Source organism: Nocardioides sp. SLBN-35 (assembly GCF_006715725.1).
Classification (GTDB): Bacteria; Actinomycetota; Actinomycetes; order Propionibacteriales; family Nocardioidaceae; genus Nocardioides.
On sequence record NZ_VFNU01000001.1, the window covers coordinates 112,669 to 559,544 of the forward strand.

445 protein-coding genes, 3 tRNA genes, 3 pseudogenes and 1 riboswitch (2 of these 452 only partly in view) are annotated in these 446,876 nt (G+C 72.0%); of the genes and pseudogenes, 204 read left to right on the top strand and 247 right to left on the bottom strand.

Going from position 1 to position 446,876, the window contains the following annotated elements:
- The 8 genes in view from FBY23_RS00565 to FBY23_RS00600 are tightly spaced (at most 7 nt apart) and all read right to left on the bottom strand, a layout consistent with a single transcriptional unit that may run on beyond the window.
- Positions 1-978, bottom strand: partial view of an MCE family protein gene (locus tag FBY23_RS00565; RefSeq protein ID WP_141796370.1) — the 5' portion only. The gene continues 228 nt to the left of window position 1, outside the view; 978 of the gene's 1,206 nt are visible here — the first part of the coding sequence; the start codon lies at positions 976-978; its stop codon lies off the left edge, out of view.
- Positions 975-2,045 carry an MCE family protein gene (locus FBY23_RS00570; protein WP_160158123.1) on the bottom strand — a complete coding sequence of 357 codons (1,071 nt, stop codon included), beginning with the start codon at positions 2,043-2,045 and terminating at the stop codon, positions 975-977. Before FBY23_RS00570 ends, FBY23_RS00565 begins: the two co-directional genes overlap by 4 nt.
- Positions 2,042-3,034: an MCE family protein gene (locus tag FBY23_RS00575; RefSeq protein WP_160158124.1), complete on the bottom strand. Its 993-nt coding sequence runs from the start codon at positions 3,032-3,034 to the stop codon at positions 2,042-2,044. The genes FBY23_RS00570 and FBY23_RS00575 overlap by 4 nt, the downstream gene beginning before the upstream one ends.
- The gene (locus tag FBY23_RS00580; protein ID WP_141796373.1) at positions 3,031-4,089 is read right to left on the bottom strand and encodes an MCE family protein; all 1,059 of its coding nucleotides are present in this window, start codon (positions 4,087-4,089) and stop codon (positions 3,031-3,033) included. Before FBY23_RS00580 ends, FBY23_RS00575 begins: the two co-directional genes overlap by 4 nt.
- Positions 4,086-5,306, bottom strand: a complete 1,221-nt coding sequence (locus FBY23_RS00585; protein ID WP_141796374.1) for an MCE family protein — start codon at positions 5,304-5,306, stop codon at positions 4,086-4,088. The genes FBY23_RS00580 and FBY23_RS00585 overlap by 4 nt, the downstream gene beginning before the upstream one ends.
- A gap of 7 nt (positions 5,307-5,313) precedes the next feature.
- Positions 5,314-6,153: an ABC transporter permease gene (locus FBY23_RS00590; RefSeq protein WP_174245167.1), complete on the bottom strand. Its 840-nt coding sequence runs from the start codon at positions 6,151-6,153 to the stop codon at positions 5,314-5,316.
- Positions 6,154-6,160: 7 nt separating this feature from the next.
- Entirely contained in the window at positions 6,161-7,024 is an 864-nt protein-coding gene (locus tag FBY23_RS00595; protein ID WP_222117680.1) for an ABC transporter permease, read from the bottom strand.
- The gene (locus tag FBY23_RS00600; RefSeq protein ID WP_141796375.1) at positions 7,021-8,754 is read right to left on the bottom strand and encodes an FAD-dependent oxidoreductase; all 1,734 of its coding nucleotides are present in this window, start codon (positions 8,752-8,754) and stop codon (positions 7,021-7,023) included. The genes FBY23_RS00595 and FBY23_RS00600 overlap by 4 nt, the downstream gene beginning before the upstream one ends.
- 163 nt (positions 8,755-8,917) lie before the next feature.
- Between FBY23_RS00600 and FBY23_RS00605 the strand changes: the two genes are divergently transcribed.
- Both FBY23_RS00605 and FBY23_RS00610 read left to right on the top strand, forming a co-directional pair.
- Complete coding sequence (locus tag FBY23_RS00605; protein WP_141796376.1) at positions 8,918-10,144, top strand: CdaR family transcriptional regulator; 1,227 nt, start codon at positions 8,918-8,920, stop codon at positions 10,142-10,144.
- Between the two features lie 68 nt (positions 10,145-10,212).
- Positions 10,213-11,418, top strand: a complete 1,206-nt coding sequence (locus FBY23_RS00610) for a Fic family protein (RefSeq protein ID WP_174245168.1) — start codon at positions 10,213-10,215, stop codon at positions 11,416-11,418.
- Between the two features lie 79 nt (positions 11,419-11,497).
- On the opposite strand, the gene FBY23_RS00615 is transcribed toward FBY23_RS00610, so the two are convergent.
- The 5 genes from FBY23_RS00615 to FBY23_RS00635 all read right to left on the bottom strand — a co-directional run bounded on the left by FBY23_RS00615 (position 11,498) and on the right by FBY23_RS00635 (position 17,269).
- Positions 11,498-11,692, bottom strand: coding sequence for a ferredoxin (locus tag FBY23_RS00615; protein WP_174245248.1), 195 nt, complete (start codon positions 11,690-11,692; stop codon positions 11,498-11,500).
- Entirely contained in the window at positions 11,692-13,155 is a 1,464-nt protein-coding gene (locus FBY23_RS26795) for a fatty acid desaturase (RefSeq protein WP_141796378.1), read from the bottom strand. The genes FBY23_RS00615 and FBY23_RS26795 overlap by 1 nt, the downstream gene beginning before the upstream one ends.
- 166 nt (positions 13,156-13,321) lie before the next feature.
- The gene (locus tag FBY23_RS00625) at positions 13,322-14,200 is read right to left on the bottom strand and encodes an oxygenase MpaB family protein (RefSeq protein ID WP_141796379.1); all 879 of its coding nucleotides are present in this window, start codon (positions 14,198-14,200) and stop codon (positions 13,322-13,324) included.
- Between the two features lie 169 nt (positions 14,201-14,369).
- Complete coding sequence (locus tag FBY23_RS00630) at positions 14,370-14,720, bottom strand: hypothetical protein (RefSeq protein WP_141796380.1); 351 nt, start codon at positions 14,718-14,720, stop codon at positions 14,370-14,372.
- Positions 14,721-15,034: 314 nt separating this feature from the next.
- Complete coding sequence (locus FBY23_RS00635; RefSeq protein ID WP_141796381.1) at positions 15,035-17,269, bottom strand: UvrD-helicase domain-containing protein; 2,235 nt, start codon at positions 17,267-17,269, stop codon at positions 15,035-15,037.
- Between the two features lie 173 nt (positions 17,270-17,442).
- On the opposite strand from FBY23_RS00635, the gene FBY23_RS00640 reads away from it, so the two are divergent.
- Entirely contained in the window at positions 17,443-18,066 is a 624-nt protein-coding gene (locus tag FBY23_RS00640; RefSeq protein ID WP_141796382.1) for a TetR/AcrR family transcriptional regulator, read from the top strand.
- On the opposite strand, the gene FBY23_RS00645 is transcribed toward FBY23_RS00640, so the two are convergent.
- Positions 18,051-18,947, bottom strand: a complete 897-nt coding sequence (locus tag FBY23_RS00645; RefSeq protein WP_222117681.1) for a TIGR03619 family F420-dependent LLM class oxidoreductase — start codon at positions 18,945-18,947, stop codon at positions 18,051-18,053. The genes FBY23_RS00640 and FBY23_RS00645 overlap by 16 nt on opposite strands.
- Positions 18,948-19,105: 158 nt before the next feature.
- Here FBY23_RS00645 and FBY23_RS00650 point away from each other — a divergent pair, with 158 nt between their 5' ends.
- Together FBY23_RS00650 and FBY23_RS00655 are read left to right on the top strand one after the other, a co-directional pair.
- Positions 19,106-19,624, top strand: coding sequence for a SigE family RNA polymerase sigma factor (locus tag FBY23_RS00650; RefSeq protein ID WP_141796383.1), 519 nt, complete (start codon positions 19,106-19,108; stop codon positions 19,622-19,624).
- The gene (locus FBY23_RS00655; RefSeq protein WP_141796384.1) at positions 19,617-20,243 is read left to right on the top strand and encodes a hypothetical protein; all 627 of its coding nucleotides are present in this window, start codon (positions 19,617-19,619) and stop codon (positions 20,241-20,243) included. Before FBY23_RS00650 ends, FBY23_RS00655 begins: the two co-directional genes overlap by 8 nt.
- Here the strand turns inward: FBY23_RS00655 and FBY23_RS00660 are convergent.
- The 4 genes and pseudogenes from FBY23_RS00660 to FBY23_RS00670 all read right to left on the bottom strand — a co-directional run.
- Positions 20,230-20,841: a hypothetical protein gene (locus FBY23_RS00660; protein WP_141796385.1), complete on the bottom strand. Its 612-nt coding sequence runs from the start codon at positions 20,839-20,841 to the stop codon at positions 20,230-20,232. The genes FBY23_RS00655 and FBY23_RS00660 overlap by 14 nt on opposite strands.
- 65 nt (positions 20,842-20,906) lie before the next feature.
- On the bottom strand, positions 20,907-21,668 hold the full coding sequence (locus FBY23_RS00665; RefSeq protein WP_174245169.1) for an enoyl-CoA hydratase-related protein: 762 nt from the start codon (positions 21,666-21,668) through the stop codon (positions 20,907-20,909).
- A gap of 100 nt (positions 21,669-21,768) precedes the next feature.
- Positions 21,769-22,116 carry a cation:proton antiporter regulatory subunit gene (locus FBY23_RS26885; RefSeq protein WP_396954507.1) on the bottom strand — a complete coding sequence of 116 codons (348 nt, stop codon included), beginning with the start codon at positions 22,114-22,116 and terminating at the stop codon, positions 21,769-21,771.
- Positions 22,099-22,959, bottom strand: a pseudogene (locus FBY23_RS00670) (RimK family alpha-L-glutamate ligase); the annotation flags it as partial. The gene FBY23_RS26885 and the pseudogene FBY23_RS00670, both read right to left, overlap by 18 nt.
- 23 nt (positions 22,960-22,982) lie before the next feature.
- On the opposite strand from FBY23_RS00670, the gene FBY23_RS00675 reads away from it, so the two are divergent.
- From FBY23_RS00675 to FBY23_RS00735, 13 genes are all read left to right on the top strand, one after another.
- Complete coding sequence (locus tag FBY23_RS00675) at positions 22,983-23,489, top strand: RimK/LysX family protein (RefSeq protein WP_174245170.1); 507 nt, start codon at positions 22,983-22,985, stop codon at positions 23,487-23,489.
- Entirely contained in the window at positions 23,489-24,448 is a 960-nt protein-coding gene (locus FBY23_RS00680; RefSeq protein ID WP_141796388.1) for a succinylglutamate desuccinylase/aspartoacylase family protein, read from the top strand. The genes FBY23_RS00675 and FBY23_RS00680 overlap by 1 nt, the downstream gene beginning before the upstream one ends.
- A 331-nt stretch (positions 24,449-24,779) precedes the next feature.
- Positions 24,780-25,373, top strand: coding sequence for an RNA polymerase sigma factor (locus tag FBY23_RS00685; RefSeq protein ID WP_141796389.1), 594 nt, complete (start codon positions 24,780-24,782; stop codon positions 25,371-25,373).
- A gap of 177 nt (positions 25,374-25,550) precedes the next feature.
- The gene (locus FBY23_RS26550; RefSeq protein ID WP_141796390.1) at positions 25,551-26,957 is read left to right on the top strand and encodes a response regulator transcription factor; all 1,407 of its coding nucleotides are present in this window, start codon (positions 25,551-25,553) and stop codon (positions 26,955-26,957) included.
- Positions 26,958-27,005: 48 nt separating this feature from the next.
- Positions 27,006-28,508 (top strand): molybdopterin-dependent oxidoreductase, encoded by a 1,503-nt coding sequence (locus tag FBY23_RS00695; protein WP_141796391.1) that lies wholly within the window; start codon positions 27,006-27,008, stop codon positions 28,506-28,508.
- Between the two features lie 154 nt (positions 28,509-28,662).
- On the top strand, positions 28,663-29,337 hold the full coding sequence (locus FBY23_RS00700) for a fasciclin domain-containing protein (protein ID WP_141796392.1): 675 nt from the start codon (positions 28,663-28,665) through the stop codon (positions 29,335-29,337).
- A 50-nt stretch (positions 29,338-29,387) separates the two neighbouring features.
- Entirely contained in the window at positions 29,388-29,996 is a 609-nt protein-coding gene (gene sigK, locus FBY23_RS00705) for an ECF RNA polymerase sigma factor SigK (RefSeq protein ID WP_141796393.1), read from the top strand.
- Positions 29,993-30,775: an anti-sigma factor domain-containing protein gene (locus FBY23_RS00710; RefSeq protein ID WP_141796394.1), complete on the top strand. Its 783-nt coding sequence runs from the start codon at positions 29,993-29,995 to the stop codon at positions 30,773-30,775. Before sigK ends, FBY23_RS00710 begins: the two co-directional genes overlap by 4 nt.
- Positions 30,776-30,784: 9 nt before the next feature.
- A complete protein-coding gene (locus tag FBY23_RS00715) occupies positions 30,785-32,803 on the top strand; it encodes an FAD-dependent oxidoreductase (protein WP_141796395.1) in 2,019 nt (672 codons plus the stop codon).
- On the top strand, positions 32,800-34,080 hold the full coding sequence (locus FBY23_RS00720) for a class I SAM-dependent methyltransferase (RefSeq protein WP_141796396.1): 1,281 nt from the start codon (positions 32,800-32,802) through the stop codon (positions 34,078-34,080). Before FBY23_RS00715 ends, FBY23_RS00720 begins: the two co-directional genes overlap by 4 nt.
- Complete coding sequence (locus FBY23_RS00725; RefSeq protein WP_141796397.1) at positions 34,077-35,309, top strand: cyclopropane-fatty-acyl-phospholipid synthase family protein; 1,233 nt, start codon at positions 34,077-34,079, stop codon at positions 35,307-35,309. The genes FBY23_RS00720 and FBY23_RS00725 overlap by 4 nt, the downstream gene beginning before the upstream one ends.
- Complete coding sequence (locus FBY23_RS00730) at positions 35,306-36,121, top strand: DUF1295 domain-containing protein (protein WP_141796398.1); 816 nt, start codon at positions 35,306-35,308, stop codon at positions 36,119-36,121. The genes FBY23_RS00725 and FBY23_RS00730 overlap by 4 nt, the downstream gene beginning before the upstream one ends.
- A gap of 9 nt (positions 36,122-36,130) precedes the next feature.
- A complete protein-coding gene (locus FBY23_RS00735; protein ID WP_141796399.1) occupies positions 36,131-36,889 on the top strand; it encodes a tyrosine-protein phosphatase in 759 nt (252 codons plus the stop codon).
- A 129-nt stretch (positions 36,890-37,018) separates the two neighbouring features.
- On the opposite strand, the gene FBY23_RS00740 is transcribed toward FBY23_RS00735, so the two are convergent.
- From FBY23_RS00740 to hutH, 4 genes are read right to left on the bottom strand one after another with little or no spacing between them, the layout of a single operon-like run.
- A complete protein-coding gene (locus FBY23_RS00740) occupies positions 37,019-37,630 on the bottom strand; it encodes an MBL fold metallo-hydrolase (RefSeq protein ID WP_141796400.1) in 612 nt (203 codons plus the stop codon).
- Positions 37,627-38,742, bottom strand: a complete 1,116-nt coding sequence (locus FBY23_RS00745; protein WP_141796401.1) for an S-(hydroxymethyl)mycothiol dehydrogenase — start codon at positions 38,740-38,742, stop codon at positions 37,627-37,629. The genes FBY23_RS00740 and FBY23_RS00745 overlap by 4 nt, the downstream gene beginning before the upstream one ends.
- A 13-nt stretch (positions 38,743-38,755) precedes the next feature.
- Positions 38,756-39,700 (bottom strand): PDR/VanB family oxidoreductase, encoded by a 945-nt coding sequence (locus tag FBY23_RS00750; protein WP_141796402.1) that lies wholly within the window; start codon positions 39,698-39,700, stop codon positions 38,756-38,758.
- Positions 39,697-41,367: a histidine ammonia-lyase gene (hutH, locus tag FBY23_RS00755; RefSeq protein ID WP_141796403.1), complete on the bottom strand. Its 1,671-nt coding sequence runs from the start codon at positions 41,365-41,367 to the stop codon at positions 39,697-39,699. Before hutH ends, FBY23_RS00750 begins: the two co-directional genes overlap by 4 nt.
- A 102-nt stretch (positions 41,368-41,469) precedes the next feature.
- On the opposite strand from hutH, the gene FBY23_RS00760 reads away from it, so the two are divergent.
- The 3 genes from FBY23_RS00760 (at position 41,470) to FBY23_RS25835 (ending at position 44,466) form a co-directional block, all read left to right on the top strand.
- Positions 41,470-42,648 (top strand): cytochrome P450, encoded by a 1,179-nt coding sequence (locus FBY23_RS00760; RefSeq protein ID WP_141796404.1) that lies wholly within the window; start codon positions 41,470-41,472, stop codon positions 42,646-42,648.
- Positions 42,645-44,021, top strand: a complete 1,377-nt coding sequence (locus FBY23_RS00765; RefSeq protein ID WP_260805667.1) for an FAD-binding oxidoreductase — start codon at positions 42,645-42,647, stop codon at positions 44,019-44,021. The genes FBY23_RS00760 and FBY23_RS00765 overlap by 4 nt, the downstream gene beginning before the upstream one ends.
- Before the next feature lie 220 nt (positions 44,022-44,241).
- On the top strand, positions 44,242-44,466 hold the full coding sequence (locus tag FBY23_RS25835; protein WP_160158125.1) for a PLDc N-terminal domain-containing protein: 225 nt from the start codon (positions 44,242-44,244) through the stop codon (positions 44,464-44,466).
- A 108-nt stretch (positions 44,467-44,574) separates the two neighbouring features.
- Here FBY23_RS25835 and FBY23_RS00775 read toward each other — a convergent pair whose 3' ends face one another.
- The 27 genes from FBY23_RS00775 to FBY23_RS00900 all read right to left on the bottom strand — a co-directional run bounded on the left by FBY23_RS00775 (position 44,575) and on the right by FBY23_RS00900 (position 71,140).
- Entirely contained in the window at positions 44,575-45,666 is a 1,092-nt protein-coding gene (locus tag FBY23_RS00775; RefSeq protein WP_141796406.1) for a histidinol-phosphate transaminase, read from the bottom strand.
- Entirely contained in the window at positions 45,663-46,451 is a 789-nt protein-coding gene (locus FBY23_RS00780; protein WP_313901086.1) for an amino acid ABC transporter ATP-binding protein, read from the bottom strand. Before FBY23_RS00780 ends, FBY23_RS00775 begins: the two co-directional genes overlap by 4 nt.
- Positions 46,448-47,362, bottom strand: coding sequence for an amino acid ABC transporter permease (locus FBY23_RS00785; protein WP_260805668.1), 915 nt, complete (start codon positions 47,360-47,362; stop codon positions 46,448-46,450). Before FBY23_RS00785 ends, FBY23_RS00780 begins: the two co-directional genes overlap by 4 nt.
- A gap of 11 nt (positions 47,363-47,373) precedes the next feature.
- Complete coding sequence (locus tag FBY23_RS00790) at positions 47,374-48,264, bottom strand: ABC transporter substrate-binding protein (RefSeq protein WP_141796407.1); 891 nt, start codon at positions 48,262-48,264, stop codon at positions 47,374-47,376.
- 116 nt (positions 48,265-48,380) lie between these two features.
- Complete coding sequence (locus tag FBY23_RS00795; RefSeq protein WP_141796408.1) at positions 48,381-48,899, bottom strand: hypothetical protein; 519 nt, start codon at positions 48,897-48,899, stop codon at positions 48,381-48,383.
- Entirely contained in the window at positions 48,886-50,661 is a 1,776-nt protein-coding gene (locus FBY23_RS00800; RefSeq protein WP_141796409.1) for an alpha/beta hydrolase, read from the bottom strand. Before FBY23_RS00800 ends, FBY23_RS00795 begins: the two co-directional genes overlap by 14 nt.
- Positions 50,658-50,966: a hypothetical protein gene (locus FBY23_RS00805; RefSeq protein ID WP_141796410.1), complete on the bottom strand. Its 309-nt coding sequence runs from the start codon at positions 50,964-50,966 to the stop codon at positions 50,658-50,660. Before FBY23_RS00805 ends, FBY23_RS00800 begins: the two co-directional genes overlap by 4 nt.
- Positions 50,963-51,511, bottom strand: a complete 549-nt coding sequence (locus FBY23_RS00810; protein ID WP_141796411.1) for a hypothetical protein — start codon at positions 51,509-51,511, stop codon at positions 50,963-50,965. Before FBY23_RS00810 ends, FBY23_RS00805 begins: the two co-directional genes overlap by 4 nt.
- Positions 51,512-51,566: 55 nt before the next feature.
- On the bottom strand, positions 51,567-52,298 hold the full coding sequence (locus FBY23_RS00815; protein ID WP_141796412.1) for an IclR family transcriptional regulator: 732 nt from the start codon (positions 52,296-52,298) through the stop codon (positions 51,567-51,569).
- Between the two features lie 38 nt (positions 52,299-52,336).
- A complete protein-coding gene (locus tag FBY23_RS00820; protein ID WP_141796413.1) occupies positions 52,337-53,455 on the bottom strand; it encodes a YihY/virulence factor BrkB family protein in 1,119 nt (372 codons plus the stop codon).
- 60 nt (positions 53,456-53,515) lie between these two features.
- Positions 53,516-54,436 (bottom strand): AEC family transporter, encoded by a 921-nt coding sequence (locus tag FBY23_RS00825; RefSeq protein WP_141796414.1) that lies wholly within the window; start codon positions 54,434-54,436, stop codon positions 53,516-53,518.
- Positions 54,437-54,609: 173 nt separating this feature from the next.
- A complete protein-coding gene (locus FBY23_RS00830) occupies positions 54,610-55,614 on the bottom strand; it encodes an NAD-dependent epimerase/dehydratase family protein (RefSeq protein ID WP_141796415.1) in 1,005 nt (334 codons plus the stop codon).
- The gene (locus tag FBY23_RS00835) at positions 55,611-56,093 is read right to left on the bottom strand and encodes a hypothetical protein (RefSeq protein ID WP_141796416.1); all 483 of its coding nucleotides are present in this window, start codon (positions 56,091-56,093) and stop codon (positions 55,611-55,613) included. Before FBY23_RS00835 ends, FBY23_RS00830 begins: the two co-directional genes overlap by 4 nt.
- Before the next feature lie 44 nt (positions 56,094-56,137).
- Entirely contained in the window at positions 56,138-56,521 is a 384-nt protein-coding gene (locus tag FBY23_RS00840) for a PLD nuclease N-terminal domain-containing protein (RefSeq protein ID WP_141796417.1), read from the bottom strand.
- Between the two features lie 158 nt (positions 56,522-56,679).
- On the bottom strand, positions 56,680-57,846 hold the full coding sequence (locus FBY23_RS00845) for an acyl-CoA dehydrogenase family protein (RefSeq protein WP_174245171.1): 1,167 nt from the start codon (positions 57,844-57,846) through the stop codon (positions 56,680-56,682).
- Positions 57,846-59,801: a biotin carboxylase N-terminal domain-containing protein gene (locus FBY23_RS00850; protein ID WP_141796418.1), complete on the bottom strand. Its 1,956-nt coding sequence runs from the start codon at positions 59,799-59,801 to the stop codon at positions 57,846-57,848. The genes FBY23_RS00845 and FBY23_RS00850 overlap by 1 nt, the downstream gene beginning before the upstream one ends.
- Before the next feature lie 5 nt (positions 59,802-59,806).
- Positions 59,807-61,399: an acyl-CoA carboxylase subunit beta gene (locus tag FBY23_RS00855; RefSeq protein ID WP_141796419.1), complete on the bottom strand. Its 1,593-nt coding sequence runs from the start codon at positions 61,397-61,399 to the stop codon at positions 59,807-59,809.
- Entirely contained in the window at positions 61,396-61,866 is a 471-nt protein-coding gene (locus FBY23_RS00860) for an SRPBCC family protein (protein ID WP_141796420.1), read from the bottom strand. The genes FBY23_RS00855 and FBY23_RS00860 overlap by 4 nt, the downstream gene beginning before the upstream one ends.
- Entirely contained in the window at positions 61,866-63,017 is a 1,152-nt protein-coding gene (locus tag FBY23_RS00865; protein WP_141796421.1) for an acyl-CoA dehydrogenase family protein, read from the bottom strand. Before FBY23_RS00865 ends, FBY23_RS00860 begins: the two co-directional genes overlap by 1 nt.
- Before the next feature lie 61 nt (positions 63,018-63,078).
- Positions 63,079-64,794, bottom strand: coding sequence for an acyclic terpene utilization AtuA family protein (locus tag FBY23_RS00870; protein WP_141796422.1), 1,716 nt, complete (start codon positions 64,792-64,794; stop codon positions 63,079-63,081).
- Positions 64,791-65,588, bottom strand: coding sequence for a TIGR03084 family metal-binding protein (locus FBY23_RS00875; RefSeq protein ID WP_141796423.1), 798 nt, complete (start codon positions 65,586-65,588; stop codon positions 64,791-64,793). The genes FBY23_RS00870 and FBY23_RS00875 overlap by 4 nt, the downstream gene beginning before the upstream one ends.
- The gene (locus FBY23_RS00880) at positions 65,588-66,193 is read right to left on the bottom strand and encodes a TetR/AcrR family transcriptional regulator (protein ID WP_313901087.1); all 606 of its coding nucleotides are present in this window, start codon (positions 66,191-66,193) and stop codon (positions 65,588-65,590) included. Before FBY23_RS00880 ends, FBY23_RS00875 begins: the two co-directional genes overlap by 1 nt.
- Positions 66,194-66,278: 85 nt before the next feature.
- A complete protein-coding gene (locus FBY23_RS00885) occupies positions 66,279-68,870 on the bottom strand; it encodes an ABC transporter permease (protein WP_141796424.1) in 2,592 nt (863 codons plus the stop codon).
- The gene (locus FBY23_RS00890) at positions 68,867-69,586 is read right to left on the bottom strand and encodes an ABC transporter ATP-binding protein (protein WP_141796425.1); all 720 of its coding nucleotides are present in this window, start codon (positions 69,584-69,586) and stop codon (positions 68,867-68,869) included. Before FBY23_RS00890 ends, FBY23_RS00885 begins: the two co-directional genes overlap by 4 nt.
- Positions 69,583-69,714 (bottom strand): hypothetical protein, encoded by a 132-nt coding sequence (locus FBY23_RS26555; protein ID WP_260805669.1) that lies wholly within the window; start codon positions 69,712-69,714, stop codon positions 69,583-69,585. Before FBY23_RS26555 ends, FBY23_RS00890 begins: the two co-directional genes overlap by 4 nt.
- A complete protein-coding gene (locus tag FBY23_RS00895) occupies positions 69,711-70,337 on the bottom strand; it encodes a PadR family transcriptional regulator (protein ID WP_141796426.1) in 627 nt (208 codons plus the stop codon). The genes FBY23_RS26555 and FBY23_RS00895 overlap by 4 nt, the downstream gene beginning before the upstream one ends.
- 74 nt (positions 70,338-70,411) lie before the next feature.
- Positions 70,412-71,140 (bottom strand): calcium-binding protein, encoded by a 729-nt coding sequence (locus tag FBY23_RS00900; protein ID WP_141796427.1) that lies wholly within the window; start codon positions 71,138-71,140, stop codon positions 70,412-70,414.
- 63 nt (positions 71,141-71,203) lie between these two features.
- Between FBY23_RS00900 and FBY23_RS00905 the strand changes: the two genes are divergently transcribed.
- Entirely contained in the window at positions 71,204-71,965 is a 762-nt protein-coding gene (locus FBY23_RS00905; RefSeq protein WP_141796428.1) for an SDR family oxidoreductase, read from the top strand.
- On the opposite strand, the gene FBY23_RS00910 is transcribed toward FBY23_RS00905, so the two are convergent.
- From FBY23_RS00910 to rocD, 6 genes are read right to left on the bottom strand one after another with little or no spacing between them, the layout of a single operon-like run.
- Entirely contained in the window at positions 71,949-73,040 is a 1,092-nt protein-coding gene (locus FBY23_RS00910) for a VanZ family protein (protein ID WP_141796429.1), read from the bottom strand. The two genes, FBY23_RS00905 and FBY23_RS00910, sit on opposite strands and share 17 nt — an antisense overlap.
- A gap of 10 nt (positions 73,041-73,050) precedes the next feature.
- Positions 73,051-73,716, bottom strand: coding sequence for a histidine phosphatase family protein (locus tag FBY23_RS00915; protein ID WP_141796430.1), 666 nt, complete (start codon positions 73,714-73,716; stop codon positions 73,051-73,053).
- Positions 73,716-74,789, bottom strand: coding sequence for a phosphotransferase family protein (locus FBY23_RS00920; protein ID WP_141796431.1), 1,074 nt, complete (start codon positions 74,787-74,789; stop codon positions 73,716-73,718). The genes FBY23_RS00915 and FBY23_RS00920 overlap by 1 nt, the downstream gene beginning before the upstream one ends.
- Positions 74,786-75,556, bottom strand: a complete 771-nt coding sequence (locus FBY23_RS00925; protein ID WP_222117682.1) for an SDR family NAD(P)-dependent oxidoreductase — start codon at positions 75,554-75,556, stop codon at positions 74,786-74,788. Before FBY23_RS00925 ends, FBY23_RS00920 begins: the two co-directional genes overlap by 4 nt.
- 30 nt (positions 75,557-75,586) lie before the next feature.
- Positions 75,587-76,861, bottom strand: a complete 1,275-nt coding sequence (locus FBY23_RS00930) for a Glu/Leu/Phe/Val dehydrogenase (protein ID WP_141796432.1) — start codon at positions 76,859-76,861, stop codon at positions 75,587-75,589.
- Positions 76,858-78,093: an ornithine--oxo-acid transaminase gene (rocD, locus tag FBY23_RS00935; protein WP_141796433.1), complete on the bottom strand. Its 1,236-nt coding sequence runs from the start codon at positions 78,091-78,093 to the stop codon at positions 76,858-76,860. The genes FBY23_RS00930 and rocD overlap by 4 nt, the downstream gene beginning before the upstream one ends.
- Before the next feature lie 74 nt (positions 78,094-78,167).
- Here rocD and pruA point away from each other — a divergent pair, with 74 nt between their 5' ends.
- Complete coding sequence (gene pruA, locus FBY23_RS00940; protein ID WP_141796434.1) at positions 78,168-79,844, top strand: L-glutamate gamma-semialdehyde dehydrogenase; 1,677 nt, start codon at positions 78,168-78,170, stop codon at positions 79,842-79,844.
- 40 nt (positions 79,845-79,884) lie between these two features.
- On the top strand, positions 79,885-80,739 hold the full coding sequence (locus tag FBY23_RS00945) for a MurR/RpiR family transcriptional regulator (RefSeq protein WP_141796435.1): 855 nt from the start codon (positions 79,885-79,887) through the stop codon (positions 80,737-80,739).
- Between the two features lie 65 nt (positions 80,740-80,804).
- Here the strand turns inward: FBY23_RS00945 and FBY23_RS00950 are convergent, their stop codons facing one another.
- The 9 genes from FBY23_RS00950 to mftD form a co-directional block, all read right to left on the bottom strand.
- Positions 80,805-81,131 carry a hypothetical protein gene (locus FBY23_RS00950; protein WP_141796436.1) on the bottom strand — a complete coding sequence of 109 codons (327 nt, stop codon included), beginning with the start codon at positions 81,129-81,131 and terminating at the stop codon, positions 80,805-80,807.
- Between the two features lie 168 nt (positions 81,132-81,299).
- Positions 81,300-82,370 carry a branched-chain amino acid ABC transporter permease gene (locus tag FBY23_RS00955; RefSeq protein WP_141796437.1) on the bottom strand — a complete coding sequence of 357 codons (1,071 nt, stop codon included), beginning with the start codon at positions 82,368-82,370 and terminating at the stop codon, positions 81,300-81,302.
- Positions 82,367-83,242 carry a branched-chain amino acid ABC transporter permease gene (locus FBY23_RS00960; protein WP_141796438.1) on the bottom strand — a complete coding sequence of 292 codons (876 nt, stop codon included), beginning with the start codon at positions 83,240-83,242 and terminating at the stop codon, positions 82,367-82,369. The genes FBY23_RS00955 and FBY23_RS00960 overlap by 4 nt, the downstream gene beginning before the upstream one ends.
- Positions 83,239-83,973, bottom strand: a complete 735-nt coding sequence (locus FBY23_RS00965; RefSeq protein WP_141796439.1) for an ABC transporter ATP-binding protein — start codon at positions 83,971-83,973, stop codon at positions 83,239-83,241. Before FBY23_RS00965 ends, FBY23_RS00960 begins: the two co-directional genes overlap by 4 nt.
- Position 83,974: 1 nt before the next feature.
- Positions 83,975-84,724 (bottom strand): ABC transporter ATP-binding protein, encoded by a 750-nt coding sequence (locus tag FBY23_RS00970; RefSeq protein ID WP_141796440.1) that lies wholly within the window; start codon positions 84,722-84,724, stop codon positions 83,975-83,977.
- The gene (locus FBY23_RS00975) at positions 84,721-85,968 is read right to left on the bottom strand and encodes an ABC transporter substrate-binding protein (protein ID WP_141796441.1); all 1,248 of its coding nucleotides are present in this window, start codon (positions 85,966-85,968) and stop codon (positions 84,721-84,723) included. The genes FBY23_RS00970 and FBY23_RS00975 overlap by 4 nt, the downstream gene beginning before the upstream one ends.
- Positions 85,969-86,026: 58 nt before the next feature.
- Positions 86,027-87,328 (bottom strand): aspartate aminotransferase family protein, encoded by a 1,302-nt coding sequence (locus tag FBY23_RS00980; RefSeq protein ID WP_141796442.1) that lies wholly within the window; start codon positions 87,326-87,328, stop codon positions 86,027-86,029.
- A complete protein-coding gene (locus FBY23_RS00985) occupies positions 87,321-88,790 on the bottom strand; it encodes a GMC family oxidoreductase (RefSeq protein WP_141796443.1) in 1,470 nt (489 codons plus the stop codon). The genes FBY23_RS00980 and FBY23_RS00985 overlap by 8 nt, the downstream gene beginning before the upstream one ends.
- Positions 88,791-88,821: 31 nt before the next feature.
- Positions 88,822-90,003: a pre-mycofactocin synthase MftD gene (gene mftD / locus FBY23_RS00990; RefSeq protein ID WP_141796444.1), complete on the bottom strand. Its 1,182-nt coding sequence runs from the start codon at positions 90,001-90,003 to the stop codon at positions 88,822-88,824.
- Between the two features lie 250 nt (positions 90,004-90,253).
- On the opposite strand from mftD, the gene FBY23_RS00995 reads away from it, so the two are divergent.
- Genes FBY23_RS00995 through FBY23_RS01005 form a run of 3 tightly spaced genes read left to right on the top strand, consistent with a single transcriptional unit; the run spans position 90,254 to position 93,846 of the window.
- Complete coding sequence (locus tag FBY23_RS00995) at positions 90,254-91,546, top strand: glutamine synthetase family protein (protein ID WP_141796445.1); 1,293 nt, start codon at positions 90,254-90,256, stop codon at positions 91,544-91,546.
- Positions 91,536-92,693, top strand: a complete 1,158-nt coding sequence (locus FBY23_RS01000; protein ID WP_141796446.1) for an amidohydrolase family protein — start codon at positions 91,536-91,538, stop codon at positions 92,691-92,693. Before FBY23_RS00995 ends, FBY23_RS01000 begins: the two co-directional genes overlap by 11 nt.
- Positions 92,686-93,846: a M20 family metallopeptidase gene (locus tag FBY23_RS01005; protein ID WP_141796447.1), complete on the top strand. Its 1,161-nt coding sequence runs from the start codon at positions 92,686-92,688 to the stop codon at positions 93,844-93,846. Before FBY23_RS01000 ends, FBY23_RS01005 begins: the two co-directional genes overlap by 8 nt.
- Here the strand turns inward: FBY23_RS01005 and FBY23_RS01010 are convergent.
- From FBY23_RS01010 to FBY23_RS01030, 5 genes are all read right to left on the bottom strand, one after another.
- Positions 93,843-95,285, bottom strand: a complete 1,443-nt coding sequence (locus FBY23_RS01010) for a hypothetical protein (RefSeq protein WP_141796448.1) — start codon at positions 95,283-95,285, stop codon at positions 93,843-93,845. The genes FBY23_RS01005 and FBY23_RS01010 overlap by 4 nt on opposite strands.
- Positions 95,260-95,979, bottom strand: a complete 720-nt coding sequence (locus FBY23_RS01015; RefSeq protein ID WP_141796449.1) for an ABC transporter ATP-binding protein — start codon at positions 95,977-95,979, stop codon at positions 95,260-95,262. Before FBY23_RS01015 ends, FBY23_RS01010 begins: the two co-directional genes overlap by 26 nt.
- Before the next feature lie 35 nt (positions 95,980-96,014).
- Positions 96,015-97,223 (bottom strand): LCP family protein, encoded by a 1,209-nt coding sequence (locus tag FBY23_RS01020; protein WP_141796450.1) that lies wholly within the window; start codon positions 97,221-97,223, stop codon positions 96,015-96,017.
- Positions 97,224-97,347: 124 nt separating this feature from the next.
- Positions 97,348-99,528 carry a 3-hydroxyacyl-CoA dehydrogenase NAD-binding domain-containing protein gene (locus tag FBY23_RS01025; protein WP_260805670.1) on the bottom strand — a complete coding sequence of 727 codons (2,181 nt, stop codon included), beginning with the start codon at positions 99,526-99,528 and terminating at the stop codon, positions 97,348-97,350.
- Between the two features lie 38 nt (positions 99,529-99,566).
- Positions 99,567-100,778 (bottom strand): acetyl-CoA C-acetyltransferase, encoded by a 1,212-nt coding sequence (locus FBY23_RS01030; protein ID WP_141796452.1) that lies wholly within the window; start codon positions 100,776-100,778, stop codon positions 99,567-99,569.
- A 63-nt stretch (positions 100,779-100,841) separates the two neighbouring features.
- Between FBY23_RS01030 and FBY23_RS01035 the strand changes: the two genes are divergently transcribed.
- Positions 100,842-101,591 carry a MerR family transcriptional regulator gene (locus FBY23_RS01035; protein ID WP_141796453.1) on the top strand — a complete coding sequence of 250 codons (750 nt, stop codon included), beginning with the start codon at positions 100,842-100,844 and terminating at the stop codon, positions 101,589-101,591.
- Between the two features lie 118 nt (positions 101,592-101,709).
- Here the strand turns inward: FBY23_RS01035 and FBY23_RS01040 are convergent, their stop codons facing one another.
- From FBY23_RS01040 to FBY23_RS26800, 6 genes are all read right to left on the bottom strand, one after another.
- Complete coding sequence (locus FBY23_RS01040; protein ID WP_260805672.1) at positions 101,710-103,167, bottom strand: DEAD/DEAH box helicase; 1,458 nt, start codon at positions 103,165-103,167, stop codon at positions 101,710-101,712.
- 371 nt (positions 103,168-103,538) lie between these two features.
- Positions 103,539-104,702: a CaiB/BaiF CoA-transferase family protein gene (locus tag FBY23_RS01045; protein ID WP_141796455.1), complete on the bottom strand. Its 1,164-nt coding sequence runs from the start codon at positions 104,700-104,702 to the stop codon at positions 103,539-103,541.
- A 48-nt stretch (positions 104,703-104,750) separates the two neighbouring features.
- Positions 104,751-105,992: a M15 family metallopeptidase gene (locus tag FBY23_RS01050; RefSeq protein ID WP_260805673.1), complete on the bottom strand. Its 1,242-nt coding sequence runs from the start codon at positions 105,990-105,992 to the stop codon at positions 104,751-104,753.
- A 62-nt stretch (positions 105,993-106,054) separates the two neighbouring features.
- Entirely contained in the window at positions 106,055-106,678 is a 624-nt protein-coding gene (locus FBY23_RS01055; protein WP_141796457.1) for a TetR family transcriptional regulator, read from the bottom strand.
- A 10-nt stretch (positions 106,679-106,688) separates the two neighbouring features.
- Complete coding sequence (locus FBY23_RS01060) at positions 106,689-106,883, bottom strand: ferredoxin (protein ID WP_107777861.1); 195 nt, start codon at positions 106,881-106,883, stop codon at positions 106,689-106,691.
- A 1-nt stretch (position 106,884) separates the two neighbouring features.
- Positions 106,885-108,390 carry a fatty acid desaturase gene (locus tag FBY23_RS26800; protein WP_141796458.1) on the bottom strand — a complete coding sequence of 502 codons (1,506 nt, stop codon included), beginning with the start codon at positions 108,388-108,390 and terminating at the stop codon, positions 106,885-106,887.
- Between the two features lie 156 nt (positions 108,391-108,546).
- On the opposite strand from FBY23_RS26800, the gene FBY23_RS01070 reads away from it, so the two are divergent.
- On the top strand, positions 108,547-110,073 hold the full coding sequence (locus FBY23_RS01070) for a serine/threonine-protein kinase (RefSeq protein WP_141796459.1): 1,527 nt from the start codon (positions 108,547-108,549) through the stop codon (positions 110,071-110,073).
- A complete protein-coding gene (locus FBY23_RS01075; protein WP_222117683.1) occupies positions 110,067-110,798 on the top strand; it encodes a M15 family metallopeptidase in 732 nt (243 codons plus the stop codon). Before FBY23_RS01070 ends, FBY23_RS01075 begins: the two co-directional genes overlap by 7 nt.
- 4 nt (positions 110,799-110,802) lie before the next feature.
- Here the strand turns inward: FBY23_RS01075 and FBY23_RS01080 are convergent, their stop codons facing one another.
- Complete coding sequence (locus FBY23_RS01080; protein WP_141796460.1) at positions 110,803-112,134, bottom strand: cytochrome P450; 1,332 nt, start codon at positions 112,132-112,134, stop codon at positions 110,803-110,805.
- Entirely contained in the window at positions 112,121-112,429 is a 309-nt protein-coding gene (locus tag FBY23_RS01085; protein ID WP_141796461.1) for a hypothetical protein, read from the bottom strand. The genes FBY23_RS01080 and FBY23_RS01085 overlap by 14 nt, the downstream gene beginning before the upstream one ends.
- Before the next feature lie 175 nt (positions 112,430-112,604).
- Between FBY23_RS01085 and FBY23_RS01090 the strand changes: the two genes are divergently transcribed.
- Positions 112,605-113,852: a sensor histidine kinase gene (locus FBY23_RS01090; RefSeq protein WP_141796462.1), complete on the top strand. Its 1,248-nt coding sequence runs from the start codon at positions 112,605-112,607 to the stop codon at positions 113,850-113,852.
- Positions 113,849-114,526 (top strand): response regulator transcription factor, encoded by a 678-nt coding sequence (locus tag FBY23_RS01095; RefSeq protein ID WP_141796463.1) that lies wholly within the window; start codon positions 113,849-113,851, stop codon positions 114,524-114,526. The genes FBY23_RS01090 and FBY23_RS01095 overlap by 4 nt, the downstream gene beginning before the upstream one ends.
- A 73-nt stretch (positions 114,527-114,599) precedes the next feature.
- Here the strand turns inward: FBY23_RS01095 and FBY23_RS01100 are convergent, their stop codons facing one another.
- The 3 genes from FBY23_RS01100 to FBY23_RS01110 all read right to left on the bottom strand — a co-directional run bounded on the left by FBY23_RS01100 (position 114,600) and on the right by FBY23_RS01110 (position 117,408).
- The gene (locus FBY23_RS01100; protein ID WP_141796464.1) at positions 114,600-116,126 is read right to left on the bottom strand and encodes a flotillin family protein; all 1,527 of its coding nucleotides are present in this window, start codon (positions 116,124-116,126) and stop codon (positions 114,600-114,602) included.
- Positions 116,127-116,190: 64 nt separating this feature from the next.
- Positions 116,191-116,688 (bottom strand): hypothetical protein, encoded by a 498-nt coding sequence (locus FBY23_RS01105; RefSeq protein ID WP_141796465.1) that lies wholly within the window; start codon positions 116,686-116,688, stop codon positions 116,191-116,193.
- Between the two features lie 54 nt (positions 116,689-116,742).
- Complete coding sequence (locus FBY23_RS01110; RefSeq protein WP_141796466.1) at positions 116,743-117,408, bottom strand: TetR/AcrR family transcriptional regulator; 666 nt, start codon at positions 117,406-117,408, stop codon at positions 116,743-116,745.
- 45 nt (positions 117,409-117,453) lie between these two features.
- Between FBY23_RS01110 and FBY23_RS01115 the strand changes: the two genes are divergently transcribed.
- The 3 genes from FBY23_RS01115 to FBY23_RS01125 are packed head-to-tail and all read left to right on the top strand — an operon-like array spanning position 117,454 to position 121,139.
- Positions 117,454-118,143, top strand: a complete 690-nt coding sequence (locus tag FBY23_RS01115; protein ID WP_141796467.1) for an NAD(P)-dependent oxidoreductase — start codon at positions 117,454-117,456, stop codon at positions 118,141-118,143.
- A 50-nt stretch (positions 118,144-118,193) separates the two neighbouring features.
- Entirely contained in the window at positions 118,194-118,781 is a 588-nt protein-coding gene (locus FBY23_RS01120; protein ID WP_141796468.1) for a TetR/AcrR family transcriptional regulator, read from the top strand.
- Between the two features lie 42 nt (positions 118,782-118,823).
- Positions 118,824-121,139 carry an MMPL family transporter gene (locus FBY23_RS01125; RefSeq protein WP_141796469.1) on the top strand — a complete coding sequence of 772 codons (2,316 nt, stop codon included), beginning with the start codon at positions 118,824-118,826 and terminating at the stop codon, positions 121,137-121,139.
- Between the two features lie 109 nt (positions 121,140-121,248).
- On the opposite strand, the gene FBY23_RS01130 is transcribed toward FBY23_RS01125, so the two are convergent.
- The 3 genes from FBY23_RS01130 to FBY23_RS01140 are packed head-to-tail and all read right to left on the bottom strand — an operon-like array spanning position 121,249 to position 122,806.
- Entirely contained in the window at positions 121,249-121,728 is a 480-nt protein-coding gene (locus FBY23_RS01130; RefSeq protein WP_141796470.1) for a glutathione peroxidase, read from the bottom strand.
- Positions 121,725-122,177 (bottom strand): DUF3592 domain-containing protein, encoded by a 453-nt coding sequence (locus FBY23_RS01135; protein ID WP_141796471.1) that lies wholly within the window; start codon positions 122,175-122,177, stop codon positions 121,725-121,727. The genes FBY23_RS01130 and FBY23_RS01135 overlap by 4 nt, the downstream gene beginning before the upstream one ends.
- 11 nt (positions 122,178-122,188) lie before the next feature.
- Complete coding sequence (locus FBY23_RS01140; protein WP_260805674.1) at positions 122,189-122,806, bottom strand: nitroreductase family protein; 618 nt, start codon at positions 122,804-122,806, stop codon at positions 122,189-122,191.
- A 239-nt stretch (positions 122,807-123,045) separates the two neighbouring features.
- On the opposite strand from FBY23_RS01140, the gene FBY23_RS01145 reads away from it, so the two are divergent.
- The gene (locus tag FBY23_RS01145) at positions 123,046-124,515 is read left to right on the top strand and encodes a DUF4389 domain-containing protein (RefSeq protein ID WP_260805675.1); all 1,470 of its coding nucleotides are present in this window, start codon (positions 123,046-123,048) and stop codon (positions 124,513-124,515) included.
- Positions 124,516-124,582: 67 nt separating this feature from the next.
- Here the strand turns inward: FBY23_RS01145 and FBY23_RS01150 are convergent, their stop codons facing one another.
- Positions 124,583-125,233: a response regulator transcription factor gene (locus FBY23_RS01150; RefSeq protein WP_222117684.1), complete on the bottom strand. Its 651-nt coding sequence runs from the start codon at positions 125,231-125,233 to the stop codon at positions 124,583-124,585.
- Positions 125,215-126,342, bottom strand: coding sequence for a sensor histidine kinase (locus FBY23_RS01155; protein WP_222117685.1), 1,128 nt, complete (start codon positions 126,340-126,342; stop codon positions 125,215-125,217). Before FBY23_RS01155 ends, FBY23_RS01150 begins: the two co-directional genes overlap by 19 nt.
- 136 nt (positions 126,343-126,478) lie before the next feature.
- Here FBY23_RS01155 and FBY23_RS01160 point away from each other — a divergent pair, with 136 nt between their 5' ends.
- On the top strand, positions 126,479-128,632 hold the full coding sequence (locus tag FBY23_RS01160; protein ID WP_260805676.1) for an MMPL family transporter: 2,154 nt from the start codon (positions 126,479-126,481) through the stop codon (positions 128,630-128,632).
- On the opposite strand, the gene FBY23_RS01165 is transcribed toward FBY23_RS01160, so the two are convergent.
- Positions 128,625-129,089, bottom strand: coding sequence for an Lrp/AsnC family transcriptional regulator (locus FBY23_RS01165; RefSeq protein ID WP_141796473.1), 465 nt, complete (start codon positions 129,087-129,089; stop codon positions 128,625-128,627). The two genes, FBY23_RS01160 and FBY23_RS01165, sit on opposite strands and share 8 nt — an antisense overlap.
- Before the next feature lie 82 nt (positions 129,090-129,171).
- On the opposite strand from FBY23_RS01165, the gene FBY23_RS01170 reads away from it, so the two are divergent.
- On the top strand, positions 129,172-130,161 hold the full coding sequence (locus FBY23_RS01170; RefSeq protein WP_222117686.1) for a DMT family transporter: 990 nt from the start codon (positions 129,172-129,174) through the stop codon (positions 130,159-130,161).
- Here the strand turns inward: FBY23_RS01170 and FBY23_RS01175 are convergent.
- Positions 130,145-130,882 carry an IclR family transcriptional regulator gene (locus FBY23_RS01175; protein WP_141796475.1) on the bottom strand — a complete coding sequence of 246 codons (738 nt, stop codon included), beginning with the start codon at positions 130,880-130,882 and terminating at the stop codon, positions 130,145-130,147. The genes FBY23_RS01170 and FBY23_RS01175 overlap by 17 nt on opposite strands.
- 70 nt (positions 130,883-130,952) lie before the next feature.
- Here FBY23_RS01175 and FBY23_RS01180 point away from each other — a divergent pair, with 70 nt between their 5' ends.
- Entirely contained in the window at positions 130,953-132,833 is a 1,881-nt protein-coding gene (locus FBY23_RS01180; RefSeq protein WP_141796476.1) for an FAD-dependent monooxygenase, read from the top strand.
- 94 nt (positions 132,834-132,927) lie between these two features.
- Here FBY23_RS01180 and FBY23_RS01185 read toward each other — a convergent pair whose 3' ends face one another.
- A complete protein-coding gene (locus FBY23_RS01185) occupies positions 132,928-133,314 on the bottom strand; it encodes a cupin domain-containing protein (RefSeq protein WP_141796477.1) in 387 nt (128 codons plus the stop codon).
- A gap of 105 nt (positions 133,315-133,419) precedes the next feature.
- On the opposite strand from FBY23_RS01185, the gene FBY23_RS01190 reads away from it, so the two are divergent.
- Positions 133,420-133,884 (top strand): MarR family winged helix-turn-helix transcriptional regulator, encoded by a 465-nt coding sequence (locus tag FBY23_RS01190; protein ID WP_141796478.1) that lies wholly within the window; start codon positions 133,420-133,422, stop codon positions 133,882-133,884.
- A gap of 146 nt (positions 133,885-134,030) precedes the next feature.
- Here the strand turns inward: FBY23_RS01190 and FBY23_RS01195 are convergent.
- A tRNA-Leu gene (locus tag FBY23_RS01195) sits at positions 134,031-134,114 on the bottom strand.
- Positions 134,115-134,283: 169 nt separating this feature from the next.
- On the opposite strand from FBY23_RS01195, the gene FBY23_RS01200 reads away from it, so the two are divergent.
- The 7 genes from FBY23_RS01200 to pknB are packed head-to-tail and all read left to right on the top strand — an operon-like array spanning position 134,284 to position 143,294.
- Positions 134,284-135,033, top strand: coding sequence for a DUF3662 and FHA domain-containing protein (locus tag FBY23_RS01200; RefSeq protein WP_141796479.1), 750 nt, complete (start codon positions 134,284-134,286; stop codon positions 135,031-135,033).
- Positions 135,026-135,490: an FHA domain-containing protein gene (locus tag FBY23_RS01205; protein ID WP_141005251.1), complete on the top strand. Its 465-nt coding sequence runs from the start codon at positions 135,026-135,028 to the stop codon at positions 135,488-135,490. Before FBY23_RS01200 ends, FBY23_RS01205 begins: the two co-directional genes overlap by 8 nt.
- Positions 135,491-136,960, top strand: coding sequence for a PP2C family serine/threonine-protein phosphatase (locus FBY23_RS01210; protein WP_186348213.1), 1,470 nt, complete (start codon positions 135,491-135,493; stop codon positions 136,958-136,960).
- An 8-nt stretch (positions 136,961-136,968) separates the two neighbouring features.
- Positions 136,969-138,357 carry an FtsW/RodA/SpoVE family cell cycle protein gene (locus tag FBY23_RS01215; protein WP_141796480.1) on the top strand — a complete coding sequence of 463 codons (1,389 nt, stop codon included), beginning with the start codon at positions 136,969-136,971 and terminating at the stop codon, positions 138,355-138,357.
- Positions 138,354-139,886 carry a penicillin-binding protein 2 gene (locus tag FBY23_RS01220; protein ID WP_141796481.1) on the top strand — a complete coding sequence of 511 codons (1,533 nt, stop codon included), beginning with the start codon at positions 138,354-138,356 and terminating at the stop codon, positions 139,884-139,886. Before FBY23_RS01215 ends, FBY23_RS01220 begins: the two co-directional genes overlap by 4 nt.
- 7 nt (positions 139,887-139,893) lie before the next feature.
- A complete protein-coding gene (locus FBY23_RS01225; RefSeq protein ID WP_141796482.1) occupies positions 139,894-141,405 on the top strand; it encodes a serine/threonine-protein kinase in 1,512 nt (503 codons plus the stop codon).
- Complete coding sequence (gene pknB / locus FBY23_RS01230) at positions 141,402-143,294, top strand: Stk1 family PASTA domain-containing Ser/Thr kinase (RefSeq protein ID WP_141796483.1); 1,893 nt, start codon at positions 141,402-141,404, stop codon at positions 143,292-143,294. The genes FBY23_RS01225 and pknB overlap by 4 nt, the downstream gene beginning before the upstream one ends.
- Positions 143,295-143,380: 86 nt before the next feature.
- Here pknB and FBY23_RS01235 read toward each other — a convergent pair whose 3' ends face one another.
- The gene (locus FBY23_RS01235; RefSeq protein ID WP_141796484.1) at positions 143,381-144,187 is read right to left on the bottom strand and encodes a DUF881 domain-containing protein; all 807 of its coding nucleotides are present in this window, start codon (positions 144,185-144,187) and stop codon (positions 143,381-143,383) included.
- A 44-nt stretch (positions 144,188-144,231) separates the two neighbouring features.
- Here FBY23_RS01235 and FBY23_RS01240 point away from each other — a divergent pair, with 44 nt between their 5' ends.
- Positions 144,232-144,738, top strand: coding sequence for a cell division protein CrgA (locus tag FBY23_RS01240; protein WP_141796485.1), 507 nt, complete (start codon positions 144,232-144,234; stop codon positions 144,736-144,738).
- 245 nt (positions 144,739-144,983) lie between these two features.
- On the opposite strand, the gene FBY23_RS01245 is transcribed toward FBY23_RS01240, so the two are convergent.
- The gene (locus tag FBY23_RS01245; RefSeq protein WP_141796486.1) at positions 144,984-145,904 is read right to left on the bottom strand and encodes a rhomboid family intramembrane serine protease; all 921 of its coding nucleotides are present in this window, start codon (positions 145,902-145,904) and stop codon (positions 144,984-144,986) included.
- Positions 145,905-145,914: 10 nt separating this feature from the next.
- Positions 145,915-146,421, bottom strand: a complete 507-nt coding sequence (locus FBY23_RS01250; protein ID WP_141796487.1) for a peptidylprolyl isomerase — start codon at positions 146,419-146,421, stop codon at positions 145,915-145,917.
- 182 nt (positions 146,422-146,603) lie between these two features.
- Between FBY23_RS01250 and FBY23_RS01255 the strand changes: the two genes are divergently transcribed.
- Positions 146,604-146,912, top strand: coding sequence for a hypothetical protein (locus tag FBY23_RS01255; protein WP_141796488.1), 309 nt, complete (start codon positions 146,604-146,606; stop codon positions 146,910-146,912).
- A 102-nt stretch (positions 146,913-147,014) separates the two neighbouring features.
- On the opposite strand, the gene FBY23_RS26295 is transcribed toward FBY23_RS01255, so the two are convergent.
- The 4 genes from FBY23_RS26295 to FBY23_RS01275 form a co-directional block, all read right to left on the bottom strand.
- Positions 147,015-147,641: a collagen-like protein gene (locus FBY23_RS26295; protein WP_186348214.1), complete on the bottom strand. Its 627-nt coding sequence runs from the start codon at positions 147,639-147,641 to the stop codon at positions 147,015-147,017.
- Between the two features lie 80 nt (positions 147,642-147,721).
- A complete protein-coding gene (locus FBY23_RS01265; RefSeq protein WP_141796489.1) occupies positions 147,722-150,298 on the bottom strand; it encodes a LuxR C-terminal-related transcriptional regulator in 2,577 nt (858 codons plus the stop codon).
- Between the two features lie 4 nt (positions 150,299-150,302).
- A complete protein-coding gene (locus tag FBY23_RS01270) occupies positions 150,303-150,638 on the bottom strand; it encodes a DUF3817 domain-containing protein (RefSeq protein ID WP_141796490.1) in 336 nt (111 codons plus the stop codon).
- Positions 150,635-151,429, bottom strand: coding sequence for an SURF1 family protein (locus tag FBY23_RS01275; protein ID WP_160158126.1), 795 nt, complete (start codon positions 151,427-151,429; stop codon positions 150,635-150,637). Before FBY23_RS01275 ends, FBY23_RS01270 begins: the two co-directional genes overlap by 4 nt.
- Positions 151,430-151,574: 145 nt before the next feature.
- Here FBY23_RS01275 and FBY23_RS01280 point away from each other — a divergent pair, with 145 nt between their 5' ends.
- Genes FBY23_RS01280 through FBY23_RS01290 form a run of 3 tightly spaced genes read left to right on the top strand, consistent with a single transcriptional unit; the run spans position 151,575 to position 153,815 of the window.
- Positions 151,575-152,297, top strand: a complete 723-nt coding sequence (locus FBY23_RS01280; protein WP_141796492.1) for a FadR/GntR family transcriptional regulator — start codon at positions 151,575-151,577, stop codon at positions 152,295-152,297.
- The gene (locus FBY23_RS01285; protein WP_141796493.1) at positions 152,294-153,028 is read left to right on the top strand and encodes a sterol desaturase family protein; all 735 of its coding nucleotides are present in this window, start codon (positions 152,294-152,296) and stop codon (positions 153,026-153,028) included. Before FBY23_RS01280 ends, FBY23_RS01285 begins: the two co-directional genes overlap by 4 nt.
- Positions 153,029-153,041: 13 nt before the next feature.
- Positions 153,042-153,815, top strand: a complete 774-nt coding sequence (locus tag FBY23_RS01290; protein WP_186348215.1) for an MBL fold metallo-hydrolase — start codon at positions 153,042-153,044, stop codon at positions 153,813-153,815.
- Between the two features lie 4 nt (positions 153,816-153,819).
- Here FBY23_RS01290 and FBY23_RS01295 read toward each other — a convergent pair whose 3' ends face one another.
- From FBY23_RS01295 to egtB, 5 genes are all read right to left on the bottom strand, one after another.
- On the bottom strand, positions 153,820-155,241 hold the full coding sequence (locus FBY23_RS01295) for a cytosine permease (RefSeq protein ID WP_141796494.1): 1,422 nt from the start codon (positions 155,239-155,241) through the stop codon (positions 153,820-153,822).
- Between the two features lie 131 nt (positions 155,242-155,372).
- The gene (locus FBY23_RS25840) at positions 155,373-156,338 is read right to left on the bottom strand and encodes a hypothetical protein (protein ID WP_160158127.1); all 966 of its coding nucleotides are present in this window, start codon (positions 156,336-156,338) and stop codon (positions 155,373-155,375) included.
- A 102-nt stretch (positions 156,339-156,440) separates the two neighbouring features.
- On the bottom strand, positions 156,441-158,069 hold the full coding sequence (locus tag FBY23_RS01305) for an alpha/beta hydrolase (protein WP_222117688.1): 1,629 nt from the start codon (positions 158,067-158,069) through the stop codon (positions 156,441-156,443).
- A gap of 134 nt (positions 158,070-158,203) precedes the next feature.
- Complete coding sequence (egtD, locus tag FBY23_RS01310) at positions 158,204-159,178, bottom strand: L-histidine N(alpha)-methyltransferase (RefSeq protein WP_141796496.1); 975 nt, start codon at positions 159,176-159,178, stop codon at positions 158,204-158,206.
- Positions 159,175-160,452, bottom strand: coding sequence for an ergothioneine biosynthesis protein EgtB (egtB, locus tag FBY23_RS01315; protein ID WP_141796497.1), 1,278 nt, complete (start codon positions 160,450-160,452; stop codon positions 159,175-159,177). Before egtB ends, egtD begins: the two co-directional genes overlap by 4 nt.
- 113 nt (positions 160,453-160,565) lie before the next feature.
- Here egtB and FBY23_RS01320 point away from each other — a divergent pair, with 113 nt between their 5' ends.
- From FBY23_RS01320 to FBY23_RS01330, 3 genes are all read left to right on the top strand, one after another.
- Complete coding sequence (locus FBY23_RS01320) at positions 160,566-161,282, top strand: flavodoxin family protein (RefSeq protein ID WP_141796498.1); 717 nt, start codon at positions 160,566-160,568, stop codon at positions 161,280-161,282.
- On the top strand, positions 161,279-162,103 hold the full coding sequence (locus FBY23_RS01325; protein ID WP_141796499.1) for a class I SAM-dependent methyltransferase: 825 nt from the start codon (positions 161,279-161,281) through the stop codon (positions 162,101-162,103). Before FBY23_RS01320 ends, FBY23_RS01325 begins: the two co-directional genes overlap by 4 nt.
- Before the next feature lie 303 nt (positions 162,104-162,406).
- Entirely contained in the window at positions 162,407-163,528 is a 1,122-nt protein-coding gene (locus tag FBY23_RS01330) for a tyrosine-type recombinase/integrase (protein WP_160158128.1), read from the top strand.
- A 7-nt stretch (positions 163,529-163,535) separates the two neighbouring features.
- Here the strand turns inward: FBY23_RS01330 and FBY23_RS01335 are convergent, their stop codons facing one another.
- The 6 genes from FBY23_RS01335 to FBY23_RS01360 all read right to left on the bottom strand — a co-directional run bounded on the left by FBY23_RS01335 (position 163,536) and on the right by FBY23_RS01360 (position 171,879).
- Positions 163,536-164,483: an HNH endonuclease signature motif containing protein gene (locus FBY23_RS01335; RefSeq protein ID WP_141796501.1), complete on the bottom strand. Its 948-nt coding sequence runs from the start codon at positions 164,481-164,483 to the stop codon at positions 163,536-163,538.
- Between the two features lie 68 nt (positions 164,484-164,551).
- The gene (locus FBY23_RS01340; protein WP_141796502.1) at positions 164,552-165,343 is read right to left on the bottom strand and encodes a hypothetical protein; all 792 of its coding nucleotides are present in this window, start codon (positions 165,341-165,343) and stop codon (positions 164,552-164,554) included.
- Between the two features lie 215 nt (positions 165,344-165,558).
- Entirely contained in the window at positions 165,559-166,410 is an 852-nt protein-coding gene (locus FBY23_RS01345; protein WP_141796503.1) for a hypothetical protein, read from the bottom strand.
- A 26-nt stretch (positions 166,411-166,436) separates the two neighbouring features.
- On the bottom strand, positions 166,437-168,209 hold the full coding sequence (locus FBY23_RS01350; protein ID WP_141796504.1) for a hypothetical protein: 1,773 nt from the start codon (positions 168,207-168,209) through the stop codon (positions 166,437-166,439).
- 17 nt (positions 168,210-168,226) lie between these two features.
- Entirely contained in the window at positions 168,227-169,219 is a 993-nt protein-coding gene (locus FBY23_RS01355; RefSeq protein ID WP_141796505.1) for a PD-(D/E)XK motif protein, read from the bottom strand.
- Positions 169,219-171,879, bottom strand: a complete 2,661-nt coding sequence (locus FBY23_RS01360; RefSeq protein ID WP_141796506.1) for a Z1 domain-containing protein — start codon at positions 171,877-171,879, stop codon at positions 169,219-169,221. Before FBY23_RS01360 ends, FBY23_RS01355 begins: the two co-directional genes overlap by 1 nt.
- Positions 171,880-171,980: 101 nt before the next feature.
- On the opposite strand from FBY23_RS01360, the gene dcm reads away from it, so the two are divergent.
- Positions 171,981-173,894, top strand: a complete 1,914-nt coding sequence (gene dcm, locus FBY23_RS01365) for a DNA cytosine methyltransferase (RefSeq protein WP_141796507.1) — start codon at positions 171,981-171,983, stop codon at positions 173,892-173,894.
- An 8-nt stretch (positions 173,895-173,902) separates the two neighbouring features.
- Here the strand turns inward: dcm and FBY23_RS01370 are convergent, their stop codons facing one another.
- Positions 173,903-175,189 (bottom strand): ATP-binding protein, encoded by a 1,287-nt coding sequence (locus FBY23_RS01370; RefSeq protein WP_141796508.1) that lies wholly within the window; start codon positions 175,187-175,189, stop codon positions 173,903-173,905.
- Positions 175,190-175,245: 56 nt separating this feature from the next.
- Here FBY23_RS01370 and FBY23_RS01375 point away from each other — a divergent pair, with 56 nt between their 5' ends.
- Both FBY23_RS01375 and FBY23_RS01380 read left to right on the top strand, forming a co-directional pair.
- A complete protein-coding gene (locus tag FBY23_RS01375) occupies positions 175,246-175,725 on the top strand; it encodes a very short patch repair endonuclease (RefSeq protein WP_260806563.1) in 480 nt (159 codons plus the stop codon).
- Between the two features lie 479 nt (positions 175,726-176,204).
- The gene (locus FBY23_RS01380) at positions 176,205-176,489 is read left to right on the top strand and encodes a hypothetical protein (RefSeq protein WP_141796510.1); all 285 of its coding nucleotides are present in this window, start codon (positions 176,205-176,207) and stop codon (positions 176,487-176,489) included.
- Here FBY23_RS01380 and FBY23_RS01385 read toward each other — a convergent pair.
- From FBY23_RS01385 to recF, 8 genes are all read right to left on the bottom strand, one after another.
- A tRNA-Ala gene (locus tag FBY23_RS01385) sits at positions 176,477-176,552 on the bottom strand. The genes FBY23_RS01380 and FBY23_RS01385 overlap by 13 nt on opposite strands.
- A 31-nt stretch (positions 176,553-176,583) precedes the next feature.
- Positions 176,584-176,709, bottom strand: a complete 126-nt coding sequence (locus tag FBY23_RS26375; RefSeq protein ID WP_222117689.1) for a DLW-39 family protein — start codon at positions 176,707-176,709, stop codon at positions 176,584-176,586.
- A gap of 58 nt (positions 176,710-176,767) precedes the next feature.
- Positions 176,768-176,841, bottom strand: a tRNA-Ile gene (locus FBY23_RS01390).
- A 133-nt stretch (positions 176,842-176,974) separates the two neighbouring features.
- Positions 176,975-177,484, bottom strand: a complete 510-nt coding sequence (locus FBY23_RS01395) for a DUF3566 domain-containing protein (RefSeq protein WP_141796511.1) — start codon at positions 177,482-177,484, stop codon at positions 176,975-176,977.
- Positions 177,484-180,114 (bottom strand): DNA gyrase subunit A, encoded by a 2,631-nt coding sequence (gene gyrA / locus FBY23_RS01400; protein ID WP_141800790.1) that lies wholly within the window; start codon positions 180,112-180,114, stop codon positions 177,484-177,486. Before gyrA ends, FBY23_RS01395 begins: the two co-directional genes overlap by 1 nt.
- Before the next feature lie 141 nt (positions 180,115-180,255).
- Positions 180,256-182,379, bottom strand: a complete 2,124-nt coding sequence (gyrB, locus tag FBY23_RS01405) for a DNA topoisomerase (ATP-hydrolyzing) subunit B (RefSeq protein ID WP_141796512.1) — start codon at positions 182,377-182,379, stop codon at positions 180,256-180,258.
- A gap of 247 nt (positions 182,380-182,626) precedes the next feature.
- A complete protein-coding gene (locus FBY23_RS01410; protein WP_260805678.1) occupies positions 182,627-183,187 on the bottom strand; it encodes a DUF721 domain-containing protein in 561 nt (186 codons plus the stop codon).
- On the bottom strand, positions 183,180-184,301 hold the full coding sequence (gene recF, locus FBY23_RS01415) for a DNA replication/repair protein RecF (protein ID WP_141796513.1): 1,122 nt from the start codon (positions 184,299-184,301) through the stop codon (positions 183,180-183,182). The genes FBY23_RS01410 and recF overlap by 8 nt, the downstream gene beginning before the upstream one ends.
- Positions 184,302-184,398: 97 nt before the next feature.
- Here recF and FBY23_RS01420 point away from each other — a divergent pair, with 97 nt between their 5' ends.
- Both FBY23_RS01420 and FBY23_RS01425 read left to right on the top strand, forming a co-directional pair.
- Positions 184,399-184,884: an NINE protein gene (locus FBY23_RS01420; RefSeq protein ID WP_141796514.1), complete on the top strand. Its 486-nt coding sequence runs from the start codon at positions 184,399-184,401 to the stop codon at positions 184,882-184,884.
- Positions 184,884-185,294, top strand: a complete 411-nt coding sequence (locus FBY23_RS01425) for a DUF2752 domain-containing protein (RefSeq protein WP_141796515.1) — start codon at positions 184,884-184,886, stop codon at positions 185,292-185,294. Before FBY23_RS01420 ends, FBY23_RS01425 begins: the two co-directional genes overlap by 1 nt.
- A gap of 85 nt (positions 185,295-185,379) precedes the next feature.
- Here the strand turns inward: FBY23_RS01425 and gnd are convergent, their stop codons facing one another.
- From gnd to dnaA, 3 genes are all read right to left on the bottom strand, one after another.
- The gene (gene gnd, locus FBY23_RS01430; RefSeq protein ID WP_141796516.1) at positions 185,380-186,288 is read right to left on the bottom strand and encodes a phosphogluconate dehydrogenase (NAD(+)-dependent, decarboxylating); all 909 of its coding nucleotides are present in this window, start codon (positions 186,286-186,288) and stop codon (positions 185,380-185,382) included.
- A 38-nt stretch (positions 186,289-186,326) separates the two neighbouring features.
- Positions 186,327-187,472 (bottom strand): DNA polymerase III subunit beta, encoded by a 1,146-nt coding sequence (gene dnaN, locus FBY23_RS01435; protein WP_141796517.1) that lies wholly within the window; start codon positions 187,470-187,472, stop codon positions 186,327-186,329.
- 437 nt (positions 187,473-187,909) lie between these two features.
- A complete protein-coding gene (gene dnaA, locus FBY23_RS01440) occupies positions 187,910-189,463 on the bottom strand; it encodes a chromosomal replication initiator protein DnaA (protein WP_222117947.1) in 1,554 nt (517 codons plus the stop codon).
- 601 nt (positions 189,464-190,064) lie between these two features.
- Here dnaA and rpmH point away from each other — a divergent pair.
- The 10 genes from rpmH to FBY23_RS01490 all read left to right on the top strand — a co-directional run bounded on the left by rpmH (position 190,065) and on the right by FBY23_RS01490 (position 196,878).
- The gene (rpmH, locus tag FBY23_RS01445) at positions 190,065-190,202 is read left to right on the top strand and encodes a 50S ribosomal protein L34 (RefSeq protein ID WP_075018668.1); all 138 of its coding nucleotides are present in this window, start codon (positions 190,065-190,067) and stop codon (positions 190,200-190,202) included.
- Between the two features lie 43 nt (positions 190,203-190,245).
- Positions 190,246-190,650: a ribonuclease P protein component gene (rnpA, locus tag FBY23_RS01450; RefSeq protein ID WP_141796519.1), complete on the top strand. Its 405-nt coding sequence runs from the start codon at positions 190,246-190,248 to the stop codon at positions 190,648-190,650.
- On the top strand, positions 190,647-190,970 hold the full coding sequence (gene yidD / locus FBY23_RS01455) for a membrane protein insertion efficiency factor YidD (protein ID WP_141796520.1): 324 nt from the start codon (positions 190,647-190,649) through the stop codon (positions 190,968-190,970). Before rnpA ends, yidD begins: the two co-directional genes overlap by 4 nt.
- A 3-nt stretch (positions 190,971-190,973) precedes the next feature.
- Positions 190,974-192,050 (top strand): membrane protein insertase YidC, encoded by a 1,077-nt coding sequence (yidC, locus tag FBY23_RS01460; protein ID WP_141796521.1) that lies wholly within the window; start codon positions 190,974-190,976, stop codon positions 192,048-192,050.
- Complete coding sequence (locus FBY23_RS01465) at positions 192,047-192,613, top strand: protein jag (protein WP_396954424.1); 567 nt, start codon at positions 192,047-192,049, stop codon at positions 192,611-192,613. The genes yidC and FBY23_RS01465 overlap by 4 nt, the downstream gene beginning before the upstream one ends.
- A 22-nt stretch (positions 192,614-192,635) precedes the next feature.
- Complete coding sequence (rsmG, locus tag FBY23_RS01470) at positions 192,636-193,442, top strand: 16S rRNA (guanine(527)-N(7))-methyltransferase RsmG (protein WP_260805679.1); 807 nt, start codon at positions 192,636-192,638, stop codon at positions 193,440-193,442.
- Between the two features lie 113 nt (positions 193,443-193,555).
- Complete coding sequence (locus FBY23_RS01475) at positions 193,556-194,542, top strand: ParA family protein (protein WP_141796523.1); 987 nt, start codon at positions 193,556-193,558, stop codon at positions 194,540-194,542.
- Positions 194,539-195,579: a ParB/RepB/Spo0J family partition protein gene (locus tag FBY23_RS01480; RefSeq protein WP_141796524.1), complete on the top strand. Its 1,041-nt coding sequence runs from the start codon at positions 194,539-194,541 to the stop codon at positions 195,577-195,579. The genes FBY23_RS01475 and FBY23_RS01480 overlap by 4 nt, the downstream gene beginning before the upstream one ends.
- 122 nt (positions 195,580-195,701) lie before the next feature.
- The gene (locus tag FBY23_RS01485) at positions 195,702-196,169 is read left to right on the top strand and encodes a GNAT family N-acetyltransferase (RefSeq protein ID WP_141796525.1); all 468 of its coding nucleotides are present in this window, start codon (positions 195,702-195,704) and stop codon (positions 196,167-196,169) included.
- Between the two features lie 172 nt (positions 196,170-196,341).
- On the top strand, positions 196,342-196,878 hold the full coding sequence (locus tag FBY23_RS01490) for a hypothetical protein (RefSeq protein WP_141796526.1): 537 nt from the start codon (positions 196,342-196,344) through the stop codon (positions 196,876-196,878).
- Here the strand turns inward: FBY23_RS01490 and FBY23_RS01495 are convergent.
- Genes FBY23_RS01495 through FBY23_RS01510 form a run of 4 tightly spaced genes read right to left on the bottom strand, consistent with a single transcriptional unit; the run spans position 196,824 to position 200,789 of the window.
- Positions 196,824-198,044, bottom strand: coding sequence for a HAMP domain-containing sensor histidine kinase (locus FBY23_RS01495; RefSeq protein WP_141796527.1), 1,221 nt, complete (start codon positions 198,042-198,044; stop codon positions 196,824-196,826). The genes FBY23_RS01490 and FBY23_RS01495 overlap by 55 nt on opposite strands.
- Positions 198,045-198,046: 2 nt before the next feature.
- On the bottom strand, positions 198,047-198,715 hold the full coding sequence (locus tag FBY23_RS01500; RefSeq protein WP_141796528.1) for a response regulator transcription factor: 669 nt from the start codon (positions 198,713-198,715) through the stop codon (positions 198,047-198,049).
- Positions 198,716-198,726: 11 nt separating this feature from the next.
- Positions 198,727-199,506: a 1-acyl-sn-glycerol-3-phosphate acyltransferase gene (locus tag FBY23_RS01505; protein WP_141796529.1), complete on the bottom strand. Its 780-nt coding sequence runs from the start codon at positions 199,504-199,506 to the stop codon at positions 198,727-198,729.
- Positions 199,507-199,565: 59 nt separating this feature from the next.
- Positions 199,566-200,789, bottom strand: a complete 1,224-nt coding sequence (locus FBY23_RS01510; RefSeq protein WP_396954426.1) for a pyridoxal phosphate-dependent aminotransferase — start codon at positions 200,787-200,789, stop codon at positions 199,566-199,568.
- Positions 200,790-200,844: 55 nt separating this feature from the next.
- Here FBY23_RS01510 and FBY23_RS01515 point away from each other — a divergent pair, with 55 nt between their 5' ends.
- The gene (locus tag FBY23_RS01515) at positions 200,845-201,498 is read left to right on the top strand and encodes a GNAT family N-acetyltransferase (RefSeq protein ID WP_141796531.1); all 654 of its coding nucleotides are present in this window, start codon (positions 200,845-200,847) and stop codon (positions 201,496-201,498) included.
- Here the strand turns inward: FBY23_RS01515 and FBY23_RS01520 are convergent.
- From FBY23_RS01520 to FBY23_RS01555, 8 genes are all read right to left on the bottom strand, one after another.
- On the bottom strand, positions 201,485-202,234 hold the full coding sequence (locus tag FBY23_RS01520; RefSeq protein WP_141796532.1) for a hypothetical protein: 750 nt from the start codon (positions 202,232-202,234) through the stop codon (positions 201,485-201,487). The genes FBY23_RS01515 and FBY23_RS01520 overlap by 14 nt on opposite strands.
- 112 nt (positions 202,235-202,346) lie before the next feature.
- Complete coding sequence (gene trxA, locus FBY23_RS01525) at positions 202,347-202,676, bottom strand: thioredoxin (protein WP_141796533.1); 330 nt, start codon at positions 202,674-202,676, stop codon at positions 202,347-202,349.
- A 49-nt stretch (positions 202,677-202,725) separates the two neighbouring features.
- The gene (gene trxB, locus FBY23_RS01530) at positions 202,726-203,709 is read right to left on the bottom strand and encodes a thioredoxin-disulfide reductase (RefSeq protein WP_141796534.1); all 984 of its coding nucleotides are present in this window, start codon (positions 203,707-203,709) and stop codon (positions 202,726-202,728) included.
- A 94-nt stretch (positions 203,710-203,803) separates the two neighbouring features.
- Complete coding sequence (locus tag FBY23_RS01535) at positions 203,804-204,595, bottom strand: hypothetical protein (RefSeq protein ID WP_141796535.1); 792 nt, start codon at positions 204,593-204,595, stop codon at positions 203,804-203,806.
- A gap of 43 nt (positions 204,596-204,638) precedes the next feature.
- Positions 204,639-205,337 (bottom strand): RNA polymerase sigma factor SigM, encoded by a 699-nt coding sequence (gene sigM, locus FBY23_RS01540; RefSeq protein WP_260805680.1) that lies wholly within the window; start codon positions 205,335-205,337, stop codon positions 204,639-204,641.
- Positions 205,327-207,237 (bottom strand): protein kinase family protein, encoded by a 1,911-nt coding sequence (locus FBY23_RS01545; protein ID WP_141796536.1) that lies wholly within the window; start codon positions 207,235-207,237, stop codon positions 205,327-205,329. The genes sigM and FBY23_RS01545 overlap by 11 nt, the downstream gene beginning before the upstream one ends.
- Before the next feature lie 70 nt (positions 207,238-207,307).
- The gene (gene murJ, locus FBY23_RS01550; RefSeq protein WP_260805681.1) at positions 207,308-208,999 is read right to left on the bottom strand and encodes a murein biosynthesis integral membrane protein MurJ; all 1,692 of its coding nucleotides are present in this window, start codon (positions 208,997-208,999) and stop codon (positions 207,308-207,310) included.
- A complete protein-coding gene (locus FBY23_RS01555; RefSeq protein WP_141796537.1) occupies positions 208,996-211,245 on the bottom strand; it encodes a DUF6049 family protein in 2,250 nt (749 codons plus the stop codon). Before FBY23_RS01555 ends, murJ begins: the two co-directional genes overlap by 4 nt.
- A gap of 51 nt (positions 211,246-211,296) precedes the next feature.
- On the opposite strand from FBY23_RS01555, the gene FBY23_RS01560 reads away from it, so the two are divergent.
- The gene (locus tag FBY23_RS01560; protein WP_174245172.1) at positions 211,297-212,778 is read left to right on the top strand and encodes a CCA tRNA nucleotidyltransferase; all 1,482 of its coding nucleotides are present in this window, start codon (positions 211,297-211,299) and stop codon (positions 212,776-212,778) included.
- A gap of 7 nt (positions 212,779-212,785) precedes the next feature.
- Here the strand turns inward: FBY23_RS01560 and FBY23_RS01565 are convergent, their stop codons facing one another.
- On the bottom strand, positions 212,786-213,556 hold the full coding sequence (locus FBY23_RS01565) for an SDR family oxidoreductase (RefSeq protein ID WP_141796538.1): 771 nt from the start codon (positions 213,554-213,556) through the stop codon (positions 212,786-212,788).
- 140 nt (positions 213,557-213,696) lie between these two features.
- Between FBY23_RS01565 and FBY23_RS01570 the strand changes: the two genes are divergently transcribed.
- Together FBY23_RS01570 and FBY23_RS01575 are read left to right on the top strand one after the other, a co-directional pair.
- Positions 213,697-214,179: an SRPBCC family protein gene (locus FBY23_RS01570; protein WP_141796539.1), complete on the top strand. Its 483-nt coding sequence runs from the start codon at positions 213,697-213,699 to the stop codon at positions 214,177-214,179.
- A 30-nt stretch (positions 214,180-214,209) separates the two neighbouring features.
- Complete coding sequence (locus tag FBY23_RS01575) at positions 214,210-215,178, top strand: endonuclease/exonuclease/phosphatase family protein (protein WP_141796540.1); 969 nt, start codon at positions 214,210-214,212, stop codon at positions 215,176-215,178.
- Between the two features lie 290 nt (positions 215,179-215,468).
- Here the strand turns inward: FBY23_RS01575 and FBY23_RS01580 are convergent, their stop codons facing one another.
- Both FBY23_RS01580 and FBY23_RS01585 read right to left on the bottom strand, forming a co-directional pair.
- Positions 215,469-216,554: an inositol-3-phosphate synthase gene (locus FBY23_RS01580; protein WP_141796541.1), complete on the bottom strand. Its 1,086-nt coding sequence runs from the start codon at positions 216,552-216,554 to the stop codon at positions 215,469-215,471.
- Positions 216,555-216,628: 74 nt separating this feature from the next.
- On the bottom strand, positions 216,629-217,222 hold the full coding sequence (locus FBY23_RS01585) for a PadR family transcriptional regulator (RefSeq protein ID WP_141796542.1): 594 nt from the start codon (positions 217,220-217,222) through the stop codon (positions 216,629-216,631).
- A gap of 187 nt (positions 217,223-217,409) precedes the next feature.
- Here FBY23_RS01585 and FBY23_RS01590 point away from each other — a divergent pair, with 187 nt between their 5' ends.
- The 4 genes from FBY23_RS01590 to FBY23_RS01605 are packed head-to-tail and all read left to right on the top strand — an operon-like array spanning position 217,410 to position 222,493.
- Positions 217,410-218,276 (top strand): hypothetical protein, encoded by an 867-nt coding sequence (locus FBY23_RS01590; RefSeq protein WP_141796543.1) that lies wholly within the window; start codon positions 217,410-217,412, stop codon positions 218,274-218,276.
- The gene (locus tag FBY23_RS01595) at positions 218,273-218,776 is read left to right on the top strand and encodes a SigE family RNA polymerase sigma factor (protein WP_141796544.1); all 504 of its coding nucleotides are present in this window, start codon (positions 218,273-218,275) and stop codon (positions 218,774-218,776) included. Before FBY23_RS01590 ends, FBY23_RS01595 begins: the two co-directional genes overlap by 4 nt.
- 24 nt (positions 218,777-218,800) lie before the next feature.
- Complete coding sequence (locus FBY23_RS01600) at positions 218,801-221,053, top strand: transglycosylase domain-containing protein (protein WP_260805682.1); 2,253 nt, start codon at positions 218,801-218,803, stop codon at positions 221,051-221,053.
- Between the two features lie 3 nt (positions 221,054-221,056).
- The gene (locus tag FBY23_RS01605; RefSeq protein ID WP_260805683.1) at positions 221,057-222,493 is read left to right on the top strand and encodes a glycosyltransferase family 87 protein; all 1,437 of its coding nucleotides are present in this window, start codon (positions 221,057-221,059) and stop codon (positions 222,491-222,493) included.
- 39 nt (positions 222,494-222,532) lie between these two features.
- On the opposite strand, the gene FBY23_RS01610 is transcribed toward FBY23_RS01605, so the two are convergent.
- Together FBY23_RS01610 and FBY23_RS01615 are read right to left on the bottom strand one after the other, a co-directional pair.
- Positions 222,533-223,609, bottom strand: coding sequence for an alanine racemase (locus FBY23_RS01610; protein WP_141796545.1), 1,077 nt, complete (start codon positions 223,607-223,609; stop codon positions 222,533-222,535).
- A gap of 3 nt (positions 223,610-223,612) precedes the next feature.
- Positions 223,613-224,743 (bottom strand): peptidoglycan bridge formation glycyltransferase FemA/FemB family protein, encoded by a 1,131-nt coding sequence (locus tag FBY23_RS01615; protein WP_141796546.1) that lies wholly within the window; start codon positions 224,741-224,743, stop codon positions 223,613-223,615.
- A gap of 170 nt (positions 224,744-224,913) precedes the next feature.
- Between FBY23_RS01615 and FBY23_RS01620 the strand changes: the two genes are divergently transcribed.
- A complete protein-coding gene (locus FBY23_RS01620; protein ID WP_141796547.1) occupies positions 224,914-225,231 on the top strand; it encodes a hypothetical protein in 318 nt (105 codons plus the stop codon).
- An 8-nt stretch (positions 225,232-225,239) separates the two neighbouring features.
- Here FBY23_RS01620 and FBY23_RS01625 read toward each other — a convergent pair whose 3' ends face one another.
- Complete coding sequence (locus FBY23_RS01625; protein ID WP_141796548.1) at positions 225,240-225,761, bottom strand: hypothetical protein; 522 nt, start codon at positions 225,759-225,761, stop codon at positions 225,240-225,242.
- A gap of 58 nt (positions 225,762-225,819) precedes the next feature.
- Between FBY23_RS01625 and FBY23_RS01630 the strand changes: the two genes are divergently transcribed.
- The gene (locus FBY23_RS01630) at positions 225,820-226,494 is read left to right on the top strand and encodes a hypothetical protein (RefSeq protein ID WP_141796549.1); all 675 of its coding nucleotides are present in this window, start codon (positions 225,820-225,822) and stop codon (positions 226,492-226,494) included.
- 9 nt (positions 226,495-226,503) lie between these two features.
- On the opposite strand, the gene FBY23_RS01635 is transcribed toward FBY23_RS01630, so the two are convergent.
- Complete coding sequence (locus tag FBY23_RS01635; RefSeq protein WP_141796550.1) at positions 226,504-227,301, bottom strand: deoxyribonuclease IV; 798 nt, start codon at positions 227,299-227,301, stop codon at positions 226,504-226,506.
- Between the two features lie 65 nt (positions 227,302-227,366).
- On the opposite strand from FBY23_RS01635, the gene FBY23_RS01640 reads away from it, so the two are divergent.
- From FBY23_RS01640 to FBY23_RS01665, 6 genes are all read left to right on the top strand, one after another.
- Entirely contained in the window at positions 227,367-229,364 is a 1,998-nt protein-coding gene (locus FBY23_RS01640; protein ID WP_160158129.1) for an FHA domain-containing protein, read from the top strand.
- A 160-nt stretch (positions 229,365-229,524) separates the two neighbouring features.
- Positions 229,525-229,812 (top strand): 30S ribosomal protein S6, encoded by a 288-nt coding sequence (gene rpsF / locus FBY23_RS01645; RefSeq protein WP_139623520.1) that lies wholly within the window; start codon positions 229,525-229,527, stop codon positions 229,810-229,812.
- Between the two features lie 126 nt (positions 229,813-229,938).
- Positions 229,939-230,511, top strand: a complete 573-nt coding sequence (locus tag FBY23_RS01650) for a single-stranded DNA-binding protein (RefSeq protein WP_141796552.1) — start codon at positions 229,939-229,941, stop codon at positions 230,509-230,511.
- Positions 230,512-230,611: 100 nt separating this feature from the next.
- A complete protein-coding gene (gene rpsR, locus FBY23_RS01655; protein ID WP_141796553.1) occupies positions 230,612-230,848 on the top strand; it encodes a 30S ribosomal protein S18 in 237 nt (78 codons plus the stop codon).
- 28 nt (positions 230,849-230,876) lie between these two features.
- On the top strand, positions 230,877-231,323 hold the full coding sequence (gene rplI / locus FBY23_RS01660) for a 50S ribosomal protein L9 (RefSeq protein ID WP_141796554.1): 447 nt from the start codon (positions 230,877-230,879) through the stop codon (positions 231,321-231,323).
- A 97-nt stretch (positions 231,324-231,420) separates the two neighbouring features.
- Positions 231,421-232,062 (top strand): hypothetical protein, encoded by a 642-nt coding sequence (locus tag FBY23_RS01665; RefSeq protein ID WP_141796555.1) that lies wholly within the window; start codon positions 231,421-231,423, stop codon positions 232,060-232,062.
- Here the strand turns inward: FBY23_RS01665 and FBY23_RS01670 are convergent.
- Together FBY23_RS01670 and FBY23_RS01675 are read right to left on the bottom strand one after the other, a co-directional pair.
- Positions 232,052-232,612 (bottom strand): hypothetical protein, encoded by a 561-nt coding sequence (locus FBY23_RS01670; protein ID WP_141796556.1) that lies wholly within the window; start codon positions 232,610-232,612, stop codon positions 232,052-232,054. The two genes, FBY23_RS01665 and FBY23_RS01670, sit on opposite strands and share 11 nt — an antisense overlap.
- Entirely contained in the window at positions 232,609-233,955 is a 1,347-nt protein-coding gene (locus FBY23_RS01675; protein ID WP_260805684.1) for an MATE family efflux transporter, read from the bottom strand. Before FBY23_RS01675 ends, FBY23_RS01670 begins: the two co-directional genes overlap by 4 nt.
- A gap of 575 nt (positions 233,956-234,530) precedes the next feature.
- Here FBY23_RS01675 and dnaB point away from each other — a divergent pair.
- Together dnaB and FBY23_RS01685 are read left to right on the top strand one after the other, a co-directional pair.
- Positions 234,531-235,820, top strand: coding sequence for a replicative DNA helicase (gene dnaB / locus FBY23_RS01680; protein ID WP_396954508.1), 1,290 nt, complete (start codon positions 234,531-234,533; stop codon positions 235,818-235,820).
- A 182-nt stretch (positions 235,821-236,002) separates the two neighbouring features.
- Complete coding sequence (locus FBY23_RS01685) at positions 236,003-236,887, top strand: hypothetical protein (RefSeq protein WP_141796559.1); 885 nt, start codon at positions 236,003-236,005, stop codon at positions 236,885-236,887.
- Positions 236,888-237,195: 308 nt separating this feature from the next.
- On the opposite strand, the gene FBY23_RS01690 is transcribed toward FBY23_RS01685, so the two are convergent.
- From FBY23_RS01690 to FBY23_RS01700, 3 genes are read right to left on the bottom strand one after another with little or no spacing between them, the layout of a single operon-like run.
- Positions 237,196-237,540: a hypothetical protein gene (locus tag FBY23_RS01690; RefSeq protein WP_141796560.1), complete on the bottom strand. Its 345-nt coding sequence runs from the start codon at positions 237,538-237,540 to the stop codon at positions 237,196-237,198.
- Positions 237,541-237,576: 36 nt separating this feature from the next.
- Positions 237,577-238,182: a DNA-binding response regulator gene (locus FBY23_RS01695; RefSeq protein WP_141796561.1), complete on the bottom strand. Its 606-nt coding sequence runs from the start codon at positions 238,180-238,182 to the stop codon at positions 237,577-237,579.
- Positions 238,179-240,128 carry a histidine kinase gene (locus FBY23_RS01700; protein ID WP_141796562.1) on the bottom strand — a complete coding sequence of 650 codons (1,950 nt, stop codon included), beginning with the start codon at positions 240,126-240,128 and terminating at the stop codon, positions 238,179-238,181. Before FBY23_RS01700 ends, FBY23_RS01695 begins: the two co-directional genes overlap by 4 nt.
- Positions 240,129-240,293: 165 nt before the next feature.
- On the opposite strand from FBY23_RS01700, the gene FBY23_RS01705 reads away from it, so the two are divergent.
- Positions 240,294-240,770, top strand: coding sequence for a VOC family protein (locus FBY23_RS01705; protein ID WP_141796563.1), 477 nt, complete (start codon positions 240,294-240,296; stop codon positions 240,768-240,770).
- Positions 240,771-240,792: 22 nt separating this feature from the next.
- Here the strand turns inward: FBY23_RS01705 and FBY23_RS01710 are convergent, their stop codons facing one another.
- Positions 240,793-241,335: a TetR/AcrR family transcriptional regulator gene (locus FBY23_RS01710; RefSeq protein WP_160158130.1), complete on the bottom strand. Its 543-nt coding sequence runs from the start codon at positions 241,333-241,335 to the stop codon at positions 240,793-240,795.
- Positions 241,336-241,417: 82 nt separating this feature from the next.
- On the opposite strand from FBY23_RS01710, the gene FBY23_RS01715 reads away from it, so the two are divergent.
- From FBY23_RS01715 to FBY23_RS01725, 3 genes are all read left to right on the top strand, one after another.
- On the top strand, positions 241,418-241,855 hold the full coding sequence (locus FBY23_RS01715) for a hypothetical protein (RefSeq protein ID WP_141796565.1): 438 nt from the start codon (positions 241,418-241,420) through the stop codon (positions 241,853-241,855).
- A gap of 299 nt (positions 241,856-242,154) precedes the next feature.
- A complete protein-coding gene (locus tag FBY23_RS01720; protein WP_141796566.1) occupies positions 242,155-243,051 on the top strand; it encodes a LysR family transcriptional regulator in 897 nt (298 codons plus the stop codon).
- On the top strand, positions 243,048-243,611 hold the full coding sequence (locus FBY23_RS01725; protein ID WP_260805685.1) for a GNAT family N-acetyltransferase: 564 nt from the start codon (positions 243,048-243,050) through the stop codon (positions 243,609-243,611). Before FBY23_RS01720 ends, FBY23_RS01725 begins: the two co-directional genes overlap by 4 nt.
- A 31-nt stretch (positions 243,612-243,642) precedes the next feature.
- On the opposite strand, the gene FBY23_RS01730 is transcribed toward FBY23_RS01725, so the two are convergent.
- Positions 243,643-244,044 (bottom strand): VOC family protein, encoded by a 402-nt coding sequence (locus FBY23_RS01730; RefSeq protein WP_141796567.1) that lies wholly within the window; start codon positions 244,042-244,044, stop codon positions 243,643-243,645.
- Positions 244,045-244,113: 69 nt separating this feature from the next.
- Here FBY23_RS01730 and FBY23_RS01735 point away from each other — a divergent pair, with 69 nt between their 5' ends.
- Positions 244,114-244,884, top strand: coding sequence for a TetR/AcrR family transcriptional regulator C-terminal domain-containing protein (locus FBY23_RS01735; RefSeq protein WP_141796568.1), 771 nt, complete (start codon positions 244,114-244,116; stop codon positions 244,882-244,884).
- 14 nt (positions 244,885-244,898) lie between these two features.
- Here the strand turns inward: FBY23_RS01735 and FBY23_RS01740 are convergent, their stop codons facing one another.
- Complete coding sequence (locus tag FBY23_RS01740; RefSeq protein ID WP_141796569.1) at positions 244,899-245,264, bottom strand: MmcQ/YjbR family DNA-binding protein; 366 nt, start codon at positions 245,262-245,264, stop codon at positions 244,899-244,901.
- A gap of 72 nt (positions 245,265-245,336) precedes the next feature.
- Between FBY23_RS01740 and FBY23_RS01745 the strand changes: the two genes are divergently transcribed.
- On the top strand, positions 245,337-245,849 hold the full coding sequence (locus FBY23_RS01745; RefSeq protein ID WP_141796570.1) for a VOC family protein: 513 nt from the start codon (positions 245,337-245,339) through the stop codon (positions 245,847-245,849).
- Here the strand turns inward: FBY23_RS01745 and FBY23_RS01750 are convergent.
- Genes FBY23_RS01750 through FBY23_RS01765 form a run of 4 tightly spaced genes read right to left on the bottom strand, consistent with a single transcriptional unit; the run spans position 245,818 to position 248,716 of the window.
- Positions 245,818-246,336 carry a cytochrome C5 gene (locus FBY23_RS01750; RefSeq protein WP_141796571.1) on the bottom strand — a complete coding sequence of 173 codons (519 nt, stop codon included), beginning with the start codon at positions 246,334-246,336 and terminating at the stop codon, positions 245,818-245,820. The genes FBY23_RS01745 and FBY23_RS01750 overlap by 32 nt on opposite strands.
- A 24-nt stretch (positions 246,337-246,360) precedes the next feature.
- The gene (locus FBY23_RS01755; RefSeq protein WP_141796572.1) at positions 246,361-247,128 is read right to left on the bottom strand and encodes a MerR family transcriptional regulator; all 768 of its coding nucleotides are present in this window, start codon (positions 247,126-247,128) and stop codon (positions 246,361-246,363) included.
- A gap of 12 nt (positions 247,129-247,140) precedes the next feature.
- Complete coding sequence (locus FBY23_RS01760) at positions 247,141-247,902, bottom strand: ABC transporter permease (RefSeq protein WP_141796573.1); 762 nt, start codon at positions 247,900-247,902, stop codon at positions 247,141-247,143.
- 7 nt (positions 247,903-247,909) lie between these two features.
- A complete protein-coding gene (locus tag FBY23_RS01765) occupies positions 247,910-248,716 on the bottom strand; it encodes an ABC transporter ATP-binding protein (RefSeq protein WP_141796574.1) in 807 nt (268 codons plus the stop codon).
- A 120-nt stretch (positions 248,717-248,836) separates the two neighbouring features.
- On the opposite strand from FBY23_RS01765, the gene FBY23_RS01770 reads away from it, so the two are divergent.
- The 3 genes from FBY23_RS01770 (at position 248,837) to FBY23_RS01780 (ending at position 251,971) form a co-directional block, all read left to right on the top strand.
- Positions 248,837-249,067, top strand: a complete 231-nt coding sequence (locus FBY23_RS01770) for a hypothetical protein (protein ID WP_141796575.1) — start codon at positions 248,837-248,839, stop codon at positions 249,065-249,067.
- A gap of 69 nt (positions 249,068-249,136) precedes the next feature.
- Entirely contained in the window at positions 249,137-251,527 is a 2,391-nt protein-coding gene (locus FBY23_RS01775; protein ID WP_141796576.1) for a PQQ-binding-like beta-propeller repeat protein, read from the top strand.
- A gap of 108 nt (positions 251,528-251,635) precedes the next feature.
- A complete protein-coding gene (locus FBY23_RS01780; RefSeq protein ID WP_141796577.1) occupies positions 251,636-251,971 on the top strand; it encodes a YnfA family protein in 336 nt (111 codons plus the stop codon).
- Here the strand turns inward: FBY23_RS01780 and FBY23_RS01785 are convergent.
- Together FBY23_RS01785 and FBY23_RS01790 are read right to left on the bottom strand one after the other, a co-directional pair.
- Positions 251,946-253,250 (bottom strand): NAD(P)/FAD-dependent oxidoreductase, encoded by a 1,305-nt coding sequence (locus FBY23_RS01785; protein WP_141796578.1) that lies wholly within the window; start codon positions 253,248-253,250, stop codon positions 251,946-251,948. The genes FBY23_RS01780 and FBY23_RS01785 overlap by 26 nt on opposite strands.
- Positions 253,251-253,329: 79 nt before the next feature.
- Positions 253,330-253,932, bottom strand: coding sequence for a TetR/AcrR family transcriptional regulator (locus FBY23_RS01790; protein WP_141796579.1), 603 nt, complete (start codon positions 253,930-253,932; stop codon positions 253,330-253,332).
- An 80-nt stretch (positions 253,933-254,012) separates the two neighbouring features.
- On the opposite strand from FBY23_RS01790, the gene FBY23_RS01795 reads away from it, so the two are divergent.
- Positions 254,013-254,492, top strand: a complete 480-nt coding sequence (locus tag FBY23_RS01795; RefSeq protein WP_260806564.1) for an Rrf2 family transcriptional regulator — start codon at positions 254,013-254,015, stop codon at positions 254,490-254,492.
- A 71-nt stretch (positions 254,493-254,563) separates the two neighbouring features.
- Positions 254,564-255,010: a carboxymuconolactone decarboxylase family protein gene (locus FBY23_RS01800; RefSeq protein ID WP_160158131.1), complete on the top strand. Its 447-nt coding sequence runs from the start codon at positions 254,564-254,566 to the stop codon at positions 255,008-255,010.
- Positions 255,011-255,019: 9 nt separating this feature from the next.
- Here the strand turns inward: FBY23_RS01800 and FBY23_RS01805 are convergent, their stop codons facing one another.
- Positions 255,020-255,391 carry a MerR family transcriptional regulator gene (locus tag FBY23_RS01805; RefSeq protein WP_141796582.1) on the bottom strand — a complete coding sequence of 124 codons (372 nt, stop codon included), beginning with the start codon at positions 255,389-255,391 and terminating at the stop codon, positions 255,020-255,022.
- A gap of 68 nt (positions 255,392-255,459) precedes the next feature.
- Between FBY23_RS01805 and FBY23_RS01810 the strand changes: the two genes are divergently transcribed.
- Positions 255,460-256,938 carry a SulP family inorganic anion transporter gene (locus tag FBY23_RS01810; protein ID WP_141796583.1) on the top strand — a complete coding sequence of 493 codons (1,479 nt, stop codon included), beginning with the start codon at positions 255,460-255,462 and terminating at the stop codon, positions 256,936-256,938.
- A 10-nt stretch (positions 256,939-256,948) separates the two neighbouring features.
- On the opposite strand, the gene FBY23_RS01815 is transcribed toward FBY23_RS01810, so the two are convergent.
- A complete protein-coding gene (locus tag FBY23_RS01815) occupies positions 256,949-257,569 on the bottom strand; it encodes a hypothetical protein (RefSeq protein ID WP_141796584.1) in 621 nt (206 codons plus the stop codon).
- Positions 257,570-257,602: 33 nt separating this feature from the next.
- On the opposite strand from FBY23_RS01815, the gene FBY23_RS01820 reads away from it, so the two are divergent.
- Positions 257,603-258,610, top strand: a complete 1,008-nt coding sequence (locus tag FBY23_RS01820; protein WP_141796585.1) for an enoyl-CoA hydratase/isomerase family protein — start codon at positions 257,603-257,605, stop codon at positions 258,608-258,610.
- Between the two features lies 1 nt (position 258,611).
- On the opposite strand, the gene FBY23_RS01825 is transcribed toward FBY23_RS01820, so the two are convergent.
- Both FBY23_RS01825 and FBY23_RS01830 read right to left on the bottom strand, forming a co-directional pair.
- Positions 258,612-259,016 carry an arsenate reductase ArsC gene (locus FBY23_RS01825; RefSeq protein WP_141796586.1) on the bottom strand — a complete coding sequence of 135 codons (405 nt, stop codon included), beginning with the start codon at positions 259,014-259,016 and terminating at the stop codon, positions 258,612-258,614.
- Positions 259,013-259,699, bottom strand: a complete 687-nt coding sequence (locus tag FBY23_RS01830) for an aquaporin (RefSeq protein ID WP_141796587.1) — start codon at positions 259,697-259,699, stop codon at positions 259,013-259,015. The genes FBY23_RS01825 and FBY23_RS01830 overlap by 4 nt, the downstream gene beginning before the upstream one ends.
- Positions 259,700-259,737: 38 nt before the next feature.
- Here FBY23_RS01830 and FBY23_RS01835 point away from each other — a divergent pair, with 38 nt between their 5' ends.
- Positions 259,738-260,424, top strand: coding sequence for a helix-turn-helix domain-containing protein (locus FBY23_RS01835; protein ID WP_141796588.1), 687 nt, complete (start codon positions 259,738-259,740; stop codon positions 260,422-260,424).
- A 13-nt stretch (positions 260,425-260,437) separates the two neighbouring features.
- Here FBY23_RS01835 and FBY23_RS01840 read toward each other — a convergent pair whose 3' ends face one another.
- On the bottom strand, positions 260,438-260,866 hold the full coding sequence (locus tag FBY23_RS01840) for an OsmC family protein (RefSeq protein ID WP_160158132.1): 429 nt from the start codon (positions 260,864-260,866) through the stop codon (positions 260,438-260,440).
- A gap of 85 nt (positions 260,867-260,951) precedes the next feature.
- A complete protein-coding gene (locus tag FBY23_RS01845; RefSeq protein WP_141796590.1) occupies positions 260,952-262,280 on the bottom strand; it encodes an NAD(P)-binding domain-containing protein in 1,329 nt (442 codons plus the stop codon).
- A 104-nt stretch (positions 262,281-262,384) separates the two neighbouring features.
- Between FBY23_RS01845 and FBY23_RS01850 the strand changes: the two genes are divergently transcribed.
- On the top strand, positions 262,385-262,744 hold the full coding sequence (locus tag FBY23_RS01850; RefSeq protein WP_141796591.1) for a metalloregulator ArsR/SmtB family transcription factor: 360 nt from the start codon (positions 262,385-262,387) through the stop codon (positions 262,742-262,744).
- Here FBY23_RS01850 and FBY23_RS01855 read toward each other — a convergent pair.
- Entirely contained in the window at positions 262,681-263,256 is a 576-nt protein-coding gene (locus FBY23_RS01855; RefSeq protein WP_141796592.1) for a hypothetical protein, read from the bottom strand. The two genes, FBY23_RS01850 and FBY23_RS01855, sit on opposite strands and share 64 nt — an antisense overlap.
- Positions 263,253-263,768 (bottom strand): helix-turn-helix domain-containing protein, encoded by a 516-nt coding sequence (locus FBY23_RS01860; protein ID WP_141796593.1) that lies wholly within the window; start codon positions 263,766-263,768, stop codon positions 263,253-263,255. Before FBY23_RS01860 ends, FBY23_RS01855 begins: the two co-directional genes overlap by 4 nt.
- Positions 263,769-264,151: 383 nt before the next feature.
- Here FBY23_RS01860 and FBY23_RS01865 point away from each other — a divergent pair, with 383 nt between their 5' ends.
- From FBY23_RS01865 to FBY23_RS01895, 7 genes are all read left to right on the top strand, one after another.
- Positions 264,152-264,730 carry a TMEM165/GDT1 family protein gene (locus tag FBY23_RS01865; RefSeq protein ID WP_141796594.1) on the top strand — a complete coding sequence of 193 codons (579 nt, stop codon included), beginning with the start codon at positions 264,152-264,154 and terminating at the stop codon, positions 264,728-264,730.
- Between the two features lie 2 nt (positions 264,731-264,732).
- Positions 264,733-265,971 carry an MFS transporter gene (locus FBY23_RS01870; protein WP_260805690.1) on the top strand — a complete coding sequence of 413 codons (1,239 nt, stop codon included), beginning with the start codon at positions 264,733-264,735 and terminating at the stop codon, positions 265,969-265,971.
- 1 nt (position 265,972) lies between these two features.
- A complete protein-coding gene (locus FBY23_RS01875) occupies positions 265,973-266,470 on the top strand; it encodes a GNAT family N-acetyltransferase (RefSeq protein ID WP_141796595.1) in 498 nt (165 codons plus the stop codon).
- Positions 266,470-267,891: a cytochrome P450 gene (locus FBY23_RS01880; RefSeq protein ID WP_141796596.1), complete on the top strand. Its 1,422-nt coding sequence runs from the start codon at positions 266,470-266,472 to the stop codon at positions 267,889-267,891. The genes FBY23_RS01875 and FBY23_RS01880 overlap by 1 nt, the downstream gene beginning before the upstream one ends.
- A gap of 42 nt (positions 267,892-267,933) precedes the next feature.
- Positions 267,934-268,230, top strand: coding sequence for a helix-turn-helix transcriptional regulator (locus FBY23_RS01885; RefSeq protein WP_141796597.1), 297 nt, complete (start codon positions 267,934-267,936; stop codon positions 268,228-268,230).
- Positions 268,227-268,616: a VOC family protein gene (locus tag FBY23_RS01890; RefSeq protein WP_141796598.1), complete on the top strand. Its 390-nt coding sequence runs from the start codon at positions 268,227-268,229 to the stop codon at positions 268,614-268,616. Before FBY23_RS01885 ends, FBY23_RS01890 begins: the two co-directional genes overlap by 4 nt.
- 90 nt (positions 268,617-268,706) lie before the next feature.
- Positions 268,707-269,210 (top strand): CAP domain-containing protein, encoded by a 504-nt coding sequence (locus FBY23_RS01895; protein ID WP_141796599.1) that lies wholly within the window; start codon positions 268,707-268,709, stop codon positions 269,208-269,210.
- Here the strand turns inward: FBY23_RS01895 and FBY23_RS01900 are convergent, their stop codons facing one another.
- The 8 genes from FBY23_RS01900 to FBY23_RS01935 form a co-directional block, all read right to left on the bottom strand.
- A complete protein-coding gene (locus FBY23_RS01900) occupies positions 269,211-269,588 on the bottom strand; it encodes a DoxX family protein (protein ID WP_141796600.1) in 378 nt (125 codons plus the stop codon).
- Positions 269,589-269,671: 83 nt separating this feature from the next.
- Positions 269,672-270,814 (bottom strand): sensor histidine kinase KdpD, encoded by a 1,143-nt coding sequence (locus FBY23_RS01905; RefSeq protein WP_141796601.1) that lies wholly within the window; start codon positions 270,812-270,814, stop codon positions 269,672-269,674.
- Positions 270,811-271,533, bottom strand: a complete 723-nt coding sequence (locus FBY23_RS01910) for a response regulator transcription factor (RefSeq protein ID WP_141796602.1) — start codon at positions 271,531-271,533, stop codon at positions 270,811-270,813. Before FBY23_RS01910 ends, FBY23_RS01905 begins: the two co-directional genes overlap by 4 nt.
- Complete coding sequence (locus FBY23_RS25845; RefSeq protein WP_160158133.1) at positions 271,505-271,963, bottom strand: hypothetical protein; 459 nt, start codon at positions 271,961-271,963, stop codon at positions 271,505-271,507. The genes FBY23_RS01910 and FBY23_RS25845 overlap by 29 nt, the downstream gene beginning before the upstream one ends.
- Positions 271,960-273,126 (bottom strand): molybdopterin-dependent oxidoreductase, encoded by a 1,167-nt coding sequence (locus FBY23_RS01920; protein ID WP_141796603.1) that lies wholly within the window; start codon positions 273,124-273,126, stop codon positions 271,960-271,962. The genes FBY23_RS25845 and FBY23_RS01920 overlap by 4 nt, the downstream gene beginning before the upstream one ends.
- Positions 273,123-273,764 carry a methyltransferase domain-containing protein gene (locus FBY23_RS01925; RefSeq protein ID WP_141796604.1) on the bottom strand — a complete coding sequence of 214 codons (642 nt, stop codon included), beginning with the start codon at positions 273,762-273,764 and terminating at the stop codon, positions 273,123-273,125. Before FBY23_RS01925 ends, FBY23_RS01920 begins: the two co-directional genes overlap by 4 nt.
- A complete protein-coding gene (locus tag FBY23_RS01930; protein WP_222117690.1) occupies positions 273,764-274,399 on the bottom strand; it encodes a DUF2064 domain-containing protein in 636 nt (211 codons plus the stop codon). The genes FBY23_RS01925 and FBY23_RS01930 overlap by 1 nt, the downstream gene beginning before the upstream one ends.
- An 8-nt stretch (positions 274,400-274,407) precedes the next feature.
- The gene (locus tag FBY23_RS01935) at positions 274,408-275,085 is read right to left on the bottom strand and encodes a glycosyltransferase family 2 protein (protein ID WP_141796606.1); all 678 of its coding nucleotides are present in this window, start codon (positions 275,083-275,085) and stop codon (positions 274,408-274,410) included.
- A gap of 113 nt (positions 275,086-275,198) precedes the next feature.
- Between FBY23_RS01935 and FBY23_RS01940 the strand changes: the two genes are divergently transcribed.
- Positions 275,199-276,518 carry a hypothetical protein gene (locus FBY23_RS01940; RefSeq protein WP_141796607.1) on the top strand — a complete coding sequence of 440 codons (1,320 nt, stop codon included), beginning with the start codon at positions 275,199-275,201 and terminating at the stop codon, positions 276,516-276,518.
- A 12-nt stretch (positions 276,519-276,530) separates the two neighbouring features.
- Here the strand turns inward: FBY23_RS01940 and FBY23_RS01945 are convergent, their stop codons facing one another.
- Both FBY23_RS01945 and FBY23_RS01950 read right to left on the bottom strand, forming a co-directional pair.
- Entirely contained in the window at positions 276,531-277,562 is a 1,032-nt protein-coding gene (locus tag FBY23_RS01945) for an NAD(P)-dependent oxidoreductase (RefSeq protein ID WP_141796608.1), read from the bottom strand.
- Entirely contained in the window at positions 277,562-278,344 is a 783-nt protein-coding gene (locus FBY23_RS01950) for an S-methyl-5'-thioadenosine phosphorylase (protein WP_141796609.1), read from the bottom strand. Before FBY23_RS01950 ends, FBY23_RS01945 begins: the two co-directional genes overlap by 1 nt.
- A gap of 128 nt (positions 278,345-278,472) precedes the next feature.
- Between FBY23_RS01950 and FBY23_RS01955 the strand changes: the two genes are divergently transcribed.
- Positions 278,473-279,030, top strand: a complete 558-nt coding sequence (locus tag FBY23_RS01955) for an ester cyclase (protein ID WP_141796610.1) — start codon at positions 278,473-278,475, stop codon at positions 279,028-279,030.
- 6 nt (positions 279,031-279,036) lie between these two features.
- Here FBY23_RS01955 and FBY23_RS01960 read toward each other — a convergent pair whose 3' ends face one another.
- Complete coding sequence (locus tag FBY23_RS01960; RefSeq protein ID WP_260805691.1) at positions 279,037-279,516, bottom strand: carboxymuconolactone decarboxylase family protein; 480 nt, start codon at positions 279,514-279,516, stop codon at positions 279,037-279,039.
- A gap of 157 nt (positions 279,517-279,673) precedes the next feature.
- Here FBY23_RS01960 and FBY23_RS01965 point away from each other — a divergent pair, with 157 nt between their 5' ends.
- Positions 279,674-280,552, top strand: a complete 879-nt coding sequence (locus tag FBY23_RS01965) for a sigma-70 family RNA polymerase sigma factor (protein WP_141796611.1) — start codon at positions 279,674-279,676, stop codon at positions 280,550-280,552.
- On the opposite strand, the gene FBY23_RS01970 is transcribed toward FBY23_RS01965, so the two are convergent.
- Genes FBY23_RS01970 through FBY23_RS01980 form a run of 3 tightly spaced genes read right to left on the bottom strand, consistent with a single transcriptional unit; the run spans position 280,539 to position 283,374 of the window.
- The gene (locus FBY23_RS01970) at positions 280,539-281,327 is read right to left on the bottom strand and encodes an ABC transporter ATP-binding protein (protein WP_141796612.1); all 789 of its coding nucleotides are present in this window, start codon (positions 281,325-281,327) and stop codon (positions 280,539-280,541) included. The two genes, FBY23_RS01965 and FBY23_RS01970, sit on opposite strands and share 14 nt — an antisense overlap.
- Complete coding sequence (locus tag FBY23_RS01975) at positions 281,324-282,385, bottom strand: iron chelate uptake ABC transporter family permease subunit (protein WP_141796613.1); 1,062 nt, start codon at positions 282,383-282,385, stop codon at positions 281,324-281,326. The genes FBY23_RS01970 and FBY23_RS01975 overlap by 4 nt, the downstream gene beginning before the upstream one ends.
- Positions 282,385-283,374, bottom strand: coding sequence for an ABC transporter substrate-binding protein (locus tag FBY23_RS01980; protein WP_222117691.1), 990 nt, complete (start codon positions 283,372-283,374; stop codon positions 282,385-282,387). The genes FBY23_RS01975 and FBY23_RS01980 overlap by 1 nt, the downstream gene beginning before the upstream one ends.
- 52 nt (positions 283,375-283,426) lie before the next feature.
- Positions 283,427-283,634, bottom strand: a riboswitch (cobalamin riboswitch).
- A gap of 152 nt (positions 283,635-283,786) precedes the next feature.
- On the opposite strand from FBY23_RS01980, the gene FBY23_RS01985 reads away from it, so the two are divergent.
- The 4 genes from FBY23_RS01985 to FBY23_RS02000 all read left to right on the top strand — a co-directional run bounded on the left by FBY23_RS01985 (position 283,787) and on the right by FBY23_RS02000 (position 289,141).
- On the top strand, positions 283,787-284,407 hold the full coding sequence (locus tag FBY23_RS01985) for a superoxide dismutase (RefSeq protein ID WP_141796614.1): 621 nt from the start codon (positions 283,787-283,789) through the stop codon (positions 284,405-284,407).
- Positions 284,408-284,552: 145 nt separating this feature from the next.
- The gene (locus FBY23_RS01990; RefSeq protein ID WP_260805692.1) at positions 284,553-285,770 is read left to right on the top strand and encodes an MFS transporter; all 1,218 of its coding nucleotides are present in this window, start codon (positions 284,553-284,555) and stop codon (positions 285,768-285,770) included.
- Positions 285,771-285,834: 64 nt separating this feature from the next.
- The gene (locus FBY23_RS01995) at positions 285,835-286,551 is read left to right on the top strand and encodes a response regulator transcription factor (protein ID WP_141796616.1); all 717 of its coding nucleotides are present in this window, start codon (positions 285,835-285,837) and stop codon (positions 286,549-286,551) included.
- A gap of 4 nt (positions 286,552-286,555) precedes the next feature.
- Positions 286,556-289,141: a DUF4153 domain-containing protein gene (locus FBY23_RS02000; protein WP_260805693.1), complete on the top strand. Its 2,586-nt coding sequence runs from the start codon at positions 286,556-286,558 to the stop codon at positions 289,139-289,141.
- A gap of 15 nt (positions 289,142-289,156) precedes the next feature.
- On the opposite strand, the gene FBY23_RS02005 is transcribed toward FBY23_RS02000, so the two are convergent.
- Positions 289,157-290,323, bottom strand: coding sequence for a glycerate kinase (locus FBY23_RS02005; RefSeq protein WP_222117692.1), 1,167 nt, complete (start codon positions 290,321-290,323; stop codon positions 289,157-289,159).
- A 29-nt stretch (positions 290,324-290,352) separates the two neighbouring features.
- On the opposite strand from FBY23_RS02005, the gene FBY23_RS02010 reads away from it, so the two are divergent.
- Both FBY23_RS02010 and FBY23_RS02015 read left to right on the top strand, forming a co-directional pair.
- A complete protein-coding gene (locus FBY23_RS02010) occupies positions 290,353-291,261 on the top strand; it encodes an alpha/beta hydrolase (RefSeq protein WP_141796619.1) in 909 nt (302 codons plus the stop codon).
- Positions 291,258-292,382, top strand: coding sequence for a M20 family metallopeptidase (locus tag FBY23_RS02015; protein ID WP_141796620.1), 1,125 nt, complete (start codon positions 291,258-291,260; stop codon positions 292,380-292,382). The genes FBY23_RS02010 and FBY23_RS02015 overlap by 4 nt, the downstream gene beginning before the upstream one ends.
- 19 nt (positions 292,383-292,401) lie before the next feature.
- On the opposite strand, the gene FBY23_RS02020 is transcribed toward FBY23_RS02015, so the two are convergent.
- Positions 292,402-293,127, bottom strand: a complete 726-nt coding sequence (locus FBY23_RS02020) for a TetR/AcrR family transcriptional regulator (RefSeq protein WP_141796621.1) — start codon at positions 293,125-293,127, stop codon at positions 292,402-292,404.
- A gap of 205 nt (positions 293,128-293,332) precedes the next feature.
- Here FBY23_RS02020 and FBY23_RS02025 point away from each other — a divergent pair, with 205 nt between their 5' ends.
- The 15 genes from FBY23_RS02025 to FBY23_RS02095 all read left to right on the top strand — a co-directional run bounded on the left by FBY23_RS02025 (position 293,333) and on the right by FBY23_RS02095 (position 309,232).
- The gene (locus FBY23_RS02025; RefSeq protein WP_141796622.1) at positions 293,333-294,301 is read left to right on the top strand and encodes an ABC transporter permease; all 969 of its coding nucleotides are present in this window, start codon (positions 293,333-293,335) and stop codon (positions 294,299-294,301) included.
- On the top strand, positions 294,298-295,200 hold the full coding sequence (locus FBY23_RS02030) for an ABC transporter permease (RefSeq protein ID WP_141796623.1): 903 nt from the start codon (positions 294,298-294,300) through the stop codon (positions 295,198-295,200). The genes FBY23_RS02025 and FBY23_RS02030 overlap by 4 nt, the downstream gene beginning before the upstream one ends.
- Positions 295,197-296,231, top strand: coding sequence for an ABC transporter ATP-binding protein (locus FBY23_RS02035; protein ID WP_222117693.1), 1,035 nt, complete (start codon positions 295,197-295,199; stop codon positions 296,229-296,231). The genes FBY23_RS02030 and FBY23_RS02035 overlap by 4 nt, the downstream gene beginning before the upstream one ends.
- Positions 296,228-297,208 carry an ABC transporter ATP-binding protein gene (locus FBY23_RS02040; RefSeq protein WP_141796624.1) on the top strand — a complete coding sequence of 327 codons (981 nt, stop codon included), beginning with the start codon at positions 296,228-296,230 and terminating at the stop codon, positions 297,206-297,208. Before FBY23_RS02035 ends, FBY23_RS02040 begins: the two co-directional genes overlap by 4 nt.
- Before the next feature lie 108 nt (positions 297,209-297,316).
- Positions 297,317-298,402, top strand: a complete 1,086-nt coding sequence (locus FBY23_RS02045; protein ID WP_141796625.1) for a tartrate dehydrogenase — start codon at positions 297,317-297,319, stop codon at positions 298,400-298,402.
- A gap of 68 nt (positions 298,403-298,470) precedes the next feature.
- Complete coding sequence (locus FBY23_RS02050; protein ID WP_141796626.1) at positions 298,471-300,387, top strand: S9 family peptidase; 1,917 nt, start codon at positions 298,471-298,473, stop codon at positions 300,385-300,387.
- Between the two features lie 268 nt (positions 300,388-300,655).
- Complete coding sequence (locus FBY23_RS02055; RefSeq protein WP_141796627.1) at positions 300,656-302,395, top strand: ABC transporter substrate-binding protein; 1,740 nt, start codon at positions 300,656-300,658, stop codon at positions 302,393-302,395.
- Positions 302,396-302,557: 162 nt separating this feature from the next.
- Complete coding sequence (locus FBY23_RS02060; RefSeq protein ID WP_141796628.1) at positions 302,558-303,181, top strand: M15 family metallopeptidase; 624 nt, start codon at positions 302,558-302,560, stop codon at positions 303,179-303,181.
- Positions 303,178-304,326, top strand: a complete 1,149-nt coding sequence (gene alr, locus FBY23_RS02065; RefSeq protein ID WP_260805694.1) for an alanine racemase — start codon at positions 303,178-303,180, stop codon at positions 304,324-304,326. Before FBY23_RS02060 ends, alr begins: the two co-directional genes overlap by 4 nt.
- The gene (locus FBY23_RS02070; RefSeq protein WP_141796629.1) at positions 304,323-305,261 is read left to right on the top strand and encodes a D-alanine--D-alanine ligase family protein; all 939 of its coding nucleotides are present in this window, start codon (positions 304,323-304,325) and stop codon (positions 305,259-305,261) included. The genes alr and FBY23_RS02070 overlap by 4 nt, the downstream gene beginning before the upstream one ends.
- Positions 305,262-305,367: 106 nt before the next feature.
- Positions 305,368-306,546: a sensor histidine kinase gene (locus tag FBY23_RS02075; protein WP_141796630.1), complete on the top strand. Its 1,179-nt coding sequence runs from the start codon at positions 305,368-305,370 to the stop codon at positions 306,544-306,546.
- Entirely contained in the window at positions 306,543-307,208 is a 666-nt protein-coding gene (locus tag FBY23_RS02080) for a response regulator transcription factor (protein ID WP_222117694.1), read from the top strand. The genes FBY23_RS02075 and FBY23_RS02080 overlap by 4 nt, the downstream gene beginning before the upstream one ends.
- Positions 307,208-307,813, top strand: coding sequence for a GrpB family protein (locus FBY23_RS02085; protein ID WP_141796631.1), 606 nt, complete (start codon positions 307,208-307,210; stop codon positions 307,811-307,813). The genes FBY23_RS02080 and FBY23_RS02085 overlap by 1 nt, the downstream gene beginning before the upstream one ends.
- A gap of 64 nt (positions 307,814-307,877) precedes the next feature.
- On the top strand, positions 307,878-308,219 hold the full coding sequence (locus FBY23_RS02090) for a DUF2784 domain-containing protein (RefSeq protein ID WP_141796632.1): 342 nt from the start codon (positions 307,878-307,880) through the stop codon (positions 308,217-308,219).
- A gap of 122 nt (positions 308,220-308,341) precedes the next feature.
- Positions 308,342-309,232, top strand: coding sequence for a family 16 glycosylhydrolase (locus FBY23_RS02095; RefSeq protein ID WP_141796633.1), 891 nt, complete (start codon positions 308,342-308,344; stop codon positions 309,230-309,232).
- Between the two features lie 16 nt (positions 309,233-309,248).
- Here the strand turns inward: FBY23_RS02095 and FBY23_RS02100 are convergent, their stop codons facing one another.
- The 5 genes from FBY23_RS02100 to FBY23_RS02120 form a co-directional block, all read right to left on the bottom strand.
- Positions 309,249-309,875: a glyoxalase gene (locus FBY23_RS02100; protein WP_141796634.1), complete on the bottom strand. Its 627-nt coding sequence runs from the start codon at positions 309,873-309,875 to the stop codon at positions 309,249-309,251.
- Positions 309,876-309,936: 61 nt separating this feature from the next.
- Positions 309,937-312,150 (bottom strand): cation-translocating P-type ATPase, encoded by a 2,214-nt coding sequence (locus FBY23_RS02105; protein ID WP_141800804.1) that lies wholly within the window; start codon positions 312,148-312,150, stop codon positions 309,937-309,939.
- Positions 312,151-312,187: 37 nt separating this feature from the next.
- A complete protein-coding gene (locus FBY23_RS02110; RefSeq protein ID WP_141796635.1) occupies positions 312,188-313,099 on the bottom strand; it encodes a hypothetical protein in 912 nt (303 codons plus the stop codon).
- Positions 313,096-313,302, bottom strand: a complete 207-nt coding sequence (locus FBY23_RS02115; RefSeq protein WP_141796636.1) for a heavy-metal-associated domain-containing protein — start codon at positions 313,300-313,302, stop codon at positions 313,096-313,098. The genes FBY23_RS02110 and FBY23_RS02115 overlap by 4 nt, the downstream gene beginning before the upstream one ends.
- A 46-nt stretch (positions 313,303-313,348) precedes the next feature.
- Positions 313,349-313,639 (bottom strand): metal-sensitive transcriptional regulator, encoded by a 291-nt coding sequence (locus FBY23_RS02120; protein ID WP_141796637.1) that lies wholly within the window; start codon positions 313,637-313,639, stop codon positions 313,349-313,351.
- Positions 313,640-313,773: 134 nt separating this feature from the next.
- On the opposite strand from FBY23_RS02120, the gene FBY23_RS02125 reads away from it, so the two are divergent.
- On the top strand, positions 313,774-315,186 hold the full coding sequence (locus tag FBY23_RS02125) for an MFS transporter (protein ID WP_141796638.1): 1,413 nt from the start codon (positions 313,774-313,776) through the stop codon (positions 315,184-315,186).
- Positions 315,183-315,356 (top strand): hypothetical protein, encoded by a 174-nt coding sequence (locus FBY23_RS25850; protein ID WP_160158134.1) that lies wholly within the window; start codon positions 315,183-315,185, stop codon positions 315,354-315,356. The genes FBY23_RS02125 and FBY23_RS25850 overlap by 4 nt, the downstream gene beginning before the upstream one ends.
- Here FBY23_RS25850 and chrA read toward each other — a convergent pair.
- Positions 315,353-316,729, bottom strand: coding sequence for a chromate efflux transporter (gene chrA, locus FBY23_RS02130; RefSeq protein WP_141796639.1), 1,377 nt, complete (start codon positions 316,727-316,729; stop codon positions 315,353-315,355). The two genes, FBY23_RS25850 and chrA, sit on opposite strands and share 4 nt — an antisense overlap.
- An 18-nt stretch (positions 316,730-316,747) precedes the next feature.
- Positions 316,748-317,710, bottom strand: coding sequence for a cation diffusion facilitator family transporter (locus FBY23_RS02135; RefSeq protein ID WP_260805695.1), 963 nt, complete (start codon positions 317,708-317,710; stop codon positions 316,748-316,750).
- Between the two features lie 67 nt (positions 317,711-317,777).
- Here FBY23_RS02135 and FBY23_RS02140 point away from each other — a divergent pair, with 67 nt between their 5' ends.
- Positions 317,778-318,134, top strand: a complete 357-nt coding sequence (locus FBY23_RS02140) for a metalloregulator ArsR/SmtB family transcription factor (protein ID WP_222117695.1) — start codon at positions 317,778-317,780, stop codon at positions 318,132-318,134.
- A 40-nt stretch (positions 318,135-318,174) separates the two neighbouring features.
- Here FBY23_RS02140 and FBY23_RS02145 read toward each other — a convergent pair whose 3' ends face one another.
- On the bottom strand, positions 318,175-318,924 hold the full coding sequence (locus FBY23_RS02145) for an IclR family transcriptional regulator (RefSeq protein ID WP_141796642.1): 750 nt from the start codon (positions 318,922-318,924) through the stop codon (positions 318,175-318,177).
- Between the two features lie 104 nt (positions 318,925-319,028).
- On the opposite strand from FBY23_RS02145, the gene FBY23_RS02150 reads away from it, so the two are divergent.
- Positions 319,029-319,733 carry a CoA transferase subunit A gene (locus FBY23_RS02150; RefSeq protein ID WP_141796643.1) on the top strand — a complete coding sequence of 235 codons (705 nt, stop codon included), beginning with the start codon at positions 319,029-319,031 and terminating at the stop codon, positions 319,731-319,733.
- 1 nt (position 319,734) lies between these two features.
- Positions 319,735-320,373, top strand: a complete 639-nt coding sequence (locus FBY23_RS02155; RefSeq protein ID WP_141796644.1) for a CoA transferase subunit B — start codon at positions 319,735-319,737, stop codon at positions 320,371-320,373.
- Positions 320,374-320,381: 8 nt separating this feature from the next.
- On the opposite strand, the gene FBY23_RS02160 is transcribed toward FBY23_RS02155, so the two are convergent.
- From FBY23_RS02160 to FBY23_RS02175, 4 genes are all read right to left on the bottom strand, one after another.
- Positions 320,382-320,777, bottom strand: coding sequence for a response regulator (locus FBY23_RS02160; protein WP_141796645.1), 396 nt, complete (start codon positions 320,775-320,777; stop codon positions 320,382-320,384).
- Entirely contained in the window at positions 320,774-322,306 is a 1,533-nt protein-coding gene (locus FBY23_RS02165) for a long-chain fatty acid--CoA ligase (protein WP_141796646.1), read from the bottom strand. The genes FBY23_RS02160 and FBY23_RS02165 overlap by 4 nt, the downstream gene beginning before the upstream one ends.
- A 172-nt stretch (positions 322,307-322,478) precedes the next feature.
- A complete protein-coding gene (locus tag FBY23_RS02170; protein ID WP_141796647.1) occupies positions 322,479-323,612 on the bottom strand; it encodes a DUF5938 domain-containing protein in 1,134 nt (377 codons plus the stop codon).
- Between the two features lies 1 nt (position 323,613).
- Positions 323,614-324,402 carry an SDR family NAD(P)-dependent oxidoreductase gene (locus tag FBY23_RS02175; RefSeq protein ID WP_141796648.1) on the bottom strand — a complete coding sequence of 263 codons (789 nt, stop codon included), beginning with the start codon at positions 324,400-324,402 and terminating at the stop codon, positions 323,614-323,616.
- A gap of 148 nt (positions 324,403-324,550) precedes the next feature.
- Here FBY23_RS02175 and FBY23_RS26575 point away from each other — a divergent pair, with 148 nt between their 5' ends.
- Positions 324,551-325,204, top strand: a complete 654-nt coding sequence (locus FBY23_RS26575; protein ID WP_141796649.1) for a TetR/AcrR family transcriptional regulator — start codon at positions 324,551-324,553, stop codon at positions 325,202-325,204.
- A 50-nt stretch (positions 325,205-325,254) separates the two neighbouring features.
- Here FBY23_RS26575 and FBY23_RS02185 read toward each other — a convergent pair.
- Positions 325,255-326,028: pseudogene (locus tag FBY23_RS02185) on the bottom strand (DJ-1/PfpI family protein); the annotation flags it as partial.
- A gap of 207 nt (positions 326,029-326,235) precedes the next feature.
- Here FBY23_RS02185 and FBY23_RS02190 point away from each other — a divergent pair.
- Positions 326,236-326,826 (top strand): cysteine hydrolase family protein, encoded by a 591-nt coding sequence (locus tag FBY23_RS02190; RefSeq protein WP_141796650.1) that lies wholly within the window; start codon positions 326,236-326,238, stop codon positions 326,824-326,826.
- Here FBY23_RS02190 and FBY23_RS02195 read toward each other — a convergent pair.
- The 6 genes from FBY23_RS02195 to FBY23_RS02220 form a co-directional block, all read right to left on the bottom strand.
- Positions 326,823-327,692, bottom strand: a complete 870-nt coding sequence (locus FBY23_RS02195; RefSeq protein WP_141796651.1) for an RNA polymerase sigma-70 factor — start codon at positions 327,690-327,692, stop codon at positions 326,823-326,825. The genes FBY23_RS02190 and FBY23_RS02195 overlap by 4 nt on opposite strands.
- Positions 327,689-328,282 (bottom strand): carboxymuconolactone decarboxylase family protein, encoded by a 594-nt coding sequence (locus FBY23_RS02200; RefSeq protein ID WP_141796652.1) that lies wholly within the window; start codon positions 328,280-328,282, stop codon positions 327,689-327,691. Before FBY23_RS02200 ends, FBY23_RS02195 begins: the two co-directional genes overlap by 4 nt.
- Positions 328,283-328,335: 53 nt before the next feature.
- Positions 328,336-329,274: a zinc metalloprotease gene (locus FBY23_RS02205; RefSeq protein WP_141796653.1), complete on the bottom strand. Its 939-nt coding sequence runs from the start codon at positions 329,272-329,274 to the stop codon at positions 328,336-328,338.
- 99 nt (positions 329,275-329,373) lie between these two features.
- Positions 329,374-329,970: a DUF305 domain-containing protein gene (locus FBY23_RS02210; RefSeq protein ID WP_141796654.1), complete on the bottom strand. Its 597-nt coding sequence runs from the start codon at positions 329,968-329,970 to the stop codon at positions 329,374-329,376.
- A gap of 52 nt (positions 329,971-330,022) precedes the next feature.
- Positions 330,023-330,376: a DUF6153 family protein gene (locus FBY23_RS02215; RefSeq protein ID WP_141796655.1), complete on the bottom strand. Its 354-nt coding sequence runs from the start codon at positions 330,374-330,376 to the stop codon at positions 330,023-330,025.
- A complete protein-coding gene (locus tag FBY23_RS02220) occupies positions 330,366-331,157 on the bottom strand; it encodes a hypothetical protein (protein ID WP_141796656.1) in 792 nt (263 codons plus the stop codon). The genes FBY23_RS02215 and FBY23_RS02220 overlap by 11 nt, the downstream gene beginning before the upstream one ends.
- Before the next feature lie 62 nt (positions 331,158-331,219).
- Between FBY23_RS02220 and FBY23_RS02225 the strand changes: the two genes are divergently transcribed.
- The gene (locus FBY23_RS02225) at positions 331,220-331,570 is read left to right on the top strand and encodes a helix-turn-helix transcriptional regulator (RefSeq protein ID WP_141796657.1); all 351 of its coding nucleotides are present in this window, start codon (positions 331,220-331,222) and stop codon (positions 331,568-331,570) included.
- 2 nt (positions 331,571-331,572) lie between these two features.
- A complete protein-coding gene (locus FBY23_RS02230; RefSeq protein ID WP_141796658.1) occupies positions 331,573-332,490 on the top strand; it encodes a cation diffusion facilitator family transporter in 918 nt (305 codons plus the stop codon).
- A gap of 72 nt (positions 332,491-332,562) precedes the next feature.
- Here the strand turns inward: FBY23_RS02230 and leuE are convergent, their stop codons facing one another.
- Positions 332,563-333,219: a leucine efflux protein LeuE gene (gene leuE, locus FBY23_RS02235; protein ID WP_141796659.1), complete on the bottom strand. Its 657-nt coding sequence runs from the start codon at positions 333,217-333,219 to the stop codon at positions 332,563-332,565.
- Positions 333,220-333,278: 59 nt separating this feature from the next.
- Between leuE and FBY23_RS02240 the strand changes: the two genes are divergently transcribed.
- Entirely contained in the window at positions 333,279-333,884 is a 606-nt protein-coding gene (locus FBY23_RS02240; protein ID WP_141796660.1) for a dihydrofolate reductase family protein, read from the top strand.
- Here FBY23_RS02240 and FBY23_RS02245 read toward each other — a convergent pair.
- Both FBY23_RS02245 and FBY23_RS02250 read right to left on the bottom strand, forming a co-directional pair.
- Positions 333,881-334,597, bottom strand: coding sequence for a cache domain-containing protein (locus FBY23_RS02245; protein ID WP_141796661.1), 717 nt, complete (start codon positions 334,595-334,597; stop codon positions 333,881-333,883). The genes FBY23_RS02240 and FBY23_RS02245 overlap by 4 nt on opposite strands.
- Positions 334,594-335,304 carry a FadR/GntR family transcriptional regulator gene (locus FBY23_RS02250; RefSeq protein WP_141796662.1) on the bottom strand — a complete coding sequence of 237 codons (711 nt, stop codon included), beginning with the start codon at positions 335,302-335,304 and terminating at the stop codon, positions 334,594-334,596. Before FBY23_RS02250 ends, FBY23_RS02245 begins: the two co-directional genes overlap by 4 nt.
- A gap of 164 nt (positions 335,305-335,468) precedes the next feature.
- Here FBY23_RS02250 and FBY23_RS02255 point away from each other — a divergent pair, with 164 nt between their 5' ends.
- The 5 genes from FBY23_RS02255 to FBY23_RS02275 are packed head-to-tail and all read left to right on the top strand — an operon-like array spanning position 335,469 to position 340,906.
- Positions 335,469-336,539, top strand: coding sequence for an ABC transporter ATP-binding protein (locus FBY23_RS02255; RefSeq protein WP_141796663.1), 1,071 nt, complete (start codon positions 335,469-335,471; stop codon positions 336,537-336,539).
- Between the two features lie 52 nt (positions 336,540-336,591).
- Complete coding sequence (locus FBY23_RS02260; RefSeq protein ID WP_141796664.1) at positions 336,592-337,773, top strand: extracellular solute-binding protein; 1,182 nt, start codon at positions 336,592-336,594, stop codon at positions 337,771-337,773.
- A gap of 2 nt (positions 337,774-337,775) precedes the next feature.
- Positions 337,776-338,699: an ABC transporter permease gene (locus tag FBY23_RS02265; RefSeq protein ID WP_174245174.1), complete on the top strand. Its 924-nt coding sequence runs from the start codon at positions 337,776-337,778 to the stop codon at positions 338,697-338,699.
- Positions 338,700-338,712: 13 nt separating this feature from the next.
- A complete protein-coding gene (locus FBY23_RS02270) occupies positions 338,713-339,513 on the top strand; it encodes an ABC transporter permease (RefSeq protein WP_141796665.1) in 801 nt (266 codons plus the stop codon).
- A gap of 49 nt (positions 339,514-339,562) precedes the next feature.
- Entirely contained in the window at positions 339,563-340,906 is a 1,344-nt protein-coding gene (locus tag FBY23_RS02275) for an NAD-dependent succinate-semialdehyde dehydrogenase (protein ID WP_141796666.1), read from the top strand.
- A gap of 5 nt (positions 340,907-340,911) precedes the next feature.
- Here the strand turns inward: FBY23_RS02275 and FBY23_RS02280 are convergent, their stop codons facing one another.
- Both FBY23_RS02280 and FBY23_RS02285 read right to left on the bottom strand, forming a co-directional pair.
- Positions 340,912-341,190 carry a hypothetical protein gene (locus FBY23_RS02280; RefSeq protein WP_141796667.1) on the bottom strand — a complete coding sequence of 93 codons (279 nt, stop codon included), beginning with the start codon at positions 341,188-341,190 and terminating at the stop codon, positions 340,912-340,914.
- Positions 341,191-341,243: 53 nt separating this feature from the next.
- Entirely contained in the window at positions 341,244-341,633 is a 390-nt protein-coding gene (locus FBY23_RS02285) for a VOC family protein (protein ID WP_141796668.1), read from the bottom strand.
- A 50-nt stretch (positions 341,634-341,683) separates the two neighbouring features.
- Here FBY23_RS02285 and FBY23_RS02290 point away from each other — a divergent pair, with 50 nt between their 5' ends.
- Positions 341,684-342,565, top strand: coding sequence for a helix-turn-helix domain-containing protein (locus FBY23_RS02290; protein ID WP_141796669.1), 882 nt, complete (start codon positions 341,684-341,686; stop codon positions 342,563-342,565).
- On the opposite strand, the gene FBY23_RS02295 is transcribed toward FBY23_RS02290, so the two are convergent.
- The 3 genes from FBY23_RS02295 to FBY23_RS02305 are packed head-to-tail and all read right to left on the bottom strand — an operon-like array spanning position 342,545 to position 344,120.
- Positions 342,545-343,027 (bottom strand): GNAT family N-acetyltransferase, encoded by a 483-nt coding sequence (locus FBY23_RS02295; protein ID WP_141796670.1) that lies wholly within the window; start codon positions 343,025-343,027, stop codon positions 342,545-342,547. The two genes, FBY23_RS02290 and FBY23_RS02295, sit on opposite strands and share 21 nt — an antisense overlap.
- Positions 343,024-343,491, bottom strand: coding sequence for a GNAT family N-acetyltransferase (locus FBY23_RS02300; RefSeq protein ID WP_141800807.1), 468 nt, complete (start codon positions 343,489-343,491; stop codon positions 343,024-343,026). The genes FBY23_RS02295 and FBY23_RS02300 overlap by 4 nt, the downstream gene beginning before the upstream one ends.
- Positions 343,492-343,511: 20 nt before the next feature.
- The gene (locus tag FBY23_RS02305; RefSeq protein WP_141796671.1) at positions 343,512-344,120 is read right to left on the bottom strand and encodes a TetR/AcrR family transcriptional regulator; all 609 of its coding nucleotides are present in this window, start codon (positions 344,118-344,120) and stop codon (positions 343,512-343,514) included.
- 61 nt (positions 344,121-344,181) lie between these two features.
- Between FBY23_RS02305 and FBY23_RS02310 the strand changes: the two genes are divergently transcribed.
- From FBY23_RS02310 to FBY23_RS02330, 5 genes are all read left to right on the top strand, one after another.
- Positions 344,182-345,243: an oxygenase MpaB family protein gene (locus FBY23_RS02310; protein ID WP_141796672.1), complete on the top strand. Its 1,062-nt coding sequence runs from the start codon at positions 344,182-344,184 to the stop codon at positions 345,241-345,243.
- A 50-nt stretch (positions 345,244-345,293) separates the two neighbouring features.
- Complete coding sequence (locus FBY23_RS02315; RefSeq protein ID WP_141796673.1) at positions 345,294-345,584, top strand: hypothetical protein; 291 nt, start codon at positions 345,294-345,296, stop codon at positions 345,582-345,584.
- Between the two features lie 76 nt (positions 345,585-345,660).
- Entirely contained in the window at positions 345,661-346,758 is a 1,098-nt protein-coding gene (locus tag FBY23_RS02320) for an ABC transporter permease (protein WP_141800808.1), read from the top strand.
- A 27-nt stretch (positions 346,759-346,785) separates the two neighbouring features.
- Entirely contained in the window at positions 346,786-347,466 is a 681-nt protein-coding gene (locus FBY23_RS02325; RefSeq protein WP_141796674.1) for an ABC transporter ATP-binding protein, read from the top strand.
- Between the two features lie 30 nt (positions 347,467-347,496).
- The gene (locus FBY23_RS02330) at positions 347,497-348,090 is read left to right on the top strand and encodes a TetR/AcrR family transcriptional regulator (protein WP_141796675.1); all 594 of its coding nucleotides are present in this window, start codon (positions 347,497-347,499) and stop codon (positions 348,088-348,090) included.
- A 36-nt stretch (positions 348,091-348,126) separates the two neighbouring features.
- Here FBY23_RS02330 and FBY23_RS02335 read toward each other — a convergent pair whose 3' ends face one another.
- Entirely contained in the window at positions 348,127-348,762 is a 636-nt protein-coding gene (locus FBY23_RS02335; RefSeq protein WP_141796676.1) for a pentapeptide repeat-containing protein, read from the bottom strand.
- Between the two features lie 66 nt (positions 348,763-348,828).
- On the opposite strand from FBY23_RS02335, the gene folE reads away from it, so the two are divergent.
- Together folE and FBY23_RS02345 are read left to right on the top strand one after the other, a co-directional pair.
- Positions 348,829-349,434, top strand: a complete 606-nt coding sequence (gene folE, locus FBY23_RS02340; protein WP_141796677.1) for a GTP cyclohydrolase I FolE — start codon at positions 348,829-348,831, stop codon at positions 349,432-349,434.
- On the top strand, positions 349,431-350,627 hold the full coding sequence (locus FBY23_RS02345) for an NAD(P)/FAD-dependent oxidoreductase (protein ID WP_141796678.1): 1,197 nt from the start codon (positions 349,431-349,433) through the stop codon (positions 350,625-350,627). Before folE ends, FBY23_RS02345 begins: the two co-directional genes overlap by 4 nt.
- 69 nt (positions 350,628-350,696) lie before the next feature.
- Here FBY23_RS02345 and FBY23_RS02350 read toward each other — a convergent pair whose 3' ends face one another.
- The 3 genes from FBY23_RS02350 to FBY23_RS02360 are packed head-to-tail and all read right to left on the bottom strand — an operon-like array spanning position 350,697 to position 353,059.
- Positions 350,697-351,179 carry a nucleoside deaminase gene (locus FBY23_RS02350; protein WP_141796679.1) on the bottom strand — a complete coding sequence of 161 codons (483 nt, stop codon included), beginning with the start codon at positions 351,177-351,179 and terminating at the stop codon, positions 350,697-350,699.
- Between the two features lie 12 nt (positions 351,180-351,191).
- A complete protein-coding gene (locus tag FBY23_RS02355) occupies positions 351,192-351,818 on the bottom strand; it encodes a response regulator transcription factor (RefSeq protein WP_141796680.1) in 627 nt (208 codons plus the stop codon).
- Entirely contained in the window at positions 351,815-353,059 is a 1,245-nt protein-coding gene (locus FBY23_RS02360) for a sensor histidine kinase (protein WP_141796681.1), read from the bottom strand. The genes FBY23_RS02355 and FBY23_RS02360 overlap by 4 nt, the downstream gene beginning before the upstream one ends.
- A 144-nt stretch (positions 353,060-353,203) precedes the next feature.
- Between FBY23_RS02360 and FBY23_RS02365 the strand changes: the two genes are divergently transcribed.
- The 4 genes and pseudogenes from FBY23_RS02365 to FBY23_RS26890 form a co-directional block, all read left to right on the top strand.
- On the top strand, positions 353,204-354,244 hold the full coding sequence (locus FBY23_RS02365) for an SMP-30/gluconolactonase/LRE family protein (RefSeq protein WP_141796682.1): 1,041 nt from the start codon (positions 353,204-353,206) through the stop codon (positions 354,242-354,244).
- Positions 354,241-355,491 (top strand): ankyrin repeat domain-containing protein, encoded by a 1,251-nt coding sequence (locus tag FBY23_RS02370; RefSeq protein ID WP_141796683.1) that lies wholly within the window; start codon positions 354,241-354,243, stop codon positions 355,489-355,491. Before FBY23_RS02365 ends, FBY23_RS02370 begins: the two co-directional genes overlap by 4 nt.
- 100 nt (positions 355,492-355,591) lie before the next feature.
- The gene (locus FBY23_RS02375) at positions 355,592-355,900 is read left to right on the top strand and encodes a DUF1905 domain-containing protein (protein WP_260805698.1); all 309 of its coding nucleotides are present in this window, start codon (positions 355,592-355,594) and stop codon (positions 355,898-355,900) included.
- Positions 355,901-355,944: 44 nt separating this feature from the next.
- Positions 355,945-356,112, top strand: a pseudogene (locus FBY23_RS26890) (DUF4184 family protein); the annotation flags it as partial.
- Positions 356,113-356,166: 54 nt separating this feature from the next.
- Here FBY23_RS26890 and FBY23_RS26580 read toward each other — a convergent pair.
- The 8 genes from FBY23_RS26580 to FBY23_RS02415 are packed head-to-tail and all read right to left on the bottom strand — an operon-like array spanning position 356,167 to position 364,653.
- Positions 356,167-356,640, bottom strand: a complete 474-nt coding sequence (locus FBY23_RS26580) for a thioesterase family protein (RefSeq protein ID WP_260805699.1) — start codon at positions 356,638-356,640, stop codon at positions 356,167-356,169.
- 26 nt (positions 356,641-356,666) lie between these two features.
- Positions 356,667-357,350 (bottom strand): response regulator, encoded by a 684-nt coding sequence (locus FBY23_RS02385; RefSeq protein ID WP_141796684.1) that lies wholly within the window; start codon positions 357,348-357,350, stop codon positions 356,667-356,669.
- Positions 357,347-359,884, bottom strand: a complete 2,538-nt coding sequence (locus tag FBY23_RS02390; protein ID WP_141796685.1) for a DUF4118 domain-containing protein — start codon at positions 359,882-359,884, stop codon at positions 357,347-357,349. Before FBY23_RS02390 ends, FBY23_RS02385 begins: the two co-directional genes overlap by 4 nt.
- 4 nt (positions 359,885-359,888) lie before the next feature.
- Positions 359,889-360,491 carry a potassium-transporting ATPase subunit KdpC gene (gene kdpC / locus FBY23_RS02395; RefSeq protein WP_141796686.1) on the bottom strand — a complete coding sequence of 201 codons (603 nt, stop codon included), beginning with the start codon at positions 360,489-360,491 and terminating at the stop codon, positions 359,889-359,891.
- 15 nt (positions 360,492-360,506) lie between these two features.
- A complete protein-coding gene (gene kdpB, locus FBY23_RS02400; RefSeq protein WP_141796687.1) occupies positions 360,507-362,519 on the bottom strand; it encodes a potassium-transporting ATPase subunit KdpB in 2,013 nt (670 codons plus the stop codon).
- A gap of 35 nt (positions 362,520-362,554) precedes the next feature.
- Entirely contained in the window at positions 362,555-364,213 is a 1,659-nt protein-coding gene (gene kdpA / locus FBY23_RS02405) for a potassium-transporting ATPase subunit KdpA (protein WP_141796688.1), read from the bottom strand.
- Positions 364,214-364,303 (bottom strand): K(+)-transporting ATPase subunit F, encoded by a 90-nt coding sequence (gene kdpF, locus FBY23_RS02410; protein ID WP_141796689.1) that lies wholly within the window; start codon positions 364,301-364,303, stop codon positions 364,214-364,216.
- Entirely contained in the window at positions 364,300-364,653 is a 354-nt protein-coding gene (locus FBY23_RS02415; protein ID WP_141796690.1) for a hypothetical protein, read from the bottom strand. Before FBY23_RS02415 ends, kdpF begins: the two co-directional genes overlap by 4 nt.
- Before the next feature lie 651 nt (positions 364,654-365,304).
- Here FBY23_RS02415 and FBY23_RS02425 point away from each other — a divergent pair.
- Entirely contained in the window at positions 365,305-365,634 is a 330-nt protein-coding gene (locus FBY23_RS02425) for a 4a-hydroxytetrahydrobiopterin dehydratase (protein ID WP_141796691.1), read from the top strand.
- A gap of 101 nt (positions 365,635-365,735) precedes the next feature.
- Here the strand turns inward: FBY23_RS02425 and FBY23_RS02430 are convergent, their stop codons facing one another.
- Positions 365,736-368,093 (bottom strand): excinuclease ABC subunit UvrA, encoded by a 2,358-nt coding sequence (locus FBY23_RS02430; RefSeq protein ID WP_141796692.1) that lies wholly within the window; start codon positions 368,091-368,093, stop codon positions 365,736-365,738.
- Positions 368,094-368,208: 115 nt separating this feature from the next.
- On the opposite strand from FBY23_RS02430, the gene FBY23_RS02435 reads away from it, so the two are divergent.
- Positions 368,209-368,838, top strand: coding sequence for a hypothetical protein (locus tag FBY23_RS02435; protein ID WP_141796693.1), 630 nt, complete (start codon positions 368,209-368,211; stop codon positions 368,836-368,838).
- Here the strand turns inward: FBY23_RS02435 and FBY23_RS02440 are convergent.
- Positions 368,792-368,998, bottom strand: coding sequence for a hypothetical protein (locus FBY23_RS02440; protein WP_141796694.1), 207 nt, complete (start codon positions 368,996-368,998; stop codon positions 368,792-368,794). The genes FBY23_RS02435 and FBY23_RS02440 overlap by 47 nt on opposite strands.
- A gap of 156 nt (positions 368,999-369,154) precedes the next feature.
- Here FBY23_RS02440 and FBY23_RS02445 point away from each other — a divergent pair, with 156 nt between their 5' ends.
- Positions 369,155-369,775 (top strand): TetR/AcrR family transcriptional regulator, encoded by a 621-nt coding sequence (locus tag FBY23_RS02445; RefSeq protein WP_222117700.1) that lies wholly within the window; start codon positions 369,155-369,157, stop codon positions 369,773-369,775.
- On the opposite strand, the gene FBY23_RS02450 is transcribed toward FBY23_RS02445, so the two are convergent.
- From FBY23_RS02450 to FBY23_RS02460, 3 genes are read right to left on the bottom strand one after another with little or no spacing between them, the layout of a single operon-like run.
- Complete coding sequence (locus FBY23_RS02450) at positions 369,765-370,817, bottom strand: LLM class flavin-dependent oxidoreductase (RefSeq protein ID WP_141796695.1); 1,053 nt, start codon at positions 370,815-370,817, stop codon at positions 369,765-369,767. The two genes, FBY23_RS02445 and FBY23_RS02450, sit on opposite strands and share 11 nt — an antisense overlap.
- Positions 370,814-371,161 (bottom strand): thioredoxin, encoded by a 348-nt coding sequence (trxA, locus tag FBY23_RS02455; RefSeq protein WP_141796696.1) that lies wholly within the window; start codon positions 371,159-371,161, stop codon positions 370,814-370,816. The genes FBY23_RS02450 and trxA (FBY23_RS02455) overlap by 4 nt, the downstream gene beginning before the upstream one ends.
- Before the next feature lie 8 nt (positions 371,162-371,169).
- Positions 371,170-371,949: a glycoside hydrolase family 25 protein gene (locus FBY23_RS02460; RefSeq protein WP_141796697.1), complete on the bottom strand. Its 780-nt coding sequence runs from the start codon at positions 371,947-371,949 to the stop codon at positions 371,170-371,172.
- 54 nt (positions 371,950-372,003) lie between these two features.
- Between FBY23_RS02460 and FBY23_RS02465 the strand changes: the two genes are divergently transcribed.
- The 5 genes from FBY23_RS02465 to FBY23_RS02485 are packed head-to-tail and all read left to right on the top strand — an operon-like array spanning position 372,004 to position 375,599.
- On the top strand, positions 372,004-372,522 hold the full coding sequence (locus FBY23_RS02465; RefSeq protein WP_141796698.1) for a hypothetical protein: 519 nt from the start codon (positions 372,004-372,006) through the stop codon (positions 372,520-372,522).
- A gap of 44 nt (positions 372,523-372,566) precedes the next feature.
- Positions 372,567-373,124: an NYN domain-containing protein gene (locus FBY23_RS02470; protein WP_141796699.1), complete on the top strand. Its 558-nt coding sequence runs from the start codon at positions 372,567-372,569 to the stop codon at positions 373,122-373,124.
- 31 nt (positions 373,125-373,155) lie between these two features.
- On the top strand, positions 373,156-374,130 hold the full coding sequence (locus FBY23_RS02475) for an NAD-dependent epimerase/dehydratase family protein (RefSeq protein ID WP_141796700.1): 975 nt from the start codon (positions 373,156-373,158) through the stop codon (positions 374,128-374,130).
- A complete protein-coding gene (locus FBY23_RS02480; protein WP_222117701.1) occupies positions 374,112-374,717 on the top strand; it encodes a carboxymuconolactone decarboxylase family protein in 606 nt (201 codons plus the stop codon). Before FBY23_RS02475 ends, FBY23_RS02480 begins: the two co-directional genes overlap by 19 nt.
- A gap of 9 nt (positions 374,718-374,726) precedes the next feature.
- A complete protein-coding gene (locus FBY23_RS02485) occupies positions 374,727-375,599 on the top strand; it encodes an exodeoxyribonuclease III (protein ID WP_141796701.1) in 873 nt (290 codons plus the stop codon).
- Between the two features lie 10 nt (positions 375,600-375,609).
- On the opposite strand, the gene FBY23_RS02490 is transcribed toward FBY23_RS02485, so the two are convergent.
- Positions 375,610-376,854, bottom strand: a complete 1,245-nt coding sequence (locus FBY23_RS02490; protein ID WP_260805700.1) for an MFS transporter — start codon at positions 376,852-376,854, stop codon at positions 375,610-375,612.
- A 194-nt stretch (positions 376,855-377,048) separates the two neighbouring features.
- Between FBY23_RS02490 and FBY23_RS02495 the strand changes: the two genes are divergently transcribed.
- Genes FBY23_RS02495 through FBY23_RS02505 form a run of 3 tightly spaced genes read left to right on the top strand, consistent with a single transcriptional unit; the run spans position 377,049 to position 379,892 of the window.
- The gene (locus FBY23_RS02495; protein ID WP_141796702.1) at positions 377,049-377,933 is read left to right on the top strand and encodes a hypothetical protein; all 885 of its coding nucleotides are present in this window, start codon (positions 377,049-377,051) and stop codon (positions 377,931-377,933) included.
- A 59-nt stretch (positions 377,934-377,992) separates the two neighbouring features.
- Positions 377,993-379,216, top strand: coding sequence for a sensor histidine kinase KdpD (locus tag FBY23_RS02500; protein WP_141796703.1), 1,224 nt, complete (start codon positions 377,993-377,995; stop codon positions 379,214-379,216).
- A 4-nt stretch (positions 379,217-379,220) separates the two neighbouring features.
- Positions 379,221-379,892: a response regulator transcription factor gene (locus FBY23_RS02505; protein WP_141796704.1), complete on the top strand. Its 672-nt coding sequence runs from the start codon at positions 379,221-379,223 to the stop codon at positions 379,890-379,892.
- 32 nt (positions 379,893-379,924) lie between these two features.
- Here FBY23_RS02505 and FBY23_RS02510 read toward each other — a convergent pair whose 3' ends face one another.
- Entirely contained in the window at positions 379,925-382,441 is a 2,517-nt protein-coding gene (locus FBY23_RS02510) for a glycoside hydrolase family 65 protein (RefSeq protein WP_141796705.1), read from the bottom strand.
- Positions 382,438-383,205 (bottom strand): HAD family phosphatase, encoded by a 768-nt coding sequence (locus FBY23_RS02515; RefSeq protein ID WP_260805701.1) that lies wholly within the window; start codon positions 383,203-383,205, stop codon positions 382,438-382,440. Before FBY23_RS02515 ends, FBY23_RS02510 begins: the two co-directional genes overlap by 4 nt.
- Before the next feature lie 98 nt (positions 383,206-383,303).
- Here FBY23_RS02515 and FBY23_RS02520 point away from each other — a divergent pair, with 98 nt between their 5' ends.
- Positions 383,304-384,659, top strand: a complete 1,356-nt coding sequence (locus tag FBY23_RS02520; protein WP_222117702.1) for a cytochrome P450 — start codon at positions 383,304-383,306, stop codon at positions 384,657-384,659.
- Positions 384,660-384,675: 16 nt separating this feature from the next.
- On the opposite strand, the gene FBY23_RS02525 is transcribed toward FBY23_RS02520, so the two are convergent.
- Together FBY23_RS02525 and FBY23_RS02530 are read right to left on the bottom strand one after the other, a co-directional pair.
- Positions 384,676-385,476 (bottom strand): ABC transporter permease, encoded by an 801-nt coding sequence (locus tag FBY23_RS02525; protein ID WP_141796706.1) that lies wholly within the window; start codon positions 385,474-385,476, stop codon positions 384,676-384,678.
- Entirely contained in the window at positions 385,473-386,450 is a 978-nt protein-coding gene (locus FBY23_RS02530; RefSeq protein ID WP_222117703.1) for an ATP-binding cassette domain-containing protein, read from the bottom strand. Before FBY23_RS02530 ends, FBY23_RS02525 begins: the two co-directional genes overlap by 4 nt.
- 163 nt (positions 386,451-386,613) lie before the next feature.
- Between FBY23_RS02530 and FBY23_RS02535 the strand changes: the two genes are divergently transcribed.
- From FBY23_RS02535 to FBY23_RS02550, 4 genes are all read left to right on the top strand, one after another.
- Positions 386,614-387,171: a Dps family protein gene (locus FBY23_RS02535; RefSeq protein ID WP_396954509.1), complete on the top strand. Its 558-nt coding sequence runs from the start codon at positions 386,614-386,616 to the stop codon at positions 387,169-387,171.
- 131 nt (positions 387,172-387,302) lie between these two features.
- Positions 387,303-388,505, top strand: a complete 1,203-nt coding sequence (locus FBY23_RS02540) for a cytochrome P450 (protein WP_141796707.1) — start codon at positions 387,303-387,305, stop codon at positions 388,503-388,505.
- A complete protein-coding gene (locus FBY23_RS02545) occupies positions 388,502-389,017 on the top strand; it encodes a TetR/AcrR family transcriptional regulator (protein WP_141796708.1) in 516 nt (171 codons plus the stop codon). The genes FBY23_RS02540 and FBY23_RS02545 overlap by 4 nt, the downstream gene beginning before the upstream one ends.
- A gap of 64 nt (positions 389,018-389,081) precedes the next feature.
- The gene (locus FBY23_RS02550) at positions 389,082-391,043 is read left to right on the top strand and encodes an AarF/ABC1/UbiB kinase family protein (protein WP_141796709.1); all 1,962 of its coding nucleotides are present in this window, start codon (positions 389,082-389,084) and stop codon (positions 391,041-391,043) included.
- A 153-nt stretch (positions 391,044-391,196) separates the two neighbouring features.
- On the opposite strand, the gene FBY23_RS02555 is transcribed toward FBY23_RS02550, so the two are convergent.
- From FBY23_RS02555 to FBY23_RS02585, 7 genes are all read right to left on the bottom strand, one after another.
- A complete protein-coding gene (locus FBY23_RS02555) occupies positions 391,197-393,536 on the bottom strand; it encodes an arylsulfatase (RefSeq protein WP_141796710.1) in 2,340 nt (779 codons plus the stop codon).
- An 18-nt stretch (positions 393,537-393,554) separates the two neighbouring features.
- On the bottom strand, positions 393,555-394,571 hold the full coding sequence (locus FBY23_RS02560; RefSeq protein ID WP_260805702.1) for a formylglycine-generating enzyme family protein: 1,017 nt from the start codon (positions 394,569-394,571) through the stop codon (positions 393,555-393,557).
- Positions 394,568-396,232 carry an ABC transporter ATP-binding protein gene (locus FBY23_RS02565; RefSeq protein ID WP_260805703.1) on the bottom strand — a complete coding sequence of 555 codons (1,665 nt, stop codon included), beginning with the start codon at positions 396,230-396,232 and terminating at the stop codon, positions 394,568-394,570. The genes FBY23_RS02560 and FBY23_RS02565 overlap by 4 nt, the downstream gene beginning before the upstream one ends.
- Positions 396,225-397,115: an ABC transporter permease gene (locus FBY23_RS02570; protein WP_141796711.1), complete on the bottom strand. Its 891-nt coding sequence runs from the start codon at positions 397,113-397,115 to the stop codon at positions 396,225-396,227. Before FBY23_RS02570 ends, FBY23_RS02565 begins: the two co-directional genes overlap by 8 nt.
- Positions 397,115-398,074, bottom strand: coding sequence for an ABC transporter permease (locus tag FBY23_RS02575; RefSeq protein WP_141796712.1), 960 nt, complete (start codon positions 398,072-398,074; stop codon positions 397,115-397,117). Before FBY23_RS02575 ends, FBY23_RS02570 begins: the two co-directional genes overlap by 1 nt.
- Before the next feature lie 18 nt (positions 398,075-398,092).
- Positions 398,093-399,688, bottom strand: a complete 1,596-nt coding sequence (locus FBY23_RS02580) for an ABC transporter substrate-binding protein (protein WP_141796713.1) — start codon at positions 399,686-399,688, stop codon at positions 398,093-398,095.
- A 74-nt stretch (positions 399,689-399,762) separates the two neighbouring features.
- Complete coding sequence (locus tag FBY23_RS02585) at positions 399,763-400,854, bottom strand: ROK family transcriptional regulator (protein ID WP_141796714.1); 1,092 nt, start codon at positions 400,852-400,854, stop codon at positions 399,763-399,765.
- 212 nt (positions 400,855-401,066) lie between these two features.
- On the opposite strand from FBY23_RS02585, the gene FBY23_RS02590 reads away from it, so the two are divergent.
- Entirely contained in the window at positions 401,067-402,005 is a 939-nt protein-coding gene (locus FBY23_RS02590; RefSeq protein WP_141796715.1) for a TauD/TfdA family dioxygenase, read from the top strand.
- Between the two features lie 250 nt (positions 402,006-402,255).
- Positions 402,256-402,759: a mycothiol transferase gene (locus FBY23_RS02595; protein WP_141796716.1), complete on the top strand. Its 504-nt coding sequence runs from the start codon at positions 402,256-402,258 to the stop codon at positions 402,757-402,759.
- A gap of 154 nt (positions 402,760-402,913) precedes the next feature.
- Here FBY23_RS02595 and FBY23_RS02600 read toward each other — a convergent pair whose 3' ends face one another.
- A complete protein-coding gene (locus FBY23_RS02600; RefSeq protein ID WP_260805704.1) occupies positions 402,914-403,939 on the bottom strand; it encodes a nitronate monooxygenase family protein in 1,026 nt (341 codons plus the stop codon).
- 63 nt (positions 403,940-404,002) lie between these two features.
- Between FBY23_RS02600 and FBY23_RS02605 the strand changes: the two genes are divergently transcribed.
- From FBY23_RS02605 to FBY23_RS02680, 16 genes are all read left to right on the top strand, one after another.
- On the top strand, positions 404,003-405,202 hold the full coding sequence (locus FBY23_RS02605) for an MFS transporter (RefSeq protein ID WP_141796717.1): 1,200 nt from the start codon (positions 404,003-404,005) through the stop codon (positions 405,200-405,202).
- A 97-nt stretch (positions 405,203-405,299) separates the two neighbouring features.
- Positions 405,300-406,847 (top strand): amino acid permease, encoded by a 1,548-nt coding sequence (locus FBY23_RS02610; protein ID WP_174245175.1) that lies wholly within the window; start codon positions 405,300-405,302, stop codon positions 406,845-406,847.
- The gene (locus FBY23_RS02615; protein ID WP_141796718.1) at positions 406,844-407,692 is read left to right on the top strand and encodes a glutamate ABC transporter substrate-binding protein; all 849 of its coding nucleotides are present in this window, start codon (positions 406,844-406,846) and stop codon (positions 407,690-407,692) included. Before FBY23_RS02610 ends, FBY23_RS02615 begins: the two co-directional genes overlap by 4 nt.
- Before the next feature lie 10 nt (positions 407,693-407,702).
- Positions 407,703-409,547 (top strand): putative nucleotidyltransferase substrate binding domain-containing protein, encoded by a 1,845-nt coding sequence (locus FBY23_RS02620; RefSeq protein ID WP_141796719.1) that lies wholly within the window; start codon positions 407,703-407,705, stop codon positions 409,545-409,547.
- On the top strand, positions 409,544-410,386 hold the full coding sequence (locus tag FBY23_RS02625) for a metallophosphoesterase (RefSeq protein WP_141796720.1): 843 nt from the start codon (positions 409,544-409,546) through the stop codon (positions 410,384-410,386). Before FBY23_RS02620 ends, FBY23_RS02625 begins: the two co-directional genes overlap by 4 nt.
- A 182-nt stretch (positions 410,387-410,568) precedes the next feature.
- Positions 410,569-411,660 carry a DUF6801 domain-containing protein gene (locus FBY23_RS02630; RefSeq protein ID WP_141796721.1) on the top strand — a complete coding sequence of 364 codons (1,092 nt, stop codon included), beginning with the start codon at positions 410,569-410,571 and terminating at the stop codon, positions 411,658-411,660.
- Positions 411,657-412,436, top strand: coding sequence for an ABC transporter permease (locus tag FBY23_RS02635; RefSeq protein WP_174245176.1), 780 nt, complete (start codon positions 411,657-411,659; stop codon positions 412,434-412,436). The genes FBY23_RS02630 and FBY23_RS02635 overlap by 4 nt, the downstream gene beginning before the upstream one ends.
- A complete protein-coding gene (locus tag FBY23_RS02640) occupies positions 412,436-413,263 on the top strand; it encodes an ABC transporter permease (RefSeq protein ID WP_141796722.1) in 828 nt (275 codons plus the stop codon). The genes FBY23_RS02635 and FBY23_RS02640 overlap by 1 nt, the downstream gene beginning before the upstream one ends.
- Entirely contained in the window at positions 413,263-414,510 is a 1,248-nt protein-coding gene (locus tag FBY23_RS02645; protein WP_141796723.1) for an MCE family protein, read from the top strand. Before FBY23_RS02640 ends, FBY23_RS02645 begins: the two co-directional genes overlap by 1 nt.
- On the top strand, positions 414,507-415,586 hold the full coding sequence (locus FBY23_RS02650; RefSeq protein ID WP_141796724.1) for an MCE family protein: 1,080 nt from the start codon (positions 414,507-414,509) through the stop codon (positions 415,584-415,586). Before FBY23_RS02645 ends, FBY23_RS02650 begins: the two co-directional genes overlap by 4 nt.
- Positions 415,583-416,554, top strand: a complete 972-nt coding sequence (locus tag FBY23_RS02655; RefSeq protein ID WP_160158135.1) for an MCE family protein — start codon at positions 415,583-415,585, stop codon at positions 416,552-416,554. Before FBY23_RS02650 ends, FBY23_RS02655 begins: the two co-directional genes overlap by 4 nt.
- Positions 416,551-417,771, top strand: coding sequence for an MCE family protein (locus tag FBY23_RS02660; RefSeq protein WP_160158136.1), 1,221 nt, complete (start codon positions 416,551-416,553; stop codon positions 417,769-417,771). The genes FBY23_RS02655 and FBY23_RS02660 overlap by 4 nt, the downstream gene beginning before the upstream one ends.
- On the top strand, positions 417,768-418,868 hold the full coding sequence (locus FBY23_RS02665; RefSeq protein WP_160158137.1) for an MCE family protein: 1,101 nt from the start codon (positions 417,768-417,770) through the stop codon (positions 418,866-418,868). The genes FBY23_RS02660 and FBY23_RS02665 overlap by 4 nt, the downstream gene beginning before the upstream one ends.
- A complete protein-coding gene (locus FBY23_RS02670; RefSeq protein ID WP_160158138.1) occupies positions 418,865-420,058 on the top strand; it encodes an MCE family protein in 1,194 nt (397 codons plus the stop codon). Before FBY23_RS02665 ends, FBY23_RS02670 begins: the two co-directional genes overlap by 4 nt.
- Positions 420,055-420,603, top strand: coding sequence for a hypothetical protein (locus FBY23_RS02675; protein ID WP_141796728.1), 549 nt, complete (start codon positions 420,055-420,057; stop codon positions 420,601-420,603). The genes FBY23_RS02670 and FBY23_RS02675 overlap by 4 nt, the downstream gene beginning before the upstream one ends.
- Positions 420,600-421,271, top strand: coding sequence for a hypothetical protein (locus FBY23_RS02680; RefSeq protein WP_141796729.1), 672 nt, complete (start codon positions 420,600-420,602; stop codon positions 421,269-421,271). Before FBY23_RS02675 ends, FBY23_RS02680 begins: the two co-directional genes overlap by 4 nt.
- 37 nt (positions 421,272-421,308) lie before the next feature.
- On the opposite strand, the gene FBY23_RS02685 is transcribed toward FBY23_RS02680, so the two are convergent.
- Positions 421,309-421,959, bottom strand: a complete 651-nt coding sequence (locus tag FBY23_RS02685) for a class E sortase (protein WP_141796730.1) — start codon at positions 421,957-421,959, stop codon at positions 421,309-421,311.
- Between the two features lie 75 nt (positions 421,960-422,034).
- On the bottom strand, positions 422,035-423,303 hold the full coding sequence (locus FBY23_RS02690) for an Ig-like domain-containing protein (protein ID WP_141796731.1): 1,269 nt from the start codon (positions 423,301-423,303) through the stop codon (positions 422,035-422,037).
- A gap of 183 nt (positions 423,304-423,486) precedes the next feature.
- Here FBY23_RS02690 and FBY23_RS02695 point away from each other — a divergent pair, with 183 nt between their 5' ends.
- Positions 423,487-424,149: a TetR/AcrR family transcriptional regulator gene (locus tag FBY23_RS02695; RefSeq protein ID WP_141796732.1), complete on the top strand. Its 663-nt coding sequence runs from the start codon at positions 423,487-423,489 to the stop codon at positions 424,147-424,149.
- Here the strand turns inward: FBY23_RS02695 and FBY23_RS02700 are convergent.
- Positions 424,116-425,405 carry an MFS transporter gene (locus FBY23_RS02700; RefSeq protein ID WP_260805705.1) on the bottom strand — a complete coding sequence of 430 codons (1,290 nt, stop codon included), beginning with the start codon at positions 425,403-425,405 and terminating at the stop codon, positions 424,116-424,118. The two genes, FBY23_RS02695 and FBY23_RS02700, sit on opposite strands and share 34 nt — an antisense overlap.
- A 66-nt stretch (positions 425,406-425,471) precedes the next feature.
- On the opposite strand from FBY23_RS02700, the gene FBY23_RS02705 reads away from it, so the two are divergent.
- The 3 genes from FBY23_RS02705 to FBY23_RS02715 all read left to right on the top strand — a co-directional run bounded on the left by FBY23_RS02705 (position 425,472) and on the right by FBY23_RS02715 (position 427,491).
- A complete protein-coding gene (locus FBY23_RS02705) occupies positions 425,472-425,771 on the top strand; it encodes a DUF1905 domain-containing protein (protein WP_141796733.1) in 300 nt (99 codons plus the stop codon).
- Positions 425,772-425,893: 122 nt separating this feature from the next.
- The gene (locus FBY23_RS02710; protein WP_141796734.1) at positions 425,894-426,244 is read left to right on the top strand and encodes a YciI family protein; all 351 of its coding nucleotides are present in this window, start codon (positions 425,894-425,896) and stop codon (positions 426,242-426,244) included.
- On the top strand, positions 426,241-427,491 hold the full coding sequence (locus FBY23_RS02715; protein ID WP_141796735.1) for an RNA polymerase sigma factor: 1,251 nt from the start codon (positions 426,241-426,243) through the stop codon (positions 427,489-427,491). The genes FBY23_RS02710 and FBY23_RS02715 overlap by 4 nt, the downstream gene beginning before the upstream one ends.
- Here the strand turns inward: FBY23_RS02715 and FBY23_RS02720 are convergent.
- The 6 genes from FBY23_RS02720 to FBY23_RS02745 all read right to left on the bottom strand — a co-directional run bounded on the left by FBY23_RS02720 (position 427,463) and on the right by FBY23_RS02745 (position 432,930).
- Complete coding sequence (locus FBY23_RS02720; RefSeq protein ID WP_141796736.1) at positions 427,463-428,737, bottom strand: HAMP domain-containing sensor histidine kinase; 1,275 nt, start codon at positions 428,735-428,737, stop codon at positions 427,463-427,465. The two genes, FBY23_RS02715 and FBY23_RS02720, sit on opposite strands and share 29 nt — an antisense overlap.
- Before the next feature lie 6 nt (positions 428,738-428,743).
- Positions 428,744-429,481, bottom strand: a complete 738-nt coding sequence (locus tag FBY23_RS02725) for a response regulator transcription factor (protein ID WP_141796737.1) — start codon at positions 429,479-429,481, stop codon at positions 428,744-428,746.
- On the bottom strand, positions 429,471-429,866 hold the full coding sequence (locus FBY23_RS02730) for a hypothetical protein (RefSeq protein ID WP_141796738.1): 396 nt from the start codon (positions 429,864-429,866) through the stop codon (positions 429,471-429,473). The genes FBY23_RS02725 and FBY23_RS02730 overlap by 11 nt, the downstream gene beginning before the upstream one ends.
- Positions 429,866-431,668, bottom strand: a complete 1,803-nt coding sequence (locus FBY23_RS02735) for an Ig-like domain-containing protein (RefSeq protein ID WP_141796739.1) — start codon at positions 431,666-431,668, stop codon at positions 429,866-429,868. The genes FBY23_RS02730 and FBY23_RS02735 overlap by 1 nt, the downstream gene beginning before the upstream one ends.
- Before the next feature lie 174 nt (positions 431,669-431,842).
- Positions 431,843-432,397 (bottom strand): signal peptidase I, encoded by a 555-nt coding sequence (locus FBY23_RS02740; protein WP_141796740.1) that lies wholly within the window; start codon positions 432,395-432,397, stop codon positions 431,843-431,845.
- 2 nt (positions 432,398-432,399) lie between these two features.
- A complete protein-coding gene (locus FBY23_RS02745) occupies positions 432,400-432,930 on the bottom strand; it encodes a TasA family protein (protein WP_141796741.1) in 531 nt (176 codons plus the stop codon).
- A gap of 359 nt (positions 432,931-433,289) precedes the next feature.
- Here FBY23_RS02745 and FBY23_RS02750 point away from each other — a divergent pair, with 359 nt between their 5' ends.
- From FBY23_RS02750 to FBY23_RS02760, 3 genes are all read left to right on the top strand, one after another.
- Positions 433,290-435,287 (top strand): M3 family metallopeptidase, encoded by a 1,998-nt coding sequence (locus FBY23_RS02750; RefSeq protein ID WP_141796742.1) that lies wholly within the window; start codon positions 433,290-433,292, stop codon positions 435,285-435,287.
- A 160-nt stretch (positions 435,288-435,447) separates the two neighbouring features.
- On the top strand, positions 435,448-437,448 hold the full coding sequence (locus tag FBY23_RS02755) for an Ig-like domain-containing protein (RefSeq protein WP_141796743.1): 2,001 nt from the start codon (positions 435,448-435,450) through the stop codon (positions 437,446-437,448).
- Positions 437,449-437,577: 129 nt separating this feature from the next.
- A complete protein-coding gene (locus tag FBY23_RS02760; RefSeq protein ID WP_141796744.1) occupies positions 437,578-438,378 on the top strand; it encodes a PadR family transcriptional regulator in 801 nt (266 codons plus the stop codon).
- Positions 438,379-438,504: 126 nt separating this feature from the next.
- Here the strand turns inward: FBY23_RS02760 and FBY23_RS02765 are convergent, their stop codons facing one another.
- Together FBY23_RS02765 and FBY23_RS02770 are read right to left on the bottom strand one after the other, a co-directional pair.
- A complete protein-coding gene (locus FBY23_RS02765) occupies positions 438,505-439,893 on the bottom strand; it encodes an aspartate aminotransferase family protein (RefSeq protein WP_141796745.1) in 1,389 nt (462 codons plus the stop codon).
- 5 nt (positions 439,894-439,898) lie between these two features.
- Positions 439,899-441,386 (bottom strand): CoA-acylating methylmalonate-semialdehyde dehydrogenase, encoded by a 1,488-nt coding sequence (locus FBY23_RS02770; protein ID WP_141796746.1) that lies wholly within the window; start codon positions 441,384-441,386, stop codon positions 439,899-439,901.
- An 89-nt stretch (positions 441,387-441,475) separates the two neighbouring features.
- On the opposite strand from FBY23_RS02770, the gene FBY23_RS02775 reads away from it, so the two are divergent.
- Complete coding sequence (locus tag FBY23_RS02775; protein ID WP_141796747.1) at positions 441,476-443,029, top strand: PucR family transcriptional regulator; 1,554 nt, start codon at positions 441,476-441,478, stop codon at positions 443,027-443,029.
- Positions 443,030-443,192: 163 nt separating this feature from the next.
- On the opposite strand, the gene FBY23_RS02780 is transcribed toward FBY23_RS02775, so the two are convergent.
- Together FBY23_RS02780 and FBY23_RS02785 are read right to left on the bottom strand one after the other, a co-directional pair.
- Entirely contained in the window at positions 443,193-444,320 is a 1,128-nt protein-coding gene (locus FBY23_RS02780) for a hypothetical protein (protein WP_141796748.1), read from the bottom strand.
- Entirely contained in the window at positions 444,313-444,879 is a 567-nt protein-coding gene (locus FBY23_RS02785; RefSeq protein WP_141796749.1) for a SigE family RNA polymerase sigma factor, read from the bottom strand. Before FBY23_RS02785 ends, FBY23_RS02780 begins: the two co-directional genes overlap by 8 nt.
- Positions 444,880-444,989: 110 nt before the next feature.
- On the opposite strand from FBY23_RS02785, the gene FBY23_RS02790 reads away from it, so the two are divergent.
- Positions 444,990-446,306: a hypothetical protein gene (locus FBY23_RS02790; RefSeq protein ID WP_141796750.1), complete on the top strand. Its 1,317-nt coding sequence runs from the start codon at positions 444,990-444,992 to the stop codon at positions 446,304-446,306.
- Positions 446,307-446,311: 5 nt separating this feature from the next.
- Here the strand turns inward: FBY23_RS02790 and FBY23_RS02795 are convergent, their stop codons facing one another.
- Positions 446,312-446,876 carry the 3' portion of a serine/threonine-protein kinase gene (locus FBY23_RS02795; RefSeq protein WP_141796751.1) on the bottom strand. It continues 491 nt past the right edge of the window, so the window shows 565 of its 1,056 coding nt (coding positions 492-1,056); the start codon falls outside the window, past its right edge; the stop codon is at positions 446,312-446,314.

A 446,876-nucleotide genomic window follows, 5' to 3' on the forward strand; every position in this document is an offset into this window, starting at 1 on the left:
GCGCAGGTCGAGCGTGGCGAACAGGTTGGCGTAGTCCCCGCGCAGCGCGTTGCGCGCGGTCATCACCGGGAACGGGATGGTGAGCGCGATCTTGAGCGACTCGGGCAGCGACTCGCTGGCCTGGCCGAGGTGCTCGAGGATCGGGCCGAGGGAGTCGAGGTTGGCGAGCAGTGCGGTCTCGCTGGCGCGGATCACCTCGCTCGCGCGGACGCCGGTGCGGCTGGTCCTGGTGACCGCCTTGACCAGCCGGTTGCGCTCCTGGTCGAGCACCTTCAGGCCGGGGGTGATCCGGTCGATGGCAGTGGCGATCTGCTGCTGGTCCTGACGCAGGCCGGCGCTGAGGCTGTTGAGCGACTCCAGCGCGCGCACGATCTCGGACTTGTTGGCGTCGAGCACCGAGAGCAGGTCGTTGGTGTGCCGGATCAGGCCACGGGTGTCGGGCACCCGGTCCCGCAGCGCCGTCGAGAGCTCGCCGGTGATGGTGCTGATCTGGGACAGGCCGCCGTTGTTGAGCAGCAGCGCGACGGCGCCGAGGACCTGCTCGGTGGCGGGGTAGGTGCCGGTCTGCGCGACCGGGACCACCGCACCCTCGGCCAGCCGGGCGCCGGCGGGGTGAGTTCCGGTCGAGCCGTCGGGGGCCGAGACCTCGACGTACTGGGCACCGAGGAGGGTCTTCTGGCCGATCGAGAACACCGCGTCCGCGGGCAGCACCACGTCGTCGAGCAGGTGCAGGTCGACGACCGCCTCCCAGCCCTCAGCGCGGATCTCGCCGACGGTGCCGATCACGACGTTGTCCTTCTGGACCGTCGAGTTCGGGACCAGGTTCTCGATCTGGTCGAAGTGCACCTCGACGGTGTAGCCGTCGTCGCCGACCGCGACCTGGCCGGGCAGCGTGTTGTCGTTGGGCTGGATGTCGCAGCCGGTGAGGGCGAGCCCCGCCACGACGACGGCGGGTAGGAGGGCGCGGGAGAGGGTCACTGGGTGCCTCCGATCGAGCCGATCCCGAGCAGGTCGATCAGCGGTTGCAGCACCTTCGCGCACTGCTCGGCCGTGCCGCCGACGCCGAGGACCGCGCCGCAGAGCAGCTGAGGGACGTTGTCGAGCGCCGAGAGCGTGGCCCGGCCGGTGATCGCCTGGTCCTGGATGGTGTTGCTGAGGTCGACGATCGCGTGCGGCGCGACGTGCAGGACGCCGGCGAGCTCGTTGGACCGGTCGGCCAGGGTGGCGGCGAGCAGGTTGACGTCGGTGGTCGTGGTCCGGATCTGCTTGCGATGCCTCTTGAAGTACTTCTCCGTCGCCTCCAGCACCCGGCCGAGGTCGGTCAGGGCTCCGGTGAGGTTGGTGCGGTTGTCGGCCAGGACGGTGCTGACATCGTCGAGCTCGGTCGTGAAGCCCCGCACCGCCGCGTCGTTGAGGGCGAGGTTGCGGGTGAACGTGTCGAGGTGCTCGATGGTCGAGAAGAGGTCGGATCGTCCGTCGGACAGGGCCGTCGCGGCGCTACGGAGCTCGGCGATCGAGGTCCGCAGCTGGTCGGAGTTCCCCTCGGCCAGGCTCTGGTCGATCGCCTTGATCGCGACCGCCAGCGGTCCGTCCTGCTTGCCCGCATCGGGGCCGAGGGTGGTCGCCAGGTCGGTCAGCTGCTGCTTCACGTCGTCGAAGGTGACCGGTACTGCGGTCCTCTCCTTCGCGATGGTGGCGCCGTCCTCGAGACGCGGGCCGCCGTCGTAGACCGGCTCGAGCTGGACGAACCTCCCGCTGACCAGGCTGGGCGACACGATCGCGGCGTGCGCCTCGGCGGGGATCGGCCGGCCGGAGTCGACCTTCAACGTGACCAGCACACCGTCGGGCCTGTTCTCGATCGCGGTGATCTTGCCGACCTTCACGCCGAGCACCTTGACGTCGTCACTGACGTTGAGGCCCTCGGCGCTGGCGAAGTACGCGCGCACCGTGGTGCTGCTGGTGTCGCGGTTCCACGCGAAGAGGCCCGCCAGGACGGCGGCGATCACGAGCGCGACCAGGATCTTCTTGCTCACGAGACGGTTCACGGCACGACTCCCGACAGGATGGGGGCGAGGGTCCCGGGGGAGGTGAGGTTCTGGATGTAGGCGTCGAACCACGGCCCGCTCGAGATCGCCTCGCCGAAGGCGGTGGCGTAGCCCTGCAGGCCGACGATGCTGGCCTGCAGGTTCTTCTTGTTCGTGTTGAGCACGTCGACCACGCCGTCGAGCTCGTCGAGCGCCGGCCCGAGCACGTCGTCGGTGTCCTCGAGCAGCAGCCGCAGCTGCCCGGCCAGGGAGCGGGCGCTCTTCAGCAGGCTGACCACCACGTCCTGGCGGGCGTCGAGCTCGCTGAGCAGCGAGCGCCCACTGGTGAGTAGCGAGGCGATCTGCTGGTCCCGGCCGGCCAGCACGCCGGTCACACTGTCGGCGTGCGCGAGCAGCGAGCGCAGCTCGTCGTCGTTGGACGAGACCGCCCGCGACAGGGCGGTGATCCCGTCCAGCGCCGGGCGCAGGTCGGGGCTCGAGGACGACAGCGTCCTCGACGCCTGGTCCAGCGCGGCCGCGAGCTGCGCCTTGTCGATGCTCGCCGTGGTCTCGGTGAGCTCGTTGAGCGTGCTCGTCAGGTTGTACGGCGACGAGGTGCGCGCCAGCGGGATCGACTCCCTTGCCCCGATCTCCCCGGTCCCGCGGGGCACCAGCTCCACCGCGGCCCGACCGAGCAGGGTCATCGTGATGATCCGGGCCTCGGTGCGGTCGCCGAGCACGATGTCGGGATCGGTCAGCACCACGTCGGCGACGACGTGCTTGTGGTCCAGGCGGACCTCGCGGACCTTGCCGACCTGGGCGCCCGACACCATCACGGCGTCGCCACCCTTGAGGCCGCCGGCCTCGGCGAACTGGACGTGCACGACGTCGCTGTTGCCGATCAGCGGCAGCTTGTTGATGTTGAGCGCCGCGAGCACGGCGAGGACGAGGACGACGGTGCCGGCCAGGCCGCGAGCGGCCAGCCGGTCGGGGCTGGTCACGCGGCTCACTTCTTGCACCTCGGGGCGTCGGAGTAGATCCACGGCGTCGTGACGTCCGCGCCGGCCAGGCCGGTCTGGATCCGCACACCGCAGAGGAAGAAGTTGAAGTAGTTGCCGTACGACGCGGTGTTCTGGATCGCGCGGTAGTGCGCCGGCAGGTTCTCGAGGACGGTCTCCAACGTCCCTGCGTTCTCGTTGACGCCGCGGGCCGAGACGGCCAGGCCCTGGAGGTCGGTGCGCAGGTCGCCGCGCGCCTTCGTCACGAGGCCGGTCGTCGTGGTCGCGAACTCGTCGATCCGAGCGGCAGCGTCGAGGACCTGGGTGTCCTGCTGGTCGAGCCCGGTCAGCAGCTGGTCGAGCCGGTCGAGCAGCAGCCCGAGGGTCGCCTTGCGGTCGTCGAACGTGCCGAGGACGCTGTTGAGGTTGCCGATCACCTGGCCGATCAGCTCCTCGCGGCCGCCGATGGTGGTGGTGAACGACGCGACGTGCTGCACCAGCGTGGCGACGGCGGCCTGCTGGCCCTGGAGCACCTGCACCAGCTGGCCGGACAGCTCGTTGACCTGGGTCGGGCTGAGTCCGGCGAACAGCGGCTTGAAGCCGTTGAGCAGGGTGTCGAGGTCGAGTGCGGACGCGGTCTGGCTGGCGGGCAGGGTGCCACCGGCCGCGAGAACCTCGCCCGTGTCCCCCTCCCCGCGGGTCAGCTGGACCACCCGGTCGCCGATCAGGTTGCGGTACTGGATGGTCGCGTGGGTGCCCTTGGTCAGCTGCTGGTCCTCGCCGACGTCGAACCTCACGAGCACCGTGTTGTCCTTGCGTACGTCGATGCCGGTCACCTTGCCGACGTCGACGCCGGCGACGCGGACCTCGTCACCGACCGCGAGGCCGGACACGTCGTCGAAGACGGCCTTGTAGTCGTCGCGGTCCCCGGGCCGGTACTCACCGGTGACGGCGGCGACCCACACCGTGAAGACCGCGGCCAGCGACAGGAAGGCGGTGAACTTGATCAGGTCGGCGCGCTGGCGCCGCTTCTCGGGACTCAGCCGACTCTTCGAGGTGGTGCTCATGGCAGGTTCCCCACTCCCTCGAGGACGCCCAGCAGCGTGTCGGCCACGGCCTCGCTGGGCGTGGGCTGCGGGCCGACGTACGGATTGGCACCGGTGCGGAACGACGGCGGCACGGCCTTGCCCTCCTGCGCGTCGACGTACGGGAGGCCGTAGCACGCCGGGCCGTTGTCGGCGCCGAGCTCGGGCAGGTTCTCCTCGTAGGTGTACGGGTCGCGGCCCGGGATGATCCGGGTGAAGGTGGTGACGCCCGGGTGGGTGCCGCCGACCGCGGCCTCGGCGAGCTTGTTGGCCGACGCGAGGCCGAGCACGAGGCAGGGCAGCTCGGGTGAGTAGCGCTCGAGGACGTCGCTCACCGGTCGCAGCAGGCCGAGCGAGGTGACCAGGCCCTGCCGCGAGCTGCGCACCAGGATGTCGGTCTGGTCGCTGAACCCGGTCAGGCTGCGCTCGAGGGCCCGCAGCGAGGCCTGCTGGCGGACCAGCGTCTGGGAGACCTCGCCGGTGTGGGTGAGCGTGGCGACCAGGTCGGGTCGGGCGATGTCGTAGACGTCGGCCACGTCGTCGGCCACCCGGAGGTCGGCGGACAGGGTGCGCAGCGACGGGTTGAGGGACTGCAGGTAGGTGTCGGTCCGGGTGATCAGGTCGCCGATCAGCTGGCCGCGCTCCTCGACGGCGCCGGCGACCGCGGTCAGCGCGGAGTTCACCTCGGCGGGGCGGGCGACGTCGAGCACCTTCGTGAGGTTCTCGAACGCCTCGTCGACCTCGACGGTGACCCGGTCGGCCGGGATCACGGCGCCGGCCTCGATCGTCCCGCCGCTGCTCCCGTCACTGCTGTGGGCCGGCGGCGTCAGCTGGACGTACTTCGCGCCGAACGCCGTCGGCGGCACGATCTGCGCCGTCACGTCAGCCGGCACCCGGTCGACCTTGTCGGCGTCGATCTCGAGCTCGATGCTGACCTTCCCGTCGGCGCTCGGGCTGTTGTCGACGTGGCTGACCCGGCCGATCTCGACGCCGCGCAGCTTGATCGGCGCCCCGGAGGCGAGGGTGAGGCCGGCCCGGTCGGACTGGACGGTGACGAGCACGTTGTCCTCGAAGGCACCGCGGTACTTGGCGATGGTGCCGGCGACCAGCGCCGCGACCAGGGCGATGAACAAGAACCCGTAGACGACCTGCCGGTCGACGTGGTGCGCGTGCTTCTCCCTGGGCGATCTGGTGCTCATCGTCTCCTCACCCCGCGATGTGGACCGACGGACCGCCCCAGATGGCGATCGCGAAGATCAGGTCGATGAACATGGTCGAGATGAGCGCCGAGCGGACGGCCTTGCCGACCGCCTTGCCCACGCCGGCAGGGCCGCCGGCCGCGCGGAAGCCGTGGTAGCAGCAGATCGAGACGATCACGAGCGCCATCAGCGCGACCTTCACGATCGCGAGGAACAGGTCGCTCGGGATGAGGAAGGTGTCGAAGTAGTGCTGGTAGGTGCCCGGCGCCTGGTCGTAGCCGACCGTGACGACGACGTACGTCGCCAGCCAGCACATCATCAGCGCGATCGCGAAGAGGGGGACGACGGCGATCAGGCCCGCGATGATCCGGGTCGTCACCAGGTACGGCACCGGCGGGACCGCCATCACCTCGAGTGCGTCGATCTCCTCCGAGACCCGCATCGCCCCGATCTGCGCGGTGAATCCGGCGCCGACGGTCGCGGTCAGCGCGATGCCGGCGATGATCGGCGCGACCTCGCGAGTGTTGAAGTACGCCGAGAAGAAGCCCGACAGCGTCGAGACACCGATGTTGTCGAAGGAGGTGTAGGCCTGCAGGCCCACCTCGATGCCGGCCGCCGCGGTGAGGAACCCGATGACCAGCACTGTGCCGCCGATCAGGGCGAGCGCGCCCGAGCCGAGGGAGACCTCGGCCAGCAGTCGCACGACCTCCTTCGGGTAGTGCTTGAGCGCCCGCGGCATGTGCGAGTAGGCGTTGCCGTGGAAGCTCAGCTGGTCTCCGAGTCGGCGCAGCGAGGACATCGGCCTGCCGACGTGGCGAGCGATGAAGCCCGGAGCCGTCGTACTCATCGTCGCCTCACGCTCCGAGCTTGATCTGGAGGAACAGGGCACTGATCACGCTGTTGGCGGCGAACAGCAGCATGAACGCGAAGACCACCGTCTGGTTCACCGCTTCGCCGACGCCCTTCGGGCCGCCCTTGGCGTTGAGGCCGAGGTAGCAGGCGGTCAGGCCGGCCAGCAGCCCGAACACCGCGGCCTTGGCCTCGGAGGCCAGGAAGTCCGGCAGCCCGACGAGCAGCGTGAGGTCGGAGAGGTAGAGGCCGGGGGTGGCCCCCTGGAGCACGACGGAGAAGAAGTACCCGCCGACCAGGCCGACCACGGTCACCATCCCGTTGAGGGCGACGCCGACCAGGGTCGAGGCCACCACGCGGGGTACGACGAGCCGCTCGATCGGGTCGATGCCGAGGGTCACCATCGCGTCGATCTCCTCGCGGATCTTCCGTGAGCCGAGGTCCGCGCAGACCGCGGTCGCACCGGCACCGGCGACGACGAGGACCGAGACGATCGGGCCGATCTCGCGGACCACCGCGACCGCGGCGCCCGCACCGGCGAGGTCGACCGCGCCGATCTGGATGAGCAGCTGGTTGACCTGGAAGATGATCACGACGCAGAACGGGATCGACACCAGCAGCGCCGGCCCGAACGAGACCGTCGTGATGAACCAGGCCTGCGAGATGAACTCGCGGAACTGGAAGCGCCGCGTGAACATCTGGCCGAACACCTTGCCGACGAAGCTGTAGAAGTCGCCGAAGGTTCCGAGCGTCTTGAACACGAGGGTCGAGCGGACCGCCTCGCGGGCGACCTGCCGGGTGCGCTCGTCCATCCCGTCCGGTCCGGCCCGGCGCTTGCCGGGTGCCTCGACGGTCGGTGCCGCGGTCATGCGGGTGCCTCGGGCTTCACGACGTACAGCGGGAGGCGTAGCGCAGCCGGTGCGGTCGGGGGCACAGCCGCCCGCACCGGCGCGATCGGGGAGAGCCGCTCGTAGCCGGCTCCGAGGTCGGGGCGGTGGTCCGCCTCTCCCTGGTTGGGCCACACCGCCATCGCGCGCTCGGCCTGCGCGGTGATGGTCAGGCTGGGGTTGACGCCGAGGTTCGCGGAGATCGCGGCGCCGTCGACGACGTGCAGTCCGGGATGCCCGTAGACCCGGTGGTAGGCGTCGATCACCCCGGTCTGCGGGGAGTCCCCGATCGGGCAGCCGCCGAGGAAGTGCGCGGTCATCGGGATGTTGAAGATCTCGCCGGTGGTGCTGTAGGAGCCGCCGTCGATCTTGTCGCTGATCCGGCGTACCACCTCGTTGCCGGCGGGGATCCAGGTCGGGTTCGGCTCGCCGTGGCCCTGCTTCGAGGTGAGCCGCACCCTGTCCGTGCGACGCAGCCCGCGCCTCTTCGGGAACACCGTGATCGAGTTGTCGCTGGTCTGCATGACCAGCGCGATGATCGTGCGCTCGGGCCAGCTGCCCAGGCCGAAGATCGTGGACAGCAGCAGCAGCGGGTGGAGCGCGGCCTGCCCGAGCCAGCGCACCCAGCGCGGGGTCCGGCCGCCGCCGTCGGTCATCAACGTGAGCAGCATCCCCATCAGGCCCGAGCCGACGCCGTAGCGGACCGGCTCGACGTGGGTGACCTCGTCGGGGTGGATCGAGGAGGTGATCGCGACGCCGTGGTGGAAGTCGTACTCGCCCTTGTTGCGCAGCTTGGTGCTCGACGCGCACAGCGCCTCGGAGTTGGTGCGGGTCAGGTAGCCGAGCCGGTCGGACAGCCCGGGCAGGTCGCCGGAGCGGCGCATGCCGTGCAGCAGCTCCTGGGTGCCCCACGTCCCGGCGGCCAGCACGACCTGGCCGGCGCTGATCGTCGTCGTACGACGAGCCGAGCGGCCCGAGCGGTGCGTGACGACGTCGTACCCGCCGTCCTGCCGGGGCCGGACCGCGGTGACGGTGGTGCGCTCCCGGACCTCCGCGCCGATCTTCTCGGCGAGGTAGAGGTAGTTCTTGAGCAGCGTGTTCTTGGCGTTGTGACGACAGCCCGTCATGCACTCTCCGCACTCCAGGCAGCCGCGGCGCTCCGGCCCGGCGCCGCCGAAGTAGGGGTCCGCGATCGCCTCGCCCGGCGTGCCGAAGCAGACGCCGACGGGCGTCGCGCGGTAGGTGTCGCCGACACCCATCTCGTCGGCGACCTCCTTCATGATCACGTCGCTGGGCGTGACCGTGGGGTTCTCGACGACGCCCAGCATCCGGCTCGCCTGGTCGTAGTACGGCGCCAGCTCGGCCTTCCAGTCGGTGATGTGCGCCCACTGCGGGTCGTTGTAGAACGCGTCCGACTTCGGCTGGTAGAGCGTGTTGGCGTAGACCAGCGAGCCGCCGCCGACACCCGCGCCGGCGAGCACGACCACGTCGCGCAGCAGCCGGATCCGCTGGATGCCGAAGCAGCCCAGGCGCGGCGCGAAGAGGAACTTGCGCACGTCCCAGGAGGTCTTCGCGAACTCCTCGTCCTCGAACCGGCGCCCGGCCTCGAGCACCAGGACCCGGTAGCCCTTCTCGGCGAGGCGCAGGGCCGTGACCGAGCCGCCGAAGCCGGAGCCGACCACGACGACGTCGTACTCGAAGTCAGCGCGCATGCGGCTGCACCCCCATGAGAACGGCAAGCCCCTGTGCCGGGCCCGCCTGTGAGCGCCCAGTCCACCCGGTGACGGTGGTCACGCTCTCGTGGTCGCAGTCCAAAGAACCGGGACCGCGTTGTCACCGTGCACAAAGCCGGCCGTGCACCCCTAGGGTGAGCGGATGAGCAGCGAGTCCGTGCCGTCCGACCTCGCACCGTGGCTGCTGGCGTACGCCGCCGAGTCGGCCCAGCCCGACCAGGTGGAAGCCTGGGTCGACCGGGTGAAGGCGGCGATCGTGCGCGAGATGCCCGAGGTCGAGCTCGTCGACGGCCTGTCCGAGACACTGCGGCTGACGATCCGCGATCACTGGCTGGCGTTCCTCGGCGACTTCGCCCAGCCCGAGCAGCACTTCCACCTCCCCGAGGCGGCCCGCGTCCTGTCCGTCGACATCGCCGACCGGCAGCTGCCGCTGGAGTCGCTGATCCGGTTCTACCGGGTGGCCCAGCAGGAGGTGTGGGCCTATGTCAGCGAGCTGATCAGGGCACTCCCCCCGGCCGACTTCGACCGGGCCGACCTGCTCATGTACTTCTGGAACCGGGCCGGGGTCTGGCTCGACCAGTCGATCACCGAGTCCATCGCGGCCTACGAGGCCGCGCGCTCACGGGTGCTGGCCGGCGCGGCCGCCCAGCGCTTCGAGTCGGTGCGCTCGATCCTCGCCGGCGAGCTGAGCGACGCCCGCGAGGCGTCCGCCGCACTGGGGGGCTACCCGATCTCGGTGCACCACACCGCGGTCGTCCTGTCCGTCGGCGACGCCGAGCAGGCCGGCGCCCTCGAACCACTGGCCGCCGACCTCGCCCGCCGGATCGGCGCCGCCAACCCGCTCATCGTCAAGCCCGGCGGCCGCCAGCTGTGGATGTGGCTCGGCACCCGCGACCAGCCGGACCTCTCGGGACTCGTGGCTGCCGCAGCCGACCTGCGGACCGGGAGCGTCGTGGTGGGCGTCGGCTCCGCCACCCCCAACATCGCCGGCTTCGTCGCCTCCCACCGCGAGGCCCAGGGCACGCTGCGGGTCACCGCACCCGACTCCGACGACTGGCTGGCGGTGTACGCCGACGTCGAGCTGCCCGTGCTGCTCGGCTGCTCGCCGGAGGTCGACCGGTTCATGACCCGCCAACTCGGGCCGCTCGCCGGCGAGGAGGAGGGGGTGCAGCGGATCCGGGAGACACTGACGGCGTACCTCGACAGCGGCGGCAGCGCCGAGGAGGCCGCGCGGACGCTGGTGGTGCACCGCAACACGATCCGCTACCGGCTCGGCCAGGCCGAGGAGATGCTCGGCCGGCCGATCACCCGGATCAGCCCGCAGCTCTCCGTCGCGCTGCGGCACCACGCGCTGTTCCACCGCGGCTGACCGTCCGCATGTCACTCAACAGACATCTTCTTCGAACAATGTCACTCAAAGGCCAGTAGAGTGACATTGTGGACCTCAGTATGTTCGGGAAGGACGCCCCGGGAGCACTTGTCGCCATCAGCGGCAGCGATCCCGTTCTCGGGGCGTGGCAGCACCACGCGTTCGTACCGGACCCCTTGCCATCGACCATGCCGGACCTGAGCCCTCAGACGTATCTCGCGGTCGCCGACGCACGGGCCGCCTTGGCTGCCCTCGACAGCACCGCGCGGCAGCTTCCGAATCCCACATTGCTGCGCACTCCCACCCTGCGCTTGGAGGCGCAGAGCACATCGGCGCTGGAAGGCACCTACGCGCCTGTGGCTGAGGTCCTCACGGCGGACGAGGATGCCCCGACCACGCCCGAGCTGCTCGAGATCCTCAACTACGTCCGCACGGCCAATCACGGCTTCGACTGGGTCGCCGATGGCCGGCCGGTCTCGGCCGCCTTCATCAGCGATCTCCAGGGCCTACTCATGCGCGGCACGCCTTTGGCGGACGTCAGCGGTCGCCCCAGGGAGACGCAGGTCGTGATCGGCGTCCGGAAGGAGGCGGATCCGCGTGACTTCGTCGTGCGCGGAGCAAGGTTCGTGCCTGCCCCTCCCGGCCCCGATCTCGAGGCCGGTCTGTCTGATCTCGTGGAGTGGATGCGCAGCGACCACCGCGGGCAGATAGATCCGGTCGTCGCGGCGGCGATGTCGCATTACCAGTTCGAGACGCTCCACCCGTTCCGCGACGGCAACGGCCGGGTGGGTCGCCTGCTCGTCGTGCTGACCCTCCAGATGTGGGGTGTCCTCAGCGAGCCGACCCTGACCGTCTCACCATGGTTCGAAGCTCGTCGGAGCACCTACTACGACCGCCTCCTCGCCGTGAGCACCCACGGCGACTGGGATGGATTCGTGCGCTTCTTCGCCACCGGGCTCCAAGCGGCCGCTGATGCGACGCGCGACGGCATGATCGACCTTGTGAGGATCCAGGAGGAGCTCCGACGGGTCGTCCAGTCCTCGAACCTTCGAGCCGGCAGCGCCCAAGCCGTCGTGGATCTGGCGGTGGCCAATCCCAGCTTCACGGTCCGTACCGTGGAGGCCGAACTGGGCCTCTCCTACGGCCGCGCCAACAAGCTCGTGGCACAGCTCGTCGAGCTGGACGTCCTGGACGTCGTCGACCCCAGCGCCTACAAGCGACGGTTCTTCGCGCCGCGCGTTCTCCAGACGTTGACGGACCGGCGAAGTCGATGAGGAGCCACGCCTGCCATCGACAGCGCACCGAAGGCGCACCCGGCAGGTGGGCGCGCCTTCGGTGGTCTGACGGTGACGCTCAGCCCTCGAGGGTCAATGCCAGCACCGGGCAGGCCTGGACGGCGGCGTACACATGGGCCCGGTCGGACTCCGGCGGGTGGGCGTCGAGGACGGTGACCAGCTCCTCATCCTCGTCCACCTCGAAGTAGTCGTTGGCCATGGACTCGCACATCCCCAGGCCCTCGCACAACGCCTTGTCGGCCACGATGTGCATCACGCGCCGACCTTGCCGATGAGGTGGTGCCGCGGCTCGACGGCCTTGAAGTCGACCTTCTCGCGCACCCCGCAGTCGGGGCAGCACCAGTCGTCGGGGATGTCCTTCCACGCCGTACCGGCGGCGAAGCCCTCGAGCTCGTTGCCCTCCGCGACCTCGTAGGTGTACTCGCAGCCGGGGCACTGGGCGGCGAGCACCTCGCCCTCGAAGTCGTGGGCGCTGGTGTCGACCCGGACGGCGGCCTCGGCGGCGAGGAGCTCGGCGGGGACGGGGTACTTGCGCAGCAGCCTCTCGCGCTTGGCGGGGTGCAGGTTGGCCAGCCGCAGGTCACCGTCGTAGTGGGCGATGACGCGCTTGTCCATCAGGGCCCGGAAGGCCGGCGGGAACATCGCGACCACGATCATCCCGGTGTAGCCGGTCGGCAGCACCGGCGCGTCCTTGAAGTCGCGCAGGGTCTGGTAGCGGCGGGTCGGGTTCGCGTGGTGGTCGCTGTGGCGCTGCAGGTGGTAGAGCAGCACGTTGGTGGCGATGTTGTTGGAGTTCCACGAGTGCGCCGGCGTGACCCGCTCATAGCGCATCTTGCCCGGCGTACCGACCTTCTGGCGGACCATGCCGTAGTGCTCCATGTAGTTGACGACCTCGAGCAGCGAGAACCCGACGACGGCCTGCAGGAGGAGGTACGGCAGCAGGCTGAGCGGGTTGACGTCGTACGCGAGGCCGAGCCACAGCATCAGGCCACCCCACAGTGCCACGGTCATCAGCCAGGCGTTGAGCACGTCGTTGCCGAGGTGGAAGGGGTGCGTGCCCTTGCGCTGGTAGCGCTTGGCCTCGAGCTCCCACGAGCTCTTCAGCGAGCCGGAGACGGTGCGCGGCCAGAAGCGGTAGACGCTCTCACCCATCCGGGCGCTGGCCGGGTCCTCCGGCGTCGCGACGCGGACGTGGTGGCCGCGGTTGTGCTCGATGTAGAAGTGGCCGTAGAAGGTCTGCGCGAGGGCGATCTTGGACGCCCACCGCTCGAGCGACTCCCGCTTGTGGCCCAGCTCGTGGGCGGTGTTGATCGCGACGCCGCCGACCACGCCGACGGAGATCGCGAGGCCGACCTTGGCGAGGACGGACATGTCGGTGGTCGCGAGGTACCAGATCGAGGCGACGAAGCCGCCGTACTGCACCGGGAGGTAGAGGTAGGTCACCCAGCGGTAGAACCTGTCGTTCTCGAGGGCGTCGATCACGTCGTCCGGCGGGTTGGTGTTGTCGTAGCCGGCCACCAGGTCGATCAGCGGGATGATCCCGAAGAACACGACCGGCGTCAGCCAGAAGAAGAGCGCGTCGTCCGTCGCCTCGAACAGCGCGATCCCCACGATCGGGGTGAGCGGAACGACGAGTCCGAGGATCCACAGGTAGCGCTTCTTGTCGCGCCACGGGACGGTCGTGCCGTCAGCTCCTCGGGTTGCGTACCTGGCCATCGGATGCCTCCTTGGACGTGGCGACGACAACGCTGTCGTGGTCGCCGGATAGGTCTCAACGGTGGCAGCGCGGCGGGCCCTGGCTCTCGGGCGAGGTGTACAAGTCCGGGCGGGGGCGTTGGCCTGCTGCACAACGCACAGATCCGGGGCTCGATGGGGGCGCGGGTCAGGCCGACGCCGCGCGGGGCGCCATCGCCCAGCGGATGGTGCCGACGGCCGCTGCGCCCATCGCCCGGACCGCGGTGCGCTCGGCCAGCGGGAGCCAGGGCAGCCGGAGCGGGACGCGCGTCCAGCGGGGCATCAGCCCCACCGCCGCCGAGGCCAGCACGCCGTACGCCGGCCGAGCCAGCAGCGGCAGCGGGGGCCGCAGAAGCACGTAGCCGACGGCCTCGCGCGCCTCCGGCGTCCCGCGCAGCTCGGGTCGGAAGGACGCCAGGGTCTCCCCGAGCTCCACCACCGTGGTCGGTGGGTCGAGCACGCCGAGACGTCGCGCCACCGAGGCCGTCTGGGCGACGTAGGTGTCGTACCCGGCAGCGTCCAGCGGCTCGGCCCCGTAGACCCGGTGGGCAAGCAGGAAGCTGTCCACCTCCGCGACGTGCACCCACAGCAGCAGGTGGGGGTCGGAGGCGGCGTACGTCGTCCCGTCGGGCATCGTGCCGCTGACCCGGTCGTGGATCGCCCGCACGGCGTCGACCGTGCGCTGCGCATCGGCCGCCGTCCCGAACGTGGTGACCGCGAGGAACCGGCTGGTGCGCGCCAGCCGTCCCCACATGTCGCCGCGGTAGCCGGAGTGCTCCGACACGGCGCGCATCGCCGCGGGATGCAGGCTCTGCAGCAGCAACGCCCGGATCCCGCCGACGAACATCGCGGCGTCGCCGTGGACCCGCGCGATCGGGCTGTCGCCGTCGAACCACCGCGGACCGGGCGTGTGGTGGATCCGGTCGCGGTGGCGGGCACCATCAGGACCGGCGACCCGCAGGAAGAGCGCCTCCCCCAGCCGGCCGCGGACGTCCTCCACCGTCGGCAGGCGCCGGTCCGTCGTCATCCGTCCAGTGTGCCCGGGCGCGCAATTCCGTCCACCCGACTACCTGTCGACTCTCAGCGCGACACGCCGGGCCAGCAGGCGGTCTGCTGCTGAGAACCGCCGACCAGTCAGGTGGACAGCGTGTTACAGCGGGAGCGGCGGGCCGCGGCGGCGCGGACCCCGGCGGCGCTCACCGACGCGGCACCAGCAGTACGACGAGGACCGCCACCCCCGCAGCCGGTACGGCGACCAGCGCGGCCAGCACCCCCCAGAGGCTGTCCGGCATCAGCCACGTGAGGCCTCCGCAGAGCACGACCGGCGCCATCAGCCCGACCGCGACCCACGGCGAGCGGCCCAGGACCAGCCAGCCGTACGCCGCCGCCAGCGCCAGCAGCAGGCAGGCCCACCCGATCGATCGGGCACCGTGGCGAGCGGCGGCGACCGCCTCGCCGGTGTTCTCGAAGTGGATCTGCTCGCCGAGGCCGCGGCCCATCAGGACCAGCGCTGCGACGACCACGACTGCCAGGAGGATGCGACTCATCCCCCGATGGTCGGCCGCAGCCGCCAGCAGAGGCGTCCGTCGGCGTACTCACCGGGTCTGGCCCGTTCGGGTCACTCCCCTGGCAGTTGAGCCCTACTGCGGTTCGAGGCCCGCGATCTTCCGGTCCTCGCCGACACGCTTCATGGTGAACGGTGGGCCAGGCCGGGACCCGGGCGGGAAGTAACACGCCGTCCACCCGACTACCTGTCAGCTGTCAGCGCGACACGCCGGGCCAGCAGCCGGTTCGATGCTGAGAACCGGCGACCAGTCGCGTGGACAGCGTGTTACAGCGGACAGGCAGCAGCGGGCCGGACTCAGCCGACAGTGGTGAGCAGTTGCGTCGCCCGGGTGAGCACGACGTACAGGGTCGCTCGTCCGGTGAGCGACTCGTCCTCGATCTCCTGCGGCCGCACGACGACGATGCCGTCGAACTCGAGGCCCTTGGTGTCGAGGCCGGTCAGGACGACGACCCGGTCCTCACCCGAGGGCGTGACCGAGGAGTCGATGGCGGCGCGAGCGCCGGCGGCGTCGGCCGCCAGCTCGGGCCACGAGGCGAGCCAGGCGTTGACCTCGGACCGCCGCGCCACCGGTACGACGATGCCCACCGTCCCCGAGACCCGGCCGGCGACGTCGAGCACGGCGGCGCGGGTGGCGGCCTCGAGCTCAGCCACACCGGCGCCGACCGGCAGGTCGACGACCACCGGCTCCTCACCGGTGCGACGCACCGCGTCGGGCAGGTCGGCGTCGAGGCCGACGCGCGAGGCGTAGGCCGCGGCGTACGCGTAGATCTCGGCCGAGTTGCGGTAGTTGGTGGACAGGTGGAAGGAGTGCACCTGCTTGCGCTCCAGCGCCGCGGCGCGCGCGGCGTCCGACTCGGCGGGCACCGGCCAGGACGACTGGGCGGGGTCGCCGACGATGGTCCAGGAGGCGGCACGGCCGCGGCGCCCGACCATCCGCCACTGCATGGGCGTGAGGTCCTGGGCCTCGTCGACCAGGACGTGGGCGTACCCGTCGTCCTCGATGCTCGAGATCGGCGGGCGCCAGGCGCGGCCCGACGGCGCGAACTCGCGGTCGGAGGCGGTCATCAGCTCCTGGATGTCGACCGCGCCCTCGATCAGCGCCATCGGGTCGTCGCGCTCGTCGTCGGCCTTCTGCGGTACGTCGCCGAGGGCGTAGCGCAGCTCGTCGAGCAGCGGCACGTCCTCGATCGAGATCTGCGGGCTGATCGGCCGCGACGGGTCGAGGCCGGCCCAGGTCTTGGACAGCAGCCGCTGCTCCTCGGCGGAGAGCAGGCCCTCGCTGACGCGGGCCAGGAACTCCGGCTCGCGCAGCCAGCACAGCACCGTCGGCGCGTCGAGCGGCGGCCACCAGCCGAGGGCGAAGTCGAGGAAGTCGTCACGCGAGAGCATCTCGTCGTTGAACTTCTCCCGGCCCTGCTCACGGCCGCGCTCGCCACGGACCTGGCGCCACAGCGCGTCGAGGAGCGCGTGGGAGACGCGCGGGAGCTGCTTGTTGCGCAGTCCCTGCGACATCAGCTGCCGGCGTACCTGACCGAGCTTGCCGCGGTCGAGGACAAGGCGGTCGTCGCGCCAGAAGACGCGGTACTCGCGCGGGCTGCCGGGCGCCTGCTGGCGCGCCGTACGACGCATCAGCTCCGCCATCCGTGCCGAGCCCTTGATGTCGGCGACCGCCGGCTCGTCGTGGCGGGTCGCGCGGACCTCGTCGACGACCTCGCCGAGGCTGCGCAGCGCGACCGCGGTCTCGCCGAGCGAGGGCAGCACCCGCTCGATGTAGCGCATGAACACGCCGGACGGGCCGACGACGAGCACGCCGCCGCGCTCGTAGCGCTGGCGGTCGGTGTAGAGGAGGTACGCCGCCCGGTGCAGTGCGACGACCGTCTTGCCCGTGCCGGGTCCACCGGAGATCGACACGACGCCGCGCGAGGGGGCCCGGATCGCCTTGTCCTGCTCGGCCTGGATGGTCGCGACGATCGAGTGCATCGAGCGGTCGCGGGCACGGGAGAGCTGCGCCATCAGCGCGCCCTCGCCGATGATCGGCAGCTCCCGCCCGGCGGCCTCGGCCGCCTCCAGCCCGGAGGCGTCGAGGAGCTCGTCCTCGACTCCCACGACCGAGCGGCCGGCACTGCGCAGCACCCGGCGCCGCAGGACGCCGTGGGGGTCCGCAGCCGTCGCCTGGTAGAACACGGCGGCGGCCGGCGCACGCCAGTCGATCAGCAGCGACTCGTGGTCGTCGTCGCGCAGGCCGATCCGGCCGACGTACCGCGGCGCGGCGTCGACCGCCGCGTCGAGGTCGAGCCGCCCGAAGACGAGACCCTCGTGGGCAGCGTCGAGCTGCGCGATCCGCTTCGCGGCCTGGAAGACCATCGCGTCGCGCTCCACCAGGCCGCCCTCGTGACCGAGGCGGCCGCGGGAGTGACCTTCCTTCGCCAGCTGCTGGGCGGCCTTCCCCGCCTGCTCCAGCTGCCGGTAGACCCGGTCGACGAAGGCCTGTTCTCCAGCGACCTCGCGCTCCACCAGCTCATCTGCCACCGACGTGACCCCTACCGTCCGCACTCGTTCCTGAAGAGCCGCCCGAAAGCGGCAAGCCACCAACTCTACAGGCGTGGGCAGGCAACTATCGGACGGGACAGCGAACTCCCACCAAAGGCAGTACCGTGGTAGGTGAACGGCCCGAAGCATCGCGTGTCCAAGGGGGGAACACGATGAGCATGACGTCCGGGGCAACGATGTCCCGCAAACCAAACCGCCGCGGCGTGGCCGCGCGCGAGAAGCTGTTGTCCACGGCGGTCGAGATGCTCGGGACCGGCCGCCCGGAGACGGTGTCGATCAACATGGTCGCGAAGGAGGCCGGGCTCAGCTGGGGCTCGGTGCAGAACCTCTTCGGTGACTCCGACGGGTTCTGGTCCGCCGTCGCGGACCAGGTCGCCGAGGTCGGCCCCGACCTGTGGGGCACACCGAAGAGCACGACCCTGGCCGGCCGCGTGGCCGAGGTCGCCGAGCTCTACAGCTCGGTCCTCGAGTCGCCGTACGCCGTCACCGTCGAGACCATGCGCTGGGCTCTGCCGCGACCACTCGAGCTGCTCGCGGAGACCCATCCGCGCACGGCCGCGTCGATCCGGCACCTCGACGAGCTCTCGACACTGGCGTTCCTCCGCTTCTTCGACGGGGTCGAGGGCCTCGACGAGGAGCGGCGCGCCGCCATGTCCGAGCTGCTGCCGGCGATGCTGCGCAGCCTGCGCAACGAGCGACTGCTCGGCACCCACATCGACATCGACCGTGCCCACCGCACGATCGTGTCGCTGCTGACCGCCTACCTGGAGGGCTGAGCGCCCACCAGGGCCCGGGTCGGCGCGATCACCTCCGCGCCGAACCGGGCGATGCCGTCGAGGCGCTGCTCCAAGGTGGCGTCCGGCGGGTAGTAGTACATCCACGGCATCGTCATGCACATCGTCACGCCGCCGCGGGCGGCGCGGGCGAAGTCCTCGGGCGCGAAGGCGTCCGTGAGTGCCGGTACGACGGCGAACGGCGCATCGGGATCCTTGCCCTCCTCGCGCCGCAGCGCCTGCAGCCGCTCGACGATCGCGATCGCCTCGTCGACCGTGGCCATGTCGCCGATCCAGCCGTCGTTGCGCGCCGCCCGGCGGAACGCGACGTCGGACAGCCCGCCCACCCAGACCGGGATCGGGCCGGGCGGCTCGGGCAGCATGGCCAGGCGCTCGCAGCTGTAGAACTCGCCGGCGAACTCGGTCCAGCCGGGCCGCCACAGCTCGCGCATCAGGTCCAGGCCCTCGTCGGTACGACGCCCGCGGGTCGCGAAGTCCTCCTCGAGCAGCTCGAACTCCTCGCGGCACCAGCCGACCCCGACGCCGAGGGCGACCCGGCCACCGGACAGGGCGGCCGCCGTACCCACCGCCTTGGCGACCACGAACGGGTTGCGCATCGCCGCGACGTAGATCGAGGTGAAGAACCGCAGCTCGGTGGTGACCTGGGAGAGCGCGCCGATGGTCACCCACGGGTCCGGCCAGTCGACGTCGGGCTTCCAGCGCCGGCCGCCGTCGCGGGTGTAGGGGTACGGCGTCGCGATCGTCTCCAGGTCGACGACGTGGTCGGCGAGGCTGAGCGCGGCGAAGCCGGCCTCCTCGGCGGCGCGCGCCAGCGGCACGAGCTGGTCGATCGGGTGGTAGGCGGTGACCATCGCGAAGTCCACGCGAGCACCCTAGGCGACAGGTAGAACATGTTCTAGAGAAGCGACACGCCGGAGTCCTCACCGAATCGGGCGGCTGATGCAACCCTCGGAGCCACGAACGGCCTTGGGGTAGTCGTGAACAAGTGGTCTCGGGAGTCACGGGAGGGGGTGAGCAGCGCGTGGACGCCGAGTTCGCCGCCTTCGTGGCGGCGAAGCAGCACGGCCTCCTGCGCTACGGCATGCTCCTGACCGGAGGCGACCCCCACACCGCCGCCGACCTCACCCAGGAGACTTTCCTGCGGCTCGGCCGGCGCTGGCGACACGTCCGCGACGTCGAGCACCAGGACGCCTACGCCCGGCGCACCATGACCCGCCTGTGGTGGACCCGCAGCAAGCGCGACCGGCGCGAGCAGCTGCGGGCCGAGCCCGAGGAGCGAGCGGCGACCACCGCGGGCCCGGACTGGGAGTCCGACGTGTGGGCCGCCCTCCAGCAGCTCCCGCCGCGACAGCGGGCCGTCCTCGTGCTGCGCTACTACGAGGACTGCTCCGAGAAGGAGATCGCCGAGGTCCTCGCCTGCCGTCCCGGCACGGTCAAGAGCCAGGCCAGCCGCGGGATGGCGAGCCTGCGCCGGCTGATGGGCGTGGAGCTCCCCGACCAGCTGCCCGACGACGTCGTGGGGAGGCCGGGCGATGAGTGACCTCGAGCGTCAGCTGCGCGCCTTCGTCCGCGACGGCGAGGTCCCGGTGCCCCACGTCCCCGACCTCCTCGAGCGGGTCGCGGCCGGCCAGCGCCGGCACCGTCAGCGCCGGGTGGCCGTGGTGGCGGCCACCGCGTGCGTGGTGACCGGGCTCGGCGTGGCGGGTGTCGTGCTCCGAGGCGGGGACGACCACGCCCCCGGCCCGGCCGCCTCCCCGGCGTGCGACACGGTGACCATCGGCCCGACCGGCGTCAACCCCGACGAGGTCGTGCTCGTGCTCGACGGACCCGCGGCTCGCCCGTGCCCTGTCGGACCCGGCGTGCGGATCACCGTCGGCAGCGACGCAGCGGCGACCAGCACCACCGTCCCCGCCACGTTCACACCGCTCTCGCTCGGCGTCGGACAGCGCGCCATGGTGACCGCGTCGTGGAGCAACTGGTGCGGTGGGGCGAACCCGGTCGCGCGGATCGACTTCCCCGACGGGTCGAGGGCCGAGGCGCGGCTCGGGGACGGCCTCCCGGCGTGCACCGACCCGACCTCACCGTCCGTCCTGGAGTTCCGCCGCGCGCAGCTCGTCGACGTCCCCACCGGCGAGTCCGCCCCGCCTACCGCATCCTGACCGAGTTGGCCGCGCCGTCGAGCGCACCGAAGTAGCCCGAGCTCGAGACGTACCCGTAGGCCGCGCCGGCGTACCAGGCGTGGTTCCAGACCTTGAAGTCGCAGCGCGCGTAGCCGATGCCCGAGCGGATCCGGTTGCGCCACTCGGGGGTCAGGGTGGGCCAGGCCCACTCGACGCCCAGGTCGTCGTCGCAGCCGCTGGGCGCCTCCATGACGAGCGCGGCGCCGGTGCCGTTGAGGCCGTCGTAGAAGACCGCGGTCACGACCGACGCGAGGGGTACGCCGGCCCCGCGGAGCCCCGCTGTCTCGCCGGGGCCGGCCAGTCCGGACTCGATCGCCGCCACCGTGGCGGGCGCCGCGAGGTCGGCAGTCGTGAACCCGTCGGCCGGCTCCCCCGTCACCGCCTCCAGCAGCGCGTCGGCGCTCGGGTAGCACCGCACCTGGCCGGTCGTCGCCCGCATCAGGCAGGCCTCGTCGCTCGCCGCGGCCGACGGCGCCGCGTGGGCCGTCGTACCTCCCGACAGGACCGTCACCATCATCACCATCGTCGCCGCCGCGGCCACTCCCATCGCCGCGAGCCTGCTCGTCCTCGTGTCCACCGCTCCACCTCCACCGAGGCCCATGCTCCGGATCGGTCCACCGCAAACGCCTTCGCGCAGGCTGATCAGCCCTTCTTGCGGGTCAGGAACGCGGTCATCGCCTCGCGGGCCTCGTCGGAGCCGAACAGCCGGGCGCTGAGCTCGACCAGCTCCTCGCCCTTCGCGTCGATCCGCTCGAGCAGGTCGGCGGCGAGCAGCCTCTTGGTCTCGCGCAGGCCCTGGGCAGCGCCGGTGGCGAGCTTGCCGACCATGTCGTCGACGGTCGCGCGCAGGTCGCCGGCGGGGACGGCGACGGTCGCCAGCCCGTACGACGCCGCCTCGGCGCCCGTGAACACCTCGCCGCCGAGCGCGGTCCAGGCCAGCCCGCGCGGGGTGAGCCGCGGGAAGACGGTGAGCGAGATGACCGCGGGGGTCAGCCCGAGCTTGACCTCGGTCAGCGCGAAGGTGGCGTCGTCGGCGACGACGACGACGTCGGAGGCGGCCACGATGCCGATGCCGCCGGCCCGGGCGGCGCCTTCGACGACCGTCACGACCGGCTTGGCCGAGGCGACGATCTGGCGCTGCAGCGCCACGATCGCCCGGGCGCCCTCCTGCATCGGGACCGTCGAGGCCTCCGACAGGTCCGCACCCGAGCAGAACACCCGGCCCGACGAGGCCAGCACGATCACGCGGACGTCGTCCGCGGCGTCCGCGGTCGCCAGATGGCCGACCAGCTCGGTGACCAGCTGCCGCGAGAGCGCGTTGCGGTTGTGGGGCGAGTCGAGGGTGATCGTCGCGATGCCGTCAGCGACGTCGAGGTGGACCAGCTCGGCGGGTGCGTCAGTCATGCGGGCCATCCTGCCGCGTCCCGCCGCGTATCTGACGAATGGGCTGTGAAACCGGCGAGATCACAGCCCATTCGTCAGATACGCGCCCCGGACCCGACCCCTACGACTCGTGGATCGGCGTCTTCGGGAGCTTCTTGACCCGCGCGCGGCGCTTGGGGCGCGCGGGGATCATCGAGCGCATCTCCTCCAGCTTGCCGAAGCACAGCAGCCGGTCCTCGGCCTCTAGCACGTGGTGCGGGAACGGGTTGGGGATGACCAGGGTGCCGCGGTGCAGGGTCAGCACGGTGATGTCGCGGTCGCGCAGCCCGGAGTCACCGATCGACTTGCCGACGAGGTCGGCGTCGCCGTGGACGACGAGCTCGGCGACGCCGTACCCGGTCGAGACGGACAGCCGCTCGCGGACGTCGATCTGGGGGAAGGCGACCTGGTTGTCGATGTAGTCGATGATCGCGCCGGCGACGTCGAGCTTGGTGGCGGTCTCGATGCCCTCCAGGCCCGGGGAGGAGTTGACCTCCATGACGAGCGGTCCGGACTTGGCTTCGAGCATGTCCACACCGGCGACCTTGAGGCCCATGATCTGCGCGGCACGCACGGCGACCTGCTCGTACGCCGGGTCGAGCTCGACCCGCTCGACGCTGCCGCCGCGGTGCACGTTGGAGCGGAACTCGTCGCCCTGCGCGACCCGGCGCATCGCCGCGACCACCCGGTCGCCGACGACGAGCGCGCGCACGTCGCGACCCTTCGACTCCTTGACGAAGCGCTGGATGAGGACCTGCTGCTTGGTGCTCTGCAGGGTCTCGATGATCGCCTCGGCGACCTTGATGCTGGGCGCGAGGATGACGCCGATGCCCTGGGTGCCCTCGAGGAGCTTGATCACGACCGGGGCGCCGCCGACCCGCTCGATCGCGGGGATCACGTCGGCGCGGTCGCGGACGAAGGTCGTCGCGGGCATCCCGATGTTGTGGCGCGACAGGATCTGGGTGGCGCGCAGCTTGTCGCGTGAGTTGGCGATCCCGTTGGCGGTGTTGGGCGTGTAGACGTCCATCTGCTCGAACTGGCGCACGACGGCGGTGCCGAAGTACGTGATCGAGTTGCCGATCCGTGGCAGCACCGCGTCGTAGTCCGAGAGCTGCTTGCCGCGGAACTGCAGGTCGGGATCGTCGCCGGAGAGGTCGATGGAGAACCGGAGCGTGTTGAGCACCTTCACCTGGTGCCCCCGGTCGAGGGCGGCGGTGCGCAACCGCTGGGTGCTGTAGGAGCGCGGGGCGCGGGAGAGGATCGCGAGCTTCATACCCGACCTGATTGGATTGGCTTGTGGACGCTGCCCATTCAACCAGCCCTCCGGTGGTCGCCGGGTGGCGCGAGTGGGTGCGTCTTCCGGGGCTCGGCCCGTCCGGCATCGGCCCGGTGAAGGCCAAGCTCGACACCGGCGCCCGTACGTCGGCGCTGCACGCCTTCGACCTCCACGAGTTCGAGCGCGACGGCCTCGCGTGGGTCCGGTTCTCCATCCACCCGTGGCAGCGCTCGGCCGAGGACGCGGTGTACGTCGAGTGCCCCGTCCACGACCGTCGTACGATCCGCAGCTCGACGGGCCACACGCAGGAACGCTTCGTGGTCCTCACCGAGCTCGAGCTCCTCGGGCACACGATCACCACCGAGGTGACGCTGACCAGGCGCGACGAGATGGGCTTCCGGATGCTGGTCGGCCGCGAGGCGCTGCGGCAGGGCTTCCTCGTCGACTCCGGCCGCTCGTACGTCGGCGGGCGGCCGCCGCGCAAGGTACGACGCAAGAACCGCGGACGCACCGGGGCCACCTCCTGATGGCGCTTCGTGAGTCGTTCGCGATCGGCAACGTGCGGGTGCGGGCCGGCTCGGCCAAGGAGGTCGAGCTCCCGATCACCCGGCTGGTGACCGGTGGCGACATCAGCCTCCCGGTCCGCGTGGTCCACGGCCGCGAGCCCGGGCCCACGGTCTGGGTCAACGCCGCGATCCACGGCGACGAGGTGATGGGTGTCGAGGTGGTGCAGCAGATCGTGGCGAGCCTGTCGCCCAAGACGCTGCGCGGCACGCTGGTCGCCGTACCCGTCGTCAACGTCTTCGGGTTCATGACCGGCGACCGCTACCTGCCGGACCGTCGTGACCTCAACCGCTCGTTCCCCGGCTCGGCCCGCGGCTCGTTGGCCAGCCGGATCGCGCACCTGTTCATGACCGAGGTCGTCGGCAAGTGCGACGTCGGCATCGACCTGCACACCGCCGCCGACCGGCGCAGCAACCTGCCCCAGATCCGCGCCGACCTCGACGACCCGCGCACCCGCGAGCTCGCCGAGACGTTCGGGGCGCCGGTGATGCTGCACGCGCGACTGCGCGACGGCTCGCTGCGCCAGGCCGCCCGCGACCGCGGCGCCCGGGTGCTGCTCTACGAGGCCGGCGAGGCGATGCGCTTCCAGGCCGAGCCGATCGCCGTCGGTGTCGCTGGCGTACGGCGCGTGCTCGCCTCCCTCGACATGATCGAGCCCGATCCCGCGTGGGCCGACCACCCCGCACCGGCGGAGTCCCGCTCCAGCGCCTGGGTCCGGGCCCGCGGCACCGGGATCCTGCACCTCGAGGTCAGGCTCGGCGACCGGGTCGAGTCGGGGCAGCGCCTCGGCGGCCTGTCCGACACCTTCGGCCGTCGGGTCCGGCTGGTCCACGCCGACCGCGACGGCATCGTGATCGGGCTGACCCGTGCGCCGATCGTCAACGCGGGCGACGCGCTCGTGCACATCGCGACGCCTGTGTGACCTATCCCACGCCGCGTCACATCGGGACGTCTCGGCGCTCTGAGAGGGCATGGCAACGCCGCGCAGTCATCGTCCCACCGTCCTGGCGCCGTGGCGCCAACGCCTCCTGGGTCTGGCGCTGATCGCCGTCGCCCTCGCAGCACCGGTCGCCGTCGGGGCGGTGGATCCGACCTGGCTGCGGACAGCGACACCCCATCCCCGCTCTGCCCCTGAGACGCCTCTCTCCTCCCTCCCGCTCCTGCCCTGACGTCCTACCTCGCCGTCGAAGGTCATCCCTCGTCCCCTGCCTCGGTGGGATGATCACGCTCCCACGCCGGGCGATCCTCGGCTGGTGCTTCACCGCGAACAGGACCCCCACCCCACGACTGCAGGCGCAATGCCGGACGCGGGCGACCGCCAGGCCTCCGACGAGGAGCTCCTGCGCCGATTCCGTGCCGGCGACGACGCCGCCTTCGAAGCCCTCTACCGTCGTCACCTGCCGACCGCGACCGCCATTGCGGCCACGACGGGCTGCCACCGAACGCGCGGCGAGGACGCGGCCGCGGAGGCGTTCGCCAAGATCTTCCGAGCAATGCGTCGCGGACACGGGCCCACCGAGAACTTCTGCGGTTACCTGGCGACCGCAGTGCGAAGGCTGTGCTACGAAACCATGCGACACGACGCACGGCACCTTCTCGTCGACGACTGGGCGGTCCTGGAACCGGTGGAGGTGGAGGCCCCTCCGCCGTTGACAGAGAGCCACGTGGGCGCGGCTCTGGCCGCCCTTCCGGCGCCTTGGCGTGAGCTGCTGTGGTGGATCGAGGTCGACGGTCACCCGACCGCCGCGATCGCGGCCGCGCAGGGACGCACGCCCGGTGCGGTCTCGGCCGCCGCCTCCCGGGCTCGGCGACGGCTACGCAACTCGCTCTCGTCGCCTGCCGCCTGAAACCCGTGGCGCCACGCTCGGCGTCGTACGCTCGCCCTGAGGCCAGGGAGTCGGTGCGTCACGCACCGAGCAGGGAGCGCCCGGGGGGGGCTGATGGACGACTTTGTCGATGGTTGGGAGAGGTTCGCCGGCCTGTGTGGTGACCTCAGCGGGCTCGTGCCCGGGTGGACTCCGTGGGTGGGCGCAGACACAGCGCCCGATCCGTCTCCGGAACCAGGGTCGGCGGCGCACCAGGAGCGCGCCGCCGACATCGTGATCCTCCGCCTCTGGACGGCGCTCGTCGAGCATCGTGTCGACGACGATGCCCTCGATCAGGCCGACGCCCTCGTGGGGGTCAGCGCTGCGCTGGATCCGGGGCGCCGGGCGCTGCTCCATCTCAACCTCGCAGCGACGTTGCAGGAGCACCTCGCCTCCGTCGATCTCGCAGCGATGAACCGCATCGAGCGCCACCTGGCCGCCGCACGCGACCTGGGCCAGCTGGTCGGGCTGGCCAGGGTGGCCGCGGCGGCGTTGTCACGGCTGGCGCTGATGGCCATGCTGCGCGGACAGGTGCCCAGCGCGCTCCACCACGCCGCGACTCTGCGGCACCTGTCGCGCGACGCGGCTGACGAGCTCGGAGGATCGTGGGAGCAACGCATCCGTCCCGTCGAGCAGTGGGCCCGCCACTGCACCAACGTCGCGATGGACGCAGCGCTGATCGACGATCTTGTGACCGCGGGCGACACCGGTCGCCGCAGCGCCATGGTCTGCGCGGTCACGACGGCGGTCCAGGCCTTGGCAGCCATCGACGCCGGCGAGGTGGAGCGGACCCGGCAGCTCCTTGACCGCGTACTCGATGACCCATTCGTCCGCACCGCCGGTCCGTGGCTGACGATGCTTGTCCTGCTCGACGGGTATCTGGCGATCAGCAGCCGCGACGAGCGGCGGCTGCAGGCCGCCGTCGAGGACCTGCGCAGGATGGACGCCGAGGCCGAGGCCCGGCTGCTGGAGGCCACGGAGCTCGTCCAGGACCGGGAGTACCCGAGGGCTCTGGAACGGTTGGGTCCCGTCACCGCCGCACAGATCCCATCGATCACGCTCACCTATCCCTCGACCTGCGTGCTGCAGGCTGTCGTCCACCACCGGCTCGGCGACCCCGACGCCGCACATCGACTGATCGCCCAGGCGCTGGCCGACACCCAGCGCACCGGCGTACTGCGGCCGTTCACGATCCACGACCCGGCCGTTATCCGGGAGCTCCTCTCGCACCTGGTCACCGACAATCCGGCCACCGAGGCGTGGCGGGCTGAGGTCGTCGCCGCGGTCGACCGTGCGATGAGGAGTCCGGCGAACCGGACCACATCGATCCGACTCCCCCTCGAGCAGACGGCGGTGGCCGTGGAGGCCTCCCCACTGACGACCCGCGAGAGCGAGGTACTCACCCTGCTCGCGCAGGGCGCCGACCAGAACGACCTGGCCGCCAAGCTCTTCGTGTCGGTCACCACCGTGAAGACCCACCTGCGATCGATCCGCCGCAAGCTCGACGTCGAACGAAGCCGGGACGCGGTTCGCATCGCCCAGAGCGCGGGGTGGATCGAGGAGTAGTCCGCGCACCGCGGCATCCGACTCGGGGTGGTGCTCCGAATACCGGGCATGACGACTCGCCTGCAATGGGCCTCCTACGGCGTCCTGTCCACCCTCGTCGGGATAGGGCTTGCCCACCTGGCAGCCGCGCTCAGCGACGCGGCCACCTCGCCCGTGCTCGCCGTCGGCTCGGCTGTCATCGATCGGACCCCCACCCCGATGAAGGAGTGGGCGATCCGCAACTTCGGGAGCGCAGACAAGGCGATCCTGGTCGGCTCGGTGCTGGCGGGGGTGCTGGTGCTCGCGGCGGTGGCCGGGCTCCTGGCCCGGCGCCGGTTCGCCGTCGGCGCCGGTCTGTTGGTGGCGCTGGTCGCCGTCGCCGGGGGCGCCGTGCTCACGCGGCCGGAGGTGGAGCCGCTCGACCTGCTGCCCTCGGTGGTCGCGGCCGTGGCGGCCGTGGCCGCACTGCGGCTCCTGGCCGGCACCCACCAGCAGGCGACTGCTGCCGAGGGCAGCCGTCGTACCGTCCTGCTGACCGTCACCGCCCTCGCCGCGCTGGCGGCCGTGGGCGGGGTCGCCGGACGCCTCGTGTCCGGCCTGCGCGCCCGCCCCGAGGACGTCACCCTCCCCACGCCGACCGACCCCGCGCCGCCGCTGCCCCGCGGGCTCGACGACCAGGTCCGCGGGATCACCCCGTTCCGCACGCCCACCGGCGACTTCTACCGGGTCGACACGCGGCTCGACGTGCCCGTGATCAGCGCCGACGACTGGTCCCTCACCATCGACGGCGACGTGGACCGCAAGGTCACGCTGAGCTTCGACGACCTGCTCGCCATGCCGATGGTCGAGCGCGACATCACGCTGACCTGCGTCTCCAACAGTGTCGGCGGTCCCTACGTCGGCGCCGCCCGCTGGCTCGGCGTACGACTCACCGACGTGCTCGACCTCGCCGGGATCGGGAGCACGAAGGCCGACCAGATCCTCTCGACCGACTTCGCCGGGATGACGATCAGCACGCCGCTCGCGCTCGCCACCGACGGCCGCGACGCCCTGGTCGCGGTGGGCATGAACGGCAGGGCACTGCCGCGCGAGCACGGGTTCCCCGTGCGGCTGGTGATCCCGGGCCTGTACGGGTTCATCAGCGCCACCAAGTGGCTGCGCCGCCTCACCCTGACGACGTACGACGACCGGCAGGCCTACTGGACCGAGCGCGGTTGGGCGACCGACGCGCCGATCAAGATCAGCGCCCGGATCGACACGCCGAAGGCGCTGGCCGAGCTCGACGCCGGCGACGTCGTGGTCGGCGGCGTCGCGTGGGCCCAGGAGCGCGGCGGGATCGCCGGGGTCCAGGTCCGCATCGACGGCGGACGGTGGGTCGACGCGCAGCTCGGCCCGGACGGCGGCGACGACTACTGGCGCCAGTGGTTCCACCGCTGGCCCGCCGAGCCGGGCTCGCACCGGATCGCGGTCCGCGCGGTCGCCGGCAACGGCGAGCCGCAGACCGCCGCCCGCGCGGAGCCGTTCCCCAACGGCGCCAGCGGGCTGCACGAGCTGCTCGTCCGGGTGTCCTGACCTCCCCCGATCCGTTCGATCGAACGGTCCGGGGGACTTCGCGGCCGAAAAACCCCTCAAACCGTTCGATCGAACGCAATCCGCGACCGCCACGGCTCCGAATCACCTGCACAAGGCACCACCGCACCGATCACCCTCCACGGAAGGCACCACCATGAAGCTCCAGAAGTTCCGCCGGGTCACCGGCGCCGGCATCGCCGTCCTCGCCCTCTCCGTCTCCCTCGCCGCCTGTGGCGACGACGGCGACGCGGCCGACGCGGGCAGCACCTCCAAGGGCGACTCGGGCATGACCAGCGACTCCCCGGCCGCCGAGGGCGCCGCCGCCCAGACCTTCGGTCCCGGCTGCTCGGCGATCCCGACCTCGGGCGCCGGCTCCTTCGACGGCATGGTCAAGGACCCGGTCGCCACGGCGGCCAGTAACAACCCGCTGCTCAGCACCCTGGTCACCGCCGTCACCAGCATCGACGGCCTGGCCGACACCCTCAACGGAGGCGAGGCGCTGACCGTCTTCGCGCCGTACAACGACGCCTTCGCCGAGATCCCCGAGGACCAGCTCAACGGCCTGGTCATGGAGGGCAAGGAGAAGGGTCAGGACAGCGCGCTCTACAAGGTGCTCGCCCACCACGTCCTCGGCGAGAACGACTCCGCCGACGACGTCGCTGGCGACAAGGAGACCCTCGCGGGCGACAAGCTGACCATCGAGGGCGACGCCGAGAGCGGCATGACCGTCTCCGACGGCACGGTCACCGCCAAGGTCCTGTGCGGCAACATCCCGACGGCGAACGCGACCGTCTACGTCATCGACAAGGTGCTCACCGGAGTCAAGTGACCCGATCCGGGCACTTCCCGCACACCAGCTGAACCGGAAGGATCACCACCATGGATCCGGTCCCCGGCGACCCGGCCGGCGCCCCCCACCCGGGGGCGCCGGCCGGCGGTCACGGTCCTGACCTGGGAGCGCTGCTGCGGCAGTCCGCCCGGGGAGACAACGCCGCCTTCGCCACGTTGTACGACGCCACCGCGGCTCGCGTCCACGGACTCGCGCTGCGCGTGGTGCGCGACCGGGCGCAGGCCGAGGAGGTCACCCAGGAGGTGTTCCTCGAGGTGTGGCGCCAGGCGAGCAGGTACGACGCGGAGCGCGGCAGCGCACTGGCGTGGCTGATGACCATCACCCACCGCAAGGCGGTCGACCGGGTCCGCAGCGCGCAGGCCGCGAGCCGGCGCGACGTGACCTGGGAGCAGCGCAACCAGAGCATCGAGCACGACACGACCGCCGAGGCCGCCCACGCCTCGCTCGAGGCGCACCGCGTGCGTACGGCGCTCGGCCAGCTCACCGAGGTCCAGCGCGAGGCGATCGAGCTGGCGTACTTCGGCGGCTACACCCACACCGAGGTGGCCGCCCTGCTCGACCTACCGGTCGGGACAGCGAAGACCAGGATCCGCGACGGCCTCATCCGGCTGCGCGACACGATCGGAGTAGGACGATGACCGATCACGACCAGACGCCCGGCTGGGACGTGCACGCGCTCTCCGGCGCGTACGCCGTCGACGCGCTCGACGACGGGGAGCGGGCCCGCTTCGAAGCCCACCTGGCCCAGTGCGCCGAGTGCCGCGACGAGGTGGACGGCCTCCGTGAGGCCGCAGCGGTGCTGGGGAGCGCCGAGCCGGTCGAGCCGCCGGCCGCCCTCCGGGACCGGGTCCTCGAGGGGATCACCCAGATCCGGCCGCTGCCGCCGCAGAGCACGCCCGCGCCCGCGGATGCGCCGGTGGACCTCGCCACGGCCCGCCGTCGGATCCGGCCGGGCCGGCTCGGCCGGACCGGCAACCTGCTGCTGGTGGCCGCGGTCCTCGTCCTGGTCGCTGCGGCGGGCGGGCTCCTGCTGCGGCCCTGGGCCGACGACACCCCGGCGAAGCCGACGCTGACCGCCGCCGAACGGGTCCTCGCCGCCGCCGACGCCACCTCGGTCGACAAGAGGTTCCCGGACGGGTCCACCGCCACCATCGTGGTCTCGCGCAGCGAGGGCCGCGCCGTCATCCGGACCACCGACATGGCGCCCGCCCCCGACGGCAAGGTCTACGAGCTGTGGCTGCAGACCCCGGCAGGCGAGATGGAGGCAGCCGGCCTGATGCCCGACCTGCGCGACGCGACGGTCCTCCTGGACGGGGACGCCTCCCGGGCGACCGGCGTCGGGATCACGGTGGAGCCCGACGGCGGTTCCGACCAGCCCACCAGCCAGCCCATCGCCTTCTTCACCCTGGACTCCTAGGGGCCAGCCATGACCACGACACCACGGCGGATCGCCGTGGTGGGCTCCGGCGTCGCCGGGCTCACCGCGGCCTACCTCGCCTCCCGCACCTCGACCGGCGCCCGGGTGACCCTGTTCGAGGCCGACGACCGGCTCGGCGGCCACGCCGACACCCACACGGTCACCGACCCGACGGGTCGCGAGCTGCGCATCGACAGCGGGTTCATCGTCCACAACCGGCGCACCTACCCGGTGCTGACCCGGATCCTCGACGAGCTCGGCGTGCCGACCCAGGCCTCCGAGATGTCGATGTCGACCAGCGACGAGGTGACCGGCCTGGAGTGGGCCGGTGCGCTCGGGCGGCGCGGGCTGTTCCCCGCCGGCGCGGGCAACCACCGCAACCCGGCGTACCTGCGGATGCTGGCCGAGGTGCCGCGCTTCCACCGGGCGGCGCGACGTCTCCTCGATGCCCGCACCGACGACCTCACCACCCTGGCCGCCTTCCTCGACCACCACGGCTTCTCGCCGTACTTCCGACGGCACTTCATGGAGCCGCTCGTCGCGGCGGTGTGGTCCTGCGACCCGGACACGGCGCTGGACTACCCGGCGGCGTACCTGTTCGCCTTCCTCCAGCACCACGGCATGCTCGCCGTGTTCGGCTCCCCGCCGTGGCGCACGGTGACGGGCGGATCGGCGACCTACGTGTCGGCGATCGCCGCGGCGCTGGAGGCCGCGGGCGGCCGGATCCGCACCGCCACCCCGGTGCTCGCCCTCGAGGAGACCGACGAGGGCGTCGAGGTGACCACGCCCGCCGGGCGGGAGGCGTACGACGCCGTGGTGGTCGCCACCCATCCCGACCAGGCGCTCGGGATGCTCGCGGCGCCGACGCGTGAGCAGAAGGAGGTGCTCGACGCGATCCCGTACACGAGCAACACCGCCCTGCTGCACACCGACACCCGCCTGCTGCCGCGCTCCCGCGACGCCTGGGCGTCGTGGAACTTCCGTCGCCCGCGGGTCGCCCAGGAGCGGGTCCAGGTCACCTACGACCTCACGCGGCTGCAGCGGCTGCCCACCGACACCCACTACCTGGTGACCCTCGGCGGCCAGGACGACGTCGACCCCGCCAGCGTGCTGGTCCGGCGCGAGTACGCCCATCCGCTGTACACGCCGGAGTCGGTCGCCGCCCAGGCCAGGCTGCCCGGGATCGACACCGACCGGGTCGTGTTCGCCGGCGCCTACCACGGCTGGGGCTTCCACGAGGACGGCGCGCGGTCCGGGCAGCGGGCGGTCGAGCGGCTGGGGCTGCTCTCCCCGGAGCGTGTCGCCGCGACGACGTACGCCACGACCCTGGTGCACCGGCGTCGCGAGCCGCTGCGCAACGACTTCACCCACCGCTCGCACCTCACCGTCGTCGACCTCGACCGGGTCGCGGGCGACGGGTCGGTCGAGGGCGTGGGCGGCCGGTTCCTGGGGCGCGACCACTTCGCCGGCGACGACGCCTCCGTGCGCGAGGGACTTGACCGGTTCCTGGCCGCGCACGCCATCGACCTGCGGGGCGGCCGCGCCCTGATGGCCGCCCAACCCCGGGCCCTCGGGCACTGCTTCAACCCGATCACGGTCCACTGGTGCTGGGCCGCGGGCGAGGAGGACGGCCGTCCCGCAGCCACCGTCGTCGAGGTGCACAACACCTATGGGGACCGGCACGCCTACCTGCTCGACCCCGAGCGCACCAGCGCCGAGGGCCGTTGTGTCGTCGACAAGGCGATGTACGTCTCGCCCTTCCACGGGACCGACGGGCACTACGAGGTGCTCGCACCGCCGCCCGACCCGGCGACCGGCCGGCTGCACCTGGGTGTCCGCCTCGTCACCGACGACGGCGCCCGGTTCGACGCCACCCTCACGGGTACCCCCACGACACCTCCCCGGCTGCCGCTCGCCGGCCTGCGTGGTGCGGCCCTGATCAGGGCGCACGGCATCGCGCTGTGGGCCCGCCGCCTGCCGGTCCAGCCCCGACCGCGCCCGTCCTCTCCCGAAGGAGACCACCGATGACGCTCACGGCCTCCCCCACCACCACCTGGCCCGGCCTCGCCCCGGTCCCCGAGGGCGGGCTCTCCGCCCGGATCGCCGAGCGCCTGTTCCGCGCGGCGGTCGCCCGCCGCAACGTCACGGTGCGTCTGCGGCGGCCCGACGGCACCGTCGAGCAGCTCGGGCTCGGTGGGCCCGCCGTCGTCGTGCACCGTCCGGCCGAGCTGTTCGCCCGCGTCGGACGGGACAAGCTGATCGGCTTCGGCGAGGCGTACCTGACCGGCGCCTGGGCCGAGGACGGCGTCCCGGGCGACGGCGTCCTCGGCGACTTCCTCACCGTGCTCGCCGCGGACATCGCCGACCTGGTCCCGCGCAGCCTGCAGCGCCTGCGCGGCGTCGTCTCACCGCGCCTGCCCCGCAGCCACCGCGGCACGCGGGAGAACACCCAGGCGAACGTGGCCCACCACTACGACCTGTCCAACGACCTGTTCGCGGCCTTCCTCGACCCGACCCTGTCCTACTCGAGCGCCCTGTTCGACGACCTGGCCACGGCCCTGTCCGAGGACTTCGCCGCCGCCCAGCACCGCAAGATCGACCGGCTGCTCGACCGGGCCGGGGTCACCACCGGCACCCGGCTGCTCGAGATCGGCACCGGCTGGGGCGAGCTGGCGATCCGGGCCGCCGCCCGTGGCGCGAGCGTCCGGTCGATCACCCTGTCGGTCGAGCAGCAGGCGCTGGCACAAGAACGGATCGCCGCGGCCGGGTGCGCCGACCGGGTCGACGTCGACCTGTGCGACTACCGGGCGCTGCTCGACGAGCCCGCCGCGGCGTACGACGCCGTGGTGTCGGTGGAGATGATCGAGGCGGTGGGCCGCGAGTTCTGGCCGTCGTACTTCCGCACCATCGACCATGCGCTCGCCCCGGGTGGCCGGGTGGCGATCCAGGCGATCACGCTGCCCCACGACCGGATGCTCGCCACCGGGTCGACGCACACCTTCATCACCAAGTACATCTTCCCCGGCGGCGCGCTGCCCTCGGTGCGGGCGATCGACGACGTGACCCGGCGACACACCGCCCTGCGGATCACCGACGACCTCGCCATGGGCCGGCACTACGCCCCCACCCTGCAGCGGTGGGACCGGGCGTTCCTCGCCGCGCGCGCGCGGGTGGCGGACCTCGGCTTCGACGCGACCTTCGTGCGGATGTGGCACTTCTACCTCGAGTACTGCCGCGCCGGCTTCGCCGCCGACTACATCGACGTGCACCAGCTGGTGCTGGCCCGGCCGGAGGAGGGCCGATGAGCGCGACGGTCGCAACGGATCTCGAGCAGGCACTGCGACCGTTCGTCGGCGGCGACCTGCCGGTGCGCCTGGTCGCCTGGGACGGTACGACGGCCGGCCCGGTCGACGCGCCGGTCGTCGAGGTCCGCTCGCCCGACGCGCTGCGCCGGCTGCTCTGGCACCCCGGCGAGCTGGGGGCCGCGCAGGCCTACGTGACCGGGGAGCTCGACGTACCGGGTGACCTGGACGCGGCCCTCACCCACGCCTTCGCGGTGGCCTCCGAGCGCGACCTGCCCAGCCGGCCGTCGTTGCGCGCGCTCGCGGGGGCGGTGCGGACCGCCGTCGGCCTCGACCTGCTCGGTCGGCCACCGACGGCACCGGCCACCCAGGCGCGGGTCCGGGGCCGGTTGCACAGCAAGGACCGTGACCGCCGGGCGATCAGCCATCACTACGACACCACCGCCGACTTCTACTCGTTGGTCCTCGACGAGCGGACCATGGCGTACTCCTGCGGCTACCACTCCTCGCCCGACCAGCCGCTGGCCGACGCGCAGGAGGCCAAGCTGGACCTGGTCTGCCGCAAGCTCGGCCTGGAGCCGGGGATGCGGCTGCTCGACGTCGGCTGCGGGTGGGGATCGCTGTCGCTGCACGCGGCCGAGCACTTCGGCGCCCGGGTGGTCGGCGTGACGATCTCGGCCGAGCAGCGGAGATTCGCCGAGGCGGCCGCCCGGCGCCGGGGTGTGGCCGACCTGGTCGAGATCCGGCTGTGCGACTACCGCGACGCGGTGCCGCTCCCGGGCGCGGAGTACGACGCGGTCGCGTCGCTCGAGATGGGCGAGCACGTCGGGGAGCGGAACTACCCGGCGTACGCACGGGTGCTGCACGACTCTGTCCGTCCGGGCGGCCACGTCCTGGTCCAGCAGATGTCGCGCGGCGCGAACCACCCCGGCGGCGGGCCGTTCATCGAGTCCTTCATCGCACCTGACATGCACATGCGGCCGGTCGGCGCGACGATCGGCCTGCTGGAGGCCGCCGGACTGGAGCTGCGCGGGGTCGAGGCGCTGCGCGAGCACTACGTGCTGACCGTCGCTGGCTGGCTGGCCCGGTTCGAGGAGAACCTCGACGCGATCACCGCGCTGGTCGGCGAGGAGCTGGTCCGGGTCTGGCGGCTCTACCTCGTCGGCGGCTCGATGGCGTTCCGCGACGGGCGGATGGGCGTCGACCAGCTGCTGCTGCGGAGAAGTGCATGAGCGTGGTCGTCAGCATCGTGCTGTCCCTCGCCGCCGCTTCCGTGGTGATGGCGGTGACCGCGCTGGTCGCCCGCCGCCAGGGCCGGGTGGCCGTCGTCGACGTGGCCTGGGGGGTCGCGTTCGCCGGGGCCGCGCTGGCGTGTGGGGCCGGCGCGGTCCTGACGGACGCGGGCACGCCGTGGCGCTCGTGGCTCCTGGTGGCGCTGGTGGCGCTCTGGGGCGGGCGGCTGGCCTGGCACATCGGCCGCCGGGCGGCCCAGCACCGTGGTGAGGACCCGCGCTACGAGAAGCTGCTCGGCGGCAGCCTCGCGGAGGTCGGCATGGGCCGCGCGGCGCGAAAGGTGTTCGCGCTGCAGGGCGCGATCGTGCCGGTGATCGCGCTGCCCGTCTCGGTCGGCGTGGTGCTCTCGGTGCGGTGGTGGCCGGTGGTGCTCGTCGGCGCGGTGGTGTGGGCTGTCGGGCTGTTCTTCGAGGCGGTGGGCGACGCCCAGCTGGCGGCGTACCGCTCCCGGCCGCGCGACCAGCGCCCGCCGGTCCTCGACACCGGGCTGTGGGCATGGACCCGGCACCCGAACTACTTCGGCGACGCGTGCGTGTGGTGGGGCCTGTGGCTCGCCGGCGGTCTCGCGTCCGGCTGGGTCGCCGGCCTGGCCACCGTCGTCGCGCCGCTCGCGATGACCTGGTTCCTCAGCGAGGCGACCGGGGCCAAGCTGATCGAGCAGACGATGATGCAACGACCCGGCTATGCGTCGTACGCCGCCCGGACCTCGCGCTTCCTCCCCCGACCGCCACGAGGTCGGCACGTCTCCTAGGGTCGTGCCGTGACCCAGGACCAGGAGTATCTCCGGCTCGCCTCGGCCGACAACTTCCGCGACGTGGCCGGCCCCGGCTACGCCACCCGCGACGGCGGCAAGCTCCGCACCGGCGTCTTCTACCGCTCCAACGACCTGCGCCTGACCGGCGACGACTTCGCCGCGTTGCAGGCGATCGGGCTGACCGCGGTCATCGACCTGCGCTCCCCCACCGAGATCGCCGTGCACCCCGACCCCGAGGTCCCCGGCGCCGAGAACCTCCACTTCGACGCCATCGGCATCCCGATCGAGCGGCTCTCCAGCCTCACCAGCCACGCCGAGGCGGTCGCGCTGATGGACGAGGTCTACCGCGGCTTCGTCGTCGAGCAGCACTGCCGCACCGCCTTCGGCGGCGTGCTCCGCCAGCTCGCCGCCGGCGGCCCCCAGCTCTTCCACTGCTCGCAGGGCAAGGACCGCACCGGCTGGGTCGCCGCCCTGCTGCTCCACGTCGCGGGCGTCGACGACCCGACGATCGAGAGTGACTACCTGCTCACCAACGCCCGCAGCGCCGCCTCCCGGGCCCGGGTGGAGGCCGAGATCGAGAAGCACGGCGGGCCCGACCTCGTCGCCGTCTACGAGCCGACGCTCGTGGTCGACGTGGAGTACCTCGACGCCGCGTGGGCTGCCGTCGAGGAGCTGTACGGCGACCGGTCGGCGTACCTGCGCGACGGGCTGGGTCTCGACGACGCCACGCTGGACCGGCTGCGCGAGCTGCTGCGGGCCGCCTGATCCCGCTCGTCCCGCCGCGCTGTAACACGCTGTCCACCTGACTACCTGACGGTTGTCAGCAGCGCGCCGGCGTGTCGTGCGGCGTGTCGCTACGTGGACAGCGTGTTACAGCACGGGCCGCCGAGCGGGTCAGGCTCCGAGCAGCTCCCGTTCGGCGGCGATGGTGGTGTCCTCGCCGTGCCCGGTGTGCACGACCGTGTCACCGGGCAGGTCGAACAACCGCTTGCGGATCGAGGCCTCCAGGGTGGGCCGGTCGCTGTAGGAGCGGCCGGTCGCACCGGGACCGCCGTGGAACAGCGTGTCGCCGGTGAACACGCAGCCCAGGTCGGGGGCGTAGAGGCACACCGCACCCGGGGCGTGGCCCGGAGTGTGGAGCACCTGCAGCGTCGTACCGCCCACCTCCAGGGTCTGGCCGTCGGCGAGGTCCACGTCCCACAGGTACTGGGTGTGGGTGAGCTCCCACAGCGGCCTGTCGTCGGGGTGCAGCAGGATCGGGGCGACGACCTTCTCCCGCAGCTCAGGGGCGACGCGGACGTGGTCGTCGTGGGCGTGGGTGCACACGATCGCCTTCACCCGCCGGTCCCCGACCACGGCCAGGATGTCGTCGACCGAGTGCGGGGCGTCGATCACCACACACTCGGTGTCGTCACCGACGACCCACACGTTGTTGTCGACGTCGAAGGTCTCCCCGTCGAGGCTGAACGTCCCCGACGTCACGGCATGATCGACCCGAGCAGTCACAGGATGACCACCGAGCGCAGCACGTCGCCGTGGTGCATCTTGTCGAACGCGGCCTCGATGTCCTCGATGCCGATCTCCTCGGTCACGAACGCGTCCAGGTCCAAACGACCCTGCTGGTACAGGTCGACAAGCATCGGGAAGTCACGCGAGGGCAGGCAGTCGCCGTACCAGGACGACTTCAACGCGCCACCGCGGCCGAACACGTCGATCAGCGGGATCTCCGGGATCTTCATGTCCGGGGTCGGCACCCCGACGAGGACGACGGTGCCGGCCAGGTCGCGGGCGTAGAACGCCTGCTTCCACGTCTCCGGACGACCCACCGCCTCGACCACGACATCGGCACCGTCGGCACCCTCATAGGTCTCGCCGCAGATCCGCTTGATCTCCGCCACCGGGTCGACCTGAGTCGAGTCGACGGTGTGGGTCGCGCCCATCTCCCGCGCCTTGGCGAGCTTCTTCGCGTCGATGTCGACCGCGATGATCGGCGAGGCACCCGCCAGAGCGGCACCCGCGATCGCGGCCACACCGACCCCACCGCAACCGATGACCGCGATCGACTTGCCCCGGCCCACGGCACCGGTGTTGATCGCCGCACCGATCCCGGCCATCACACCGCAACCCAGCAGACCGACCGCGGCCGGGCGGGCCTTCGCGTCGACCTTCGTGCACTGGCCCGCGGCGACCAGGGTCTTCTCCGCGAACGCACCGATCCCCAACGCCGGCGACAGCTCCGTGCCGGCATCATCACCCTCGGCCAGCGTCATCTTCTGGGTCGCGTTGTGGGTGTTGAAGCAGTACTGCGCCTCACCGCGCCTGCAGGCCCGGCACTCACCACACACCGCACGCCAGTTCAACACCACGAAGTCCCCCGGAGCCACCGAGGTCACGTCCGGCCCGACGGCCTCCACGACCCCCGAGGCCTCGTGCCCCAGCAGGAACGGGAAGTCGTCATTGATCCCACCCTCGCGGTAGTGCAGGTCCGTGTGGCACACCCCGCACGAGAGCACCTTCACCACCGCCTCGCCCGGACCCGGGTCGGGCACATTGATCGTCACGACCTCCACCGGCGCACCCTTGGCCCTGGCGACGACGGCCTTCACCTGCTGACTCATGTACTCCCTCTCCTCACAGATCCAGGACGATCCGCGCGCCGCGGCACCGCGACACGCAGGGCATCATCATCTCGCCGCTCTCGCGCTCCTCGTCGCTGAGGACGTGGTCGCGATGATCCGGCTCGCCTTCCAGGACGACCGTCTCACACGTGCCACAGACGCCCTCCCGGCAGGAGCTGAGCACCCGGATGCCGGCGTGGGTGAGCGCGTCGAGAACGGTCTGGTCGGCGGCCACGGGGATCTCGGTCCCGTCGGCGATCTCGACCACGAACGCGTGGTCGCCCGCGCGGATCGCGTCCCCGTCGCCGGTGAACCGCTCCAGCACCAGGCGGGTTCCGGGGCGGGCGGCGGCGTACTCCTCGAGCGCGGCCAGCAGCGGCGCCGGGCCGCACGCGTACACGTCCGCGTCGGCACCGCCGAGCCCGTCGAGCGCGGTGGCCAGGTCGATCGGGCCGCCGTCGGTGTCGACGTGGCGCACGACGCGGTCGCCGTACGACGCCAGCTCGTCGACGTACGCCGCCGCGGCCTCGCTGCGGGCCAGGTGCAGCAGGCTCCAGTCCGCGCCGGCGGCGTCGGCGGCCGCGGCCATCGGCAGGATCGGGGTGATCCCGATGCCGCCCGAGACGAGCACGATCCGGCGCTCGCCGACGACGAGCTCGAAGTCGTTGCGGGGTGCGGAGGTGACCAGCTCGTCACCGACCGCGAGGGCGTGGTGGACGTGGCTGGAGCCGCCGCGGCCGTCGGTCTCCTCGAGCACCGCGATCCGCCAGGTGTCGGCGCCGGGCTCCGAGCACAGGGAGTAGGAGCGGGTGAGCTCGTCGGTGAGCACGACGTCGACGTGCGCGCCGGGCGTCCAGCCGGGCAGCGGCGTACCGTTCACCGGCGCCAGCACCAGCTCGCGGACCCGATCGGCGACCTGCCGGGCCGCAGCCACGCGGACCCGGACGTCCGCGGTCACGAGAGGCCCTCCGCGGTCGCGACGACGGCGCCGGAGTGGACCAGCTCGACGGCCTTGCGCAGCCACGGGTAGAGCACCCGGTCCTGGGTGAGGTGCGCGACCGGTTGGCCCTGCGCGTCCTCGCTGCCGCGCACCAGCGCCCGCACTGCCCGGCTGGTCGGGGCGAGCCCGTCCTCGGTGACCTCGTCCTGCAGGATCCGCAGGTCCAGCGCCTGGGCCGCCATGAGCAGCTCGATGGCGACGACGGCCTCGATGTTGGCGACGACCTGGCGGGCGTGCCGGCCGGCGTTGTTGGCCATCGAGACGTGGTCCTCCTGGTTGGCGCAGGTGGGGATCGAGTCGACGGAGTCGGGGTGCGCGAGCGTCTTGCAGTCGGAGACCAGCGCGGCGGCGAGGTACTGCGGAAGCATGTAGCCGCAGTCCATGCCGACCTGCGCGCTGTTGACGAGCATGTCCGGAAGGCCGCGGTTGAGGGTGCCGTCGTCCATCCGGAACAGCCGGCGCTCGGTGATGTTGCCGATCTCGGTGACCGCGATGGCGAGGAAGTCGGCGGCGAAGGCCATGTACTCCGCGTGGAAGTTTCCGCCCGACACGGCCTTCAGCGAGCGCGGCAGGGACGGGAAGATCAGCGGGTTGTCGGTGGCGGCGTTCATCTCGTTCTCGACGAGACCGGCCACGAAGCGCAGGGTGTCGGTGATCGGGCCGAGCACCTGCGGCACGCAGCGCAGCGAGTAGGCGTCCTGCGGGGGCTGGCGGACCGGATCGTGGTCGCGGTCGCCGTCGACCAGCGTCGCGCCGGTGAGCAGCCGGCGGATCCGGGCGGCGACCTCGACCTGGCCGGACTGGCCGCGGGCCTCGTGCAGCTCGGCGATGAACGCGTCACCGAATCCCTTGAGCGCCTCGATCGACATCGCGGCGGTGACCAGGTTGGTGTCGAGCAGGTTCTGCGCGTCGTGCAGCGCGAGCGCGACCTGGGCGCAGGAGAAGGACGTGCCGTTGAGCAGCGCCAGGCCCTCCTTCGCGGCGAGCGCGATCCGCTCGAGGCCGGCGTCGGCCATCGCCTGCGCGCCGGTGACGACCCGGTTGCCGCCCCGGCCGTCAAGGAGCACCTCGCCGGAGTTCCGGACGTCCTCCTCGGCGCTCTCGCGGCCCGCTACGCCCCTGGTCATCACGACCGCGAGGTGGGCCAGCGGGATCAGGTCGCCGGACGCGCCGAGCGAGCCGTACTCCGGGATCGCCGGGTGCACGCCGGCGTTGAGCATGTCGACGACGAGCCGGGCGACCTCGGGGCGCACGCCGGAGTGGCCGGACAGCAGGCTCACCGCGCGGATCAGCATGGTGGCGCGGACCAGCTCGGCGTCGACGTACCGACCGATGCCGGAGGCGTTGCTGAGGACCAGGCGGCGCGACAGCTCGGCCGCGTCGGCCGGGTCGGCGAAGGCCTGGCGGCCGGCGAGCGAGCCGAAGCCGGTGTTGATCGAGTAGATCGGGCGCTCCAGGCCGGCGGCCTCGACCCACTCCTGGCTGGCGCGCAGGCGCTCGTCGACGGCGGCGTCGAGCTCGACGCGGGCGCCGTGGCGGGCGACGGCGACGAGGTCCGCGAGCGTGAGCCGGGCGGTGCCGAGGACGACGACGCGGTCGGAGGTCTGCGTCAGGTGAGCGGTCATGGTCACATCGTCGCGGAGGGCCGGCACACCCCGGCAACGCGGATTCTCATCACGCGGGAACCTTCGTTGTTGGCGGCTTCCGGCCGCTCCTACCGTCCCGGCATGAACATCGCCGACGACCCGTACGACGACGCGAACCTGACCGACCCGTACCCGCTCTTCGACCGGATGCGCGAGGCTGGTCCGGCGGTGTGGCTGGACACGTACGACGTCGCGGCGTTCGCCCGGTTCGCCGAGGTCCGCGAGATCCTCGTCGACCACGAGACCTTCATCTCGGGGGCCGGGGTGGGGCCGCGGAACTACCACCACCAGCCGCCCTGGCGGAAGCCCGGCATCCTCGACTCGGACCCGCCGATGCACACCCCGCTGCGCACCGTGATGGCCGACGTGATCAGCCCGCGCAACATGCGCCCGCTGCGCGCCGGCTTCCAGGAGTTCGCGACGCCGCTGGTCGACAAGCTCCTCGACATGCGCGAGTTCGACGCGATCACCGACCTCGCCGAGCTGTTCCCGCTCCGGGTGTTCGGCGACGCGGTCGGCATCCCGCGCGAGGGCCGGGCCGAGAACCTGCTCGCGCACGGGGCGATGAACTTCGCGCAGTTCGGACCCGAGGACGCCCGCTACGAGCACTACATGCGGGCCGGCGAGCACACCATCGAGTGGACGATGAACAACTGCGCGCGCGAGAACCTCAGCCCCGACGGGCTCGGCGCGAAGATCTGGGCGCACGCCGACGCCGGCGTGGTCGCGCCGGAGGAGGCCGCCGTACTCGTGCGGGCGTTGCTCTCCGCCGGTCTCGACACCACCGTCATCGCGATCGGCAACACCCTGCGCTGCCTGACCGCGAACCCGGACCAGTGGGACCTCGTACATTCCACGCCGCGGCTCGCGAAGTTCGCCATCGACGAGGCGCTGCGCTTCGAGTCGCCGTTCCAGTCGTTCTTCCGTACGACGTCGCGCGAGGTCTCCTTCGGTGGCGTGACGCTGCCCGAGGACAGCAAGCTGATCGTCTTCCCCGGCGCGGCGAACCGCGACGTGGAGCGGTTCGGCCCGGACGCCGACCAGTACCGGATCGAGCGCGAGGCCGGTGGCCACCTCACCTTCGGGATGGGCATCCACCAGTGCGTCGGCCAGCCGATCTCCCGCCTGGAGATGGAGGTGCTGTTCGGCGAGCTCGCCCAGCGGGTGCGCTCGATCGAGCCCGCCGGCGAGCCGGTGCCGTTCCTGCACAACACGCTGCGTGGGCTCAGCTCGCTGCCGGTGCGTATCGTCCCCGCGTGAGCACTCCTGCCTTTGTCGCCGCCCTACGTGCTGAACTCGGGGACCACTGCCGGGTCATCACGGACGGCGACCTGCTGGCGTCGTACCGACAGGACATGGCGACCGTCGTCCCCGGTGGCCTGCCCTGCGCCGTCGTGCTGCCGCGGACGACGGCGGAGGTCGCTGCCGCGCTGCGTCTCGCCTCCTCCCACCGCGTTCCGGTGGTGCCGCGCGGCGCCGGGACCTCGCTGGCCGGAGGCGCGAGCGCGGTCGAGGGCTGTCTCGTGCTGTCGACCGAGGCGCTCACCGCGATCAGGTCGCTGGATCCCCTGGACCGGGTGGCCGTCGTCGAGGCGGGCGTCGTCAACGCGGACCTCGACCGGGCGGCGGCCGAGCACGGGCTGATGTTCGCGCCCGACCCGTCGAGCTGGGAGATCTCCACCGTCGGCGGCAATGTCGCGACGAATGCGGGCGGCCTGCGCTGCGTGAAGTACGGCGTCACCCGCCAGTCGGTCCTCGGCCTCGAGGTCGTCCTCGCCGACGGCCGCGTGGTCTCGACCGGCACCCGCACCACCAAGGACGTCGCCGGCTACGACCTCACCGGGCTGCTGGTCGGCTCGGAGGGCACGCTCGGCGTGATCACGGCCGCCACCGTGCGGCTGACCCGACGGCCCGTCGTACCGCCCACGACGGTGGTCGCGGCGTTCGACTCGCTCGAGGCCGCCGGGGTCGCGGTGGCGCGCATCGTGGCGTCCGGGCCGGAGGTGTCGCTGCTCGAGCTGCTCGACGGCACCACGCTGCGCGCCATCGACTCCTGGAAGCGGATGGGGCTGGCCGGCATCGAGGCGATGCTCGTCGTGCAGGTGGACGGACGCTTCGACTCTGACGCTGCTGCGGTCGCCGCGCTGTGCGAGGAGGCCGGCGCCGTCGACGAGCCCGCCGTGTCGACCGACCCGAAGGAGTCCGACGAGCTCCTCGCCATCCGCCGCCTCGCCTATCCCGCCGCCGAGCAGCTCGGCCAGTGCCTGGTCGAGGACGTCGGCGTACCCGTCTCCCGGCTGCCCGAGATGATCCGCCGCATCGACGACGCCGCCGCCCGTCACGGCGTGACCGTGCTGACCGTCGCCCACGCCGGCGACGGCAACCTCCACCCGACCTTCGTCTTCGACCATGGGGCCGTCGGGATCCCCGACGCCGTGGCTGCCGCGGCCGACGAGGTCTTCGCGGCCGCCCTCGAGCTCGACGGCACCATCACCGGCGAGCACGGCGTCGGCGTGCTCAAGGCCGCCTGGCTCGAGCGACAGGTCGGCTCGGCGTCCATGGAGCTGCACCGCGCGGTCAAGGCGGCCTTCGACCCGCTCGGGATCATGAACCCGGGGAAGCTGCTCGCCTGAGCATGTAACACGCCGTCCACCCGACTACACGGCGGTGGTCAGCAGAATCAGCCTCATCTGAGGCCGACTTCTGCGGAGAAGTGGCACCCAGTCAGGTGGACGGCGTGTTACTGCGGCCGGTCCGCTCAGCTGCCCACCGCCGCCTGGGGCCCAGGAAGCGACGAGCCGAGCGCAACCCATCGCCGACCACCGACGGCGTATCGCGACTAGGCTCCGCGACGTGCTCCCCGTGATCGTCGTCGTCCTGGCTCTGGCGGGACTGTGGGCGTGGGCACTCATCGATGTGCTCAGCTGGCCCAGCGCGACGTGGGAGGTCGCCGACCTGAGCAAGGCCCGCTGGGTGGTGCGCATACTGTTGCTCGGCGTCATCGGCGTGGTGCTGTACGTGCGGTCGGCGCGGCGCCCACTGCGCGCTGCGTACCTGACGATCCGCACGGCCGGCTGACGGCGGCCGCCCGCACCCGCCCCGAAGGGGCCAGCACAGGAACACGACCGGCGGGGACCGGACGTGCCCGCCCGATCCCCGCCACTCACCCTCACCTCCCGGGGGCCCTCACTCCCAGGCGGCAAGCACCTCCGCGAGCACAGCTCGCAGGTCCGGGTCGCCGACGGTGATCCGGACGCCTTCGCCGGCGAAGGGCCGCACCAGCAGCCCGTGCGCGCGGCACAGGTCGGCGAACTCCGCCGACCGGGGCCCGAGCGGGAGCCAGACGAAGTTCCCCTCCGCCTCCGGTACGACGACGCCGCGCCCGCCGAGCAACGCGGCCACCCGCGTCCGCTCCTCCCGGGTCGACGCCACCCGGGCGGCGAGGACCGACGGATGGGCGAGGGAGGCCAGGGCGGCGGCGACGGCCACCGACGAGACGGGGAAGGGTGGGAGGACCGAGCGCACCGCGCCCGCGACCTCCGCAGACGAGACCAGGTAGCCCGCCCGCAGGCCGGCGAGGCCGTGGGCCTTGGAGAAGGTGCGCAGCACGACCACGTTCCCCCGCCGAGCCAGCTCGGGCACGGACATCGACGCGGGCCGGGAGCGGGCGTCGTACTCCGTGTATGCCTCGTCCAGCACCACCAGCACGTCGGGGGGCACGGAGTCGAGGAAGTCCGACAGGGCGGACCACGACACGACCGTGCCGGTGGGGTTGTTGGGGTTGCAGACGATCACCACCCGCGTCGAGGCACCGATCGCGCCCGCCATCGCTGCCAGGTCGTGCGACCCGTCCGGCCGAAGCGGCACCGGCACGGACCGGCCACCGGCGACCTGGACGCTGAGCGGGTACGCCTCGTACGAGCGCCACGCCATCACCACCTCGTCGCCGGGCCGCAGGTAGGCGAGCAGGAGCCGGTCGAGCAGCGGGAGCGCCCCGTCGGCCACCGCCACCGACGAGTCCGAGACCCCCAACGACCCGGCCAGAGCGGCCGCCAGGTCAGCACCGCCGATCAGCGGGTACCGCGTGGCGCCCGAGACAGCGGCGAGCGCCGCGTCCAGCACCGGCCCGGTCAGCCCGCCGGGCGCCTCGTTCGAGGACGCCCGGACCCGGACCGGGACCGGACCCGGGGCGACGGAGGAGTACGCCGCCAGCCCGGCCAGGTCCGGCCGGGCCGACGGGCCGACACGGGCGACACGGTCGACACGGGCGACGCTCACGCCAGCACCTTGGACAGGAACGCCTGGGTGCGCGCCTCCCGCGGCCGCTCCAGCACCTCGGCGGGCGGGCCGGACTCGACGACCACGCCGCCGTCCATGAAGTACACGCGGTCCGCGACCTCCCGGGCGAAGCCGAGCTCGTGGGTCACCACGATCATCGTCATCCCGTCGTCGGCGAGCTGGCGCATCACGGCCAGCACGTCTCCGACCAGCTCGGGGTCGAGCGCGGAGGTCGGCTCGTCGAAGAGCATCAGCTCGGGCTGCATCGCCAGCGCCCGGGCGATCGCCACCCGCTGCTGCTGGCCGCCGGAGAGCTGCGAGGGGTAGTTGTCGACCCGGTCGGCGAGGCCCACCCGGTCGAGCAGGGCCCTCGCCCGCCGCTCGACGACCGAGCGCTTCTCCCGGCGGACCACCATCGGGCCCTCCATCACGTTCTCCAGCGCGGTGCGGTGCGCGAAGAGGTTGAAGCCCTGGAAGACCATCCCGATCCCGGAACGGCGTACGGCGACCTCGCGCTCGTTGAGCTCCTTGAGCTTGTCGCCGTGCGGGCGGTACCCGACCCGGTCGCCGCCGACCCACATCTCGCCCCGGTCGAACTTCTCCAGGTGGTTGATGCAGCGCAGGAAGGTGCTCTTGCCGGACCCGGAGGGGCCGAGCAGGCAGACCACCTCGCCGCGGGCGACCGACATGTCGATGCCCTTGAGCACCTCGACGTGGCCGAACGACTTGTGCACGTCCCAGGCCTGGAACATCGGCTCCTGCGAGCCGTCGGCACGAGCACTCATGCGACCGCCTCCCCCTTGCGCACGCGACTCCCCTTGCGACTGACCCGGTGGTTCGAGAAGCCGCGGCCGAAGTGCCGCTCGATGAAGTACTGCCCGACGGAGAGCACCGCCGAGATCGCGAGGTACCAGAGTGCGGCCACGATGAGCAGCGGGATGGTCTGGTAGGTCCGCGAGTAGATGTTGGACGCGGTGGTCATCAGCTCGGTGTAGCCGATCACCAGCACCAGCGCGGTGTGCTTGAGCATGCCGATCGTCTCGTTGCCGGTCGGCGGGATGATCACCCGCATCGCCTGCGGCAACACGACCCGGCGCATCACCTGTGAGCGTCGCATGCCGACCGCGCTGGCCGCCTCGGCCTGGCCCGGCGGGACCGAGAGGATGCCGGACCGCACGATCTCGCTCATGTACGCCGCCTCGTTGAGCCCGAGACCGAGCAGCGCCGCGGTGAGCGGCGAGATCAGCTCGTTGGCGCTCCACGACACGCCGCCGACGCCGATGGTCGGGTAGAGCGCGGCGAGGAAGTACCAGAACAACAGCTGCACGAGCAGCGGCGTACCGCGGAAGAACCAGGAGTAGGTCCAGGCGGCCGACGACAGGATCGGGTTCGGGGAGAGCCGCAGCACGGCGATCACGACGCCCAGCCCGACGCCGATCGCCATCGCGGCGGCGGTGAGCATCAGCGTCTTCGCGACGCCCTGCAGGATCGGCTGGGCGAACAGGTAGTCGCCGACGACGTCCCACTGGAAGCGCTCGTTGCCGATGACCTGGGTGATCCCCCCCGCCACGATCAGGAGGACCACCACCGCCATCGCCCAGCGGGCCGGGTGCCGGGTGGGGAGCACGACCCGGGCGTCCCGCCCGTCCCGCGCGGGGACGGGACGGGACGGGGCCGGAGCGGAGTTCTCGGTCACGGGAACTGAGGTCACTGGGTGCCGCCGTTGATGGTGAACTCGTCGATGGCGCCGCTCTCGAGACCGAACTTCTCCAGCGCCTTGTCGTACTCGCCGTTGTCCTTGAGCGCCTGCAGCGCCTGCTGGACGGCCTTCTGGAGCTCGTCGGTGCCCTTGGCGAACACGATGCCGAACGGCTGCGACTCGTAGGGCTTGCTCATGACGAGTCCCTCGGTCTGCGAGGCGGCGTACGCGCCGGGCGCGCTGTCCATCAAGATCGCGTCGACGCGCTCGTTCTGCAGCGCGAGGATGACCTGGTTCTGGCCGGGGAAGACCGTTGCCTTGATCGGGTCCTTGCTGTCGGCCTCGCACTGCTTGGAGGCCTCCTCGGCCTGCGGGACCTCGGTGGTGCCCTTGACGACCGCGACCGTGGTGCCGCACATGTCGGCCAGGGTCGTGTACTTGTCGGCGTCCGCCTCGTGGGTCATGATCCCGGCGCCCGCGGCGAAGTAGTCGACGAAGTCGACCTCCTTCTGCCGCTCGAGGTTGTCGGTCATCGCCGACATCGCCATCTGGTAGCGGCCCGAGGCGAGGCCCGGGATGATCGCGTCGAAGGCGATGTTGTCGAACTCGATGTCGATGCCGAGCTGCTTCTCCAGCCCGTCGGCGATCTCGCGGTCGATGCCGAGCACCGTCTTGTTGTCGGTGTCGAGGAACTCGAACGGCGGGTACTCGACGTTGCTCGCGATGGTGATCGACTTCTTGCCCTGCAGGTCCTTCGGGAGGGCGCTGTGCAGCGGGGCGGACTTGTCGTACGACGGCTTCTCGTCGGCCTCGCTGCTGCCGCCGCACGCGGAGAGCAGGACGGGCAGGGCGAGAGCGAGGGCGGCGGCGGACAGGGAGAGGGTGCGGGGTCGCGTCATGATGCGGTGCGCTCCTGGCGGCTGGTGGGTGTCGTGGATCACAGGAGGATCCGGCCGCGGAGCAGGGCGCAACAATCGCCGTTCCCATGGCGTGGGAACCGGGCGTTTCGGTGACGTTATTTCTCAGTGGCGAGGAGGTCGACGCGGCGGTCGTCGTGGTCGAGGAAGCCACCGTCCGCGACGTCGACGCACTCGGCACTGGTGAGCGCGAACCCGAGCAGCCGCTCACCGTGCTTGGCCTGCGAGAGGCCGAGCCGCAGGCCGTCGCGGCCCAGGTTGGCCCAGGGCCGGCCGCCGTCGGTGCCCTCCGTCACGACCACCCAGCCCGCGGCGAGCAGCGCCTCCCGGGCGGCGGCGAACTGGGCAGGGACCTCTGCAGGGGTCCCCGCGACCGCGCCGCCACTGCGGTAGGTGACGCCGGGAGCCGGCTCGGAGCGGCAGTACTCCGCGGCCCCCGCCGCGCGGGTGACCTCGAGCCCGGCGCCGGCGAGCACGCCGACGACCTCGCGGGTCCGCGCGACCACGGAGTCCTGCAGTCGGGCCAGTCCGGCCGCGCCCTTCCGGTCGTCCACGCCGCACCCTCCCAGGATCAGCACGACGGCGAGCGCCGCCACTCCCAGGCTACGGAACGTCATCGGCACGGGTGTCCGAGCGCCCCGGCACGTTCGTCGTCGGGTCGCGGTCGGCCTCCGGGTCGACGGCCCAGCGCCACCACGGGTCGTGGCTCTGCGCGGCCCCGTTGACCTCGTCGCCGTGGCCGTCGACGATCTTGCCGAGGTTGTAGAGCGACTCCGACTCGTGGTCGTAGTAGCGGCTGTGGTCGTCGAAGTTCCGGATCGCACCACGGTCGACCGACTCGGCCTCGAACCGGTGCGCCCCGAAGTCCTCCGAGGACGGGTCGACGCCGAGCCCGCCGGGGTTGTGGTAGGCACCCTCGTCGCCGAAGAAGGCGACGGCGTCGCGACTGTTGCGGCCGTCGTAGACGTGGTCGGCACCGACGCTGAAGTCCGCCGCGGTGTCGGCCGGCCCCGCGCCGGGGCTGCCGATCAGCACCACGTCGTCGGCGGCCAGGTCGTGGTCGGTGGCGGCGTACGACGTCGTGGTCGAGCCGTAGCTGTGCCCGATCACGGTGAGGTGGGCGGGGTCGTCGGACCGGGAGGCGCGCAGCCCCTCGACCGCGTCGGCGAGCCGCTGCCCGCCGTCCTCGGCCCGTCCGGTCGTGATCGTGTCGAGGTCGATCGCGCCCTCGGGGGTGTTGTAGCCGAGCCAGAACAGGGTCGCCACCGAGGAGCCGTCGCCGTTGTAGCGGGCCGACTCGTAGAGCCGGATCGCCTCGTCGGTGTAGCCGCCGACGTCGTCCATCTCGGACCTGATGCCGGGCACCTGCACGGAGACGTCGTCGGCGGTGTCGAGATCGCCGACGCCCACCGCGACCCGGCCGTCGCCGTCGAACGCCGCCGGGTCGTAGAGCCAGAGCGTGCCGCCGGGCTTCTCGCCCGTGGTCGGGTCGACGAAGCCGTCGGCCTTCTCCACGGCCTTCTGGGTGGCCCGCGCGTTGTCCAGCACCTTGCGCTCGTCGGCGGAGAGGGTGCCGTCCGCCTCCTTGGCGCCCAGCCGGGCGAGGTCGTCGTCGAGCAGCACCCGGTTGGCCTGGTCCCTCGTGTCCGCGGGCAGCCCGTCGGCCGAGCCGATCAGGCCGGGGTAGGCCACGATGACCGCCTCCCGCTCGGCGTCGGTCAGGTGCTCCCACCAGTCCCGCACCTGCGCGGGCGTGGCGCCCGTGCCCGGCGCACCGGGCTTGTCCATGGCGCTGCGCGCCGTCTCCGGTACGCCGCCCTCCGCGGACAGTCCCTCGGCCAGGGTGTCCGCCGCCTGGAACGCCTGGCGCAGCAGGTCCTCGTTCTCCCGGACCCGGCGCTGCAGGGTGTCGTGGTCGGTCACGAGGGTGGCGTAGCCGGTGCGCAGGTCGGTGGCCCGCTCCTGCAGCGCGGCGACCACCTCGGGGGTGGCCTCGGTGGTCGCGTCGATGTCGGCGATCAGGGTGGTCCGCCGCTCGTCGAGCCCGCCCTTGCGCTCGACGAGGGTGCCGTGGGTGGCGGTCAGGTCGCGCAGCGTGTCGGCGTACGACGTCACGGCTCGGCCGACCCGGCGGACGGTGGCGGCCATGGCGGTGTGCTCGGTGGCCGCGTTGCCGGAGGCGACGACATAGGCGTCGTACGCGACGCCCCACCAGTAGCCGGTGAGGTTGCGCAGCTGCGTGGCCTCCTCGCCGAACTCCTCGTAGCGCGCGGCCGTCGTGTAGAGCGTCTCGGCGAGGGTGTCGCACTGGGCTGCGTCGCCGGGCGGCTCGGGCAACGTGGCCGGCTGGGACGGCGGGACCACGATGGTGACGCTCACCGCGTCGGCCCCAGGCGTCCGTCGAGCTGGGTGTAGCGCTGGTCGACGCTGTCGTCGGTGTTGAGGTAGTCGTCGGACGCGGCCGTCAGCGCGTCGGCGAAGCCGCGGGCGATGAGCGCGCTCTCGCCCGCGAAGCCCGACCAGCGCTCCAGGAAGAGCACCCCGGCGGGCTGGACGCTCGGCGGCAGGCCGGCGGTGCTCGCCGTGCTGAGGGCGCTCTTCGAGCCGGTCATCAGCTGGTCGAGGTGCTCCCAGTCGGTGATCGACCGGGACATCGCGTTGTACTCGATGCCGGAGACGCTCATCGCGCACCGTCCAGCAGGTACGGCCCGGAGCGGACGGTCAGGAAGAACCTCCCGGTGGCAGGCACCAGGACCAGGTCGATCTCCTCGCGGCCGTGGCGGACGGGCCGGCCGGCCAGCACCCGTGGCATGCCGTCGGGCGGGGTGAGCACCCGCCAGTCCTCGTCGCCCAGCAGCGCGGCCGCCCGCTCGAGGACGCCGGCGGCGGTGACCGGCTCCATCCCGAGCCGGGTCCAGGTGGCCTCGTGGCGGGACACCTCGGGCGTCGCGCCGGTGGTCCAGCGGTCCCGCCACTCGTCGGGCTCGGTCGCGCCGACCAGCCGGTCCCACAGCTCCGCCACCCGGGCCGCGCACTCCGCGGTCGCCGCCTCGAGGCTCGTCTGCGGGATCGGCTCGCGGAGCTGCTCGGAGAGCTGCTCGGCCGGCTCGGCGGGTCCGGCCGGTGGCAGCAGGACCAGTTCGACGTCGGGGTGCCGCCGTCGTACCACCGACCAGAACGGGTCGGCCGCCACCCGGGCCGCCGCCTCGGGTCCACCCAGGAAGGCCATGCCCCTCCCTTCCCCAGGGAAGCGCTGAGCAATCCCGGCAGCAGACCGGAGAGGATCAGGCGTCGATCTCGGCCGACATCTCGGTCGCCGCCGCCCGCAGCAGCCGGGTGGTGCGGCGCACCCACTCCGCGTTGTCGCACCGGTCCGAGGGTCCGGCGATGGTCAGCGACGCAGCGCACTCGCCGTTGCTGAACACGGGTACGGCGACCGCGATCGCCCCCTCCTTGAACTCGCCGCGCGACACGGCCAGCTGGTCGCGGCGTACCTGGGCGAGGGCGGCGGGCAGCTCATCGGGCTTGATGGTGGCTGCCGAGTAGGAGACCAGGTTGGCGAGGGCGACCTCGACGATCGGGCGGGGGGCGTAGGCGAGGAGCAGCCGCTGGCCGGCACCGGCGTACAGCGGCAGCAGCTCGTTGATCCGGAAGGCGTAGCGGTCGGGCGCCGGCGAGACGGACTGGCGCAGGCAGATGGCGTGCGAGCCCGCGCGCACGGCGAGCACCGCGGTCTCACCGGTCTGGTAGGTCAGCGTGCGCAGGTACTCCCCCGCGACCTCGGCGAGCCGGGTGTGGGTGAGGTGCTCGCCCGAGATCTCCATCAGCCGCCAGCCCGGGACGTAGACGCCCTGGGACTCCTCGATCAGTCCGTAGTCGCGCAGCGAGCGGACATAGCGGTACGCCGTGCTCGTGGCGAGCCCCAGCTCCTCGGCGACCTCGGCGACGCTCACCTGGCCGTTGCGGGCGATCGCGATGAGGACGTCGAGTCCGCGGGTGAACGAGTTCTGGGCCATGGCTGTGGTCGAATCGGGTCGGGTCGGGTCGGGTCGGTTCAGACGGACGGGGGCAGGTTGACCGGCTGGGTCGCCTCCTCGGCCGCCTCCGGGCGCGGCGGCCGGCCGGGGATGTGCTGCTTGTGGACCTTCTCGGTGCGCGGGTCGAGGAGGATCTCGTGGGAGTCGCCGTCGCGGCCGTCGAAGCGGACCGTGACGGTCTCGAAGCCCTTGTGCCGCTGCATCTGGGCGTACATCGCGTAGGCACGGCGGTCCGCCTCGGTCAGGTCGACGGAGTCGGTGAACGGCGTCAGGAGCGCGCGTGGCCACAGCCTGCGGGCGAGCACGACGTTGACCTCGATGCCCAGCACGCCCATCACCGCACCGATGTAGAGCAGGCCCATCAGGCCGAGGACGACCCCGAACGCCTCGGTCATGTTGTTGCGGTGTGTGCTGGCGATGACGTTGGTGACGTACCAGGTGCCGATCCACTGCAGGGCCTGCCAGAGCACCGCGACGGTGAAGCCACCGGGTGCGGCCCGGATCCCCCGGTCGCGGATCGCCCGGGCGGCCGCCATCCGCAGCAGCACGGTCATCACCGAGCCGAGGATCCCGACGGTCAACAGCCGCACCAGCCAGTGGAACCACCCGTGCCGGGACAGGTCGCCGACCAGGTTGGTCTCGGTGAGCACCGCCGAGCCGACGAAGACGGTGAAGATCGCGGTGCCGGCCACGGCCAGGATGAACAGGCTGTTGACCCGGGTCATCACCGGGTGCGGGCGGCTGTTGCGCGGCACGGCCCATGCCGCCGACTGCACGTTCTGCAGCGCGAGGCCGAGCCCGAGCGCGCCGTACAGCGCCGTCAGCGAACCCACGATGATGCCGCCGGTCGAGCCCTGGATGCCCTCCGGCCGCCCGAGCGCGTCGCCGATGATCGGGAACTGGCCCAGCGCCGAGTCGAGGACCTGCTCCTGCAGCGCCTCGCGGCCCTCGAGGATGAACCCGAGGATCGACGTGCCGAGCAGCATGAGCGGGAAGATCGACAAGAAGGCGTAGAAGGTGAGGATCGCCGCGAGGTAGTTGCCCTGGTCGTCGAAGAACTTGTAGATGACCGCGAGCGGGAAGCCGACAGCGGGCTTGCGCCGCTGCGCCCGATCGAGGTCTCCGACAACTCCCACAGGCGCAACCTATGACATCGACCCCACGCGCCACGGGAGGGTCTCCCCCCGGCGGCCCGATCAGGCCAGCAGCGCGGAGATCCCGATCGCCACCGGCGCCGAGGCGAGGGTGGACACGAAGATGGCGTCGCGGGCCAGCAGCACGCCGCGCTCGTACCTCATCGCGACGACGAACACGTTCTGAGCGGTCGGGAGCGCGGAGAGCAGGGTCACCGCGAACAGGTCGGTGCCGTCGAGACCGACCCCGAACCTCCCGACGACGTACGCCGCCACCGGCTGGACCACCATCTTCAGCGAGGTGACCGTGGCCAGCGCCCGCGGCGTCACCCCGCGCCCCGGCAGCGGACCGAGGCGGAGCGCGACGCCGTACGCGATCAGCATGGCCGGCACCGCCATCCCACCCACCAGCTCCAGCGGCGCGTGCACGACCTGCGGCAGCTCGGTGTCGGTGCCCGCGAGCAGCAGGCCGGCGAAGGACGCGATCGTCAGCGGGTTGGTGACCGGCCGCGACGCGATCTTGAGGAGCGACGGGCGCTCCGGGCTGGTCACCACGTCGAGGACCGTCAACGCCAGCGGCTGGAGCACCAGCAGCTGCATCAGCAGCGCCGGGACGACCAGCGCCGCGTCACCGAGCGCGTACGCCGCGATCGGGATGCCGAGGTTGCCCGCGTTGACGTACGCCGAGCACAGGCTCGCGACCACCGCGGTGCCGGCGTCGAGGCGTCGTACCCGTGCGATCGCGGCCATGATCCCGGCGCTGACGACCACGCCGGCGGCCGTCGCGACCAGCGGCCCGGACAGCACCCGGGACGGGTCGGAGTCCTCCAGCACGGTGACCAGCAGCGCCGGGCTCGCGAGGTAGAACGACGCCAGCGACAGGCTGCGCTGGCCGTGCAGGTCGACGATGCCGCGGTCGGCCAGGAGCGCGCCGAGGGCGATGACGATCGCGATCGTCCCGAAGCCCTCCAGCACACCGCCCACGGGTCGATCCCATCACCCGCGGCGCACCGTCGGTCGAGGAGGTCGCGCAGCGACCGTCTCCCCCGTCGGTCGAGGAGGTCGCGCAGCGACCGTCTCCCCGGCGGTCGAGGAGGTCGCGCAGCGACCGTCTCCCCGGCGGTCGAGGAGGTCGCGCAGCGACCGTCTCGAGACCCTCAGGGGTGCAGCGGCGGCATCCCGGAGCCGGCCGACCGGGCGGCCCCCGACAGGAACGCCTCGATCGCCTCGGCGGCGGTGTGCCGCGGCGACCAGTCGAGCTCGGCGCGTGCCCGGTCCGTCGCGAGCAGCGGTACGGCGAGCAGCGCGTCGGCGAGCGAGCCGGGCACGCCGACCAGGCGGGCGAGCCAGCCGAGGTCGAGCGCGCCGCTGACCAGGCGGGGCGGCACCTCGACGGTCGGTGCGCCGACGATCTCGCCGAGCTCCTGGCGGCGCAGCACGCCGGCGGCCGCCAGGTTGAACGCCCCGGTGACCGGCCGCTCGACCGCGGCGACGATGGCGCGTGCGACGTCCTCGGCGTGCACCGCCTGGAGCCGCAATCCACGCGGGACGGGCAGGGCCGGGATCAGCCGCGTGTCGAGCATCCGCGGCCGCAGCAGCGGGCCGCCGAAGATCCGGCGCTGCTCGCTCGCCGCGGAGCGCTGGAACACGAACGCCGGCCGGATCCGGACCACCCGGGTGTCCTCGCCGGGCGCCTCGAAGGCGTCGAGCACGCGCTCGTTGTAGGCCTTCTCGCGGCAGTAGGCCGCCGCGGACGACCCGTCGGTCTCCCAGCCCTCGTCGACCAGGTCGTCGTGGTGGGCCGGCGAGTAGGCGGCCACGGAGGAGGCGCAGACGAGCGTGGGGACCCGCTGGCGTCGTACGGCGGACAGCAGGCGGCGGGTGCCGACGGCGTTGGTCCGCCACGTCTCCTCCGGGCGGTGGGTCGGCTGGAACTTCCAGGCGAGATGGACGACCGCGTCGGCGCCCTCGAGCACCGGGTCGAGGTCGTCGGTTCCGACGTCGGTGGCTCGCCAGGTGACCGACCCCTCCGCGACGGCGCGGTCGGACAGCTCGGGGCGACGGCGCGCGACGCCCACGACCTCGTGCCGGCCGCCGGCGGTGAGCTCCCGGATCACGGCGCTGCCGATATTCCCGGACGCGCCGGTGACGACGACCCTCATGACACGATCCGACGGCGAGCGGTGGTCAGGTGCAGCTGCGCCAGGAGGTCGAGCTGCCGGTCGGACCGGGCGACGAGGTCGTCGAGGAGTGCGGCGTCGAGCCGCGGTTCGTCGTCGGCGACCGAGCGCAGCGCCTCCCAGCCGCAGCGCTTGCCCCAGACCGCGATCCGTAGCGCCTCGATCTCGACGAGGTCCGTGAGAGGTGCGCGGGTGAGGATCCGGCCGTTGGGCTTGAGCCGACCGAGCTCGGCGCCCGCCTTCGCCGCGACCGTCCCGAGCGTGCTCGGGGAGGTGCCGACGTCGTGCATGATCCGGCGCAGCGTCTCGCGCTCGTCGGCGACCTCGTCGGCGAGGCTGTCGACGGCGGTCGCGACCGTGGCGATGGCGTGGGTGCGGGCCACCCGCCGGAACAGCGACACGCCCGCCGTCGATCCCGCCCAGTGGTGCTGCAGATAGCCGTGAAGAACCTCGTCGTCCATCCTCACCGCGTACCCGTTGCGGCGCGCGACAGACTGATTCAGGCTCAGACCGGCTCGGGACCCTCCTGCTCGCGCCGCTCCTGCTCCCTCTTCCTCTGCTCGTGCGCGCGACGCTGCTCCTCGGCCCGCTCGCGCACCTTGCGCAGGAACTCCTCGTCCTTCTCGGGGTCCGCGGCGGCGAAGCGGCCGCGGCGCTCGTACTCCGGATAGCTCGGCGCCGCGCCCTGCTCGCGGGTCAACGGCCGCTCGGTGACCGGACGGCCCGCGATGAACCAGGCGATCGAGCCGGCCAGCGGGAAGAAGAACACGATGAGCAGCCACCAGGTCTTGGCGAGGTTGCGGACGCTGTCCTCGCGCGCGGTGATCACGTCGACCAGGCAGTAGACCCAGAGGATGAGGACCAGGAGGGGCGGCAGCAGGCGCAGCATCTCGGCATTGTGCCCCGCCGCGCTGCCCGCCGCGCCAGTTTCACCGGTCGGCCGGTGAAACTGGCGGGGGTTGGACGACAAAACTGGCGCTTGGACGAGGAAGCTTCCTCGTCCAAGCGCGAGTTTCACCGGTCGGCCGGTGAAACTCCCTCCGCGCCTCAGTACGACTTCGGCAGCCCCAGCGAGTGCATGGCGACGAAGTTGAGGATCATCTCCCGGCTGACGGGGGCGATCCGGCCCAGGCGGGCGGCGACGAGCTGGTTGCCGAGGCCGAGCTCGGTGGTCAGGCCGCTGCCGCCGTGGGTCTGTACGGCGACGTCGAGCGCGTTGCAGGCGATCTCGCCGCCGGCGTACTTGGCCATGTTGGCGTACTCGCCGGCCGTGAAGTCGTCGCCCGCGTCGTAGAGCGCGGCGGCCTTCTGCATCAGCAGCCGGGCCTGCTCGAGCTCGATCTTCACCTTGGCCAACGGGTGCGCGATGCCCTGGTGGGCACCGATCGGCTGGTCCTTCCACACGGTGCGGGTCTTGGCGTAGTCGACCGCCTTCTCCAGGGCGTAGCGGGCCTGGCCGCAGGTCATCGCCGCGCCCATGATCCGCTCCGGGTTCAGGCCGGCGAACAGCTGCCACAGTCCGCCGTCCTCGTCGCCGACCAGGGCGTCGGCGGGCAGTCGCACGTCGTCGAAGAAGAGCGTCCACTGCTTCTCCGGCGCGACGAACTCCATCGGGATGTGCTGCCGCTCGAGGCCGGGGGCGTCGGTCGGCATGAGGAACAGCGCGGGCTTGAGCTTGCCGGTCTTGGCGTCGGCGGTGCGCGCCACGACCAGGATCACGTCGGCCTCGTCGACGCCGGAGATGAACGTCTTCTGGCCCTTGATCACCCACGAGTCGCCGTCGCGGGTGGCGGTGGTGGTGATCTGGTGGCTGTTGGAGCCCGCGTCGGGCTCGGTGATGGCGAAGGCGGCGACGGTCTCGCCGCTGGCGATGCCGGGCAGCCACCGCTGCTTCTGCTCCTCGGTGCCGCAGCGGGTGATGATCGAGCCGACGATCGCCGGTGAGACGACCATCATCAGCAGCGGGGCGCCCTGCGCGGACGCCTCCTCGAGGACCGCCGCCAGGTCGCCCATGCCGCCGCCACCGCCGCCGTACTCCTCGGGGACGTTGACCCCGATGAAGCCGTGCTTGCCGAAGTCGTTCCACAGGTCGGTGGTCTTGCCGCCCGACCGGGCCTGCTCGGCGACGTACGCGTGGCCGTACTTCGCGGCGAGCGCCTTGACGGAGTCGCGCAGCGCGACCCGCTCGTCGGACTCGGTGAACGGGATGGTCATCAGTTGTCCTCCTCGGAGCTCTCCGGCTCCACGACGGCGAGCACGACGCCCGCCTCGACCTGCTGACCGGCGGTCGCCGACAGCTCGGTGACGGTGCCCGCGTAGGGCGCCGCGATGGTGTGCTGCATCTTCATGGCCTCCATCACGAGGATGGTCTGGCCCTCCTGTACGACGTCCCCGACGGCGGCGCTCACGGACACGACGCTGCCCGGCATGGGCGCGAGCAGCGAGCCGGCGGCCACCTGGGTGGACGGGTCGACGAAGCGCGGGACGATGCGGAGCGTGGCGCCGCCGCGCGGACCGTCGACGAGCACGGCATCCCCGCTCACCCGGACCGCGTAGCGCCGGGTCACCCCGTCGACGGCGACCACGACCTCCGAAGGCGACGCGGACAGGACGATCACGTCGTCGCGCTCGGCGCTGCGGTAGCCGTAGCGGCCGCCGTACCAGAGCACCTCGACCTCCTCGGCGCCGAGACCGAAGCGGGTCGAGCGCGGCGCGGCGACGACGTTGCGGAAGCCGGCCGGGATCCGGGACTGCACCGTGGCGGCGAGCCGGCGGTGCTCGGCGAGCGCGACCGCGCCGACCAGCGGAAGCAGGTCGTCGGCGCCCCCGGCCGCGAGGGTCTCCGGGTGGTCGCCGTAGAACGAGGTCGCCAGGCCGGCCGGGTCGAGGAAGGCCGGGTGTCGCAGCGACGCGACGAGCTGGTCGCGGTTGGTGACCAGGCCGTGGATCCGGGCCCTCTCCAGCACCCGCGCGAGCGACCGCGCGGCCTGCTCCCGGGTCGGCGCCCAGGTGATCACCTTCGACAGCATCGCGTCGTAGAAGGTGCCGACCTCGTCCCCGGTCTCGAAGCCGGTGTCGAGGCGGGTGCCGAAGCCGTCGAGGGCGAAGGTGTCGTCGTGCTCGACCTCGAGCTCGAGCAGCCGCCCGGTCTGCGGGGCGTAGTCCGCCGCCGGGTCCTCGGCGTAGAGGCGGACCTCGATCGCGTGGCCGACCGGCTCGGTGACCGCGGGGACCGGCCGGCCCTCGGCGACCGCGATCTGCAGCTCGACCAGGTCGACGCCGTGGATCAGCTCGGAGACGGGGTGCTCGACCTGGAGCCGGGTGTTCATCTCCAGGAAGAAGAACCGCTCGGTGTCGGCGTCGTAGAGGAACTCGACGGTGCCGGCGCCGACGTAGTCGACCGCCTCGGCCGCGGCCCGCGCAGCGTCGTGCATCGCGGTGCGCACGGCGTCGGACAGGCCGGGCGCGGGCGCCTCCTCGACCACCTTCTGGTGGCGACGCTGCAGCGAGCAGTCGCGGGTGCCGAAGACCTCGACGTTCCCGGACCGGTCGCCGACGACCTGGACCTCGACATGGCGGCCGCGCTCGACGTACGGCTCGACGAAGACGGTGCCGTCGCCGAACGCCGACTCGGCCTCGGCCGAGGCCTTCTCCACCTCGCCGGCCAGCTCGCCGAGCGAGCGCACGACCCGCATGCCGCGGCCACCGCCGCCGGCCGACGCCTTGACCAGCAGCGGCAGGTCGGCCTCGGTCGCGGTGTCGACGGTCAGGTTGCCGAGCACCGGCACGCCGGCGGCGTCCATCAGCTTCTTGGACTCGATCTTGGAGCCCATCGAGTCGATCGACGACGGGTCGGGACCGAGCCAGACGAGCCCGGCGTCCGCGACCTGGCGGGCGAAGCCGGCGTTCTCGGAGAGGAAGCCGTAGCCGGGGTGGATCGCGTCGGCGCCCGCCCGCAGCGCGGCGGCGATGACGAGGTCGCCGCGGAGGTAGGTCTCGGCGGGGGTGTTCCCCGGCAGCCGTACGGCGGCGTCCGCCTCCCGCACGAACGGCAGGTCCGCGTCGGCGTCGGAGTGCACGGCCACCGTCTCGATGCCGAGCCGGCGGGCCGTGCGGAACACGCGCCGGGCGATCTCGCCGCGGTTGGCCACGAGGATTCGGGTGATCATGGCGCTCACATCCTGAAGACGCCGAAGTTCATGGCGCCCTCGATCGGCTGGTTGTCGATGACGGACAGGCAGATGCCCAGCACCGTCCGGGTGTCGCGCGGGTCGATGACGCCGTCGTCGTAGACCATCCCCGAGAGGACGTACGGCAGCGACTGCTCCTCGATCTGCGTCTCGACCATCTCCTTGATCGCGACGAATCCCTCGGCGTCGAAGGGCTGGCCCTTCTTCTCCGCGGACTCGCGGGCGACGATCTCGAGGACGCCGGCGAGCTGCGCCGGGCCCATCACCGACGACTTAGCCGAGGGCCAGGTGAACAGGAACCGCGGGTCGTAGGCCCGGCCGTTCATGCCGTAGTTGCCGGCGCCGTACGACGAGCCCATGATCACCGTCAGGTGCGGGACCTTCGAGTTGGAGACCGCGTTGATCATCATCGCGCCGTGCTTGATGATGCCGCCCTGCTCGTACTCCGCGCCGACCATGTAGCCGGTCGTGTTGTGCAGGAACAGCAGAGGCGTGTCCTTCTGGTTCGCCAACTGGATGAACTGCGCGGCCTTCTGGGCCTCCTCGCTCATGAGCACGCCGCGGGCGTTGGCGAGGATGCCGATCGGGTGACCGTGCAGCTGGGCCCAGCCCACGCACAGCGCCGAGCCGTAGAGCGGCTTGAACTCGTCGAAGGGGACCTCGTTGCCGGGGCCGGTCCCGTCGACGATGCGCAGGATCGCCTCGCGCGGGTCGAAGGGCTCCTTGAGGTCGGTGGGGATCAGGTCGAGCAGGTCCTCGGGGTCGAGGTCCGGCTCGGCGTAGGTCGCGGCGGGGACGGCACCCTGCTTGCGCCAGTTGAGCCGGGCGACGGTACGACGGGCGAGCCGGATCGCGTCGTGCTCGTCGACGGCGAGGAAGTCGGAGGAGCCGGAGATCCGCGAGTGCATCTCGGCGCCGCCGAGGGTCTCGTCGTCGGACTCCTCGCCGGTGGCCATCTTCACCAGCGGCGGGCCGGCCAGGAACACCTTGGCCTGCTCCTTGACCATGATCACGTAGTCGCTCATGCCGGGCACGTACGCGCCACCCGCGGTGGAGTTGCCGAAGACCACCGAGATGGTGGGCTGCTTGCGGGCGCTGGCCCGGGTGAGGTCGCGGAACCCGCGGCCGCCGGGGATGAAGATCTCCTTCTGGGTGGGCAGGTCCGCGCCGCCGGACTCGGTGAGGTTGATCGTCGGGAGGAAGTTCTTCTCGGCGATCTCGGCCGCCCGGAAGGACTTCTTGAGCGACCACGGGTTGAGGGCGCCGCCCTTGACCGTCGGGTCGTTGGCGACGATCAGGCACTCGACGCCCTCGACGACGCCGATGCCGGTCACCAGCGAGGCGCCGACCGCGAAGTCGCTGCCCCAGCCGGCCAGCGGCATCAGCTCGAGGAACGCGGAGCCCTCGTCGACGAGCAGCTCGATCCGCTCGCGGGCGGTGAGCTTGCCGCGCTCACGATGCCGGGCGACGTACTTGCCACCGGCCTCGACCGCCTTCTCCTGCTCCGCGTGCAGGTCGGCGATCTTGGCCTCCATGGCCGCGCGCCGCTCCTGCTCGGGGGTCTGTGTCGTGGTCATGCCTCCACCACCGCCTTCATCCTCTCCAGGGTCGTGCGCATGCCGCGCTCATTGGTCTTGCCGCGCAGCCGGCCCAGCAGCAGCCAGTAGCCGCGCATGAACCAGGCCGGCGTGAGCCGGAAGTACTCCGTGACGCTCGTGCCGCCGTTCTCGGGCTGCATCCGGTAGCCCCACGTGTTGAGGGCGTTGCCGTCGAGCCCGACCGCGAACTCGAACACCTCGTTCTCGACGGCCTTGGTGACCGTGCAGGGCGTCCAGTAGACGGGCCCGACGCCGTTGCGCTTGACGTGTCCCTTGAACCGGGCGCCGGCCACGGGTCCGGTGGCGCCGTGGGTCCAGGTGGCCTCGAAGGTCTCGGGCGAGAACTCACCGATCCGGGTGACGTCGCTGACCAGCGCCCAGACGTCCTCGACCGGCGCCTTCATGTGCACCGTCACCTCGCCGCCGAGCGGCTTCAGCAGGCCCATCACGCGTAGCCCAGCAGCTTGGCCGCGAGATCGGTGAGGACCTCCGTGGCACCGCCGCCGATCGGGAGCAGCCGGACGTCGCGGTAGTGGCGCTCGACCTCGGACTCGCGCATGTAGCCCATGCCGCCGTGCAGCTGGACGGCCTGGTCGGCCACCCACACCGCGGTGTCGACGGCGGTCTGCTTGGCCAGGCAGGCCTCCGCGATGACGTTCTCACCGGCGACGTAGCGCCGCGCGACCTCGAGCGTGTAGCCGCGCGCGACCGCGACCTGGCGGTGCATCTCGACCAGCTTGGCCCGCACCACCTGGTTCTTGACCAGCGGCTTGCCGAAGGTCTCGCGGTCCTTGCAGTACTGCACGGACAGGTCGAGGCAGCGCATCGCGTGGCCGTAGCCCATCAGCGCGAGGAAGATCCGCTCGGTGACGAAGTTCTCGGCGATGTAGTAGAAGCCGTGGTTCTCCTCGCCGACCAGGTTGCCGACCGGGACCCGCACGTCGACGTAGGACAGCTCGCCGGTGTCGGAGGCCAGCCAGCCCATCTTGTCGAGCTTGCGGGAGACGGTGAAGCCCGGCGTGCCCTTGGGTACGACGATCATCGAGATGCCGTGCGCGCCCGCCTCGCCCGTGCGTACGGCCGTGGTGACGAAGTCGCCGCGGACGCTGGAGGTGATGAACGTCTTGGCGCCGTTGATCACCCAGTGGTCGCCGTCGCGGACCGCACGGGTGCTGATGCTCGCGACGTCGGATCCGGTGCCGGGCTCGGTGACCGCCATCGAGCCGATCAGGTCGCCGGCCAGGGTCGGGCGGACCCACGCGTCGATCAGCTCAGGCGAGCCGTTCTGGATGATGTGCGGGATCGCGATCCCGTGCGTGAAGGCCGAGGCCATCGCGCCGCCGGACCAGCCGGCCGCCATGAAGCCCTCCTGCGCGGCGCAGATGTCGACCAGGGTGCCGCCGTCGCCGCCGACCTCCTCGCTGACGCCGATGCCGAGGAGCCCGGCGTGCGCGAGCTTCTTCTGCAGCTCGCGCGGCAGCTCGCCGTCGCGCTCCCACTGGTCGAGGTGCGGGGTGACCTCACGCTTGGTGAACTCGATGGCGCTCTGCTTGAGCGCCAGCTGCTCGGGGGTCCAGCCGTGGTCGAACGAGGTCATCGGGGTCCCCGCGAACTTGTTCGGAGGAGCGAAGCGGGGGAGAAGAAGTTCGTGGGGTGATTCATACGAGGTCCTCCTGGATGTGGACGATCCGGCTGCGGACCCACTCACCCAGGCCCTTGGCCTGCGGGTCGAACCGGGTGGACGCGGCGACGCCGTCGCCGAGCAGGCCGTGGATGACGACGTTGACCGCGCCCAGGTTGGGCAGCACGTAGACGTCGACGTCGAGGTCGCGCGCCTCCGGGATCAGCTCGCGGATCTTGCGGTCCTTGACGATCTTGGCGAGCCACTGCACGCGCGCCTCGTACTTGGGCGAGCCGTCGTGCTTGACCCACAGGCCGAGGTTCGCGTTGCCGCCCTTGTCGCCCGAGCGAGCGTGCACGAAGGTGCCGAGCGGCATGCGGCGGGTGATCGTGTCGGCCGGGGCGGGGTACGGCGAGGGCCGCTTGCCGAGCTCGGCGTCGAGCTCCGCGGGGTCGGCGAACGTGGTCGGGTCGGCGATCACCTCGCGGGTGCCGTCGTGGTGGACCACCGTGTGCTGCACCTGGGCCCGGTCGACGTACTCGGGCGTGTAGATGCCGAACGGACTGGGCTTCTGCGGCGGGGTGGTCATCGTGAAGCCGGGGTAGCTGGCGAGCGCGAGCTCGACCGCGGGGCCGGTGAACGGCTTGCCGAGCGGGCCGGCCTCGGGGTCCTTGCCGATGCAGCGCAGGATGACCGAGGCGCCCTCCTCGGTGTCCGCATCCCCCGTGCGTGCCGGGGTCTGGGTCCACGTCACCTCCTTCGCGGTGAGGTGCGGGTCGAGCTGGCTGCGCAGCCACTCGGCCTTCGCGTCGACGTCGAGGCCGGTGAGCACGAACTCCACCTGGTTGCGGTAGCCGCCGAGCCGGTTGACCGCGACCTTGAGCTGCTCGGGCGGTGCGGTGCCGGTGGCGCCGCTGATCTCGACCCGGTCCGGACCCTGCTGGTGCAGCCGGATCGAGTCCAGACGCGTGGTGACGTCGGGGTTGAGGTAGCGCGTCGTCTGGATCTCGTAGAGCAGCTGCGCGGTGACGGTGTCGACGGTGACCGCGCCGCCGGTGCCGTCGTGCTTGGTGATCACGCTGCTGCCGTCGGCGGCGATCTCGGCGATCGGGAAGCCGAGCGGCCTGTCCATCGGGGCGCCGGCCCGGAACAGGTCGACGAAGCCGGAGAAGTTGCCGCCGGTCGCCTGGGTGCCGCACTCGATGACGTGGCCCGCGACGACGGCACCGGCCAGGGCGTCGTACGACGTGGGCGTCCAGCCGTGGTGGGCGATCGCCGGGCCGACGACGACGCTGGCGTCGGTCACGCGCCCGGTGACGACGATGTCGGCCCCGTTGCTCAGTGCGGACGCGATGCCGAAAGCACCGAGATAGGCGTTGGCGGTGAGCGCGCCCTCGAACAGCTGGGCCGAGCGCAGGTCGTCGCCCTCGACGTACGCGACCTTGGCGCCGGTGCCGAGCTCCTCGATCTTGCGGGCCAGGGCCGCGGGGTTGAGGCCGCCGGCGTTGCTGACGATCTTCACGCCCTTGTCGAGGGCGAGGCCGAGGGTGTCCTCGAGCTGCTTGAGGAAGGTGCGGGCGTAGCCCAGGTCGGCGTCGCGCAGCGTGTCCATGCCGAGGATCAGCATGGTCAGCTCGGCGAGGTAGTCGCCGGTGATGACGTCGACGTCGCCACCCTCGAGCTGCTCCCGCAGCGCGGACAGGCGGTCGCCGTAGAAGCCGGAGCAGTTGGCGATCCGGATCGGTTCGGTCACTTCGGGTCCCTCCCTCCGCCGGCGGGGCCGGCGAACGCCTGCGCGATGGTGAGCCACTTCTCAGCGTCCCCGCCGACGGCCTTCAGGTCGGTGTCGTCACGGTGGACCCGCTGGGTGACCAGCTGGCAGAAGTCGTACGCCGAGCCGGTGACGATCTGGGGAGCATCCTCGGGTCCCCAGGTCCACAGCTCGCCGCTCGGCGCCGTCAGCTCGACCCGGAACTCCTCGGCCGGAGCCTCGAGCCCGTTGTTGGCGTAGGCGAAGTTGCGGGTGCGCACGCCGATGTGGGCGACGTGGCGGATCCGGTCGGTGACCTCGGGACGCACGCCAACGGCGTCGTACACGTCCAGCGCGTGGGCCCAGGTCTCCATGAAGCGGGCGGTCGCCATCGACGTCGGCGACATCGGCGGGCCGAACCACGGCAGCTTCTGACCGTCGGGCACGTTGCGCAGCGCGGCGGCGAGCACGTCGCGGCCCGCGTCCCAGCGGGTCAGCAGCTGCTGCGGCGGGAGGGCTCCGAACGCCAGTGCCTGCGCGTCGACGAAGCCCGAGGGGTCGTTGATGGCGTCCAACACGACTGCGTCCCAGGCCTCCTTCCCGCCACCGGTGTGCGCCAGCGAGGCGAGGACCGCGACCTCGTCGGTCCAGGCCAGGTGACCGATCGTGGTCGCGATGTCCCACCCCTCGGCGGGGGTAGCGGCGTGCCAGCCCGCGTCGTCGAGGCCGACGACGACCGTGCGCAGCGCGTCGCCCTCGGCCGAGAGATCGGCGAGGATCTCGTCCAGAACCGTCATCAGCTCTCCTTGCTCAGGGCCGCGTCCAGCGTGCGCGCCCACTCGGTGAGGATCCGGCGGCGACGACGGGCGTCGTCGCCGAGCGTGTTGGCGAGGCCGAGGCCACGGACCAGGTCGAGGGTCGCCTGCACCAGCTCGCGGGCGCCGGGCTGCGCCTCGTCGACGCCGAGCAGCTCGACCGTCAGCCGGTGGGTCTCGCGCCCGACGTGCTGCTCGAGCGGCGCGACCTCCTCGTGCAGGCCCGGGTCGGTGCGGGCGGCGACCCACAGCTCGAGCGCCGCGGTGAAGACGGGCGAGGCGAAGTGGTCGCCGAGCATCTGCACGACCGCCTCGGTGCGTCCCCGGCCCTTCGGCAGCTTCGCCGCTGCGGCCTCGAGGTCGGACCCGCGGATCGCGGTCAGGTGGCCGACCGCGGCGACGACCAGGTCGTTCTTGGTCGGGAAGTGGTGCAGCTGCGCGCCGCGGCTGACGCCGGCGCGCTCGGAGACCAGCGTGGTCGTCGTACCGCCGAAGCCCTTCTCGACCAGCAGCTCGACCGTCGCGTCCATCAGCCGCTGCCGCATGGCGCGGGTGCGCTCCTCCTGCGGCACGCGGGTCGTGGTCACGGCGCCAGCATGGCGCGAGAGAAACAAACAGTCAAGCCTGACTTTAAGTAACTCGGAGAGACCTGACCAGGGCGGTGCGGTCAGGTCAGTCGATCCGCGCCACCAACGGCAGCCGGCTCCGCGCGCACAGCCCGACGGCGGCAGCGGTGAGCAGCGGCAGGCCGACGACCACGAGCCCGAGCAGCGGCCACGGGACGGCGAGCAGCGTGCTGCCGTCGTCGCCGCGGGACAGGGGGCGGCTCACGGCGATGCCGGGAATGAACCCGATCGGCGTGCCGAGCAGGGCGCCGGCGAGCCCGACGACCAGCGCGTACGCCGCCGCCACCCGCCGCCGCGTGCGGGGACGCGCGCCGATCGCGGCCATGGTGGCGAGGTCGGGGCGGGCGTCGGAGAGTGCGAGGAAGGTGGCGGTGAGCGTGCCGCCGAGCATCAGGATGCCGCCGAGGATCGCCAGCACCCACTGCAGGATGCGGACGGCGTCCTCAGGCTGGTAGCCGCGCTCCACCACGAGGGTGCCCGCGCCGGGCACGGAGGCCAGGGTCTCGGACAGGTCCTCCTGGGCGGCCGCGGAGATCGACGGGGCCACGGCCAGCGCGGTGGTGGCGACGGGCAGGCCGAGGTCGGCGGCGAGGGTGGGAGGGAAGATCGCCGACGCGGCACCGAGCCCGCCCGGCGGGCGCACCGTGACGGCGGGGAGGTCCTCGATCCGCTCGCCGAGCACGACCCGCACCCGCTCGGACACCTCGGGCCCGAACGCGTCGTTGCCGCGGACCAGGACGACGCGGCCCGCGGCCAGCGCCCGGTCGGCCCGGTCCCGCTCGGCGGGGCTGAGCCCGAGCGCGGCGGGAGCGGTGCCGGCGACCAGCTGGCCGGTGCCGAAGACACCCGAGGTGGGTAGGACCAGCGGCTCGTCGCCGACCTGGAAGGTGACCTCGAGGCCGGCCTCCGGGTCGTCCGAGCGGAGCCCGGAGACGGCCTCGACCGCAGCACCGGGGAGGCGCTCGGTCAGGACCTGCTGCACGGCGGCCGGGTCGGCCGTCGCATCGAGCGGGACCGCGCCGTACCCGTGGGCCAGCTGGGGGTCGTAGTCCCGCTCGTCGGCCGCCTGCTGGCTGGTGAGCGCGAGGGCGAGGGCGATCACGCCGGCCACGGTCGCCCCCACGGCGGCGACCGCCGGGACGGTGCGGGTGCGGTGCCGGGCGGCGTCGCGGGCGGCGAACCGCAACGACATCGGGAAGCGCCGCGCGATCCGCGCAACCAGCGCCACGACGGTGCCGACGAGCAGGATCATGCCGACGACCGAGAGCAGCGCCGACGCGGCCACCAGTACCGGCGAGGAGCCGCTCGCACGCGAGCCGAGCACGCCCGCTGCCGCGCCCGCGCCGATCAGGACCAGGCCGAGCGCGGGCGAGCGGCGCGAGGGCCGGCCCTCGCCGCGGCGGCCGGCCAGCACCGCGACCACGTCCTGGCGCGAGGCCGAGAGGGCCGGCACCACGGCCGCCAGGACGGCGGCGGCCAGCCCGAAGCAGGCGACGACGGCCAGCAGCGGCCACGGCACCTCGAACGGCCCGAACCAGGTGCCCTGGAAGCGCTGCGCGACGGGCACCAGCACCGCGCCGACGCCGATCCCGAGGACGACACCGAGCAGGCCGCCGACCACGCCGACCACGACCCCCGACGCGAGGACGGTACGGCGCGCCTGGGCCGGCGTCCCCCCGGCGGCCGCGACGAGCGCGAGCGTGCGCGCCTGGGCCCGGGCGCGGACGGCGAAGGCCGGTCCCGCGAGCAGGACCACCTCGAGCAGCACCATCGTCACGACCAGCAGCAGCGCGGTCACCTTCGTCTGGTCGACCGGCTCGTCGGTGGTCACCTCGGGCGGGAGCGCGGAGTCCGGCGGCGGGTCGGAGAGCACCCGGCGCGAGGCGGCGAGCAGGCCGACGGCGTTGAGGGCGCGGACGTCGTCCCAGCTCACCGGGGCGCCGCCGACCAGCCACGACGGCTGGCCGTCGGGCGTGCCGAGCGCGCCGGGGAGGACCGCGGCGACGGCCTCCTTGCGGGTGGTCGCGCTCGCGGCGATGCCGACGACGTGCAGGTCGGTGCGGGTCTCCCCGTCCGTCGTCCGACGCAGCACGGTGAGCGTCGCGCCGAGGCCGGGGCCGCGCCCGGCGGTGACGGGGTTGACCACGACCTCGTCGGCGGTGCGGGGGTAGCGGCCCTCCTCGAGCCGGAACAGCCCGTCGGTGAGCGGGTTCGCGAGCTCGGTCTCGGTGACGAGAAGGTCGCCGACACCGCGGTCGGTGCGGTACGACAGGTACTCCTGGGCGAACGGCACGAGCTCGCGGTCGGAGCCGAGCACCGCGCGCACCTCCTCGGCGGTCGCCACGTGCTCGTCCTCGCTGACCCACGACGTGATGCCGTCGGGGTCGAAGGCCTGCAGCACCTCGGAGGTGCCGCTGCCGCTGACCAGCGCGGCCGACGTACCGAGCCGCCGGTCGGCGCCCTCGGCACCCGACACGCTCGCCGTACGCCACACGACGGCGGCCGCCGCCACGGCCAGCACCGGCAGGCAGACGAGCACCAGCATGAGCGCGGTCTGCGCCTTGCGCCGCCAGGCCTCGCGGCGCGCGAGCCGCAGCGCGACCCGCCAGCCGCCCAGGGCGTGGCTCCCCTGGCTCATCGGGCGGCCGGCTCGACGAGGACGTCGGCCCGGTCGGTGCCGGTCTCGTCGACAACCACGCCGTCGCGCAGGAACACCACGCGGTCGGCCCAGGCGGCGTGCCGCGCCTCGTGGGTGACCAGGACGCCCGCGGCGCCGGCGTCGCAGCGCGCCCGGAGCAGCTGGAGGATCCCCTCGCCGGTCTCGGTGTCGAGGGCGCCGGTCGGCTCGTCGGCGAGGATCAGGCGACGCTCTCCGACCACCGCGCGGGCGATCGCGACGCGCTGCTGCTGGCCGCCGGACATGTTGTCGGGGAACCGGTCGGCGAGGTCGAGGATGCCGACCTCCTCGAGCGCGCGCCGCGCCTCGGCCCGGGCCTGGCGCGGGCCGATGCCGTCGAGCTCACGGGGAAGGGCGACGTTCTCGGTCGCGGTGAGCGCGGGGATCAGGTTGAAGCCCTGGAAGACGTAGCCGATCGACGTACGCCGCATCCGGGCCCGCCCCTGCTGCCCGAGGCGGGCGAGGTCGACTCCCTCGACGCTGACCTCACCGCTGGTCGGCTGGTCGAGCCCGCCGGCGATGGTGAGCAGGGTCGACTTGCCGGAGCCGGAGGGCCCCATGACGGCGACCAGCTCGCCGGGGTACGCCGCGAAGGAGACGCCGCGCAGCGCGAGCACCTCGTGGGGCGCGACGCCGTGGGTGCGGGTGACGTCGGTGAGCTGCAGGACGGGGTTCATCGCTCTTGCTTTCGGGAGAGGAGGCGGGCGGCGCGGATGCGCTGGAGTCGGTCGCGGGCGTCGGCGAGCCAGCGCCGCTCGGCCTGGTCGAGGCGGCGGGCCTGGTCGTGCAGGTCGGCGCCGCTCACCGGATGCCCCTCGCGGGAGTTTCACCGGCCGGCCGGTGAAACTCGCGCTTGGACGAGGAAGCTTCCTCGTCCAAGCGCGAGTTTTCTCGTCCAACCTCGGAGGCGGCCCGGCGCAACCGGGACTCGCAGTGGTCGAGCCAGCGGATCTCCGCCTCGGCGCCGAACACCAGGGAGTCGAGGACCAGGCTCCACGCGAGGTCCGCGGGATCGGCGGACCCGGTCGCCTGCCGCTTGAGACGGGTGTAGTCCTGGAGTGCGGCCATCGTGGCGCTGCGCTGCTGCTGGATGACCGTGCCGACGTCGACGCCGGGCACGGTCACGGCGAGGGCGAGCTTGATGGCCAGCTCGTCGCGCGGCGGCTGGGTCCGCGCGACCGGCGTGGTGAACCAGGTGGCGACCTCGCCCCGCCCCGCGTCGGTGATCCGGTAGATCACGTGGCCCTCGCCGTCCTCGCCGTCGGCGAGGGCGAGGCCGTCGCGCTCGAGCCGGGTCAGCGTCGTGTAGACCTGCCCGACGTTGAGCGGCCACGTGGTGCCGGTGCGCTGCTCGAACTCGGCGCGCAGCTGGTAGCCGTACATCGGCTGCTGCTCCAGCAGGGCCAGCAGAGCGTGCTTGACGGACATCGGGACTCCTCGGAACGACTACATACCGGGTATAGGAAATGTATACCCGGTATGTGGTTGCCCTGTCGAACCCGCTACTCCTCGCAGCCCCGGCGGACCTCGGCGGTGCAGGTGTCCTTGCCCGCGCCACCGACGACGGTGTCGTAGCCGCCGCGACCGTTGAGCACGTCCCGGCCGGCGCCGCCCCGCAGCACGTTGTCGAGGGCATCGCCCAGGATCAGGTCGTCGTCCGGGGTGCCGCGGACCTCCTCGATCCCGGCCAGGGCGGTGCGCATCCGCAGGAGCCCGACCTCGGCGTCCGCGGACGCCAGGCCCAGGGCGAGGTTGACGTAGACCCCCGATGTGGTGCCGGGGACGTAGCCCTCGTAGAAGACCACCCGGTCGTAGCCCGCGCCGCCGTCGAAGGATCCGGGGCCCATCGGCGCCCAGGCGGTGTCGGCGCCCTTGCCACCGCGGGCCGTACCGACGCCGTGGAAGCTGTCGGCGCCCTTGCCCCCGTCGGCGCGCCCGGCGTAGTAGACGGTGTCGTCGCCGCGCCCACCGACCACCCGGGTCCGGGCGTCGCCGCAGATCAGGTCGTCGCCGTCGAGCCCGAGGACGACATCGCGCCCCTGTCCGCGCCCAGCGACGATGACGTCGCGCTTGCTCGTGCCGACGATCCGGTCGTTGCCCTTCGACGGATCGACGATCGTGGCGCGCTTGCCCGCGCAGGTCGGCACCGGCGCCTGAGCGTGCGCGACACCCGCCAGGCCGCTGCCGGCAGCGAGCAACGCCACCACCGCTCCCGTCCCGATCCGCCGCATCCGTGCTCCCTTCCGAGGTCGGCCGTCACCCTGCCACAGCGCCGGGTACGCCAGACTGCCGCCATGGCACCGACGATCCTGATCACCGGCGCGTCGAGCGGACTGGGCGCCGAGATGGCCCGCCAGTTCGCCGCTCGCGGCCACGACCTCGCGCTGGCCGCCCGGCGTACCGAACGGCTCGAGGAGCTCGCCGCCGAGATCCGGGCCGCCCACCCCGAGCGCCGGGTCGCACTGCGCGCGCTCGACGTCACCGATCACGCCGCCGTGTTCCGGGTGTTCGGCGAGCTGCACGAGGAGCTCGGCCGCCTGGACCGGGTCGTGGTCAACGCCGGCCTCGGCAAGGGCGCCAAGCTCGGCACCGGCCGCTTCGACGCCAACCTCGAGACCGCGATGACCAACTTCGTCGGCGCGCTGGCGCAGACCGAGGCGGCGATGGAGGTCTTCCGCGCGCAGGAGGCCGGGCACCTGGTGATGGTGTCGTCGATGTCGGCGATGCGCGGGATGCCCTCCTCGATGACGACGTACGCCGCCACCAAGGCCGGCGTCGCACATCTGGCCGAGGGGCTGCGGACCGAGCTGCACGGCACCCGGCTGCAGAAGAGGATCAAGGTGACCGTGCTCTACCCGGGCTACATCCGCTCCGAGATGAACGACAAGGTCGAGCAGCAGACGCCGCTGATGTCGTCGACCGAGAAGGGCGTGGCCGCGATGGTGTCTGCGATCGAGAAGGAGGTCGCCGACGCGTGCGTGCCGCCGCTGCCGTGGGCGGCGATGGCACCGGTCATGAAACACGCCCCGCTCGGCGTGCTCAAGAAGCTGATCTGACCGGTTCCCGCTCCCGCACCGAGCGCGGCAGCACGATCTCGAGGTCGAGCCCGGCCGCGGCCTGGGCCAGTCCCCGGTGCCCACCCCCCTTGGGGACGGCCAGCACCAGGGTGAGGACGACGAACAGTGCCAGCACCGGGCCGGTCCAGGCGCCGGGGATCGCGAGCAGCGCGACGAACGGGCCGATGCCGGTGGCCAGCTTGACCAACCGCGCGAGCGGGACCGGACCGCGGCCGCCGGTGGTGCGGACCGACACCACCCACTCGCCGACCGTCCGCCCGAGAACGAGCACGGCGGCCACCTCGACCAGCCCCGGGACGCCCCACTGCAGCAGCCGCTCCTGCGTGGTCGGCAGGTCCTCGAAGGGCACCTCGACGACGTACATCTGCACCGCCCGCCACACGATCGACAGTGCCGAGCCGAGCAGCACCACGAACAGCCCGTCGCAGACCATGCCGACCCACCTGCGACCGAGGGTGATCGTGCTCGGCCACACGACCTCCGGCCGCTGCCGCCGGATGAAGATCGCCGACACCAGCGAGCCGAGGGTCGCGCCGAGGGTGTTGATCATCAGGTCGTCGACGTCGAAGAGCCGGTAGGCGCAGGCGTAGAGGTGCCACACGCCGGTGGCCTGCGTGGTCTCGATGAGCAGCGAGACGGAGAAGCCGAGCAGGGTGGCCACGACGACCCCGCGCCGCGCGATCCGTCGTACGAACCAGCCGAGCGGCACGAACAGCAGCACATTGAGCGCCACCTGCAGGAACGCCGGGTCGTGCACCAGCGCCGACAGCCCGGCCCGCGAGCCGAGGTCGCCCCAGTCGATCGCGCGGATCGTGTCGAACGGGACCGTCTGGCGGCCCGCGCAGCGGTAGTCGTCGTCCGCCGGCATCGGCAGCAGCGTGTAGGTCCACAGCGCCAGCCCGTAGACCGCGCCAGCCAGCAGCACGGTGAGGTCGCGCGGACCGAGCCGCCCGTCCTTGCGGTACTCCACCGCCGCCACCGGGATCAGCAGGACCACCGCCACCACGGAGCCGAGGACCGTCGCGATGACGGCGTTCATCACCTGGTCGGACATGGCCGCGTCCCTAGCGGTAGGTCACCAGCGACCGCGGCAGGTGTGGGTGCTCGTTGAACGTGAGCAGCCGCGCGCCGGTGGCACCGACGATCACCCGGGTCACCGAGGTGTTCGCGACGACCGTGTTGAACCGCGCCCAGACGGGGCCCACCGCCGAGATGTCCGGTACGACGAGCAGCGCGGCCAGGGCCGCGATCACACCCCCGGACGTGACGACGAGCGTGGGTCCGGGGCGCTCAGCAGCGGCGGACAGCGCCGTGCGGGCCCGCCCGACGAAGGCGTCGTACGGCTCGGGGTAGCCGCCGTCGGGACCGGCCGCGCTCCAGTGCGCGGTGGAGATCTCGAACTGCTCCTGGAAGGCGCGCCGGTCGGTGGTGTGGTCGACCACCGCGCCGGTGGCCTCGGCGTACCGCGCGAGGACGCCGAGGTGGTCGAACTCGGCCCAGTTCTCGTCGACCTCCGCCGTCGGCGGGCCGGAGAGCGCGGAGGCCATCGCCTCCCAGGTCTCACGGTGCCGGCGCATCCCGCCGTGGACGACGGAGACCGGCTCCGGGCCCTCCTTGGCGAGCCACTGGCCGAGCACCCGGCCCTGCTCCCACCCGGTCTCGGAGAGCACGTCGTAGTCGTCGGAACCGAAGGACGCCTGGCCGTGACGGACCAGCAGCAGCACGCCCATCAGGCGCCCTCTCCCAGGCCGGCGAGGATCCGGCGGCAGCGGGCCTCGAGGTAGCCGACCGCCGGGCCGAACGCGGCGTACGCCTCGTTGGTGGTCTGGCCGTGGAAGTAGCGGTACCAGATCTGCTGGGCGATCACGGCCAGCCGGAACAGCCCGAAGACCTCGTAGAAGGTCCACTGCGCGGGAGTCAACGACAGCCCCGACCGCGCGCAGTAGGCGTCGACGAACTGCTGGCGGGTCCACATGCCCGGCGCGGTCGTCGGCTGGCGGCGGAAGAGCAGGAAGAACTCGTCGTCGTCGGCCTGCACCCAGTAGGCCATCGTGCAGCCGAGGTCCATCAGCGGGTCGCCGACGGTGGCCAGCTCCCAGTCGAGGAGGCCCACGATTCTGATCCGGGTCGGGTCGCTGAGCAGTTCTGGGTCGAGGACCATGTTGTCGAAGCGGTAGTCGTTGTGGATCATCCGCTGCCCGACGTCGGCGGGCTGGTGCGCGTCGAGCCAGCCGGTGATGTCGGACCAGTCGCCGGTGTCGTCGGTGCGGGCGTTGTCGAGCCGGGCGATCCAACCGCCGACCTGGCGTGCGACGTACCCGTCACCCTTGTTCAGCGCAGCCAGGCCGGGCACCGCCGACACGTCGATCGCGTGCAGGGCGACGAGGGTGTCGACGGCGGCGTCGCAGAGCGCGGACGCCTGCTCCTCGCTGATCGGGAAGCCGAAGTCGCGGCGTGGGATCAGCCCCTCGAGGCGCTCCATGACGTACAGCTCGCTGCCGATCGGGCTGTCCTCGGCGGCGCAGTACGCCGCCATCGCGGGCACCTGGCCGAAGACCGGCTTGAGCGCGTCCTGGATCCGGTACTCGCGCCCCATGTCGTGGGCGCCCTTGGCCTTGGTGCCGACGGGCGGGCGGCGCAGGATCAGGTCCGGCCCGTCCTGCATCCGCAACAGGTAGGTCAGGTTCGACGCGCCGCCGGGGAACTGCCGCACCTCGGCGATCGGCCCGCGGCCCAGCCAGGCCTCGACGGCCGCGACGTCGAAGGCGTCCTCGTCGCGGACCGGCCGCGAATCGTCGCTCACTCGGCCACCGCGTCGAGCTTGCGGGCCTGGGCGCGCATGACGGCGTCGTACGACGCACGGTCGGTCAGCTTGAGCTGGTAGGCCGCCCGCGCGGCGTCGTCCGGGATGATCAGCTCGGTGCCGGCTTCGATCGCGTCGAGCACGGCCGCCGCGATCTCGTCGGGTCCGAGCGGCGCGTCCTCCACCAGCTTCGTCATCACCTGCTGCAGCGCGGCGTCGCGGCCCTCGACGCCGGCCATCAGGTTGGTGCGGAAGTACGACGGGCACACGACGTGGGCGCTCACCCCGTGCGCGGCGAGCTCGTGCCCGGTGGTCTCGGTCAGCGCGACGACCGCGGCCTTGGTGGCGTTGTAGCCGCCCATCCCGGCGGGGTGCACGAGCCCGGCGAGCGAGGCGACGTTGACGACCCGCCCACTCCCCTGCCGCTTGAAGACCGGGGCGAAGGTGGCCGTCCCCCGCACCGCCCCGAGCAGGTTGATGTCGACCAGCCGCTGCCACTCGTCGATCCCGGACACGTCGAGCCGGCCACCACCGGCGATGCCCGCGTTGTTGACCAGGACGTCGAGCCCGCCCCAGGCCTGCTCGACGTGCTCGCGCGCGGCCGCCCAGTCGGCGTCACTGGTGATGTCGAGCGGAAGGATCCCGTCGCCGGCGGCGCGGTCGGTGCGGAGCACGTCGGCGCCCCGCTCCTCCCAGGCCCGGGCGAGGGCGGCGCCGAGCCCGGAGGCGGCGCCGGTGATCAGGACACGCAACGACTGCTCGCTCACCCGGCCGACCCTAGTCCGCGGGTGTCCTCGCTACGGGTAGAGCCCCCGCGCCAGGTGCGCGTTGGCGACCGTCTCGACCGCGAGCGTCGTCGCGGCCCGGCGCAGCGAGATGTCGCGGCGGGCGGCGTAGGCGACGACGCTCTCCCACGCGGCCTGCATCCGCTCGGTGAGGCGCGCGTTCACGTCGTCCTCGCTCCACCAGTACGCCTGGTTGGCCTGCACCCATTCGAAGTAGGACACGACGACGCCGCCGGCGTTCGCCAGGATGTCCGGTACGAGGAGCACGCCGGCCTCGGCGAGCACCGCGTCGGCGGCCGGGGTGGTGGGGCCGTTCGCTCCCTCGGTGATCACGCGGGCCCGCACCCGGTGGGCGTTGTCGGCGTTGATGACCGCCTCGACGGCCGCGGGCACGAGCACGTCGACGTCGAGGAACAGCAGCTCGTCGCTCACGTCCATCGCCTCGGCGGCGGCGAAGTCCACGACGCTGCCGGTCGCGTCCACGTGATGCGCGAGCGCGGGGACGTCGAGACCCGCGGGGTCGTGGACGGCGCCGTACTGGTCACTCACCGCGACCACGCGGGCGCCCGCCTCGGCCAGGAGGAGGGCGGCGTCCCGTCCGACCTTGCCGAAGCCCTGCACGGCAGCAGATGCGCCACGGACCGCGATGCCCCGGTGGGCGAGGGCCGCGAGGGCCACGTGCACGACGCCGCGCGAGGTCGCGCTGGCCCGGCCGAGCGAACCGCCCAGCGCGACCGGCTTGCCGGTGACGACACCGAGGACGGTGTGGCCGCGGTTGACCGAGTAGGTGTCCATCATCCACGACATCACCTGCTCGTCGGTGCCGATGTCGGGCGCCGGGATATCCGTGGTCGGGCCGAGGATCGGCATGATCTCGCTGGTGTAGCGGCGGGTCACCCGCTGGATCTCGCCGCGCGAGTAGGCGCGCGGGTCGAAGGCGACGCCGCCCTTGGCGCCGCCGTACGGGATGGCGACCAGGGCGCACTTCCAGGTCATCCACATGGCCAGTGCACGCACCTCGTCCAGCGAGACGTCCGGGCTGAACCGGACGCCGCCCTTGGCCGGGCCCCGCGACAGGTTGTGCTGCACGCGGTGGCCGACGAGCACCTCGACGCTGCCGTCGTCGCGGCGCAGGGGCACCGACACGGTGACCTCGCGGCGCGGGGTGGCGAGCATGTCGAGCATGCCGGGTCCGTAGTCCAGCAGGTCGATCGCGTCGGCGAGCTGGCTGCGGGCAGCGACCAGCGGGTTCCGGTCGTGGACCGGAACCGCGAGCGTGGCGGTCATCGGCGCGCTTCCTCCAGCACCGTGCGCAGCGTGGCCACGAGCAGGTCGACGTCGGACTCGTCGGCGACCAGCGGCGGCGCGAAGCGCACGGTCGATCCGTGGGTGTCCTTCGCGAGGACGCCGTGCCGCATCAGGCCCTCGCAGACCTCGCGCCCGGTGAGCAGGTCCGGGTCGACGTCGACGCCGGCCCACAGGCCGCGCACCCGGACCTCGACCAGGCCGCGGCCGACCAGCTCGCGCAGGCCCTGCTCGAGCCGCGCGCCCAGCACCCGCGCCCGCTCCTGGAACTCGCCCGTGGCGAGGATCTGGACCACCTCGTGCCCGATGGCCGCGGCGAGCGGGTTGCCGCCGAAGGTCGACCCGTGGGTGCCCGGCTCGATCACGTCCATCACCACGCGGTCGGCCGCGATCGCCGAGACGGGGTAGAGCCCGCCGCCGAGGGCCTTGCCCAGAACGTAGACGTCGGGGACGACATCCTCGTGGTCGCACGCGAAGGTGCGGCCGCTGCGGGCCAGCCCCGACTGGATCTCGTCGGCGACCATCAGCACGTTGTGCTCGGTGCACAGCTCGCGCAGCGCGCGCAGGAAGCCCTCGGGCGGCACGACCACGCCGCCCTCACCCTGGATCGGCTCGAAGAGCACGGCCACCGTGGAGTCGTCGATCGCGGCGGCGACGGCGTCGATGTCGCCGTACGGCACGCCGACGAAGCCGGGCGTGAACGGTCCGTAGTCCGCGGTGGCGACGTCGTCGTCGGAGAAGCTGACGATGGTCGTGGTCCGGCCGTGGAAGTTGCCGTGCATCGTGACGATCCTCGCCGTGCCGGGCGCGACGCCCTTGACCTGGTAGCCCCACTTCCGGCTCACCTTGATGGCCGTCTCGACCGCCTCGGCGCCGGAGTTCATCGGCAGCACCATGTCCTTGCCGGTGAGCTCGGCCAACGCCTGTGCGAACGGTCCGAGCTGGTCGTTGAAGAACGCCCGGCTGGTCAGCGTGAGCCGATCCAGCTGGGCCTTCGCCCGCGCGAGGAGGCGCGGGTTGCCGTGGCCGAAGTTCAGGGCGGAGTAGCCGGCGAGACAGTCGAGGTAGCGGCGGCCGTCGACGTCGGTCACCCATGCGCCCGCACCTTCGGCGAGCACCACGGGGAGCGGGTGGTAGTTGTGCGCCGCGTGCTGCTCGGTCAGGGCGATGTGGCGCGCGGTCAGGCCAGAGATCCCCGAAGTGGTCGTCGTCATGACACCAGAATGATTCATTCCACTTTGGTTAGCAAGAGGCTATTCTGAAATCTCTGTTACGAAGGAGGAACTCCGTGGACTCGATCACCCGCGTACCGGCACCCGTCAACGAGACGGTGCTCGACTACGCCCCCGGCAGCCCCGAGCGGACTGCCCTGAACGACGCCCTCGCGACGCTCGCGACCCGGACCGCGACGCTGCACCACGTCATCGGCGGCCGGCCCGTCGCCGGCGCGGGCGCCGAGATCGACGTCCGCGCCCCCCACGACCACAAGCTGCACCTCGGCACGCTCCGCAACGCGACACCGGACGACGCCCGGGCCGCCGTCGAGGCGGCCCGCGCGGCCGCCCCTGCCTGGCGCGCCCTGCCGTACGACGAGCGCGCTGCGGTGTTCCTGCGCGCCGCCGACCTGCTCGCCGGTCCCTGGCGGGCCCGGTTGGTCGCCGCCACGATGCTCGGGCAGTCGAAGACGTCGTACCAGGCCGAGATCGACGCCGCCTGCGAGCTGATCGACTTCTGGCGGTTCAACGCCCACTTCGGCCGACTGGTCCTGGGCGAGCAGCCCGTCGCCAACAGCCGCGGCGTGTGGAACCGCACGGACCACCGCCCGCTCGAGGGATTCGTCTACGCGATCACACCCTTCAACTTCACCGCCATCGCCGGCAACCTGCCGACCGCGCCCGCCCTCATGGGCAACACGGTCGTGTGGAAGCCCTCACCCACGCAGCAGCTCGCCGCGTCGCTCACGATGGAGCTCCTCCAGGAGGCCGGCCTCCCCGCCGGCGTCGTCAACATGGTCGCCGGAGACGGACTCGCGGTCAGCGAGGTGGTGCTCGACCAGCCCGACCTCGCCGGCATCCACTTCACCGGGTCCACGGCGACCTTCCGTCACCTGTGGCGCGAGACGGCCCGACGGGTCGATGCCTACGCCTCCTACCCGCGCCTGGTCGGCGAGACCGGCGGCAAGGACTTCGTGCTCGCGGCGCCGGACGCCGACCCGGTCGCACTCCGCACCGCGCTCGTGCGCGGTGCCTTCGAGTACCAGGGTCAGAAGTGCTCGGCCGCCTCACGGGCCTACGTCCCCTCCAGCCTGTGGGACGACCTGCGCGAGGAGCTCGCCACGGTCGTCGACTCCCTGCCGATGGGCGACGTCCGCGACCACCGCAACTTCATCGGCGCGGTGATCGACGAGCGCGCGTTCGCCAAGCACCGCGCCGTCCTCGACGAGGCCCGGGCCGATCCGTCGGTCGAGGTCGTCGCCGGCGGCACCTACGACGACAGCCGAGGCTGGTTCGTCCGCCCGACCGTGCTGCGTGTCGACGACCCCGAGCACCCGGCGCTGGCGACGGAGTACTTCGGCCCGATCCTCGCTGTCCACGTGTACGACGACAGCGTTCCCGGCGCCGTCGACGCGATCGCCGACCTGGTGGACGCCACGTCGCCGTACGCCCTCACCGGCGCGGTCTTCGCCACCGATCGCACGGTGGTGCACCGCCTCTCCGAGCGGCTGCGGTTCGCGGCGGGCAACTTCTACGTCAACGACAAGCCCACCGGCGCGGTCGTCGGCCAGCAGCCGTTCGGCGGCGCTCGCGCCTCGGGCACCAACGACAAGGCAGGTGCGGCGACGAACCTGCTGCGCTGGACCAGCCCGCGCTCGATCAAGGAGACCTTCGTGCCCGCCGCGGCGCACGAGTACCCGCACATGCAGGACCCGCGCGAGGTCGACCTGACCGATCGGTTCTGGGGATGATCGCTCCGTCCGGGGCCGATCGCGTTGATAGGTTCGCCCGGTGACGGACATCCCGGGTGGGCACGCGTCGGTGCGCAAGCTGCTGATGGCGACGCTCGACGAGCTCAGCAACAGCGAGCGGAAGGTCGGCCGGGCGCTCCTCGCGCAGTACCCCACCGCGGGCCTGACCACGGTGGTCGACCTCGCGACGGCCGCCTCCGTCAGCCCGCCGACGGTGGTCCGCTTCGTGACCCGGCTCGGCTTCCCGGGCTTCCCGGCCTTCCAGCGCGCCCTGGTCCACGAGCTCAACGGCGAGCTCGGCTCGCCGCTGAAGCAGTACCCCGAGAAGGGCGGCACCTCCGGGGCCGGCGTGCTGACCGAGACCCGCGAGGCCTTCCTGGCCATGCTCGCGGCGTCGTACGACGAGCTGCCCGAGTCCGAGTTCGCCAAGCTGGTCAAGCTCCTGTGCGACCCCGCGCGCGACGTCCGGGTCGCCGGTGGCCGGTTCAGCAGCTCGGTCTCCGAGTACCTCGTCGCCCACCTCCGGCTGCTCCGCCCGGGCGTGCACCATGTCGGCCTCGACGACCTCGACCGCCGTACGACGGTCGCCGATGCCGGCCCGGGCACCGTGTTCGTCATCTACGACTACCGCCGCTACACCGAGCAGAACCTCGGACTGGCGGAGCGGATGGCCGCCCGCGGCGCCACCGTGTGCCTGATGACCGACAACTGGCTCTCCCCGATCGCGAAGGTCGCGCGCGTCGTGCTGCCGGCGCGGGTCGACTCGGCCTCGCCGTTCGACTCGCTGGTCGCCTCGATGGCGGTCACGGAGAGCATCGTCGCCGCGGTGGCGGCCGAGCTCGGCGAGACCGGCGTGAAGCGGCTCGAGGTGCTCGAGGAGCAGCCCGCCGACTAGACCCGCGCCCCCGTACGCCGGTCCTCCTGCCGGGTCGTCGGGCGGTTCAACTACCGATTTTGTAGTCACCATGGCCCAGACACGACAAATCCGGTAGTTGAACCGCAGCCACGCACCCACCCGTGGGCGGAGTGGACGAGCTCATCGAGCAGCTCGGAGACGGCGAGCAGGCAGAGCACGACCACCCACTGCGGCGCGCGGTGCGGAGCGATGTCGAGGATCGCGTTCATGACGTCCCACGCTGCGAGCGCATCGCCGTCCGGATGGCCGTTCACCCGCCGCCGGTACAGCCGGGCGACACCGTCGAGCACATCGAGACCCGGCCCCGCCGGGTCGGTCAGCCTGCCGGCCGCGTCGGCGTCCACGGTGAGCCGGATCGCGACCTCGACCATCTGCTCGGTCGGTGGGTCGCCGCGTCGGCGGCGTCCACGGCGGCGTCGAGGTCGGCACCCCTGTCCACGCCCGCGAGCAGCAGGTCCGCAACGCCCATGGCGGTCATGAGAGCAGAGTCGGGTGGGTGAGGGTGACCCATGGGTCACCCTCACCCACCCGACCCGGGCTTAGACGCCGACCGGCTCCTCCGTGCGCGCCTCGACCGGTGCCTCGGCCCGCGCCCGGCGCCGGGGCAGCCGCAGCTCACGCACGCCCATCAGGCCGTACGGCGCCTTGACGAGCACGGCGAGCAGCACGGCCGCCACGATCAGGTCGGCCACACCGGCGGGGAGCTCGGAGCCGCCCGTGAACCGTCCGTCCTGGAACCGGCGCAGCACCTCCTGCAACACGCTGACCGCCAGCGTCCCGACCACCGCGCCGCTGAGGGACAGGTAGCCGCCGAGCACGATCATCACGACGAACGAGAAGGTCGCGGTCAGGAAGAACCCGTTGACGTTGAACGAGGTGAGGAATCCGGCGTACAGGGCGCCGGCGAGTCCGCAGACCAGCGCGCTGAGGACCCACGCGGTCGCCCGGTGGCGGCCGACGGCGATACCGGAGGCCTCCGCGGCCCAGAAGTCCTCGCGGGAGGCACGAAGCTGCAGGCCGCTGCGCGAGCACCGGTACGCCCAGGCGACCACGACGGCGAGGGCCGCAACGCCGAACGCCCACCACGTCGTCGTACCGCGAGGGATGCCGATCATGCTCGACGACCCGCGGGTCACCTCGGTCCAGCTGTTGAGGACGTTGTAGGTGATGAGCAGCATGGCGAGGGTCGCGATGCCGGACTGCAGGCCGCTCAGCCGCGCCACCACCGGCGCGGTCACCACACCGACGACGGCCGCCACCAGTCCGCCCGCGACGAGGGCCACGGGGAAGCTGGTGTGCACCTCGCCCAGCCAGGACAGCGCGCCCGGCAGGTCGGAGAACAGGGTCTTCTTCAGCGGCACCGGGATGGTGAGGTACGCCGTGGTGTAGGCGCCGGCCGCCATGAACATGACGTGCCCGAAGGACATCACCCCCGAGTTGCCGGAGAACACCGACAGGCCGACCACGAAGACGACCGACACCAGGGCGAGCGTCGCCACCCGCGCGGTCGTGACGTCGCCGGTGACGCCCACGAGCGCGGCGAGCAGGACGAGGCCGACGAGGATCGCGGGGGTCTGCACCGCATCGAGGAGCCGGTTCCGATTCTTCACGAGACACGCACCTTCGCACCGGAGAGGAGGCCCTGGGGCCGGACGACGAGCACCGCGATGAGCGCCGAGAAGAGGAAGGCGTCGCGGAACGCGATCAGGTCGGTCGGCAGCAGCGACTCCAGCAGGGCCGTCGCCGCGCCGAGGAGGAAGCCGCCGAGGGCGGCGCCCTTGAGGCTGCTCATCCCGCCGAGCACCGCGCCCACGACGCCGATCAGCATCGGCTGCAGGCCCATGTCGGCGCCGACCGAGCCCTGCCGGGCCACGAGCACCGCGCCGCCGATCGCCGAGAGCACACCGACGATGACGAAGGCCGCCGGGATGACCAGGTTGGCCTTCACCCCCAGGCTCGCAGCCATGCGGAAGTCCTCGGCCGCGGCCCGGAGCTGGATGCCCAGCGTCGTACGGCCCATCAGCCACGCCACGAAAAGCAGCATCACGCCGCACAGGCCGAGGGTCACCAGGTCGAGCACGCTCACGTCTGCACCGAGCAGGCTGACCCGGTGCGAGAGGAAGGGCTCCGGCGGGACGCCCTTGGTGCGGGGCAGCACGGTCATCCGGGCCAGGCTCTGCAGCGCGAGGCTCACCGCGAACGACGCGATCATCAACGTCACCGGGTCGGCATTGCGCAGCGGGTGGAAGGCGAGTCGCTCGCTCACCAGGGCCACCACGACGGCGAACACGACCGCCATCAGCAGCGCCACCGGCCACGGCTGGTCGCGGAACAGGTACATCGCGAAGGCGCCGGCGAGGATGAGCTCGCCGTAGGCGAAGTTCATCAGGCCGAGGACGCCGAACAGCAGCGCGACGCCGATCGTCAGCAGGGCGTAGAGCGCGCCGAGCCCGACCGCGTTGATCAGGAACTCCAGGATCATCGGGTGACACCCACTTCAGCAGGAGAGAAGCCGAGGTACTCCACGACGGCCGGCATGCGACCGAGCTCGGCCGCGGTCCCGCTGCCCAGCACCCGCCCGGGCGCCTGGAGCACGTAGGAGCGGTCGGAGACCTCGAGCGAGCGGACGGCGTTCTGCTCGACGAGCAGGATCGTCATGCCCTGCTCGCGCAGGGCCACGACGACGTCGAAGATCAGGTCGACCACGATGGGCGCCAGGCCCAGGGTCGGCTCGTCGAGCAGCAGGATCCGGGGGTTGAGGAGCAGCGCGCGCGCGATCGCGAGCTGTTGCTGCTCCCCGCCGGAGAGCAGGCTCGCACCCCGGTTCCAGTAGGTGCGCAGGATCGGGAAGCGCTCGAGCTCGCGCTCGATGTCGGCGGCGACCTGCGCCCTGTCCTTGCGGGTCACCGCGCCGAGGCGGAGGTTCTCCCCCACGGTGAGGCTCGCGAAGATGCCCCGGCTCTCCGGGACGTGCGACACGCCCGCCCGGATCGTCGAGTAGGACCTGCTCGCGACCGACGTACCGTCGACGGTGATCGAGCCCGACGCCACGGGCACCTCGCCCATGACAGCCTTGACCAGGGTGCTCTTGCCGGCGCCGTTCTGGCCGATCAGCGAGACCAGCTCACCCTCACCGACCTCCAGCGAGCAGCCCTGGACGGCTCGCACCGACGAGCCGTACTGGAGGTGGACGTCCTCGATGCGCAGGACCATGTCAGTGTCGCTTTCCGAAGTAGATCTCGATGACCTGGGGATCGGAGCGGACGGCCGCGGGCTCGCCCTCGATCACCGTCCGGCCGCTGTCGAGGACGTGGAGGCGGTCGCAGGTGCCCATCACCACGGACATGTCGTGCTCGACGAGCAGTACGCCGCACTCGCGCCGCTGTGCGAAGCCGCGGATCGCGGTGATCAGCTCGACGGCCTCGGTCTCGTTCTGTCCGGCGGCCGGCTCATCGAGGAGCAGGAACCGTGGCCGGGCCGCCAGTGCCCGCGCGATCGCCGTGGTGCGCACCCGGCCGGCGGTGAGCTGCTCGGCCCGGTCCCCGGCGACTCCTTCCAGGGAGAGCTCCTCGAGGATCTCGCCGGTGAGCTCTCGAGCCGCACCCCGCCGCAGCCCGGCGCCCAGCGCCGCGACCTCGACGTTCTCCCGCACCGTGAGGCGGCCGAAGACCCGGCCGCTCTGGAAGGTGCGCACGACGCCCCGACGCGCACGCTGACGCATCGAGCGGCGGGTCAGGTCCTCGTCGTCGAGCCAGATCCGGCCGGAGGTGGCCCGCAGCATGCCGCTCAGGAGGTTCAGGGTGCTGGTCTTGCCCGACCCGTTCGGACCGATCAGGCCGAGGACCTCGCCGCTGCGGACCTCGATGGAGACCCCGTCGACGGCCTTGAGGCCGTCGAAGTGGATCCCCCCGTCGGCCATCCGCAGCACGGATGACCGACGGGAGAGCTCGGTGGCGGTGGTCATGACGCGCAGGAGTTGCCGTCGTCGACGTTCGGGATGGAGTCGACCCGCTGCTGCCCGGCGAAGGTCATCGCGCCGTCGGCGACCTGGACCACCGTCATCGGCATGTCGATGATCTTGTGGCAGGTCTTCGAGAAGTACGCGACGTCGCCGATCGGCGTCGTCACCGACCCGTCGCCCTCGAGCGCCGCCTTGAGGTCGGCGCCGGAGAAGGACTTCGCCCTGCCCGCGGCGTCGGCGATCGCGGACACCATGTTGTAGCCGAGGAGCGCATAGCTCGAGGCCGGCTCGGACTTGTACTCGGCCTGGTAGTCCTTGACGAAGGTGTCGAGGTCCGCCGAGTCGGCGCCGGTGCAGTACACGTAGCAGGCGAAGCCGGTGTAGTAGATGTCGCTGGCCTTGTCCCCGACGACGTCGAGCAGCACCTGGCCGTCGAGTGCCGCGGGACCGACGACCGGGATGGTCACGCCGGCCTCGCGCAGCTGCCGGATCGCGGTGGCGCCGCCGGGGTTCCAGCTGGCGACGTAGACGAAGTCGGGCTGCTGGGCCAGGCCCTTGAGCCGGCTGGCCTGGCTGCTGATGTTGACGTTGTCACCACCGGGGAAGGCGTCGTCGCCGACGATCTTGCCGCCGAGCTCCTCGAACTTCGCGGTGAAGTAGCGCCCGGCGGACTTGGTGTACTCGATGCTCTCGTCCTGCAGGACGTACGCCGAGCGCCAGCCCTTCTCGTAGGCCCAGGCAGCGCCCGAGGCGCCCTCGACGTCGCTGCCCGCGTTGGCCGAGAACACGTAGTCGCCGAGGGTGGTGGTGTCGGCCATCTTCGGGTCGCCCGCGCAGATGGAGACCGAGGGGATCTCCGAGGCCTGCGCGACGGAGGCGCCCGGGGCGCTGAGGTCGAAGTCGCAGGGGGTGACGAGGAGGTCGATGCCCTCCGCGATCAGCTCGGTGGCCGCCGTACCGACGGTGTCGGGGTCGGAGCGGACGTCCTTGCTGACCACCTTGATCTTCTTCCCGTCGATGCCACCGTCGGCGTTGATCTCCTTGATCCGGAGCAGCGCGGCGTTGCCGGGCTCGACGTCGAACGGCGCCATGTTGCCGCTCTGGCTGAGGGCGAAGCCGACGACGAGCTGGTCGCCGCCGTCCGCGGCGTCAGAGCCGCCCGAGCAGGCGGCGGTCAGGACGAGGGTGCCGACGGACAGTGCCGACAGGGCGATCCGGCCCGAAAAAGGGCGCGCGAAACCAAGCATGGGTCCTACCTAGGGTCGAAGGAGGTGGGGTCGGAGTGGTGGTGGAGGAGGGCGCGGCCTAGGAGACGGCGGCCCGCAGTGCGACCCGGACGCACTCGATGGTGGTGGCGACGTCGGCCTCGGTGGTGGCCGCGTTGAGCCGGCGGTCCCCGGTCGGGAACGCCGGCTCGAGGACGCCCTGGGCGAGCAGGGAGGCGTGGTAACGCCCGTACATCTCCGCGTCGGACTGCATCGCCTCGCGGAAGTTGGTGGGGAGCTCGGGCCGGAAGTAGACGCACCACTCCGAGCCGAGGCCCGCGACAGTGGCGGGGGCACCGGTCTCGGCGATGGCGTCGGCGATGCCGGCCCGCATCTGCTCACCACGTGCGTAGAGCGTGGTGAAGATGTCGTCGCTCTCCATGATCCGCATCGTCGTGTTGGCCGCGGCGAGTGCGTACGGCGACGCGTTGTACGTCCCGTCGATCGTCGCCTCGGTCCTGCTGTAGGCACCGAGATGTCCCATCAGGGCGTCGATCCCGGCCAGGCCGGCCAGCGAGTAGCCGTTGGCGACCGCCTTGCCGAACGCGGTGAGGTCCGGCGTCACGCCGCAGATCGACTGGTAGCCGCCGATCGCCGCGCGGAAGCCGGTCTTGACCTCGTCCATGACCATCACGACGCCGTGCTGCGTGCACAGTTCGCGGAGCAGCTCGAGGAACCCGGGCGCGGCCGGGACACAGCCGAAGCTGTGCACGTAGCCCTCGGTGAACGCTGCGGCCAGCTGGTCGCCGTACTGCTCGAAGGCGGATCGCAGGCCGGCGGCGTCGTTCCACTCGACGACAACGACGTCGGCGACCACCGCGGGGTGCAGGCCGCCGCCGTTGGGGGTGTTGAGCGCCGAGGTGTCGGTGAGGTCCTTGCGGGAGCTGCCGACGGCCACGTGGTCGTTCCAGCCGTGGTAGGACCCGTGGAACTTGAGGACCTTGAGCCGGCCGGTAGCGGCCCGGGCCACGTGCACCGCGTGCATGGTCGCGTCGGTGCCGGAGGTGCAGAAGGCGACCTTGTCGGCCGAGGGCATCACGGCACAGATCCGCTCGGCCAGCTCGGCCTCGCCGGCCTGCGGGCCGACACCCGTGAGGTCGCAGGTGTTGGCGGCGGCGAGGACCGCCTCGTTGACGCGCCGGTCGCTGTGACCGAGCACGATCGGGCCCCAGGCGTTGAGGTAGTCGACGTACTGTCGACCCTCCTGGTCCCAGACGTAGGCGCCCTGGGTGCGGACGAAGACCTGCTTCCAGCCGACCCGGTGGCCCGACGAGACACCTCGCGGGACGACGGCCTCGGACCGCCTCCAACTCGCGGCCTGGTCGATGGCGGGCTCAGACATGGTGGACACGGTCGGCTCCTTCGGAGGGGTTCGAGGCGAGGTCGGCGAGCAGGGCGGCGCTGAGCCGCTCGGCCACCATCACGACGGGCAGGTGGGTGTTGGCAGCGGGGACCTCGGGGATGACCGAGCAGTCGATCACCCGGACCCCGGCCAGGCCGTGCACCCGGCCGCGCTGGTCGACGACGGCGCCGGGATCGTCGGCACGGCCCATCCGGGCGGTGCCGACGGCGTGGAAGTAGTCGCCGATCGACGAGGTCAGCCAGGCGTCGTACGCATCCGGGTCGTCGAGCGCCGAGACCGGCGTACCGGCCGCGTCGATGAACGCCTCCTCGACGATCTCGTCGAAGGGCGCGGTCCTCAGCAGTCGCCGGGCGACGTCGACCGCCTCACGCATGACCTGTCGGTCGCGGTCCGTGGTGAGCATCCGCTCGGCGACGACCGGCGGACCGGTCGGGTCGTCCGGGTCCAGCCGGACCTCGCCGGTGGAGGTCACTGTCATCACGGCGGCCATCACCACCGCGTGGTGGGCAGGCGTGCTCTCCGAGAGCGCGCCCTGCATGGGCAGCACGTGGATGTCGCCCTGTTCGATGCTGGACGACGTGCGGACGACCGCGTTGATGCACGGCTGCCCCGCCCGCACCTCGCGTGCCTCGGGCCGCAGTGCCAGCAGGATCGAGGCCGCCGGGTGGTCCTGCAGGCCCTTGCCGACACCCGGCCGGTCGCAGCCGCTGCGCAGCAGGACCGCGGGGGTCTCGATCGCGCCGGCCGCCAGGACCACCTGGTCGGCGTACAGCGGGGTGCCGTCGACCAGCAGGACGCCCACGACGACATCGCCCTCGCGCAGCAGCCGGTCGACCCGGCTCCCGGTGCGGAGCTCGACGGTGCCGCGCTCGAGCGCGGGGCGCAGGTAGACCTCGGCGCTGGAGCGCCGGCCGAGCGCGTCGGCGTTGCGCCACAGGGTGCCGCCCCCGTCCTCCGGGGTCAGGGTGTCGACGCCGGTGCTGAGGCCGAGCGCGGCGGCGGCGCCTACCAGCGCGCGGTCCATCGGTGTGTAGGCCTCAGCCGGGGTGGCGACCAGGTCCCGGGCGAGCCGCTCGAAGGTCGGCGCGACCGCCGCCCACGACCACTCGTCGAGGCCGTGGTGCTCGGCCCAGCGGTCGTAGTCGCGCGGCAGGCCGGGCAGGGCCAGCATCGCGTTGACCGACGAGGAGCCGCCGACGCCGCGCCCGCGGTGGTACTGCCGCGGAGCGTCGCCGGAGAGGCGGGTGGCCACCAGCCCCGGGTCGAAGGCCTCGGGCGAGACCATCGCGTCCATCCAGTTCGCCGAGGCGAGTCGGGTGCCGGTGTCGGTGCCCTGCCAGTCGGGGCCGGCCTCGAGCAGCACGACCTCGTGCTCCTCGCTCAGCCGAGCGGCGACGACGCAGCCGGCGCTGCCGGCTCCGACGATGATGATGCGTGCCATCTGCTCTCTCCGTTCCTCTGCGCGCGGCGGGTCAGCTCGCCGGCGGGACGAAGAAGTGCGGGTTGAGCACCATCAGGTCCTCGCGGCTCAGCTCGGAGATCGAGCTGCGCCCGATGCCGAACATGGTCTCGCGGATGCCGCTGCGCAGGATCTGCAGGACCTCGTGGACGCCGTCCTCGCCGTTGACCGCGAGTCCGTAGAGGAAGGCCCGGCCGACGAAGACCGCGCGGGCACCGAGCGCCAGCGCCTTGACGACGTCCGAGCCGCGCCGGATGCCGCCGTCGAGGGTGACCTCGACCTGGTCGCCGACCGCGTCGACGATGCTCGGCAGGTAGCGCAGCGGCGAGGGGCTGCCGTCGATGTTGTTGCCGCCGTGGTTGGAGACGCCGATGGCGTCGGCTCCCAGGTCGACGCACAGCTTGGCGTCCTTGATCGTGTTGATGCCCTTGACCATGAACGGTCCGCCCCACAGCTCGCGAAGCCACTTCACGTCGTCCCAGGTCGGGGCGGGGGTCTCCTCGAAGCGGGACCACGCGGCGCCGAAGTACGGCGTCGACCCGTCCAGCTCGAAGAGGTTGGGCACCTTGAGGTCGGGGATCCGGCCGCGGCGCAGGTAGCTGCCGAACCACAGCGGGCGCGACAACGCCTCCGGGGCGAGCTCGGCCATGGTCCGCAGTCGCATGTCGCTGGGCGGCGCGGGTGGCACACCCCAGTCCCGACGGGGGGTGTGCGACCAGTCGAGGGTCACGATGAGCGCCTTGGCGCCGGCGGCGCGGGCCGCCTCGACGCGCGCCTCGATCTCGGCCTTGGTGCCGACCCAGTAGAGCTGGAAGATCGTCTTGTCGTTGGCGCGGGCGACCTCGGTGACGGGGTCGGAGGCCCAGGAGCTGAGGCCGACGGCGGTCCCAGCCCGCGCGGCGGCGCGGGCGACGCCGATCTCGCCGTCGGGGTGGATCGCCTGTGCACCCACCGGGGAGATGACGACGGGGAAGTCGATGTCGAGCCCGAGCAGTGAGGTCGCCGTGTCGATGCTGGTCGGGCGGTCGAAGACGGTGGGCGAGAAGCCGAGCTCGTCGTACGCCCGGATGTTCTCGTCGAGTGTCCAGCCCTGCTCGTTGCCGGCCTTGACCGCCAGCCAGACCGCCCGCGGCAGGCGCCGCTTGGCCAGTCGCTCGGCCTCCGCCAGGTTGCGGAACCGGATGCGCTTGCTCATCGGGGAACTCCTTCGGGAATGGTGAGACCCGGATCACCGTAGGCTGAAACGTTTCTTACGGCAATACCCTTTGAGGAACTTTCTGTAACGACAGTGCCAATCGATCCGAGGTGGGGTGAGATGATCGGGAGCAAGCACAGATTCGTAATACCCATTGCAGAATCTCTCTCTTGACCGGATCCTGTAACACGTGTACCAATCGTGCTAGCCGGTGCGCGGACGTACCTGCTCCCGACCGAGAAGGTGGACGATGACCCCCGACCAGACGCTCTTCGTCGCGACCAGCGACCTCGCCGGCCAGCTGCGCGGACGCTCGGTGCCCGCGGCCGCCGCGGACTCCGTCCTCCAGCGCGGCGTCGGCTGGGTCCCCGCCGACCTCGCGATCACGGCGTTCGGCACCATCGCCCCGAACGTCTTCGGCTCGACAGGCGACCTCCGGCTGATGCCGGACGCCTCGACCCGGATCGAGATCCCCGCCCGCGGCGAGGACCCCGCGGTCTCCCTGGTCCTCGCCGACCAGACCGAGCCCGACGGCTCACCCTGGGCCTGCTGCCCGCGCACGTTCGCCCGACAGGCGCTCGACGACCTGCGTGCGGCGACCGGGCTCGAGGTCACTGCCTCGTTCGAGCACGAGTTCATGGTCGACGGCCTCCCCGCGACCGCGCCGTTCTCCTTCGCACGCCACCGCAGCATCGAGCCCTTCGGCTCCGAGCTGGTCGCGTTGCTCGAGGCGACCGGCCTGCAGCCGGAGAACTGGCTCCCGGAGTACGGCGCAGACCAGTTCGAGGTCACCCTCGAGCCCGCACCCGGCCTGGTCGCCGCGGACCGTGCCGTCCTGCTCAAGGAGCTGGTCCGCGACCTGGCGCGCCGCCACGGCCGCGGTGTCACCTTCGCCCCGCTCACCCATCCCGACGGCAGCGGCAACGGCGTCCACGTCCACCTCTCGCTGCGCACCGCGGACGGCACCCCCGCGCTCCACGACCCGAGCGCCCCCGCGGGCCTGAGCGCGGTCGGCCGGCGCTTCGCCGCGGGCATCCTGGCCCACGCGCAGGCGCTGCTGGCGTTCACCGCGCCCAGCCCCGTCTCGTACCTGCGGTTGACCCCGCACCGCTGGAGCGCCGGCGGCGTCTTCCTCGCCGAGCGCAACCGTGAGGCCCTGCTGCGCATCTGCCCCACCAGCACGGCCGGTGGCGGCGATCCTGCGCGCCAGTACAACCTGGAGTTCCGCGCCGCCGACGCCACCGCCAACCCCTGGCTCACCCTCGGCCTGCTCGTGCGCGCCGGCCTGGCCGGGATCACGGGCGACCTCGCCGAGCCCACCATCTGGCCGGAGTCGGTGACCGAGGACGAGCTCGCGGGCGTGCCGCTGCTCCCGAAGGACCTGGCGGCCGCGCTCGACGAGCTGACCGCCGACGAGGTCGTCACCGGCTGGTTCGACCCCGCCCTCCTCGACACCCACGTCTCGGTCAAGCGGGCCGAGCTCGCTGCCGTGGCCGAGCTGTCCGAGGTCGAGCGCTGCGCGAGGTTCGCCGATGTCTACTGAGTCCCGCGCCGCCCTGACGGAGGCCCTGGCCGACCTCCGGCTGGTCGACCACCACGTCCATTCCTCGCTCGCCGCACCGATCGGCCTGACCGAGCTCGGCGACCTGCTCACCGAGTCGGACCGCCCCGCCGCGGCCGGCACCTCGCCGTTCGACAGCCAGGTCGCGTTCGCCGTACGGCGGCACTGCGCGCCGCTGCTCGACCTCGACCCGCACGCCCCGATCGAGCAGTACGTCGCCGCCCGGACCGCGCTCCCCACCGAGGAGGTCGACCGCCGCCTGCTCGGCGCCGCCGGGGTCGACCGCTGGCTGGTCGACACCGGCTTCCGCGGCGAGGCCCTGGTGAGCCTCGACGGCTTCGGCAAGCGGGTCCCCGCTGCGTCGGTCGAGGAGATCGTCCGGTTGGAAACCGTGCTCGAGTCGGTCGCCCGCGACGGCGACGCGGCGGGACTCGAGGAACGCTTCCTGACGGCGCTGGCGAGCGCCACCCCCCGCGCTGCGGGCCTCAAGTCGGTCATCGCCTACCGGCACGGCTTCGAGTTCGACCCCGCCCGGCCCACCCCCGAGGAGGTCCGTGAGGCGGCCTCGCACTGGCTCGCGGCCCTCGAGGACGAGACGGTCGTGCCCCGCGTCGACCACCCGGTCCTGCTGCGGATGCTGCTGTGGCACGCCGTCGACACCGGCCTGCCGCTCCAGCTGCACGCCGGCTTCGGCGACCCCGACCTCGACCTGCGCCGCTGCGACCCGCTGCTGCTCGCCGACTGGCTGCGGCTGGTCGAGCCGGCCGGCACCGACGTGATGCTGCTGCACTGCTACCCCTACCACCGGCAGGCCGGCTTCCTCGCCCAGGCGTTCCCGCACGTCCACCTCGACGTGGGACTGGCGGTCAACTACACCGGCGCCGCCTCCCCGGCCGTGCTGGCCGAGGCGCTCGAGCTCGCGCCGTTCGGCAAGGTCCTCTACTCCTCCGACGCCTGGGGGCCCTCCGAGCTGCACCTGCTCGGTGCCGTGCTCTGGCGGCGCGGGATGACCGAGGTGCTCGCGCGCTGGGTCGACGCCGGCGAGTGGTCGCTCGCGGACGCCGTCCGCGTGGCGACGCTCGTGGGCCGCGACAACGCCGAGCGCGTCTACGGAGGCCGTCGTGGCTGACGTCTGGGCCGTCCTCGACGGCCACCTGGCCCAGGCTGCCGAGCTGCGCCGCGCCCTGCACCGGCAGCCGGACCTCTCCGGCGACGAGTCCCTCACCCGCGACCTCGTCCTTCGCGCGCTGCCGGCCGGCACCCCGGTCAAGGTGGCCGAGACCGGAGCGGTGCTGCGCATCGGCGGTCCCGGTCCGTGCGTCGGGGTCCGCGGCGAGATGGACGCGCTGCCCGTCGTCGAGCGCACCGGCGTGCCGTGGAGCTCGCAGAACCCGGGTGTCATGCATGCCTGCGGCCACGACGTGCACCTCGCGGCACTCGTCGCGGTCGCCCTGACGGTCGAGGAGTACGGCGCTCCCGTGCCCCTGCTCGCCGTCCTCCAGCCGCGCGAGGAGACCTACCCCTCGGGCGCCAAGGACATCGCCGAGCACGGCATCCTCGACACGGAGGAGTGCGCCGTGATGATCGGCGCCCACCTGCAGCCGGCGCTCCCCGCCGGAGTGGTGGCCTGCGTGCCCGGCGGCGTCAACGCCTCGTCCGACGAGTTCGAGATCGTGGTGACCGGCGAGTCCGGCCACGCCGCCTACCCCCACCTCGCCGACGACCCGCTGCTGGCGCTCGCCGAGATCGTGGTCGCCCTGCAGAGCGTGGTCAGCCGGTCGGTCGACCCGATGCGCTCGGCCGTCGTCGGCGTCTCGTCCTTCCAGGCCGGGCAGGCGGCCAACGTCGTGCCCGACGTCGCCCGCGCGACCGGCACCATCCGCGCCCTCTCCTCCGAGACCCGCGCGCTGCTGCACGAGCGGATCGTCGCGGTGTCGGAGAACATCGCGCGTGCCCACGACTGCGAGGCCGTCGTCCGGATCACCGTGGGTGAACCGGTCCTCGAGAACGATCCCCGCCTGGTCGAGCTGGTCGCCACCCGGCTCGCCGGCCAGGGCATGCCGGTCTCGACCGACCTGCGCTCACTGGGCGCCGACGACTTCTCGTTCTTCTCCGAGCGGATGCCGGCCACCATGATGTTCGTCGGCAGCGAGACCGACACGTCCCTGCACACGGCGACCTTCCTGCCCACCGACGCCGACCTGCGGGCTGTCGCCCGTGCGCTGCTCGCGGGCTACCTCGGCGGCGCGGCTCTCGTGGCCGACGGGTCGGGCGGGGCCTAGGCCGACACGACCGCGACCACCGCCGCACGCCGTACCGGGTCCGACCAGCGATGGGCGGCCCGGCCGATCCGGACCGCTGAGAAGGCCACCAGAAGAGCCGCGGTGAGGCCGACCAGGTCGGCCCGGCCGACGCGCGCGAACCCGGCGAGCAGCAGGCCGGACAGGGTCGTGGCGACGGAGAGCCGCAGCGAGTAGCCGACCATCGCGAGCGGCGGTGCGGGCGTGGCGCGGGCGGAGCGGAGGTCGACGGCGTACGGGTGCGCGAGGGACCAGCGCAGCGCGGCGGAGAGCGACTGGGCGACGACGACGAGCAGGGCCAGCACGACGGCCAGCGCCTCGGCGGCGGTGGGACGGCCGGCCCGGAGCGCGCCGAGGGCCAGGGTCGCCGTACCGGCGCCGAGGAGGACCTCCGCCAGCACCAGCGCCCGGGCGAGCAGGACCGTGCACGGGGAGACGGGCAGGGACTCGCGCCACAGCAGCCCGCGGCCGTCGAGGCACCACAGGTTGACGCCGAACAGCAGCACGCAGCCGGACGCGACCAGGCCGGGCAGCAGCACCAGGTTCGACCAGGCGAGGCCGCCGGCGAGCGCCACCGTGCCCGGCGCGAGGGCGAGCAGGACGGTGCCCCGCCGGAGCGGGACGCTGCGCCAGACCGAGGCGCGGTCGGTACGCCGCAGCAGGGCGAGGTCGGACGCGGGCAGGGGTCGCGGCGCGTACGTCGCGCCCTCGCGACGGGTCTCGTCGCGCGGCACCCGGCGGGCGGTGACCACGGCGAGGACGGCACCGGCGGCCACCAGCAGGACCGTCGCGGCGAGCAGCGCCACGACGGCCAGCGCCTGCGCGGCCGGGCCGCCGTGCTGGACCGCGTCGGCGACCAGCGCCGCCGGGAGCACCCCGAGGCCGGCGAGCGGCACCGCGAACCAGGCGAGGACCCCACGCCGGCGCAGGTACTCCCCGGCCCAGCCGACCGCCTGCGCCAGCGCGGTCGCGGCGACCAGCCAGGCGAGCGCGACCGGTACGGCGCCCGGCCCGGCGACCGCGGCCACCAGGCCGAGCAGGCCCCAGGCCTGGATCAGCCAGCCCGCGCTGAGCGGGGCGAGCAGCAGCGCACCCAGGTGGTCGGTCACCGGGCTGACCGGGAACACCGACGCCGGGTCGCGGGCGAGCAGCTCGCGGCCGCCCCCGCCGGCGACCGCTCCGCTCACGGCGACCAGGACGAGCGCGACCAGGCCCGGTCGGAGGAGGCGGCCGAGGTCATCGCCGGGAGCGAGGAGAGCCGGCAGGACCACCGCTGCCACGGTGACCAGGCCGAGGCCGGCCAGGGCGAGGGCGGCGGCCCGTGGTCGTCGTACCGTCGCGCGGCGGAACCACAGCAGGTGCCGGACGTCGGCCAGCGCCCGGGAGAGCTCAGGCTCAGGCCAGGAGCGCGCGGTAGGCACGGGCTCCCTCGTCCCCGGCCATGTCCTCGGCGCTGACGGTGGCGACCCGCACGCCGCCGCGCAGCACCGCGACCTCGCCGCAGACCTCGACCGCGAGGTCGCGCAGGTGCGTGGACACGAGGACGGCGGCGCCGCGGGCCCGGGCGTCCTCGACGACGGCGAAGGTGGCCTCCACCCCGAGCGGGTCGACGCCGTCGAACGGCTCGTCGAGCAGCAACACCTCGGGCTCGTGCAGGGCGGCGAGCACGACGCTGAGCCGGCGGCCCATGCCGTGGCTGAACCCGGCGGTCACCCGGTGCGCGACGTCACCGAGGTCGAACTGCTCCAGCAGCGCGCGCGCCCGCTGCTCCCAGTCGTCGAGTCGGCGCAGCCGCGCGCTCAGCTGCAGGTGCTCCCACGGCGTCGCGCGCGGCACCAGGCCTCCGACGTCCGGGCAGTACCCGACCGCCCGCTTCGCCTGCAGCGGTGCGTGCGCCACCTCGGAACCGGCGACCACGGCCCGCCCCGAGGTCGGCGGTACGACGCCCGCCAGCACCCGCATGGTCGTCGACTTGCCCGCGCCGTTGCGCCCCAGCAGGGCCAGTGCCTGTCCCGCCTCGACCTGCAGGTCGACGCCGGCCACCGCGTCGACGGTGCCGAACCGGACGTGCAGCCCGGCGACCTCGACCATCACGGCTCCCACACGGGAGGCCATCGGCAGCGACCGACCCGAGCTGAGCGGTCAGGGCCTCAGCTGCACAGCCCCGCGGCCGCGCGCTCATCGGCCGACAGGCCGCCCGACGGGTCGGGGGTCTCGCCGCCGCCCGGCGACGCCGACGCCGACCCGGACGCCGACTCGGAGGCCGACCCGGACGCCGACTCGGAGGCCGACTCCGACGCCTTGCCCGACGCCGCACCCGAGCCACCGCCCGGCGACTGGCCCGCGTTGATCGACCCGGCGACGAACTCCGGGGTGAGCGGCTGGTCGTCGATCACCAGCTGCCAGAGCCGCTCGACCGAGGGCAGCCACTCGACGCCACCGCTGACCTTGTCGGTGTCGAGGGTCCACGGCGTGGTGATGAACTTGATGTCGTTGGGGTCGATGCCCTTGGCGCTGGCCGCGACCTTGGCCATGGCGGCGACGGACTTGAAGTCGGTCTGCAGCTTGGTGGTCGCGGCGCTGATGAAGCTCGCCAGCTTGTCCGGCCGGGCGACCATGCCGGCCGTGAGCGCCTTGTCGATCATCGCGCCGATCAGCGCCTGCTGGCGGCGGGTTCGGTACGGGTCGATGCCGCCGCTGATGCCGTAGCGGACCCGCGCGTAGGCCAGCGCCTCGGTGCCGTCGACCTCGCGGGTACCGGCCTTGAGGTGGATGTTGCCGGTGGTGTCGTCGATGTCCTGCGGAACGCAGATCTCCACACCGTCGAGGGCGTTGACCATGTCCTTGAACTGGCCGAAGTCGACGACGACGAACCGGTCGACGGGTACGCCGGTGAGCTGCTCGAGCTGCTGGCGGGTGCAGCCGGGCCCGCCGACCTGGTAGGCCTCGTTCCACTTCTCGTAGCTCGTGGCGGCGGGGATCTCGCTGCCGTCGGAGCGGTAGCACGCCGGCCGCATCACCGCGGTGTCGCGGGGGATGGAGATGCCGTAGGCGAACGTCCGGTCGGCCGAGAGGTGGAACAGGATCGTCGTGTCGGACAGGCCACCGCCGGCCTCGCTGTCGATCCCGCACCCCTCGCAGCTGCGGGTGTCCGTGCCCATGACGAGGATGTTGAGGGCCTTGGTCTTCTTCTTCGGGCGGTTCTTGCCGACCACCGTCGGGTGCTCGAGGTTGCCGTTCCAGTTCTGGTAGGCCAGCACCACGCCCAGGCCGGTCAGCAGGCCGAGCGCCGTCAGGCTCGCCAGGATCACCCGGAAGACAGTCCGCCCGGGCCGCGCCACCCGTCGCCGGCCACCCATGACGGGAACGGTAGCGGGCCGGTGGGAGTTTCACCGGCCGGCCGGTGAAACTGGCGCTTGGACGAGGAAGCATCCTCGTCCAAGCGCCAGTTTTGTCGTCCCAGTCAGGGACCTGTCCACCGGATCAGGCGGGGAAGCCCTTGCCCGAAGCGGCCAGCTCGCGCAGCCACGGGGTGGCCTGGAACCGGTCGCCGTACTTCGCGGCGAGCTCGTCGGCGCGCGCGAGGAAGGCGCCCAGGCCCACCTCGCCCGTGGCCTTGTTCTCGTAGCCGGTCATGAACTGGGCGGCACCACCGGTGTTCGGCGGGAACCCGATGCCCATGATCGAGCCGATGTTCGCGGCGGCCGCCGAGGTGATGACGCCCTCCTCGAAGGTCTTCGCGGTCTCGAGCGCCTCGGCGAAGAGCATCCGGTCGCGGATGTCCTCGATCGGCGGCTGCTGCTCGGCGAGCGGGAACAGGTCGGCGAGGCCGGCCCAGATCGAGCCGCGCTTGCCGTCCTCGTAGTCGTAGAAGCCCGCGCCGCGCAGGCGACCGGCCCGGCCGGCCTCGAGCATCTTGCCGACCACGGCCTGGCCCGGGTGCACCGGCAGGTCGGGGTTGGCCTCGGCGGTCGCCTTGGCGATCTTGGCCATCAGCTCGAGGTTGAGCTCGTCGGACAGCTGCAGCACCGGGGCCGGGTAGCCGGCCGAGGTGGTAGCCCGCTCGATGGAGTACGGCGCCACGCCCTCGGCGAGCATCGCCATGCCCTCGTTGACCATGTAGCCGATGACACGCGAGGTGTAGAAGCCGCGGCTGTCGTTGACCACGATCGGCGTCTTCTTGATGAACTGGGTCAGGTCGAACGCCTTGGCCAGCGCCGCCTCGTCGGTCTTCTCGCCGGTGATGATCTCGACCAGCGGCATCTTGTCGACCGGCGAGAAGAAGTGCAGGCCGATGAAGTCGGCCGGACGCTCGACACCTTCGGCGAGCGCCGTGATCGGCAGCGTCGAGGTGTTGGAGCACAGCACCGCGTCGGCGTTGACGTGCGGCATGACCTCGGCGAAGACCTTGGCCTTGAGCTCCGGGTCCTCGAACACCGCCTCGATCACCGTGTCGCAGCCGGCGAGGTCCTCGGGCTTGTCGGTGGCCGTGATCCGGTTGAGGATCGCGTCCGCCTTCTCCTGGGTGAGCTTGCCGCGGGAGACCGCCTTCTCGTTCAGCTGGGCGGTGTAGGCCTTGCCCTTCTCGGCGTTCTCGACCGAGACGTCCTTGAGGACGACCTCGGCGCCGTTGCGGGCGTAGACGTAGGCGATGCCGGCGCCCATCATGCCGGCGCCGAGCACGGCGACCTTCTTGGGCACGAACCGCTCGTGACCCGCCGGACGCTGCGAGCCGGAGTTGATCGCCTGCAGGTCGAAGAAGAACGCCTGGATCATGTTCTTCGAGCCCTGGTTGACGACCAGGTTGGCCAGGTAGCGCGACTCGATCCGCGAGGCGGTGTCGAAGTCGACCTGCGCGCCCTCGACCGCGGCCGAGAGGATCGCGCGCGGCGCCGGGTAGTCGGCACCCTTGAGCTGCTTGCGCAGCAGGGCCGGGAAGGCGGGGAGGAAGCCGGCCAGCGCGGGCGACTTCGGCGTACCGCCGGGCATCTTGTAGCCGGGGGCGTCCCACGGCGACAGGGCGGCCTCGGGGTTGGCCTTCAGCCACGCCTTCGCGGCCGGGACCAGCTCCTCCTGGGTGGCGACGAGCTCGTCGACGACGCCCTTCTTGAGCGCGGTCTCGGGGTTGAACTGAGTGCCCTGGAGCAGCACGTCCATCAGCGCGGTCTGCAGGCCCCACTTGCGCACGGCGCGGGTCACGCCGCCGCCGCCGGGGAGCAGGCCGAGGGTCGCCTCGGGGAGGCCGACCTTGATCTTGGGGTCGTTGACCAGGATCCGGTGCTGGGTGGCGAGGGTGATCTCGTAGCCACCGCCGAGGGCGGCGCCGTTGATGGCGGCCACGACCGGCTTCGGGAACAGCTCGAGGCGTCGCAGCGACGCCTTGATGCTCTCGCACTGGGCGAACACGTCACCCGCGTTGTCCTTGGTGGTCTGGACCATCAGCTTGAGGTCGCCGCCGGCGAAGAAGGTCTTCTTCGCCGAGGTGATGACGACGCCGGTGATGTCGTCCTGCTCGGCGTACAGGCGCTCGACGGCGGCCGCCATCGACTCCCGGTAGAGCTCGTTCATCGTGTTCGCGCTCTGGTTGGGATCGTCGAGGGTGAGGGTGACGATGCCGTCGGCGTCGCGCTCGTAGCGCACAGAGGTCTGGGTGTCGGTGCTCAATGTCGTTCCTGTTCTGAGTCTCTGGGTCCGGTACGGCGTCAGACGCGCTCGACGATGGTCGCGATGCCCATGCCGCCGCCGACGCAGAGCGTGGCGAGGCCGCGGCGCAGGTCGCGCCGCTCGAGCTCGTCGATCAGGGTGCCGAGGATCATCGCGCCGGTCGCACCGAGCGGGTGGCCCATGGCGATCGCACCACCGTTGACGTTGGTGATGTCGTGGCTGATGCCCATGTCGCGCATGAACCGCATGGCGACGGCGGCGAACGCCTCGTTGATCTCGAACAGGTCGATGTCACCGACCTCGAGGCCGGCCTTGGCCAGCGCCTTGCGGGCGGCCGGGGCCGGGCCGGTCAGCATGATGATCGGGTCCGCACCGGAGACCGCGGTCGCGATGATGCGGGCGCGCGGGGTCAGGCCGAGGTCCTTGCCGACCTGCTCGTTGCCGATCAGGGTGAGCGCGGAGCCGTCGACGATGCCCGAGCTGTTGCCGGCGTGGTGGACGTGGTTGATCTTCTCGATCCAGTGGTACTTCTCGAGCGCCACGTCGTCGAAGCCGGCGTCGGCGCCGAGCTGGGCGAAGGACGGCTTGAGGCCGGCGAGGCCCTCGACGGAGGTGTCGGGGCGGACCGTCTCGTCGCGGTCGAGGACGGTCAGGCCGTTGATGTCCTTGACCGGCACGATCGCGCCGTCGAAGTAGCCGTTGGCCTGGGCCTTGGCGGCCCGGTGGTGCGACTCGGCGGCGTACGCGTCGACGTCCTCGCGGCTCCAGCCCTCGATCGTGGCGATCAGGTCGGCGCCGATGCCCTGGGGCACGAAGCCCGCCTTGAACGCGGTGGCCGGGTCGGACGCCCAGGCGCCACCGTCGGAGCCCATCGGCACGCGGCTCATCGACTCGACGCCACCGGCGATGATCAGGTCCTCGAACCCGCCGCGGACGCGACCGGCGGCCTGGTTGACGGCCTCGAGGCCCGAGGCGCAGAAGCGGTTGAGCTGGACCCCGGCGACGGTGTCCGGCAGGCCGGCCGCGATGGCCGCGGTCTTGGCGATGTCGCCGCCCTGGTCGCCGATCGGCGAGACGACACCGAGCACGACGTCGTCGATGCGGTTGGTGTCGAGGCCGGGGTTGCGCTCCTGCACGGCGTCGATCAGCCCGACGGCGAGGTCGACCGGCTTCACCTCGTGGAGGGAGCCGTTGGCCTTGCCCCGACCGCGCGGCGTGCGGAGGTGGTCGTACACGAATGCTTCTGCCATGACCGTCCTTGTTTCTGTACGGGAGAGGGTGTCTCTGGGATCGATTGTGACACTATTACTGTCATGGTCAAGAGCGAGGGGCCCGCGGACGGTGTGACCCACGACGCATCCGGGAGCGATCCACAGGAGGAGCTGCTCACCCTCGAGGAGCTCACCGCACGGGTCGGGCTGACCGTGCGCACGGTGCGCTTCTACACCTCGCGGGGCCTGGTGCCGCCTCCGATCCGGCGCGGCCGGTCGGGCTACTACTCCGCCGCCCACCTGGCCCGGATCGAGCTCGTGCTGGAGCTGCAGAGCCACGGGTTCACGCTGTCCGCGATCGAGCGGTACGTCGCCGGCATCCCCGAGGACGCCACCCCCGAGGACATCACCCTGGCCCGCACCATGCTCGCCCCCTGGCAGTCCGACCTACCCGTCGAGATGGACCGCGAGCAGCTCGAGAAGAAGGCCGGCCGGCCACTCTCGACCGAGGACGTCGCCACCCTGCAGGCCCTCGGCGTGCTGCGGATCCGCGGGACGTCGTACCTCGTCGCCAGCAACCAGCTCGCCATCGGCATCCGCCTGCTCGAGCTCGGCTTCCCCCGCGAGGTCGCGGTCGCGGCCGCGGCGGTCTACCAGGAGCACGGCGAACAGATGGCCAAGGAGCTCTACGAGGTCATCAACGACAAGCTCGCCCCGCTGTACGGCGACGCGACCACGTCCGAGCACTTCCGCGAGATCATGGAGCGGCTCAAGCCGCTGTCGGTCGGCGGCCTGGTGTCGGCGTACGAGTCAGCGGTCGCGCGCGCGGCGCGCACCCCACGGCGGCGCTGACCCGGCTCGAACTGGTCTCGGAATTGCGTCGACCCGGCGCGAACTGGTCCCGGAACTGCGTCGACCCGGCAGAAAGTTCTGCCGGGTCGACCCGAATCTCAAGCCACTTTCTGCCGGGTCAGCGACGACCGGAGCTGAAGCCGGCGGCGCTGTGGCCGCCACCCGAGCCGGAGCCGGCACCGCGCGAGCGCGACCGGCCGCGGTTGCCGCCCGAGCGCTGGCCGGCCGGCTTCGTGCCGCCCTGCCCGCCCGAGCGCTGGCCCTGGCCGCCGGAGCGCTGGCCCTGGGCAGCCGGCTTCTTCGCCGCGGGCTTCTTGGCGCCGGAGCGACGACGACCGCCGCCGTTGCCCCCGCCGTTGCCGCCCTGCGGGGTGGCCGGGGTGAGGTCGATGCCGCCCGGACGCGACCGCTCGCCCGGCGCGAGGTCCTGGAGCACCGGGTGGTCGGGGCCCTGGATCCGGGTGGTGGTCGGCGTGATGCCGGCGGCCCGGGTCAGCGCCCGGACGTCGCCGCGCTGCTCACTGGTCATCAACGTGATCACGGTGCCCGCGGCGCCGGCGCGCGCCGTACGTCCGGAGCGGTGCAGGTAGGCCTTGTGCTCGGCCGGCGGGTCGGCGTGGACGACGAGCGAGACGTCGTCGACGTGGATGCCGCGGGCCGCGATGTCGGTCGCGACCAGGGTGGTCGCCGTACCGCTGTGGAAGGCCTCCATGTTGCGGGTGCGCGCCCCCTGACTGAGGTTGCCGTGGAGGTCGACGGCCGGGACGCCGTTCTTGTTGAGCTGGCGCGCCAGCGCCTTGGCGCCGTGCTTGGTGCGCGTGAAGACGACGGTGCGGCCGGGCGCGCTGACCAGGTCGAGCAGGACGGGCAGCCGCTGCTCGCGCTCGACGTGGAGCACGTGGTGGTCCATCTTCGTGACCGGCGACTGGGCCGAGTCGGCCTGGTGCACGGCCGGGTCGACGAGGAAGCGCTTGACCAGGACGTCGATCGCGTTGTCGAGCGTCGCGGAGAACAGCATCCGCTGGCCGCCCTTGGGCGTCTGGTCGAGCAGGCGGCGTACGGCGGGCAGGAAGCCCAGGTCGGCCATGTGGTCGGCCTCGTCGAGCACGGTGACCCGCACGTCGGCGAGGCTGCAGTGGCCCTGGCCGATCAGGTCCTCGAGCCGGCCGGGGCAGGCGATGAGGATGTCGACGCCGTCGCGCAGCGCGTTGACCTGCGGGCCCTGGCCCACGCCGCCGAAGACGGTGGTGGTGCGCAGGCCGACGGCCTTCGCGAGCGGTGCGACGGTGGCGGCGATCTGGCTCGCGAGCTCGCGGGTCGGAGCGAGGACGAGGGCCCGGGGGCGCTTCGGCGCCGGACGCCGGCGCTCGCCCTCGGAGACCAGGCGCGCCACGAGCGGGAGGCCGAAGGCGTAGGTCTTGCCGGAGCCGGTGCGACCGCGGCCGAGCACGTCACGGCCCTTCAGCGAGTCCGGCAGCGTCGCGGCCTGGATCGGCGTGGGGACGGTGATCTCGTCGGCCGCGAGGACGTCGAGCAGGGCAGTGGGCACGCCGAGATCGGCGAAGGTGGTGGTCACGGGTGGTTCTCTCCGGAGAACGCTGCACGCAGGGCGGCGCGATCCCCTCAGGTGGGCGTCTCGCCGTGCTGCCTGTCCGGTGACAGGCGGTGAAGCGGTGCCTCTGGTGAGGGGCGCAGCCACGGATGGTGCGCTGTGGTACGCCGGGATCCGGGGCAAGACTGGCCGGATCGGTGCTCTCAGCCTAGGGGTCCCCCGCTCGGGGACCCGCATCGCCGCGGGTTGCGGCGCTGTGGGATGTAACACGCTGTCCACGCGACTACCCGCCGGGTGTCAGCAGAAATCGGCCGAATCCGGCGGCGATTCTGCGGAGAACCGACGAGTAGTCGGATGGACAGCGTGTTACAGCGGGGCCGCGGCCACCGACCGGGTCAGCCCTCGATCTGCACCGCGGCACCGCGCTCGATCAGGCCCTCGACGTCCTTGACGCCCCAGGCCTCGAGCGCCTCGCGGGTGTGTGCGCCGGCGCCGGGGGCCGGCGGGTGCGACAGCGTGGCCTTCGTGCGGGAGAACCGCGGCGCGGGCTGCGGCTGCACGATGCCCTCGTGCTCGACGAAGATCTCGCGGACCTTGATGTGCGGGTGGTCCTTGGCCTCGCTCATCCGCAGGATCGGCGCCACGCAGGCGTCGGTGCCGTCGAAGATCGCGCACCACTCCTCGCGGGTCCTGGTCTTGAACGTCGAGGTGATCAGGTCGCGCAGCTCGTCGGTCTTCGCGACGTCCCAGCGGTCCGGCGCGGTGTCCTTGATGCCGAGCAGCTCGACGAACAGGTCGTAGAACTGCGGCTCCAGCGCGCCCACCGACATGTGCTCGCCGTCGGCGGTCTCGTAGATGTCGTAGTACGGCGCGCCGCCGTCGAGCAGGTTGGCGGCCCGCTCCTCCTTGAACCCGCCGCCGGCGAGGAAGGCGGAGGTCATCGCGTTCAGGTTCGCCGTACCGTCGACGATCGCGGCGTCGACGACCTGGCCCTGGCCGGAGGCCTTCGCCTCGAAGACCGCGGCGAGGATGCCGATGACGAGGTACGTCGACCCGCCACCGAAGTCGCCGACGAGGTTGGTCGGGAACTGAGGCTTGTCCTTGACCTGACCCAGGCCGTGGAGGGTGCCGGTGATGGCGATGTAGTTCATGTCGTGGCCGGCTGCCTGCGACCACGGGCCGTCCTGACCCCAACCGGTCATCCGGCCGTAGACCAGTCGCGGGTTGCGGGCGTGGCAGTCCTCGGGCCCGAAGCCGAGTCGCTCGGCGACACCCGGGCGCATGCCCTCGACCAGCACGTCGGCCTGCTCGACCAGGTCGAGCACGGTCGCGACCGCCTCGGGGTCCTTGAGGTTGAGCGCGACGCTGGGCCGACCGCGGTTGAGCAGGTCGTGCGACCCGCCGGTCAGCATCTGCCCGCCCGGGCGCTCCACCCGGATCACGTCGGCGCCCAGGTCGGCCAGGATCATGCAGGCGTGCGGGCTCGGCCCGATCCCGGCGATCTCGACGACCTTGAGGCCCTTGAGCGGACCGGTTCCCTGACCCAGCGCGAACGTCATGCGCGCATCATGACACGGATCGTGACAGTGATGCTGTCAGCATCCGCCTCAGCCCGGGTTGACGATCCGTGCCAGCTCGAAGTGCATCGGGTCGGTGTAGGCCCAGTCGCCGCCCCATGCGAAGCCCCACTTCTTGAAGATCGCCACGACCACGCGGTCCATCTGGCCGACGGTGCCGCGCTGGTTGCCCGGCACGTTGAGGTCGAGCGCCAGTCCGAAGGAGTGGTTGGACAGCTGTGTGGAGCCGGCGATGAAGCGCGGGTAGTAGCACCCGGCGTACTCGCCCGGGTGGATCTTGCCGGCCAGCTTGCTCGTGACGATCTCGGCGAGGGCCGCCTTGAGCTGCGGCATCAGGTACTTGTTGCACGTCACCGAGCCGAGGATCGGGACCACCTCGGTCACGATGTGGGCCTTGACCCAGGCCGGGTCGGGCGCGATCCGCCCGCCGCCGATCGGGGTGTAGCGGAAGACGCCGACCGCGTCGCTGAACGCGCCGACCGGGATCGCCTGCTGGTAGGTGCCGGGGTCGATGCCGCTCTGGGCGACGATGTCGAGGGCGCTGATCGAGAACCGGTCCTTGCCGAAGGCGTTCTCGATCTTCTTGCGCACCACCTGCGGGGAGGACAGGCCGGTGTTGATCAGCACCGCGTTCTCCTCGGGCAGCCCGAGCGCCTCCCCCCACTTGGCGTTGACGACCGCGTCGACGCCGTCGACCCCACCGGGGAACAGGGCGCCGATGTGGATCTTCTCCTCGTCGACGGCGAGGTAGCCCGAGCTGTCGGGCACCAGCTCCTGCTCGAGGGCCTTGGGGATCGCGATCTCGCCGCCCGCGATCCGGTCCCACTGCTGCTGGAAGGTCGCCGAGTCGTTCCCCGTGAAACGGCGGTAGTCGCCCGGGTCGACGGCGGCGATGTTGAAGAGCTTGTTCTCCACCGAGAACTGGCCGTAGGACAGCTGGGTGTAGGCCGCGACGCCCTTCTTGCCCCGCACCGTCACGCCGGTGATGGTGGCGAGGTCGTCCTTGGAGAGCGAGTCCTGGGAGACGAGGAGCAGGTCGTCGCCGTACTGCTTGCCGTCGAAGGGACCGGGCGGTGCCACCGCGTGCGCGGGGTCGGCCACAGCGGTCGTCGCGGTGGCGGTGGTGCTGGCCGCGGCCTCGCTCGGGTCGGCCTTCGGGTCCTTCTCCGCACCCTTCTGCGGTGTGCCGCACGCGGTGAGCGCCAGGAGGGCAGCACCGCCCGCGAGCCCGACCGTCAGCCGGCTCGTCAGGGCGCGTCGCACCAACCCCATGGACCTCTTCCCTCCGCCGGGATCTCCCGGCATCTCCCGAGGCGAGGGTAGTACGTGGGCGATCAGCGCAGAACGCGTTCGGCGATCCACGCGATGTCGCCGGCTGTGCGAGTGGGGTCCGCCGAGGGCTGCATGACGTGGCTGAGCACCAGCCGCACGACCATGTCGATGCTGGCGGCGAGGCGTTCCGGCGGCAGGTCGACGTCGTACGCCGCCACCCGGTCGGCGACCACGAGCTTGGCTCCCTCGAGGAGGTACTCCGAGTGGGTGGTCAGCAGCGGGAGCAGCTCGGTGTCGGCGCCATGGGTCGCCGAGACGACGGCGTGCAGGAGCGCGTTGTCCTGGGCGTACTTGAGCACCCGGCGGGCCGAGTCGCGGATCGCCGCCACCAGGTCGTCGGGGTTCTCGTCGAAGGAGCGGGTCACCCCGGCCAGGAAGCGGTCCAGCTCGCGCAGCACCATCGCCTCGGCGAGGTCGTTCTTGGTGCCGATCTCGTTGTAGACCGTCTGCCGGCTGACGCCGACCTCGTCGGCCAGCCGCGCCATCGTCACCTTCGCCCAGCCCGCGCTGGTGGTGAGCTCGACAGCCGCCTCGAGCAGGCGGTCGCGGAGCGTCAGGGTGGCCACCCCCGTGAGGGTAGCCACCCGGTCGACCAGGGCCCGGGTCCGGTCGGCGAGGAGGGACATCGGTGTCCGCTCAGCCTTCGAGGGTCAGGGCGAGCACCGGGCACGCCTGCACGGCGGCGTACACGTGGGCCCGGTCGCTCTCCTCGGGGGAGTCGTCGAGGACGTTGACCTTGTCCTCGTCCTCGTCCACCTCGAAGTAGTCGTTGGCCATCGCCTCGCACATGCCGAGGCCCTCACACCTGTCGAGGTCAGCAACGATCTTCATGTCAGGCCTGCACCTTCTCGGGGTCGAACGGGATGAAGTCGATCTTCTCGCGGACACCGCAGTCCGGGCAGCACCAGTCGTCCGGGATGTCGGCCCAGGCGGTGCCGGCGGCGAAGCCCTCGTGCTCGTCGCCCGCGGCGACCTCGTAGACGTAGGAGCAGCCGGGGCACTTGGCGGCGAGCACCTCGCCGACGAACCTCTGGGCGAACAGGTCCTCGGTCTTGAGCGCGTGCTCGACCGGCGGCGGGAACTTGGAGAGGTACGCCGCCTCCTTGCCCGGAGCGATGTTGGCCAGCGTGACGTCGCCGTCGAGGTGCTCGACCACCCGGTGGTCCATCACCTTGCGCCACAGCGGCGGGATCAGCGCGAGGTTGATCATGCCGGCGTAGCCGGTGGGCAGGGCCGGGGACTCCTTGAAGTCGCGCAGGGCCTGGTAGCGCCGGGTCGGGTTGGCGTGGTGGTCACTGTGGCGCTGCAGGTGGTAGAGGAAGATGTTGGTGACGATGTTGTTGCTGTTCCAGCTGTGCATCGGCAGCACCCGCTCGTAGCGCTGCTTCTCGCCGACCCGCTGCCGCTTGAGGCCGTAGTGCTCGAGGTAGTTGACGACCTCGAGGAGCGAGAAGCCGAACACGACGGTGATCGGGATGTAGACCGCGACGCTCCAGCCGTTGAGCGCGATGACGGCGGCCCAGAGCGCGACTGACATGGCCCATGCGTTGAGCACGTCGTTGCCGGCGTGGAACGGGTGGGTGCCCTTGCGGCGGTAGCGCTTGGCCTCGACCTCCCACGCGCTCTTGAGCGAGCCCCAGACGGTGCGCGGCCAGAAGCGGTACAGGCTCTCGCCGAGCCGGGAGGACGCCGGGTCCTCGGGCGTCGCGACGCGGACGTGGTGGCCGCGGTTGTGCTCGATGTAGAAGTGGCCGTAGAAGGTCGGCGCGAGGGTGATCTTGGCGAGCCAGCGCTCGTGCGACTCCTTCTTGTGGCCGAGCTCGTGGGCCGTGTTGATGCCGATGCCGACGACGCCGGCGATCGACAGCGCCCACAGCGCCTTCTCCCACCACGGCAGCTCGAGGTGGTCGGCCATCAGGTTGGCGCTCAGGTGCGCGTCGCCCCAGTCGCCGAGGCCGACGTGGTTGAGCAGCCAGGCGACCGGGTTGCCCTCGCCGATGATGTAGTAGCCGGCGAAGACCAGCGCGAACATCATCGGCACGTAGGCGAAGACGACCCAGCGGTAGTAGCGGTCGTTCTCGAGCTCCTCGATGACCTCGTCCGGCGGGTTGCTCTGGTCGGTGCCCATCGCGAGGTCGAGCAGCGGGATCAGGAAGTTGACCAGGAACGGGGCGACCAGGGTGAAGCCCCACCACCCGCCCGTCGCGATGTAGGCCAGGGCGAAGAGCACGCCGAAGCCGGGGACCATCAGGCCCCACAGCCACAGGTAGCGCTTCTTGTCGCGCCACTGCTCCGTGGATCCCACGGGAACGGTGGCACCGATGGTCGGTCCGGTCATCGTCTGGCCTCCTCGCACTCCGGCAGCACTGCCGTTTGACAGAACCGTATGACTTGTAAAGTGCTTTGACAAGAGGGGCACAGATGTAAAGTGTCCGCCGTCACACGACACAGGCGCAAGAATGGGGGCCGGACCAGCGGGCAGGAGGGGGTCGTGATGACGGGCTACCCGCGCGAGGGCGAGACCTTCGGCGACTACCAGGTCGACGGCGTCCTCGGCCGGGGCGGCATGGGCGTGGTGTACGCCGCCACGCACACCCGGATCGGCCGCCGGGTCGCGCTCAAGGTGATCGCGCCGGAGCTCGCGGGCAACGAGGAGTACCGCACCCGCTTCCTCCACGAGACCGCGACCCTGGTCCGCCTCGACAGCCCCCACATCATCCAGGTCCTCGACCACGGCGAGGTCGACGGCTCGCTGTTCATCGCGACCCAGCTGGTCGCCGGCGCCGACCTCGCCCAGCGGCTCGAGGGCGGGCCGCTGCCGGTCGGCACCGCGCTCGCGCTCGCCGTACAGATCACCTCCGGGGTGGCCGACGCCCACCGCGCGGGCGTCCTGCACCGCGACATCAAGCCCAGCAACGTGCTGGTCACCGGCAGCGCGGACGCGCCCTTCGCCTACCTGTGCGACTTCGGCATCGCCCGCGACACCGAGCCCGACCAGGGCCTGACCGCGACCGGCGCGGTGATCGGCACCTTCCCCTACCTCGCCCCCGAGCGGTTCGGCGGCGCCCCGGCGACCCGGACCACCGACGTCTACGCGCTCGGCTGCCTGCTCTGGACGATGCTGACCGGCACGACGCCGTACGTCGGCACCCAGTTCGTGCTCGCCCGCGAGCACCTCGAGGCGCCCGTGCGCCAGCTCGCCGCCGACGCGCCGTGGGTCGAGGACCTCAACGGGGTGCTGCTGCAGGCGATGGCCAAGGACCCGGCCGAGCGGTTCGCCTCGGTCGACGCGATGCGGGTGGCGTTGGACCACGTGCTGGCCGCGGTGCCGATGGGCGTACGACGGCTCGCGGTCCGGCCGGCCGGGGAGGCCGTGCCCCCACCACCGCCACCGCCGTCGTTCCCGACGCCCACGCCTCCACTGACGGGGCCGGTCGACACGCCGCCGCCGGCCGCACCGTCCGGGCGGTCCGGGCGGTCCGGTCGGGCCGGTCGGGCCGGTCGGGCCGGTCGGGCCGGTCGGGCCGGTCGGGCCGGTCGGGCCGGGTGGATCACCCTGGCCGCGGGGCTGGTGGCGCTGGTCGTGATCGGCGTCGTCGCAGCCGTGCTCCGGCCGTGGGCGGGAGACGACGACCCGCGGGCGGACCCGCCGAGAACCCGCTCCTTCACGGCCACCACGGCCGACACCGGCGAGGTGGGTGGCGTGTCGACGACCCGGTCCGACCCGACCCCGCCCGAGGAGCCGACCCCGGTCGAGGTGCGGGTGCACGACACGTGCGGCGACGGCAGCTGCTACCTCCAGGTCCGCACCGGCCCGTCGACCGACGATGCCGAGGCCCGTGACGCCCAGGGCCGGAGCGAGCGCTGGGACGACCAGAGCGTGCACGAGGTCGTGTGCTGGGAGCACGGCGAGAAGGTGTCCTCCCAGAGCCTGGGGCGAAGCTCGGACCGCTGGGCCCGGACCACCGACGGCGACTGGGTGGCACTGCTCCACCTCGACGGCACGGTCCCCGCGTGCTGAGGAGCCGGGCCCTCACCCTCACGGCCCTCGCGGCCCTCGCGACGGCGGGGTGCACGGCGGACCCGGTCGCCACGACGCCCGCGCCGGCGCCGGAGGATGCGCCGGTCACGACGGCGAGCCCGACGCCGACCCCGGACCCGGCGCCGGCCGGCTTCACGTCGAGCAGCCGCCGGCTCACCGACGCCGAGCAGGCGGCGATGCGCGGGGTCACCTGGCACCCCGGCTGCCCGGTCCCCCTCACCGACCTGCGGGTGGTCCGGCTGGCGTTCCACGACTTCGCCGGGCGGCGGCGTACCGGACGGCTCGTGGTGCACCGCGACACTGTCGCTGACGTACGACAGGTGTTCGAGCAGCTGTGGGCCCTCGGCTTCCCGATCCGGCGGATGCGCCCGATCGAGGCGTACGGCGGCGACGACTTCGCCTCCATCGAGGCCGACAACACCTCGGCCTTCAACTGCCGGGCGAAGACCGGGTCGAGCGCGACCTGGTCGCACCACGCCTACGGCCGGGCGATCGACGTGAACCCGCTGGAGAACCCGTACGTGCTGCACGGGCGCACCACCCACGACGGCTCGGTGCCCTATCTCGACCGCTCGGCCGCGCGTCCCGGCGTGCTGCGCGAGGGCGACCCCGTGGTCGCGGCGTTCGACGCGATCGGCTGGTACTGGGGAGGGCGGTGGCACGACCCGGTCGACCACCAGCACTTCTCGGCGATGCCGGACTGACCTCCTAGGACGGCACCCGCGCCGTGGTCCGCACCGGCAGGCGCTCGAACCCGCGCAGCACCCGGGTGCCGCGGCGCTCGGGGCGCCCCGCGACGTGCAGGTCGGGGTGGCGTTCGTACAGGGCGCGCAGCGCGACCGCCGTCTCCAACCGGGCCAGGCTCGCGCCGAGGCAGAAGTGCACGCCGGCCGAGAAGGCGAGGTGCTGGTCGGCGTTGGCGCGCGTGACGTCGAAGGCGCCGGGGTCGCTGAACACGGCGGGGTCGCGGTTGGCACCGCCGAGGTAGAGCAGGATCCCGTGTCCCGGCTCGAAGACCTTGCCCGCGACCTCCGTGCACTGCAACGCGATCCGCAGGGTCAGCTGCACCGGCGACTGGTGGCGGAGCACCTCGTCGACCGCGTTGCCCCAGCCGTCGGGGTTCTCCTGCAGCCAGCGCAGCTGCTCGGGATGCCCGTCGAGCATGGCGACCGCGCTGCCGATCAGGTTGACGGTGGTCTCGAAACCGGCGGCGAGCACGAGCAGGCCGACCTGGTGCAGCTCGACGGTGTCGAGGCGGTCCGGGCCCTCGAGCCGGATCAGCTGGCTGATCAGGTCGTCGCCGGGGCTGGCCCGGAGACGCTCGACGTGGCCGCGGAACCAGGTGTGCATCTCGCGCAGCGCCACCTCCGCACGGCGGAACTGGCGCCAGGACAGGCCGGGGTCGAGGGTCACTGCGGCCTCGTTGCCGAGCACGAGGAGCCGGTCGCGGTCGTTCTCCGGAACGCCCAGGAGGTCGGCGATCACGGTGACCGGCAGCTGGGAGGCGTAGCGCTCGATGAGGTCGAAGTCCTCGACCCCGGCCAGGTCGTCGAGCAGGTCGCCGGCGACGTCGCTCACCCGGTCGCCCATCCGGCCGACCTTGCGGGCGGTGAAGGCGCGGGCGACCTGCTTGCGATAGCGGGTGTGGAGAGGCGGGTCGACCGCCAGCATCGACGGCGGGTCGACGGGACCGAGGGTGTCGGGGTCGATCACCTTGTGGTGCAGCCACTGCAACGGCTTGGGCAGCTCGCCCTGGCCGCCGGCGGTGCCGAACGCGTCGCTGCGCAGCACCTCGTTGCACACCGCGTGGTCGACGCTGGCCGAGATCAGGTCGTTGGCGCTGATCACGCCACGGCCGCGGAGCTCCTCGTACGCCGGGAACGGGTCCACCCGCAGGGCCGGGTCCGTCACCATCCGGCTGATCAGGTCACCCTTGCGGGCACCACGCTGGATGAGGGAGCGCTGCAGCCCGTGGGCCAATGCCCACGCGGTGAAGGACCGCGGGAGGTCGACCGCACGGGCGAGATCAGGCGACCGCATGCGTCGTACCCAACTCTTCGCCGGTCCCGTTGTCCAGCACGGCGAGGACGCCGCGGGCGCGCTCGGCAAGGACCCGGCGCTGCTCCTCGAGGACCCGCTCGGGCAGGTGCGTGTCGAGCTGGGTGCTGACCGCGAGCCGCCAGCGGTAGCGCAGTGCGGCCCGCAGGCCGTCACGGTCGCCGAAGATCAGCGCGAGCTCGTCGTTCCAGGGCAGCTCGGGCCGCTCGGCGGACCACAGGTCCTGCTCGATCGCGCGCAGTGCCTGCCAGCGACGGTGCGTCTCGGTCCAGGTCATCGTCCTCACCGACCTCTCTGTCGGGTGGATGTCTTCGGGGGATGCATCGAAGGTAGGCGCGCAGCGGCGGCCGGACATCGGACGACGGCAGGCACCTGGACTCCTACCAGGGGAGGAGCCGAGCAGCCTCCCGCGGCGGGATGACCGCGGTCGCCGTGCTCCCTAGGCTGTCGTCATGCTGCGCTGGTTGCGCGCCGGGATCGAGTCGAACCTCGAACGGCACCAGATCCTCTACCCCTGGTGGGTGCCGCTGGCCTCCCACCTGGGGCAGCTGGTCTCGGTGGTCGTCGCCCTGGCGCTGCGCGAAGCGCTCTGGCCGCTCGACCCGCTGCTGGTCTGCGTGCCTCTCGTGATGATCTCGCCGCTGCTCCAGTTCACCACCCACCGCTGGCTGCCGTGGTGGGCCGACAGCGCCGGCAGCGTGCTCGCCGCCGCGCTGCTGCTGTCGCGGCCGCCCGACGGCGTGCTCGACCTGGCCCCCGTGCTGCTCGGCCTCGCGACGGCGGAGATCACCGCCCGCGACGGCCTGCGCGAGGGCCTCTCGGTCGCCGCGATCGGCCAGGTCGTCCTCATCGGCGCGGCGATCCGGCCGGGTTTGGTCGGCGCCCCGCTCTACACCTTCGAGCTGCTGCTGGGCTTCGTGATCGGAGCGATGCTGCTGTGGCAGATGCGCGCCCTGATCGCCGAGCGGAAGGCCCGGGAGCAGGCGTGGGAGCGGGCGACGACGGCCGAGCGCGAGCGGATCGCGCGCGAGATCCACGACCTCGTCGCGCACTCCCTGAGCATCTCGCTGCTCCAGGTCACCGGTGCCCGCCGTGCGCTCCGCGACGTCGGCGAGGCCGCCAGCGCCGCCGAGACCGCCGAGGCCGTCGCCGAGGTGGATGCCGCGCTCGCCGACGCCGAGCAGGTCGGCCGGCGCGCGATGGCCGACATCCGCCGCGCGGTGAGCGCGATGGCCGACGGCACCTCCGAGCGCCACGCCCTGCCCGGCGCGGCCGACATCGCCGCCCTGGTGCGGGAGATGGCCGACGCCGGCCTCGCGGTGGAGTACGACGAGCAGGGCGACCCCGACTCCCTGCCGGCCGCCGCCGGGCTGGGCCTGTACCGGATCGCCCAGGAGTCACTGGCCAACGTGGTCAAGCACGCCGGCGGCGACGCCCCGGTCCGGATGCGGCTCGCGGTGACCGGTTCCCGCGCGCGCCTGGAGATCTCGAACCCCCTGCCTGCCGGCCGGCCGCGGCCCGACGGGCACGGCTCCGGCCTGGCCGGGATGCAGGCCCGCGCGGCCCAGCTCGGTGCCCGGCTCGACGCCGGGCCGGCTGGTGGGGACTGGGTGGTCGACGTACGGCTGGGGGCGGCACGGACCGGACCCGGCTTCGAGCTGCCCTGCGGGCGAACCCTCGGAAAGATGGAGACAGCGTGAGCGACCTCGTGGTGAAGGTCGTCCTGGTCGACGACCAGGAGCTGGTGCGCTCCGGCCTGCGCCGGATCCTGCGCCGGCGCGACGGCTTCGAGATCGTCGCCGAGTGCGCCGACGGCGGCGAGGTGCCGGCCACCCTGGCCCGGCTGGGCGAGTCCGGTGTCGACGTCGTCGTGATGGACCTGCGGATGCGCACCGTCGACGGGATCACCGCGACCCGCGCCGTGGTCGAGGCCGGCGGCCCGCCGGTGCTGGTGCTGACGACCTTCGACGACGACGAGATGCTGTCCGGCGCGCTGCGCGCCGGTGCGGCAGGCTTCCTGCTCAAGGACTCCTCCGCCGACGACCTGATCCGCGCGGTCCGCACGGTCGCCGAGGGAGGCAGCTGGCTGGACCCGGCCGTCACCGGGCGGGTGCTCGACCGGTTCCGGACCTTCGCTCCCGCCCCGGTCGCCCGCGCCGCCGACGGCGTGGACCCGCTGACCGCCCGCGAGCTCGAGGTGCTCCGCGCGATGGCGGTCGGCCGCAGCAACGGCGAGATCGCGGCCGAGCTGGTCATCTCCGAGCTGACCGTGAAGAGCCACGTCGGGCGGATCTTCACCAAGCTCGGGCTGCGCGACCGTCCGGCCGCGATCGTCTACGCCTACGACCACGGGCTGGTCCGGCCCGGCTCCTGAGCGACGTCGCAACTACCGGATTCGTCGCAATGCGCGACGCTGAGCGACGAATCCGGTAGTTGCCTCGCCCAGGTCAGGCGGAGGGAGTGCCGTCCAGCTCACCGGGGACGACGTCGTCGCCGCCGCCGGCAGCCTTGCCGACCGACTTCTTGATCAGGGCGTCGAGGTCGAGGCCGGTCGAGGTCTTCAGCATCTGCAGGGTCTGCGCGACGTTGTCGGTGACCTGCTTGGGCAGTGCGCCCGCACCGTCGGTCGACAGGACCGTGAGCTGGTCGATCGCGGCGATCGGGGAGGCGACCTCCTTGGCGATCTGCGGGAGCACCTCGATGAGCATCTGCAGCACCGCGGCGTCGTTGTAGTGCGCGAACGCCTCGGCGCGCTTGTCCATCGCCTCCGCCTCGGCCTGGCCGACGGCCAGGGTCGCGGCGGCCTGCGCCTCACCCTCGGCCCGGGTGGCCTCGGCCTCGGCCACTCGGCGGGCCTTCTCGGCCTCACCGCGCTTGGCACCCTCGATGGCCTCGGCCTCGGCGAGCGCCGCACGCCGGCCCTTCTCGGCCTCACCGCTGAGCTTGGTCTCCTCGGCCTTGGCCTGGGCGGCCGCGATGGTGGCGGCCTTGCGGGCGTCGGCCGCCGCGATCTCGGCGTTGCGACGACCCTCGGCCTCCTGCTCGACGCGGTACCGCTCGGCGTCGGCCGGCTTGCGGACCTGGGTCTCCAGCTGGCGCTCGGTCAGCGCGGCCTGCTGGACGGCGACCTTCTCCTGCTCGGACAAGATCGCCTGGTCGCGCTCGGCCTGGGCGAGCGGGCCGGACGCGGCGGCCTGCGCGGACGCGGCGTCGGTCTCGGCCTTGATCTCGGCCTGCTTGAGCGCGAGCGTGCGCTGGGCGATCGCGATCTCCTGCTCGGCGGCGATCTGCGCCTGCTCGGCGGCCTGGCGCGCGTTGGCCTCGGCGATCGCCGCGGCCTGCTGGATCCGGGCGGCCTCGGGGCGACCGAGGTCGGCGAGGTAGGTGCCGTCGTCGGTGACGTCCTGGATCTGGAAGGCGTCGAGGATCAGGCCCTGGCCGGTGAGCGAGGACTCCGACTCGTCGGCGACGCGCTGGGCGAACGCCGCGCGGTCGCGGATGATCTGCTCGACGGTCAAGCCGCCGACGATGGAGCGCAGCGCACCGGCGAGCACCTCCTGGGTGAACGGCTCGATGTCGGCCTGCTGCGAGAGGAAGCGCTGCGCGGCGAGCCGGATCTGGTCGGCGTTGCCGCCGACCTTCACGATCGCGACGCCGTCGAGGTTGAGCTTGATGCCCTGGCCGGACACGGCGCCGCGGATCTGCACCGAGATCCGGCGGCTCGACAGGTCCATGGTGGCCTGCTTCTGCACGAACGGGATGACGAAGACGCCGCCACCGAGCACGACCTTCTGGCCGGACAGGTCGGTGGTGAGCTCACCGGTCTCCGGGTTGATCACCGCCTTGCCCTTGCGGCCGGTGATGATGAAGGCCTGGTTGGGGCCGGCCACCTTGTAGCGGCTGGTGACCAGCAGCACCAGGAGGACAAGCAGGACGACGATGCCGGCGATCGGCACCAGGACGGCGGTGTTCATCGCATTCCGTTCTTTCCGAGGGGTGTGAGGAGAGGAAGCCTGGAGGGGAGGGGTCGGCGTCCGGTCAGGACTGCCACACCTCGGTCACGCTGACCGCGGTGGGCGAGAGAACGCCGGTCACGTTGACCTCGGCGCCCGCCTCGATGGGGCGGTGGGCGCTGGCGTTGAGGCGCATCGGGTGACCTCCGACGACGACCCGCACCACGCCGTACCCGTCGCCCGGGATGTCGGTGACGACCTTCGCGACCAGGCCGACGCTGTCGCCGATCGAGACCGTGCCGTCGCTGGGACTGTCCTTGAGCAGCCGGGTCAGCCACCACGCGAACCAGCCGACGACCAGGCCGCAGCCGCCGCCGATGGCGAGCGAGGCCGCGACCGGGAGGCCGGCGCCATCACTCGCCGCGCCGCCGAAGCCGAAGGCGGACACGAAGCCACCGATGACGGCCGAGGAGATCCAGTCGGCCTCGAGGGCGTTGAACGCGCCGTCGAGCAGGTCGCCGACCACCAGGGACAGCGCGAGCAGGACGAGCCCGGCGAGGCCGAGGACGAGGAAGACGGTCAACGAGTGCTCCGGGGAAGGGGGACGGGCTCTGGATCGTATCCGCGAGAACCCCCGTCAAACCGGCGAACCAGCGCCTTCGACCAGCCGCTCGAGGCCGTCGAGGATGAGGTCGAGCCCGAAGCCGAACTCGGTGCGGTGGTCGTAGCCCGGTTGCAGCGCGTGGCTGAGGATCAGCTCGGTCAGGTGCGGGTAGTCGCCCTCGGGCATCGTCGCCATCATCCCCTCCGCGATGTCCTCCACGTCGGCAGGTGAGTCGAACGGCAGGTTGACCTCGGTCAGGACGAAGCCGAAGACGTAGGCGTCGATGACCGAGAACGCGTGCGCCGCGTCGGCGACCGAGAAGCCGCCGCCGCGCAGGCTGCCGAGGACGGCGTCGTGGTGGCGCAGCAGGGCCGGGCCGGGCGCCGTACGTGACTCGATGAGGCCGACCGCCCACGGGTGCGCGGCGAGGCGGTCGCGGGCGGACGCGGCGCGTCGGTACATCGCCGTACGCCAGGGCTCGGCGGGCTCCGGCAGGTCGATGCCCGTGAAGACCCACTCGACGAGGGCGTCGAGCAGCGCCTCCTTGCCCTGGACGTGGTGGTAGAGCGACATCGCCTCGACGCCGAGCGCCTTGCCGACGTTGCGCATGCTCACGGCTGCCAGCCCGCTGCGGTCGGCGACCTCGACCGCCGCGACGACGATCCGTTCGGGCGAGAGCGGGGTCCGGGGGCGGGGCACGCGCGGCACTTTACACCCGTAAGGTCGGCTGCTACCTTCCCTTACATGCGTAAGGTCTGCATCATCGGTGGCTCCGGCAAGCTCGGTCGGTACCTGATCGGGCACTGCCTCGAGCGCGGGTACGACGTCACGGCGGTCTGCCGCCCCGAGAGCGTCGGCAAGCTGGCCGACCTCTCCGACCGGATCACCGTGGTGCCCGGCCGCACCGACGACCGCGAGGTCGTGGCCCGCGCGGTCGCCGGGTGCGACGGCGTCCTCGTGGTGCTCGTGCCGTTCGGCGTGCACGACTACTCCTCCGGCACCGCGCAGGCGGTGCTCGACCACGCCGAGCCCGGCGCCCGCCTGGTCTTCTCGTGCGGGTGGCACATCACCCGCGACGGTCGCGACCGCTACAGCCGGCGGTTCCGCCTGATGGTGCGCGCCCTCACCGTCGTGGCCCGCGCGGTCCGGTTCGCCGACATCGACGACCAGGTCCGCGCGTGCGAGCGGATCTTCGCCAGCGACACCGCATGGACGGTGGTGCGCGGCAGCGACCTGGAGGAGGGGCCCTCGGAGGGACTGCCGGTCTGGGCCCGCCACGTCGGCGACCCGGTGCTGGCGAGCAACCTGACCCGGCGTACCGACTTCGCGCTGTTCATGGTCGCCGCCCTCACCGACGACGGGCTGGTGCGCGAGGCGCCGGCGATCGTCGGGCGCGGTACGCCGTCCGCCCGGGCCCACGCGGGAGCGGCGTGACGGCCGTCACGAAGTTGCACTGAGTCCCACCAAAGTGCAAAGATGCACTCATGGTCGATCTGTGCAACAGGCGTGAGGCGAAGCGGTACCAGACCGCGCTGCGCCTCCAGCAGTGCGCCGTCCGACTGACCCTCGACAACGGGTTCGACGGCTGGACCATCGACGACCTGGCGGCCGCGGCCGACGTGTCCCGGCGGACGGTCTTCAACTACTTCGACGGCAAGGCCGAGGTCGTCCTCGGTCCCGAGCCGGACGTCGACGAGGAGCTCGTCGCGACCTTCGTCGGGGGCGGCCCGACCGGCCGGCTGCTCGACGACCTGATCGTGCTGGCCCACGAGGCGACCCGCGAGCGGGCCGACTCCGACCAGCACCTGGCCGCGGTCCGCGACGCCGTGATGAACGACCCGCGGCTGATCCAGCTCGTGCACCAGCGGTTCGAGTCCGCTGCGGCCCTGCTGGGTGACTGCATCCGCCAGCGCGAGGGGGCCGACTTCCCGAGCGAGAAGGTGCGCGTGATCCTGCGCCTGCTCATCACCTTCTTCGACGACGCCCTCGAGCGGACCGCCGCCGACGGCAGCCTCACCTTCGCCCAGCACTTCGACAACTCCGTCGCCGACGCCCGCGCGGCGCTCGGCTGAGCACCTTCCCCAGCACGCCCAACCAGGCCCACAGGAGACCCCATGGCCCGCCTGCTCTACCGTCTCGGCTCGACCGCCTACCGGCGGTGGCCGTTCTTCATCGCCGGATGGCTGCTCGTCGCCGTCGTCCTCGGCAGCCTCGCCGCTGCCTTCTCCAAGCCGATGACCGACGCCTTCTCCATCCCGGGGATCCCCTCGGAGAAGGCCGCCGACATCCAGCAGGAGCTGTTCCCCGAGTCCGGCGACGCCTTCGACGACGCGTCGGTCAACCTCGTCGTCGCCGCACCGAAGGGCCACACCCTGGCCGAGCCGGCGTACCAGGCGGCGATCCAGCAGCTGATTGACGGCGTACCGACGCTGCCGCAGACCGGCGAGGAGAACCCCGGCCTGGTCGCGCCCGCCGCGGCCGGCGAGGGGATGCCGTCCGCGTTCTCCACCCTGTCGGAGGACGGCCGGATCGGCACCATGTCCTTCGAGTGGGACGTCGACTCGCCGTCCGACCTGAAGACCACCACCATCGACGACCTCGAGGACCTGCTCGCCGACACCACGGCGGAGACCGGCCTGGTCGCCGAGGCCAACGGCCCCGGCATGGCCGTGATGGAGCCGCCGGGCGGCTCGTCGGAGCTGATCGGTCTCGGCATCGCCCTGGTCGTGCTGGTCCTCACCTTCGGCTCGCTGATGGCCGCCGGCATGCCGCTGCTCAACGCGGTCTTCGGCGTCGGCCTCGGCATGACCGGCATCACCGCCATGACCGCGCTGATGGACATCGGCTCCAGCACCCCGATGCTGGCCACGATGATCGGCCTCGCGGTCGGCATCGACTACACGCTGTTCATCCTCGCCCGCTACCGCACCGAGCTGCACCACACGAAGGACCGCGCCCACGCGGCCGGGATCGCCGTCGGTACGGCGGGCAGCGCGGTCGTCTTCGCCGGCCTCACGGTCCTCATCGCGCTGTCGGCACTGGCCGTCGTACGCATCCCGTTCCTGACCGCCATGGGCCTGGCCGCGGCCGCGACCGTGTTCGTGGCGGTGCTGGTCGCGCTGACCCTGCTGCCCGCGCTGCTGGGCCTGACCAAGTCGAAGTCCTTCGCCGGGCAGGTGCGCAAGTACGCCCCGAAGCGCGACGAGCACGGCCGGGTCCACAACAACGGCGTGCGGTGGGCGCAGATGCTCGCGAAGGCGCCCGTCGCCTGGGTGCTCGGCGTCGTCGTCCTGCTCGGTGCGCTGGCCGCGCCGATCTCGCAGATGTACCTCGCCTTCCCCACCGACAGCACCTCGCCCACCGACACCACGCAGCGCAAGGCATCGGACCTGATGACCGAGGCGTTCGGCCCCGGCCGCGAGGGCCCGCTGCTCGTCGTGGTCGACGGCCGCAAGATCGCCGACGACGACCAGCGCCAGGCCGCCTTCGACCGGGTGGTCGCGTGGGCCGCTGGTCAGGACGACGTCAAGAGCGCGGACCTGGTCGCCACCAACGCCGAGCGCGACGCGTCCGGTGCGCCGGTCGGGACCGGCACCGGCGCGATGATCCAGGTCGTCCCGTCGTCCGGACCGGACGAGCCCGAGACGCTCGACCTGCTGCAGGCGCTGCGCGACGGGCAGGGCGGGATCGAGGACCAGACCGACACCGTCGTCGGCGTCACCGGCCTCACCGCGATCACCACCGACGTGTCGGACCGGCTCAACAGCGCGCTGCCGATCTACCTCGCCGTCGTCATCGGCCTGGCGTTCGTGCTGCTGGTGCTGGTGTTCCGCTCGATCCTGATCCCGCTGACCGCCACCCTGGGCTTCCTGCTCTCGGTGCTGGCAACGCTGGGCGCGACGGTCGCGATCTTCCAGGAGGGCGCGCTCGGGCTGTTCGAGGGCCAGCCGATCGTGAGCTTCATGCCGATCTTCCTGATCGGCGTGGTGTTCGGCCTCGCGATGGACTACCAGGTCTTCCTGGTCACCCGGATGCGGGAGGCGCACGTCCACGGCCTGCCCACCCACGAGGCCGTCGTCGACGGGTTCCGCAACAGCGCCCGGGTGGTCACCGCCGCCGCGACGATCATGATCGCCGTGTTCTCCGGCTTCATCCTCGAGGACACCGCCGTGGTGAAGTCGATGGGCTTCGCGCTCGCCGTCTCCATCGTGTTCGACGCCTTCGTGGTGCGGATGGTGCTCATCCCCTCGGTGCTCTACCTGCTCGGCGAGAAGGCCTGGTGGCTGCCGAAGTGGCTCGACCGGATCCTGCCGGCCGTCGACGTCGAGGGCGAGTCCCTCGAGCGCGACTCCGCTCCGGTCCACGTCGGCGCCCGGTCTGATGACCTGGACGACGACCTGGACGGCGACAAGCAGCTGGCCGGGGTCTGATCAGCCCCGCCTGACGTCCCCCGAACCGTTCGATCGAACGGTTCGGGGGACGTTTGCGCGTCAGATTCCCCCGAACCGTTCGATCGAACGGTTCGGGGGCAATGGAACGTCAGCCGAGCGCCTTCTCGATGTCGCCGGCGAGCTTGGCCGGCTCGGTCGTCGGGGCGTAGCGGTCGAGGACCGCACCGTCACGGCCGACGAGGAACTTCGTGAAGTTCCACTTGATGCCGCCGCCGATCAGCCCGCCCTGCTCCTTCTTCAGCCACTGGTAGAGCGGGTGGGCGTCCTTCCCGTTGACGTCGATCTTCGCGAACATCGGGAACGAGACGCCGTAGTTGCGCTGGCAGAACTCGGCGATCTCGTCCTCGGTGCCGGGCTCCTGGTGGGCGAACTGGTCGCACGGGAAGCCGAGGATCGTGAAGCCGCGGTCGCCGTACTGGTCGTACAGCTCCTGCAGGCCCTGGAACTGCGGGGTCAGCCCGCACTTCGAGGCCGTGTTGACGACGAGGACCACGGTGCCGTCGTACGACGCCAGGTCGGTCTCCCGGCCATCGATCGCGGTGGCCTTGAAGTCGTGGAGGGAGGTCATGCAGGCAGTGTGGCACGCGGGGTGCGGCGCTGGCGCCAGAGCAGCAGCCCCAGCAGGAGCACGATCAGGTCGACGACCCCGATGACGACGTAGCCGACCGCGGAGGAGCGGGCGCCCTCGACGCGCTGCACCGCCGGCTTGTCGGGCAGCACCCGGACGCCGATCTCGCCGGTATCCTCGGCGGCCCGCCACGTGGCGTGGTCGACCTCGGCCGGCCAGGTACGACGCCGCGGGTCGACCTTCTCGGGCAGCCGGAACCGGACGACGTAGTGCGGGTCGGTGCGCGCCCGCAGCACGTTCGTGGCCGTGACCTCGGCGCTGACCTCCACACCGTCGCGGGACAGCTCCCAGCGCTGCCAGGTCAAGTGCGCCAGCGGCAGGTTGACGATCAGCGCGACCACCACCAGGGCGAGGAGAACCCCGCCGCGCCGGCCCTCCCCGTCGGTCACGTCGCTCGCGTTCAGTGGCGCTCGGCCGTGGTCGGCCCGGACGGGGCCAGGCCGGGCCAGGCCACCCCCCAGGCGCCGTACGCCGTCTCGGCGAGCGGGCGGCGGTGCCGCTCCCGGTGGTCGCGCTCAGCATCGCGCTCGGACACCTCCGCGGGGTTGCCGCGGACACCGACGGCGATGCCCGCCAGCAGCCGAGCGGTGTCGGGGATCCCGAGCGCCGCAGCCGCGCCGTCGTGGTCGAATCCCCCGAACTGGTGGGCGCCCAGGCCCATCGCCTGCGCCTGCAGCGTGATGTGGGCCGAGGCCTGCCCGACGTCGTGGGTCGGGATCAGCACGTCGCTCAGCTCGACCCCGTCCTGGCCCAGCTCGACGACCGAGAGGAGCACGAGCGAGGCACGCGGCACCCAGCCCGAGTTGCCGCGGCTCAGGTGCGGCACGAACGCGGCGTGCTGGGCGCTCCCGCGCGGTGCGACGACATAGCGCCACGGCTGGCGGTTGCCCGAGCTCGGCGCCCACTGGGCCGCCTCGAGCAGCCGGGTGATCTCGGCGTCGGTCAGCTCGTGGGTGGCGTCGAAGACGCTCGGGCTCCACCGGGACCGCAGCGGCTCGGCGATGTCGACCGGGTTCATGGGACGAGTATCGCGGGTCATTGCGACCGTCGACCCTTCGCGACGGGTCGTTCGGCCCTACCTGGGCCCGCTCGTCATTGCCACGGTGTCTGTGGCAGTGCGCATCGTGCGCGTCCGTGGGAGCGGGCAGGTCGAGCAGGCAGGAGGCAGGGCACATGAACGGCTCGAGCAGACCGGCAGGTCCGACCGGCGGGGATCGCCGCGCAGGAACGGCCGAGCCTAGGAACCGCCCCGGCTTCATGATCGTCGGCGCGCTGCTCCCACTCGTCGGCGTGCCGCTCCTCGTCGGCGGCCTCGCCCTGGGCTGGGCATTGATGACCCAGCGCGACGGCGACGGCTTCTTCACCACATCCACCGAGCACATCAGCTCGCCCTCGGTGGCACTGACGACGCGCGCGTTGGACCTGGGCGATCTCGGTCCGGACGACTGGTGGGCCGACCGGGACGTCGCCACCGTGCGCCTGCGCGTCACCTCACGCGAACCGGGGCCGGTGTTCGTCGGCATCGGCCCCAGCGACGCCGTCGCGGCCTACCTCAGGGACGCACCCTACGACGAGATCACCGACATCACCGACAACGACCCGTTCCGCTACACCCTCACGCGGCACGGCGGAGACGCCGACTCCGCACCGGCACCGACGCGGCAGGGGTTCTGGACGGCGCAGGCGTCCGGTGGCGGCTCCCAGGAGCTGACCTGGGACCTCCGCCCGGGCACGTACACCGTCGTCGTCATGAACGCGGACGGCACCGCCGGTGTCGACGTGGACGTGGTGGCCGGCGGCCGACTCGCCCTGCTGACCCCGCTCGCGGCGGGTCTGGTCCTGGTCGGGCTGGCGCTCGTCGCGGCCGGTGCTCTGCTCCTCGTCCGTGGTGCGGGGTCGGCGTCCCCGGGCGCACCGCCTGCGCGACCGGGGACACGCCTGACCGCAGACGAGACACCACCGAGCGGCTTCGAGGTCTCGCCGGTGCGGGTCACCGGGATCCAGGACGCACACCTGAGTCGGGGCCTGTGGCTGGTCAAGTGGGTGCTCGTGCTCCCCCACCTCGTGATCCTGGCTGCGCTCTGGCTGGTCTTCGCTGTGCTCACGGTTGTCGCGTTCGCGTCCATCCTCTTCACCGAGCGCTACCCCCGAAGCATCTTCGACCTCAATGTGGGGATCTTGCGCTGGTCGTGGCGCGTCGCCTTCTACGCGACCAGTGCCCTCGGCACCGACCGGTACCCACCGTTCAGCCTGACGGCACGCGACTACCCCGCAGACCTCGACGTCGCCTACCCCGAGCGCCTCTCCCGCCGCCTCGTGCTCGTCAAGTCGTGGCTGCTCGCCCTGCCCCATCTCATCGTCTTGTCGGTCCTCTCCGGGACGTGGGGATGGACGTTCGGGAACGACGGCGCGCGGCTGTCCGCGGGAGGCCTGATCGGCGCCCTGACCTTCGCCGCGGGCCTGTTGCTCCTCTTCACCGGTCGCTATCCCTCGTCGCTGTTCGACCTGCTCATCGGCCTCAACCGCTGGACCTACCGGGTGATCGCCTACGTGGCCCTGATGACCGACCAGTACCCGCCGTTCCGGCTCGACCAAGGACCCACCGAGCCCGGGCCCGGGCAGATCCCAGGCTCATTCACGCCGCGCCCGGACGCCGACGAGGCTGCGACGGAGGCTTCGCTCGATGCGGACGGCGACGCCCAGGCTGCGGCCTCGGCCGGACACTGACGACCTGCTCCGACGCACTCGGAGGACCGAACTCGGGTCGCGACGGGGCTGCCGTGTCGCTGACGGCTCAGAACCGCAGCCACTCCAGCACCGCCCGCACCCGGCGGTGGTCGTCGGTGTCGGTGGGGAGGTCGAGCTTCGCGAAGATGCTGTTGATGTGCTTGGCGACGGCCTTCTCGCTGACCACCAGCGCCTGCGCGATCCCGGCGTTGGCGCGGCCCTCGGCCATCAGCGCGAGCACCTCACGCTCCCGCTCGGTCAGCCGGTCCACGGGCGTGTCCTTGCGGCGGTCGAGGACGGCGGCGACCACCGACGGGTCGAGGACGGTGCCACCGCCGGCCACCCGGCGCAGGGCGTCGACGAACTCGGCGACGTCGGAGACGCGGTCCTTGAGCAGGTAGCCGACGGCGCCCTCGCCGCTGGCGAGGAGCTCGCGGGCGTAGAGCTGCTCGACGTACTGCGAGAGCACCAGCACGGGGAAGCCCGGCCGCCGCGCGCGGACGGCGATGGCGGCGCGCAGGCCCTCGTCGGTGAACGTCGGCGGCATCCGTACGTCGACCACCGCCGCCTCGGCGCTCGGGTCGTCGAGGGCACGCTCGAGCTCGGTGAGGTTGTCGACCGCGGCCACCACCTCGAAGCCCTTGGCCTCCAGGAGCTGGGTGAGGCCCGCCCTCAGGAGCGCGTGGTCTTCGGCGAGGACTACGCGGAGGGGGCGCACGGGACCTCCCAGGTCACGACGGTCGGACCGCCGGCGGGGCTTGACACCGACAGGATGCCGTCGAAGGCCGCGAGCCGCGCAGCCACCCCCGGAAGTCCGGATCCGGTGTGCAGGTCCGCGCCGCCGCGGCCGTCGTCGCCGACCTCGGCCCGCAGCACCGTTCCGTCGTGGTGGAGCGTCACCCAGGACTGGGCGGCGCCGGCGTGCTTCGCGGTGTTGGCCAGGCACTCGGCGACGGCGAAGTAGACCGCCGACTCGACAGGAGCGGGCAACCGGTCCGGTACGTCGAGAGCCAGCTCCACCGGCACGGCCATGTCCAGCGCCAGCGCGGACACGGCGCCGGTCAGGCCGCGGTCGGCCAGCACCGGCGGGTGGATGCCGCGCACCACGTCGCGCAGCTCGCCGAGCGCGGTGGACGACGTACCGCGGGCCTCGTTGAGCAGCTTCCGTGCGGCCAGCGGGTCGGTCTCGAAGAGGTCGTCGGCCAGGCCCAGGCTGAGGGAGACCGCGGCCAGACGGGCCTGCGGGCCGTCGTGCAGGTCGCGCTCGATGCGGCGCAGCTCGGCCGCCGAGTGGTCGACGACGACGGCGCGGGAGGTGGTCAGGTCGTGCACCCGGCGCTCGAGCGCCTCGGTGCGCCCCGGCGAGAGGATCGCGCGGTCGACCCACGACCGGGCACGCATCAGCGGGACGGCGCCGTACCACCACAGCGGCAGCGTGACGACCGCGACCATCAGCAGGAACACCAGGAGCGAGAGGACGATGCCGCCCGTCATCGCCCAGAGCATCCAGAGCAGGTCGCGCCAGGTCGCGGGGTCGAGGGCCCGGGCACGCAGGCCGGGGAGTGGTCCCGGCGGCAGGGGGAGGTACGGCGCCGGCACCGGCTCTCCCAGCACCGCGGCCGCCATCCTCCGGTGGGTGTTGGCGATCAGCCGGCCGAGCGGCAGCACCCCCAGCAGGAGCAGGATCCCGATCCACACGACCGTCAGCACGCTGCTCACCACGACCAGGACGAACACCACGATCACCGGCACGAACAGCAGGACCTGCGCGGTCGCGGCACCGGTGACCTTGAGGGGGCCGGCGCGACGGATGGGGACAGGCTGCACGGCTCCATCCTCACCGACCGGGCCTGATCGTGCAGTGGTGCAGGCACCACTGCTGGCCGGGACGCTCCACCCCTGACCGCGAGGGCCTGCCTCGGGAGGCTGGAGCCACTCTCCCTCTCTCCCGCAGGAGCTCGTCATGTCCCTCTCCCTGAGTGCGTTGCCCACCCGGGCCGCCCGCTGGAGCGCCACCCACCCGTGGCGCGCGATCGGCGCCTGGCTGGCGTTCGTCGTCATCGCCGTCGGCCTCGCTGCCACGGTCTCGACCAACGACGTGAAGGACGCCGACTACCGCGTCGGCGAGTCCGGTCGCGCCGAGTCCCTGATCGACCGGGCGGGCCTCGACCAGCCGCCGTCCGAGAGCGTGCTGGTCCAGGCCCGGTCCGGCACGCTGCCCGCCGACGGGAAGGCCGCGGCGGCCGAGGTCGCCGACCGGATGCGGAGGGCGCCCGGGGTGGCGGGCGTCGGTGACGTTGTACCGAGCGCGGACGGGACGTCCCTGCTGGTCCCCGTCGAGCTGACGTCCGACGAGGTCGACGCCGCTCCGCTGCTCGCCGTCACCGCCGCCGTCCAGGAGGCGCACCCCGGCCTCGTCGTCGCCCAGGCAGGCGACGTCACCATCGAGGAGGCGATCAACGACCGGGTCGGCGAGGACCTGCACTCGGCGGAGTTCATCAGCCTGCCGATCACGCTGGTGCTGATGCTGCTGGCCTTCGGCGCCCTGATCGCCGCGGGGCTGCCGGTGCTGCTGGCCGCCACCAGCGTGGCCGCGACGATCGGCATCAGCGCACCCATCTCGTGGCTGGTGCCGGCCGAGTCGACGGTGCTCAGCATGATCGTGCTGATCGGCATGGCCGTCGGCGTCGACTACTCGCTGTTCTACCTCAAGCGGGAGCGCCAGGAGCGTGCCGCCGGGCGGACGACGCTGGACGCAGTCGCCATCGCCGCGGAGACCTCCGGCCACGCGATCCTCGTCTCCGGTGGAGCCGTGATCGCCGCCCTCGCGGGACTGTTCGTGCTCTCCGACGTCACGTTCAACTCGCTGGCCACCGGCGCGATCCTGGTCGTCGCGGTCGCCGTCCTCGGCTCGATCACCGTGCTCCCGGCGCTGCTCGTCAAGCTCGGCCGCTGGGTCGACCGGCCCCGCCTGCCGCTGCTGTGGCGGCTCACGCGGCGCGTTCCCACCGGCACGGTAAGCGGCCGCGTCCTCGGCCCGGTGGTCCGGCACCCGGTCGCCGCGCTGGTCGTCTCCTCGATCGGCATCGTCGCGCTCGCCGTACCCGCGTTCGGGATGAAGACCCACCAGGCCAGCATCGAGACCCTGCCCGCCGACATCCCCGCGGTGCAGACCCTGCGGGCGATCACGAAGGCGTTCCCGGCCGAGGGCACGGCCGCGCAGGTCGTCGTCACCGGCGCCGCACCCGGGGAGGCGCAGGCCGCGCTCGAGCGGCTGGCCGCCACCGCCGGCAAGGACGCCTTCGCCACCGCCGGCGTGCAGGTGCGCACCTCCACGGACGGCGGTACGTCGGTCGTCGACCTCCCCCTGCCCTACGAGGAGTCCGACGACCGCGCCACCACCGCCATCGAGCGACTGCGCTCCGACCTGGCACCCGCCGCGCTCGACCGGCTCGGTCCCGACAGCTCGTGGGCGGTCGGCGGCGGCGCGGCCGAGTCGCTCGACCACAACCACCAGCGCGACCAGCGGATGCCGTGGCTGCTGGGGTTCGTGCTCCTGCTGACGATGGTGATGATGGTGCTGGCCTTCCGCAGCGTGCTGCTCGGCCTGGTCTCCACCGTGCTCAACCTGGCGTCGGTCGGGGTCGCGTTCGGGCTGCTGTCGGTCGTGTTCCAGCACGGCGTCGGTGCCGACCTGCTCGACTTCACCAGCCCCGGCTTCGTGATCGAGTGGATCCCGATCTTCGTGCTCGTCGTGCTCGTCGGGCTGTCCATGGACTACCACGTGTTCGTCCTCAGCCGGATCCGTGAGCTCGTCGACCGCGGGCTGCCCGCCCGCGAGGCCGTGCACCGAGGCATCGCCGACACCGCGGGCGTGATCACCAGCGCCGCCGCTGTGATGGTCTCGGTGTTCGCGATCTTCGCGACCCTGTCGATGATGGAGATGAAGATGATGGGCGTCGGGCTCTCCGCCGCGATCCTCATCGACGCCACGGTCATCCGGCTGGTCGTGCTGCCGGCGGTGCTGGTGCTGCTCGGTGAGAGGGCGTGGCCGCGGCGCGCCCGCCCGGCCGTCGCCACGGCGGCTCCCGCCCAGGAGCCGGCGCTGGTCAGCTGACCGCGAGCGGCGAGACCTCCTTCGTCGTACCGAAGGCGAAGGTGGTCTCGATCGACGCGAGCGACGGGATGCCCCGGAGGCGGTCGCGCAGGAACGCCTCGTAGGCCGGGAACGACGCGACGACGACCTTGACCAGGTAGTCCGCGTCGCCGGCCAGCAGGTAGGCCTCGGTGATCTCGGGGACGTCCCGCAGCTCGCGCTCGACCGCGTCGACGACCTCGGAGGCGTGCGAGGACAGGGTCAGCCGGACGAACGCGGTGATGGCGAGTCCGACGGTCTCCGGGGCGACGACGGCGCGGTACCCGGTGATCACCCCGGCCTGCTCCAGCGCCCGGACCCGGCGCAGGCAGGGCGAGGGAGAGAGCCCGACCCGGTCGGCGAGCTCCTGGTTGGTGAGGCGGCCGTCGAGCTGCAGCTCGAGGAGGATGTGCTGGTCGATGGCATCGAGGGCGGTCACGTGGCAGATCCTGCTACAGGTCGGTCCTGGTGAGGCATTTTCGGCAATCGTATGCCGCTCTGCTTTCTCTAATCTTGCCGCCGTGAACGAGAGCACGACGACGAGATCGGGGTACGCCGCCCTCGCGGCGACCGTGCTCCTGTGGGCGTCCTTCGCGCTGTCGTCACGGGCGATCGGCAGGTCCACGCTGACCGAGTACGACGCCGCGCTGGTGCGCTTCGCCGTACCCCTCCTGGCGCTGGCGCCCCTGCTCCCCCGCACCCTCCGGGCCCTCGCCCGGGAGCGGTCCTCGACCTTCGCATTGCTGCTGGCGGGCGGCCTGCCGCACTACCTGCTGTTCGCGTTCGGCGCGCGGCTGACCAGCGCCGGGCTGACCGGACTGCTCGTGCCGGGCACGGTGCCGCTGTTCGTCACCGTGCTGCTGCTCGGTCAGCGCCGGGTTTCCCGGCGGGCCTGGGCCGCGCTCGGCGCGATCGTGGCCGGCGTCGCCGCGAGCGCGACGATGATCGGCGACGGCGCGGGGCCGGGTGGGATAGCCGTCCTGTTGCTGGCGGGCGCGGTGTGGGCGGCCTACACGCTCGGGCTGCAGCGGACCTCGTTGCAGCCGCTGGAGATCGTCGTCGCGGTGTGTGCGGGCTCGACGGTCGCCGGCCTGGCGGTGGTGCTGAGCGGCACCGCGCCCTCGCACCTGATCACCGGTGCGGTGCTTGGGTCGGACCTGCTGGGCTTCGTCGTCCTCCAGGGCATCGGCACCGGCCTGCTCTCGACACTGTGCTACACCCACGCCGTTCGCGCCCTGGGCAGCGGTGTCGCGGCCGTCGGCGGCGCGCTCAGCCCGGTCGTCACGGCCGTGGTCGCCGTACCCCTGTTCGGTGAGGCGATCGGGCCCGGGCTGGCCGTGGCGCTGGTGCTCGTCGTCGCCGGCGTGCTCGGCTTCAACTCCCGTCCCTCGGTCGCACCTGACGAATGGGCTGTGAAATCGCCCGATACACAGCCCGATCGTCAGGTGCGACGCGGGAGCTCAGCGGTGCGCGTGGCGCTCGGCGAGGCGCGGCTCAGTTCGTCGCGCTGAGCGACCTCTCGATCGCGCGGGCGCACCCGTGCAGCTCGTGCACCCAGCCGGGCACCCTGTCCCGCGAGAACCGCGCGGTCGGCATTGCCAGCGAGATGCCGGCGACCATCCCGTCCGCCCACCGCACAGGTACGCCGATCGCGGTCAGGCCGGTCTCGGTCTGCTCGTTGTTGAGCGCGAACCCGTTCTGGCGCACGGCACGCAACGCCCGGCGTACCTTGGCCCGCTCGGTGGGCTCGAGGCCCGCGAGGGCCGCGGCCAGCGCGTCGTCGTCGAGCACCGACAGCATCGCCTTGCCGGCACTGCTCACCCGGGCGGGCAGCGCCTTGCCGGTGCGGTCGCCCACCCGCAGCGGCCGCTCGCACTCCACGGTGTGCACGAACCGCGCCTCGTCGCCGGTGAGCACCAGCAGGTTGGCCGACTCCTCGGTGCGGTCGACCAGTCGCTGCAGGTGGGGCAGCGCGGCCTGGCGCAGCACCGACAGCGGCACCGCGGTCGTCGAGCCGTGCAGCAGCGGCCCGGCCCGGTAGCGCTTGTCGGCGTCCTGCTCGGCGAAGTCCCGGTAGACGAGCATGGCGAGCAGCCGGTGCGCGGTCGACGGCGAGACACCGAGCCGGGTCGCTGCGTCCGTCACCCGCATCGGCCCCTCGAGCACGAGCAGCTGGGCCAGCAGGAGGGCGTTGTCCACGGACTCGACGGCGTACGACGGCCGGTTCTTCACGCGTCCACGCTCTTTCTGCTGGTCAGAATCAACTCTCGCACGATTCTGCAGGCTGCCTAGCGTTCCGTCCATGCAGTTCTACCGAGACGGCTACCGGCCCGGCGATCCCGACCTCCTCCCCGCTGCTGCCGCAGTGGCGGAGCGGGCGGGCGGGATCCCGGCCGAGGTCGACGTGCTCGTCGTCGGCACCGGCCCCGCCGGCACCGTCCTCGGCGCCCAGCTGGCGGCCTTCCCCTCGATCGTCACCGCCGTCGTGGAGCGTCGGGAAGGACCACTCGAGGTCGGCCGGGCCGACGGCGTCGCGTGCCGCACCGTCGAGATGTTCCAGGCCTTCGGGCTCGCCGAGGCCCTGCTGCGCGAGGCGTACTGGGTCAACGAGGTCCGGTTCTGGGGCCCGTCCTCCTCGGACCGGTCGCGGATCACCCGTACCGGCTGGGTCGAGGACACCCCCGAGGGACTGAGCGAGTTCCCGCACGTGATCGTCAACCAGGCCCGGATGCAGCAGTTCCTGCTCGACCACATGGCGCGCTCGGCATCGCGCCTCCAGCCCGCGTACGGGCTGGAGATGGTGGACCTCGAGGTCGGCGCGGGCGAGCGCCCGGTGACGGTGACCCTGCGCGACGCCGGTGGGGCCGAGCGGACGGTCCGGGCACGGTACGTCGTCGGTTGCGACGGTGCCCGCAGCGCCGTACGCCGGGCCATCGGGCTCGAGCTGCACGGTGACGCGGCGAACCACGCGTGGGGCGTGATGGACGTCCTCGCGACGACCGACTTCCCGGACTGGCGCACCAAGAACGTCATCCAGTCCGACGGCAAGGGCAGCCTGCTGATGGTCCCGCGCGAGGGCGGGAACATGGTCCGCTGCTACGTCGACCTCGGCGAGGTCCCCGCCGACGACGCCGGCCGGGTGCGGGCGACCACGGTCGAGCGGCTGGTCGAGATCACCAACGACATCCTGCACCCCTACTCGATCGACGTCCGTTCGGTCGCGTGGTCGTCGGTCTACGAGGTCGGGCAGCGGCTGGCCGACCGGTTCGACGACGCCTCCGGCGCTCGCGGTCCCCGGGTCTTCATCGCCGGCGACGCCTGCCACACCCACTCCGCGAAGGCCGGGCAGGGCATGAACGTGTCGATGCAGGACGCCTTCAACCTCGGCTGGAAGCTGGCCGCGGTGCTGGAGGGCCGCTCGGACGCCGACCTGCTGCGCACCTACTCCGCCGAGCGGCAGGCCGTCGCCCAGGACCTGATCGACTTCGACCGGTTCTGGTCCGACTTCATCGCCCAGCCCACCCTCGACGAGGCGCACCCCGAGCGGGGCGGCGTCACGGCCGAGCAGATGCGAGCCGAGTTCGAGCGCCAGGGCCGCTACACGGCGGGCCTCGCGACGACGTACGGGCCGTCGGCGATCGTCGGCTCCGGCGAGCACCAGGCGCTCGCCAAGGGCTTCGAGATCGGCACCCGCTTCCACTCCGCGCGGGCGATCCGCCTCGCCGACGCCCGCCCGCTGCACCTCGGGCACGCACAGCGCGCGGACGGGCGCTGGCGGATCCTCGCCTTCGGCGGCACTGCGCCCTCGGGGCTGCTCGACCTGATGTCCTGGCTGGGCGAGTCCGCCGACTCGCCCCTCCTGCGCTTCACGCCGCCCGGTGCGGACGTCGACAGCGTGATCGACGTCCACGGCGTGTTCCGCTGCGGCCACCACGACCTCGACCCGGCCTCGCTTCCGGCAGTGCTGCTCCCCCGTACCGGGCCGCTCGGGCTCCAGGACTGGGAGAAGGCGTGGGCACTCGACGTACGACACGACCTGTTCGCCGAGCGCGGCATCGACCCGGACGGTGCGATCGTCGTCGTCCGCCCGGACCAGTACGTCGCCCACGTGCTGCCGTTGACCGCTCGGGACGGGCTCACCCGGTTCTTCGCGGGCTTCTTGCGGGTGCCGTCCGGCTACTGATTGCGCGGGAGCACCGTCAGCACCCGCTCGACGTGGTCGCGGAACGCCGCCAGGTGGCTGCGCAGGAACTCCGCCGTCCCTCACCAGCCACGATTCAGCGGATCCACGCGGGCGCCACGGGCTCGCGCGTCCCGTCGCCGATCGGGGTGGCCAGCCCGCCCGCCGGCCCGGTGACGACGAAGGCGGCGCCGGCCGACGTACGGACCTGCCGGGGACTGCCGCCCGGGACGACCACGGTGTCGCCGGCAGCCAGCTCGATCGGCTGCCCGTCGACGACGACCGTCGCCGCCCCGTCCAGCAGGTGCCAGGCCTGCTCGACGTCGAAGGCGTGCTCCGGCCCGGACTGGCCGGCCGCCATGTCGACACGCCACAGGCTCAACACACCGGAGCCGCCCTGGGTCGGGGACGCCAGCGTCGTCATCGTGGCGTTCGGCGTGGTCGTGACCCGCGCGTCCGCGTGGGCCGTCTTGAGAGCCGGCATGGTTGCTCCTCAGCGATAGACAACTTGGTTGTCTATCACCGTAGGCCCCGCTTGCGATACCGTCAACCAGGTTGTCGATCAGGTCTCGGACGAGGAGGTGGCGTCGTGGGCGAGCCCGCGTGGCGAGTCGTCCTGCTGCTCGCCGGTGCCTTCCGCGACGGCGTCGACGCGCTCCACGGGGAGCTCGCCGAGCAAGGACACCCCGAGGCCCGCCCGCTGCACGGCTTCGCCCTGCAGGCGATCGGTCCCGACGGCTGCACCATCAACGAGCTCGGCCAGCGCCTCGGCGTCTCGAAGCAGGCCGCGGCGAAGACGGCGGCCGGACTGGAGAAGTCCGGCTACCTCACCAGGGCGCCGGTGCCGGGCGACCGGCGGGCGGTGCTGCTGCGCCGCAGTCCCCGTGCCGAGGACCTCTTGTCCGCCAGCGAGGCCGGGTTCGAGCGCGTCGCCGAGCGTTGGCGCCACCTGCTCGGACCGCTGCGGTACGCCGCGCTGGTCGATGCGCTCGCCACGATCGCCGGCGACCGCCCGGTCGGCGACCTGCCCGGCTGGCTCACCCAGCGTCCCTGACCGCGGCCGGCGACGGGTGACGCAGGGCGGGCGACGGTCCGGACGGGCGCTGCATCGTGGCCGTGTGTACGTGGAGTGTGCGCGAGCAAGAACACGAATGGCCCCCTCCCTGCTTCTCAGCAGGTCAGGGGCCATCTCGCTTGACGTGCGCGAGGGGGGAGTTGAACCCCCACGTCCTTTCGGACACACGGACCTGAACCGTGCGCGTCTGCCTATTCCGCCACTCGCGCGTCACTGTCATGCGACAGCCGGGCAAGGTTATCCCAGCCCGCGCCCCACGCCCAAAACGGGGGGCGGGCCACCCAACGTCCCGGGTACGACGAGGCGCCACCGATACGATCGTGGGACCGTCGGGCAGGGGGCCCGGCGAGTGAGGCGTGCGGAAGGAGGGCGAGCGACGTGGGTGGACTGCAGCGGTTCGAGCAGCGGCTCGAGCAGGCGATCTCCGGCGTGTTCGCGCGCACCTTCCGCAGTGCGGTGCAGCCCGTGGAGGTGGCCGCGGCGCTGCAGCGCGAGCTCGACAACAAGGCGCAGGTGCTGTCGCGGCAGCGGCGGCTGGTGCCCAACAGCTTCGTGGTGGAGCTGTCCGAGGGCGACCTGGAGCGGCTGGCGCCGTACGACTCCGCGCTGGCGACCGAACTGACCACGCAGCTGACCGAGCACGCCGAGCTGCAGTCGTACGTCTTCCCGGGCCCGATCCGGATCGCGTTCGAGTCGGCCGAGGACCTCGGGACCGGGCGGTTCCGGGTGCGCAGCCAGGCCGAGGCCGAGGTCACCGACCAGAACCGGCGCTCGAGCACCCAGCGCACCCGGGCGGTGCTCGAGGTCAACGGCACGCAGCACCCGCTGCGCGCCCCTGGCCTGGTCGTCGGGCGCGGCAGCGAGGCCGACCTGCGCATCAACGACCCGGGCATCAGCCGGCGACACGCCGAGTTCCTGATCACCTCCCCCACCCCCCAGTCCGGTACGACGACCGCGGGCCCGGTCCACGTCGAGGTGCACGACATGGGCTCGACCAACGGCATCCGCGTCGACGGGCAGAAGGTGGCGCGGGCCGCACTGCAGGACGGCTCCCGGGTCCAGATCGGGCACACGTCCCTCGTTCTCCGACTGCTCCAGGAGACAAGTCAGGTGGTCGACGGTGTCTGAGCTGACCCTGTTCCTCGTCCGGATCGCGTACCTCGCGATCCTGTGGATCTTCGTGCTGTCCGCGATCTCGGTGATCCGCTCCGACATGTTCGGGGCCCGCGTGCCCGCGCCGGCGGCACCCGGCAAGCAGCCGCGCGCGCCCAAGCCGGCCAGCCCGCGGCGCGGCCAGCCGACCAAGGTCGAGGTCGTCCAGGGCGTCAACACCGGCATCGTCGCCGACCTGTCGCAGGCGCCGGTGCTGATCGGGCGCGGCAACGACGCGGCGATCCGCCTCGACGACGACTACGTGTCCACCCGCCACGCGCGGATCGTGGAGTCCGGCGGCCAGTGGTACGTCGAGGACCTCGGCTCCACCAACGGCACCTACCTCGGCAGCCAGCGGCTCACCCAGCCCGTCCCGGTCGGCCTCGGCTCGCAGATCCGGATCGGGAAGACCATCGTGGAGCTGAGGAAGTAGATGAGCGACGAGACCTTCCCGGCCGAGCCGGACGAGGTGCCGCACGACCCGCAGCCCGACACGGTCGACGTACCGCTGCCGGTGACGCGCCCGCTCCTCCAGCTCGACGGGTACGCCGTGTCCGACGTCGGCCGGGTGCGCAAGGACAACCAGGACTCGGGCTACTCCGGCCCGTGGCTGCTGGCCGTGTGCGACGGCGTCGGCGGCGCGGCCCGCGGCGACATCGCGTCCGGTACGGCGATCAGCGAGCTGCGCCAGCTCGACGAGGCGCCCGGCTCGGTCGACGTGATCGACCGGATCAACGACGGCCTGCACGAAGCACACGTCTCGATCGGCGCCCAGGTCGACCAGGACCCCGCCCTCAACGGCACGAGCACGACCGCGACGGTGGCGCTGTTCGACGGCCAGCGGCTGGCGGTGGGCCACATCGGCGACTCCCGGGCCTACCTGCTGCGCGACGGCGAGCTCTCGCAGCTGACCAACGACCACACCTTCGTGCAGAGCCTGATCGACGAGGGCCGGATCACCGAGGCGGAGGCGCGGGTCCACCCCCACCGCAACCTGATCCTCAAGGCGCTCGACGGCCTCCACGACGTGGAGCCCGACCTGTTCGCGCTCGAGCTGGTGCCGGGCGACCGGCTGTTCCTGTGCAGCGACGGCGCGTGCGGGGTGCTCGAGGACGACCGGCTCACCGAGCTGCTCTCCGACGGGACACCGGAGTTCTCCGCCATCGAGCTGGTGCGGGCGAGCCTCGACGCGGGCAGCTCAGACAACGTGACCTGCGTGGTCGCCGACGTGGTCGACCCGGAGGAGCACCCTCCGGCCGACGCGATGGTGGTCGGCGCGGCCGCCGACATGAGCCGGCGCCGGCCCCGCAGCCTGTTCCGCGGCCACCGCTCCGGCGACACCGGCGAGCTCGAGCCCGTGCCCGCCGAGATCCCCGAGGGGGTCGGCTACGCGATCCCCGAGGACCCGATCGTCGACCCCGAGGCGCTGCGCTACGCGCCCCAGCCGCCGCCGCGGTTCGCCTGGGCCCGGCGCCTGCTGGCGGCCGCGATCGTGCTCGGCATCGTGTGGATCGCCCTCGGCACGGCCTACTGGTGGAGCCAGCAGAAGTACTACGTCGGCGAAGGCAGCGGCGACAGCGACGGCTACGTCGTCATCTACCGCGGCGTCGACGTACCCGGTCTCTCCCACGTCTACGAGGTCTCCGACCTCGAGGTCGCGGACCTGCAGGAGTCCACGCAGGAGGAGGTCCGGGGCGGCGCGATGATCTACGGCAGCGTCGAGCGGGCCCGCGCCGCGATCACCCGGATCGGCGCCAACGGCCGCCAGCCCGAGGAGCCGCCGGCGACCACGCCGCCGGCCACGACCTCCACCACGCCGCCGGCCGACTCGGCGTCCCCGTTCACCACCCCGACCGAGGGCGGCGCGGCCGACCTGACCACCCTCGGCCCGCAGGGGTCGTGACACCGGCCATGCCCGCCAACTCCGCACTGATGGGATTCGTGCACCGCCGCCGGCGGGGCGCGGAGCTGTTCCTGCTCGTGCTCGCGCTCATCGTCGGCATCGGTGCCTACGCCGCCGTCGGCCTCGGCGTCGACGGCGAGGTGCCCGCCAACCTGATCGGGTACGGCGGCTGGCTGACCCTGCTCGTCGTCGCGGCCCACGTCGCGGTCCGCATCGTCGCGCCGTACGCCGACCCGGTGCTGCTGCCCGTCGTGGCGGCCCTCAACGGCCTGGGCCTGGCGATCATCCACCGCGTCGACCTGGCCAAGGACACCGGCCTGGCGAGCCAGCAGCTGACCTGGATGACGCTCGGCGTCGCGCTCTTCGTCGGCACCCTGATCGCGCTGCCCGACCACCGGCTGCTCGCCCGGTTCACCTACACCTCGGGCCTGGCCGCGATCGTGCTGCTGATCCTGCCGATGGTCCCGGGCCTCGGCACCTCCATCAACGGCGCGAAGATCTGGATCTCGCTCGGCCCGTTCAGCTTCCAGCCCGGCGAGGTCGCCAAGCTGCTGCTCGTCATCACGTTCGCCGGCTACCTCGTCGTCCACCGCGACGCGCTCGCCCTGGCCGGGCGCCGCGTGGTCTTCGTCGACCTGCCCCGCGGCCGCGACCTCGGCCCGATCCTGATGATGTGGGTGGTCAGCCTCGGCATCCTGGTGCTGCAGCGCGACCTCGGCTCCAGCCTGCTGTTCTTCGGCCTCTTCCTGGTCATGCTGTACGTCGCCACCGAGCGCCCCGGCTGGCTGGTCGTCGGCGCCCTCCTGTTCTTCGGCGGCGCCACCGCGGCGTACCGCATCTTCGGCCACGTGCAGAGCCGCGTCGACATCTGGCTGCACCCGTTCGCCGACGCCGACGGCAAGGGCTACCAGCTGGTGCAGGCGCTCTACGGCTTCGCGTGGGGCGGGCTGGTGGGCCGCGGCCTCGGTGAGGGCATGCCCCAGCGGGTGCCCTACGTCGAGTCGGACTTCATCCTCGCCGCCATCGGCGAGGAGCTCGGCCTGACCGCCGTGATGGCGGTGCTGCTGCTCTACGGCCTCGTGGTCGAGCGGGCGCTGCGCGCGGCGCTGATCTCCCGCGACGGCTTCGGCAAGCTGGTCGCGACCGGTCTCGCCGCCGTCTTCGCGCTGCAGGTCTTCGTCGTCATCGGCGGCGTCACCCGGCTGATCCCGCTGACCGGCCTGACCACACCCTTCCTGTCGTACGGCGGCTCGTCGCTGGTCGTGAACTGGGTGATCATCGCGATCCTGCTGCGCATCTCCGACCAGGCCCGCCGGCCGCTCCCGGACCTCGCCCCCGACGCGGAGGACCCGGACGAGCAGGCCACCCAGATCGTGAAGGTGGTGACCGAGAAGTGAACAAGCCGATCCGAGCGGTCTCCATCTTCTGCATGTTCCTGTTCCTCGCCCTGATGGCGAACGTGACCTACGTGCAGTTCGTGAAGTCCAGCTCCTACAACAAGGACCCGCGCAACGCCCGTGTCGCCGAGGCGTCCTACAGCCGCGAGCGGGGCCAGATCATCGTCGGCGACGAGCCGGTGGCGACGAGCAAGCCGGTCGACGACCGCTACAAGTACCTGCGCGTCTACCCGGAGGCCGGCGCCCGGATGTTCGCCCCGGTCACCGGCTACCTCCAGCTCGGCAGCCAGACCGGCATCGAGCGCAGCCAGAACGCCGTGCTCACCGGCGAGGACCCGCAGCTGTTCGTGACCCGCCTGGTCGACCTGCTCAAGGGCGAGACCGCGCAGGGCGGCAATGTCGTGCTCACCCTGGACGCCGCCGCGCAGAAGGCCGCGTTCGAGGGCCTGCGCGACACGCTCGGCCCGCGCGGCGAGGGCTCGGTGGTCGCGATCCAGCCGAAGACCGGCCGGGTGCTCGCCATGGCCAGCTACCCGTCGTACGACCCCAACGAGCTGGCCAGCCACGACTCCACGAAGGCGTCGGAGGCCTACAAGGCGCTCGACGCCGACGACCGTGAGCCGCTGCTCAACCGCGCGATCCGCACCCGGCTGTTCCCGGGCTCCACCTTCAAGCTGGTGACCGCGGCGGCCGCGATCGAGAACGGCAAGTTCCACGCGGGCGACCAGGTGCCGGCGGGTGCGACGTACCAGCCCCCGGGCACCAGTCACCGCATCGGCAACGACGGCCGCGGCCAGTGCAGCCCGGCGAAGATCTCCTTCGCCACCGCCATGGAGTGGTCGTGCAACACGACCTTCGCGCAGCTCGCGGTCGACGTCGGGCCCGACAAGATGCGCGCCCAGGCCGAGGCCTTCGGCTTCAACAGCGACTACCTGCGCGACCTGCAGGGCCAGGTGCAGTCGGTCTACCCCGCCAGCGTCGAGGTCCCCGAGAGCGAGGGCGGCGGCACCCGTGAGCTGAGCCTCGCCGAGACCGCGCAGACCGGCATCGGGCAGAACACCGTCCAGGCGACCCCGCTGCAGATGGCCATGGTCACCGCGGCGATCGCCAACCAGGGCACGCTGATGCGGCCCTATCTGGTCGAGAAGGTGCAGACCGCCGGGTTCAACGTGCTGCGCACCACCGAGCCCGAGGTGTTCAACGAGCACGCCGTCTCCGCCCAGACCGCCGGCGAGCTCACCCAGCTGCTCCAGGCCACCGTCGACAACGGCACGGCCTCGCCCGCCGCCATCGACGGCGTCAAGGTGGCCGGCAAGACCGGTACGGCGCAGCGCGGCGACTCGCTGTGCAGCGCGGGCGGCAAGCCGCCGTACGCCTGGTTCGTGTCCTTCGCCCCTGCGGAGGACGCCGAGGTGGCGGTGGCAGTCATGATCGAAGAGGCGCCGGACGTGGCGTGCGGCGAGATCGCGGGCGGCCAGCTCGGTGGTCCGATCGCGAAGGCAGTGATGGAAGCGGTGCTGAAGAAGTGATGGCGAAGTGACCGAGCAGAGCAGGTACGCCGACCGGGCAGGTCGCTATCGCCTGGACTCCGTGATCGCCACCGGCGGCATGGGCGTGGTCTGGCGCGCGACCGACACCCGACTCGGCCGGCCGGTCGCGGTCAAGGTCCTCAAGCCCGAGTACGCCGACGACGCGACGTTCCGCAGCCGGTTCGAGGGCGAGGCCCGCAGTGCCGCCGCGCTGCACCACCCGGGCATCGCGGGGGTCTACGACTACGGCGCCGGTGACGACGGTGGCGACCTGCCGCCGTACCTCGTCATGGAGCTGGTCGACGGCCAGCCCCTCTCGGCGCTGCTGTCCAACGCCCGCGCGAGTGGCCGCACCCTCGACACGGGGGTCGTGCAGGACCTGATGGCGCAGGCCGCCGACGCGCTCGGCGTGGCCCACCGCGCCGGCATCGTGCACCGCGACGTGAAGCCCGCCAACCTGCTGGTCACCTCCGACCGCACGGTCAAGATCACCGACTTCGGCATCGCCCGCGCGCTCGACTCGGTCGCGCTGACCCGCACCGGGTCGGTGATGGGTACGCCGCAGTACCTCAGCCCCGAGCAGGCCCGCGGCAACCCGTCGACGCCCGCCTCCGACGTCTACTCGCTCGGTGTGGTGGCCTTCGAGTGCCTGTCCGGGCGCCGACCGTTCGAGGCCGAGACGCCGGTCGCGACCGCGCTCGCCCACCTCCAGCAGCCGGTGCCCCAGCTGCCGCCGAGCGTGCCCGGTCCGTTGGCGGCCGTCGTACGACGGGCGTTGGCCAAGGACCCCGCGGAGCGGTACGCCGACGGCGCCGCCTTCGCCGAGGCCCTCCGCTCGCCCGAGGTGGCGGCCGCCGCCGCGAGCCCCGAGCCCGACGACGGCACCCGGGTGCTGACCGGCGTGGTGCCGCCCGTCCCGGTCCCCGCCAACCCGCCGTCGCAGCCGATGCGCCGCCTGGACAGCCCCTCGGCGTACGCCGGTGGCGCGCGTCCCGCACCGGACGGCGAGGACGACGAGAGGCGCAGGTCGCCGTGGCCGATCGCGGTCGCCGTGATCGTGCTCGTCATCCTCGCCGTGGTCGCGGCCGTGCTGCTGCTCGGCAACCGCGACGACGACACCCCGGTGGTCGACGACACGACGACGCCGACCTCGGAGCCCACGACGGAGCCCACCACCGAGCCGACCACCGAGCCGACGACCGAGCCCACCACCGAGGCGCCGAAGACGGTCGAGGTCAACGAGGATCCCTACGTCTGCTCTACCGACTACCACGACGCGGTCTCCGACCTGCAGGACGCGGGCCTGCGCGTGTCCTCCGAGCAGGTCGAGAACGACGGCAGCTGCGAGGAGGGCACCGTGTCCCGGTTCTCCCGCAACGGCACCCTCCAGGAGGGCGACTCCGTGATCGTCTACTACTGGGGTCCGGCCCCGGAGGAGCCGACCACCGAGCCCACCGAGCCCAGCAGCCCGATCACCCTGCCCACCGCTCCCACCGACCTGACAGGTGGTGTCCAGTGACCACTCCTCCGCACGAGCCCGGCGCCGGCCGGACCGTCGTCGGCGGACGGTACGAGCTCGGTGAGCTCCTCGGCCGGGGCGGCATGGCCGAGGTGCGCAAGGGCACCGACACCCGGCTGGGCCGGGTCGTGGCCGTCAAGCGGCTGCGCACCGACCTCGCCAGCGACGCCACCTTCCAGGCCCGGTTCCGGCGCGAGGCCCAGTCGTCTGCCTCGCTCAACCATCCGGCGATCGTCGCGGTCTACGACACCGGCGAGGAGCGCACCACCCACCTCGACGGCAGCACCGAGGTCGTGCCCTACATCGTGATGGAGTACGTCGCCGGGCGCACCCTGCGCGACATCCTGCGCGAGGGCCGCAAGATCCTGCCCGAGCGGGCCCTGGAGATCACCAGCGGCGTGCTGTCGGCGCTCGACTACAGCCACCGCGCCGGGATCATCCACCGCGACATCAAGCCCGGCAACGTCATGCTCACCCCGTCGGGTGACGTGAAGGTGATGGACTTCGGCATCGCCCGCGCGATGAGCGACGCCCAGTCCTCGATGACCCAGACCGCGGCCGTCGTCGGCACCGCCCAGTACCTCTCCCCCGAGCAGGCCCGCGGCGAGACCGTCGACTCCCGCTCCGACGTCTACTCCGCCGGCTGCCTGCTCTACGAGCTGCTGACCGGGCGGCCGCCGTTCGTCGGCGACTCGCCGGTCGCGGTCGCCTACCAGCACGTCCGCGAGCCCGCCGTACCCCCGTCGCGGCACGAGGACGACCTCACCCCCGAGGTCGACGCGATCGTGATGAAGGCGCTCGCGAAGCGGGTCGAGGACCGCTACCAGTCGGCCGCGCAGATGCGTGCCGACATCGAGCGCTACCTCGCGGGCCGCCCGGTGCAGGCCGTGCTGCCCTCCGAGACCAGCGAGACGTCGGTCGTCGCGCCGCGGCACGCCGCCCCGGTCGAACACCACGAGACGGCGATCCGGCAGCCGCTGCCCCCCGACCGCGACCGGGAGAGCGACCGCCGCAGCCGGGCGACCCTGTGGGTGCTCCTCGGCCTGCTCATCGCCGCGCTGATCGGCACCGCGTTCTTCGTGCTGCCGCGGCTCTTCGACAGCATCCCGCCACCCGAACGCGTCCCGAACGTGGTCCGGATGACCGAGGACGACGCCCGCGCCGCGATCGGCAAGGCCGGCTTCGAGGTCGGCACGGTGAGCGTGCGCAACGACGACACCATCGAGGCCGGCCGGGTCATCGAGCAGGACCCGGTGGGTGACGACTACGTCGAGGCGGGCAGCCGAGTCAGCTTCGTGGTCTCGCTCGGCAAGGGGCAGTTCGCGCTGCCCTCGGTCGTCGAGCAGAAGCGGAAGGAAGCGGTCCAGATGCTGGTCGACGCGGGGATCGCCGAGCGCAACATCACCGAGCGCGAGTGCGACACCGACGAGCCCAAGAACACCGTCGTCGAGCAGAACCCGCCCGCCAACACGATGGTTGACCAGGACGCCACGGTCGAGCTGTGCCTCTCCGACGGCCCCGAGACGGTCCCGAGCGTGGTCGGCATGAAGCAGGCCGCCGCCGAGCAGGCGATCCGCGACGCCGGCTTCGTGCCCGTCGTCCGGGCCGCGTCGGCCGACGACACCAGCCAGAAGAAGGGCCGGGTCACCGAGCAGATCCCCGCCAACGGGACCCTGGCGAAGGGCTCGAACGTGGTCATCTTCGTCTCGACCTACGAGCCCCCGCCGCCGGTCACCGACACCGACGGCGACGGCCTGCCCGACCCCGACGAGGCAACCCGCGGCACCGACCCGACCAACCCGGACACCGACGGCGACGGGGTCAGCGACGGCGCCGAGGTGGCCGCCGGGACCGACCCGCGCAACCCGCTGGGCCGCGTCCGCCCGTGATCCCTCTAACCGTTCGATCGAACGGTTAGAGGGAACCTGGCGCCAAGAAGTCCCCCAGATCGTTCGATCGAACGGTTAGAGGGATCTCAGCGCAGGGGCCGGGCGTACTGCAGGTCGACCAGGCCGTCGTACGCCGGCGCCTCGATCCGGTCCTCGAAGTCGAGCTCCCAGCCCATCTTGATGAGCGGGTTGTCGGCGTCCTTGCGGTAGCCGGCGACGATCGGGTCCTCGGAGACCGAGGAGTAGAGCTCGCCGGCGTCGCCGACCGCCTCGATGACGTAGGGCTGCGGGAAGGGCTCGCCCTGGAGCTGGACGACCGGGCCCTTGCAGCGGATGCCGGTCGTGGAGATCACCCGCTGGCCGGCGATGGTGACCGCGGAGGCGCCGCCGCGCCACAGCGCGTTGACCAGGGCCTGGATGTCCTGCTGGTGCACGACGAACCGGTTGAGGTTGAGCCGGTCGTCGGGGTCGAGGTGCTTGTTGCGCTCGACGGCCTCGTCGAGGAGCTCCTCGGGCGCGTCGGACAGGGTGATCTTCAGGCCGGGACCGGTGCGCGGCGTCATGCCGGCCGGGTCCCGCAGCTGGGCGATCTCGCGCCGCGCCTCCCGCACGCCCTTGTCGCCGACGCCGGCGCTGAGCCGGTCGACCTGGTCGGACAGCTCCTGGTAGTGCTCCTCGACCTTGCGGTAGTCGGCCGCCTCGCCCTCCACCAGCCCCGCGAGATCGGTGTACCGTCCCGGCCGCAGGTCGGATCCCTCGCTGTTGGTGGCCGAGACGGCCAACAGGGCGCCGCTCAGCAGCACGACCGCGGGTGTGCCGACCCGCCACGCCCAGGAGCGCTTGCGCGCCTCGGGTCGGCGGCCCGTCGTACCTCCGGCGTGGGCACCCGTCATACTGACAGTGTCCACCACCACTGAACCTGATCGAGGAGCCACCCGTGGCGAAGTCGTCCCGCCTGTCGAAGCGCAAGGAGCGCGAGGTCTTCGGCGACCCTGATCGCGGCCCGCTGCTCAGCATCCGCTTCGCCATCGCGCTGGTGCTCATCCTCGGCGGCATCGGCTGGATCATCTACTACTACTTCGGCATCCGGCCCACCGACGGGTTCGGCAGCATCGGATCCAACGGCAAGGTCCGCCAGCCCGGTGGGCCGTCCTTCTTCGCCGATCTCGAGGCCAAGAACTACCTGATCGGGTTCATCGCGTTCTTCCTCGGCCTGATGATCTCCGCCCACCCGTCCACCCCGATGGGCCGTGGTCGCGGCGTGGTGATCAGCATGCTCGCCTGCTTCATCGTCGGCCTGCTGTGGATCTGCATCTTCTACATCTTCTTGACGGGCAACGACCCCAAGGACATCCCGATCCTCAACGACCTGGGCCAGAAGAACCTGTTCGTCGGCATCGGCTTCATGGCCGTCGGCTTCGCCTTCGCCACCCGCTGGGAGTAGGCCTCCCCGTCCCGTCGCATGCCGCGCCGTTGGACCGTCCTGGTCCGCCGGCGCGGTCGTTTTTCCACAGCCCGTTTTCCCCAGGGCTGTCCACAGCTGGGGAGAACTACACCCGTGTCATTCATCCACAGCGGTGGACAACCCTGGGGAAAACGCCGACCCGGCAGAAAGTGGCTCGAAAACCACGCCGACCCGGCAGAACTTTCTGCCGGGTCGGCCCGAATCAGGCGCCACTTTCTGCCGGGTCAGCTGAGGGCGAGCGTGCGGGCCAGGGTGGCGACGACGAGCACCGCCCCGATCGCGGAGAGGCCGGCCGCCTGGACGGCGGTACGACGCTCCTTCGGGGCGTAGACCAGCACCGCGGCGATGGCCGCGCCACCGGCGAGACCGCCGAAGTGTCCCTGCCAGGAGACGTTGGAGAGGGTGAAGGTCAGCACCACGTTGATGCCGATCCACATCAGCAGGCTCTGGATGTTGGCGCCGAGCTTGAGGCCGACCACGACCAGCGCGCCCATCAGGCCGAAGACGGCGCCGGAGGCACCGACGGTCGTGGTCTGCTCACCGGCGAGCCAGTAGACCGCCACCGAGCCGGCGAGGCCGGAGAGCAGGTAGAGCGCGAGGTAGCGGCCGCGGCCCAGGATCGACTCGAGCTGGGGACCGAGCACCCACAGGGCGAGCATGTTGAAGCCGAGGTGCCACGGCTCGACGTGGGTGAACATCGAGGTGAGCAGCTGCCAGAAGGCGCCGTCGCTGACGCCGTCGGCCCAGTGCGCGGTGGTGCCGGCGTGGCAGGACGCCTTGTCGACGAACGGGTAGTAGGTGCCGTTGTCCTCGCGGCACGAGCCGCGGACGGCGAGCGCGAACAGATCGTACAGCTTGCTGCCGTAGCGGCCCGACGCCATGATCGCGATCCACACGACGACGTTGATGCCGATCAACGCGATCGAGACCGCCCCGGGGTTGCCGGTGATCTGGCCGCCGTACGCCGTGCGCGCCTGGCGCACCGACCTGCGGCCCTCGGCGACGCACTCGGGGCACTGGAAGCCCACCGACGCCTCGCGCATGCAGTCGGGGCAGATCGGGCGCTCGCAGCGCTGGCAGCGGATCCAGGTCTCGCGGTCGGAGTGCCGGTAGCAGGTCGGCACTCCGACCGGAGGGGTGCTCATGCGGGGTGGGTCAGCCGATGATCTCGACGGACTCGATGACGACGTCGTCGACGGGACGGTCGTTGCGGCCGGTCGGCGTCTTGTCGATCGCGTCGACGACGTCGCGGGAGGCCTGGTCGGCGACCTCACCGAAGATGGTGTGCTTGAAGTTCAGCCACGTCGTCGGCGCGGTGGTGATGAAGAACTGCGAGCCGTTGGTGCCCGGGCCGGCGTTGGCCATCGCGAGCAGGTAGGGCTTGTCGAAGGTGAGCTCGGGGTGCGGCTCGTCCTTGAACTGGTAGCCAGGGCCGCCGGTGCCGGTGCCCTGCGGGCACCCGCCCTGCAGCATGAAGCCCTCGATGACGCGGTGGAAGATCAGGCCGTCGTAGAACGGCTCGCCCGCACCCTTCGCCGAGTTCGCCTTCTCGCCCTTGGCCAGGCCGACGAAGTTGGCGACCGTCTCCGGCGCGTGGTTCGGGAACAGGTTGAGCGTGATGTCGCCCTTGTTGGTCTTCAGGACGGCCTGCTGCTCTGCCATGGAAGTTGCCTCGTCTCCAGGTGGTACGGGTGTGGTGCGGAACGAACTCGATCCTACTGACGGCCGCACGCCCCGCCACAGGCCTGGCCCCCGACCCACCAGGGGTTGACCCCCGCCGCCGGGGACGTGGTGGGATGGAGTCGTCGACCCGGCCGGGTCGGGAACGACGAAGGGAGCTCGGGATGGGAAAGCTGAAGAAGCTGGTGGCCCTCGGTGCACTGGGGGCGATCGTGACCGCGGTGGCGAAGAAGCTGCAGGGTGGAGGCAACGACTCCCCGTGGCAGTCCGCGCCCGAGCCGACCACACCGACCACACCGACCACACCGACGCCGCCGACGCCGCCAGCGCCGACCGAGGCGCCCGACGAGCTGCTCGTCGACAACGCACCCGAGCCGATCGACGAGCCCGACCAGGTCCCGCCGCCTCCGGCTCCGGCCGACGAGCGCCCGGACCCGCTCACCGACCCGCTGCCGGAGGAGCCGCGCGACTGAGCGCTCGAGGATCGCGCGCAACCCGCGTACGCCGCAGGGGCGGTGCGGACCTCCGCACCGCCCCTGCGGCTGTTCCCCGCCGGTCCCGGGACCGGTGTGGGCTCAGCTCCGGCTGGCGCAGAGCGCCACGAGGGTGTAGCCGTTCGTCCCGGGGACGAGGTTCGACACGCGGATGCCGATGCCGGTCGGGAAGCCGAACAGGTCGTAGCCCGCGTGCTTCGGCGTGGTCACCAGGTCGTCGATGTTGGCCGCATTGCTCAGCGCCCAGCTGATCAACACCTTGCCCGCGGGGCAGTTCGCCCAGGTCGTCTTCTCCGCGTTGCCGGCGACCGAGTCGGCGGTCTCGACCTTCACGAGGCCGAGGATCCCGGCCGGACCCTGCGGTCCCTGGGCACCTGCCGGACCCTGCGGTCCCTGGGCACCCGCGGGACCCTGCGGCCCCTGGGCACCGGCGCTGCCCTGCGGGCCGGTGGCACCGGCCGGCCCCGTCGGTCCGGGCGCGCCGGTCGCACCCTTCTCGCTGGGTGCCCCCTTGAGCGCGGCGACGGCGGCGGGCGAGAGGTCGGCGGTGGCCAGGCTGCCGTCCTTGACGTGCTTGGAGGTGATGGCGTTCTTCGCGATCTGCTTGCCGGTGATCTTGCCGGCGGCGTACGAGCCCCCGGCGAGTGCGAGGGCCAGGATCGTGGCCAGCACGACACCCGGCGCGAGGAGCCTGCGAACGATGGTCATGGGGTGGTGCTCCCTTCCGAGACCCCGCCCGATCGGGGTGCGGCGACAGAGCCGGGCGGGACCGCCCGGTCCCACGGAGGCTAGGAACGGAGAGGGCCCGGGGGATTGAGTGGTGACCACTCAATTGCGGCGAGATCGGTGCGCGAGGCGACGCCGAGCTTGGCGTACACCCGGCTCAGGTGGTTCTCGACCGTGCGCACCGACAGGTGCAGGCGCTCGGCGATCTCGGCATTGGACGCGCCGTCGGCGGCGAGCTCGGCCACCGTGCGCTCGCGGCGGCTGAGCGGATCCTGCGGCAGGCCGACGAGCAACGGCGTGGTCGGACTGCCGATCCGCGCCGCGAGCTCGCTGGTACGGCGTCGGGCGGCCGCCGCGGCCCGACCGGTGAGCAGCCGGGCCCCCTCGGCCGCGGCCTCCGCCGCCGCGAGGACGGCGCCGAGCTCGAGGAAGTCCTCGGCCGCCGCGGCGGCGCTCGCACCGTCGCGGTCGTCGAGGGCGGTGACGAGCCGCAGCCGCGCCGCAGCCAGCGGCGAGTCGATGTCGAGCGCCACGAGCCGCGCGGCGACGCCGTCGCGGTCCCCCATCCGCACCCGCTCGTGCAGGATCCAGGACTCGGCCACCCGGGCGTCGACCTCGCGGGCCGCGTGCTCGCCGGCACGCAGGAGGCTCCGCGCCCGACCGGACCTGCCGGCGCCGAACTCGGCCCACGCGTGGGCGATCGGCATGTGGTGACGTAGGAAGCCCACGCCGGCGGGCAGCGCGCCGAGTCGGTCCAGCAGCTCCGGTGCGACCGCCTGTCCGCGACTTCCGGCGCACATCATGAGCATCGCGATCGCGAGCCGCTCGGCGTCGACCATTCCGCAGGCTGTCGCGGCCACGAGTGCGCGTCGGGCCCACAGCACCGCCGCATCGAGATCACCCACCTGGCCCCACGCCGCCGACGCGACCACGGCGCCCCAGGCCCGACCCACCACGGTGCCGTCGGCCAGCGCTCCGTCGTGGGAGCGCTCGCCGTACTCCACGGCGAGCGCGTAGCTGCCATGCTCGCGGGCGGCGTGGCTGGCGATCGTCAGCAGCCGATCACGCGTCCCAGGGATGACCTCGTGCGGCTGGTCGAGGGCCAGCTGGAGGGTGGCGCCGACCAGGTCGAGCGCCTCGCCCGTGTGTCCGAGGTGGGTCAGGACGTGGGCGCGGGTCGTCGCGTGCAGCGTGCTCAGCACCGGCGGCAGGTTCGCGAGGTCGATCCCGTCAAGGATCACCCGGGCGCGGTGCGCCTGCGCGGCATAGATCCGGCTGTCGGCCTCGGCGATCGCGAAGGACTCGCGCACCATTGGCGCGCCATCGGGGTAGCGCCGCGCCTCGGCGCGCAGTGCACCTGCCGCAGCGGTCAGGTCGAAGGTGCCCCACACGATGAGCTTGTGGACGGTGACGGCCAAGGCGATGGCCAACGGGCCGGGCTCGATCCGTTCCAACGTGCCCTGCAGTGCGTCGACGGCCTCGGCCGAGCGGCCCAGCTCGCTGAGGGCGGCGGCGAGGACCAGCGCCGCCTGGCCCGCGACATCGCCGTCGCCATGCTCGACTGCCGCGGCCGCCAGCCGGCGAGCCGTCTCGGCCGAACCGCCCGCATTGGCCAGCCGTGCCGCGGCGAGCAGGCCGACCGGGTCGGGGCGTTCACCCGCATCGAGGCCCAGCACCGCGATCCGTACGACGTCCGGGGCAGCCGCGCCGCGCGCCACGGCGAGGTGCCGGCGCAGCAGCCGCCGCCGTACCAGCGGGGACGCCTCGGCCCACAGCACCTCTGCGAACAGGGGATGCACGAAGCGCAGCACCGGTCCGTCCCAGATCAGCACGCCGTTGTCGACCAGCTCGTCGATCGCCGGCGACGGGCCGTACCGCTCGACCTCGTCGAGGGTCATCCGGCCGACGGACGCGACCATGCGGGCCACCTCGCGGGCCTCCCCGGTACTCCCGGCGAGTCGCGACAGGAGCGCGTGGCGGAGCCGGATGGGAACACTCAGCCGACCTCGGGAGACCCATCCGGCGGGCGAGTGGTGAAGGGTGCCGGACTGCCGCGCCTCGCCGATGACCTGCGCGATGAACAGCGCGTTGCCGCCCGTCCGGCTCCACACCTCCTGCACGATCCCGGCGTCCACGACGTCGTCCAGCAGCTGCTGGACGAACCGATCGGTGTCCTCGCGGCTGAAGGCAAGAAGCGTGACCACCTCGGTTCCGAGATCGTGCGCGAAGGTCGCGATCACCGACGGCAGCACCCCGTCGCGGGTTCGAACGGTTGCGACCAGGGTCCGACCGTGGTCGCGCGCCACCCGCAGGGCCACTCCGAGCGACACCTCGTCGCACTGGTCGAGGTCGTCGACTGCGAGCACCCCTCGATCGGGTACCGCCCGGACGACGTCGGCGACCATCGCGGTCAGGACGAGCGAGGTGGGGGCGACCAGGTGCGCCATGGCGCCCAGCGGAACCTGCGCCATGGCCGAGGTGCCGTAGGCACGCACCGCGGCGGTCTCCTCGGCGAGGACGTCGAGCAGGTGGGTCTTGCCGACCCCACCCTCGCCGGCGATGAGCACCACATGACGATCGGTCCGGGTGAGCGCAGCACGCAACCGCTCGAGCTCCGCCTCCCGGCCGATCGTGCGCACGACGTCAGCCCTGCGCGAGCTCCGCGTGGTCCTCGCGCAGGCGCTGGGCGACCCGGCGCTCCACCCAGAAGATCAGGCCGGGGATGAGGCCGGCGATCAGCATCAGGCCGAGCTGGGGGATCGTCCAGCGCGCCTTCTGCGTGAGCAGGAAGGCGACGACGACGTACACGATGTAGATCCAGCCGTGCACCAGCCAGATCGGGGTGAGGTCGTCACCCAGCCGCTGCAGCGTGGTGCCGTCCTCGAGCAGGTACTTCAGCAGCGAGCCGACGGTGCCGACGAGCAGGAGCACGCCGACCACGAGCGCGAGCACGCGGTAGACGTTGAAGAGCTTGGTCACGAGTCCGAGGGTACGACGGCGCCCTCGCCCGCCCCGGCGTCGGCCTCCTCGAGGTCCGGCTCGGACGTGGCGTCGCGCACGTAGCGGAACCACAGGAACGCCGCGAACGCCGCGAACACCCACCACTCAATTGCGTAGAGGATGTTGCGCAGCCCGGTGAACCGGCTCGCCTCCGGCAGCTGGTCGAGCGTCGCACCGTCCACCCCGGCCGCGGCGTCGGTGGCCAGCGGCTCCTCGGCGACCACGTAGGCGCCGTACAGGTCCTGGTCGACGCGCTGCACCAGGTCCGCGATCCGCAGCTCCGGAAGTACGTCGTCGCGCGGGTCGTCGTCCGCCTGGCCACTGCCCTCGGGCGGCTGCAGCCAGCCGAACAGGTCCACCTCGCCGGTCGGCGGCGCGGGCAGGCTCGCGAGGTCGGTGCCGGCGGGCACCCAGCCGCGGACCACGGATACGGCGGGAGCGTCCGCGTCGCCCACCGTGATCGGGGTGACCAGCCAGTCGCCGTCGGCGCCCTTCGCGCCCGTCCGGCCGGACACCAGCACGGTGCCCTCGGGCAGGAAGGTCCCGCGCAGCTCCACCGGGCGCCCCAGTCCCGCCGTCGGGAACGGGTCGTCGGGACCGATGAGGTCGGTCAGTGCGACGGGCTTCGCGTGGGTCAGGTCGACGCGTTCGGCGTCGCGGCGGGCCTGCCAGGCGTCGTACTGCCACGCGCCCATGCCGACCGCGACCGACACGCAGACCAGCCCGAGCAGGTAGGCACCCCACAACCGCATGCTCCACCAGCGCACCACGTCAAGCAGCCTACGGGGCAGGGTCGAGGCGTTGCGGTTTGGGACCAAACCACGCAATTCGGTGCCGTGAGCATGCGGTTTGGGACCAAACCGCAACTGGTCTGACCACTTGACCACCGGGCAGGACCGGCCTACCGTGACGCGCATGGCCCTCCGTCCCGTCACTCGTCGGTCCGTGTCCGACCAGGTCTTCGACCAGCTCCTCGACGACGTCGTCGACGGCGAGCTGGCTGCCGGCGAGCCGCTGCCCAGCGAGCGCCGGCTCGCCGAGGTTCTCGGCATCTCCCGCCCCGCGGTCCGCGAGGCGCTGCAGCGCATCGCGCAGACCGGGCTGGTGGAGGTGCGCCAGGGCGGGTCCACGCTCGTCCGCGACTTCCGCCGCGCGGCCGGCCTCGACCTGCTGCCACGGCTGCTCGTCCGCGGCGGGCGGCTCGACACCTCGATCGGGCGCAGCGTGATCGAGGCCCGGGCCGAGGTCGGGCCCGGGATCGCCGCCCTCGCCGCCGAGCGCGGCGGGCCGGCGCTCGCCGCCGAGCTGGACACCGTCACCGACGCCATGGCCACCACCACCGACGCGGTCACCTGGCAGGTGCTCGCCCTCGACTACTGGGACCGGCTCGTCGACGGCGCCGACTCGATGGTGTTCCGGCTGATGTACAACAGCCTGCGCGCCGCCTACGAGCCCGCGCTCCCGGCCCTCGCCGCGGTCCTCGCCGGAGAGGTCGGCCAGGTCGAGCCCTACCGGCTGCTGACCGCCGCGGTCCGGTCCGGCGACGCGGCCACCGCCCGCGCCGCCGCGGCCCGGGTCCTCACCCCCACCGCCGACACCCTGCTCGGTGCCTTCGCCGCGATGGGAGAGGACGAGTGAGCCCCCGCGAGGCGCACGCGCAGCGCCGGCTGGCCGAGGACGAGGCGCGCATCGACGGGAGGTACGTCGGCGACCGGGCCGCCGGTCGTCGTACCAATCAGGGCCTGGGCGAGGTGTTCGTCGAGTTCTGGCGCCACCCGAGCCCCTACCTGCTCACGACCTGCCTGGTCGCCGCCGTCACCGGCCGCGTCCTCGCGGGACCCGGCTCCTGGTGGGAGCTGGCGATCCCCGCAGGACTGGTCGCGGTGCTCCCCGTCGTGGAGTGGGTGGTCCACGTCTTCATCCTGCACTGGCGCCCCCGCCGCCTGGCCGGGCTCACCCTCGACCCGCTGCTGGCCCGCAAGCACCGTGCCCACCACGCCGACCCGCGGGCGATCCCGCTGGTGTTCATCCCCTGGCAGGCCCAGCTGTGGCTCGCCCCGACCTGGACCGCGCTCGCCTGGCTGGTCACGCCGACGACGACCGCCATGTTCACGCTGCTCACGGCGGTCTACGCGATCAAGTCCGGCTACGAGTGGACCCACTACCTGCTGCACAGCGACTACCGGCCGCGCTCGGCGTGGTACCGCAAGGTGTGGCGCAACCACCGGCTGCACCACTACAAGAGCGAGCACTACTGGTTCACCGTCACGACCGCGGGTACGGCGGACCGCCTGTTCGGCACCGCACCCGACCCGAGCACGGTGCCGACGTCCCCGACGGTTCAGCGCCTGCACGACCTCGAGCTGTGACACGCTGAGCGCCGTGCGGATCTCCCACCTCAACTGCGCGACCATGAGGCCCGCCCTCGCTCCCACCATGGTCGCCCATGTCCTGCTCCTCGAGCGGCCCGAGGGGCTCGCCCTGGTCGACACCGGCTTCGGCACCGGCGACCTCGCCGACCGCTCGCGCCTGGGCCGGCCGTTCCTGATGACCGTGCGTCCCGACCTCGACCCGGGCGAGACCGCCCTGGCGCAGGTGAAGGCGCGCGGCCACGACCCGGCCGAGGTCACCGACATCGTGCTGACCCACCTCGACCTCGACCACGCCGGCGGCATCGGCGACTTCCCCAACGCGCGGATCCACGTGCACGCCACGGAGCACGCCGCCGCGACGCACCCGAGCCTGCGCGAGAAGGCCCGCTACGTCGCCGGCCAGTGGGCGCACACCACGCAGTGGACCCTCCACGAGGAGGGCGGCGACGACTGGTTCGGCTTCGCCTCGGTCACCGCGCTGGCCGACGACGTCGTGATCATCCCGCTGCACGGCCACACCCGCGGCCACGCCGGCGTCGCCGTACGCCGCGACGACGGCCGCTGGCTGCTCCACGCCGGCGACGCGTTCTTCCACGGTGGCCAGCTCCACGACCCGCCGACCTGCCCGGTGTCACTCACCGCGTTCCAGCGGCTGATGGCCGTCGACAACCGGCAGCGGGTCGCGAACCTCGAGCGGCTCCGGGAGCTCGCCCGCGGCAACGACCAGGTCACCGTCATCTGCGCCCACGACAAGGCGCAGTACGACGAGCTCAGCGCGACCTAGTGCCCTAGACGCCGGCGGTCTCCGGCATCGGGATCGTCTGCGCCGGCGGGTTCGCCGTACGCCGCGCCCAGGCGTAGTAGACCGCCGCGGTGACGACGAGTCCGACGATCCACGAGATGTCGGCGCCGCCGAGCGCGTCGGTCATCGGCCCGGTGTAGAGCTTCTGCGCCAGGAACGGCACCTGCGCCACCACACCGATGACGTACGACGCCAGCGCGGTCGTGTTCCAGCGCCCGTACCGGCCGTCGGGGTCGTAGAGCGCCGGCACGTCGACCCGCTCGCGCGAGATCAGGTAGTAGTCGACGAGGTTGATCGCGCTCCACGGCGTGAAGACCATGAGCAGCACCAGCACGAAGTTCTTGAAGTTGTCGAGGAAGTCGGCGGACGCGAAGAGCGCGATGCCGACCGAGGTCGCGAGGAAGGCGGCGATGAGCAGGGCGCGGGTCGTCGCGGAGACCTTGCTGCTGCGGGTGAACGCCGAGGTCGTGGTGAGGATCGTCATCAGGCCGCCGTACGCGTTGAGGCAGTTGACCGCGAGCTTGCCGCAGACGATGACCAGGTAGATCACCAGCGCCACGAAACCCCCGCCGGCGAGGTCGCCCATGAACCCGACCTGGTTGCCGAGGAAGCCGGGATCCCCCGCACTGACGGGGATCGAGGCGACGATCGCGCCGAGGGTCATCGACCACTGCGAGCCGAGCACGCTGCCGAGGAAGGTGGCACGGAAGGTCGTCACGGCCGGGGTGTCGGCGGGCAGGTAGCGCGAGTAGTCGGCGACGTACGGCCCGAAGGTCAGCTGCCAGCCCGCACCCAGCGAGATGGCGAGCAGGAAGGTGACGATGTCGAAGCCCTTGGTGCCGAAGAAGCTCGTGACGTCGTAGTCCGCGACGACCTTGATCGCGAGGTAGGTGAAGCCGACGATCCCGACGACGGTCGAGACCTTCCCCATCAGGTGGATGTAGCGGTAGCCGAGGGTGGCCACGATGGCGGTCAGTACGCCGAACAGCACGATGCCGAGCTTGGGCGCGCCGAGGTGCAGGCCCTCGCTCAGCGCCTGGCCGGCGAGGACGCTGCCGGTGGCGGCGAAGCCGAGGTACATCACCACCACGAGCACGAGCGGGATCACCGCGCCGTACACGCCGAACTGGGCGCGCGAGGAGATCATCTGCGGCAGCCCGAGCTTCGGGCCCTGCGCGGAGTGCAGCGCCATCACCGCACCGCCGAGCACGTTGCCGAGCAGCAGGCCGATGATCGCCCAGAGCGCGTCGGCGCCGAAGACGACTGCGAGCGCGCCGTCGACGATGGCGGTGATCTGCAGGTTGGCGCCGAACCACAGCGTGAACTGGCTGCGTGGGGTGCCGTGGCGCTCGGACGCCGGTACGACGTCGATGGTGCGGCGCTCGACGCCGCGGGTGGTGCTGGTCATCGTGGATCCTCCTGGCACGGGTCCCGTGTGACCCGTGTCTCCCATTCGACGCCGAACGATCGCCTCGCGGGAAGGAGCGATCCGGGAGTTGTGTCTCGGATCCCAGATGGAACCCTCGCCGAAAGAGCCGGTCAGCCGGGGCAGACGGTGAAGGGCAGGTGCCCCTCGCGGGTCAGCCGCGCCGCGGCCGCCGGGTCGTCGAGCACGTAGCCCAGCCGGCCGCTCGCCGGGTCCGCGACCCCGCGGCTCATCACCAGCGCGAAGTCCGGGTCGGTCGGCGGCATCACCTCGGCCAGCCGGACCCGCTCGAAGGCGTCGCTGCGCTTCTCGCCCAGCTGGACGGTGACCAGCTCGGTGCCGAGCGCGACCGACCAGGCGTCGAGCTCGTCGAGACCGTGCAGCGCGGCGGCCGGCGCCGCGGCGAGCTGCTTCTCCATGCCGGCGCCGAAGACGGTGTCGAAGGGGGTGCAGCCACGCCGGACGTACGTCGAGACCGCCTCGGTGCCCGTCAGCGCGACCAGCGCGGGGTCGGCGCCCCAGGCGTCAGCCGCAGCAGGCGGCGCGGCCGAGGTGACCAGGTGGCGGCCGTCGTCGACGACGGCACCGGCGAGCGGACCGACCCCGGCCTCGACGGCCCGGTGGACCGCCGGCATCGGCACCTTGTCGTGGAACGCGAGGACCCAGCCCTTGCCCCCGGAGTCGCCCGACCAGCTGGCCTCCCACGCGACGTCGTCCTGGCTGATCCCGTACTGGTTGCGCAGCCGCTGGTCGACCGGCCGCAGCATCCCGTCGGACAGGGCCGCGGTCTGCGGGACCTTCTGCCAGAACTGGTCGCGCTCGGGCCCGGGCGTGGCGCCGTCGAGCGTGGAGAAGCCCAGCACCAGGCGCAGCTGGTCGAAGTCGGTGACCTCCAGGGTCGTGGCGGCCGACGGCACCAGGGCCAGGACCGCGGCGGACGGCTCCTTGGAGGCGTCGTACTCGGTGACCACGGCCTCGGGCGTCGGCACCACCTGGTGGACGACCTTCGGGTCACCGCTGCAGCCGGTCAGGAGCAGGACGCCGACCAGCGCGGCACCGAGACTCCCCACACGACTCACGCGCCGAATCTTGCCATGTCGCTCCTGCCGGAAGAGGCGAACGGGCGCCGACGAGTACGCCGACGCCCGTTCGTGGGTGGGATCACCCGTTGCTGTGCCTCCTCAGCGGCCGCTCGCCTGGGCCTCCATGAGCAGCTTCCGCAGCTCGTCCGTGCTGCCGACGGCCGGACGCTGTGCGGTGCCCCGAGCGGACACGCTCGCTGCCGGCACCGGAGCCGGGGCGCACTTGAGGTCGCTGCCCTTGTGCTTCTTGCGCTTGGGCAGCACCCCGGTGTCGAGGTAACTGGCGATCAGGTCGTCGGTGCAGGCGACGCCGGACAGCGAGCCGGAGTGCGTCGTACCGCCCTTGCCCTCGATGAGGAACGAGGTCTTGAACTTCTGGCGGGTGGCGAGCGCACCGGAGAACACCGTGGCGGCGTCGTTGGTCTCGCCGATCATCAGGATCGGCGACTTCACCTTCTTGCCGCTGACCTCGAACGCCTTGCGCGACGGAGCCGGCCAGTTCAGGCACGGGGCGTTGTACCAGGTGTTGCCCCAGGTCAGGAACGGGTGCTTCTTGTGCACGCGCCAGGCGTCGGCCTCGGTCTTCTTCCAGTTCGGCCACACCGCGTCGGTGCACTGCACAGCGTTGTAGACCGCGAAGCCGTTGTCGTCGCCGGGGCCGCCGTACCAGCCGTCGAGGAGATCCGCACCGTCTCCGGTCTTCACCAGCTTGGCGTATGCGGCGCCGAGCTCAGCCCAGTCATTGACGTAGTAGCCGGCGTTGAGGAGCACGTCGCCGAGCTCGTCGGGGCCGAGCTTGCCGTCCGCGGCGGGGTGCTTGTCGAGCTTCTTGAGCAGCTTGTAGTAGCCCTTGCGGATCTTCTTGCCGCTGGTGCCGAGGCCGTAGACGGCGTCGTTCTGGGCCAGCCACTTGAAGTAGATACGGATGTTCTTGTCGAACTGGATGTTCTGGTCGACGTTGGACTCGTAGAACGCGCGGTCGGCGTTGAGGACGCCGTCCCACACGAACCGGCCGACCTTCTTCGGGTACATGGTCGCGTAGACCTGGCCGAGGTAGGTGCCGTAGGAGAAGCCGTAGTAGTTCAGCTTCGGCGCACCCGCCGCCTTGCGCAGGCTCTCGAGGTCCTGGGCGACGTCGGTGGTGTGCATGTGCTTGAGCAGCCGCTTGGCGTCAGCCTTCGAGCACGCCTTGGCGTAGCGCTTGGTGACCCGCTGCCACCACTTCAGGTTCTTCTTCTTGGTCGGCACGTAGTTGGGCCGGTCGTAGTCCTGGCCCTTGTAGTTGGGGTTGCAGCTCAGCGAGGGCGTGCTGCTGCCGACACCGCGCGGGTCGAAGCCGTACCAGTCGTACTTGGCGCCGACTCCGTTGGGGATGAGGCCCGGGAGCACGGCCGGATAGACGAGGCCGGATCCACCGGGCCCGCCCGGGTTGGCAGTGATGACGCCCTTGTAGTCGGGGTTGGTGTGCAGCACCCGGCTGATGGCGATCTGGATCTTCTTGCCCTTGGGCTTGTCGTAGTCGAGGGGTACCTCGAGCATCGCGCACTGGGCGCCGGCCTTGGTCAAACGCTGGCTCGTGCAAGCGCCCCAGACAGGGGCGGGCGGGGTGTACGACGGCGCCTTCGCGGCGACCTGGGGAGCCTGCGGCGCAGCGTTGCTGCTCCCCCCGGGCACCAGCAGTGCTGTTGCCGTCGCAACCGACGCAACGATCGTCAGTGCTCTCTTCACGTCACAACCTTCCGAGATGATGAGGTGTCCGGGATCTTCCGGCGTGGGTCCGACCTTGCCGCGTCATCTCGGTCACGTCCACCCCGACGCGCAGGCCGGACCCGGGGATACCCACAACTGGGCGGGGTATCCGCTCAGGCTTTGACCGCGAGGGTGAGCGCGAAGTCGCCGGCCGCGTCGGTCCACACCCGCGCGACGTCGAGCCCCGCCGTCTCGAGCTCGGCCGCGATCCGGCTGACCCGGAACTTGGTCGAGATCTCGATCCGGATCTCCTCCCCCATCGCCAGGTCGAGCACCAGGTCGGCGCCCGGGATGCTCACCTGCTGCGGCACCTCGGCGCGCAGCCGCAGGTCCATCCGCTCCATGTGGGGGTCCCAGAACGGGACGTAGGAGAACGCCTCGGGGTCGAAGTCCGCGCCGAGCTCGCGGTTGACCACGACCAGGCTGTTGCGGATGAACTCCTCGGTGACGCCCTGGCTGTCGTCGTACGCCGCGATCAGCCGGTCGGCGCTCTTGACCAGGTCGGTGCCCAGCAGGAGCGAGTCGCCCGGCTCCAGGACGTCGGCCAGCGCGCCGAGGAAGGCGGCACGCTCCTCGCGGTAGAGGTTGCCGATGGTGCCGCCGAGGAAGGCGACCATCCGGCGCCCGCCCGCCGGCAGCTGCGCGAGGTGGAGGGTGAAGTCGCCGACCACCGCCACCACCTCGAGCCCCGGGTGCCGCGCCGCGATGTCGTCGGCCGCCTGCCGCAACGTCCCCTCGGCCACGTCGACCGGCGCGAACCTCGTCAGCTGGCCGGTCCGGGTGAACGCGTCGAGCAGCAGCCGGGTCTTCTCACTCGTCCCGCTGCCGAGCTCCACCAGGGTCGTCGCCCTGCTCGCGGCGACGATCTCGTCGGCGTGGGCGGTGAGGATGGCGTGCTCGGCCGCGAACGGGTAGTACTCCGGCAGCCGGGTGATCTCGTCGAACAGCGCCGACCCGCGGTCGTCGTACAACCAGCGTGGCGGGAGGGTGCGCGGATAGCTGCTCAGGCCGCGGCGTACGTCGGCCGCGAGGCTGCCGCTGGCCCAGTCGGGCTCGAGCAGCACGCAGACCCGGGGCGTCTCGCTCATGCGCGGACACCGCCGTCCGCGAGGCGCAGCCCGCTCAGCGCCCAGCGCGCGCCCGGTGGGAAGAAGTTGCGGTAGCTCGCCCGCGCGTGGCCCGGTGGCGTCAGCGCGCAGCCGCCGCGCAGCACCATCTGCCCCGACATGAACTTGCCGTTGTACTCCCCGATCGCGCCGGCCGCCGGGTGGAAGCCGGGATAGGGCAGGTACGCCGAGGAGGTCCACTCCCAGCAGTCGCCGTACACCTGGCGCAGGGTGCCGGTCTGCTTCCCCGCCGCCCGCGGGTGCCAGGTCTCGGTGTCGGCGAGGTTGGCCGCGCCGCCGTCGCCCTGGCTGCGCACGGCGTGCTCCCACTCCGCCTCGGTCGGCAGCCGCTTGCCGGCCCACGTCGCGTAGGCGTCGGCCTCGTAGTGGCTGACGTGGCTGACCGGCAGCCCGAGGTCGACCGGGAACGTGCCGTGCAGGGTGTGCTCGAACCACACCCCGTCGACCTGCGTCCAGTAGAACGGTGCCCGCCACTCGTGGGCCTTCACCTGGGCCCACCCGTCCGAGAGCCACAGCTCCGGGCGCTGGTAGCCCCCGTCGGCCATGAACTCCAGCCACTCCCCGTTGGTCACCAGCCGGTCGGCGAGCCGGAACGGCTCCAACCAGACCTGGTGCGCCGGCAGCTCGTTGTCGAACGAGAACCCGCTGCTGTCGTGACCGATCTCGACCAACCCTCCCTCCACCTCGACCCAGCCGAGCGGGTCGGGCTCGGTGGGCGCGGCCCGGGTGCCGGCGTACGTCGGACGAAGGGGGTTGAGCGAGAGCACGTGCTTGATGTCCATCAGCAGCAGCTCCTGGTGCTGCTGCTCGTGGTGGAAGCCGAGCTCGATCGTGCTCGCCAGCTTGTCGATCGTGCCCTGGTCGAGGGTGTCGAGGAGGTCGCGCATCCGGTCGTCGACGTTGCCCCGGTAGAGCCCCACGTCGTGGGCACCCGGCCGGCTGATCACGCCGCGCTCCGCGCGGTTGTAGCGCGGCCCGACGGCCTCGTAGTAGCTGTTGAAGAGGAACCAGTACTGGTCCTGGTACGGCGCGAACCCGCTCTCGTTGTCGGCCAGCACGAAGGTCTCGAAGAACCAGGTCACGTGCGCCCGGTGCCACTTCGTCGGCGACACGTCCGGCATCGACTGCACCGTCTGGTCCTCAGGGCTCAGCGGCGCGGCCAGGCGCTCCGTGTGGGCCCTGACCTCGTCGTACCGGGTCAGGAGGGTGTCCGCCGTCCACTGGGTTGCGGTCATGGCTCGACATTAGGACGGGGCACCGACACTCACCAGAGGTATGAAATGGGCGTCAGCAGATGTTCACATCCGGGCGCTCCGCCGGAGGCGCCGACAGGTCCATGCTGAGAGGCATGACGGACATCGACCTCGACTTCAGCGCCCTACGGGCGACCTTCATCAACTGCACGCTGAAACGCTCCCCCGAACCGACCCACACCGGCGGCCTGGTCGACGTGAGCGCCGCGATCATGCGCAAGCACGGAGTGGAGGTCGAGACGATCCGCGCGATCGACCACGACATCGCCACCGGCGTCTACACCGACATGCGCGAACACGGCTGGGCCACCGACGCGTGGCCGGAGATCCACGAGCGGGTGATGGCCAGCGACGTCCTGGTGCTCGCCGGCCCGATCTGGCTCGGCGACAACAGCAGCGTCATGAAGCAGGTGATCGAGCGGTTGTACGGCGGTAGCGGCGACCTCAACGAGCGCGGCCAGTACGCCTACTACGGGCGAGCCGCCGGCTGCCTGATCACCGGCAACGAGGACGGGATCAAGCACTGCGCCATGAATGTCCTCTACTCGCTGCAGCACCTCGGATACACGATCCCGCCCCAGGCCGACGCGGGCTGGATCGGCGAGGCGGGTCCGGGGCCGTCGTACCTCGACCCTGGCAGCGGCGGCCCCGAGAACGACTTCACCAACCGCAACACGACCTTCATGACGTGGAACCTCATGCACGTCGCGCGGATGCTCAAGCGCAACGACGGGATCCCCGCCCACGGCAACCAGCGCTCCGCGTGGGACGCGGGTGCCCGGTTCGACCACGAGAACCCGGAGTACCGGTGAGCGCCGTCGCCGCCTTCTACGCCGGGTCGGGCGGACTGGTGGCCGCGCTGGAGGAGGCGCTGGACACCGCCGGCGTGGACCGGTCGGCGCTGCGTGCGGTGGATCTCGGCCCGGTCGACGAGTTCCACATACGGGGCCGCGTCGCCACCCTGGAGATCGCGGAGGCGCTCGCCGTCGGCGCGGGTTCCCGCGTCCTCGACCTCGGCAGCGGCCTGGGCGGCCCTGCCCGGACGGTGGCCGAGGTGACCGGGTGCACCGTCGTCGGCATCGACCTGACGCCGGAGTTCTGCGAGGCCGCCACCGTCCTATCGTCGTGGACGGACCTTTCGGACCGCACCGACTTCCGCACCGGCGACGCCACCCGTACCGGCCTCCACGACGCCGCCTTCGATGCGGCCATGACCGTGCACGTCGCGATGAACATCGCCGACAAGCCCGGCCTGTACGCCGAGGCCTTCCGCACCCTTCGCCCCGGCGGCCGGTTCGTCGTCTACGACGTGCTCCAGGGTGAGGGTGGCGACGTGCACTACCCGGTCCCGTGGGCGAACGACCCGACCACGAGCTTCCTCGCCACCCCCGAGGAGACGCGGGTCCTGCTCGCCGACGCCGGCTTCGAGCTCGTCGCGGAGTCCGACTCCTCCGACGCCAGCCTCGCCTGGTTCCGCGAGGTGCGGGAGCGGATCAAGAACGAGGGACCGCCTCCGGTGTCTTTCGCCGCCTTCCTGGGTGAGTCGTTCCCGCAGATGGCGGCCAACCAGGTGGCCAACCTCGCCGAGCGCCGGATCCGAACGGTCACGTTCATCTGCAGGAAGCCGGCCTGACAGACGGCGGTGGAGCCTAGGGGTCTCACGCTTAGTCGGCACGCCGCTGACCTGCGGTTTTACGGTCACGAGTGGACATGGGTGCCCGTCAATCTGGCACCGATCTGGCACCAGATGCGGCAGTCCTACGCGCTGAGAGGGGTGGTGACGATGGCCAGGAAGGCTGCGTCGGGCAACGTCCGCAACGTCCACCTGCGCTCGTGCCACCACCGCCAGTCGTGCACCTGCGGTGGTCGCGGCACGCACGTGAAGCCCTGCCCGAGGGCGATCCGCTGCCGCTGCGAGGGCCGCTGGCACGCCCGAGTGACCGCGCCCAACGACGCCGTCGTCAAAGCGCCCTCGACGTTCAAGGCGAAGATCGACGCCGAGGAGTGGGTGAAGACCGAACGGAGACTGATGGAGGATCCCACCTCCTACGTCACGGCCCAGGTCTGGCTCGAGGCGGCGAAAGAGCAGGCCCGACTCGACGCCGCAAACACCTTCGCCGTGTACGCCGAGCGCTACCTCGCATCGCGCGACCTCCGCCCGAAGACGATCCGGGAGTACCGCGGTCTGCTCGAACGCGTCCTGGGGCCCGCGTTCGGCGACGTCCCGTCGAAGCAGATCACCTGCGAGGCGGTGCGCACCTGGCATACGGCGTTGCCGAAGGAGACGCCGGCCGCCAACGCCGCGGCGTACCGCTTCCTGCGCTCGGTCATGGGCGCGGCCGAGGACGACGAGCTGATCGAGCGCAACCCGGTCCGCATCCAGAAGGCATCGACCGCCCGGGTGAACAACCCTCAGCGGCCCTCCCGGTCGACGAGATGGCGACCATCGTCGACAACATGCCCGAGCGGCTCCGCCTCTTCATCGTGCTCGCCGCCTTCGCCGGCCTGCGCCAGGGCGAGATCTTCGAGCTCCGCCGCAGCGACATCGAGCCGACCTCCGGCTCGATCTCGGTCACCCGCAACATGGAGAAGGACCCCGACCCCAAGGCGGATGGCGCCTGCGCGGACTGTGGCCGGGTCATCGGACCGCCGAAGACGGAGAAGGGTGCGTACGGTCCACCTGCCACCGGCGTTCCTCACGCTGCTGCGCGCGCACCTGCTCGCCCACACCGCACCCGGCGCGAACGGACTGCTCTTCACGGGTGAGCGCAAGGACCACATGAGCGCCCGCTACTTGCTGGACCGCTACAAGGTCGCCCGCGAGGCAGCCAGCCGACCCGACCTCACCATCCATGGTCTGCAGCACTCCGCCCTCACCCTCGCCGGCCGACACGGTGCCACCGCCGCCGAGCTCCAAGCCCGCGCCAGCCACGCCTCCCAGGCGGCCATGGCGATCTACCAGCACGCCACCGTCGACCGCGATCGTGAACTCGCCGGGCGACTCGGGACCACCGTGGCAGGGTCGAAGGCCTGGACCGAACTGCTGGGCGATCCGTAGGTCTCGCTCAACTCGCCCTATGTTCAGCCCAGTGGTGACCGAGCCATTCGACCTGGCTGTCACGCAGTTCCGCGCGTAGCCGTTGATCGTGAAGGCGGGCGTACTGCGGATACCCCTCGAGCGGATCGGCAACGTCCACGCGGAGGGTGTTGGGGTCGACGGCCAACCAACCGTCATCGAATAGACGGTGGACGTCCCGACGGAGGAGCAGGCCACCATGTTCATGGTGAACACCCAGCTGCGCGTAGCTGTAGAGATGGCCGGCTTCCAACACCCGAGAGGGCGCCTCACCCGTGAAGGCGCAGCTCTCACCTTGGCTGGCGAGTAGGTGTTCCCTGAACCGTCGTTGACCGCGCCGCACGCGGACGATCTCGAGACGGTGGCCCTGTGGGAAGAAGAAGTCGGGCGCCCGATGACCGACGCGCTCGATCGCACGGTCTGCGCCCTTCACGGCGAGTGCCGCGCTGAACGCCTCCCACCGGAGCGGCCGCATGCTGAGCTGGCTCTTGGGGGCAACACAGAGCCCTCGCAGGTCGGCACCAGGAAGCAGGTTCTCGAGCGATGTCCACGCGGCGTCATGGCGGGAGCGGTACTCCGTGACAGTGACGGTCTGGCTCTCTGGGACATCGAACTCCGCGCCGCACTTGTAGCACTTGTAGAGGGGTGACTTGTTCTTGCGTGCCTTGATGCCGGCCATGCCGCATCGTGAGCACTTGAACAGGAGCTTCTCCTTGACCTCGCTCGTAATCTCCTCGACCACAGAAAGGCCGAGGAGTCGGTCCTTGTCCCACAGGACGATGGGGTCTCCGACCTTGATGTTGGCGTGGTTGGGAACCGTGCTGTCCCATGTGTAGTAGACGTCGACCTGGTCGTCGTATCCGGAGTTCCCTCCGTGCTGGCGGTTGTCACCGACGGTCATGAGGAGCCACGCGGCCGGCGCGCTCGCATCGCTCATGAACCGAGCTTCCCACGCTCAGCGACGAGTCGACCGACTTTTATTGCATCTACTAGCGGACCGGATCCCTACCGGCCCGTGACCAAGGCGCCGAGCACTGGGTCGCGTACGATCGATCGCACTTCCACCACGAACGGGTGCTCGTCGCCGTCACCGACGCGAGCTGATAGGCGTCGCACTGCCTCGGCGGTCCCGTACTCCGCCATATCGACCTCGAACGCGCCATCAACGAAGGCGTAGTCCGCGTGGGCATTCCAAGCCGCGACAACCGCCTCTGTGAGCCTCGCTTCGTCGGAGTCCGCGGGGAGTCGGACTTTCAGCCGAGGCGTTGAAGAAGTGCCAGGAACCGTCGCTGCCTCTGCCGCCACCAGCTGGGTCAACTCGGCGTCGCTCAGGGAGTCCATGAGCCTCGCACCGGTCAGGAACGTGATGCGTTTGTACAGCGATCGCGCCCACTCCATTCGCTTCGTCGCCCGACTACCGATGACGGCGGACGCGAGAACGCGGACCAAGCGATGATTCCTGGCCAAGGCTGTGCGATCGAACAGTTGGAACAGTTCATCCTCGCCGAGGGGCTTCGGACTACTCAGATCTAGGATGTCGCCGAGTACACGCTCCCGGATCCAAAGCCGCTGCATGGCATGCTTCGACGGCGACCCGAGAACTCGATCGGGATGGAGGGCGGGCCAACGAGCAACCGTCACGTCCGGAAGGAGCACCAACGACAAGAAGTTCCAAGTCTCGAGGTGCGCCGCGTCCGAATGAATGATGTCAAGTCGCTCGTAGAGAGAGCGACCGAGCGCAATGTCGAAGCGGGCCGTGTCCCTCGAGATGGTCGCAACCGGGTCCGGTGCGTCCATCCAACTGGCTAGATCGCCCAGGATGGCCGTCCGAATGTCGCTGAGCCGTCCAGGCTGCGCAACGGATCCCCCAGTCTCAACTGGCGTCTTAGCGGGATGATCCGGCGACGCGAGGTTACGCACTCGGGCGACGCCGCCCTCGGCGTAGGCCGATCGGATGGCCTCAACCTGCCGTTGGGCATGAGCCAACGCAATGCGGGGGTAGACCCAGGTTGTCACTTCACCCACACCGTCCTGAACGGATCGAGCGACGACGCAAGCAGGTCCTCGAAGTGCGCAGGGTCGGCACGCAGCGTTTTGATCGCCGTCTCCATCGACATCCCCAGATAGAGGTCGCACATTCCCGCAATGACGTCACCCACAGACTCTTCGGGCCATTCCACGGAGAGATCCACCTCACGAGCCGAAAGATCTAGGAGCAAACGTCGAACGATGTCGGCCCTCATGACGGCGTCCAGTCCGGCGGGCTGATCCGCAGCCAACGTCAACCGACCGACTGGGTGCTCGGTATTGACCAGAAGTCGCACAGAGCCGACGAAACTCTCGTCGATGCTGTCGAAGGTTGTCACGATCGTCCATGGAGATTCGGGGCGACCCACCGCTCGGAAGTCCACCGCTTCAGTGGGGAATCGCCCTCCGTTTCCTTCAAGCGCGACGATCGACCGCTCGCTAGTCGCCAAGACCGATCCGGCCCGACGCGCCACGCCCGCTGGGCCGTCCGCCGGGCCATTCGCCAAGACGACGTTCCTGGTAAGACGAACCGATTCAGCAAGCACACCTGCCGGCACGGTCAATCTTGCGACTGCGGAGCCACTCAGAGGATCGATAGCCGTGGAGGCAGCGAGGCGAACATTCGCCGCAGGGCAATCGGCCACGATGACCAAGGCGAGCGAGGAGCCATCAACACCAGCGCTGGTCAGAGTTCGCGCAAGGTCCAGTGCGACGGATGACTCGAATTCGAGCTCGACCTTGTAATCCCAAGCCGGCAACAGCTCCGGATCAACGGCCGTCGTCGATCCATCACGGATCCGCCACGGTCCCCACGTGACGGCGTCCTCTTCGATCACACGGTGTGGAAGTACACGGACTTTCGTCATTGGGCACCTACAACGCGGACATCGACGTCCAGCGCGACGTCTTCACGGAACTCGACCTCATACTCCGACGCTCGACCCGGCCGTAGGCAGATCGGACCCGTCGAGCCTGTCTCCGACCATCCGATCGGTCGCACCCACTCGGACACGTCAGTCGTTCCGCTCCCGCCGTCGTAGCCGACGCCTGCCGTCAGTGCGACCAACTCACCCTCGGGAGCACCGCCCTCGACGATCACTGCGAATACGATCCGGTTCCAGCCGGGACGATCCGACGCAACGGGCGCGCCGGACGTGGCCGAGACCTTCGGCCTCTTACGCCGCTGGCTGGGCGGTCGGCTCACAGCTACGGTCGGGGATGCTCCGTGGCCCTGAAGACCCGTCAACAGGCCGGCCAAGCGATTCGCCAACCCGGCTGTCGACGGGGCGTCGTCCTTAGGTGCTGTCGCACCGATCCCGGGCGAGACGAACTCGCTCACATGGCTGCGGATCTCGCGCAGCGCCAGGTTGACTTGGCGTCGCCGCTCCTTGTTCTGGATGCCCTTCACGACCCAGTCGTCATGCGCCGGAGGCTCCGCGTCCGCAAAGGCATCGTCCCTCTCGCGGACCGGTTTGAACACTCCCGCCCACATGAAGTCCGCGTCCGCCAACCTCCGATGCTCGTCGTACTTCACGACGAGTTCCGCATCGGTGCGCATCAGTGCGACGTGATGGGTCAATGAGTCGGGCGCGTCTGTTGGCGACGGCCATCGGGTGAGCGCCAAGTGACCTAAAAGTCCGTACGAACGCTCCGTCTGGATGTCGATCACAGTCACGGGCCAATTCGTAGTCGGCGATTCTTGCCCGGCTTGCCGGGCTCTAACGGCTCGGAGGCAGTCGACGTAGGGAGCCAGTTCCGGATCTCCAGCCGGGTCCTCGATGGGGTGCGGAGTGCCGAGATACTTCAGCTGGATGGCCATCCGATCGCGATCGGGCGCATCGACGAGTTTCGGCCAGAGGTTCCACCGGATCGCGTCCCGCAGATCCGCCAGGATCTCGTGATCAGTGTTGGCCTCGAGGACAGGATCGATGATGAGGATGCTGGTGCCTGTCTCCTCTCCTGCGAAGCGAGAACTGAAGAGCGCCTCGCCAAGCGCTTCCGCACGGTCGCCCACTACGGGGAAGATTCGGTCTTCGATCCGCTCGCCCCACCAATGACGTCCGGTGTAGCGGTAATCGTCATGGTCGAACGCCTCACCCATCGCTGAGACGATCAGCCGATGCTCGAGGCCGCGTTCGGTCCGACACCTCGTCCATAGGACGACCGTGGAGATCGCGCTGACCACGTACGCGATCGTCTTGCCGAAGCCATATGTGCCTCCGCCGAGCTCAACATCACGAGGCGCGCCAAGATTGAAGACGAAATTGGCGAAATTCATCGATTCGCTCGGCGCGAACGGTCGGTCGTTCCGAGGCGGGCCATCCAAGCCGACGGTTCCGCGATCACTGATTTCGATCGCCCTAAGCGCCTCGTTCGACAGCAGTTGGTCAACCCCGATCGCGGCCGCGCCCTCAGCGAAGACGACGTGGGTCAGCGCATCGAGTGCATCACCCCGGAGAGATCGAAGGTCGATGGTGAAGTCGATCCGACTGTTGTCACCCCGCGCGTCCCAGCTGTTCTGCGCAGTCTCGCGGACCAATACCTCGGTCGCCGAGACCTTTGGGACGCCGAGCAGCCTCTTGGCGCCAGCACTGTCCATATCACCTTCGGAGAAGCGCTTCGGGAACCAGTCCAAAGGGCGAGGATCTCTGATCACACGCCCTCCGCCTTGATCCAGCCAGCAAGGAACTGAGCTGCCGCGTCGTCATCCAGCCGCTCAGCCGCCGTGTCCAGGTTCAACTCGTAGCGGACACGTTCGACGCCCTTCAAATGACCCTCCGGGATGTGGCTCCGTCGAAGGCCCGGGAAGTCGTCGCCGACTCTCCACAGCCTGACGGAGCGCACCCGATACCGGTAGTCGGCATCCGCCCCACTTCCAGCGATGTAGCCCGCTGCGTTGACCTTGGTCAGCAGGGCGTGGCGCGGGAATCCCTTGGCAACGAGTCCGTCGACTGTCTCGTCGATTCCGGGTGCCGAACCGTCTTCCCCGAGATGAACGACTGCAAGCGAAAGCTCAGAACCAGCGGGATCGAGTTGGTCAAGGTTGCTGATACTGACGACCTTGCCATCGATCGAAGCCGTTGCTTTAACCTCAAGGTGCGCGTTCGCGCAAGCGAAGTCGTGAAGCGCCTTGTCGGGCCCCTCCCACGCCTCCACCGCAGCTGCCGGATTGTTCGCGCCCAGACGACCGAGGACGGTCAACTCTCCGATGATTCCTTCGACCAATTCGCGCCCGATCGGCTTGCCGACGTTCTTAAGGAACGCACGCCATTCCGCTAACGTCCGGCGGCACACCGCTGGTGGGTCCTCGGGGTCCTCGGCCAGGCGATCAAGAATGTCCTGGGCGAACCGGACGAAGACCCCGCCGAGGTGCGGCAGCTGACAATGCACATCGACGAAGTCAACGGTTTGACCATCGACGATCATCGGGTGGGAATCGATCGAGATCCCGACCGCGCCGCTGTCGGGCCGGACCTTGCTACCTCCAGAGGGCACGAGCAGATGCCGATGTGCGTTGGTGTCGGTCGCCACGCGGATCTGCTGCGACCCGACGGTCTGCGCCAATGGGCGGGTCTTAAGTTGCCCGACGGCGATCGCTTCGTCGTTAGCGTCGAGCAGGACGTACTCGCGTGCGACGTTGGTCATCACACCTCACCCTCGGGTTCATCCTCGATCGGAAGGTCATCGTCCTCGTCATCCGGGATGGCAGGCTCCCAATCCGGCACAACGGCGAAGAAGTCGCCTGTGCCTGCAAGGCCGTTGGCGCCGACTTCGGGGAAGATGACGCCGATGCCGATCAGGTCGGCGGGCGCTTCCATGTCGCGACGACTGGGGTGGTCCTTAGCCTTGAGCGCGACTCCCTGCGGAATCGAGTGACGACTGATTGGCAGAAGCAGGATCAGCCCGGTCTCGGGTGCCAGCTTCCGCCGCACGCTTGCGGGATCCGACCGACGCGTCTCTGGTGCCTCGTGGCTCACCTCGACTGGGTCCAGATCGGCGAACCAGTCCTCATGCGACAGAAGGCTCTTGATACTCGCGGTCCCTGGAGGCGGGGTGATCAGCGGTGCACGGTTGTTGTTGGGAACCGTGAACGGCAGCCCGAGATCAGAAGCTCCGAGATCATGCGGCGCCCCATCCTTCTTCGGGCGTGCGTTGCTTCCCACCACGACGACGTTCCATGACGCGTTCGGGGCGAACTTCTCGATCCAATCCCGCATGCGCTGCGAGTTGATGCGCTGCTGATTCGGATGGAACTCGTACTCCTTCAGGAGCAAGGAGACTGCATCCGAGTCGACCTGCGGGAGTCGCCAACGTGACCGCGTCCCGATGCGGCTGGCGTTCCCACCCTGCAGAGCGCCGGTCACGAACTCCCGGACCGCAGCACCGTTGGCCGAGATGATCTCCTCATCGGTCTCGTGGAGCCAGATGGTCTGGTGCCGCTGACCGGCATAGGTCACCTGGATCTGCTCTACGAAGTGCATCCGATTGCGGGCCACGATCTCGAGCCGCCCCGGATGGGAACGCACGCGCAACCCGAGCTGCCTTGGGGTGACGCCCTCCACCTCCAGGTGGGTGATGTCGTTCCGGATCTCCTCCTCCACAGCGGCGAGGAATCGGAAGTCCTCCTTGAGGCCCTGGGTCATCCATATTCGTGGGAGGTCCTCGTACCCGACGCGATAACCGAACCAGCGTCCCATCTGCAGCAGGGTGTCGTAGGTGTTCGAGCTCCGAGTGAAGTACGAGACGACAAGACCCTCGAGCGTCAGCCCACGAGACAAAGTGCCACCACCGATCGCGATCACGGTCTCGGCCACTGGGTTGCCGAACTGGTCCGTGCGGTTGTAGTCGAGCCGGTCCTGGGAATATCCGTTGTCGACGATCACCCGGATGGCGCCAATGACATCGTGGATCTGCTCGAGCACAATTGGCCACGCTGGCATTGCCTTACTCGCGACCTCAGCCGCTCTGTCCCGTTCATCGAGCCAGAGCTTCTCGAGTTCGGATTCGACTGCGCTCAGATCTTCTGCCCAACGTCGCAGGAGCGCCTCGACGCGGGTCTGCATGGCGAAGTGTGGTGCGACGTACTGAGTGGTGTGGATCAGCATCGAGCTGTGCTTCGCACTTTGGCCTCGCGCCCATCGGATGGCAGTTGCCAGAACGAACCACCGCACGGCGTCCACGAGCGAGTCGGGAAGGTCCGGGTCGAAGGCGTAGCGGTCTTCCCGCTTGCTCGGCGGCTTGAGTGAATCGGCCTCGTCGTCGGTCACGATACGGATGAGGTCGAGACCATCGCTCGGGTCGTCGTCCTCGTTGATCGCCTCGCGGCCGAACAGTCGCTCGGCCCCGAAGTACGCGTCCGGACGCGGGAGGCTCAGGATGAACTCACCCGGGTACATCTCCTCCTCATCGTTCGGGTTCATGAACACGTTCGCGAACGGGGTGGCCGTGTAGCCGACGTACGTACCGGTCGGGATCTGCTTCCAGATCTCCCGGATGCACTTGTTGATGGCGGTGATCTCGTTGGCTCGACGCGGAGAGTTCGGCGTCGCTTGGTCTGCCTCGTCATCGAGGAGCAGGATCGGGACCTTCCGGCGAATGTCCTCAGGGATGTCTTGGAGCCAAGCTGCCAAGCGCCGGAGTCGGCTGGCGTTCTTCTTCACCACCATCAGCGTGCGCACGTTGTTGCCGAGCAGCGCAGCCCCGTGCACGTGACCACCGAAGTCGGACTCGGGTTTGGTGAGCGTCGTCCATCGGCTGTGGTCGACCAAGTCCTGCTCGAGGCGGATCTGCGTCTGACGACGGAGGTTCTCGAAGGTTCCCGACAGCACGATGACGAGTCGGTACCCACAGTCGGCTGCCTTGGCGATCACCGATGTGTAGTTGGCGGTCTTGCCTGACTGCACGTAGCCGATCACCAAGCCACGCTTCGATAAGCCTGGAACAGCGGGATTGGCGAGCTGCGCCACCACCTTGGTTGACGCCTCGTCGACATCGTCGATCACCGCTTCCATGCCTTGCGCTAGAAGCTGGTTCCGAACCTTGGTCCAGTCCGGGTCGCCCTCCTGAGGTCCGCGGTACCAAGGGGCCGTTTGAAGTTCGGCGACGACACCGCCGACGCCCGTGCCTGGAGGGTCGTTGAGAATCGCCGCGTTGGCCGCTTCCTTGCGGAACAACTCGATCGCCGGTGCCAAGAGCGCGACGTCGATCTTCATCCCCTTCGCGAAGCGCGCAGCGGCGTCGTCGACAGTGAGATTGTGCTGATGCATCAACAGCACGAGCTGATTCAGTGCGAACTCAGCATCCATCCGGGCTCGACCCTCCGTCGCTGGACAGTGCTCGTGGATAAGGCAAAGCAATCCTGCCAGTCGTCCCGACGGGGCGGGGTGGACTTCGTTAGAATCCGCTGGTGAGTCCGCAGACGTCCGACGCCCCGGTGCGGATCGATCGCGGCCAAGCGCTTCGCTTGCCGCCACATCGCGATCATTGCACCGACGTCGAAGAACTGGCCGCACTTGCGAAGCGGCTCCGCGGCAGAGGGAAACGGCCACTACTCGCGGCCGATCTGTTCGCCGGCGCTGGGGGCATGAGCCTTGGACTCGAGGACGCCGGGATGAAGGTCGTCTTCGGCGCCGACTTCGATCCCGAGGCGCTCCAGACGCACCGGCATCACTTCGGCGGCATGGCCGTCGGCTGGGATCTCGGCGACGCCCAACGCGTCCAAGAAGTTGGCGAGATCCTTCGCGCGATCAACATCGACGTTGTCGCCGGCGGTCCTCCCTGTCAACCGTTCTCCAAGGCCGGACGCTCCGGCATGCGGTATTTGGTCCAGCACGGGCTCAGGGAGCCTCACGACAAGCGGCGCGACCTCTGGGAGTCCTATCTGGAGATCGTGCGCTCAGCTCAGCCCAGAGCAGTCATCATGGAGAACGTTCCGGACATGGCTCTGGACAGGGAGATGTTCATCCTGCGCTCGATCGTCCGCCGCCTCGAGGACTGGGGCTACTCGGTTCAGGAGCGCGTCGTGGACACCTATCGATATGGCGTGCCGCAGTTCCGCCAGCGTCTGATCCTTGTTGCGCTTCGTGACGGCATCGAATTCGATTGGCCCGAAGAGTCAAGCAAGAAGGTCACTCTCGGAAACGCGATCAGAGACCTTCCCCCCGTCGGTCCGAAGGACGGCTGGCTTGCCGACGAGACCCGCCAGTCCTGGCGTCCGTACGCCGGCCCTCAGACTGCATTCCAGCGTGAGATGCGCGTTGGCGTACCCGCGGCGCATGGGAATCGCGTGTACGACCACGTCACGCGTCGTGTTCGCGACGACGACGAGGCCGCCTTCGAATACCTCGACACGAAGACCAAGTACTCCGAGCTACCCGAAGATCTCAAGCGTTACCGCGACGACATCTTCGATGACAAGTACAAGCGGCTTGACGCAGATGACCTGTCGCGGACGATCACAGCCCACATCGCGAAGGATGGCTACTGGTACATCCATCCAGAACAGAACCGGACGTTGACCATCCGTGAGGCCGCGCGGATCCAGACCTTCCCCGACCACTTCCGGTTCGCTGGCCCGCCCACCGCCGCATTCCGTCAGATCGGCAACGCAGTTCCGCCCAGGCTGGGTAGGGCGATCGGCGCTGCCGTCACGGAGGTGTTGGGGCGCAAGTCGCACTCGCTCGCTATCCACACCGGCCTGACCCGAGGAGCTCTCGCCGATTGGGCGCGTACCTCGGAACTCGTGAGCCCGTGGCTGCGCTCAGGATCGAGATGGCTGGTCGTACTCGGAGACACGCTTCTGGGGGACGAATCATCCACAATCACAGAAGCGTTGTGGCCGGTCATTGAGGCTTGGTCGACGCCAGAGTTCTTCGTCGCAGATAAGGAGCGCGCAATCGAGGTAGCGGCGTGGCTCGGCAAGGACGAGTCCGCCCAAGCGCTTCTAGAACTCGCCACGACGGTCGGCGCCGAGGGCGGGTCTTTAGACGACGCGCATCTGGCCGATCTCGTTGGACGCGGCTTGCTGCGCCGGTCCGCTTCAGAGCTCGCGATGATCGCGGACCCAGAAGGAGAGGAGCCGGTGATCGCGAACACGGCCGCGCTCAGGGTTGCCGGCCGCTTCTTCCAGGGCACCGAGCGTTGGCTCAAGAACCGAAACTCGGATGGGCGCATCGCAGTCGGGCGGCTGATCGGCTTCGATGAGGAGAGTCGCCAAGCACAGATTGCGCTGATTGAGCTTGGTGCCAGGCTGTGCACCCCCAAAGCACCGGGCTGTGGGGAGTGTCCCCTGATGACATGGTGCCGTTACGCCCAGCGATGAGACGACAGTCAGAGGTGGAGCTGCTTGGCGAGCTCCGGATTGCGCTTGCGAAGCGTGGCGATCGCCTTTCGGAACTCAGGCAGCGTGGCCCCTTCGAGCATCGCTGCCTTGAGGGCGATCCCGACATCTCGGAGAGCGGTCTCCGAGGCCTTTGAACCCTTCCCGGCCTCGCTACGGCCACCTGCGTTCGCCGACCGTCGGTAGGCGTCATCGGCCAAGACACACAGCTCTTGGACCGGTCGTTCAAGCATTTGCCGCAGGGCAGGCGGGAGCTCGACGCTCATCTTCGCGACGTTGATCTGGAAGGCCTCGTCGAGATCGGTGTCGAAGTCGATCGCAGCCCGTGCAAGCTTCATGTGCTCATCGATGCCACGGAGACCGGACCACCCACCGTGCTGGACAAGACGATCGGCTCGGTAGATGTACAGGCCTTGCTGGCGGTTCCACTTCAGTGGACCCGAGAGCCGTTCGAACTCCTCCAGGGATGAGAAACGGTCACGCGCAGGAAGGACGACGCCACGGAATCGAACCTCGGACGATCCATCCTCCGTCTCGATCTCAAAGGTCTGCTCGGGGAGGAGGGTTCGCTCCGGCTCGTCGGGAGCGAACGGATCCCAAGGGCGGAGCTTGTCCTCATCGACGCAGACCACGACCTCGCCGCGGCCATCCACATCCCCTGCGATGAACCGGTGAAAGACCATCGCGAGATGCTCAGCGGTCTTCGACGCCAAGGACCGCAGTCGTCGTCGACCCCAACCGCTTTCGGCGTACCGCTCGGGCAGGACGCGGTCCAAGTCCTCCCAGACCACAACAGTGCCCGGCGATTCCCGCAGATACCCCTTCGCCCGCTCGATCGCCGGCGATGTCTCGTTCGCCGTGATATCCCACCGGTCGGTTCTCTCGATCCGGTTCAGGTCGAGAGTCATCACTCGGATGGCACGCTGTTTGGCTGACGTCCGTGTGACAACGGTGAGCTTGCGACACTGCGAGAAAGAACCAGTCTTCAGCCCCAGCCCGAACCGTCCGAGCTCGTTGGTCTCGTAGGTGCGGCGTGACCCGAAACGCAGCGCTTCGATCAGACCTGACTCCGTCATACCGAGTCCGTCATCACTGATAAGCACGTAAGAGTCATTCGGCTCGAACTGCGTGAAGACGTTGATGCGCGTCGCTCCTGCTGTGATCGAATTGTCGACCAGATCCGCGACTGCAGTCGGGAAGTCGTAGCCAATGTCGCGGAGCGAACCCGTCAGTCGCGCGGCGGACGGGGCGACCTCATACGTCTTGGTTCCTGCCATCGGACGATCCTCCTACAGTTCAAAGCATGCCAGGCGAAGCGTCTCGTGACCGGCGATTGGATCGGTGTGTTGCGCCTGCACTCTCACAGACGGCACTGACAGAGCCGCCCGTCTCGCCTGCCACGCGCCGCACCATGCAGGCGAACAGAGGCCGAGACACAGGGCCAGAGGTGGCGCTGCGCTCATTGCTCCATCGCGCAGGCTTGCGCTTCCGCGTCGATCTTGAGCTTCCCTTCGATCGTCGCAGACGAGCCGACATTGTATTCACGCGTGCCGGTCTGTACGTCTTCGTCGACGGCTGCTTCTGGCACGGCTGTCCCGACCACTTCGTGATGCCGAAGACTCGCGAGTCCTTCTGGCGCGACAAGATCGAGGGAAATCGAGCGAGGGACGCCGACAGCGCCGCCCGCCTTCGTACGCTTGGCTTCGACGTCCTCCGGATCTGGGAACACATTCCGCCGCAGGATGCGGCCGAGATCGTTATGGCTCGGTACACCCAGCGAGTGGCGGACAAGGACCTCGCATCGAGGCTATGAACGCGGCCACACCTCAGCACAGCGATATCCGGTGGTGGCGGCTCCAGCCACGTGCGATCGTGATCCGCTCGCGCGAAGGGAGAGACGATGACTACTTCGCTCACGGCAGACCAGCACTTCGGGCACGCCCGGCTGCTGGAGCTGTCAGCCGCCCGCGGCGCGGCGTTCCCGTCGGTGGCGGAGATGAATGAGCGGCTCGTGCACAACTGGAACTCCGTCGTACAGCCGCTTGCTGATCGTGCCCTTCGCGAGATTGGTGTCTACGTCGTACCCGGCGACCCAGCGCTCGTACGTCGCACCGTCCATGGTTCCGGCCGCGACCACCTCTTTACGACCCGTTACGGAAGCGTCGTGCGGCGCGACAGGTCCGACGATTTGACCGCCCATCTACCACCGCAAGCCGGCTTGGTCCGAGCGGGCGCCGGTAGATCGAGCGACTCGAGGAGACCTGCACCAAGCACGGGGCCGGCATCTGGGTCGTGCCCGGCAACCACGAGGACTGGGGAAGCCTCACACGGCTCTGGTCCGACCCGCAGCACACCGGCAGGCCGCTGCACCTCTCCAAGCACATCGCCATGCTGCCGCGCGGCTACCGGTTCGAGTTGGAGGGTCGGACCTTCGTCTCCCTCGGCGGAGCGACATCGGTGGATCTCGAGTACCGCTCCCGGGGCCAGGACTGGTCGCCCGAAGAAGCCATCACCGACGACGATGTCGCACGCGTCGTCGGCGGCGGGCTGACCTGCGGCTTCTCTGGTGGAGCCTAGGGGACTCGAACCCCTAACCCCCTGCTTGCAAAGCAGGTGCGCTACCAATTGCGCCAAGGCCCCCTGCTCAGCCGTACGACGGCCGAGCGGGTGTTCAGTTCTTCGGAAGCCTGTCGGTGGCCTCGGCCCAGAGGGCTTGCTCGGCCTTGCTCTCCTGGAGCTTGCGGCCGGCGATGACAACGCCGGCGAGGCCGAAGACCGCGAGAAGAATCTTCTTCATGAACCGCTCCTCCTTCGAAGAAGCCCCGGTCCGCGGTGACCGCGGCCGGGGCTTTCCGTGGGCCTAAGAGGACTTGAACCTCTGACCCCCACATTATCAGTGTGGTGCTCTAACCGTCTGAGCTATAGGCCCGGGTGACTCGCCGCTCCGGGTGGAAGCCCCTCGGCAGCAAGCCGAGGACAGACACTACCGGAGCCATGGATCTGCCGACAAAACGGGGGCGTCTCGTGACGGTTGCTGCGCGACCTCCTCGACGTCCGAAGGCTCAGGCGTCCTCGGCGAGGGTGATCTCGACGCCGCCGAGGAGGGCGGCGGACATGTTGTAGAGGAACGCGACGAGGGTGGCGGCGGCGGTGATCAGGACGACGTCGATGGCCGCGACGAGCATGGTGAAGCCCAGCACGCGGCTGGTGCCGACGTAGTCCTCGATCCGGAAGGAGGCGACGTCCTCGCCGCCGATGCCCTCCTGGATCGTGGAGTTGATCGAGTCCCACACGCCGGCGGCGCCGAGGACCTGCCACACCATCGCGACCGACACGACGGTGACGACGGCGAAGGCGATGGACAGCAGGAACGACGTCTTCATGACCGACCAGGGGTCGACCCGGGTCAGGCGCAGGCGGGCGCGGCGCGGCGCGCGACCGCGTGCCGCCCCCGCACCAGGTACGGCGCCCGGCACAGCCGGCGGGAGCGGCCCGGGCGCCGAGGGCGGGCCGGAAGGGCGGCCGGCGGCGGCCGGCGGGCGCACCACGGTGTCCTCGACGCGCTCGGTCATCAGCTCTCACTCTCCCCGTCGGCCTCGATCGTGCCCTCGGATCCTTCGATTGTGGCATCCGGAGCCTGAACCGACGATTCCGTCGAGCCTTCACCGGCCGCAGCGGCGTCCTCGGGGGCACCCTCCTCGGTGCCCTCCTCGTCGACCTCCTTCGCCTCGACCGAGCGGGCGACGACGGCGACGGCGTCGCCCTTCTTGGGGCTGACGAACTTCACGCCCTGGGTGGCGCGGCCGGTGGGGCGGAAGTCGTCGTTGATGGGGCTGCGGACGACCTGGCCGGACTGGGTGATGGAGAGCACCTCGTCACCGTCGACGACGATGAACGCGCCGACCAGCGAGCCGCGCTCCTCGTTCTCGAGCTTCATCGCCTTCACGCCGAGGCCGCCGCGGCCCTGGATCTTGTAGTCGGAGATCCGGGTGCGCTTGGCGTAGCCGCCGTCGGTGATGGTGAAGACGTACTGGACGTTCTCGTCGCTCTCCTCGTGCGCCGCGTCGGCCGCGCGGATCACGGTGAGCGAGAGGACGGCGTCACCGTCGCGGAACTTCATGCCGGTGACGCCGGACGTGGCCCGGCCCATCGGGCGCAGCTGGTCGTCGTCGGCGCCGAAGCGGATCGACTGGCCCTTGCGGGAGACGAGCAGGATCGAGTCCTCGCTGGCGACCAGCTCGGCGCCGATCAGCTCGTCGTCGTCGTCGCGGAAGTTGATCGCGATGACACCGGCCTGGCGCGGGCTGTTGTAGTCGCCGAGGCGGGTCTTCTTGACCAGGCCCTTCTTCGTCGCAAGGACGAGGTACGGCGCCTGCTCGTAGTCGCGGATCGCCAGCACCTGGGCGATCGACTCGTCGGGCTGGAACGACAGCAGGCCGGCGACGTGGCCGCCCTTCGCGTCGCGCGAGGCCTCGGGCAGGTTGTAGACCTTGGTGCGGTAGACCCGGCCGGCGGTGGTGAAGAACAGCAGCCAGTGGTGCGAGGTGGTCGAGATGAAGTGGTCGACCACGTCGTCGCCGCGCAGCGAGGCGCCACGCACGCCCTTCCCGCCCCGCTTCTGCGTGCGGTACTGGTCGGCGCGGGTGCGCTTGGCGTAGCCGCCGCGGGTGATCGAGACCACCTGGTCCTCGTCGGGGATCAGGTCCTCCATGGACATGTCGCCGGCGGCCGCGATGATCTGGGTACGCCGGTCGTCGCCGTACTTCTCGACGATCGCGGACAGCTCGTCGATGACGATCTGCCGCTGCCGGGCGACATTGGCGAGGATGTCCTTGAGGTCGGTGATGACCAGCTCGATGGCGGCCAGGTCGTCGATGATCTTCTGGCGCTGCAGGGCGGCGAGCCGGCGCAGCTGCATCTCGAGGATCGCGTTGGCCTGGAGCTCGTCGACGTCGAGCAGCTCCATCAGGCCGACCCGTGCGTCCGCGACGTCGGGCGAGCGCCGGATGAGGGCGATCACCTCGTCGAGCATGTCGAGGGCCTTCGCCAGGCCACGCAGGATGTGGGCCTCCTCCTCGCGCTTGCGGAGGCGGTACGCCGTGCGCCGCTGGATCACGTCGACCTGGTGGTCGACCCAGTTGCTGATGAACTGGTCGACCGACAGGGTCCGCGGTACGCCGTCGACCAGCGCCAGCATGTTGGCGGAGAAGTTGGTCTGCAGCTCGGTGTGCTTGAGCAGGTTGTTGAGGACGACCCGGGCGACGGCGTCGCGCTTGAGCACGATGATGATCCGCTGGCCGACGCGCGAGGAGGTCTCGTTGCGGACGTCGCTGATGCCCTGGACCTTGCCGGCGTCGGCGAGCTCGGCGATCTTCACGAGCAGGTTGTCGGGGTTGACCATGTAGGGCAGGTCGGTGATGACCAGCACGGTGCGCCCGGACTTGTCCTCGTCGACCTCGATGATCGCGCGCTGGGTGATCGAGCCGCGGCCGGTCCGGTAGGCCTGCTCGATGCCCTCGCGGCCCACGATCAGCGCGCCGTTGGGGAAGTCGGGGCCCTTGATCCGCTCGACGAGGGCGTCCTGCAGCTCCTCGCGGGTGGCGTCGGGGTGCTCGAGCGCCCAGATAGCCCCGTCGGCGACCTCGCGCAGGTTGTGCGGCGGGATGTTGGTCGCCATGCCGACCGCGATGCCGGCGCTGCCGTTGACCAGCAGGTTGGGGAACCGGGCCGGCAGGATCGTCGGCTCCTCGGTCTTGCCGTCGTAGTTCGGGGTCATGTCGACGGTCTCTTCGTCGATGTCCCGGACCATCTCCATGGCCAGCGGCGCCATCCGGCACTCGGTGTACCGCATGGCCGCGGCCGGGTCGTTGCCCGGCGAGCCGAAGTTGCCCTGCCCGCTGACCAGCGGGTTGCGCATCACCCACGGCTGCGCGAGGCGCACCAGGGTGTCGTAGATCGCGGAGTCGCCGTGGGGGTGGTAGTTACCCATGACGTCGCCGACGACGCGGGCGCACTTGTTGAAGCCGCGGTCGGGGCGGTAGCCGCCGTCGTACATGGCATAGAGGACCCGGCGGTGCACCGGCTTGAGGCCGTCACGTACGTCGGGCAGTGCGCGACCGACGATGACCGCCATCGCGTAGTCGATGTAGGAGCGCTTCATCGACTCCTGGAGGTCGACCGGCTGGACCCGGCCACCGCCCATGCCGTCGCCGAGGTTGCTCTGCGTCTCAGTCACGATTGCTCTCTCTGAGTTGTTCTACGTCTGTCTAGGAAGATCGGTAGAGATCCGGATACATGGCCAGAGGTCTCGAGACGGTCGCTGCGCGACCTCCTCGACCACCGACTAGATATCGAGGAATCGGACGTCCTTGGCGTTGCGCTGGATGAAGGAGCGGCGCTGCTCGACGTCCTCGCCCATCAGGATCGAGAAGATCTCGTCGGCCTGCGCCGCGTCCTCCAGGGTGACCTGCAGCAGCACCCGCTGGTCGGGGTCGAGCGTGGTCTCCCACAGCTCGTCGGCGTTCATCTCGCCGAGACCCTTGTAGCGCTGGATCGGCGCGTCCTTGGGCAGCTTCTTGCCCTGCTCGAGGCCGTCGCGCATGACCGCGTCGCGCTCGGCGTCGGAGTAGACGAACTCGTGCTCGTGGGGCTTGTTCCACTTGATCCGGTACAGCGGCGGCTGGGCGAGGTAGACGTGGCCGGCGTCGATGAGCGGACGCATGAACCGGAACAGCAGGGTGAGCAGCAGGGTGTTGATGTGGTGACCGTCGACGTCGGCGTCGGCCATCAGCACGATCTTGTGGTAGCGCAGCTTGTCGAGGTCGAACTCCTCGTGGACGCCCGTGCCGAGCGCCGAGATGATCGCCTGGACCTCCTGGTTGGCCAGCACCTTGTCGATGCGCGCCTTCTCGACGTTGAGGATCTTTCCGCGGATCGGGAGGATCGCCTGGATCCGGTTCTCGCGGCCCATGACCGCCGAGCCGCCCGCCGAGTCGCCCTCGACGATGAAGACCTCGCACTCCTCCGGGTTGCGCGAGCTGCAGTCGCGCAGCTTGCCGGGCAGACCGCCGCCGCCGAGGAGGCCCTTGCGGTTGCGGGCCAGGTCGCGGGCCTTGCGGGCCGCGATCCGGGCGGTCGCGGCCGCCTGCGCCTTGCGGATGACTTCCTTGCCCTCGTTGGGGTTCTGCTCCAGCCACGCGCCGAGCTGGTCGTTGACGACCGACTGGACGAAGCCCTTGGCCTCGGTGTTGCCGAGCTTGGCCTTGGTCTGGCCCTCGAACTGCGGGTTGGAGATCTTCAGGCTGATGATCGCGGTGAGACCCTCGCGGATGTCGTCGCCGGTGAGCCGGTCCTCCTTCTTCTTGATCAGGCCCCACTCCTCGCCCCACCGGTTGATCAGCGAGGTGAGCGCGGCGCGGAAGCCCTCCTCGTGGGTGCCGCCCTCGGGGGTGTTGATCGTGTTGGCGAAGGTGTGGACCGACTCGTTGTAGGACGACACCTGCCACTGCATGGCGAGCTCGAGGCTCATCGGGTTGGGGACGTCGTCGCCCGTGTCGGCCTCGGCCGCGATGATCGAGCTGACGGTGGTCTTGTTGCGGTTGAGGAAGTCGACGTAGTCGGCCAGGCCGCGCTCGTACTGGAAGACCTGCTCGAGCGCCTTGTGCCCGTCGACGTCGACCGCGTGCACCGCGCCAGATGTTGCAGTGGCGGTCGCGGCGGCGTCGCCATCGGACACAGCGCCGTCCTCGACCGCGTCGGCGAGCTCCTCGGCCTTGGGGCGGGCGTCGCGCAGCTCGATCCGCAGGCCCTTGTTGAGGAAGGCCATCTCGCGGAACCGGGTCGAGATCGTCTCGAGGTTGTAGTCGGTGGTCTCGAAGATCTCCGACGAGGCGGACCAGGTCACCGTCGTACCGGTGCGCTCGCCGTCCTCGAGCGGTCGGACCTGGCGCAGGTCGAAGTCGGGGACGCCGAGCGAGAAGTCCTGCTCCCACAGGTAGCCGCGGTTCTTGATCTCCAGGCGCAGGCTCGTGGAGAGCGCGTTGACGACCGAGGAGCCGACACCGTGGAGGCCACCGGAGACCTTGTAGCCACCGCCGCCGAACTTTCCGCCGGCGTGCAGGACGGTGAGGGCCAGGGTCGCGGCCGGCACCTCCTGGCCCGGCGCGGTGTCGGTCGGGATGCCGCGACCGTTGTCGGAGACGCTGACCGAGCCGTCGGGGTTGAGCGTGACCTTGATCGTGTCGCAGTAGCCGGCGAGCGCCTCGTCCACCGCGTTGTCGACGATCTCCCAGATCAGGTGGTGCAGACCGCGCTCACCGGTGGAGCCGATGTACATGCCGGGACGCTTGCGGACCGCCTCGAGGCCCTCGAGGACCTGGATCGCCGAGGCGTCGTAGTCGCCCGACGTCGCGGGGACCTGGGGCTCGACCTCGGGGGACTGGTCGTCAGTGGACACGCGGGACCTCATTCACTTTGGTCGTACGGGGCACGCCGGGCCGACATTTGTCGAAGGCATGGCGAAGGCCGAGTCAGGCGTCCCGAGACGCGTTCCCGGCCGATAACCCATTCTAGCCTTCTGAGGGCCTCAGGACACGCGTGGCGGCGCGGTCAGGGGACAACGGCGGGTGAAATGTGGCCGCAGACGGCCCAGAAACGGGTCTCGGAGCGCCGAACGGGGGTGTCGCTGAGCCCCGGTACGACGCCCGGGCTCCCGATCAGCCGTAGGTGTCGCGCGGGCCGCGGCTGCCGGGGGCCTTGCGGCGCCCGTGCTTCCAGCTCGGCGCGTGCGGCCCGAGCACCTCGACGACGGTGACCGTGCCGGCGCCCAGCTCCTCGTTGAGCCGCCGGACGACGGTGGCGGCGAGCAGCTTGAGCTGGGTGGCCCAGGCGGTCGAGTCGGTGCGGACCACGAGGGTGCCGTCGGTGAGCGACTCGGGCGTGCTGTGGGCGCCGATCTCCGGGCCGACGATCTCGGCCCAACGGGCGAAGACGCCGCGCACCTGCAGGTCCAGGCCCCAGCCGCGGCCGTCGATGAGCCGGTCCACCTCGCTGCCCAGGCCCTGCGGGTCGCGGCCGTCGGGGTGGGCGCTGCTGAGCTGCGGCTCGTTGCGGTTGCCGCGCCGGCGGAAGCCGCCACCCTTGCCGGGGTTGACCCGCGGCAGCCGGCGCGCGGGCGTCGTACTGGACCCGGCGGTGCCGAGCATCTGGGCCCGGGCCAGGTCGAGCCCGTCGGGACGGTGCTCCTCCGGCAGCTCCTCCTCCGGCTCGTCAGCCACGGGTCACCTCCCCCGCCGCGACGTGGAAGGTCGCCCCCGCCAGCTCCTCCGGTACGTCGGCCGGCACCGCCGCGGTGACCAGGACCTGCTCGGCGCCCGCCACCAGCCCGGCCAGCTGCACCCGGCGCTCGGCGTCGAGCTCTGCGAAGACGTCGTCGAGGATGAGGATCGGGTCGTCGCCGTCGGCCCGCAGCAGGTCGTACGACGCCAGCCGCAGCGCCAGCGCGAACGACCACGACTCCCCGTGACTGGCGTAGCCACGCACGGGCAGCCGCTGCTCGTCGCCCGGGCCGAGGGTGAGCAGCAGGTCGTCGCGGTGCGGCCCGACCAGGGTCACGCCGCGGCCGATCTCGTCGGCCTGGCGCCGGGCGAGCTCGGCGCGGAACGCGTCCTGGGTCGGCTCGGGCACGGTCGGCTCGTAGGCGATCCGGGCGTCGTCGCGCGACGCGCCGCGGGCGACGGCCTCGTAGGCCTTCCCGACGTACGGCGCCAGGTCGGCGCTCAGCGCGAGCCGAGCCGCGAGCAGCTCGGTGCCGGTCGCGACCAGGTGGTCGTCCCAGACCGCCAGCGTCGCCAGCGCGGCGTCGCGAGCCGAGCCGCGGGCGGCGTACAGGGTCTTGAGCAGGGTGTTGCGCTGCTTGAGGACGCGCTCGTGGTCGGCGATCAGGCCGGCGTAGCGCGGCGTGCGGAGCACGAGCAGGTCGTCGAGGAAGCGGCGCCGGCCGCCCGGGTCGCCCTTGACCAGCGCGAGGTCCTCGGGGCTGAACACGACGGTGCGCACGATGCCGGCCAGCTCGCGCACCCGCGGCAGCGGCGAGCGGTTGATCCGCGCCCGGTTGGCCTTGCCGGGGTTGAGCTCGACCTCGAGCACCGCGGTGCGTCCTTCGCGGACCACGGCTGCGCGGATGATCGCCTGCCCGGCGCCGGCGCGGATCAGCGGGGCGTCGGTGGCGACCCGGTGCGAGGACAGGCGAGAGAGGTAGTCGACCGCCTCGACCAGGTTGGTCTTGCCCTGGCCGTTGCGCCCGACGAACGCCGTGACACCCGGTTCGAGCTCGACGTCGACGTCGGCGTAGGACCGGAAGTCGTGCAGGCTCAGCCGTGCGACATGCATGCCTCCACCTCCCTCGGGCCCCTCACGTGACGATTCTCCCCCGAACGTGGCGCCGAAGGGGGTTTCGGCGGCGTCGCAAAACCCTAGGCTGACCCGCATGACGCAACCACCCAACCCTCCCTACGGCGCTCCCGACCCCTACGGTCAGCAGCCGCCGCAGCAGCCCCCGGCGTACGGCTACGGCGCGCCCGGCGGCCAGCCGGCGTACGGCGCCCCGATGAACGGCCCGTTCTTCATCAACTACCTCGGCCAGGAGCAGGGCCCGATCGAGTTCGGGCAGCTCGCCCAGATGGCGGTCGCCGGCCAGCTCAAGGCGGACACCGCGGTGCGCACCGCCGACAGCCAGCAGTACGTCCTCGCCAAGGACGTGCCCGGGCTGTTCTCCGACAAGGAGTGGGTGATGACGCTGATCTTCACCTGGCTCCTGGGCGGCCTCGGCATCGACCGGTTCTACCTGGGCTACACCGGCCTGGGCGTCGCCAAGCTGCTGACCTGCGGCGGCCTCGGCATCTGGTCGCTGATCGACGCCATCCTGGTCACGCTGCGCAAGGTCCCCGACGCCCAGGGCCGTCCCCTGCGCTGATGGCGACCACCCACGCGCCGGCGACCCGGCGGCTCGCGAGCTCCGAGCTCGTCGCGGCCGCCGGCGTCGTCGCGCTGGGCGTGAGCGCACTGCTCTCGCCCGACCACATCGAGGACGGGCCGGTCATCTGCCCGTTCCGCCGGGTCACCGGACTGCCCTGCCCCGGCTGCGGGCTGACCCGCTCGTGGACCTATCTCGCACACGGCTGGTGGCAGGACTCGCTGCTCGCCCACCCGTTCGGGCCGCTGCTCGCGCTGGTCGTGCTCGGGCTGGCCGTCGCGGTGCTCCGCGCACGGCTACGACGGACGCCGGCCCCCTCGCTCGACCGGCTGGTCAAGCACCCCGTCTCGCTGGTGGTGCTGGCCGCCTGGCTCGGCTTCGCGCTCGTCCGGCTGGTCCTCGCGCTCTGACCCTTCTCGGCGCAACTACCGAATTCGTCGCGAATCACCCCGCGCGACGACGAATTCGGTAGTTGCGACGTAGCCCGAGCAGCCCTCAGGACGTCGGGTTGGCCTCGCCGCCCGGCGGCGGCTCGGTGTGCACGGCGTGCCCGCCGAACTGGTTGCGCATCGCCGCGATCGCCTTCATCGCCGGGCTGTCCTCCTGGCGCGAGGTGAACCGCGCGAACAGCGACGAGGCGATCACGTGCATCGGCACCGCGTTGTCGATCGCCGCCTGGACCGTCCAGCGGCCCTCACCCGAGTCGTCGGCGTACCCGCGCAGCTGGTCGAGATGCTCGTCGTCCTCGATGGCCTCGGTCAGCAGGTCGAGCAGCCAGGACCGGATCACGGTGCCGTGGCGCCACGACTCGAAGATCGCGGGCACGTTCTCGACGATGTCGACCTTCTCGAGCAGCTCCCAGCCCTCGGCATAGGCCTGCATCATGGCGTACTCGATGCCGTTGTGGACCATCTTGGCGAAGTGCCCGGCGCCCGGCGTCGGGCCGGCGTGGACCGCCCCGCCCTCCTCGGGCTTGAGCGCGTCGAAGGCCGGCTGGACCTTCTCGATGTCGGAGGCGGCACCGCCGTACATGAGGGCGTAGCCGTTCTCGAGCCCCCAGACGCCGCCGGAGACGCCGCAGTCGACGAAGCCGATGCCCTTCTCGGCCAGCGAGGCGGCGTTGATCGCGTCGTCGGTGTACTTGGAGTTGCCGCCGTCGACGACCAGGTCACCCTCGCCGAGCAGCTCCTTGAGCTCGGCGATCGTGGAGCGGGTCGGGTCGCCGGCCGGCACCATCACCCAGACCACCTTGGGGGTGGGCAGTGCCTCGACCATCGCGGCCAGGCTCTCGACATCGGCCAGGTCCGGGTTGCGGTCGTAGCCGACCACCGTGTGGCCGGCGTCGCGCAACCGGGTGCGCATGTTGCCGCCCATCTTTCCGAGTCCGACGAGTCCGATGTGCACAGCGGTTCTCCCTCCGGTTGGCGGTGCGGCGTGGTCGGTCAGCTGAGCAGGCGGCGCGGCATCAGCAGGTAGCGGAACGACCCGCCGTCCTCCGCGTCGCTCTCGTCGCCGGTGCCGCTGATGACGACCGGCTTCGACGGCTGGGTGAAGGCGAGCTCCACGACGGCCTGGTCGATCGCGCCCAGGCCGTCGAGCAGGAAGGTCGGGTTGAAGCCGGTGACCAGGTCGTCGCCCTCGATCTCCGCGGAGACCGACTCCGAGGCCTGGGCGTCGTCGCCGGAGCCGGCGTCGAGGACCAGCGACCCGTCGCGGAAGCTCAGCTGGACCGCGGTGTTGCGGTCGGCGACGAGCGAGACGCGCTTGACCGACTCGATCAGCTCCTGGCGGTCGATCTTCGCCACGGTCAGCTTCTCGTTGGGGAACAGGCTGCGGACCTTGGGGAACTCGCCGTCGAGCAGGCGGGTGGTGGTGCGTCGTACGCCGCCGGGGCCGGTGCCCTCGAAGCCGATGATGCCGTCGCCCGAGCCGGACGCGGACAGCGCGATGGTCACCTCGGGACCGGCGGTCAGCGACTTGGCGGTGTCGCCGAGCACCTTCGCCGGCACGAGCGCGGCGAGCGTCGCGTCAGGAGTGCCGGGGTTCCACGCCAGCTCGCGCTGCGAGAGGCGGAATCGGTCGGTCGCGAGGAGCGCGATCGTGGACCCCTCGATCTCGAGGCGGACACCGGTGAGGACGGGCAGCATGTCGTCGCGGCCGGCGGCGGTGACCGCCTGGGCGACGGCGTGGGCGAAGGCGTCGCTGGAGACGGTGCCGGTCGCGGCCGGCATGTCCGGGATCGTCGGGTAGTCCTCGACCGGCAGCGTCTGCAGGGAGAACCGCGACGAGCCGCAGGTCAGCGAGACCCGGGCGCCGTCGAGCACCAGGTCGACGGGCTTGTTGGGCAGGCTGCGGCAGATGTCGGCGAGCAGGCGGCCGCTGACCAGCGCCTTGCCCTCGTCGCTCACCTCGGCGGCGAGGGTCGCACGTGCGGAGGTCTCGTAGTCGAACGTCGAGAGCACCAGGCCGTCGTTGCCCGCCTCGATGAGGAGTCCCGCGAGCACGGGCGCGCTGGGCCGGACGGGCAGGCTGCGCGCAGCCCAGGCGACGGCGTCGGCGAGGACGTCGCGGTCGACACGGAACTTCACGTCGTCGTACCTCTCACGTGGTGGGTGGGAGTTGCATCCTGCCACGTCGTCCCTGAGGTCGGGACGGCGAGGGAACGATCAGGCATTGATCCACAGATCGGAGGTCCGGAGGAGTTCCGGCGATCGAGGTCCGCATGTAGTCACGGAGTGGTCATAGCGGTGGTGGAAACTGTGGAGAACCCACGTTTCCGCAGGTGAGCGGCCAGATGTCCGGTGGATGACGGCTGTGGACGGAGTCGGGAATCACAAGAAGCGATGTGCACCGAGGGGCCCGTTGTGGAGTCCCGCGTAGGTGCCTCCACGGAATCCTCCCCGTGTAGTTCTCACAATTCCGCAGGTCTTCTCCACAGGGAGTTTCACCGGCCGGCCGGTGAAACTCGTGCTTGGACGAGGAAACTTCATCGTCCAAGCACCAGTTTTGTCAGCCGGTCTCGCCCTCAGCCCTGGCGGGCCTGCATCTTCACCCGGTTGGTCAGCTCGCTGACCTGGTTGAAGACGGCCCGGCGCTCACCGAGGAGCTGGTTGATCTTCCGCTCGGCGTACATCACCGTCGTGTGGTCGCGGTTGCCGAACTGGGCGCCGATCTTGGGCAGCGACAGTCCGGTGAGCTCGCGGCACAGGTACATCGCGATCTGCCGGGCCATCACCAGGTGGCGACCGCGGCTGGGGCCGGTGAGCTCGTCGATGGAGAGCCCGAAGTACGCCGCGGTCTGCGCGATGATGAGCGAGGCGGTGATCTCGGGCTCGCCGCCCTCGGGGATCAGGTCCTTGAGCACGATCTCGGCCAGCGTCATGTCGACGTCTTGGCGGTTGAGGTTGGCGAACGCCGTGACCCGGATCAGGGCGCCCTCGAGCTCACGGATGTTGGTCTGGATCTTCGAGGCGATGAACTCGAGCACGTCGGAGGGCGCCGTGAGGCGGTCCATCGCGGCCTTCTTGCGCAGGATCGCGATCCGGGTCTCGAGGTCCGGCGGCTGCACGTCGGTGATCAGGCCCCACTCGAACCGGTTGCGCAACCGGTCCTCGAGCGCCTCGAGCCGCTTGGGAGGGCGGTCGGAGGTCAGCACGATCTGCTTGTTGGCGTTGTGGAGCGTGTTGAAGGTGTGGAAGAACTCCTCCTGGGTCTGGGTCTTGCCCTCCAGGAACTGGATGTCGTCGATCAGCAGCACGTCGATGTCGCGGTACTTCCGCTTGAACCGGTCCTGCCGGTCGTCGCGGATCGCGTTGATGAACTCGTTGGTGAACTCCTCGCTGGAGACGTAGCGCACCTTGGAGCCGGCGTAGATGGTGCGGACGTAGTGGCCGATCGCGTGGAGCAGGTGGGTCTTGCCGAGACCGGACTCGCCGTAGACCAGCAGCGGGTTGTAGCTACGGCCCGGCGCCTCGCTGACCGCGACCGCGGCCGCGTGGGGGAACCGGTTGGACGAGCCGATGACGAAGGTCTCGAAGGTGTACTTGGGGTTGAGGCGCGACTCGCCGCTCGGTGTCGCGGGCGCCATGCTCGGTGCCGGCATGCCACCGAGGTCGGGCGCGGGTCCATTTGTCGACATATCGACAGATCCACTTGTCGACATGGCGCCAAGTCGATCTCGCGGCTCGGCCGGCGGGACGTCCTCGCGCGGGCGCTCGTACGCGGGCGCGGTGTCGAAGGACTCGTAGGTGGTCGGCTCGCCGTAGGACGGGCCGTCGTCGTACGGCGAGGGGGTGGCCGGCTCCTGCCCGAGCTCGCGGCGCAGCGAGCTGTCGACGGTGACCGCGAGCTGGACGTCGTGGCCGAAGCGCTCGGTCAGCGCGTCCTCGAGCTCGCCGCGCAGGCGACCTTCGAGGCGCTTGCGGGTGAAGTCGTCGGGGACGGCGACGATCGCGGTGGTGCCGTGCAGGGTCACCGGGCGGCTGGCCTGCAGCCACGCACGCTGGTGGGTCTGCAGCTCGCCGACGACCGTCGTCCACTCCTGGACCAGACGTGCCGTCGCGGGATCGACGGGGGGGATGTCCGGGGCGGGGCTGGTGGTCTCGTCCTGGGGCTGATCCGGGTTGCCGGTCACGCCACTCCCTCTCGTTCGTCTGTCGTCCGTGGAGTCGGATCGTGTCCTGGTCGAGACTGGCTCCACAGGTTTGTCCACAGGTTGTGAACTCTTGCATCATCAGGCTGACAATGCCGAACCGAGGCCGGTCCGGATCGTCCCGAGCCGACTGTTTGCGCAGGTCAGCGGCACTTTCCCGAGAAGGACGGAGCTGCTGTGCGACGTACGTCGGCCGAGGCGGCCGGCACCGGCGGGGAATCCCGGATCCGTCGAACCTAACTGCCCGGTGCCTGTGGATCAACCCGCTATCCACAGGTTTTGATGTCGCTCTCATCCGACGCGCCCGGCGGCGGTCCGGGCGTCGCCGGTTTGACCCCCGATCCAGCGTCCGCGTACCGTTGATTGGTCAACCGGCGTCGACCGGTGCCGCATGTCCACGAAGCCCCGGGATCCCCCGGTCATCGTGGCTGCGCGGTGCCGGCCGACATGCTGCGCGGCTCCCGATCGGAGCTCGCTCCTGGCTGCCGGAGACCCTTCCCGACATCTGCATCATCCTGAGAGGCCGATCGTGAGCAAGCGGACGTACCAGCCCAACAACCGTCGTCGCCACAAGGTGCACGGTTTCCGACTGCGCATGCGCACCCGCGCCGGTCGCGCCATCCTGGCGAACCGTCGCCGGAAGGGCCGCTCGAGCCTGTCCGTCTGAGGACGGACCAGCGTGTCCGCCCAGCGGTTCCCGTGGGGCTGACGTGCTTGCCGCCGACCACCGGCTGACCGAACCGGACCTGTTCCGGACCGCCAGTCGCAAGGGTCGTCGTGCTGGCTCGCGCACCCTCGTCGCCCACCTGCTGCTCCCTGACGAGCTGCAGGTTGTCGGCATGTCCGGGGTCCGTGTGGAGCCGGCCGATCCCGCGCGAGCGGGCTTCGTGGTCAGCAAGGCCGTCGGCAACGCCGTCGTCCGCAACCGCGTGAAGCGGCGGCTGCGGCACGCCGTACGACCGGCGCTCGAGGGTCTGCCCGCGGGCTCCGTGCTCGTGGTGCGTGCGCAGGCAGCGGCCGCGGCGGCGTCGTACCCGGAACTGGTGGGCGACCTCGCACGTTGTCTGGACCGCGTGACCTCGCAGGGTCACCCGGCCGGTCAGGAGGCGCGATGAAGTGGTTGCTGATCGGCCTGGTGCGCGGCTACCAGCTCGTCGTCAGTCCGTTCCTGGGCCCGACCTGCCGCTACTACCCGTCGTGCTCGGCGTACGCCGTCCAGGCGCTCCAGGTGCACGGGGCGTTGCGTGGCACGTGGCTGGCGGTGCGGCGGCTGCTGCGCTGTCACCCCTGGTCCCCCGGCGGCGTCGACCACGTCCCGCCGCGACGCGGTCACGATCACGGGCCGGACGAGACCCTCTCCCCCACGCGCGCTGAGCGCGACTCCGAACTCCGCCCGGCGACCGCCGGGCGTCACCCCTTCCAGCAAGGAGCCTGATTCGTGGGCATCATCGGCGACATCGGCCACTTCATCATGGTGCCGCTGTACTACATCATCTCGGCGGTGCTCCTCGGCTGGCACAAGCTGTTCGACATCCTCGGCCTGGACCCCAAGGGCGGTCTGTCCTGGGCGCTGTCGATCATCGGCCTGACCCTGGTGATCCGTGCGGCGCTGATCCCGCTGTTCGTCAAGCAGATCAAGTCCAGCCGCAACATGCAGCTGCTGCAGCCCAAGGTGAAGGAGCTGCAGAAGAAGTACGGCCACGACCGGCAGAAGCTGGCCGAGGAGACGATGAAGCTCTACAAGGACGCCGGGACCAACCCGTTCGCGTCCTGCCTGCCGATCCTGCTCCAGATGCCGATCTTCTTCGCCCTGTTCCGGCTGCTCTCGCAGGCCGCGAAGGCGGACAAGCCACACGGCTTCCTCACCGCGGCGAAGGCCCACGAGTTCGGCCACGCGAAGATCTTCGGCGAGCTGCCGATCGACGGGAACTTCTGGGCCTCGCGCACGTGGGGCCCCACGCCGCACGCGGGCGTGATGATCGTGGCAGCGATCCTGGTGCTGGCGATGACGGCGACCACCTTCACCACCCAGCGTCAGCTGATGGCCAAGAATATGCCGGCCGAGGCGATGAGCGGTCCCTACGCGCAGCAGCAGAAGATGCTGCTCTACATCCTCCCGGTGGCCTTCGGCCTCGGTGGCATCGCGTTCCCGATCGGCGTGCTCCTCTACTGGACGACCTCGAACCTGTGGACCATGGGCCAGCAGTTCTACGTGATCCGGAACAACCCGGCGCCGGGCACGCCCGCGTTCCAGGCCAAGCTGGACCGCGACAAGGCCAAGGCGGCCCGCCACGGCCACAGCGCGACCGAGACGATCACCGAAGCCGTGCCGGAGCCGGAGCAGCGGCCGAGCACGCGCCAGCAGCCCAAGCGGCAGACCCGGGCCCAGCGCAGGACCACCACGCCGAAGCCGGGCGGCACTGCCGCCGGCGCCGGCGCCAAGAACCCATCGGCCGACGGGGACGGCAACGACCCCGAGGCCGGAACCGAGAAGAGCGAGGGAGACAGCAAGTGAGCGCCGAGACCGAGACCGGTACCGAGGTCGTGACCGAGACCGAGGAGACCGAGGAGACGGTGGTCGAGACCGACCAGGCCGACGCCCCCGCCGGCGAGGGCGACCGCATCTCCCGCCTCGAGCAGGAGGGCGACATCGCGGCCGACTACCTCGAGGAGCTCCTCGACATCGCCGACCTCGATGGCGACCTGGACATCGACGTGGAGGCCGACCGGGCCGCCGTGTCGATCGTCGGTGGCGAGCTCTCCCAGCTCGTGGGCCGCGACGGCAAGGTCCTCGAGGCGCTTCAGGAGCTCACCCGTCTCGCGGTCTACCGGGAGACCGGCGAGCGCTCGCGCCTGATGCTCGACATCTCCGGCTACCGGGCCGACAAGCGGACCCGGCTGACCCAGCTCGGTGCCGAGACGGCCGCCGAGGTCGCGAAGTCGGGCGAGCCGGTCTCGCTGGAGCCGATGTCGCCGTTCGAGCGGAAGATCGTGCACGACGCGGTCGCCGCCGCGGGCCTGCGTTCGGAGTCCGCCGGTGTCGAGCCGCGGCGCTACGTCGTGGTTCTGCCGGCGTGACCACCCCCTGTCGACGTTTCACGTGAAACACGACGACGGCACCACACCCCCGGTGTCCCCCGGCCCTGAGGGCCGGGCGGACCCGGGGGTGCTGCGTGCTGCCCTCCCTACTCCCCCGGCGGTCCTGGCGGAGGTCTTCTCCGCCGACCGCCTCGATCTCGTGCTGGCGTACGCCGACCTGCTGGCGACCGATGGTGTCGTCCGTGGCCTGATCGGCCCCCGCGAGACCCCCCGGCTCTGGGAGCGCCACCTGATCAACTGCGGCCTGCTGGCCGCCGCCCTGCCCGCCGACGCCAGCGTTGCCGACGTCGGGTCCGGAGCGGGCCTGCCCGGCCTGGTTCTCGCGATCGCCCGCCCCGACGTACAGGTGACGCTGATCGAGCCCCTGCTGCGGCGTACGACCTTCCTCGAGGAGGCCGTCGAGCGCCTCGGCCTCGACAACGTCACGGTGGTCCGTGGCCGAGCGGACGCGGTACACGGGGTGGCGACCTACGACGTCGTCACGGCACGCGCCGTCGCCGCCCTCGACAAGCTGGCGGCCTGGTGCATGCCGCTGGTCGCACCGGAGGGCGCCCTGCTGGCCATGAAGGGCAGCAGCGCGGCCGAGGAGGTCGCGGAGGCCGAGGAGATCACCCGCCGGCTGGGCTGTGCCCCAGCAGTCGTGGAGGAGCTGGGCGCGGAGCTCGCGGCCGACGGTGCCGTCGAGCCGATCCGCATCGTCCGTCTGTCGTGGGCCGATCCGGCCCGCGTATCGTTGCCGCTTCGTGGCCAGCGCGGTTCTCGGGGATCGCGTGGTGGCTCGTCGCGTAGGAAGAGGAGGAAGTCGTGAGCGACTCGTTGGGTCCTGGTCCCGGGTTTTCCACCGGTCCGGAGGCGGGTGCTGAGCGTGAGTCTCCACAGAACGCCGGAAGTTATCCACAGGCTGGGTCAGAGGGGGCTGGCATGACCAAGGACCACGTTTCACGTGAAACAGGCCCAGCTGTAGCCACCGGCCCGCTCACCGCGGCCCAGCTCGCCGAGCGCGCAGCCGGCTTCGAGGACGACCTCACTCCGCTGGCCCGGGCTGCGCAGGCGACGGTCATGGTCCGCGCCGGCATCCCGCAGGAGCAGCTGAGTCGCCCGTCGGAGACCCGGATCTTCGTGGTCGCCAACCAGAAGGGCGGCGTCGGCAAGACCACCTCCACGGTCAACCTGGCGGCCGCGCTGACCCAGCTCGGCCAGCGCGTCCTGGTCATCGACCTCGACCCGCAGGGCAATGCGTCGACGGCGCTCAACATCGAGCACCGGCAGGGCACGCCCTCGTCGTACGAACTGCTCGTCGACGGGGTCGCCATCTCCGACATCTCCCAGCCCTGCCCCGACGCGTCCGGCCTGTGGGTGGTCCCGGCGACCATCGACCTGGCCGGTGCCGAGATCGAGCTGGTCAGCGTCGTGGCTCGCGAGCAGCGCCTCAAGAAGGCGCTCGACGCCCACCCGCGTATCGGCACCGCCGAGTCCGTCGGCGAGGACCGGTTCGACTACGTCTTCATCGACTGCCCGCCCTCGCTCGGCCTGCTCACCCTGAACGCGCTCGTCGCGGGAGCGGAGATGCTCATCCCGATCCAGGCGGAGTACTACGCGCTCGAGGGCCTCGGCCAGCTGCTCGCGACCGTCGACATGGTCCGCGCGCACCTCAACCCCGAGCTCGCCGTGTCGACCATCGTGCTCACGATGTACGACGCCCGCACCCGGCTCGCCGCCGGCGTCGCCACCGAGGTGCGCGAGCACTTCGGCGACCAGGTGCTCAAGACCGCGATCCCGCGGTCGGTGCGGGTGTCCGAGGCGCCGTCGTACGGCCAGACCGTGATGACCTACGATCCGGGTTCGCCGGGCGCGCTCAGCTACCTCGAAGCGGCGCGCGAGATCGTCGTCCGAGGGAGTCTCTCGTGAACGCTCAAGCCCCCCGCCGCGGTCTCGGTCGCGGACTCGGCTCGCTCATCCCGACCGCCCCTCCGACGCCCGTACCTGCCCCGGTCGCGGACGAGGATGTCAACCGGGATGCTCAGAATTCGGACTTTGCCGCTGGAGCGACTTCCAGCGCAACGGCGGACCCCAGGTCCACCGGGTCGGAGAACGGCGCTCAGATCGCGGATTCGGCTCTGGCGCCCGTCGACGGTGCCTACTTCGCCGAGCTGCCGGTCGAGCAGATCTCCCCCAACGCGGTCAACCCTCGCACCGTCTTCGACGAGGAGGCGATGGCCGAGCTGGTCCACTCCATCAAGGAGATCGGCCTGCTCCAGCCCGTCGTGGTCCGCAGGACGGCCGCTGACAGCTACGAGCTGGTCATGGGTGAGCGCCGCTGGCGTGCCACCCAGGCCGCCGGCCTCGCCACGATCCCCGCGATCGTGCGCGAGACCGACGACACCGACATGCTGCGCGACGCGCTGCTTGAGAACCTGCACCGCAGCAACCTGAACCCGCTCGAGGAGGCTGCGGCCTACCAGCAGCTGCTCGAGGACTTCTCCTGCACGCACGACGAGCTGGCCCAGCGGATCGGTCGATCGCGCCCGCAGATCAGCAACACGCTGCGCCTGCTCAAGCTCTCCCCCGCCGTCCAGCGCCGGGTCGCGGCGGGCGTCCTGTCCGCCGGCCACGCCCGGGCGCTCCTCGGCGTCGGCGACGCCGACCAGCAGGACCGCCTTGCCCAGCGGGTCGTCGCCGAGGGCATCTCGGTGCGGGGTCTGGAGGAGATCGTCGCAGTCGGCGACGGCGCCGGCGGTACGACGCCCCGCCCGCGTCGCGCGAAGCCGCAGGCGCCCGGCCTGGGCGAGCTCTCCGAGCGGCTCGGCGACCGGCTGGAGACCCGGGTCAAGATCGACCTGGGCAAGGCCAAGGGCAAGATCTCGATCGAGTTCGCCAACACCGGCGACCTGCAGCGCATCGTCGACCTGATCGACCCGCGCAACCGGAACGATCGCCCGATCTGACCGATCATCCGGTCACCGGAACGCGCGAGAGGGCGCGACCGCTACGCCGGTCGCGCCCTGTTTCACGTGGAACGGCACCAGGCCCCGGACAGGACGAACCGCGCACTGCGAGACTGCCGGCCATGACCCGCCGCCCCCAGCCTGTGCTCCGCTCCGCCACACCGCAGGATGCGGAGCAGGTGCTGAGCCTGTGGGACCTGATCTCCGCCGGTGAGGCGTCCGGCATCGGCGGATGGCGCGACCACGCGGCAGCCTGGCTGCGGTCCGCCTCGAACGACCCGGCGCGTGCCCGGGTCGTGGTCGTCGATGCTGGTGGTGTCGTCGTGGCGACGGCGACCGGGAACCTGGAGGTCGGCGTTCCGGATCCGCACTGCCCGACCGGCCGCAGTGTCCGGCTCGTCAACGTCGTCACGCGGCCCGAGCACCGAGGCGAGGGACATGCGAGCCGGCTCGTCGACGACGTCGTCGCCTGGGCGCGCAGCGTGGGTGCGGACCGGGTCGACCTCAGCGCGACGGTCGCGGCGCTCGGCGTCTACCAGCGCGCAGGCTTCGTGCGCACCTCGGCTCCCCGCCTCAAGCTGGTGCTCTGACCTGCACGCACTCCTTTTGTCGACAAAGAGATAGATCGAGAAAGCGATATATCGCCAAAGTGATACATGATCTGTGAGGCTGCTGTGACCTTCGTGCCGGGCTCGTGTGAGGCTGGGACGTGACGCTGCTCAGGCCGGTGAGATCCGCCGGTTCCCAGCAGAACGGACGATCATGAACCCCAGCCGTAACAGCCGTACCGCCGCCCTCGCCGGGGCACTGGTCCTCTCCCTCGGCGCGCTCGCTGCCTGTGGTGTCGAGGACGAAGCGCCGGTGAAGGCGACCCCCGGCGCCGGATCGGGTACGACGGGCACGGCCACCGACCCGGCGATCGCCGCCCGGGCCGCGGTGACCTACCTCCTCGACTGTGTCGGCGAGCCGGTGGCGAGCCCGGCGTCGGTGACCGTGGCCTGCGCCGACGGGAACCAGAGCCTGACCGACCTCGCGTGGAGCGACTGGGGTGCCGACGAGGCCACAGCCATCGGGAAGCTGGTTGCCAACAACTGCGACCCGAGCTGCGCCGAGGGCACCGACGTGACTGTGCCGGCAAAGGTCGTGGTGTCCGACATCGTGGAGGGTGAGGCATCGGCGACGTACGGGACGATCACCATCACGGTCGAGGGGAAGGTGCCGGAGGGGATGCTGGCGACGCAGACCTACCCGCTGCAGACGGTCGACCCGGTGGAACCGGAGCTGGGCCCCGGCTCCTGAAAGCTCACCACGACCTCCGCGCCGCCGGCTGGCAGGTTCGCCATGGTGACCGTGGCGCCCAGAGTGCGGGCCTGGCCGTGCACGATGGTGAGCCCGAGGCCGGTGCCTTGCCCGGTGCTGCGGAACCTGATCGCGCCGGCGGTCAGGATGTCGGCCGGGAAGCCCGTTCCCCCGTCGCGTACGACGACCCGTGGCCCGTCCACGACCAGGCTCGTGACCCCGCCGCCGTGCCGCTCGGCGTTGGCCACCAGGTTGGTGACGATCCTCTCGACGCGGCGAGGGTCGACGAGGACCTTGGCGTCGCGCTCGACCGCCGCGCCTGGCACCAGGGCACCGAGGTGGTGCACGGACAGGGCGATCTCCTCCGTGCCGCTGTCCAGGCGGGCCACCTCGAGAAGGTCCTCCACCAGATGTCGCAGCCGGGCGACCAGGCCGCGGAGCAGGTCGGTGGGCTCGCCCGGCGGGAGCAGCTCACTGGCGCTCACCAGCCCGGCGACGGGGGTGCGTAGCTCGTGGGCGACGTCGGCGGAGAACGCTTGTTCCACGTGGAACCTTCGTTCGAGCGCGTCAGCCATGTCGTCGACCGCTCGCGAGAGCGCGGCCACCTCGTCGCGGCCGGTGACGGTGCAGCGCGCCGTGCCGCCGTGGCTGATCACCTCGGCTGCAGCCGCGGCCCGGCGGAGTCTCCGGCTGAGTCCGGCACCCACCAGGAGGCCCAGTAGCGCGGTCAGCGGTAGCACGGCGCCCGCCGCGAGCAGCATGCGCCGACGCAGCGACGACCGCGCGGCTCGCACAGGCCCGTCGTCCAGTGCCACGCTCGCGACCCGGTCCGGTCCGAGGCGGCGGGCCGCCCACATCCGACCGTCGGCGTAGTACGTCGCCGCGCGATCCTCCCCCGCCGCGGGCAGAGAGGTCCGGAGGGGGGCGGGCAGCCGGACGGGGTCGAGGGACAGGTCGTAGCGCAGCGTGGAGGTCACCTCGAGCACCGCGATCCCGGCGGAGAGCTCGGTCAGCGCCTGCGTGCGCAGCCGGTCGCGGGCGTCCACGGCCGACTGGTGGTCGACGACCACCCCGACGCCGAGCAGGGTCGCGAGGGCCGCGCCGAGGACGGCGAGGGTGATCCGGGTGCGCAGCGAGTGGCGCCAGCCCGACAGCGCGGACGGCACCGTCAGTCCCGCAGCATCTTGTAGCCCGCCCCGCGCACGGTGACCACGTGCTCGGCCCCGATCTTCGCGCGCAGCCGCTGCACGGTGACGTCGACGACGTGTGCGTCGCCCCACGTGGTGCTCCCCCACACCAACTCGAGCAGCCGGGTGCGGCCCAGCACGATGCCGGCGTTGTCGAGGAAGGCCGTCAGCAGCCGGAACTCGGTGGCCGACAGGTCCACGGGTACGCCGTGGCGCTCCACGGTCATCCCGTCGACATCGATCCGCAGCCCGTCGCGCTCCACCACCCGCGAGGGCGCGGCCCCACCGCGCCGGCGCAGCAGGGAGCGCAGCCGGGCCTCCAGCACGTCGCCGTCGAACGGCTTCACGACGTAGTCATCGGCACCCGCGTCGAAGCCGACCACCTGGTCGCGGGGCAGGTCGCGTGCGGTGAGCAGCAGCACAGGCAGCTCACCGTCCGTGCGGATCCGCTCGGTCAGCCGCAGCCCGTCGAGCTTCGGGAGCACGACGTCGACGACGGCGAGGTCCACCGGCTGGGTGAGGTACGCCGTCCAACCGGCCTCGCCGTCCGCGGCCGTGACGACGCGGAACCCGCGGGACTCGAGGACCAGGCGGGTCGTCGTCCGCAGGTCGTCGTCGTCCTCGACGAGCAGGACCAGTGGCGCGTCCACGGCGGGACCGCTCAGCCGGCCTTCTTCTCGGCGGCCTTGGCGGCCCGCTTGGCCGCCCGGGCCCGCAGCTCGGCCTTGTCCAGCGCGTCGGCCTCGTCCGGGGTCGGGGCAGAGCCGCCGAACCGGGCCGGGGTCCACCAGCTGCCCGGGGCCTTCTCGGCCTCGGGGTACTCCGCGATGACCTCGTCGAGCATCCGCTGCATCACGACCCGCAGCTCGGCGGTCTCGGCGTCGGTGTCCTCGCCGGTGGGATACATCGGCTCGCCGACCTTGACGATGATCGTCTTGGCGGAGCGGGAGAAGTCCTTCGGGTGGTCCTTGGTCATCAAGCGGTGGGCGCCCCACACGATGACCGGGATGAGAGGTACGCCGGCGTCCGCAGCGATCCGCGCGGCACCGGACTTGAGCTCCTTGATCTCGAACGAGCGCGAGATGGTGGCCTCGGGGTAGATGCCGACGACCTCACCGGCCTTGAGGTAGGCCAGCGCGTCCTTCATGGCCTGCAGGCCCGAGGACCGGTCGACGCGGATGTGGTGGAAGGAGCGGAGCAGATGACCCACGCCCGGCGCGTCCATCATCTCCTTCTTGATCATGAACCGGACCAGCCGCTTGCGCGGCTCGGCACCCGCGCCGGCGTAGATGAAGTCGATGTAGCCGGTGTGGTTGATGGCCATCAGCGCGCCGCCCTTGCGCGGCACGTTCTCCGAGCCCGACACGACGACCTTCTGCCGCATCAGCTTGAACAGCACCTTGGCGGTGACGATGACGGGCGGGTAGGTGATGTCGAGCATGACGAGAGTCTGACAGGCGGGCGGGGGCCGGCCCAGAGGGCGTCTGAGGTGCGGGAGGGTCAGCGCCGAGCGGCGAGGAAGTCCGCGATCCGGCCGATCGCCTCCTCGAGCACCTCCACGTCCGGAAGCGTGACCAGCCGGAAGTGGTCGGGAGCGAACCAGTTGAAGCCGGTGCCGTGGGTGACCAGGATCTTCTTGGCCCGCAGCAGCTCGATGACGAAGGCCTCGTCGTCGTCGATCGGGTAGACCTCGGGGTCCAGGCGCGGGAAGCAGTAGAGGGCGCCGCGGGGGCGGACCGAGGAGACGCCGGGGATCTCGTTGAGCAGCTTGTCGGCGAGCATCGCCTGCTCGTAGAACCGGCCGCCGGGGACGATCAGCTCGTTGATCGACTGGTAGCCGCCCAGCGCGGTCTGGATCGCGTGCTGGGCGGGGACGTTGGCGCACATGCGCATGTTGGAGAGCGTGGTCAGGCCCTCGAGGAAGTCCTCGGCGAGCTCCTTGGGACCCGAGATCATCACCCAGCCGGCGCGGTAGCCGCACACCCGGTAGGCCTTGGACAGCCCGCTGAAGGTCAGGCACAGGACGTCGTTGCCGGCGGCCGCGGCCGCGTGGTGGTGCTCGGCGTCGTCGAACAGGATCTTCTCGTAGATCTCGTCGGCGAAGACCACCAGGTCGTGGCGCCGGGCGATGTCGACCAGCTTGGCCACCATCTCCTTGCTGTAGACCGCACCTGTGGGGTTGTTGGGGTTGATGATCACCAGGCCGTGGGTGTTCTCGGTGATCTTCGACTCGATGTCCTCGAGGTCCGGCATCCAGCCGTTCTCCTCGTCGCACCGGTAGTGGACCGGCGTACCGCCGGACAGCGACACCGCGCCCGTCCACAGCGGGTAGTCGGGCGCCGGCACGAGGATCTCGTTGCCGTCGTCGAGGAACGCCTGCAGGACCATCGAAATCATCTCGGAGACGCCGTTGCCGATGAAGACGTCCTCGACGGCGGTGTCCTTGAGGCCGCGCGACTGGTAGAACTGCGCGACCGCGGTGCGGGCGGAGTAGATGCCGCGCGAGTCGGAGTAGCCCTGGGCCTCGGGCAGGTTGTGCACCATGTCGGCCACGATCGCCTCGGGTGCCTCGAAGCCGAACGGTGCCGGGTTGCCGATGTTGAGCTTGAGGATCTTGTGACCCTCGGCCTCGAGGCGCTGGGCCTCGACGAGGATCGGTCCCCGGACGTCGTAGCGGACGTTGCGAAGCTTCTGGCTCTGGCGGATCTTGCGCACGAACCGCATTCTCTCAGGTCCGCGCCACCGGTTTCCGGCTCGCTCACCGACGTAGGATCGAGGAGTGGCCCGGACCACGGTCCCCCTCACGCTCGACCTGCTCGACGCGCTGTTCGACGACACGGACGCGCCGTGCCGCTCCTGCCTGTTCTGGGAGCGGGAGCCGGTGCACCGCCAGCGCCTCGACGCCGAGGAGCGCGCGGCCGAGAAGGAGGCCTGGGTCTCCGAGCTGCTGCGCGAGTGGGGCTCCTGCGGCCGGGTGGCGGTCGTCGACGGCCAGCCGGCGGGCTACCTCGTCTACGCGCCCGCCTCGTACGTGCCGGGTGCGGCGGCCTTCCCCACCGCCCCGGTGTCCGCGGACGCCGTACTGCTGACCACGGCGTGGGTGCGCGCCGACCACCGCCGCGGCGGGATCGGCCGGCTGCTCGTGCAGGGCATGGCCCGCGACCTCGTCGGGCGCGATGGGATCCGCGCGGTGGAGGCGTTCGCCAGCACCGGCCGCCGCCTGCCCGGCCGGGTCCCCGACTGCGTCGTACCGGCGGACTTCCTGGCCCGGGTGGGGTTCAAGACGCAGCGTGCGCACCCGGTCACGCCGCGGATGCGGATGGAGATGCGCTCGTTGGTCACCTGGCGCGGCGAGGTCGAGGCGGCGTGGGAGCGGCTCGTCGGCGTCGTACGACGGCCCAAGCACGCCCCGACGCCGGTCAGCCGGCGCTGACCGGCTCCAGCTCGGACACCTTCGGCTGCCAGGTCCCGTCGACCAGGGTCAGGTTCACCCGGAGCCGACCGCCGTCGGTCGTGACGAGGACGCTCGCCGCCGAGGGTCCGTACGACGCCAGCCCGGCCGCGAGCACCTCCCCCGGCACCGCCTGACCGGCGGCTGCCAGCACGTCCTGACGCTCCGGGTCCGGCTCGTCGAGGTGGGAGACCGCGGCGGTCACCTGGCCCAGGTCGTCGACCCGCCAGCTCCCGCGGTCGCGGCGCAGGTGCAGCGCGATGTCCGCCGGCTCGGCGGGCGCCCGGTCGAGGAGCACCAGGACGTCGGCCTCGTCGCGGTCGATGCCCATCAGCCCGGTCCCGACGACCGTCGCGGCCGCCACCGGAACCGAGCCGTCGTCGACGGCGCGCCGGTAGAGGCGTGCGTAGCGCGGCGTCATCAGCGCGTTCGGGTCGGCGGTCCGGTCCAGGATCTGCGCCGTGGCGGTCGCGGCGAGGCTGAGCACGGCAGCACGCTCCTCGTCCCCGACCTGCACGGGTACGGCGACCGGCGTCGTCCCGGCGCTGGGCACCGGCCCGGTGACCTCCGGCGGGGGCACGTCCCGCCCGGTCAGCAGCAGCCCGAGCACCACGGCCGTGCCGGCGACGAGCAGCACGGCGAGCACCCGGACGAGCACCCGGACGAGCACCTGCCTGAGGTCCGGTGGGCGCCGTCGTACCGACGAGTGGTTCCCCATGAGTCCTCCGGTCTTCGGTCGGGAGCGAGGACATTGTGGGGGCTGCGGACCGAACCCGGTGGGGGAATGCGAAAGCCCCCGGTCCGAGGACCGGGGGCCTTGCGGGGGGATGTCAGGCGATGAAGTCGGCGAGCTCGTTGAGGATCGCGGCCTTCGGGCGGGCGCCGACGATGGTCTTCACGACCTCGCCGCCCTGGTAGACGTTGATCGTCGGGATGCCGGTGACGCGGTAGGACGCCGGGGTGACCGGGTTCTCGTCGACGTTCATCTTGAAGAACGTGATCTTGTCGCCGTGCGCGCCGGCGATCTCGTCGAGGATCGGGGCGACCTGGCGGCACGGGCCGCACCACTCGGCCCAGAAGTCCACGAGGACGGGCTTGTCGGACTTGAGGACCTGCGCGTCGAACTCGGCGTCGGTCACGGCGGAGATGTTGTCGGCCACGGGGGCGCTCCTTCGGATCTTGGTGAACGTGAAGTCTGTGTAGTTGAACCTACGCGCCGGCCGGGACATTCCCGGCGGTCGCGGCGGCGTGGTCGAGCTCGGCGATGAAGCGCTCCGCGTCGAGGGCGGCGGCGCAGCCGGTGCCGGCGGCGGTGATCGCCTGGCGGTAGGTGTGGTCGACCAGGTCACCGGCGGCGAAGACGCCGCGGATGTTGGTGGCCGTCGAGCCCGGCTGGACCAGGACGTAGCCGTTGTCGTCGAGGTCGACCTGACCCACCAGCAGCTCGGAGCGCGGCTCGTGGCCGATCGCGATGAACAGGCCGGTCGCGGGCAGCTCGGAGGTCTCGCCGGTGACGGTGTCCTTGAGCGTGAGGGACTCCAGGGAGTCCTCGCCGTTGATGGACTCGACGACGGAGTTCCACACGATCTCGAGCTTGGGGTCGGCGAAGGCACGCTCCTGCATGATCTTCGAGGCGCGCAGTTCGTCGCGGCGCACGATCAGGGAGACCTTCGAGCCGAAGCGGGTGAGGAAGGTGGCCTCCTCGACGGCGGAGTCGCCACCGCCGACGACCGCGATGTGCTGCTCGCGGAAGAAGAACCCGTCGCAGGTCGCGCAGTAGGAGACACCGCGACCGGAGAGCCGCTCCTCGTTGGGGAGGTCGAGCTTGCGGTAGCCGGAGCCGGTGGACAGGATCACCGCGCGGGCGGTGTAGGTGTCGGTGGCGGTCTTGACGATCTTGATGTCGCCGGTGAGGTCGACCTCGACCACGTCGTCGGCGACCAGCTCGGCCCCGAAGCGCTCGGCCTGGGCCCGCATCTCGTCCATCAGGGCGGGGCCCTGGATGCCGTCGCGGAAGCCCGGGAAGTTCTCGACCTCGGTGGTGTTCATCAGCGCGCCGCCGGCGGTGACCGAGCCCTCGAAGACCAGCGGGTTCAGCTGGGCCCGCGCGGCGTAGATCGCGGCGGTGTAGCCGGACGGCCCGGACCCGATGACGATGACGTTGCGGGGCTCGGACGTGGCGGACTCGGACATGGGACTCCCGACCTGGATCTGGTACGACGGACACTTCGACAACGAGATCGTAGGCCGCCGGATTCCCGGGCGCCCGTCCCGGTCCAGCAGAGGGTCAGCCGGTCGCGGCGAGGCTGGTGGAGTGCAGCACGTCACCGGTGCCGCAGGCGAGCACCTCGGCGACCTGGGTCGAGCCGACCGGGGCGCGGAAGGCGACGACGGCCGGCTTGCCGTCGTACTCGATGCCGACGAGGTGGCCGGGCCCGAAGGAGGCCGGGTCGCACACGAAGCCGTCAGGCGCCGCGAGGGTGGCGCCGGAGTAGTCGGCGCTGCTGGGGTGCGGCAGCGTGACGTGCTGGAGGGCGACCAGGTCCTCGCGCAGGTGGGCGATCCGGACCTCGCGCAGCGGTTCGTCGGTGGGCACCCGGCGTGCCTCGACGTGCGGTCCGCTCGAGTCGGCGGTGGTGCCGCTGGGGACGGCCGCGGCCTCCGGCGCCTCCTTGAGGGCGGTGCCGCCGGCCTCGCCGGTGGCGGTGCCGCGGGCCGAGTCGTCCTTGGCGGCCTCGCTGGCCGCGGACAGGTCCTCCCCGGACTGGTGGTCGGACACGATCCCGACGCCGACGGCGACCACCGCGACCGCCGCGGCCGCGGCGAACAGCACCCGGACCCGGCGCCGGCGACGCAGCGCGGCCGGGTCGAGAGGTACGACGACTGCCTCGGGATGCGACTCGTGCACCCCGCCGAGGGGGCGGGTGCCGGAGGTGCGCTCGGCGGCCAGGTCGGCGATCACGCCGTCGAGCCGGTCGGCGACGTCCGCCGGCATCGGCACCGGGCCGCCCGCGTCCGCGAGGGCGCGCCGGACGGCGTCCTCCTCGGCGGAGGTCAGCGGCTGGTGGGCGTCGTTCATGTGGGGGTTCCTGGCAGGGCGTCGCGGAGGGACGGGTGGGTGGTCAGTCGACGGCGGTCCCGGCGGGTGGTCCGCGGGGCGTCACCGATCCGACGTCCGGGGCGCCCGTCGGGTTCCCGGCGGCGTGCGGCGGGGGGACCGTGTCGTCGTCGGCGGGCTCGAGGACGTCGGCCAGCAGCACTGCCAGCCGGGCCCGGCCGCGGGAGCACCGGCTCTTGACGGTGCCCTCGGCGCAGTCGAGGATCCGGGCCACCTCGGCGACGGGGTACCCCTCCATGTCGACCAGCACGATCGCGGCCCGCTGCTCCTCGGGCAGGGTCCGCAGCGCGTCGAGGACCCGCTCGCGGCGCTCGACCACGACACCGTGCTCGGCCGGGTCGGTCGCGTGCCCGGCGGTCTCGCGGTGCCGGCGGCCGGGCTCGAGGTCGTCGAGGTCGTCGGGGAGCGGCTCGGCTCGGCGTACCTTCTCGGCGCGCAGCCGGTCCAGGCAGGCGTTGACCACCACGCGGTGCAGCCAGGTGGTCACGGCGGCGTCGCCGCGGAAGGTGCCGGCGCGGCGGAACGCGGAGACCAGGCCGTCCTGCAGGGCGTCCGCGGCGGTCTCGGGGTGGCCGCAGGTGCGCAGCGCGACGGCCCACAGCCGGTCGCGGTGCCGGGTGACGAGGGTGCCGAAGGCGGTGGCGTCGCCCGCGACGTGCGCAGCGAGCAGCTCGTGATCGGTCAGCACCTCGTCACTCACCACGGACCACCACCTCGGAGACCTCGGCCCGGAAGCCACCGGAGACCTCCGGCAGGGCCGTCCACCACAGGACAAGGTAGCGAGCCCTCACCGAGGCCGCAGGCGACAGGGTCAACCGGCCGCCGCCCTTCGCGGTCGCCAGCGGGCTGCCGATGGGTGCCTCGGTGGGTGCGGTGGCGCCGTCGACGGCGTACAGGCCGACCTGGTCGGGGCTCATCAGGCCCTCGTCGATCATGCGTACGTCGACCGAGGCCACCGTGCGGGTCCGTCCCAGGTCGAGGACCAGGCCGACGCCCGTCTTGAGGCCGGTGGGGCCGAGCTGGTCGAAGTAGGTGTCGGTGCGCCAGCCGGTCTGCGTGTCGCCGTCGACCACGGCCTCGGCCAGCGAGCCGTTCTCGTCGCCGTCGGTGCCGAGCGGGTCGAAGGCACTGACTCGGACCCCGTCGATGGCCGCGGCCCGGCCCGCGCTGGTCTCGGCGGTGCTCGGAGTGTCCTTCGGGTCGCCGCCGAGGGCGGTGCGGCCGCGGCCGAGGTTGAACGCGATCGCCACCGCCACGAGCAGCAGCACCGCGAGCGCGACGGCCATGGCGAGCCGCAGCCAGCTGCGGCCGGGCACGGTCTCCAGGCTGTCGGTGGAGTCGTGCTCGTCGGGACCGGTGTCGGTGTCCCACGGCCAGAACCCGGTGGGTGTGACGCCCGGAGGCGGTGCGCCGGGCTCGGGCTCGGAGGGCACCGGGGGCAGCCGGCGCCGGCCGCCGCCCGGCGGGTCGGGGGCGAACAGCGGTCGCTCCGGCAGGTCCTCGAAGGGCGGGGGCGGGGGCGGCGGGGTGCTGCGGGTGCGCAGCCAGGTGACGTCCTCGTCGTCGCCGAAGACCGGCATCCCGGCCTCGGTGGGCAGCTCGGTCACCAGGGGGATGGGCGGCTCGTCCTCGGAGTCCGGCTCGGGCTCAGGCTCCGGGTCGGGCTCGGGGTCGGGCTCGGGGTCCGGCTCCGGGGCCGGCGCTACGACGGGGATGTCGTCGCGGGAGGCGTCATGCGGCAGCGGGTCGGCGAGGGCGGGCAGCCACACCGGGCGCAGCTCGTTGATCGGCGGGATGGCGCGGGCCAGCCGGGTGGGTGCCCCGGTCGGGTCACCGACGAAGGCCAGCAGCTCGCCGGCGATGCCGGCGGCCGAGGACACGTCGGGGTGGTCGGCGCTGCGCCGGCGCCAGCGGGGTGCGCCGCTGCGCTGGTCGAGCTCGCGCCACAGCACGTCGAGCGGCTGCGGCACGCCCGCCACCACCTGGCGGGGGCTGAGCGTGGTGTCGTTCTCGCGAGGTGCGGCCGGCACGATCGAGCCGGACGGGCCCGGCCAGGTGCCGGTCAGCGCGCAGTGCAGCAGGCCGCCGAGGTCCTCGAGGTCGCCCTGGACGTCGCCGGGCGAGAGGCCGTGCAGGGCGGCGTCGACGCACATCCCGATGATGCGCACCGCGCCGTACCTGTCGATGAGGACGTTCTCGGGGTTGAGCCGGCCGTGGGTGACGCCGGCGGCGTGCGCCCGCGCGAGGGCGTCGGCGACGTCGGCGACCAGCCAGGCGGCGTTGCGCGGCGTCAGCGGCCCGTCGTGGGTGACCAGGATGTCGAGCGAGATCCCGGTCCCCCACTCGTTGACCACGAAGCAGCGCCCGTCCTCCTCCTCGGCGTCGAGCACGCGCAGGATCCGCGGGTCGAGGACCTGGGCGGACGTGCGGGCCGCCTCGATCAGCTCGTGGGCGCGGGGGTCGTCCTGGGCGATGACGTGCAGCGCGACGAACCGCTCCAGGACCCGGTCGTGGGCACGCCAGAACCGTCCCCCGCCGCTCTCGCTGAGCAGGTCGATCAACCGGTAGCGGCCGGCGAGGACATCGCCCGACCGCGTCGACATCGCCACCTCGTCCCCCTGCCGATCCGCCCTCGTGGTCCCTGCGGTCACCTTAGTCCGGCCGGCGCCGGAACTAGCGGCGGCTCAGCCGCCTGCTGACGGTGTCGGCGACCGACGTCACGTCGTCGAGGCCCAGCGGGCGCGCGAGGGCCAGCAGGACGCCTCCGGCACCGGCGCTGACGATCGCCACCTCCAGAGCCGCCCACAGCCAGTGCGGGTCCGGCCCGACCAGCTCGACGACGGTGTCGGTGACCACGATGTCGAGGAACCGGCCGACCACGAACACGACCACGCTCGCGGCGAGCAGCCGCAGCAGGAACCCGCGCCGGTGCCACACCGCGCCGCGCGGCATGCCGCCGCGACGCAGGGTGCGCAGCAGCACGACCGAGGAGAGGGTCGCGCCCACGGTGTACGCGCCGCCGTACGCCAGCACCAGCATCGGGGAGGTGTCCCACGGGTCGACCCGGCTGACGAACAGCACCGCGAGGCCGATGTTGGTGGCCGCGATCGCGCACTGCACGAAGAACACCAGCCTGTTGAGCTCGAGCGCGTAGAACCCGCGCAGGACCAGGTAGTGCACGGTGAACGCGACGACCGCGAAGCCGAAGAGCACCATCGACGACTCGAACCGGTGCACGTACGGCGCGGTCGCCCCGTGGCCCCACACGACCTGGGCCAACGGGAGCGCGATCGAGGGCAGCAGCGCCGCGAACGGTACGACGACCGACAGCGCCGTGCGCAGCGTCGCGCCGAGGGTGGTCGCGAGCCGGCCCATGTCGCTGGTGGCGGCCGCGGCCGAGAGCCGCGGCAGGATCGCGGTCGCCAGGGAGACGGTGATGATCGAGTGCGGGACCATCGTCACGAGCATCACGTTCGAGTAGATCGTGATGCCGGTGCCGTCCTCGGCGGCGGCGGTGCCGCCCGAGGCGAGGCGCACCACGACGACGTACGCGATCTGGTTGACGACGACGAAGAGCACGGTCCAGATCGCCAGGTGCAGGGTGTGGCCGAGCCCGACGCCGCGCCAGTCGAACCGCGGTCGCACCCGCACCCCGGCCGCGCGCAGGTAGGGCACCAGGATGAGCAGCTGGGCGGCGATGCCGACCGTCGAGCCGATGCCGAGCAGGGCCTCCTGACCGGGGGTGAACGCGCCGCGCTGCTCGGCGGGCGTCGCCGGGCCGAAGGCGACCAGGTAGGCGACCAGGACCCCGACCGAGATGATGTTGTTGGCGATCGGCGCCCACATCATCGGGCCGAACCGGCCGCGCGCGTTGAGCACCTGGCCGACCAGCACGAACATGCCGTAGAAGAAGACCTGCGGCAGGCAGTAGCGCGCGAAGTCGATCGCCGACTGCCGCTGCTCGGCGAGGTGCGGCGCGTTGTAGCTCGGCACCAGCACCTGCATCACCAGCGGCGCGGCGACCACGAGCAGCACCGTCACCAGGCCCAGGAAGCAGGCGGCGAGGGTCATCACCCGGTTGACGTACGCCGCGCCGCCGTCCGGGTCGTTCTTCATCGACCGGACCAGCTGCGGCACCAGCACCGCGTTGAAGACGCCGCCCGCGAGCAGGATGTAGAGCATGTTCGGCACCGTGTTGGCCACGGTGAAGATGTCGGCGTGCAGCGAGATGCCGAGGGCGGCCGCGAGCAGGGTCGAGCGGATGAAGCCGCTGAACCGCGACACGATCGTGCCGGCCGCCATCACGGCGGTGTTGGCGAGGATCCTCCTCTGCTCCCCGCCGGCCGCGTCGTCGGTCTCGCTCACGCAGTGACCTCGCCGGGCTCGCCGGGGCCGCTGCCCTGGCCGCGCGAGCGGAAGCGGCGGACCAGGCGGATGCCGATGGCGACGAAGAGGATGCCGGCGCCCGTGCCGATGATCGCCCAGATCACCACCCCGACCTGACCCGAACGGATCGGCAGCTCGTCCTCGGCACCGATCGGCGTACCGTCGGCGTCGGTGAGGCGGAGCCGGACGTTGTGGACGCCGGTGCCGTGCATGTCGGCGCTGATCGGGACCGACGAGCGGCTGTTGGCCGCCAGCACGATCGGGTTCGCGGCCCTGATGGTGGCCTCGGAGTCGGTGGCCGCCTCGATCCGCACGGTCACGGCGTGGTCGAGGGTGTTGGCGATGGCGACGTTGAAGCTGCCGGAGCTGCTCGACAGCGTGACCCCCTGGGGCGCGTCGAGGGTCACCATGTCGAGCTGGCCGGTCACCCAGTCGCGCGAGCGGCCCAGCCGCGGCGCGGCGTCGGAGTCGTCGCGCATGGCGTACGACGTGCCGGCCAGCGCCTCGCCCACGACGGTGTCGCCGATCGTGTAGCCCTCGCCCAGGATGCTCTGCAGCGAGCGTCCCGCGCGGATGAGGGCGCCGGCCTCGCTGAACACGCTGGTGTCGAGCTGCGCGGCGACCTGGCCCTCGGGGTAGGTGAGGTCGTCGGGGTCGATCTGGCGCCCGGCGCCGTCGGCGCCCGCGGCCAGGTCGTTGGTGTGCGTGATCGTCGGCAGGGACACCAGCGAGACGAGCGCCGGGTCCAGCTGCGACCAGAACTCGGAGGCGTCGGCCGCGTCGATGCCGGACGGGAGGACGTCGACGATCGGGGCCGGCCGTCCCCGGTGGGCGGCGATCATGCGGATCGCCGCCTCGCTGAGCAGTCGCTGGCGCAGCGCCACCGGAGCCAGCGCCCGGTCGGGTCCCGGGCCGCCCTTGGCGGTGGCGGTGCTCGTGGGTACGACCGGCCGGCTGCCCACCAGGCCGCCCACGGGCGGGCCGTCGGGATAGTCCTCGGCGCCGAACATCTGCTCGCCGAGCAGCACGGTCGCGTCGTCGTCGACGTTCTCGATCGCGCCGGCGTCGAGGTAGCCGTTGCGCGACGCGACGACCGGGGTGCCCTCGATGCCCCAGGCGGCCAGCGTCGGCGACGGGTGCTTGCGTGCGGTGTCGTAGAGGCTCGGCAGGGCGTGCGCCGCGGCGGCGAGGTCGGGGTCGCCGTACGGGAGCAGGGCGACGGTGTCGTCGGGCAGCACGGAGCCGGCCTTGTCGAGCCAGGTCTGGGCGGCCCGCACGAGCGTGCTGTCGGGCTCCAGGGTCGCGCCGCCGACCTCGGCCCCGTCGTCGCCGCCCTCGCCGGCGTCGTCGCTCTGCGACTCGCTGGGCGACGGGCTGTCGCTCTCGGACGGCTCGTCGACGGGGGCGACCGGGGCGATCTCGCGGATCGGGTTGCCGGCGGCGAGCTGGCTCACCGCGTCCGGCAGCGCGGGGTCCACCAGCCAGGTCACCGGCCGGGTGTTGCCGGCGGCACCGAACGCGAGCGGCCCGCCGAGCGTGCCGTCCGGCGCGAGTGCCTCCTCCCACCACGAGGTGCGACCCAGCTCGCCGTCGGCCGAGTGCGCGACCCGGCCGCGCAGGGGCACCACGACGGCGGTGTCGACGGGCTCGCCGGCGCCCGGGGCGACGTACGGCAGGAAGGTCCGGGCCCGTCCGTCGGCCAGCTTGTCGCGCCCGTCGGCGTTCTCGCCGAGCGCGTGCACGCCGAACCAGTAGACGCCGGTGGTGGGTGTCGCGAACATCAGGCGCAGGACCCGCTGGGGGATCCGGATCGTGTAGTCGGTGCTCTCCCCCGGCCCGAGCGAGTCCACCTCGGCGCGGACCGCGAGGTCGTCGGTGTAGCGCTGGCCGACCTCGGCCTCCGGGTCGGTGGCGACCGCGGAGCTGAGCTCCTCCTCGGTCGTCATCGCCGGGGCGGTCGAGCCGAACATCGGGTAGAGGTTGATCCGCTGCCAGGTCTCGAGGTCGACGTTGGTCACCGTGCCGCTGACGACGAGGGGGCCGCTGGTGGGCAGCAGCCCGGGCGTGAGCGCGTCGATGCTGATCTCGAGCGGCGGGTCGTACTCCGCGTGCCTCGGCGCAGCGTCCGGGCTCGCGTGCGCGGGCAGCGCGACACCGGGCAGCGCGACACCCAGCGCGAGAGCGGTCGCCAGACCTGCGAGCAGGCGAGAACGACGGCGGACCACGGACCGAGGGTAGTAGGGCCGCCTGAGTGCCTCCGCCTAGACTCTCCGCCCGTGACCGACACGCCCGACCAGACGCCGACCAGTGCCCCGCTGAGGCTGGTCGACGTCCAGGCCGCGGTCGCCGCCGAGCTCGACCGGATCTCCCCGGTGATCGACGAGCTCGGTGCGCTCTTCGCCGCCGGGGGCCACGAGCTCGCGCTCGTCGGCGGCCCCGTGCGCGACGCGATGCTCGGCCGCCGGTCCAACGACCTCGACTTCACCACCTCCGCGCGCCCCGAGCAGACCGACCGGATCCTCAAGGCCTGGGGCGACGCCTGGTGGGACATGGGCCGCGACTTCGGCACCATCGGCTGCCGCAAGGGCGACTGGGTGGTCGAGGTGACGACCTACCGCTCCGAGGCCTACGACCCCGACTCCCGCAAGCCGGAGGTGCAGTACGGCGACAGCCTGGCCGGCGACCTCGGCCGGCGCGACTTCACCGTCAACGCGATGGCGGTCCGGCTGCCGGGTCGTGAGGTGGAGGACCCGTACGGCGGCGTGATGGATCTCGCGCACCGCGTGATCCGCACCCCCGGCACCCCCGAGCAGTCCTTCTCCGACGACCCGCTGCGGATGATGCGGGCCGCCCGGTTCGCCGCCCAGCTCGGCTTCGCGGTCGACCCGGCCGTGGTGCGGGCGATGACCGAGATGGCCGACCGGATCGAGATCATCTCCGCCGAGCGGGTGCGCGACGAGCTGGTGAAGCTGGTCTGCGCGCCCCACCCCCGGCTCGGCCTCGAGCTGCTCGTCGAGACCGGCCTCGCCGAGCGGGTGCTGCCGGAGCTGCCCGCGCTCAAGCTGGAGCGCGACGAGCACCACCGCCACAAGGACGTCTACGAGCACACCCTGACCGTGCTCGAGCAGGCGATCGACCTCGAGCCGCGGCTGGCCGCGCGCGCCGGCGCCCCCGAGGGCCCCGACTTCGTGTCCCGCTTCGCCGCGCTCATGCACGACGTCGGCAAGCCGCGCACCCGCCGCTTCCAGGACGACGGCGTGGTCACCTTCCACCACCACGACGTCGTGGGCGCCAAGCTCACCCGCAAGCGGATGAAGGCGCTCAAGTTCAGCAACGAGCAGATCGACGCGGTCGGTGACCTGGTCGAGCTGCACCTGCGGTTCCACGGCTACGGCTCGGGCGAGTGGACCGACTCGGCCGTACGCCGCTACGTCCGCGACGCCGGCTCCCAGCTCGAGCGACTGCACGTGCTCACCCGCGCCGACTGCACGACCCGCAACAAGAAGAAGGCCGACCGGCTGCGTCGTACCTATGACGACCTGGAGGCCCGCATCGACCGTCTCTCCGCCGAGGAGGAGCTGGCCTCGATCCGGCCCGACCTCGACGGCAACCAGATCATGACGCTGCTCGGCATCGGGCCGGGCCGGGAGGTCGGCGAGGCGTACAGGTTCCTGCTCGAGCTTCGCCTCGACAACGGCCCGATGTCACAGGAGGACGCCGCCGCCGCGTTGCGGGACTGGTGGGCCGCCCGCGGCTGACCGGTCGCTACCAGGGCACCGGACCGTCGGCGTCGAAGAAGCTGCCCGACGGACCGGCCTCGCCCATCAGTGCCGCCCGCGCCACGACCTCGGCCGCCTCGTCGGCGGGCGTCGGCGCGGCCGCCCGGTTGTCGGGACCGCCCAGGTCGGTCTGCACCCAGCCGGGGCACACCGCGTTCACCTTGACCGTCGTACCCGCCAGCTTCTTGGCCAGGGCGATCGTCAGTCCGTTGAGCGCCGCCTTCGACGACTGGTAGGCCGGCACCACCAGGGAGTGGTACGGCGACGCGGGGTCGAGCTGATCACTCAGCGAGCCCATCCGGCTCGACACGTTGACGACCCGGCCGCGATCGGACTCCAGGAGCAGCGGGAGGACGGCCGCCGTGACGGCGACGGCGCCGAGCACGTTCGTGCGGAAGGTGCGCCAGAAGAGGTCGGGGTCGAGGGGATCGACCGCGTCGGTCGCGGTCGCCTCCGGCAGGATCCCGGCGTTGTTGACCAGGATGTCCAGCCGGCCGTGCTCGCGACGGATCCGCTCGGCCGCGTCCTTCACGCTCGCGTCGTCGTCCACGTCCAGCGGCACGGCACTGGCCCACACCCCCGCCTCGCGCAGCCCGAGCACCGCGGCCCGGGCTCGCGTCTCGTCACGCGCGCCGATCACCACCGTCACGCCCTCGCGTCCGAGGCGCCTGGCGGTGGCGAGGCCGAGTCCGCGGTTGCCGCCGGTGACGAGGGCGACCCTCTCGTTCGTCGTGGGCTTCGTGTTCGTTGTCGTCATGCGTCCAGCCTGCTCGGACCGGGCGGGCCGGGTCTGGCGGCAATCGGACGTCGCATCGTGTGCGCGGCGTCACATACCGCCGGTCTGCTACCTGCGGGTAGTTTGCCGGGGACCGCCCTGTTCCTACGGAAGGCACCGCCATGGCCGACACGTACGAGAAGCTGCTCGAGGACTCGATCGAGATCTCCGCCCCCGCCGAGAAGGTGTGGTCGCTCGTGACCGACATCCCGGCGATGTCCAAGTGGAGCCCGCAGGTCGTGAAGTCGACCGTCAAGGGCGGCGTGGTCAAGCAGGGCGCGGTCTTCAGCAACCTCAACAAGCAGGGCATCAAGCGCTGGCCGACCGGCGGCAAGGTCATCCGCTTCCAGCCGCCGACCGCCTCGACGCCCGGCGACTTCGCGTTCCGGATCCGCGAGAACCGGACCGTGTGGTCCTTCGAGCTCGCGCCGACCGCCGACGGCGGCACCCGCCTCACCGAGCGCCGCGAGACCCCCGACGGCATCTCCGGGCTGTCGATGGCGCTGACCAAGCTGGTCCTCGGCGGCCAGAAGCCGTTCACCGACGAGCTGCGCCGCGGCATCCGGCAGACCCTGGAGCGGATCAAGGCCGAGGCCGAGGCCTGAGCCTGATCCCGGGTCTGGTCTCATAGGCGCGTGACCGAGGGCAGCCGGGCGACGAAGGTCGCCACCGTCGCGGTTGCCGCGGTGGTCCTCGTCGCCGTCGTGGTCGTGCTCCTGGTGCAGGGACCGTCCCGGCCGCCGCCGGGTGCCGGTCCGGGCGAGCCGGTCACCACGGTGCCCCCGCCGCCCTCCTCGGGCGCGACCCCCACCCGGACCGAGCCGCCGCCGCCGACTCCGACGCCACCGCCGACGGCCCCACCGACCTGCCCGACCCCCGCGCCGGCACAGCTGACGGTGATGACCTTCAACATCCACTTCGGCACCGCCCACAACGGCCGGGTCGAGCTGGACAGGATCGCCGAGGAGATCCGCGGCTGGAAGCCGGACGTGGTCCTGCTCCAGGAGGTCGACAAGGGCCGCCCGGTCAGCGGCAACCTCGACCAGGCCGCGGTCCTCGGCACCAGGACCGGCCTGAACCACGTGTACGGCGGCAACTCGCGCAACACCGGCGCCGGCCCGCGCGGCAACGCGATCCTGACCCGGTTCCCGATCACCTCCGCCACCAACACGCACCTGCCGATGGCCGGCGGCAAGGAGCTGCGCGGACTGCTCCACGCCCAGCTCGACGTGGCCGGCGTACCTGTCAGCGTCTATGCCAGCCACTTCGACCACCGCGGACGCAAGGCCCGCCGGGTGCAGGCGAAGACCGTCGTCCAGCTGATGGCCGCCGACCCGCTGCCCAAGCTGTTCGGCGGCGACCTCAACACCGGTCCCGACTCCCGCCCCATCGCCATCCTCAAGGGCTCCGGCCTCGGCGACTCCTGGGCCGTCGGCTCCGGCAAGGGCGCCACCGTTCCCGCCGACCGCCCCGGCAGCCGGATCGACTTCATCCTCCACGACGGCTGGTTCACCCCCGTCCAGGCCGAGGTCCTCTTCTCCACCGTGTCCGACCACCGCGCCGTGTGGACCCGGATGCAGCTGCAGCCGCCGCCCGCCTGCTGAGAGGCCGCCCGCGGGTGAGGAACGAACCCGCGGTCAGCGGCCGAAGGTCGAGGAGCGCCGGCGAGCTCGCGCGGCGAAGCAAGCGAGGTCGCGGCGCGTCACGAGACCGGGTGAGGTGCTGCCGGTACTGCGTGCGGACAGTCCCGGAAGCATGGCCAGGGGTCTCGTGACGGTCGCTGCGCGACCTCCTCGACCACCGGGGCGCGGCGGCCCGACCTCCTCGACCACCGGGAATGCAACGGCCCGGCTCGCGGGTGCGAGCCGGGCCGGAGCCGGTGGAGCTGGGAGCGTCAGACGCCCTTGATGAAGGCCTCGAGCTGGGCGCGACCCTCGGTGTCCTCGATCTGCACCGGCGGGCTCTTCATGAGGTACGCCGAGGCGGGGATGATCGGGCCGCCGACGCCACGGTCCTTGGCGATCTTGGCCGCACGGACGGCGTCGATGATGATGCCGGCGGAGTTCGGGGAGTCCCAGACCTCGAGCTTGTACTCGAGGTTGAGCGGGACGTCACCGAAGGCACGACCCTCGAGGCGCACGTAGGCCCACTTGCGGTCGTCGAGCCACGCGACGTAGTCGGACGGGCCGATGTGGACGTTGCGGTCGTCGGCGCCGACGCCGGCCAGCGGGCCGTTGAGGTTCGACGTGACGGCCTGGGTCTTGGAGATCTTCTTGGACTCCAGGCGCTCGCGCTCGAGCATGTTCTTGAAGTCCATGTTGCCGCCGACGTTGAGCTGGTAGGTGCGGTCCAGCACGACGCCGCGGTCCTCGAACAGCTTCGCCATCACGCGGTGGGTGATGGTGGCGCCGACCTGCGACTTGATGTCGTCGCCGACGATCGGGACGCCGGCGTCCTCGAACTTCTTGGCCCAGACCGGGTCGGAGGCGATGAAGACGGGCAGGGCGTTGACGAAGGCCACGCCGGCGTCGATCGCGCACTGGGCGTAGAACTTGTCGGCCTCCTCGGAGCCCACCGGGAGGTAGGAGACGAGGACGTCGACCTGGGCGTCCTTGAGGGCCTGGACGACGTCGACCGGCTCGGCCGCGGACTCCTCGATGGTCATCCGGTAGTACTTGCCGAGACCGTCCAGGGTCGGGCCGCGCTGGACCTCGACACCCAGGGTGGGGACGTCGCTGATCTTGATGGTGTTGTTCTCCGAGGCGTTGATGGCCTCGGACAGGTCCTTGCCGACCTTCTTGTCGTCGACGTCGAACGCGGCGACGAACTCGACGTCGCCGACGTGGTAGTCGCCGAACTGGACGTGCATGAGCCCCGGGACGGTGCTCGCGGCATCGGCGCCCCGGTAGTACTGCACGCCCTGGATGAGGGACGTGGCGCAGTTGCCCACGCCGGCGATCGCTACTCGAACCGAACCCATGGGGTTTCCTTCCTTGGTACTCATGACATCTCGTGAATGATCAGGTGCTGACCTGAACCGTTGTGCGGTGCCGGTCAGGACGGCGTCGACGGTGCTGCTGACGTCGGCGTCTCCGGTCCGGATGGTGCCTGCTGGCCGCTGCGCTCGGCGTTGATGAGCTCCGAGAGCCACCGGACCTCACGCTCGACCGACTCCACCCCGTGACGCTGCAGCTCGGCGGCGTAGCGGTCGGCCTCGGCCTGCGTCATGGCCAGCTCGCGCTGGACGCGGTCGAGCCGCTCCTGGAGCCGGGAGCGACGTCCCTCGAGGACGCGCAGCCGGATCTCCATGTCGGTGGAGGAGAAGAACCGGAACCGGATGTCGAACGTGTCGTCCTCCCACGCGGTCGGACCCACCTCCGACATCAGGCGCGAGAACTCCTCGGTGCCCAGGTCGGTCACCTGGTAGACGATCCGCTGCCGGCGGGTCTGGGGACCCGAGGGCACGGTCTCCTCGATGAGGTTGCCACGGAGCATCTTCTTCAGCGCGGGGTAGAGCGAGCCGTACGACAGCAGCCGGCCCCAGCCCAGCATCAGGTTGAGCCGCTTGCGCAGCTCGTAGCCGTGCATGGGTCCCTCGTGCAGCAGTCCGAGGACTGCGAGCTCGATGGTGTCCCCGCGCCGTGCCATGCGATCTATCGTAGCGATATATCCGCGGGACGTGAACTTCCGATGGATCGGGAGTGTCGAACAGGGGGGCTTGGACGACGAAACCGGCGCTTGGACGAGGAAGGTTCCTCGTCCCAGCACGAGTTTCACCGGCCGACCGGTGAAACTCGCGGGGCAACGGATCTGCGACCGGCTACGTACAGGGAGCATGAGCACGGACGTGTGGGACGAGGTGGCGGCCGCTCTCGAGGCCGGGTACGACGACGAGCCGGCCCCGCGCCCCGCGGCGGCGTACGTCGCGAGCGGTCGCCGGCGGCAGCGCAACCGCCGCCTGCGGTACGGCGCGGCCGGGGCGGTCGTGCTGGCCGCGGCGACGACGGTCGCGCTGCTCCCCGACGGCGCCGGCCCGCGCAGCACCCCGGACCCGACGCCGGTGGTCCAGCAGCCGTCCCCGACTCCCGTCGAGACGGCCACGGTGCGGCCGAAGCAGAGGATCTCCGACGTACTGGTCCCCGGCCAGCACGTCGGGTACGACGACCAGGGCGCGGTCGTGCTGCGGCGGGGCTGGCGGATCGTGCGGGAGGTGCCGAACCCGCTGCACCGGGTCGCGCCCGAGGCGTCGGTCGGGCTGGTGGTGACGAACGGCGAGGAGAGGTACTGGTACCTCCTCGACGACACCGCGGACGGCGGCGGGGCGACGTGGGACCCGGCGGGCTCGATGCACGCGCGCTTCGAGCAGTGGCTGGCCGACATGGTCGACCTCGCGGGTGGGAGCGAGCCGGCGGCGTACGTCACCTTCGCCGAGGGCGGCACCGACCTGGTGCCCGGCGTGGGCGTGCGGATCCTGCGCCAGTGGCCGGACCCGGACGTCCCCGGCTTCGCCGCACCCGGTGACGACACCGCGGTCGCCGAGGTGCTCGTCGACGGGTTGACCTCGTTCGTGCTGGTGCGCCGCTCCCCCGGCGGCCCGTCCGAGGCGATCCCGGTCGACGTCAGCGTGCTGCCCGAGCCGACGTACGCGGCCTTCCTCGCCTACGCCCGCGACCGCTACGCCTCGGGCCAGGGACTGCGATGAGCAGCCGCGAGGAGCGGGACGCCGCCTTCACCGCGTTCGTCGAGGCCCACCAGGTCCGGCTGCGCCGGATCGCGTACGCCGTGTGCGGCGGCGAGTGGGACCGGGCCGAGGACGTGCTGCAGACCGCCCTGGCCAAGCTCTACGTGAGCTGGCCGCGGCTGCACGCCGCCGGTGCCGAGCTGGCCTACGTACGACGCATCATCGTCAACGCGGACCTCGACGAGCGGCGCCGGCCGTGGCGTCGTGAGCGGCCGGGCCTGGACGGCCACGACCCCGTGGCCCGGCCCGGGCTGGAGCCGGGCGAGCGCACCGACCTGCTCGCCGCCGTCCGCGCGCTGCCGCCGATGCAGCGCCGGGTGGTGGTGCTGCGCCACTGGCTCGGGCTGTCGGTCGCCGAGACCGCTGCCGAGCTGCGGATCGCCGAGGGCACGGTCAAGAGCCAGTCGTCGCGAGCGCTGGCGGCCCTGCGTGGACAGATCTCGGAAAATCGGGTCGGCTGACACCCGCGCCGTACCCTGTCCTGCGTGGTTCAGGGAAAACGGAAGTCCGGCGCGTCGCCCACCAGGGCGAAGGCGCGCTCGAAGGGCCGCTCGAAGGACCGCACGCCGCGGACCTGGAAGCAGCGGCTGAAGCGGTACACGATCTGGGGCCTGATCGCCTGCGTGGTGATGGCCCTGCTGGGTGCCGCCGGCTTCTTCGTCGCCTACCGGTCGATCGACATCCCCGACCCCAACGCCGACTTCCTCACCGAGACCACGCAGGTCTACTACTCCGACGGCAAGAGCCAGCTCGGCCAGTTCGCGGTGCAGAAGCGTGACTCGATCGACTACGACGAGATGCCGCAGACGGTGAAGGACGCCGTCGTGGCCGCCGAGAACCAGACCTTCTGGACCGACAACGGCCTCGACCCGAAGGGCATCCTGCGCGCGGCGTTCAGCAACGCCCAGGGCAACGCGACCCAGGGCGCGTCGACGATCACCCAGCAGTACGTCAAGATCCTGTACTTGACCCAGGAGCGCACCTGGAAGCGCAAGCTCAAGGAAGCGATCCTCTCGCTCAAGGTGAAGAACCAGCTGAGCAAGCAGGACGTGCTCGAGGGCTACCTCAACACCATCTACTTCGGCCGTGGAGCTTATGGCATCCAGGCCGCGGCGCAGGCCTACTTCGCCAAGGACGCCGCGCAGCTCAACCTCAAGCAGTCCGCCGCCCTGGCCGCGATCCTCAACAACCCCAACGGCCTCGACCCGGCCGACGGCGAGGACGTGGCGCAGCGCCTGCTCGGCCGCTACCAGTACGTCCTCGACTCGATGGCCAAGATGGGCACGGCCCCCGCCGGCGAGGTCTCCCAGGCGCGCGAGGCGCTGCCGAAGTTCCCGCAGATCAAGCAGAGCGAGCAGTACGGCGGCCAGCGGGGCCACGTGCTGAGCATGGTCCACAAGGAGCTCACCCGGCTCGGCTTCAGCGAGCAGGAGATCAACGGCGGCGGCCTCCAGGTCACCACGACCTTCACCAAGAAGGCGATGGCCGCGGCCGCCGAGGGCGTCGCCGAGCAGCGTCCGGAGGGCTTCGGGCCCAAGCAGCTGCACGTCGCGGTCGCCTCGGTCCAGCCCGGCACCGGGGCGGTGCGCGGGTTCTACGGCGGCCAGGACTACCTCGAGTCGCAGATCAACTGGGCCGTGTCCGGCGGCCAGGCCGGCTCGACGTTCAAGCCGTTCGCGCTGGCCGCCGGCATCGAGTCCGGCTTCGAGCTCAAGGACACCTTCGACGGCAACTCGCCCTACGAGCTCGAGGGCGGCGGCGAGATCGAGAACCAGGGCGACCACAGCTACGGCCGGGTCAACCTGATCAAGGCCACCGAGGACTCGATCAACACCGCGTTCATCGACATGACGCTGGCGATGCCCGACGGCCCGCAGCAGATCATCACCACCGCCAACGCGATGGGCATCCCGCCGGCCGAGGCCGCCACGCCGGCGTACGGCATCCCGACCTCGAGCCCGGGCCTGCAGCCCAACACCGGCGTCTCGCTGGGCTCGCAGACCGTGAGCCCGATCAACATGGCCAACGGCTACGCCACCATCGCCAACCGCGGGGTCGCCGCCGACGCCTACATCATCGAGAAGGTCGTCGACCGCGACGGCGTGGTGCGCTTCGACCACAAGGTCGCCACCCACGACGCGGTCCCCGAGGGTATCGCCGACGACGTGGGCTACGCGCTCCAGCAGGTCGTCAAGTCCGGATCCGGTACGGCGGCCCTCGGCCTGCACCGCCCGGCCGGCGGCAAGACCGGCACCGCCACCAACGGCAACGGTGACGTCTCCTCGGCCTGGTTCGTCGGCTACACGCCGCAGCTCGCGACCGCGGTGATGTACGTGCGCGGCAAGGGCAACGAGCAGCTCAAGGACTGGCTGCCGTCGTACTTCGGCGGTGCCTACCCCGCCAAGACCTGGACCGCGGTCATGCTGCGCGCCCTCGACGGCGAGGAGGTCGAGGACCTGCCGGGCGCGGCGTACGTCAAGGGTGAGGCGCCGACCGAGGGCCACGAGTACGTCCCGCCGCCGCCCCCGCCGCCGAAGAAGTCCAAGAAGCCGAAGGAGAAGAAGACGACCGAGCAGGCTCCGCCTCCGGTCACTCCTCCGCCGACGGCGCCGCCGACCTTCGTCCCACCGCCGACCCCGACACCGACGCAGCCGACGCAGCCGACGCAGCCGACGTTCCCCACCGGGCCGACCATCGGGAACCCGGGCAACGGGAACAACCCCCGCGTCCGGCCCTGACCGGTGACCCACGTCCACCCCACCCGTGACGACGCGGTCGTCACGGCGCTGAGCGAGGTCGTCGGCGGCCCGATGGGCGACCACGCGCGACCGCACCGGTGGTGGACGCCGGCGCGGGTCCTGCTGCTGCTCACCGCGGTGGTGTTCGCGGCGGGGCTCGTGCAGAAGGCGCCGTGCTCGCTCGCCCAGGGACACGACCAGAACTGGGTCTACTCCCACATGTGCTACACCGACCTCAAGCCGCTGTACGTGCCGCGGGGGATGGCCGAGCACGCCTGGCCGTACTCCGACGACGACCAGACCCGGGCCCGCTACCAGGTGATGGAGTACCCGGTCGGCATCTCCTACTGGGCGTGGGGCACCGCGTGGGTCACGCACTGGCTCAACGGGTCACCGGACGTCGCGGCGCGCTACAAGGCGCCCGTCTCCGACCTGTACGGCGACCCGGAGGTCAACGACGAGGAGAACCTCTTCCTCCTCGTGAACGCCGTCGGCTTCGCCGCGCTCGCGCTGTTGGCGACCTGGCTGCTGGCGGGCGCGAACCGGTCCCGGCCCTGGGACGCGGCCGCGTTCGCCCTCTCCCCCGCGCTGCTGCTGACCGGCTTGATCAACTGGGACCTGCTCGCCGTCGCTCTGGTGGCCGGGGCGCTGTGGGCCTGGTCGCGGGACAGGCCGGTGCTCACCGGCGTGCTGATCGGCCTCGGCACCGCCGCCAAGCTCTACCCGCTGTTCCTGCTCGGCGGCTTGCTGGTGATCTGCCTGCGCCAGCGTCGGGTCGGGCGGTTCGCGCTGGCCGCGCTGTGGGCGGTGGTCGCCTGGGTGGTGGCCAACGCGCCGGCGTACCTCTCCGGTCCGGACCAGTGGAAGGTCTTCTGGTCGTTCAACGCCGAGCGGAAGGCCGATCTCGGCTCGCTGTGGCTGCTCGTCGACCAGGCGGGCGACCTCGGCATCTCGGCGCACACGGTCAACGTGTGGTCGTGGGTGCTCTTCGGCGCCTGGTGCCTCGGGGTGTTCGCGATCGGGATGACCGCCGGGCGCCGCGGCCCCGTGGCGATGGTCCCCCGCCTGGCCCAGCTCGGCTACCTGATCGTGGTCGGCTTCCTGCTGGTCAACAAGGTCTACTCGCCGCAGTACGTCCTGTGGCTGCTCCCCCTCGCCGCCCTGGCCCGGCCGCGCTGGCGCGACCAGATCGTGTGGCAGGCGAGCGAGGTCTTCTACTTCTGCACGGTGTGGTGGTACCTCGGCGGCTACCTCGCCCCGGCCGGCGGCGGGGACGCCGGGTTCTACTGGGTCGGCATCGTCGTCCGGGTGCTCGGCGAGCTCTACCTCGCCGCGGTGATCGTGCGCGACCTCTACCGGCCCGCGCACGACCCGGCCGCGCTGGAGCGGGTCGAGCCGGGGGTGGCCGTGGAACCGCGCCCCATTCGAATTGGCGGCTGATCGGCCGATTCAGCGACCAGAACGCATGGGGCGCGGGGATCAGCCGGAGACGACGACCCGGTCGAACGCCGTGGCGGTGTAGCGGACCCGGACGTCCACCTCTTCGCCGACCTCGGGCACCCGCGCGCCGTGGGGCACGAACAGCATCGAGGCCTGCATGTGGGGCGGCTCGGCGAACAGGCGCTGCTTGCCGTCGATGGCGTACGGCGAGCGCACGAACCCGACCGCGTCGAGGCCACCGCGGGCCAGCGTCGCCGCCCGCGCCTTGATCGACTGCTCGCCGGTGGGCGCCTCGAGGCCGATGCCGTGAGCGGTGCCGCCGCTGACGACGAGCACGTGGCCCGACTTCGGGGCGGTGCGGCCGCGGTAGCCGAACGCGTCACCCCGCTCGACGGGGTGCACGTCGAGGACGGTCGCGGTGACGCGGAGGGCGCCGCGGTCACCGAGCCAGAGCCCGGTGCCGATCCGGGGGCGGACCGTGAAGTCGCCGTACTGGCTGCGCAGGGTGGTCAGCTCGGCGTCGGTGAGGTGGCTGACCCACACTTCCGGGGTGCCGCGGGTGGGGACCTCGGCGGCGACGAAGTCGTTGACCAGGCGGGTCACCTCGCCGAGGTGGGTGCCCTGCCCGAGCGGCAGGTGCAGGGCGAGGCCCTCGACCCGGGCGCCGGGGTGCTTGCGGAGCAGGTCGCCGGCCTCCCACAGCTCGCGCGCGGCCATGCCGTGGCGGCGCATCGAGGTCATCCGCTCCAGCACGACCCGCGCGGTCGGGTCGGCGTGCAGCAGGTCGCGCAGGTCGGCCAGGCGGCTGACGGTGTGGACCAGCCGGCGGCCGGTCGCGGCGTCGGGGAGCGGCACCCAGGGCCGCCACGGGGTGAGCACCAGCAGGTCGCCGTGCCAGCGCTGCGCGACCTCCGGCAGCTCGTCGTACGTGCCGACGGCGAGGGTGCGTACGTCGTGGCCGCGCTCGGCCAGCCACTGCGCCTTGCGGGCCAGGCGGCCCAGCGTGAAGCCGTAGCCGTTGCCCTTCGCGACCGGGACCAGCCCGGGTTGCGCGTCGGCGACCGACTCGAGGTGGGTGCGCCAGCGGGGCCCGTCGACGGTGAGGGTCAGGCTCATCGGTCAGCCCCTTCGCTGGAGGTAGACCTGGAAGGCCTTGTAGAGCGCCCGGTTGACCGGCAGGTCCCACTCGCCGGCGTACTCGACCGCCTCGCCGCCGGTGCCGACCTTGAACTGGATCAGCCCGACGTGCGCGTCGTCGGCGTCGAGGGTCTCGGTGATGCCGCGCAGGTCGTAGACGGCCGCGCCGGCGGCGATCGCGTCGCGGATCATGGCCCACTGGATCGCGTTGGAGCCGCGCACCTCGCGCTTCTCGGTGGACGAGGCGCCGTAGGAGTACCAGGCGTGCTCGCCGACGCGGATCGCGATCGTCGAGGCCACCAGGTCGCCGTCGTGGCGGGCCAGCCAGAGGGTGAACCGCTCCGGGGCGTCGGCGCAGAGGGCGTCGTACATCGTCTCGAAGTAGCTCAGCGGACGCGGCGTGAAGTGGTCGCGCTGAGCGGTGTGGACGTAGAGCTCGTGGAACGCCACCAGGTCCTCGCGGGTGCCGCGGGTGACCTCGACGCCCTCCTTCGCGGCCTTCTTGATGTTGCGGCGCCACAGCTGGTTCATGCCCTTGAGGACCTCGTCCTCGCTGAGCTGGGTGCCGTCGGCGGAGCGGAGCGGGACCTGGAACACGAACTGCGGCTGGCCCGCGGCGAAGCCGCCCTCGACGCCCTGGTGGCGCCAGCCGAGCTCGTGGAGCTGGGCGACCACGCGCGCGCCGGCCGGGGTGCGCTCGGCGGGCGGGATCTCGCCGAGGAGACGGACCGCCGGGTCGGCGATGCCCTCCTTGACCTGCGCCGTCGTCCAGCGCCGGGTGACCACCGGGGGCCCGATCCGTACGGCGAACGCGCCCTGCTTCCTCAGGTGCCGCACCATCGGGTCCAGCCAGGCGCCGAGGTCGTCGCTTCCCCAGTCGATGACCGGCCCCTCGGGCAGGTAGGCGAGGTAGCGGTTGAGCTTGGGGAGCTTGCGGTAGAGCACCAGCGCGACGCCGACCTGCTTCCCCGCGTCGTCGAACCAGCCGAGCGACTCGCTGCGCCACTCGCTCTTCACCCGCGCCCAGCCGGGTGTCTGCAGGAAACTCGCGGACGGCAGGGTGGCGAGGTGGTCGCGGTGCTCGGTCGGGCTGATCGGGCGCACGCTGGGCATGGGGACCAACCTATCGGGCCTATCGGGCCTATCGGACGGGTGCGGCGGGGTAGCCCCGGCGAGCGGGGTACCGCGGGGCCATGACCGCACCGCGCCCGCTCGGCTAATGGCTGACCACGCTCGACCGCCTGCTCGACGACCAGGTCGCGGATGCCTTGGCCGAGCGCGGGTTGAGCCGTCGTGACTGGCACGCCCTCGGGCGCCTCGAGCACGGCGCCGTCGCCGATGACGTCGCCGTCGAGCTGCTCCCCGCCGCCGAGGGACTGGTGGCGGCTGGGCTGGTCGAGCACCGCAGTGGCGAGTACCGGTCGACCGAGTCCGGCAGCGAGCTGGTCAGCGAGGTCCAGGACGGCCCGGTCCAGGCGGTCGCCGAGCGGGCCGCCGAGGGCCTCTCGCCGGAGCAGTACGACGCACTGCTCGGTTCGCTCGAGCAGGTCGCGACCAACCTCGGCTGGCTCGGCGACCGCCCGGGCCGCGACACGCCCTAGTTGCCCATCTAGGCGTCCGGGCCCGCCGCGCGGACCCGCTGGACGTGCTCGAGCGAGTCACGCAGCTCGCCCAGCCAGTCGTCGGCGTGCTGCTGGACGAGCCGGACGCACCAGGCCAGCGCCTCGCTGCGGCTGCGGGCGACGCCGCCGGCGATGAGCGTGTCGAGCACGACGCGCTCGGGCTGGCGCAGCCGGGTCATGACGGGGACGGCCAGGTGGGTGAACAGGGCCCTGGTCCCGTCGCACTCGACGCCCCACGCGACCTTCTGGTCGAACTGGCGCTCGGCCTCGCGGGCGATGGCGATCCGCGCGTCGCGGGTGCGCCCGCGGAACTCCTGGATGCGGCCCTGGGCGGCGGCCTCGCGCTCGGTCGCCGAGGCGTCCTCGGCGAGCTTCGGGGCCGCGATGCGGCCGATGACGGTGATCTCCTCGCGGTCGACGGTGACCTCCACCACGGACTCGAAGAGGTCCTCCGGCAGGCGTCCCGCGAACCAGCCGCGGATCTGGTCGCGCTGGTCGGTTGTAATCATGTAATTCAGATTACGCGTGATCCGGAAGAGCGCAAGAGCGGTTCGCTACCGTGCCGGGATGCTCGACGCGTTCCCGTGGGCCGAGCGGGATGCGCTCACCCTGGACGAGCGGTACCGCACCCGCCAGCTGCCGCTCCTCCACGACCGACCGCGCCCGCCGCTCGGTCCCCGCTCGCTGGGACCGGGCGAGTTCTGGCCGCCGGTCCGCTCGGTCGTCGTACCGCTGCCGAAGAGCCTGCTCGAGGCGCCGTCGGTGCGGGCGTTCCTCGCCGACCTCGCGGCCAGCGCCGCGGCGCCGGCGGTCTGGTTCGCCGGAATCCAGGCGCGCGCGGACCGGATGCATGCGACGCTCGCACCAGGGGTGAGCGACGTCGGCGGCGTGCTCCCGGACGCGGCCAGGAGGCCGCTCGACATGGTGGTCCGCGGACCGTGGGTGGGTCGCTACAACCGGGGTCGGATCTACCTGCCGGTCGAGCCTGCCGACGCGGCGACCACTGCCGCGCTCGCCGCGCTCGCCACCCACGTGGGCGCTCCGTTCCGGCCGCTGCTCGCCGGGTTCGTCCAGCTGCGCCAGGACGTCACGGCGGCCGCGTACGACGGTCTGCGGAGCCTCGTCGCGCACCACCGCGAACGGCTCGTCGTACCGCTGCGGGTCGACGAGGTGCACCTGACCGAGACCATGGACGACCTGGTCCTCAGGTCGCGGGTGGTCGAGCGGATCGCGCTCGGCTGAGGGACGCGGTCACAGGCGCTCGCGCAGCCACGCGAAGTCGGCGACGTGCTCCTCGGCCCCGCCGGGCGTCTCGCACACGACCGGCGCGCCGGCGTCGCGGACGACCTGGGCGAGCAGGTCCGGGTCGATCTGGCCGGCGCCGAAGTTGGCATGCCGGTCGGCGCCGGAGTCGAAGGCGTCGCGGCTGTCGTTGGCGTGGACCAGGTCGATCCGGCCGGTGATCGCGAGGACGTCGTCGACGATGGTCTCCAGGGCGTTGCCGCCGGCGTGGGCGTGACAGGTGTCGAGGCAGAAGCCGACCATGTCGGCGCCCTCGGCGGACGCGATCGCGTCCCAGGTGCCCTTGATCCGCTCGAGGTAGCGGGTCATCGCGTTGGTGCCGCCCGCCGTGTTCTCGATGAGCAGCGGGATCTTGATGTCGGTCGCCTCGACCGCCTTGCGCCAGTTGTCGAAGCCCTTGGCAGGGTCGTCCTCGTCGGTGACGTGGCCGCCGTGGACGATGAGCCCCTTGGCGCCGAGCTCGGCGGCGGCGTCCATGTGCTGCTGCAACAGCTTGCGGCTCGGGATCCGCTGGCGGTTGTTGGTGGTCGCGACGTTGATCAGGTACGGCGCGTGCACGTACAGGTCGACACCCGCGGCCTCGGCGGCGGCGCGGAGGGCGGCCGGGCCGCCGTCGTACGACAGCACGGGGCCCTTGTAGGACTGCGGGTTGCCGAGGAAGAACTGCACGAGCGGGGCGTTGCGCGCGGCCGCCTCGGCGATCGGGTCGGTCTGGTCGACGTGGGCTCCGATGCGCAGCTCGCTCATGGTCGTCACCGTATCGACCGGCGGCGACACTCGTGGATCGGGCGCCGGGGCACTACCTTCCTCGCGTGACCACCCTTCACGTCTCCAGCGGCGGCCGTACCTGGTCGTTCGAGGAGCCGCGCGTCGTCAGCATCGGACGCGACACCGGCTCCGACATCGTCCTCACGGCGCCCTCCGCGTCCCGCCAGCACGCGCAGCTGCGCTCGGACGGCTCCGGCTGGGTGCTCGTCGACACCGGCTCGAGCGGCGGCACCTTCCTCAACGGCAACCGCGTGACGGAGGTCCGCGTCACGGGGCCGACGACGGTGCGGTTCGGTGGCGTGAACGGCGAGGAGGTCCAGCTGACGCCGGCCGGCGTCTCGCGCCCCGCCGCCCCCGACCCGGCGACGCTGCCGCCCGCGGGCCTCCAGCAGACCGTGCTGCCCGGCGTCGGCCCCGCCGGCCCCGGCTACGTCAGCGGCCCCGGGCTGCTGGTGCGCGCCGGCGGCGTCTCGAAGAGGTTCCCCCCGGGCGTCGTCGTCCGCATCGGCCGCGACCCGGCCAGCGAGGTCGTCGTCGACGACCCGTCGGTCTCCCGGCTCCACGGCGTGGTCGAGGGGCGCCCCGACGGGTGGTGGTACGTCGACCGGTCGACCGCCGGCACCTTCCTCGAGGAGGACCGGGTCACCCAGCGCAAGCTCGAGGACCCGACCACGCTGATGCTCGGCCACCCCACCGCGGGCGCCGAGGTCGAGGTGGTCCCGATCGTCGCGACCGGCGTCGCGCAGAAGTCGATCGCCAAGAAGAAGCGCAGGCGCACCGCCGCCCTGGTCGGCGGCATCGTCGCGGCGCTGGTCCTGGTCGGCGGCGGCGTCACGGCGGCGGTGCTGCTGGGCGGGGACGACGAGTCCGGCGGCAGCGGTGGCGGTTCGCAGGAGGCCGCCGGTCTCAGCACCGAGGAGCTCGACCGCGCCAAGCTCGCCAGCGTCCTCATCATCGCCGTCGACGACGACGGCGAGCCGATCTACACCGGCTCCGGCACGATCATCAGCGACGACGGGCTGATCCTCACCAACGCCCACGTCGGCAAGCCCAGCGCGCCCGGCCAGCAGGGCGACGAGGAGGACCCCGCCGGGCTCCTGGTCGCGCTCACCTCGGCCGAGGACGACAAGCCGGCCGCGCCGTCGTACTCCGCCGAGGCGATCGTCGCCGACGGCGTCCTCGACCTCGCGGTCCTCAAGATCACCGCCGACGAGGACGGCAAGGAGATCGGCAAGGACGAGCTCGACCTGCCGCCGCCGGTGCCGCTCGGCGACAGCGACGACCTGCGCACCGGTGACGAGCTCACGGCACTCGGCTTCCCGGCCGTCGCCCACGTCGCCTCCGACGACGGCCTCGACCGGGCGCTGACCGTGACCCGCGGCGTCGTGTCGACCTTCCTCAAGGAGGCCGCGGTCCCCGGCAACCGCGCCTGGATCGACAGCGACATCCGGATCGGCTCCGGCAACTCCGGCGGCGCCTCGATCAACGACGACGGGGAGCTGGTCGGCATCAACAGCGCCGTCGTCACCGAGTCGACCGTGGGCAGCAGCGGCGAGGGGGGTGCGTTCACCGGCGGCTCCGCCCGGATCCGGCCGGTCAACCTGACCGAGGACATCGTCGACATCGCCAAGAAGGGCGGCGACCCGGAGTACGTGTCGCCGTACCTCGACGACGTGCCGGAGACCCCGGCCGACCCGATGGGCCAGGCCACCGCCTCCCCCAAGGGCTGGTCCACCGACGGCAGCGGCGCCTGCTCGACCACCAGCACGCTCGACGACCCGCAGGTGCTCAGCGGGGTGAGCCTCCCGGCGACCCTGTACGCGCACTTCGCCGTCAGCGGGCTGCCCGACGGCACGCCGTTCACCATCGAGCTCGCCGACCCCCAGGGCCAGCTGATCGGCTCGCTCGACGGGTCGTGGGACCTCGGCTCCGACGACGTCTGCGCGACGGTGTCGCTCGACGTACCCGAGGGGCTCTCCGCCGCGATCGCGACGCTGGTCATCGACGGGACCCGGATCGAGAACCCGGTCCTGTTCGGGTAGCCGGGCGGGATTCGGTCCGGGCGGGCGGGCGCTGTTAGCCTGTCCCGTCCGGTGCCGCTGGCACCGTATCCGTCTGCTGGGCCGAACCAGCCAGACAAGCAAGGCCCTCCTGCCGTGGAAAGTCCGCGGCCGCCTGAGTCCAGAGGAGGTGGAGACCGCTTTGCGCAACTACGAAGTCGTGGTCATCCTCGACCCGAGCCTCGACGAGCGGACGGTTCAGCCGTCGCTCGACAAGTACCTGAACGTCGTCCGCAACGACGGCGGCACGGTCGACAACGTCGACGTGTGGGGCAAGCGCCGCCTGGCGTACGAGATCAAGAAGCACGCCGAGGGCATCTACGCCATCGTCAAGCTGACCGCCGCCCCGGCGACGGTCGACGAGCTCGACCGCCAGCTGACCCTCAACGAGTCCGTCCTGCGGACCAAGGTCCTGCGACCCACCGTCTGAGGAAGCCAGGGCCCCGTGCCTGTGGATGCCGGCTGTTCATTGTCGGCACCACGGGACACCATGGGGTCCGTTGCCCGGGACTGAGCCCGGGCGGGCCACTCGAACCCCACCGCACAGGAGACCACCATGGCTGGCGACACCGTCATCACCGTCATCGGCAACCTCACCGACGACCCGGAGCTTCGCTTCACCCCGTCGGGCGCGGCTGTCGCCAACTTCACGGTGGCCTCGACGCCACGGTCCTTCGACCGGCAGACCAACGAGTGGAAGGACGGGGACACCCTGTTCCTCCGCTGCTCGGTCTGGCGCCAGGTCGCGGAGAACGTCGCCGAGTCCCTCCAGAAGGGCATGCGCGTCGTCGTGCAGGGCCGTCTGGTGTCGCGCTCCTACGAGACCCGCGAGGGTGAGAAGCGCACCGTCAACGAGCTGCAGGTCGACGAGATCGGCCCGTCGCTCACCTGGGCGACCGCCAAGGTCACCCGCGCGAGCCGCTCCGGCGGTGGCGGCGGGTACGGCGGCGGCAACCAGGGTGGCGGCAACCAGGGTGGCGGCGGCCGTCCCGCGGGTCAGGACCCGTGGGGCAGCGCCCCCTCCGGTGGCGGCAACCAGGGTGGCGGTTCCAACTACGGGGGCGGCGCCCCGGCCAACGACCCGTGGGCCGCGCCGGGTGTCTCGTCCAACGACGAGCCCCCGTTCTGAGGTTTCGAGGCTCGCAGGCTCGCACCTCAACCACCGATACAACCAACCATTCCGGCCGCTTTCTGACTGACGCGGCCGGGCTCTGAGGAGGAGCACCACAATGGCGAAGGCAGTCGTCCGCAAGCCCAAGAAGAAGGTTTGCCAGTTCTGCAAGGAGAAGGCCACCGGTGTCGACTACAAGGACACCGCCCTTCTGAAGAAGTTCATCTCCGACCGCGGCAAGATCCGCGCCCGTCGGGTGACCGGCAACTGCGTCCAGCACCAGCGGGACGTCGCGATCGCGGTGAAGAACGCCCGCGAGGTCGCGCTGCTGCCCTACACCTCCGCCGGTCGCTGAGCAGAGTCAGAGAAGGAGAGCTGAACTCATGAAGATCATCCTGACGCAGGAGGTCGAGAACCTCGGCGCTGCCGGCGACGTGGTCGAGGTCAAGGACGGCTACGGCCGCAACTACCTCATCCCCCGCGGCTTCGGCATCCGGTGGACCCGGGGCGCCCAGGCGCAGGCCGACTCGATCAAGGCCGCCCGCTCGGCCCGTGCCGTCCGCGACGAGGCCCACGCCGCCGACCTGAAGGCGAAGCTCGAGGGCTCGCCGGTCGACGTCAAGGTCAAGGCCGGCCAGGGCGGCCGCCTGTTCGGTGCGGTCACCCCCGCCGACATCGCCGCCGCGCTCGGCGAGGCCGCCGGCGAGGCGATCGACAAGCGGACCATCGTCCTCGGCAACCCGATCAAGTCGCTGGGCAACCACGCGGTGTCGGTCAAGCTCCACGACGAGGTGTCCGCCGCGGTGGCCCTCAACGTCATCCCGGGCTGACCCGATCGACGTACGACGGCGTGGCCGGTCCCCTCGGGGCCGGCCACGCCGCTACTTTTGGGGCACTCCTTCCTTCCCCCTAGACCCAGGAGTTCCCATGCGTGTACGACGGCTCTGGCCTGCCGCCCTCCTGCTGCTGACCCCAGTCCTCGCGGCCTGCGGAGACGACGAGCCCGACGCGACCGACACCCCCACGGACGCGTCCAGCGCGACCGACGCGTCGACGCCGACCGAGGAGACCAGCGCTGCGACGACGGCGCCCACCGAGCCGGCGACGTCCGCGGCCGCCGGCCTGCCCGGCGCGTGCGATGTCGTGAGCGCCGACGACCTGGCCGAGGCATACGGCATGCCGTTCGGCGCCCCCGAGGTCGGCGGCGACGACCACACCGAGGGCGGCCTGGCCTGGACCAGCGACGACTGCTCGTTCGAGGCCCCGGGCCTCGCCGAGGTGACCGTCAAGCTGACCGGCCCCGAGGACTTCACGAAGGGCGCCTTCGGCTGCCCCCAGCCCGGTGACGACGACGGCATCGTCGACCCGGCCGACGACATCGCCGGTGCCACCAAGGGCTGGTGGAAGGTGAGCAACCCGCCGGACTTCGAGGGTGAGCTGCGCGCCTGCACGCCTGCGGTGCTGCTGCAGATCGACCTCGACTACGACGAGGGTGTCGAGTACGAGGGCGACCCGCTCAACCAGTCCGTCGGGCTGGCCGAGAAGGTGCTCGCCGCGATCAAGGGCTGAGGTCCCCCGACGGCTCGGACTCCGCCGGCTCGGCCCCGGCCCACGGGGCCGAGCCCAGGAGCGCGCAGAGCGCGATGACGAGCAGCACGCCGGCGAGACCGACCGTGCCGACGCCGTACAGCCACTGCCAGCCGGCGCCGTTGTAGAGCACGTTGGCGACGAGCGAGACCAGGATCGCGGTCTCGGCGACGAACCACCACCAGCCGCTGCGGGCCCTGGCCTCGCGGGCGCGGGTGCCGAGGGCGTGGCACAGCGCGGCCTGGAAGCCCAGCGCCGGGAGCGAGGACGCCCACACCACCGCCGGGTCGGCGTCGTCGAGCCAGGCGCGGGCGTCGGGCGGGCTGAGCACCGCGGCGACGATCAGCGAGAGGACCGCGAGGTAGCCGAGCGTCAGGCGCAGGGGCAGGTCGGGCGCGGCCCGGACGAGGCGGACGTAGCCGACCAGCACCAGCAGGCAGCCGAGGACCTCCGAGACGTCGTACTTGTCGTCGGGGGCGGCCGTGAAGACGACGACGGCCAGTCCGATCGCGATCCAGTAGAGGGGCTTCACGCGCCGGCCACCAGCCAGGCGTCCCCGCGGGCGCGGCGGACCAGCGTGATCAGCCGTCCGCCCATGAACACGGCGCAGAACACGGCCCACAGCCAGGGGAGCCCGGCGCCCAGCGCACTCGTCAGCAGCACCAGCGGAGCGTAGCCCGCGAGGACGGCCACGCCGGCGCGGGCCAGGTACCGGCCGTCGCCCGCGCCGATCAGCACGCCGTCGAGGACGAACACCACGCCGGCGACCGGCTGGGCGAGCGCGGCGACGAGCAGCACGGGGACCAGGGCGTCCCGGACCCCGGCGTCGGGCGTGAACAACGCGCCGAGCCAGGGACTCGCGGCGGCCAGCAGCAGGCCGGTGACGACGCCGCTGACGATCCCCCAGGCGACCATCCGGCCGGTGACCGCGCGGGTGCCGGCGACGTCGCCCGCGCCGAGGAAGCGCCCGGTGATCGCCTGCGCGGCGATCGCGATGGCGTCGAGGACATAGGCCAGGAAGCCCCACAGGGTCATCGCCAGCTGGTGGGTGGCCACCGGGACGGCGGCGCTGCTGGCCGCGCCCCCGGTGGCGGTCAGGACGACGGCGTACGTCGTCACCAGGAGCGAGGCGCGCAGTGTCAGCGTCCGCACGATGAGCGGTACGCCGGCGCGCGCCGCCGCCCGGACACCGGGCAGGTGCGGACGCAGCGTGGCGCCCTCGGCCCGGGCGGCGCGGACCACGACCAGCACCAGCGCGATCGCCATCGCGGTCTGGGCGAGCACCGACCCCAGCGCCGAGCCGGCGATGCCGAGGCGCGGGGCCGGCCCGGCGCCGTACACGAGGGCGACGTTGAGCCCAAGGTTGGCGAGGTTGCCGAGCACCGCGACGACGAGCGGCGTGCGGGTGTCCTGCAGGCCCCGCAGGACGCCGGTGCCGGCGAGGATGAGCAGCAGTGGGGTGAGGCCGAGGGCGGCGACGCGGAGGTACGTCGTAGCGGGCTCGACCACGTCCGGCGACGCCCCGAACACGGCGACGAGCGGGTCGGCGGCGAGCGCGGTGAGGGCCGTGGCCGGCAGGCCGATGAGCACGGCCAACCAGAGGCCGTCGAGGCCCTGGGCGAGCGCGGCGTCGCGGTGGCCGGCGCCGATCTGGCGCGCGACCCCGGCGGTGGTGCCGTACGCCAGGAAGATGCACAGGCCCACGACGGTCGTCACGACCGTGCCGGCGATGCCGAGGCCGGCCAGCTCGGGGGTGCCGAGGTGGCCGACGACGGCGGCGTCACCGAGCAGGAACAGCGGCTCGGCCACGAGGGCGAGGAAGGCGGGGAACGCGAGCCGGGCGATCTCCCGGTCGAGGGCGCGGCCGCCGGTCACCGGGTGCCGCCCGCAGCTGCTCGACGGGCCGGTGGATAAGTGGGGTCCTGCTGTGGAAACTCGGGTCCCGGTGTGGTAGCCCGCGGCTGCGCCGCGGCGGACCCGGTCCGACCGACCGGTGGCCAGAAGGTGAACGGGATCACACCCGAGTTTTTTGCCCTCCACAAGCCACGGACGGCGTTTGTGCAGGTCAGAGGCGCTTCGGGCCACTTCGACCGCACCTTCTCCACAGCTTCCTCCCCACCCCGTGCACACCATGTCCGCGTGTCGTCCACGTCCTGCCCCGGGTTATCCCCAACCCTTGTGGATAGGCCCCTTTCGGCGCCCCCGGTCAGCCCCGTAGGTTGCCGCACCGTGGCTCGTTCCGGCCACCGCCCGACGATTGTGTCGGACCCGGTCGGCACGCTGGGCACCGGACGACCGAGCAGACCGCGACCAGGAAGGGGACCACAACCGTGAGCCTCACGGACGACCCGCCGGCCTGGACCGCCGAGCCGCCCGAGGCGTACGGCGACGGCCCCGCGCCGTACCAGCCCGGCGAGGCCCCGACCGGCGGTCGCACGCCCCCGCAGGACATGGCGGCCGAGCAGTCGGTGCTCGGCGCGATGCTCATCTCCAAGGACGCCATCGCCGACGTCGTCGAGGTCATCCGCGGCAACGACTACTACCGTCCGGCCCACGAGGAGATCCACGAGGCGATCCTCGACCTCTACAGCCGCGGCGAGCCGGCCGACATGGTGACCGTCGCCGGCGAGCTGCAGCGGCGCGGCCAGCTGCAGAAGATCGGCGGCGCGCCGTACCTCCACACCCTCGCGGCCAACGTGCCGATCGCCGCCAACGCCGGCTTCTATGCCGAGATCGTCTACGAGAAGGCGATCCTGCGCCGCCTGGTCAACGCCGGCACCAAGATCGTCCAGATCAGCTACGCCGGCGAGGGCGAGGTCGAGGGCATCGTCAACGAGGCCCAGTCCGAGATCTACAAGGTCACCGACCGCAACAAGTCGGAGGACTACGCGCCGCTGTCCGACATCATGGACGGCGTCCTCGACGAGATCGAGGCGATGGAGAACCGCGAGGCCGGCATCTACGGCGTGCCGACCGGCTTCGCCGACTTCGACGAGCTCACCAACGGCTTCCACTCCGGCCAGATGATCGTCGTCGCCGCGCGTCCCGCCATGGGCAAGTCAACGCTGGCACTCGACTTCTGCCGTGCCGCCGCCATCCACAACAACCTCACCGCCGCCTTCTTCAGCCTCGAGATGACGCGCGGCGAGATCGTCATGCGCCTGCTCTCCGCCGAGGCCCGGATCCCGCTCAACCACATCCGCAACGGCAAGATGGGCACCGAGGAGTGGGACCGCCTGGCCCGCCACGTCGCCAAGGTCTCCGCGGCCCCCATGTTCATCGACGACTCCCCCAACATGACGATGACCGAGATCCGCGCCAAGGCGCGCCGGCTCAAGCAGAAGCACGACCTCAAGCTGATGGTCATCGACTACCTCCAGCTGATGAGCTCGGGCAAGAAGGTCGAGTCCCGCCAGCTCGAGGTCTCCGAGTTCTCCCGCCAGATCAAGCTCCTCGCCAAGGAGCTCGAGATCCCGGTCATCGCGCTCTCCCAGCTCAACCGTGGCCCCGAGCAGCGTGCCGACAAGCGCCCCGCCGTCAGCGACCTGCGCGAGTCCGGCTCGATCGAGCAGGACGCCGACATGGTCGTCCTGCTCCACCGCGACGACGTCTACGAGAAGGAGTCGACCCGCCCCGGCGAGGCCGACCTGATCGTCGCCAAGCACCGCAACGGCGCGACCCGCGACATCGTGGTCGCCTTCCAGGGTCACTACAGCCGGTTCGTCGACATGGCCCACTGATGAAGCGCGACACCTGAATGTCAGTAGGACGACATGGGATGTCAGTAGTGATAGGCCGAGTCGTCCGTCTGCAGCGTGCCGGTGTGGCGGGTCGACGTCCTGATGGAGTCTCTGTTGCCAAGCCCGGCGGTGGATCTCACTAGGTTCCGGCGGGGCATTGACTAATTCGAGGGGGAGTCGGCATGACGCCGCAGGAACAGCAGAACATGCGCGCTCTGGAGTACGTGTATGACTACGACCGTGGGTCGGCAGGGCCGGCCGGTGTGTCTGGACTTCGCGACTTGGTTGGTGAGGATCAGGCAGCGGATTCGGCTGCTGAGTTGCAGCGGCGGGGTTGGATTCGACGCGATCAGCGGATGAGCGCTGGGTATCACATGACGGCTGCAGGTCGATCCGAGGTGCAGGCGCTGCGTGCCCGTCGTTCAGATAGGGCGCACCGCCGCTCGATGTGTCGAGAGGACCTGCTCCGTTGGGTGGATGCCCAGACAACGCCTGACCCTGGAAGACGGGTGAGCCGCGAGAAGTTCGACGGGTCGGTTGATCTACTCGATTACTCGGAGGAAGAGGTGCGAGCGGCGGCGACGTTCCTGGCGGATCGGAAACTCGTCAAGTCGATCAGCGCTGCTGGGGCTCCTCACATCGCGCTCTGGATTACCGAATCAGGACAGGAATGCATCGACGAAGGCGGTATCGAGGTGTATCTACGCAGCCGTGAGGAGGGCGTTGGCCAGCCTGTGGGCATCGTGAACAACTTCAACATGGCCGGAACGGGCAATGTGTTCGCCACGGCTACCGCGGCTGGTGCGGTCGCGAACGCGACCCTGAACAACTTCAACCTCGACCATGCACGTCTATTGGCACGGGCGGTACGGCTTGCCGCGAGCGATCTGGATCTAACCGATGTCGAGACTGAGGCCTTGGCGGAGATCGAGACCCCGGACGTCGAACCGGCACGCGCCCAGCGTGCCGTTGGACTGCTGACGACGTTCCTAATGGGAACGAGCACGGGCACGCTGGGGCAGGTCCTGGGCATGCTTGGCGCGAGCGCACTGGGCATCACGGCCTGATTAGGCCATCAGAGGAACGCTTCGAGGGTTTCTCCGGTGAGGGCGGGCTGCTTGGCTTGGGTGAGGAGCGCTCCTGTCCGATGCGCCTATGCATCCAAATCTACGTCGGCCAGTCGGTCTCAGGAGGCTCGTCAAAGTTGGGAGTCTACGAGTCCAAGGTCCGCGAGTACCAGGAGCGATGGCCCTCGCTGTCCCACGATCCATGGTGACGATCGCGAGCGAGGACAGGCGTTGCCTCCGCCCGGCAAGGACAGCGTCTCCGGCGTCGACGGGGTGTTCTCGTGGGCCCGGAGGCTGAGCCGACGAGGTCAGGCGACCCCGGTGACCGCGTCGCCGGGGAAGGTGAGGCAGGAGTGGACCTCGTAGGTCATCATGCCGGCCCGGACACAGGGGTCCTCGGCGAACAACGCGGCGGCCTCGTCGACGCCGACGGTCATGACGGCGAGGCCGGCCAGGGTGTCGGAGAGGACCGGGACGAGCACCGCGATGACGCCCTCGGTGCGCAGCGTGACCATCCGGCGCTGGTGTTCCATCTCGATCTCGGCGGCACCGTCCTGGTGTCGGTCCGCGGTCCAGTGGAGGACGCCGATGGTCGCTGGAGCCGCGGTCGCGGCGAGGTCCCTGATCTGTGCATCGGTGACGGGTGTGGTCATGTCGTTCCCTTTCCGGAGGCTGTGGGCAGGTGAGCGTCAGAGCCAGCCGTGGTCGGTGGCGATCCTGATGGCGTGGATCCGGTTCTTCGCGCCGAGCTTGTCGGTGGCGGAGGCCAGGTAGTTGCGGACCGTCCCGTAGGACAGGTACAGGGCGGCCGCGATCTCCCTGGGGTCCATGCCCTCAGCGTGCAGCCTGAGTACGTCGGTCTCGCGCTGGGTGAGGGGGCTGCTCCGGGTGGTCAGGGCGGCGATCGCGGTGGCGTCGTCGATGACGCGGCCGCCGGCCGCCACCTCGCGGATGGCCGCGATGAGGTCGGCCGCCGGGATGTCCTTGGGCAGGAACCCGCCGACCTCGGCGGCGAGGGCGGCGTGCAGGTTCTTGGGCTCGGCGTGGGCGGTGAGGATGAGGACGCGACAGGTCGGCACCTCCTCGCGGAGCCGAGCCGCTGCCGTGAGCCCGTCGATCCCGGGCAGGTCGATGTCGAGCAGCGCGAGGTCGGGACGGTGGTCGCGGGCCAGGGCCAGGATCCGGTCCCCGGTGGCGGCCTGCGCCAGCACCTCGATGTCCTCCTGGAGATCGAGGACCGCGACCAGCGTCTCGCGGAGGATCGCGGTGTCCTCGGCGACCAGCACCCGGATCATCGGCGTACCAACGGCGTCATGGTCGCCGGAAGGGTCGCCGGAAGGGTCGCCGCCAGTGAGTAGACGCCGTCCGAGCCTGCGGTGGTGGTGAGCCGGCCACCGAGCGGGCGCAGCCGCTCCTCCATGTTGCGCAGCCCGGTCCCCGGTTCCCGGCGGGCCTCCTGTGCCCCGTCGTTCGTCACCTCGAGGAGGACGTCCGGCCCGCGCTCGACCAGGCGGATGACGCAGGAGCGCGCCCGGCTGTGCCGGATCACGTTCGTCACCGCCTCGCGGAGCACCGCGGCGAGGACGGCCGCGCCATGCGTCGTGTCGTCGCTCATCTCGACGTCCGTCTCGACGCGGACGCCCGCGGCCTCGAGGGTCGCGCGTGCACTCGCGAGCTCGTGGCGCAGGTCGAGGACGACGGCACCCGTGCCCAGGGCCACCGCGTCACTGGCCACGGTGGTCGCCAGCCGCATGACCTGCACGGCCTCCCAGCGCGCACGGTCGGGCGAGATGTCCAGGAGCTCGACGGCCAGGTCGGTCTTGAGTGCGATGGTCGACAGTCCGAGACCGAGCGTGTCGTGGACGTCGCGGGCCAGTCGTGTCTGCTCCTCCCTGGCGGCGAGAGCGGCGACCTGGTGGCTGGCTCGCTCGACCTCGAGAGCGGCGACCGTGAAGCGCGAGAGACCGTAGATCAACAGGCTCGCGGTCAGCTGGATCGCCACCACGTAGATGCACCAGCGCACCTCCCGCGGCAGGGTCGTCTCGTCACCGGGCGGGTGCGCGAACGTCAGCACGGGCATGATCGCGACCACCGCGACCAGGATCGCCCAGCGTGCTGGGTGCCGGGAGCTGACCAGGACGCTGGCGGCGAGTGTGCCGAGCAGGGCCAACGCCGTCGCCCCGGCGACCTGGTAGAGCACGGCGAGCAGCACGCCCTGGAGCAGGAGGGTCAGCGGCCAGCCGCGCGGCCTGCGGGCGGAGCCGTCCAGGTCGAGATGGAGCAGGGTCAGCACCACGACGGCGAGCACGGCGAGCACGACGATGACGACGGCGCTCGGCGGATGGTGGACCCCGGCGGCCGGCGCCGCGACGTTCAGGACCGTCTGCAGCCCGAAGAGCACGGTCACGGCCGCGGTGACCAGGTAGGCCAGTCGCGGCTCGACGATCGTCGGCCCGCCCGTGGGTCGGAGGCGAACGGGCGTCGGGTCGGGCAGGGCCAGCAGCAGCCTGCGCGAGTCGGCGGCCGCCTCGCGCGCCAGCTTCCCGGCGGCCGCCAGGCCGCTCCGGAGCCGATCGGCGTCGGTCGAGCCGACGACGTCCCCCGCCCGCTCGGACAGATTCGCCAGCCGCTGCACGATCCGCGTCCGGAGGTGCTCGACGGCCGCGAGCTTCTGGCGGTCGACAGCGTCGGCGACCAGCCTCGACCGCGCCGTGGCCAGCGTCTCGTCGAGGTCGACCAGCCGGTTGAGGGCGAACCCGCTGAGGGCGGTGATGAGGAACGCGATCGTGACCCAGCACCCCGCGTTGAGCGCCGGCTGGTACGGCAGGCCCACCGCGAGCCAGAGCACGGGCTCCAGCACCGCCAGCCCGGCGAACAGGAGCCACCCGGGCCGTCCGGGCACGAGCAGCAGCACCAGGGCGCCGAGGAGACCGGAGGCTCCGCCGACCCAGCCGTCGCCGAAGATCGCGAAGGGGAGGTAGGTCAGCACGGCCTGGGCGGCGAGCAGGGTCCCCCGGTGCCGGACGAGGAGTGCGCGACCGCGTCCGGACGCGTACCAGAAGGGCACCGCGTAGAGCACGAGCACGAAGGGCACGTACGCCGCGGACTCGTGGGCGATCCCGTCCGCGACCCTGCTGACCAGTCCGCACGAGAGCACGACGAGCACGAGCGCGCGGGCGACGGGCCCGCTCGCTCCCACCGACGGCGTGCCGTCGGCGTCCACGGTGTCGGCCGTCTCCACGCCTGCACTCTAGGGACTCCTCGCCCCGGTGCAGCAGTGCGATCGGGCGCCGGCGCACGTGCAATCTGCACATCGTCGCGTGTCGTCCGGCACTGACGTCGGGGTGGCGCCGGAGGCCACGCTCTCGTCAGGGGTGGCACCCCGCCGCCCGGACGGAGGAGAACGATGACCGAGCTGACCACCAACTTGTGGTTCGACCACCAGGCCGAGGAGGCCGCCACCTTCTACGTCTCGCTGTTCGAGGACGGCAGGATCACGCTGATCGACCACTACGGATCGGCGGGCCCCCTTCCCGACGGCACGGTCAAGACCGTGAGCTTCGAGCTCGCGAACCACCGGCTGATCGCCCTCAACGGCGGGGCCGGTGACACCTTCAACGATGCGGTGTCCCTCATGATCCGGTGCGGTACCCAGGACGAGGTCGACCGCCTCTGGGAGCGGCTCACCGCCGACGGCGGCCAGGCCGGCCCCTGTGGCTGGCTCAAGGACCGGTTCGGCCTCTCGTGGCAGATCGTTCCCGAGCTGCTGTTCACGCTCGTCCATGACGACGACGAAGCCAAGGCTCAAGCGGTCATGGCCGCGATGCTGCGCATGGGCAAGATCGACAGCGCGGCCCTCCAGGCGGCGTACGACGCGAGCTGAGCAGGCCGAGCCTCGGCGGCGCTCAGGCCCGGACGGCTCGGTCGAAGAGCTCGGCGAGCTCGGCGCCGACCCGGACCGCGTCCGCGCCGTGGTCGACGATGTCCAGCACCGAGGCGTCGATCGCCCCCCGCAGGGCGACGGCCATGACGTGCGCGTCGAAGTCCCGCAGCTCTCCGGACCTCTGGCCGTCCCGGAACCCGCTCTCGAGGAGCTCGAGGCCTCCCGGGTCGCTCGGGAGAGCGCTCGCGAGCTCGATGGCCGCCCGCGCGTCGACGGGGTTCTCCTCGAGGAACTGCAGGTTGCTGACGACGTAGGCCCGGATCTTGCCGCGCATCGAGGACTCGGCGGCGATGCGCGGCCCCATGAACGCGCCGGCCTTGGCGAGCACGAGGCCGAACGCCTCCCGGAGCAGGTCGTCACGGGAGCCGAAGTGGTAGGAGATCAGCCGGGTGCTGCTGACGCCGGCCTCCTCCACGACCTTGGCGAAGGACAGGCCGTGGCACCCCTCGCGGGCCACGACGACCAGGGCGGCCTCGAGGATGCGCTCGCGACGACCACTGGTCATGGCGTCATCCTCGCAGGCTCGGGTGCCCGGCCGGCGCCAGGGCGACTTGACCGATCTTACTTGCACAGGTAAGAACTTACTCATGCAAGTAACGACATCGACGCTGCCGCCGCGAGCCGACGCCGTGATGCGGTACGCCGGCGGCGTGTTCGCCTTCCTCGCCGGCGTGTCCGCGCTGACGCTCGTCGCGGCCGCTGTCCTACAGATCGCCGGGTCCGACCTCGTCAACTGGGTGGTCTGGGTCCGCTCGGCCTTCTATGCACTCGGCGGGCTGTGGCTCGTGGCCCTGGTGCGGCGGGCGCGCAGCCGAGCCGACCGCTCGGCGTTCGTCCGGATCCGGCTGATCAGCATCCTGGCTCCGCTCGGCATCGCCGCGCTGGTCGTCTCGCCCGACTCCGGCTATCCCGCCTGGATGAAGGTCGAGCAGGCCTGCTTCGGGGTCCTGCTCCTGCCCGTCGCCCTCGGGCTCCTGCGCCCGTCGGTCGCTCGCGCGTTCTCGAGGAACCCCCTCGCCGGATGACGACGCAGCGACCGCGCCGCTCGGTCGGGCGGGGACGGATCGCTTCGCCGGGGTCGAGCACGACGCGGTCTCCACGCGTCGCCTCGGCCTCGTGCATCGGGGCAGCCCGTGCCTGCGTGGGACGGCGCGGTCGACACCGGCGGGTGAGGGGACGAGCTTCTCCTGTGCTGGGTGGGGTCTCACGCGGTTCAGCCTGCTGTCGGCCGCGGTCCGGAACAACGGGCGATCCCGCTACGATCGTTCACCGTGAGGTTCACGATCGGGCGTGTCTCACGTGGCGGAGAACGCGGAGGGTGGACGTGGAGCTGCGCGAGATCGAGATCTTCCTGACCCTCGCCGACGAGCTCCACTTCGGTCGTACGGCGCAGCGGCTGCACGTCTCGGTGTCGCGGGTGAGCCAGGCGATCCGCAAGCAGGAGCGGGCGATCGGGGCGGCGCTGTTCGCCCGCACGAGCCGGCGAGTCGAGCTCACCTCGGTCGGCGAGGTGCTCCGCGACGGCCTCCGGCCGGCGTACGACGGCATCGGCGCCGCCATCACCGCGGCGGCGGTCGCGGCGCGCGGGATGTCCGGCACCCTGACGCTCGGCTTCATGGGTGCGCAGGTGCACCAGCTGGAGCCCGTGCTGGAGCGGTTCCGGGCCAGTCACCCCGGCGTCGAGCTGCGCTTCCAGGAGGTCGTGTTCAGCGATCCGTTCACCGCCCTGCGGTCCGGCGCGGTCGACGTGCTCACCTCGTGGCTCCCGGTCGAGGAGCCGGACCTGACGGTCGGGCCGGTCCTGAGAGCGGAGCCGCTGCGGGTGATGACGGCGGAGGACCATCCGCTGGCCGCGGCGGGCCGGGTGGACATCGAGGCGCTGGCCGACCACGCGGTCCCCACGGTCCGGGGGCCCGCGCCGCAGTCGTGGCTCGAGGCGGTCCTGCCGGAGCGGACGCCGGCCGGACGGGAGGTCCCGCGCGGGCCGGCGGCCTCGACGTACCAGGAGATCCTCGCGCTGGTGGCGGCCGGCGCGGTCGTGTGCCCCGTGCCCGACGAGGGGCGGCGCTACTTCCCGTGGCCGGGGGTCGCCTACCTCCCGCTCGACGGCGCGCCCACGGTGCGCTGGGCGCTGGTGTGGCGGACCTCGGGCAGCTCGCCGCTGGTCCGGGCGTTCGCCGCGGCGGCCGACGCGGCGACGTCGGCCATGGTGGTCACGTGACCCCCGGGCGCCCGCTGCTGCCGACACCGACCCTGGTCACCGAGCGGCTGATCCTGCGCCCGGTCGCCGAGGCCGACGCGGACGAGTTGTTCGCGCTGCACAGCGACGCGTTCGTGCTGCGCTACTGGGACTCCCCGCCGTGGACCGATCCCGCTCGGGCCGTCGCGTTCGTCGAGCGGAGCAGACAGCTGGAGGCGGACGGGACCGGGGCGCGCCTGGCGCTGGAGCGCCGTGAGGACGGGGTGTTCCTCGGCTGGTGCAGCGTGAGCGGCTGGAACCCGGCGTACCGCAGCGCCGTGCTGGGCTACTGCATGGCCGAGGCCGCGTGGGGCCGCGGGTACGCGACGGAGGCGGTCCGTGAGGTGCTGGCCTGGGCGTTCGCCACCTGGGACCTCAACCGGGTGCAGGCCGAGACGGACACCCGCAACCTCGCCTCGGCGCGGGTCCTGGAGAAGGTCGGGTTCGTGCGGGAGGGGACGCTGCGCGAGGACTGTGTGGTCGACGGTGTCGTGTCGAACTCGTGGGTGTTCGGCCTGCTGCGGCGGGAGTGGCTGCGGTGACCACCACCCCCGCCGCGTGGAGCCGAGGGAGTCAGCCCGCGTACTGCGGGTCGGTCGGGGCGACCCACTGCACGAGCTGGTAGATCACCCCGTTGGGGTCGGCCATCTGGAAGTAGCGCTCACCCCACGGCTCTGTCTCGATCGGGGTCACGATCTCGACCCCCTCGGACCGCAGCCGGGCGTGGTCCGCGTCGATGTCGTCGACGGTGAACACGACGAGCAGGCCGTCGGCGTGCCCGGCGGCGGAGGCCGGCTTGAAGCTGGCCAACCCGGTGCGCAGGTAGATCAGGTTCATCCCGGACTGCGGGTGCTCGAGCGAGCAGAACCCGTCGGCGGCCATCGCCTCGGTGAAGCCGAGGTGGCGCCGGGCCCAGGCGGCGGAGGCCTCGACGTCGGTGACGTTCAGGGAGACGGCGGTGGCGGTGATGTTCATGGTCCTCCTCGGGTGCTTTTCTTCATACACTGTACAGTGTACAACGTACAAATATGAGAAACTGTTCCCGTGGCAAGGATCAGCACCGGAGCAGGAGAGCCCAGCCGGACCTTGGCGCTGCTGTGGGGCGACCCGTCGGCAGGTCCCCGACGCAAGGGACCGGGCCGCTCGGTGAGCGTCGAGCAGCTCGTCACGGCCGCACTCGGCCTCGCCGACGAGCAGGGACTGGCCGCCGTGACCACCCGTGCGCTGGCCGAGAAGGTCGGGATCTCGGCGATGTCGGTCTACACCTACGTGCCCGGCAAGCCCGAGCTGCTCGACCTGATGGTCGACGCGGTGTACCTCGCGATGCCACGACCGGCCTGGCGTGCGCGGTCGTGGCGGATCCGGCTGACCCGCGTCGCGGAGGCCAACCGCGACCTCCTGCTCACCCATCCGTGGTTGACCGAGGTCGCCGCGCTGAGCCGGCCGCCGCTCGGCCCCGGTGTGCTGGCGAAGTACGAGCACGAGCTGGCGGCGTACGACGGCACCGGGCTCGGCGACGTCGACACCGACGCCGCGCTCACCTACCTGCTCGGCTTCGTCCACGCCCACTGCCGCGCGGCCCACGACGCCGCCCGCGCGAGCACCGACAGCGGGATGAGCGACGCCGACTGGTGGGCGGCCAACCAGCCGATCCTGGCGCGCGCCCTCGACCCCGAGGCCTACCCGCGGGCGGTCCGGGTCGGTGCCGCCGCCGGCGAGGCCCAGGGGAGTGCGTGGAACGCCGACCGGGCCTGGCGGTTCGGCCTCGCGCGCACCCTCGACGGGCTGGCGGCGCTGATCGACGGCAAGCGCTGAACGGGAGCGGATCCTCAGGGTTCGCCCGGTCCCTCGGGGTGCGTGAGGTCGTAGGCCCGCGACACCTTCTGCGGCACGACCATCCGCCACGCGTCGACCACCAGCTCGCGCGCCTCGGCCGGCTCCAGGGCCGCGAGCACGGCGTGCACCCAGTGGAACCGCAGGTCCGACTCGGCCGGCAGGTGGAACTTGTCAGGCTCACCGGCGACGAGCGCGTCCCGCTCCTCCTTCGGGAACGCGAAGCCCATGATCGTCTCGTCGAGGGAGAACGCGGCGTACACGATCTGGCCGACCCGGAACTTCAGCCGGTTGCGGACGTAGACCGGGTAGGACCGCTCCAGCTCGTCGGCCAGGGGGCGGACGTCGTCGAGGCTCGCCATGCAGGAACGGACCGGTACGACGGCACGGACTCATCGCTGGTGGCGCCGGACCTACTCATCTAGCCTCGGCGCATGCCGCCGAGCCCGTCCTACGGACCCGTCACCCAGCTCGCCTGGGTCACCGACGACCTCGACGCCACCGAGCAGGCTCTCGGCGCGACCCTCGGTGCGGTGGGGTGGACGCGGATGCCGGGTGTGCACTTCGGCCCCGACGCCTGCACCCTGCGCGGCGAGCCGGCGGACTTCACCGCCGACATCTCCCTCAGCTACGCCGGCGACCTGCAGCTCGAGCTGATCCGCCCGGTCGCGGGTACGTCGATCTACACCGAGTTCCTGGCCGAGCGCGGCCCCGGCCTGCACCACGTGTGCTGCGAGGTCGCCTCGATGGACGACGCGCTGGAGCGGGCGGAGCGCGACGGCTTCTCGGTGGTGCAGGCCGGCACGATGGCCGGCGGGCTGATGCGGTTCGCCTACCTCGACGCGGCGGCCGCGGGGGCGTCGTACGTCGAGCTCGCGGAGATCTCGCCCGACCTCCAGGCGATGTTCGCCGGGATCAAGGAGCGCTCGGGCCGGGCTCCTCGCTGAGGTCGTCGAGCAGGTCGTCGAGGCCCTCGAAGGTGACGGACTCGACGCCCTCGATCTCGACCTCGAGGTCCTCGAAGCGGTGCTCGTCGTCGAGCTGCACCCGGACGATGGCGTCGGGCAGCTGCAGCGGCGCCACGAAGGAGAGCAGCACCGCGTCGACGAAGACGACCGACGAGGTCAGGGACAGGTCGTCGCGCAGGGCGGTCGTCTCCGCGACCGGCTGGTCGCCGACGGCCTCCTCGATCTCGGCGACCACCCGGTCGACGACCGCCGTCCACTGCTCGGGCGTCAGGGCGAGGAAGGCAGCGACCCGGTCGACGAGGTCATTGACCTCGACGTCGTCGCGGTCCTCGGTCTCGGGGTCCACGTTGACCATGACGTCGGTGCCGGCGGCCGGCAGGTCGGCCATGCCGTAGGCGAAGTCGCCCTCGGCCACGGGCTCGCGCAGCAGCGGCGCGAGCGCCTCGACGAGTCGCTGGATCTCCATGTGGCGAGGCTACCCAGAGGGGCTTCAGGCCCGCTCGACCCGGGTCCAGCCGGCCCAGCCGCGCTCGGCCAGGAGCTCGCGCAGCCGGGTCACCATCGGGTGCCCCTCGGCCATCGAGTCGAGCAGCTGGATGAAGGCCGAGTCGTCCATGGTCAGGTCCTGCTGCTCGAGCTGGCCGGTGGCGGCGGCCTCCTCGAACAGCTCGACCAGCAGGTCGGCCATCTCGTGGACCAGGCGCTCGCCCTCGGTGTCGGAGCCGCGGAGCAGCTCGCCGATGAGCTGGTAGAACCGGACCGTCCGGGGGTCCTCCAGCTGGGCCCGCTTGTCGGCCATGAACGCGCCGATCTGGTCCGGGTAGCGCGCCGCGATGAGGATCCAGGCGTCGCGCTCGGCCTCCAGCATCTCCTCGGGGACGCCGATCGCGCGGACCAGGGCGAGATAGTCCGCCACCTCCTCCGGTACGGCGAGGGTGTCGCCCGAGCCGAGCTGCGCGATCCGCTTCCGGTGCTGCTGCAGCTCTCGGATCTCGGCCCGCAGCCGCCGGTCGATCTCCTCGACCGCGACGCCGAAGGTGTCGGTGTCGGCGTCGAGCAGCTCCTGGACCCGGGCCAGCGGTACGCCGGCGTCGGCCAGGGTGCGGATCCGGATCAGCCGCACGACCGCGGCGGCGTCGTAGGACCGGTAGCCGGAGCGGTCCCGCTCCGGCTCCGGCAGCAGCCCGACCTGGTGGTAGTGGCGCACCGTCCGGATGGTCACCCCGGCGTACGACGCCAGCTGTCCGATCGTCAGCACCGCATCAGCCTGTCACGCGAAGCGGCGGCGGTAGGCGCGCATCGCGAGGGCGTGGGCCAGCACGAGCAGGCCGACGCACCAGGCCAGCGCGATCCACGCGTCGTCGCCGACCGCCTGCTCGGCGAGCAGGCCGCGCAGCGTGTCGACGATCGAGGTGACCGGCTGGTTCTGCGCGAACCAGCGCACCGGGCCGGGCATGCCCTCGGTCGGCACGAAGGCCGAGCTGACGAACGGCAGGAAGATGATCGGGTAGGCGAACCCGCCGGCGCCGTCGGGCGACTTGGCGGCCAGCCCGGCGATCACCGCGAGCCAGGTGAGCGCCAGCGTGAACAGGACCAGGATGCCGGCCACGCCGAGCCAGGCGAGGATCCCGGCGCCGGACCGGAAGCCCATCAGCAGGGCGACCAGGACGACCAGCACGACGGAGATCGCGTTGGCCACCAGCGAGGTCAGCACGTGGCCCCACAGTGCCGCGGACCGGGCGATCGGCATGGACAGGAAGCGTTCGAAGATGCCGCCCTGCAGGTCCAGGAACAGCCGGTACGACGTGTACGCGATCCCCGACGCCACGGTGATCAGCAGGATCCCGGGGAGCAGGTAGTTCACGTAGGTCCCGTCGCCGCTGTCGATCGCCGCGCCGAACACGTAGACGAAGAGCAGCAGCATCGCGATCGGGGTGATCGCGGTGGTGATGATGGTGTCCGGGCTGCGCAGGATGTGGCGCAGTGACCGGCCGAGCAGGGTACGGGTGTCGCTGACGACGTGGGTGCTCATGGGGTCCTCACTTGTCCGTGCCGGCGGGGGAGACGGGCTTGTCGCCGACCAGCGCGAGGAAGATCTCCTCGAGCGTCGGCTGCTTCTCGACGTACTCGACCTTGGCCGGCCCGAGCAGCTGCTTGAGCTCGGCGAGGGTGCCCTCGACGATGATCCGGCCGCGGTGCAGGATCGCGATCCGGTCGGCCAGCTCCTCGGCCTCCTCGAGGTACTGGGTGGTGAGCAGCACCGTGGTGCCACTCGCGGCCAGGTCGCGCACCGCCTGCCACACCTCGATCCGGGCCTGCGGGTCCAGCCTGGTGGTCGGCTCGTCGAAGAAGATGACCGGCGGGTCGCCGATCAGGCTCATCGCGATGTCGAGGCGCCGGCGCATGCCGCCGGAGTAGGTGCTCGCGCGACGGTCGCCGGCCTCGGCCAGCGAGAACCGGGCGAGCAGGTCGTCGGCGACCTTCCCCGGGTCGGGGAGGTGGCGCAGCCGGCCGACCAGCACGAGGTTCTCGCGGCCGGTCAGGATCTCGTCGACCGCGGCGAACTGCCCGGTCAGGCTGAAGGACTCGCGCACCCGGTCGGGCTGGGTCGCGACATCGAAGCCCTGCACGCTCGCCGTACCGGCGTCCGCCTTCAGCAGCGTCGCGAGGATCCGGATCAGCGTCGTCTTGCCGGCGCCGTTGGAGCCGAGCAGCGCGAAGATGCTGCCCGGCGCGACCTCGAGGTCGACGCCCTGGAGCACCGCGAGGTCGCCGAAGGACTTCTCCACGCCGGTGACCCGGATGGCCGCCGCGTGGCGTTGCGGGGGAGTGGTTGCGTTGGTCATGCAAGAAGCGTGCGGGGTTGACGTTGCGTCAAGGTCAAGCCCGAATCCGGAGAAGTTTCTGGTGAGCCGTCGAACGACGCTCGGTGACGGTCCGGCGAGGACCGGAGGTACCGTGCTGCCATGACTCGGGCTCAGGGCTACGGCGATGTGGTGCGGACGTTCACGGTGCGGGAGCTGGTCGCCTACGGCCGGCTGATCGTCAACCGCGAGCGGGTCGACCCGGAGCGGGTGGTCCACGAGTTCATCCGGGCCAACCCCGACGTCGACCTCGACGCGCGCAGCACCATCATCGACTGGCAGGACGGCATCCGTCCCGGTGACACCGCCGAGCGGCCCGGCGGCTACTTCTGAGCCACCGCTGACCCACTGGTGAGCCCCGCCCGGGATTCGGCCGCCCTCCGCGGGGGAACTGCCCCTGTCGTGACGACGTGGCGGAGGACCTGGATCAGCGGCCTGGCGGCGAGCCTCGCGCTGGGCGCGCTCGCGGCGTGCAGCAGCGACGAGGAGCCGGCCAGCAAGCCGGCCGGCAGGCCCGTCGTACCCGCTCTCGCGCAGGCCTGGACCAGCGACGCCGTCCGGGGCGTCGGCAACGGCGGGCTACTGCGGGCCGACGACGTCGTCGTCGTGGAGAGCAGGCAGCCGGAGAGCAAGGGGCTGGTCGGTCTCGACGCGGCCACCGGCCAGGAGCGGTGGCGAGTGCCCGCTGCGGCGGTGTGCGCCTTCCCCGAGCGGGCGCAGGACGGGCTGCTCGTGATCGGCTACAAGCCCGGCGGCAAGGACACCGGCAGTGACCGGTGCCCCACCCTGGCGGCTGTGGACGCCGCCACCGGCGCGGTGGTCTGGAAGCGGCGCATCGGTGGTGTGGGGAGCCGCTCGCCGGTCTGGGACCGGCTGGTCGCCGTCGGCGACAGCACGGTCAGCGTCAAGCCCGTGGTGTGCGGTCCGATGCGGCGCTACGACCTGCGCACCGGCAAGCCGCTCGAGCGGATCGAGGTCGTCGGCAGTGACGGGTTCTCCTGCGACCGGTGGGCCGTCGACGGGCAGTGGATCGCGCAGCTCGAGACGCCGGACTTCGGCTCGCGCTCGTTCCTGACGCTGTACGACGCCGACACCGGCGAGCGGGCCTTCCGGCGCCGGTTCACCGACGGCGATCTCGGGCAGATCCTCTCGGCCGACCCGCTCGTGATCGAGCTCTCCGTGAAGGGACACCGGCTGGCCTGGCGGGTGGACCCGGCTACCGGCGAGCTGATCGCGCCCACGGGGGGACAGTTGCCGGACGAGAGGAGGAGCGAGCTGCGCTCCCTCGGCTCGGTGGACGGCGTCATCGTGCTGGGCAACGGGTACCCGACCCCGCTCGGGGCGACCACCGGCCGGGCGGCCGGGCTGGACCCGGCCGGCGCCCCGACGCTGTGGAGCGGCTTCCCCGAGAGCGGCAGCCTCGTCGGCCTCGACACGGGCCTGGTCGTCGCCAGCGACCTGATGCACGTGGACGGTCCCACGCCGACGGTCGTGACCCGGCACGCTCCCGACGACGTCACCGACCTCGAGGTGCTCGGCCGGATCGAGGGGCGCAGCGTCCTGGGCACGGTCGGCGACCTGCTGCTCGCGTCGACCGAGACCGGCGTGGCGGCGTACCGCCTCCCGGCGCCCGGGAAGGGCCCCCACGTCTCCGGCGACGTCGACCTCTCCTGGGACGACCCGGCCTACCCCAGCGAGATCGACGAGGACGGCTGGCAGGACGGCGAGGTCCGTCCTGACGACGTCGAGGACTGCCCGGTCAGCGACGAGACGCTCACGACGCTCGGGTTCCACCGCCTCGACCTGCCGCGTCCCGCCGGCTGCGACTGGGTCGAGCGGGCCGAGCCCCGGGGCACGGACCGTGAGCTCCACATCGAGACCTACGTCGGTACGCCGACCAAGGCCGTCGGGGACGTCGAGAAGGCGACCGCGACCGAGCAGGCGCAGGCCCGGGTGAAGGTGATCCGGGAGAAGTCCATGGTCGCGGGCGACTACGACCCCGACGCGCCGCTCGCCAAGCGCGAGGTCGAGCTCCCCGGCGTCGGCGACGAGGCCTATCTCGTCCAGGGCGCCGGGATCGGCGGTCGGGACGGCAACGTCAGCCTGCTGGTCCGGGTCGCCAATGTCGTCGTCCACGTCGACGTGGAGGTCACCGCCCGGGCCACCGACACCAGCGGCTCCCTGGCCGCCTACCGCCTGGAGGACGGCGCCTGGGCGGCCGTGGTGGAGGTCCTGGACGCGGCGGGCCTGGAGGCGAGCGGCCCTGCCGTCGAGGCGCCGGCGACCCCGGCCCTGCGACCGCGCCCCGACCTGTGCAAGGTGCTCGCGACCTCGTCGGCGGTCTCCGGCCTGCGCGGCAAGGACCTGCGACTCGGCGCCGACGACCAGCGCCGGGTGGCGGGCTGTGCGTGGCAGGCTCCCGACGGCAGTGGCGACAACGATGCCGTCCAGATCGGGATGTACGCCGTGCCGTCGAGCACGCTGTCCGGCACCCCCGGCACTCGGTTGGCCCGCCAGGCGTTCCGCTACACCGCCGGCGCCACCGGGTACGCCGACCGCCAGGCCCCGGTCCCGGGACTCGGCGACCAGGCGCGCGTGCAGGGCTGGGACAAGACCTGGCTGCTGCGCGACGACGGGGTCAGCCGGTTCTGGAGCGCGGCCCGGGTCCTGGTCCGGGACCGCAACCTCGGCGTCGTGGTGTTCGTGCAGCGGGAGGGCTCCTCAGCCGCCGCCCTCGAGCAGCAGGCGATCGCGCTGGCGCGGCAGGTCCTGGCGACCCAGCCTCGCTTGTAACTAAGTGTTACGTACGGGATTTGGGACAGGTGGGGCTCATGTTGTGGAAAACCGTGCTGTAACACTTAGTTACAAGTGATCGCCCGACTTCCTGCGAGGATCGGGCGCGTGGACCTGGTTCGTTCGATCCCCCTGTTCGTGCTGGCCGCGGTCGCCGAGATCGGCGGCGCGTGGCTGGTCTGGCAGGGCGTGCGCGAGCACCGCGGCTGGCTGTGGATCGGCGCCGGCGTGATCGCGCTCGGGCTCTACGGCTTCGTCGCGACCCTCCAGTCGGACGCGCACTTCGGCCGGATCCTGGCGGCGTACGGCGGCGTCTTCGTCGCCGGCTCGCTGCTGTGGGGGATGGCGCTCGACGGCTTCCGGCCCGACCGGTACGACGTCGCGGGCGCCCTGGTCTGCCTGCTCGGCGTGGCGATCATCATGTACGCGCCGCGGTCGGGCTGAGCTCGTCGAGCACCTCTGCCGCGACGCGCAGGCCTGACTCGACCGCGCCGTCCAGGTAGCCCGGGTGCTCCTCGGCCGACTCCGCGCCGGCCCAGTGCAGGCCGCCGAGCGCCGGCGTCGCCGTCGGCCAGGCGACGGTGGTGCCGGGCAGCGGCAGGGCGATGTACCCGCCACCGGCGTGTTCGTCGAGGTGCCAGGACTTCTCGTGCCACCCGGCCGGTCGGCGTACCTCCTCGCCGAGGTGGGGCGCGAGCGCGTCCAGGATCGCGGTACGACGGGCAGCCGGGTCGAGCGCGTCGAGGGCACGGGCGTCGGCGCCCCCGGCGAGGAAGGTCAGGTGCCCGGGGCCGTCGGGCGGTGAGGTGTCGAAGACCGCGCCGCCGGGGCTGCCGAGCAGGATCAGCTCGCCGCCGCGGATCTTGCGCCAGAACGGCCGCTGGTAGACCGCGACCGCCTTGTGGACGGTGCCCATCTCCATGCCCTGCTCGAGGGCGGTGCGGGCCGCGGGGAGTGGGGGCTCGTGGACGATCCGGGCGGCGGTCGGCGGCGGCACGGTGATGACGACGGCGCTTGCGCGGACCGGCCCCATGGTCGTGTCCAGGGTGATCCCGTCGGCGCCGCGGGTGACCTGCCCGACCCGGCAGCCGAGTCGGACCCGGTCGCCCAGACCGTCGGCGAGGATCTCGACGAGGGTGCCGATGCCCTCGACGACGAGAGTGTCCTGGGCGCCGCCCTTCGTCGACAGCATGGTCCGCAGCCCGCCCTGCAGACGGACCAGATCGCCGACGGTGCTGGTCGAGAGCCGGCCGGGGTCGGTGCTCCAGGAGACCTCGGCGAGCACCTCGAGCAGCCGCCGGGAGCGCCGGCCCGGGACGCGGCGGAGCCGGTCGGCAAGCGTCGTACGGCGGCCGGGGTGGCGGCGCCAGCGCTGGCTTGCGACGGCGAGGGCAGCGACCGCGGCGAGGGCGGGGGCGAACGAGGGGCCGGCGGGGGAGAGCCGTCGCTCGCCGTCGGCCAGGAGGGGGAGGGCGCCGGTGTGCATGGGGAACGGGGTGGCTCCGAGCTCCTCGGCCAGGGCGCGGATCCGGTGGTGGTCGTGGCCGATCCAGGTGCCGCCGAGGTCGAGGCGGGAGCCGAGGGCCGAGGTCTCGGCGAGCACGCGGCCGCCGACCCGGTCGGCTGCCTCCAGGACCATGACGTCCGCGCCGCCGCGGACCAGCTCGCGCGCGGCGACCAGCCCGGACAGTCCTGCTCCGACGACCACGACCTGTGCGTCCATGATTCCTCATTTCCCACTCGGACGTCCGTCCGAATTCTGGGCCACAGTAGGGCGCCCCGGGCCGTCGCGCAAGAGGAGGTCAGTGCCGCCGGGGTGCCGCGAGGGCGACGAGCATGTCGAGTGCGTGGCCGAGGTCGCGCTCCGAGCGCGCGAGGTCGGGGTTCGCGATGTGCTGCAGGACCAGGCCGTCCACGACGCCGAGGACGAGTCGGGCCAGCACGTCGGGAGGCACCGCGCACTCCTCGCCCGCGAAGGCCGCGGCCTCGGAGCACAGCTCGGTGAGCAGGTCGGTGTAGCGCGCGAACTCCAGACGGGCGAGACCGCCGGCGTCGCTGCGCGCGGAGTACATCGCGAGCTCGTACTGCATGACCTGCACGCCGGTCCCGCCGTCGAGCAGCCTGTCCCAGAAGGTCCTGACGCCTTGGCGCAGCGCGTGCTCGACGCCCTGCTCGAGGTCCAGCGCCTCCCGCAGGGCGGCGGAGGTGTCGTCCACGACCCGGGTGATCACGGTGCGCAGCAGCTCGTCGCGCGAGGGGAACGTGTAGTGCAGGGTGCCGAGCGGCATGCCGGCCTCGGCGGCGACCGCGCGCATCGTCGTACCGGACACGCCGCCGGCCTCCAGCACCCGGATGGTGGCCGCGACGATCTGCTCCTGCCGGTCCGCTGCCCTGATGTACGCCACGTCGGCACCGTACCGCCGGTTGCCTCGCGGACCGATACATGGATATTCTGTATCCAGATAAAGGAGGCACGGTCGTGCGGATGAACGAGGGCGTCGAGTGGGCCGCCCACGTCTGCGTGCTGCTGCACTGGCTCCAGGGCGACGAGGGACGTCCCGCGCCCGTCCCGGTCGCGCGGCTCGCGGAGGCCTACGAGCTGCCGGCGCCGTACCTTGTCAAGCAGGTGCAGGCCCTGACCCGGGCCGGCATCACCGAGTCGGTGCCCGGCAAGAACGGCGGCGTCCGGCTGGCCCGGCCGGCCGACCGGATCACCCTGATGGACGTGGTCGCGGCGATCGAGGGCCCCGACGACGCGTTCGCCTGCACCGAGATCCGGCAGCGCGGGATGAACCAGGACCGTCCTGCTCGTGAGTTCGTCAAGCCCTGCGGCATCGCCCATGCCATGCGCGGTGCCGAGCTCGTCTGGCGCCGCGAGCTGGCCGCCACCTCGGTCCTCGACCTCGCGGCCGCGACGCCGCGCAGCGTCGCAGCCGACGCCCGGCGGCACTTCGCCCGTACCTGAGCCTGATCCAGGCTGAGCGCCGTTCGCTCCTGCCCAGAACTGGACAATAGATATCCATGAAAGGAACACCAATGACCCGCACCCGCACCCACGAGGCGTCCCCGGAGACCTTCCAGGCGCTGCTCGCCCTCGACAACCGGCTGAAGAAGTCGCTGGGCCCGGTGCTCTACGACCTGGTCAAGCTGCGCGCCTCGCAGCTCAACGGCTGCGCGTACTGCGTCGACATGCACGCCAGCGACCTCGAGCGCCGCGGTACGCCGAGCCGCAAGCTCCACGGCGTCGCCGCCTGGCAGGAGAGCCCGTTCTTCGACGAGACCGAGCGGGTGGCCCTCGCCTTCACCGAGCGGCTCACCGGCGGCATCGACGCGGTCGACGACGAGCTGTGGGCCGAGGCCGGCCGGCTGCTCGGCGAGGAGCGGCGGGCCGACCTGATCGTGGCCGTGGGCACCATCAACACCTGGAACATGTCCGGCATCACCACCCACCTGCAGCCGGAGGGATCGCTCGCCCCGGAGTGAGGTTCGAGCTCAGCCGAGCTGCCGGGCGAGCTGGTCGAGGAACTCGTCGGCCATCGCGAGCTGCGTCTCCAGGCGGGCGCGGCGCGCGGTGGCGTCGGCGAGGACCGCGTCCAGGCGCGCGCGGGCGGCGTCGTGACGGCCGGCGGCACCCGGGTCGCGCAGGACCTCGAGGTCGCGCATCGCGGCGCTCATCTCGTCGAGCGTGAAGCCGAGCGGCTTCATCCGCCGGATCACGAAGATCTTCTCGACGTCGTCCTCGGTGTAGAGCCGGAAGCCGCCCTCGGACCTGCCCGACGGGCGGAGCAGCCCGACCTCGTCCCAGTGGCGCAGGCTGCGCAGCGAGAGCTCGGTCCGCGTGGCGACCTCGCCGATCTGCATCATGCGCCGATCCTCCCGCACGGTCCCACGATGCCAACTCTCACGTAACGTGAGAGTAGAGTCCGGCGACCGTGAGTGACTCCCCGTCCGTCCGTGCCGCGCTCCGGTCGCCGCGGCTGCTGCGCACCGAGGTGCTCGCCGGTCTCGTCGTGGCGCTGGCCCTGATCCCGGAGGCGATCTCGTTCTCCATCATCGCGGGCGTCGATCCGCGGATCGGGCTGTTCGCGTCCTTCACGATGGCGGTCGCGATCTCCTTCCTCGGCGGCCGCCCGGCCATGATCTCGGCCGCGACCGGAGCCGTGGCGCTGGTGATCGCCCCGGTGATGCGCGACCACGGCTACGACTACCTGATCGCCACGGTCCTGCTCGGTGGCGTGCTCCAGCTCGTGCTCGCCGGCCTGGGCGTGGCGCGCCTGATGAGGTTCATCCCGCGCTCGGTGATGGTCGGCTTCGTCAACGCCCTGGCGATCCTCATCTTCGAAGCGCAGCTCGACCACCTCGTCGACGTGCCCTGGGCGGTCTACCCGCTCACGGCCGTGGGGATCGCCGTCATCGTGGGCTTCCCGCGGATCAGCTCCGTCGTCCCGGCGCCCCTCGTGGCGATCGTGGCGTTGACCGCCTTCACGCTGGTGGCAGCGGTCGACGTGCCGGACGTCGGGGACGAGGGACGCCTCCCCGACAGCCTGCCCGCCTGGTTCGTCCCCGACGTCCCCTTCACGGTGGAGACGTTGCGCATCGTCGCGCCGTACGCCCTCGCCATGGCCGTCGTGGGTCTCCTCGAGTCGTTGCTCACCGCGAAGCTCGTCGACGACATCACCGACACCCACTCCGACAAGACCCGCGAGGCCCTGGGCCAGGGCGCGGCCAACGTGATCACCGGCTTCTTCGGCGGCATGGGCGGCTGCGCGATGATCGGCCAGACCATGATCAACGTGAAGGTCTCCGGCGCCCGCACCCGGCTGTCGACCTTCCTCGCCGGCGTGTTCCTGCTGGTGCTGGTCGTCGGCTTCGGCGACGTGGTCGCCTTGATCCCGATGGCGGCCCTGGTCGCCGTCATGGTGATGGTGTCGGTCGGCACCTTCGACTGGCACTCGCTGCGGATGCTGCGCCGGATGCCGAGGTCCGAGACTGCCGTCATGCTGGCGACCGTCGTGGTCACGGTCGCGACGCACAACCTGGCGATCGGTGTCGTCGTCGGTGTGCTGGTCGCGATGGTGCTCTTCGCCCGGCGGGTCGCGCACCTGGTGAGCGTGGAGCGCGAGCTCGTCGAGTCGGCCGACGGCACCGCGACCGCCCGCTACCGGGTGAGCGGCGAGCTCTTCTTCGCCTCCAGCAACGATCTCTACTCCCAGTTCGCGTACGCGGAGGACCCCGACCGGGTCGTCATCGACCTGTCGGGCTCCCACGTGTGGGACGCCTCGACCGTTGCCGCCCTCGACGCCGTGAGCACCAAGTACGCCCGGAAGGGCACGGTGGTCGAGATCGAGGGCCTGAACGACGTGAGCGCGGCGTTCCACGATCGTCTGACCGGGCACCTCGCGGGCCACTGACCGGAGCGGGTCAGGCCTTCGCGCGCTCGGCGAGGCGGACCGCGGCGTGCCGCACGATGGCGACCTCGTCGTCGTCCCGCGCGGCTTCGTGGGGGACCTGTCCGCCGAGCAGCCCGGCGGGCTGGGTGAGCCATGCCCACACCTGCCACGGGTCCATCGTCGAGGCGAGCAGCGGCTCGAGGACGGCCGCCAGCTCGGGCCGCAGCTCGCCGTCGCCGGCCAGCTGGAACGCCGGCACCAGCACGGCGCCGTCGTGGGGAACCACGAGCAGGGCCCTGCGCTCAGCCGCCTTGTGCACGGCGAACCGGGCAGCGTTCTCCGACACCCCGCGCACCTCGGCGAGGCTCGCGTAGGTGTGGGTCGGCGAGGCCAGCAGGCTGCTGCGTACCTGGGCCTGGAGGCGCAGCTGCACCAACGCCAGGGGTACGGCGTGCGCCGGGTCGTCGCCGTCCTGGTGCAGCATGCGGTCGAGGTCGGTGAGCTGCTCCGCGCTCAGTGGAGCGCCGGTGGCCGGGTCGTGCCAGCGCACGACGCCACCGAGGTCGCGCTCGAAGGTCGGCAGCCCGGCCGCGGCCAGGTGGTCGGCGAGGCCGAGCCCCTCGAGCCAGTCCGCCAGCTGCTCCCCGTTCACAGGGTCCAGCCTCCCACTGGGAGACTCGAGGACGTGCAGCAGGGCGACACTGACGACGTACGCATCGAACGCCTCGGGCCGGTGGGCCGGATCGTGCTGGACCGCCCGCGGGCGCTCAACGCGATCACCCTCGGGATGGTCGAGCGGATCCACGCCGCGCTCGAGGAGTGGCGTGACGCCGGGCTGCGCGCCGTCGTCGTGGAGAGTGCCTCGGACCGCGCGTTCTGCGCCGGGGGCGACATCCGCAGGGTCCGCGAGAACTCGCTGGCCGAGCGGCACGACGAGAGCATGCGCTTCTTCGAGACGGAGTACGCCGTCAACGCGCTGCTCGGCAGCTATCCGGTCCCCGTCGTGGCGCTGGTCGGCGGCATCTGCATGGGCGGCGGGATGGGTCTGTCGGTGCACGGCACCTTCGTCGTGGTCTCGCCGCAGGCCTCCTTCGCGATGCCGGAGACCAAGATCGGCTTCTTCCCCGACGTCGGCGGCTCCCACTTCCTGCCCCGCCTCCCCGGCCACACCGGCCGCTACCTCGGCCTGACCGGTGCGCGCATCGGCGCGGCGGACGCCCTCGCCCTCGGCCTCGCCACCCACGCCTGCTCGGCCGCGGACCTGGCCCGCCTTCCCGACCTGATCGCCGCGTACGACGGCCCGCTCGAGCAGCTGCTGCGCGAGCTGGCACCCTCCTCCCCGGGACCGGCCGGGTCGCTGGCACCGGTGCGGCCCGAGCTGGAGTGGGTGTTCAGCTCGCCCGACCTCGCCGGCATCTCCGAGCGGCTGGCGCGGCTGGTCGGGGACGGTGGGGCGACGTCGGCCTGGGCGGCGCAGACGCTCGCGGCGCTGGAGGCGGCGTCGCCGTACAGCCTGGCGATCACCGACCGGCTGCTCGTCGAGGGCCGCGGCCGCACGCTCGAGGAGTGCCTGCAGGCCGAGCTGGTGACCGCGGCGGAGATGATCCGCAGCGCCGACTTCGTCGAAGGCGTGCGGTCGGTGCTGGTCGACAAGGACCACGCGCCGGTGTGGTCGAGCCCGGTGCCCGACTGAGTCAGACCAGCTCCGCGACCAGCGCCTCGACCCGGCGCCGGATCTCGTCGCGGATCGGGCGGACGGCGTCGATGCCCTGGCCGGCCGGGTCGTCGAGGACCCAGTCCTCGTAGCGCTTGCCGGGGAAGAACGGGCACTCGTCGCCGCAGCCCATGGTGATCACCACGTCGGCCTCGCGGACAGCGGACTCGGTGAGCACCTTCGGCTGCTCGGCCGCGATGTCGATGCCCTCCTCGGCCATCGCCGCGACGGCGACCGGGTTGACCTGGTCGGCCGGCTGGGACCCGGCGGACAGCACCTCGATGCGGTCGCCGGCGAGGTGCTGCAGGAAGCCGGCGGCCATCTGCGAGCGACCGGCGTTGTGGACGCAGACGAACAGCACGGTCGGTGGGACGGTGGCGGTCATCGGGACTCCTCGGTAGCGGGGTGGAGGACGTGGAGGGCGAGCGCGGCGAGGGCGCCACCGACGACCTGGAGCAGCACGAACGCCGGCACCGACGACGGCGCGATGCCCGCGAAGGTGTCGGACAGGGTCCGCGCGATCGTCACGGCCGGGTTGGCGAAACTGGTGGAGCTGGTGAACCAGTACGCCGCCGCGATGTAGCCGCCGACGGCGTACGCGACCGTCTCGATCCGGTCCGAGCGCAGCGCCCCGAACACCACGAGGACCAGGCCGAACGTGGCGACCGCCTCGGCGAGCAGCACGCCGCCGCCGTCGCGGGTGTGGCCGGAGATGTCGACCGCGTCGAGGTCGAACATGAGATTGGCCGCGACCGCGCCGAGGCAGCCGCCGACCAGCTGGGCGCCGACGAGCGCCGCCGCGTCGGCGGTGCCGATCCGGCCCAGAGCGCGTTCGACCAGGGTCACGACCGGGTTGAACGACGCCGACACCGGCTGGAACGCGATGATCAGCGCGACCAGGGCGGCGCCGGTGGCGAGGCTGTTCTCCAGCAGCTGGAGGCCGGTGTCGCCGGGGGAGAGGCGGGTGGCGGCGATCCCGGAGCCGATCACGGCCGCGACCAGGAACGCCGTACCGAGCAGCTCGGCGAGGGCGCGGCGGGCCAGAGGGGGGAGGTTCACGTCGCACATCTTGACCGCGGCGAGATCACTCAGTCAAACTTGAGACAATGAACATTGAGCAAAGTCTCGATCTGGATCGCCGGGTCGCGGTCCACGCCGCGCTCGCCGACCCGACTCGGCTCCGGGTCGTCGACCTGCTGAGCGTCGGCGACGCCGCGTCGTCGGAGCTCTCCGTGCGCCTCGGCACGCCCTCCAACCTGCTCGCCCACCACCTCAAGGTGCTCGAGGGCGCCGGGGTCGTGACCCGCCACCGCTCCGAGGGCGACGGCCGCCGCAGCTACTGGCGCCTGGTCCCCGGGACGGTCGTACCCGCGCCGAGGCCGTCGCTCGCCCGCCCGGGACGTGTCGTGTTCGTCTGCACGGCCAACACCGCCCGCTCCCACCTCGCCGCCGCCCTGTGGCGCCGCGCCAGCGCGATCCCGGTGACCTCGGCCGGCACCCGGCCCGCGACCCGGGTCGCCGCCGGTGCGCGCGCGGCCGCTCGCCGCCACCACCTCGACCTGCCCGACGTCGCGCCCCAGCACCTCTCCGCCATCGGTACGCCGACCGGTGGCGAGGACCTCCTCGTCACCGTCTGCGACCTCGCCCACGAGGAGCTCGGCACCGACGCCGCGCTGCACTGGTCGGTCCCCGACCCCGTGGCCGCGGGCACCCGGGCCGCGTTCGACCTCGCGCACGACGAGCTCGCCCGCCGGGTCGAGGTCCTCGTACCGCTCCTGGCGCGGCCGTCCTGACCGCGCGGCGGGCTCAGATCGAGGCCGGCGCGCCGACGGCCTCGACCGTGCCATCCACGTCGCACACGGCGGCGAGCGTGTTGTAGACCGTCCCGAACTTCCGCAGGTTCTGGTGCACGAGGTCCACCCGGCGTGTGGGCTCGTCGGTGACGATGCGGAGCCGGTAGCGCACCTCGACGAACCTGGGCGGCGCGTCCTGGCGCCGGGCGGTCACCTCGACCTCCGCCTCGTCGTACCCGAACCCGACGAGCTCGCGACAGCGGGCGAGGTTCTTCAGCAGGCAGGTCGCGAAGGCCGCGGCCAGCAGCTCGGCCGGTCCGGGCGTGCCGGGCTCGCCGGGAGGCCAGCTCGCGTCGACCGTGAGGTCGGTGCCGCCCACGGTGACGCGGGCCCGGTCGGTGTTCGTCGTCGCGTGGACGTGGTACTCGGTCGGTGCGCTCACACAGGTCAGGCTCCTCGCCGGACCGCCGTGGCGGTAGGGACCTCGGTCCTGCGCCGGGCAGTACCCATGGCGAGGAGCGCTCCGCTCAGGCGCCGGCCGGAGCCCGGCCGATCTCGAGCAGCTCGACCGGGGCCGGGGCGGCCGGGGCGCAGCAGCCGCCGCCCGCGCTCGCCGGGTCGTCGAACACCCCGGCGCCGCCGCACACCCCGGTGTCGGGCAGCACCAGCTCGACCCGCGCGGCCGCCTCGTGGTCGCCCGCGATCGCCGCGACGACGCTGCGGACCTGCTCGTAGCCGGTCAGGGCGAGGAAGGTCGGCGCCCGCCCGTAGGACTTCATGCCGACCAGGTAGAGGCCGGACTCGGGCTGGGCGAGGTCGGCGGCGCCGGTCGCCTGCACCGAACCACAGGAGTGGATGTTGGGGTCGATCTCGGCCGCGATCCGGCGCGGGGCCTCCAGGGTGGGGTCGAGGTCCAGGCGCATCTCGGACAGGAAGGACAGGTCGGGGCGGAAGCCGGTCAGTACGACGACCGCACCGGCCGGCGGCAGGGCGCGGCCGTCCTCGGCGAGGACGATGGCCTGCCCGTCCTGCGTCCTGATCTCGGCTGTCCGGAAGCCGGTGACGAGCTCGACCGCTCCGGACTCGACGGCACGCCGGGCTCGCTGGCCGAGGGCGCCGCGCTCGGGGAGCTGGTCGGCGGCGCCGCCGCCGAAGGTGCCGGTGCCGACCGCGCGCCGGATCGCCCAGGTGATCCGGGTGCCCGGGTGCGCCTCGGCGATCTGGACCAGCTCGTGGATCGCGTTGAAGGCCGAGTCGCCGGACCCGATGACGACGGTGTGCCGGCCGGCGTACCGCTCGGGGTGGGCGCGGTCCGGCACGGCCGAGGTCAGCAGGTCCGCGGCGGCCCGCTCGCCCAGGGCGGGGATGCCGTCCGCGCCGGCGGGGTTGGGCAGCCGCCAGGTGCCGGACGCGTCGATCACCGCGCGGGCCTCGAGACGGGACTCGTGGCCCGTCGCGTCGGTGACGTGGACGGTGAACGGCTGCGCGTCCCGGTCGGCGTCGACCAGCCGGTCGCGGCCCTTGCGGGAGACGCCGGTGACCCGGGCGTCGTACCGCACCCGGTCGCCGAGTGCTGCTGCAAGCGGGGCGAGGTAGCCCTCGATCCACTGCGCGCCGGTGGGGTAGCCCGTGCTCGGCGCCGTCCATCCCGTCGGTGCGAGCAGTCGTGCCGAGGCGGCGTCGACGAGCTCGGGCCACGCGGAGAACAGCCGCACGTGACCCCACTCGGCGACCGCCGCAGCCGGGCCGGCGCCCGCCTCCAGCACCAGTGGCTCCAGGCCGCGCTCCAGCAGGTGGGCCGCGGCCGCCAGGCCCTGGGGGCCGGCGCCGATCACCACGACGGGCAGCTCGTTCATCGTCACTCCTCGATCCTGTTCCATCGATGGTCCATCGATGTTCTTCGATGGGATCACTCTAGGCATTCATCGACAGATGTCAATGGGTGATGCAGAATGGAGCCATGACCTCATCGCTGCCGGTCCTCCAGCCCGACGACCTCGCGGCCTGCTGCTCCCCGGTCACCGGGGGGCGCGTCAGCGACGAGGCCGCCGCGACGCTCGCGCGGATGTTCAAGGCGCTCGGTGACCCGACCCGGGTCAAGCTGCTGTCGCTGATCGCGGCCGCCCCCGACGGGGAGGCATGCATCTGCGACATGACCGAGCCGGTCGGGCTGAGCCAGCCGACCGTGTCCCACCACATGAAGCTGCTGGTCGACGCGGGCCTGGCCACCCGCGAGCAGCGCGGTCGCTGGGCCTACTACCGCGTCGCGCCCGAAGCGCTGCGCTCCTTGGCGGGCGCGTTGGCGCCGGTCGGCGCCTGACGACGGTAGCGCCAGGCCGGCAGGAGCGCCGCGCCGAACAGCACGGCGGAGACGGGCAGCAGGTCCAGGTTCGCCGAGACAGTCAGCGTCGCGGCGAGGGCCAGGAGCGGGAACGCCCACCACCGGCGGTGCTGCTGCGCTCGGGCCGTGACGGCGAGCAGCGTGACGAGCCCGCCGAGGAAGAGCAGCGGGCCGACGAGGCGGAGCGGGTCCGGCAGGTCGGGCAGGCCGGGGAACAGGTCGGTGAGCGTCACCCAGGTGAACGCCCCGATGCCTGCGAGGGTCGCGATACCGGCCCCGCGGGCGCGCCCGGACGGCCGGGACGGCCTCGCCATGGCGACCGCGAGGATCGCGAACCCGACCCACGTGGCCAGGAACGCGGCGTGGCCCAGGTTCCACCACAGCCCCGGACCGTGGTGGTGGTCGCGGCCGTCCAGCCAACGGCAGCCGGCGTACAGGAGCAGCGCGACGGGGACCGTCGTGCCGGCGGCGCGACGTACTCGCGCGCTCACGAGCGCTCCTGCCCGTGCGCCCCGTGCGCCCCGTGCGCCGTCAGCGGGAAGCGGGCGTCGAGGCGCGGTCCGAGCACCGACCGCTCGAGGAACCGCAGGGCCAGCAGTCCGCCGATCCAGTACGCCGGCACCAGCAGGATCACCTCGCCCGAGCTCGACGGCGAGCCGACCGCGATGATCGCGACGGCGGTGACGACGACCCCGAGCGCGACGTACAGGTAGCGCCAGCCGCGCTGGGCACGCTCGGCCCTCGCCCGGGCGGCCCGCTCGTCGGCGATGCGCTGGTCGAGGCCGTCGACGGCGATGCCGAGCCGGTCGCTCTCCACCGACGCGAACAGGTCCCGCACACTCACCTCGAGCGCGGTCGCGACGAGCGAGAGCGTCTCGAGGCTCGCGTCGTTGCCGGCCTCGAGCCGCTGGATGGTGCGTACGGCGACCCCGCTCGCCTCGGCCAGCCGCTCCTGGCTCCAGCCTCGTGCGGTGCGGAGGTCCCGGATCCTCGGTTCGTTCATCTCGATCGCCTTTCGTGCGTCGGTCGTGGAGATTCAACCGTGGTCGACCGCGCGGCCGGGGACCACGACAGGCACCCGCCACCCGCCCGCCACCCACCCGACAGCCGCCTGACAGGGCTCCGACAGGGCTCCGACAGGGCTCCGACGGCGAGCCGGATTCGTCGGGCGGCCCGGCGCCCCCTTAGGCTGGAGGCACGAAGGGGAGTAGTCCTCAACGGCTGTGTCGACACACTGGACCGCGTGCGGGCCCGGCACAGCAGGCCACCGAAAGGTGGCGGACGAGACTTTCGACCAGTTGTGCGACCTGTTGTGAAACGGACGTGCCTGGTCGAAGGCACGTCATCGCGACGGGATCCTCGGCCGGGTGCCGGAGAGGAAACCTGATGTACGCGTTCTTGTTGAGCACCGCGGTGATCTTCGTGGCCGAGCTCGGCGACAAGAGCCAGCTCATGGCGATGACCTTCGCCACCCGCTACCGCGCCCGCGACGTGCTGATCGGCCTGACCGCCGCGACCGCCGTCGTGCACCTCGTGTCGGTCGGCATCGGCTACGCGATCGGTGACGCGTTCGCCGACTACCAGGGCACGATCGAGGTGTGCGCGGGCATCGCGTTCCTCGGCTTCGCGCTGTGGACGCTGCGCGGCGACGAGCTGACCGAGGACGACGAGCGCAAGGCCGCCAGCGCCACCGGCCGCGCCGTCCTCGTCGTCGCCGTGTTCTTCTTCCTCGCCGAGCTGGGCGACAAGACCATGCTGGCGACGATCACCCTCGCCACCCAGGAGGGCTGGTTCGGCACCTGGCTCGGCTCGACCCTCGGCATGGTCGCGGCGGACGCGCTGGCCATCGGCGTCGGTGCGGTCCTCGGCAGGCAGCTGCCCGAGAAGGTCATCACGTACGGCGCCGCCGCGCTCTTCGCGCTCTTCGGCCTCGTGCTGATCGCCAGTGGGGCTGGTTGGATCTGAGGGTGAGGTCCACCCTGCGGGATCGCCCCGTCTGGACGCCCTGGCGCACCGTCTTCGCGTTCGGGCTGGTCAGCCTCGCGGCCGACATGGTCTACGAGGGCATGCGGGCCATGGCGGGCCCGTTCCTCGGCAGCCTCGGTGCGTCGGCGCTGACGGTCGGCCTGGTCACCGGCGCCGGCGAGGCGGTGGCACTGATGTTCCGCCTGGTCACCGGGCCGTGGGCGGACCGGAGCAACCGGCACTGGCGGCTGACCGTCGTCGGGTACGCCATGACCGCGGTCTGTGTGCCGCTGCTGGCCGTCACGCCGTTCCTCGGGAGCGCCGGGCTCGCGGTCGCCGCGACGCTGATCGTGCTCGAGCGCACCGGCAAGGCGGTCCGCAGCCCGGCCAAGTCCGCGCTCCTGGCGCGGATGGCGACCTCGACCGGGCGCGGGAAGGGGTTCGCGGTCCACAAGGCGCTCGACCAGGTCGGCGCATTCACCGGACCGCTGCTGCTGGCCGGGATCGCCGCCCTCACCGGGCTGCTGTGGCCCGGCTTCGCGGTGCTCGCGGTCCCCGGTGCGCTGGCGATGTTGCTGCTCGCCCAGCTGCGTCGCCGGGCGCCGATCGCGACCCGGGCCGACCCGGACGCCGCCGACCTCCCGGCCGCAGGGAAGCCGCGCAGCGCCTGGGCCGAGGTCCGTGCGGCCGCGGTCGGCGCCGACCTGCCGCGCACCTTCCACCTGTTCTCGCTGTCGGCGGCGCTCACCACCGCCGGCCTGATGACCTTCGGTGTCATGTCCTACCGCTTCGTCGAGGCCGGCCTGGTCGCCGCGGCCGCGGTCCCGCTCGTCTACGCGCTCGCGATGGGTGTCGAGGCGCTGGCCGCGCTGGCGACCGGCGGGATGTTCGACCGCTGGGGCGGGCGGGTCCTGCTCGTCGTACCCGTCCTGGTCGCAGCGGTGCCGCTGTGCGTCTTCACCGACCAGCTCGTGCTGGTGCTCGCCGGCGTCGTGGTGTGGGGTGCGGCGACCGGTGTGCAGGACTCCACTGTGAAGGCGTACGTCGCCGATCTGGTCCCGGCCGGGCGCCGGGCGACGGCGTACGGTGTGTTCGCCGCCGTGCAGGGCATCGGTGCCCTCGTCGGCGGTGCCGTCGCGGGCGCGCTCGTCGACCACCACGTGAGGCTGCTCGCGGTGGTGATCGGCGTGCTGCAGGTGGTCGCGGCGGTGCTGCTGTGGCGGACGACCCGGAGGAGATGAGATGGAGGTCGTGCTGCGGCCCGTCGTGGCCGAGGACCTGCCGCTGCTGGCGGTCGGCGAGGCACCGTTCGACGACTTCGGGCCGCGGGTGCCCCGCACCGAGCCCTACTCCCCGGTGCTGCGCGAGCCCGGCGGGATGGCCGTCTGCGACACCGACGGCCTGCTGCTCGGCAGCGTCAGCTGGATCTGGCAGCAGTGGGGCCCGATGCCCGAGTCGCGTAACCCGATGATCGGCATCGGGCTGCGTCCGGAGGCGCGCGGCCGCGGCGCGGGGACGGCGGCCCAGCGGGCGTTGGTCGACCTGTTCTTCCGGCACACCAACGTCAACCGCGTCGAGGCCAGCACCGACGTGGAGAACCTCGCCGAGCAGCGCGCCCTGGAGAAGGCGGGCTTCACCCGCGAGGGCACGGTCCGCGGCGCCCAGTGGCGCGCCGGCGCCTTCCACGACTGCTACTCCTACAGCATCCTGCGCGCGGACTGGGCCGGGCGGACGGACTGATGCGCCGCGGCCGTCCGGATCCCTGGTACGCACGGCCCGCCACCGGGGGCGCGCTCGACCCCGTCCCACCGGAGTCCTCGACCGCGGGGCCGCTGGCGCCCGGCGCCACCGGCCCGGCCGCCGTACCGACCGGGCACCCGAACCGGCTGCGGCAGAGCCTGCGGATCACCGCCGACCTCGGCGGGGAGCTCTTCGCCGGCGCCGGCCTCGGCGAGGCGTTCTCGTTCGCCAGCCTGCTCGACCCGCGACCGGTCGTGGTGACCCGGCACCCCGAGCACGTCCGCTCGCTGTTCGCCGCCCACCCCGACGTGGCGCCCTCGCTCGCGGGCGAGTCGCCGGTGCGCCCGATCCTCGGGCTGTCGGTGCTCACCGCCGTCGGCGACCAGCACCGGCGCCGCCGCAAGCTGATGATGCCGTCCTTCCACGGCGACGCGATCGCCCGCTACCGAGCGGAGATCGAGGCCGCGACCCGGCGCCATCTCGACCGCTGGACCACGGGTACGGCGTTCCCGCTGGCCGCCACCACGCAGGCGATCACGCTCGACGTGATCATGAGCGGCGTCTTCGGCATCGACCATCGGGCCGCGCCGGAGGAGGCGCGGCTGCGGCACGTCGTACGCCAGACGCTGCGGCTCTCGGTCGGTCCGCTCGCCCAGCTCGCCGAGCTGCTCAACCTCGACCGCGAGGAGTCGGTCGGGCCGCAGAAGTGGATCGTGCGGCGCCTCGACACGGCGATGTACGACGTGATCGCGGCGCGTCGCGCGGCCCACGAGCCGGGCGCCCGGCACGACATCCTCGGCCTGCTGCTCGATGTCCGCGACGAGGACGGCGCACCGCTGACCGACCTCGAGCTGCGCAACGAGCTGCTGACCCTGGTCCTCGCCGGCCACGAGACGACGGCGAACTCGATCGCCTGGACCTTCGAGCGGCTGCTGCGGACGCCGGCCGCCGACGACCGCCTGCGCGACGTGGTGCGCTCGGGCGAGGACCCGGACGGGTACGTCGAGGCGACGATCACCGAGTCGATGCGGGTGCGCCCCGTCGTTCCCCTGATCGGGCGGCGGGTGCGGGTGCCGTGGCAGCTCGGGGACGTCGTGGTGCCGCCTGACAGCCGCCTGCTGGTGGGGATCCTGCTGCTCCACCACCGCGACGACCTCTACCCGGACCCCTTCCGGTTCGCGCCCGAGCGGTTCTGTGGCCGCAGGCCGGGCACGCACGAGTGGCTGCCGTTCGGTGGCGGGACGCGCCGCTGTCTCGGAGCTGCGCTGGCGATGGAGGAGCTGCGGATCGTCGTACCCGAGATCGTGCGGCGGGCCGACCTGGTCCTCGACGATCCCGCGCCGGAACGGCCGATCCACCGCAACGTGACGATGATCCCCGGTCGCGGCGGCCGGGTCCGGGCGGTCGCGCTGCGCCGATGACCGGCGTTGACATGCAAGCAATGACTTGCCTATCGTCGCGCCATGACCGCCGACGTGTTCCGGGCCCTCGACGACGAGACCCGGCGCCTCATCCTCGACGCCCTGGCCGAGCGTGACGGCCGGTCGCTGTTCGAGATCTGCACGGTCCTGGCCATGAGGCACGGGATCGGGTCCAGCCGGCAGGCGATCTCCCAGCACCTCGCGGTGCTCGAGGAGGCGGGCCTGGTCACCACCGAGCGCCAGGGCCGCACCAAGCTGCACCACTTCGACCGCACCCCGCTCGCGGCCATCGCCGAGCGCTGGGCCGCCACCCCGACCGACCCGGAGGACACCCCATGAGGATCAACCTGACCAGCATCTTCGTCGACGACCAGGCCGCTGCGCGGAAGTTCTACACCGAGGTCCTCGGCTTCCAGGTCCGCCACGACATCCCGCTCGGCGACGCCGCGTGGCTCACCGTCGTCTCGCCGGATGCCCCGGACGGGCCGGAGCTGCTGCTCGAGCCGTCCGGCCACCCGGCGGTCAAGCCGTACCGCGACGCGCTGGTCGCCGACGGCATCCCGCTCGCCCAGTTCGCCGTCGACGACGTCGAGGCCGAGCACGCCCGGCTGACGGCGCTGGGGGTGCGGTTCACGCAGCCGCCCACCGACATCGGCAACGCGTACGTCGCCGTGCTCGACGACACCTGCGGCAACCTCGTCCAGATCCTCGCGATGAAGCCCTGATCCCGTCGCCGCGAGCGTGGACGCCGCGGTTGACGCCGACGGTGGTCAAGCACCAGCGTGGAGGGACCACACCGACTCGGAGGTGTCCCCATGCGTGCCATCGCCCGCGCGGTTCGCGCGGTCCTCGCGCTGCTCGTCGTCACGAGCGCGCTCGTCGCCGCCGGCCCGCGGGAGGCCTCGGCGAACGCCCCCGACCGGCAGGTGCGACCGATGGGGGACGCCTACGAGTCCGCCGTGCTGGCGGCGATCGACCGGCGCCGGGCACGCCGCGGACTGCACGGGCTGACCGCCTCCGACTGCGTCGACGACCTCGCCGAGTCGCGGTCGCGGAGGATGGCGGTGCGTGACGAGATGGTGCACTACCCCGGGCTGGGCAAGGTCTTCGGCCACTGTGGCGGGCGCCGGGTCGGCGAGATCATCGCGCGCGGCAAGGGCTTCGGTGACCCGGCCGTCGTGGTCCGCGCCTGGATGGACTCGCCGTCGCACCACGAGGTGATCGTGCGGCCGTCGTACCGCCAGGCGGCGGTGGGTGCGTGGCGTGACGGGCGCGGGGTCGTCTACGTCAGCGTGATCTTCCGGGCGCCTGCCGGGTGATCAGAAGGCCTGCGGGCCGATCCGCTCGACCGCGACGAAGACGGCCAGGGCGAGCAGGACGACGTTCATCGCGATGCTCTGCGGCTCGCCGCGGCGGGCGTGGACGACGATGCCGCCGAGCATGATCACGGCCAGGCCGATGGCGGCGGCGGGGACGAGGCCGGTCGCGACCTCGAGCGCGCCGGGCAGGACCATGCCGAGGGCACCGAGCACCTCGCTCGCGCCGATCAGCTTGATCAGGGCGGCGGGCGTCGACTCGGCCCAGCCCATCCGCGGATCGGCGGCGAGCTGCTCCTTCGACCGGGCCAGCTTCGACGTACCCGAGACCAGGAACAGCGCGGCCAACAGGCCGGTGGCGATCCACACGACGAGGTTCATGAGGCCCGACCCTAGAACCCTCGAACAGCACCCACGGACCGGCGGGTCACCCTGGTCACGCCCACCGCGGTGCGCGGGTGCACCTAGCTGGCGGGGAGCCGGATCGAGAACCTGCAGCCGGTCTGCGGATCGAGGTTCGCCACCGACACCTCACCCTCGTGGGCCTCGACGATCCCCCGGACGATGGCCAGCCCCAGACCAGCCCGTCCGGTCAGGGCGCCGGCGTGCGTGTCGGACGGGCTGCGCGCCGACGAGCCCTGCCAGCCCACGTCGAAGACCGAGGTCATGTCGGCGTCGGGGATCCCGCCGCACTCATCGGTCACGGAGAGCTCGACGCCGCCGGCGACGACCGAGGCCACGACCTCGACCGCCCCGTCCGGCGGCGTGTGCCGGATGGCGTTCACGATCAGGTTCGAGATCGCGCGCGACAGCGCAGCGGCATCCGCGCTCACCCGGATCTCGTCGGCCACCTCACCCCCGAGGCGTACCCGACGCGTCCGGGCCACGGGGTCGGCGCCGGCGAGCGCCTCGCTCACCAGGTCACGGAGCACGACGGACTCACGCCGGGGCACCAGCGCGCCGGCGTGGATCCTCGACAGCTCGAACAGGTCGTCGACCATCAACGTCATGGTGTCGACGTTGCTGGTGATCTTGCGCAGGTAGACCGCGGGATCCGGGGCCATGCCGTCCTCGATGGCCTCGGCCATGGCACGCAGTCCGGCCAGCGGGGTCCGCAGGTCGTGGGACACCCAGGAGACGAGGTCGCGGCGCGACTGGTCCAGGCGCTGCTCACGCTCGCGGGAGGCGGCGAGGTCGGCCCGGGTCTCGAGGAGCGCCTCGGTCAGCTGCCGGAACTCGGCCGGTCCGGCCGGCTGCCCGATGTCGGCGTCGCTCCCGGACCCGAGCGCCCGGACGTGGCGGCCCACGCGCGAGGCCCAGCGGTCCACGGCGATACCGATGCCGTAGGCGACCAGTCCCGTGACCACCGCGGCGGCACCGCCGGCGTACGTCGCCACGGTGAGGTCGTGCTGGGACAGGAACATCAGCCGGGTCAGCGCGAGCAGACCGGCGTACGGCGCGATCACGGCCACCAGGACGAGCACGGCGAGGTGCCAGCGCAGGGACCGCGTCCGGGTGAGCCAGCTGGTCGCGAGTCCGGCCAGCCCGACCAGCAGCGCGCAGCCGGCGGCGACCAGGATCACCTGTCCCAACGCGGTTCCGGTCATGAGCCCGCCCCGTCCCGCATCGCTCCGAGCGCCGCTGCCGCAGCCGGCTCCCACAGGTAGCCCACACCCCACACGGTGACGAGGCGGGCGGGGTGGGAGGGCTCGGCCTCGACCTTCTCGCGCAGCCGGCGCACGTGCACGGTGACGGTCGACCGGTCACCGATCGACCACCCCCACACGTTCTCGAGCAGGTCGTCGCGGGAGAAGGTCACTCCCGGGTGCGCGACCAGGTAGCGCAACAGGTCGTACTCCCGCCCGGTCAGGGTCAGGCCCTCGCCGCGCAGCACCGCTGACCGTCGCGGGTGGTCGATGACGAGGTCGCCGTCGACCAGTCGGTCAGGCAGTCCCGGGGCCGAGGCGGAGCTGCGGCGCAGCACGGACTCGACGCGGAGCGCGAGCTCCCGCGCCGAGAACGGCTTGCTGACGTAGTCGTCCGCGCCGAGCTCGAGGCCGGCGACGCGGTCCAGCTCACCACCGAGCGCGGTGAGCATGATGATCGGGACGCTCCGCACCGCGCGGAGCCGGCGGCAGACCTCGAGCCCGTCGATGCCGGGCAGCATCAGGTCGAGCACGACCAGGTCGGCCGGTCGTCGCGCCATCGTCTGCAGCGCGCTCTCGCCGTCACCGGCCTCCACCACCTCGTGGTCGTGCGCGCGGATGTAGCTCGACACGACCTCGCGCACCGTGGGGTCATCGTCCACCACCAGCACCCGCGCCATGATCACCCCCTGCGGCCGTTCTCCTCGAGCCTAGGACCACCAGCGACCGTGCGCCGAGCCCCACGACCACCAGCGCGACGACGCCCAGCCATCCGCCGACGTAGTCACGGTCGAGGAGGGTCGGGTTGTCGGGCCGTCGACCCCACCCGCCGAGCACGGGGACCGCCACCAGCGTGAGGGAGCCGACCAGCAGCAGGCCCGTTCCGATCGCGTCCCGCGCGGCCCGGCGGCCCGCGGACGCGACGCCCCAGCGGTCGAGCGCCCAGCCGGCGGCAAGGCTCACGGGAGCGATCACCGCGTCGTGCACCACGACGCCGGCGACCAGCCACAGCACGACCGCGAACCAGCGATGGGGCGGCACGGTGGTGAGGACGAGCCATCCGCCGTACCCGATCGCTGCGACGCCGACGGCGACCAGCAGACGCCTCATGCCCGCACCTCGATCCGGGTGACCCACTTGGTCTGCAGCACGCCGGGACGGTCGGGCGCGATCAGCCGGGCCGGGTAGCCGTGGTCGAGGTCGAGCGGGTCGCCGTCGAGCCCGAGGGCCAGCAGCGTGTCGGGGTGGGTCGCGAAGTTGGCGGGCAGGAGGCTGGTCGCCCAGCCACCGCGGCGTTGCAGGGACATCACCCGCACGTCGGCGCCCTGCGGTGCTCCGACCTGGTCGAGCAGGTCGCGGAGCGGTACCCCGGTCCACCGTCCCGACGCGCTCCAGCCCTCGACGCAGGCGATGGGGAGGTCGCGGGTGCGTTGCCGCAGCGCCTGCAGGTCGGCGAGGGTCAAGGTGAGCGTGCGATCGCCGTGCACGACGGTCAGTCGGTACGCCGGACCCACGTCGTCCGCGGTCACCCCCGCGGCGCGTGCGGACCGGTTGACGGGGATGCCTTGGGGCCCGTCTCCGGAGCGCACGGCGAACAGCGACACCTTCCGCAGCGCCGGGACCGCCGCGCCGGCGGTCAGCAGGGCCGCTGCTCCGGCCGCGAGCCAGGTGGTCCGCAGCAGGGCCCGACGGCTGAGCGCGCCCGGCTGTGTCGCCTCCGGCCGGTCGAACAGCGTGTCGTCGACGGGCCGGGCGAGCACGCCGCTGATGACCGGCAGCTTCACCCCGATGTGCACGACCAGCGCGCCGATCGCCAGCCAGGCGACGGCGTAGTGCACGTGCCGGAAGGAGAACGGCCACGGGTACCACTGGGCGGTGTTCGCGAGCCCCGTGGCCAGCTGGAAGATCGCGGCCGCGACCAGGATGCCGATCGACGCCTTCTCGACGGCGTGTCGGCCCAGCGCGGCCAGTTCGGCCCGAGAGCGCCCGGCCGGAAGTCGGAGCTCGAACAGGCGGGGGTAGACGGCCCAGAGCTTCACGAGCAGCAGCGGCACTGCCATCGTTCCCGACGTCACGTGCAGACCCTGGGTGACCCGGTAGCCCCAGCTGGGAGCGGTCGGGAAGGGGATCGGCTGGTGCCCGGCCTGGGCGTAGTGGCTGACCAGCCCGGTGGCGAAGGCGATGGAGAAGCAGACGCCCAGCCAGGTGCCCACTCGGGCAGCGACGGCGGCGCTGCGCAGGCGGGAGTGGAAGGACGGTGCGGTCGGCCTCATCGGCGTCCCTTCCCGAGGACGGCGTACCAGCGTGACCCGAGGCACTCCACCGTGCGGACCGTCAGGCCGGCGCGGGCAGCGAGGTCGGCGATGTCGTCGACGCCGACCACGGCCCACCGGAACGGTCGGCTGCGCGTCGACCCCGAGGCGAGGCTCGCCCAGACGACACGGGCCGGGATCCCGGGCTCGGCGAGGTCGACGACCACGCTCCCGACAGGGGCGAGCAGCTGCGCGACGCGGACGAGCAGGGCGACCGGATCCCCACCGATGCCGACGTTCCCGTCCGCGAGCAGCACCGTGGACCACCGTCCCTCGGCCGGGACGTTCGCGAACACGTCGCGCAGCAGGGCCGAGGCTCCTCGCCGGTTGGTCTGCTGCACGGCCTCGGCCACGACGTCGATGCCCAGCACGATCTGTCCGCGCTCGGCCAGTGCCGTGGCCATCCGACCGGGGCCGCACCCGATGTCCAGGGTCGGTCCGTCGCAGAGGTCGAGGATCGCGAGGTCGAGCGGCCCGGCCGGCGCGGTCCACTCACCCACCGGTACGACGGTCGGTTCCGGGTGCAGGCCGATGACCGTGCAGTCGCCGCTGCGCAGCGCCGCTGCGAAGGTGTCGGCGAAGGACGACTCGGCCTGCATCAGGGCACCTCGCGGGTCTGCCACGACCTCGCGAACCGCGACCGGGGTGCGGTCCGGGCCACCACTGCGGCGTCGGCGATCGTGTCGACGTCGCGCAGGGTGCGCGTCGTCACGACTCCCGAGGCGAGTGCGGCGATCGTGCGCGCGCAGGTGTCCGGCTGCGACATCGGCACCGTGCGCAGGCGCGCGGCCAGGGTCGGGTCCTGGAGGCCCAGCAGCCACCAGCCCCCGTCGTACGCCGGCCCGACCACGGCGTCGTGCGCCTCGAGGAGATCGGCCGCGGCCGTCAGGTCGGCCGGCGTCACCTGGGGCGTGTCCATGCCGATCTGGAGCACCGGCCCCGGCGTCGCGGCGTGGGCCGTCGCCAGCCGGTCCGCGAAGGTGCGACCCCGCTGGGCCCGAACCGTCCACCGCGCGAGGGCGGAGGAGATCTCCTCTCCGCGCACGGCCGCGGCCAGGTCGCCGGCGAGGGCGAGGTGGCAGGAGGCGGCTCCGACCGCGGCGACGCAGGTGTCGATCGTGTCGAGCAGCGCCGCTGCGGCGAGTCCGGCCGCGGTGCGGTCGCCGACATCGCGCGCGAGACGCGTCTTCACCAGCCCGGGCACGGGCGCCTTCGCGGTCACCAGGATCCTCACCCCGGCACTCATGACAGCGCCCGCGTGAAGTCGCGAGCGGTCCGCAGGGTGCCACGCACCGACCCCGACACCTTGGAGCGGGTGCCCGCCGCCCGGGGGTGGTAGGCGACGTCGTGCTCGCTGAACGTCCACCCCGCGGCGGCCGCCCGGCGCAACATCTCCACCGGATAGCCGAACCTGCGGTCGTGCACGCCCAGCGCCAGCAGGGCCTCGCGACGGCATGCCCGCATCGCGGCGAGGTCGCTCAGCGGGAGGCCGACGCGGCGGTGCAGCAGGCGGACCGCGAGCGCGTTGCCGGCGCGGGCGTGCCAGGGCCAGGTGCCGGCGGCGACGGGTCGCCGGCGACCCGCCGCGAGGTCCGCGCGGCCCGCGGCGACGTCGTCGACGAGAGCCGCCAGGTCGGCCGGGTCGAAGGAACCGTCGCCGTCCATGAACGCCACGACCGGCCGGGTCGCGGCCGCCAGCCCCGCCGCGACGGCGGCGCCGTAGCCGGGCTCGTCCTCGTGCACGACGCTCGCACCGAGCCGGGCCGCGACGTCGGCCGTGGCGTCGGACGAGCCGTTGTCGACGACGATCACGTGCAGCTGCGCGGGCACCTTCGGCAGGAGGACGGCCAGCGCAGGAGCCTCGTCCCGGCAGGGCAGTACGAGGTCGCACACGCCGTCTGCGATCGGGACGTGCCTCATGCGATGAACGCTAGGTGGGCCGATGCCACTCCGACCGGGCTCGGTGCTTACGAATCCGTGACGCCGCCGCCGCTCGCGCCGGTCGCGGCCGTCGTACGTCCTACGGTGCGGACATGGGCTCTCATGTGCGCTCGGCGCTCCCATGGCTGGCGCTCGCCGGCGCACTGGGCCTGATCGCGGCGGCGATCCTGGTGCCGCTGTCGACCGGCTGGGACGTCCACGCCCGCTCCGCCCGCTACCCGATGAGCCGGACCCTGCCGCCCTGGCACGGCGAGTGGATGCCGCGGCTGGGGCCGGGCACCGCGCCGGCCCTGCTGCTCGCCGTCCTCGGCATCGGGTACGGGCCCGCACTGGCCCGGCGGCTCGGCAACGGCGCTCTCCTGCTGGCGTCGTACGCAGGGGCGCTGTGCTGGCTGCTCGCCCTCGCAACGGTCGACGGCACCGACGGCCTGTCGCGGGTCCTCGGGCACCGCAGCGAGTACCTGCGCACCGCGCGCTCGGTCACAGACATCGGCGCCCTCCTGCACACGTACGTCGCCCGGATCCCGCTCGACGCCCCTGACCACTGGCCCGTGCACGTCGCCGGTCATCCGCCCGGGATGGTGCTGTTCTTCGTCGGTCTGGATCGCATCGGCCTCGGGGGCGACCTCGCTGCCGGGGTCGTCGTGACGGCGGTGGCGGCCTCGATCGCACCGGCGGTGCTGCTGACACTGCGCATCCTCGGCGAGGAGACGACGGCCCGACGGGTAGCCCCGTTCGTCGTCCTCACCCCGGCTGCCGTCACGATGGCGGTGTCAGCGGATGCCGTCATGGCGGCGGTGGCGGCTTGGGCGATGGTGTGCCTCGCGCTCGCCACCCGCCCCACCAGGTGGGCCGTCGCATGGGCCCTGTCCTCCGGGCTGCTCTTCGGCTGCCTGGTCATGATGTCCTACGGGCTGCCGGTCTTCGGTGTCGTCGCCCTCGGCCTGCTCGCCGGCCGGCGCAGCTGGCGGCCGTTGGTGCCGTGTGCCCTCGCGGCGGCAGCGGTGGTGCTCGGCTTCGCGGTGGCGGGATTCGCGTGGTGGGAGGCGTTCCCGGTGCTGGTGGATCGCTATTGGGCTGGGATCGCGACGCAGCGGCCGGCGTCGTACTGGGTGTGGGGGAACGTCGCGGTGCTGCTCGCCACGGCAGGTCCGCTCGTCAGCGCCGGTCTGGCCCGCGCGCCGGACCTGCCGCGAGCATCCCGAGCGATCACACTGGCCGCCGTCACGGCGATCACGCTGGCCAGCATCTCGATGATGAGCAAGGCGGAGGTGGAGCGGATCTGGCTGCCGTTCGTGCCCTGGCTGACCCTGTCGGTCGCCGCCCTGCCCGACCGGTGGCTGCGGTGGGGCCTGGCGCTGCAGGTGGCGACCGCGCTGCTCGTCGAGCACCTGGTCGCCACCTTCTGGTGACCTGGGAGAGCCCTATCCCCGCAGCGGGGCGGTCGCGAAGGCCGGGATCCCACGGGCCGGAGTGATGGTCGCGGAGAACCCGAGCCCGATCCGCGCCCGGTCCGGTGAGGCGACCACGTGCCGGACGTCGCCGAGACGGTACTGCCCGGTGACCACGGGGACCGGACCGCGGACAGCGCCGGCCAGCAGGGAGGCGACCTCGCCGATCGTCACCGGGGTCCCCGAGCAGATGTTGTACGCCGTGAAGGCGACCGGGTCCGCGAGCTCGACGGCACGGAGGTTGGCGGTGGCCGCGTCGTCGACGTGCACGAAGTCGCGCACCTGGCCACCGTCCTCGAACACCCGGGGCGCCTCGCCGCGTTCGAGCGAGGACCGGAAGATCGCGGCCACCCCGGCGTACGGCGTGTCCCGCGGCATGCCCGGGCCGTAGACGTTGTGGTAGCGCAGCGCCGTCACGGCTGCGCCGGTCGCGCGTGCCCAGGCTGACGCGTAGTGCTCCTGCGCGACCTTGCTGGCGGCGTAGGCGCTGCGCGGGTCGAGGGGCGCGTCCTCGGGAACGCTCGCCCAGCCGAGTGGCTGGCGGCAGCTGGGGCAGGCATTCTCGAAGACCCCGGCCTCCAGCGCCGCAGCGGGGCGGGCGCCGGGCCGCTGCTCGCCGTGCTCGGGGCACACATAGCGTCCCTCTCCGTAGACCACCATCGAGGAGGCGAGCACGAGTCGTCGTACGCCCGCCGCGTGCATCGCCGCGAGCAGCGCCGCGGTCCCGAGATCGTTGTGACCGGCGTAGAGCGGCAGGTCGCTCACCGTGACGCCGGCTCCGACGACGGCGGCCTGGTGGCACACGACGTCGATGCCCGTCAGCAGCTCGCTCCACGCGAGGGCGTCGCGGACGTCGAGGCGATGCGTTCCCGGCCTCGGGCTGGTCTCGCCGTGGGCCTGGGGCAGCAGCAGGTCGACTCCGACCACCTCATGGCCACGCTCGGCGAGGGCACGGGCGACGGCCGAGCCGATGAACCCGGCCGAGCCGGTCAGCAGGACCCGCATCAGTAGGTGAGCTCGATCCCGTCGGCCCACGTCGAGCACCTGCAGCCCTCCGGGTCCGGCAGCCCGGCCACGGCGCGGTCGAGCAGCGCACCCAGGCGGTCCAGGTTGGCGCGGAACAGCGCGAACACCTCCTCCTGGCCGACCCCGTCCCCGGTCGCGGTCCCCGCGTCCAGGTCGGTGACGAGAGCCAGTGCCGAGTAGCAGAGCCGCAGCTCGCGGGCCAGGACGGCTTCGGGGTGCCCGGTCATGTTGACCAGGCTCCAGCCGGCGGCCGCGAACCACTGTGACTCGGCCCGGGTCGAGAACCGTGGCCCGTCCACCACGACCATCGTGCCGCCCTGGCGGACCGCCGGGTCCGCGGCGGCCAGGGCGGCGCCGACCCCGGGACAGTACGGGTCGGCGAAGGGCACGTGCACCGCGCCGGTGTCGACGAAGGTCTGCACGCGACCGCTGGTGCGGTCGACGAGCTGGTCGGGGACGACGAGGTCCCCGGGCGACACGGTCGCGCCGAGGCCGCCGACCGCACACGGCGCGATCACCTGCCGCACGCCCAGCGACGCCAGCGCCCACAGGTTCGCCCGGTAGTTGATCAGGTGCGGCGGGTATTCGTGGTCGCGGCCGTGCCGGGGCAGGAACGCCACCTGCCGTCCCCCGACCTCGCCGATCGAGACCGGTGCCGAGGGTTCGCCGTACGGCGTGTCGATGTGTCGGCTGGATCCGGCTCCGAGGAGGTCGTAGAAGCCGGTCCCACCGATCACTGCCACCTGTGCGACGTCTGCCATGGGGCCACCGTCCCAGCGGGAGGTCGGGAACGCGACGGGTCGAACCGGTTCTTCACGGCTCCGTAAGGGGATCCGCCCGCCCGAGAGGGAGTACGGTCGCGAACCCCACCCACTGCCAGGAGTCGCCGATGTCCCGCTTCACGCTGCCGCCCGTCGAGGTCCTCGAGGCCCGCGAGAAGCTGGTGCTCGACCACTTCCACGACGAGGTGCGCCAGGACTGGGACGCGACCCTGTCGACCTTCCCGCACCCGCACTACGAGCTGATCGCGTCGATGACGGTCCACGACGGCGACGACGAGGTGCGCGGCTACTACCACGACACGCGGGTCGCCTTTCCGGACCAGGACCACGAGATCATCGCGCTGCGGCACACCCACGACGCTGTGGTCGTGGAGTTCTGGCTGACGGGAACCCACCTCGGCCCGCTCGGGAGGATGCCGCCGACCGGGTCCGCGCACCGGACCCGGATGACGGCGTACTTCGTCTTCGACGAGGACGAGAACCTCGTCGCGGAGCGGATCTACTTCGACCAGCTGACCATCCTCAAGCAGCTGGTCGCCGGGCTCGACAAGCGCAAGCCCGGCGACCTGCTCACCCTCGGCCGCGTCGTGGCGGGGGCGCTGGGCATGGCGTCGGGCGACCCCGATCCCCGGCTCACGGAGACGGTGCCGCCCGACCTCGGCTGAGCCTGCTCAGCCGGCCTGCTTCCAGCTCGGCGCGTCCGCCCGCTCGCGGACCGCGACGTTGACCCGGTTGAACAGGTTGAGCGTCGCGATCTGCAGCAGCAGTGCGGAGACCTGCTTCTCGTCGTAGTGCTTGGTCACCTCGCGCCACAGCTCGTCCGGCACCGGGTCGTGGCTGTCGGCGAGCCGGGTGAGGGCGTCGGTGAGGGCGAGGGCGGCGCGCTCGGCCTCGTCGAAGTACGGCGACTCGCCCCAGGCCGCGACGCCGACGATGCGGTCCACGGACTCGCCGGCGCCCTGGAGCGCGTCGAGGTGGCCCTGGACGCAGGCGCTGCAGCCGTTGAGCTGGCTGGCACGCAGGGCGACCAGCTCCAGGGTGGAGGTCGGGACGCCGCCCTTGGCGACGGCGGTCAGCAGGCTGCCGATGCCCTTGAAGGCGTCGGGAAGGACCTGGGCGGGGTTGGCCATGCGGGGCTCGATGGTGGTCATCGTGTTCTCCTCGGATCGTGGTGGGTTGTTCGCCTCCCTGACCCGCGGCGGCGGCCGAGTGTGACCGGGATCCGCGAGAGACTGCGAAAAGATCGGGGCTGTCACATCCACGGCCCGCTCGGGGTCAGAGAGACGACCCCTGAGGAGAGGACCATCCGTGAACGACGACGTCACCCTGGCCGCGGCCTTCGAGCAGCACCGCCGTCACCTGCTCACGGTCGCCCACCGCGTGCTCGGCTCGGCCACCGAGGCCGAGGACGCGGTCCAGGAGGCCTGGCTGCGACTGCACCGCACCGACGCCGCCGAGATCGACAACCTCGGCGGCTGGCTCACCACCGTCGTCGGCCGGATCGCGCTCAACACCCTGCGCTTCCGCGCGACCCGTCGCGAGGACTCCCTCGAGGAGCGGGTCGAGCGGTTGCCCGATCCCGTCGTGACGCCGTACGACGGCGCGCTGCCCGAGGAGCAGGCCCTGCTCGCCGACTCGGTCGGGCTGGCGCTGCTGGTGGTGCTCGACCAGCTGGCCCCGGCGGAGCGGATCGCGTTCGTGCTCCACGACCTGTTCGGCGTCCCGTTCGAGGAGATCGCGCCGATCGTCGAGCGCACCCCCGCCGCGACCCGCCAGCTCGCCAGCCGCGCCCGGCGCCGGGTCCGCGGCACCGACACCGTCCGCCCGGACAGCCCGTCGCGCCAGCGCGAGGTGGTCGACGCGTTCTTCGCCGCGGCACACGCCGGCGACTTCGAGCGGCTGCTCGGCGTCCTCGCCCCCGATGCGGTGCTGCACTCCGACCTGGGTGCACTGCGCGGCGGCGTCGTGACCTACGAGGGCGCCGAGACGATCGCCCGCAACGCCCTCATGTTCGCCCACCCCGACCGGCTCGTGCACCCGGTGCTCGTCAACGGGCGAGCGGGCGTCGTCATCACGCTGCACGACGAGCTGTTCAGCGTCATGGCGTTCACCGTGGCCGAGGGCCGGATCGTCGGCGTCGACACCTGGACCGACCCCGACGTGCTTGCTCAGGTCACGGCACCCTGACGCGGGCCGCCCGCGGGTCGTGCCAGACCACGTGCAGCCGGCCCGAGTGGTCGTGGCGCGCGACGGTGGTCTCGACGCCGTACACGTCGCGGACCAGCTCCGCGGTCAGTACGTCGGCCGGCGGCCCCGCGGCCACCACCCGGCCCTCGCGCAGCACGATCAGACGGTCACAGAACGCCGCGGCCAGGTCGAGGTCGTGCAGGGCTGCGATGGTCGTCAGGCCGAGCGCCCGGACGGTGGCGAGCAGGTCGATCTGGTGGGCCAGGTCGAGGTGGTTGGTCGGCTCGTCGAGGACGAGCAGGTCGGGTCGCTGGGTGAGGGCCCGCGCCAGCTGGACCCGCTGCCGCTCGCCGCCGGAGAGCGTGGACCAGGTGCGCTCGGCCAGGTGCGCCACCCCACCGAGCCGCATCGCCGCCGCGATCTCGGCTGCGCCCTCGTCGCGTGCCGCCGGCCACCGGCCGCGGTGCGGGATCCGGCCCAGCTCGACCACCTGACGGGCGGTGAGTGGCAGCCTCGTCGAGGCGTGCTGTTCGAGGAAGGCGATCCGCCGGGCACGGGAGCGGGCCGGCATCCGGTGGACGTCCTCGCCGGCGAGCTCGACCGTGCCGCCGCCTGGTCGGCGCAGGCCGGCCAGCACGTGCAGCAGCGAGGTCTTCCCCGATCCGTTGGGTCCGAGCAGACCCGTCACGGTGCCCTCGGGGCAGTCGAGGTCGACGTCGTGGACGATCGTCTGGCCGGCGACACCCCAGGTCAGGTCCTCGGCGCGCAGGCTCACTGCGACCTCGACTCCCGGCGCAGCAGGTAGGCGAACAGTGGTGCGCCGAGGACCGCCGTCACCACGCCGATCGGGATCTCCTGGCCGTCGAGCAGTGAGCGGGCCGCGGTGTCTGCCCAGATCAGGAGCACGGCACCCGCGAGCGCGCTGAGCGGCAGCAGCCGGCGGTGCAGCGGCCCCACGACCAGCCGTACGACGTGCGGGACGACCAGTCCCACGAAGCCGATCGCACCCGTGTGGGCCACCAGGCAGGCGGTCAGCAGCGCGGTACCGACCATCAGCAGCCAGCGCGCGCGCCGCACCGAGACACCCAGCGACGATGCCGCGGCGTCGCCGAACGCGAAGGCGTCCAGGTCCGAGGAGCAAGCGAGGATCGCGACCAGCGCGAGGACGGCGACCACGAGCAGGAGGGTCGCGCTCTGCCAGCGGACGCCGGCGAGTGAGCCCATCGTCCAGGCGAGCACGCGGCGGGCGGAGTCGTGGTCGCCGCTGACCATCACGACGAAGGACGTGTACGCCGCGCAGATCTGCCCGATCGCGACACCGGCCAGCACGGTGCGTGGGGGCGGCAGGTCGCCCGTGCGGCCGGTCGCCAGCACGAGCACCAGCGCCAGTGCCAGCAGGGCGCCGACGAAGGCGCCGGCGCCGAGCGCGGCACCTCCTGCCAGTCCGGCCACGCTCACGCCGAGCACGATCACGCTGACCGCGCCGACCGTCGCGCCGCCGGAGATGCCCAGCAGGTACGGGTCGGCCAGGTCGTTGCGGGTCAGTGACTGGAGCACCGCGCCGGCGATCGCGAGCCCGGCCCCGGTGGCGGCGGCGCCGACGACCCGGGGCAGGCGCAGCTGCCACACGATCCGGTCATCGATCACCGTCACGCCGTCCACCGGGAGCCCCAGCCGAGCGAGCACGACGTCGACGACGTCGCCGGACGGGACGTGGACCGAGCCGATGCCGACGGCGACGACGACGGACACCGCGAGCAGCGCGGCCAGCGCGGTGCCCACCACGAGGCCGGCGCCCGGCCGGCTCCGCGCGGGACGGACCGGCCGCAGCATCAGCCGAGCTCGGCGAGCTGCGTGCCGACCGACACCGCACCGTCGGCGAGCCGGACGCCGGGCGTGGTCTCGGAGAAGGGCAGCACGACGTACGCCTCCGCCTGGACGGCCCGCAGGCTCTTGAGCACCGGGTCCTTCTCGAGCAGCGCGATCTTCTCCTCGGCGCTCGACCAGCCCGCGTCGGCCACCACGATCACGTCGGGGTCGGCCGCGACGACCTCCTCCCAGCTGACGTCGGCCCAGCCGCCCTCGACGTCGGCGAAGACGTTGGTCGCGCCGACGGCATCGAGGATCAGCTGTGGGCCGCCGTCGCCGGTGCCGGCGAACGCCGTCTTGTCGCCGGAGTCGTACCAGAACACGTCCAGGCCGGCGCCCGGCTTCGTCGCGGCCAGCTCGTCGAGCTGTCCCTGCTGCTCCCTCTCGAGGGCGGCGGCCCGCTCGGGAACGCCGAAGACGTCGGCGACCGTCTCGATCTCGTCCCAGACCGAGTCGAACGAGACGTCGGCGCTCGGCCGGTTGTCGCCGCAGCCGAACAGGGACAGGAAGGAGCCGATCCCGAGGTCCGCGAGCTCGTCCTGCGTCCCGGCCGACTCGGCGGCGAACGCGCTGGCGTAGGAGCCGTAGACGAAGTCGGGCTTCGCGGCGAGCAGTGTCTCGTGGTCGGGGTACTCCTTCGACAGCACCGGCACCGCGTCGTACGTCTCCTGCCACTTCTCCGGCACCGCGTCGTCGAGGTACGCCGTCCCCACCATCCGGTCGGACAGGTCGAGCGCCAGCATCACCTCGGTGGCGCCCTGGTTCATGGTGACCGCGCGCTCGGGCGGCGCGGCGACGGTGGCAGTGAAGCCGCAACCGCTCGCCTCGACGGGGAAGCCGGCGGCGGTGGCGATCCTCTCCCGTGCCTCGGGGGCGCCGGCACAGGCGGTGAGGAGCAGGGGGAGTGCGGCGAGGGCAGCCAGGAAGCGGGTACGACGGAACGTCACGGTCACTCTTTCGGTCCGAGGCTCTTGCGCGAAGCCTGTGTGGGTGGGTGACGCGGACCCTGGAGGATCCACGGCCAGCAGGTCTTCGGACTCGGGATCGACCGGACGGAGCGCCTTCCCAGCAACGCCGGCCGAGTGTCTGCCGTGCGTCGCCAGTGGCGTGCTGCCCCGCCCGTCACCCTCACCGCTGCGCGTCAGTCCCGGACTTCCACCGGGTTCCCTGACTCACGATGCTCGTGAGCACGACTGGCAGGGCGGACGCTAGCACGGGCGCTCCCGGCCGCTCCGGGGGTTCTGGACGGACGCGGGGCGCCCCCACCTCGTGCCCGCCCGGGCGAGTGGTGGGGGACGCCCCGCAGGGGTAGCAAGTCCCGGTCCGATTGTTGCAAATAACTTGCAATAGCGAAAGGCTTGCGACATGTCCGTCTATGCGCTGCCCGACCTGCCCTACGACTACGCCGCCCTGGAGCCCTACATCTCGGGCGAGATCATGGAGCTGCACCACGGCAAGCACCACAACGCCTACGTCACCGGCATCAACACCGCCGTCGAGCAGCTCGCGGAGGCACGCGAGCAGGAGTCCTTCGGCAGCCTCTCGACGCTCGAGAAGAACCTGGCGTTCCACCTCGGCGGCCACGTCAACCACTCCGTGTTCTGGCCCAACATGTCACCCGACGGCGGCGACAAGCCGACCGGCGAGCTGGCGCAGGCGATCGAGGAGCACTTCGGTGGCTTCGACAGGTTCCGCGCCCACTTCCAGGCCAACGCGCTGGGCGTCCAGGGCTCCGGCTGGTCGGTCCTCACCTGGGACACGCTGGCCCAGCGGCCCTACATCATCCAGCACTTCGACCACCAGGGGAACGTGCCGATCTGCATGGTCCCGCTGCTCATGCTCGACATGTGGGAGCACACCTACTACCTGCAGTACCGCAACGACAAGGCCACCTTCGTCCAGCAGTGGTGGAACATCGTCAACTGGGCCGACGTGCAGCGCCGCTTCGAGGCCGCGGTCGCCCAGACCCCCGGACTGATCGCCTGATCCGGGCTGCGGGACGCCGGGGCCCACCGACCAACGGAGGGGGCGGCGCCGACCGCGGTCCGGTTCGAGGTGCTGGTGCGGCGGGCGACGTACGGCAGGTGAACCCGCCGGAATGGACATCCGACGCCTGGTGTTCCATGACTCCGTGACAGCCACCTCCGCCGACGCCGCCCAGGACAGCCGCCTCCAGCGCCTGCTCGTCGTCCTCGGGATCGTGGTCCTCGCGTTCAACCTGCGTCCGGCCGCGTCCAGCGTCGGCCCGCTGCTCGAGGAGATCCGGGCCGGCGTCCCACTCGGTAGCACGGAGGCCGGGATCCTCACCACGCTGCCGGTGATCTGCTTCGCCGTGGTCGGCGGGGCCGCACCGAGGCTGGCGTCCTGGATCGGGCTGCACCGGGTCGCCCTGATCGGCCTGCTGCTGCTCACCGGGTGCCTGTGGGCCCGCGGGCACGTCCACCAGGGCTGGCTGTTCCTCGTCCTCTCCTTCACCGCGCTCGCCGGCGCTGCCACCGCCAACGTCCTGATGCCGTCGCTGGTGAAGCTGCACTTCCCCGCCCGCGTCGGGCAGGTCACGGCGGTCTACACGACGTCGATGGCGGTCGGGCTCACCGCGTCGTCGGCGCTCAGCGTGCCGATCGCGTCCGGCAGCGGTGACCAGGTCGACTACACCCGTGGCCTGGTCGCGTGGTCGGTGACGGCGGGGATCGCGGTGCTGCCGTGGATCGGGCTGATCCGGCACGACCTCCACGAGGGGCGTCGTACCCGCTCGCTCGGGGTCGGCGCCATCGCCCGCACCCGGCTCGGGTGGGCGATGGCGGGCGCGTTCGGCCTGCAGTCGCTGCAGGCGTACGCGATCTTCGGCTGGTTCGCGCAGATGTGCCGCGATGCCGGCTACTCCGCGGAGGCGTCCGGGATCCTGCTCGGCGTCGTGACCGGTGCCAGCATCCCGCTCTCGCTGCTCATCCCGATCCTCGCCGGCCGGATGCGCGACCAGCGCTGGCTGCTGACCGCCCTGATCGCCTGCTACCCGGTCGGGTACCTCGGCTTCCTCGCCGACCCGCGACCCCTCGGCTGGCTGTGGGCGCTCGCGATCGGCTGCGGCACCAGCACCTTCCCGCTGGTGCTGACCATGATCGGTCTGCGCGCCCGGACTCCCGAGGGCACCGCCGCACTGTCCGGCTTCACCCAGTCCACCGGCTACCTGATGGCCGCCGCCGGCCCGTTCGGCGTCGGCGCCCTGCACGCCGCGACGGGGACCTGGACGCCGTCGGTGCTCCTGCTGCTCGGCCTGTGCGTGCCGCTCTACCTGTGCGGGCTCTACGCCACCGGTGACCGGTACGTCGAGGACGAGCTCGCCGGCTGATCTGCACGAAACCTCCACACGTCGTCCCCGCATCCCGCCCGCCGAGGCCCCTAGCCTCGGAGACATGGAGAGCGTGCGCCGCCTGGTCCTCGTCGTCGAGGACGACCCGGTCATCAACCAGGCGGTCGCGGACCGCCTCCAGGCCGAGGGGTACGACGTCGTCCGCGCCTTCGACGGTCCCGGCGCGGTGGCGGCGCACGCCGAGCACGCGCCGGACCTGGTGCTGCTCGACGTGATGCTGCCCGGCTACGACGGGCACGAGGTGTGCCGCCGGATCCAGGCCGACCGGCCGGTGCCCGTGCTGATGCTCACCGCCCGCGCGGACGAGGCCGACGTGCTGGTCGGGCTCGGGGTCGGGGCGGACGACTACCTGACCAAGCCGTTCCGGATGCGCGAGCTGGTCGCCCGCGTCGCTGCGCTGCTGCGGCGCGTGGATCGCGCCACGGAGCTGGCCGGCCGCAAGGCTCTGGAGCTGGGTGACCTGCGGGTCGACGCGCCGGGCCGGCGGGTGTGGCGCGGCGAGGAGGAGGTGCGGCTCACGCCGACCGAGTTCGACCTGCTGCTGTGCCTCGCGGCGACGCCGGGTGCTGTCGTGACCCGCGAGAAGCTGCTCGCCGAGGTGTGGGGGTGGGCCGGTGCGACCGGGACCCGCACCGTGGACAGCCACGTGAAGGGGCTGCGGGCCAAGGTCGGTGCCGACCTGGTCCGTACGGCGCACGGGGTGGGCTATGCGCTCGAGGTGCCGGCGTTCCGCACCCCCTACGGATTGGTCGAGGAATAGCCCGGTGAGCGACCAATACGTAGGGGGCGCGGGCGAACGGAGGGCACAGCCGCTGGTCGGCGTCCGCTCGATCAAGGTCAAGCTCGGCCTGCTCGTCGCTGCCAGCGCCACGGTCGCCGCGCTGGTCGCGGCCCTCGGCCGCTCCGACGGCGTCCCCACCTGGCTGACGATCCCCGTCACCATCGGTCTCGCGCTGGCGCTGACGCAGCTGCTCGCGGTCGGGATGACCTCTCCGCTGCGGCAGATGACCGCCGCGGCCCGGCGGATGGCGACCGGCGACTACGCCGTCCGCGTCCCCGACACCGCCCGCGACGAGGTCGGCGAGCTGGCCCGCGCGTTCAACACGATGGCCCGCGACCTCGCCGGCGTCGACCGCCAGCGGCGCGAGCTGGTCGCCAACGTCAGCCACGAGCTGCGCACCCCGCTCGCCGGGCTGCGGGCGGTCCTCGAGAACGTGGTGGACGGCGTCGCACCCGACGATCCGGCGGTGCTGGCCACGGCGCTCACCCAGGCCGAGCGGATGAGCCGGCTGGTCGAGGACCTGCTCGACCTCGCCCGGGTCGACGCCGGCCGGGCGCCGCTCGCAGCCCGCCCCGTCCCGCTCGCCACGCTGCTGATGGACGCGGTCGCGGAGGCCGAGGCGCTCGGCCGCGGCGTGACGTACGACGTGCGTGTCACCCCACCCGGGCTCGTCGTCACCGCCGACCCGGCCCGCCTGCACCAGCTGGTCGCCAACCTGCTCGACAACGCCTCGCGGCACAGTCCTTCCGGCGGGTCCGTCGTCGTGCGGGCCGAGGTCGCGGGGCAGCGGTACCGGATCGAGGTCCGCGACTCCGGCCCCGGCATCCCCGCGGCCGACCGCGAGCGCGTCTTCGAGCCGTTCGGCACCCTCGCCGCGTCCGCCGGGACGGGGAGCACCGGGCTCGGTCTCGCCATCGCGCGGTGGGTCACCGACCTGCACGGCGGCACCATCGGCTTCCTCGACCCGGCCGACGGGAGCAGCGGCGCCCGGGTCCGGGTCGACCTGCCGCTCGAACCCGCGGCCCGACCGGCCGCCGTACCGATCCAGGAGGCACCCGTGTCCACTCCCACCGCCCCATCGCCCGCCCCGTCGCCCGCCCCGGCCTCCCCACCCCCGTCGATCACCGACGACCTGCTCGGCGGGTTCTGGCCCGAGCGAGGTGTCCCGGCCCGCCCGGCCCTGCTGCTCGGCGCGCTCGGCGCCGGCCTGCTCGGCGGCCTGGTCCTGCCCGAGCGGGCGCTGGGCATCGGCACCTTCCTGGTCCTCCTCGCCGCCGGTGCCGTCGTGCTCGGCGCCAGCCGCGACCGACGCGACCCGTTCACGATGGCCTGCGCGGGACTGTGCGTGCTGCTCGCCGCGACGTCCGTCGTACGCGCCGCCGAATGGGTGGTGGTGCTCTGCCTGCTCGCCGGGGCCGGCGTGTGCGTGATCGGCGTGACCCGCGGGCGCAGCCTGGGCGGCTTCCTGCTGTCCGGCCTGATGTGGCCGGTCGCCGGGCTGCGCGGGATGCCGTGGCTGGGGCGGACGATCGGGGCGATCCCGGTCGTCGGGCACGGCGCGGCGCTGCTGCGCACGCTGGTCTGGTCCGTGCTCGGGCTGGTCGTCTTCGGCGCCCTGTTCGCCTCCGCCGACGCCCTCGTCGCGGAGTGGATCGACGCGCTGCTGCCCGACCTCACCATCGACACCTTCGTGCTGCGGGCCTTCGTGACCGTCGCCGTCGGCGGGACGGTGCTCGCCGCGGCGTACCTCTCCCTCAACCCGCCGCGCGTCGACCGCGACACCACCGGCCCCCGTTCGGTGGCGCGCCGCTACGAGTGGCTCGCCCCGGTCCTCGTCGTCGTCGCCGTCTTCGCGGTCTTCCTCGTCGCACAGGCGACGGTCGTCTTCGGCGGGCACGCCTACCTGCAGCGCACGACCGGCCTGACGTACGCCGAGTACGTCCACGAGGGCTTCGCCCAGCTCACCGTGGCCACCGCCCTCACCCTGCTCGTGATCGCCGTCGCCGCCCGCAAGGCCCCGCGCGAGACGGCCTCCGACCGGCTCTGGCTGCGGGTGGCGCTCGGCGCGCTGTGCGCCGAGACCCTGGTCGTCGTCGCGTCCGCGCTGTACCGGATGGACGTCTACCAGGAGGCCTACGGCTTCACCCGGCTGCGCCTGCTCGTCGATGTCTTCGAGGGCTGGCTCGGCGTCCTGGTGCTCGCCGTCGTGGTCAGCGGCATCGGGCTGCGTGGCGCCTGGCTCGCCCGGTTCGCGCTGATCAGCGGCGTCGTCGGCCTGCTCGGCCTGGCCCTCGTCAACCCGGACGCCTGGATCGCCCGCCACAACCTGGACCGGTACGACGAGACCGGTCGCGTCGACTGGTTCTACCTCCGCGACCTCTCCGACGACGCCGTCCCGGTGCTCGCCGAGCTCACCGGCAACGACCGGGTGTGCGCGCTCGCGGGCCGCGAGGTCGGTGGGGACGACTGGCTGGAGTGGAACCTGGGGCGGGCCCGGGCCGACCATGCGCTCGACGACACGGGGACGGTCACGTCCGTGACGGACGGGTGCTCGGGCCGCGCCGACTGAGCCACGGATCGAGGCTCACGTCTCCTCCCCGACTCGGCTCGCTCGTCCCGGCACGGGCGTGCCGTCGCCGCGCGTCATCCTCGCGGCCAGGGTGCGCCCGGCGCGGGCGAGCCATCGCTCGGGATCATGCATCGCGCGCTGCGCCGAGCCCGCGAGGCGTGCGAGCTCGACGACGTCGCCGACCGCCAGGACCGATGACACGCCGGTCTCCATCTGGCCGCACACGAGCAGCGGCCGGACGCCGTGGGGCGCGGCGGCGTCGAGGACGTGGCCGACCACCTTGCCCTGCAGGGACTGCCGGTCGAAGCGCCCCTCGCCGGTGATGACGACGTCGGCCGCCGCCAGCTGGTCACCGAGCCCGAGTCGCTCACCGAGATACGTGGCACCGTCGCGCAGCTCGGCACCCCATGCGGTCGCGAGGGCGTAGCCGAGGCCGCCAGCCGCGCCGGCGCCCGGCGCGTCGGGCCGGCCTCCGAGCAGTTCGGCCCAGCGCTCGAGGTGAGCCTCGAGCAGCGCGACCTCCTCCGGGCCCGCGCCCTTCTGCGGGCCGAACTGGCGTGCGGCTCCGCGGGCACCGAGCAGAGGAGCGGTGACGTCGCTCAGGCAGAGGACTCCGCCGTCGGGCGCAGCCACGAGGTCGCGGAGGTCCACGTCGGCCACGGATCCCAGCGCGCGGCCGCCGTGCCCGATCGGGGCGCCGTCGGGACCGGTGATCCGTGCGCCGAGGGCGGCGAGCGCGCCCGCGCCGCCGTCGGTGCTCGCCGAGCCGCCCAGCGCGACCAGGATGCGGCGGGTCCGGGGGTGTCGCGCGGCGGCGGCGAGTGCCTGACCGAGGCCGGTGCTGGTGGCGTCGGCAGCCTCCGTGTGGGTGCCCATCGTGAAGCCGCAGGTCGTGGCGGTCTCGACCACCGCCGTGCCGTCGGGGAGCGCGAGCCATGAGGTGGACGCGGGGCGCCCGTCCGGGCCCGTGACGGTCAGGGGGTGCCGACGGGCGGCCGGTGCCCGCGACCGGAGGGCGTCCGCGGTGCCCTCGCCGCCGTCGGCCAGGGGAAGCAGGACCAGGTCGTCGTGGGGACGGACCTCGTGCCAGCCGGCGGCCACCGCCGCGGCGGCGGCGGAGGCGGTCGCGCTGCCCTTCAGCGAGTCGAGAGCGACCACCACACGGAGAGGAGACATTGTCATGCCTATAGTCAACATGATTGACTAGGCGTGTGGAAGAGATCGCCCCCAGCGGATGGAATCGGCACGAGGTGCTTCGCGACGGTGCGCGCGTCGTCGGCTGGACCTGGGGCGGTGGCGCCCCCGTCGTCCTGCTCCACGGCTACCCACAGACCTCGTACATGTGGCGTCTGGTCGTGCCGCACCTGGTTGCCGCGGGACGCTCGGTCGTGGCGGTCGACCTGCGGGGGTACGGCGCGTCCGGACCGGCGCACGGAGACGGACCGGTCGATCCCGGCCGCTACGCCAAACGTGAGATGGCGGCCGACGTGCTGGCCCTGCTCGACGCACTCGACCATCGCGACACCGCGCTCGACGTCGTCGGCCACGACCGCGGAGCCCGGGTGGCTCACCGGATGGCCGTGGACCACCCGTCTCGGGTTCGCACGATCACCGTGCTCGACATCGTGCCGACGTTGCACATGTTCGAGCACGTGGACCGGGAGATGGCCGAGGCCTACTTTCATTGGTTCTTCCTCGCCCGACCCGGTGGGCTCCCCGAGGCGCTCATCTCGGCCGACCCGGAGGCGTGGCTGCGCTCCCGCTTCGAGGGACGGCACTCGGTGCGGCCTGCCGAGCCGGGCGCGGTCGACGTCTACCTCGACGCCTTCCGGCGACCGGGGGTGATCGCCGCGACCTGCGCCGACTACCGGGCCGCCGCCACCGTCGATCTGGTGCACGACCGGGCCGACCGCGCTGCCGGCCGCCGCGTTACGGCACCCCTGCTCGCCGGCTGGGGGCGTTCCAGCTACGTCGGAAGGAACTTCGAGGTGACCGATGTGTGGGCACAGCACGCCGACCGGGTGACCGGGCTCGCCCTGGAGGCCGATCACTACGTGGCCGAAGAGGCTCCCGCGGAACTGGCCGAGGCACTCCTCAACCACTGGACGGCCGCCCGATGAGCGAAGTCGCGACGATCGACCCCGAGCGTGCGGTACGCCGCTTGGAGCAGCTGGTCAACGCCGAGACCCCCTCGGGTGACGCGCCCCGGCTCCGCGCGGCGCACGCGCTGCTGCGTCAGTGGGGCGATGCCGTCTTCGCCCGACCGGCGGTCGAGCGCGAGGTCGACGGCGTGCCTCACCTGCTGTGGCCGGCCGCCGCGGACGGCCCGTCGGTGCTCCTGCTCTGCCACCTGGACACGGTCTTCCCGGCGGGCACGGTCGCTGCCCGGCCCTTCCGCCGTACCGGCGACAGGGCGACCGGACCCGGCATCTTCGACATGAAGGCCGGGATCGTCATCGGGCTGGAGGCACTGGGCACGCTCGCGGACACGTCGAGGATCTCGATGCTGGTGACGGGGGACGAGGAGACGGGCTCGGTCACCTCGCGCGCGCTGATCGAGGAGGAGGCGCGTACCGCGGCGGCCGTGCTGGTGCTCGAGCCCAGCCTCGATGGGGCCCTGAAGACCGGTCGCAAGGGTGGAAGCTTCTACCACCTCGAGTTCAAGGGCCTGGCCGCCCACGCGGGGCTCGAGCCCGAGAAGGGCCGCAACGCGTTGAGCGAGATGGCGCGCTGGACGTTGGACCTGCCGGGTCTCGCCCGGCCCGACGTCGGGACCACCCTCACGCCCACCGTCGCCACCGCCGGAACGGCCAACAACGTGGTGCCGGAGCGGGCCCACCTCACGGTGGACGTGCGTGCCCGGACCCTGGCTGAGCTCGAGCGGGTCCACGCCGAGGTCCTCGACCGGCAGCCCGGGAACGGGATCGAGTTGAAGGTGGTCGGCGGGATCAACCGCCCGCCCCTGGAGCCCGCTGCCTCCACCTGGTTGCTCGGGCTGTGCCGCGAGGCGGCCCGCGACCTGCGGCTGCCGCTGCCCCGGACGGCGTCGGTCGGCGGTGCCTCCGACGCCAACTTCACCGCGGCCGTGGGAGCCCCGACGCTCGACGGGCTGGGGCCGGTGGGCGACGGCGCGCACGCCGAGCATGAGTGGGTCGACCTCTCCTGCCTGGCGCCCGCGGCGCGACTGCTCGCCGGACTGGTCGAGCGGATCCTCGACGACGTCGTGGCCTCGGCGGGCTGAGCCCGCGACCGGGTGCGGCTCAGCCCGCCGCGGCGCGTGCCGTGCGCTGCTCCTGTCCGCGCAGCTCGATGACGTCGAGGATCAGCTCCAGGGAGTCCTCGAAGACCTGGGGGTCCCCGACGCCGAGCAGTCGGTCGGACAGCCGGTTGATGTTCGGGAACTCCTCGGCAGGCAGCTGGCGGTACTCCATCTCCCACGCGAGCTCGTCCGTGGCGCGCACGCTGCTGGGCAGCGCATGCACCGCCGCCTCGATGGCGGACGCCGCGCGCACGAAGTTGCCGAACACGCGCAGCATGCTGACGGCCGAGTCGTCGTCGAGTCCGGCGCGGTGGAGCGCGTCGAGAGCGAACTCGACGTTGCGGAACTCCGTGGGCCGACGGGTTGTCCGCACGGCCATCTGCTGGGCGAGCGACGGGTAGCGCAGGTAATTGGCGTGAATGGCACGCGCGGTGAAGCGCAAATCCTCACGCCAGTCGCCCGACGAGACGAGGGGCGTCTCGTAGGACTTCGCGCGCAGGACGTCGATCAGCTCGAGGACCAGCTCGTCCTTGTCGCGGAAGTGGCGGTAGATCGAGGTCGCGTGCGCGTGGAGCTCCTTGCCCAGGGCGGCGAAGGTGAGTCCGTCGAGGCCGTCGCGGACCGCGATGACCTCGGCCGCCTCGAGGATCACGTCGCGGCTGAGGCTGTCGCGCGGACGCCTCGTCTTCTTCGCGACCGACGTCCGCGGCATGCGTTCGGAGCTCATGGCGGCGATCTTGCCACGTCCTCCAGAAGTGCGAGACGCCACTGGGACACCGAGAAAAGATAATCAATGGCAATGACTATGTATTTGCCTATGTCTCTTGATAGCGCCCGCCATCGGCTCTAGCATCGTCGCATCGTCCCGCCCAGCAGCGGGACGTGCCGAGGCACCGACCGCTCGGCCTCGTCGCCCCCTGCCAGGAGTCAGTGTGCTCACCTACATCGCGCGACGCGTGGTCTACTCCATCCCGATCGCCGCCCTCGCGTCCTTCGCGCTGTTCGTCGCCGTGCGCTCGACGTTCGATCCTCTGGCGAAGCTCCGACAGAGCCGGGACCCGGGAGCCATCGCGCGCGAGACCGAGCGGCTCGGACTCGACCGCTCCGTCCCGGAGCAGTACGTGCTCTGGCTCAAGGCCATGGCTCAGGGCGACTGGGGTATCAGCGCACGCACCGGGCAGCCGGTCCGCTCCATGATCGTCGCCGCGCTCTGGCCCACCCTCCAGCTGATCGTGTGGGGCGTGGTCTTCGCCGTCCTGATCGCCGGCGCGATCAGCGTGTTCTCGGCGGTGCGTCGCTACACCGCGGGCGACCACGTCCTCACGGGGCTGTCGTACGTCGGGATCGCCCTGCCCGCCTTCTGGTTCGGCCTCATCCTCATCCAGGTGCTCGCGGTCGGCCCGCGCCAGGCATGGGGACTGGAGGATCCGCCGCTCTACTTCGTCGGGCTCCACTCCCCGGGGCAGGCCGGCCTGAACCTCGACTACCTGCGCCACCTGGTCCTCCCGGTGCTGACCCTCACCATCACCTTGGTCGCCAGCTGGAGCCGGTTCGGCCGTGCGGCCATGCTCGACGCGCTGTCGAGTGACTACGTGCGGACCGCCCGGGCCAAGGGTGTGCCACGTCGGCGGATCATCTACCGCCATGCCGCCCGCAACTCCCTCGCTCCCTTCGTCACCGTCGTCGCCCTGGATGCGGCGCTGCTGTTCGGCGGGCTGGTCGTGACCGAGCAGATCTACTCCATCCCCGGAATGGGCCGGCTCTTCCTCGACTCACTGCTCGCGGGCGATGTCTTCGTCCTGCTCCCGTGGATGCTCGTGGTCGCCGTTGCGGTCATCGTGTGCAACCTGCTCGCCGACATCTCCTACGCCGTCCTCGACCCCCGAGTGAGGCTCGCATGACCATCAGCGAAGGCACCGTCGAGAGTGCTCAGCAGACCCCGACGGCCGTGGCCACGGGCGGGGGACGCGCGATCCTGCGCCGTTTCCTCCGCCACCGGATCGCCGTCTTCGGAGCGCTGCTCCTGATCGCCTTGGTGGTCTGCACCTTCGGTGCGACCTGGATCGCACCGTCACCGCAGGGCGCGCAGGACCTGGCCCTGGGGCCGACCCAGCCCTCGGGAGCGCACCTGCTGGGCACGGACGAGCTCGGCCGCGACTATCTCAGCGAGCTGCTCTTCGCCGGACGCATCTCCTTGACCATCGGCATCTTCGTCGCCCTCATCGCGACCACGGTCGGCACCTTCTTCGGCGCGGTGGCCGGCCTGGCCGGCGGCCTCGTCGACGAGGCGATCATGCGCGGCACCGACCTGTTCCTGATCGTGCCCGGCATCGCCATCCTCGCCCTGGCGCTCGAGGGCCTCGGCTCGTCCCCGGCCACGATCGTGCTCGTGCTGGCCGCCCTGGGGTGGACCTACATCGCCCGCGTGGTCCGCGCCCAGGTGCTCTCACTGCGGGAGAAGGAGTTCGTGGACGCCGCCCGGGTGATCGGTGCCTCGACGACCCGGATCTTGGTGCGGCACCTGCTGCCCAACCTGGCCGGCGTCATCGCCGTCAACATCTCCCTCGCGACGGCGGCCGCGATCATCGCCGAATCGACCCTGAGCTTCCTCGGCTTCGGCGTGCAGCCGCCCCGCACCAGCTGGGGCAACATGCTCAGCCAGGCCGCTGGCGTGGTCGGTACCGACCACGTCTACCTGCTCTACTTCCCCGGCATCTTCATCCTGCTGACCGTGCTCAGCATCAACTTCATCGGCGACGGACTCCGCGACGCCCTCGACCCCCAGGCGAAGCAGCTGTGAACGCATCCGACGACGACCTCGACCTGACCGTCCCGCTCATCGCGGTCCGCGATCTCCGGGTGACCTTCGCGACGGGGGAGGGCACCGCGGTCACGGTCGACGGCCTTTCCTTCGACGTGCATGCCGGCGAGACACTCGGCATCGTCGGCGAGTCCGGGTCCGGCAAGAGCATGACCTCGCTGGCGATCCTCGGTCTGCTGCCACCCAGCGCGACCGTGTCCGGGTCCATCCGGCTCAACGGCCGTGAGCTCGTCGGGCTCTCCGACCGCGAGCTCCGCGGGGTCCGAGGCAACCAGGTCGCCATGGTCTTCCAGGATGCGCTGGCCGCGCTCAACCCGGTCATGACGGTCGGCGACCAGCTGATCGAGGCGATGGCCGTACACGCCGCCGACCGCCCCGACCGCCCTCAGGGACGCGCGGCCTGGAGGGCCCGAGCGATCGAGCTGCTCGACCTGGTGGGGATCGCGTCCGCCGAGCGACGGGTGGACCAGTTCCCCCACGAGTTCTCGGGGGGGATGAGGCAGCGCGTCATGATTGCCATGAGCATCGTCAACGAGCCCGAAGTGCTGATCGCCGACGAGCCGACGACGGCTCTCGACGTGACCGTCCAGGCCCAGGTCCTGGAGGTGCTGCGCGGCGTCCAGGAGCGCACGGGCACGACGGTCATCCTGATCACCCACGATCTCGGGGTGGTGGCCGGCACCGCGGACAGGGTGATGGTCATGTACGCCGGCGGCAAGGTCGAGGAGGGACCCGTCGACGAGATCTTCCACGCCACGGCCCACCCCTACACGCGGGGCCTGCTGGCCTCCCTCCCGCGCCTGGACCGCCGGGCGGACCGGACGAGGCTGCACCACGTCCCGGGACAGCCGCCCCCTGCGGTGGCGCTGCCGCCGGGATGCCGGTTCGGCCCGCGATGCGACGACTTCCGGGTCGACGAGTGCGACGCGTCGGTCCCCGGACCGAGCCTCGTCGGCGTGGGACACCTCGCGGCGTGCCACCGGCTCGGCGAGCTGCAGGAGGAACGATGAGCTCCGCGCTGACGATCGACAACCTGGTCAAGGAGTACCCGCTGCGGGCGGGACTGCTCAACCGGCGGGTCGGATCGGTCCAGGCCGTGTCGGGCGTGAGCCTGCACGTCCCGGCGGGCGGCACCTTCGGGCTGGTCGGTGAGACCGGGTGCGGCAAGAGCACGCTCGGCCGCGTCGTGGTCCGGCTGCACGCCCCCGACGCCGGCACCATCCGGCTGGGCGAGCAGGACATCGCCGCGATCGGTGGGCGCGAGCTGCGCTCGGTCCGGCGCCGGATCCAGCTCGTCTTCCAGGACCCGTACGCCTCGCTCAACCCGAGGATGAGCGTCGAGTCGATCCTCGCCGAGCCCCTCGTCGTCCACGGCCTCCACCGGGGTCGCCACCCCGCGCGGGTGCGCGAGCTGCTCGAGCAGGTCGGCCTCGACCCTCGGCACGCGCAGCGCTATCCGCACGAGTTCTCGGGTGGCCAGCGTCAGCGGATCGGGATCGCCCGTGCGCTCGCCGTCGAGCCGGAGGTCCTCGTGCTCGACGAGCCCGTGAGCGCCCTCGACGTCAGTGTCCAGGCCGGCGTGCTCAACCTGCTCGAGGACCTCCAGGAGGAGCACGGGCTGAGCTACCTGTTCATCGCCCACGACCTGTCGGTCGTGCGCCACCTCAGCGACCGGGTCGGGGTGATGTACCTCGGCCGGCTGGTGGAGGAGGGGCCCGTCGACGCGCTCTACGACGCTCCCCAGCACCCGTACACCCAGGCGCTGCTGTCGGCGGTGCCCGTCCCCGATCCTCGGATCGAGCGCAGCCGCGAGCGGATCGTGCTCACCGGCGACGTACCGAGCCCCGCGGATCCGCCATCCGGATGCCGCTTCCGCACCCGGTGCTGGAAAGCGGTGGAGCGATGCGCCCACGAGGTCCCGGAGCTGCGGATAGTGGGCGACCACCGGGTGGCCTGTCACTTCCCGGAGGTCCGTGACGTCGTCTGACAGCGCATGGTCGACCTCCGCGGGAACCTCCCGCACGGTCGCAGACATCCACCCGCAGCACTTCCGAACCACGCCGCACGGCCGGTCACGCCCTGATCAGGAGCACGAATGAGCACCCACCGCATCGCGGTCGTCCCCGGGGACGGCATCGGCACCGAGGTCGTCCCCGAGGGCCTCCGCGTCCTCGAGGCAGCGGCCGAGCGATATGAGATCGACCTCGCGCTCGAGCACTTCGACTTCGCGTCCGCCGACTACTACCTCCGCACGGGATCCATGCTCCCGGACGGGTGGTACGACGAGCTCAAGTCCTTCGACGCCATCTTCTTCGGCGCCGTGGGATGGCCCGAGGTCGTGCCGGACCACGTGTCGCTGTGGGGCAGCCTGCTCCAGTTCCGCCGGAGGTTCGACCAGTACGTCAACCTGCGCCCGGTGCGTCTGATGCCGGGAGTGCGCAGCCCGCTTGCGGACCGCGCTCCCGGCGAGGTCGACTTCGTCGTCGTGCGTGAGAACACCGAAGGGGAGTACTCCAGCATCGGTGGCCGGATCTTCGAGGGCACCGAGCGGGAGACCGTGATCCAGGAGACCGTGATGACCCGGACCGGGGTGGACCGGGTGCTGCGCTATGCGTTCGAGCTGGCCGCGTCACGTCCCGAGCGCCATGTCACCTCGGCGACCAAGAGCAACGGCATCTCCATCTCGATGCCCTACTGGGACGAGCGGGTCGCCGCCATGGCCACCCAGTTCCCCGACGTGAGGGTCGACCAGTCCCACATCGACATCCTCACCGCGAACTTCGTGCTGAAGCCGGACACCTTCGACGTGGTGGTCGCCAGCAACCTGTTCGGCGACATCCTCAGTGATCTCGGACCGGCCTGTACCGGCACCATCGGCATCGCGCCGAGCGCCAACATCAACCCGACCCGCGCGCTGCCGAGCCTGTTCGAGCCGGTGCACGGGTCGGCGCCCGACATCGCGGGCCGGGGGATCGCCAACCCGGTGGGCCAGATCTGGTGCGCCTCGATGATGCTCGACCATCTCGGCCATCCCGACGCGGGTGCCGCCGTGCTGGGTGCCATCGAGTCCGTGCTGGGGCAGGGCCCGGAGCACGGACCGCTCACACCCGACCTCGGTGGCCGGGCCACCACCGTCGAGCTCGGCACGGCCATCGCCGACCGCCTCCGGGCCGCGGGCTGAGGCGTGGCGTCGCCGTGACCCGCCCGAGCCCGACCGATCCCGACCCCACCTCCGACCAGGGAGCAGACATGTCTCGTACCGCAGCGCCTCCCACCCTCGACGGAGCCGGCCGGTTCCCACTCGGGCGGTTGCACACCATCCGTCCGGCCGCCGGGCCGGACGGCCACTGCCTGCTGGTGTTCGAGGAGGCGACCGGCGCCCGAGGACGGGTCTGGTCGTCCCGGACCGGAGAGACGGTCGCCGAGGTGCTGGTGCCGGTGACGGGGGACAGCCTGCTCAGTCCCGACGGCCGCTGGGTCGTCGACCTCGACGACGACGGGGGCTCCGAGGTCGGTGCCGTGGTGGCTCGTCGCGTCGACGGCACCGAGACCAGGCTGCTGACCCCGGGCCGGAGCGACTACGTCCTGCGGGGCCTCGAGCTGGGCGGCGACGGACGCCACCTCCTGGTGACCCTGGTGGATGCGCACGGCCACCACCTCCTGCTGGTCCCGTGGGACGACGCCGCGCAGGCACGGACGATCCACTCCTCCGTAGAGGAGGCGTGGTGGGGGCACCTGTCCGCCGACTCGGCGTACGCGTGCGTCGACACGACCGAGCACAACCCAGGCGTACGCCGTGCCGCCGTCACCGTCGTCGACTGCGCCACCGGCGAGGTCGTCGCCGTCGCGAACGACCTCCCGGCGGGGCCGGTGCGCGCGGTCCGCTTCTCGCCTGTACCGGGCGACCAGCGCATCCTGCTCTGGACCGAGCGGACCGGCTTCTCGCGGCCCGCGATCTGGGACCCGCTGAGCGGTGAGCGACGCGACTTCGAGGTTCCCGGACTCGACGGCGAGCTGCTGGTCCTGGACTGGTCGCCGGACCGGGGGGCGATCCTGGTGGTCCACACCGAGGGTGGGATCCAGCGACTGCTCTCGATCGACGACCGGACCGGCGAGTCGACCGTCGTCCACGACGCCGGCGGCAGCTACGCGGACCCCGACGTCGCCTCGGTGTGGCCCTACTACTGGCAGTCCTTCCTCGGGGCCGACGGCGAGCCCGTGGTGGTGACCTCCAGCTCGACGACGCCCTTGCACGCGCTGCGGCCCGGAGCAGGCGAGCAGGCCGGTCGGGCGGAGCGGATCGTCGTCGAGCCCGTCGGCGTAGCGCCGGGCCATCGGCTCGCGGCGGCGGTCCTGCCCAGCGCGGACGGCACCCCGATCCAGCTCTGGTGGGCGACCCCCGGCCCTCGGCCGAGAGGAACCGTCGTCGACGTCCACGGCGGGCCCAACCTCGTCACGGTCGACACCTACCGACCTGAGCTGCAGGCCTGGCTCGACCACGGCTTCGCCGTCGCCACGGTGAACTACCGCGGGTCGGTCACCTTCGGGCAGGCCTTCCGCGAGGGGTTCTGGGGTGGCGGCAGCGACCGCGAGATCGACGACATCGAGGCGGCCGTGCTGTGGCTGCGCGAGCAGGGCCTGGCCGATCCGGCGTCGACCTTCATCACGGGACCCTCGTTCGGGGGTCACCTCAGCCTGCTCTCGGTGGGCCGGTTGCCCGACCTGTTCACCGGGGCCCTGGCGGTGGTGGCGATGGCGGACTGGGAGGCGGCGTGGGCCGAGGTCAACCCGGCGATCCGCAAGTCGTGGACCAGCTTCTTGTCGATGGGGACCGACGGCACCTTCGATCCGGCGCGGATCGACGCGGTGCTCACCAGGTTCTCGGCGAGCAACTACGTCGACGCGGTGCGCGCTGCGGTCTGGCTGCACCAGGGCAGTCGGGACACCCGCACGCCGCCCGCCCAGGCTCGACGCTACGTCGAGCGCCTGCGCGCGGCCGGCGGCGATGTCCTCGTGGACTGGTTCGACGCGGGGCACGAACCGACGGGCATCGCGGGCCTGTGGGAGGAGTTCCAGCGCATGCTCGGCCTCGTCGAGGCGCGGTTGGCCGGAGAGCGCTGGGACGCGCTGCCCGCCTGGGGGAGCGCGCAGGCGAGCCGTTCCTGACCGTCCGCACGCGACGGCACGGCCACGACGGCACGACCGACCGACCGATCGAACGAGCAGTGGGACCGCCCCGAGAGGGGCGGTCCCACTGCTCTTTCTCCGGCTCCGAGCGGTGCCCCAGCGACCTGTGCCGCAAATAGTCAACGCCAATGACTAGAAGAATGCCTATCCCTATTGCTAAGTCCCGTGGGCGCGCCTAGCATCGGTGTCTGTCGGCGCGGTGACCACCTCCAACCAGGTCGCCGCCGGTTCACGAGGAGACAACCGCATGGTGCGTAGTCCACGACTCTCGGTCAGCACGAAGTCATCGGCGCGCGGCGCCGGGCGTCCGGTGCATCGCGCCGCCCTGGCGGCCGTGGCCGGCGCCCTGCTGCTCGGCGCCGCTGCGTGCAGCGGTGGCGCGTCGCCGAGCTCGAACGGTGACCACGAGGTGGTGCCGGTCCGAGAAGGGGGCGAGATCGTCATCGGGGCCGAGCAGGAGCCCGACTGCGCCGACTGGCTCAGCACCTGCTCCGGCTCGATCTGGGGCAACTACATGATGTGGTCGGCCACAGTGCCCACCGCGTTCAACGCTCGCCAGGACGGCGACGACTGGGTGCCGAAGCCGTCCGACCTGCTCACCGGTGAGCCCACCGACGAGCTGGTCGACGGGAAGCAGACCATCACCTACTCGATCAATCCCGACGCGACTTGGTCCGACGGCCAGCCGATCACCTCGGCGGACTTCAAGTACACCGCGCTCCAGGTGCGCGACGGCAAGGACATCCTGGACCGATCGGGGTACGACAAGATCGCCGCCATCGAGACACCGGACGACCGCACGGTCGTGCTGACCATGGCGACGCCCTACGCCTCGTGGCGTGCGCTCTTCAGCAACGGCTTCGGGGTGCTCCCGGCCCACCTCCTCGAGGGCAAGGACCGCGATGCCCTGATGAAGGACGGCTACGACTGGAGCGGTGGTCCGTGGGTCATCGAGAACTGGACGCGCGGCACGTCGGTGACCCTGGTCCCCAACGACAACTACTGGGGTGCCAAGCCGCACCTCGACAAGGTGACCTTCCAGTTCATCACGGACACCTCCGCCGCCTTCCAGGCACTGAAGAGCGGACAGGTCGACGCGCTCTACCCGTCCCCGCAGCTGGACGCGCTCAGCCAGATCGAGGCGGGCATCCCCGGCACGCGCTCCCAGGTCGACGCGAAGACCGGCAACCTGGAGGCCGTCTGGCTCAACAACGCGGCTTTCCCCTTCGACTCGCCCGCAGTCCGCAAGGCGGCCATGTACGCGATCGACCGCAAGGCCATCGTCGCCCGCCTCTTCGGATCGGTCGGCGTCGACGAACCCGCACAGTCCTTCTTCACGCCCATCCTCGGCGGCTTCGGTGATCGTGCCTTCGCCGCCTACTCACTCGATCTCGACGAGGTCGACGAGCTGATGACCGGCGACGGCTGGGCCAAGGACTCGGGCGGCTTCTGGGCGAAGGGGGGCAAGCGGGCGGCGTTCGCGGTCGAGACGCTCGCCGGCAACAAGCGTCGCGACCTGACCCTCCAGATCCTCCAGACGCAGTTCGCGGACGCGGGCTTCGAGATGTCGATCCACAACACCACCCCGTCCGAACTGTTCGCGAAGACCGCGCCGAACGGCGACTTCCAGGCGGCCCTCTACACGCTGATCGACACCTTCCCCGAGCCGCTCAACCTCTCCTCCACGTTCCTGTCGGCGAACGCCCCTTCGGAAGCGAACGGGTTCTCGGGCATCAACTTCGGCCGGGTCGACGTCGACGGCCTCGACGCGGTGCTCGAGCAGATCGACTCCGAGACCGACGCGAGCGCTCGCGTCGCGGCCTCGAAGAAGGCCGACCAGATGCTGGCGGACGCCGTACCGGCCATTCCGCTCGACGTCGTGCCGAACGTCCTGCTCTGGAGCGAGAGGCTGGGTGGGCCGATCAGCATCAACCCGTCCGAGGGCCCCTTCTGGAACCTCGAGGAGTGGGGAATCGCCCAGCACTGAGCACCGGCAGGTCTCCCGGCGAGCGGGGGACCTGCCGAGCTGTCGACATCACCCCTCGTCCCACTTCGTCCGCCGACGGACTGACCGGTCCGGCACCTGAGGACCGCGACCCGGCACCTCAGGCGGAGGCGGCCGGACCGGCCGATTCCTAGCGTGGACGACATGACGATCCTGCTGTCCGATCCCCGCGTCCGTGCGGTTCCCGTGGCCGAGTGCGGCGAGCCGCTGGTGCGCCTCCCGCACGACCTCTCGCCCGCCGGCGCCCTGGTCCGCGCGGACCTGGCGGACCGGCTGGTCGCGGCCGACCGGCTGCTGCCGGCAGGCATCCGGCTGCGGGTGGTCGAGGGGTTCCGGCCGGTCGAGGAGCAGCGCGCCATCGTGGCGTCGTACGGCGCCGAGCTGGCCGCGCTGCACCCGGGCATCGGGGACAAGGCGCTCGAGCGGCTGACCAGCCGGTTCGTGGCGCCGGTCGACGTGGCGCCGCACGTGGCGGGGGCGGCGGTCGACCTCACGCTGGTCGACATCACCGGCGACGAGCTCGACCTCGGTACGCCGATCGACGCGACTCCCGAGGAGAGTGACGGGCGGTGCTGGTTCGCGGCCGCGGGGATCGGCCAGGACGCGCGGGCCCACCGCACCCTGCTGGCGCGGGTGCTGCGCTCCCAGGGGCTGGTGAACTATCCGACGGAGTGGTGGCACTGGAGCTTCGGCGACCGGTACTGGGCGCTGCTCACCGACGCGCCGCACGCGCTGTACGGCCCGCTCGCGTCGGCGGTCGCGGCGTGAGCGGGCTCGCCGTGGCCCCGCGTGCGGCCATGGCCACGACGCCCCGGCTCACCGTCGACCTGGCCGCCGTCGCGCGCAACACCCGCACGCTCGCGGCCCGCACCACCGGCGAGCTGATGGCCGTGGTCAAGGCCGACGGGTTCGGCCATGGTGCGGCCGACGTCGCCCGGACCGCGCTCGCCCACGGCGCCACCCGGCTCGGGGTCACCAGCCTCGCCGAGGCGTTCGCGCTGCGCGAGGCGGGCCTCGTCGCACCTGTCCTCAGCTGGCTCAACCCGGTCGACGCCGACTTCCCTGCGGCCGTCGTCCACGACGTCGACGTCGCCGTCCCGAGCCTCGCCCACCTCGCTGCGGTCGCCGCCGCGCCCGGCAAGCCGCGGATCCACCTCCATGTCGACGCCGGCATGGCGCGCGACGGCGCCGAGCCCACCGAGTGGGCCGCGCTGTGCCGGGCCGCTCGTCGCGCCGAACAGCGCGGCGAGATCGAGGTCGTCGGTGTGATGGGGCATCTCGGCTGTGCCGACGACCCCGCCGACGCCTGCAACGCCCGCGGGCGGACCCGGTTCTCGTGGGCCGTCGAGGTCGCGCGCGGCGCCGGGCTGCGGCCCCGCGACCGGCACCTGGCCGCCACCGCCGCGACCCTCACCGACCCGCGCAGCCACCACACGATGAGCCGCGTCGGTGCCGGCCTGGTCGGCATCGACCCGTCCCGCACGACCGTGCTGGAGCCGGCGCTGACGCTCACCGCGCCGCTGGTGCAGGTACGACGCGTCCGGGCCGGCACCCCTGTCGGCTACGGCCACGCCCACCGCACCGCCCGTGCCACGCACCTCGGCCTGATCCCGCTCGGGTACGCCGACGGCCTGCCGCGCGTCGCGTCCGACCGCGCCGAGGTGCTGGTCCGCGGAGTCCGCTGCCCCGTCGTCGGCCGGATCTCGATGGACCAGGTGGTCGTCGACCTCGGCGCGGACGGAGCGGGGGCCGGCGAGATCGCCACCGTCTTCGGCCCGGGCACGCGTGGCGAGCCGACCGTCGCCGAGTGGGCGGCGTGGGCCGGCACCATCGAGCACGAGGTGGTCACCGGGATCGGCGCGCGCGTCCCGCGGCTCACCCGCGCCGCCGCCCACCTGCGGAGCCTGGCGTGAGGACCCGGGTGGCCGTCATCGGCGGCGGGCAGAACTGCGAGCACGACGTCTCCCTCGCCTCCGCGGCCTCGGTCGCCGGCGCGCTCGACCCGGCGACGTACGACGTCGTCCCGCTCACCATCGGCCGCGACGGCACCTGGCGCGACCGCGGCCTGCGCCCGATCGGGCTCAGTGGCGCGGCGCAGGTGCTGCGCGGCTGCGACGTGGTGTTCCCGGTCGTGCACGGACCGCGCGGGGAGGACGGGGCACTGGCCGCGCTGTGCGAGCTCGCCGGCCTGCCGTACGTCGGCAGCGGCATCCGACCCGGCGCCCTCGCGATGGACAAGTGGGCGACCAAGCTGGTCGCCCGGGCGGTCGGGATCGCCGTCGCCCCCGGCGTGCTCGTCACCGCCGCCACGGCCGCGCACCTGCGCTGGACCCGGCCGGTGGTGGTCAAGCCGGTCGCGGCCGGCTCGAGCCAGGGCGTCACCCGGGTCGACGTACCCGATGCGTTGCAGCCCGCGCTCGACGCCGCCTTCGCGCTCGACGACCGCGTGCTCGTCGAGGACGTCGTGGTCGGTCGCGAGGTCGACGTGGCCGTGCTGAAGCGAGCAGACGGCAGCCTGTTCGTCCCGCCGGCGCTGGAGATCGTGGCCGACGGGATCTTCGACTACGACGCGAAGTACGGCGGCCACGCGGACTTCCGGCTCCCCGCCCAGCTCGACGAGGTCGATGCCAAGGCGCTGCGGCACGCGGCCACCGAGGTGTTCGACGCACTCGGCTGCGCGGGCGTCGCACGGGTCGACTTCTTCCTCACCGGCGACGGGCCGGTGCTCAACGAGGTGAACACGATGCCCGGCATGACCGCGCACTCGCAGGCGCCGCGGATGTTCGCCGCCGGCGGGATGACGTACGCCGAGCTCCTCGACGAGCTCGTCCGCTCCGCCCACCGATGAGGGCGTGGTCCTGTCCGCCGCGGTTCAACTACCGGATTTGTCGTGTCTGGGACGGTTTGACTACAAGATCGGTAGTTGAACCGACACAACGGGCAGGAGGACCGGCGTGAACCGTGCCGAGCGCTGGCTGCCGGACGTGATCGCGGGGGCGGCCGCCTTCGTGATCGGGCTGCTCGAGATCGGGCGGTCCTACGACGCCGGCCGGTGGCCCGCACTGGTGGTCGTGATCGGCGTCGCGGTCGCGGTCGGGCTGTCCCGGCGCCTGCCCGCCGCCGCGCTCGCGGTCGCCTGGGGCACCGGGATCGTGCAGGTCGCGGTCGGCGTCGACCCGATGCTCACCGAGATGCTGCTCGCGGTGGTCGCGTTCGGCTGCGCGCGCTGGGGCTGGCCGCCGACCGTCTGGCTCAGCGGCCTCTCTATCCCCCTCAGCGCGGTGATCGCGGTCCTGATGTGGTCGCCGTACGCGTTCTACGACGCGTTGCGGCTGCTCGGCGTCGACCGGCTCGCCATCGACTCCTACAGCCGCTACGACTGGCGCCTGGCCGCGGGCCTCGTCGGCTTCGCGCTGCTGGCGACGCCGTGGCTGCTCGGCCTGGCGCTCCGCTTCGCCGCCCGGTCGCAGGACTCGCGCCGCTCGCAGGTCGCGGCCGAGGCGCAGCGCGACCAGGCCGAGGAGATCGCCCGGCTGCGCGAGGAGCAGGCCCAGTTGGCGCGCGACGTGCACGACGTCGTCGGCCACTCGCTGGCGGTGATCCTCGCGCAGGCCGAGTCCGCGCAGTACCTCGAGGACGCCGACACCCAGGGACTCAAGACCACGATGGCCAACATCGCGGGCTCCGCGCGCTCCTCGCTCGAGGACGTCCGGCAGGTGCTCTCCTCGACGTCCGACACCACCACCCAGGCGGCCCAGCAGACCGACCTCGACAGCCTGGTCGACGGCGTGCGGGCGAGCGGGCACGAGGTGGTCACCACCGAGGTCGGTACGCCGCAGCCGATGCCGCCCGAGCTCGCGGTCGTCGCGTTCCGGGTCCTGCAGGAGATGCTGACCAACGCGATCAAGCACGGCCGGCGCGACCAGCCGGTCCACGTCGAGCGGCACTGGGAGGGCGACTTGCGGATCGAGGTCCAGAACGCCGTACTTCCGGGGGACTCTCCCGGTGGAGGACAGGGACTGGACGGGATGCGGCGCCGCCTGGAGGCGGTCGGCGGCCGGCTCGACGTACGCCGCCGGGCGGATCCGCCGACCTTCACGGCGACCGCCTGGGTGCCGGTGAGGAACCGGTGAGCGAGCCGATCAGCGTCCTGCTCGTCGACGACCAGGAGCTCTTCCGCGAGGGCGTCCGGGTGATCGTCGACGCCCAGGACGGGATGGAGGTCGTCGGCACTGCGGGCGACGGGGTCGAGGCCGTGCGCCTGGTCGACGAGCTCACGCCCGACGTCGTGCTGATGGACATCCGGATGCCCGAGATGGACGGCGTCGAGGCGACCCGGCAGATCTTCCTGCCCGACCGCGCCGCCCGCCGCGAGAAGCCGGTCCGCGTCGTCGTGCTCACCACCTTCAACCTCGACGACCGCGCCGCGACCGCGATCAGGTACGGCGCCAGCGGGTTCCTCCTCAAGGGCACCACCCCGGTCATGCTGCGCGACGCGATCCGCACCGTGCACGCCGGCAACGCCGTGCTCGCGCCGGCCGACCTGTCCACGCTGTTGGACCAGCAGTTCCGGGCGGTGGCCGCCCCGCCGGCGTCGTACCTCGGCCTCACCGACAAGGAGCGCGAGGTCTTCGCCGCCGTGGCCCGCGGGCTGTCGAACCAGGAGATCGCCGGGCAGGTCTTCCTCAGCGAGTCGACCGTGAAGACGCACGTCGGCGCGATCCTGCGCAAGCTCGGGCTGCGCGACCGCGTCCAGATCGTGGTGTTCGCCCACGAGCACGGGCTGGTCGGCTGATGCCGAGCCGCCACGACATCGTCACCTTCCACGACCCTCCCGTCCCGCCCGGCGCCTCGCCCTGGGTCGACGGCGGTGGGCCGTCCCCCGACGTGGCGGTGGTCCCGGCCGATCCCGCCTGGCCCGACCGGTTCGCGGAGGTCGCCGCGCTGGTGCGAGAAGGACTCGGCTGGCGGGCCCTCGTCGTCGAGCACGTCGGCTCCACCGCCGTCCCCGGCCTGCCCGCCAAGCCCGTGATCGACGTCGACCTCGTCGTCGCCGACCCGGCCGACGAGTCGTCGTACGTCCCCGCGCTGGAGGCGCTCGGCTTCGTCCTCCGGGTGCGCGAGCCCTGGTGGTTCGAGCACCGCCTGCTGCGTGGTGCCTCCCCGGTCTCGCACGTGCACGTCTTCGGCCCGGACAGCCCCGAGGTCGTCAAGCACCGGATCTTCCGCGACTGGCTGCGCGGCAACCCCGACGAGCGGGAGCGGTACGCCGCCGCCAAGCTCGCCGCCTCCGCCGCGTCGGGCGCCGCCGGCGAGCACGGCATGCAGTACAACGCTCGCAAGGAGCGGGTCGTGCGGGAGATCTACGCGCGGGCGTTCGCGGCGGCGGGGCTGGTCTGACGCCGCGGATCCGGCCACCGACCTGCCGCAGAACCCGCGACACCGTGTCCCTAGAATCCTGCCCATGCACCGGGTCGTCGCAGCGGGAGCCTTCGTGGTCCACGTGCTGTTCGTCGGCTTCACGGTGATCGGCGGGTTCGTGGCCTGGCTGATGCCGTGGGTGTTCATCCCGCACCTCGCCGCCGCCGCGTGGGGCGGCCGGATGGCCGCGACCGACGCCGCCTGCCCTCTGTCCCGCCTCGAGGACTGGGGCCGCGAGGGTGCCGGCAGGCCGAGGATGAACGAGCGCGGGTTCATCGCGCACTACTTCGAGGACCGGATCTACCCCTCGCGCCTGGCCCGCCGGGTCGAGGTGGTCGTCGCGACCGTCATCCTCGGTTCCTGGCTCGGTTTCGCCATCCGCTGAGGCCGCGGCCCAGGCGAGTGCACGACCGGCGGCACGGTGTGCCTGCCCGCCCATTCGGTGACATCGCGGCCCGCGCGGCGTAGGTTGCATTTCTTGGGAGGGCTCACTGAAAGGTTGACGCGATGAAGATCCACGCTCGGTTGGCCGCTGTGCTCGCGGCCGCGACGACGGTCGTCCTCGGACTCCTGGTAGCGCCGGGGCCCCTCCCGGCCGCGGCCGGTGCCGCGCCACGATCGACCTCCAGCAGCGACGACTGCGGTGTCCTGATCGCCAAGCCAGGCGGCGGCAACTGGTCGTGCACCTTCCACGACGAGTTCGACGGCAGCGCCCTCGACCGCACGAAGTGGGTGCCGCAGACCAACTTCGTGAACGGCTCGCCCACGCGCTACGCCTGCTACGTCGACGATCCCGCGGTCGTGTCGGTCTCGGGCGGCAGCCTGCGCCTCTCGGTGAAGGATGCCGGCGTGCCGGTCACCTGCCCGGCCGGCCTGTCATCGACGTACGCTGCCGGTCAGGTCTCGACCTTCTACAAGTTCTCCCAGCAGTACGGGCGCTTCGAGGCGCGGATGAAGGTGCCCGCCGCGACCCAGCCCGGCCTTCAGGAGGCCTTCTGGCTGTGGCCGGACGTGCGCTACCACGACACCTCGACCTGGCCGCTGTCCGGTGAGATCGACATCGTCGAGACCTACTCCCAGCACCCGACCCTGGCGATCCCGTTCCTGCACTACTCCGCGGACTCGGGAGGTCCGCAGCCCGGACTCAACACGGCGTGGAACTGCGCCGCGTCGCGCGGCGTGTGGAACACCTACACCCTGGAGTGGTCGGCGAACAGGATCGAGATCTCCGTCAACGGCGTCTCGTGCCTGGTCAACACCTCCGGCGACGCCGCGTTCCAGAAGCGCTACATCATCGCTCTGACGCAGGCCCTCGGCCGTGGTGGCAACGCATGGGACGGCAGTGGGGCGCTACTCCCGGCGACCACGGAGGTCGACTACGTGCGCGTGTGGGAGTAGTCGACCTCTCCGGGGGTCAGTGGGCGACGTGGGCGGCCTCCCAGACGAACCCGTCCGGGTCGGTCGCCGCGGTGTCGCCACCGACCAGGACCACGCGGTGCGAGCCGCTGCCCTCCATCGGCACTCCGGCATCCTTGGCCAGCGCCTTGCGGGGCAGCAGGCCGAGGGTCACCGCGCCGGAGCCGGGCTCGAACTCGACGTACTTCTTGCCGAAGCTGCGGGCGATCGCGAAGCCGCGGTCGACGTAGAACTGCTTGGTGGCGGTGATGTCGTCACAGCCGATGAGCAGCACGATGCTCTCGATGTCGCGGCTGGCCGGGCCCTTGTTCCTCTTCGAGGAGCTGACGACCTTCCAGATCGCGCCGTCGGGGGCCCGCAGCACGCCGCCGTAGCCCCAGAAGGACTTGGCGACCGGCTTGATCGCCGTCGCCCCGGCGGCCAGTGCGGTCTCGGCGAAGCTGTCGACGTCAGCGGGCTGGGCCAGGGTGAGGGAGATGTGGAAGGAGCGGAAGCCGTCGCTCGGGGCGTCGGAGGCGCGGAAGTCGAGCGGGAGGTCAGGGCCGAACGCCCGGGCGTAGAAGTCGCGGGCGGCGGCCGGGTCGGCCACCTCGAGGGTGATGGTGTCCAGGGAGTTCGTGTTCATGTCCCTGACGCTATGGCCGACCCGGCCACCGCTGCTTCTCGATTCCTGACCGCTTCGCCCATCAGCCTCGGGCGGCCTTGAACGACCGCAGCCGCAGGCTGTTCGACACCACGAACACCGACGAGAACGCCATCGCGGCGCCGGCCAGCATCGGGTTGAGCAGACCCGCGGCGGCGAGCGGCAGGGCGGCGACGTTGTAGGCGAACGCCCAGAACAGGTTGCCCCTGATCGTGGCCAGGGTCCGCCGGGACAGGCGGATCGCATCGACCGCGACCTGCAGGTCGCCGCGCACCAGGGTCAGGTCGCTGGCCTCGATCGCGACGTCGGTGCCGGTGCCCATGGCCAGACCGAGGTCGGCCTGGGCGAGCGCGGCGGCGTCGTTGACGCCGTCGCCGACCATGGCGACCACGCGACCCTCGTCCTGCAGCCGCTTGACGACGTCGACCTTGTCGGCCGGCAGGACGTCGGCGATCACGTCGGCCTCGTCGATGCCGACCTCCGCCGCCACCGTCCGCGCCACCACGGCGTTGTCGCCGGTGAGCAGCACGGGACGCAGCCCCAGCGCGCGGAGCTGGGCGATGGCGCTGGCCGAGGTCGGCTTGACCGCGTCGGCGACCACGATCACGCCGCGGGCGCGACCGTCCCAGCCGACCGCGACCGCCGTACCTCCCGTGCGCTGGGCCTCCTCCAATGCAGCCCCGAGAGCCGGCGGGAGGTGCTGTGACCACTCCTCGAGCAGCCGGGGCCGGCCGACCAGCACCGCGTGCGACGCGTCGCCGTCGAGCAGGACGCCCTGCACGCCGAGGCCCTCGACGTTGGCGAAGTCATCGACGGCCGGCAGCGAGCCGGCCTCACGGGCGGCGTCGGCGATGGCACGGGCGATCGGGTGCTCCGAGGAGTCCTCCAGCGCGCCGGCGTAGCGCAGCACCTCCGCAGCGTCCTCGCCCTCGTCGGCGACCACGTCGCGCAGCGTCATCCGGCCGGTCGTGACCGTGCCCGTCTTGTCGAGCACGACCGTGTCGACGGCCTTCGTCGACTCCAGCACCTCGGGACCCTTGATCAGGATGCCGAGCTGGGCGCCCCGACCGGTGCCGACCATGAGGGCGGTCGGCGTGGCCAGGCCCAGGGCGCACGGGCAGGCGATGATGAGTACGGCGACCGCCGCCGTGAACGCCGCGGCCAGGCCGTTGCCGGTGCCGAGCCAGAAGCCGAGCGTGCCGGCCGCGAGCAGGATGACGATCGGCACGAAGATGCCGGAGATCCGGTCGGCCAGGCGCTGCACCTGGGCCTTGCCGTTCTGGGCGTCCTCGACCAGCCGCGCCATCTGCGCCAGCTGGGTGTCGGCGCCGACCCGGGTCGCGCGGACGACCAGCCGGCCGCCCGCGTTGACCGTCGCACCGACCACCGCATCGCCCTCGCCGACCTCGACCGGCACGGACTCGCCGGTCAGCATCGAGGCGTCGACCGCGGAGCTGCCGCGCTCGACCACGCCGTCGGTGGCGATCTTCTCGCCCGGGCGGACGACGAACCGGTCGTCCACCTTCAGCTCACCCACCGGGACGCGGACCTCGACGTCGTCGGGTCCGAGGACCGCGACCTCCTTGGCGCCCAGCTCGAGCAGCGCCTTGAGCGCCGCCCCGGCCCGCCGCTTCGAACGCTGCTCGAAGTAGCGTCCGGCCAGGATGAACGTCGTCACGCCGGCCGCGGCCTCGAGGTAGATGTTGCCGCTACCGTCGCTGCGCTCGATGGTCAGCTCGAACGGGTGCTTCATGCCGGTCATGCCGGCCGTGCCCCAGAACAGCGCGTACAGCGACCAGCCCAGCGCGGCGAGCGTGCCCAGCGAGATCAGCGTGTCCATCGTGGACGTGCCGTGGCGCAGGTTGGTCCAGGCCGCCTTGTGGAACGGGTACGCGCCCCACACCACCACCGGCGCCGCCAGGGTCAGCGAGAGCCACTGCCAGTTGTCGAACTGGAGGGCCGGGACCATCGCCATCGCGATGACCGGCACCGTCAGCAGCGCCGAGATCACGAGTCGCTGGCGCAGGGTGACGATCGGGTCGACCTCCGCTGCTGCGGCGTCGCCCTCGGCCGCCGCGGGCCTCGGCAGCGACGCGCCGTAGCCGGCAGCCTCGACGGCGGCGACCAGGTCGTCGGTCGAGACGCTGTCGGCGTAGGTCACCTTCGCCTTCTCGGTCGCGTAGTTGACCGTCGCGGTGACGCCCTCGAGCTTGTTGAGCTTGCGCTCGATCCGGTTGGCGCACGACGCGCAGGTCATCCCGGTGAGGGCGAGCTCGACCTCGCTCCGTGGCTGGTCAGTGTCCGTGCTCACTGCTCTCTCCGTGCTTCTCCCCGTCCCCGGTACCCCCTGCGGTGACGGTGAACGCCGCGGTGCGGACGACGCCGTCGTGCTGGAAGTCGAGGTAGAGGTGGTAGGTGCCGGCGCTGGGGACGGCGGCGTAGAAGACGACCTCCGGTCCCGGCTCGGTCTTCCCGTCGCCGGGCTCGCCGTCGGGGTGGACGTGGAGGTAGGCGAGGTCGCCACCGCGCAGCGCGACGAGGTGGCCGTAGGCGCCGAGGTAGGGCTGCAGGTCGGTGACCGGCCTCCCGTCCTTGCTGACGCTCAGGGTGAGCTTCGCGTCGGCACCGGCGGTGAGGTCGCCGTCCAGGGTGACCTGGTAGCCGTCGACCGTGGCGGTGCGGGTCTCCTGCGCCGGCGCTGCCGCGTCGAACGCACCGTCGACCGCGAGGTCGGTGCCGAGGGTCAGTGCCTCGCCACCGGTGGCCTTGAAGTCGGCGAACAGCCGCCACGTCCCCGGCGTCAGCGCGAGGTCGGTCGACCAGGTGCCGTCGTCGAGCGTGGGATGGACGTGCTGGAAGCCGCTGAAGTCGCGTCGTACGGCGATCAGGTGGAGCTGCTTCTCGTGCTGGACGTCGTACGACGCCACGGGGGCGCCGTCGGGTCCGGTGATGGTGAAGCTCACCGGCACCGCGTCGCCGGCCTCGGCCTGGCTGTCGGTGAGGGTGAGGGTGTAGCCGTCCTGCGACGTCATGAGTCCTCCTGGGATCTCGGTCGTCGTCCCGGCGCCGCCGCTGCTCTGGTGCGTGTCGTGGGCCGTCGGCTCCTCCACGTCGACCGGGCCGATGGCCCGGCCGGCGAGGAGCGCGGCGCCGAACACGACCGCGGCGACGGCACCGAAGCCCGCCAGCCGCGTCGGGGTGTTCATGCGAGCTGGTAGCCGGCCTCCTCGACGGCGGCCTTCACGGCGGACTCGTCGAGGGGGGCAGCGCTGGTGATCGTGACCGCACCGGTCGGCAGGTCGACGGCGACGCCCTCGACGCCGGCGAGCTCCTGCACCTCCTCGGTGACGGAGGCGACGCAGTGGCCGCAGGTCATGCCGGTGACGGTGAAGGTCTGGGTGGTGCTCATCGGAGATTCCTCTCGCTGGATGGGTTGGATGTCGGATCGGGACGCGTCAGGAACGCACCAGGCGGGCGATGGCGTCGGAGGCCTCCTTGAGCTTGATGGCGGCCTCGTCACCTCCCTCCTGGGCGGCGTTCACGACGCAGTGCGCCATGTGCTCGTCGAGCAGGCCGAGGGCCACGGACTGGAGGGCCTTCGTCATCGCGGAGACCTGGGTGAGGATGTCGATGCAGTACTGCTCCTCCTCCACCATCCGCTGCAGACCCCGCGCCTGACCCTCGATGCGGCGCAGCCGCTTGAGGTAGTCGTCCTTGGTGCGGTTGGCGATGTAGCTGTGTGCCATGGCCCTGTGTCCTTCGCGTCTGGGGAATCTGCCTGCCCGAACAGGATACCCCCGTGTGGTATTCCGTGCTACCGTCCCGATCTCGTGATTACGGTACCCCCCTAGGGTACCAATTCGTCAAGAAGGAGATCGAGATGTCAGTCCTCGTCCCATCGGAGACCGGCCGCCGGAACCGGCGCTGGCTCGGGCTCGCGGTCATCGCCGCCGCCCAGTTCATGGTCATCATGGACACGTCGATCATCGGCGTGGCCCTGCCCGAGATGCAGCGCGACCTCGGCTTCACGCCGGAGAACCTGTCCTGGGTGTTCAACGCGTACGTCGTCGCGTTCGGTGGCCTGCTGCTCCTCGGTGGCAAGGTGTCCGACGTGCTCGGTGCCCGCACCGTCTTCGCCGCGGGCTGGGTCGTCCTCGCCGCCGGATCGCTCGTCGCCGCGCTCGCCGGCAACGTCGAGGCCGAGCTGGCCGGCCGCGCGATCCAGGGCGCCGGTGCCGCGCTCATCGCGCCGTCCGCGCTGACGCTGCTGATGATGCTGTTCGGCGGCAACCCGCGCGAGCTGACCAAGGCCCTGGCCCTGTACGGCGCGGCCGCACCTGCGGGCGGCACCGCCGGCGTCTTCCTGGGCGGCGTCATCACCGAGTACCTCAGCTGGCCGTGGGTGTTCGCCATCAACCTCCCGATCGCGCTGCTGATCCTCGCCCTCGTGCCGTCCTCGATGCCGGCCGGTCGCTCGGGCGGCTCGCGCCGGGTCGACGTCGTCGGTGCGGTCACGGTGACCGCGGGCCTCGCCGCCCTCGTGTACGCCGTGGTCCAGGCTCCCGAGGTCGGCTGGGGTGCCGCGCGCACCTGGTGGGTGCTCGGTGCCGGCGTCGTGCTGGTCGCGCTCTTCGTCGCCCAGCAGGCCCGGGGTCGCGACCCGCTGGTCCGCCTCGGCATCCTCCGCGCGCCCGACCTGGCGGCCGCCAACCTCGCCCAGCTGCTGCTCGGCGCCGCGTGGATCCCTATGTGGTTCTTCCTGAACCTCTACCTGCAGCAGGTGCTCGGCTTCACCGCCTTCCCCAGTGGTGCCGCGCTGCTGCCGATGACGCTGCTGATCATGGTCGGCATGGTGGTGCTCGCGCCCCGCGTGCTCGCCGCGGTCGGCGTACGCACCGCCACCGTCACCGGCCTCGTCCTGCTCGCCGCCGGCATGGCCTGGCTGGCGATGATCGACCCGGACGGCAGCTACGCGGTCGACGTGCTCCCCGCCTCGCTGGTCGCCGCCCTCGGCATGTCGCTCGCCTTCATCCCCACCCTCGGTACGGCGATCTCCGCCGCCCCGCCGGAGGAGGGCGGCCTCGCCTCGGGCATCGTCAACACCAGCTACCAGATCGGCTCGGCCCTCGGCCTCGCCGTGATGGCCGCCATCGCCGCGGCCGCCGGCGCCGACCGGCTCGGCGACGTCGCCGCACTGACCGAGGGCTACTCGGCTGCGTTCGTCGGTGCCGCCGTCGTGGCTGCGGTGGGTGCGCTCGCCTCGGCCGTGCTGCTCCGCGGACGGTCGTCGTGACCGCTCGTGACGTGGTCCGGGTCGCCGCCGCGTGCGCGCTGCGCTGCGCGGCGGCGGCCCTGGCCGAGGCGGTAGCCCCGTCGTACCCGGCAGATGGGTCGTCGCTCGGGCGAAAGGGCAACCCGTTTGCCGGGTACGACGAGAGGACCGGGCCGGCGAGCCCGCTCTAGCCCACCAGGCCCACGAGGAACGTCCCCATGCCGAGCGCCGCGCACAGCCCGAGCGTCCGCAGCGGGCTCCACCCGCGCCCGAACATCACGCCGAGCGCGACGGCGGTGATCGCGAACGCGACCGGGTCCCACGACCCGAGGACGGGTACGTCGACGTGCACCCACCCGGCCTCGACCGTGCGGTTGCGGCCGAACAGGTTGTGCAGGGCGAAGAAGACGGCGAGGTTCGCGATCACCCCGACGACGGCGGCGGTGATGCCGGTGAGGGCGGCACCGAGGCCGCGGTTGTCACGCACCCGCTCGACGTACGGCGCGCCGAGCAGGACGAACAGGAAGCACGGCACGAAGGTCACCCAGGTGACCAGCAGGGAGGCGAGCACGGCGGCGAGCCACGGGTCGAGTGAGCCGGGGTGGCGGTAGGCGCCGACGAAGGCGACGAACTGGACGACCATGATCAGGGGCCCGGGGGTGGTCTCGGCGAGCGCGAGGCCGCGGACCATCTCGCCCGGAGCCAGCCAGTGGAAGACTCCGACGGCCTGCTGGGCGACGTACGACAGCACGGCGTAGGCACCGCCGAAGGTGACGACCGCGGCGCCGGAGAAGAACAGCCCCTGGTCCACGAAGACGGAGGTGCCGGTCGTGGAGGCGAGTACGGCGAACGCGGCCACCGGCGCGAACCACAGCACCGCCCCGACCAGGAGGACGCTCCCGGAGCGCCGCACCGTCGGCAGCTCGTGGTGCAGCGCGTCGTCGCTGATCAGCGGCTCGGGCCCGTCCTCACCGGCGGGCGTCGGTGGCTCGCGCAGGGCCGGAAAGCGCAGGCTGACCAGCCAGCCGAGCACGCCAGCGGCGAAGACCACGGCCGGGAACGGCACGGCGAAGAAGGTGAGCGCGGCGAAGGAGGCGACCGCGATGGCGACCAGTGCGGGGTGGTGCAGCGCGCGCTTCCCGACCCGCTGCACGGCCTGGACGACGATCGCGATCACCGCCGGCGCGACCCCGGCGAAGAGCGCGGTGACGACGTCGGTCTCGCCGTACCCCACATAGATCCCCGACAGCGCGAGCAGGGCGAGCATCCCGGGGAGCACGAAGAGGCTGCCCGCGATCAGGCCGCCGCGGATGCCGTTGAGCAGCCAGCCGGTGTAGATCGCGAGCTGCTGGGCCTCGGGTCCGGGCAGCAGCATGCAGAAGTTGAGCGCGTGCAGGAACCGCTTCTGCCCGATCCACCGCTTCTCGTCGACCAGCTTGTGCTGCATGACCGCGATCTGGCCGGCCGGTCCGCCGAAGGTCTGCAGTGAGATCTGGAACCACGCCCGGGTGGCCTCCCGCAGCGGGATGACGTCGTCTCCGACGGGGTGGGGCTGGTTCGTCACCACGCCATTCAACAAGGCTCAGGTGGCGGCCGGGTGAACGTGCACGACCATCGTCTCCAGGTGGGGTACGGCGAGCCGCAGCGACCGCTCGACGTCGTCGGCGACCGCGTGCGCCTCGCCCACGCTCAGGTCGGGCGCGACCCGGACGACGAGGTCGCCCTCGATTCGGTGCCCGGTCCAGCGGGCGCGGACCCTGTCGACACCGGCGATCCCGGGCACCGTGCTCGCCGCGGTGGTGAGCTCGTCGATGACCCCGTCCTCGACGCCGTCCATCAGCCGGCGTACGACGGTCCGCATGGTCGCGACCAGGACGACCAGGATCATCAGGCCGATGAGCAGCCCGACGACCGCGTCGGCGCGGGCGATCCCGGACCAGACGCCGATCACGCCGCCGACGACCGCGACCGAGCTGAGCCCGTCGGCGCGGGCGTGCTGACCCTCGGCGATCAGCGCCGCCGAGTGGATGCGGCGCCCAGCCCGGATCCGGTACGCCGCGACGACCTCGTTGCCGAGGAAGCCGACCACGCCGGCCGCGAACACCCAGCCCAGGTTGGTGATCTGCCGGGGATGCACGAGTGCGTCGAGGGCGTCGACGATGATCCATACCGCAGATGCCGCGATCACCAGGCCGATGAACAGGCCGACCAGGTCCTCGGCGCGGCGCAGCCCGTAGGGGTAGCGGCGCGTGCTCGGTCGCCGGCCGATCCGGAACGCCACCACCAGCGGGATCGTCGTCGCCGCGTGGCCGAGGTTGTGCACCGTGTCGGCCATCAGTGCGGTGGATCCCGACATCGCCACGATCACCAGCTGGGCCGCCGCCGTCGCCATCATCCCGGCGAGGCCGATCCAGGCCGCACGGATGCCGACCCCGCTGCTCTCGGCCGCGTCGCGGATCCCGGGCGCCGCGTCGTGGGAGTGCGGTAGGACGATGTGCCGGATCCGGGCTGTCAGCCCGTGGTGGTGGTCGTGGTGCTCCGCCATGTCCCCATATTGAGACATGCTCATATGTGCATGCAAGTGCGGAATCGCGGACACTACGATGCGAGGCGTGGGACACGGAGAGCGCCACCGCGCGCCGCGCGAGCTCGACGCCGCGGCGGCGAAGTCGATCGCGGCGACCCTTCAGGCCCTGGCCACCCCGAGCCGGCTGCTGATCCTCGACCGGCTGCGCCGCGGGCCCGCGACGGTCTCCGAGCTGGTCGAGTCGATCGGGATGGAGCAACCAGCGGTCTCCCAGCAGCTCCGGGTGCTGCGCAACCTCGGCCTCGTGACCGGCAACCGTGACGGGCGCAGCATCGTCTACGAGCTCTACGACGACCACGTCGCCGAGCTGCTCGACCAGGCGATCTACCACGCCGAGCACCTCCGGCTCGGACTCGCGAGCCCTCAGCACAACGCGCGGTAGCTCCCCACGACCGGGACGCCTGACGGTGCACGCTCGAGGGTCACGCCAGCCGTGACAGCCGGTGCGCCTCCTCGAGCAGCAGCCTGCCGAGCACCGGCTGCCGGTCTCGCCGGAAACGCTGCTCGACCCCGGTCAGGGTCAGCGCCCACTCCGGACGCCCGGACTTGTCGAAGACCGCGGCGGCCATGCCCCAGGAGCCCTCGACGACGTGGCCGGGGTTCACGGACCATCCGGTACGACGGGTCGCAGCCAGCCGCCGGCGGATCGCCGCCGCGGAGTGCTGCTCGCCCCACTCGGCGGTGAGGTCGACCCGGGCGAGGAAGTCGTCGATCTCGCGGTCGGGCAGGTGGGCGAGGATCGCGATGCCGGCGGACACGACGCCGAGGGGGAAGCGGGCGCTCTCGTAGAGGACGTAGGAACGGATCGGGAAGTCGCCGTCCTCGCGGAGCAGGACGACCGTCTCGTCGCCACGGCGCACCGAGAAGAACGCGCTCTCGCCGGTCTCCTTCGCCAGTCGCAGCACGCTCGCCCGGGCCTCGTTGGTGAGGTCGTAGCGGGCGGCGGCGGCCATGCCGAGGACGTAGGCCTCGGGGCCGAGGAACCACCGCCCGGTCTGCGGGTCGCGGTCGGCGAGACCCTCGGCGGCGAGCGACTCGAGCAACCGGTGGGTGGTCGCGCGCGGCTGGTCGGTGAGGGCGGCGAGCGCGGTGGTCGTCGTACCGGACTCGGCGGTGGACAGGGCGCGGAGCAGGGCGGCGACCTTCTCGACGACGCCCGGTGCGCGTTCCACGAGGAGATCCTACGCGTCCATTCAGTGGACGCGTCCGGCCGGGAGCATCCGCGCACCGGTCACTTCGTTGACGGGACCGGTGGTTCTCGGCGGTGATGGCTGTCATGAGGAAGCTGGTGGACGACGCCCGTACGGCGGTGGCCGAGCGGGTCCGGGACGGAATGACGATCGCCGTGGGCGGCTTCGGCCTGTGCGGCATCCCGCGCGACCTGATCGAGGCGGTGCGCGACAGCGGCGTGCGCGACCTGACCATCGTGTCGAACAACATGGGCGTCGACGGCAAGGGCCTCGGCGTGCTGCTGGAGAACAGCCAGGTCGCCAAGGTGATCGCGTCGTACGTCGGCGAGAACAAGCTCTTCGCGCAGCAGTACCTCGACGGCGCGCTCGAGGTGGAGTTCTGCCCGCAGGGCACGCTCGCCGAGCGGCTGCGCGCCGGCGGCTCCGGCATCGCCGGCTTCTACACCCGCACCGGCGTCGGCACCGAGGTCGCCGAGGGCAAGCCGCACGAGGTGTTCGACGGCGAGACCTTCGTGCTCGAGCGCGGCATCGTGGCCGACCTCGCGCTGGTCCACGCCCACACCGCGGACGCCGAAGGCAACCTGCGCTACCGGATGACCGCCCGCAACTTCAACCCGCTGGTCGCGATGAGCGGTCGGGTCTGCATCGCCGAGGCCGAGCACGTCCTCGACGGCTTCCTCGACCCGGACGAGGTGATCACGCCCGGCATCTTCGTCGACGTCACCGTCCGGGCGAGCGAGCGGCCCAAGGACATCGAGCAGCGCGTCGTGCGCGAGAGGGTGGGTGCCTGACATGGCCTGGAGTCGCGACGAGATGGCGGCCATCGCCGCCCGCGAGCTGAACGACGGCGACTACGTCAACCTCGGCATCGGCATCCCGACCCTGGTCGCCGACCACCTGCCGCCGGGCGTCAACGTGCTGCTGCAGAGCGAGAACGGCCTGCTCGGCATGGGCCCGTTCCCCTACGAGGGCGAGGAGGACGCCGACCTGATCAACGCCGGCAAGCAGACGGTCACGACCGCGCCGGGCGCCTCCTTCTTCGACTCCGCGACGAGCTTCGCGATGATCCGCGGCGGCCACGTCGACATCGCCATCCTCGGCGCGCTGCAGGTCGCCGCCAACGGCGACCTGGCCAACTGGACCGTTCCCGGCAAGCTGGTCAAGGGCATGGGCGGCGCGATGGACCTGGTCGCCGGCACCCGCCGCGTCGTCGTGATCACCGACCACGTCGCCAAGGACGGCACGCCCAAGATCGTCGAGCGCTGCACGCTGCCGCTCACCGGCGCCGCCGTGGTCGACCGGATCATCACCGACCTCGCGGTCCTCGACGTCACCCCCGAGGGCCTGGCCCTCGTCGACGTCGCGCCCGGCATCGACGCCGCGAAGGTCCGTGAGCTGACCGGCGCGCCGCTCCTCGACCCGGAGCGGTGACGCGCGGCTCAACCGACGTCGAGCCGCTGGGCGAGGGCGGTGACGACGTCGGACGGCGCGTGGGCCTTGTCGAACGCCCGGTCGATGCCCACCCGGGCGCGGACGGTGGGGTCCAGGTCCGCTGAGCTGTAGGTGATGACGACCAGCTCGGGGTGGTCCGCCCGCAGCCGCGGGATGAGGTCGAGGCCGCTCATGTCGGGCAGGTGGATGTCGCAGATGGCGGCGTCCAGCCGCGCCCCGGTGCTGACCCGGAGCGCGGTGACGGCATCGGCGGCGGCACCGGCGAGCATCAGGGGCGCCGTGCTCCCGACGAGCTCGGACAGGACGAGGAGCAGCAGCGGGTTGTCCTCGACCACGAGCACGGACGCCGTCCTGCTCATCGTGGCCTCGGGGATCGCGTTCATGTCAGCTGCTGCTTGATCTCGGTCTTGAGCACCTTGCCGACCCGGGAGCGCGGCAGGTCGTCCCAGACCTCCACCTGCTTGGGCGTCTTGACGCTGCCGATCCGCTCCTTCACGAACGCCCGCACCTCCTCGGGCGTGACCGACCGACCCGGCCGCAGCTGCAGGACGGCGGTGAGCCGTTCGCCCCACTTCTCGTCGGGCAGCCCGACCACCGCGCAGTCGGCGACGGCCGGGTGGGCCATCAGCGCCTGCTCGACCTCGGTGGAGTAGACGTTGAAGCCGCCGGTGATCACCATGTCCTTGGCGCGGTCGACGATGTGCAGGAAGCCCTCGTCGTCGAGGAACCCGATGTCGCCCGTGTGGTGCCAGCCGTACGCCGACGCCTCGGCCGTCGCGTCCGGGTTCTTGTAGTAGCCCCGCATCACCAGGGAGCTGCGCACCACGATCTCGCCGCGCTCGCCGGGCGCGAGTAGCGTCCCGTCGTCGCCCATCATCGCCACCGTGACCAGCGGCGCCGGGCGTCCCGCCGAGGAGAGCCGCTCGACCGCGATCGACCCGTCGTCTCGGAAGTGGTCGCGCGGCGCCATCGTGGAGATCATCATGGGCGCCTCGGTCTGGCCGAACAGCTGCGCCATCACCGGTCCGACCCGGGTGAGCGCCTCCTCCAGCCGCCGGGCCGACATCGGCGCTGCGCCGTACCAGAAGCACTGCAGGGACGAGAGGTCCGTCGTGTCGAGGTCCGGGTGGTCGAGGACCATGTAGATCAGCGTCGGCGGCAAGAAGGTGTGGGTCACCCGGTGCTCGGCGACGGCCGCCAGGAAGCCGCCCACGTCGGGGGTCCGCATGACCACGATCGAGCCGCCCGACGCCAGGACCGGGAAGCACAGCACGCCGGCCGCGTGGGTGAGCGGCGCGAGGGCGAGGTACGTCGGCCGGCCCGGTGCGGCGGGCCACGGGTAGCCGATCAGGGTCAGCGCCGTCATCGTCTCGAGGTTGGTGCCGGTGAGCATGACGCCCTTGGGCCGGCCGGTGGTGCCGCCGGTGCCGACGATCATCGCCAGGTCGTCGTCGGCCGGGCGGTCGACGACCTCCATGCCGCAGGCGAGGAAGTCGTCCCACCCGAGCGCCCAGTCGAACGACCCGTCGAGGCAGACCAGCGTGGTCACCGCGGGCAGGTCGCCGCGGATCTGGTCGACCAGCCCGGCGTACGACGCCTGGAAGATCAGCGTGGTGCACTCGAACAGGTCGAGCAGCTCGCGGTTCTCGGCCGCCTCGTTGCGCGGGTTGACCGGGCACCACACGGCGCCGGCGCGGCTGATCCCGAACACGCAGGTGAACGCCACCGGGTCGTTCGAGGCGAGGATCGCCACCTTGTCGCCCGGCGCGACGCCCCGTCCTGCGAGGGCGGACGCGATCCGTCCGGCGAGGCCTCCCACCTCGTCGTAGGTCCACGTCCGCCCGTCGCAGACCAGGCAGGCCGCATCGCCCCCCAGCGACGCGCCCTTGTCCAGGTAGTCGACCAGCCGCACCGACGCCTCCTCAGCCTTGATCCGTCGCTTCGCGCCTGCTGCGCGCCGCCATACGGGCGCGCTGGCGGCGTTGCAGACGCTCGATGGTGCAACCAGACCGCCGTCGCGCCTGCGCCTTGCCATCCCACCCGTCTGACGACGCTCGCGACGCCGCGAAGCGACCGATCAAGGCTCAGCCCTCGACCGTCAGCACCGGCTCGGCGACCAGGCCGAAGGCCCGCAGCTGGCCGAGCAGCGCGCGGTGGCCGAACGCCTTGCAGCCCGACGCGAACCCGACCCGCAGCGGTGGCTGCTGGAGCAGCGAGTACGCCGCGTAGGCCTGCAGGAGTCCGGTCTGCTTGTAGTTCTGGTTGCCGTGGATCACGCAGTGCGCGCGGCCGAGCGGGCCCGAGGCGTGCACGGAGTCGAGCGACTTGTTGAGCCGCGGGTTCTCGCGCGGCGGCATCTGGTTCATCACCTGGGCCGCCGTCGCGGTCAGCGCCTCGTCGCGCTCGGCCTCCGACATGTCCTTGGTCGCCTCCAGCGCGCCGGCGACGATCTGCGGGACGCCGTTCATCAGTGCCGCGTTGAACACACCCCCCTGGGCCTTGCAGTTCGCGACCCGCGGGTCCTTGCGGTACCAGACCGGGTGCGACGTCCCTCCCCATGGCAGCGAGAGCGCGAGCTCGTGCTGCCCGGGTACGACGAGCGGCACCAGGCCCTGCGTGGGGTCGAACTCGACGTACTGGTTCTGCTGGAGGAAGTGGGCCCTCGACGTCGCGGCGTTGACCAGGATGGTCTGCGTGGAGGCGATCGTGGGGGAGCCTCCCCAGAAGACCGCGATGTCGAGGGTGTCCAGGCCCGGCTTCTCGAGGCACAGCTCGGCCGCGATCTCGCCGGTCGTGTACATCTGAGCGATCCCGGGCGACAGCAGCAGGCCGGCGGCCGCGAAGTCCGCGCCCCAGCGCTCGTCGCAGGTGATCAGCCAGTCCTGCTCGCCGGTGGTGTCGAGGTAGTGAGTGCCGGCGGCGAGACAGGCCTCGACGACCTCGGGGCCGTACTTGCTGAACGGGCCGACCGTGTTGCACACGACGGACGCGCCGCCGAACAGCTCGGTGAGCTCGTCGACCGAGTGGCCGACCTCGACGATGTCGTAGTCGGCGGTCTCGATGCCGGGCACGTGCGCGTCCATCGAGTCCTTCAGCTTGTCGGCCGAGCGGCCGGCGGCGACGAAGGGCACGCCGAACTCGCGCAGGTACTCGCAGATCAGCCGGCCGGTGTAGCCGGAGGCGCCGTAGACGACGACGGGCTTGTCGGTGGTGGTCATCTCACATCCCCATTCCGCCGTCGACCGGCAGGCCGGCGCCGTTGACGAACTGCGCCCGGTCGGAGGCGAGGAAGGCGACCGCGTCGGCGATCTCGTCCTCGGTGGCCAACCGGCCCGACGGCGTCAGCGCGACGACGCCCGCGACCGCCTCCTCGGGTGAGGGGAACAGCCCGAGCGTGGTCATCTCGTTGGCCAGGCCGGCGCCCATCTCGTTGGGGACCAGGCCGGGGTAGACGCAGTTGACCCGGACGCCGAGCCCGAGCTTGCCACTCTCCATCGCGGCGATCCGGGTGATCCGGTCGACCGCGGACTTCGAGGCGGAGTACGCCGACAGCGCCGGGAAGGCGATGGTCGCGGCGACCGAGGCGATGTTGATGACGACGCCGCCCTTGCCGGCCGCGCCGCCCGGGCCCATGGTGCGGAAGGCGTGCTTGATGCCGAGCGAGGTGCCGACGACGTTGACGTCGAGGATCCGGCGTACGACGTCGGGATCGAGGTCGACGAAGAGTCCGGCGACCTCGATGCCGGCGTTGTTGACCAGGATGTCGAGGCCGCCCGCCTGCTCGACCGCCGCGGCGACGGCGGCGGCCCAGGAGTCGTCCTGGGTGACGTCGAGGTGGACGAAGTGGCCGCCGACCGCGTCGGCGACCTCCTTGCCCTTGGCGTCCTGGAGGTCGGCGACCACGACGGTGGCACCGGCGGCGGCGAGGTGCTCCGCGAACTTCCGGCCCAGGCCCTGGGCGCCGCCGGTGACGAGCGCGGTGCGCCCGGCGAGCTCTGCTTCGGTCATGGTGTGCGACTCCTTCGTCGTGCTCGTGGGTGACGTGGGCCACACAACTCCGTTTCCTTGACGACTGTCAAGACTTCTCTGGACGATCGTCAAGAAAAATCTGGGCGATCGTCCAGAGATGGCCACGGAGGCGGTAGGGTCGGGCCCCATGACGACAGCGACCGCGCGTCGTACGCCCGCCGACAAGCACGACGAGCGGCGTCGCGCCCTGGCCGACTCGGCCCTGCGGACCCTCGGCGAGCTCGGCTACGCGCGCGCCAGCCTGCGCGAGATCGCCAACAACTCCGAGTTCTCCCACGGCGTCGTCCACTACTACTTCCACGACAAGCTCGAGCTGATCGTCTACTGCGTGCGCCAGTACAAGGCCACCTGCGTGCACCGCTACGACGGCGTCGTCGCCGACGCGACCACCCCCGAGGGCCTGGTCGAGGCGTTCGCCGACAAGCTCGCCGAGACCATCGTCGACGAGGCGCCGATGCACCGGCTCTGGTACGACCTGCGCTCCCAGAGCATGTTCGAGGAGAGCCTGCGCGAGGCCGTCCTGCAGATCGACCAGACGCTCGAGGACATGGTCTGGCGGGTCGTCTCGACCTACGCCGAGCTCGCCGGGCGGCCCGCCGCGATGACCCCGCACGTCACCTACGGCCTGCTCGACGGCCTGTTCCAGCAGGCGCTCCTCGGCTACCTCTGCGAGAGGGAGGGCGTGCTCGACGACCTGCGCGCCCAGGTCCGCGAGCTGATGCCGGTGCTGCTCGGCACGGAGCCGGCCGCGTCGACGCGTCGGGCGAAGTCCGAGCGGTAGCGGGTCGGGGTCACCCCGAGCGCGGCGGTGAAGTGGGTCCGCAGCCGGGCCGCCGTACCGAAGCCGACGCGGCGGGCGACCTCGTCGACGCCGAGGGCGGTGGTCTCCAGCAGGTCCTGGGCGCGGGCCACCCGTTGGGCGACCAGCCAGGGGTGCACGCTGGAGCCGGTGCGCGCCCGGAACGCGCGGGTGAAGGCGCTGCGGCTCATGCAGGCATGGCCGGCGAGCGCGTCGATGCCGAGCGGGGTGTCGAGGGAGCCGGCCGCCCAGGCCATGGCGCGGGCGACGGCGTCGTCGGAGGCCTCGGGGACCGGGGTCTCGATGTACTGGGCCTGACCGCCGGCCCGGTGGGGCGCCGCGACGATCCGGCGCGCGACCCGGGTGGCGGTGGACTGTCCGGCTCGCTGGGCCAGGACGTGGAGGCAGGTGTCCACCCCTGCCGTCGCGCCGGCGCCGGTGATGACCGAGCCCTCGTCGACGTACAGCGTCTCGGGGCGCAGCTCGACCGCCGGGAACCGGCGGCGGAAGGTGTCGGCCCACTGCCAGTGCGTGGTCGCGGCGCGGCCGTCGAGCAGGCCGGCGTCGGCGAGCACGAACACGCCGAGGCACAGCCCGACCACCTGGGCACCGCGGTCGTGGGCGGCGCGCAGGGCCGCGAGCATGGGCTCGGGGGCGGGCCGCTCGGGGTCGTTCCACCACGGCATCACGACGATGTCGGCCCGCGCGACCGCGTCGAGGCCGTGCTCGACGGTGATCGCGTAGCTGGCCGAGGTCCGCAGCGGACCGGGGCGTACGGCGGCCAGCTCGATCGGCCACGGCGTCATCTCGCCGACCGGCTGCTCGGCGCCCCACACCAGCGACGGCACGGACAGGTGGAACGGGCTGATCCCCTCCACGGCGATCACGGCGACCCGCGGTGGCGCCACGTCGTACCTCCGGCCGATGTCGATGACAGGCGACCCGATTCGACCTGTTGAGTGTGTTTCGGGTCAGCCACCATGGAAGCACCCCACCGCTGGAAAGGAAACCCCATGACCTCGACCCCGCTCCGCACCCTCGGCGGCGCCGCCGACGTCCCCGCCACCCTCGCCGACGCGACGGTGGTCCTCATCGACTACCAGGTCACCTACACGACCGGCGCGATGGAGCTGGAGGGCTGGGACGCCGCGCTCGACCGGGCCGCCGACCTGCTCGGCAAGGCCCGCGCGGCCGGCGCGACCGTCGTCCACGTCCAGCACGACGACGGCCCCGGCAGCCTCTACGACGTCTCCACCGGGATCGGCTCGATCCACGACAGGATGCGCCCGGTCGAGGGCGAGGCGGTGGTCACCAAGGGTGCGCCCAACTCGTTCCACGGCACCGACCTCGCGGACCTCCTCGAGGCGGCCGGCAACCAGCAGGTCGTGCTCGCCGGTTTCATGACCCACATGTGCGTCACGTTCACCGCCGAGGGCGCCCTCCTGCGCGGGTACGACGTCACCGTGGTCGCCGACGCCTGTGCGACCCGCTCGCTGCCGAGCGCCGCCGGCGACGTGCCCGCCGCGCAGCTGCATGCCGCGGCGCTGGCCACCATCGGCGACGTCTACGGCACCGTCGTGGGCTCGGTCGCCGACCTCATCTAGGCGTCGCGGCTCAGCACGATCTCCTCGGTGAGCGAGGTGAGCTTGGCCGGGTTGCGGACCACGAGGATCTGCTTGATCCGGCCGTCCTCGACCTCCAGGCTGATCGCGGTGACCTCGCCGCGCGCTTCGATCCGGGCGCCGAGCGAGCCGTTGATCCAGACCGGCTCGATGACCCCGTCCGGGGCGAAGGTGGCGAAGTTCGCCAGCAGCCGGGCCACGGGCTCGGAGCCGTGCAGGGGCTTGCGGATCGCCTGGGCGACGCCGCCGTGGTCGGCCAGCAGCACCACGTCGGGCGCCAGCGAGTCGAGCAGCGCCTGGAGGTCGCCGCCCTGCACCGCGGCCAGGAAGCTGGCGACGACGGCCTGCTGCTCGCCGCGGTCGACGTCGACCCGCGGCCGGCGCGCCGCGACGTGGTTGCGGGCCCGGGTGGCGATCTGGCGGACCGCGGCCGACGTCTTGCCGACGGCGGTCGCGATCTCGTCGTACGGCAGCTCGAAGACCTCGCGCAGCACGAACACCGCGCGCTCGGTCGGCCCCAGCGTCTCGAGGACGGTGAGCATCGCCATCGACACGCTGTCGGCGAGCTCGACGTCCTCGGCGACGTCGGGGGCGGTGAGCAGCGGCTCGGGGAGCCACTCGCCGACGTAGTCCTCGCGGCGCCGGCTCAGCGTGCGCAGCCGGTTGAGCGCTTGTCGGGTGACGATCCGGACCAGGTACGCGCGCGGCTCGTTCACCTGCGCCTGGTCCACGTCCGCCCACCGCAGCCAGGTCTCCTGCACGACGTCCTCGGCATCGGCCGCGGAGCCGAGCATCTCGTAGGCGACCGTGAAGAGCAGGTTGCGGTGGGCGACGAAGGGATCGCTCATGCCGGCGAGCCTACGGCGGGCCGCTCGGCGAGCGGCTTCATGCCGCAGGCCGAGGCGAAGCCCTCGGACTCGATGCCCAGCGCGGTGTTGGACCGGGTGGTCATGTTCGCGAAGCCGATCACCGTGGTGAGCTCGATCAGGCCGGCCGGGCCCAGGGCGGAGAGCAGCGGCTCGACCATCTCGTCGGTGACCGCAGGCGGAGTCTGGCTGGCCGCCTCGGCGTACTCCAGCACCTGGCGCTCCAGCGTCGAGAAGACCGTGGAGGCCCGCCAGTTCGGGACCTCGCGTGCCTTGTCGAGGTCGAGGCCCTTGTCACGGGCCATGAAGTAGTTGAAGTCGAGGCACCACGAGCAGCCGACCAGGGAGGCGACGGCCATGTGGGCGTAGGTCTTGAGGGTCTCGTCGCACTCGTCCCACTTCTGCAGCTTCTGGCCGTAGGACATGCTCGCCTTCAGGGCGGGCTGGTGGTGCCACATGACACCGAGCGACTCCGGCACGCTGCCGAACATCTTGGCGGCGAACCTCTTGACGACGGCACCGAAGAGGCCGTTGATCGGGGCGGCGGGGATGCGGGTTCCTGAGGTGGTCATGCCATCAAGACACCGGCCGGGTGCCGGGTGTGACAGCCGATCACCGATGAGGGTTACGGCTTCGCGCGGAAGGCCACCCACGCATCGCTCATCCGCTGGGCCTGGCCCTCGGTGAACATGTTCATGCAGGAGTCCTGGGTGTAGTCCATGAAGTTGTGGATCGGGTCGAGGCCCGGGGCCGAGCAGGTGTCGGCGCCCTCCGGGCAGTCGAACTGCGCGGTCGCCTCGCGCGGGGTGTCGGCCACGCCGTCGCCGGACGCCGAGCAGCCGCCCTGGAAGGTGTGCTCGAGCATCAGCCAGTGCCCGACCTCGTGGGTCAGGGTGTCGCCGAGGGAGTACTTGCCGGCGGTGCCGCCCGGCATCGACTCGTCGAGCATCACGACGCCGTCGATGTAGTCGCGGCCGTTGTTGTAGCCCTTCGGGAAGTACGCCCAGCCGAGCAGGCCGTCGCCGATGTCGGCCGTGTAGACGTTGAGGACCGTCGAGTCGCCGGTGTGGAGCGCCTGCTTCATGTCGCGCTCGGTCTTGCCGGGCGTCACCGTGCGCCAGGCCGGGTTGTCGACGAACCGGATCGAGTCGAGCGCGAACCGGAACGGGGTGTCGGCGGCGTCCGCCGCGGTCTGCCCGGAGTAGGACGCGTTGAGCACGTCCATCTGCGCGTGCACCATGCTCGCGAGCCGGTCCCGGTCGGCCTGGCTGGCGCCGTCGGTGATCACGTGGAAGACCGTCTTGACGGTGACCGTGCCGTTGCCGAGGTAGGGCGAGTCCTTGATGACGCCGTACTTCTTGGCCTCGTTCTTCGGGTACAGCTCCGGCTCAGCGGCGTGCGAACCCTCGGCCACCCGGGCGGCCGAGCCGTCCCGGCAGTCGGCGACGCCCGGGGAGGCGGCGCCGGCGCTCGCCACCGTGGGCACGGCGGACGCGAGTGGTACGGCGAGCATCAGGGAGCCGGCAGCGACCCCGAGCATCCGGTGCAGGGTGGTGTGGCGCATGGCCCGACCCTAGGACGGCGACCGGGTGTTGTCAGCCCCCTGATGCCGCGTCGATCAGCCGTTCCCGAGCAGGTCCTCTATGGTGGCGATCTCGGCCGCCTAGCTCTCGGCGATGGACTCCGCGAGGGCGATCGCGTCCGGGAACCTCCCGTCCGCCTGCTCGGCCTTCGCCATGGTGATCGCGCCCTCGTGGTGCTCGATCATCATCGTCATCCACAGCCTCGGGAAGTCGGCGTCGGAGGAGTCCTCGAGCTCCTCCATCTGCTCACCGGACATCATCCCCGGCATCGCGGAGCCACCCATGCCATCCATGTCATCCATGTCATCCATGTCGTGGCCGGCGTTGGCGTGGTCCATCGAGGTGGCCGGGATGTCCTTGCCCCAGTCGGTCAGCCAGGTCGTCATCGTCTCGACCTCCGGGGTCTGGGCGGCCTGGACCTGGTCGACCAGCGCCCGGACCTCGTCGGGCAGCGAGCGGTCCTGGGCCAGCAGTGCCATCCGCAGCGCCTGCGCGTGGTGCGGGATCATCGCGGTCGCGAAGTCGACGTCGGCACGGTTGAAGACGTCCCCGTTGCGGGCGGTCTCGACCGCCGCGGGCCTGCTGTCGCCGCCGTCGTCGCCGCACGCGGCGAGGCCCAGGGCAAGGGTGATCGCGCCGGTGGCGGAGGCCAGCCGGCGCAGGGTGGTGCGGTGCATGTCGTTCTCCTGGTCTGTTCGGTGTGCGTCTGCGGGTGGGAGCGGGGGCTCCTCAGCAGCGCTGCACCGACAGCCGGTGGAGATCGGGTGGGTCGCGGAAGCGCGCGGCCCGGGCGACCAGGACCTGCCAGCGGGCGGGCGCCTCGCGGGCGGCGACCAGCGGACGCCGTACGGCGAGCAGACCGACACCCAGGCCGGCCGCCACCACCAGCAGGGCCAGGCACAGCCCGGTCAGGTCGTGGCCGGTGGAGCCGCCGTGGTCGGGCGGGGCCGCGTCGTGATGGGTGACGGCTGCGGCGGGCAGCGGGGCGGAGGCCACGCCGTGGTCGGCCATGCCGTGCATGGCGAACAGCCCCGCCAGCGCGGCGATCGTGACGAGCAGCCGCCGGAGCAGGTCAGGTCGCATAGCCGAGGCCGAGCTCGCTCATCGCCGCCTCGAGCCGGTCGAGCGCGATCGGCCCGACGCCGTGCAGCGCGGCGAGGTCGGCCCGGGTCCAGCCGCTGACGGCCTCGAGGGTGTGGACGTCGACCGCCCGCAGCGCGCGGGTGGCCGGGGCGCCGATGGTGCGTGGCAGCGGGGTCCCGGCGCGGCGGGGGGCGCGCTCGCGCGGGCCGTCCTCGTGGTCCAGGACGGCCTCGCCGCGGGGCGAGAGCCGGTAGCCGATCGCGAGCGACTCGGTCAGGCCCCGCTCCTTGAGCTTGCGCACGTCCTTCTTGAAGTCGGGCGTCTCGCGGCCCAGCTCGGCCGCGAGGTCGGGGGCACGGACCTCCGGGTTGCGGTCGATGATCCGCAGCGTGGTGCGGGTCCACGGCCCGATCGGCGAGGCCGCGTCGAGCCGGTCGAGCCCGGCGAGGATGGTGACGATCTCGGCGGTCTCCGGGATGGCGGCGCGGAGCGTCTCGCGAGGGTCGGTGCCGCCGTACCGGAGCCCGACGCGGAACACCGGGCGGTCGGCCCGCGCGGCGAGGGCGTCCTTGAGCGCGTTCAACGACGCGGCTCCCGCGCGACGGGCGTCCTCGGCCCGCAGCCTGGAGGGCGCGACCTCCTCGACGCTGGTCACCTCGACCACGCCGACCGCGGTGCGCAGCCGGGTGCCGACCTTGACCCGCGGGCGGTCCCAGCGCCGGAACGCGAGGTCGATGGTGCCGGCGCGCACGCCCTCGAGCTCGGCCGGTCGCATCATCACGGCCCCGAGCATAGGTGGCGCGGCATTTGACCGGCGTCGCCCCACGGTGATTACATCGCCATATGGCGATGAATCAGCTGGACGGCATCCTGCCCGAGGCGCCGAGCGAGGTGGACGCCCTGGCCGACGTCGCGGGCCTGCTCCACGCGCTCAGCGACCCGAACCGGCTGGCCATCCTCGAGCACCTCACCCTCGGCGAGCACCGCGTCGTCGATCTCACCGCCCACCTCGGGCTCGCCCAGTCGACCGTGTCGAAGCACCTCGCCTGCCTGCGCGACTGCGGCCTCGTCGTCTCCCGGCCCAGCGGCCGGGCCTCCCTGATCTCGCTCGCCCAGCCCGAGCTGACCCGCGAGGTGGTCCGCGCCGCCGAGCGGCTGGTCGCGGTCACCGGCGGCCCCTGCGGGCGGGACTGACCATGGGCGTCGGGCACGGACACGGACACGGCGGCGACAGCGGGCACGCCGGCGGCCGGCACCGTTGGCGGCTGGGTGTCTCGTTCGGCCTGATCGGCGCGTTCTTCGTCGTCGAGCTGGTCGTCGGGCTGGTCAGCGGCTCGCTCGCACTGATCTCCGACGCGGGCCACATGGCCGCCGACGTGGTGACGCTGGGGGCGGCCCTGGTCGCGACCAAGATCGCCACCCGCGCGGACAGCACCGGTCGTCGTACCTACGGGTCGTACCGGGCCGAGGTCTTCGCCTCCGGCCTCGCGGTGCTGATGATGCTCGGCGTCGCGGTCTACGTCGTGGTCGAGGCGATCGGCCGGATGGGCAGTGAGCCGGACGTCGCGACCGGCCCGATGCTGGTCGTCGGCTTCCTCGGCCTCGTCGTCAACCTGATCGCGATGGCCCTGCTGCGCGGCGGGTCGCAGGAGTCGCTCAACGTGAAGGGCGCCTACTTCGAGGTCGTCGCCGACACGGCGGGCAGCGTCGGCGTGATGGTCGCCGGCGGCCTGATCCTCGCCACCGACGACACGGTCTGGGACACGGTCGTCGCCTTCCTCATCGGCGCCTTCGTCGCGGTCCGCGCGGTGATGCTCGGCCGCGAGGTGCTCGCCGTCCTCGGCCAGCACGTCCCCGCCGGCGTCGACATCGACACCGTCGCCGGCGCGCTCGGCGGCATCGAGGGCGTCTGCGACGTCCACGACCTGCACGCCTGGACCCTCACCTCCGGCATGCACGTCGCCACCGCCCATCTCGTCCTCGTCGAGGGTGCCGACGGCTCCGGCGTGCTGCGCGCCGGCCAGGTGCTCCTGCGCGAGCGGTTCGAGATCGAGCACGCCACGCTGCAGATCGAGGGCCACCGCTCGGCGGCCTGCGACGCGGTCACCTGGTGAGCCGCGCATCTGACGAATGGGCTGTGAATTCGCCGGATCCGCAGCCCATTCGTCAGATACGCGGCGCGGACCCTAGGCGTGCGCGAGGGAGAGCTTGACCGCGAACCCGAGGAAGATCGCGCCGACGGCCGAGGTGCCGGCGGCGGAGAGCCCCCGGCGCCGGCGGAAGGCCGCGGCCAGACGGGTGCCGCCGAAGATCAGTGCGCTCAGGTAGGCGACGCTGGCGATCTGGGCGAGCGTGCCGAGGACGAGGAACGACAGGGCCGGGTGGGCGTAGTCGGGGTCGACGAACTGCACGAAGAAGGCGACGAAGAACAAGATCGCCTTCGGGTTGAGCAGGCTGATGACCAGCGCGCGGCGGTACGGTCGTTCGCCGGGCACCGGGGGCGGCGCGCCCTCCTCGACAGCCTGGACCGCCCGTCGCCGGGCCCGCCACATGATGATCGCGCCGCGCAGCATGGTGAACGCGAGGTAGCCGAGGTAGCCCGCGCCGACCCACTTCACGATCGCGAACGCGACGTGGTTGGCCTGCAGCAGCGAGGCCACCCCGGCCGCCGACAGCGTCATCAGCACCGCGTCGCCGGTCCACACCCCCGCCGCCGCGGCGTACGCCGGCCGGACGCCGCGGCGCGCGGCCACCGACAGCACGTAGAGCGAGTTCGGGCCGGGCAGCAGGATGATGAGCACCAGGCCGACGAGGTACGTCGACAGGTCGGTGATCCCCAGCACGGACCGGATTCTCCCACGCACCGCGATGAGTCGGCGCGTCGATCCAGGTCAGCACCGCCATGGGCATCGTGACCGCGGACATCAGCATCACCCTCGACGGCTTCGGCGCCGCGACCGACCAGTCGCGCGAGCACCCGTTCGGCTCCCTCGACGAGAACCAGCTGCACCGTTGGATGTTCGAGCACGGTGACGACAACGCGGCCGAGGTCGCGGCGATCGTCGATGCCGGCGCGTTCGTGATGGGCCGCAATATGTTCACGCCCGGGCGGGGCGAGTGGGACCTCGACTGGCGGGGCTGGTGGGGCGAGGACCCGCCGTACCACGCGCCGGTGTTCGTGCTGACCCACCACGAGCGCCCGTCGCTGGAGATGGAGGGCGGGACCACCTTCCACTTCGTCACCGGCGGCCTCGACGCGGCGCTCGTCCGGGCCCGCGCCGCGGCAGGCGAGCGCAACGTCGCCGTCGCCGGCGGCGCCGCGACCATCAACGCCTGCCTGGCGGCCGGCCACCTCGACGAGCTGAGGCTCCACGTCGTCCCGTACGTCGCCGGCCTGGCGAGCGGCTCGCGGATGTTCGACGGCGTCGGTCCGCTCGGGCTGGAGCCGGTGGCGACCCGGGCGACGCCGTACGTCACCCACCTGACGTACCGGCGGAGCCGGACCTAGTCGAGCGCCACCACCGCGAGCGGCAGGTCGCCGACCCGTTGGCCGGCGGGGAGCTCGTCGAACGCGACCCCGTCGAGCAGGTCGCCGCACAGGTGGCGCCCGCTGTTGCTCGACAGGATCCGGCCGAAGCCGTTGACCACGGCGATCCGGTGCGCGCTCGCGCGCAGGGTGGGGAGCAGCGCCTGCTCGGCGTTCTTGACCGCCACGTCGGCGCCGCCGACCCCGCAGAACCGGCCCTCGACGAGGACCGGGACGGTGAAGGTGAGGGTGTACTCCTCGGTGCACAGGTAGTCGACGTAGGGCCCGGTCACGTGCGGCCGTCCGGTCTCGCGCGGCACCACGAACCACGGCAGGTGCTCGTAGTCGTAGAACCCGATCGCCTGCGGCTCGGAGTGGGTGACCAGCCGTTGGGGCCGCCCGTCATTGTCGCGGGCGAACCACTCGAGCCACCACTCGGCGTCCTGGAGGACGCCGGGCGCGGCGACGAAGCCGGCCCCCTGGACGGGTTGGCCGAGGTCGGCGAGCACGGGCACGACGAGGGGCTCCACCGCCGCGAGGTCGGTACGACGCGCCGCGGCCCGGCCGGCGAGGGCCCGCTCGACGGTGGTGGCGATCGACGCGGCCACGCCGAACGCGCGATCGGCGATCTCGGCGACCGCCGCGATCACGGGCGCGGTGTCGGCGGGGGACAGGCGGGTGGGGGAGGAGCTCATACGCGGACCTCGCTCAGCTGGTAGTCGATGAGACGGGCGGTGGAGTCGGCCACCCGCTGCTCGGCCGCCTCGCGGGCGGCGTGGGGATCGCGGGCGGCGATCGCGGCGACCACGGCCCGGCAGCTGCGGACCATCTGGGCGTGGCTGTCGTCGTCGCCGAAGGCCAGCCACAGCAGGGTCCCGAACTCGGCCTGGAGGCTGACCTCCTCGTGGTAGAGCCGCGGGGACTGGGCGGACGCGGCCACCTCGATGTGGAACTGCGCGTCGGCCCGGCGCCGGGCGTCGGGCTTCTCGGCGTGCTCGAGGGCGTCGGCCACGCGCTGCAACCGGTCGACGTCGTCCGGGCTGGAGCGGCGTGCGGCGAGCGCGGCGCTGGCGCCGCAGATGGCGGCGTACACGTCGCCGAGGTCGCGCAGCTCGCCCAGGCTGAACCCGTCGAGGCGGCGCCGGGCGAGGTGGCTGATCCCGTCCTCCGGCGTCCGGACGAAGCTGCCGCCGCCGCGCCCGCGCCGGGTCTCGATGAGCCCCTCGGAGCGCAGCACCGACAGCGCCTCGCGCACGGTGACGGTCGAGACTCCGAAGATCCCGGCGAGGTCGAGCTCGCCGGGCAGCTGCTCGGCGTCGGGGAGCAGGCCGAGCGCGATCGCGTCCGTGAGCCGTCGCACGACGAGCTCCGAACGGCTCAGCGACTCCAGCGGTGAGAACACCGCCGCGGATGCTCGCCCGTAGAACGGCACGGCCACCGTCTCGTCTCCCGTTCCTCGTCCCCGATGTCCGGGGTCATCCTGCCCGAACCCACCTGAGCCTCTTGCGCTTTGAACTATGAAGTCATATCTTAGCGCCAATCCGAACGTGACGAAAGGCACATCTGATGTCTCTCTCGACCAGTGCTCCCGCTGAGGCCGCTGCCGTCGACCGCACCCCCGCCATCTCGATCCGCGGGCTGCGCAAGACCTACGGCGACGTCGTCGCCGTGGACCACGTCGACCTCGACATCGCCGACGGCGAGTTCTTCTCGATGCTGGGCCCGTCCGGCTCGGGCAAGACCACCGTGCTGCGGCTGATCGCCGGCTTCGAGCAGGCCACCGCCGGCACGGTCACCCTCGGCGGCGTCGACGTCACCCGCTCTGCGCCCTTCGAGCGCGACGTGCACACCGTCTTCCAGGACTACGCGCTCTTCCCGCACATGAGCGTCCTCGACAACGTCGCCTACGGGCTGCGGGTGCGCAAGACGGGCAAGAAGGAGCGCCGCGAGCGGGCCCAGCAGGCGCTCGACACCGTCCGCCTCGGCCACCTCGGCGCCCGCCGCCCGGCGCAGCTCTCCGGCGGCCAGCGGCAGCGGGTCGCGCTCGCGCGGGCCATCGTGCTGCAACCGCGGGTGCTGCTCCTCGACGAGCCGCTCGGCGCCCTCGACCTCAAGCTGCGCGAGCAGATGCAGGTCGAGCTCAAGCAGCTCCAGCGCGAGCTCGGCATCACCTTCGTGTTCGTCACCCACGACCAGGAGGAGGCGCTCACGCTCAGCGACCGGATCGCGGTCTTCGACGCCGGCCGCATCCAGCAGCTCGGCACCCCGCGCGAGATCTACGAGAACCCGTCCTCGGCGTACGTCGCCGGCTTCGTCGGGACCACCAACCTCTTCGACGCCGAGACCTCCCAGCGGGTGCTGGGCGTCGCCGGCGAGCACGCCGTGCGTCCCGAGCGGCTGCGGCTCTCGCCGGGCACCGACACCGAGGCCGCCCGCGACGGCGAGGTCCGCCTGGAGGCGGTCGTCGTCGAGACGATCTACCTCGGCACCGGCAACCGGGTGCACCTGCGCACCCCCGACGGCATCGAGCTCGTCGCGCTCGAGCAGTCGACCGGCTCCCTCGACACCCGCGAGCACCGCGGCGAGGACGTCACCGTCCGGTTCGCGCGCGCGGACGTCGTACCCCTCAGCTCATGAATGCTCCCTGCAACCCAACGAGGCTGCGCCCAAACAAGAAGTGGAGAACCCGATGAAGAACACCTTCCGGAAAGGCCGTGTGGCCGCGGCCTGTCTGACCCTGCTCTCGGTCTCCGTGCTGAGCGCCTGCGGCAGCGGTGACGACGACAAGAAGACCGAGGCCGTCGAGAAGCTCGGCAAGACCGAGGGCAAGGTCTCCATCCTGGCGTGGCCCGGCTACGTCGAGGACGGCAGCAACGACCCGGCCGTCGACTGGGTCTCCGCCTTCGAGAAGGAGACCGGCTGCGAGGTCACCAGCAAGAGCTACGGCACCTCCGACGAGGCGTTCAACCTCGCCAAGTCCGGCGAGTACGACGTGATCGCCGCCTCCGGCGACCTGTCGCTGCGCCTCGTGGCGTCGAAGGAGGCCCAGGCGATCAACACCGACCTGGTCCCCAACTACGCCAACGTCTACGACTTCCTCAAGAACACCGAGTGGAACACCGTGGACGGCAAGAACTACGGCGTCCCGCACGGCTACGGCGCCAACCTGTTGATGTTCAACAAGAACAACGTGAACCCGGCGCCGACGTCGTGGGGCGCGGTGTTCGACAAGGCGCAGCTGGAGAAGAACAAGGGCAAGGTGACGGCGTACGACTCGCCGATCTACATCGCCGACGCGGCGCTGTACCTGATGAAGACCAAGCCCGAGCTGAAGATCGAGAACCCCTACGCGCTCGACCAGGAGCAGCTCGACGCCGCGGTCGCCCTGCTCAAGGAGCAGCGCCAGTACGTCGGCGAGTACTGGTCGGACTACCTCAAGGAGATCCAGGCCTTCGAGACCGGCGACTCGGTCGTCGGCACGACCTGGCAGGTCATCAAGAACAACATCAAGAACAAGGACGTCGAGGTCACGCTGCCCACCGAGGGCGCCACCGCGTGGAACGACACCTGGATGCTGTCGTCGCAGGCGAAGAACCCCAACTGCGCCTACAAGTGGATGGACTACATCCTCTCGCCCGAGGCGAACGCGCAGGCGACCGAGTACTTCGGCGAGGCGCCCAACAGCCCGCAGGCCTGCGAGAAGACGACCGACCCCGACCACTGCGCGACCTTCCACGCGGGTGACCAGGAGTACGCCAAGCAGCTGTGGTTCTGGCGTACGCCGGTCAAGAAGTGCCTCGACGGGCGCACCGACGTCGAGTGCACCGACTACGCCCAGTGGACCGAGGCGTGGACGGAGATCAAGGGCTGATCATGTCCGCCGCGTCCTCGTCGCCCAGCGACATCCGGCCCGGCCCGGCCACCGACCCCGCACCGCGGGGACCGGTGGCCCGGCCGGGGTCCCGGCTGCTGCACCGCATGGTGTGGCTCCGGCTCTCGCTCCTGCTCTCCGCGCCGCTCGCCTGGATGCTCCTGGTGTACGTCGTCGCGCTGGCGGCGCTGCTGATCACCTCGCTGTGGTCGGTGGACAGCCTCACCAGTGAGATCGACCGGACGTGGACGTTCGACAACTTCCGCACGCTGCTCGACAACGAGGTGTACCGCACGGTCACCCTCCGCACCCTCGGCGTGGCGATCGCGGTGACCGTCATCGACGTGGCGATCGCACTGCCGATCGCCTTCTACATGGCCAAGATCGCCTCGCCGCGCGTGCGCCGGATGCTGGTGGTCGCGGTGCTCACCCCGCTGTGGGCGAGCTACCTGGTGAAGGTCTTCTCGTGGCGGGTCGTGCTCTCCGAGGGCGGCCTCGCGGACTGGACCGGCTTCGGCTCGCCGGGCTACGGGCTGACCGCCGTGATCATCACCCAGGCCTACATCTGGCTGCCCTACGTCATCCTGCCGATCTTCGCCTCGCTCGAGCGGGTCCCCGACTCGCTGCTCGAGGCGGCCGGCGACCTCGGCGCCCCGAGCGGGTTGGTGCTGCGCTCGATCGTCTTCCCGCTGCTCGTCCCGGGCATCGTGGCCGGCGCGATCTTCAGCTTCTCGCTCACGATGGGCGACTACATCACCGTCAACATCGTCGGCGGAGCCAACCAGCTGCTCGGCAACCTCGTCTACATCAACGCGGGCGCGGCCAACAACCTGCCACTGGCGGCGGCGATCGCGATGATCCCGATCGTGGTGATGCTGGTGCTGCTGACCGCGATCCGTCGTACCGGCGCGCTGGACAACCTCTGATGGAGATCTTCCGATGACCCTCAGCCCGCTCTCCCGGCGCGTCCTGGCCGGCCTCACCTTCGGCGTGCTCGCGCTGATCTACGTGCCGCTGCTGGTCGTCGTCGCGAACTCGGTCAACCCGAGCCAGTCGATGACCTGGCCGCCGGACGGCGTCACCTTCGAGTGGTGGCGCCGAGCCGCGCACAGCAACGGGGCCCGCGAGGCGCTGGTGACCAGCCTCCAGGTCGCGGTGATCGCGACCGCGCTGGCACTGCTCCTCGGCACGCTGCTCGCCCTGGCCCTGCAGCGCTACTCGTTCTTCGGCAAGAACGCCGTCAACCTGCTCGTGATCCTGCCGATCGCGCTGCCGGGCGTGGTCACCGGCATCGCGCTCAACAACGGCTTCAAGGGGATCATGGGCGTCGACCTGTCGCTGTGGACCATCGTCGTGGCGCACGCGACCTTCTGCATCGTGACCGTCTTCAACAACGTGCAGGCCCGGCTGCGGCGGATGGGCACCAGCCTCGAGGAGGCCTCCGCCGACCTCGGCGCAGGCGTGCTGACGACCTTCCGGCTGGTCACCCTCCCGCAGCTGCGCTCCGCGCTTCTCGCCGGTGGCATGCTTGCCTTTGCACTGAGCTTCGACGAGATCATCGTGACCACGTTCACGGCCGGACAGGGGGCGACCACGCTGCCGATCTGGATCCTCAACAACATGTTCCGCCCCAACCAGGCCCCGGTGGTCAACGTCGTCGCGGTCGTCCTGATCGTCTTCTCGATCATCCCCGTCTGGCTGGCGCAGCGGCTGTCCTCCGACGTCGAGGGCGTCCGCTGATCCACCCGTTGCACCCACCGACACCCCATCCAGAAGGAGCACCACCCCCATGACCGAGTACGCCGTCCGCAACCCCGCGACCGGGGAGCTGGTCGAGACCTTCCCGACCGCCACCGACGCCGACATCGCCGCCGCGATCGACGCGGCCTCCGCGGCGTACGGCTCCTGGGGCCGGACCTCCACTGTCGCCGACCGGGCGGCGCTGATCCGCCGGGTCGCCGAGCTGCACCGCGAGCGCAGCGCCGAGCTGTCGGCCGCGATGGTCGAGGAGATGGGCAAGCCGCTCGCCGACGCGGAGGGCGAGGTCGACTTCTCCGCCGCGATCTACGAGTTCTACGCCGACAACGCCGAGCGCTTCCTCGCCGACGAGCCGATCGAGCTCGGCGAGGGCGAGGGCACCGCGGTCGTGCGCAAGATGCCGGTCGGTGTCCTGCTCGGGATCATGCCGTGGAACTTCCCCGTTTACCAGATCGCCCGCTTCGCCGGTCCGAACCTGATCATCGGCAACACGATCCTGCTCAAGCACGCGCCGCAGTGCCCGCGCTCGGCCGCGCTGCAGGAGCAGATCTTCAAGGACGCCGGCTTCCCCGAGGGCGCCTACGTCAACATCTATGCCACCAACGAGCAGGTCGCCGACATCATCGCCGACCCGCGTGTCCAGGGTGTCTCGCTCACCGGCTCCGAGCGTGCCGGTGCCGCCGTCGCCGAGATCGCCGGGCGCAACCTGAAGAAGGTCGTCCTCGAGCTCGGCGGCTCGGACCCGTTCATCGTGCTGTCCTCCGACGACCTCGACGCCACCGTCGAGGCCGCCGTCTTCGCCCGCATGGACAACGCCGGCCAGGTCTGCAACGGCGGCAAGCGGTTCATCGTGGTCGACGGCCTGTACGACGAGTTCGTCGCCAAGTTCACCGAGAAGCTGCTCGCGGCCTCCGGCGGCTCGCCGCTGTCCTCGGTCACCGCCGCGGAGAACCTCGCGAAGCAGGTCGAAGTGGCCCTCGCGGGTGGCGCGCAGCTGGCCACCGCCGGGGAGCGCAACGGCGCGTTCTACCCCAGCGGCGTGCTCTCGGGCATCACGACCGACAACCCGGCCTACCGCCAGGAGCTCTTCGGCCCGGTGGCGATGGTGTTCCGCGCCGCCGACGAGGACGAGGCGGTCCAGATCGCCAACGACACGCCGTACGGCCTGGGCTCCTACGTCTTCTCCACCGACGCCGCCCAGGCCCAGCGCGTGGCCGACCAGATCGAGGCCGGCATGGTGTTCGTCAACGGCGTCGGACTCGACGCGGCCGAGCTGCCGTTCGGCGGCATCAAGCGCTCCGGCTTCGGCCGTGAGCTGAGCCGCTACGGCATGGAGGAGTTCGTCAACAAGAAGCTGATCCGCACGGTCGGCTGACCGGCTCAGGCTCCACCACGCACCTGACGAATGGGCTCCGTATCGGGGGGATACACGGCCCATTCGTCAGGTGCGTCGCCGTACCGGGCCGCGAGCAGGTCGACCAGGCCCGGGACGTCCTCGAGCGCGAGCTGGAAGCTGCCGGTGCAGACGTTGTCGCGCCACAGGGACAGGACGACGACCTCGGCCTCCGCGTGCCAGCTGACCCTCAGCGCACGACCGTCCCCGCGGGCGTCGAGGTAGGCCGCGCCCGCGCTCGGGAGGGGTTGGTGCACCCGGCGCATGCCCCATCATGGGCCGGGGTGCGCCGGGCTGTCACCGGTTCGGGCGAACGCGCTCAGGCCTCCTGCGGCGGGCACAGGCAGAACGGGTGGCCGTCGGGGTCGAGCATGACCCGCCACGCGCCACCCACCTCCGCGGCCGGCTGGGTCTCGGCCACGCTCGCGCCGAGCGAGCGGGCGTGCGCGGTCGCCGCCTCGAGGTCGGGCACCCGGAAGTCGAGGTGGAACTGCTGCGGGTGCGCCTGGCCGGGCCACTGCGGGCGGGAGAAGTCCTGCACGGTCTGGAAGTTGAAGGTCGCGCCCAGGACGGAGGCCGACGCGTACCCGTACTCCGGGTAGTCGCCGGTCACCTCGCCGCCGGTCAGCTCGGCGTAGAAGCGGGCCAGCGCCGCGGCATCGGCGGAGTCGATGGTGAAGGCGATGAGCTCGGTCACGGGAGAAGTCATGTCCCCACCTTCCCTCGGGGCACCGACAGTGTCTTGAAAGAATCCGACACATGCGCTGGACGCCCGACGGACCGCTCGACGTGGTCGAGCCCGCAGCCCTGCGCGACGTTCGCGGGTTCGCCCCGTCGCTGCGGCGCTACGCCCCGCCGCCGTCCCTGGCCGACGCCGTACGCCGGTTCTGGGTGCCGGTCTGGTCGCTGCCGCCGGGCGAGACCTCGGTGCAGCGGGTGTTGCAGTACCCGGTGTGCCAGGTCGTCGTCGGCCCGGACGGCGCGCAGCTGGTCGGCCCGCACGCCGGGCTGAGCACCGAGGAGCTCAGCGGGTCCGGCTGGGTGGTCGGCGCCATGATGCAGCCGGCCGCCGGGCTGGCGCTGGTCGGCGGGCCGGTGGCGGAGCTGACCAACCAGCGTCGCCCGCTGGCGTCCGTCGCCGGTCTGGACGCGGCGGGCCTGGTCGGCGCGGTGGCGGAGGCGCTCGGGGACGATCCCGCCGAGGTCGCCCGCCAGCAGGAGGCGTGCGCGCTGGTGGCCGAGGCGCTCGCCGTACTCGTGCCGGTCGACGACGAGGGGCGGCTGGTCAACGCGATCGTCGAGTACGTCGAGGGCGAGCGCGAGGTGCAGCGGGTCTCCCAGGTGTGCGAGAAGTTCGACATCGGCGAGCGGACCCTGCAGCGGCTGACCCGGCGCCGGATCGGCCTCTCGCCGAAGTGGCTGGTGCAGCGCCGCCGGCTGCACGACGCGGCGGACCTGCTGCGCGCCGGCGAGCGGGTCGACCTGGCGCGGGTGGCCGTCGAGCTGGGGTACGCCGACCAGGCCCACCTCACGCGCGACTTCCGCGCGGTCACCGGCGTCACGCCGGGGGAGTTCAGCGCGGAGCCGGCCCCGGAGGTCGAGGAGGTCGCGCAGCGACCGTCACGAGATCACCGGGCCTGAGAGATCGAGCTCCAGCTGGGGGAGCACTCGTCCGGCGATCGAGCCCGACGGCGTCGCGCCGACCCGGACCGCGCCCTGGGCGAGGTAGAACGCCTCCGCGTTGGGGTCGGCGTCGATGGTGATCCGGGTGAAGCCGGCGGCGCGAGCCTCCTCGATCAGGTGGCGGGCCAGCGCGCCGCCGACGCCGCGGCCGATCGCGTCCGGGTCGACGAACATCATCCCGAGCACCCCCACCGGCGGCTCGCCCTCGAGGGTGCGGAAGCCGACGACCCGGCCGCCCCGGCTGTCGGGCAGCTCCGCGACGACGGTACGACGCGCGGCGAGCTCGTCGTCGCGCATCGTCAGCTCGTCGCGGCAGGCCGCGAGGAAGGCGGCGTCGTATCCCCAATGGCCCTTCGAGCGCAGCGCAAGGGCCGACAGGAAGGCGGCCTCGCCGGCCCGGGCCGGCCTGAGCAGCGTCACGTCAGCTCGCGGAGGTAGCAGAGCATCCGGAAGTCCTCGCCGGGCTGGATGTTCGAGAACCCGTGCCGCTCGTAGAACCGCCGGGTGTCGGTGTCGACCTCGTCGACGTTGATGTGCACCTCGATCGCGCCGCGCTGCTCGACCTCGGCGACCGCGCGGGTCAGCAGGGCGGTGCCGATGCCCCGGTCACGCAGTGGCGGGACGACGTAGAGCTCCTCGAGCTGGGCGAGCGGGCCGTCGCCGTACGGCGTGGGACGCAGAGTGAGGTAGCCGAACCCGGTCGCGTCGCCGGTGGCCGGGTCCTCGGCGAGCACGACGAGGACGTCGGGTCGCGTCAGCAGGGTGGCGAAGCGGTCGCCGAAGTCGGCCGCGCTCGGCGTCGGCGACGCGAACTCGGTGTTGAAGTCGAACAGCAGGCCGCCGACCACGAAGGCGTCGGCGGGAGCCGCGAGCCGGACCGTCACGGGGCTGGGCGCGGGGCCGGTCACGGGAGCCACGCCCCGATCATCGCCCGGGCGGCCGCAGTGAGTCGCTCGGCTGTGAACCGCTCCGGGTCGGCGAGCACCTGTTGGCCGAAGTGCTCCAGCAGCGCGAGGATCGCGTGGGCGAGCACCTCCGCGTCCGCGCCCGGCAGGACCGCGGCGACCATCATCCGGATCGTGCCCAGCACCCGGCCGCGGTCGCCCTCGATCCGTTCGCGCACCGGGTCCGGGACGTTGCCCGGCGACTGGAGGATCGCGCGCCAGGTGAGCGGGTCCGCCAGCACCATCGCGTGCAGCGCCGGGATGCCCTGCTCGACGATCGCGAGCGGGGTGCCGGCCAGTGCGGCGAGCGGGAGGGCGCCGTAGAGCTGGGTGATCGCGCGCTGCTGCTGCCGGTCGAGGAGCGCGGTCAGCAGCGGGCCGAGCCCGTCGAAGGCGCCGTACACCACCGGCCGGGTGACCCCGACCTCGCGGGCGATGGCGTCGATCGAGACGCCGTCGTACCCGTCGCGGTCGATGATCGTCAGGGCGGCGTCGAGGAGCTGCTCGCGGCGCTCGGCCATCGGCACGCGCGCGGCGTACGGGCGGCGCTTGCGGGCGGTCTCGGACATGTGCCCACCCTAGGTCGAACTCCCGCTTCCATTTACTACACGACTGTAGCATTCTGGGACCATGGCGATCCTGAAACGCTCCCGTGAGATCACGCCCGCCGAGGACTACGGCTTCTTCGGCCCCGAGTCCGTGGCCTGGAAGGTCTGGGGCTACCCGACCTCGCTGACCATCGGCTTCAGCCGGGCGGTCGTCGTCGAGGAGCTCGACCCCAACCTGGTGGCCTCGGTCGACCGGACCCAGGACATCTACAGGCGGCCGAAGACCCGCTACGACCGCACCATCCACTACTTCGCGCTGGTCGCCTTCGGCGGCAGCCGGGCCACGGCCCGCGCCGCAGACGTGCTGGTCAAGGTGCACAGCAAGGCGATCGGCACCGAGCCCTACGGCGGTGGGCAGTACGACGCCAACGACCCCGACTCGCAGCTGTGGATCCTCGTCACCGGTTGGCACTCGGTGCTCAAGGCGTACGAGATGTACGGGCCGGGGCGACTGTCCGAGGCCGAGGAGGCGCAGTACTGGGAGGAGTGCGCGCGGGCCGCCGAGCTGCAGACCTGCTCGCCCGACGACGTACCGCGCTCGCGCGCCGAGCTGCACTCCTACTACGAGCGGATGCGGCCGGTGATGTCCGGCTCGCCCATCGCGCAGCGGGCGATGAAGCACCTGATGGACATCGACCAGCTCGTCGAGGTGCCGCTCGTGCTGCGCCCGGCGCAGTGGGTCGTCGGGCGGTTCTTCCGCGCCGGCGTGATCGCGACGTTGCCGCACTGGATGCGGGAGATGGGCGAGGTGACCCAGCCGCGGTTCATGGACGTGTTGGCGCGGCCGGTGCTGCGCGCGACCTTCGCCGCGATCTCGGTGAGCAAGCGGCTCCAGCTGCGCATCCTCGGGCTGCTCTCGCCCAGCACCGTCCCGGTGGTCGCGCCGGTCCTGCTCGGCGTGGCCCCGGTGACCCCGGAGCTGCTGACGCCGGTGCAGGCCCAGGAGCGCTACGGGTACGACCGGCCGGCCCAGGCGCACCTGGCCTGGCGCGCCAAGCAGCGCCAGTCGGTGTTCGGGCGGGGCGAGGCGCCCAGCGACGCCGGGCTCGTCGAGTCCGAGGCCGTGCTGGGCCGCCTGGCCTGAGGGCCCGCCTGCCAGAGTGAGCCCACTGTTCGTGTGCTGAAGGAGGATCCATGGGGCTGAATCCCGTCGCCGACGTGCTGAAGCGCGCCGACAAGGTGCTCAAGAGCGCCGAGACCGCGCTCGGAAACGTCGACACCACGCTCGGCACCGTCGGCACCACGCTGGCCGACGTCGACGGCAAGCTGACCAGCGTCGACACCACGCTGGCCGAGACCAAGGTGGTGCTCGGCGAGGTGCAGGCGCTGCTGGGCCAACTCGACGAGAAGCTCGTCCTGCTCGACGAGGTGCCCGAGCTGAAGACCAAGCTGGACGCCGTCCTGGCGGCGATCCAGAAGGGCTGAAGACCTCGATCCCCTGTTTGCAGACACCATGTCGTTATGATGTCGACACAGTGTCTTCAAACAGGGAGTGGTGGAGATGTACCTCGCGCTGAGGGAGCTGCGTGTCGCTCGGGGACGGTTCGTCCTCGTCGGGTCGGTGATCGCCCTCGTGGCGATGCTGGCGACCATGCTGTCCGGCCTGGCCAACGGGCTCGTCGACGACGGCATCTCCGGCCTGCGCCGCCTGCCCATGACCCACCTGGCGTTCCAGTCGGGCGCGGAGGAGACCTTCAGCCGCTCCACGCTCAACGACGAGGACCTCCAGCGGTGGTCGGGCGTCGACGGCGTCGAGGCCTCGCCGCTCGGCGTGTCCTTCGTGAACGCCCGCACCGAGGGCGGTACGACGGTCGACATCGCGCTGTTCGGCGTACCCGCCGGCTCCTTCCTCGCCCCACGCCACGACGCCGAGGAGGCGCTCGCCGGACCACCGGGGCTGGTGCTCAGCCACGAGTTCGAGGAGCAGGGGATCGAGGTCGGTGACGAGCTGACCATCGTCGGCGTCGACGAGCTGGTCCCGGTCCTCGGCTTCACCTACGCCGGCTCGTACGGCCACGTCGAGATCGCCTTCACCGGCCTCGAGACCTGGCAGTCGCTGCTGTACGGCGACAACGCCCGCGGCCGCTTCTCCGCGATCGCGCTGAAGGGCGACCCCGACGCGGTCGCGGCCGCGGCCGCGCGGATCGACGCCGACGCCGGCACCGCGACCGTCACCAAGGAGCAGGCCTACGCCGGCTCGCCCGGCTACGCCGGTGAGACCCAGACCATGTCGATGATCCAGTGGTTCCTGCTCGTCATCTCCGCGCTCATCGTCGGCGCCTTCTTCGTGGTGTGGACCATGCAGCGGGCCCGCCAGATCGCGCTGCTCAAGGCTCTCGGCGCCTCGCGTGCGTACGTGGCCCGTGATGCCGTCGGGCAGCTGGTCGTCGTGCTCCTCGGCGCCACGGCGCTGGGCGGGCTGGTCGCGTTCGGCGTCGGTGCGCTCATCGGCAACACCGCCGTGCCTTTCCGGCTCGCGGCCGGACCTGCCCTGACCGCCCTCGGGCTGCTGGTCGTCGCCGGCCTGCTCGGCTGCCTTGCCGGAATCCGGCACGTGGTGTCCGTCGACCCCGCCATGGCGCTGCGCAGCGCCGACTGACCTCGACCGAGCTGAAGGAGAATCCCCATGTCCCTGCGCCTGGAGAACATCACCGTCGCCGTCCCGGACGGCACCACACGCCGCGTCCTCCTCGACCGGCTCGACCTCGAGGTCCAGCCGGGCGAGACCGTCGCGGTCACCGGCGCCTCGGGCTCCGGCAAGTCGACCCTCGTCGCGGTGGCCGGCCTGCTCCGCGCCCCCGACGAGGGCCGGGTGCTGCTCGGTGGCAGCGACGCGAGCGCGCTCTCCGACCGCGGCCGGGTCCGGCTGCGCCGCGACCAGGTCGGGATCGTGTTCCAGTCGCCCAACCTGCTGCCCGCACTCACCGCCCGCGAGCAGGTCGAGATCGTCGCCCACATCGCCGGCAGCCTCGACAGCGCCGCCAAGGCCCGTGCGGTCGACCTGCTCGCCCGCGTCGGCCTGGCCGAGCGCCTCGACGCCCGGCCCGCCGAGCTGTCCGGCGGCGAGCGCCAGCGGGTCGGCATCGCTCGCGCGCTGATGAACGAGCCGAGCGTCGTGCTCGCCGACGAGCCGACCGCCTCGCTCGACCCCGAGCGCGGGCAGGCCGTGCTCGACCTGCTCCTCGACGAGGCCCGGCGCGTCGGCGCCGCTACCGTGGTGGTCACCCACGACCCGGACCAGGCCGCCCGGGCGGACCGCCATCTGCACCTCAGCCAGGGTGCGGTCCGGGTGGAGAGCAGGACCTGATCGCCCGACCCGACCCACGGGAGGAGAGCCATGCCGCGGATCACCGGCGCGAACATCGCCGAGCACGTCGCCGCGCAGGAGGCCGCCGTGGTCGAGGCCGCCCAGCGGCTGTTCGCGGAGCGTGGGGTCGCGGCGGTCTCGCTCGGCGACATCGCCGCCGAGGTCGGGCTCGGCCGGACCTCGCTCTACCGCTACTTCCCGACGAAGGGGCACATCCTCCAGGTCTGGTTCGACCGGGAGATGGACCCGCTCCTCGTCCGCGCGCAGGCGGTCGTCGACGAGCTCGGCCCGACGGCCGCCGGACTGCGCGCCTGGCTCGACGTGCAGCTCGACTTCGTCACCGACGAGGCGCACGGCGCCCTGGTCGACGCGAGCGCGGCGGCGCCCGAGCTCTCGCCCGAGATCGTCGCCCACTTCGGGCAGCGGCACCGGGAGCTGTACGCCACCCTCGGCGACATCCTCCGCGCCGGCGGCGCCCGTACGCCGGAGGAGGCGCGGGTCCGCGCGCTGCTCGTGGCCGGGCTGGTCCGCTCGTCGGCCGACCTCGTGGCGAACGGCGTGCCGGCGTCCGTCGTACGCGAGGAGCTGCACCGGGCCGCGACCGCGGTGGCCGGGCTCGACTGATCCGGCGGCACGCCGGACCGGTCCGTTGTGGAGTTGTCAGGACTCCATCGGCACCGCCTCCTCCACCTTCAGGCCGAGCGCGCGCACCAGCACCACGGCCTGGTCGAGGTCGATCACGGCCTTGCCGAGGGAGGCGGCGACCGGGTCGACCGAGGACAGGTCGGAGCCGCGCAGGTCGGCCCCGGACAGGTCGGCCTCGTGCAGCCAGGCACCGCCGAGGTCGACGTGGTGCAGGGTCGCGCCGGTGAGCCGGGCGCCGGTGAGGTCGGCCTCCCGAAGGCTCGCGCGCCGGATCGTGGCCTGCCGCAGGTCGGCGCCGGGCAGTCCGACGAACTGCCAGTTGCCGCCGACCACCTCGACCGGCCCGAACCGGCACCGGTCGAACGTCGACCCGACCAGCTTGCAGCCCTCGAACCGCGCGCCGAAGAAGGCGGACTTGGTGAAGGTGCAGTTGAGGAAGCCGGTGTCGGTGAACCGAGCGCCGTTGAGGTCGCAGTCGCGGAAGCTGCACCCCTCGAACGTCGCGCCGCGCGCGACGACGTCGGTCAGGTCGACGTCGACGAAGGCCACCCGCTCGAAGGTCCGGCCCGACAGGTCCTCGCCGTCCCAGCGCTCGGCGACGACCTCCGTGTCGGTCGGCGGGGTCGGGGTTCCGTGTCGTCGCTCAGCCATGGGAGGAGTGTGGACGCAGGGTCCGACGGTTGACAGACGGCCCTCCACAGCCTCTAAATAGGAAGCGTGACAGTTTTAGAAAGTGAGTGGCGGCCGCGGGTCGTCACCGACGGTCCCTCGGTCGACCGCACCGAGGCCCGTCGCGCTGCCGTCGACCTGCTCACGGCGCTCGGGCTGGACCTGACGGTCGAGCACCTCGCCGACACCCCGCGCCGGATGGTCGACGCGCTGGTCGAGCTGACCTCGCCGCCGGAGTTCGAGCTGACGACGTTCCCCAACGACGACGCGTACGACGAGCTGGTGCTGGTCGAGGACATCCCGGTGCAGTCGCTGTGCGAGCACCACATGCTGCCGTTCGTCGGCGTCGCACACGTCGGGTACCTGCCCGGCGGCCGGATCCTGGGGCTGTCCAAGTTCGCCCGGATGGTCGACCACCACGCCCGCCGGCCCCAGACCCAGGAGCGCCTGACCAAGCGGATCGCGGACCACCTCCAGCGGGCGCTCGAGCCGCGTGGCGTCGGCGTCGTCATCGACGCCCAGCACACCTGCATGAGCCTGCGCGGAGCCCGGGCGACCGGCTCCCGGACCCTGACCTCGGCGATGTTCGGGCAGCTGCGCGACGACGCCCGCAGCCGTGCGGAGTTCCTCGACCTGACGAGGGGGCGGCGATGAACATCGTGGTGATCGGGGGCGGACTGGCCGCGGCCAACGCCGCGGGCGAGCTGCGCGAGCAGGGGCACACGGGCGACATCGTCGTCGTGGGCGGCGAGCCGCACCCGCCGTACGAGCGACCGCCGCTGTCGAAGGGACTGCTCCTCGGCTCGTCGGAGCCGGACGAGGCCCAGGTCCATCCGCGCGAGTGGTACGACGAGCACCAGGTCGACCTGCGCGAGGGGACCGTGGCGACGGCGATCGACCTCGACCGCAGGCGGGTGCAGCTCAGCTCCGGGGAGCTGCCCTACGACCGGCTGCTCCTCGCCACCGGCGCCACCCCGCGACACCTGCCGATGGCGGACGGCTCCGGCGCGCCGGTGCTCCACCTGCGCACCCTCGACGACGCACTCGCCCTGCGCGAGCGGCTGAGCGAGGGCGCGCGGATCGCGATCATCGGCGCCGGGTGGATCGGCCTCGAGGTCGCCTCGGCAGCCCGCCAGCGGGGCGCCTCGGTGACCGTCCTCGAGTCGGCGCCGCTGCCGCTGCAGCGCGTGCTCGGCGACGAGATCGCGACCGTGTTCGCCGACCTGCACCGCGCGCACGGCGTCGACCTGCGCCTCGGCGTCCGGGTCGCCGGCGTCGAGAACGAGCACGGCGAGGCAGTCGTCCACGTCGAGGGCGCCGACCCCGTCGTCGCCGACCTGCTCGTCGTTGCCGTCGGTGTCTCGCCCACCGACGAGCTCGCCGCCCGCGCGGGTCTCGCCGTCGACAACGGCATCCTCGTCGACGCCTGGCTGCGCACCCCCGACCCCCATGTCTTCGCCGCAGGCGACGTCGCCAACCACGACCACCCCACCCTCGGCACCCACGTCCGCGTCGAGCACTGGGACACCGCCATCCACCACGGGCGCCACGCGGCGCGGGTGATGCTCGGCAGCGACGAGCCGTACACGCGGCTGCCGTACTTCTTCACCGACCAGTACGACCTCGGGATGGAGTACGTCGGCCACGGTGCCGGGTACGACGACCTCGTGGTCCGCGGCGACCTGGCCGCCCGGGAGGCGAGTGTGCTGTGGTTGCGCGAGGACCGGGTGATCGCCGGGATGCACCTCAACGACTGGGACGCGATCGGCCCGCTGCGTGCGGTCGTCGGTCAACCGGCCACGGAGGCGGTCAGGGACCCGGCGGTGCCGCTCGGGGATCTCATGTAACTAAGTGTTACGTCGCGCAATTGGGGCTGGTGGGACGCATGTTGTGGAGAACCGTGCAGTAACACTTAGTTACAAGCGGCCGTGGTGCTGGGCGTGCAGCGTCCGCAGCCGCTCGGCGAACTCCTCGACGGGGCCGTCGACGGGGATCCCGGGCGCGACCTCGGTGATCCGCAGCGGGGTGACGGGGGAGGCGGGGAGGCCGAGGTCGGCGTACCACTGCACGAGCTGGGGCGTGGACGTCGCGAAGACGATCCGGCCCAGGCCGGCCCAGGCGTGGGCGGCCGAGCACATCGCGCAGTGCTCGCCGGAGGTGTACACGGTCAGCGCCGGGCGCTCACCCTCCGGCACGTTGGCCGCGGCCCACAGGGCGATCGCGAGCTCGGGGTGCTGGGTGCCGTTGCCGCCGCTGACCCGGTTGTGGTCCTCGAGCAGCACGGTGCCGTCGGCGGCGACGAGGACCGAGCCGAACGGTTCGTCGCCGAGACCGACGGCGGTCTCGGCGAGCTCGACGCAGCGCGCCAGGTGGCGCAGGTCCTCGGTGGAGATGGTCATGACAGTGCCTCCTCAGGCGCGGATGATCCGCCGCTCGATGGCGGCGGCGACGGCACCGGCCCGGGTGTCGACGCCGAGCTTGGTGTAGATGTGCGAGAGGTGCGACTTGACGGTCGCCTCGGACACGAACAGCTCGCGGGCCATCTCCTTGTTGCCGAGGCCCCGGGAGAGCAGCTCGAGCACCTCGACCTCGCGCTCGGTGATGGTGACCGCGCCGGGCGTCGTACGACGGACCAGGGTCGCGGCGACCGACGGAGCCAGCACGGTCTCCCCGCGCGCGGTGGCGCGGATGCCTGCGAACAGCTCGTCGGGCGGGGCGTCCTTGAGCAGGTAGCCGCGGGCGCCGGCCTCGAGGGCGCGCAGGATGTCGGACTCGGTGTCGTACGTCGTCAGCACCAGCACCTCCGGCGGCGTGGACAGCGCCCGCAGCGCGGCGGTGACCTCTGCGCCACCGGCCTCGCCGTCACCGAGGCTGAGGTCCATGAGCACCACGTCGGGCCGGTCCGCGGTGACCACCGCGACCGCCTGGTCGAGACCGGAGGCCTCGCCGACCACGCACAGGTCCTCCTGCCCGTCGACGAGGGCACGCAGCCCGGCCCGGACGACCGGGTGGTCGTCGACCAGCACGATCCGGATCACGATGTCTCCTCGGAGAGGGGGAAGCGGACGGACACGGTCGTGCCCTCGCCCGGGGCGCTCTCGACGTCGGCGCGCCCGCCGAGGGCCTCCGCCCGGTCGCGGACGCCGGCGAGGCCGCGGCCCCGGGTGCCGGAAGGCCGTACCTGCGCGGGTTCGAAGCCGCGACCGTCGTCGCGGACGTCCAGCACCACCTCGTCGAGGTGGTAGGTCAAGGTGAGCGCGACCCGCTGCGCGCCGGCGTGCTCGCGCACGTTGGCCAGGGCGCCGCGGGCGGTGCGCACCAGCGCGGCCGCCACGTCCGGGGACACGACGACCGGCTCGCCGTCCACGCGGACCTCGACCCGCATGCCGGGGGACGCCTGTGCCCACTGGTCGGCGGCCAGGCGCAGCGCGTCGGGCAGGGCGTGGCCGGTGACGTCACCGGCGAGGTCGGCGGGCGCCAGGTCGCGTACGACGCGGCGTACCTCGTCGAGGCCGTCACGGGCCGTCGCGGCCGCGGTCCGGACGTGCTCGCGGGCGGTCGTCGGCTGCGCGGACCAGGACTGCTCGGCGGCCTGGAGCAGCAGGTTGATGCTGGACAGGCCCTGCCCGACGGAGTCGTGGATCTCGCGGGAAAGCCGGGTCCGCTCGGCGAGGGCGCCGGTGCGGTGCTGCTCCTCGGCGAGCTCGGCCTGCGCCTCGACCAACTGGTCGAGCAGGTCCTGGCGTGCCCGCGACTCGTTGTCGAGCGCACGGTAGGCGAGCACGGTGACCAGGCCGACGCCGATCGGGCCGGCCACCTGGACCGGGTCGAAGCCGTCGGTGATCCGCTGCCAGGCGGCGGTGAGCAGCACGGTCATCACTACGACGGTGCCGACCGCCCAGGCGAACGGGAGCACCCGCATCACCGCGAACGCGACGGGGACAGCGCACCAGGCGAACGACGGCGCCACCGCGGTCAGTGCGCCCCACAGCACCACCATGCCGGTCACCCACACCGTCGGCCACCAGCTGCGGTCGGCCAGCAGGCCCCGGGTGGCGTACGCGAGGCCCAGGACCAGGGCACCGGCCAGCACCGCGACGCCGGTCGCGTCGACGGCGTGGCGGTCGACATACCGCACCGCGCAGGTGACGAGCATGACCACGAGCACGACGAGCAGCCAGCGGTCGAGGCGGCCGGCCGGCGCGAGGATGCCGTGCTCGCCGGGCCGGCGCAGGTCGAGCGAGACCGGCCGTCGCGGGGACAGGGAGGGCAGGGACATGGTGCGCCCACCCTAGGGAGGAACGGCGGTCGGCGGCATCAACCGATTGGCTATCGAGAGGTAGCCGGCTGCCCGACGTCCGGTGGCCCGGCGCCGGGCGAGAGTGGAGCACATCAACCTGATCCACCCACTCCAGGAGAGACGATGAACCGCAAGACCATCGCCAGCACGCTGCTCGCCGCGACCGCGGTCGGCACCCTCGGCGCCGCGTTCGGCACCGCTACCCCCGCCTTCGCCGGCAAGGACACCGGCAACGGCCACGCCGCGGTCTACAACCTGACCGGCGACCCGGTCGTGAACCCGGGCGACGCCGGCTCCAAGTTCGAGGGCATCGGCGCGGACGAGAAGCGCGGCCGCTTCTACGTCAGCGAGGTCACCGGTGGCGAGATCCACCGCGGCAAGGCGGGCGTCTCGCAGACCCAGGAGTGGCTCGCGGGCAACGGCACCGACGGTCGCTACACCGCCCGCGGCGTGACGGTCGACGACAAGGGCCGCATCTACATCGCCGGCGGCCCCAACGGCATCAACGACGCCGGCGCCAACGGCATCGCCAACCCCGGCACCGACAACCCCTCGCGCCCCGACCTGTGGGTCTACTCCAAGAAGGGCAACCTGCTGGCCGCCCTCCAGATCCCCGGCAAGCCCGTCTTCCTCAACGACGTGGCGATCGGACCCGACGGTGCGGCCTACTTCACCAACTCCAAGGACGCCGAGGTCTACGAGGTCGCCAAGGGCAAGGACGGCTGGAGCGTGAAGCTCTTCTCCGACGCCAGCGCCGAGATCGCGGTCGCCCCCGGCTTCAACCTCGGCGGCATCGTCGTGACCAAGGACCAGAAGGCGCTCGTCGTCGCGCAGGGCAACACCGGCAGGCTGTGGCGCTTCGCGCTCAAGACCGGCAAGGTCACCGAGGTCAGGACCGGCGGCGCCGACCTGACCGACGCCGACGGCCTGGTCCTGCAGAACAACCGCCTCACCGTGGTCCGCAACTTCAAGAAGCAGATCGCGACCCTGCGCCTGTCCGAGGACGGCCGCAAGGCCAAGCTCGTCCGGCAGCGCGCGTCCGCGCCCAACCGGGTGCTGACCACCGCGAAGGAGTTCCGCGGCGACGTGCTGTACGTCGACAGCAAGTTCGACGAGGCCGTCGCCTCGGGGCCGTACGAGATCATCGCGGACCCGACCCGATGAACCGCCGGCTCGTCGTCGCCACCCTCCCGCTCGCGATCGTCCTGGGCGCGTGCGGGCCGGACGTCGAGGAGGTCGCGCAGCGACCGTCACGAGACGCCGCGCCGTCGACGAGCCCCGCCGACAGGCCGTCGGAGGCGCCCGCCGTCCCGCAGGCCCGGCTCGACCAACGCCTGCGGGACGCGGCGTGGAGGAACGACGTCCCGCGCGCCCGCTCCCTCCTGGAGCGGGGCGCGGACGTCGACGCGAAGGACGAGACTGAGCAGTCGGCGTACCTGATCGCCACCAGCGAGGGCTACCTCGACCTGCTCCGGCTCACGCTGCGCCACGGCGCGACGGTCGACGACAAGGACAGCTGGAACGGCACCGGCCTGATCCGCGCCGCCGAGCGCGGCCACGGGCTGGTCGTCGGCGAGCTGCTGCGGGCCGGCATCGACCGCGACCACGTCAACCGGATCGGCTACCAGGCCATCCACGAGGCGGTCTGGCTCGGCGAGGACTCGGCGTCGTACGCCACGACCGTCCGGGTACTCGCCGCCGGCGGTGTCCAGCTCGACAAGGTCTCGCCGTCGGCGGGACTGACCCCGCTGCAGATGGCCCGTGAACGCGGGTACGACGGACTGGAGAGGATCCTGAGGAAGGTGACGAACAGAGCGGAGAAGCCGGCCGACGCGAACGCCGCGCTGCTGCGCGCCGCCCGTACCGGTGACGCCGACGCCGTCGCTGTCGCCCTGCGTGCCGGCGCCGACATCGAGGCCCGCGACGACCACGAGCGCACGGCCCTGCTGCTCGCCTCGACGTACGACCACGTCGCGGTCGCCGACGTCTTGGTCGCGATGGGCGCCGATCCCGACGCCCTCGACGACCGCCACGACACCCCGTGGCTGGTGACCGGTGTGACCGGAAGCGTCGCGATGCTCGAGGCGCTGCTGCCGGCGAACCCCGACCTGACCATCAAGAACCGGTACGGCGGCCTCTCGCCGATCCCCGCCGGCGAGCGCGGCCACGTCGACTACATCCGCCGGGTGGTGAAGACCGACGTCGACATCGACCACGTCAACGACCTCGGCTGGACCTCGATGCTGGAGGCGGTGATCCTCGGCAACGGGAGCGAGCCGTACCAGGAGATCATCCGGATCCTGCTCGACGCCGGGGCCGACCCGTCCATCGCCGACCGCGACGGTGTCACGCCCCTGCAGCACGCCGAGCAACGCGGGTACCACGAGATCGCGGACCTGCTGCGCCGCTGACCCTGGACCGCACCCCATGCGTTCTGGTCGTGGATTCGCCTGATTCCGCGCCGATGCGTATGGGGTGCGGTGCATCGGGGCCGGGGACTACCGTGGCCGGGTGCCCGTGTCCCCCGACCCCGGTTTCGTCTTCTCCGGCACCGCGATCGAGTGGCGCGGGCCCGCCCCGTTCGTGTTCCTCGAGGTGCCGGCCGAGACCAGCGACGACATCAAGGAGGCCGCGCGCGGGCAGGAGTACTGGGGCCAGGTCGCGGTCGAGGTGCGCATCGGCGACACCGACTTCCGCACCGCGCTCTTCCCGAAGGACGGGCGCTACCTGGTGCCGCTGAAGGTCGCCGTACGACGGGCCGAGGGGATCGAGGTCGGGCAGCGGCTCACCGCGACCCTGGAGCTGGCGCCGAGGTCCTGACGTGCCGGTCACCCTGGCCCACCCGGCGGCGGTGCTGCCGTTGCGTGGTCTCGGTCTGCCGCGTCCGGGGGCGCCTTCCCGCTCGTGCCCGGATCGGGCGCCGGGCCTGGCTGCTCGCGCCACTCGCGGCCGTCGTGGGTTCGCTCACCCACACGCTGTGGGACTCGTTCACCCACCAGGGCCGCTGGGGTGTGCGGCACGTCGCCTGGCTGGAGCAGACCCACGGCGCGGGGTGCTCGGGGTCGCCTGGCGGCTCGCGCCCGAGGTCAGTGACCCGGTCGGGGCCTGAGCGCCACCGCCGGACCGGTGTACGACGCCAGCGCAGCCCGCACCGCCTCGGAGATCGGCCACGACGAACCGGCCGCGGTGTCCCAGAACACCGCGCTCGTCTCGGCGACGACCGCCGGTGGGTGGTCGAGGCCCACACGCAGCTCGAGCGAGACCGCGAACGACGAGCGGCTGACGTGGCTGACCCAGATCCGCACCAAGAAGGGCTGGTAGGCGGCGAAGCGCATCTCGGCGTGGTATTCGACGTGCTGGGAGCCGACCAGCTCGGTCACGCCGGACGGAAGGTCGCGCAGCAGGCCCCGGCGGCCGTCCGGCTCACCGAGATCGGCGTGCCGGAAGAACAGCAGCCGGGCCTCGTCGAGCACCCGGATCGCCTCGACGTTGTCGACATGGCCGCCGAGGTTGATGTCGCGCAGTCGCGCCTGGATCTCGCACTCGAAGACCTTGCCCACGCCCGGCATCCTCGCAGGACCACGGCTCACAGCTCGAAGCGGTAGCCCATCCCCGGCTCGTTGCGCAGGTGCACCGGCCGGGCGGGGTCGGCCTCGAGCTTGCGGCGCAGCTGGGCGACGTAGAGCCGCAGGTTGCCGTGGGCGTTCTCGTAGCCGGGCCCCCATACCTCGGTCAGCAGCTGGCGCTGGCTGAGCAGCTGGCCGGGGTTGCGCAGCAGCACCTCGAGCAGGTGCCACTCGGTGGGCGTCAGCCGGACCTCCTCGCCGCGCACGGTGACCCGGGTGGCGCCGAGGTCGACGGTGACGTCGCCGAAGGCGACCACCGTGGCGGCGCCGCCGTCGTCGTCGGGAGCGGTACGACGCTCCATCACCCGCAGCCGGGCGAGCAGCTCGTCCATCCCGAACGGCTTGGTCACGTAGTCGTCGGCGCCGGCGTCGAGGGCCTCGACCTTGTCGGCGCTGTCGCTGCGACCCGACAGCACGAGGATGGGGACGGCGGATCGCGCGCGCAGCCGGGTGATCACGTCGACGCCGTCGAGGTCGGGCAGGCCGAGGTCGAGGATGACCAGGTCGGGCGGGGCGAGGTCGGCGACCGCGACGGCCTCGGTGCCGTCGCCGGCGGTGGTGACCTCGTAGCCGCGCGCCCGGAGGTTGATCGACAGTGCCCGCACGATCTGCGGCTCGTCGTCGACGACCATGATCCGCGTCATCCCACCCGCTCCCTGATGCCGAGGTCTCCTCCGGCGGGCTCGCCGGCCGCGACGGGCAGCGAGATCACCATGGTCAGCCCGCCACCGGGCGTCTCCTCGGGCTCCAGTGTGCCGCCCATGGCCTCGACCAGGCCGCGGGACAGGGCCAGGCCGAGGCCGACGCCGGTGCTGTTGTCGTGGTCGCCGAGCCGCTGGAACGGCAGGAACACCCGCTCGTACTCGGCCGCCGGGATGCCCGGTCCGGTGTCGACGACCCGGATCTCGACGCGGTCGAGCACGGCGCTGCCGGTCAGCAGTGGCGGGGCGCCTTCGGGGGCGTAGCGGTGGGCGTTGGTCAGCAGGTTGACCACCACCCGCTCCAGCAGGGCGGCATCGACCAGCGCGGGCGGCAGGACCTCGGCGACGTCGAGGCGTACCGGGCCGGTGATGCTGACGTCGTCGAGGGCGCCGGCGATCACGTCCTCGACCAGGGTGGGCGACAGGTGCACCGGCAGCGCACCGGCCTGCAGCCGGCTCAGGTCGAGCAGGCTGTCGACCAGCCCGGCGAGGGTGTCGAGCGCGTCGTCGGCGGTGCGGAGCAGCTCGCGGCGGTCCTCGGCGGTCAGCGTGACGTCCTCGGCGCGCAGCCCCGACACGACGGCCTTCGCGGCCGCCAACGGGGTGCGCAGGTCGTGGCCGACGGCGGCCAGCAGCGCCGTACGCACGTTGTTGGCCTCGGCCAGCGTTCCCGCCCGGGCGGCCTCCTCGGCCAGCCGGATCTGGTGCACAGCCTGGCTGGTCCGCGCCGCGAACGCCGCGGCGACACGGGCGTCCTCGGGCGCCAGGCCGCGACCGCGCAAAGCGAGCGAGGTGTCCGGGCCCGCGGGTACGACGGTGTCCGCCGCCTCCGGGTTCGTCGCCGGGTCCGGCCCCGCCGCACTCAGCAGACGCCAGGCCCGGTCCTCCTTCTCGAGGAAGGCGACCGACTCCAACGACAGGCTCTCCCGGAACCTTTCGAGCAGTACGGCCAGGTCGTGGCTGCCGGTGAGCGGGGTGGCCGCCAGGCTGGCGAGGACGTGGGACTCGGCGACGGCGCGCGCCGCCTGTCGGGTACGCCGGGCGGCCAGGTCGACCACGGAGCTCACCATCACCGCCACCAACAGGTAGACGCCCAGGGCGAGCGCGTTGTTGGTGCTCGCGATCGTCAGCGTGTGCACGGGTTCGGTGAAGAAGTAGTTGAGCAGGAAGGACCCGAACAGGGCCGCCACCACGGCCGGACCGACGCCGCCGACGAGCGCGACGGAGACCACGAGCAGCAGGAACAGCAGCACGTCGCTGACCAGGTTGAGCGCGTGGTCGACCGGGAGCAGGGCGAGGGTGAGCAGGGCGGGCAGCAGCACCGCGAGCGCGTAGCCGCGCATCCGCCGGCGCAGGCTGAGCGCGCCCCGGCCCACCGGGAGCCGGCGGCCCTGCCCGGCGTGCGTGTGGGACACGATGTGCACGTCGATGTCGCCGGACGCGCGGATGGTGCGGGCGCCGATCCCCGGCGGCAGGACGTACGCAGCCCAGCGCGAGCGCCTGCTGTCACCGAGGACCAGCTGGGTCGCGTTCTCCGCGCGGGCGAAGGCGAGCAGGGTCTCGGGGACGTCGTCGCCGAGCAGCTGGTGGTAGGTGCCGCCGAGCGACTCGACGAGCTGGTGCTGGTGGGTGAGGTGCGTGGGGTCGGCGCCGGTGAGCCCGTCGGAGCGGCTGACGTGGAGGGCCAGCAGGTCGCCGGTGCCCGAGCGGGCGGCGATCCGCGCGGCCCGGCGTACGAGCTGCTCGCCCTCGGGACCTCCGGTCAGCCCGACCACGACCCGTTCCCGGGCCTCCCAGGTGCCGGTGATGTCGTGCTGGCGGCGGTAGCCGAGCAATGCGTCGTCGACCTTGTCGGCGACCCAGAGCAGCGCCAGCTCGCGCAGCGCGGTGAGGTTGCCCTCGCGGAAGTAGTTGGAGAGCGCGGCGTCGATCTTGTCGGGTGCGTAGACGTTGCCGTGGGCGAGCCGGCGGCGCAGGGCCTCGGCCGACATGTCGACCAGCTCGACCTGGTCGGCGGCGCGCACCACCGAGTCCGGAACCGTCTCCTGCTGCCGCACCCCGGTGATCTTCTCGACCACGTCGTTGACCGACTCGAGGTGCTGCACGTTGACGGTGGAGATGACGTCGATGCCGGCGTCGAGGAGCTCCTGCACGTCCTGCCAGCGCTTGGCGTTGCGCGAGCCCGGCACGTTGGTGTGAGCCAGCTCGTCGACGAGGACCACCTTCGCCCGGCGCCGCAGCACCGTGTCGAGGTCCATCTCCTCGAGCTCGGTGCCCCGGTAGCGCGTGGTCCGGCGCGGGACCACCTCGAGCCCGTCGAGCATGGTCGCGGTGTGGCTGCGGCCGTGGGTCTCGACGTACCCGACGACGACATCGGTGCCGCGGTCCAGCCGCCGGCGGCCCTCGCCGAGCATGGCGTAGGTCTTCCCGACGCCGGGGGCGGCGCCGAGGTAGACCCGCAGCCGACCTCGCTTCATGGGACTAGTCTTCCAGCCCGTCGAGCGCGAGGTTGAGCTCGAGCACGTTGACCCGCGGCTCGCCGAGGAAGCCGAGGGTGCGGCCGGTGGTGCTGTCCTCGACCAGCCGCCGGACAGTGGCGGCCGGGAGGTCGCGGGTGCGGGCGACACGAGCGACCTGCTGGGCGGCGTACTCCGGCGAGATGTGCGGGTCCAGGCCGGAACCGCTGGCCAGCACGGCGTCCGGCGCCACGTCGGCGGGATCGACGCCGTCGAAGGCAGCGACGTCCGCGATCCGCTGCCGCACCGTGGCGACCAGCTCGGGGTTCTGCGGCGACAGGTTGGACGCCCCGCTGGAGAGCGGGTCGTAGCCCTCGCCCGCGGCGGAGGGACGGGACTGGAAGTACGCCGCGTCCCCGGCGTACGACTGGCCGATCAGGGCCGAGCCGACGACCGTGCCGTCGCGCTCGATCAGGGATCCGTCGGACCGCTGGGGTACGACGGCCCTGGCGAACCCGGTCAGCGCGAGCGGGTAGGCGAGGCCGAGGAGGACGGTGAGCACGCCGAGGACGCGGGCAGCGGCGGCGAGCTGCGTGAGGCCGCCGCGCAGGGTGGAGGTGATGGACATGGGTCGCTTCCTTGTTCAGCCGATGCCGGGGAGTCCGGACACCAACAGGTCGATGAGCTTGATGCCGAGGAAGGGGGTGATCAGACCGCCGAGGCCGTAGACGGTCAGGTTGCGACGCAACATCGCGGACGCGCTGGAGGGCGTGTACCTCACCCCGCGCAGGGCCAGCGGGATCAGCGCGACGATGATCAGTGCGTTGAACACGACCGCGGAGAGGATCGCGGACTCCGGCGAGGAGAGCCGCATGACGTTGAGCGCGTCGAGGCCGCCGTACACGCCGGCGAACATGGCGGGGATGATCGCGAAGTACTTCGCCACGTCGTTGGCGATCGAGAAGGTCGTCAACGCGCCGCGGGTGATCAGCAGCTGCTTGCCGATCTCCACGATCTCGATGAGCTTCGTGGGGTTGGAGTCGAGGTCGACCATGTTGCCGGCCTCCTTGGCGCTGGAGGTGCCGGTGTTCATCGCGACGCCGACGTCGGCCTGGGCCAGGGCGGGCGCATCGTTGGTGCCGTCGCCGGTCATCGCGACCAACCGGCCGCCCTCCTGCTCCCGCTTGATCAGCGCCATCTTGTCCTCGGGCGTCGCCTCGGCGAGGAAGTCGTCGACCCCGGCCTCCTCGGCGATCGCCTTGGCGGTGAGCGGGTTGTCGCCGGTGATCATCACAGTGCGGATGCCCATCCGGCGCATCTCCTCGAAGCGCTCGCGCATCCCCTCCTTGACCACGTCCTTGAGGTGGATGACGCCGAGGACCCGCGGCGGGTTGTCGGCCACGCGCTCGGCCACGACGAGGGGCGTGCCGCCGGCGGACGAGATCGCGTCGACCGTCGTACCGACCTCGGGGGAGGGGCTGCCGCCGAGCTCCCGCACCCAGGCGGTGACCGCGGACGCCGCGCCCTTGCGGATCTCGTGGCCGGGCAGGTCGACGCCGGACATCCGGGTCTGCGCGGTGAACGGCACGAAGTGGGCGTCGGTGAGCTCGCCGGCCGAGCGCTCGCGCAGGCCGTACTCGCGCTTGGCGAGGACGACGACCGAGCGGCCCTCCGGCGTCTCGTCGGCCAGCGACGCCAGCTGGGCGGCGTCGGCGAGCACGGCGACCCCCGCGCCGTCGGCGGGGATCAGCTCCGCGGCCTCGCGGTTGCCGAGCGTGATGGTGCCGGTCTTGTCGAGCAGCAGCGTGTTGACGTCGCCGGCGGCCTCGACCGCGCGCCCGGACATGGCGAGCACGTTGTGCTGCACGAGCCGGTCCATGCCGGCGATGCCGATCGCGCTCAGCAGCGCGCCGATCGTGGTCGGGATCAGGCAGACGAGCAGCGCGACGAGCACCAGGATCGACTGGTCGGCGCCGGAGTAGACCGCCAGCGGCTTCAGGCTCACCGTGGCCGCGAGGAAGATGATCGTCAGACTGGCCAGCAGGATGTTGAGCGCGATCTCGTTGGGCGTCTTCTGCCTGCTCGCACCCTCGACGAGCGCGATCATCCGGTCGATGAAGGACTCGCCCGGGTTGGTCGTGATCCGTACGACGATCCGGTCGGACAGCACCTTCGTGCCGCCCGTCACCGAGCAGCGGTCGCCGCCCGACTCGCGGATCACCGGCGCGGACTCGCCGGTGATCGCCGACTCGTCGACGCTGGCGATGCCCTCGACGACATCACCGTCGCCGGGGATGACCTCGCCGGCCTCGACGACCACCCGGTCGCCGATCCGCAGCTCGGTCGCGGGGACCGGCACCAGGTCGCCGTCCGCGTCCAGGCGACGGGCCAGGGTCTCGGTCTTCGCCCGGCGCAGGGTGGCCGCCTGGGCGCGGCCTCGACCCTCCGCGACCGCCTCGGCGAGGTTGGCGAACACGACGGTCAGCCACAGCCAGGCGGTGATCGCCCAGCCGAAGCCGGAGCCGTCGCGGATCGTGAGCACGGTGCAGAGGACCGCGCCGACCTCGACGACGAACATGACCGGCGTACGGACCATGACCCGTGGGTCGAGCTTGCGCAGGGCGTCGGGCAGGGACTTCAGGAGGGTGTGCAGCATGGAGGTCTCCGGTGCGTTGGAGGTGCGTGGGGCGCTCACAGGCCCTCGGCCAGCGGGCCGAGCGCGAGGGCGGGAAAGAAGGTCAGCCCGGCCACGATGACCGTGACGACCGCGAGCATCCCGACGAACAGCGGGCCGCGGGTCGGCAGCGTCCCCGCGGTCCGCGGGACCGGGACCTGCCGGGCCAGCGAACCGGCCAGCGCGAGGACCAGCACGATCGGCACGAACCGGCCGAGCAGCATCGCCAGACCGATGGTGATGTTGTAGAACGACGTGTTCGCGGACAGGCCGGCGAACGCGGAGCCGTTGTTGTTGGCGCCGGACAGGTAGGCGTAGAGCACCTCGCTGAGCCCGTGCGGTCCGGTGTTGAGGATCGACTCCCGCGGTCCCGGCAACGACAGGGCCAGGGCGGTGAGCCCGAGGACGAGCAGCGGCATGGTGAGGATGTTGAGCGCCACCAGCTTGATCTCGCGGGCGGTGAGCTTCTTGCCGAGCAGCTCGGGGGTGCGACCGACCATCAGGCCGGCGATGAACACGGTGAGGATCGCCAGCACGAGCATCCCGTACAGGCCGGTCCCCACGCCGCCGGGTGCCACCTCGCCGAGGCCCATGTTCAGCATCAGCAGGCCGCCGCCGACCGGCGAGAACGAGGAGTGGAAGGAGTTCACCGCGCCGGTGCTGGTGCCGGTGGTGGAGACCGCGAACAGCGCCGAGCCCGGTACGCCGATCCGCGTCTCCTTGCCCTCCATCGCCGAGCCCGCGACGTCGTACGCCGCGGTCGGGTGGGCCGCCTCGATGGCCCAGACGGCGGCGAGCATGACCACCCAGATCACGGCCATCGCCGCGAGCACGGCGTACCCCTGGCGGACGTCGCCGACCATCACGCCGAAGGTGCGGGTCAGGCAGACGGGGATGAGGAGCAGCAGGAACACCTCGAACAGGTTGCTGACCGGGTTGGGGTTCTCGAACGGGTGCGCGGCGTTGGCGTTGAAGAACCCGCCGCCGTTGGTGCCGAGCTCCTTGATCGCCTCCTGGGACGCGACCGGGCCGCCCGGGATCGTTTGGTGCCCGCCCGTGAGCGTGGTGGCCTCGACGCCGCCGGACAGGTTCTGCACGACGCCGAGCAGGATCAGCGCGACCGCCGCCACGACGGCCAGCGGCAGCAGCACCCGGACCGTGCCGCGGGTCAGGTCGACCCAGAAGCTGCCGAGCCGTCCGGTGCGGGAGCGGGTGAAGCCGCGGACCAGCGCCACCGCGACCGCGAGGCCGACGGCGGCGGAGAGGAAGTTCTGGACGGCCAGGCCGCCCATCTGGACCAGGTGGCCCATCGTGGTCTCACCGGAGTAGGCCTGCCAGTTGGTGTTCGTCACGAACGACGCGGCGGTGTTGAACGCCAGGTCCGGCGCGACGTCGGGGAGGCCGAGCGACCAGGGCAGATGGTCCTGCAGCCGCTGGAGCGCGTAGAGCAGCACCAGGCCCGCGACGGAGAACGCGAGCAGCGAGACGGCGTACGTGCGCCAGGCCTGGTCGCCCCGCGGGTCGATCCCGACGAGGCGGTAGATCCCGCGCTCGACGCGCAGGTCCCGATCGGTGGTGAAGACGTGGGCGATGTAGGTGCCCAGGGGGCGGTAGCACAGGGCGAGGGCAGCGATCAGCGCGCCGACCTGGAGCAGGCCGGCCAGGGTGTCGTTCATCTAGAAGCGCTCCGGGAGGATCAGGGCCAGCACGAGGTAGCCGAGGAGGAGGGCGCTGATGACCAGCGCGGCGACGTTCTCGGCGCTCATGAGGTCCTCCGGGCCGCCGCGAGGGCGAGCAGCACGAACCCCGCGAGCAGAGCGAGGTCGGCGGGCGCGAGCCCGAGCTCGCCGTACGGGTGAAGGGCGAAGCCCTCGGCGAACGCCCAGCCGGCGATGCCCGTCCCGCAGGCGAGGGCGCGGGTCAGCGGCAGCGCCGCAGCGGCGGTGACGAGGAGGACGACGGCGGTGCCGAGGGGTGCGGGCAGGTCGAGGGCCGTGATCACGCCGGCGGTGACGAACAGCGCGAAGCCGCCGAGGCCGAACCGGACGGCAGGCTCCTCGAGGAGCCGCGGCTCGGCCGTCTGCCCGGCTCGGCGGAGGAGGTGGACGGGTGTCATGACTCGGAGTCTTCGCTCGGCCGGGCCGGGTGGCGCGGGTCCTGACGCGTTCCTAACGGCGGCCTGACAGGGCCTAACGGCTGTCAGGAACGTGTTAGGGGTCTCGCTGAGTGGCGGCGGCGCGGATCGGCTTGGGCGTGAATGCCTCAGCGAGCGAGCGGGCGTCCGCGTCCGTGGTGGCGGGTCACGTGCCTGACCGGCGTCGACGACTCTCCTCCCTCGGCTACCAGCCGGGCATCGCCTTCCTCGCCGCCGGGCTGCTCAACCCCTCGCCACCGTGGTCCTGCTGCTGACCCTGTTCGGCGCGCCGTCGGTCTACCGCGGGGTCGCGGCCGAGAGCCCGCACGGGCAGCGTCGATCGCCATGCTGGAGGGGCTCCGGGCCGGCTGGCGAGGCAAGCTGTTCGTGCTCGCGAGGGCAGCCTGATCCCGCAGATGGCGCGGGTCCTTCTCTTCGGCACCGGCGAGTCGTCGCAGTAACACGCCGTCCACTCGACTACCCGGCAGTTGTCCGCACGCGCGTCGGCGTATCGCAGGCGTGTCGTGCTGAGAACCGGCGACCAGTCGGGTGGACGGCGTGTTACTTCAATGCGGGCGGGCGGCAACGGGGCGGGCCGAGGCGAGCCGGCCGCGTCCGGCGTACGGTCGGAGGATGGGCTACGAACAGATCAGCGCGGATGAGTTCAGCCAGGCCGAGGGCGTCGCGGACTGGCGGGTCCTCGGCGTCGACGCGTACGCCGTGTTCCGCACGGGCAGCTTCACCACCGGCCTGGAGCTGGTGAACGCGATCGGTGAGCTGGCGGAGGCGGCCAACCACCATCCGGACCTCAAGCTGGGCTACCCGTCACTCGCGGTGCACCTGACCACCCACGACACGGGCACCCTCACCACGGCCGACCTCGACCTCGCGCAGCGGATCTCGGCGGCTGCCCGCAACCTCGGGGTGGCCGGGGACCCGGACGCGGTGACCGCCTGGGAGTGATCGAGCCGGCAGACGTCGTACGAGCCTGGACGACGAAACCGGCGCTTGGACGACGATGCTTCCTCGTCCAAGCACCAGTTTCACCGGCCGGCCGGTGAAACTCACTCCCCGACGTACGCCGCCAGGTGCTCGCCGGTCAGCGTCGACCTCTTGGCGACGAGCTCGGCGGGCGTGCCCTCGAAGACGACCGTGCCGCCGTCGTGGCCGGCGCCGGGGCCGAGGTCGATGATCCAGTCGGCGTGCGCCATCACGGCCTGGTGGTGCTCGATCACGATGACCGACTTGCCGGCGTCGACCAGGCGGTCGAGCAGGCCGAGCAGGTTGGCGACGTCGGCGAGGTGGAGACCCGTGGTCGGCTCGTCGAGGACGTAGACGCCGCCCTTCTCCTTCAGGTGCAGCGCGAGCTTGACCCGCTGCCGCTCGCCACCGGAGAGCGTGTTGAGCGGCTGGCCGAGGGTGAGGTAGCCGAGCCCGACGTCCTCGAGGCGGCCCAGGATGTCGGCAGCCGCGGGCACCTTCGTCTCCGGCGCGGAGAAGAGCTCCAGCGCCTTCTCGACCGGGAGGGCGAGCACCTCGGCGATGTTGAGCCCGCCCAGCCGGTAGTCGAGCACCGCGGCCTGGAACCGCTTGCCGCCGCAGTCCTCGCACGGCGTGGAGACCGTGTCCATGAAGCCGAGCTCGGTGACGATGACGCCGGAGCCCCTGCAGGTCGGGCAGGCACCCTCCGAGTTGGCGCTGAAGAGGGCCGGCTTCACGCCGTTGGCCTTGGCGAAGGCCTTGCGGATCGGCTCGAGCAGACCGGTGTAGGTCGCCGGGTTGCTGCGCCGCGAGCCCTTGATCGCGCCCTGGTCGATGACCACGACCCCCTCGCGCCCGGCGATCGAGCCGTGGATGAGCGAGCTCTTGCCGGACCCGGCGACACCGGTGACGACGCACAGCACGCCGAGGGGTACGTCGACGTCGACGTCGCGCAGGTTGTGGCTGGAGGCGCCGCGGACCTCGATCGCGCCGGTGGCCTCGCGGACGGTGTCCTTGAGCTCCGCGCGATAGGCCAGATGGCGCCCCGTGAGCGTGTCGGAGGCCTGCAGCCCGGCGACATCGCCCTCGAAGCAGATGGTGCCGCCGGCCGTGCCGGCGCCGGGACCGAGGTCGACCACGTGGTCGGCGATCGCGATCGTCTCCGGCTTGTGCTCGACGACGAGCACGGTGTTGCCCTTGTCGCGCAGCTCCAGCAGGAGCTTGTTCATCCGCTCGACGTCGTGCGGGTGGAGACCGATGGTCGGCTCGTCGAAGACGTAGGTGACGTCGGTCAGCGCCGAGCCGAGGTGGCGCACCATCTTGGTGCGTTGGGCCTCGCCGCCCGAGAGCGTGCCGGACGGCCGGTCCAGCGAGAGGTAGCCGAGCCCGATCTCGATGAAGGCGTCGAGCAGGTGGAGCAGCGTGCCGATGAGGGGGGCCACGCCCGGGTCGTCGATGGTGCGCAGCCATTCGGCGAGGTCGGTGACCTGCAGCGCGGTCACCTCGGCGATGTTGCGACCCTTGATCGTGACCGACCGCGCGGACGTGTTGAGCCGGGTGCCCTCACACGACGGACAGGTGCCGAAGACCGCGGCCCGTTCGACGAACGCCCGGATGTGGGGCTGCAGCGAGTCGACGTCCTTGGCGAACATCGACTTGCGGATCTTCGGGATCAGCCCCTCGTAGGTGATGTTGATCTTCTCGACCTTCACCTTGCGCGGCTCGGCGTACAGCAGGTCCTCGCGTTGCGCCTTGGTCAGCTTGCCGATCGGCACGTCCGGCGGCACGACCACCTTGTAGGGCGCCACCATCCAGCCGTCGGCCGTGTAGCCCGGAACCAGGATCGCGCCCTCGACGAGCGACTTGCTCTCGTCGACGATCTGGGTGAGGTCGAGATCGGAGACGGTGCCGCGCCCCTCGCACTGCGGGCACATGCCGCCGAGGTAGACCTGCTGCTTGATGACGTTCTTCTTGCCCGACTCCGTCACGGAGGCGCCGCCGACGGTCGTCGTCGGGATGTTGAAGGAGAACGCGGTCGGGCCGCCGATGGACGGCTCGCCGATCCGGGAGAACAGCGAGCGCAGCATCGCGTGGGCGTCGGTCACCGTGCCCAGCGTCGAGCGGGGGTTGGCCCCCATCCGCTCCTGGTCGACGATGATCGCCGTCGTGAGGCCCTCGAGCACGTCGACCTCGGGACGGGGCAGGTTGGGCATGAACCCTTGCACGAAGGTCGAGTAGGTCTCGTCGATCAGCCGTCGGGACTCGGCGGCGATGGTGCCGAAGACCAGCGAGCTCTTGCCCGACCCGGACACGCCGGTGAACACGCTCAGGCGGCGCTTGGGGATGTCGACGTCGACGCCCCGGAGGTTGTTGACGTGGGCGCCCTGCACCCGGATGACGTCGTGGCTGTCGGCGGGATGCGACCCGGCAGACTTCGGCATGGGCCCATCATGACCGATCGTGCCGACACCCGGGACCCGTCGCGGGGACGGTCGTTGAGGTGTACGAGAATCGTCAGTCCTGGTGGGGGATCCGGGACGAAACTTGGGGGGAACCGTGCTGGAGGGAGCCGTGATCGACGAGGCCGCCACGCAGACGAGCTACGAGGAGTTCGGCGTCGCGTGGATCCGCCGGGTGCTCCACAAGGAGCGGATCCTGCGCACCATCGACGAGGTGTTGGGCGACCAGATCGCGCTCGGCCCGATCGGCGCCGGGCCGGGCCGAGCGTTCGCGAGCGTGAGCTTCGTCGGGACCTACCGGCCCACGACGGGCGAGTTGGTGCCGGGCGAGCTGCTGACCTATGCGATCGACCTGCCGATCAGCGTGGTGTTCGAGCTGGGCCTGCCGATGGACCGGCTGACGTTCAACGCCGAGGTCGTCGTACCGCTGGTCCTGGTGGTCCACACCGAGGCACCGCTGAGGCTGCGGCTCGAGCTGAAGACCCCGACCGAGGACCAGATCGGACTCGAGCTCAAGACCGACACCCGGCGCGGGGCGATGCTGCGCAAGGTCGCGGGCCTGGACGCCGAGCTGCGGCGGTTCCTGCTCAAGGTGCTGGACACCGAGCTGGCCAAGGACTACGTGCGGAAGGCGACCCACCTCGACATGGAGGAGCTGATCGACGAGGCCTGGCCGGCCTTCACCGAGCAGTTCCTGCCGCGGGGACCCGAGGACCGACAGGGCTGATCGCAGCCCGGTGCGCCGGCTGGGCGACGGTACGCCGGGCGAGCCGGCCCGGGGCGGCCACGACGTCGTGCAGCGCACCGAACGCCATCGCGGCGAGCGGGATCCACAGCGGGATCAGCATGAAGGCGAAGATCGGCACCAGGGTCAACAGGTCGCGCATCGCGGGCTCCTCGGGTGGGTTTCTCGACCTCACCGAGTCTGCGGCGGGCGCCGGCGCCCCCGCTCGTGCCCAGGGACAGACCGGCGCGCCGGATTTGTGCCCGCGTCACAGTCCGCCGCCGGCGGTATCGATCTACGCCCGTGTCACGATGTGCCGGTGACGGAGAGCGCGCGACGGTACGGCGGCCGCGCGGCCGAGGAGCGGGTCGCCGAGCGCCGCACGCGGTTGCTGGCCGCCGGCCTGGAGCTGATGGGCACCCGGGGGGTCGCCGGCGCGACCGTGCGCGGGGTGGCCGAGGAGTCCGGGCTGGCCGCGCGGTACTTCTACGAGAGCTTCTCGAGCATCGAGGCGCTCCAGCTCGCCGTCTTCGAGCAGATTGCCGGCGAGGCCGCGGCCCGCTCGCTCGGCGCCCTGGCCGGCGCGCCCGACGACCCCGCCGCCCGCACCCGGGCGGTGCTGGCCGAGATGGTCGACCTGTTCCTCGAGGACCCGCGCAAGGGCCGGATCGCGCTGCTGGAGTCGATCACCTCACCCGTGCTCGGCCCGCGCGTGCTCGAGGAGTCGCGCCGCTTCGCCGGCATGCTCGCCGCGACCGCGTCCTCCGGTGACCCGGCCGGGCCCGCCGAAGGGCTGCCGGTCGAGGTGCGGCTGCGGGCCCAGTTCCTCATCGGCGGCGTCGCGCACACCCTCAGCGCCGCCCTGCAGGGCGACATCGAGGTCGAGCGGGACCGCCTGGTCGACGTGCTGGTCGAGCTGTTCCTCGTGCTCAGGCCGTGACGGGGGCCTCGGCGAGCAGCTCGCGGACCCGCGGGACGACCCGGGTGCCGTAGAGCTCGATGCTGCGCATCAGCTGTTCGTGCGGCATCGCGCCGTTGCTGTACTTCAGGTCGAAGCGCTGGATCCCGAGGTCGCGCACGGCCGCCGCGATCTTGCGCGCGACCGTCTCCGGTGAGCCGACGAAGAGCGCGCCGTGGTCGACCTCGGCGTCGTACTGTGCGCGGGTGGCGGGGCCCCAGCCGCGCTCGGCGCCGATCCGGTTGCGGCTCTCCGTGAAGTGCGGGTAGAGCGCCTCGCGCGCCTCGTCGTCGGTGTCCGCGACGAAGCCGGGGGAGTGGACCGCGATGGGCAGCGCCGGTCGGTCGAACTCCTGGAGCGCGCGGCGGTAGAGGTCGGTGAACGGTGCGAACCGCGCGGGCTCGCCGCCGATGATCGCGATCGCGAGCGGGAAGCCGTAGTTGGCGGCGCGTACGACGGACTCCGGCGAGCCGCCGACGCCGATCCAGGTCGGGATCGAGCCGCGCTCGGTGGTCGGGAAGACCCGCGCGTCGCGCAGCGGCGCCCGCAGCTCGCCGCGGTCCCAGGTGACCGCCCGCTCTCCCTGGAGCGCGGCCCACAGGTCGATCTTCTCGCTGAAGAGCTGGTCGTAGTGCGCCATGTCGAACCCGAAGAGCGGGAACGACTCGGTGAACGAGCCGCGGCCCATGGTGATCTCGGCGCGGCCGCCGGACAGGGCGTCGAGGGTCGCGAAGCGCTCGTAGAGGCGGACCGGGTCGTCGGAGCTGAGCACCGTGACCGCCGTACCGAGCCCGATCCTCTCGGTGCGGGCCGCGATCGTCGCCAGCACCATCTCCGGGCTGGTCACCGCGAAGTCCGCGCGGTGGTGCTCCCCGATGCCGAACACGTCGACGCCGACCCGGTCGGCCAGCACGGCCTGCTCCACGATGTTGCGGATCACCTGGGGGTGGCCCAGGCGCTCTCCGGTCGCCGCGTCGACGGTGACGTCGCCGAAGGTGTCGAGCCCGAAGACGAGCTCGCTCACTGCTCGGCCTTCGCGGCGTCGACGTCGAAGTCGCGGACGGCGGCGATGACCTGGGCCAGGGCGGGTGCGGGCAGCGCACCGGCCTGGGAGAAGACCAGCGCACCCTTCTTGAACGCCATCAGGGTCGGGATGGAGGTGACCCTGGCGGCACTGGCGAGCTGCTGCTCCTCCTCGGTGTTCACCGAGCCGAAGACCAGGTCGCCGTGCTCCTCGGCGGCCGCCTCGTAGATCGGGGCGAAGTTGCGGCACGGGCCGCACCACGACGCCCAGAAGTCGACGAAGACGATCTCGTTGTCGAGGACCGTCTGCTCGAAGTTGCCGGCGGTCAGGTCGATGGTGGACATGTCATTCCTCAACGTCCCTCGATCGGAAATGTTCCCCGGTTGCGGTCCACGCCGCCCCTGATGCCGGGCACGGAGCCGCGGTCGTCGTACTGCCACACGGCCCAGTCGCGGGCCGGTGGGCGCTCGCCGAGGCGACGTACCCACTGGGGGTGGTCGGCCAGGTCCTTCGCGAACCCGAAGCGGTCCTCGAAGTCGGGGTAGAGATAGACCAGCGTGGTCGTGGCGAGGGTCTCGTCGACTCGCTGGAGGAACTCCCGGACCTCGGCGAGGAGGGCCGCGCGCGACGGTGGGTCGGTGCAGCTGCCGGCGAGCTCGAGGTCGAGCGCCGGCGGCTGGCCGGGGGCGGTGTCGGGGCCGAGGACGCGCAGGAAGTGCTCGGCCTGTGCCGTGCCGTCGCTGCACAGCTGGAAGTAGTGGTAGCCCGCGACCGAGACGCCAGCGCGTACGGCGGCCGCCCGGTGCGCCGCGAACCGCGGGTCCGTGAACCCGGTGCCCTCGCTGGCCTTGAGGTAGGCGAACCGGATGCCCGCACCGGCCACCTGCTCCCAGTCGATCGGGCCCTGGTGATGGGAGGCGTCGATGCCCTCGGCGAGCTTGGGGGTGGAGGTGGGCTCGGGCGTGGGGACGGGGGTCGGCGTGGGGGTCGGCGTGGGGGTCGGCGTGGGGGTGGTCGCCGGTGGTGCCGTGGTCGTGGACGGCGCCGAGGTCGTCGGTGCCGGACGGGCGTCCGGCGTACCGCCGCAGCCGGCCAGCGCCAGCACCGCCGCCATCGCGGCCAGTCTCCTCACGCGGCCAGCCTTCCACGCAGCCTTCCACGCGTGCCGCCGACGTAGGGTCGACCCATGCGCAAGCTGCTGCTGACCCTCGTCGTCGCGACCCTCGCCGCCGTCCTCGCGGTGCCCGCCCCGGCCCGTGCGGCCGTGAAGGTGATCGAGGACGGCGCCGAGCCCGCGCTGCCCGCGCAGATGGACATCGTGCGGGTCAAGATCGACAACCGCTCGGACCGGGTGGTGCTCAGGCTGACCTTCCGCGACCTGACCGAGACCCGCAAGGCGCAGACGAAGGTCTTCATCGGGACCGACCCGGCCACCGACGACGGCTTCATCGCCTATACCGGCCACCGCCCCGGCACCGCTCCGGTCACCCAGCTGTGGCAGCCGACCGACCAGGAGTTCGGCGGCACCCCGGTCGAGTGCTCCGGGATCCGCGCGAAGTGGCGCTTCGACGTCGACCGGGTCCGCATCGTCGTACCGCAGGCGTGCCTGGCCAGCCCCGCCGACCGCTACCGGTTCAAGGCGGTCGCCGGGTTCTACAAGCGCAAGGGCGACTGGACCGCCTTCCGCACCGTCAAGCGCGGCTGACCCACTGCCTCCCGGCCGCCCGGCCGCCCGGCTAGCCTCCTGTCATGGAGACCGCGCGGACCACCCACGTCCTGGTGGACGGGGAGAACATCGACGCCACCCTCGGTACGTCGATCCTGGGCCGCCGGCCCCGGCCCGAGGAGCGGCCGCGATGGGAGCGGCTCCTGCAGTTCGTCGAGCGGCAGTGGGGGCAGCCGACGAACGGGCTGTTCTTCCTGGCGGCCAACAGCGAGCTGCCGATGTCGTTCGTGCAGGCGCTGCTGGCGATCGGCTACCGGCCGATCCCGCTGTCGGGCGGCGCCAACCAGAAGGTCGTCGACATCGCCATCCAGCGCACGCTGGCGGAGCTGAAGAGCCGCGAGGCCGATGTCGTCCTGGTCAGCAACGACGGCGACTTCGTGGAGCAGATCGAGGACGTCCTCGACGGGCGGCGGGTCGGGCTGGTCGGGTTCACCGAGTTCCGCAACAGCGCGTTCGCCCAGCTCACCACACGGGGCCTGGACTTCTTCGACCTCGAGTACGACGTCAACGCCTTCAACGAGCGCCTGCCGCGGGTCCGGATCATCCCGATCGACGAGTTCGACCCGACCCAGTTCATCTGAGGGCCAGCCACCGGCAGGGCATGCTGTGCGGATGAGGCTCCTGGTTCTCGGCGGCACCCAGTTCCTGTCCCGCGCGGTCGCGTCCGAGGCGGTGCGCCGCGGGCACGACGTGGTGTGTGCCAACCGGGGGCGGTCCGGCACGGTGCCACCGGGTGTGACGACGGTGCGCTGGGACCGCGACGAGCCGGCGCCGGCCGAGCTCACCGACGGTGATCCGTACGACGCCGTGGTCGACGTGGCGCGCACCCCCTCCCACGTGCGGCGTGCCCTGGCCGCCGTACCTGAGGACGCGCACTGGGTGTTCGTCTCCACCATCTCGGTCTACGCCGCCGACGCCGACCCCGCGGGCCCCGGCCAGGGGAGGCTCCGGGACGCGATCGCCGACGACCTGGACCCGATGGCCAGCGTCGAGAACTACGGCGGGATGAAGGTGACCTGCGAGCGCCTCGTCCTCGACGCGTCACCCGGTGCGGCCGTCGTGCGCCCGGGCCTGATCGTCGGGCCGGGCGACCCGAGCGGCCGGTTCGCATACTGGGCGCGCCGCTCCACCGCGACCGGCGAGGTGCTCGCGCCCGGCGACCCGCAGGACCTCGTGCAGGTGATCGACGTCCGTGACCTCGCCGCCTGGGTCGTCACCTTGGCCGAGGACCGCACCGGCGGGACGTACGACGCCGTCGGCCCCGCGCAGCCGATCGCCGAGCTCCTCGCCGCCGTCCTGCCCGACGCCGACCTGGTCTGGGTCGCCCAGGACTTCCTCGAGGCCGAGGGCGTCGAGGCCTGGTCCGGGCCCGACAGCATCCCGCTCTGGCTCCCGCGCCCGGCGTACGACGGCATGCTGGCCCACGACGCCGCCCCCGCCCTGGCCGCGGGCCTGCAGCCGCGGGCGGTCGGCGCCACGATCCGCGACACCCGGGCCTGGCTGGACGCCGATCCCGCGGCGCGGATCACGGGGATCACGATCGAGCGGGAGGCCGACCTCCTGGCCCGGTGGCGGGCTCGACGGTGACCGGCGACCGGTTCCGCTCGCCCCGTCCCGAGGACCTCGACGCAGCGGCCCGGCACCTCTACGACGCCATCACCTCCGGGCCGCGGGCCTCGGGCGACCAGCCGTTCCCGCTGGCGGCGCCGGACGGCTCGCTGCACGGCCCGTTCGGTCCGATGCTGCTGCAGCCGGGTGTCGGATCGGCGTTGCAGGACCTCGGGGCCGCGATCCGCTACCGGGGCCACCTCAGCGACCGTGAGCGCGAGATCGCGATCCTCGCCGTGGCCGCCGCCACGGACTCGGCGTTCGAGGCCTGGGCGCACGAGCGGGTGGCCGCGACGATCGGGATGGAGCCGGACGAGCTCGCGGCGATCGCGGACGGCACCTTCGCCGGCGTCGGCGAGCGGGAGCGCTGGTGCGGCGAGGTCCCCGGCCGGCTGGTGCGCGAGCGGGCGCTGTCCGATGCCGAGTTCGCGGCGGCCGCGGCGGCCCTGGGCGAGGCCGACCTCCTCGAGCTCGTCGTGCTGGTCGGCTACTACTCCACGCTCGCGCTGGTGATGGACGTCTTCGGTGTGGGGCCGCCCGACGATTCGCCCGCGACGGACCACTAGCATCGCCCGGTGCTTCGCATCGCCACCGCCAACATCAACGGCATCCGTGCTGCCCACCGACGCGGCTTCGGCGACTGGCTGGCCACCCGCGGGTGCGATGTCGTCACGCTGCAGGAGGTGCGCTGCCCGGTCGCCGCGCTGCCCGAGGGCGCGTTCGGCGACTACCAGGTGGCGTACGACGCGGGGGAGGTCGCCGGGCGCAACGGCGTCGCCGTACTGACCCGGGAGCCGGCCGCCGCGGTCCGCAGCTGGTCGGTGCCGGACCCCGAGCGGCCGCTGCACCGCGCGCTGCGCAAGCACGCGACGGAGGGGCGCTACGTCGAGGTCGACCTGGCCGACGTACCCCTCACCGTGGCGAGCCTCTACCTTCCCAAGGGCGGCCTGCCCGCGCACCTGCAAGACCCCAAGCGGATGCGGGAGGCGCCCGACGGCGGGGCGAAGTACGACCGCAAGATGGCGTTCATGGCCGGCTTCGCCCGCCACCTCGCGACCGCCCGCAAGGCCGCGGCGGCGCAGGGCCGGGAGTTCCTGCTCACCGGGGACCTCAACGTGGCGCACCAGGAGCTCGACGTCGCCGCCTACAAGCGCAGCAACCAGACGGAGGGCTTCCTGCCCGAGGAGCGGGCCTGGCTGGCCGCGCAGCTCTCACCGCGCACGCTCGTGGACGTGGTGCGGCACCTGCACCCGGACACGGCTGGGCCGTACTCCTGGTGGAGCTGGCTCGGCCGGGCCTACGACGAGGACCGGGGGTGGCGCATCGACTACCACCTCGCGACCCCGCGGCTCGCCCGCGCGGCCGTGTCCGCGGTCGTCGACCGGGACCACCTCGGCGTCCGGATGAGCGACCACGCCCCCGTGGTCGTCGACTACGACCTCAGCTGACCTGGCGCTCTCAGCTGACCCGGCGCTCTCCGGCGATCGGTACGACGGCCACCGCGAGCAGGGGGAGCGCCGCCGCGAGGGCGTACGACGCGCCGTAGCCCCAGGCGGTGATGGTCAGCCCCGCGACGGGCGGGACGGCGACGGCGGCGAGGTGCTGGGCGGTGTTCTGCAGGCCGAGGGCGCGGCCGGACCAGAACGGCCCGGCCCGCTCGGCGACGGCGGTGAAGGCGAGCCCGTTGTCGGCCACGGTGACGGCGGACGCGACGACGAGCAGGCCGACAGCCAGCGCCGTCACCGGCCCGGACCCGTCGGCTTGCGCGGCGGCCAGGCCGAGCAGCGCCATGGTGGCGGCGGCGAGGAAGGCGACCGCGCGCATCGGCCGCATCCGGCTGCCGACCAGGTCGGAGGCCCAGCCGGCGCCGATCCGGGCGGCGGCGCCGGCGACCTGGGTGCCGGCGACGACCAGGCCGGCGATGCCGGGCGACCAGCCGAGGTCGTCGACCAGCCAGGTCAGGCCGAAGGTCCAGACCAGGAACTGCGGGACGACGAGCAGCACCGAGGCGGCGTGGATCCGGGCGAGGTAGCGGTCCTCCCGGTAGGGGTTCGCGACGGCGACGCCCGCGGCTGCGGCAGGCCGGGGCGGGTCGAGGACGACGAGCGCGACGAGGACCGCGACGAGGAGGGCGGCCGCGGTCGGCACCCACAGGGCGGGGCCGATGCCGTGGTGGTGGGCGATGACGGCGACGGTGCCGGCGGCGATCCCGACGCCGAGCGGCTGCCCGGTCTGCCGGATCCCCATCGCGATCCCGCGCCGCTCGGGCGGGAACCAGCCGACGACCACGCGGCCGGAGGCGGAGTTGGTCGCCGCCGCACCGATGCCGGCGAAGCCGAGCGCGGCGGCCATCGGCCACGGTGAGGCCAGCGCCGCCGCGGCGCCGCCGCCGGCGGCCGTGACCAGCAGGCCGGCCAGCAGCGCGAACCGCTCGCCGCGGCGGTCGACCACGAGGCCCCAGAGCACGAGGGTGAACATCATCCCGGTCATCGACGCAGACGCGACCAGCCCGGCCTCGGCCAGGCTCATCCCGTAGCCGCCGTCCGCGACGGGGCGGTGCAGCTCGGGGATGAGGAAGCTCGGTGCGGTCACCATCGCCGCCGTCGCGGCCTGGGCCCCGGTGCCGGCGGCCAGCATCGCCCAGCGCCGGGCGGCGGAGACCGTCCGCGCCTGCGTCGGCGACGGGGCAGCGGTCGAGGTCACCGGGCCAGTCAAGCACCTGTGTCCATTGAATGAGACAGCTATCTCGAGATATGAGACGTCATGGGACCGGGCGAGTCGGGCTCTACCGAATTCTGGGGACGTCGTCCGACAACCCTCCACCTGCGTCGCGTCGTCCCCGACGCTGGACATCCGGCGCGTCTGGGGGGCGCGCCGGACCACAGGAGGGACCGCGCATGAACCAGCTGAGCCCGCAAGCCCTCGACGACCTCACCGACCTCGTCGGTGCCGCGCTCGAGTGCCCCGTCCGGTTGCTGCCGCAGCCGGGCCCGCCGGGGGAGACCCAGTGCCACGTGTACGACGAGCAGGCGCGCCGGGTCGCCGTCGTACGGTGGGCCGACGACGACGCCGGGTCCCGGCGGGTGCTCGACGGGGCTAGCGCGCTGGCGACGCTGGAGGCGCACCACCGCAACGGCCGCCTGGTCGCGCCCCGCCTGCTCGCCCTGACCACCTGGTCCGGGCGCCCGCTGCTGGTCCAGGAGTGGTGCGCGTCGGCGTACCCCGGCCGGGTGCCGACCCGTCCGGCGCGCTACGACGCCGAGCGGGTGGTCGTCGAGCTCGCCACGATCGCGGACCTCGACCACTCCTACGCGGGTGGCCTGCGGACCCGGCTCCAGGACCTGCCGGCCTCGGCGTTCGGCGACCAGCTGCTCGCGGCGCTCGACCAGCTCGGCAACCGCCACGACCTCGACGCGCTGCCCCGCGGCGCCTGGCACGGCAGCTGGTCGCGCCGCACCGTCGCGGCCGGACCGCGCGGAACGGTGCTGGTGCGCGAGTGGGACCGCTACGGCCTGAACCGGCCCATCGGCTTCGACACGCTGCACTTCCGCCTCGACGAGCTGCGCGGCGAGCTGCGCTGGCACGGCGCCGGCACCGCGCTGGTCGAGGAGGCGCCGCGGATCCTGGCCCGCTGGCACGGCCGGGTGGTCGGCGAGGCCCGGTGCGTCGCCCGGCTGCTCCTGCTCGAGCTCGCCGCCCGCGAGCTCGCCGAGGTGGGCCCGGGCCGGGCCCCGGTCTCGTGGGTCGCGGACTGGATCGCGCCGACGCTGTTCAGCGCCTGATCCCCGGGCCGACCCCCGGCGGGGAATGAAGGTGCCCGGTTCCGGGAACCATTCTCGGTGTGGAGGTCGACGCATCGCTGACCCGCACCCTGCAGCTCCTCGCCGAGGGCGTGATCGAGTTCGCGGGGTTCCGCGTGGCTGCCGTCAGCCTGGCGGTCGACGGCCTGCTGCACACGGTGGCCGTGGTCGGCGACGACACCGCCGCCGCCCAGCTGGTCGACCAGCGCACCCCCGTCGAGCTCCTCGAGCGCGAGCTCGCCAACGCCGACGTGTGGGGCGCGCTGCACTTCGTCCCGGCCGACCGCTCCGGCGGCCACCTCGACGAGCACCTGTGGGTGCCCGACGTCGTACCTCTCGACGACCCGGACGCCTGGGACTCCCACGACCTGCTCTGCGGGCTGCTCCACGACCACGCCGGACAGCTGCGGGGCGTGCTGTGGGTCGACCTGCCCGATGACGGTCGGCGGCCCGGCGCAGAGCAGCGGGCGACGCTGCTGATGTACGTCCGCCTCGCCGAGCGGGCGCTCGTCACCGCGCTGGAGCGCGACGACCTCGAGCTGCGCGTCGAGCACGAGCACGCGGTCGCCGAGTACCGCCGCAGCATCATCGACGTGCTCTCCCACGAGCTGCGCGGTACGGCGGCCGCGATCGCGCACACCGTCGACTCGCTGCGCGGCGAGTCGGGCCTCGGCGACTCCGTGACCGCCGGGCTGGACGTCGTGCACGGAGGCGTGGAGCGGCTGCGGTCGGTCGTCGACGACATGGCCGCGCTCGCCAAGCTCGGGCGGACCGACGTACCGCTGCGCTCGCTCACCACCGACCTCGGCCGAGTGGCCCGCGAGGCGGTCGCGCTGCACGCCGCCGAGGCCCGCCGGCGGGACGTGACGGTGGTCGTCGAGGTGGTCGACGAGCCCACGCTGCAGGGCGATCCCGAGGACCTCGACCGGATGGTGGCCAACCTGGTGTCCAACGCGGTCAAGTACTCCGAGCCCGGCGGCCGGGTCCTGGTCCGCGTCGTCGCCGGGCCGGCGGGCGTGGTGCTGACGGTCAGCGACGTCGGCATCGGGATCGACCCCGCCGACCGTGAGCGGGTCTTCGAGGAGTTCTTCCGATCCCGCCGGCACGCCGTACGCCGCCGCCCCGGTGCCGGCCTCGGCCTGGCGATCGTGCACCGCGTCGTGACGCTGCACGGCGGCGTGGTCCGGGTCGACTCCGAGCCCGGCGAGGGCGCCACCTTCACCGTCGAGCTGCCCCGGGCGGGCGCCGTACCGCAGGCCGGCTGATCACGTGCCCAGCCGGCTACGGGTCGTGATCGTCGAGGACCACGCGCTGTTCGCGCAGTCCCTCGACTTCGCGTTGACCCGCGAGGACCACGACGTGCGGGTCCTCACGCCCGACGACTTCGCCTCGCCGGCCGCACTCCTCGCCCGGGTCCGCGAGCTCCGGCCGCGGATCGTGCTGCTCGACCTCGACCTCGGGCCCCTCGGCGACGGCCGCCTGCTCATCGCCCCGCTCGCCCGCGCCGGGGTCCCGGTCCTCGTCCTCACGGCGACCACCGACCGGGTGCGGTGGGGCGAGTGCCTCGCCGCGGGCGCGCGTCGGGTGCTGTCGAAGGCCGGCTCCCTCGACGCCGTGCTCGCCGTGATCACCTCGCTGGCGCGCGGCGGCCCGGTGATGGACGAGACCGAGCGCGCCGAGCTGATCGCCCTCGCCCGCGAGAACGGCAAGGAGCACCGGGAGATCCGGGTGCGGTTCGAGCGGCTCACCCCGCGCGAGGCCGTGGTGCTCGGGCACCTGATGCGCGGCGAGACCGTCCACGACATCGCGGCCGCGTTCGTCGTCTCGGAGAGCACCGTACGGACGCAGGTGAAGCGGATCCTCGCCAAGCTGGAGGTGTCCTCCCAGCTCGCCGCCGTCGGGCTCGCCAACCGGGTCGGGTGGAGGCCACCGGCTGCATGAGTCCCCGGCTGACCGGGGACTCATGCAGCCTCTCAGTCCCCGCTCGGCACGATCGCCGAGATCACCGTCCCGTCGGCGCGCTGGATCCCGGCGGGGTACGGCGGCTCGCCGTCCAGGCGCGGACCCTGGTCCTCGAGCGGGACGACCACGGGATCACCCGGCCCGACCTTCACCAGCTGTCCCCGCACCGCGAAGGTGACCGGCCCGGTCCCGTGCTCGACGCACAGCTCCAGCTCGGCCGGCCGGACCGTGACCCGGACCCGGGTGCCGTGCAGGGTGACCCGGAAGACCAGCGACGACCACGACGCAGGCAGCCGCGGGTCGAGCTGCCACTGCTGGTCGCCGGCCCCGGAGCCGCGGTCGCGGAAGCCGCCGAAGCCACTGACCAGGGCGCTCCAGACGCCACCGGTCGAGGCGACGTGGACGCCGTCCGCGGTGTTGTTGTGGCGGTCGGCGAGGTCGACGAAGAGCGCGGCGTGGAAGTAGCGCACCGCGAGGTCCGAGTAGCCGACCTCGGCGGCGACGATCGACTGCACCACCGCGGACAGGGTGGAGTCACCGGTGGTGATCGGGTCGTAGTACTCGAAGTCGGCCTGCTTCTGGTCTGCGGTGAACTCCTCGCCCTGCAGGTAGAGCGCGAGCACGACGTCGGCCTGCTTGAGCACCTGGAACCGGTAGATCACCAGTGGGTGGTAGTGCAGCAGCAGGGGCCGCTTGTCGAGCGGGGTGTTCTCCAGGTCCCACATCTCGCGCTCGAGGAAGTGGGCGTCCTGCGGGTGGATGCCGAGGAAGGAGTCGAACGGGATCGACATCCCGTCGGCGCACTCGGCCCACTCGTCCGGCTCGTCCGCGGTCAGTCCGGTACGACGCACCAGGTCGTCGTACGCCTCCGGGGCGTCGCGCTGCAGCTCCCACACCGCGCGGGCGGCACGGCGCAGGTTGAATCGCGCGAGCACGTTCGTGTACAGGTTGTCGTTGACGACGGTCGTGTACTCGTCGGGCCCGGTGACGCCGTGGATGTGGAAGGTGCGCCGCGACTCGTCGCGCCAGAACCCGAGGTCGGCCCACATCCGGGCGGTCTCGACGAAGATGTCGACCGCCTCCCGGGCGAGGAACTCCTCGTCACCGGTGGCGCCGACGTACTGGCTCAGGGCGTAGGCGATGTCCGCGTCGATGTGGTACTGCGCGGTGCCGGCCGCGTAGTAGGCGGACGCCTCCTGGCCGCTGATCGTGCGCCACGGGAAGAGTGCGCCCTTCTGGGACAGCTCGCGGGCCCGCGCGCGGGCGCTGTCGAGCAGGTTGTAGCGGAAGCGCAGCGCGTTCCGCGCCGCCCACGGCATCGTGTAGGTGAGGAACGGCATCACGTAGATCTCGGTGTCCCAGAAGTAGTGGCCGCCGTACCCGGAGCCGCTCACCCCCTTGGCGGCGATGCCCTGGCCCTCCGCGCGCGCCGAGGCCTGCAGGACCGAGAAGAGGTTCCACCGGATCGCCTGCTGCAGGGCCGGCTGGCCGGGGACCTCGACGTCCGCGCGCGCCCAGAAGGCCTTGAGCCAGGCCTCCTGCGCGGCGTACTGGTGGGCCACGCCCTCCTCGCGGGTGCGGGCCAGGGTGCGCTCGCAGCGGTCGATCAGCTCGCGCGGCGGCACCGTCTCCGCGGTGTGGAAGGACACCAGCTTGGTCAGCTTCACGGGTACGTCGGGCTCGGCCGCGACCCGGTAGATCGCCTTGGCGAGGTCGTCCTCGGCGTGCACCTCCAGGGAGTACGGCGACGCCGTCTCCAGCAGGTGGTCAGCGACCACCCCGAGCGTCATCCCGCTCTGCGCCGCCCGGTAGCCGAGCGAGAGCCGGCCGGTGACCTGGCTCGCCGCCTTGATCCGCGGCTCCAGCACCCGGCGGTCGAACGCCTCGGCGCGGCGCGGGTCCGCCGTACCACCGCCGCTCTGGTCGAGCGGACCGGCCTCGCGCTGCTCGTCCTGCCGGTTGACCAGCTGGGAGGAGATCGCCAGGGACGCGCGCTGGTCGAGCAGGGTGACCTCGAAGGTGAGCACCGCGAGGTGACGCTGCTCGAGCGGCACCATCCGGGTGCTGCGCACCCGCACCCGCTTGCCACCGGGCGTGCGCCAGAGCAGGTCGCGGGTGAGCACGCCGGTGCGGAAGTCCAGCGCCCGCTCGTACTCGATCAGGTCGGCGACCGAGATCTGCAGCGGCTCGTCGTCGACGTAGAGCCGGATCACCTTGGGGTCCGGCACGTTGACGATGGTCTGCCCGATCCGCGCGAAGCCGTAGGCCTCCTCGGCGTGGGAGATCGGCCAGGTCTCGTGGAAGCCGTTGATGAAGGTGCCGTCGAGGTGCGCGTCGCGGCTCTCGGAGTAGTTGCCGCGCAGGCCGAGGTAGCCGTTGCCGACGGTGAACAGCGACTCGGTGGTGCCGAGGTCACTGCCGTCGAACCGGGTCTCGACCAGCCGCCACTCGTCGACGGGGAACCGGCTGCGGTCGAGCGGGTCGCCGGCGGGCGGTGCCTTGTGGGACGGGCCCTCCGGTGCGTTCATGACTTCTCCTCCGCGGTGTCGGCCTGGACCAGGTCGGCGAGGTCGGGTACGACGAGGTGGGCGCCCGCCGCCGTCAGCGCGTCGACCCCCGCGCCGCGGTCGACCCCGATGACGAGGCCGAACTCACCCGCGTGCCCGGCGGCGACGCCGTTGATCGCGTCCTCCAGGACGACCGATCGGGCGTTCGTCGCGCCCAGCGCGGTGGCGGCGTGGGTGAAGGTGTCCGGCGCGGGCTTGCCGCGCAGGCCGAGCTCGGCGGCCAGACCGCCGTGCATGATCAACGCGAAGTAGTCGGTCAGCCCGGCCGCGGCGACCACCGCGGGCGCGTTGCGCGACGACGACACCACCGCCATCGGCTTGCCGGCCTCGTGCAGCTCCACGATCAGCGCCACCGAGCCGGGGTAGGCCACGACGCCCTCCGAGCCGAGGATCTGGTTGAACGACTCGTTCTTCCGGTTGCCCAGCCCGCACACGGTCTCCGCCGTCGGCGGGTCGTCCGGCGTGCCCTCCGGCAGGGTGATCCCGCGGGAGGCGACGAAGGAGCGGACCCCGTCGTAGCGGGGCTTCCCGTCGACGTAGGTGAAGTAGTCCTGCTCGGTGTACGGCGGGTACGCGACGTGGTCAGCCGCGGACCGCGCGGTGAGGAACGAGGTGAACATCGCCGCCCACGCGTGCATGTGGACCTCGGCCGTCGGTGTCACCACCCCGTCGAGGTCGAACAGCACGGCATCCCACGCATCCCAGTCCACAGGTGTCCGAGGCACCCGGACAGGCTAACGGGGCGGACCTCAGGGTCGGGTCAGGGACGCGATCCGGGTCACACCGGATATGTCGAGCCGTCTCGTCTGATGGAATACGGCTCATGCGCATCCCGCTCTTCGACTCGCTGCTCCGGCCTGTCCTGGACCCCGTGCTGGGTCCCGCCAAGCAGCGGATCGGCATCTGGCTGCTCAACCGGACCATGCGCAACGGCATCGACCTGCGCAAGCTTCGCTTCCTTCCGGACGCGTTCACGCTCCCGCTGCGCCGTGACGGGCTCGACCCCGTGCCCGAGCTCGTGAAGGCGCAGGCCGACGAGCCGGTCAAGAAGCTCGCCGACCTGTTCGGCAAGGGCGTGTGGATGGTCAGCGGGTACGACGAGGCGCGCGAGGTGCTCGCCGGCGGCGCCGAGGTGTGGTCCAACGACCTCGGGCAGTTCGTGTCCCAGGAGGGCCGCTCCGACGAGGAGCAGATCGGCGGCCTCGGCATGACCGACCCCCCTCTGCACACCGCGCTGCGGCGCTACCTGACCCCCGAGTTCACGATGCGCCGCCTCGCCCGGCTGCAGCCCGGCATCGAGGCGATCGTCGAGCAGCGGCTGGACGCGATGGCCGAGGCCGGCCGCGACGGGCGCCCGGTCGACATGGTCGAGGAGTTCGCGTTCGCCGTACCGTTCGACGTCATCTGCGACCTGCTCGGCCTCCCGGTCGACGACCGGGCCCGGTTCCTGGAGCTCGGCGTGGCCCGCTTCGACCTCACCGAGGGCGGCGCCGGCGCGTTCGGGGCGGCCGCGCACACCCGCGAGTTCCTGATCAACGCCGTGCGCGAGCAGCGGGCGAATCCCGGCGACGGCCTGATCGGCGCGCTGCTGCAGGAGCACGGCGACGAGCTCGACGACGTCACCCTCGGCGGCATCGCCGACGGCGTGTTCCTCGGCGGCTACGAGACCTCCGCATCGATGCTGGCGCTGGGCGCCTACCTGATCGCGACCACCCCGAAGGCCGGCGAGATGCTGCGCTCGGAGAACGCCGAGCAGATCAACCAGGTCGTCGAGGAGCTGCTGCGCCACCTGTGCGTGGTCCAGCTCGCCTTCCTGCGCTTCGCCAAGCAGGACGTGGTCGTCGGTGGTGTGCAGATCAAGGAGGGCGACGCGGTCGGCGTCTCCCTGCTCGCCGCCAACCGCGACCCGCGGCTGGCCCCGGGCCTCGACGAGTTCGACCCGTCCCGCGAGCCGACCCGGCACCTGGCCTTCGGGTGGGGCATGCACCGGTGCGTCGGCGCCGAGCTGGCCCGGATGGAGCTGCGGACCGCGCTGCGGATGCTCGCCGAGCGGTTCCCGGACCTCACCATGGCCGCCGACATCTCCGAGCTCGACTTCCGCAAGCTGTCGGCGGTCTACGGCGTCGAGGCGCTGCCGGTGCTCACCGGCGGCGACCGGGTCGCTAGCGGACGGGCCTAGACACGAAACATCGGGGCTAGCGGCTCGTGGTGAGCCGGTAGCGCCGTACGGACAGCGGGGCGAAGACCGCGATGATCGCCATCACCCAGATCAGCGTGTAGGCCACCGGGTGCTGCAGTGACCAGGCGTCCGAGCCGGGCCCGACGCCGGTGTTGCCGAACAGGTCGCGGCTGGCCTGGGTGACCGCGGAGACCGGGTTCCACTCGACGACCGGCTTGAGCACCTTGTTGAACGACGCGGTCGGCACGAACGCGTTGGAGACGAAGGTCAGCGGCATGATCACGATGAACGAGGCGTTGTTGATGACCTCGACGCTCGGCACCATCAGGCCGACCCACGCCATCACCCAGCTGATCGCGTAGCCGAAGACGAGGAGCAGCGCGAAGCCGGCGATCGCGTCGACGAAGCCCTCCCGGATCCGCCAGCCGACGAGCAGCCCGGTCAGCGCCATGATCACCAGCGAGAGCACGTTGTAGACGACGTCGGAGGACGTGCGCCCGACCAGCACCGCGGAGCTGGACATCGGCAGCGACCGGAACCGGTCGATGATGCCCTTCTGCATGTCCTCGGCCAGGCCCGCACCGGTGAAGGTCGCGCCGAACACGATGGTCTGGCCGAAGATCCCGGCGATCAGCCACTCGCGGTAGTTGACGCCGGGGGTCTCGATCGCGCCGCCGAACACGTAGGCGAAGAGCAGCACGAACATGATCGGGCTGATCAGCACGAAGACCAGGATCTCGGGCACCCGCACGATCTTGATCAGGTTGCGCTGGGCGACCACCCAGCCGTCGCTCGCGGCCTGGGTCAGGGTGCTCACTGCTCGACCTCCGTGGTCTCGGTGCCGTCATGGCTGTCGTGCCCGGTCAGGGTGAGGAAGACGTCATCGAGGGTGGGGCGGCGCAGCCCGACGTCGAGGACCTTGACCGCGTCGCGCTCGAAGCCCTGCAGCACACGCAGCAGGTCGCCCGCGGCCTCGTCGCCGACGGCGGCGGCGAGCTCGCGCCCGCCGCCGGTGACCTGCACCTCGCCGACCGCGACCTGGTCGAGCACCCGGGCGGCGGCCTCGGTGTCGGCGGCGCTGGTGAGAACGACCTCGATCCGTTGGCCGCCGGTCTGCGCCTTGAGCTCGTCGGCCGTGCCGTGGGCGATCTGGCGGCCGTGGTCGATCACCACGATGTCGTCGGCCAGCACGTCGGCCTCCTCGAGGTACTGCGTCGTCAGCAGCAGCGTCGCGCCGTCGGCCACGAGCTCGCGGATCACGTCCCACATCAGCTGCCGGCTGCGCGGGTCGAGCCCGGTGGTCGGCTCGTCGAGCACGATCACCGGCGGCGCCGCGACCAGGGCGCAGGCGAGGTCCAGGCGCCGGCGCTGGCCGCCGGAGTAGGTCTTGGTCGGGCGGCTCGCGAACTCGGTGAGGTCGAAGCGCTCGAGCAGCTCGCCCGCCCGGGCCCGGGCCGGTCCGCGGCCGAGGTGGTAGAGCCGGCCGATCATCACGAGGTTCTCGGCGGCCGTGAGGTGCTCGTCGACGGCGGCGTACTGCCCCGACAGCCCGATCCTCGCCTTGGCCGCGGAGGGGTCGGCCAGCACGTCGACGCCGGCGACCCGGATCTCGCCGGCGTCGGGTCGCAGCAGCGTCGTCAGGCAGCGCACCGCGGTGGTCTTGCCGGCGCCGTTGGGCCCGAGCAGCGCCAGCACCTTACCCTCCGGCACGGCCAGGTCGAGGCCGGCCAGGGCCTCGACGTCCTGGTAGCGCTTGACCAGTCCGGTCGCGCTGATCATCGGTTCGCTCATCGCCGTCCCTGCGTGTCGTCGTACCCGTGTCGGTGTGCTTCGACCGTAGGGACCGCCACCGACAGCCGAACTCATCGTCGGTGAGGCAAGGCTGGGCGATCCTAGGCAAGGCTTCCTTTTCTGGAATCGTTCCAGAAAAGATGTCAGGCTGGGTCCCACCGACATCCACTCGAAGGGAGCACCACCCGTGGCCACCACCGTGACCCGTCACCGCTCGACCCAGCACGTCTCCCACCCCGCGTTCCGCGCCGACGCGGCCCTCGCCGGACACCTCCAGCGGGTCCTCGCCGACCTCAACGACCTCGCCCTCCAGGGCAAGCAGGCGCACTGGAACGCGGTCGGCCCGAACTTCCGCGACCTGCACCTGCAGCTCGACGAGATCGTCGACGCCGCCCGGGAGTTCACCGACGCCGTCGCCGAGCGGATGCGTGCACTGTACGTCGTCCCCGACGGCACCTCGGCCCGCGCTGCCGCCCAGTCCAGCCTCCCCGCCTTCCCGGGTGGCGAGGTCGCGACCGGTGACGCCATCGACGCGATCGTCGCCTCGATCTACGCCGTGACCGGCACCGTCCGCGAGGTCCACGACGCCGTCGACGCCGCGGACCCGACCACGGCCGACCTGCTGCACACGATCCTCGACCGGCTCGAGCAGCTGGCCTGGCTGACCGACGCCGAGCGTCGCGCGCCCGAGGGGTCGGTGCCGGAGGCGATCATCGCCTGAGCCCCCCGCGCGACCAGATCGTTCGATCGAACGGTTCGAGCGGGTTGTTGTAGCAAAAAGTCCCCCAAGCCGTTCGATCGAACGGTTTGGCGGTACTGGACAGATCGGCCAACTTGTCTCACGCTTGTGGCATGTCGGCTGAACTGTCCCAGGGCTACCGGCCGGGCGGCGGCGCGGCGTGGCGCGACCCCTGGGCGTCGTACGCCTGGCTGCGCGACCACGACCCGGTCCACCACGTGGTGCCGCCGCGCCACCCCGAGCACGACCACTACGTCCTGTCGCGGCACGCCGACGTGCTGGCGGCTGCGGTGGACGTGACGACGTACTCCAGCACCGGCGGCCTGACGGTGGAGTACGACGAGCTCGAGCGGATCGGGCTGGTCGACAACCCGCCGTTCGTGATGACCGACCCGCCCGTCCACACGACCTTCCGCCGGCTGGTGGCGCGCGGGTTCACGCCGCGCCAGGTGCGCGACCTCCAGCCCGTGGTGCGGGCGTTCGCCGCCGACCGGCTGGACGCGCTGCGCGCGGCCGGCGGCGGCGACGTCGTGGCCGAGCTGTTCAAGCCGCTGCCGAGCCTGGTCGTCGGGCACTACCTCGGCGTGCCCGTCGAGGACCAGCCACGGTTCGACGACTGGAGCAGCGCGATCGTCGCGGCCAACGTCGCGGGCGAGGGCGTGCTGGCGGCGGCCGAGGCGGCGAGCGCGACGACGGAGCTGATGACGTACTTCGCCGACCTCGTCGAGCGCCGCCGCAGCGCGCCCGGCGAGGACACCGTCTCCCAGCTGGTCATGGCGCAGACGGACCTGCTCGAGATCCTCGCGTTCGTGTTCACCATGGTCGCGGGTGGCAACGACACCTCCACCGGCGCTCTCGGCGGCGCGGCCCAGCTGCTCGCCGCACACCCCGACCAGCGCGCCCTCCTCGCCCGCGACCCCGGGCTGGTCCCGGACGCCGTCGAGGAGTTCCTGCGGCTCACCTCCCCGGTCCAGGGCCTGGCCCGCACGACCACCCGCGACGTCGAGCTGCGCGGGGTGCACATCCCGGCGGGACGCAAGGTGCTGCTGCTGTACGGCGCCGGCAACCGCGACCCGCGCAGGTACGGACCGGACGCCGAGCTCCTCGACGTACGCCGCCGCCCGAGGCAGGTGCTCAGCTTCGGCCAGGGCCACCACCACTGCCTGGGCGCGGCCGCCGCGCGGCTGCAGATCACCGTCGCTCTTGAGGAGCTGCTCGCCCGGATCCCCGACTTCACGATCGACGAGGACGCGGTCACGTGGGCGCCCGGGCCGTACGTCCGCCGTCCGCTCTCGGTTCCGCTGGTGGTCTCGTGAGCTGGGTCGACCGTCGTACGCCGGCGGTGGAGCGGATCCTCGACGCGGCCGGCGGGCTCTTCGCCGAGCGCGGCGTCGACGCGGTCGCGATGGGCGAGATCGCCGTCGCCGCAGGCTGCTCGCGGGCGACTCTCTACCGCTACTTCCCCGACCGGCCCGCCCTCCAGCTGGCGTTCGTGCAGCGCGAGGCGGTCCGGGTCGGGGCCTCGGTCGCCGCCGAGGCGCCCGCCACCGTGACCGACGGCGTCCTCGCGGCGCTGCGCCACGTCCGGGCGGCACCGGCGCTGGCGGCCTGGTTCCGCGAGCCTGACGCCGCCCGGACAGCGGACCTCGCCCAGGGCTCGGAGGTCGTCCAGGCGCTCGGGCTCACCATGGCGCCGGACCCGGAGGCCGCCCGCTGGCTCGTGCGGGTGATCGTCTCGCTCCTCACCGTCCCCGGCGGCGACGTGGCCGAGGAACGGCGGCTGGTCGAGCGGTTCGTCGCACCGGTGATCGCCCTGACCTCCCCCTGACCCGTCCCCGGTCGGGCCCTGAGCCTCCCCTTCGCGGCGTCGGTCGCCGCCTACGGTGGGGCGCGTGGGAGCACTCGTCTGGGCGTACACCGCCGCGATGACCCTCGTCCTGGCTGCCGGCCTCGGGGCGGTGATCCGCCGCATCCTCGGCGCCCGGGTGGGTTGGCTGCGCACCTTGCTGGTGGCCTGGATCGCGCTGCTGGTGGGCGTTCCGATCACCGGCAAGCTCGCTGTGGAGGCCGGCGTTGGCACCGAGGCCGGGAGGCTGACCACGTCCCAGGGCACCGCGGTCGCGTTCCTGCTGGTCGCCTGCCTGTGGGTCTTCGCGGCCGCGCTCGCCGTCGTGATGCTGCTCGAGGTGCTGGTCCCGTCGGGCACGGTGCCCGGGCCGCGCGAGGCTGTCGGCCGGTTCCGCGCGTGGCTGCGGCGGACGCGTCGCTACGTCCAGATCGGCCGTGCCGCCACCGGTTCCGGGCTCGGCACGGTGCTGCGCCGCGGTCCCGGGTCGGCCTCCTTCGGGCCCGCCCTCGCGTCGGTGTTCAACGAGTCGGGCGTCACCTTCGTCAAGCTCGGCCAGATCCTCGCCACCCGCGACGACCTGCTGCCCGCCGAGACCACGCGCGCGCTCGCGACCCTGCAGTCCGATGCGGATCCGGAGCCGTACGCCGCCGTGGCCGCCACCATCGAGGCCGACCTCGGTGACCGGCCGGACGTCCTGTTCGCCGCCTTCGACACCTCGCCGCTCGCTGCGGCGTCGGTGGCCCAGGTGCACACCGCGACCCTGCACGACGGCCGGGAGGTCGTGGTCAAGGTGCAGCGCAGCAAGGCCCGCCGGCAGGTCGAGGTCGACACCGACATCCTGGTGCGCCTGGCCCGGACCGCCGAGCAGCGCTGGCCGTGGGCGCGCGACATGGCGGTGTCGCGGCTCGCCGCCGGCCTCGCCCAGTCGCTGCGCGAGGAGCTCGACTACCGGATCGAGGCGGGCAACACCGACGCCGGCGCGGCCACGCTGCGCGATCGCCCCGACATCGTGGTCCCGGCCGTCGACACCGCGCTCAGCACCCGCCGCGTCCTGGTGATGGACCGGCTGCACGGCACCCCGCTCTCGGTGGGGGAGCCGGCCGTCGCCGCCCTGTCCGCCGAGCGCCGGGTCGAGCTCGCCGACACCCTGATCGGCGCGCTGCTCGACACCGTCTTCGTCGCCGGCGTCTTCCACGCCGACCTGCACCCGGGCAACATCCTGGTCCTCGACGACGGGCGGATCGGGCTGCTCGACTTCGGCGCCGTCGGCATCCTCGACAGCGAGACCCGGCAGCTGCTCGCCCTGCTGCTGTTCGCGATCCTCAGCGACGACGCGGTGTCCGCGGTCGACGCGCTGACCCTGGCGTTCGACGTACCCGACCACCTGGACGTCCCGCTCCTGCGTCGCGAGCTGGGCCGCGAGATCGCCGCCCTCCAGCTGCAGTCCACGATCGGCGGGGACACCTTCACCCGGATCTTCGCGGTGCTGCGCCGCCACGGCATCGGCGTACCCGGCGACGTGGCCGCGGCCTTCCGTACCCTCACCTCGGTCGAGGCCGCGATCACCCTGCTCGACCCCGGCAGCAGCCTGCTCCGGTCGGCCCGCTCCCAGCTGCCCGCGCTGATGCGTCGCCTGGCCGGGCCGAAGCGGGTCGCCGCCCAGGCCGTCAGCCAGGCCGGCGTCGTCGCCGCCATCGCCCGCCGCCTGCCCGAGCGCGTCGAGCACCTCACCAGCGCCCTCGGCGAGGGGACCTTCACCGTCCGGACCCGCGCCTTCGGCGACGCCGACGACCGCGCCTGGCTGCGCGACCAGGTCAACAACGGCCTGGCCGCCGCCTTCGGCATCACCGCCTGCATCCTCGCCGTCGTCCTCGGCCTGAACGGCGGCGGGCCCCGGCTGACCGAGGAGCTCTCGCTCTTCGGCCTGTTGGGGCTCGCGCTCGGGTTCTGCGGGGTGACGCTGGCGCTGCGGGTGGTCGTGCGGCTGTTCCAGCGCCGGGAGTGACGCGTCTGGTGCCCGGTCGGCTGTAACACGCTGTCCACCGGACTACCTGACGCTTCTCAGCAGGACACCCGGCGTGTCGTCGGCGTGTCGTGCGGAGAACCGGCGACCAGTCGGGTGGACGGCGTGTTACAGCGGCGGTGGCCGACCCGCCCCCTACTGCGTGACCAGCACCGCCTGCACCTGGTCCTCCAGTGGCGGTGTGAGAGCGTCGTCGCCGGTGACGATCTCCACCGTGCGGATCGTCCCGGTGAACCGGTACCCGTCGCGGGTGCCGTAGTCGTCGGTGACCGGCGTGCCGCGGTCGATGCCGACGTCGAGGGTCTGGTCCATCGAGAACATGCCGGGCAGCGAGCGCTCCAGCCGGCCCTCGGCGACCACCGACCCGTCGAGGACCAGCGTGACCGATGCGCCCCTGCCGAGCCCCCCGCCGTCGTACGCGAACCGGAGCTCGGCCACGTGCTCCCCCTCGGCCAGCGGGACCGACGAGCGTACGTGCGTCCAGTCGATCGCGGCGTAGCTGTAGGCCCAGGTCAGCACGCCGTCGCGCACGTAGAGCGACCAGCCGCCGAAGTACCCGCCCTGCGCGACCAGCACGCCCCGGGTCGAGGGGCCGCCCGAGAACACCGCGCGGACCAGGTGGGAGGCGTTGCGGACGATCGGTACGGCGTCGTCGCGCAGGCGTCCCGAGGTCGGGCCGAGCACGATCGACTCCGGGGGTGCGGGCCGGCTGCCCGCGGAGCGGGCGAAGACGAGCTTGTCGTCCATCGGGAGCACGTGGTTGCGCCGGGCCTCCTCGAGGAAGAGCGCCTGCAGGGCGGCGAGCCGCTCGGGCTCGACCGCCGCGAGGTCACGGGCCTGGGTCCAGTCCGTGGTGGTGTCGTACAGCTCCCAGCGGTCGTCCTCGAAGCGCGGCGTCTCCTCGAACCGCGGGTGCCAGGGCGCCTTGTGCGCGGCGACCGCGGTCCAGCCCTCGTGGTAGATCCCGCGGTTGCCGAACATCTCGAAGTACTGCGTGGTGTGGCGTTCGCCGGCCTCGGGAGCGTCGAAGGAGTAGGCGAACGAGACGCCGTCGAGGGGCGCCTGCTCGACGCCGTCGATCGTCGAGGGCACGGGTACGCCGGCCACCTCGAGCAGTGTGGGCAGCACGTCGTTGACGTGGTGCCACTGGTGGCGAACCTCGCCCCGTGCCTTGATCCCACGCGGCCAGTGCACGACCAGCCCGTTGCGGGTGCCGCCGTAGTGGGAGGCGACCTGCTTGGTCCACTGGTACGGCGTGTCCATGGCCACCGCCCAGCCCGCGGGGTAGTGCGCGTAGGTGTCGGGGCCGCCGAGCTCTCCGGGCCGCTCCTCGATGAACCGGGCGATCCGCTCGGGCGACTCCTCGATCCCGTTGAAGTGCAGCGCCTCGTTGAGCGTGCCCGCCTCGCCGCCCTCGGCGGAGGCGCCGTTGTCGCCGAGGATGTAGAGCACGATCGTGTTGTCGAGCTCTCCGCGCTCGCGGAGCGCCTCGACCACCCGCCCCACCTGGGCGTCGGTGTGCTCCGCGAACGCGGCGTACAGCTCCATCAGGCGCTGCCCCGTCTCCCGCTCGAGGTCGGAGACCTCGTCCCAGTGCGGTACGCCGGGCGTCCAGGGAGCCAGCTCCGCGTCCGGCGGTACGACGCCCAGCGCGCGCTGCTTCTCGAGGGTGATCTCGCGTTGGCGGTCCCAGCCGTGCGCGAACTCCCCGCGGTAGCGGTCGCGCCACTGCGCCGGCACCTGGAAGGGCGCGTGGGTGGCGCCGAAGGCCAGGTAGCAGAACCACGGCTTGTCCGGCGCGTGCCGGCGCACGTCGCCGGTCCAGGCGATCGCACGGTCGGCCAGGTCCTCCGAGAGGTGGTAGCCCTCGGCGGCGGTGCGCGGCGGGTCGACGAAGGTGGTGCCGTCGACGAGGGTCGGCTCGAACTGGCTGGCCTCGCCGCCGAGGAAGCCGTAGAACCGGTCGAATCCCTCGCCGGTCGGCCACCGGTCGAACGGCCCGGCGGCGGTCTGCTCCCACGGCGGGGTCTGGTGCCACTTGCCGAACGCACCCGTCGAGTACCCGTTGCCGCGCAGGATCTGCGCGAGGGTTCCGGCGCTGCGCGGCCGTTGGCCGTCGTACCCGGGCGCACCGGTGGAGATCTCCATGACCGTGCCGACGCCGACGGCGTGGTGGTTGCGGCCGGTCATCAGGGCGGCGCGGGTGGGGGAGCACAGGGCCGTGGTGTGGAAGCGCGTGTAGCGCAGCCCGTCCTCGGCCAGCTCCTCGGCGACCGGCGTGCGGCACGGCCCGCCGAACACGGACGGGGCGCCGAAGCCCATGTCGTCGAGCAGGACGACCAGCACGTTCGGCGCGCCCTCGGGGGCGTCGAGGCGCTCGCGCAGCGGCAGCGGCGCGACCTGGTCGCGGGCGTCGAGCTCGGCCTCGAAGGGGGCGCGGTCGCGGTGGAAGGGCAGGTGGGTGCGGTCGGTCATCGGGGGTCCGTTCGGTGATCAGGAGGGACGGGGAAGGGAGTTGCCGCACCGGAAGCCGATGTTGGCGGAGGCCGAGTCGGGGGTGTTGCCGGTGCGGGCGGCGACCCGGTAGCGGTTGCAGTAGGAGTCGTGGCACAGGTACGAGCCGCCACGCATCACGCGGTGGGTGCCGTGGTCCGGCCCGTGCGGGTCGAAACCGGGGGAGCGGCCGTAGTAGCTCGGATCGAACCAGTCCGCGCACCACTCCCAGACGTTCCCGACGGTCTGGAAGAGGCCGTACCCGTTGGGCCGGTAGGACTTCACCGGGGCGGTGGTGAGGTAGCCGTCGTCGAGGTCGTTGGCGACGGGGAAGTCGCCCTGCCAGACGTTGAGCCGCCAGGCGCGCCCGTCGTGCAGCTCGTCGCCCCACGGGAACCGCCGGCCCTCGAGCCCGCCGCGTGCGGCGAACTCCCACTCGGCCTCGGTCAGCAGCCGCTTGCCGGCCCAGCGGCAGTAGGCCTGCGCGTCGTGCCAGGTCACGTGCACGACCGGGTGGTGCGGCAGGTCGCCGATCGAGGAGAGCGGACCCGCGGGATGCCGCCAGTCCGCGCCCTTCACCGCGACCCACCACGGCGTCGTGTCGAGCCGGTGGAGCACGTCGCCGCGGCTCGCCTCGACGGCGAGGTGGAAGACCGCCGAGACACCGAGCTGCTCGGCCTCGGTCACGTAGCCGGTCGCCTTCACGAAGCGGGCGAACGCCACGTTGGTCACTGCCGTCTCGTCGACGAGGTACGGCGCCAGCGCCACCTCGTGCACCGGGCCCTCGCCGTCGCCGGGCGCGCCGTCGCCGAAGGCGTCGCCCATCGCGAAAGCCCCGCCGGGGACCGGCTTCTGCTTCCCCCCGGTGGTCGAGGAGGTCGCGCTGCGACCGTCTCGAGACCTCTGGCCGAGGTGCTGGGCGGTTCCCCGTGGGAGCGCCCCGGCCACGGGCCCGGAGGTCTCGAGACGGCCGCGGGCGGCCTCCTCGACCACCGGGTGGCAGCAGGCTCCGCTCACGACGCGAGCTCGCGCACCCGGCGGCCGCCGCGACGGGCCGGGTCCGGCACGGGGACGGCGTCGAGCAGCCGGCGCGTGTAGTCCGCCTCCGGCTGCGCGAACACCCGGCCCACCGGGCCGATCTCGACCAGCTGCCCCGCGCGGAGCACGGCCACCCGGTCGGCCACCTGGTGCACGACCGCGAGGTCGTGACTGATGAACAGGCAGGCGAACCCGAGCTGCTCCTGCAGGTCGCGGAACAGGGCGAGCACCCGCGCCTGCACCGACACGTCCAGGGCGCTGGTGGGCTCGTCGGCCACCAGCAGGGCGGGCTCCAGGGCCAGGGCGCGGGCCAGGGCGATCCGCTGCCGCTGGCCGCCGGAGAGCTCGCGGGGGCGGCGCTCGGCGTACGACACCGGCAGCTGGACCGCCTCGAGGAGCTCGGCCACCCGCGCATCCCGCTCGGCCGGGGTGCCGACGCGATGGATGTCCAGCGGTTCGCGGATGCTCGCGCCCACGGCGTAGCGCGGGTCGAGCGAGGCCTCGGGGTCCTGGTGCACGAACGCCAGCCCGCGGCGCAGGTGGCGCCGCTCGGCGCGCGGGGCGGCGAGCACGTCCTCGCCGCGCAGCAGCACCTGCCCGTCGGCCAGCGGCACCAGGCCCGCGGCCAGCCGGCCGAGGGTGGTCTTGCCCGAGCCGGACTCGCCGACCAGGCCGACCACCTCGCCGGGCGCCACCGACAGCGAGACGTCCGAGATCGCGGGGAAGGCGCGCCCCCGGCGGCTGGATCCGTAGTGCACGTGGACGCCGCGGAACTCCACGGCCGGCACGACCCCAGCCGGGGCGTCTCGTGACGGTCGCTCCGCGACCTCCTCGACGTCCGAGCGCTCGGGCAGGCGCAGCACGGAGGCGAGCAGCGTCTTCGTGTACGGCTCGCGCGGCTGGGCGAACAGCGCCCGGGTCTCGCCCTCCTCGACGACGTGGCCGGCCTGCAGCACCACGACCCGGTCCGCGATCTCCGCGACCACGCCCATGTTGTGGGTGATCAGCACGATCGCGGTGCCGGTCCGCTCGCGGATGCGGTCGAGCAACCGCAGGATCTCGGCCTGCACGGTGACGTCGAGGGCGGTCGTGGGCTCGTCGGCGAGCAGCACGTCCGGCTCGTTGGCCAGCGCCAGCGCGAGCACGACGCGTTGCTTCTGGCCGCCCGAGAGCTGGTGCGGGTACGACGACAGCCGGCGCTCCGGCTCGGGGATCTCCACCGCGCGCAGCAGCTCGATCGCCCGCTCCGTAGCGGCCTTCCGCGACCTCGTGCCGTGCGCCCTCAGCGCCTCGCGCAGCTGCCAGCCGATGGTGCGGACCGGGTTGAGCGCCGTCTGGGGCTCCTGGAACACCATCGCGATCCGGGCGCCCCGGATCTGGTTGAGGTCGGCCTCGGGCAGGCCGAGGATCTCCTCGCCGTCGTACCGGATGGAGCCGGTGGCCCTCGCTCCCGGCGGCAGCAGTCCGAGGACGGCGCGGGCGGTCATCGACTTGCCGGAACCGGACTCGCCCACCAGGGCGAGGATCTCACCGCGGTGGAGCGCGACCGACACGTCCTCGACGGCGGGCCGCGGGTGGGCGAAGGAGATGGCGAGGTGCTCGATCGAGAGCACCTCCTCGGTGGAGTGGAGATCAAGCACGGCGGGCCTCCGACAGCGACTGGGAGATGAGCAGGAGCCCGAGGACCAGCGCGACCACGACGGCCAGCGGGCCCACGGCGAAGAACGGTGCGTCGTGCAGGAGACGGACACCGTCCTTGATGAGCGAGCCCAGCGAGGGGTGCGGTGGCCGCACGCCCAGGCCGAGGAAGCTCATCGCGCCCTCGACGAACACCGCCACCGACATGGAGACGGCGAGCTGGACGGTGAGCGGCTCGAGCGAGTTGGGCAGCACGTGCTTGCGCAGCACCCACGCCGGTCCGGCGCCGACGACCTGCGACGCCTCGACGAACGGCATCTCGCGGACGGTGCGCACCGCGGTGCGCACCAGCCGCCCGAACACCGGGATCTCGAGCGCGACGATCACGATGCCGACCGTCAGCAGGCCGGGGCCGAGGAAGGCGGTCAGCAGGATGCCGAGGATCAGTGCCGGGAAGGCGAGCAGCAGGTCGAACACCCGCTGCGCGATGACGTCGGTGACCGACCACCAGCTGGTGACCAGCCCGAGCAGGACCCCGAGCACCGCACCGACCGGGACGGCCGCGAAGACGACGACCAGGTCGGCCCGGATGCCGTAGAGCGTGCGGGACAGGATGTCCCGGTTCAGCTCGTCGGTGCCGAGCCAGTGCCCGGCCGTCGGGCCGAGCAGGTTGGCGCCCTTCACCTGCTCGGTGGGCCCGTACGGCGCCAGCAGCGGCCCGAGCACGCCGAGCAGCACGACCGTGCCGACGAGCACGACCCCGACCAGGCCACGGCCGTGGCGCAGGGCGTGCAGCAGGCCCGGGCGCCGGGCGGGCGCGGGGTCGCCGGGGACCGGTCCGACCGGGACCGGGACGATCGGCTCGGCGACGGCGATGTCGGTCATCAGGAGACTCCGTTCAGCCGCACGCGCGGGTCGAGCCACGCGTGGATCAGGTCGCTGGCGAGTTGGGTGAGCACGAACACGACGACCGAGAGCAGCAGCAGGACCTGGACGACGGGGTAGTCGCGCGAGGAGATCCCCTGCTCGATCAGCCGGCCCAGGCCGGGCCAGGCGAAGACCGCCTCGACCAGGATCGCGCCGCCGAGCAGGGTGCCGAACTGGATGCCCAGCACCGTGATCGACGACGGCAGTGCGTTGCGCAGCGCCTGGGTGAGCACGATGCGGCGGCGCGGGATGCCGAGCGCGCGGGCCGTGGTGACGTACGGCTGCTGCAGCTGGGTGCGCAGCCCCTCGGTCAGGAACCGGGTCAGGGCCGCCCACGCCGGGAGGGCGAGCGCCAGGCCGGGCAGCAGGAGGTACTGGAAGGCGATGTCCGGGTGGGAGAAGAACCCGCCCGGCGGCGTACCTCCGGCGGGCAGCACCGGGAAGCGCACCGCGAACACCAGCACCAGCACCAGGGCCGTCGCGAAGGTCGGCACCGCCACCGCGGCCGTGTTGAGCGCGGACAGCAGCGAGTTGAGCCACCGCTTGTCCCACACGACCGCGGCGGTGCTGGTCACCAGCGCGCCTGCCGCGGCCAGCACGAGCGCGAACAGGGTCAGCACCACGGTGTTGAGCGCGCCGTCGGCGATCAGGTCGCCGACGTCGCCGCCGAGCTTGTACGACGGCCCGAGGTCGAAGCGCGCCAGGTCACCGAGCCAGTGGACGTACTGGCTCCAGAAGGGCTGGTCCAGCCCGAGCTCCGCGCGGATGGCCGCGCGGGACTCGGGGGTGGCGTCCGGCCCGGCGAGCACCGAGACCGGGTCGCCGGGCACCAGCCGGATCAGGGCGAAGATGCCGATCGAGGCCAGCACCGTCACCAACAGGGCCGAGCCCAGTCTGCTGAGGAGATAGCGGATCATCGTGGGCTCACTCTCCGGTCACTTCGTCAGGTAGGTGTCGTAGAACAGCGGCTCGCCACGCTTGGTCTCGCCGATGTCGTGGACCTGGGTGCTGCTCGCGTCCTGCGGAAGCGTGATCGCGATCTCCAGCAGGAACGAGCCCTCGAGCAGCTGCTCGTCGAGCGCGGCGTAGTCGGCCGGGTCGACCGCGCCGGCCTTCTGCTTCCAGACCTTCTCGGCGGCCGCCTTGTAGTCGGCGTCGACGTACAGCGAGGCGTTGTGGTCGGCGTTGAAGGGGTACGCCGAGACCGCGAGCGTGGACGGCGTGTAGTGCGCGTAGGCGTGGCTGAGGATCCACAGCGCCGGGAACTTCGCGCCGATCAGCTGCTGGATCACCTGGGCCTGCTCCTGCGGGTCGAGCTCGACCTCGATGCCGACCTTCGCGAGGTCCGCCTGCACGATCTGCGCGATGGCGCCGTAGATCGGGTTCTCCGAGGGGTAGGTCAGCGGCAGCTTCGGGATCGCGACGCCGTCGGCCTTCGCCTCGTCGACGAGGGTCTTGGCCTTGTCGAGGTCGTAGTCGTAGGTGGCGTTGGCCTTCTCGTCGTACGCCGGCGAGTAGCTCGGCCACGGCAGGCTGATCGGGACGCCGGCACCGCGGAAGACCTCGTCGACGACGCGCTTGCGGTCGAGCGCGTAGGCGATCGCCTGGCGCACCCGCACGTCGGACAGCGCCGGGTTGGTGACGTTCGTGCCGACGTACACCTGGCTCTCGGCGCCGTCCCACTGGTTGACGTGGAACTGGTCGTCCTTGCCCAGGCTCTCGAAGTCGCGGTACGACGCACCGAGGATCAGGTCGAGCTGGTGGGCCCGGAGCTGGGCGACCTGGGCCTGCGGGTCGGGGATGACGCTGACGTCGATGCCGTCCAGTGCAGGCTTGCCGCGCCAGTAGTCGTCGTTGCGCGTGAAGCTGATCTCGGCGCCGGGGCTCCAGGACGCGAACTCGAACGGGCCGGTGCCGACGAAGGCCTTGCCCTCACGGAGCTGGTCGATCGTGTCCTTGTCGATGATCGGCAGCATGTCGAGCAGGTCGAAGACGTTGCTGAGCGGGTGCGCGAAGGTCAGCGTGATCGCGTGCTCGTCGCTGGTGTCGAAGCCGGTGATGGCTGCGGCGGTGCGCTGCAGCTGCACCGTCCAGACCGGGTCCGCCCAGGTCTTGATGCTGAACTCCACGTCCTTGCTGGTGAACGGCCGACCGGAGTGGAACTTCACGTCGTCGCGCAGCTGCAGGGTGAGCCGGGTGCCGTCCTGCGAGAGCTCCCACGACGTCGCCAGCGACGGCTGCGGCTCGAGCTCGTCGAGCGGGTAGTCGATGAGCGAGTCGTAGACGCTGCCGATCAGCAGGTTGATGGAGTCGCTGGAGTTCGTGAAGATCCGCGCCGGGATGATGTCGTTGAGGGCGCCGACGCGCAGGGTGCCGCCCTCCTGGCGTTCGCCGGAGCCGGCCTTCAGCTCGTCGACGGCCGACGAGCACGCCGTCGCCGCCAGCAGGGTGGTCGCGGCGAGGAGTGCGGCCGCGAGGCGGCGGAGGCGTCGGGGTCGCCGGCGCGGGTGCGCGGGGGCAGAGCTGGACACAGGTGTTCCTTTCAGTCGGTGGTCGAGGAGGTCGCGCAGCGACCGTCACGAGACCCGGTCGCGGGCAGGGGTGGTCAGGCGCCGGGTCGACACGCGCCGTCCGCCTCGACACCGGTGAGCTCGACACAGGCGAGCGGGTCGTCGAGGACGGGACCGAGGGCGACGGTGCAGGCGCTGATCGCCTGGATGTCGCTGCCGAAGCGGGTGAACGACACGGGGACCCGGTGGTCGAGGCCGGTGTACTCCTCGTAGGCCGTGACGATGACGTCGAGCAGGCCGGGGTCGCCGGTGAAGGCCTGGCCGACCAGGACCACCCGGTCGGGGGAGAGCATGTCGCGCACCGAGCCGGCCGCGGCGCCGAGGACGCGGGCCCGCCCGACGTCCGGCAGTACGTCGAGCGCCGCGGCGAGGCAGCCGCTGCGACCGCACGCGCAGGGGACGTCCGCGCCGGTGGGGAAGTGGGTCAGGCTCGCGGCCCGGGTGACGTCGGTCTGCACGCCGCGGTCGACGGCGACCGACCAGCCGAAGGTGTCGCGGGCGTAGAGGTAGAGGGTCAGGCCGCCGTTGTCGCGGCCCTGCTGCCCCTGCCGGCGGTGCAGGAACTCCGCCGCCGCCACCGCGGAGATGTGGTCTCCGGTGCGGACCGGGAGGCCGGTGAGCTCGTGCAGCTCGGCCTCGCGCCCGGTGGGGAGCAGGCCGATCTCCCGCCAGGGGGCGACCAGCCCGGCCGCGAGCGGGACCCGGCCGGGGTGGGAGCCCAGCAGTGTCGCGGCCTCCCGGCTGAGCTGCTCGAGGTCGGGCTCGCTGCCGAGCGGGCGTCGTACCATCGTCGAGGTCAGCACCCGGCCGGTCAGGTCGCCGAGCGCGACGGTGGCGATCCGGCGCCCGACATGGACGCCGATGGTGACGTAGTGGTCGGGGTTGATCTCGACCGGCACGCCGGGCCGGCCGGTCGCGCCGGGCCGGGCGAGGTCGGGACGCTCGCGCAGCAGGCCGCGCTCGACGAGCACGGCGGCGGTGCGGCCGACGGTGGCGATGCTCAGGCCGGTGGCGGCGGCGATCTCGTCGCGGGAGGCGCGGCCCGCGGCCCGGACCTGCTCGAGCACCTGGGTCGCCGTGGAGCTGAACCGGCCCCGGGACACGGTGATGATCGGTGAGCGCGTCATGCCGTACCTCCTCCGGGTCGCCGATCTGCAATGTCTATCAATCTACTCGACAAACTGTAGATCATGACGGCGGGGGCCGTGCAACCGCGTCCCGCGATCCGGGCGGGTTCGGCTCACGGTGAGCGAAAGCCTTGTCCGGCGCGGGATTCGTCCCCACCGTTGGGCCTCGTTCGACTTCCCGAGTGATTCCCCAGCGACCCGAAGGACGCCTCATGACCATCAGCCTCGACCGCGAGACCGCCGCTCCCACGACCATCACGGTGAGCAAGCTGGGCAGCCGGATCGGCGCCCGCATCGACGGCGTGCGCCTCGGCGGCGACCTCGCGCCGGAGACCGTCGCCGAGATCCGCGCGGCCCTGGGCGAGCACAAGGTCGTCTTCTTCCGCGGCCAGGACCACCTCGACGACGACGGGCAGATCGCGTTCGGCGAGCTGCTCGGGCCGCTCACCACCGCCCACCCGACGGTCAACACCGGCAGCGCCCGCGTGCTCGCCCTCAAGGCCACCCAGGGCATGGCCGCGAACTCGTGGCACACCGACGTCACCTTCGTCGACCGGGTGCCGGCGTTCTCGATCCTGCGCGGCGTGACCATCCCGGCGTACGGCGGCAGCACGGTCTGGGCGAACACCGTGACGGCGTACGAGACCCTCCCGCCGCAGCTCAAGGCGCTCGTCGACGACCTGTGGGCCGTGCACACCAACGACTACGACTACGCCAACCACTACACCGAGGAGGGCGAGGCCAACACCCAGTTCAGCCGCGCGGAGTTCGCCTCGACGGTCTACCAGACCGAGCACCCGGTGGTGCGGATCCACCCGGAGACCGGCGAGCGCGCGCTGCTGCTGGGCCACTTCGTGAAGAACTTCGTCGGCTTCAACTCCAAGGAGTCCTCGACCCTCTTCAACCTGCTCCAGGACCGGGTGACCAAGCTCGAGAACACGATCCGCTGGACGTGGGAGGAGGGCGACGTCGCGATCTGGGACAACCGCGCCACGCAGCACTACGCGACCGCCGACTTCGACACCCAGCTGCGCGAGGTACGCCGGATCACCGTGCAGGGACCCGTCCCGGTGTCGATCGACGGTCGCGAGAGCCGCGTGCTCCAGGGCTCGGCCGACGTCTACAACCGGCTCGACGAGCTCATCCGCTGAGTGCTACGCACCGATGTCAGGGGGTCACGAGACCTCGGACGTCGAGGAGTTGCGCAACAACCGTCACGAGACGTCTGACCGCGCTGTCGGGACTGTCTGCCGTCAGTCCCGGCAGCGCCTCGCCTGGTCTCGTGACGTGCCACGACCTCGCTTGCTTCGCGGCGCGAGCTCGTCGGCGCTCCTCGACCTTCGGCCCCTGACCGCGGCTTCGTCCCTCAGCCGCGGGCGGCCTCGGCGTAGCGTCGGTGGCATGACCCCAGCCGACCTGCTGACCGATGCCTTCTCCCGTGTCCTCGGCGTCGTCGAGACGGTTCTCGACGGCGCCGACGACGCGCTCCTCGCCCAGCGCCCCGGCCCCGATGCCAACAGCATCGCGTGGCTGGTCTGGCACCTGACCCGGGTGCAGGACGACCATGTCGCCCACGTCGCCGGGACGGGCCAGGTCTGGACCGACGACGGCTTCGCCGACAGGTTCGCCCTGCCGCTCGACCCGCGCGACATCGGCTACGGCCACACCAGCGCCCAGGTCGGTACGGTCCTCGCGCCTGCCGGGCTGCTGCTCGACTACTACCGTGCCACCCACGCGCGCACCCTGGGCTTCGTCGGCGCGGTCGGCGCCGACGACCTCGACCGGGTCGTCGACACCCGCTGGGACCCGCCGGTCACGCTCGGCGTCCGGCTGGTCAGCGTGGTCGACGACTGTGCGCAGCACGCCGGGCAGGCGGCGTACGTGAAGGGGCTGCTGGCGGGCTGATCCGCGGCTCGGCCCCTGCGCTCAAGTAACACGCTGTCCACCCGACTGGTCGCCGGTTCTCAGCGCGACACGCCGCCGACACGCCGGCGCCGCTGCTGACAACCACCGGGTAGTCGGGTGGACAGCGTGTTACTTGCCGGGGGGCCGTCCGGACTCAGAGCCCAGCGGCCAGGTCCCGCACTATCTCCCCTGCCGGCCGCTCCTCCGCACTGCGCCAGCCCGTGCCCGCCCACAAGTGCAGCCGGTGCGGATCGCCGGTCGTGGCGGCGGTCCGGCGCAGCTCGCGGGTGAGGTGGTGCAGCTCCGGATACCCGTACGGCGCGTGCGCGTGGTGGCGTTCCACGAAGCCGTTGCGCAGCGCCCGCGCCGGTCGCCCCGTGAAGGAGTGGGTCAGGACCGTGGTGGTGAAGGCGGGGTCGGCGAGCGCGCCGCGGTGGGTGGCCGTCGTACCGGCCTCGGTGGCGCGGAGCAGCAGCGTGCCGACCGCGACCGCCTCGGCGCCCGCCCCCACCAGGTCCCGTACGTCGACCGGCCCGGTCACCCCGCCGGCCGCGACGAGCGGGAGCCGGGTCACGCCGGCCACCGCCCGCACCACGTCGGCGGTCGCGGCGTCGGTGATGGTGCGGCGTGGGTCGAAGGTGCCGCTGTGCCCACCGGCGGCCGGTCCCTGCACGACCAGCCCGTCGACGCCGAGGTCCTCGGCGGCGCGTGCCTCCTCCGGGGTGGTCACCGTCGCCAGCACCCGCGAGCCCGCGGCCCGCAGCGCGGTGATGTCGGCAGCGGAGGGGAGGCCGAAGGTCAGCGACACCACCGGCACCGGGTGCGCCACCAGCAGCGCGACCTTCTCGCGCCACGCGTCGTCGTCGTGGCGCGGCTCGGCGGGGAGGTCGACGCCCAGCGACTCCGCCTCGTCCCGGATCGCCTCGGCATAGGCGCGGTAGGCGTCGGGCGCGATCGACCCCGGCTGGGGCACGAACAGGTTGACCCCGAACGGTGAGCCGGTCGCGTGCGCGGCCGTCAGCCGGTCGGCGAAGGCATCCGCCGACAGGTAGCCGGCCGGCAGGAACGCGAACCCGCCGGCCGCGGTCACGGCCGCCTCGAGGGCGGGGGTGGAGGGGCCGCCGGCCATGGGCGCGGCCGCGAGGGGCAGGTCGGACTCGAGCAGGGTCGTCACCGTCACGCCTCCCATCGTGCAGCACCCTCCCGAACCGGCCGCTCACGCGTGCCCGAGAATGGCCGGGACATGACCGAGAGCACCGTGGACCCGCGCGCTCGCGGCGTCCTGGTCACGCTCTGCGTCACGGTCACCGTCGCGTACGGCGTCCTCTACTACTCCTTCACGGTCCTCGCCCCCGGCATCAGCGCCGACACCGGCTGGTCCACCGCCGCGGTCACCACGGTCTTCTCGGTGGGCAGCCTGGCCGGTGCGTTGGCCGGCGTCCTGGCCGGCCGGGTCATCCAGCGCCGCGGCCCGCGGGTCGTGATGACCGCCGGCAGCCTCCTCGGCGCGCTCGGCGTCGTCGTCATCGCCGCCGCGCCGAACCTGCCGGTGTTCACGCTCGGCTGGCTGGTCGCGGGCGCGGCCGGTGCCGGCACGTTCTACCCGCCGGCGTTCGCCGCCCTCACCCAGTGGTACGGCGACCAGCGGGTCCGCGCGATAACGACCCTGACCCTGGCCGCGGCGTTCTCCTCGACCATCTTCGCGCCGCTGGTCGCCTTCCTCGACGCCGAGTGGGGCTGGCGGGCGACGTACGTCGTCCTCGGCGCGATCATGCTCGTCCTCACCGGGCCTGCGCACGCGCTCGTGCTTCGCCTGCCCTGGCGGCCCGCCGCCCTCGAGCACGGCACCCACGAGCGCTCCCGCACCGACCGCGAGGTCCTGGCCAGCCGAACCTTCGTGCTGGTGTGCGCGTCCGGCGCGCTGACCACGCTGGTCATGTTCGCCTCGCTGGTCCACCTGGTGCCGCTGCTCCTCGACCGCGGGATGAGCGTCCAGCTCGCCGCGTGGGCGCTCGGGCTCAGCGGCGCGGGCCAGGTGGTCGGCCGCCTGCTGTACGCCGCCCTCGAGCGCCGCCTCCCCACCAACCCGCGCGCGGCGCTGGTGATGGTACTGCTGGCGGTGCTGGTCCTCGCCCTGGCGCTGGTGCCGGGGCCGGTGCCGCTGCTGATCGTGGTCGCGGTGCTGGCGGGTGCCGCCCGCGGCCTGTTCACCCTCGTCGGCGCCACGGTGGTCAGCGACCACTGGGGACCGGAGCGGTACGCCGCGCTCAACGGCGTCTACAACGCACCGGTCGGCGTCGCCGCCGCGCTCTCGCCCGCCTTCGGCGCCGCCGTCATCGCCGCGACCGGCAGCGTGACGGGGCTCTTCGTCGTCCTCGCTGCCCTCGGCGTCGCCGGCGCCGCCCTGGCGGTCCTTGCCGGCAACACGCCCGACCACCGGTAGTACTGGTCAGGGCACCCCCGGCGGGTGCACGATGCCCAGACGCGGATCGTGAGCCGGCCCACTCGGGGGCCGGCCCGCACCAAGGAGGGGGGCGCGGATGACCCAGGTGAGCGGCGCGCAGTCGGCGCTCGACGCGGAGCAGGTCGGCTACAAGCAGACCCTCGGCCGCCGGCACGTCCAGATGATCGCGATCGGCGGCGCCATCGGCACCGGCCTGTTCCTGGGCTCGGCCAGCCGGCTGCACAGCACCGGCCCGGCACTGCTGTTCAGCTACGCGTTCGTGGGCGTCATCGCCTACTTCCTGATGCGGGCCCTCGGCGAGCTGGTGCTGCACCGCGCGACATCGGGCGCGTTCGTGTCGTACATGCGCGAGTTCTACGGCGAGGCGGCGGCGTACGTCACCGGCTGGATGTACTGGCTCAACTGGGCGCTGACCGGTATCGCCGAGCTCTCGGCGGTCGGGCTCTACATGCAGTACTGGTTCCCGAACCTGCCCGCCTGGGCGACGGTGCTGGTCGCGCTCGCGGTCGTGCTGGCGATCAACCTGCTCTCCGCTCGCGCGTTCGGCGAGTTCGAGTTCTGGGCCGCGATCCTCAAGGTCGCCGCGATCGTCGTGTTCCTCGTCGTGGGCCTGGTCGTGGTGATCGGCACCTTCGACATCGGCGGCCACGAGGCCGGAGTCTCCAACCTGTGGAGCAACCCCGGCGGGTTCTGGCCGGCCTCCGACGGCTTCTACTGGTACGGCCCGATCCTCGTGATGTCCGGCGTCGTGTTCGCGTACGCCGCGATCGAGATGGTCGGCGTCGCGGCGGGCGAGATGGAGGACGCGCAGCGCGAGGTGCCCAAGGCCGTCAACGCGGTCATCATGCGGATCGCGGTGTTCTACTGCGGCTCGATCCTGCTGCTCGTCTGCATGCTGCCGACCTCCGAGTTCAAGCCCGGCATCAGCCCGTTCGTCACCGTCTTCGACCGCCTCGGCCTGAACTGGATGGGCGCGGCGATCCAGGTGATCCTCATCGTCGCCGCCATGTCGAGCCTCAACTCCGGCCTCTACTCGACCGGCCGGGTGCTGCGCAGCCTCGGCATGTCCAAGCAGGCGCCGGCGTTCACGCTCAAGATGAGCGAGTCCGGCGTGCCGTGGGCGGGCATCGCGATGACCTCGATCGTCTACGTCTTCGGCGCCCTGCTCAACGCGCTGGCCCCCGACGCCTTCGAGATCGCGCTCGAGGCCGCCGCGATCGGCGTGGTCTTCACCTGGGCCTCGATCTTCCTGTGCCAGATCCGGCTGCGGCAGCTCTCCGACAGAGGGGTGGTCCCACCGAGTCCCTTCCAGGCGCCATGGTCGCCGTGGACGTCGATCATCGGGCTGGTCTTCCTGGCCCTGGTGATCGTCGGGCTCGCCGTCTCCGGGTGGCAGAGCTCGCCGTACTTCTGGCACAAGACGACCTTCCTCGTCGTCGTGATCGGCATCCCCGTCATCGCGCTGGTGCTGTGGATCGGCTGGATAGCCGTCAGGCCGAAGGTCGCCGCCGACACCGGCGGGCGGATGCAGTCGGTGTGGACCAACGACGGTCCGCGGTACGTCGACGAGGAGCCTCTCCCGATGGGCGGCAGTGTCGACGGAGTCGAGGGGGTCGAGGGATGAGGACGACACCCGTGCGCAGCGGCATCGCGATCGTCCTGGCGGTCCTCGCCACCACCCTCGCCGGCTGCGGCGGTGACGGCGAGATCAAGACCCCCGACCTGGTGAAGGGCGCCCAGGAGGGCGGCAGGCTCACCATCGGCATCTCGTTCGACGAGCCCGGCGTGGGGTTCAGGTCGGGCGACACCTACAGCGGGTTCGACGTCGACACGGCGACCTACGTCGCGAAGGCGCTCGGGGTCGACGCGAAGGACATCACCTGGGTGCGGGCCGACCCCGGCGAGCGCGAGCAGCTGCTCGAGAGCGGGAAGGCCGACCTGGTCGTCGCGACATACTCGATCACCGACGAGCGCAAGCAGGCCGTCGACTTCGCCGGGCCCTACTTCGTCGCCCACCAGGACCTGCTGATCCGCCGCAACGACACGGAGATCACCGGCCCCGAGACCCTCGACGGGCGCACCCTGTGCTCGGTCACGGGCACCACGTCGTCGGACTACGTGCGCGAGCACTACAAGGGCGACATCACGCTCAAGGAGTACCCGCGCTACTCCGAGTGCGTCGCCGCGCTGCTGGACGGCAGCGTCGACGCGGTCACGACCGACGACCTGATCCTGGCCGGCTATGCGAGCGAGGAGAAGTACAAGGGCAAGCTCAAGGTGGTCGGCGACGGCTTCACCGACGAGCGCTACGGCATCGGGGTCAAGAAGGGCGACCAGGAGCTGGTCGACCAGGTCGACGCGGCGCTGGAGCAGTACGTCGACGACGGCTCCTGGGAGGCCGCGCTGAAGCAGTCGGTCGGCGACTCGGGCTACCGGATCCCCGACCCGCCGAAGCCCGGCACGGCCTGATCCCGCACCCGTGCCGGTTCCTTCGCCCGAGGTGCTCGCCGCCCTCCGGGCCACCCCGCCGTTCGACCAGCTCGCCGACGCCGAGGTGGCCGCACTCGGCAGCGCCGCCAAGGTCGAGGAGCACGCCGACCAGGAGGTGCTGCTCGACGCGTTCACGGCCACCCCGCGGCACGTCTTCGTCGTCGTGGCGGGCGAGGTCGCGCTGTGGGTCGACCCGGAGGGCGAGCCCGAGGAACCCGACTTCGTGCTCGGGCCGCACGACGTGTTCGGCCTCGACGCGACCCTGACCGGGCGGGCGATCGGGCCGCTGGCGGTCGCCGCCGGCCCCGTGACCGTGATCCGGCTCCCCGCCGCCCGGGTCTCCGAGCTGCTGGCGGGGGACCGGCCGGTCGTCGTACCGGACCGGTTGGCGGGGCCGCCCGCCTCGGAGTCCCCGGCGTACGTCGTCGTGGACGAGCTCGTCGTCAGCGAGCCGGTCGTCGTCGACCCCACCGAGCCGGTGGTCGACGTCGCGCGGGCGATGACCGCCGCCCGGCACGGGTACGCCGCCGTCCGGCTGCCGCAGGGCTGGGGGATGGTGACCGACCGGGTGCTGCGCGAGCGGGTGCTGGCCGGTGACGTCGCCGCCGGCACGGCGGTCGGCGAGCTGGTTGCCGGCGAGACCCCGCACCAGGTGGTCAGCGGGTCCTCGGCCGCCGAGGCGCTGATCCTGCTGCTCGACCGGAAGGCCGACTACGTGCTCGTCGTCGACCGTGACGGCACCCTGCGCGGCTCGGTCGAGCCGCGCGACTTCGTGGTGTCGTCGACGACCGCGGGGGTGTCCCTGCACGAGCAGCTGCGCCGCGCCGCGAGTGTCGAGGAGCTGCAGGAGCGGGCGCGGGGGATCCCCGGCGTGCTGGCGACGCTGCTCGACGGTGGGCTCGCGTCCGGCAAGGTGATCCGGGTGCACACGGCGATGCTCGACACGACCGTGCGCCGGATGATCGAGCTCGCCTTCGCCCGCCATCCCGCCCTCGACCCGGACGCGTTCACCTGGCTCTCGCTGGGCAGCAACGGCCGTGGCGAGGCGGTCCCCAGCTCCGACATCGACTCGGCCGCCGCGTTCGACGACGCGGTGACGGCCGACGACATCGTGCGCTACCGGCACGTCTTCGGCGAGATCGCCGACGCCCTCGCCGCTGCCGGTCTCACCGGCGACCAGCACGGTGCCACGGCGGCCCGCGACGCCTTCTCCCGCACCAACGCGGCCTGGCGCGCGGCGGGGGAGCAGTGGCTGGCCGCGCCGGACCGCAACAACGGCGCGATGATGACCTCGCTGCTCGTCGACGGCCGCCCGATCTACGGCGACCCCGGCTTGCCGGCGGTGGCGCAGGTGGTCGCCGGGATGCGCGGGCACCCCGGCACGATGCGGCTGCTGCTCCAGGAGTCCCTGTCGCGGCGGGCCCGGATGCGCTCGCTGCGCGACCTCGTCGCCGGCCGTGGCCGCGACCACTTCGACCTCAAGACCCATGCCCTGCTGCCGATCGTCAACCTCGCCCGGTGGGCCGCGCTGAGCGTCGGGTCGTCCGCGCTGCCGACCACCGAGCGGCTCCGCGCCGCCTCCGGCACGACCGCCCTCCCGGCCCCGCAGGCGCTCGCCCTGGTCGAGGTGTTCGAGACGCTGCAGCGGGTCCGGCTGCGCCACCAGCTGCGCCAGGTCGAGCAGGGCCGGGTCCCCAGCGACCTGGTCGACCTGCACGCGGTCTCCGCGATCGACCGCAGCATCATCACCCGAGCGGTCCGCGAGATCGCCGCCGTACAGCGGCGGATGGACAACATCGCGCTGTACGACGACCCGGAGCGCTGGGGCCGATGACCGCGCCGTCACCGCGGGTGGCCGTGATCGGCGACGTCGGCGGGCACCTCGGCGAGCTGCGCGCCGAGCTGGCCCGGCTCGGCGTACCGGACGAGGGGCGGGGTCCGCTCCCGCCCGGCCTGAGCATCGTGCAGGTCGGTGACCTGGTCCACCGCGGGCCGGAGTCCGAGGAGGTGGTGCGCCAGGTCGACGGATACCTGCGCCAGCAGCCCGGGCAGTGGGTGCAGCTGATCGGCAACCACGAGGCGCAGTACGTCCGCCGCGCCGCCTTCCAGTGGTCGCCCGCGCTGGACCCGCGAGCCTCGGACCGCGTGCAGGCGTGGTGGCGCGAGGGCCTGATGGTCCCGTCGGTCGGGCTGTCCGTCGACGGCGAGCAGCTCCTCGTCACCCACGCCGGCGCGACCTCGGCGTTCTGGCGGTCGGTGCTGGGTGCGCCCGACGGCGTGGCGGAGGCGGTCGCCGCGATCCGCGCGCTCGGTGACGATCCCGCGCTGTTCCGCGCCGGCGCCATGATGCAGGGCCGCGACCCCGACCCGCTGGCCGGTCCGCTGTGGGCCGCCGCCGCGAGCGAGCTGGCGATCTCCTGGGCCGGGAGGACACTGCCGTTCAGCCAGGTGCACGGCCACTCGTCGGCCTGGGACTGGGACGCCGGCACTTGGCGGCTCCCACCGGACCTCGCCGCCCACGCCCGCCTCGACGAGGAGGACCGGCACGTCACGCTGACCCTGCCGGGCGGCCGGATCGTCGGCGTCGACCCGGACCACCGGGTCACCCCGCGCTCACCCTGGCGGGCCTGGGTGGTCGGCGGACCTCGGGCGGTCGTCGAGGTGATCCGGTAGCACGGCGAGGAACGCCAGTGTTTATCAAGCGGTAGGGTGTGACCCCGTTCACGCGCCCCGGTGACGGACACGTGACGAGAGGTTTCACCAATCTGTTTGACAGATCGGTAAACACTGTTGTTTCTTATACCCGCGAGTAACAGCTACTCGTCGGGGGCAGATCCTTGGGAGGGGACGAGCGCGTGAAGGTTCGTGCAGGACGGCGGATGCGGGTCGGCCCGGTTGCGGCGACGCTCGGCATGACGGCGCTGGTGCTGCTCGGCGCTCCGGTCCCGACGGCTCGGGCCGACCTCGGGCCCGACCAGGAGATCAGCGTGAGCGGCGTCGAGTACGCCTGCAAGGCGAAGAACTCCGTGATCGACGCGACCGTCGGCGGCCCGCAGAAGTTCGTCGTCAACGCACGCGCCACGGTGCCCTCGAGCTTCGACGGCGGCGAGAGCATCCCGACGGTCCCCGCGTCCCTCGACCTCGTCATGCCCGTTGCGCTCATGGACAAGATCCGCATCCTGCCGACCAACGGTCCCACCGGAAGGGTGGAGCGACTCGGCGGCAGTGCGACCTCGGACGTGCTGCTCGAGGGGGTGGCCAGCAGCGGCGCCAAGCAGACCGTCAGCCGTCCTGTGCAGAACCTCTCGGCTCCGCTCCAGGCGGTCCCGGCGACCGGGTCGATGACGATCGCCGACGTCGACGGCAGCGTCGCGTCCTTCACCGCGCCGAGCATCGGTGGCGACGGCCTGGTCTACGTCTCGCTGCCCTTCTACTTCCAGATCCACGCCAAGCTCGATCCGCCTGTGCTGGGCTCGATCGCCGAGACCGACCTCGACTGCTACCGGCTGGCGGACACCGCCGCCCAGCGCGTGATCGGGACGATCGAGGTCGGCGCCGGCTGCAGCACCAGCGCGTGCCCCCTTCCGGCGGTCGACCGCTCGACGGAGCCGACCTGGGTCCAACGAGTCCGCGGTGGCGGCACCGGCAACCCGAGCAATCCCGGAAACCCGGGCAACCCCGGAAACCCGGGCACTCCGACCGACCCGGGTACGCCGAACCCGAGTGGCGCCGGTGTCGATCCCGGCAGCCCGACACCCGAGGGTGACGGCTACGACCCCGCTGGTTGGAGCCACGACAAGGCCGACGGCGCTGGCGACATCGTGGTGACCGAAGCCCTCGCGGACACCGGCTCCCCGGTCGGCGGCTGGGTGTTCGGCGTGCTCGCAGCCGCTGTGCTCGCCCGGATCGCGGTGGCCGTCCGGCGACGCAGCCCCTCGCGTCGGTGAGCGCCCTCGCCGTTGCCGGACGACCCTTCACCGCTGCAGGTCGCCTCTTCGCCTTCGGCGCCGACGCGTTCCTGGCGCTGTTCCGCGGCCCCTTCCAGGTGCGTGAGTTCGTCCAGCAGGCCTGGTTCCTCGCGTCGGTCACGATCGTCCCGACGGCGCTGGTGGCGATCCCGTTCGGCGCTGTGATCGCGCTGCAGGCGGGGAGCCTGATCCAGCAGTTCGGTGCGCAGTCCTTCACCGGCTCGGCAGCGGTGCTCGCCATCGTGCGTGAGGCCGGCCCGATCGCCACCGCCCTGCTGGTCGCGGGCGCGGGGGGATCTGCGATCGCGGCGGACCTGGGCGCGCGGAAGATCCGCGAGGAGCTGGACGCAATGATGGTGATGGGCATCGACCCGGTGCAGCGCCTCGTGGTGCCGCGCGTGCTGGCCAGCATGCTCGTCGCGGTCTTCCTCAACGGTCTGGTCAGCTTCGTCGGGGTTCTCGGCGGCTACTTCTTCAACGTGATCCTGCAGGGCGGCACCCCCGGTGCCTACCTGGCGAGCTTCACCGCCCTCGCCCAGCTGCCCGACCTGTGGCAGGGCATGGTCAAGGCACTGGTGTTCGGGCTGATCGCCGGCGTGTGTGCGGCGTTCCAGGGGATGAACGCCGGCGGCGGCCCACGCGGCGTCGGCCAGGCGGTCAACGAGACCGTCGTGATCACCTTCCTGCTGCTCTTCGTGGCCAACTTCGTGATGACGACGCTCTACTTCCAGATCATCCCGGCGAAGGCCCTGTGATGGCGACCCTGGACTCCCTGTGTCGTCGCTCCACCGGTCTCGTCGACGAGCTGGGGAACCACCTCGTCTTCTATGCGCGCGCCGTTTCCTGGCTGCCGGGCACCCTGGTCCGCTACCCGCGGCAGACCTTCCAGCTGCTCGGCGAGGTCGCCTTCGGGCAGGGGGCGCTGGCCGTCATCGGCGGCACCGTCGGCGTCGTGGTCGCGATGGCCTTCTTCACCGGCACCGAGGTCGGCCTCCAGGGCTACACCGCACTCAACCAGCTCGGCACCGGTGCCTTCGCGGGCTTCTTCTCCGCCTACTTCAACACCCGCGAGATCGCCCCGCTCGTCACCGGCATCGCGCTCGCGGCCACCGTGGGCTGCGGTTTCACCGCGCAGCTCGGCGCCATGCGGATCTCCGAGGAGGTCGACGCCCTCGAGGTGATGGCGATCCGCTCGCTGCCCTACCTCGTCGGGACCCGGGTCATCGCCGGGCTGATCGCGGTGATCCCGCTCTACGTCGCGGGCCTGTTGTCGTCGTACGCCGCGACCAGACTGACCGTGACCTTGGCCTACGGACAGAGCAGCGGCACCTACGACCACTACTTCACGCTGTTCCTGCCCCCGGCCGACATCGCGTGGTCGTTCGTCAAGGTGCTGGTCTTCGCCGTCGTGGTGATCCTGGTGCACTGCTACTACGGCTACAACGCGACCGGGGGTCCGGTCGGGGTCGGCATCGCGGTCGGCCGCGCCGTACGGACCTCGATCGTGGCGATCAACGTCATCGACCTGCTGCTGTCGATGGCCATCTGGGGCACGACCACCACCGTCAGGCTGGCCGGCTGATGGCCCGCGTCGCGCTGCACCAGCGCACCGGCGTGGTGCGCACCAGCGGCATCGTCTTCCTCGCCCTGATACTGGCGATCCTCTGGCTGACCCACGCGGTCTTCACCAAGAGGTTCAGCGACGACGTGCCGGTGACGGTGGTCAGCGAGCGTGTCGGCCTCGCCCTGAGCAAGAACGCCGACGTGAAGCTGCGCGGCGTGATCGTCGGCCGGGTCGAGACCATCGCCGTCGACGGTGGCGCCGCGGAGATCGACCTGCGGCTCGACCCCGACCTCGCCGCCACGATCCCGGCCCAGGTCGAGGCGTTCATCGTGCCGAAGACCCTGTTCGGCGAGAAGTACGTCGACCTGCGCCCGGTCTCCGGATCGGGCGGCCGGGCCATCGCCGCCGGCGCCCGGATCCGCCAGGGCACGATCCCGGCCGAGGTCGAGCGGCTGCTCGACGACGCCTATCCGCTGCTCACCGCGGTGGAGCCGGCCCAGCTCTCCGCGACGCTCACCGCGCTCTCCGAGGCGCTCGACGGCCAGGGCGACGACCTGGGCGCCTCGCTCGACGAGCTCGAGGCCTACCTCGTGAAGCTCGAGCCGCTGAGCGACGAGCTCGTCGACGACATCGTCGCGCTCGGCGAGGTGTCCGAGACCTACGGCGACGCGATGCCCGAGATCGGCGACCTGCTCGCCGACGCCGTGGTTACCGGCGACACCGTGGTCGCGAAGGAGCAGCAGATCACCAGGCTCTTCGCCGGGGTCGACAAGCTGGCCGACACCGCCGACGCCCTTCTCGACGACCACGGCGACCAGCTGATCACCCTCGCCGACGAGTCGCAGGCGACACTCGACCTGCTGGCCCGCTACGCGCCGACGCTGAGCTGCGTGCTGAACGGCATCAAGGGGCTCATGCCCCGCCTCGACGACGCCTTCCGCGACCAGCGAGCCCACGTCTCGATCGAGTTCGGACCGCGGTCGGCGACCGGGTACGGCGCAGGGGAGGACCCGCGCTATCCCGCCGTCGGCCGCGCCCCGGGCCCGGGCTGCCGCACCCTGCCCACCCCGCCGTACGACGCCGACCGGCCCGCGCCCGGCGCCCCTGCCGAGGTTCTCGCCCTCTTCGGCATCGCCGACCACCGGCGCAGCATGGTCACCGCGTTGGTCGCCGGAGCGGCGGGCGTGGAGCCTGGCGAGATCCCCGACCTGGCCACGGACCTGGCGGCACCCGCCTTGGAGGGTGCGGAGGTGAGCGTCCGATGAACCGTTGGGACCGGACCAGCGTGGCAGCGCTGGTCAAGCTGCTCGGCTTCCTCGTGGCGACCGCCCTGATGACGACCGCTATCGCGATGGTCATCGGCAACGCCTCGTTCGACGAGCGCACCCGGTACCAGGCGGTCTTCTCCGACGCGACCAGCCTGGTGAGCGGTGACGACGTCCGGATCGCGGGTGTCCGCGTCGGCCGGGTGACCGACATCCACGTCCGCCGCGGAACCGAGGCCGTGGTCGGCTTCTCGGTCGACTCCTCGGTCACCCTCACCGACGCGACGGTGGCCGCGCTGCGCTATCGCAACATGGTCGGCCAGCGTTACCTGTCGCTGAGCCCGGGCGTCGAGGGCCGCGGGCGGGCGCTGCGCGCGGGCGGGACGATCCCGCTCGCCCGGACCACGCCCGCCCTCGACCTGACGGCGCTGTTCGCCGGGTTCAAGCCACTGTTCCGGGCCCTCGACCCCGAGCAGACCAACCAGCTCGCCTTCGAGCTGATCCAGGTGTTCCAGGGCGAGAGCGGCACGGTCGCCTCCCTGCTCGACCGGACCGCCTCGCTCACCGGGACGCTGGCCGACCGCGACCGCCTGATCGGTGACCTGATCGGCAACCTCACCGCCGTCCTCACGACCTTCAACGACCGCGACACCGAGCTGGCCGACACCATCTCGACGCTCCAGCAGCTGATCACCGGGCTGGCCGCCGACCGCGGGAAGCTGCTCGACGGGCTCGACCCGATCGCTGACCTGGCCGACTCCACCGCGCACCTGCTCGGCGACATCAGGCAGCCGCTCGCCGACGACCTCGCGGGGCTCGCCACGCTCAGCGCCAGTCTCGACACGCCCTCGGCACGCACCCGCCTCGACCAGACCATGAAGGTGCTGCCGATCAAGCTCGACCGGCTGACCGACGCGATGGCGTACGGCTCCTTCTTCAACTTCTACATCTGCGAGATCGGTGTGCGCGGGTCGCTGCCGGCACTGCCGACGGTCCAGGGCTGGCAGCAGCGCCGCGAGCTCTTCACCACGACGCGGGTGAAGGTGGAGGGAGAGGGCGTGGAGCGATGCCGATGAAACCCGTGCGTGACCGCAACCCCACCGTCGTCGGCGTCGTCGGCGTCGCGATCCTGGCGCTCGGCCTGGCGTTGGCCCTCAGCGCCAAGCACCTGCCGGTGATCGGTGACGGTGCGACCTACCGCGCGCAGTTCACCGAGGTCGGCGGCCTGAAGAAGGGTGACGACGTCCGGATGGCCGGCGTCCGGGTCGGCAAGGTCACCGCGCTCGATCTGGACGGCGCCACCGTGACGGTGTCGTTCACCGTGAGCGACCACGCCGACCAGCTCCGGGCGGACACCGAGGCGTCCATCCGGATCAAGACCCTGCTCGGCACGATGTACGTCGCGCTGGAGCCCAAGGGCGCCGGCCGCCTCGATGCGGGCGACACCATCCCGACCTCGCGGACCACCCCGCCGTACGACGTCGTGGCGGCGTTCTCCGACCTGACGACCACCACCCAGCAGATCGACACCGACCAGCTCGCGCACGCGATGGACGTGCTCGCCGACGCGAGCGAGCACACCCCGGACGGGTTCCGCGGCACCGTCGACGGCATCACCCGGCTCTCGCAGAACCTCGTCAAGCGCGACGAGCAGATCGACGCGCTGCTCAAGAACCTCTCCGGCGTCGCCGACACCCTCGACGCGCGCAAGGGCGAGCTCGCCCGGCTGTTCCGCGACGGCGGCACGCTCTTCGCGGCGCTGACCGCGCGCCGGCAGGCCGTGCACGACCTGCTCGTCGCCGTCCGTGACCTCAGCAGCCAGCTGCGCGGCCTGGTGCGCGACACCAACGCGACCCTGAAGCCGACGCTGGTCCACCTCGACAGTGTGCTCGACGTCCTCGAGGCCAATGAGAAGAGCATCGACACCGCACTGGAGACGCTGCCCACGTTCTACGACGGCGTCAACAGCGCGACCGGGAACGGGCCGTGGATCGACGGCTTCATCTACAACCTGATGAGCATGCTGGGGGTGCCGGGGCTGTGAGTGCCGTCGAGTCGCGTGGGAGCCGGATCCGGCCGCGGGTGGTCCTGGGCGTGGTGACCCTGTTCGCGGTGGTCGTGACGGTCGCGCTCGCCGGAGCGGGCGTCATCCGGCTGTGGCCCGGGGAGCGCCAGCAGCACCTGACCGTCGACTTCAGCCGGACGGTCTCGCTCTACCCCGGCTCGAACGTCCGGATCCTCGGGGTGACCGTCGGCACCGTCGATTCCGTGACCCCCATGGGGACGAAGGTGCGGGTCGAGCTCTCCTGGGACGCGCGCTACCCGGTGCCCGAGGACGTGCACGCCATCATCGTGTCTCCCGCGATCGTCGGCGACCGGTTCGTCCAGCTGACGCCCGCCTACGAGGGAGGCGAGAAGCTCGCCGACGGCTCCTTCCTCGACCAGGCGCGCACCGAGGTTCCCGTCGAGCTCGACGAGACCTATGCGGCGCTCGACCAGCTCGCCACTGCGCTCGGCCCGGGCGGAGCGAACCGCGAAGGAGCGCTGTCGCGACTGGTGAGCAACGGTGCGCGCAACCTCGAGGGGCAGGGCGCCGAGCTCAACAAGTCGATCAGCGCACTGTCCGAGCTCAGCAGCACCTTCGCCGACAACAAGGACGAGTTCTTCGAGGCGATCACCAAGCTCGCCGGCTTCGTGCAGATGCTCGACGCCAACGACGCCGCGGTCCGCGAGTTCAACACCAGCCTGTCGGCGGTCTCCCAGGTGCTCTCCGGCGAGCGCGACGACCTGACGGCCGCGTTGTCCTCCCTGGCCGGCTCGCTCGGCGAGGTCGAGAGGTACGTCGCCCGGAACCGGGCGTCCCTCAAGGGGACGGTCAAGGGCCTGTCCGAGGTGGCCGAGACCCTGGCCCGCAACAAGGAGCACCTGGCCGACGTGCTGGTCGGCGGCCCGGACGCGATCACGCACCTCGTCTCCGCCTACAACCCCGCCACGGGCACTCTCGACACCCGCGGCCTGCTCAAGTCGCCGAACAGCGACGACTTCTCACTGCTCACCCAGCCCGCGGTGGTCGCGGCCTACTGCGGCCTGGCGGTGGAGCAGAACCCCGACCAGGCCGACGCCTGCTACGCCGTCGGGCGGGTGCTCCAGCAGTTGGCCCCCGCCGGGTCGGGGTCGTCCGCCTCGGCGGGCACGTCCGGTGCGTCGTCGCGGACGGCGGACGCCGGTGGCATCGACGCGTTGATGGGAGTTGCCCCGTGACCGCCGTCCGTGCGCGGGCCGCCGTACCCGCCATCCTGTCGCTCGCCGTGGCCCTGGCCGGCTGCTCCGGCTCGGTGGGCGACGTGCCGCTGCCCGGCGGCGCCGACGTGGGCGACCGGCCGTACTCGGTCACGGTCGACTTCGAGAACGTGCTCGACCTGGTCCCGCAGAGCGCGGTCAAGGTCAACGACGTCTCGGTCGGCCGCGTCACCGACGTCTCCCTGGACGGATGGCACGCGCGGGTGCGGCTGCTGATCAACGGCGACGTGACGCTGCCCGACGACGCGACCGCGAGCATCCGGCAGACCAGCATCCTCGGCGAGAAGTTCGTGTCCCTCGCGCCGCCCGCCGACGGCGGGTCGGGGCGGCTCGGCGACGGGGACGCGATCCCGATCGCCAGCACCGGCCAGAACCCGGAGATCGAGCAGGTGCTGGGCGCCCTGTCGATGGTCCTCAACGGCGGATCCGTGGCGAAGCTCTCTGCGATCACCCATGAGCTCAACGACACCATCGAGGGTCGCGAGAGCGACCTGCGCATCCTGCTGCGCCGCCTCGACACCATCGTCGGCACGGCCGACGACTCCAAGCGGGACCTGGTCAAGGCGCTGCGGCAGATCGACCGCCTGGCCGGCGCCACCCGCAGCCAGACCACGGCGATCGAGTCGGCGCTGGACCGGTTGCCGGCCGCGCTCCGGGTTCTCGACTCCCAGCGCGACGACCTGGTCGAGATGATCTCGTCCCTCACCTCGCTCAGCGACGTCGCGACCGAGGTCATCGACAAGTCCCATGCCGCGACGGTGCGGGACCTGCGGCGGCTGGCCCCCATCGTGGCCCACCTGGCTCGCAGTGGGGACGCCCTGATCGACGCCCTGCGCGTGCTCCCGACGTTCCCGTTCCCCGACGCCGTGGTGGGCAACACGCCCGAGCGGGCGGCGCAGACGGCGACCGGTGACTACCTCAACACGGTCATGGACTTCACCACCGACTTCGGCAAGACGTTCGCCGCGATGACCCCCGCCGAACGGGACGCGATGATCACCTGGCTGCAGTCCCAGGACGGCGTGGCGTCGGTCGTGGCAGGGAGCGCGGTCCAGTGAAGCCGACCCTCCGTACCCAGCTCGTCGCCCTGCTGGTGCTCGCCGTCGCCGGCTCCACCTGGATCGGTGCCCGGTACGCCGACGTGGGCCGGCTCCTCGGCCGGGGCGGCTACACCGTGACGGTGCACCTCGCGGACTCGGGCGGCATCTTCGCCGGCGCCGACGCGACGTACCGCGGAGTCAGCGTGGGCCGGGTCCGCACGATGACGCTCACCGCCGGCGGCGTGGACGCCCAGGTGGAGATCGAGCGCTCGGCTCGGATCCCCGCCGACACGATCGCCGTCGTCGCCAACAAGTCCGCGGTCGGCGAGCAGTACCTCGACTTCCAGCCGCGCAGTGACGGCGGCCCGTTCCTGCGCGACGGCTCCCAGATCGCCCGCAGCGCGACGAAGATCCCCGTGCGCACCGACGCCCTGCTCACCAACCTGGACGCGCTCGTGGCGTCTGTCTCCACCGACGACCTGCGCACCGTGGTCGACGAGCTCGGCGTCGCCTTCACCGGCACCGGCCCCCAGCTGCGCCGGCTGATCGAGTCGTCCTCGGAGGTGATCGCGACCGCACAGGACAAGTACGAGGTCACCGCCCAGCTGATCCGGGACTCCCGGGTCGCGCTCCAGGCCCAGGTGGACCACGGCGACAACATCCGCACCTTCGTGCACGAGCTCTCCCTGCTCTCGGGAGCGATCCGCGCCGCGGACCCCGACCTGCGTCGGGTCATCGACGACGGCGCGTCGGCCGCCCGCACCCTGGAGGCCGTGATCGCGGAGAACGCCACGTCCCTCGGCCGCCTGGTGGACAGGATGATCACGACCAACCGCGTCGTGCGGGCCCACCTGCCCGGTATCCAGGGCGTGCTGGTGCTGGCGCCCTACGGGCTGGAGGGGGCGTACTCGATCCTCGCCAAGGACCCCGCGACCGGGAAGTACGCCGCTCGCTTCAGCCTCTCGATGCAGCCCGAGCCGGACGTCTGCACCAACGGGACGCCTGTTCGTCCGCCGTTCGACACCTCCCCCGGCTCTCCGGAGCGGACGGGAGAGGCGGGCAGATGCACCGCGCCGCGCATCGTGGCGACCTACGACGAGACGACGAAGCGACTGCTGCCCGGGGTGGGAGTTCCCGAGAAGGCGGCGACGGACGAGGGAGGTGAGTCGTGGCGATCACTGGTGGTCGGAGCGGCAGTGCAGGAGTGAACGGACCGGAGCGCGAGTCCGGTGAGCGTTGGGCCGCTGCGCGGCCGGTCGCGCTCCTGCTGGGACTGGTGCTGGTCGCCGGCGTCGCCGTCGGGGTCTGGGCGCTGCTGCGCCCGGTGCCCGCGCAGGAGGAGCAGGCCGCTGCGCGGGCAGACGCCGTCGCTGCGGCGTCGCGGTTCGCGACGAGCGTCAACACCTACGACGTCACGGACGTGACGGCGTACACCGACCGGGTCGCCTCCCTGCTGACCGCGCCGTTCGCCGAGCAGTTCCGGACCTCGACCGACGGACTGCTGGCCGCCTACGCCGAGACCGGCCTGAAGAGCCGTGGCAAGGTCCGGCAGGCCGCCGTCGACAGCATCGACTCCGACTCCGCCCAGGTGCTGGTGGCCGTCGACGCCGAGACGACGCCGGCAGGGCTGCTGACGAACCCGCCGCGGTTGCGCTGGGAGGTGTCGTTGGTCCGGGAGAAGGGCCGTTGGCTGGTCGACGACTTCCGCGCCGTCGAGGCGGCCGCGGCGACCGACGAGGCGGGCGACGAGTGAGCATCCGGCAGCCACGGCGATCCAGCGCCGCACCCCGGCGCCGTCCCCGCGTCGCGGGTCAGCCGGCGGGCCAGGCCGTCGGCGTACGGACCGCGGAGACCGCGCCGGAGGCCGAGCCCGTCCTCGTCGCTCCTGCGGCGCGCTCGGAGCGTCGGGGGCCGCGGGTCCCGCGGCGGAGCTGGCGCTGGCTGGCTCCGTTGCTGGCGGCCAGCGTCGCCGGTGCGGCCTTCGGCACGGTCGCCACCCTCGAGCGTGCTGACCGCGACGCCCGTGCCGCGGACCAGGCAGCCGCGCAGGAGACAGCGGCCTCCGCGGCCGCGACCGCAGCGGAGGACATCCTCAGCTACGCGCATGCCACCGTCGCCGCGGACCTCGAGGCCGCCCAGGGACGGATGACGCCGGGCTTCGCCAAGGAGTTCGCCGAGGTCGTCCCCACCGTGGTGTCGCTCGCCGAGCAGCGTCAGCTGGTCGTGACCGCGACCGTGCGCGATGTCGCTGTCGTCGAGTGCGGCGAGGAGTGCTCCACCTCGACGGTGCGGGTGCTGCTCTTCGTCGACCAGGAGCGGACCGGGGAGGGCAAGAACCTCGACCCGATCGAGATCCGCACGGTGCTGACCATGACCCGCGTCAAGGGCACCTGGCTGGTCAGCGACTCCGTCTCCCTCTGATCCCGGCCGGCTCCTCCCAGCCCTCCCAGGGCCGGGGTCAGAGGTGAGTGCTCGCGACCAGGTGCCCGTGGACGATCGAGCGGTCCTCGGTCGTGGTCAGGTCCGCGCAGGTCACCAGCGTGATCAGCGCCCGCTTCGGGACCGCGCTCGGACGACCGGGCACCGGGCGGATCACGGTGGTGTCGCTCGCCGGCACCTCGATGTCGGTACCGCCGTCGTCGAGCACGTAGGTGTACAGGTGGGTCCGGGTCTCCACCGTGACCTCGTCACCCACGCGGAGTGAGGGGAAGTCCGCGAAGGGCTGCCCACGGGTCACCCGGTGGCCCGCGACGGCGAAGTTGCCGACCTGGCCGGGCCGCGCGGTGTCGGAGAAGTGCCCGACCCCCGAGGCGAGGTCGTCCTCGCTGACACCCTGGATGACCGGGACCTCGAAGTCCGCACCGAAACGGGGGATCCGCAGCACCGCGAAGCCGTCGCCCAGCCGCAGCGGATCGTCGGTCGCGTCGCCCTGGCGATCGCCCCAGTCCTCCTGGAGGGCCCCGACGACCTCGCGCTGACGGTGCTCGGCGACGACGTTGGTCCCCCACAGCTGCCAGCCGAGCCAGGCGAGCAGGGCGACGATCAGCAGGCTCAGCAGTACGGAGAGCAGCCGTCCGGGCGTGGGCCGGGAGGTGGTGGTCGTCGTCATGGGCCTCTGGACGAAAAGGCGAAACCCGGTGGGGGCGTCCTGCGACGCCCCCACCGGGGTCTCGTTCTGGGTGGACTACTTGACGACCTTGACCTTGACGGTCGTGGTCGCGCCGCTGACGTTGGCGTCACCGGCGTAGGCGACGGTCAGCGTCTGCTTGCCGGCCTTCTTGAACTTCTTCAGCTTGATCGTGGCCGTGCCGTTGACGACGGCGCCGGTGCCGACGGTCTTGCCCTTGAGGGTGACCGTGACGGCGCCGGTCGCGCCGGCCGGGGCGGCGACACTGACGGTCACCTTCGGAGCCTTCTTCTTGGCCTTGACCTTCTTCGGGGTGACCTTCGCCGACGCGATGGACGCCGAGGCCTTGCTGACCGTGACGCTGGTGCTGCCGGTGCTGGGCAGGAAGCCCCACGCCTCGGGGTAGCGCACGGTCAGGTTGTGGGTGCCGGCGGCGAGAGTCGCCGGGAGCTTGACCGAGCCGGCGCCGTTGGTGACGGTGCCGCGTGCCAGGACCGTGTTGCCCTCGAGGACCTCGACCGGACCGGTGGCGCCGCCGGACACGTTCACGGCGACCGTCGAGGACGCGCCGTAGGCCGCAGGAGTGGCGCTGGCGCTCAGGGTCGTCGCCGTCGGCTCCTCGATCGGGACGGGGTTGTCGAGCAGCGTGTCGTCGGCCTGGTCGATCACGCAGGTCATGTCAGTCGACACGTTGACGTACTCCGGCTCCATGTTGTCGCCGTAGACCCAGCCGCCCTTGATCAGAGCCTGGGCGGTGAACTGCTGCGGCATGTGCAGGGTGATGTCCTTGCCGGCAGCGTCTGCCGGGATCGCGACGGCGCGAACCATGCCCGCCGTGGGGATCAGCCACGGGGTCGGCGGCGTGACATCGTTCTCCGCTCCTACCGGGATGGGAGCGTCCTTGACGCTGAGCCCGTCGATCGGCACCCAGTTCGGTGCGGCGCCGTCCAGCGACAGGCCGAGCGTGGAGTCGGTCGAGGACCCGTCGACGGCGTTCGCGACGTGCGTCAGCGCCTTGTTGGCCAGCCACAGGTTGTCCGACATGTGCAGGGTGATGGTGGTGGGCGTGGCGGCGAGCGTCTGGCCCGCGTAGGCCACCGAAGGAATGGTGGACTGCGCGCGAACCTCGATGGGGTGCTGGCCGAGGCTCGCGGAGTCCGAACCGAGAGTGATGATCGGCTCACACTCGTAGTTGAACGTCTTGTCGATCGTGATCACGCTGTCCGCGGCCTGCGCAGGGGCGCCGAAGGACGCGACGGTCAGCGCGGCCGAGGCCAGTCCGCCGGCGGTGACCGCGGCGAGCCGGCGGGGTGAAGCGATAAACATCAATGTTCCTCTCGGGGGTATAAACGTTGCTGTTTCTCGGAAGTGTTGCAGGTCACCTGCCCGCCGGCAAGGTCAACAAGGCATCTCGTAAACTGGAGTTGCACCGAGAGTTGCGGCGACCCTGTCCCGCGCCTGGGACCAAGGTCCCGGGTCGGGACCGGTCGTCGTTCGTATGATCGGCCCATGGGGGCCGATCAACTGCCGACCGGGAGACACGGTCTGACGCCGGAGCAGGTTCGCGAGGACCAGCGGCGCCGCCTGCTCTCGGCCACGGCGCTGTGCATGGCCGAGCGCGGGTATGTCGACACCTCGGTGGCCGACATCATCCAGCGCGCCGGGGTCTCGCGAAAGACGTTCTACGAGCTCTTCGCCGACAAGGCCGACGCGTTCTCGGCGGCCTACGAGACGGGCGTCGCGGTGTTGATGAACGACGTGGGCGAGGCGATCGGACCGGACGGGACCTGGCACGAGCGCGTGGTCAGGGGACTGACGGCGCTGGCCGAGGCCGTCGCCCGCAGCCCGGCGTTCGCCACCCTGTGCATCATGGAGGTCTGGGCCGCCGGCGACGTGGCGCGTCGCCGCCACTTCGAGGTGGTGGCCGGCTTCCGTACGCTGCTCGACGAGCTGTCCGACGAGGTCAGCGAGCAGCTCTTCAGCGGCATCGTGGGAGCGCTGTCGACGATGCTCTACCACGAGATCGACGAGGGCCGGGTCGAGCAGCTGGTCGACATCGTGCCGGACATGGTGGCGTTCGTGGAGCCGCCACTGGAAGCGGTCCGGGCCAGGAAGGCGCGCTCGGCCCTGGCTGGGCGTCAGGGGCGCGGCGCGGGGGAGACCACCCGGTAGCGCACGAACGTCGGCACGGCGAGCGCCGCCACGACCACCAGCACGACCACCAGCACGCCGCCGCCCGCTGCCGCGGTCGCCGTACCGACCATGGCGGCGGTGGCGCCGTGCGCGACGTCGGCGATCCGCGGGCCGCCGGCGACGACCACGACGAAGATGCCCTGCAGCCGTCCGCGGACCTCGTCGGCGGCCGCGGTCTGCAGCATCGAGGTGCGGAAGGCGGCCGAGGCCATGTCGGCGGCGCCGCCGACGACGAGCATGAGGACGGCGACCACGAGCCACCCGCGGGCGGCCCCGGGGGTCGCGTCCGCGCCGAGCACCGCGAGGCCGAAGCCGACCATCGCCAGGCCCCACACGACGATGCACCACACGACCGCCCGGCCCTGCGCCGAGATCCGCGACACCCACCCGGAGAAGACGCCGCCCAGCACCGCACCCGCGGGGATGCCGGCGAACAGCAGCGCGAAGGCGAGGCCGCCCTCGTCGGGGCCGAGGAAGCTCTCGTGGGCGATCTCCGGGAACAGCGCCCGGGGCATGCCGAAGACCATCGCGATGATGTCGACGACGAAGGACATCATCAGCACCGGCTGGCCGCGCAGGTAGGCGATGCCCTCGATGACCGAGCGCAGCCCGGGTGTCCCGGTGGCGATCCCCTCGATCGGCAGGGCGGGCAGCCGGACCACCGCCCACAGGGTCGCGAGCAGGGAGACCGCGTCGCCGGCGTACAGCCACGCGAAGCCGGTGAAAGGGATCAGGATGCCCGCGATCAGGGGGCCGCCGATGGCGCCGGCCTGCATCACGGTCATGTTGAGCGAGTTGGCCGCCGGCAGCGCCTCGGCGTCGAGCAGCCGTGGCAGCACCGCCGAGCGGGTCGGCTGGTTGACGGCGAAGAACGCCTGCTGCACCGAGAACAGCCCGAGCAGCAGCCACACATTGCTCATCCCCAGCGCCGCCTGCACCCAGAACAGCGCCGCGGTGCCGATCAGCCCGCAGGTCGTGACGAGCAGCATCGTGCGCCGGTCGAAGTGGTCGGCCAGCGCGCCGCCCCACAGGCCGAACACCACGAGCGGGACCAGGCCGAAGACACCGGTCAGGCCGACGTACGCCGACGAGCCGGTGTCGGCGTAGATCTGGGCCGGCACCGCCACCACCGTGAGCTGGGCACCGACGACGGTGATGATGTTGGCCGACCACAGCCGCCGGAAGTGCGGGTTCTGCAGCGGCCGGGTGTCGGCCAGCATCCCGCGGATTCCCACGGGAGCAGGCTACGGAGCGTGGGCCCGCGCCGATGAATCGGCACCGCCGCGACGGTCGACACCACCATGACCACACCAGAGCAGGGCGGCGTCGGACCGCTCGACATCACCTTCACCGAGACACTGCGCGAGAGCGACGCCAAGGGCGGCTGGACCTACGTGATCTGGCCCGAGTCGGTCGACCGGTTCGGCACCCGCGGCCGGGTCAAGGTCCGCGGCACCGTCGACGGCACGCCCTTCGAGACCTCCTTCATGGCGCTCGGCGACGGCACCCACAAGCTTCCGGTCGCCAACGCGCTGCGGGTCGAGTCGGGCAAGCGCGCCGGCGACTCCGTCGAGGTCCACCTGACCGAGCGGCTGGCCTGAGGGGGAACTGGCCTGAGAGAGAAATCGTTGCGAGGCTGTCGTATCGAGCATCCCTCGTTCGTGGAGGGGGTGGGTGGCGGCCATCGGGGCCGTCCCGCACCGACCGAGACCAGGAGATCCCCATGACGCAGTACCTGCTGTCCGTGCACGGCAACGAGGACGACTACGAGCAGATCACCCCGGACCAGATGCAGCAGATGTTCGCCGACACCGACCGGTTCAACCAGGGGCTGCAGGCCGACGGGGTCTGGGTGTTCGGCGGTGGGCTCGAGACCGTCACCTCCGCGTCCGTCGTCGACGGCACCGGCGACGCCCCGGTCGTCACCGACGGCCCCTACCTCGAGACCAAGGAGCACATCGGCGGCTTCTGGATCATCGACGTCCCCGACCACGACACCGCCATGCGGTACGCCGCCGCCGGGTCCAAGGCCTGCCAGGGCAAGGTCGAGGTCCGTCCCTTCCAGGCCGAATGAACGCGGAGATCGAGGAGGTCGCGCAGCGACCGTCACGAGATCCCCGCGCGGCCGTCGAACGGATCTTCCGCGACGAGTACGGCCGGCTGATCGCCTCCCTGGTCCGCCGCTTCGGCGACATCGACCTCGCCGAGGACGCAGCCGGGGAAGCGCTCGTCACCGCACTCGAGAAGTGGCCGGCGGACGGCGTGCCGCCCAATCCCGGCGCGTGGCTCACCACCACCGCCGGCAACCGGGCGATCGACCGCATCCGCCGCGAGAAGCTCCGCGATGGCAAGCACCAGGCAGCCGTCATGATCGAGGACGACACACCCCACGAGCCGACCGGCGTCATCGAGGACGACCGGCTCCGGCTGATCTTCACCTGCTGCCACCCGGCGCTCGCACCGGAGGCACGGATCGCGCTCACCCTGCGCCTGCTCGGCGGCCTGACCGTCGCCGAGATCGCCAGCGCCTTCCTCGTCCAGGAGACGACGATGGCGCAGCGGATCACCCGCGCCAAGGCCAAGATCAAGGGCGCGAACATCCCCTACCGGGTGCCGGAGGACGAGGACCTGCCCTCGCGGGTCGGGGCCGTGCTCGCGGTGCTGCTGCTGATCTTCAACGAGGGCTACCTCTCCTCCGGCGACGGCGACCCGGTCCGCTCGGAGCTCACCGGCGAGGCGATCCGGCTGGCGCGGATCCTCCACCAGCTGCTGCCCACCGACCTCGAGGCCACCGGCCTGCTGGCGATGCTGCTGCTCACCGAGGCCCGTCGTACGGCCCGGGTCCGGGGCGGCGAGCTGGTCCCGCTGGAGGAGCAGGACCGCGGCGGCTGGGACCGGGCGCTGATCGCGGAGGGCCACGACCTGGTCCGGGCCTGCCTGGCGGCCAACCGGCCTGGGCGCTACCAGATCCTGGCCGCGGTGAACGCCGTCCACACCGACGCCCCGACCGCCGCCGCGACCGACTGGTCCCAGGTGGTCGCGCTCTACGACCAGCTCGCCCGCATCGACCCGTCGCCGATCGTCGCGCTCAACCGGGCGGTCGCCGTCGCCGAGCTCGACGGCCCCGAGGTCGCGCTCGCGATCGTCGAGCGGCTGCCGCTCGACGGCTACCACGCCTGGCACGCCACCCGCGCCGAGCTGCTGCGCCGGCTCGGTCGCAGCGCCGCCGCCCGGGAGCAGTACGACGCCGCGCTGGCCGTGTGCGACAACCAGGCCGAGCGCGCCTTCCTGCTCAGGAAGCGGGGACAGCTGGCCGGGTGACGGTCCGGTCGCGCGGCGGGATCCACAGCACGAACCGCGTGGTGGGCGAGGCCGGGTCGAGCGACAGGTGGCCGCCGCACACCTCGGCGAGCTCCGCTGCGACGGCCAGGCCGATCCCCTCGGAGCCGCCGGTCCCGCTGCTCACCCCGCGCCGGAACACCTCGGGGCCCAGCTGCGGGGTGCCCTCGTCGCCGACGACGACCTCCAGGTGGGTGCCGGCGTCGCGGACCTCGACGCTGATCGTGCCGCGGCCGTGCTTGCGGGCGTTGTCGATGAGGACGTCGAGCACCTGCTCCAGCGGCCCGATCGGCACCCGGGTCCGCGAGCGTCGCCCGACCTGCCCGGTGACCAGCTCCCGCGACTCCGCGGCCAGCCGCCGCGACCAGCGTGCCGCGCTCGCCTCCACCACGGCGACGAGGTCGACCACCTGCTGCGCCTCGATCCGGCGGCCGCGGGCCAGGTCGAGCAGCTGGTCGATCGAGCCGCTGAGCCGGTCGAGCTCGCCGAGCCCGCGCTCCAGCTCGACGGCGACCGCGGGGTCGGTCTCCGGCCACAGGGTCAGGTCCTCGAGGTTGAGGCGAAGGGCGGTGATCGGCGTACGCAGCTGGTGGGAGGCGTTGGCGGCGAACTCGCGCTCCCGGCGAACCAGGTCGTCGAGCCGGGTGGCCGCGCCGCGCAGGGAGGTGCCGATCGCGTCGGCCTCCGGGACGGCGTACGTCGGCACGTCGATGTCGAACCGGCCGTTCCCCAGGTCGCGGGAGAACCCGGCGAGGTCCTGGAAGGGGCGCGAGAGGCGGCGGGCGATGAGCACGCCCAGCACCCCCGCGGCGAGTGCCAGCGCCAGGCCGAGGACGACCAGGGGCAGCAGGGCTTCGCGGATGCTCGCGCCGATCGAATCGCCGGTGACGCTCAACCGCAGGGTGCTGCCGTCGGCGAGCTGCCGCGTCACCGTGACGTCCTCGGCGTCGGTCGCGGGGTCGCCCACCACGATCGGCGTCCCCGACGGCCGGTCCAGCTCGACCCGGTCGGCGGCCACCAGTCCCCCGCGGAGCAGGTCCTCGTCGACCTCGCCGCCGCCGCGCGTCCTCTCGGCGACCAGGTCCTCGAGCACCGCCGCGCTGCCGGTCAGGCCGCTGCGGGCCTGGTCGCGGACCAGGTCGGCGAGGAAGTAGGCCCGCGGTACGCCGTACAGGCCGATCACGGCGATCGTGAGGCCAACGAACGCGAGGACCAGCCGGTCACGCATCGGTGCTCAGTCCTCCTCCAACCGGAACCCGACGCCCCGCACGGTGTCGAGCCGGATCGGGGCGTCGCCGTCGACCAGCTTCTGGCGCAGCCGGCCGACCGTGGTGTCGAGGGTCTTGGTCGACCCGAACCAGTTCTCGTCCCAGACCCGGGCCATCAGGTCCTCACGGGTGACCACGGCGCCGCGGCGATCGTCGAGCAGGGCGAGGACGTCGAACTCCTTGGCGGTCAGGGACAGCTCGCTCCCGCCGACCCAGGCGCGGCGGGCGTCCCGGTCGAGTCGGAAGGTCTCCGCGGCCGGCGCAGTGGGTGCGGGGCCGGGGGCGGGCGTCGCGATCACGTCGGGGTCGGCTACCACCGCGGGCCGGTGTGAGCGGCGCAGCAGGGCCCGCACCCGCGCGAGCAGCTCGGAGAGGCTGAACGGCTTGGCCAGGTAGTCGTCGGCGCCGACGTCGAGGCCCACGACCCGGTCGAGCTCACCGGCCCGCGCGGTGAGGATGACGATGCCGCCCTCGAAGCCGTCGGCCCGGACCTGACGGCACACGTCGAGACCGTCCATGTCGGGCAGGCCGAGGTCGAGGAGCAGCAGGTCGATGCCGCCGCCGGCGACCCGGTCGATCGCCGGCCGGCCGGCCGCGACCCGGTCGACGTCGTACCCCTCGCGCTGGACCGCGCGCACGAGCGGGGCGGCGATGGCGTCGTCGTCCTCGACGATCAGCAGGCGCACAGGCACCTCACCGAGCATAGGGGTCGTCGTCGCGCGAACCGGCCACCCGTGCCCGGTGGGTGCGGATCCGGCGGTCGGCGTCGATCGCGGCCAGCACCGCGAGCGGCACCGCCATGCCGACGAGCGCGGCCGGGTCGAGGCCGTGCCGCGGCTGCCCCGGCAGCCCGATGGTGAGCGCGAGGGCGGTGAGCAGCAGCGGTGCGCCCACGACGAGGACCACGGCCAGCCGCGTCTCGAGGCAGTTGACCCGGGCCAGCGCGGCCGCGGCGAGCAGGCTGAGCGGGGCGAGGACCAGCGCGCTCGTCGCGACGTGGTCGCCGCCGAGCGCCCACCACGCCTGGCCGAGGCCGAGCGCCGCGGTGAGCGCCGCCGCCGTCCACGAGCCACGGGTGGGTGCACCCATCAGAACTCCCGGTCGGCTGTGCCGGACTCGGAGACCGGGGTCGCCGCGCAGGCACCGCCGGTCGTGGCCAGCACCGCCGTCGACGGCGTCCACACCATCGTCGAGGGCGTCGTCACGGTGCGCAGGCCGTTGCCGCTCGCCAGCGACCCGACGGTGATCGTCACGACCGTGCGGTCCACCCCGTCCACGGTGAGTGTGGTCGTGGTCATCGTGGCGTTGAACAGCGCGGTCTTGCGTCCCTTGACGTAGTCCTCGCGCAGTCCGACCGAGCCGAGCTGCACGGTGGAGCCGTTGCGGAGCACGTCGATCGCGTCGCTCTTGCTGGTGCCGCCGAGCAGGTTGCCGTCGCGCAGCCGCAGGGTCACCGGAAGGGCGGCGCCGGTCCACCCGGCGCTGATGGTGCCGGGGGCGACGACGTCGCTGTAGGTCAGGGTCAGCGTGTCGCCGGCGTCGACCCGGCCGGCGGTGCCCTCGCCGTTGGCGCTCTGCACGTCGACGGCGCGGAGCCGGCTGTTGTCCACCTTGCGAGCGCTGAGCACCGCCGAGGTGACCGTCGCGCCCCGGCCGTCGGTCAGCACGGCGCGCAGGTCGTAGGAGCCGTTCGGGACCGCGGTGGTGTCCCAGGCGCAGGAGTACGGCGCCGCGGCGGCGGTGCAGATGTCGGTCCAGGTGGACGTCCCGGTCGCGGCGTACTGGACCCGGACCGAGGTCACGCCCGCGGTCGAGCTGCCCTGGGCCGTGATCGTCGCCCGGCCGGACAGGAAGGCGCCCGGGTCGTCGAGGGACACCGAGGAGACGGTGTTGTCGACGACCCGGCCGGTCACGGCCGCGGAGGTCGCGATGTTGCCGGCCACGTCGGTCGCCACCGCCCGGAAGGCGTAGCTGCCGTCGGCCAGCGAGGTCGTCGCGAAGCGGCAGGACCAGGGGTCCACCGTCAGCACGCACAGGCTCTGGAAGCCGCCGCCGGCCGGGGCGTACTGCAGCACGACCTGCTGCACGCCCGAGCCCGCGTCGCTCGCGGTGGCGGCGAAGGTCGCCGTACCGCTGAGGGGAGTGCCGGGGTCGACCATCGCGACCGTGGGCGCGGCGTTGTCGACGAGCACGTCGCTGACGACGGCCGAGGTGGCCGAGGACAGCCCCGAGGTGGCGACGGCCCGCAGGTCGAAGGAGTCGTTGGCGAAGCCGGTCGTCGACCAGGTGCAGGTGAACGGCGCGCTCAGCCCGCTGCACAGCGTCTTCCAGCTGGTGCCGCCGTTGGTCGTGTACTGGACCGTGACCAGCCACGGCAGCAGGCCGCCGTTGTAGACGGTGGACCTGAGCGCGACGCTGCCGCGCACGACGTCTCCGGGGTCGCCGAGCACGACGAGGACGTTGTTGGCGACGGTCGTGCTGACGACGTCCGAGACGGACGAGTAGCCGGCCCCGTTGACCGCGCGGACCCGCAGGTCGTAGCCGCCGTCGGCACTGGCGCGGGTGTTCCAGGCGCAGGTGTACGGCGCGGCGGCGGTCGTGCAGGCCGTGGTCCAGGTGCTCGCGCCCGGCGCGAGGTACTGGAAGACGACGGAGGTGATCGCCGACTCCGCGTCGGTGACCGTCGCGCTCAGCGTCACGGTGCCCTGCACCGGCGTCCCCGGCGAGGCGAGGCTGACAGCCGGAGGCGTCCAGTCGTCCGCGGCCCGCACTGTCGCGGTGTTCGTCGTCGAGCGCACGAAGGTCGCGTCCGAGGACGTCGTGGACGCCAGGACCAGCCACGCGCCGAGCAGGCCGAGGACGGCCAGTCGCAGGGCGGTCGGGAGTCGCATGGGGCGTCCTTCGTGACGGGTCGGGCTACGGGGTGAGGCTCGTCCTCAACGCTAGGGAGGACGACGCCACGGGAGATCCACGGACAGGTCACGCGATCTCCACAAAACGAGGGGCGCCGGGCCCGCGTTCCCACAGACGCGGACCCGGCTGTCCCCAGTCGACGGCCGTGGCCGTCAGGCCGTCCGGACTCGGCCCCCCAGCGTCGAGTCCGGACGAGAGCGGAGGGCAGCGACGAGCTGCCCGAGGCTGAGCAGGGCGACCAGTCCCGCCGGTACGCCGATCACGAGCATCCGGGTGTCCCGGTCGGCGAGCGCGATCAGCGCGTACCCGACGTATGGCACCGAGAACGCGACCACCGGCTGCTGCTGCGAGGTGAGCGAGAACCGCCACGGGTCGGGGTCCGGGTTGGCGTCGCCCTGGGTGCGCAGCACCTGCCTGCCCTGGTCGTCCCGGGTGATCCGGATGATCCGGTGGGTCACCAGCGTGGTGACGCCCGAGGCGGCCGGCGGCTGGTAGGTGATGACGTCGCCGACCTCCAGGTCGGCCGCCGCGACCTCGCGCTCGAAGACCACCGAGCCCTTGTCGTACGTCCCGGTCATCGAGCCGCCCGTGATGACGTAGCGCTGGAACCCGAGGCCCGACGGCAGCACGAAGGCGACCGCGGCGAGCGCGACGGCGACGAGCGCCAGGGTGGCGGCGCCGTTGGCGACGCGACGGGTGGCGGTCATGGTCAGTTGGTGTAGCTGTCGCCGTTGAGCTGGACCGAGTCCCACTGGTAGGCGGCCGAGGCGGCCTTGCCCTGGTCGGCGTTCGGCGCGGTGGCGGCGAGCTTCACGGTGAACCGGAAGGTGTCGACCGCGCTCGGCTGGATCACGCCGATGTCGGTCTTCGCGCCGTCGACCAGGCCGCCGAAGGTGCCGTTGTAGACGGTCGCGCCGGTCGTGGTGTTCGTGATGGCCAGGGTCAGGTTGTCGCCGGTGAACCCGTTGGTCGAGGACGTCTCGGTCAGGCTGAACGACGCCGGCAGGCTGCCGGTGTTGGTCAGCGACAGGGTGCCGGTCAGGGTGTCGCCCGGCTTGAGACCGGTCAGGTCGAAGATCGCGCCGCCGTCCTTGGAGTTCGCCTGCGCCAGGGTGCCCGAGGTCACCGCGCTGATCGTGTTGCCCGACTGCGACGTGAACGTCGCGCCGGAGCCCACGGCGATCGCGCCGGCGGCGGACAGGGTGGCGAGCGGGACGAGGATCTTGCGGGACATGCGCATGGCGGGGCTTCTCCTGTGGGGGTCGTGCTCGTCGTGAGCAGCGGTGGTGGTGATGACCAGAACTCTGCTCGTCGGCGATCCACAGCCGGTCCACGAGAAGCCCGCACGACCTCCCCGGTACCGCCACAGCTCGCCACAGGTCTCCACAGCTCGGCACAGCTCGCCACGAGCGCCCCGGTGGGTTCCCTAGGGAAGCACTGATCAATCCCGCCTGCTACGCGCCGCGATCCACGCACGCTGGCTGCGTTGCAGACGCTCGACGTGCGCCCAGCATGACTTCGCGCCTGCGCCTTGCCATCGCGCGCGCCTCGCGACGCTCGCGACGGCGCCATTGATCAGTGCTTCCCTAGGCTGGCGTCATGACGCCGGCTCCCCTCGCCCTGCCCACGTCCGCCGCCGACTGGCCCGCGTGGTTCCGGGCACGCACCGAGTCGGAGCTGGCGCGGGCGGCCGAGCTGGTCGACGCGCTCCGGGCGGACCCGCCGACCGACCCGGTCGCCGTACTGCGCCAGTGGGACCGGGCCGCGGGCCACCTCGGCAACGCGGCCGCCGCGGGATCGCTTCTCGGCAACGTGCACCCTGCAGGCGAGGTGCGCGACCTCGCCGACGCCGCCGAGCAGGAGGCGCAGCGGATCGGCACCGCCTGGGGCCTGGACCGCGAGCTGTACGACGTGTTCGCGGCGATCGACGACGCAGCGGTCGCCCACGACCCGCTGGCCGCGCGAGTGCTGGCGAAGGTGCGCGACGACTTCCGCCGCTCCGGCGTCGACAAGGACGAGGCCACTCGGGCCCGGATCGCCGAGGTCCGCGAGCGGATCACCGAGCTCGACCAGGAGTTCAGCCGGGTGATCCGCGACGACGTCCGCACCGTGCGGGTCACGCCCGAGGACCTCGCCGGCATGCCCGACGACTGGCTGGCCGCCCACCCCGTCGACGACGAGGGCATGGTCACCGTCACCACCGACTATCCCGACTCGGTGCCGGTGCGGATGTTCGCCCGCGACCAGGACGTGCGCCGGGAGGTGACCATCGCCTTCCTCGACCGCGGCTGGCCGACCACCGAACCGCTGCTGACCGAGCTGTTCACGCTGCGCCACGAGCTCGCCACGACCGTCGGGTACGCCGACTGGCCGTCGTACGACGCCGACGTGAAGATGATCGGTGACGGCCCCGCCATCCCCGCGTTCATCGAGCGGATCGTCGAGGCCGCCGAGGAGCCGATGCGCCGCGACCTCGCCCAGCTGCTCGAGCGCTATCGCCGCGACTTCCCCGACGCGACCGAGGTCCCCGGCTACGACTACAACCACTACGCCGAGCTGGTCCGCGCCGAGAGGTACGACGTCGACTCCCAGCGGGTGCGCACCTACTTCGACTTCGCCAAGGTGCGCGACGGGCTGCTGGCCGTCACCGGGCGGCTGTTCGGCCTGCGCTACGAGCAGGTCGACGTACCCGTGTGGCACGAGGACGTCACGGCGTACGACGTCTTCCGCACCGCATCCCCGGAGGTTGAGGTGCGAGGAGCGCCAGCGACGAGCCTCGAAACCCGGATCGGGCGGATCCACCTCGACCTGCACCCCCGCGAGGGCAAGTACAAGCACGCCGCACAGTTCACGCTGACCGACGGCGTGCGCGGCGAGCAGCTGCCGGAAGGCGTGCTGGTGTGCAACTTCGCGCGCGGGCTGATGGAGCACGACCACGTCGTCACGCTGTTCCACGAGTTCGGCCACCTGCTGCACCACGTCCTCGGCGGTCACGGCGACTGGTTCCGCTTCGCCGGCGTCGCCACCGAGTGGGACTTCGTCGAGGCGCCGAGCCAGATGCTCGAGGAGTGGGCCTGGCACGCCGACGTGCTGCGCACCTTCGCGACTGACGCCGCCGGCGACCCGATCCCCGCCGACCTGGTCGCCGCGATGCGCGCCGCCGACGACTACGGCAAGGGCATCTACGCCCGCACCCAGATGTTCTACGCCGCCATGTCGTACTGGTTCCACGCCGACCGCGTGCACGGCGCGGACGCTCCCGACCTCACCGACCGGATGATCCAGCTCCAGGCGAGGTACGCCGCCCTGCCGTACCTGCCCGGCACCCACATGTTCGCCAGCTTCGGCCACCTCGGCGGCTACAGCTCGGGCTACTACACCTACATGTGGTCGCTGGTGATCGCGAAGGACATGTTCAGCGCCTTCGACCCCGACGGCACAGGCGACCTGTTCAGCCCCGCCGCCATCGACACTGCGCGGCGCTACCGCGACGCCGTCCTCGTGCCCGGCGGTTCCGGCGACGCGGCCGACCTGGTCGCGGACTTCCTCGGCCGGCCGAGCTCGTTCACGTCGTACGCGGCGTGGCTGGCGCGGTGATGCGGCGGCCCCTTGTAACTAAGTGTTACGGCACGGTTATCCACCACTTGCGCCCCATTGGCCCCAAATCGGCGCTGTAACACTTAGTTACAAGCACGCGCGCGGCGCCTAGTCCGTCCTGACCATTCCGGGTCCCCGCGACCCGGCCGACCATCGAGACATGTCCCCGAACCGGCTGCTCTCCCCGATCAGGATCCTGCTCGCGCTGCTCCTCGGCGGCGCCCTCGTCACCGGCCCGCTGTCCCCGCCGGCGTCGGCCAGTGGACCCACCACCGACTGCACCCTGCAGGCCAGGACCAACCCGAGCACGTACGGCGAGCCGGCCACCTTCCGGTTCTTCGCCGCGGCCCGGCTTCCCGAGGACGTGCCGCCGTCGCCGTCCGGACTCGTGACCTTCTTCGACGGCCTTCCGGTCCTGGGGCACGTCCTCGGCACGGCCGTTCTGCTCCCCGAGCTGACCAAGGACAACAACGACGTCGAGTTCACGACCAGCGACCTGAGCGTCGGCGATCACGACGTGTACGCCGTCCTGGTCGGGCCGTCGGGACCCTGCCCGATCCCGCCGAGCGTCGGTCAGCACGTCAACCCACCGCCGGCCAGCCCCAGCAGCACGGCGATCGGCTCCTCCGTGAACCCCTCCCGCTTCGGGCAGTCGGTGACCTTCACCGCCGCGGTCGCCCGCCAGGCCGGCGGAGCCGTGGCCGGGTCGGTGCAGTTCCGGGCGGACGGCGCCGACGTCGGCGGACCGGTCGCCGTCGACGCGACCGGGCACGCCTCCGTCGCGACCGGGTCGCTCGCGGTCGGCGCGCACGCGATCACCGCGACCTTCACCAGCGTCAACGCCGACACGCTCGGCAGCGACGGCACCCTGGCTGGTGGCCAGGTGGTGCAGGCCGCCGACACGCACACGGGCGTCACGTCGTCGGCGAACCCGTCCGAGCTCGGGCGGTCCGTCACCTTCACGGCGCAGGTCACGGCGGTGGCGCCGGGCGCCGGGAACCCCGGTGGCACCGTCCAGTTCAGCGCCGACGGCTCGCCGATCGGCGTACCCCAGGGCGTCGACGGCTCGGGCCGGACCTCGGTCTCGACGTCCGACCTCGCCGTCGGCACGCACACCGTCACCGCTTCCTACACCTCCGGCGACGACCGCTTCAACGGCAGCGCGGGATCGGTGGACCAGACGGTCGAGCGGGTCCGGACCACGCTGACGTACGACGGCGCGACGACCGGCGACTTCCACGACCCGGCCCTCCTCGGCGCCACGCTGACCCGCACCACCGGTGGCACGCCGGTCCCGGGCGCCGTCGTACACCTGACGATGGGCGCCGAGACCTGCGACGCGACGACCGACGCGAGCGGCCGGGCGACCTGCTCGATCACGCCGCAGGAGGCGGCCGGCGCCTACACGGCCGGCGCCACCTACGACGGCGACGCGAGCACGCAGCCCAGCACGGACAGCACGACCTTCACGGTGACCCGCGAGCAGACGTCGCTCGACTACACCGGCGACACGGTGATCCTGAACGGCAGCACCGCCCATGCGTCGGCGCGGCTGACCGAGGACGACGGGGCTCCCGTGCTGGCGGGCCGGAGCGTCGTGTTCACCCTCGGCAGCGGGGCGAGCGCGCAGACCTGCACCGGGCTCACCGACGCGACCGGCGCCGCCGCGTGCGACATCGGCTCGGTCGCGCAGCCGCTCGGCCCGGGCACGATCACGGCGAGCTTCGCGCAGGACCCGTACTACCTCGCCTCGACCGACGCCGCCGACACGATCCTGTTCGCGTTCCCCAGTCGCGGTGGGTTCGTCGTGGGCGACCGCGGTACGACGACCGGTGCGGCGGTGCGGTTCTACGACCCCTCCTGGAACCAGGTGAACAGCCTCAGCGGCGGGCTGGCCCCGAGCGCTTTCAAGGGCTTCGCGACCGCGCCCGGCAACCCGCCGCGCTGCGGCGGCACGTTCACCTATGCCGCGAAGCCCGGCAACAGCGGGGCACCGCCGGCCACGGTGCCGAGCTACATGGGCACCCTCGTGACCAGCAGGGTGACCAGTGCGGGCTCGACGATCACCGGCACGATCGCCCGGATCGTGGTCGTGCGGACGTCGTCGTACGGCTCCCTCGACCAGGGCGGACGCGGGACGGTGGTGGCCGTCGTGTGCTGAAAGCCCTTGAACCGGACTCCTTCATCGCGTACGGTTGCGATATATCGCGATACGAACACGAACTGTTCTCGCGATATCTCGAACCGAACCGGGGCTCACGAGGTCCCCGCAACCGAAGGAGGTCCCGCCATGGGACACCACCACGAGAACTCACGTCCGTACGACGACCGCGACCCCTGGGGTCGCTCCGAGCCCCGGGGCTTCCAGCGCCGCAACCGCGGCGGCGGCCCCGGGCCCTGGGGCGGTGCCTGGGCCGGCTGGGAGTGGGGCGAGCCCGGCCGCGGCCGGGGCCGCCACGGAGGCCCCGGCTTCGGTCCGGGCGGACCGGGCATGCCGCCGCCGTGGCTCGCCGGCCTGTTCGGCATGGGCCGTCCCGAGCCGGGCCGCGGCCCGCGGGTACGCCGCGGCGACGTCCGCTCGGCCATCCTCGACGTGCTCCGCGACGCCAACAAGCGCGAGGAGTCGCCGAACGGCTACCAGGTGATCCAGGCGATCACCGACCGCAGCGGCGGCGTGTGGAAGCCGAGCCCCGGCTCGGTCTACCCGACCGTCCAGCAGCTCCAGGACGAGGACCTGGTCGAGATCGACGAGGCCCGCGGTCGCCGCGCGATGCGGCTCACCGCCGCGGGCGCGGCCTGGTGCGAGGAGCACGCCGACGAGCTCGCCGCCGTCTGGGCGCCCTTCGACCGCTCGCGCGAGAAGGCCCAGGCCGGCCCCGCCGACCAGGGCCATGCCGACCTGAAGGCCGAGATCGGCCAGGTCATGGGCGCGGTCTGGCAGATCGTCACCGCCGGCTCCGACGCCCAGCGCCGGGCCGCGGTCGACGTACTCGTCGAGGCCCGCCGCAGCCTCTACGGAATCCTCGCCGACGGCCCCACCCCGGCCACCGACCCCGAGGACCCCGCCGACCCGGCCGAAACTGACTCCTGATCCACGCCGACCCGGCACAAAGTGTCCTGAAAACAACGCCGACCCGGCGCGAAGTGTCTTTGCGAAAAGACACTTTGTGCCGGGTCGGCCCGTTTTCGGCGGCACTTCGCGCCGGGTCGGCGGACCTCAGGAGCCGGTGTAGTACTCGTCCGCCACGGTGAGCGCCTGGTCGAGGATGGCGAGCCCCTCGAGCAGCTCCTCGCGCGAGGTGGTGCACGGAGGGGCGACGTGGGTGCGGTTGAAGTGGACGAACGGCCACAGTCCCCGCTCCTTGCAGGCGGCGGTGAACCGGGCCATCGGCTCGGCGTCGGGGCCGGCGGCGTTGAAGGGGACGAGCGGCTCGCGGGTCGCGCGGTCGCGGACCAGCTCGATCGCCCAGAACATGCCGAGGCCGCGTACGTCGCCGACCGAGGGGTGCTTCTCCGCGAGCTCGGCCAGCCGCGGCCCGATCACGTCGCGACCCATCGCCGTGACGTGGTCGAGCACCCCGTCGGACATGACGCGGATCGACGCGACGGCGGCCGCGCAGGCCAGCGGGTGGCCGGAGTAGGTGAGCCCGCCCGGGTAGGCGCGCTCGCGGAAGGTGTCGAAGATCGACTCCGAGATCACCACGCCGCCCAGCGGCACGTACCCGGAGTTCACGCCCTTGGCGAACGTGATCAGGTCCGGTACGACGCCCCAGTGGTCGATCGCGAACCACTCGCCGCAGCGCCCGAAGCCCGCCATCACCTCGTCCGCGATGAGCACGATGCCGTGCCGGTCGCACAGCTCGCGTACGCCGGCCAGGTAGCCCGGCGGCGGCACCAGGATGCCGTTCGTGCCGACGACCGTCTCGAGGATGATCGCCGCGATGGTTGCGGGCCCCTCGACCATGATCGTGTCGGCCAGGTGCTGGAGGGCACGCCCGCCCTCCTCGGCCTCCGAGGTGGAGTGGAAGGCCGAGCGGTAGGTGTAGGGCCCCCAGAAGTGCACCGATCCGGGGATCGACGGCTCGGAGGGCCAGCGCCGCGGGTCGCCGGTCAGCGCGATCGCTCCGGCGGTCGCGCCGTGGTAGCTGCGGTACGTCGAGAGCACCTTGTGCTTCCCGGTGTGCAGCCGCGCCATCCGGATGGCGTTCTCGTTGGCCTCGGCGCCGCCGTTGGTGAAGAAGACGTGGTTCAGTGAGCCGGGCGCGCGTTCGGCGATCAGCCGTGCCGCCTCGCCGCGTACGTCGTTGGCGAACGCCGGCTGCACCATGCACAGCCGGGCGGCCTGCTCCTGGATGGCCGCCACCAGTGCGGGGTGCTGGTAGCCGAGGTTGAGGTTGACCAGCTGCGAGGAGAAGTCGAGGTACTTGCGGCCCTCGTAGTCCCAGAACCGCGACCCCTCGCCGCCGGCGACCGGGAGCGGGCTGATCCTGTCCTGCGCGGACCAGGAGTGGAAGACGTGCGCGCGGTCGTCGGCGACGACGCTCGCGGCGAGGGAGTCGGCCGGCGAGTCGGCCGACGAGCTGGTGGCGGGGTCGAGGAGGGTCATCGTGGTCACCGGTTCCGCGGGAAGCCGAGGTCGACCGTCGAGGTCGCCGGGTCGGGCCAGCGGGAGGTGACGACCTTGGCGCGGGTGAAGAACGCCAGGCCCTCGGGGCCGTACATGTGGTGCGAGCCGAACAGCGAGTTCTTCCAGCCGCCGAACGAGTGGTGCGCGACGGGGACGGGGATCGGCACGTTGACGCCGACCATGCCGACCTCGATGTCGCGCTCGAACTGGCGGGCCGCGCCGCCGTCGCGGGTGAACAGCGCGACGCCGTTGGCGTACTCGTTGCGGTTGATCAGCGCGATCGCCTCGTCGAAGGTGTCGACCCGCACGACCGACAGCACCGGGCCGAAGATCTCGTCGCGGTAGACCGACATGTCCTCCGACACGTGGTCGATCAGCGAGGGGCCGAGGAAGAAGCCGGACGCCGGGAGCTCGGACTGCCGGCCGTCGAGGACGACGGTCGCGCCGGCGGCGGAGCCGGCGTCGACGTACCCGGCCACCCGGTCGCGGTGCGCCTCGGTGATGAGCGGGCCCATCCCGGTGCCCGCGATGGTGCCGTCGCCGATCACGATGTCGTTGGCGCGGACGGTGATCTCCTTGATCAGCTGGTCGGCGACGTCGCCGACCGCGACCAGCACGGAGACCGCCATGCAGCGCTCGCCCGCGGATCCGTACGCCGCCGACACGGCCGCGTCCGCCGCCATGCCGAGGTCGGCGTCGGGCAGGACGACCATGTGGTTCTTGGCGCCGCCGAGGGCCTGGACCCGCTTGCCGGCGCGGGTGCCCGACTCGTAGACGGACTTCGCGACCGGGGTGGAGCCGACGAAGCTGACGGCCGCGACGTCCTCGTGGTCGATCAGCGACTGGACGGCCGTGGCGTCGCCCTGGACGACGGTGAACACGCCGTCCGGCAGGCCGGCCTGCTTCCACAGCTCGGCGAGCAGGAGGGACGCCGAGGGGTCGCGCTCGCTCGGCTTGAGGATGAACGCGTTGCCGGCCGCGATCGCCGTGGTGCACATCCACAGCGGCACCATGGCCGGGAAGTTGAAGGGCGTGATGCCGACGACGACGCCGAGCGCCTCGCGCACGGTGCGTACGTCGATGCCGGTGCTGACCTCGGAGGAGTAGCTGCCCTTGAGGTGCTCGGCGATGCCGACGGCGTAGTCGACGTTGTCGAGGCCGCGGGCGACCTCGCCGGCCGCGTCGTCGAGGACCTTGCCGTGCTCGGCGGTGATGGCGGCGGCCAGCTCGTCGGCGTGGCTGCGGACCAGCTCGCGGAACGCGAACAGCACCTGGGTACGACGCGCGAGGCTCGAGCGGCTCCACGCGGCCGCGGCGGCCGACGCCGAGGCGACGGCCCGGTCGACCAGGGCGGTGTCGGCGAGCTGGAGCTCGCCGGTGACCTCACCGGTGGCGGGGTTGTAGACGGGCTGGGTGCGGGCGTCGGCGACGGCCACAGCGGCGCCGTCGATCCAGTGGCTGATCGTGCTCATGGCCCGAAGGTAGGCGCCCGGACCGGCCGCTGAGTAGCATCAATCTGTCACGGTATCGCCCAACGACTTTACAGACTGGAAGGACACGGATGCTGCCCACGCTGGCCGAGGTACTGGCCCTGCCAGAGGTACGACGCGGGGACCCGGTCGTGCTGGCCGGCGCGGGGCGCCTGCAGCGGGCGATCCGATGGGTGCACGTCGCCGAGCTGGCCGACATCGCGCCGCTCCTCCAGGGCGACGAGCTGCTGCTCAACACCGGCATCCTGCTGCCGTCGACCGACCGCGGCCTGCGCCAGTACGTCGCGGGGCTCGCCGAGGTGGGGCTCGCCGGGCTCGCCATCGAGCTCGGCCGGCGCTACACCGACCGGCTCCCGGACGTCCTCGTCGAGGCGGCCGAGGAGCACGACCTGCCGCTGATCGCGTTCCGCCGGGAGACCTCGTTCGTGGCGGTCACGCAGGCGGTCCACCAGATCGTCGTGAACGCGCAGATGACCGAGCTGGAGGCCTCCGAGGAGGCGCACCGCGCGTTCACCCGGCTCACCCTCGGCCGCGCCCGTCCGCAGCAGGTCGTCGACCTGGTGGCCGAGATGGCCGACCGGCCGGTGGTCTTCGAGAACCTGGTCCACCACGTGATCGCCTACAACGCCGCCGGCCGCGACCACGACGCCGTGATCGGGGACTGGGAGCGGCGCTCGCGCAGTGCCCGGATGCTCGGCACCGACGCGGCGGTCGACGTCGGCCCGGAGCCCGGTCGGTTCGGCCGCCTGGTCCTGCTCGCCGACGCCGCCGACGGGGAGCTGACCGCGCGTCAGCGGATGCTCCTCGAGCGCGGCGCGACCGCGCTTGCGATGGGCCGGTTGATCGACCGCGACGCCCAGAGCCTCGAGCTCCAGGCCCACCGCACCCTGCTGACCGAGCTCGCCGCCGGCGTCGACGTGCCCCACCTCGCGGCCCGGCTGACCTCGCTCGGGCTGCGCTGGAAGGGCCGCCACGTCACCGGGCTGGTCGTGCGGCTGCCGCGACCGGGCAGCGCCGACGAGCTGCGCGGCGTGGCCTCGGACCTGCTCGACGAGCTGCGGGTACGACGTACCAGCGGCCTGGTCGGACCCGTCGACGACGAGCGGGTGGTCGCGCTGGTCGCGCACGCCGCTGGCGCCGTCGACGTCCTCACCGACCGGCTGGTCGAGCGGCTGGCCCGCACCGGCGCGCGGCTGGTCCTCGGCGTCGGCTCGGCCGTCGACGACGTCGCCGGGTCCGGCGGTAGCGTGCGCGAGGCGCTCGTCGTCGCCGACTCGGCGGCGCCCACCGACCCGCCGCGGGCGGTGCGCCTCTACGACCTGCGGCTGCGCGGCCTGCTCCACCTGCTGCGCCACGACCCCCGCGTGCAGCAGTACGTCGAGCGCGAGCTCGGCACTCTCCTGGCCCACGACGCCCGAACCGGTGAGCAGCTCACGACCACGCTGGCGGCGTACTGCCGCACGGGCGGCAACAAGGTGCGCACCGCCGAGCTCTGCCACATCTCGCGACCGGCGCTCTACGCCCGGTTGCAGCGGATCGGCCAGGTCGTCGACATCGACCTGGCCGATCCGGAGAACGTGCTCGCCCTGCACGTGGCGCTGCTCGCGCGCGAGGTGATGGCTTAGCTTCGCCCTGATCCACCGATGGCTGGCTACTACGCGTCACCCCAGCGGCGCGCTCGCTGCGTTGCGGACGCTCGGAGGGCGAGCGAGCACGTCGTCGCGCCCGCGCCTTGCGATCGCACCACTGGGATGACGCTCGCTACGCCACCCATCGGTGGATCAGGGCTCAGCCGACCATCAGGTAGTCGGCCGGAAGCGCGATCGGGTTCTCCTGGTCGACCCACGGCAGGGGGGTGTCCTGGCACGTGCCGTCGACGTCGCACCGGCGCAGGGTGGCCGGGCCCTCGTCGAGCTGCCCGACGACCCGGCCGCCGACGGTCCAGCTGCTCAGGCCGGTGAACCCGGGCAGCTCCACCGACGTCCCGCCCGTGGTCGGCTCGACGCTCGCCAGGGACCCGTCGTCGTCGAAGCGCACGACGAAGACGTGGTCGCCGTCGGGCGCGAGCTTCACCGTCTCGAGCCGCGGGCCGAGGTCGCGGATGACGTCGCCGGTCGCGGCGTCCACGAGCGTCCAGCGGCCGGCGTCGTCGAACGAGGTCGCCACACCGTCGTGCACGTCGACCGGCGAGAACGGCAGCTCCTGGTCCTCGCCGGTGCGCCAGTCGACCCGGTGGACGGTCCGTACGTCGGTCCCGGCGTAGACGAAGTCGCCGTCCAGCTGGACCTCCCGCAGGCCCGACTTGCCGCCCTCCGGTGTGTCGCCCGGCAGGTCGACCCGCAAGGTGGCGAGCTCCCGGTCTGCCGCGACGTCCCACACGTGGATCCAGCCCTCGTTCTTCAGCGGGACCAGCCAGGCCACCCGGGGCTCGTGCGGGTCGCCGGTCACGCTCCATGCGTCGGAGGGGATCGACAGCCGGGTCGCGGTCCCGTCCGGCCGGACGAGGCCGAAGGCCCGGCCATCGGAGCCGTCGGAGTCGTCGGATCCGAGGGCGGCCTGGGTGACGACGCCCACCGACGTCTGCGCGAGGTGGTGGGGCGCCGGGGAGAGGTCGGCCGTCGCGTCGCCGACGGAGACGTGCCCGCCGACGGAGAACGCGCCGAGCTCGGCGTACGCCGCGTCGGCCGGGTCCTGGGTCGCGACCTGCGAGCTGCGGGCGGGGCCGTCGTCGAGGCCGGCGACGACCGCGACGCCCACCCCGGTGGCCGCGACGACGGCGGCCGCGACGGCCACGGTCCCGACCCGGCGCCGGGTACGACGCGCGCGGCCGGCCGTGGCGATCGCGAACGCGTCGGGGTGGGGGACGGGCACGTCGTCCACGGTGCGGTGGAGCAGGTCGGTGAGGCGCTCAGCCATGGTGGCCTCCGGTCGTGAGGGTGGTGGTCGGGGTCGCGTCGGGGAGCTCGACGCCGTCGCCGAGCAGGCGCCGCAGGTTGGCGAGCCCGGCCGAGGTCTGGCTCTTCACGGTGCCGGCGGTGATGCCGAGCAGGTCGGCGGTCTCCTCGACGGAGAGGTCGTCGTAGTAGCGCAGCACCACGACCGCCCGCTGCCGGGGCGGCAGCTGCGCGAGCACCGCCAGCAGGTCGATCCGCTCACCGGTGGGCCCGCGCGGGTCGTGGTCGGTGTCTGGCTCGGGCAGCTGCGCGGTCGGTCGCTCCCCGTGGAACGAGCGGCGCCGGAACCAGCTGGTCGCCGTGGTGACCAGCGCCCGCCGTGCGTACGCCCGCGCGGCCCCGACGTCGCGGATCCCCGACCAGCGGCTGTAGGTCTTCGCGAGCGCCGTCTGGACCAGGTCCTCGGCCAGCGCATGGTCGCGGACCAGCAGCAGGGCCGTGCGGTACAGGCCCGGCCAGGCGACGTGGACCAGCTCGACGAACTCCTCGTCGGTCGGGCCCCGAGATGCGCGCAGCGCCATGGTGGCCATCCTCTCGTGTGTCAGGTCGATGTGGTGCTCAGAGAAGGACGCGCGAGGTGCCGCTCGGGTTGTCCCGGCGGTGGATCTCATGCGTCCCCTAGGGTTCAGGCGTGAGTCCGCGCCGCGCTCCCGCTCATCTCGCCGCCGCCACCTGCCTGGCCTGGCTGGCGTTGACGACCGGGTACGGCGCCGCGGCCGCTGCCCCCGGCGTCGACCTGGGCGGCGAGCCGCTGCCGGCGAAGGCGAGCACCGACGAGGCCGACCCGCTGGCGCTGGCGCCCGGCCTGTGGCGCACGACCCTCGGGCCGTCGTACCCCCACTACTTCAGCTACCAGCGCCGGATCAACGGCAGCCGGGTCCACATCGGCGTCCTCGGTGCGCCGCAGGGCGACAGCAGCGACAGCATCCGGGTCCTCGCCGAGGTCGCCACCGAAGGCTCCAGCAGCCCCACGAGCTGCGGCGAGGAGACCGACAACGCCGAGAGCAACGTCCCGCAGGCCGTCATCGGTGCCCGGGTCGTGGTCGGCGGCGAGGACGGCAGTACCGGCGAGGCGTGTCGCGACGCCGGCACCGTGCAGATCAAGGTCGACCGCGGCTACGGCTCGCCGACCACCGACCTGCCCTACGTGATCAAGGTCGTCGAGGAGGCCCCGTCGTCGGGCACCGGAGACCAGGAGCCTGACGACGCGCCGTCGTACGACCGGCCGGAGGCGGGGAAGGCCGAGCGGCTGGAGGGCGCGGCGTCGTTCGACACCGCCCCGGAGATCGACGCCCAGGACGAGCCGGCCACGGTCAGCACGACGATCACCGAGGGCACCGAGCAGCTGTGGCGGGTGCCGCTGACGTGGGGCGACCTGCCGGTCGTCCGCGTCGACGTGGCCACCGCCGAGGACGAGGAGGCGTTCGGCTACAGCGGGCCGAACCTGACCCTCCACCTCGTCGACCCGATGCGCGGCCGGCTGGTCCACGCCGACTCGGAGGCCGAGGACTCGTCGACCGGCCAGTACCTCGCCGAGGCCGAGGACCGCGACCCGACCGTCCTGGTGGGCTCCGGCTTCCCGGTGCGCCAGGTCGACGACCGGCTGCCGGGCGACTACTGGGTCTCGCTCGCCGTCTCCCCGCCCCCCGAGGACCGCAAGGCGGTCAGCGTCCCGGTGCAGGTCACGGTGGCGATCGGTCACCACGGCGGCGCCGCCCCGACGTACGACGGCGTCGTGGTCTCGCAGGACAAGAAGACCAGCCTGGACGGCTACTCCCCGGAGCACCCGTTCCTCGTCGGAGAGGACACCTTCGCCGCGGTGGCCTCGGGCAGCCCGATCGGCGGTGACAGCTGGTTCTCGACCCGGCACTGGGCCGGGCTCGGCCTCGCCGCGGCCAGCCTCGCGTGCCTCGTCGCCGGGGTGGTCCGACTCCGGGCCCGCCGCTAGCCCGCTCAGCCGAGCAGGAGCAGCAGCGCCACCACGAGACCGAGCACACCCACGCCCAGCAGCACGAACGCGTCGACGGGGCGCCTGCCGGCCACCGGCGCGCCGTACGTCGTCACCGCGGCGGTCGCGGCCGCGGTGGGGACCGGCGTGCTCGGCGGGGGTGGCGGAGGCGGCGGATAGGCCATGGTCGCCCGGCTCGGCGTCGGGTCGGGGGCGTCGGGGTACTCGTCGACCACCTCGAGCCCGTCGGCCAGCGCCGGGTCGTCCCAGCGGGCGACCAGGCCACGTAGGGCCGGGTGCGCCAGGAGCTCGGTGGCCGTGGGGCGCCGGGCGGCGTCGTACGCCGTGGCGGCGGCGACCAGCTCGAGCACCGCGTCGTGCTCCGGGTCGCCCGAGCGCAGCGCCGCGACGTCGATCGGACCGGGTTCGCCGTCGGCGGGCGGCCGGCGGCCGGTGAGCATCTCGAGCACGACCACGCCGAGCGCGTAGATGTCGGCGCTGGGGTCGGGGTCGGCGCCGCGGTACTGCTCCGGCGGCATGTAGCCGGGCGTCCCGATCACCATCGCCACG

Coding starts and splice junctions, on each gene's coding strand:
- FBY23_RS00580 (WP_141796373.1), bottom strand. CDS start 4,089: ATGAGCACCACCTCGAAGAGTCGGCTGAGTCCCGAGAAGCGGCGCCAG.
- FBY23_RS00585 (WP_141796374.1), bottom strand. CDS start 5,306: ATGAGCACCAGATCGCCCAGGGAGAAGCACGCGCACCACGTCGACCGG.
- FBY23_RS00590 (WP_174245167.1), bottom strand. CDS start 6,153: ATGAGTACGACGGCTCCGGGCTTCATCGCTCGCCACGTCGGCAGGCCG.
- FBY23_RS00595 (WP_222117680.1), bottom strand. CDS start 7,024: ATGACCGCGGCACCGACCGTCGAGGCACCCGGCAAGCGCCGGGCCGGA.
- FBY23_RS00600 (WP_141796375.1), bottom strand. CDS start 8,754: ATGCGCGCTGACTTCGAGTACGACGTCGTCGTGGTCGGCTCCGGCTTC.
- FBY23_RS00605 (WP_141796376.1), top strand. CDS start 8,918: ATGAGCAGCGAGTCCGTGCCGTCCGACCTCGCACCGTGGCTGCTGGCG.
- FBY23_RS00615 (WP_174245248.1), bottom strand. CDS start 11,692: ATGCACATCGTGGCCGACAAGGCGTTGTGCGAGGGCCTGGGGATGTGC.
- FBY23_RS26795 (WP_141796378.1), bottom strand. CDS start 13,155: ATGGCCAGGTACGCAACCCGAGGAGCTGACGGCACGACCGTCCCGTGG.
- FBY23_RS00625 (WP_141796379.1), bottom strand. CDS start 14,200: ATGACGACGGACCGGCGCCTGCCGACGGTGGAGGACGTCCGCGGCCGG.
- FBY23_RS00630 (WP_141796380.1), bottom strand. CDS start 14,720: ATGAGTCGCATCCTCCTGGCAGTCGTGGTCGTCGCAGCGCTGGTCCTG.
- FBY23_RS00640 (WP_141796382.1), top strand. CDS start 17,443: ATGAGCATGACGTCCGGGGCAACGATGTCCCGCAAACCAAACCGCCGC.
- FBY23_RS00655 (WP_141796384.1), top strand. CDS start 19,617: ATGAGTGACCTCGAGCGTCAGCTGCGCGCCTTCGTCCGCGACGGCGAG.
- FBY23_RS00665 (WP_174245169.1), bottom strand. CDS start 21,668: ATGACTGACGCACCCGCCGAGCTGGTCCACCTCGACGTCGCTGACGGC.
- FBY23_RS00680 (WP_141796388.1), top strand. CDS start 23,489: ATGGCGCTTCGTGAGTCGTTCGCGATCGGCAACGTGCGGGTGCGGGCC.
- FBY23_RS00695 (WP_141796391.1), top strand. CDS start 27,006: ATGACGACTCGCCTGCAATGGGCCTCCTACGGCGTCCTGTCCACCCTC.
- FBY23_RS00700 (WP_141796392.1), top strand. CDS start 28,663: ATGAAGCTCCAGAAGTTCCGCCGGGTCACCGGCGCCGGCATCGCCGTC.
- sigK (WP_141796393.1), top strand. CDS start 29,388: ATGGATCCGGTCCCCGGCGACCCGGCCGGCGCCCCCCACCCGGGGGCG.
- FBY23_RS00710 (WP_141796394.1), top strand. CDS start 29,993: ATGACCGATCACGACCAGACGCCCGGCTGGGACGTGCACGCGCTCTCC.
- FBY23_RS00715 (WP_141796395.1), top strand. CDS start 30,785: ATGACCACGACACCACGGCGGATCGCCGTGGTGGGCTCCGGCGTCGCC.
- FBY23_RS00720 (WP_141796396.1), top strand. CDS start 32,800: ATGACGCTCACGGCCTCCCCCACCACCACCTGGCCCGGCCTCGCCCCG.
- FBY23_RS00725 (WP_141796397.1), top strand. CDS start 34,077: ATGAGCGCGACGGTCGCAACGGATCTCGAGCAGGCACTGCGACCGTTC.
- FBY23_RS00730 (WP_141796398.1), top strand. CDS start 35,306: ATGAGCGTGGTCGTCAGCATCGTGCTGTCCCTCGCCGCCGCTTCCGTG.
- FBY23_RS00745 (WP_141796401.1), bottom strand. CDS start 38,742: ATGAGTCAGCAGGTGAAGGCCGTCGTCGCCAGGGCCAAGGGTGCGCCG.
- hutH (WP_141796403.1), bottom strand. CDS start 41,367: ATGACCGCTCACCTGACGCAGACCTCCGACCGCGTCGTCGTCCTCGGC.
- FBY23_RS00760 (WP_141796404.1), top strand. CDS start 41,470: ATGAACATCGCCGACGACCCGTACGACGACGCGAACCTGACCGACCCG.
- FBY23_RS00780 (WP_313901086.1), bottom strand. CDS start 46,451: ATGAGTGCTCGTGCCGACGGCTCGCAGGAGCCGATGTTCCAGGCCTGG.
- FBY23_RS00790 (WP_141796407.1), bottom strand. CDS start 48,264: ATGACGCGACCCCGCACCCTCTCCCTGTCCGCCGCCGCCCTCGCTCTC.
- FBY23_RS00795 (WP_141796408.1), bottom strand. CDS start 48,899: ATGACGTTCCGTAGCCTGGGAGTGGCGGCGCTCGCCGTCGTGCTGATC.
- FBY23_RS00805 (WP_141796410.1), bottom strand. CDS start 50,966: ATGAGCGTCTCCGGCATCGAGTACAACGCGATGTCCCGGTCGATCACC.
- FBY23_RS00810 (WP_141796411.1), bottom strand. CDS start 51,511: ATGGCCTTCCTGGGTGGACCCGAGGCGGCGGCCCGGGTGGCGGCCGAC.
- FBY23_RS00815 (WP_141796412.1), bottom strand. CDS start 52,298: ATGGCCCAGAACTCGTTCACCCGCGGACTCGACGTCCTCATCGCGATC.
- FBY23_RS00830 (WP_141796415.1), bottom strand. CDS start 55,614: ATGAGGGTCGTCGTCACCGGCGCGTCCGGGAATATCGGCAGCGCCGTG.
- FBY23_RS00835 (WP_141796416.1), bottom strand. CDS start 56,093: ATGGACGACGAGGTTCTTCACGGCTATCTGCAGCACCACTGGGCGGGA.
- FBY23_RS00840 (WP_141796417.1), bottom strand. CDS start 56,521: ATGCTGCGCCTGCTGCCGCCCCTCCTGGTCCTCATCCTCTGGGTCTAC.
- FBY23_RS00845 (WP_174245171.1), bottom strand. CDS start 57,846: ATGACCATCCCGTTCACCGAGTCCGACGAGCGGGTCGCGCTGCGCGAC.
- FBY23_RS00850 (WP_141796418.1), bottom strand. CDS start 59,801: ATGATCACCCGAATCCTCGTGGCCAACCGCGGCGAGATCGCCCGGCGC.
- FBY23_RS00855 (WP_141796419.1), bottom strand. CDS start 61,399: ATGACCACGACACAGACCCCCGAGCAGGAGCGGCGCGCGGCCATGGAG.
- FBY23_RS00860 (WP_141796420.1), bottom strand. CDS start 61,866: ATGGGCCTGCTGAAGCCGCTCGGCGGCGAGGTGACGGTGCACATGAAG.
- FBY23_RS00865 (WP_141796421.1), bottom strand. CDS start 63,017: ATGACCTCGTTCGACCACGGCTGGACCCCCGAGCAGCTGGCGCTCAAG.
- FBY23_RS00875 (WP_141796423.1), bottom strand. CDS start 65,588: ATGACGGTTCTGGACGAGATCCTCGCCGATCTCTCGGCCGAGGGCGAC.
- FBY23_RS00885 (WP_141796424.1), bottom strand. CDS start 68,870: ATGAGCCAGGGGAGCCACGCCCTGGGCGGCTGGCGGGTCGCGCTGCGG.
- FBY23_RS00890 (WP_141796425.1), bottom strand. CDS start 69,586: ATGAACCCCGTCCTGCAGCTCACCGACGTCACCCGCACCCACGGCGTC.
- FBY23_RS00895 (WP_141796426.1), bottom strand. CDS start 70,337: ATGTCCGTCAAGCACGCTCTGCTGGCCCTGCTGGAGCAGCAGCCGATG.
- FBY23_RS00900 (WP_141796427.1), bottom strand. CDS start 71,140: ATGCGGCGGATCGGGACGGGAGCGGTGGTGGCGTTGCTCGCTGCCGGC.
- FBY23_RS00905 (WP_141796428.1), top strand. CDS start 71,204: ATGGCACCGACGATCCTGATCACCGGCGCGTCGAGCGGACTGGGCGCC.
- FBY23_RS00910 (WP_141796429.1), bottom strand. CDS start 73,040: ATGTCCGACCAGGTGATGAACGCCGTCATCGCGACGGTCCTCGGCTCC.
- FBY23_RS00915 (WP_141796430.1), bottom strand. CDS start 73,716: ATGGGCGTGCTGCTGCTGGTCCGTCACGGCCAGGCGTCCTTCGGTTCC.
- FBY23_RS00930 (WP_141796432.1), bottom strand. CDS start 76,861: ATGACCGCCACGCTCGCGGTTCCGGTCCACGACCGGAACCCGCTGGTC.
- rocD (WP_141796433.1), bottom strand. CDS start 78,093: ATGACGACGACCACTTCGGGGATCTCTGGCCTGACCGCGCGCCACATC.
- FBY23_RS00950 (WP_141796436.1), bottom strand. CDS start 81,131: ATGGTCGAGGTCGCGATCCGGCTCACCGTGGACGCCGACGCGGCCGGC.
- FBY23_RS00960 (WP_141796438.1), bottom strand. CDS start 83,242: ATGATCCTGGAGTTCCTGATCAACGCGGTCGGGCTCGGCGCGCTCTAC.
- FBY23_RS00965 (WP_141796439.1), bottom strand. CDS start 83,973: ATGGTCCTGCGCATCGAGGACGTCCACCTCCAGTACGGCTCGTCGGTG.
- FBY23_RS00970 (WP_141796440.1), bottom strand. CDS start 84,724: ATGACCACCGCCACCGAGCTCTCCCGTCGGTCATCCGTGCTGCGGATG.
- FBY23_RS00975 (WP_141796441.1), bottom strand. CDS start 85,968: ATGCTTGGTTTCGCGCGCCCTTTTTCGGGCCGGATCGCCCTGTCGGCA.
- FBY23_RS00980 (WP_141796442.1), bottom strand. CDS start 87,328: ATGTCTGAGCCCGCCATCGACCAGGCCGCGAGTTGGAGGCGGTCCGAG.
- FBY23_RS00985 (WP_141796443.1), bottom strand. CDS start 88,790: ATGGCACGCATCATCATCGTCGGAGCCGGCAGCGCCGGCTGCGTCGTC.
- mftD (WP_141796444.1), bottom strand. CDS start 90,003: ATGAGCAAGCGCATCCGGTTCCGCAACCTGGCGGAGGCCGAGCGACTG.
- FBY23_RS00995 (WP_141796445.1), top strand. CDS start 90,254: ATGACCCCCGACCAGACGCTCTTCGTCGCGACCAGCGACCTCGCCGGC.
- FBY23_RS01000 (WP_141796446.1), top strand. CDS start 91,536: ATGTCTACTGAGTCCCGCGCCGCCCTGACGGAGGCCCTGGCCGACCTC.
- FBY23_RS01015 (WP_141796449.1), bottom strand. CDS start 95,979: ATGGCCTCCCGTGTGGGAGCCGTGATGGTCGAGGTCGCCGGGCTGCAC.
- FBY23_RS01020 (WP_141796450.1), bottom strand. CDS start 97,223: ATGGGTGGCCGGCGACGGGTGGCGCGGCCCGGGCGGACTGTCTTCCGG.
- FBY23_RS01030 (WP_141796452.1), bottom strand. CDS start 100,778: ATGGCAGAAGCATTCGTGTACGACCACCTCCGCACGCCGCGCGGTCGG.
- FBY23_RS01035 (WP_141796453.1), top strand. CDS start 100,842: ATGGTCAAGAGCGAGGGGCCCGCGGACGGTGTGACCCACGACGCATCC.
- FBY23_RS01045 (WP_141796455.1), bottom strand. CDS start 104,702: ATGACGTTCGCGCTGGGTCAGGGAACCGGTCCGCTCAAGGGCCTCAAG.
- FBY23_RS01050 (WP_260805673.1), bottom strand. CDS start 105,992: ATGGGGTTGGTGCGACGCGCCCTGACGAGCCGGCTGACGGTCGGGCTC.
- FBY23_RS01055 (WP_141796457.1), bottom strand. CDS start 106,678: ATGTCCCTCCTCGCCGACCGGACCCGGGCCCTGGTCGACCGGGTGGCT.
- FBY23_RS01060 (WP_107777861.1), bottom strand. CDS start 106,883: ATGAAGATCGTTGCTGACCTCGACAGGTGTGAGGGCCTCGGCATGTGC.
- FBY23_RS26800 (WP_141796458.1), bottom strand. CDS start 108,390: ATGACCGGACCGACCATCGGTGCCACCGTTCCCGTGGGATCCACGGAG.
- FBY23_RS01070 (WP_141796459.1), top strand. CDS start 108,547: ATGACGGGCTACCCGCGCGAGGGCGAGACCTTCGGCGACTACCAGGTC.
- FBY23_RS01080 (WP_141796460.1), bottom strand. CDS start 112,134: ATGCGGTCGCCTGATCTCGCCCGTGCGGTCGACCTCCCGCGGTCCTTC.
- FBY23_RS01085 (WP_141796461.1), bottom strand. CDS start 112,429: ATGACCTGGACCGAGACGCACCGTCGCTGGCAGGCACTGCGCGCGATC.
- FBY23_RS01090 (WP_141796462.1), top strand. CDS start 112,605: ATGCTGCGCTGGTTGCGCGCCGGGATCGAGTCGAACCTCGAACGGCAC.
- FBY23_RS01100 (WP_141796464.1), bottom strand. CDS start 116,126: ATGAACACCGCCGTCCTGGTGCCGATCGCCGGCATCGTCGTCCTGCTT.
- FBY23_RS01115 (WP_141796467.1), top strand. CDS start 117,454: ATGCGTAAGGTCTGCATCATCGGTGGCTCCGGCAAGCTCGGTCGGTAC.
- FBY23_RS01120 (WP_141796468.1), top strand. CDS start 118,194: ATGGTCGATCTGTGCAACAGGCGTGAGGCGAAGCGGTACCAGACCGCG.
- FBY23_RS01125 (WP_141796469.1), top strand. CDS start 118,824: ATGGCCCGCCTGCTCTACCGTCTCGGCTCGACCGCCTACCGGCGGTGG.
- FBY23_RS01130 (WP_141796470.1), bottom strand. CDS start 121,728: ATGACCTCCCTCCACGACTTCAAGGCCACCGCGATCGATGGCCGGGAG.
- FBY23_RS01140 (WP_260805674.1), bottom strand. CDS start 122,806: ATGAACCCGGTCGACATCGCCGAGCCGCTGCGGTCCCGGTGGAGCCCG.
- FBY23_RS01145 (WP_260805675.1), top strand. CDS start 123,046: ATGATCGTCGGCGCGCTGCTCCCACTCGTCGGCGTGCCGCTCCTCGTC.
- FBY23_RS01160 (WP_260805676.1), top strand. CDS start 126,479: ATGTCCCTCTCCCTGAGTGCGTTGCCCACCCGGGCCGCCCGCTGGAGC.
- FBY23_RS01180 (WP_141796476.1), top strand. CDS start 130,953: ATGCAGTTCTACCGAGACGGCTACCGGCCCGGCGATCCCGACCTCCTC.
- FBY23_RS01185 (WP_141796477.1), bottom strand. CDS start 133,314: ATGCCGGCTCTCAAGACGGCCCACGCGGACGCGCGGGTCACGACCACG.
- FBY23_RS01210 (WP_186348213.1), top strand. CDS start 135,491: ATGAGCGACGAGACCTTCCCGGCCGAGCCGGACGAGGTGCCGCACGAC.
- FBY23_RS01215 (WP_141796480.1), top strand. CDS start 136,969: ATGCCCGCCAACTCCGCACTGATGGGATTCGTGCACCGCCGCCGGCGG.
- FBY23_RS01235 (WP_141796484.1), bottom strand. CDS start 144,187: ATGACGGGTGCCCACGCCGGAGGTACGACGGGCCGCCGACCCGAGGCG.
- FBY23_RS01245 (WP_141796486.1), bottom strand. CDS start 145,904: ATGAGCACCCCTCCGGTCGGAGTGCCGACCTGCTACCGGCACTCCGAC.
- FBY23_RS01250 (WP_141796487.1), bottom strand. CDS start 146,421: ATGGCAGAGCAGCAGGCCGTCCTGAAGACCAACAAGGGCGACATCACG.
- FBY23_RS01255 (WP_141796488.1), top strand. CDS start 146,604: ATGGGAAAGCTGAAGAAGCTGGTGGCCCTCGGTGCACTGGGGGCGATC.
- FBY23_RS26295 (WP_186348214.1), bottom strand. CDS start 147,641: ATGACCATCGTTCGCAGGCTCCTCGCGCCGGGTGTCGTGCTGGCCACG.
- FBY23_RS01280 (WP_141796492.1), top strand. CDS start 151,575: ATGGCCCTCCGTCCCGTCACTCGTCGGTCCGTGTCCGACCAGGTCTTC.
- FBY23_RS01295 (WP_141796494.1), bottom strand. CDS start 155,241: ATGACCAGCACCACCCGCGGCGTCGAGCGCCGCACCATCGACGTCGTA.
- egtD (WP_141796496.1), bottom strand. CDS start 159,178: ATGAGCGAGACGCCCCGGGTCTGCGTGCTGCTCGAGCCCGACTGGGCC.
- egtB (WP_141796497.1), bottom strand. CDS start 160,452: ATGACCGCAACCCAGTGGACGGCGGACACCCTCCTGACCCGGTACGAC.
- FBY23_RS01320 (WP_141796498.1), top strand. CDS start 160,566: ATGACGGACATCGACCTCGACTTCAGCGCCCTACGGGCGACCTTCATC.
- FBY23_RS01335 (WP_141796501.1), bottom strand. CDS start 164,483: ATGAGCGATGCGAGCGCGCCGGCCGCGTGGCTCCTCATGACCGTCGGT.
- FBY23_RS01340 (WP_141796502.1), bottom strand. CDS start 165,343: ATGGACGCACCGGACCCGGTTGCGACCATCTCGAGGGACACGGCCCGC.
- FBY23_RS01355 (WP_141796505.1), bottom strand. CDS start 169,219: ATGACCAACGTCGCACGCGAGTACGTCCTGCTCGACGCTAACGACGAA.
- FBY23_RS01360 (WP_141796506.1), bottom strand. CDS start 171,879: ATGGATGCTGAGTTCGCACTGAATCAGCTCGTGCTGTTGATGCATCAG.
- FBY23_RS01370 (WP_141796508.1), bottom strand. CDS start 175,189: ATGGCAGGAACCAAGACGTATGAGGTCGCCCCGTCCGCCGCGCGACTG.
- FBY23_RS26375 (WP_222117689.1), bottom strand. CDS start 176,709: ATGAAGAAGATTCTTCTCGCGGTCTTCGGCCTCGCCGGCGTTGTCATC.
- FBY23_RS01395 (WP_141796511.1), bottom strand. CDS start 177,484: ATGACCGAGCGCGTCGAGGACACCGTGGTGCGCCCGCCGGCCGCCGCC.
- gyrA (WP_141800790.1), bottom strand. CDS start 180,114: ATGGGCGGTGGCCGGGTCCAGCCGGTCGACCTCCAGGAGTCGATGAAG.
- gyrB (WP_141796512.1), bottom strand. CDS start 182,379: ATGAGGTCCCGCGTGTCCACTGACGACCAGTCCCCCGAGGTCGAGCCC.
- recF (WP_141796513.1), bottom strand. CDS start 184,301: ATGCATGTCGCACGGCTGAGCCTGCACGACTTCCGGTCCTACGCCGAC.
- FBY23_RS01420 (WP_141796514.1), top strand. CDS start 184,399: ATGACGCAACCACCCAACCCTCCCTACGGCGCTCCCGACCCCTACGGT.
- FBY23_RS01425 (WP_141796515.1), top strand. CDS start 184,884: ATGGCGACCACCCACGCGCCGGCGACCCGGCGGCTCGCGAGCTCCGAG.
- yidD (WP_141796520.1), top strand. CDS start 190,647: ATGAAGTGGTTGCTGATCGGCCTGGTGCGCGGCTACCAGCTCGTCGTC.
- FBY23_RS01475 (WP_141796523.1), top strand. CDS start 193,556: ATGACCAAGGACCACGTTTCACGTGAAACAGGCCCAGCTGTAGCCACC.
- FBY23_RS01485 (WP_141796525.1), top strand. CDS start 195,702: ATGACCCGCCGCCCCCAGCCTGTGCTCCGCTCCGCCACACCGCAGGAT.
- FBY23_RS01490 (WP_141796526.1), top strand. CDS start 196,342: ATGAACCCCAGCCGTAACAGCCGTACCGCCGCCCTCGCCGGGGCACTG.
- FBY23_RS01505 (WP_141796529.1), bottom strand. CDS start 199,506: ATGCTCGACATCACCTACCCGCCCGTCATCGTCACCGCCAAGGTGCTG.
- FBY23_RS01510 (WP_396954426.1), bottom strand. CDS start 200,789: ATGCGGTTCGTGCGCAAGATCCGCCAGAGCCAGAAGCTTCGCAACGTC.
- FBY23_RS01520 (WP_141796532.1), bottom strand. CDS start 202,234: ATGGGGAACCACTCGTCGGTACGACGGCGCCCACCGGACCTCAGGCAG.
- trxB (WP_141796534.1), bottom strand. CDS start 203,709: ATGTCCGAGTCCGCCACGTCCGAGCCCCGCAACGTCATCGTCATCGGG.
- FBY23_RS01535 (WP_141796535.1), bottom strand. CDS start 204,595: ATGAACGACGCCCACCAGCCGCTGACCTCCGCCGAGGAGGACGCCGTC.
- FBY23_RS01545 (WP_141796536.1), bottom strand. CDS start 207,237: ATGTCGACGCGGTCGGGCGATGTCCTCGCCGGCCGCTACCGGTTGATC.
- FBY23_RS01565 (WP_141796538.1), bottom strand. CDS start 213,556: ATGACGACAACGAACACGAAGCCCACGACGAACGAGAGGGTCGCCCTC.
- FBY23_RS01570 (WP_141796539.1), top strand. CDS start 213,697: ATGGCCGACACGTACGAGAAGCTGCTCGAGGACTCGATCGAGATCTCC.
- FBY23_RS01580 (WP_141796541.1), bottom strand. CDS start 216,554: ATGGGTTCGGTTCGAGTAGCGATCGCCGGCGTGGGCAACTGCGCCACG.
- FBY23_RS01585 (WP_141796542.1), bottom strand. CDS start 217,222: ATGGCACGGCGCGGGGACACCATCGAGCTCGCAGTCCTCGGACTGCTG.
- FBY23_RS01590 (WP_141796543.1), top strand. CDS start 217,410: ATGAGCACGGACGTGTGGGACGAGGTGGCGGCCGCTCTCGAGGCCGGG.
- FBY23_RS01595 (WP_141796544.1), top strand. CDS start 218,273: ATGAGCAGCCGCGAGGAGCGGGACGCCGCCTTCACCGCGTTCGTCGAG.
- FBY23_RS01610 (WP_141796545.1), bottom strand. CDS start 223,609: ATGAGCCTGACCCTCACCGTCGACGGGCCCCGCTGGCGCACCCACCTC.
- FBY23_RS01615 (WP_141796546.1), bottom strand. CDS start 224,743: ATGCCCAGCGTGCGCCCGATCAGCCCGACCGAGCACCGCGACCACCTC.
- FBY23_RS01625 (WP_141796548.1), bottom strand. CDS start 225,761: ATGATTACAACCGACCAGCGCGACCAGATCCGCGGCTGGTTCGCGGGA.
- FBY23_RS01630 (WP_141796549.1), top strand. CDS start 225,820: ATGCTCGACGCGTTCCCGTGGGCCGAGCGGGATGCGCTCACCCTGGAC.
- FBY23_RS01635 (WP_141796550.1), bottom strand. CDS start 227,301: ATGAGCGAGCTGCGCATCGGAGCCCACGTCGACCAGACCGACCCGATC.
- FBY23_RS01650 (WP_141796552.1), top strand. CDS start 229,939: ATGGCTGGCGACACCGTCATCACCGTCATCGGCAACCTCACCGACGAC.
- rpsR (WP_141796553.1), top strand. CDS start 230,612: ATGGCGAAGGCAGTCGTCCGCAAGCCCAAGAAGAAGGTTTGCCAGTTC.
- rplI (WP_141796554.1), top strand. CDS start 230,877: ATGAAGATCATCCTGACGCAGGAGGTCGAGAACCTCGGCGCTGCCGGC.
- FBY23_RS01665 (WP_141796555.1), top strand. CDS start 231,421: ATGCGTGTACGACGGCTCTGGCCTGCCGCCCTCCTGCTGCTGACCCCA.
- dnaB (WP_396954508.1), top strand. CDS start 234,531: ATGGCGGCCGAGCAGTCGGTGCTCGGCGCGATGCTCATCTCCAAGGAC.
- FBY23_RS01685 (WP_141796559.1), top strand. CDS start 236,003: ATGACGCCGCAGGAACAGCAGAACATGCGCGCTCTGGAGTACGTGTAT.
- FBY23_RS01690 (WP_141796560.1), bottom strand. CDS start 237,540: ATGACCACACCCGTCACCGATGCACAGATCAGGGACCTCGCCGCGACC.
- FBY23_RS01695 (WP_141796561.1), bottom strand. CDS start 238,182: ATGATCCGGGTGCTGGTCGCCGAGGACACCGCGATCCTCCGCGAGACG.
- FBY23_RS01705 (WP_141796563.1), top strand. CDS start 240,294: ATGACCGAGCTGACCACCAACTTGTGGTTCGACCACCAGGCCGAGGAG.
- FBY23_RS01710 (WP_160158130.1), bottom strand. CDS start 241,335: ATGACCAGTGGTCGTCGCGAGCGCATCCTCGAGGCCGCCCTGGTCGTC.
- FBY23_RS01715 (WP_141796565.1), top strand. CDS start 241,418: ATGCAAGTAACGACATCGACGCTGCCGCCGCGAGCCGACGCCGTGATG.
- FBY23_RS01730 (WP_141796567.1), bottom strand. CDS start 244,044: ATGAACATCACCGCCACCGCCGTCTCCCTGAACGTCACCGACGTCGAG.
- FBY23_RS01740 (WP_141796569.1), bottom strand. CDS start 245,264: ATGGCGAGCCTCGACGACGTCCGCCCCCTGGCCGACGAGCTGGAGCGG.
- FBY23_RS01745 (WP_141796570.1), top strand. CDS start 245,337: ATGCCGCCGAGCCCGTCCTACGGACCCGTCACCCAGCTCGCCTGGGTC.
- FBY23_RS01750 (WP_141796571.1), bottom strand. CDS start 246,336: ATGGAGATCCAGCGACTCGTCGAGGCGCTCGCGCCGCTGCTGCGCGAG.
- FBY23_RS01760 (WP_141796573.1), bottom strand. CDS start 247,902: ATGAGCACCCACGTCGTCAGCGACACCCGTACCCTGCTCGGCCGGTCA.
- FBY23_RS01765 (WP_141796574.1), bottom strand. CDS start 248,716: ATGACCAACGCAACCACTCCCCCGCAACGCCACGCGGCGGCCATCCGG.
- FBY23_RS01770 (WP_141796575.1), top strand. CDS start 248,837: ATGACTCGGGCTCAGGGCTACGGCGATGTGGTGCGGACGTTCACGGTG.
- FBY23_RS01785 (WP_141796578.1), bottom strand. CDS start 253,250: ATGGACGCACAGGTCGTGGTCGTCGGAGCAGGACTGTCCGGGCTGGTC.
- FBY23_RS01795 (WP_260806564.1), top strand. CDS start 254,013: ATGAACGAGGGCGTCGAGTGGGCCGCCCACGTCTGCGTGCTGCTGCAC.
- FBY23_RS01800 (WP_160158131.1), top strand. CDS start 254,564: ATGACCCGCACCCGCACCCACGAGGCGTCCCCGGAGACCTTCCAGGCG.
- FBY23_RS01805 (WP_141796582.1), bottom strand. CDS start 255,391: ATGATGCAGATCGGCGAGGTCGCCACGCGGACCGAGCTCTCGCTGCGC.
- FBY23_RS01825 (WP_141796586.1), bottom strand. CDS start 259,016: ATGACCGCCACCGTCCCACCGACCGTGCTGTTCGTCTGCGTCCACAAC.
- FBY23_RS01830 (WP_141796587.1), bottom strand. CDS start 259,699: ATGTGCGACGTGAACCTCCCCCCTCTGGCCCGCCGCGCCCTCGCCGAG.
- FBY23_RS01835 (WP_141796588.1), top strand. CDS start 259,738: ATGAACATTGAGCAAAGTCTCGATCTGGATCGCCGGGTCGCGGTCCAC.
- FBY23_RS01845 (WP_141796590.1), bottom strand. CDS start 262,280: ATGAACGAGCTGCCCGTCGTGGTGATCGGCGCCGGCCCCCAGGGCCTG.
- FBY23_RS01850 (WP_141796591.1), top strand. CDS start 262,385: ATGACCTCATCGCTGCCGGTCCTCCAGCCCGACGACCTCGCGGCCTGC.
- FBY23_RS01860 (WP_141796593.1), bottom strand. CDS start 263,768: ATGAACGAACCGAGGATCCGGGACCTCCGCACCGCACGAGGCTGGAGC.
- FBY23_RS01865 (WP_141796594.1), top strand. CDS start 264,152: ATGTACGCGTTCTTGTTGAGCACCGCGGTGATCTTCGTGGCCGAGCTC.
- FBY23_RS01875 (WP_141796595.1), top strand. CDS start 265,973: ATGGAGGTCGTGCTGCGGCCCGTCGTGGCCGAGGACCTGCCGCTGCTG.
- FBY23_RS01880 (WP_141796596.1), top strand. CDS start 266,470: ATGCGCCGCGGCCGTCCGGATCCCTGGTACGCACGGCCCGCCACCGGG.
- FBY23_RS01885 (WP_141796597.1), top strand. CDS start 267,934: ATGACCGCCGACGTGTTCCGGGCCCTCGACGACGAGACCCGGCGCCTC.
- FBY23_RS01890 (WP_141796598.1), top strand. CDS start 268,227: ATGAGGATCAACCTGACCAGCATCTTCGTCGACGACCAGGCCGCTGCG.
- FBY23_RS01895 (WP_141796599.1), top strand. CDS start 268,707: ATGCGTGCCATCGCCCGCGCGGTTCGCGCGGTCCTCGCGCTGCTCGTC.
- FBY23_RS01900 (WP_141796600.1), bottom strand. CDS start 269,588: ATGAACCTCGTCGTGTGGATCGCCACCGGCCTGTTGGCCGCGCTGTTC.
- FBY23_RS01905 (WP_141796601.1), bottom strand. CDS start 270,814: ATGACCGGAACCGCGTTGGGACAGGTGATCCTGGTCGCCGCCGGCTGC.
- FBY23_RS01910 (WP_141796602.1), bottom strand. CDS start 271,533: ATGGCGCGGGTGCTGGTGGTGGACGATGACCCCACGGTGCGCGAGGTC.
- FBY23_RS25845 (WP_160158133.1), bottom strand. CDS start 271,963: ATGAGGCGTCTGCTGGTCGCCGTCGGCGTCGCAGCGATCGGGTACGGC.
- FBY23_RS01920 (WP_141796603.1), bottom strand. CDS start 273,126: ATGAGGCCGACCGCACCGTCCTTCCACTCCCGCCTGCGCAGCGCCGCC.
- FBY23_RS01925 (WP_141796604.1), bottom strand. CDS start 273,764: ATGCAGGCCGAGTCGTCCTTCGCCGACACCTTCGCAGCGGCGCTGCGC.
- FBY23_RS01935 (WP_141796606.1), bottom strand. CDS start 275,085: ATGAGGCACGTCCCGATCGCAGACGGCGTGTGCGACCTCGTACTGCCC.
- FBY23_RS01940 (WP_141796607.1), top strand. CDS start 275,199: ATGGGCTCTCATGTGCGCTCGGCGCTCCCATGGCTGGCGCTCGCCGGC.
- FBY23_RS01945 (WP_141796608.1), bottom strand. CDS start 277,562: ATGCGGGTCCTGCTGACCGGCTCGGCCGGGTTCATCGGCTCGGCCGTC.
- FBY23_RS01950 (WP_141796609.1), bottom strand. CDS start 278,344: ATGGCAGACGTCGCACAGGTGGCAGTGATCGGTGGGACCGGCTTCTAC.
- FBY23_RS01955 (WP_141796610.1), top strand. CDS start 278,473: ATGTCCCGCTTCACGCTGCCGCCCGTCGAGGTCCTCGAGGCCCGCGAG.
- FBY23_RS01960 (WP_260805691.1), bottom strand. CDS start 279,516: ATGACCACCATCGAGCCCCGCATGGCCAACCCCGCCCAGGTCCTTCCC.
- FBY23_RS01975 (WP_141796613.1), bottom strand. CDS start 282,385: ATGCTGCGGCCGGTCCGTCCCGCGCGGAGCCGGCCGGGCGCCGGCCTC.
- FBY23_RS01985 (WP_141796614.1), top strand. CDS start 283,787: ATGTCCGTCTATGCGCTGCCCGACCTGCCCTACGACTACGCCGCCCTG.
- FBY23_RS01995 (WP_141796616.1), top strand. CDS start 285,835: ATGGAGAGCGTGCGCCGCCTGGTCCTCGTCGTCGAGGACGACCCGGTC.
- FBY23_RS02005 (WP_222117692.1), bottom strand. CDS start 290,323: ATGACAATGTCTCCTCTCCGTGTGGTGGTCGCTCTCGACTCGCTGAAG.
- FBY23_RS02015 (WP_141796620.1), top strand. CDS start 291,258: ATGAGCGAAGTCGCGACGATCGACCCCGAGCGTGCGGTACGCCGCTTG.
- FBY23_RS02020 (WP_141796621.1), bottom strand. CDS start 293,127: ATGAGCTCCGAACGCATGCCGCGGACGTCGGTCGCGAAGAAGACGAGG.
- FBY23_RS02030 (WP_141796623.1), top strand. CDS start 294,298: ATGACCATCAGCGAAGGCACCGTCGAGAGTGCTCAGCAGACCCCGACG.
- FBY23_RS02040 (WP_141796624.1), top strand. CDS start 296,228: ATGAGCTCCGCGCTGACGATCGACAACCTGGTCAAGGAGTACCCGCTG.
- FBY23_RS02045 (WP_141796625.1), top strand. CDS start 297,317: ATGAGCACCCACCGCATCGCGGTCGTCCCCGGGGACGGCATCGGCACC.
- FBY23_RS02050 (WP_141796626.1), top strand. CDS start 298,471: ATGTCTCGTACCGCAGCGCCTCCCACCCTCGACGGAGCCGGCCGGTTC.
- FBY23_RS02055 (WP_141796627.1), top strand. CDS start 300,656: ATGGTGCGTAGTCCACGACTCTCGGTCAGCACGAAGTCATCGGCGCGC.
- FBY23_RS02060 (WP_141796628.1), top strand. CDS start 302,558: ATGACGATCCTGCTGTCCGATCCCCGCGTCCGTGCGGTTCCCGTGGCC.
- FBY23_RS02085 (WP_141796631.1), top strand. CDS start 307,208: ATGCCGAGCCGCCACGACATCGTCACCTTCCACGACCCTCCCGTCCCG.
- FBY23_RS02090 (WP_141796632.1), top strand. CDS start 307,878: ATGCACCGGGTCGTCGCAGCGGGAGCCTTCGTGGTCCACGTGCTGTTC.
- FBY23_RS02095 (WP_141796633.1), top strand. CDS start 308,342: ATGAAGATCCACGCTCGGTTGGCCGCTGTGCTCGCGGCCGCGACGACG.
- FBY23_RS02100 (WP_141796634.1), bottom strand. CDS start 309,875: ATGAACACGAACTCCCTGGACACCATCACCCTCGAGGTGGCCGACCCG.
- FBY23_RS02105 (WP_141800804.1), bottom strand. CDS start 312,150: ATGACCTGCGCGTCGTGCGCCAACCGGATCGAGCGCAAGCTCAACAAG.
- FBY23_RS02110 (WP_141796635.1), bottom strand. CDS start 313,099: ATGAACACCCCGACGCGGCTGGCGGGCTTCGGTGCCGTCGCCGCGGTC.
- FBY23_RS02115 (WP_141796636.1), bottom strand. CDS start 313,302: ATGAGCACCACCCAGACCTTCACCGTCACCGGCATGACCTGCGGCCAC.
- FBY23_RS02120 (WP_141796637.1), bottom strand. CDS start 313,639: ATGGCACACAGCTACATCGCCAACCGCACCAAGGACGACTACCTCAAG.
- FBY23_RS02125 (WP_141796638.1), top strand. CDS start 313,774: ATGTCAGTCCTCGTCCCATCGGAGACCGGCCGCCGGAACCGGCGCTGG.
- FBY23_RS02135 (WP_260805695.1), bottom strand. CDS start 317,710: ATGGCGGAGCACCACGACCACCACCACGGGCTGACAGCCCGGATCCGG.
- FBY23_RS02150 (WP_141796643.1), top strand. CDS start 319,029: ATGAGGAAGCTGGTGGACGACGCCCGTACGGCGGTGGCCGAGCGGGTC.
- FBY23_RS02155 (WP_141796644.1), top strand. CDS start 319,735: ATGGCCTGGAGTCGCGACGAGATGGCGGCCATCGCCGCCCGCGAGCTG.
- FBY23_RS02160 (WP_141796645.1), bottom strand. CDS start 320,777: ATGAACGCGATCCCCGAGGCCACGATGAGCAGGACGGCGTCCGTGCTC.
- FBY23_RS02170 (WP_141796647.1), bottom strand. CDS start 323,612: ATGACCACCACCGACAAGCCCGTCGTCGTCTACGGCGCCTCCGGCTAC.
- FBY23_RS02175 (WP_141796648.1), bottom strand. CDS start 324,402: ATGACCGAAGCAGAGCTCGCCGGGCGCACCGCGCTCGTCACCGGCGGC.
- FBY23_RS26575 (WP_141796649.1), top strand. CDS start 324,551: ATGACGACAGCGACCGCGCGTCGTACGCCCGCCGACAAGCACGACGAG.
- FBY23_RS02190 (WP_141796650.1), top strand. CDS start 326,236: ATGACCTCGACCCCGCTCCGCACCCTCGGCGGCGCCGCCGACGTCCCC.
- FBY23_RS02195 (WP_141796651.1), bottom strand. CDS start 327,692: ATGAGCGATCCCTTCGTCGCCCACCGCAACCTGCTCTTCACGGTCGCC.
- FBY23_RS02200 (WP_141796652.1), bottom strand. CDS start 328,282: ATGACCACCTCAGGAACCCGCATCCCCGCCGCCCCGATCAACGGCCTC.
- FBY23_RS02205 (WP_141796653.1), bottom strand. CDS start 329,274: ATGCGCCACACCACCCTGCACCGGATGCTCGGGGTCGCTGCCGGCTCC.
- FBY23_RS02210 (WP_141796654.1), bottom strand. CDS start 329,970: ATGCACCGCACCACCCTGCGCCGGCTGGCCTCCGCCACCGGCGCGATC.
- FBY23_RS02215 (WP_141796655.1), bottom strand. CDS start 330,376: ATGCGACCTGACCTGCTCCGGCGGCTGCTCGTCACGATCGCCGCGCTG.
- FBY23_RS02225 (WP_141796657.1), top strand. CDS start 331,220: ATGGCGATGAATCAGCTGGACGGCATCCTGCCCGAGGCGCCGAGCGAG.
- FBY23_RS02230 (WP_141796658.1), top strand. CDS start 331,573: ATGGGCGTCGGGCACGGACACGGACACGGCGGCGACAGCGGGCACGCC.
- FBY23_RS02240 (WP_141796660.1), top strand. CDS start 333,279: ATGGGCATCGTGACCGCGGACATCAGCATCACCCTCGACGGCTTCGGC.
- FBY23_RS02245 (WP_141796661.1), bottom strand. CDS start 334,597: ATGAGCTCCTCCCCCACCCGCCTGTCCCCCGCCGACACCGCGCCCGTG.
- FBY23_RS02255 (WP_141796663.1), top strand. CDS start 335,469: ATGTCTCTCTCGACCAGTGCTCCCGCTGAGGCCGCTGCCGTCGACCGC.
- FBY23_RS02260 (WP_141796664.1), top strand. CDS start 336,592: ATGAAGAACACCTTCCGGAAAGGCCGTGTGGCCGCGGCCTGTCTGACC.
- FBY23_RS02265 (WP_174245174.1), top strand. CDS start 337,776: ATGTCCGCCGCGTCCTCGTCGCCCAGCGACATCCGGCCCGGCCCGGCC.
- FBY23_RS02270 (WP_141796665.1), top strand. CDS start 338,713: ATGACCCTCAGCCCGCTCTCCCGGCGCGTCCTGGCCGGCCTCACCTTC.
- FBY23_RS02275 (WP_141796666.1), top strand. CDS start 339,563: ATGACCGAGTACGCCGTCCGCAACCCCGCGACCGGGGAGCTGGTCGAG.
- FBY23_RS02280 (WP_141796667.1), bottom strand. CDS start 341,190: ATGCGCCGGGTGCACCAACCCCTCCCGAGCGCGGGCGCGGCCTACCTC.
- FBY23_RS02285 (WP_141796668.1), bottom strand. CDS start 341,633: ATGACTTCTCCCGTGACCGAGCTCATCGCCTTCACCATCGACTCCGCC.
- FBY23_RS02290 (WP_141796669.1), top strand. CDS start 341,684: ATGCGCTGGACGCCCGACGGACCGCTCGACGTGGTCGAGCCCGCAGCC.
- FBY23_RS02305 (WP_141796671.1), bottom strand. CDS start 344,120: ATGTCCGAGACCGCCCGCAAGCGCCGCCCGTACGCCGCGCGCGTGCCG.
- FBY23_RS02310 (WP_141796672.1), top strand. CDS start 344,182: ATGGCGATCCTGAAACGCTCCCGTGAGATCACGCCCGCCGAGGACTAC.
- FBY23_RS02315 (WP_141796673.1), top strand. CDS start 345,294: ATGGGGCTGAATCCCGTCGCCGACGTGCTGAAGCGCGCCGACAAGGTG.
- FBY23_RS02320 (WP_141800808.1), top strand. CDS start 345,661: ATGTACCTCGCGCTGAGGGAGCTGCGTGTCGCTCGGGGACGGTTCGTC.
- FBY23_RS02325 (WP_141796674.1), top strand. CDS start 346,786: ATGTCCCTGCGCCTGGAGAACATCACCGTCGCCGTCCCGGACGGCACC.
- FBY23_RS02330 (WP_141796675.1), top strand. CDS start 347,497: ATGCCGCGGATCACCGGCGCGAACATCGCCGAGCACGTCGCCGCGCAG.
- FBY23_RS02335 (WP_141796676.1), bottom strand. CDS start 348,762: ATGGCTGAGCGACGACACGGAACCCCGACCCCGCCGACCGACACGGAG.
- FBY23_RS02345 (WP_141796678.1), top strand. CDS start 349,431: ATGAACATCGTGGTGATCGGGGGCGGACTGGCCGCGGCCAACGCCGCG.
- FBY23_RS02350 (WP_141796679.1), bottom strand. CDS start 351,179: ATGACCATCTCCACCGAGGACCTGCGCCACCTGGCGCGCTGCGTCGAG.
- FBY23_RS02360 (WP_141796681.1), bottom strand. CDS start 353,059: ATGTCCCTGCCCTCCCTGTCCCCGCGACGGCCGGTCTCGCTCGACCTG.
- FBY23_RS02365 (WP_141796682.1), top strand. CDS start 353,204: ATGAACCGCAAGACCATCGCCAGCACGCTGCTCGCCGCGACCGCGGTC.
- FBY23_RS02370 (WP_141796683.1), top strand. CDS start 354,241: ATGAACCGCCGGCTCGTCGTCGCCACCCTCCCGCTCGCGATCGTCCTG.
- FBY23_RS02385 (WP_141796684.1), bottom strand. CDS start 357,350: ATGACGCGGATCATGGTCGTCGACGACGAGCCGCAGATCGTGCGGGCA.
- FBY23_RS02390 (WP_141796685.1), bottom strand. CDS start 359,884: ATGAAGCGAGGTCGGCTGCGGGTCTACCTCGGCGCCGCCCCCGGCGTC.
- kdpC (WP_141796686.1), bottom strand. CDS start 360,491: ATGTCCATCACCTCCACCCTGCGCGGCGGCCTCACGCAGCTCGCCGCC.
- kdpB (WP_141796687.1), bottom strand. CDS start 362,519: ATGCTGCACACCCTCCTGAAGTCCCTGCCCGACGCCCTGCGCAAGCTC.
- kdpA (WP_141796688.1), bottom strand. CDS start 364,213: ATGAACGACACCCTGGCCGGCCTGCTCCAGGTCGGCGCGCTGATCGCT.
- kdpF (WP_141796689.1), bottom strand. CDS start 364,303: ATGAGCGCCGAGAACGTCGCCGCGCTGGTCATCAGCGCCCTCCTCCTC.
- FBY23_RS02415 (WP_141796690.1), bottom strand. CDS start 364,653: ATGACACCCGTCCACCTCCTCCGCCGAGCCGGGCAGACGGCCGAGCCG.
- FBY23_RS02425 (WP_141796691.1), top strand. CDS start 365,305: ATGGGCTACGAACAGATCAGCGCGGATGAGTTCAGCCAGGCCGAGGGC.
- FBY23_RS02430 (WP_141796692.1), bottom strand. CDS start 368,093: ATGCCGAAGTCTGCCGGGTCGCATCCCGCCGACAGCCACGACGTCATC.
- FBY23_RS02440 (WP_141796694.1), bottom strand. CDS start 368,998: ATGCGCGACCTGTTGACCCTGGTGCCGATCTTCGCCTTCATGCTGATC.
- trxA (WP_141796696.1), bottom strand. CDS start 371,161: ATGTCCACCATCGACCTGACCGCCGGCAACTTCGAGCAGACGGTCCTC.
- FBY23_RS02465 (WP_141796698.1), top strand. CDS start 372,004: ATGCGCAAGCTGCTGCTGACCCTCGTCGTCGCGACCCTCGCCGCCGTC.
- FBY23_RS02470 (WP_141796699.1), top strand. CDS start 372,567: ATGGAGACCGCGCGGACCACCCACGTCCTGGTGGACGGGGAGAACATC.
- FBY23_RS02475 (WP_141796700.1), top strand. CDS start 373,156: ATGAGGCTCCTGGTTCTCGGCGGCACCCAGTTCCTGTCCCGCGCGGTC.
- FBY23_RS02495 (WP_141796702.1), top strand. CDS start 377,049: ATGAACCAGCTGAGCCCGCAAGCCCTCGACGACCTCACCGACCTCGTC.
- FBY23_RS02510 (WP_141796705.1), bottom strand. CDS start 382,441: ATGAACGCACCGGAGGGCCCGTCCCACAAGGCACCGCCCGCCGGCGAC.
- FBY23_RS02520 (WP_222117702.1), top strand. CDS start 383,304: ATGCGCATCCCGCTCTTCGACTCGCTGCTCCGGCCTGTCCTGGACCCC.
- FBY23_RS02530 (WP_222117703.1), bottom strand. CDS start 386,450: ATGAGCGAACCGATGATCAGCGCGACCGGACTGGTCAAGCGCTACCAG.
- FBY23_RS02540 (WP_141796707.1), top strand. CDS start 387,303: ATGTCGGCTGAACTGTCCCAGGGCTACCGGCCGGGCGGCGGCGCGGCG.
- FBY23_RS02555 (WP_141796710.1), bottom strand. CDS start 393,536: ATGACCGACCGCACCCACCTGCCCTTCCACCGCGACCGCGCCCCCTTC.
- FBY23_RS02570 (WP_141796711.1), bottom strand. CDS start 397,115: ATGACCGACATCGCCGTCGCCGAGCCGATCGTCCCGGTCCCGGTCGGA.
- FBY23_RS02575 (WP_141796712.1), bottom strand. CDS start 398,074: ATGATCCGCTATCTCCTCAGCAGACTGGGCTCGGCCCTGTTGGTGACG.
- FBY23_RS02585 (WP_141796714.1), bottom strand. CDS start 400,854: ATGACGCGCTCACCGATCATCACCGTGTCCCGGGGCCGGTTCAGCTCC.
- FBY23_RS02590 (WP_141796715.1), top strand. CDS start 401,067: ATGACCATCAGCCTCGACCGCGAGACCGCCGCTCCCACGACCATCACG.
- FBY23_RS02595 (WP_141796716.1), top strand. CDS start 402,256: ATGACCCCAGCCGACCTGCTGACCGATGCCTTCTCCCGTGTCCTCGGC.
- FBY23_RS02605 (WP_141796717.1), top strand. CDS start 404,003: ATGACCGAGAGCACCGTGGACCCGCGCGCTCGCGGCGTCCTGGTCACG.
- FBY23_RS02610 (WP_174245175.1), top strand. CDS start 405,300: ATGACCCAGGTGAGCGGCGCGCAGTCGGCGCTCGACGCGGAGCAGGTC.
- FBY23_RS02615 (WP_141796718.1), top strand. CDS start 406,844: ATGAGGACGACACCCGTGCGCAGCGGCATCGCGATCGTCCTGGCGGTC.
- FBY23_RS02625 (WP_141796720.1), top strand. CDS start 409,544: ATGACCGCGCCGTCACCGCGGGTGGCCGTGATCGGCGACGTCGGCGGG.
- FBY23_RS02640 (WP_141796722.1), top strand. CDS start 412,436: ATGGCGACCCTGGACTCCCTGTGTCGTCGCTCCACCGGTCTCGTCGAC.
- FBY23_RS02645 (WP_141796723.1), top strand. CDS start 413,263: ATGGCCCGCGTCGCGCTGCACCAGCGCACCGGCGTGGTGCGCACCAGC.
- FBY23_RS02650 (WP_141796724.1), top strand. CDS start 414,507: ATGAACCGTTGGGACCGGACCAGCGTGGCAGCGCTGGTCAAGCTGCTC.
- FBY23_RS02655 (WP_160158135.1), top strand. CDS start 415,583: ATGAAACCCGTGCGTGACCGCAACCCCACCGTCGTCGGCGTCGTCGGC.
- FBY23_RS02685 (WP_141796730.1), bottom strand. CDS start 421,959: ATGACGACGACCACCACCTCCCGGCCCACGCCCGGACGGCTGCTCTCC.
- FBY23_RS02690 (WP_141796731.1), bottom strand. CDS start 423,303: ATGTTTATCGCTTCACCCCGCCGGCTCGCCGCGGTCACCGCCGGCGGA.
- FBY23_RS02695 (WP_141796732.1), top strand. CDS start 423,487: ATGGGGGCCGATCAACTGCCGACCGGGAGACACGGTCTGACGCCGGAG.
- FBY23_RS02705 (WP_141796733.1), top strand. CDS start 425,472: ATGACCACACCAGAGCAGGGCGGCGTCGGACCGCTCGACATCACCTTC.
- FBY23_RS02710 (WP_141796734.1), top strand. CDS start 425,894: ATGACGCAGTACCTGCTGTCCGTGCACGGCAACGAGGACGACTACGAG.
- FBY23_RS02715 (WP_141796735.1), top strand. CDS start 426,241: ATGAACGCGGAGATCGAGGAGGTCGCGCAGCGACCGTCACGAGATCCC.
- FBY23_RS02720 (WP_141796736.1), bottom strand. CDS start 428,737: ATGCGTGACCGGCTGGTCCTCGCGTTCGTTGGCCTCACGATCGCCGTG.
- FBY23_RS02725 (WP_141796737.1), bottom strand. CDS start 429,481: ATGCTCGGTGAGGTGCCTGTGCGCCTGCTGATCGTCGAGGACGACGAC.
- FBY23_RS02730 (WP_141796738.1), bottom strand. CDS start 429,866: ATGGGTGCACCCACCCGTGGCTCGTGGACGGCGGCGGCGCTCACCGCG.
- FBY23_RS02735 (WP_141796739.1), bottom strand. CDS start 431,668: ATGCGACTCCCGACCGCCCTGCGACTGGCCGTCCTCGGCCTGCTCGGC.
- FBY23_RS02740 (WP_141796740.1), bottom strand. CDS start 432,397: ATGACCGCCACCCGTCGCGTCGCCAACGGCGCCGCCACCCTGGCGCTC.
- FBY23_RS02745 (WP_141796741.1), bottom strand. CDS start 432,930: ATGCGCATGTCCCGCAAGATCCTCGTCCCGCTCGCCACCCTGTCCGCC.
- FBY23_RS02750 (WP_141796742.1), top strand. CDS start 433,290: ATGACGCCGGCTCCCCTCGCCCTGCCCACGTCCGCCGCCGACTGGCCC.
- FBY23_RS02755 (WP_141796743.1), top strand. CDS start 435,448: ATGTCCCCGAACCGGCTGCTCTCCCCGATCAGGATCCTGCTCGCGCTG.
- FBY23_RS02760 (WP_141796744.1), top strand. CDS start 437,578: ATGGGACACCACCACGAGAACTCACGTCCGTACGACGACCGCGACCCC.
- FBY23_RS02765 (WP_141796745.1), bottom strand. CDS start 439,893: ATGACCCTCCTCGACCCCGCCACCAGCTCGTCGGCCGACTCGCCGGCC.
- FBY23_RS02770 (WP_141796746.1), bottom strand. CDS start 441,386: ATGAGCACGATCAGCCACTGGATCGACGGCGCCGCTGTGGCCGTCGCC.
- FBY23_RS02775 (WP_141796747.1), top strand. CDS start 441,476: ATGCTGCCCACGCTGGCCGAGGTACTGGCCCTGCCAGAGGTACGACGC.
- FBY23_RS02780 (WP_141796748.1), bottom strand. CDS start 444,320: ATGGCTGAGCGCCTCACCGACCTGCTCCACCGCACCGTGGACGACGTG.
- FBY23_RS02785 (WP_141796749.1), bottom strand. CDS start 444,879: ATGGCGCTGCGCGCATCTCGGGGCCCGACCGACGAGGAGTTCGTCGAG.